The following is a 453,813-nucleotide window of genomic DNA, read 5'->3' as shown; positions in this document are numbered from 1 at the left end:
TCGAGCGAGATGCGCAGCAAGGTCAAGGCGATGTCGTACGGCCTCGTCTACGGACTCTCGGCATTCGGGCTCGCGAAGCAGCTCGGCATCGAGCAGAAGGAGGCGAAGCAGCTTATGCTCGGCTACTTCGAGCGCTTCGGTGCCGTGCGCGACTACCTGCGCGCGTCCGTCGAGAAGGCCCGCGAGGACGGGTACACCGAGACCATCTTCGGTCGCCGCCGTCCGTTCCCCGACCTCACGAGCCCCAACCGGGTGCTGCGTGAGAACGCCGAGCGCGCTGCCCTCAACGCGCCGATCCAGGGGAGCGCGGCCGACATCATGAAGATCGCGCTGTTCCGGATCCATGAGGACCTCCGCGAGCTGGATTCGCGCCTGCTCTTGCAGATCCACGACGAAGTCGTGGTCGAAGTGGCCCATGGCGAGTGGGATCAGGTCGAAGAGATCGTGCGCCGCGGCATGGGCGACGCCGCGGCGCTCACGGTGCCGCTGTCGGTGCAGGTCGGCCACGGCGCCGACTGGAACGAGGCCGCCCACTGACGCCCGGCGTCGGCGCATCGCGCATGTGCCGATACCCTGGAAGAACTCATGGATGAGAACAATCGCCCCCAGTCCCTGATCGATTCCATCGCCGAGGAGTGGGTCGACACGCTCGTCGACCTCCACCCCACGCTCGGCACCTACATCGGCCGAACCGAGGTGAACGACCGCTACGGAGACTACGGCCCCGACGGGCATGTGGCGGCCGCCGAGGCCGCGCGCGCGACGCTGACGAAGCTCGAGTCCGCTGAACCGCTCGACGAGATCGACCGCGTGACGCAGACCGATCTCGCGCGCGAGCTGCGGCTCGACCTCGAGCTGCATGAGGCCCGCTGGCACGAACGTGACATCAATGTGCTCGCGAGCCCGTCGCAGGACATCCGCCAGGCGTACGACCTCATGCCCACCGAGACGGTCGACGACTGGGAGATGTTCGCCAAGCGTCTCGCGGGCGTGCCCGACGCGATCGACGGCTACATGACCACGCTGCGCGAGGGCATGCAGTCCGACATCGTGCCCGCGGTGCGCCAGGTGCGTGAGGTCGCCGACCAGGCGCGCAGCTATGCGTTCCCCGACGGGTTCTTCGACCAGCTGGTCGCCGCCTCGTCTGCGGACGGGCACGAGCTCCCCGAGGCGCTGCAGAGCGATCTGGCCGACGGCGTCGACGCGGCGCGTTCGGCCTACGGGCGTCTCGCGCGTTTCCTCGACGGTGTGCTCGCGCCGCGCGCCTCCGAAGACGACGCCGTGGGCCGTGAGCTCTACGGCCTGCACTCCCGTCGGTTCCTCGGCGCCGATGTCGACCTCGACGAGACGTACGAGTGGGGCCTCTCCGAGCTCGCCCGCGTGCGGCAGGAGCAGGAGGCGCTGGCGCGGGAGATCGTTCCGGGCGCCACTGTCGAGGATGCGATCGCGTTCCTCGAGACCGACATGACGCGCAAGCTCGTGGGTGCCGAGGCGCTCCAGGAGTGGATGCAGAAGACCGCCGACCGGGCGGTCGCCGAGCTCGGTGAATCGCACTTCGACATCCCCGAGCCCGTGCGCGAGATCGAGTGCATGATCGCCCCCACCACGTCGGGTGAGATCTACTACACCGGGCCGAGCGATGACTTCTCTCGCCCCGGGCGCATGTGGTGGTCAATCCCCGACGGCGTGCGCGCGTTCGACACGTGGCGCGAGCTCACGACCGTGTACCACGAGGGCGTGCCCGGACACCACCTGCAGATCGGCCAGGCAGTTTACAACCGTGGGCAGCTCAACAGCTGGCGTCGCCTGCTCGCCGGCACCTCGGGGCACGCCGAGGGGTGGGCGCTCTACGCGGAGCGGCTGATGGAAGAGCTCGGCTACCTCGAGGATCCCGCGGCCCGTCTCGGCATGCTCGATGGTCAGCGCATGCGCGCGGCGCGCGTCGTGCTCGACATCGGCGTGCACCTCGGGAAGCGCCGCCCCGACAGCTACCAGAAGTGGGATGCCGACTACGCGCTCGAATTCATGCGTCGCAACGTGAACATGGCCGACCAGTTCGTGCAGTTCGAGGTCAACCGCTATCTCGGCTGGCCCGGTCAGGCGCCGTCGTACAAGGTCGGGCAGCGCATCTGGGAGCAGCTGCGCGATGCGGTCTCCGAGCGGGAAGGCGACGCCTTCTCGATGAAGGCCTTCCACAAGCGTGCACTCGACATCGGCGGGGTGGGGCTCGATACCCTCCGTTCGGCGCTGCTCACCTGAGGGGGACTTGAGAAAGGGTCATGCCGACATTAACCTGTCGGTGTGACCTCTCCCTCTGCGCGCCTCGATGGGCTCCGCTTCTCGCGTCCGCATCTCCGAGTCCTGACCGGCTCTGGCCTCGGCTGGGCGCTCGATGCGATGGACGTCGGCCTGATCTCGTTCATCATCGCCGCCCTCGCGGTCGAGTGGGAGCTCAGCGGCGGCACGACTGGATGGATCACCTCCGTCGGATTCATCGGCATGGCGATCGGCGCGAGCCTCGGCGGACTGCTCGCCGACAAGCTCGGTCGTCGGCAGGTGTTCGCGCTGACGCTTCTCATCTACGGCGTCGCGACGGGAGCGAGCGCTCTCGTCGGGGGAGTGGGCATGCTCCTCGTCCTGCGCTTCCTCGTCGGGCTCGGTCTCGGCTCCGAGCTCCCCGTCGCCTCGACCTACGTGAGCGAATTCGCTCCGGCGCGGATCCGCGGCCGGCTCGTCGTGATTCTCGAGGCGTTCTGGGCCGTGGGGTGGACGCTGTCGGCCGTGATCGGCTACCTCGTCGTGCCGCTGGAGAACGGGTGGCGCTGGGCCTTCGCGATCGGCGCGATCCCCGCGATCTACGCGATCGTCGTGCGGTGGGGGCTGCCGGAGTCGGCGCGTTGGCTCGAATCGAAGGGCCGCATCGCCGAGGCCGAGAAGGTGGTGCAGCTCTTCGAGGGCGGCCGTGCGCCGTCTGAGGCCGCTGTCGCGCCGGCGGCGAGCCCTGCGCCGGCCGCGCCCCGTGGGCCGACCGGCGTGCGCGGGCTCTTCGCGGGTGGGCTCGCGCGGCGCACGGTCGCACTGTGGGCCGTGTGGTTCTGCGTGAACTTCTCGTACTATGGCGCCTTCATCTGGATTCCGTCGATCCTCGTCGCACAGGGGTTCGATCTGCTCCGGTCCTTCGAGTACACGCTCATCATTACGCTCGCCCAGCTGCCCGGGTATGCGGTCGCGGCCTGGCTCATCGAGGTGTGGGGGCGTCGGGCGACGCTCTCGGCGTTCCTCGTGGGATCCGCGGGCGCGGCGATGCTCTTCGGCACGGCCGGCGAGGTGTGGCAGATCCTCGTGTTCGGGTGCCTGCTGTCGTTCTTCAACCTCGGTGCCTGGGGGGCGCTGTACGCCGTCAGCCCGGAGATCTATCCCACATCGACGCGCGCGACCGGGGCAGGCTGGGCCGCGGGCGTCGGGCGCATCGCATCGATCATCGCCCCCCTGTTCACTCCGTGGGCGCTTGAGGTCGGAGGCGCGGGACTCGTGTTCACGGTCTTCGCGGTGTTCTTCGCGATCGCTGCGGCGACCGCGTGGGGGCTGGGCGATATGAAGGGCCGTGTGCTCGACGCCTCCTGAGTCGTCTCGTCCTCCCTAGGATGAGGGGGTGGCGACAGTGCGGTATGTGGCGATCGGCGACTCCTTCACGGAGGGCGTCGGCGACGAGCGTGAAGACGGGCGGCCCCGAGGATGGGCCGATCTCGTCGCCGAGGGCTGGGCGAGCGTGCGGGGTCAGCCGATCGAGTATGCGAACCTCGCCATTCGAGGTCGCCTCGCCTGGCCGGTCGTCGACGAACAGCTCGAGCGCGCACTCGCGCTGGAGCCCACGCACCTGTCGTTCAACGGCGGGGGGAACGACATGCTCCGTCCGGGCACGTCGACGGACCGCGTCGTGGACGCGTTCGTGAAGGTCGTCCGCCGGTGCGAGGACGAGGGCGTGACGCCGATCATCCTGGCGGGCGCGGATCCGTCGAGCGGGCTCCCGATGTCGTCGCTCATTCGCCAGCGTGGGGACGTGCTGACCGAGGCCGTCACGGCCCGAATGCGCCGGAATGAGAACATCGTGTGGGCGGTCAACTGGACGGACGAGGAGCTGAGGGACCCGGCGTACTGGTCGCCCGATCGACTTCACATGAACTTCCGCGGACACCATCGCGTGGCCGCACGCGTGCTCGATGCTCTGGGGGTCGGCGCGCCGATCGACTGGTGGTCGCTGCCGGAGCAGCCGGCCGCGCACCTGGAGAGCCGCGACTACTATCGCGCGCACGTTCTGCCCTGGGTGAGGCGTCGGCTCACCGGACGCTCGTCGGGTGATGGCCGCGCCCCGAAGTTCGCCGAGTGGACGCAGGTCCCCGCACAGAGGTAGCGGGGCGCGTCGAACGGCGCCACCCCGTCTTTCATGCGAGAGAATAGATCTATGAAGAAGATCGGTTTCCTCTCGTTCGGCCACTGGACGCCGCATCCGCAGTCGGCGACGCAGTCTGCGAGCGACGTCCTCCACCAGTCGATCGACCTCGCCCAGGCGGCGGAGGATCTCGGCGCCGACGGCGCGTACTTCCGTGTGCACCACTTCGCGCGCCAGCTCGCCTCCCCGTTCCCGCTGCTCGCCGCGGCCGGTGCGAAGACGAGCCGTATCGAGCTCGGCACGGGCGTCATCGACATGCGCTACGAGAACCCGCTCTACATGGTCGAGGACGCCGGATCGGCGGATCTCATCGCAGACGGGCGACTGCAGCTCGGAATCTCGCGCGGTTCGCCCGAGCAGGTCGTCGACGGCTGGAAGCACTTCGGATACGGCTCGGAGGAGAGCGATCCGTCCGGAGCAGAGGCGGCCCGGCAGAAGACGGAACTGCTCCTCCAGCTCCTCGACGGCGAGGGCTTCGCGGAGCCCAATCCGCGCCCCATGTTCCCGAACCCGCCGGGACTCCTCCGGCTCGAGCCGCACAGCGAGGGTCTGCGCAAGCGGATCTGGTGGGGAGCCGGGTCCGACGCGACGGCGCGATGGGCGGCGGAGAAGGGGATGAACCTCATGAGCTCCACGCTCAAGAACGACGAGACGGGGGAGCCCTTCCACGTCCAGCAGGCGAAGCAGCTGCGCACATTTCGGGAGGCATGGGACTCCGATGCGCACGGGTACGAGGCGCGCACGTCGGTCTCCCGGTCGATCTTCGCCATCACGAACGAGATGGATCGTCGGTACTTCCTGGGGGGCGACACGGAAGATCAGATCGGCCACATCGACGCGAGCACGCGCGCGATATTCGGGCGCTCCTACGCCGACGAGCCCGACGCGCTCATCGAGCAGCTGCGCCACGACGAGGCGATCGCCGAGGCCGACACGCTGCTGCTCACCGTCCCGAACCAGCTCGGCGTCGACTACAACGCGCACGTCATCGAGTCGGTCCTGACGCACATCGCCCCAGCTCTCGGCTGGCGGTAGCGCCATCACCTCTGCGCGAGCGGACTCCTGCTGGCGTCGTGGCGTGAACGACGCATTCGCTCCCTCGCGTGAACCGATCGTCGTGCGGGAAGCGTCTTTCCCGGAAGACGGGGCCTCGGTCTCTTCGCTGCTCGACGACTATCTCCGCCGGACCCAGGTGGAGAAGGCAGAGCACGGCCTCGATGCGCGGGTCGACGAGCTGCCAGAACGGTACATGCGAGAGGTGGCTCGTCCTGCCGAGTCGCTGAGCGGAATGCGTGTGCTTGTGGCGAGTGCGGACGGAGAAGACTGCGGGATGGTGGTGCTCTCCGTCCCGACGTCGGGAGCCTCGGAGATTAAACGGTTCTGGACCATGCCTCCGGCACGAGGTCGCGGGGTGGGATCAGCACTCATCGCCGAGGCGCTCCGCATGGCGTCTCGTCCGGTTCGGCTTTCGGTATGGGAGTGGCGAGAACCCGCGATCCGGATGTACCGGCGTCTCGGATTCGTCGACGGCGCACCGTGTGACGACCGCGAGGGGCTGCTGTGCTTGGAACTCGCGTGAGCAACCCGAACCAGCTGGGCGTCGACGACCACGCCCACGTCATCGATTCGGTACTGACGCACATGCGCGGCTGGCGGTGATCCGCGCGGTGCGGGACGGCTCGTGACGCCACCCCGCACCGTGCGGGTCAGATGACGCCGAAGGCCATCATGGCGTCGGCGACCTTGCGGAATCCGGCGACGTTCGCGCCGACGACGTAGTCGCCCGGGCGCCCGTACTCGTCAGCCGTCTCGAGGCAGTTCGCGTGGATCGACCGCATGATGTCGGTGAGGCGCTCCTCGGTGTAGTCGAACGTCCACGCGTCACGAGACGCGTTCTGCTGCATCTCGAGCGCGCTCGTCGCGACGCCTCCCGCGTTTGCGGCCTTGCCGGGCCCGAACGCGACGCCCGCCGCACGGAACAGGTCGACGGCTCCCGACGTGCACGGCATGTTCGCGCCTTCGGCGACGGCTGCGACACCGCCGGCGATCAAGGTCCGCGCGTCGGACTCGTCGAGCTCGTTCTGCGTCGCGCACGGAAGCGCGACATCCACGGGAACACTCCACACCGAGGCGTTCGGGACGAACCGTGCCCGTCCTCCGCGGCGTTCGGCGTAGTCGCGGATGCGCCCGCGCTCGACCTCTTTGATCTGCTTCAGCAGCTCGAGATCGACGCCCGCCTCGTCGACGATGTAACCGCTGGAATCGGAGGCGGTGACGACCCGTCCGCCGAGCTGGTGGACCTTCTCGATCGCGTAGAGGGCGACGTTGCCCGAGCCCGAGACGGCGACCGAGCGCCCGTCGAGGCCCTCGCCACGCGCCGCGAGCATCTCCTCGGCGAAGACCGCCGTGCCGTAGCCCGTGGCTTCCTTTCGGACGAGGGACCCGCCCCAGTCGAGTCCCTTGCCGGTCAGCACCCCCGCCTCGTAGCGATTGGTGAGGCGCTTGTACTGCCCGAAGAGATACCCGATCTCGCGTGCGCCGACGCCGATGTCACCGGCGGGCACGTCGGTGTGCTCGCCGATATGGCGATGGAGTTCGGTCATGAACGACTGGCAGAAGCGCATGACTTCGCCGTCCGACTTCCCCGCGGGGTCGAAGTCGGAACCGCCCTTGCCACCTCCGATCGGGAGCCCCGTGAGGGAGTTCTTGAAGATCTGCTCGAAGCCCAGGAACTTCACGATTCCGAGGTTGACCGACTCGCGGAATCGAAGACCGCCCTTGTACGGACCGAGGGCGGAGTTGAACTCGACTCGGAACCCGCGGTTGACGCGGACAGCGCCGCGGTCGTCGACCCAGGGCACACGGAAGATGATCTGTCGCTCGGGTTCGCACAGACGCGTGAGGATCGCGAGGTCGTGATACTCCGGGTGGCGTTCCTGGATGAGGGCGAGAGAATCGAATACCTCTCTGACCGCCTGGTGGAACTCCGGTTCGCCGGGGTTCCGCGCGATGACGGTGTCGAGGGTCTCCTGAAGGGGGGAGTCGAGCATGAGGTCCTTTCTGGTGCGCGTGAGCGCGAGGGTTCCGCCCAGAGACGGAGGGGACGCGCGAGGGCGCGTCGAAGAGACTCCTGCCGTGGTTGGTGCGTCTGACCGAGTCCGGCGACAGGCTACCGGTTCGGAACCCGCACGCCGACCTCTGGCGGGCCGCAGCGGCCGCATGCGGCACGGACGAGACGCGCGGCGTCCCCGCGCCCGAATACGATGACGAACATGAGCGCTGAGATGCCGATCGGCACCCTCCTGAATTCATCCGCGACGGCGAGCCTTCGTGCTCCCAAGTTCAATCGCCACACCTTCTGGTGCGGTCAGAGCGGTTCGGGCAAGACCTACGCACTCGGCGTGGTCCTCGAACAGCTGCTCCTGCACACCCGGCTGCCGGTCGTCATCCTGGATCCGAACTCCGACTTCGTGCATCTCGACACCCCGCAGGAGGACGCCCCCGACGAGGCCGCCGCGCAGCTGACGTCGCGAGACGTCCGCATCCTCCGCCCCGGGAATGCGGGCGACGACCACCTCCAGGTGCGCTTCGTCGACATGGACATCCGCTCGCGCGCGGCTGTCCTGCAGCTGGATCCGGTGCTGGATGCCGAGGAGTACAACGCCATGCTGCGCGTGGGGAGCGAGTTCGACTTCGGTGACGACAGGAGCCTGGCCGAGTGGCTGGAGGGTCACTCGGACCCGCTGTTCCGCCGGCTCGCGCTGCGCCTGCGCAACCTCGGCGTGATCGACTGGGAGATGTGGGCGTGGGGCGGCCGCGACGTCACGGACGTCGTCGGCGAGCAGCCGGACGCCACCGTGGTCGACCTCGGCGGATTCGAGTCCGCCGCGCAGCTGCAGACGACGGCGCTGGCTGTCCTCGACCGGCTGTGGGCGCAGCGCCATGAGCGCACCGGCCGCCTCGTGGTGATCGACGAGGCGCACAACCTCGCGTCGCCCGACGCAGACACGCCGCTCGCCCGCGCGCTCACGGAGCGCATCGTCCAGATCGCGGCGGAAGGGCGCAAGTACGGCATCTGGCTGCTGCTGTCCACGCAGCGGCCGTCGAAGCTGCACCCGAACGTCATCTCGCAGTGCGACAACCTCGCGCTGATGAAGATGAGCTCCACACGTGACCTGGACGAGCTCGGCCAGATCTTCGGTTTCGCGCCATCGGACATGCTGGAGCGCTCTCCGCAGTTCCAGCAGGGGCAGGCGCTCTTCGCCGGAGGATTCGCCTCCGAACCGCAGCTGGTGCAGATGGGGGCGCGGCTGACCCGCGAGGGCGGGGCCGACGTGCCCATCGGTCTCCGCTGAACTGTCCTCGGGAGCGGACGGGCACGATGGGGCGAGCGCCGTGCCCGCCGCGGAGCTCGTGGTCGGTAACGCCTCTGTCATCGACGCGTGACGTGCAGTTATTCGCTCGTGGATAGCGTGTGGTCACCGCATCGGAGATGTGGCGCCGCGGATCGGATCCGCGGGCATCCTTTGCACGACGAATGGAGCACACATGCTGTCTGGACCCCTCGGCGACCTCTGGAACAACATCGGCGGAATCATCGGAGACCTGCTCCACCTGCTCGGTCTCTGATCGCACCCTGACAGCGGCCGCTCCTCGATGATCGAGGAGCGGCCGCTGCCGTGTGTCAGAGCCCCTGGCCCGCGTCCCAGAGCCGCTCGGTCTGGCCGATGAGGAGCGCATCGAGCGACGTGGCCTGCGCGTCGGTGAGCGACGCGACGTAGTCGATGACGCCGCGGCCCGTCGCGCGCTGCAGCAGCTCTTCCTCGTCGGTGGTATCGAGCAGCTCCGGGTGCTCTCGCCGGGTGTGGAGATAGTCCTCGGATGCGAGATCGACGAGATCGAGCAGTCGACGCGGGGCGCGCCGCACGTCGTATTCGTCGTCGATCCAGGCGGAGAACCCGTCGACCAGGCGCTCGAGCACGCTCGCCTGCCCGCGCTGGTACACGGCGAGGTCGGGGCGGTCGAGGATGAAGCGCTCGTGCAGGAACTTCAGCACCGCGACCTCGTGCCACGCCGTGCGGTCGAGGCTCACGTGTCCCGAGCGTCGGTGGGGAGAGCGGTCCACCGAGACGGATGCCTGCAGGTGCTGGATCCACTCCGAGGTGAATCCGGCCAGCGACCGCTCGCCCGCGAGGGAGCCGTCGAACGGCACCGACAGCAGGCCGTCGATGACCTCGTCGGTCACCTTGGAGACGGCGCGTTCGAAGGCATCCGCGTCCGCGATCCACGGATCACGCGCCTGGAGACGGCGCCACAGCAGCTCGAGAGAGTGACCCGGCGCACGCGTCGCAGAGGCGATCGCAGGCGCATCGAGGGCGCGCAGTTCGGTCAGATCGCGATACCACGCGCGAAACTCCGCCGAGATCGTCGCCTGATTGAGGAGGCCCGCGCGATAGAAGTCGTCCAGGTCGTGCAGGGAGTAGGCGATGTCGTCGGCGATGTCCATGATCGAGCACTCGACGGTCTGCTGCCCCTCCTCGATGAGCGGGTATGCGGCGAGCGCATCGCGCATGTCGTCGACGTCGGCGGCGTACGCGGAGAACTTGCGCGATCCGCCGCGCCGCCCTGCGCCGTGTCCGCGCAGCCAGGGGTACTTGAGCACGGCGGCGCGCACTGCGGCCGTGAGATTGAGGCCGACGCCGGGTTGGTCGTGCTCGTCGAGGCGGGTGAGGATCCGGAAGGTCTGCGCGTTGCCCTCGAAGCCCTCGCGCAGGCGGAAACGATCGCGGGCCAGGCGGTCGAGCGTGTGCTCGCCGAGGTGCCCGAAGGGCGGGTGGCCGAGGTCGTGAGCGCTGGCGGCGGCCTGGACGACGACCGGGTGGCATCCGCCGAGCTCCTCGACGAGCGCGCCCGTCGGTCCGTCGTCGGTCGAGAGGCGCACGGCGATGGCCCGCGCGACGGCGGCGACCTTCACGGAGTGCGTGAGGCGGTTGTGGACGGCGAGGCCCGCGCCTGTCTGCGAGATGACCTGGGTCACCGCCGACAGCCGTGAGAAGTACGGCGAAAAGCGGATCCGCTCGATGTCGACGCGGTAGTCGGGGTGGCGCTCGGCGCTCTGGAACTCGTCGAGCTCCTCGGGCACGCGGCGCGCGGCGCGCGGGTCACGGATCGTCATGCGCCCATCCTGGCGCATCCGCTACTCGTCGTCGCCCTCGTGCTCGTCGTCGAGGAGCATGCCGACGCTCGTCGCGCAGGTGTCTCCGCGCCACGCTTCGATGCCCTCGCGGATCGCAAAGGCCGCGATGACGAAGCCCGCGAGGGCGTCGGCCCACCACCAGCCGAAGAGGCTGTTGAGGAGGAGACCGACGAGGACGGCCGCCGAGAGCCACGCGCAGATGAGCGTCTGCTTCGAGTCCGCGACGGCGGTCGCGGATCCGAGCTCCCGGCCGGTGCGCCGCTCGGCGAACGAGAGGAGAGGCATGATCACCAGGCTGATGGCGGTCAGCACGATCCCGGCAGTGCTGTGCTGCACGTCGGATCCGGCGGTGAGAGCGAGGACCGACGAGACCGTCACGTAGATCGCGAGTGCGAAGAACGCCACCGCGATGACGCGAAGGGTCGGCTTCTCCCAGCGTTCGGGGTCGCGGCGCGTGAACTGCCACGCGACGGCAGCCGCCGAGAGCACTTCGACCATCGAGTCGATGCCGAATCCGATGAGCGCCGCCGACGACGCGACCGTTCCCGCGGCGATCGCCACGATCGCCTCGATGATGTTGTAGCCGATGGTGACCGCGACGATGAGGCGGATGCGGCGTTCGAGGACGAGTCGACGGGGGGCGGCGAGAGTGGTCACGCACCGATCGTATGAGCGCTCGGGGCGCGCGGATCCGGATCGATCCAATCGCTCATGAGCATCGTTCTCGGCACGCGAACGGGGCACGGCCCGGCGGGAGTCGCCGGTGGCGGACAATGGATCATCGTGACGTCACCGGCTCCCGCTTTCGCCCTGCCCGATTCCCGATCCGCCAAGGCGGTTCCAGAGCTCATCGCCGCGGACGAAGAGCACTTCGCGCGCATCGCACGCGCGCTCGACGAGGCCCGCTCGTCGCTCGAGGAGCGGCTCGACGCCGCCCGCCGGGCGTCCGGGGGAGGGCAGGACGCGATGGACCGTGACATCGAGGTGCATCGGCTGGCGGCGCGTCAGAGCGTGCTGCGGCGCTTCGCGCTGGACCTCTGCCTCGGCAGGATCGTCCCCGAGGGTTCCGAAGAGCCCCTCTACATCGGACGGGCGGGACTCGTCGACAGCGAGGGTCGCCGACTGCTGATCGACTGGCGCGCGCCGGCCGCCGAGCCGTTCTTCGGCGCCACACACGCGCACAGCATGGGGTGCGTGAGCAGACGTCGCTACCGCTGGGCGAATGGACGCGTGGTCGACTTCTGGGACGAGGTGTTCGCGGCGTCTGACCGGGCGCCCGGGGCGGCGCTCGACGATCAGTCGGCCTTCATCCAGAGTCTGGGGGCGTCGCGCACGTCGCAGATGCGGGACGTGCTCGGGACGATCCAGGCGGACCAGGACGCGATCATCCGCGCCGACTCCCATGACGCCCTCGTCGTCGATGGCGGACCCGGAACCGGGAAGACGGTCGTGGCGCTCCATCGCGCGGCGTACCTTCTGTACTCGGACGCGCGCATCTCGGATCGGGGCGGCGGCGGGGTGCTGTTCATCGGCCCCAACGACGCCTATCTGTCGTACGTCGACGACGTGCTGCCGAGCCTGGGCGAGGACAGCGTGCGCATCGCGACCCTGCGACGTCTCACGCCCGAGGGGCCGGCGGCGCTCCCCGAGGACGACGTGCGGATCGCTCGGCTGAAGGGTGCCGCGGATCTCGAGCGCGCCATCCAGAATGTCGTGCGGCGCTACGAACGGCGTCCCGAGGAGACGACGGTGATCCAGGCCTCCTGGACCGACCTCGATGTGGAGCCGGAGACGTGGGCCGAGGCGCTGGACGCCGCCGACCACGGCACGCCGCACAACGAGGCGCGCGATCTCATCTGGGACGAGCTGCTCGATCTGGTCACTTCGTCGGTCGTCGACATGCCGCCGCACCTCGCACGACGCGAGCTCGAGCATCACGCGCAGCTGCGTGACGTCTTCGACCGCGTCTGGCCCGTGCTGGACCCGGCGCGCCTCGTCGCGGCGCTGTGGACCTCGCCTCGCCTGCTCGCCACGGCGGCGCCGTGGCTCTCCGAGGCCGAGGTCGCGGCGCTGCAGCGCCGCGACGGCACGGCGTGGACCGACGCCGATCTTCCGCTCGTCGACGCCGCGCGGGACATCATCGGCGACCCCGATCTCGCCCGGCGTCGCCGCGAACGCCGTGCTGCACTCGTCGCGGAGCGCGAGCGCATCGAGACCGTCGTCGAGTACCTGTCCGACGCCGACGAAGACGGCGAGGGCGTCTCGCTCATGCTGCAGGCGGGTGACATGCAGGACCGGCTCATCGACGACGGTGCGATCCCGACGGTCGACGTCGACGTGCTCGAAGGACCGTTCGCCCATATCGTCATCGACGAGGCGCAGGAGCTCTCGGACGCCGAGTGGCGCATGCTCATCCGGCGCTGCCCGTCGAAGAGCTTCACGATCGTCGGCGACCGGGCCCAGGCGCGCCATGGCTTCTCCGCATCGTGGGAGGAGCGTCTCGCGCGCGTGGGGATCACCCGCGTCGGCGTGTCCGGCCTGCGCATCAACTACCGCACGCCCGCTGAGGTCATGGCGAACGCGGCGCCCGAGATCCGCGGGGTCGTCGTCGACGCGAACGTGCCGACGTCGGTGCGCGAGAGCGGGATCCCCGTGCGTCGCGGCTCCGTCGCCGAGCTCGACGGCATCCTGCGCGACTGGCTCGCGACCCACGGCGACGGGGTCGCCTGCGTGATCGGCGCGTCCGACACGCCCGACCTGCCGCGGGTGCGCGCTCTGACCGCCGCGGAGGCGAAGGGCCTCGAATTCGACCTGGTGGTGCTCGTGGATCCCGCAGGGCTCGGCGATGGGATCGAGGGCGCCGTCGACCGCTATGTCGCCATGACGCGCGCGACCGAGCAGCTCGTGATCCTGGAGAGCTGATCTCGGTCGCTCCCGTATCTCCACGTGGGGTGACGGTTCTGTTGCTCACGTCAGCTAGACTCGACGCGGCCGTTTCGTGTTCCCGAATGTGCGGAATCCGCGGGGCGTAGCTCAGCTTGGTAGAGCGCCCGCTTTGGGAGCGGGAGGCCGCAGGTTCAAATCCTGTCGCCCCGACGTCCGGCCCACCCGATTGAGTGAGGAGCAAGAACGCTTGCGTTCTTGGGACGAACGATTGAGGGTCAGAGGCGCGAAGCGTCGAGCACCCAGACCTCAGCCCGCGGCGGCGTTCGCCGCGGGTCCGCGACAAGGAGAAGCGAACCAGCATGGTGAACACCACCGTCGAGAAGCTCAACCCGACCAGGGTCAAGCTGCACATCACGGTCACGCCGGACGAGCTCAAGCCGAGCGTCGACCACGCGTACGAGCACATCGCGCAGGACGTCGAGATCCCCGGCTTCCGCAAGGGCAAGGTTCCGGCTCCGATCATCGACCAGCGCGTCGGCCGCGGCGTCGTCATCGAGCACGCGGTGAACGAAGGGCTCGACCAGTTCTTCCGCGAGGCCGTCGCCGAGCACGACCTGCAGATCCTCGGTCGCCCGCAGGCGGACATCGCCGTGTGGCCGAACGAGAAGGACTTCTCGGGCGACCTCGAGGTCGACATCGAGGTCGACGTCGCGCCCGAGTTCGAGGTTCCCGACCTCGAGAGCCTGAAGGTCACGGTCGACCCGATCGAGGTCGACGAGGCCGCCATCGACGCCGAGCTCGAGGAGCTCCGCGCGCGCTTCGGCACGCTCGTTCCCGTCGACCGTCCTGCGGCGACGGGCAACTTCGTCGAGCTCGATCTCGTCGCCAAGATCGGCGACGACGAGATCGACCGCGCCGAGGGCGTGTCGTACGAGGTCGGCTCGGGCGAGCTGCTCGAGGGCACCGACGAGGCGATCGACTCCCTCACCGCCGGTGAGGAGACGACGTTCCGGTCGACGCTCGTCGGCGGCGAGCGCGCGGGCGAAGAGGCCGAGGTCCACGTCGCGGTCAAGGCCGTGAAGGAGCGCGAGCTCCCCGAGGCCGACGACGACTTCGCACAGATGGCGAGCGAGTTCGACACGCTCGCCGAGCTGCGCGAGTCGCTCGCCGACCAGGCGAAGCAGAAGGGCACGTTCGCGCAGGGCTCTGCCGCACGCGACAAGCTCGTCGAGCAGCTCCTCGAGGCCGTCGAGCTGCCGGTGCCGGCGAGCGTCATCGAGGACGAGGTGCACCGCCACCTCGAGCAGGAGAACCGCCTCGAGGACGACGAGCACCGCGCCGAAGTGACAGAGGCGAGCGAGAAGCAGTTCCGCACGCAGCTCCTCTTCGACCGCATCGCGAAGGACCTCGATGTGCAGGTCTCCCAGGATGAGTTCACGCAGTACCTCATCCAGGCGTCGCAGCAGTACGGCATGAGCCCGCAGGACTTCGTGCAGGCGCTGCAGCAGGGCAACCAGCTGCAGGCTCTCATGGGCGACGTCGCTCGCAACAAGGCGATCGCCATGGTGCTCGGCAAGGCCGAGGTCGTCGACACGAACGGCGAGGCCGTCGACCTCGAGGGCTTCGCGGCGGACGCGGACGAGCAGGCCGACGAGTCCGAGGACGCGGCCTCGGAGGAGCAGGCCGAAGAGGCCAAGTGATCCGCTGAGGATCCTATCGCCGAGAGGGCCGTTCACCGCAGGGTGGCGGCCCTCTCTGCGTCTGCCGGCGCGGCTCGTATGCCCACGGCGAACACGCGCGGAGGGGCGTGATCGCGCCGGTAGTGTCATACCGACGCACACCTGAATGGAGTGAGAATGCCCGAACCGCTGATGGCACAGAGTGTCTTCGACCAGCTGCTGAAGGACCGCATCATCTGGCTGGGGTCGGAGGTGCGAGACGAGAATGCGAACGAGATCTGCGCGAAGATCCTGCTCCTCGCCGCCGAAGACGCCAAGAAGGACATCTACCTCTACATCAACTCGCCCGGTGGCTCGATCACTGCCGGCATGGCCATCTACGACACGATGCAGTTCGTCCCGAACGACATCGTCACCGTCGGAATCGGCATGGCCGCCTCGATGGGTCAGCTGCTCCTCACGAGCGGCACGATGGGCAAGCGCTACATCACGCCGAACGCCCGCGTTCTGCTGCACCAGCCGCACGGCGGGTTCGGCGGCACCGCGAGCGACATCCAGACGCAGGCCGAGCTCATCGTCTCGATGAAGAACCGCCTCGCGGAGATCACTGCGCGCCAGACAGGCAAGACCGTCGAGCAGATCAACGCCGACGGCGACCGCGACCACTGGTTCACCGCGGAGGAGGCGCTCGATTACGGATTCGTCGATCACATCCGCGAGAGCGCGACCGACGTGGCGGGCGGCGGCGGCACCGCCCGCGAGTCCAACTGAGGAAGCAAGGGACGATACACACGATGCACACCCCGTACACACCCGCTCCGCAGGGCCTTCAGACGCCGTCGAGCCGGTACATCCTCCCGCAGTTCGAGGAGCGCACGGCCTATGGCTTCAAGCGCCAGGATCCCTACAACAAGCTGTTCGAGGATCGCGTCATCTTCCTCGGCGTGCAGGTCGACGACGCGTCGGCCGACGACGTCATGGCGCAGCTCCTGGTGCTCGAGAGCCAGGATCCCGACCGCGACATCATCATGTACATCAACTCGCCCGGCGGCTCGTTCACGGCCATGACGGCGATCTACGACACGATGCAGTACATCTCGCCCGAGATCCAGACGGTCGTCCTCGGCCAGGCGGCCTCGGCGGCGTCGGTTCTCCTCGCGGCGGGCGCCCCCGGCAAGCGCCTCGCGCTGCCGAACGCCCGCGTGCTCATGCACCAGCCGTCCGTCGGCGAGTCGGGTCATGGTCAGGCGTCCGACATCGAGATCCAGGCGGCCGAGATCATGCGCATGCGCACGTGGCTCGAGGACACGATGGCGAAGCACTCGAACCGCACGACCGAGCAGGTGCACAAGGACATCGACCGCGACAAGATCCTCGGTGCCGCGGAGGCCGTCGAGTACGGCCTCGTCGACCAGGTGCTGACGACGCGCAAGCGCGGCCCCGTCGGCTGATCGACGGTTCCCGCGACGGATGCCCCGTTCGACCCTGCGGTCGGGCGGGGCATCCGTCATTCGCGGGCGCGTCGCGGTCGCGCCTGCGTTCGTTTGTCAGAGGTTGCGACTAGCCTGAGAGAAGTCCGCGAGCAGACCCCGGAGGAGTGATCGCATGGCCCGTATCGGCGAAAGCGCCGACCTGTTCAAGTGCTCGTTCTGCGGAAAGAGCCAGAAGCAGGTTCAGCAGTTGATCGCAGGGCCCGGCGTCTACATCTGCGATGAGTGCGTCGAGCTCTGCAACGAGATCATCGAAGAGCGCATGGCCGAGTCGGCGGGCGACGAGGAGGTCGCCGAGTTCGACCTCCCGAAGCCGCGCGAGATCTACGGCTTCCTCGAGGAGTTCGTCATCGGCCAGGAGAACGCGAAGCGCGCGCTGGCGGTGGCCGTCTACAACCACTACAAGCGAGTGCGCGCGCAGGGCGAGATCAAGGCGGCCGACGAGAAGGCAGAAGACGTCGAGATCACCAAGAGCAACATCCTCATGCTCGGTCCGACGGGCTCGGGGAAGACCTACCTCGCCCAGACGCTCGCGAAGCGCCTCAATGTCCCCTTCGCGGTCGCCGACGCCACGGCGCTCACCGAGGCGGGATACGTCGGAGAAGACGTCGAGAACATCCTCCTCAAGCTGCTGCAGGCAGCCGACTACGACGTCGCGCGCGCCGAGCAGGGCATCATCTACATCGACGAGGTCGACAAGATCGCCCGCAAGGCCGAGAACCCGTCGATCACACGCGACGTCTCAGGCGAGGGTGTGCAGCAGGCGCTGCTCAAGATCCTCGAGGGTGCGACGGCATCGGTCCCTCCTCAGGGCGGCCGCAAACACCCTCACCAGGAGTTCATCCAGATCGACACGACGAACGTCCTGTTCATCGTCGCGGGCGCCTTCGCGGGACTCGAGGAGATCGTGTCCTCGCGCGTGGGCCGCGCGGGCGTCGGATTCGGCGCACCCCTGCAGTCGAAGCGCGACAACGATGCGCTGTTCTCCGAGGTCCTGCCAGAAGACCTGCACAAGTTCGGCCTGATCCCCGAGTTCATCGGCCGCCTGCCGGTCATCGCAGCGGTCGATCCGCTCGACCAGGACGCGCTCGTCGACATCCTCACGGTGCCGCGCAATGCGCTCGTCAAGCAGTACCAGCGCATGTTCCTGATCGACGACGTCGAGCTCGACTTCGACCACGACGCGCTGCTCGCGATCGCCGATCTCGCGGTCGCCCGCAAGACGGGCGCGCGCGGGCTCCGCGCGATCCTCGAGGACGTGCTCGGGCCGATCATGTTCGAGATCCCCTCGAGCGACGACGTGGCGAAGGTGGTCGTCACCCGTGCCGCGGTCGAAGACGGAGCCGCCCCCACGGTCGTTCTGCGTCAGCGCCGCAAGAGCGCCTGACGACGAGCCCGCCCCTCACGACGACGCCCCCGCGTTCTCCGGTCGGAGAATGCGGGGGCTTCGTCGTGCGCGTCGGAGCGTCAATCCATGGGGTCGAACGTCGACACCGTGGCGGTGCCGTCGGCGCCGAGGGCGACCTCGATGCCGCTGTCGAGTTCGGCGATCGGCCGGTCCTCGAGCCACGTGAGCGTCCACATGGGTCGGGGGCCGACCTGGGGGAGGTTCGTCTCCACCTTCGCGATCTCGTCGCGGATCGCCGCGGGAACGGATGACGGGGGCTCTCCGCCCGCCTGCCAGCGTGTGCCGAGCTTCATGACTACTCCTGTTCTGCGAGCGCGATCGATGTGACCTGGAACTCGTCGCCCTCCGTGAGCGACAGCTCCGCGATGCGGCCGACCGCTCGCAGGTCGGCCTCGGCGAGGCGCAGCAGAGCGACCTCGGCGGCGGGTGCGATGATCGCGGCCCGCTCGACGGGGGTCTTCTGCGAGGCCTTCGCCTCGGTCTTCGCGCGTCGCACGCCGATCAGGGCGCGTGACGCGCTGGCGAGGACGGCGGGATCTCCGCCGAGGTCCGAGCGGACGGGCCATTCGGCCGCGTGCACGGATCCGTCCTGGAACCAGCTCCATGCCTCCTCCGCCGCGAACGACACGACGGGGGCGAGGAGACGCAGCAGCGTCGACAGCGCGACGCGCAGTGCCGCGGCCGCGGATGCGCCCGCGGCGCCACCTCCGTAGGCGCGCTCCTTCACAAGCTCGAGGTAGTCGTCGCAGAACGTCCAGAAGAACGCCTCGGACACCTCGAGCGCGCGGGCATGGTCGTAGGCGTCGAGCGCGGTGGTCGCCTGCACGACGACGTCATCGAGAGCCGCGAGCATGGAGAGGTCGAGCGGCTCGGTCACCTCGGCGTTCTCCGGCGCGTCGAAGCCCAGCACGAACTTCGCCGCGTTGAGCACCTTGATGGCGAGGCGGCGGCCGATCTTGATCTGCGTCGGGTTCTGCGGGTCGAAGGCCGCATCGGTGCCGAGACGGCTCGATGCCGCCCAGTACCGCACCGCGTCGGAGCCGTGCGTCGCGAGAACGTCCGCGGGCGTCACGACGTTGCCCTTCGACTTCGACATCTTCTTGCGGTCGGGGTCGACGATGAAGCCCGAGATCGACGCGTGCTTCCACGGCGCCACCTCGTCCTCCAGCACGCTGCGGAGCATCGTCGAGAACAGCCACGTGCGGATGATGTCCTGGCCCTGCGGACGGACGTCGAACGGTGCGACGAGCCTCCACAGCTCGTCGTCGCTCTGCCAGCGGCCCGCGAGCTGCGGCGTGAGCGACGAGGTCGCCCACGTGTCGAACACGTCGGTCTCGGCCTCGAAGCCGCCGGCCGCGCCGCGCTGCTCCTCCGAGTAGCCGGCGGGCACGTCGCTCGACGGGTCGATCGGCAGCGAGGCGGCGTCGGGAACGAGGACGCGGTCGTAGTCGCGTGCGCCGTTCTCATCGAGCGCGTACCAGACGGGGATCGGCACGCCGAAGAACCGCTGACGCGAGACGAGCCAGTCTCCGGTGAGGCCGTTCACCCAGTTCTCGTAGCGCACCCGCATGAACTCAGGGTGCCATTCGACCTGCTCGCCGAACGCCAGCAGCCTCTTCTTCAGGGCTTCGTCGCGCGCGCCGTTGCGGACATACCACTGGCGCGTCGACACGATCTCGAGCGGGCGGTCGCCCTTCTCGAAGAACTTGACGGGGTGGTTGAACTGCTCGCCCGTTCCGACGAGCTCGCCCGACTCGTCGAGAAGCTCGACCACGCGCTTCTGGGCGCTGAACACGGTCTTGCCGGCGAGCTCGCCGTAGGCGGCGGTCCCTCGCTCGGACACGATGACCTCGGGGGCATCGGCGACGACGCGGCCGTCCTTGCCGATGATCGTGCGGTTCGGCAGGTCGAGCTCGCGCCACCAGATGATGTCGTTCATGTCGCCGAACGTGCAGATCATGGCGATGCCGGAGCCCTTGTCGGGCTGCGCGAGCGGGTGGGGGAGCACGGGGACCTCGACGTCGAAGAGCGGCGTCGTGACGGTGGATCCGAAGTGCTCCTGATAGCGCTCGTCGTCGGGGTGGGCGACGAGCGCGACGCACGCGGCGAGAAGCTCGGGCCGCGTCGTCTCGATGACGAGATCGCCCGCGCTGTCCGTCCGGTGGAACGCGAGCCGGTGGTAGGCGGCGGGTCGCTCGCGATCCTCGAGCTCGGCCTGTGCGATCGCGGAGCGGAAGTCGATGTCCCACAGCGTGGGCGCGAGTGCCTGATAGGCCTCGCCGCGCTCGATGTTGTTCAGGAACGCCAGCTGGCTCGTGCGGATCGTGTCGTCGGAGATCGTTCGGTAGTTCTGCGTCCAGTCGACCGAGAGGCCGAGCTGGCGCCAGAGCTCCTCGAACTTCTCCTCGTCCTCGACCGTGAGCTTCTCGCACAGCTCGGTGAAATTGCGGCGACTGATCGGCACCTGGTCGGCGGCCTTGATGTTCTTCGTCGTGCCCTCGAACGGCGGGGCGAAATCGGGGTCGTAGGGGAGCGAGGGGTCGCAGCGGACGCCGTAGTAGTTCTGCACGCGTCGCTCGGTCGGGAGGCCGTTGTCGTCCCAGCCGATCGGGTAGAACACCTGCTTGCCGCGCATGCGCTCGAAGCGCGCCTTCACGTCGGTGTGGGTGTAGCTGAAGACGTGGCCGATGTGCAGCGACCCTGATGCGGTCGGAGGCGGCGTGTCCACCGAGTAGACGCCCTCGCGGCCGACGACCTGAGCGGCGGCGCGGTCGAAGCGGTACGTGCCGTCCCGCTCCCAGCGCTCACCCCACTTCTGCTCGAGTCCCTCGAGTTTGGGCTTATCGGGAATGTCGGCCATGCGCGGAGCTCCTCGCGATATGGGCGGCACGGTGTCTGCGTGCCTGATGTGGTGGGATACGCCGCCATTCTACGGGGCGCGACTTCTTCGAGGCTGGGGTTGCGCGGCGCGGCGCGACGTCTTAACGTACAACCAAATGGTTGTAGACATCGAGTTGAGCGACGCCGAGGCGAACCGGATCTTCCGCGCCCTGGCCGATTCCACGCGCCGTGACATCGTGCGGCGCACACTGACCGACGAGGCGACCGTGTCCGAACTGGCAGCCGCGTACGACATGTCGTTCGCGGCCGTGCAGAAGCACGTCGCGGTTCTCGAAGGAGCGGGCCTCGTGACGAAGAGGCCCCGAGGACGGGAGCGAGTCGTGCACGGAGACCCCGAACGGATCCGCCGCGCGCAGCGGCTGCTCGGCGCATTCGAAGAGATCTGGCGGGCGCGAGTCGCGCGACTCGACGCCCTGCTGGCAGAACTCAAGGAGTGACAGCATGCCCATCACCTCGGTCGACACCGACCGCGACGCACTCACGCTGACGATCGTGGCCGACTTCGCCGCGACGAAGCAGCGCCTCTGGGACGCCTACGCGGACCCACGGCAGATCGAGCAGTTCTGGGGGCCGGAGACGTATCCGGCCACCTTCTTCCGGCACGACATGTTCCCGGGAGGCCAGAGCCGCTATTCCATGACCGGACCAGACGGCGACACGTCGGCGGGCTACTGGGAGTTCCTCAGGGTCGACGCGCCCGATGCCTTCGAGGTGCTCGACGGCTTCTGCGGCGACGACGGCGAGCCGAACCCCGACATGCCCTCCATGCGTGTGCGGTTCACCTTCGACGAGACGGCAGACGGATCGAGGATGACGGCCGTCACGCACTTCCACAGCGTCGACGAGCTCGAGCAGCTGCTCGAGATGGGCATGCTCGAGGGCATGACGTCGGCGATGAGTCAGATCGACCTCGTCCTGGCCGATCTGAAGACATTCGCCGCCGAGATCCCGACGCAGATGCAGAAGCTGTCCGACACGCAGATCCGCGTGTCGCGGGTGATCCGCGGATCCGTCGAGGACGTGTGGCGGGCGCATCACGACGCGGACCTCGTGCGCCGGTGGATGTACGGGCCCGACGGATGGGAGTTCACGGAGTGCATCCCGCCGGCGGGGGAGGGGTCATCGACGCGCTACCGCTGGTCGCCGGGCGACGGCGTCGAGGGAGAGGCGTTCAGCATCATCGGCGACGTGCTCGCGTCGGAGGAGCCGCACCGCATCGTTCACACGGAGCAGATGGAGGGCCTCCCCGGCACGACGATCAACGAGCTCACGCTCACCCCCGTGCCCGAGGGCACGCTGCTCGTCTACGTCATGACGTACGAGAGCGCCGAGGTCCGCGATCAGGTCCTCGCGACGGGCATGACCGACGGCATGGAGATGAGCTACGACCGGCTGGAGGGCGTGCTCGCCTGATGAGGCCGACGTGCCAGGGCGGGCTGCGCGGCCCCGGCCGCGCAGCCCGCCCTCGCGTCACGATTCGACGTGGATCCCGAGGGCGTCCGCGAAGGCCAGGGTCATCGCGTCCGCCTGCGCGGGCGAGAGCGTGGCGCCCCGGAGACTCGCGACGTTCAGAATGCGCCCGATCTCGGCGCCGCGGAGGTCGAAGCTCTTCGCCCGCATCTCCCGTGGGTCGAGCTCTCCGATCTCGGTGCCCGCGATCTGCGCGCCCTCGATCGTGGCGAGGGGCAGGTCGAGCGAGCGGATCCTGCTCTCCGACAGGACGACGTTCTCGAGACGTGCTCCGGCGAACGTCAGATAGTCGACTCGTACGTCGTCGAGGATGACATCGGCGACGCGGGCTCCCTGCAGATCGAGCGCGCCGATGCGTCCGCCGCGGAACCGGACGCGCCGAAGGGACGCATCTCGCAGGTCCACGCTGGGGCACACGACGTCGTCGAACGCGACGTCGATGAGCGTCGCGCCGCGTCCGAGCACCCCCTCGAGCACCGTCGGCAGGACGACGCACTCGGTGAGGTGGGCGTGCGCGATGTCGACGCCGCCCCGCCAGGTGAGGTCGAGGGCGTCGAGCTCGGCATGGGCTCCGGCCGCGTTCGAAGGGCTCCGACGGGCTGGCAGATCGGGAGCAGCGAGCGCGCGCATCAGCCGACGGAGGTGTCGGATGCGGAGACGATCGGGATCTCGCTCGTGCGGTCGCTCGCCATCGCGGCCGATGGCGTGATCTCGGGCTTCTCGCCGCGGCGGAGGGCGCGGAACAGCTTCATGGTCGCGTCGGACCACGCGGTGATGTTCCAGCGCTTCGACGAGCGCACGAGATCGCGCATGCGTTCCCGTCGGCCCTCCTCGCTCATGGCGAGGGCTGCGTCGAGTGCGCGATCCATATTCGCGTAGCTGAACGGGTTGACGGGGATCTGCCCCTCGAGGAGCACCGCGCAGCCGGCGAACTCGGACAGGATCAGCGCGCCGGATCCCTCGTCGCCCTGCGCGATGCAGAACTCAGGGGCGACGAGGTTGAGTCCATCGGCGAGCGGCGTGATCGAGCAGATGTCGGCCGCGCGGTAGTAGGCGACGAGGTCCGGCATCGGGATGGCCGTCGAGATGAGGGAGACCGGCTGCCACTCGAAGGATCCGTGCGTGCCGTTGATGCGCCCGGTGATCTCCTCGATCCGCTGCTGGATCTCGTCGTACGCCGCCATCGCGCGGTTCGCGCCGACGGACACGAGCATGAGGCGGACGCGGCCCCGCAGCTCCGGCCGACGCTGCAGGAGTCGCTCGAACGTCTCGAGCTGTTCGATGTTTCCCTTCGTGTAGTCGGTGCGCGACACGGAGAGGACCATGGTCGCGTCGCCGACCCAGTCGCGGATCTCCTGCACGCGCTGCGCGAATCCGTCCCGCTGCGTGAGCTCTTCGACGTAGGCGTCGTTCACGCCGACAGGGTTCGTCTCGATGTGGATCCGGTGCCCGTGGTGCTCCATCAGGGTGGGCGTCCAGCGCTCCGACAGCGCGTCGCCCCGCGGGGACATGTCGGGATCCGTGGGCTGATCGGCGATCGTGCGGGCGGATGTGATCGACCGTGCGACCGACACGAAGCTCTGGGCGTACCGGGGGATGTGGAAGCCGATCGAGTCGCACTCGAGCAGCGAGCGGATGATCTCTTCGCGCCACGGCAGCACGTTGAACATCCCGGACGCGGGGAACGGCGTGTGGTGGAAGAACGCGATCTTGACGCTCGGCTTGATCTCGCGGAGGAAGCCGGGCACCAGCCACAGGTTGTAGTCGTGGATCCAGACGACCGCATCGTCGCTCGCGGCGTCCGCCGCGGCCTCGGCGAACTTGCGGTTGACGGAACGGAACGTCTCCCAGTCGACCGGGTCGTAGTTGTAGCGCTCCTTGAAGCCGTGGAGGATCGGCCAGAACGCCTCCTTCGACGTGAGGTGGTAGAAGCTCGAGACCTCGTGCTCGGTGAGCGGCAGGCGATTGACGGAGTACGTTCCGTAGCTGTCGTCGATCTCGATGATCTGCTCGAACTGCGGCCTCTGCGGATCCTCAGCCTGCTTCCACGCCACCCACGCGGCGGACTCCATCTTGCCCATGACGCCCTTGATCGTCGGGACGATGCCGTTGGGACTGGAGTTCTCGCGCAATTCGACCGTGCCGTCGTCGAGGACGACCTCTTCGTACGGCTGCCGGTGGTACACGACGACGAGGTCGCTCTTGTCAGTGCTCATGCCGTCACCTCCTGAGGGGGATCGGTGTGAAGGGCGAATGCGCGGATCGCCTCGGCGATGCCCGCCGCGCCGGGGAGCGTGCAGTGGAGCGCGCGGGGCATGTCGGCCGTCGCGTCGAGAAGGGCCTGCTCGGCGCCGCCCACGACGGCGCCCGCGAGCCCGGTGGCGAACATCGACAGATCGTTGAGGGTGTCGCCGGCGACGAGCACCCGCGCGCGATCGACGTCGAGCCGTTCGAGCAGGCGCACGAGCGACGGCCCTTTCGAGACGCCGCCGGGCAGTACGTCGAGATAGCACCCGTGCGAGATGAGCACGTCGAGGCCCGCCGCCTCGAGCGGCGCGACGCTCGCGGGGTCGTATGCATCGGGGTCCCAGTGGTACGACACGCGATGCCGGAACGTCGTGTCCTGCTCGATGAGGCCCGGCGCATCGCGCAGGACCTCGCGGATCCATGTGCCGCGATCCTGCCACGCGTCTCGGATGTCCTGTTCGAGCACGTCGATGGGGCGGACGCGACCGGCCGAGATTCCGGCGATCGTCGTGCCGACGTCGCCGACGACGTAGTCCGGCCACGGTGCCTTCACGCGGTCTCCGCGCCACGCATCGGCGCCCTCGCGGCAGAGGCTCTCGATGTACTCGGGATCTCGTCCGGTCACGAAGATGAGTCCGACGTCGGCCCGATGCTCCGCGATCCAGTCGTAGAGGGCGCGGCGCTGCGCGGCGCTGCCGCCGAGGAACGTGCCATCGAGGTCGGTCGCGAGGACGAAGCTCCAGCGGGGAGCGGAGAGGTCGGTCATGCGTTCAGGTACTCGAATCGTTCGGTCACGGCCTCGATCGCGGGGTGCGCGATCTCGAGATCGAGCGCGCGTGGTTCGGCCCGGATCGGAGAGGCCCAGTACTGCGCGAAGGCGTCGCCGATCGGCCGGCCGTCGGCGACGATCGCGCGGACCATCTCGCTGATCGGCATCGTGATGCCGATCAGGCGAGCGAGGTCGGTCACGGTGACAGCGTTGTGCCGGCCTTCGACCACGACAGCACGGCCCTCGAAGACGTCGGCGTCGTTCAGTCCTTGCCCGCGCTGGAAGCCGTACGAGAAGTTGCGCGACTGACGTGAGGAACACGTCAGCATGAGGTCGCCCAGCCCGCCGAGACCCGTCACGGTCTCACGGCGCCCGCCGAGCCCGACGGCGAGTTCCTTCATCTCGTCGAGACCGCGCGTGATGATCGCGGCGCGCGAATTCTCGCCGAACCCGGCGCCCTCGAGAATCCCGCACGCGATCGCAATGATGTTCTTGACCGCGCCGCCGACTTCCACACCGGGCATGTCATTCGACACGTACGGCCGGAAGGCGCCCGTGGTGAGAGAGATCGCCATGCGTGTCGCCGCGCGATCCTGCGGGGGCACGCGCACCCCCGACGTGCATGCGACGGTGACCGCCGTCGGATGTCCCGCGGCTGTCTCCGTCGCGAACGTCGGCCCTGTCACTGTCCCGATCACGCGGCCGGGAGCCGCCTCGGAGGCCACCTCGCTCATGAGCATGCCCGTGCCCGCCTCGATGCCCTTGGCGCACACGAAGATCGGCACGCCCGGAGCCGCCGATTCGCCGATGCGCCGGGCGACATGGCGCACCGTCGTCGACGGCGTCACGAGGAGAACGGCGTCGGCTCCGGCGAGGGCCTCGTCGACATCGGTCGTCGGCCGAATTCCGACGGGCAGCTCGAGGCCCTCGAGATATCGGGTGTTCCCACGACCGGAAGCGATATCGTGCGCGACCTGTTCGTCGCGCATCCAGAGTCGCACATCGCGTCCGGCGCGCACTGCGACCGCGGCGAGCGCCGTCCCCCACGCCCCGCCGCCGATGACAGCGATGTGTTCATATGGTCGTGTCAAGCGTGTATCGGGGAGCATTATCGACACCATATCGAACCCGCATTTCACGCACGTCACGCGCCGAGCGCGCCGCGGATCGCCTCGAGGAACCACGCGTGCGCCGCAGACGTTCCGCCGTCGCGGTGCGAGATGAGTCGCACCTCGGCGCGTCCGGGAGGACGCCCTCGCCGAGGGCGCTCACGGCGTCGGCGATCGCGCGGTGACCGGCGGAGCGGCCGACGCGCACCTCCCGCAGCGCGCGGAGGTCGTCGAGGCGAACGGTGCCGTCGTCGCTCGGCACGTCTGCGGGCACGAGGCAGACGTATCGGTCGTAGAACAGCACCTCCTGGTTCACCCGTGCGGGGACCGTGGAGCTCATGATCGCGGCGTCGATGTCGCGGGAGAGGATCTCGCGGGCCACGGTGTCGACGTCGAGGGGCACGGTCTCGATTCGAACGCCGGACGCAGCGCTGTTCGTCGCACGGAGGATCCGGGGGAGGAGGCCCGCCTCGCCGAGATCGGTCAGCGCGATCCGGAAGCGCGCGTGCGACGTGGCGGGGTCGAAGCTGGCCCGGTCCTCGGTGGTGTGCGCGAGCTGCGCGAGCGGCCCGCTGACGTCGGCGTACAGATCGGTGGCGAGGCGCGTCGGGCGCACGCCTGACCCGCTGCGCACGAACAGCGCGTCGTCGAAGTGGACCCGCAGTCGGCGCAGCGCGTAGCTCACGGCCGGCTGCGAGACGTTGAGCGCCTCGGCCGGGCTCGTGCTGACGGGGCTGCTGGGACTCGCGATCACGGGCGCGTTCCGCCTGATTCGACTGATCGTCCTTCCCGGCCGGAGTCGCGCACGCCGGGGTTCCGCGCGTGTTCCGGCGGCCGCCGGCGCATGACATCGGATGAGGTGCGCGCGCTCAGCTCCTGCCGGTAGGATCTCCTCATCGGCATCGATCCGGCCATCACCGGGGAGTCCGCGGAAGAACGGCTGCTCGCAGCCCGGTAGAACCGCGCGGGGCAGGCCCGTCACAGCCGCAGTGAGAGCGGCATCGCGTGCGGTGCAACGCGGGGTGGTACCGCGGCCGGGGCTGGGCTGACAGCACGGGTCGTCCTCGCAGTTCGTGACATACGACACTGCTGGAGTGAGATGACCTACCCGAAGAGCGTGTTCGGCCCGGCGGCCGACGCTGTGACCCCCTCGCCCCGCTTTCCTGAGATCGAGCAGGAGATCCTCGAATTCTGGAAGCAGGACGACACGTTCCGCGCCTCGATCGCGCAGCGCGAGGGATCCGAGGAGTGGGTCTTCTATGACGGGCCGCCGTTCGCCAACGGCCTGCCGCACTACGGCCACCTGCTGACGGGGTACGCGAAGGATCTCTTCCCCCGCTTCCACACGATGCTCGGCCAGAAGGTCGACCGCGTCTTCGGCTGGGACACCCATGGCCTACCCGCGGAGCTCGAGGCGATGAAGCAGCTCGGGATCACCGAGAAGAGCGAGATCGAGGAGATGGGGATCGACGCCTTCAATGCGAAGGCGCGCGACTCCGTCCTCACGTACACGCGCGACTGGGAGGACTACGTCACGCGTCAGGCGCGCTGGGTCGACTTCGAGCGCGGGTACAAGACGCTCAACGCGTCGTACATGGAGAGCGTGCTGTGGGCCTTCCAGCAGCTGCACGAGAAGGGGCTCGCCTACGAGGGCTACCGTGTGCTGCCCTACTGCTGGCGCGACCAGACACCGCTCAGCAACCACGAGCTGCGCATGGACGACGACGTCTACCAGGACCGCCAGGATCCGTCGGTCACGGTCAGCTTCCCGTTCACGGGGGAGCGGGCGGCCGAGCTCGAGCTCTCCGGCGTCGCCGCGCTCGCGTGGACGACGACGCCCTGGACGCTCCCGACGAACGCGTCGCTCGCGGTCGGCCCCGACATCGCCTACGCGGTCGTCCCCGCCGGGCCGGAGGGTGCCGCGGAGGGCATCCGGGGCTCCGAGTTCCTGCTCGCGGAGGACCTCCTCGCGGGCTACGCCACGGATCTCGGGTATGCCGAGGCCGCCGATGCGCAGGCCGCCGTCACGCGCCGCATCCGGGGAGCGGAGCTCGCGGGCGTGCGGTTCGCGCCGCTCTTCGACTACTTCGTCGACGCCGCGACCTGGGGCACCGAGAACGCCTGGCAGGTGCTCGTCGACGACTACGTCACGACGGGCGACGGCACGGGCGTCGTGCATCAGGCTCCGGCTTACGGTGAAGACGACAAGCGCTTGAACGACGCCGCGGGGATTCCCACGATCGTGTCCCTCGGCGACGACGGCCGCTTCCTCGACATCGTCCCCGACTTCGCCGGAGAGCTGTGGCTCGACGCGAACATCGACATCGTGCGTCACCTGCGCGCCGCAGGACGGCTCCTGCGCCTGCAGTCGTACGTGCACAGCTACCCGCACTGCTGGCGGTGCCGCAACCCCCTCATCTACAAGGCCGTGTCGAGCTGGTTCATCCGGGTGAGCGAGTTCAAGGATCGTCTTCTCGAGCTCAACGAGCAGATCACGTGGGCGCCCGAGAACGTGAAGCACGGGCAGTTCGGCAAGTGGCTCGAGGGCGCTCGCGACTGGTCCATCAGCCGCAACCGATACTGGGGCTCGCCGATCCCGGTCTGGAAGTCCGACGACCCCCAGCACCCGCGCGTGGACGTCTACGGCTCCCTCGCGGACATCGAGCGCGACTTCGGGCGTCTCCCGCGCAACGAGGAGGGCGAGGTCGATCTGCACCGCCCGTTCATCGACGATCTGACGCGCCCGAACCCCGACGACCCGTCGGGCCGCAGCACCATGCGCCGCATCGAGGACGTCTTCGACGTGTGGTTCGACTCCGGGTCGATGCCGTTCGCACAGCGCCACTACCCGTTCGAGAACAAGGACTGGTTCGACGAGCACTCGCCGGCCGACTTCATCGTCGAGTACATCGGGCAGACGCGCGGCTGGTTCTACGTCATGCACGTGCTCTCGGGCGCGCTCTTCGATCGACCCGCCTACACGGGCGTATCGTGCCACGGCATCGTGCTCGGAAACGACGGGCAGAAGATGTCGAAGTCGCTCCGCAACTATCCCGATGTCAACGAGGTGTTCGACCGCGACGGATCCGACGCCATGCGCTGGTTCCTCATGTCGTCGAGCGTCCTGCGCGGCGGCAACCTCGTCGTCACGGAGGAGGGGATCCGCTCGGGCGTGCGCGAGTTCCTCCTCCCGCTGTGGAACTCCTGGTACTTCTTCTCGACGTACGCGAATGCGGCAGGAAGCCAGGGCGGATCGGGGTACGAGGCGGAGCGCCGCACCGACTCGACAGATGTGCTCGACCGCTACATCCTGGCGCTCACGGGCGAGCTCGTCGACGCGGTGACGACTGACCTCGAGCAGCTCGACTCGACGTCGGCGGCGGCGCGCCTGCGCGGCTTCGCCGAGGTGCTGACGAACTGGTACATCCGACGCTCGCGCGACCGCTTCTGGGAGGGCGTCACAGACGACCCCGCGAGCCGGCAGGCGTTCGACACGCTCTACACGGTGCTCGAGACGGTGTGCCGCGTCGCGGCCCCGCTCATCCCGCTCGTGTCGGAGCGCGTCTGGCAGGGGCTCACGGGCGGCCGCAGCGTCCACCTGACCGACTGGCCCGACTCCGCGGAGTTCCCATCGGCGACCGACATCCGCGAGGCGATGGACTCGGTGCGCGAGGCGTCGAGCGTCGCGAACGCGCTGCGCAAGAAGGAGAAGCTCCGCGTCCGCCTGCCTCTCGCGAAGCTCACCGTCGTGACGAGCGGCTCCGCGGGGCTCGCTCAGTTCGAGGACATCCTGCGCGAGGAGCTCAACGTGAAGGGCGTCGAGCTCGACGAGCTGCGCGAGGACACGGCCGAGCGGTACGGCATCTCGCACCGTCTTACGGTCAACGCCCGGGCGGTGGGACCGCGCCTGGGCAAGCAGGTGCAGCAGGTCATCAAGGCGTCGAAGTCGGGCGACTGGTCCGAGAGCGACGGCGTCGTGACGGCCGGCGGCATCGCGCTCGAGGATGGGGAGTACGAGCTCGCGCTCGACACGGCCGGACGGCCGGACGGCGAGGCGATCGCGACCCTTCCGGGCGGCGGGTTCGTGATCCTCGACACGACCACGACCCCCGAGCTCGAGGCCGAGGGCTTCGCGCGCGACCTCATCCGCGCCGTCCAGGACACACGCAAGAACGCCGGCTTCGAGGTCAGCGACCGGATCCGCCTGCAGCTGATGTTCGCCTTCGCCGACGACCGCGCCGCGGTCGAGAGCGGATGGGACGTCGCCGACGTCGCGGGAGAGACGCTGGCCGTCGAGTACGAGATCGACGAGGGCACGGGCGGGGCCGAGTTCGAGCAGCTGATCCCCGCCGGCAAGTACGCCAACGCGGGCGACGTGACGATCGCGGTCGCCCGGATCGGAGATGCGCAGTGACCGATTCCGACATCCGGCGTGCCGACGCGGTCTACTCCGCGCTGCTCGCTCGCGCGGGCGAGGCCTGGGTGGAGCCCCGTCTCGACCGCACGGCGAAGCTGCTGGAGTACCTCGACAATCCGCAGCGCACGTATCGCGTCGTGCACATCACCGGCACGAACGGCAAGACCTCGACGGCGCGCATCATCGAGAGCCTCGTCCGTGCGCACGGCCTGCGCACAGGCCTGTTCACGAGCCCGCACCTCGTCCGATTCACCGAGCGGATCCTCATCGACGGCGAGCCGATCGCCGACGAGGCGGTCGCCGATGCGTGGGACGAGATCTTCCCGTTCCTCGCCCTCGTCGATGCCGAGCTCGACGCCGACGGCCAGGCACCGCTGACCTTCTTCGAGCTGCTGACCGCGCTCGCGTTCGTGGCCTGCGCTGATGCCCCTGTCGACGTCCTCGTGCTCGAGGTCGGCATGGGCGGCGCGTGGGATTCGACGAACACGGCCGACGGTGACGTCGCGGTGTTCACCCCGATCGACATCGACCACGCGGCGCGCCTCGGATCGACGCGCGCCGAGATCGCCGAGGTCAAGGCCGGCATCATCAAGCAGGGCGCCGCGGTCGTGTCCTCCCGTCAGGAACCCGACGCCGCGGCCGTCCTCCGGCGCGTCGCGGCGGAGAACGACGCCTCGATCGCCTTCGAGGGCGACGACTTCGCGCTCGTCGAGACGAAGCTCGCCGTCGGCGGGCAGCTCGTGCGCGTCCGAGGCCTCGCGGGCGACTACGAAGAGGAGTACCTGCCGATCTACGGAGCGCATCAGGGTGCGAACGCCGCGCTCGCGGTCGCCGCCGTCGAATCTCTGATCGGGGGCGGCACACAGCGGATCGCCTCCGACATCCGCACGGAGGGCTTCGGCGAGACGGTGTCGCCCGGTCGGCTCCAGCTCGTCGGCACGGAGCCGACCGTGATCGTCGATGCGGCGCACAATCCCCATGGCGCGCGGGCGCTCGTGCGAGCTCTGAAGGAGTCCTTCGACTTCGAGGAGTGGGGCGTCGTGCTCGGTGTCATGGCCGACAAGGACGTGGCGGGAGTGATCGAGGAGCTGAAGCCGCTGGCCGCGCACCTGTTCGCGACGGAGGCGGCCTCAGAGCGCGCGGCCTCCGCCGACGAGATCGCCGACGCGGCGGAGCTGCAGGGCCTCCGACCGACGGCGCACCGCGACATCGCGGAGGCGGCCGAGGCGGCGCGCGAATGGGCGGCAGAGGGCGAGAAGCGCGCGATCGTGATCGCGGGATCCGTCGTGCTCGGCGGCGAGGCCATCGCGCTGTCGCGCGTCGAGGGCTGGAAGACCGCGTCCGTCGGAGACGAGGACTGATGGCGCGCGCCCGTCGCTACCGCACGCTTCCGGAGAAGGTCGGATCCGTGGTGCTCGGGTTCGAGGCGATCGTCGTCTTTCTCGCGGGGCTCGTGATCTACGGCCTCGGCGCGCTGCCGGCCGCCGTGCCCTCGTGGTGGGGCATCGTCGCGGGAAGCGTCATGCTCGTCGCCCTGATCGTCGTCAGCGGCGCGCTCCGCTGGACATGGGGGCGCGTCGCGGGATGGATCCTGCAGCTCGTGATCGCCGCGGGCGCCCTGCTGGTCCCCGCCATCCTCCTCGTCGCGGTCATCTTCGGCGGGATGTGGGCCTACGCGATGATCGGCGGCGCGAAGATCGAGCGTCGCGTGCAGCAGGCGCGCCAGGCGAACGCGGACACGCCGGACGCATAGGTCCCCCGCGATAGGTTCATCAGGTCCCCTCACCGATACAGGAAGGCACTTTCATGGCCACAGAAGAGACCTTGGTCCTCGTCAAGCCCGACGGCGTCGCGCGCAGCCTGACCGGACAGATCCTCGCCCGCATCGAGGCGAAGGGATACGAGCTCGTCGACATCCGCAAGTTCACACCGTCGCGCGAGCTGCTGGTTGAGCACTACGCCGAGCACGACGGCAAGCCGTTCTTCGAGCCGCTCGTCGAGTTCATGATGTCCGGCGACGTCGTGGCGGTGCGTGCACGCGGCAACCGCGTCATCGAGGGGTTCCGCTCGCTGGCGGGCGCCACAGAGCCCACGACGGCCGCGCCCGGCACGATCCGCGGCGACCTCGGCCGCGACTGGGGCCTGAAGGTGCAGCAGAACCTCGTGCACGGCTCCGACAGCACGGAATCGGCCGAGCGCGAGCTGGGTCTCTGGTTCGGCTGAGCGCCGCATCCGCACGCGAAGAGGCGTCCCGCATCCTGCGGGACGCCTCTTCGCGTGCGTCAGAAGAAGAAGTCGAGCAGGTGCAGGCGCAGCTCGGCGAGCACGATGATCGCGAGGAACGAGAGCGTCGCGAGGAGCGGCAGCCAGCCCATCAGCGCGTCGGCGGTCTTCCGCACGCCGCGGGACACGGGGAAAGCGCCGATGCGCAGCGCGTGCAGAAGCACCGCATAGAACGTCGGGATCGTCACGACCCACGTCACCATGCACCACGGGCAGAGGGTGCCGATCACGTAGATGCTCTGGATGATCAGCCAGACGACGAAACCGAATGCGAAGGCCATGCCGGCCGTGAACAGGATCCAGAACCACTTCGCGAAGCGCGCGCCGGCGAGGAGCGCCATGCCGACGACGACGGGAGCCATCCACCCGACAAGCCCGAGCAGGGGGTTCGGGAAGCCGAACGCGGATCCCTGTGCGGAGTCGAGATTCGCGCCGCATTGCACGATGGGATTGAAGTCGCACCCGGCGACGTGATCGGGATCGATGAGCGCCTCGAACTTCTCCATCGTGAGAGAGAACGCGGCCCACAGGCCGACGACTCCCGCGATCACGAGCCATACGGCGAGTGCCGCCGGGCGCTTCTGCGTCTGCTCCATGGAATCAGTGTCGCACTGCCGACCGGGGGCGAGCACCGCTCGCGCGCGACGCGCCGATGACAGCGATTGACGTGGGAATGCGCGGATACGCGCCAAGGTGAGATAATGACACCTGACGCTCGCCGCGTGCGCGCCCCGGGTGTCGACGCGAAGAAGACTTCGGAGCAACGGATGCTCCGCGCGACCAGAGCCGATGGGCCAGTCGCAGACCAATTGGGAGCTGGCTCGCGCCCCGCGCGACAGCACGATTTCCACGGGCAGGGAAACCGCTCGTGCAGGGAGTTCGCCAGAGATGGCTGAAGACAACGACACCACGGACACCACCGCACACGACGACACGCAGGACACACAGCAGCCGGAGGGGCAGTCGGCCGCGCAGCAGACGACGGCCGACACGCCGAAGCCCGCAGACGGCGCCGTCGATGGCGAGGCCGATGCGCCCGCCGCGAGCGACGCGAAGGGCGGCGACGAGCCGTCGGAGCCCGAGATCCCGACGGCCGTGAGTCTCGGGCTGATTCCCGAGAACTTCGTCTCGCAGGTCTCGACATCGCTCACGTTCTACGCGCCTGACGTCAGCCTGCTGCCGTCACCGCCGTCGATGGACGACGACGATGACGATGACGATGATGACGACGACCTGCAGGGCCAGGGAGGCAATCGGTCGAGCCGTCGACGTCGTCGCCGCGGCGGGGGAGCCGGCGGGGGCGATGACTCCCGCGACGAGGGCCGCGGCCGCAAGCGCGTCGTCGAGGTCGTCAACGAGCCACAGCGCATCAAGGGGTCGACGCGCCTCGAGGCGAAGAAGCAGCGTCGTCGAGACGGTCGCGAGGCCGGACGCCGTCGTTCCGTCGTGACCGAGGCCGAGTTCCTCGCGCGCCGTGAATCGGTCGATCGCCAGATGGTGGTGCGCGCGAAGCAGAGCCGCACGCAGATCGGCGTCCTCGAGGATGGCGTGCTCGTCGAGCACTACGTCGCCCGCGCACAGGACGCGTCGCTCATCGGCAACGTCTACCTCGGCCGCGTGCAGAACGTGCTGCCGAGCATGGAGGCGGCCTTCGTCGACATCGGTCGTGGTCGCAACGCCGTGCTGTACTCCGGCGAGGTCGACTGGGATGCGGTCGAGACCGGAAATCAGCCGCGTCGCATCGAGCTGGCGCTCAAGCCCGGCGACAAGGTCCTCGTGCAGGTCACGAAGGACCCGGTGGGCCACAAGGGCGCGCGTCTGACGAGCCAGATCTCGCTTCCCGGCCGGTACCTCGTGTACGTGCCGGGTGGGTCGATGAACGGGATCTCCCGCAAGCTCCCCGACACCGAGCGCGCGCGCCTGAAGAAGATCCTCAAGAAGGTGCTGCCGGAGTCGGCCGGTGTCATCGTGCGCACGGCGGCCGAGGGCGCGACAGAAGAGCAGCTCACGCGGGATGTGAACCGCCTCACGCAGCAGTGGGAGCACATTCAGGCACAGGTCGAGAAGGGGCAGGCGCCGAACCTGCTCCACAGCGAGCCCGATCTCCTCGTCAAGATCGTCCGCGATGTCTTCAATGAGGACTTCCAGAAGATGGTCATCCGCGGCGCCGACGCGCACCAGACGATCACGAGCTACCTTCAGTCGGTCGCACCCGATCTGCTCGAGCGCATCGAGCAGCACGAGGGCGACGGCGATCCGTTCGACGAGTTCCGGATCACGGAGCAGATCGAGAAGGCCCTCGATCGCAAGGTGTGGCTGCCGTCCGGCGGATCTCTCGTCATCGACCGCACCGAGGCGATGACCGTCATCGACGTCAACACGGGCAAGTTCGTCGGCTCGGGCGGCAACCTCGAAGAGACGGTCACGAAGAACAACCTGGAATCGGCAGAGGAGATCGTCCGCCAGCTGCGGCTGCGCGACATCGGCGGCATCATCGTCGTCGACTTCATCGACATGGTGCTCGAGTCGAACCGCGACCTCGTGCTGCGCCGTCTCATCGAGTGCCTGAGCCGGGATCGCACAAAGCACCAGGTTGCCGAGGTCACGTCCCTGGGCCTGGTGCAGATGACCAGGAAGAAGCTCGGCCTCGGCCTGCTCGAGACATTCAGCGAGGCGTGCGAAGTGTGCGCCGGTCGCGGTGTCATCGTGCACCACGACCCCGTCACGAAGCACCGGCAGAGCGCCGGCGGCTCCTCGGGCAGCGGCAGCCGTCGTTCGCGCGGCGGCAAGAGCCGCGGATCGTCGCCGAAGGGCGACGCGGCTCCCGAAAAGGATGCGCCGGCACCGCACGTCAACACGGAGAGTGCGAAGTCGGCTCTCGCGAAGATCGCCGCGTCGACGCTGTCGAAGGAAGAGGCCGCTCACGAGCGGGCCGCCGAGCAGGCGGCCACGGAGTCGCCGGCGTCGCTCGATCAGCTCGTCCTGCCGGAAGGCCCCCGCGGAGCTGAGGACAAGCCGGCGGATGCGGGTGAGGAGCGGCCGCGCAAGCCCCGGCGCAAGCGCGCATCCGACAAGCCCGCCGCCAAGAGCTCCGAGGCCGGGGGAGATGCCCCCGGCAGCCTCCTCGACTCGGTCCTCAGCGCGCTCCCGGAACCCAAGGCGCCGGGCCAGGGCCGCGCGCGTCGTCGCGTGACGACCGCGGCGCTGCAGGGCACCGCGGTGTCGGTCACTCCTCCGTCGGGCGACGACTCCGAGAAGTGATGTCGGGCCGGCGGTGCGCCTGGCGCGCCGCCGGCCGATCCTTCGCGCGGATCCGCAGTCCAGAGCCGATCAGCGCGCGCGTGAGCTCACCCGCGGTCACCCGCCGGGCTCCGGCCTCGACGAGGCGCTCGAGCACGTCCTCCGGCACGTCGTAGTGGTCGAGATCGAATCCGCGGCGAGGGATCCCGTTGGCTGCCGCGAACGCGTGCAGCTCCTCCAGGTCCGAGTCGCTGACGAGGTGCGACCAGTAGCGCCCGTGCGCCGGCCACAGGGGAGAGTCGACGAGGATCGTCATATTCACCAGCATAGAACTCTGCGCGGGCCCCGGGCGCGAACGACTGCGACGCGCCGGTCGACCTGATTGCCGGATTCAGCAGACTTCGGGTAAAGTTATCCGTTGGTGCATCTCCGGTCGCGCGCTCTCCCACTGGCGGCGCGACAGAAGCCTTGCTGACGCACCTCGCACATCCAGTGCGATGCAAGCAGGAGCGCGACTCTCCGCTTTTCCCTCGGAGTGAAGTGCCCAAGACTTCCCGTGAGATTCGGACGGCCGCAGGCTGTCCCCAATGAAACAGGTATCAACGTGGTTTACGCAGTTGTTCGCGCCGGTGGCCGGCAGGAGAAGGTCGAGGTCGGAACGATCATCACGCTCGACCGTGTCCAGGCTGCCGAGGGTGAGTCGATCGAGCTGCCCGCCGTCCTCTTCGTCGACGGCGAGAACGTGACGACCGACGCCGACGCGCTGTCGAAGGTCACGGTCACCGCTGAGGTTCTCAACGACCTCCGCGGCCCGAAGATCGTCATCCAGAAGTACAAGAACAAGACCGGCTACAAGAAGCGCCAGGGCCACCGTCAGGAGCTCACGCGCGTCAAGGTCACTGGCATCAAGTAATCCGGAGAGGCTTGAGAAATGGCACATAAGAAGGGCGCAAGCTCCACTCGCAACGGTCGTGACTCGAACGCGCAGCGCCTCGGCGTGAAGCGCTTCGGCGGCCAGGACGTCAACGCGGGCGAGATCCTCGTCCGCCAGCGCGGCACGCACTTCCACCCCGGCGCCAACGTCGGCCGTGGTGGCGACGACACCCTGTTCGCTCTCGCCGCGGGCGCGGTCGAGTTCGGCAGCAAGGGCGGCCGCAAGGTCGTCAACGTGGTGGCCGCAGCCGAGTAATCGCCGGCATCACGCGCAATCTGCATCCGGAACGGGGGCGGGCATGAGCTCGCCCCCGTTCTGCGTAGCGGGACTCATCCCGCACGCGGCATAGTGGGCCACGGGCCCGGAGTTCGAGAAGAGGCACAATGGTCACGTTCGTCGACGAGGTCACCCTGCACCTGAGGGCGGGCAGCGGCGGCAACGGGTGTGTGTCCGTTCGCCGCGAGAAGTTCAAACCGCTCGCGGGTCCCGACGGCGGCAATGGGGGAGACGGCGGCGATGTCGTCCTCGTCGCCGATACGCAGACGACAACCCTGCTCAGCTACCACCACTCGCCCCACCGCAGGTCTGAGAACGGCGGATTCGGCATGGGCGACATGCGTTCGGGTGCGCAGGCCCCCACGCTGGAGCTCCCGGTTCCGGTCGGCACGGTCGTGAAGGATCCATCCGGTGAGGTCCTCGCTGACCTGATCGAGCCCGGCATGCGATTCGTGGCGGCGCCGGGTGGCCGCGGCGGCCTCGGAAATGCCGCACTTTCCTCACCCAAGCGCAAGGCGCCGGGTTTCGCGCTTCTCGGCACGCCCGGCTGGGAAGGCGACGTCCTGCTCGAGCTCAAGACGCTCGCGGACGTCGCGCTCGTCGGGTTCCCCTCGGCCGGCAAGTCGAGCCTCGTCGCTGCCATGTCCGCGGCGCGCCCCAAGATCGCCGACTACCCCTTCACGACGCTGCACCCGAACCTCGGCGTCGTGCAGTCGGGAGACATCCGCTTCACGGTCGCCGACGTCCCCGGTCTCATCGAGGGCGCGAGCGAGGGACGGGGCCTCGGACTCGACTTCCTGCGGCACGTCGAGCGCTGCACGGCGATCGTTCACGTGCTCGACTGCGCGACGCTCGAGTCCGGCAGAGACCCCGTGAGCGACCTCGAGATCATCCGCCGTGAGCTCGGCAACTACGAGGTCCCGGAGGGACAGACGCCGCTGCTCGATCGCCCGCAGATGGTCGTCCTCAACAAGATCGATGTGCCGCAGGCCGAGGAGCTCGCCGACTTCGTCCGTCCCGACCTCGAGAAGCTCGGCTTCCGCGTCTTCGAGCTCTCGACGGTCGCCCGGCGCGGGCTGCGCGAGTTCACCTTCGCGCTGGCCGAGCTCATCGACGAACAGCGTCGCCTGGCGCCCGCGGAGGAGCCGACCGAACGCGTGATCATCCGCCCGCAGGGGTCGCGCAAGGCGTTCACGGTCACCCGCGAAGGCGGCTCGTATGGCGATCTGTTCCGGATCCGCGGCGAGAAGCCCGAGCGCTGGGTCCAGCAGACCGACTTCCAGAACGAGGAGGCCGTCGGCTATCTGGCCGATCGCCTCGAGAAGATCGGCATCGAGAACGCGCTGTTCCGCGCCGGTGCCGTGCCCGGCGTCCCCGTCGTGATCGGCGACGACGACGCCATCGTGTTCGACTGGGATCCGGCGCTCTCGTCGGCCGCCGAGCTCACGCAGGCGCCGCGCGGAACGGACCCCCGCCTCGAAGGCAACCACCGCCGCACGACGGCGGAGCGCCGCGAGGCCTACAAGGCCAGACAGGATGCGCGCACGATCGAGCGCGCACTGGAAGAGGAACGTCGTCTTTCTCGCGATGAGGAGGAGACGTTCGAAAGGATGGATGGTACAGAGTGACGGCATACGCACGTCAAGATCTGGCAACCGCGAAGAGGATCGTCGTCAAAGTCGGCTCCTCTTCGATCAGCGGCGACGCATCGTGGCGCATCGACATGCTCGCAGATGCGATCGTCGAGGCGCGCTCTCGGGGACAGGAGATCATCTTCGTCTCCTCGGGAGCCATCGCCACGGCGGTCTCGCTGATGGACCTCGGTCAGGGCAAGCCGTCTGACCTCGCGACGCAGCAGGCAGCTGCCGCGGTCGGACAGAACGTGCTCCTCTGGCGCTGGCAGTCGAGCCTCGACCGCTATGGCGTCCTAGCCGGCCAGGTGCTCCTCACGCTGAGCGACCTGCAGAACAGCACCCCGCGCAGCAACGCACGGCGCGCGATCGACCGCATGCTCACCCTGGGCGTGCTCCCGATCGTCAACGAGAACGACACCGTCGCGACGCACGAGATCCGCTTCGGCGACAACGACCGGCTGTCCGCGCTGGTCGCGCACCTCATGAAGGCGGATGCGCTGGTGCTCCTCAGCGATATCACGGCCCTCTATACGGCACCGCCGGACCGTGAGGGATCCCGACCGATCGACACGATCGCCCCCGACGACGACCTGCGTCAGTTCGAGTTCGGCGGCAAGGTCGTCAACAGCGTCGGCACGGGCGGTGCCGCGACGAAGGCGACGGCCGGCCGCCTCGCCCAGGAGCACGGCGTCGGCGCGCTCGTCACGAGCGCCGACAACATCGCGGATGCCCTCGCGGGGCACGACGTGGGAACGTGGTTCACACCGGCGGAGACGGGGGATCCCCAGACGGAGACCCTCTCACTGATCCTGCAGGACGACGAGAGCGAGGAGAACTGATGAGCACCGACGCACCCGAGACCAGGTTCGCGCTGGCCAAGGAGGCCGCACGCGGCATCGCCCGCCTCACGAGCACCGAGAAGGGCGACGCGCTCCATGCGATCGCCGACGCCCTCGTCGCGAACCAGCAGACCATCATCGCGGCGAACGCCGAAGACCTCGATCGCGGCCGTGTGAAGGGGATCGGCGACTCGCTGCTCGATCGCCTCGCCTTCTCGCCCGAGCGCATCGCGGCTCTCGCCGACGCCACGCGTCAGGTCGCCGCGCTTCCCGATCCTGTCGGACAGGTCGTCCGGGGCGAGCGCATGGCGAACGGCATCAGCCTCGAGCAGGTGCGCGTTCCCTTCGGCGTCGTCGGCGCGATCTACGAGGCGCGCCCGAACGTGACGGTCGACATCGCGGCGCTCGCGCTGCGGTCCGGCAACACGGTCGTCCTGCGCGGCGGGAGCGCCGCGATGTCTTCGAACATGGCGCTCGTCGCGATCATGCGCGACGCGCTCACCTCGCAGGGCATCTCACCCGAGGCGATCCAGACGGTCGACGAGTTCGGTCGCGACGGCGCCAAGGCGCTCATGCGCGGGCGCGGCTTCATCGATGTCCTCGTGCCGCGCGGCAGCGCCGGGCTGATCGAGACGGTCGTCACCGAGTCGACGGTCCCGGTCATCGAGACGGGCGCCGGCAACGTGCACGTCGTGCTCGACACGACGGCTCCCGACGACTGGGCCCGCGAGATCACGGTCAACTCGAAGACCCACCGCGTGAGCGTGTGCAACTCGGCCGAGAGCGTGCTCGTGCTGCGCGATGCGGCCGAGCGCCTCGTCCCTGCCGTCGTCGCTGCGCTGCAGGCCAGCGGCGTCACCGTGCACGGCGACGAGACGGTGCAGTCGCTCGCGAGCGACATCGTCCCGGCGACGGAGGAGGACTGGGGCACGGAGTACCTCAGTCTCGACATCTCGATGAAGATCGTCGACACGCTCGATGAGGCGATCGACCACATCGAGAAGTTCAGCACCCATCACACCGAGACCATCGTCACGACCGACGTGCGCAACGCCGAGAAGTTCCTCGCCGAGGTCGATTCGGCCGCCGTTTACGTCAACGCGTCGACGCGCTTCACCGATGGCGGCGAGTACGGATTCGGCGCCGAGGTCGGCATCTCCACCCAGAAGCTCCACGCGCGCGGGCCCATGGGGCTGCCGGAGCTGACGAGCACGAAGTGGATCGGACGCGGCTCCGGCCAGATCCGTCCCTGACGGGATCCCTGCCCCTCAGGCGATAAGCTGAGAGGCGTCGTCTTCAACACCATCTGAACGGAGTCAGGATGCACTTCGCCTCCGCGCTCGCGCTCTTCGCAGCCGAGTCCGAGCACACTGAGCACGTGGCGCTCGACACCCTTCCGTACGGCATCGTCGCCATGGCGGTCTTCGCCGTGCTGGCCATGGTCGTCGCCTCGTACCGCAACGTGGCGAACCGCCACGCGGATCCGGCAGAGCACTCTGACGAGAAGCACTAGGTTCGCGCCGTGACAGAGGCGTCGCGACCTCCTCGCATCGGTGTGATGGGCGGCACGTTCGACCCGATCCACCATGGCCATCTTGTGGCGGCGAGCGAGGTCGCGACGTCTTTCGGCCTGGATGAGGTCGTGTTCGTTCCGACGGGACAGCCCTGGCACAAGGGCGACGTGTCGGATCCGCAGGCTCGCTATGAGATGACAGTCATCGCGACGGCGTCGAACCCGGGGTTCACGGTCAGTCGCCTCGACATCGATCGAGCGGGTCCGACGTACACAGTCGACACCCTGCGTGATCTGAACGACTCACGTCCCGGAGCGGAGTTCTTCTTCATCACGGGAGCAGACGCCGTGGCGCAGATTCTCAGCTGGCGCGATCATGATGAGCTGTGGGAGCTCGCGCACTTCGTGGCGGTCTCCCGACCAGGGCACGAGCTGGATATCGGAGATCTTCCCAGCGACCGCGTGAGTCGCCTTGAGATCCCGGCCCTGGCGATATCGTCGACGGACTGTCGCGCCCGCGTCGAGAAGGGGTTGCCCGTGTGGTATCTGGTTCCCGACGGCGTCGTGCAGTACATCGCCAAACACCACCTCTATCGGAGCAGGGTATGAGCACACTCGACGAGCAGAGCGGGCGGCCTCTGACACGCCGCGAGCTGCGAGAGCTGCGTGCGAAGGGCGGCGATGCCGCCGTGCGCGAGGCGGTTCGCGCGTCGGCTCCCGTGGACCCGGAATCGAACCCGTCGGCGGAGCACCACGTCGTCGCGAGCTCGCAACCAGAGCAGGTCGACGAGCACCCGCTCACGCGCAAAGAGCTCCGTAGACTGCGCACCAACGAGGTCCCGATCATCACTCAGACCGATGAGGCGGGCGCACCGGAGGAGTCCGACGCCGGCACGGATGCTGACGTCGCGCAGGACGAGCTTTCGGCAGACGAGCTTGTCGCCGAGGAATCGCCGGCACGCATCGCGGACGTGAGCTCCGCGGGACGCGACACGACCGTCGACGACGTCGCGGAGCCGCACTCGGACGACGAGGCGCCCCAGACGTCGGACGCGTCGACGGGGGAGCAGCGAGTCGTCACCGTCATCGACCCGCAGGGCGACGCCGTGGGCGCTCTCGCGCCGGAGTCCCTCGACGCACCGCGCGACGAGTTCGACGGCGGAAACGGGATCCCGCGTCTGGCGCCGACCTTCGGAGCGGGCGTCGGCACCTCGTCGGGCTCGACGGGGACGAAGTCGTTCGACGACCTCATGGAGCACTACGCGCCGACGTCGCCGAGCTCCATCATCATGACGAGCTCCCATCGCCTGCCCGAGGGCCTCGGCTCCACGGGCGCGGCGAAGGGGACCACGGACGGCCGCGAAGTCGACGCGGTGCTCATCGACGGCGAGATCCCCGCGCACTCCTCTCCGACTCCGATCGCGGCATCCGATGCGATCTCCATTCAGAAGAACGCGAGCGACGTCATCCGTCCGCCCGCTCCCGAGCGAGGTCGCGGCCTCGTCTTCACCCTCGGCATCACCGCGGGCGTCCTCGGAATCGCCGCGGTCGCCACCCTCGCCACCCTCTATTTCACGGGAGTCTTCAACCAGTGAACAGCTCTTCCTCCGACATGCTCCAGCTCGCGGTCGCCGCGGCCGACAAGATGGGCGGCGAGGATCTCGTCGCCCTCGATGTGTCGGAGCCTATGCCGCTCGCCGACATCTTCCTCATCGTCACGGGGCGTTCCGAGCGCAACGCGGCCGCGATCTCCGACGAGATCGAGCGCGCCCTCAACCAGGCAGGTCACAAGCTCCTGCGCCGCGAAGGCAAAGCCGAGGGCCGTTGGATCCTGTGCGACTTCGGTGACCTCATCGTGCACGTGTTCCATCAGGAGGAGCGTGAGTACTACGGGCTCGAGCGCCTCTGGAAGGACTGCCCGACGGTGCCGTTCGAGATCCCGACACGCCCGTCGGTCGAGGCCGATTTCGCCTGATTCCCGGCGTTGTTGTAAGCTTATGGAGTTGCCCGCGAGGGTGTAAAACTCCAGAACGGGTCTGTGGCGCAGCTGGTAGCGCACCTGCATGGCATGCAGGGGGTCAGGGGTTCGAGTCCCCTCAGATCCACGTACATCGCGAAGAATCAGCCTGTTTCCTCACACGACGGAACAGGCTTTTTCTCTGCGGGCAGCCCACTGCTGAGATGCGCGAACCGCGCCAGTGTCGAGGCCTCCGTCACGTCGGGCGCCGGACCGGCATCGGAGGTCGGGGAGAATCGTCTGATGCGAGACGCTGCTGAACCGACACCGCCCCGATCCGGTTCCGTCTGGCGCGTGCCCGGGATGCGTGCGCTGATCGCGATGTCGTCGCTCGGCTTCGCTGGCTACGCCCTGCTGCTGCCCACCGCGCCGCTCTGGGCACGGATCGGGGGCGCGGACGAAGCCGGCGCAGGGCTCGTCAATGCGGTCCTCATGCTCGCGACGGTCCTCGTGCAGATGACGGTTCCGTGGGCGCTGCGGACGACCGGGTGGCGAGGCACGATGATCGCCGGGATGCTGCTGCTCGGCGCGCCATCGGCGCTGTTCGGCCTCGCAGATGACCTCTGGGTCATCCTCGCGCTGTCAGCCGTCCGCGGCGCGGGATTCGCCGTGCTCACCGTCTGCGGGGCCAGCGCCGTCGCGCACCTCGTCGAGGAGTCCCATCGGGGCCGTGCGATCGGCGCGTACGGTCTGGCGATCGCCGTTCCGCAGTTCCTGCTGACGCCGATCTCGGCGTGGATCGCCGAGTCGGTCGACTTCCGCATCGTGTTCGCGCTCGGCTGTCTGCCGGTCCTCGCCGCTCCGGTCGCCGCTCTGCTCGGCGCGCGGCTCGACCGGGGCGCTGACGCCGGTGACGAGGACGGCGAGGGCGCCGGATCCGTCGGCCGCGGGCGGTTGCTCCTCGCCCTCGCCGCGCCGTCTCTCGTCCTGCTGGCGATCACGACGCCGGGCGGCGCGATCATCTCGTTCGCTCCGCAGTTCGGCTACGCCGCGCCCACCGTCGTGGCGGGCCTGTTCGCGTTCACGGGGGCGGCCGCCTTCACCCGGTGGCTCGCCGGTGGGCTCGCGGATCAGTTCGGTCCGCATCGCTTCATCGCTCCGCTGCTGGCCATGGGGGCGGCGGGCCTCGCCGTCACGGCGTGGGCGGTTCTCACGCCCGACGGCCGCGTCGCCGCGCTCCTCGTCGGAATGGGGCTCGTCGGCGCCGCCTACGGGGCGCTCCAGAATCTGACGCTCGTCGTGTCGTTCGCCTCCGTGCCGAATCGACTGCGCAATGTCGCGAGCACCACATGGAACATCGGCTTCGACGCCGGAACAGGGCTCGGCGCGCTCGTCGTCGGCTTCATCGCGGCGGGCACGAGCTTCGCCGTGGGGCTGTCGACGACGGCCGCGTTCTGCCTCCTCGTCGCGGTGACGTACGTGATCCAGCTGATGCGCATGCGGCGCCGCGCTCTCAAGACGCCGCCGGCGTTCTGACGGGCCGGTGTCTTCGCGGAGTGACCCCCTGTCCGCTGCGCACCGACGAGCGTAGTCTCGCAGGAAGGAGGCTCGATCATGGCCACCGTCCGCAGCACCACGTCATCCGCCGTCCGTCCCGCGAGTGGGCAGGGCACCAGCGACTACACCGAGCTGGCGAAGACGATCCGAGACGGCGGCTTCCTGCGCCGGCGCTATGGCTACTACTGGGTCAAGCTCGTCGGCCTGCCTCTCGCCCTGGCGATCGGTCTCGCTGTGTTCATCTGGATCGGCGACACCTGGTGGCAGCTGTTCACGGCGGCCGCCCTCGCCATCGTCTTCACCCAGATCGCGTTCCTCGGTCACGATGCCGCCCACCGTCAGATCTTCCGTTCAGGGAAGTGGAACGACTGGATCAGTCTCATCCTCGGCGATCTTCTCGTCGGCATGAGCTACGGCTGGTGGCGCCACAAGCACACGAAACACCACGCGAACCCCAACAAGATCGGTTCCGATCCCGATATCGAGCTGCCCGTCATCACGGTCACCGGGGAGAGCACACATCTGCATCGGGCACCGATCCTGCGGTGGCTGCGCGCGCATCAGGGGCTGTTCTTCTTCCCGATCCTGCTCCTCGAGGGCGTGTCGCTCCACGCCGCAAGCGTGCGCCGCGTCGCGACGCGGGCGCATCTCGACCGGCGCTGGATCGAGATCGCGATGCTCAGCGTGCGGCTCGTCGGATTCACTCTGCTCGTCTTCCTCGTGCTGTCGCCGGGCATCGCCGCCACGTTCCTCGCCGTCCAGCTCGGACTCTTCGGGTTCTACATGGGCGTCGCGTTCGCCCCGAACCACAAGGGCATGCCCGTCGTCCCGCGCGACCTGCGACTCGACTTCCTGCACCGCCAGGTGATGATGAGCCGCGATATCCGCGGCACACGCCTGCTCGACACGGTGATGGGCGGTCTGAACTATCAGATCGAGCATCATCTGTTCCCGTCGATGGCCCGTCCGTCCCTGCGCCTGGCCGCCCCGATCATCGCCGCCTACTGCCGCGAGCACGGCGTGCCATATGCGCAGACGGGCCTGTTCGGCTCCTACGCGATCGTCATCCGCTACATCAACCGGGTCGGGCTGGGCGAGCGCGACGTGTTCACGTGCCCGCTCGTCGAGCATCGAAGCCACCTGGTGGGGTGATCGCCCGCGTCCCCGTCGCGGGGTCCCTCGTCAGGAGAACACGGTGAGTGCGTAGAGCACGAAGACGAAGAGGTGCGCCGCACCGTGGAGCGCCGTGACACGTCGACCCGAGAACGTCGTGAGGGTCAGGAGCAGGGTCACGCCGATGAGCGTCAGATTCGTCGGACTCTCGGCGAGCACGACCGTCTGCTCCGTCAGGAGCCCGATCGTGAGCACGGCCGGGATCGTCAGCCCGACGGTCGACACGAGCGCGCCATGACAGAGATTGCTCACACGCTGGATCTCCCCGCGGGCGGCTGCGCGGATCGCGGTGATGGTCTCAGGCAGGAATACGATCAGCGCGATGAGGATCCCCGACAGCGCGAGGGGCGCCCCCGCGCGGTCGAGCCCGACATCGAGCAGAGCAGCCATGTCGTGTGACAGCAGCACGATCGGGAGCACGGTCGCGACGAGGATGAGGAGGCGCGTGATCATCTCCGGGCGATGCTCCGAGACGACGCGGACCACGGAGTGACGTTCCGCGTCGGCCTGCGGCACGACTGCTTCGGATGCGGTGCCGTCGCGCGCCGCGACCTCCTGGAAGTCCCGGCGCTGCGCGCCCATCTGCCGGTACAAAAAGAACCCGTAGAGGAGCGTCGTGAGCGCGATGATCGGGATCCCCTGAACGGCGGTGTACGCGCCGGCGCCGCCGATCAGGCCGGGCAGCGCGAACGCCACGGCGAGGAGGACGACGAGGAGCGAGAGGTAGGACGACACCCCGGTGCGGTTCGCCTGCATGGCGGCGTGCCGCAGGCCGCCGACGACCAGGCCGATGCCGATGACGAGGTTGAGGATGATCATCGACACCGCCATCACGGAGTCGCGGGCGATGGTGGCGTGCTCGCCCGGCCCGAGCATCACGGCGGAGATGAGGATGACCTCGATCAGCACGATCGACAGCGTGAGGACGAGCGTTCCGTAAGGATCGCCGAGGCGGCGGGCGAGGTGCTCGGCTTCGGCGACGACGCCGAAGGCGCAGACGATGATCACGGCGATGATCCCGACCAGAAGGGCCAGGAGGGCCGGTGTCGGCAGCGACGCAGACAGCAGAGGGCGGGCGAGGATGAGGGCGACGAACGCGCTCCAACCCAGGAAGATGCGAGAGATGGCCGTTGGGGTGAGGACGGTGTGGAGGGCAGCTGGTGACGACACGGACAGATTCCGGTTTCTGCTGGGTCGTCCCCGCTCACGCGATCGCCAGCGGGCCGTCCCGCCGGAGCTCTTCCGTTCCGCATCCTACTATGGGGGCCCGTGCAGACCGCCGGAGGCGAACGGGGCGGTCGCGGGTCACGTGCCGACGACGATGTGCGCCACCAGAGCACCGTCGTCCGTGAACCACCCGTTGCGCCGCGCGTGCTCCACCATCGCGCGCATGTGCGCGCCCCACGCGGCGTCCTTCGTACGCGGCCCGGCGTGGAGGGCGATGAACGACGGTGCGATCGCCGCCGAGTCATCGTCGATCACGTAGCCGGCATCGCGCGCGCGGAGCTCGCCGTCGAGCACGGCGGGCGCGAGCCCCGTCTCGACGCGGAAGCGGTCGAAGTCCTCGACCTCATGGACCACGACGGACCCGCCGGCGGCGCGGACGATCATGCGGCGAGGGTAGCCCCGCTCCGTGCGCGCGTCGAGGGCTCCTCGTCAGATCATTCGGGCGAGCCCCGTCAGTGGCGGAGGCCGGGCTCCGTGGAGGAATCCTCCGTGGAGCCCGGCACGACGCAGGCCCCCGACGCGGGGTCGCAGACGGCTCCGTCGGACACGACGAACGTCAGCGGCGCGGGATCTCGGTCAGGCACCGCGCTGCTCCCACGCCTGGGCGATGGCCTGGCCGTACATCTCAGTGGCGACCGCACCGGGAATGCCGAGACGGCGATCGAGCACGGTGAAGGGCACGCCGCGGGCTCCGAGCTGCTGTGCCTCGGCCTGGTCGGCGCGGACCGTGTCGGCATAGCGATCGGTCGCGAGCACGTCGCGCACCTCGGACTCGGGGACGCCGAGAGCCGTCGCGAGGCGCACGATCGTGTCCTGCCCGTACGCGTCGGCGCTGCCGCCGAACAGCTCGGTCTGCATGGCCTTCATGAGCTGCCAGCCGACGCCGTGCTCGTCGGCGAGCTTCACGACCCGCAGGAGGTCGAGCGTGTTCTGTGTGGGCCGGTCGATCTCGTACGCGAGCCCCTCGGCGTGAGCAAGCTGCTGCACCTGCGCGTCCATGGCACGGGCTTCGTCGTCGGACTTCCCGAACTTCTGCGCCAGATAGTCGACGTTGCGCGTCGGCGTCGTCGGCGCCTGAGGATCCAGCTGGAACGCGCGGACCCGCACGTCGATGTCCGCGGCGTGCCCAGAGGCGACGATCGCCTGCTCCAGGCGCTCGTCGCCGACGTAGCACCAAGGGCAGAGCACATCGCTCCAGACTTCGATCGTGAGCTTGTCGGTCGCGGTGTCTGTCGTCATGCGGCTGTCTCCATCTGCGGGCGGTTAGAGAAGGGAACGCGGGGAGCGCTCGACTATTCCACGGTGCGCGGCAGACGGCGCGGTCGCGCCCGGGGTCAGCCGAGGGCTTCTCGGCGCTTTCATCTCAATTTCATAACGACGTCGTGCATGATCGATCGAATGGGCAGCAAAGTCATCGTGCACATCGGCGCGCCGAAGACCGGCACGACATACATCCAGGACCGCCTCCATCAGAACGCCGCGACGCTCGCCGCCCATGGCGTGGTCCTTCCGACGATCGCCGACACGCCGCCGACGCTTTTCCACTTCCGTGCCGCGCTGGACCTCGTCGGTGCGAAGTGGGGCGGCCCGGGAGCGGCTGTCGAGGGCGCATGGGATCACCTCGTCGAGCGCGTCCATGCCGCGGAGGGCACGGTGATCATCAGCCACGAGGTGCTCGCATCCGCCGGACCCGCGGCGATCGCTCGCGCGAAGCGCACCCTCACGGCGAGCGGAGCGGAGCTGCACGTCGTCTACGGCGCGCGCGACATGTGGCGTCAGGTCTCCGCCGGATGGCAGGAGGAGATCAAACAGGGGAAGACCTGGAGCTTCGAGGAGTACTGCTCCCGTCTGAGGGAGGGGCAGGGGTTCTTCGCGCTCCCGTTCGACCTGCCGAGGGTGATCGACGGCTGGGCGAAGGATCTCCGCCCGGAGCATGTCCACGTCGTGACCGTCGCGCAGGAACGTCGCGGTGACGAGCTGTGGGAGCGAGCCTGCGCGGGCCTGCAGATCGATCCGTCGTGGGCGCCCGACGCGTCTGCTCATGCCAATCCGTCTCTCGGCGCGGCCGAGACGACGGTGCTGCGTGCGCTCAACGAGCGCCTGGGCCGCGATTCCCACCCGGGACAGTACGACGACCTCGTGCGCCAGCTCATCGCCGAGCAGGCGCTCGCGGAGCGCGACCGGATCCCGATCATCGCCTCGCAGGAGACCTACGACTGGGCCGCGGACGTCTGCGAGGAGTGGATCGCCTACCTGGCACGCCGCCGACGGATCGACGTCATCGGCGAGGTCGGGGATCTCCGCCCGGCCCCGCGCCCGACGGACGCGCCCGATGCCGATGCCGTCGACACGCAGGCGCAGCTGGCGGCCGCCGTCGACGCACTCGCGGCCACCGTGAGAGAAGCGGAGCAACGCGGACCCCGGATGTCGGTGCGTGCCGTGGCGCGGCGGATGATCCGCCGACTCCTGCGCCGCTGACGTCGGGGCGCCCCCGCGTCAGCGGCGGCGCGTCGCGCGCCTGATCGCGTCGCGACGCTGGCGCGCGGCGGCGGCGACACGGCGGGCGATCTCCTGGACGAGTCGTCGCGTGCGGATGCCGCGCAGCGACTCGCGGACGCGCGCCTCGTCCTTCGCGGGATCCTTCCCCTGCTCCGGCCACGCTTCGAACGTCCAGCCGCGCCCGGCGGCCGCGGACACGGCGCCGGACACCGCGTCGTCGGCGACCGCCGCGGGAACGAGCGACGGGCGCTCGAGCTCGGCCGTCTCGCCCTGCGCGGCGATGAGGTCGAGATCGCCGACGATCGCGATGCCCGAGGCGCGGATCCGCTCGAGTTGGCCGCGTGCGATCTCGCTCGCGCGATCGGCGGCCCACCGGGGAACGAGCACCCTTCGCTCGTCGGCGCCCACCGCATGGTGCGTGAGCAGACGGTTCACAACGCCGTGGCGCACGGTCCGGGAATACTCGGGCCAGGGGAGCCCGCCGCCGCGCTCGATCGCCTGGTTCAGACGCAGCATGACCTCCGCCTCCTCCCAGCTGAACCCGCGGTTCAGGCTGAAGGCGTCCGTGCGGGCGTCGCTGTCGAGCATTCCGCGCGGAAGTTCGAGCAGGTCCTCGAACGTCTCGGAGACGACGGAGCGGTCGGCAGGGTCGAGGACGATGGCCGTCACGTTCTCCGGTCCGACCAATGACGCCCACTTCTCGACGACGCCGGCGTAGTCGATGCGGCGCCCGAAGCTCGGCGTGGCGTCGTCGAGCGCGGGCCAGCCGTCGAGCACGCGATGCATCCACGTGTCGAGATCGATCGAGAGCCCGGACTTCAGGTACTGCTGCCAGGCGGAGGCGACGTATGCGGGGATCGGCCGGAACGTCACGACGACGTGAACCGGCCCGCCGAGCGCGTCGATGAGCTGCGCAGCGGATTCACGGCGCGCGGTCGCACAGAACTCGTGGTCGAGCCAGATCCGGGAGGTGTCGCCTCCCGAGATCTCTCGCTCCAACTCGTGCCAGGGCCGCATGCCGGGGACCGCGGCGCCCTCGCCCCATCCCCAGACGACCCCGAGCTTCGCCAGCAGCGCCCTGCGATGGTTGATGTCGTCACCGGGATAGCGCACGCCGTGAGCGACGAGCGCGTCGCGCTGCCTCGAGGCGGTCGTCTGCAGCGCCGTCGTGCCGGTCTTGGGCATGCCGATGTGCAGCAGCCGCGTTCCCGTCGGCACCGATGCGGTGCGGTCTCCTCGTGGTGTCGGCATGCCCGTTCACTCCGTTCTTCCACCCTGCGAAACGCTGCTCCTCAGGGTAGGCGTGTCGTCCGAGAACGGGCCCGGGGCGCCCCGCGACGGCATAGCATGGGCCCATGGTGACGAGGCCTCCGGAACACGACATCGACGAGTCGCAGGTGACGGTCGGTGCGCCGAAGACGCGCGCCGTCGGGGTCCCGGCGGTGCTGCACGCGCTGAAGATGTCGGTCGACCAGATGGGCGTCGCGCGCAGCGTGCAGACGCTCACGCGCATCAATCAGAAGGACGGCTTCGACTGTCCCGGCTGCGCGTGGCCCGAAGAGGATCGCCGACACCTCGCCGAGTTCTGCGAGAACGGAGCGAAGGCGGTCGCCGAGGAGGCGACCGTGCGGCGCGTCGACCCCTCCTTCTTCGCGGAGCACTCGCTCGACGATCTGCGGGCACACGACGACTGGTGGCTCGGCCAGCAGGGCCGGCTCACGCACCCGATGATCCTGGACGAGGGGGCGACGCACTACCGGCCCATCTCCTGGGACGACGCGCTCGATGCGATCTCCGACGCGCTCCGCGCGCTCGACGACCCGGACGAGGCGGTCTTCTACACGTCGGGGCGCACGTCGAACGAGGCGGCGTTCCTCTACCAGCTGCTCGTCCGCGGGTTCGGGACGAACAACCTGCCCGACTGCTCCAATATGTGCCACGAGTCGAGCGGATCCGCCCTCGGGCAGACGCTCGGCATCGGCAAGGGGACGGTGTCGATCGACGACATCCACGACGCGGAGCTCCTGATCGTCGCGGGCCAGAATCCGGGCACGAACCACCCGCGCATGCTGGGCGCGCTCGAGAAGGCGAAGCAGCGGGGCGCGACGATCGTCGCCGTCAACCCGCTTCCCGAAGCCGGCCTGATGCACTTCGACAACCCACAGACGCCGCGCGGCGTCATCCTCGGCGGGACGACGCTCGCCGACGATTTCGTCCAGATCCGACTGGGCGGCGACCAGGCGCTGTTCCAGGCGATCGGGAAGCACCTCATCGAGCAGCACCGTGTGCACGGCGGCATCATCGACGGCGATTTCGTCGAGGCGCACACCTCCGGCTACGACGAGTACGTCGCCGCGATGGACGCTGTCGCGTGGAGCGACCTCGAAGAGGCGACGGGCCTCACGGAGAAGCGCATGCGGGCGATCGCCGAGCGCGTGCGCGCCTCCGGCAAGACGATCGTGTGCTGGGCCATGGGGCTCACTCAGCACAAGCACTCCGTCGCGACTCTGCGCGATGTCGTGAACGTCCTGCTGCTGCAGGGAAATCTGGGCCGTCCGGGTGCGGGGGTCTGTCCTGTGCGCGGGCACTCGAACGTGCAGGGCGACCGCACGATGGGCATCTACGAGAAGCCGCCCGAGGCGTTTCTGACCGCGCTCGACGACGAGTTCGGCTTTCACTCGCCGCGCGAGCACGGCTACGACACGGTCGAGGCGATCCGGGCGATGCGCGACGGGCGCGTGCGCGTGTTCCTCGGCATGGGCGGCAACTTCGTCAGCGCGACGCCGGATACCGCCGTCGTCGAGAAGGGCATGGCGCAGACCGATCTGACCGTGCACGTGTCCACCAAGCTCAACCGCTCCCACGTCGTCACCGGCACGCGCGCGATCATTCTCCCGACGCTCGGGCGCACGGACCGCGACCGCCGCGGCACGGGAGAGCAGCGCGTCACGGTCGAGGACTCCATGGGCGCCGTGCACGGATCCCGCGGCCGCCTCGCACCGCCCTCGGACGACCTGCTGAGCGAGGTCGCGATCCTGGCCCGCCTCTGCGCGCGCGTCTTCGAGGGCCGCGGTGACGCGCCCCGCGCCGACTGGACGGGCCTCGAGAACGACTACGCGCGGATCCGCGGTCACATCTCGCGGGTCGTGCCGGGGTTCGAGCGCTATGACGAGCGGATCCAGAAGGGCCGTACGTTCTTCCTTCCGAACGGACCGCGGGACGCCCGCCGATTCGCCACGGAGACCGGACGGGCGATGTTCACGGCGAACGCGCTCGAGTTCCCGGTGATCCCAGAGGGGCGGATCCTCCTGCAGACGCTGCGCTCGCACGATCAGTACAACACGACGATCTACGGCAAGGACGATCGCTACCGCGGCATCAGCGACGGTCGCCGTGTCGTTCTCATCCACCCGGACGACATCCGCGCGCAGGGCTGCGTCGACGGCGAGATCGTCGACATCGTGTCGGAGTGGCCGGGACGCGACGGGATGGAGGAGCGACGCGCGGAGGCGTTCCGCCTCGTCTCCTACGACACCCCGCGTCGAAACGCGGCGGCGTACTATCCCGAGACGAACGTGCTCGTGCCGCTCGACTCGACGGCCGATGTCAGCGGGACTCCGACGTCGAAGGGTGTCATCGTACGGCTCGAGAAACGCCCCTGAGATGGGCCGCATCACCGCCCGCCGGCCCGTCACGCGGATCCGGATCGGGCAGGACCCGCGGCGCCGTCCCGACACGCTGGCTGTCGAGGAGCCGCTCGAGATCCGCGTCGGGGGCGATCCGCTGTCGGTGACCATGCGCACTCCGGGACACGACGTCGAGCTCGCGACGGGCTTCCTCCTCTCGGAGGGCATCGTGCGCACGGGCGCCGACGTGCAGCAGGCGATCCACTGCGGCGGGCCGGCGACGGGTGGGCAGGAGAACACGTACAACGTGCTCGACGTCACGCTCGCCCCGGGCGTGGCGGCGCCGACGCCCGACATGGCGCGGAACGTCTATATGACGAGCTCGTGCGGCGTGTGCGGAAAGGCCTCGATCGACGCGGTCCGCACGGAGTCGGCGCACCCGGTCGCCGACGATCCGCTGATCGTCGATGCCGCGCTGCTGACGACGTTCCCCGATGTGCTGCGCGAGCATCAGGCGGCGTTCGAGAAGACCGGCGGATTGCACGCAGCCGCCCTGTTCGATGGATCGACGGGCGAGCTGCTCGTCGTGCGCGAGGACGTCGGACGGCACAACGCGGTCGACAAGGTCGTCGGGTGGGCCGCGATGAACGACCGTCTGCCGCTTGCCGGGTGCGTGCTGATGGTGTCGGGGCGCGTGGCGTTCGAGCTCGCGCAGAAGTCCATCATGGCGGGCGCGCCGATGATCGCCGCCGTCTCAGCCCCGTCGTCGCTCGCCGTCGACCTCGCGGACGAGGCGGGTCTCACCCTCGTCGGGTTCCTGCGCGGCGAGAGCATGAACGTCTACGCGGGGGAGCGCCGCGTGCGTGCGTCGAGTCCGGCGGACCGTCAGCCGGCGCACGAGACAATGGACGCGTGAGCTCCGTCGACGTCATCGCGCCTACCCGCACCTCCCGGCTCGGCCGAGCCTGGGCCGTCATCGCCACGATCGAGGCGATCACCTGGGCGGGGCTCCTCATCGGCATGCTCATCAAGTACCCGCTCGAGGGCACGCACATGGTCGTGACGATCTTCGGCTCCCTGCACGGTGCCGCGTTCATCGTCTACGGCATCCTGACGATCGTCGCGGCCGTTCGGCTGCGCTGGGGATGGTGGCGCGCGCTCATCGCTCTCGCCTGCTCGATCCCGCCGCTGTTCACCCTCATCGTCGAGGTGTGGTTCGCGAAGGCCGGGATGCTGCGCGTGCCCGCGTCAGCCGACCAGGTCTGAGAGAGCCTCGCGGATCTCCGGGAAGCGGAACGCGAACCCGCGCTTCGCGAGCACGCTCGACGTCGTGTGGCGACCCGTGAGCGCGAGCAGCGGATCGGTCTGCAGAGGGATAGCCGCGAGGCGCAGCACCCACTCGGGTGTCGGAATCGCAAGGCGCTGTCCGGCCACGTCGCGGAGGGCGCTCATGAGCTCGGCGTTGCGGACGGGGGTCGGCGATGCCGCAATGACGGGGCCATCGGGCAGCTCCAGGCCCGGTTCGAGGCCGAGTGCCGCACGGGCGATCCGGATCCAGTCGGCGACGTGGATCCAGCTGAACCACTGCTCCCCGGATCCGATCGGTCCGCCGAAGCCGAGCTTCGCGGGGAGGAGGAGCCGGTCGAGGGCGGGGGTGTCGGCGTCGAGCACGATCGACGTGCGGATCGTGACGCGGTGCGCGGCATTCGCATCGCGAGAGGCCGTCTCCCACGGACGCACGATGCCCGTCATCTGCGCGGGCCCGAGGGCGGGCTCTGGCGTGGTCTCCGTGATCCGCTCGTCGCCCGTGTCGCCGTAGAGGGCGGTCGTCGACCCCTGCAGCCATCGGTCGACGGGGCGGTCGCGCATGAGCGATGCGGAGACGAGCGCCTCCGTCGCCTCGACTCGTGAATCCCGCAGGGCGCGGATGTTGTCGTCGGTGGGACGGCAGTCGACGAGCTTGCCGGCGAGGTTGACGACGGCGACCTCGTCGTCTGATTCGAGCACGTGCGCCCATGCCGGCACGTCGTGCGGATCCCACCCCACCTCGACGACGCCACTCGGGAGATGGCGCCTCCGACCCGGCGTGCGCGTGAGGACGACGACGTCGTGTCCCGTGCTCACGAGGTCGGCGGACAGGGCACGGCCCAGTGACCCGGAACCACCCGCGATGACGACCTTCATGCGCCCCAGTCTGCCACTCGGCCGTCCGGACGGGGCGACTTTCTCGCGCATCCTGAGGACAACCGTTCATCTCCTCGTCACCGACGCATCACCGCGGCGCGCCGCGGGATTCACCTGCGCGGCGGATCGTGAGCGAACCGGCGCATGAGCGCCGGCGTCAACGATTCCCGGAGGGTGCATGCCGAAGGCCGTCGGCCCCGTCGCGTGGGTGGAGTCGCCGCTGCAGCTGATCGGCGCCGCCGAGTGGGCCCACGCGCGTTCCACGCGCGTCGACCTCGCCGGTCGGCTCGCCGTCCAGGTCGAGCAGACGGCGGCGGAGCTCAATGCGCGCGGCGCGATGTTCGGCGAGCAGGCGGGCTTCTACGGGATCCCCTGGGGCATGCTGCGTTCTCACGATCACTGGCTCGTGGGCGACGGGTTCTCGGGGCAGTTCCGCCTCGCCGTCGCGGTCCTGCGTCCGCGACGGCTCACCTTCCTCGACGACGGGCTCAATGCCGTCGCGTTCGCGGACGCGCTGACGGGCGCCCGCGCATTCCAGCGACCCGGCGTGGTGGAGCGGGGGCTCACCCGCCGGGTCGCTCCGTTCGCGCTCGATGCCGTCCGCCTGCGCGCGGCGCGCGGCGCGGTCGATCTGTTCACGGCGTTCCCGCTCGGCGAGGCGCGGGCCGAGGCGCTGGCGGATCTCGGGGTCACGACCGCGCGCCATGACTTCCCGTGGCTGCGCGGCACCCGTCCGAGCGATGACCTGCAGGCGCGGATGCGTCACGCACGCGTCATCCTCGGCAGCGCGGGCGTCGTCGACGGACGCATGCCGCGTGCGGACTACCTCGCGTGGGTCGCCGATCAGGCGCGCGAGGAGCCGGCGAGCTACCTGCCGCACCGACGAGAGCCCGAGGGACTGCTCGACGACGTGGGCCGCGTCCCCGGCATCGATGTCGTCCGCACGGGCCTGCCGATCGAGGCGGTGCTCGCGGGGGACGCGCGCCCGCGGGAGATCGTGACGCTGCCCTCCAGTGCGGCCGTGACCCTGCGTCGGATCCTCGCCGGCACCGGCTCCGTCCTGCGCGAGCACGAACGCCGAGGCACCACCCGCGAGGCGGCGCGATGACGGCCGAGACGGTCGCCATCATCCCCGCACGCGGAGGATCGAAGGGCGTTCCCCGCAAGAACCTGGAGCGCGTCGGAGGAATCCCCCTGGTCGCGCGGGCGATCCGGGCGGCTCTGGCGGTCGAGCGCATCGATCGCGTCGTCGTCTCGACGGACGACACCGAGATCGCGAGCATCGCCAGGGAATGGGGGGCGACGGCGCTGATCCGTCCCGCAGATCTGTCCGGCGACGGTGCGTCGTCGGAGTCGGCGATCCTGCACGCGCTCGACGAGCTGCGCGCGCGCGGCGTCCCCGTCGACGTCGTCGCATTCCTGCAGGCGACGAGCCCCTTCATCTCCCCGCCGCACCTCGCGGAGGCCATCGATCTCGTCCGCACCGGCGCCGCCGAGACGGCGTTCTCGGCTCGCGAATCCTATGAGTTCTTCTGGGCGAGGGGCGAGCACGGCGCCGAGGCGATCGGACACGACGCCGCCCACCGGCCGCGTCGCCAGGACAGGGATCCGCTGTTCGTCGAGACGGGGGCGTTCTACGTCATGGACGCGCGGGGCTTCCGCACCGCGCGTCACCGCTTCTTCGGCCGCACGGAGATCGTGTCGGTCCCGCCCGAGCTCGCGATGGAGATCGACTCACACGAGGAGCTCCATCTGGCACGCCTCATGGCGTCGGTGCACCCGGATCCCCGTGATCACGCGATCGACGTCGACGCCGTCGTCACGGACTTCGACGGCGTGCACACAGACGACACCGCGATGGTCGCGACGAACGGCATCGAACAGGTGCGCGTGAGCCGCTCCGACGGGATGGGCGTGCGTCTGCTGCGCGAGGCGGGTGTTCCCCTCCTCATCCTGTCCACCGAGACGAACCCCGTCGTCTCCGCGCGGGCCGCGAAGCTCGGGGTCGAGGTGATCCAAGCCTCCGGCGACAAGCGCGCCGCCCTCGCGGCATGGGCGGAGGCGCGCGGACTCCCGCTGTCGCGCATCGCCTACGTCGGAAACGACGTCAACGACCTGGGTGCTCTGGAGACGGTCGGCTGGCCGATCGTCGTCCCGGACGCCCACCCGCTCGCCACCGCGAGCGCCCGCATCGTGCTCACCCGCACGGGCGGCACCGGAGCTGTGCGCGAGGTGGCCGAGCGCGTGCTCGCCGCGCGCACGGCCGCCGTCACACAACCAGAAGGGATGCGCGCATGAGCGTCACCATCGGATCGCGTCAGGTCGGCGGGGGCTCACCCGCTTTCGTCATCGCGGAGATCGGCCTCAATCACAACGGCTCCGTCGAGATCGCGAAGCAGCTGATCGATGTGGCGGCCGACGCGGGCGCCGACGCCGTCAAGTTCCAGAAGCGCACCCCCGAGATCTGCACGCCGGAGCACATGCGCGACGTGCCGCGCGAGACGCCGTGGGGCACCATGACCTACCTCGAGTATCGTCACCGCGTCGAGTTCGGCCGCGACGAGTACGTCGAGATCGGCGACCACGCCATCCTGCGCGGGCTCGAGTGGTTCGCGTCGCCGTGGGACGTGCCGAGCGTCGAGTTCCTCGAGGACCTCGGCGTCGTCGCCCACAAGGTCGCCTCGGCCAGCGTCACCGACATCGAGATGCTCGAGGCGCTGCGCGCCACCGGCAAGCCCGTGATCCTGTCGACGGGCATGTCGACGATGGACGAGATCGACCGCGCGGTCGCGACCCTCGGCACCGACAACCTCGTCATCATGCACGCGACGTCGACGTACCCGATGGAGCCCGACGAGGCGAACCTGCGCATGATCCCGGTCCTCCGCGATCGCTTTCCCGGCGTGCCCGTCGGGTACTCCGGTCACGAGCGCGGTCTCCAGATCTCGCTCGCGGCCGTCGCGGTCGGCGCCGTCGCGGTGGAGCGCCACATCACGCTCGACCGCACGATGTGGGGATCCGACCACGCGGCATCCCTCGAGCCCGGCGGCCTCGGCACCCTCGTGCGCGACATCCGGATCATCGAGATGGCCCGCGGCGACGGCGTGAAGCGCGTGTTCCCCGGCGAAGAGGCTCCCAAGGCCAAGCTTCGCCGCGTCGGCGCGTGACGGAACGTCCCGCTCGGCGGCCGCGCATCATCGCGGTCGCCGACACCGACTCGTACGTGAAGTGGGCGGCGGCGCTCGTCGCGGATCCGTGGGTCGACGGATCCCTCATCGTCCTCGACACGGAGCTGGTCGTGAGCGACACCCAGCTGACGTCGGCGCTGTCGGGTACGGGCCTCGCCACGGAACGGGTGCGCCGTGCGGCGTTCGACGAGCTGCCGGTGCGCCTCGCGGGCGCGGATGGCGTCGTGATCGCGGCGCGCGGCCCCCTGACCCGCGTCGTCGCGCGGGTCGCGGCAGGTCTGAACCCCCGTCCCGTGATCGTGACCGGCCTCCCGGGGATCTCGCTGCCGGCCACATGGCTCGCCCTGCACTTCCGCCGGCAGTGCGACATGTTCGTGCTGCACTCGCACCGGGAGATCGCGGCGTTTCGCGCGCTGGCGGACGAGCGCGGGATCGATCAGCGCTTCGCCCTCGCGACTCTGCCGTTCGCGCGGCATGCGGCGCAGACGGCACCCACATCGTCGGGCACGGACCTCGTCTTCGCCGCCCAGGCACTCGCGCCGCGTTCGCGCGAGGACAGGATCCGCGTGGCGCGCATCCTGGTCGACGCAGCGCACGCGGACCCGTCGCGATGCGTCGTCCTGAAGCTGCGGGGCCGGCCGGGGGAGCAGCAGACCCACCGCGAGGTGGACGCCTACCCCGATCTGCTCGCCGAGATGGACGACGTGCCGAGGAACCTCGTCGTCTCGTACGCGCCGATGCACGAAGCGCTCGCGACGGCCGAGGGGCTCGTGACCGTGAGTTCGACGGCCGCGATCGAGGCGGCGGCGCAGGGCGTTCCGGTGATCGCGCTCGACACGTTCGGGATCGACGAGAAGCTCATCAACGTCGTGTTCGCCGGCAGCGGGCTGCTCGGCGGGGCAGACGATGTCGTGGCGCGACGCTTCCGGCACCCGCACCAGGACTGGCTGCGAGACAACTACTTCCACGACGCCGCCGATGACTCGTGGGTGGCCCTGGTCGCCGACCTCATCGTGCGCCGGCGCCGGGGCGATCTGCCCGGGCGCCCCGCGCACGCGCGAGTCGGGGGACTCGCGCGCGATGCCTGGGAGCGCCGGCTCGCGCTCGGCAACCGCGACAGGTCGCTCATCGGCGTCGCCGCCTACGGTGCGGGCGTACCGCTGCGTGCCGCGATGCGCCGGTGGCGTCGTGTCGTCACCCGGGCGCGCGGACCGCGCTCGGCCTGAGACCGCTCGGCTGCTGAGGGTCCGTGGGGGCGGGATCCTCAGCAGGCGAGTTCGCTGCGCAGCAGGGCGATGTGGCGGGCGGTGATGTCGTCTTCCGCGACGCCCTCGGCGAACCGCGGCTGCTCGCGGATCACGTCGAAGGGAACATCGGGAACCTGCCCGTGGGGGCGGACATCGAGGTGAGTGGTCTGGAACCCCGACTCGGCGAGCTGACGCGACATGTCGTAGTCCTGGCCGGAGTCGCCGGCCGTGAACCAGCGACGCGGAGACTCCATGCGCGAGCCGATGAGGTCGAGCGCGCGCCGTGCGCCGAGGGCCTTCCCGCTGCGCGCGTGCTCGATGTCGATCGAGATGACGGTCGGGTAGATCTTCATCGTGTCGGCGAGCGCGCGCTCTTCGAGCTGCTCCTCGATCTCGGCGACGAGCGACGTCCGCTGAGCGATGAACGTCTCGTTCGGCACCTCCACGTGCTGCTCGACCGAGATCATCGTGCGCTTCGTCTCGTCGAAGAACACCACATCGCCGTACCGCCCGGCGATCTCGCGGACGGCGTCGAACAGCTCCTGCGGTGGGCGCATCTCGTCGTCCTGGTGCACGTCGCCGACCTCGACGCCGCCGGACCCCTGAGCGAGCGAGAACCATGTGCCGCCCTTCTCGCCGACGCCCCAGACGGGGTCCGCGGCAGAGAGCCCCGCCGCGACGAGATCGGGGATGACGCGCTCGCGCAGGAAATCCGTGGAGCGGCCCGTGTTGAACACGACGGGACAGCCGGCCTTCGCGATCGCGACGAGGTCGGATGCGATCGTCGGGACGCGCAGCGTGCGGGTCACCGTGCTCGCGAGAGGACCGTCGACGTCGAGCAGAAGTCCGAGAGCGGGGGAGGAAGTCACCAGCCCATCATCACCCACGCGCGGGCGGATTCCGCAGGCGGCGTGCCGAACGTCACCGGAGAGGCACCTCTCTGCTCCGATCCCACGGCTCCTCCCAGCCGAGTCGCGCCAGGAGGCGATCCAGCAGCCCGGCCGTGAAGCCCCAGACGAATCGCTCCGCGCCGTCGACCTCGAGGACCCACCCGGGCCCCCGGCGGGTCTCGCGACCCTGCGTGAACGTCCACGTGACGCGGTTCGCGGGGTCGAGCAGATCGGCGACGGGGGCCCGGAAGACTGCCGACGACTCCGCGGCATCGACGGGACGCACGGGAGTCGGCTGGCGCCACCAGCCGATGACGGGCGTGACGACGTGATTCGAGAACGGCAGCGGCTGCTCGCCGAGCGCCCCGAGCACCTCGACGCCCTCGGGATCCAATCCCGTCTCCTCCCAGGCCTCGCGCAGGGCGGCATCCTCTGGGCCCCGATCGCCGGCATCGAGCCGTCCGCCGGGGAAGGCGATCTGCCCCGCGTGCGAACGGAGGGTCTGCGCGCGCGTCAGCAGAAGGACGTCGAGATCGGCGGAGACGGCGTCGTTCTGGGCATCATGGCCCGCAGGGAGCCCATCGAGGACGCCGAACAGGATGAGGACGGCGGCCGGGCGGGCATCGCGGCTGTCGAACGCGCCGATGTCGGGCAGGTCCCAGATGGGATCGGGACCTGCCCCCTCGGCGAACTCGGCGAGCTGTGCGTACGCCGATGCGGCGATCAGCGGAACTCCACTGTCGCGTTCTCGTCGTTCAGCACCACGACCGGCGTGATCGTGGGGTGGCCGGCCTGGCGGATCTTCTCGAGATCCACCCGGAGCAGCGGTGTCCCCGTGTCGACGATGTCACCCGTCTTCACGAGCGTCTCGAAGCCGTCGCCGGCCATCTTGACGGTGTCGAGCCCGACGTGCACGAGCACCTCGGTCTCGTCGTCGAGCACGATCGCGACCGCGTGCCCCGTGTCGAAGACGTGCCCGACGCGCCCCGGAGCGGGAGAGGTGACCGTGTCGCCCGTCGGCTCGATCGCGAGGCCCGGTCCCATGATCTGCTCGGCGAACGTCGGGTCCGGCACCACGCTCAGCGGCTTGACCTCGCCCGCGATGGGCTGGGCGAGCGTCAGCGTGCGGGAGGCCGTCGCCGTCGCGGTTCCGCCCGCGTTCGGAGCGGGATCCGCCGGCTCGTCTGCCCCGTCGGCGGGCGAGATGGCGCCCGACATCAGGCCCTCCATCGCATCCTTCACGAACTGCACGTTGAGGCCGTAGACGACCTGCACGGCGTTCCCGCCGGGCTTCATGGTGCCGACGGCGCCCGCGCGCTTGAGCGCGGCCTCATCGACCTTCGACACGTCGCCCACCTCGAGGCGCAGGCGCGTCGCGCAGTTGTCGAGGCTGGTGATGTTGCCCTCCCCGCCGAGGGCCGTGAGGAATCGGTCGGCCGTCGTGACGAACTTCGCGTCGGTCTCTCCCACGTGCTCCGCGGCGATTTCGTCCTCGTCCTCGCGCCCGATCGTCTTGAGCTGCCAGCGCTGGATGACGAACGTGAACACGAGGAAGTAGATGACGAACCAGGCGACGCCCATGACGAGGATGATCCACGGATTCTGCGCCATCGGATTGTTCCAGCCGAGGCCGAGGTCGAGCGCGCCCGCCGAGAATCCGAAGCCCATGCGCACGGGAAACAGCGTTGCGAGGAACATCGAGATGCCCGTGAAGACCGCATGGATCACGTACAGCACCGGGGCGAGGAACATGAACGAGAACTCGAGCGGTTCCGTGATGCCGACGAAGAACGACGAGATGGCCGCGGAGAAGAGGATGCCGGCGGCGACCTTCTTCTGCGTGCTCTTCGCCGTCACGTACATGGCCAGCGCTGCGCCGGGGAGGCCGAACATCATGATGGGGAAGAAGCCCGTCATGTACTGACCGGTGACGCCGTACGTGCCCTCGCCGCTCAGGAAGTTGGGCAGGTCGTTGATCCCCGCCACATCGAACCAGAAGACGGAGTTGAGCGCGTGGTGCAGCCCCGTGGGGATGAGGATGCGGTTGAAGAAGCCGTACAGGCCGGATCCGAACGCCCCGAGGCCCACGATCCACTCGCCGAATCCGACGAGCCCCTGGTAGACCAGCGGCCAGAGGAACAGGAGCACGAGGCCGAGCACGAGGGACATCGCGGCGGCGACGATCGCCACGGCGCGCTTGCCCGAGAAGAAGGCGAGCCAGTCGGGCAGCTTCACGTCCTTGAAGCGGTTGTAGGCGAAGGCGCCGATGAGGCCGCAGAGGATGCCCGTGAAGGCGTTCTGGATGTTCGCGAAGGCGGGGTCGACCTCGCCGATGTCGAGGCCGACGAAGCTTCCGACCGTCTCGGGCGCGAGGAGCGTCGTGACGACGAGCCAGGAGACGAGCCCGGCGAGGGCGGACGTGCCGTCGGTCTTGCGCGCCATGCCGATGGAGACGCCGACGGCGAACAGGATCGCCAGATTGTTGATGATCGCGCCGCCGGCGGCGCTCAGGAACACGGACGCGACGTTCTCGCCGGCGGTGCGGTCGATCCAGCTGCCGATGCCCATCAGGATCGCCGCAACGGGCATGACGGCAATCGGCAGCATGAGCGATCGGCCCAGATTCTGCAGGAATTTCACGCGCACTCCTTCGTAAGGGTCAGATGCGTGGGACCCCAAGACACTACACACGGACCGGGCGGGCCGACAGAGACCCGCCCGGTGTATATGCCGATGTCGCTATCTGCCGGTCACAGTGCGCGGCGCGCCTCGCGCCGCCGCGCCTGCTCGGCGGGGTCGGGGACGGGCAGCGAAGCGATCAGCCTGCGCGTGTAGTCGTTCTGCGGGTCGCCGAGGACGTCAGCCGTGCGTCCCTGCTCGGCGATCTCGCCGTTCTTCAGCACGGCGATGCGGTGCGCCAGCAGGTCGACGACCGCGAGGTCGTGCGTGATGAACAGACACGCGAATCCGAACTGCTGCTGCAGCTCCTGGAAGAGCTCGAGCACCGTCGCCTGCACCGACACGTCGAGCGCACTCGTCGGCTCGTCGGCGATGAGGAGCTTCGGATTGAGGGCCAGCCCGCGCGCGAGCGACGCGCGCTGACGCTGGCCGCCCGACAGCTCGTGCGGGAAGCGCTTCGCGAACTCGCCCGGCAGGCGCACGGCCTCGAGCAGTTCCACGACGCGATCCTCCGCGTCATCGACGCTCGCGGCTTCGCCGTGCACGATCAGGGGCTCGGCGACGCAGGCGCCGATCGTGAGGAGCGGGTTGAAGCTCGACGCGGGGTCCTGGAACACGAAGCCGAGGTCCTTGCGATGCGGCCGCAGCTGTCGCTCCCGCACCCCGTTCATCTCGACGCCGAGCACCTCGAGGGATCCGCCCGTGACCGCTGTGAGCCCTGCGAGGGCGCGCCCGATCGTCGACTTGCCGGATCCCGATTCGCCGACGAGGCCGAGGACCTCGCCGGGCCGGATCTCGAAGTCGACGCCCTGGACGGCGCGGAAGCCGCGCGCGCCGAAGCGACCCGGATACTCGATCTCGAGGCCGCGCGCCCTCACGAGGGGAGCGGCGTCCTCGTCGCCGCCCCACACGCGGTCGGCGATGTCGAGGCGCGGCACCGCCGCGAGGAGCGTCTTCGTGTAGTCGGCCCGCGGCGTCGCGAAGAGCTCGGCCGTCGGCGCCGTCTCGACGATGTCACCGCGGTACATCACACACACGCGATCGGCGAGGTCGGCGACGACGCCCATGTTGTGCGTGATCAGGAGGATCGCCGTGCCGAACTCCTCGCGTACCAGTCGCAGCAGGTCGAGGATCTCCGCCTGCACGGTCACGTCGAGCGCGGTCGTCGGCTCGTCGGCGATGAGCACCTTGGGGCCCAGCGACAGGGCCTGCGCGATGACGATGCGCTGCTTCTGGCCGCCCGAGAACTGGTGCGGGTAGTCGTCCACGCGCCGGAGCGGATCCGGGATCCCCACCTTCTCGAGGATCTCGATCGCGCGGGCGCGCGCCTCCTTCTTCGAGATCTTCTGATGCGCGCGCAGGCCCTCGGCGATCTGCCACCCCACCGTGAAGACGGGGTTGAGCGCCGTCATCGGCTCCTGGAAGATCATCGCCGCCTCCGTCCCGCGCAGCTCGCGCAGTCGCCCGCCCGACAGCGTGACGACGTCGGTGCCGTTCACGACGACGGCACCGGTCGTCGTCGCCGTCTCGGGGAGGAGCCCGAGCAGGGTGCGTGCGGTGACGGTCTTGCCGGATCCGGACTCGCCGACGATCGCGAGCACCTCACGGTCGCGCACCTCGAGATCGATGCCGTGGACGACGTGGACGTCGCCGCCGTCGGTCGCGAACGTGATGTCGAGATCTCTGATCTCGACGGGCAGCTGGTCCGCGCTCATGCGGCGACCTCCTTCTTCTGCGTCGCCGCGCGCCGGCGTGTGCGCAGGCGCGGATCGGCGAGGTCGTTGAGGCTCTCGCCGACGAGGGTGATGCCCATGACGACGAGCACGATGGCGAGACCGGGGAAGACCGCGGTCCACCAGCGCCCGGCCGTGACGTCCTCCACGGCGCGGTTGAGGTCGTAGCCCCATTCCGCGGCCGCACTCGGCTCGATGCCGAAGCCGAGGAAGCCGAGGCCCGCGATCGTGAGGATCGCCTCGGACGCGTTGAGCGTGAAGATCAGCGGGAGGCTGCGGGTCGCGTTGCGCAGGACGTGACGCAGCATGATCCGCCACGTCGAGGCGCCGACGACGCGGGCCGACTCGACATACGCCTCGCTCTTGATCCGCACGGTCTCGGCGCGCACGACCCGGAAGTACTGCGGGATGAACACGACCGTGATGGAGATCGCGGTCGCCATGATGCCGCCGAAGAGGCTCGACTGGCCCGCCGAGATGATGATGGCCGCGACGATGGCCAGCAGAAGCGACGGGAACGCGTACACGGCGTCGCAGACCACGACGAGGATGCGGTCGAGCCAGCCGCCGAGGTAGCCGGACACGACGCCGAGGAGGATGCCGAGGAACAGGCTCATCACGACGGAGACGACGATGACGAGGAACGCGGTCCGCGCGCCCCAGAGCACGCGCGAGAACACGTCGTATCCCGCGATCGTGGTGCCCCAGATGTGCTCGGCGGACGGCGCCTGGCGGGGCGTGAACGTCCCGGCGTCGTCCGACAGCTGCGCGAATCCGTACGGCGCGATGAGCGGCGCGAAGGCGGCCACGAGGAGGAAAACGACACAGATCACGAGACCCGCGATGAGCATCCCGCGCTGCAGGCCGACGGCCTGTCGCAGGTCCTTGATGATCGGGATCCGGTCGAGGAGCGGAGTGGTCGCCATCGTCAGTACCTCACCCTCGGGTCGATGAACGCCGCGATGATGTCGACGATGAAGTTCGTGAGCGCGACGATCACGGCGAGCAGGGCGACGATGCCCTGCACGGCAACGAAGTCGCGCGCCTTGAGGAACTCGCTCAGCTGGTAGCCGAGGCCCATCCACTCGAAGGTCGTCTCGGTCAGGACGGCGCCGCCGAGCAGCACCGCGATCTGCAGGCCGATGACCGTGATGATCGGGATGAGCGCGGGTTTATACGCGTGCTTGCGCACGAGCCGGAACTCGCTCACGCCCCGTGAGCGCGCGGCGTCGACGTACGGCATCGAGAGCGTGCCGATGACATTCGTGCGCACGAGACGCAGGAAGACGCCCGCCGTCAGGAGGCCGAGCGCGAGGCCGGGGAGGATCGCATGAGCGAGCACGTCGCTGATGAGCGACCACTGCCCGGTGCGCAGGGCGTCGATCGTGTAGATGCCGGTCGCACCGTCGATGCGCCCGAGCTGCAGCTCGACGCGAGGAGAGGCGCGTCCCGAGCTCGGCAGCACGCCGAGCCAGACCGAGAACACGAGCTTGAACAGCAGACCGGCGAAGAACACCGGCGTCGCGTAGAAGAGGATCGCGAGGATGCGCAGCACGGCGTCGCCCCAGCGGTCGCGGATCGCCGCCGCGAGCATGCCCAGCGGGATGCCGACGACGAAGGCGACGATGAGCGCGTAGATCGCAAGCTCGAGCGTCGCACCGCCATAGCGCAGCAGGACGCTCGTGACGGTCTGACCGTCGATCGTCGTTCCGAAGTCACCGGTCGCGATGCTGCCGAGGTAGTCGAGGTACTGCACGACGAGCGGTCGGTTGTATCCGGCCGCGTCGATGCGCTCCGCGAGCTGCGCGGGCGTGAGCTGGCCGCCGAGCGCGGCCGTGATGGGATCGCCTGTGACGCGCATCATGAGGAACACGGTGGTCACGAGGATGAAGATGGTCGGGAAGATGAGCAGGAAGCGGATCAGCACGTATCGCCAGAGCGAGGTGCCGCCGGATCCGCTCTTCTTCCTCGGGGGCGCCACCGGTGTGTCGGCGGCGAGGGCGGTATCAGCCACGGGGGAGTCCTTGTGGGAATCGGGTGGAACAGGGATCCGGGGCGGTTCGCCTGATGGACGAACCGCCCCGGATCGACTGTGCTCGGTGCCGGTCAGCGCGTGAGCGACGCCATGCGGAGCTTGAACGACGCGTCGAGGATGACGCCCTCGACATCGGCCGCGGTCACCGCGACCTGGGCTCCCTGGAGGTAGGGAACGGTCGAGAGGTCCTCGGCGACCTTCTGCTGGATGTCGCCGATGAGCGCCTCGCGCGCGGCGGCGTCGGGCTCGGACGCCTGCTCGGCGATGAGCTGGTCGACCTCGTCGTCGGCGTAGTGGTTCACGAGGAAGTTCTCCGACTGGAAGAACGGCGTGAGGTAGTTGTCCGCGTCGGAGTAGTCGGGGAACCACCCGAGCTGGTACGCCGGGTACACGTCGGCGACGCGGTCATCCGAGTACTGGACCCACTCGGTGCCCGCGAGCGTCACGTCGAAGAGGCCGTCGGCTTCGAGCTGCTGCTCGATCATGGCGTACTCATCGGCCGAGTTCGGTCCGTAGTGGTCGGGGCTGTACTGCAGCGACAGCGCCACCGGCGTTTCGATTCCCGCGTCCGACAGTGCCTTCTCGGCGGCTTCTGCCGAGGGCGCGCCCTGGCCGTCGCCGTACATCTCCTTGAGCGGCTCGGTCGCGCCGGCGAAGCCCTCGGGGACGTACGAGTACAGCGGCGTGTATGTGCCGTCGTAGACCTGCTCGCTCAGCGCCTCGCGGTCGATGAGCGATGCGAGTGCCTGGCGCACGGCGAGTGCCTTCTCTGGATCCGCGTCGTCGGTCTCGGCGCCGAACGGCTGCGTGTTGAAGTTGAAGACGATGTATCGGATCTCGCCGCCGGGACCCTCGTGGACCGCGAGGCTGTCGTTGCCGGAGAGGTCCTCGACATCGCTGGGCGACAGGCTGCGGTACGCCACGTCGACGGATCCGTCTTCGACGGCGAGCTTCAGGTTCGACGACTCCGCGTAGTAGTTGATCAGCACGCTGTCGTTCGCGGCCGCGTCGACGAGGCCCTGGTAGTTCTCGTTCGGCGTCAGCTCGACGAGCTCGTTGAACGTGTAGTCCGTGATCGAGTACGGGCCGCCGAAGGCGTTCGCCTCGACGATCTCGTCGTCGGGCGTGACCTCGTCGGCAGAGAACGACTCCTCGTCGACGATCGCTCCCGGGAAGCTCGTCAGGACGTACGGGAACGTCTGATCGTCGGCATTGGTCAGGTGGAAGACAGCGGTCTGCTCGTCGGGGGTCTCGACCGATTCGAGGTTCCCGAGCAGCGACGACGGGCCGTTCGGCGCCGCGATCGCGAGCTGCCGGTCGAACGTGAACTTGACGTCACTCGAGGTGAGCTCGTTGCCGTTCGCCCAGGTGAGGCCTTCGGGCAGCGTCACCGTGTACTCGTTCGGGCCCGTGAACTCCGCCGTCTCGGCGAGGTCGGGCACGACATCGGTGCTGTTCGGCGCCGTGTTCACGAGATAGGGGAACACCTGCGTCTGCAGAGTGAGGGATCCGTTGTCGTATGACCCGGCGGGGTCCAGGTGGGTGACCGCGTCGGTCGTGCCGACGAGGATGTCGTTGCCCGCGCCGCCGTCGTCGCCGCCGCCATCCGTGCTCGCGCAGCCGGCGAGCGTGATGGCGACGACGGCGGGAACCGCGGCGACCGTGGCGCGCTTGCGCGCGCGCGTCGTGAGGGTCATTGGTGCCTCTTTCGAAGATGCCGTGTGCTGTGTGCCACCGCGAGTCGGTGACAGGGATTCTTCAATATTCACACGGCGAACGGTCAGGCACGAACCGAATCCGAATATTCCACTCGCCGGCGGTGAGCAGAATGCGCACCGCCCCGCGGCAGGATCGTCAGAATGCGACGGGTGTCGAGGATCCCTGCCACGCGTCGAGAAGGGCGTGTCGCAGTCGGTCGCCGCGCTCGGCGAATGCACGCTGACGGCGCACGTACTCGGCCTTGCCGTCTGGCGTCTCGATCCGCACGGGGTCGAACCCGAATGCGCGGATGTCATACGGCGCCGCCTCCATGTCGAGCTGGCGGATGTCGCGCGCCAGCTCGAATGCGTCGAGCAGCAGCTCGCCGGGCACGAGGGGGCCGAGCTTCACGGCCCACTTGTACACGTCCATGCCCGCATGGAGGCAGCCGGGCTGGTCGAGGTCGGGCTGCGTCTCACGATGGAGGGGAGTGCGGTTGCGGGGAGCCGCATCCGGAGTGAAGAAGCGATACGCGTCATAGTGCGTGCACCGAAGCTCGTGGGCTTCGACGACGCCGTCGGTGCCGCGCTGCCCGAGGCGCAGGGGCTGCGGGTGCCGGTGCTCCTCCTGGCGATAGACCATCGCCCACTCGTGCAGGCCGAAGCAGTCGAACTGCCCGGGACGCGAGGCCGTGCGCCTCAGCATGATCTCGATGAGCCGCGCGAGTCCGGATTTCTCGCGCGCGAAGCCGTCGGCGTCGGCGATGAGAGAGCCCGGCCGCTCCCCGGGGCTGTACCAGCGCCAGCCCGCGCGCGGCTCGTCGGCGGCGTCGAGGAGGGTGACACCCGTCCCGGGATGCCAGCGGCGCAGCAGAGAGGGTTTGTACGAGTAGTAGGTGAACAGGAAGTCCCAGACCGGGTGCTTCTCATCCCGGCGCGCGCGGTCGCGGTGCGCGGCGGTGAGCGCATCGGCTCGCTCCTCGTGAAGCCGTTCTCGCTCTCGCCACGACTCCCGCGCCAGCTCGATCATCGGGTCAGCGCGCGAGGACGGCGCTCATGGCGCGCGAGAGGTGCCAGGGATCCACGACGGCGGTCAGCTCGCGGGCCGAGTGCATCGAGAGGATCGGCACACCGACGTCGACCGTGCGGATACCGAGGCGCGTCGCCGAGATCGGGCCGATCGTCGAGCCGCAGGGGAGACCGTTGTTGGACACGAACTCCTGTGTCGGCACGTCGACGGACGCGCACGCGGCGTTCCAGGCGGCCGCGCCGTGCGCGTCGGTCGCGTAGCGCTGATTCGCGTTGATCTTGAGGATCGGGCCTCCGCCCGCCACCGGCTGGTTGGCGGGGTCGTGGCGCTCGGAGTAGTTCGGGTGCACCGCGTGGCCGACGTCGCTCGACACGTGAAGCGATCGCGCGAAGCTCTGCGCGCGGTGCTCGGGGGTCGCTCCGAATGCTCCGAGGATCCTCGTCAGCACCGCTTCGTGGAACGGCCCCGCGGCACCGGAGCGGGACGCGGATCCGATCTCCTCGTGATCGAAGGCGGCGAACATGGCGATGCGGCCCGTCGGAGCGGCGTCCTGGATCGCGACGAGCCCGGCATGCGTCGAGAGGAGGTTGTCGAGGCGTCCGCTCGCGAAGAGCGCGTGGTCGGCGCCGAACGTGCGCGGGGGCTGGGTGTCGGCGGCGACGATGTCGAATCCACCGATGTCTTCGGCATCGACACCGGCCTCGCGCGCGAGCACGGCGAGGATGTCGGCCGATTCGCCGTCGCCGATGCCCCACACGGGAGCAGTATGGCGCTGCTTGTCGAGGGTCAGCCCGTCGTTGACCTGCCGATCGAGGTGCACGGCGAGCTGGGGGATCCGCGCGAGCGGCCCAGTGCGGACGACGTGCTCGGATCCGTCCCGCGTGACGATCCGTCCGGCGAGCTCGAGCTCGCGGTCGAGCCATGAGTTGAGGAGCGGCCCCCCGTAGACCTCCCAGCCGAGCTGCCACCAGCCGCCCGTGCCGCTCGTCGTCGGCCGCGGCTTGAGCTTGAAGCTCGGGGAATCGGTGTGCGCCCCGACGATCGCGAACGGAGTCGTCGGCGCGGCCTCCGCAGGCAGCACGAAGGCGATGACGGACCCGTCGCGCACCACATAGTGCCGAGAACCGGGCGCGAGCTCCCACGTCGTCGTCTCGTCGAGCGGCGAGAACCCGGCCGCGTCCAGGCGGCGGGCGCTCTCGCGCGCGGCGTGGTACGACGACGGGGAGGCCTGTACGAAGGCGGCGAGGTCGTCGATGTGGGTGCGGGCGTCATCCGGGATGCGAGAGGTCACCCTCCCATTGTGTCTGTCGCACCTGGATGGCGTCGGACGATCGCCGGACTCCGCGTGCGCGGTCTCCCGTCGCCCTCCGCAAGGAAACCCTGATGATCGGGGCGAAAGCGCTCCGTGTTCGCTGAGATGCCGTGCGGTTCTCCATGTGATCGCATTCAATGGAGAGTGAACGCGGAGTGAACAGCAGGTGCTGCAAGGGTGGCCGAGCCCGACGGCCCCCGCCCTGCCCCTCCGCGATGGGGGAGCACGACCATGTCACAGGCGATGATTCGCACGGCGTCCGTCGCAACGGTCTCGGCCGCGCGCCGCACCGGCCATCTGGGGCGCCGCATCGCGCTCATCGCCGCCGGTGCCACGGCGGCGACGGGCGCAGCGCTCACGCTGATGTTCGCGGCGCTGCACGTCACGCCGCTCGTCATCATCTCCGGCTCCATGGAGCCCGGCTACCCGGTGGGCACGATCGTGTACACCCAGCAGGTCGACGCCGACACCCTCGAGCCCGGCGACATCGTCACGACGGATCGCTTCAATGGGCCGGGCACGGTGACGCATCGCGTCGTCGAGATCGAGGGCGGCGCCGACGATGCGAGCGTCCTCACGCTCAAGGGCGACGCCAACGAGGGCGTCGATCGTGAGACCTACGAGGTGACGGAGGTCGGCATCTCGCGATTCGCGATCCCGTACATTGGGCTGCCGCAGCTGTGGATTCAGGACGCTCTGGGGATCGACCCGCTGACCGCCTGACAGACTCTCGCCGCGGTGAGGACTGTGTCATCGATGGCGCAGTGATCCCTCAGGAGACCGCGCCGCGAGGATGCACGATCGGCCAGCGCGCCAGCAACTCGTCCTCGGCAGGCTTGTCGGCGGAAACGCCTCGCCGGAGACGAGCGCCGCCGTGGCAGCGGGCAGGCGCTGGTGCGCGCCGCCGCGCGCCCGTACCGTGAGGCCATGAGCGACTACGAGGTGACGAACATCGGCGGCCCCAGCGAGTGGGGCGACCACTTTGGAGGCTTCCGCCCCGAGACGCGGAAGCAGGGGAGGAGGGTCGTCGATCACGAGCTCGCGATGCAGTTCATCGGCATGACGGTGAACTCGATGGCCCCCGGGGAGCAGGCCGGCTACTGGCACGCGCATTCGAAGGTCGAGGAGCTGTACGTGTTCCTCGCGGGGCGCGGCCAGATGGGCCTCGACGACGACGTGGTCGACGTCGAACCCGGCTCGGTCGTGCGCGTGGGGCAAGGCGTCTGGCGCACCTGGCGCGCGGCCCCGGACGGCGACGAGGACCTGAGGTGGCTGTGCATCCGAGCGGGCGGCGAGGAGCTGCCGCGCCTCCCCGACGACGCATCGCCCGTCATGGACCGCCCGATGCCGTGGTGATCTCGGCCCTCGACCTCCCCGCCGATCTGTGGGCGCGGGTCGGGGCGTTCACGCTGCGTCGAGCCGCAGCGGGTGATCTCGATGACGTCATCCGACTGATCGCGGACGACGCGATCGGCGCGACGCGGGGCGACCTCGCTCGCGACACGGACCGGCCGCGCTATGCCGCGGCGCTCGACGAGATCCTCAGCGACTCATCGAACGATCTCGTGGTCGCGACGCTCGGCGGCGCAGTCGTCGGCACGTTCCAGCTGACGCGCATTCCGTGCCTCTCCCGCCGCGGCTCCACCCGGCTGCTCATCGAGGCCGTGCGCGTGCGGAGCGATCTGCGCTCCGCGGGAATCGGGGGAGCGATGATGCGCTGGGTGACCGAGCGGGCGGCGACGGACGCGGGCGCGCAGCTCGTGCAGCTCACGTCCGATGCGTCCCGCCCCGACGCGCATCGCTTCTACGAACGTCTCGGTTTCGTGCGTTCGCACGCCGGGTTCAAGCGGCTGGTCGGCGGGTGACTCACAGTCCTTTCGACATCCCGATGGACACGATGTCGTACCCCAGGGAGGCGTAGAGCCCACGGGCCGAGGCGTTGTTGCCCATGACATTGAGGCCGATGCGGGTCGCACCGTGCTCACGGGCGTAGATCTCGGCCCGGACCATCGCCTCGCGACCGAGGCCGCGCCCGCGGGCCGCCTCGTCGACGTCGATGCTCCACACCCACCACATGCTCGTCGAATCCGCGACGTAGGGGCCGATCCAGACGTGACCGGCGGGGTCCTCGCCGTCGACGATGACGAAGATGCGATGCCCTGAGTCGGAGCCGTCGTCGGGAAAGGCTCGTGTGCGCGCGGCGCTCGCCGACTGGCGCGCGGATCCCTCGTCGCCGCCGTTCGCGACGACGCTCGCGACGAACTCGTCGTCGATCCGCGCGAGGAGGTCGTCGCGCGCGGCAGGATCCATGAGGCGCAGGGTGATCGACATGGCGTCACGCTAGCGCCCGGGGCCGTGCGACGCACTCACCCTCGGATCTGTCGCGTCCTCAGAACGGCGCCGACGGATCCGGAGGATCGTCGCCCTCCGTGAACATGACTCGGCTCGCGGGGTCGCTGCGATATCGGCGCCCCGTGGGACTGGTCCACTCGAACACGCCGCCGTCGCGCTGCATCACGCTCCACGGCGAGTGGTGCTTGACCATGTGGTGGGATCGGCAGAGGTGACCGAGGTTGCCGACTCGGGTCTCTCCGCCCCGCGCGTAGTCGACCGTGTGGTCGACGTCGGACCGTCGCGCGGGCTGGTTGCAGCCTGGGAAGCGGCAGGTGAGATCGCGCGCGACGAGCATGCGCCGCTGCGCGGCCGTCGGCTGGTAGCGGTCGGTGCGCATCACATCGCCTGTCTCGACCGCGATGAAGAGACGATCCCATCCGGAGGCCTGCCCCGCGAGCACACGTGCTGATTCGGCGTCGATTGGGAGCGCCTCGTCGATCGTCGGCGCGGCCGTCGCCGTGTCGGGCGTCGTGATCTGCGCGACCGGAATCGCGACCTGCACGGTCGCCCGAAGCTCGGCCAGAGTCGCCTCTGTGCCCGCAGCGTGCAGCCGGTGCGCCGTCGGGCTCGCTGTCACGAGGATGTCGCTGAGGAGATCGGCGCGAACGTGGCTGAGTGTGCGCGTGTCGACGCGCTCCTCGATGGGCTCCTCTACGGACGCGTCGGCTCGGGTGGGACGGGGCGACGGTGGGGCGCCTGCGCTGTCGGGGTCGATTCCGGCATCGAGCCCCGCCGAGGCGCGGGTGGCGTGCTCGTCATCGCGCTCGTGAGGGGAGATCGCGGGATCCGAGAGCCCAGGCGCGTCGCCGTCGTGCGCCGCCGCGCGCGCCTGCCTCCGCGCCAGTCGCCGCTCCTCCTTGCGCTTCTCGCGTGCGGCCGCCCGTCGGTCGGAGATGACGGTGTGCCCCATTTGCGTGAGTCGGTCGTGGATTCCGTGGGCGAGGGGCGAGGGGAGGACAGCGCACAGCTCCGACATGCCGTCGTCGAGATCGGTGACGAAGACGCCGCGCCTGTCTCGCGCACGCCCGTGCCGCTCCGCGAAGGATGACGGACGCACCTGCTCGACCAGCGCGCGAGCGATCCTGCGCAGCTGCCCCGGCGTGCGGGTCTCTGCCTCGGGGATGATGCGCCGCTCGAAGCGCGCCCGGAGGCGACCTGTGAGATGCCCGCCCGCTGCGACGATCTCACGCGCGTGCGCCCGTGTGAGGAACCCGGAGCTCAGGGCCGCCTGTGTCGCGGGGAAGCCCTCCACCAGCTCGGCCGCCTCCTCCAGGCGCGCCTGCGCCGTGCGCGGCGAGACCCGAAGCGCGGACGCGACCTCCGCGCCCATCGACCGATGAGGGAACTCGTACTCGCTCTCGGAGTCGGTGCGCTCTCGCTGCTGTTCGGCGATGCGCCGGAGTTCGGCCGTCGTCGCGGCCTTGAGCGCTTCGGCGGCCGCGATGGTGCGCTCGGCCGCTTCGAGGGTCGTCAGCAGCGCATCAGCGTCGCTGCGCTCCTCGGACGTCATCTCCCACGAGGAGGCTGCTGCGGCGATCGATGTCATGCATTCAGTCTGAGCAGAACCTCTGACATTCGAAGTCATGTTCGAGAGTTCCCGTCCCGAATCTACCCTGTTGCACGCGCGCGCTGCCGATGCCTCCGTACCGCATCGCGGTTCGCGCACGTCACCGAGCAGTACCGCTGTCGTCCGTTGCGCGTGACGTCGACGATCACCCTGCGGCATGGGTCCGCCCCGCAGCGTCCGAGACGATGCATGCCCCGCGTCGTCAGGTGCAGCGCCGTGCCGACGCTGATCACGGCGTGCAGGACGTGCGCGAGTGATTGGTTCTCATCGCGGTAGTGCAGGTGCCAGCCCTCGTCGTCATGATTCGTGAGACGCGGATACGCCGCCGCGCCCGCCATCTCGGCGTTCAGTCGGTCGGCCCGCCGGTCGTCGTCGGGAGCGTCCACCACTTCGAGCCAGCGGTCGATCACGCGCCGCGTCTGGGCATGATCGCCAGGCCGCCGCGCGAAGTCCATCGTCATGCCGAACTCGCGCGTCCTCGCCTCGATCTGCTCGCGGTCGTCTGGCCAGTGGTTCGCCAGCGACGCGGCCAGGAGGACGGCGTACTCCCCGTAAGGGTTGAGATGCATAAGGGCATTACAGCACGCTGGAGCTCATGACGACAGAGCGGCAGATCCCCGCGGTGCGACCCAGGGAAGCGCGGTTCCACGAACACGGCTGGACGACCGAATCCTGGCACCGCACGAGCGAGGGCACGGTCGTCTACGTGATGTGCGCGGACTGTCGTGCGCGCCGCGTCGACGTCGTGGTCGCCGGAGGAGTGGTGCCGGAGCCGATGTCAGCCCTCGTCGCGACGCCGGGCCGTCCTCGCGCCGCTCAGGCGCACCCCGCCCAGCCCCCGGCTCACGCGAACTCCACCTCATCCAGCGACGTCACCGATGCGACACCCGAATCGGCATGAACCCCGCCGCGGTCCACCAGCACGGCATCGAGGCCTGCGGCGAGCGCGCCTCGCGCGTCGTTCTCCAGGGAGTCGCCGATCATGAGCGTTTCGTCTGGCGACACCCCGATGATGCGCACCGCCTCGGCGAAGGCGCGCGGATCCGGCTTCCCCGCCGACAGGTCGGAGGAGCAGATGACGTGGTCCACATGAGCGCCCAGCCCGAAGCGGTCGATCTTTCGCGCCTGCTGTTCCCGCTCGCCGTTGGTCAGGACGCCGACGACACAGCCGGCCCGACGCGCACGGGCGAGGCAGGGGATCGCGTCCGGATACAGCGACCAGGCCCGCTCGTAGAGCGGCAGGTACTGCGCGAACAGGGAGTCCGCTTCGTCATCTGTCAGCATCCGCCCGAAGAACTCTCGAACACGCGCGCGCCGCTGCTCCGGGAAGGAGATCTCGCGCCGCTGGTACCGCGCGTAGTGCGGGGCCGAGATCTGTCGCCAGCGTTCCGCAGCTCCCCGGACATCACCTCTGACCAGACCTGCCCACTCCTCGACGGCGCGATCTGCGGCGGTCTCGTGCGCGATGAGCGTTTCGTCCAGGTCGAACAGCACGCACCGAAAGATCGTCACGCCCGCGCGACCACGAGCATGAGCGTCGCACCCTGCAGATGAACGACGTCGCCGAGCAGGGGTGCCAGCGCTCCGTACAGCGCGTCTCGCTCCTCCCGCGGCGCGATCGCGTATTGGGAGATCGTCTCGAGCAGGCCGAGGTAGGCGTCGCGCGACATCGAGTGGGACCACTCATACGAGCGGCGGTCGACGAGCGCCACGTGCGGATCGCGTTCGATCTCGCCGTCGGCCCACATCCGCGCGACGTAGTCACGCGGGAGGCCGATCGGGAGCTCCGGGCCGTGCTCGCCGTAGACGGCCGTGATCGCGGGAAGATCGTGGTGCGCGGGGTCGAGGTTCCACGCATTCCAGAACAGGAACGCCCGGCCGCGGGTGCCGAGTATCTGCGCCAGGCGCGACCAGCGGGTGGCGGGATCCGCCCAGTGGAACGACTGTGCGGCGACGGCCAGCGGGAAGGACTCGTCAGGGGAGACGTCCTCGAAGACGCCCTGTCGGACCGAGATGGATTCGGCGACGTCAGCGTCATGCAGGCGACGCGTCAGCACATCGACCATGTCCTGCGACGGCTCCACGACCTCGATCGAGGCGCCTCTCCGCGCGAGCTCGACCGTCGCGCGGCCCGTGCCCGCACCGATCTCGAGGAGCGGGCCGCCCCAGAGATCGCCGGCGGCCTCGACGATGTCGTCGAACATGCGGCCCGGGTACGGCGGTCGGTACAGCTCATAGGCGTCGGCACCGGATTCGAAGGAGCGCGCCGCCGACACACGCAGATCACTGCTCATGTGGCGAGCGTATCGGCATGGCGGCGGGCGATGATCGACGCCTGAGGGCGGCCTCCGGGATCCGTCCGACACTCGACGCCGACGACCGCGAACCCCGCCGAGTCGAGCAGGTCGGTCATCGAAGTGATCGGCCAGAAGTACGCGGTCGCGACCGCGTGGTCGAACGTCGCGACCTCGGCCCCCTCGAAGAACCCGAGCAGCAGCGATCCACCGGGGGCGAGCACGCGCGCGATCGACGCGAGCGCCAGCGCCACATCGTCCGGATCCAGGTGGATCAGCGAGTACCACGCAAGCACGCCGCGAGCCGCGCCGTCGTCGTACGGCATCTCGAGAACCGATGCCTCGCGGAACTCGACGCCCACGAACCGCGCCCGCGCACTCTCGAGGAACTCGCGCACCGGCTCGACGCCCTCGATCAGACTCCCGCGTTCGTGCAGATGCGCGCTCCAGTGCCCCGGACCGCTGCCGATGTCCAGGACGCGCCCGTCGAGGCCCGAGGCCCACGTCTCGATGCACGTGCGGTCCGCGTCGGCCATCACCTCGACCGATCCGAGCGCCTCGACGTACTCGGCGGCGCGGCGACCGTAGGCATCGCGGACGCGTGCGGGATCCATGCCCACGACGCTACCGACAATCCGCCCGCATACAGTGGCACAGTGACGCCCGACATCGAGATGACCCGCGTGCCCGGCGGATCCGTGACCCTCCACGACGCGCGTCGGAAGGCGCGCCGCGCCGTCGACCTCGAGCCGTTCGAGGTCGGCGTGTACGCGGTGACCGAGGAGCTGCTCGCCGAGCTCATCGGCGTCGCCTCCGCGCACCCGCGACGTCCGGCGGTCGATGTGACGTGGCAGCGGGCGATCCGTCTCTGCAACGCGGCCTCCGAGTGGGAGGGACTCGACCCGGCATATTCGTTCGAGGGCGAGGACGTCACCTGGCACGTCGGTTCCGACGGCTATCGCCTGCCCACGGAGGCCGAATGGGAGTTCGCGTGCCGCGCCGGTTCCACGAAGCCGCAGTACGGCCTGCTCTCCGACATCGCGTGGACGGCTGCGGACAGCGTCGCGGCGCCGCAGGACGTCGGCGGGAAGATGCCCAACCTGCACGGTGCGTTCGACATGCTCGGCAACGCGTGGGAGTGGTGCTGGGACCTGCTGGATCCAGCGCGCTACGGCGACTACCGCGTCTTCCGCGGCGGCGGATACGCGGACGAGGCGTGGAGCGTGCGCGCCTCGACGCGTCGCGGAGGCGGACCGCGCATGCATCACGACGACGTCGGGTTCCGCCTCGCTCGCGGCGGCTTCGACGCCGTCGACGAGGCGCAGGGCTGGTCGGCGCGCGCTGACGAGGAGAATGCGATCATCGACGGTCCCGTGCCGTTCGGATGGACGCCGCTGGAGCGGTGACCCCGGGCTCAGCCCCGCCGTAGCCCCGCCGCGTGGAACGCCCGCTCGTAGATCTCCCGGATCACCGCCTCCTTGCGTGCGTTGTACTGCATCACCGTCTCGCCGATCTCGTTCGCGGCGCGGGCCGCGGCGCGCTTGGCCCCGGCGTACCGCTCGCGATCGCCGTCGTCGCGGCGCAGATGGTCGCGCAGGATCCGGTGCTTCCACGGCTCGGGTGCGTCGGGCGAGAACACATGCAGGTTCACGGCAGGGTCTTCCAGCTTCATGACGCGGTGCTCGTGCCACCACGGCTCGCGCACGGTCAGCACGAAGCCGGCGTCGACAAGCGGCGGCACCCAGGCGGCCTCGTCGGCTGAGTCGGCGACGATCAGATCGACGTCGATCACGGGCTTCGCCGGGAGGTCGGGCACCGACGTGGATCCGACGTGCTCGAGCTGCAGGACGCGCGCGCCGAGCACACCGCGGATGCGCGCGGCGACGGCCTCGTATGCGTGCGGCCACACGGGGTCGGAATCCGCTACCTCGATGGTCTGCGGGCGCGCGGGGATGACGAAGGGATCGCGGCCGGGCGGGGGATCGTCGTGCTGGAAGGTGACGATGTCATCGACAGAGGGCATGGATCCCAGTCAACCGCACCCTCCCGACCTGCCACGATGGAGGCGTGACCGAACGAGAGCCCATGAAGGTCGCGCAGCGCGCGCTGCGCGCCGAGCCGTTCCACGCGATGAGCATCGGCCAGCGCGCCTCGGAGCTCGAGGCGGGCGGCGCCCACGTCGTCAAGCTGTCGCTCGGAGAGCCCGACTTCGGCGCGCCCCCTGCCGTGCGCGAGGCGATGGTCGATGCGATGGACGGCCGGCCGCTGCCGTACACGCCCGCGATGGGTCTTCCGGCGCTGCGCGAGGAGATCGCCGGCTACTACCGCGAAGTGCACGGTGTCGCGGTGGATCCGGCCCGCATCATCGTCACGTCCGGCGCGTCGGCCGCCCTGCTCCTCGCGACCGCCGCGACGACGGATCCGGGCGACGAGGTCGTCATGGCGGACCCCTCGTATCCGTGCAACCGCGAGCTCGTTCAGGCGTTCGGCGGCGAGGTCGTCGCCGTGCCCACGACTCCCGCGACCCGGTTCCAGCTCGACGCATCGCTCGTCGATGCGGCCTGGACGGAGCGCACGGCATCGGTGATGGTCGCGACACCGTCGAATCCGACGGGGACGGCGATCCCGTTCGACGAGCTCGAGCGCGTCTGCCGCCTCGCACGCGAGCGCGGCGCGTGGCGGATCGTCGATGAGATCTACCTCGACCTGCAGGACGACGCTCCTGACGGCACGCCGGCGCGCTCGGTTCTCGCAATCGATCCGGGCGCGATCGCGATCGGGAGCTTCTCGAAGTTCTTCGGTATGACGGGCTGGCGACTCGGGTGGGCGGTGCTGCCCGAGAACCTGGTCGACGCGGCCGAGCGACTGGCCGTCAACTTCTTCCTGTGCGCGTCGACGCCCGCCCAGATCGCCGCGACCGCCGCCTTCACCGACGAATCGCTCGCCCTCTGCGCCGAGCGCAGGGCCGAGTTCCAGCGCCGTCGCGCATTCGTGCTCCCCGCCCTCGCCGACCTCGGCCTGCCGGTCGGCGCCGCACCCGACGGTGCCTTCTATGCCTACTGCGACGTGAGCAGCACCGGCCTCGACGCGTGGACGTTCTGTCGGCGCGCACTCGATGAGGCGCACGTGGCGATCACGCCCGGGCGCGACTTCAGCACCGCGACAGGCGAGACGCACGTGCGGATCTCGTACGCGGCTGCCGAGGGCGAGCTGCGTGAAGGGATCCGCCGCCTCGGCCGCCTGATCGACGGGCTGTCCTCAGCGACGTAGCGCGCGGGTGGTGCGCGCCGTCGCCTGCGCGTTCCACGGGTCCTCGGGCCACGGGTGCTTCGGGTAGCGCCCGCGCATCTCCTTGCGCACGTCGGCGTAGGGCCCGTTCCAGAAGGACGCGAGGTCGCCCGTGACGGCGAGCGGGCGGCGCGCCGGGGAGAGCAGGTGGAACACCACCGGCACGCGTCCATCGACGAGCCGCGGCGTCTCGGCGAGTCCGAACACCTCCTGCAGCTTCACGGGGATGGCCGGGTGTGCGCCGGGATCCGCGGCGCCCGGATAGTCGATCCGCACCCGCGAGCCCGATGGCACGGCTAGGTGCTCCGGCGCGAGCTCGTCGAGGCGCGACGCCTCGGGCCAGGGGAGGAGGCGGCGGAGCGCCCCCGTGACGTCGACCTTCGCGAGAGCGGGCTGGCGCCCGAGCGCGGGTGCGAGCCACGCGTCGAGCCGGTCGAGCAGCGCCTCATCGTCCATCGCCGGCCACGGATCCCCGAGTTCCCGCTCCACAAGTGCGAGGCGACCGCGCAGCGCGATGGCGTCGGGCGTCCATGTGAGCACGTCGAGGCCGTGCTCGCGCACGTGCGCCGCGAACGCGGATCCGGTGTCCTCGTCGCGCGCGGACACGGGGGTCGACGACAGCAGGATCCGCCCGAGCGATTCCTCCTCGCGCACCCGCACGCGGCCGTCCGCGATCGTCGCTCGCCGTTCGCGGGTGAGGAGCGCTGCGCCGACGTGACGCGCGTCGCCGTCCGTCAGCGCCGCGGCGAGCCGGATCACCGCGCCGGTGCCGTCCGCCGCCCGTCCGTCGGCGCGCTGGACCTCCGCAACTGCGATCCACTCGGACCCCTGTAGCCCGCTTCCCTCCGGCACGGCCGCGCGGGTGCCGCTCGCCAGCAGGTAGCTGCGAGAACCGTCTGCGACGCGCCGAGCGATCCACTCGGGTCGCATCAGGGCGACCACGAGTCCCGGCTCCGTGCGGTGCCCGCCGTCATCGGAGAGCCGTGTCAGCCGGCGCACCTCGCGTACCCAGCGCGACGCACCAGCTGCGCGGCCATCGCGTAGCTCGCGGAGCAGCCGTGTGAGATCCCCGCCGGGATCGCGGAACCCACCCGAGAGCGCCGCGACGGTCTCGGCCGCCACCGCCGCCGAGACGCCCTCCTTCGCGGCGCCGAGCAGCGCCCGCCCCTCGCGCGCCCCGACGGGCAGGGCGGCGACACGGCTTCCGAGGCGCGTGACGCGGCCCGCATCGTCGACGAGTCCCAGCGCGCGCAGTGCGGCGGTCGCCGTCGCGATCGACGCCGCGGGCGGATCTGTGAGCAGGCGCAGGCCGGCGCCACCGGGCGTGCCCCAGGCGGCGAGGAGGAGCGCGGCGTCCGTGAGATCGGCCGAGGTGATCTCGGGCGGCGAAGCCGGCGGCATCCGCGCGAAGTCGACCTCCGAGTAGACCCGCACGACGCGACCCGGTCCCTGGCGCGCCGCGCGGCCCGCCCGCTGCTCGGCGCTGGCGCGCGAGGCGCTCACCGTCACGAGTCCCGACATGTCGCGGATGCTGTCGCGCCGCGCCTCCCGCGACAGCCCGGCGTCGATCACGAGGCGCACCCCGGGTACCGTGAGCGAGCTCTCGGCGAGCGCCGTGCTCACGACGATGCGCGCCGGGTCCTCGGCAGCGCGGCGCCCCGACGTCGCGCGGTCCTGTTCTCGGGACGCCAGCTGACCGTGCAGCGGGAGCACCTCGGCGGTGCTCCTCTCGCGGATCATCCGCGCGACCGCGTCGACCTCGCGTGCGCCGGGCAGGAAGACGAGGGCGTCGGATTCATCGGCCGCCTGCGCGTCGGCGGCGACACGGGCCACGTGCGCGAGAAAAGCCCGGGAGACGCCGCGCAGATCGAGTCGCGGCTCACCGCTGGCGGCGTATTCGACTGTCAGCGGATGGAGCGCCGACGGCACGTCGACGATCGGAGCACCGTCGAGCTGGCCCGACACCGCCCCCGCGTCGAGCGTCGCCGACATCGCCACGAGCGCGAGATCGTCGCGCAGCTCGCGCACCTCGGTCAGCATGCCGAGCAGCAGGTCGCCATCGACCGACCGCTCGTGGACCTCATCGAGGATCACGGCCGCGACGCCCTCGAGCGACGGATCCGCCAGCAGCCGGCGCAGCAGGATGCCCGGCGTCACCACCTCGATCCGGGTGTCGCGGGAGACGTGACGCTCGCCGCGCACCGTGTACCCGACGGATCCGCCGAGTGCGGTTCCCGCCAGCTGCGCGATCCGACGCGCGGCCGAGCGGACCGCGACGCGGCGCGGCTGCGTGACGACCACGCGACCGCTGACCGCGTTCGCGACGAGCGGCGGCACGAACGTCGTCTTGCCCGTGCCCGGGGGAGCGGTGACGACCATCGCGCCGGTCGCGATCGCGGCCTCGAGCTGCGATCGCGCCGACGCGACGGGGAGCCCGGCGCCGATGGTCGCGAGGTCGAACGTCATCCGTCCATTGTCTCCGAGGCCGACGAACGCCGACCGCCACTCTGTGCGAAGCGTGGCACTCGGCTTTCGCGGGGGCCGGCGTGCCGGTTAACTGTTCGGTGCCCTGATCCCCAATGAAGGAGACCGACATGCGACGTCGCCGTCCCATCGCCGCGCTGGCCGTGGCCGCTCTGGCACTTCCCCTCTCGATCGCCGCGTTCGCCGCACCGGCGTCTGCGAGCTCCGACTCGACACCGAACGGCCCATACGTCCAATGCGGCAAGCAGCCCGTCAATCTCAACGGAATGCTGTCGAACGAGGAGCTGCAGCAGCAGATCGACCGGCTCGAGTCACGGCGGGGAGACGTCGTCTCCGTCGAGGAGATCGGCCGCTCGGTCGAGGGGCGCGCGCTGAACGCCGTGACCGTGGGCAGTGGTTCTCGCACGATCGTCGTGCAGACGCAGATCCACGGCGATGAACCGATCGGCACGGAGGCCGCGGTGGCGCTGCTGAAGAACGTATCGGCACCATCGCCCGCCGCGCAGGACATCCGCGACGCAGTCACGCTCGTCGTGGTGCCCCGCCTGAACCCCGACGGCTGGGAGCGGTACAACCGCGACGACTGGGCGAGCGGCCTCGACCCCCGCCGCAACAGCAACGACGTCGACCTCAACCGCACCTTCGGTCCCTCCGACCAGGACATGAGCCTGGCGCCCGAGGCTGCCGCGATCCAGGAGTTCCTGCAGGAGGTCCAGCCCGACCTCGTGCTCGATTACCACCACCAGGTCACCTACGGGACCGAGGACGGCGACATGGCGACCATGTCGGTCATGTGGGGCACGCACCCGGATGTCGCCGCCGGCGTCGCGGACACGGCCAAGCGCGCCGCGTCCGTGATCGGAGACGGGCTGGCCGGCAACGGCCACGCCACGGTCACCCTCTATCCGCAGTCCGACACCGCCACCACGGCGCGGAACGGGCTGTCGCTGGACGGGATCCCCACGCTCCTGATCGAGCAGCGCGGCCAGCAGGAGGTCGGCCAGAAGTCGTCGGGTGTCCTCACGAAGGAGGCGCTCACGAGCATGGACTCAGTGCTCGGCGCGATCACGGACGGCAGCTTCGACTCCGTCGACCCCGAGAGCGTGTTCGACCTTCCCGAGCGCGGCGACCGCATCCGCACCTCGTGCAAGGAATGACCGTGCCGCGGCGTTGAGGTGCACCGGACCGAGGTCCGGTTCGGGGTGTCCGGATGACGCGTATCGCGTCATCCGGACACCCCTTCCGCTCCGTAGGCGAACGACATATCGTTATGTATCGCTCGCGTACCGCGAGCCGACAGCGAGGAGGCATCATGCACAGAACATCTGCGTCAAGCGGGTTCGGCGGGGCCGGATTCAGCAGCGGGGGGCCGGGAGCCGCCCTGTGGGAGGCGATGGAGCAGCTGCGCAGCTCGATGGATCCGCGCGCCGGATCGCCCCGGATGGCGCGTGGAGACGTGCGCGCCGCGGTGCTCGCCGTACTGGCCGAGCGGCCCATGCACGGGTATCAGATCATCCGCGAGATCGAGGAGCGCAGCGGCGGCACGTGGAAGCCGAGCGCCGGATCCGTCTATCCGACCCTGCAGCTTCTCGCCGACGAGGGGATGGTCGCCGCCGAGGAGGACGGCGGACGCAAGACTTACTCGCTCACCGAGGCCGGACGCGAGGTCTCGGAGGAGGCCGCCGACAAGCCCGCCCCGTGGGAGGCGCCCGGTGCGCGGAGCAATCCCTCGTTCGGGGCCATCCCGAAGGCCGGCGCGGATCTCGCCGGGGCCGCCGCGCAGGTCGCTCGCACGGGCACACCCGAGCAGGTCGAGCGTGCCGTCGCCGTGCTCGACGAGGCCCGGAAGAAGCTGTACACGATCCTGGCCGACGCGTGACGAGGTCGTCGATGGGGGCGAGACGACCGTGACGACCGCGACCGCCGCACCGTCGACGACGGTGCCCGCGAAAGACCCGGCGACGGGGGTGCACCGCGCCCGATATCGCCGCATCCTCGCCTTCGCGGCGCGCGTCCTCGTCCAGACGTGGTGGTACGAGCTCGTCCTCGCCCGCGTCGGCTTCGGCCGGCTCGTCGCGCGCACACGCGACCGGCGGATGCAGCGCGTCGCGCAGCGCTTCCGCGCCCTCGCGATCGATCTCGGCGGGCTCATGATCAAGGTCGGCCAGTTCCTCTCGTCCCGCCTCGACGTCCTCCCACCCGAGGTCACCTCGGAGCTCGCGGATCTGCAGGATGAGGTGCCCGCGGTGCCGTTCCCCGCGATCCGACAGCTGGCGGAGGCCGAGCTCGGCATGCCGCTCGACCGTGCCTTCGCGTCGTTCGACGCGGATCCGGTCGCCGCGGCCTCACTCGGTCAGGCGCATCGCGCGCGGCTGACTCCCGCGGCGTCGGGCGACGCCGGCTTCGCGGACGTGATCGTGAAGGTGCAGCGACCGGGCATCGACGGGATCGTGGCCGTCGATCTGGCCGCGCTCCGGCGCGTCGCCGGGTGGCTGCGCCGCGTGCGCATCGTCGCCGACCGCGTCGATGCACCGGGCCTCGTCGAGGAATTCGCGGAGGTCTGCCACGAGGAGATCGACTATCTGCACGAGGCGGCGAGCGCCGAGCGCTTCGCCGAGGCGTTCGCGGACGATCCGCGCGTCGACGCCCCCGCGATCGCCTGGGAGCGCACGACCCGCCGCGTGCTCACCCTGTCGGACGTCACAGCCATCAAGATCGCCGACACGGATGCGCTGCGCGCCGCCGGCATCGATCCGGCGGAGGTCGCGTCGATCTTCGCCGAGGTGATGCTCGACCAGGTGTTCGAGCACGGCTTCTTCCACGCGGATCCGCACCCCGGGAACATGTTCGTGACGCCGACCGGCGATCCGAGCTCGCCGACCGGCTGGAAGCTGACGTTCGTCGACTTCGGGATGATGGGCGACGTGCCGCCCCACCTGCGAGACGGGCTCCGCATGCTCTTCGTCGCCGTCGCATCACGGGACAGCCGCGGACTCGTCGCCGCGGCACAGGAGATCGGCGTCCTGCTGCCGTCGGCCGACACGCCAGAGCTCGAGCGGATCCTCACGACGCTGTTCGCCCGATTCGGCGGCATGGCGATGTCGGAGCTCAAGGACGTCGACCCGCGGGAGTTCCGCGACTTCGCGGCCGAGTTCGGCGACACGATCCGCGTGCTGCCCGTCCAGCTCCCCGAGAAGCTGCTGCTGCTGTTCCGCACCGTCGCGCTCACGTCCGGGATGTGCAGCAGCCTGAACCCGGCGTTCAGCCTGTGGTCGGCTGCCGAGCCCTATGCCGCACGGCTGCTCCGCGAGGAGAGCCGGAACGTCGTCGGAGATCTCACGTCGCAGGCGACGTCGAGCGCCGCGATCCTGTGGCGCATGCCGCAGCGTCTCGACGCGGTCGTGACGCGGATCGAGGACGGCTCGCTGACGTTCGACACGTCTCGCCTCGAGCGGCGCCTCGACCGGCTCACGGGCATCGCCCGGCGGGTGGCGTCCGCCGTCCTGTTCGCGGGCCTCCTCATCGGCGGCGCGCTCCTGCTCGAGCCGAGCCCCGCGTGGGCAACGGTGCTCATCGCAGCCTCCGCGCTGCCGCTTCTGCACGCGCTGTTCGGCGGACGCGGCAGTCGCACGCCGCGGTGACCGACGCACGACCGCGACAGGCGGCAGGTTCGCGTCCCGGCGTCGCCTCCTGACAGAGTGGATCCGCTCCGACAGCCGACGAACGAAATGAGCTGCCACGGTGGATCTCGATACCCGCTCCGTGCCCGACCGCGTCCGCGTGCGCGGCGCGCGCGAGCACAACCTGCAGGACGTCGACGTCGACATTCCCCGGGGTGCGCTCGTCGCGTTCACGGGCGTCTCCGGCTCGGGCAAGAGCTCCCTCGCCTTCGGCACGCTCTACGCCGAGGCGCAGCGGCGGTATTTCGAGTCGGTCGCGCCGTACGCGCGCCGCCTCATCCAGCAGGTCGGTGCGCCCGATGTCGACGCGATCGAGGGTCTGCCGCCCGCCGTCGCGCTCCCGCAGCAGCGCGGATCCGGCAGCGCGCGCTCGACGGTCGGAAGCGCGACGACGATCGCGAACGTCGTGCGCATGCTCTATTCGCGTGCCGGCACGTACCCCGAGGGCCGGCCGATGCTCCTCGCTGAGGAGTTCTCGACGAACACCGTCCAGGGCGCGTGCGCGGAATGCCATGGGCTCGGCCGCGTGTACGACGTCCCCGAGTCGGTCATGGTGCCCGACGAGTCGCTGACGATCCGCGACCGCGCGATCGCCGCCTGGCCCCGCGCCTGGCACGGCACGCAGCTGCGCGACAGCCTCGTCTCGCTCGGCTACGACATCGACGTCCCGTGGCGCGATCTGCCGCGCGACCAGCAGGAATGGATCCTGTATACGCAGGACACGCCGCAGGTGCCCGTCTACGCGAAGCGGCCGCCAGAAGAGGCCCGACGCGCGCTCGAGGCGGGGGAGAAGCCGTCCTACATGAGCACGTTCGTCGGCGCGAAGAAGCTCCTCCTCGACACGTTCGCCTCGTCGAAGAGCGCCAAGATGCGCGAGCGGGCGGCCGGGTTCCTCGTGAGCGCGGAGTGCCCGACCTGCGGCGGCCGCCGACTGAAGCCCGACGCGCTCGACGTGACGTTCGACGGCATCGACATCGTCGAGATGGCGCAGCTGCCGCTCGACGAGGTCGCGATCATCATGGATCGCGTGCTCTCGGACGAGTGGACCCCGAGCGGGCACGACGACATCGCGCCCGAGATCCGGCTGGCCGCCCAGCGCCTCGCCGCGGAGGTCCGCGCCCGCCTCGCGCCCCTCGTGGATCTCGGCCTCGGCTCGCTGTCGCTCGATCGCGCCACGCCGACGCTGTCGTCGGGGGAGATGCAGCGCATGCGTCTGGCAACGCAGGTGCTGTCGCAGCTGTTCGGCGTCGTCTTCGTCCTCGACGAGCCCTCGGCGGGGCTGCATCCCGACGACACCGAGGCGCTCCTCGGGATCCTGCGCGCGCTCCGGGACTCCGGCAACACCGTGTTCTTCGTCGAGCACAAGCTCGATGTGATCCGCGCGGCCGACTGGATCGTCGACATCGGCCCGGGCGCCGGCGCGAACGGCGGCACGGTGCTCTACTCGGGCGAGCTCGAGGGCCTCCGCGCGATCGAGGAGTCGTCCACCCGCCGCTACCTGTTCGGCGAGGTCGCTTCGAAAGATCCCGCGCCGCGCCGCGCGGCCGACGCGCACCTGGTCCTTACGGGCGTCACCCGCCACAACCTCGACGGCCTCCACGTGCGCCTCCCTGTCGGAGCCCTCACTGCGGTGACCGGCGTGTCCGGATCCGGCAAGTCGACCCTCGTGAACCAGGCGATCCCCGATCTGCTCGCGGGAAGCCTGGCAAGCGATGCGGTTGCGGCTGATCCCGACGAGCCTGCCACGTCGTCTCACGCTCCTTCGCTCACCGACGAGCCCGTCGTGACCGTCGGCCAGGCCGATGGGCCCCGCGATCGGCTGCGCCGTGTCGTCCGCGTCGATCAGAAGCCGATCGGCCGCACGCCCCGCTCGAACGTTGCGACGTACTCCGGACTGTTCGATCGCGTGCGCACGCTGTTCGCGCAGACCCCGGAGGCGCGACGGCGCCGGTACAGCGCCAGTCGATTCTCGTTCAACCTGGCCGCGGGACGCTGTCCCGTCTGCAAGGGGGAGGGGACGATGGAGGTCGAGCTCCTCTTCCTGCCGTCGGTGCACGCGCCCTGCACGACCTGCGGCGGCAACCGCTATGGATCCGAGACGCTCGAGATCGAGCTGCGCGGAAAGACGATCGCCGATGTGCTCGCGATGAGCGTCGTCGAGGCGCGCGAGTTCTTCTCAGGCGACGCCGACGTCACCCGCCATCTCGACGCGCTGGTCGACGTCGGGCTCGGCTACGTCTCGCTCGGCCAGCCCGCGCCCGAGCTCTCTGGCGGAGAGGCGCAGCGCGTCAAGCTCGCCTCCGAACTGCACCGCGCCCAGCGCGGCGACACGCTCTACCTGCTCGACGAACCGACATCGGGCCTGCATCCGTCCGACGCCGACCGCCTCGTCGGCCATCTGCAGCACCTCGTCGACGGCGGCAACACCGTCATCATCGTCGAGCACGACATGCGGGTCGTCACGCGCGCCGACCGGGTCGTCGACCTCGGCCCGGGAGCGGGCACGGCGGGCGGCTCCGTCGTCGCCGAGGGCACGCCGGAAGAGGTCGCGGGCGCAGCCGGGAGCGTCACGGCGCGGTACCTTCGCGCCGCTCTGGACGATGCGGCGATGTCGCGATGACCGCCGAGCCCGCGCCGCGCCGATGGCGCACACTCGCGATCGTCGGCGGAACCGTCGTCGTCGCGCTCGCCGCGCTCACGGGTCTCGTCGCGTCCGGCGTGATCTGGCCGGGGCGGATCTTCGCGGCGGGCTACGACGTGCGCGGAGTCGACGTGTCGTCGTACCAGGGCGACATCGACTGGCAAGTTCTGGCCGATGAGGACATCGAGTTCGCCTACATCAAGGCGACGGAGGGGTCCTCATACATCGACTCGCGGTTCGCGGACAACTGGGAGGCCGCGGCCGACACAGCTCTTCTCACCGGCGCGTATCACTTTCTGAGCTACGAGAGCACGAGCAAGGAGCAGGCCGCGCACGTCATCGACACCGTTCCAGTCGACGGCACCCTCCCGGTCGCCGTGGATGTCGAGTGCTACGCCGAGTTCTGCGAGGAGCCGCCGTCCCGGGAGCGCGTCGCGGAGATCCTCGACCCGCTCCTCGCCGAGCTCGAGGCGCACTACGGAGTCGCCCCGGTCATCTACGCCACGGCCGACTACTACGACCGATATGTGGCCGGATCCTACGAGGACAACCCCATCTGGATCCGCTCGGTCATCACGCCGCCGTCACTGTCCGACGGCCGAGACTGGGCCATCTGGCAGTACTCGCATCGCGACCGCCTCGACGGATACGACGGCGACGAGCCCTTCATCGACATGAATGCGGTGAGCGGATCCCTCGACGAGCTCGCTGTCCGTCACTGATCACTCGAGCGACGCGAGCTTCACGACCGCCTCGATGTTGTTGCCGTCGGGGTCTCGGACGAAACAGCAGTAGGCGGCGTACTCGGGCCACACGCGCGGCGCGTGCTTCGCGCGCGCGCCCGCCTCGACCGCTGCGGCGTAGAAGCGGTTCACCGCCTCCTTGTCCGGCGCCGTGAACGCGACGTGCACGCGGCGGGTCACGTAATCGGGGCGGGGCGGAGGCCCGACACAGAACGACGGTGTATCGGATCCTTCACGCCAGTACTCGACGCCCAGATGGTTGCGTTCGCCCGCGACGATGTCGAGGGTCGCCAGGGCCGCGGTGAAGATCCGTTCGCTCGTCTCGAAGTCGGAGGCGTAGATCGCCGTGTGGTGGATGAGCGGCATCGGGTCGGTCATCCGGCCAGCGTAGGAGGCGACCCCCGCGAGGTCCACCGTTCCGCGGTGCACGGGTAGCGTGGATCGCTCAGCGACCAGGGGAGTCACGATGTCGATCTCGATCCGCCGTATCACGGCCGACGACTGGCGTGAGTTCCGGGCGATCCGGCTCCGCATGCTCGAGGACACGCCCATCGCCTACGGCGAGACGCTGGCCGACGCGCGCATACGAACCGACGATGAGTGGCGCGAGCGCGCCGCCCGCGCCGGCGACGGGTACAGCGTCGCGCTGGCCGCCGTCGACGAGGCGGGCCGATGGCTCGGGGTCATGAGCGGAGTCGTCGGCGAGGTGCGAGGGGCGATCCTCGTCGGGGTGTTCGTCGCTCCGGAGGCCCGCGGACAGGGCTCAGGCATCGCCGACGCGCTGCTGAGCGGGATCATCGATTGGGCCCGCGATCACGGCGACTCGCTCATGCTCGACGTGCACGCCCACAACCCGCGCGCGATCGCGTTCTACCGGCGACGAGGTTTCGTCGAGACGGGAGCGACGCATCCGTACGAGCTCCCGCCCTACGGCAAGGAGATCGAGATGCGGCTCGACGTGACGCAGGCCCCGTAGTCCGTCTCCGCGAGGAGCCCGCTCTCGCCGTCTCCGTGCGCGACGTGCGTCTCGTCGGCCGCTTCGTCGAGTCCTCCGCACTCTTCGATCTCGACGTCGCGCAGGTCGCGTCCGACATCGTCGTCGAGATCGGCCCCGACGGGGTCGCCGACAGCCGCCGGGGGACGCTCGGCGAGCGGCCGGTTCCCTCCCACCCCATGACGACCGTGTGAGACTCGAGGAATGAAGAGGATCGGACTCATCGGCGGCATGAGCTGGGAGAGCTCCGCCCTCTATTACCGACTCATCAACGAACTGGTGCGCGAGCGACTCGGTGGGCTGCACTCCGCGAACTGCGTCATGGGATCCGTCGACTTCGCCGACATCGAGCGCATGCAGGTGGCGGGGGAGTGGGACGAGGCAGGACGGGTGCTCGCGGCCGAAGCGCGCGCCCTGGAAGCCGCCGATGTCGACGTCATCGTGCTGTGCACGAACACGATGCACAAGGTGGCGGGCCACATCGAAGACGCGATCAGCGTGCCGTTCCTGCATCTCGTCGACGTGACGGCCGATGCGATCCGTCACGCGAGGCTGTCGAAGGTCGCTCTGCTCGGCACGCGCTTCACCATGGAGGAGTCCTTCTACCGCGACCGCATGAGCGCCCACGGCGTCGAGACGATCGTCCCCGATGCCACCGGGAGGACGACGATCGATCGGGTCATCTACGAGGAGCTCGTTCGCGGTGTCGTGAGGGAGGAGTCTCGTGACGAGTACCGCCGCGTGATCGCACAGCTCGTCGCGGCCGGTGCCGGGGGAGTGATCCTCGGCTGCACCGAGATCGAGCTGCTCATCGGCGACGACGACGCGTCCGTGCCCGTCTTCGCCTCGACGAGCCTGCACGTCCGCGCCGCGGTCGAGTTCGCCCTGGCATGACGATGTGCCCCGCACCGAACGCTCGGTAGGCTGACGCCATGCACGCGCATCCGGAGTCCGAGTGGCGGCCGGATGTGCTGGGGGATGGGTTCGAACAGCTCACACTCCCGCTCGGCTCGGATGACGAGGGCGACGTCGTCGCCACCCTTGTGCGGTCGCTTCCGCCGCGCGGCAGCTGGCTCAGCCGTCTGCTCCGCCGCGCGCCGCGTCTCGACGACGTCGATGTGCTCTACGTGCACGGCTGGTCCGACTACTTCTTCCAGCGGAGGCTCGCTCGCCAGTTCACCGAGCGCGGTGCGCGGTTCTTCGCGCTCGACCTCCGGAAATACGGTCGCAGCATCCGGCCCGGCCAGACGCCGGGATTCATCACCGATCTCGCGACATACGACGAGGACATCGCCGCCGCGCTGCAGGCCATGGGGCGGGGCCGAGACGGGCGCGGGGGAGACCGGCGCCTGGTGCTCTTCGGACATTCCACGGGTGGGCTCGTCCTCACCCTGTGGGCCCACCGGCACCCCGGCGTCGCGAGCGCCGTCATCCTCAACAGCCCGTGGCTCGAGTTCCAGCTGCCCGGCTTCGGCCGCGGCGCGATCTCGCCGATCGTGGATATGCGCGCGCGACACCACCCAATGGATCGCGCCCCGCAGGTGGATCTGGGCTTCTACACGCGCGCACAGGCGGAGGCGGCGGATCCCGCGGACCCGGTCGACATCAACTTCTCGTGGCGGCCCGAACGCACGATGACCGTGCATGCGGGATGGCTCGACGCCGTCCTCGACGGCCATGCGCTGGTGGCACGCGGCCTGTCCATTGATGCCCCCGTGTGCGTCATGCTCTCGACGCGTTCTGTCCGTCCGCTCCGATGGTCGGATGATCTGACCCGCGCCGACTCCGTGCTCGTCGTGGACGACATCGCCCGGGCGGCACTGAAGCTCGGACCCGTCGTCACGGTGTGCCGCATCGACGGCGCCATCCATGACGTGTTCCTGTCGCGCCGCGAGGCACGCAACGAAGCGTATCGACGGCTCGCCGAGTGGTCGGACATGATGCTCAGCCGGCGTCGGTGACCTCGGGCACGGCCCGGACGAGCACCGACGACCGCGTGGCGTGCTCACACAGGGAGCGCGGTGGGGAACCGCACCATGAAGACGTCGACCGGGTCCTCCCCGGTGATGCGAAACCCGTGTCGTTCGTAGAGGCGTCGCGCTGGGCTTCCCTGGAGGACGTTGAGCCGCACGACGATGTCCTCCCGGTCGGCGTGTGCGAGCTCGTGTCGCAGCACCGCGGTGCCGAGCCCGTGACCCTGCCGGTCGGCCGCCAGGTAGAAGTGCTCCAGCCAGTGGCCGTCGTCGGCCGCGCGGAGGGCGAAGCATCCCGCGAACACGCCATCGACCTCGATGACCCGAGTGTGGGTCGGCTCGAAGGCATCGCGCAGCCGCTGGCGCACGCGGTGCGCGTCATAGCGACCGAGACGCTCCAGATCGTCCTTGAGCACGACGGACCTCAGCTCGGCGATCGGCTCGACGTCGTCGAACGTCGCGTTGCGCGTCGTCCAGGTTGACATACGTGAACGTTATCGCGGGCTGGCCGCTTCAGAGCCGCGCTCGGACAGCAGAACGCTCATGGCACCGGCGCGCGAACCATCGCGTGGAAGACTGCGTTCATGCAGACCACAGCGGGTGAGCAGCACCTGCACACCCGCCGACTCACGCTCCGCCGCCAGCGCGAGGCCGATGCTGTGGTGTTTCGGCAGCTCTGGACGGAGCGGGATCCGCGGGTTCCTCCTCACCGACGCATCGACGCGGATGGCCATCCGACCGAAGCGGAGATCGCTGCGCACATCCGCGCGAGCCGGGACGCAACGGGACCGGAGCTCCTCACGGTCGTCAGGCACGAGCCGCAGGACGTCATCGGGTACTGCGGGCTGGTCGTCACCGAGAACGGTGCACCGGACGAGCCCGAGCTCGCGTTCGAGCTGCTGCACGCGGTCCATGGTCACGGCTTCGCCACCGAAGCGGCCGGGGCGGTGCTCGCGAGTGCCGCGGAGGCGGGGTACGAACGGCTGTGGGCCTCCGTCTGGGACTGGAACATCGCGTCACGTCGCGTGCTCGCGAAGCTCGGCTTCCGCGACACCGGTCGCGTGGTGCGCGAGAGCGCACACGGGCGCTCTCTGCTGACCGTCCGAGAGCCGTCTCGACGCGAGACCGCGACAGGGGACAGTCCTCGCTTGAACAGAGCTGACATAATGTGCATTATCGGCTAATGCGGAATCTCCGTCTGACCAGGGTCTACGAGTGACTGAGCGCGCGCTCGGGTCCACACCAGATCGATCACACGCGCGGTGACCTCACGATCGCCGAACCCGATCCCCGGATCGAGCTCGGCTGTCACGTGGCGCATGCACTCACGGCACGTCGCCACAGCAGCTCGCCGGCGCCAGCGCATCAAGCGGCACGCACTGATCGTTCGTCGCGATCGGTGCACCGAAGGTTCCCCCTCGTGAAGTGCAGCCGCGCCGGCACCTGCACCGCTCACCGACTGGCTGCAGCAGCGTGTCCACGCAGCCCCGATTCGTTGGCTCTGCCAATCATGACACACAATGTTGGTCAAGCCAACTAGTCTGTGGGACATGTCGACCGAACACGACCAACTCCTCCACCTCGGCCAGACGCCGTCGTGGCTGCTGTCCCAGGCGCGCATGCGCTCACATCGGATCCTCACGGAGCGCCTGGCCGCGATCGCCGCCCGCCGATACCACCTCCGCGTCCTCTCGGTCCTCGTCGAGCACGGCCCCCTCCCCCAGGTCGCCATCGGAACCCTCGCCGATCTCGACCGGGCCGACCTGTCCGTCTCCGTCGACGAGCTCGAAGCCGAGGGAACGGTCATCCGCGAGCAGGACCCTGAGGACGGCCGCCGCAAGATCGTGCGGATCACCGACGACGGCCAGGCGCGCGCGCGTCAGCTCGGGCTGGTCCTGCGCGAGGTGCAGGACGAGCTGTTCGCACCACTCGAGGCCGACGAACGTGAGGCGTTCATCGCGACGCTCCGCAAACTCCAGCCCTGACGGCATCCACCACCGCGGTCACGGCATGCTCACGATCTCAGCGCTCTCCACCGGCAGCCACAGTTCGCACCGCGCCCACGTGAAGTCATCGCTCCGCTCCAGAATCGCCACGATCGACGGGCCGGGCCGCAGGCGCCAGGGGTTCGACGGGAACCACTCGGCTGCCGTCGCCGCCCATGTGTCCTGCAGCGCGCTCGGATGCGGGCCCTCGGTCTCGAAGATCGCCCACCGGCCGGCCGCGGCGACGATGACGTCGAGACCCGCCGGCACATCGGCGTCGGCGGATACGCTCACGCCGTGCATGTACGTGAGTTCCGTACCCTCTGCCGCATCCTGCGCCGCATCGTCCGTGATCTGCAGGAGCCCCCGCGGATCCGCGCCGCTCAGTGCCTTCAGACGCGCATGCTCCTCCTGGGGAAGGCCCGCGATGAAATCCCCGATGTGAGGGTTCGGCCCCTCGTAGATGAGCGGCACGCGCGTCGCGTGGCCCACGAGTCGGACGTCGTTCTTCTCTTCGATGCGCACACGCATGGATGTGCTCCCTTCGACGGTCAGGCGGAACCTGAGCTGCTGCCAGTTGTTCACGGGACCCCCGTCTCGCCGCACCTCCCCGGGCGATGCGCCGTGCACCGCCCGGAACGCACGCCCGAATGCCTCCGCGGACCCGTATCCGTATCGGATCGCGATGGTCAGCAGGTCGTCCGTCGTGCCGAGCACATCCGCGGCGGCACGACTCATCCGCCGCCGCCTCACGTACTCCGACACCGGCATGCCGGCGAGGCTCGCGAACATCCGGCGCAGGTGGTACTCGGTGCTGCCGTGACGCGATGCGAGCGCGGCGACATCCACGGGCGTGCCCGTGTCGGCGTCGATCTCGGAGATCAGCTCGTTCAGTGCGGAGATCATGGTGTCCCTTCCACAGACGATTCTGCGGACGCGCAGGCGGCCGCGCCCGATATTCGAGAACGGATCCGATCAGTCGTCGCGGATCCCGATACTCTCACCCCATGGATGACGCCGACGTTCCGCCGATCGCCGGGCGCCTCGCGAAGATGGTGCGCCTCCAGACCGTGAGCGCCGAGGTCGATGTGCGCGGCTCCGAGCCGTTCGAGCAGTTCGTGGAGCTCCTCGCCGAGCTGTACCCGCTCGTGCACGAGCACCTGCACCGGGAGCGGATCACCGATCTCGGCGTGCTCTTCCGCTGGCGGGGCACGGGCGACGGCGATCCGGTCGTCCTCATGGCCCACTACGACGTCGTTCCGGCCAGCGCGGACGCCTGGAGCGAGGATCCGTTCGCCGGCGTCGTGCGCGACGGCTGGGTGCACGGGCGCGGGACGCTCGACGACAAGGGCCCGCTCCTCGTCATTCTCGAGGCAGTCGAGGCGCTGCTCTCCGCAGGATTCGCGCCGGCGCGCGACGTGTACCTGTCGTTCGGCGGCGACGAAGAGGTGTACGGTGCCGCCGCCCGATCGATCGCCGGAGCCCTCGACGCACGCGGGATCCGCCCGTGGCTCGTCATGGACGAGGGCGGCGCGGTCGTCGACGCTCCCCTGCCCTTCATCTCCGGCCGCGCGGCCATGATCGGCGTCGGCGAGAAGGGGGTCGTGACCCTGCGGATCGAGGCCCAGACCGATGCCGGCCACGCATCGGCGCCGTCAGGGAAGAGCGCGATCGATCGCATCGCGCGCGCAGTGAGCAGACTCGACGCCCGAACCTTTGTGCCGCGGGCGCCCGCGACGATCACGCGCATGCTCGCCGCTTTCGCCGCTGTCGCAGCCGGCCCCGCGCGCACGCTCCTGCGGGTCCTGTCACGCAGCCGCCTCCTCACCGGCTGGGTGCTCTCGGCGATGGGCGGTGAGCCTGCCGCGCTCGTGCGCACGACGATCGCGGCGACGATGCAGTCCGGCGGTTCCGCCGCCAACGTGCTGCCGTCCGCGGCCTCGGCGACGCTCAATCTTCGCCTCATCCCCGGTGACACGGTGGATTCCGTCGTGCGAAGGGTGAAGCGTCGCATCGCCGACAGGCGGGTGATCGTCACGGTGCTCGAAGGATCTGACCCCACCCCCCTCTCCCCCGCAGACGGTTCGGCCTTCGCCGCGATCGCCGACGCCGTGCACACCGTCTACCCCGATGCTCTTGCTGCGCCGTACCTCATGATGCAGGCGAGCGACGCGCGGCACTTCCATGCGATTTCGCCCCACGTCTTCCGCTTCGCGCCCCTCGAGATGTCGGCGACGCAGCGCGCGTCCATCCACGGGGCGGATGAGCGCGTCGAGATCGCGTCGCTGGAGCGCGGCCGAGACATCCACATCGCCCTGCTCCGGTCGCTGACATGAGCGCCTCGACGCGGCTGGGCGCGCTCGTCGGCATCGTCGGGTTCCTCGCCGCCGTCGAGTTCACGAGCGGGATCATCCAGGGCTACTACACGCCCATGCTCACCGACATCGCCCGTCACCTGGGAGTGCACGACGCCGACGTGAACTGGCTCGAAGGCTCCCAGCTCATGCTGTCGGCCCTGGCGGTGCCGGCGTTCGCGAAGCTCGGCGACATGGTGGGGCATCGCCGCATGCTCCTCGTCTCGACCGCCATCACGGCGGTCGCCTCGCTCGCGCTCCCGTTCGCCGACTCGTTCGCCCTCTTCCTGGTCGCGTGGGCGCTGCAGGGCGCCTACGTCGTGTGGCTGCCGCTGGAGATCGCCCTCATCTGGTCGCGGGCGCGTGCCTCCGGCGCCCCAGCGGCGCTGACGGCCCGCGCCGCCGGGCTGCTCGTGGCCGCGCTCGAAGCCGGCGCGATCACGGGTGCGCTCCTCGGGGGCGCGCTCGTCGATGCGCTTCCGCTGCGCGTCGTCCTCCTCGTCCCGGCGATCGCCGTCGTCGCCTGCTTCTTCGTGATCCTGTTCGGCGTCGCGGAGTCGCCTCACCAGGCGGGCGGTCGTCTCGACACGACCGGTCTCATGCTCGTCTCCTTCGCGCTCATCGCGTTCACGGGTGGGCTCAGCCTGCTGCGCGTCCACGGGCCTGCAGACCCGCTCGCCTGGGCCGTCACGATCGCGGGCGTCGTCTCGCTGGTGCCGTTCGTCCTGTGGGAGCTGCGGCAAAAGGATCCGCTCATCGACGTCCGTATGTTCCGCGCGCCCACGCTGTGGCCGGTGTTCCTCACCGCAGGACTGTTCGGTGTGAGCGTGCTCGGCGCGCAGGCGCCGCTGTCGACGTACGCCCGCACCGACCCGAGCGTGTACGGATACGGGCTCGGGACGGCCGGCTTCACGACGTCCCTCCTCATCGGCTTCTACCTCGTCGCGATGATCGCGGGCGCCCTCTCATACGCGCGCATCTCGCGCGCGCTGTCACCGCGCATCGGCCTGATGCTCGCCGCCTGCTGCGTCGGCGCCGGATACCTGCTGTTCCTCCCGATGCACGACACCTACCTTCAGGTGTCGATCAACATGGCGATCGCGGGCATCGGGTCCGGTGCGCTCGTCGCCGCCCTCCCGGCCGCGGCGGCCGCCGCGGCGCCGCCGACGCAGACGGGGGTGGCGACCGGGCTCACGAACTCCGTGAAGACGGTGGGTGGCGCGATCGCGTCCTGCGTATTCGGCATCGCCCTGCTGAACGGATCCGCGAGCGCAGCGGGCGCGACGGCGGGCTCGTTCGCGGGCTACGTCACGGTGTGGATCGTGTGCGGCGGCACGGCTCTCGTCGCAGCCGCCGCACTGCTCCTCGTGCCCCGCGGAGCGTTCGAGGATCGTCAGCCCGCGATGTAGGCGGCGAGGTGCTCCCCCGTGAGCGTCGACGGCGCGGCGACGAGCTCGGCCGGCGTGCCCTCGAAGACGACGGTGCCGCCGTCGTGACCGGCGCCGGGGCCCATGTCGATGATCCAATCGGCGTGCGCCATCACGGCCTGGTGGTGCTCGATCACGATGACCGACGCCCCTCCGTCGACGAGGCGATCGAGCATGCCGAGCATGTTCTCCACATCGGCGAGGTGGAGGCCCGTCGTCGGCTCGTCGAGGACGTACATGTCCGCGCCTTCCGACATCCGCACCGCGAGCTTGATGCGCTGGCGCTCGCCGCCCGACAGCGTCGACAGCGACTGGCCGAGGCTGATGTATCCGAGTCCGACGTCGTTCAGACGGGTCAGGATCTTCGCGGCCGCCGGAACCTTGGCCTCTCCCTCGGAGAAGAACGGCAGTGCCTCGACGACCGGCATATCGAGCGCGTCGGCGATGCTCTTCTCACCCAGCGTGTAGTCGAGCACCTCTGCCATGAAGCGTCGCCCGCCGCAGTCCTCGCACGGAGTCGTGACGCCCTGCATGAAGCCGAACTCGGTCGTGATCGATCCGTTCCCCTTGCAGGTCGGGCACGCGCCCTGACTGTTCGAGCTGAACAGGGCCGGCTTCACGCCGTTCGCCTTCGCGAACGCCTTGCGAATGGGCTCGAGCAGGCCCGTGTATGTCGCGGGATTCGAGCGGCTCGACCCCTTGATCGCCGTCTGGTCGACGAACACGACCCCTTCGCGACCCGCCAGCTGCTCGTTCACGAGAGAGCTCTTGCCGGATCCCGCGACACCGGTCAGCGCGACGAGGATGCCCGTCGGGATGTCGACGTCGACGTCCCGGAGGTTGTTCGCGGAGGCGCCGCGGATCTCGAGCGCGCCCGTCGCGGCACGGACGGCATCCTTGACCCGCGCGCGGTCGTCGAGGTGACGCCCGGTGACGGTGCCCGACGTCCGCAGCTCGGCGACTGTCCCCGTGAAGCAGATCTCGCCGCCCGCGGATCCTGCTCCCGGGCCGACGTCGACGACGTGATCGCCGATCTCGATCGTCTCGGGCTTGTGCTCGACGACGAGCACGGTGTTGCCCTTGTCGCGCAGCTGCACGAGCAGCTCGTTCATGCGCTGGATGTCGTGCGGGTGCAGCCCCGCCGTCGGCTCGTCGAAGACGTATGTGACGTCCGTGAGCGGCGATCCCAGATGCTTGATCATCTTCAGACGCTGCGCCTCGCCGCCCGACAGCGTGCCCGACGCACGATCCAGCGAGAGATACCCGAGGCCGATGTCGACGAACGAGGCGAGGAGGTCGTCGAGCGTGCGGAGAAGCGGCGCCGCACCCGGCTCATCGACGGAGCGGACCCACGCGAGCAGGTCGCTCACCTGCATCGCGCACGCGTCGGCGATGCTGATCCCCGCGACCTTCGAGGAGCGGGCCGGCTCGGCGAGACGCGTGCCGTCGCAGGCGGGGCACGGCTGGAAGGCGACAGCCCGGTCGACGAAGGCTCGGATGTGCGGCTGCATCGCCTCACGATCCTTGGACAGCATCGACTTGCGCACCTGCGGCACGAGGCCGAGATACGTGATGTTGATGCCGTTGACCTTGATCTTCGTCTCCTCCTTATAGAGGAAGTCGTCGAGCTCGGCCTTTGTGAAGTCCTTCACCGCTTTGTCGGCGTCGAAGAACCCGGACTCGGCGTAGAAGCGCACGGCCCAGCCGCCGACCTTGTACCCCGGGATCGTGATCGCCCCCTCATTGATCGACGCGGTCTCGTCATAGAGCTCGGCGAGATCGAGGTCGCTCACGCGCCCCGTGCCGTCGCACCCCGGGCACATCCCGCCGAGCATGTTGTACTCAGCCCGCTCTCGCTTGGCCTGCCCGCCCCGTTCGACGAGGATCGCGCCCGAGGCCTTCACCGACGGCGTGTTGAACGAGAACGCGTTCGGCGGCCCGATCTCCGGATCCCCCACACGGCTGAACAGCACGCGCAGGAGAGCGTTGGCGTCGCTGGCCGTACCCACCGTCGAGCGGATGTTCGCCCCCAGCCGTTCCTGGTCGACGAGGATCGCCGTCGTGAGGCCCTCCAGCGAGTCGACATCGGGCCGCGCGACCTGGGGCATGAACCCCTGCACGAACGCGCTGTAGGTCTCGTTGATCATGCGCTGGGATTCGTTCGCGATCGTCTCGAACGCGAGCGAGCTCTTCCCCGAGCCGGACACGCCCGTGAAGACGGTCAGCCGTCGTTTCGGGAGGTCGAGATCCACACCCTTGAGGTTGTTCTCACGGGCACCGCGAACGCGGATGGTGTCGTGCTGATCGGCGGGATGGGTGCTGGCGGTCATGCTCAAGATCGTGCCACGTCGTCGTGTGTCCTGCGGCCTCCCCTCACGGCGATAAGTTGGGGGCGTGATGACTTCCCCGTTTCTCCGGCCCGCGCAGACATGATCGGGGTCCTGACAGGATTCGCGGTCGTCGGCGTCGCGATCATCACGGGGTACGTGATCGGGAGGATCGATCTCCTCGGGGAGAACGGCGGAATGGTCCTCGCACGGCTGTCGTTCTTCGTCCTCAACCCGTTCCTCATGTTCATCGTGCTCAGCGACGCCGACGTCGGCATGCTGTTCTCCTCGCTCCTCCCCGTCTCAGCAGCCGCCGCGGTCGTCGTCTTCCTGATCCACGGTCTGATCGCCAAGCTCGCCTGGCGGCGCGACTGGGGCGACACAGTGATGGGATCCCTCTCGGCCGGGCAGGTCAACGGCAACAACGTCGGCATCCCCATCTCGACGTATCTGCTGGGAAACGCCGCGTACTCCGCGCCCATCATCCTCATGCAGCAGATCGCGCTCACTCCCGTCACGCTCGCGATCCTCGACGCGCTCTCCAGTGGTGAGACTCGCTGGTGGCGCGCGATCGCGCGCGCGTTCCGCAACCCGATGGTGATCGGATCCCTCGCGGGCATGGCCGTGGCGCTCACCGGGATCGACATCCCGCCGATCGTCCACGCGCCCCTCGAGCTCGTCGCGAACGCGGCGGTGCCGGTGATCCTCATCAGCTTCGGAATGTCCCTGCACGGCCAGCGCGTCCTCACGACCGTCGGGCGGCGGCGCGACGTGATGCTGGCGACGGCGCTCAAGCTGATCCTGATGCCGGTCGCGGCATACCTTCTCGGTCGCTTCGCATTCGGGCTCGACGACCACGCGCTGTACGTCGTCGTGGTCCTGGCGGCGCTCCCCACTGCTCAGAACGTGTTCAACTACGCCCAGCGGTACGGAATCGGCTACGTCCTCTCGCGCGACACGGTGTTCATCACGACGCTCGGCTGCATTCCCGTGCTGTTCCTCACGGCGCTGCTGCTCGCCACCTGATCGCGGCGCTCGCGGCGACGGCGCGCGACCGCGATCGAGCGGTCGACGACCACGCCGATGATGATCGCCAGGGCGACGCCGATCGCCACTCCCAGCAGAGGATGCTCCTCGACGAGACTGCCGGCGAACCAGCCGACCGCCACCGAGTACGCCGCCCACGTCACCGCCGCCCCCAGCGACAGCAGCAGGAACCGCGAGCGCGAGTACCGCGTGGCACCCGCCGTGAGGTTCACGGCGACGCGCCCGACCGGGATGTAGCGGGCGATGAAGATCGACGACGCTCCGCCGCGCGCGAGTCCTCGCTGCGCCACGGCGATCGCGGCGCGTCCGCGGGCCGTGCGCATCCAGCGGAAGCGCGTCGTCCCGATCGCTCGACCGAGCGCGTATGTGAGGTTGTCGCCGGTGAACGCGCCGGCAGCCGCGGCGATGCCGAGCAGCGCCCAGTCGGGGCTTCCGGTCGATGCGCTGAGCGCCGCGGCGCCGACGACCACCGTCTCGCTCGGCACCGGCGGCAGCAGACCATCGAGGGCGGCGAGTGCGAACACGATGGCGAACAGCCATGGTGACGCCGCGAGGGCGAGGAGGGAATCCAGAAGCATGTCCACGCTTCCATCTTCTCGGCCAGGTCGCGACCGCGGCATCCGACTGACTCGCCATTCGCACCGGGGGTTTTCCCCCGGTTGCGGTGTCGGCGCTCGTGGCTCGGAGCGCCGTCACCGCGAGCGCGGCGCTGATGACGGCCGCGCCGACGTCGAGACCGAGCACGAACACGACGTCGATGCGGGCGACAGCCAGAATGGCCCCCAGCGCGCCGATGCAGCCCCTGCGTCAGGCGTCTCGCGTCGTGCACGACGAGGGTGCGCTGACGAACGACGCGTGCTCTCCGCTGACGACGATGTCTGCCAGCGTCACGTGGAGCGTGACCACGATGATCGTGCACACGGCGCGCAGAATGCGCGGCATACGACCGCCACCACGAAGAGCGCTTCGGGGCGCCGGCGCCATTCCGGTCGTGTGTGGGCATGGCGCGATCGTCGTGCGGCGCACATCACCCCGCAGACGACCCCCGTGCGGGTCAGTCGACCGGAGCGAAGCCCGAGGTGTCGCCGCAGATGCGCTCGTGGGACGCCGGGACCGGAGCGACGGCCGCCTGTGCGATCTCCGCCGCGAACTCGGCGACGTTCAGGAGCTTGCCCGCCTGTTCGCGGCGCGCGTCGATGGCGCCCGGGTTGAGACGATTGAGCAGCGTGGCCGTGATCGTTCCCTCGATCATGTCGGCCGACACGACGACGAACTCGATGCCGTTCTCCCCCAGCGCGGGGATCCGCTCCCGAAGCGCGTCCTCTCCCGCGCGCTTCGACAGGGCGACCGGCTCGTACTCGGGCATCGTCGGCGTCGTCCGGATGAAGTGCGCCTGGTGGCTGGTGACGAACACCACGCGCGATCCCGCGGCCATGAGAGGCAGTGCGGCGTCGAGCATGCCGACCTGCGCATCGCGGTTGAGGCGCATCGCGTAGTCCTCGCCCACGTTCTGCTCCATGCCGCCCGATGCGTTGAGGACGAGGATGTCGAGCGAGCCGAAGACATCCTTCACGGCTCCCAGCATCGACGCGACAGAGTCTGCGTCCGTCAGGTCGGCGCCGACGACCAGCGTCTGCACACCGTGCGACTCGTTCACCTCGCGCGCGAGCTTCTCGGCACGCGGGGCCTTGTTGCGGAAGTTGATGACAACGTTCGCCCCCGCCGCCGCGAAGTACCGAACAGTGTCGGCTCCGACGCCCCGCGAGGATCCGGTGACGAGAACGGTCTTTCCTTCAAGGGATCCGGCGGGAAGGGGCTGCGACACGGGAGACTCCTGGAATGGTGCGGCGATCGTCCGCGCGCGGCAGATGACAGCGCGGACCGGGTCCTTCGACCCTATAACGCGGGTCCTGCACGGCCGTGGAGGCAGTCCCCGATCGCGTCGCGCGCCGGTGATAGGTTCCCGACATGATGTCCGCCGTGCATCCCCATGAGTATCTCCGCGGAACGACGCACCCACGCGTCTTCGCGCACCGCGGTCTCGTCACGCCCGAGATGCGCGACGAGGGCATCGCCGAGAACTCGGTCGCGTCGATCGCGGCGGCGCACGCGGCGGGTGTCGAGTACGTCGAGTCCGACTGCCGCATGACCTCCGACGGGGCGGTCGTCCTGTGTCACGATGCCGACCTCACGCGCATCGCCGGAGACCCCCGCCGCGTCGCCGACGTCGAGCTCGCCGAGCTCGAAGATCTCCTGGCCGATCGCGGCGGTCTCGCGACGCTCGGGCAGGCGCTCGACGCATTTCCCGAGCTCCGTTTCAACATCGATGTGAAAGCCGACGCGGCGGCTGAGGTCGCGGGGCGCATCACCGCTCCGTACGCCGACCGCGTCCTCCTGACGAGCTTCTCGGATGCGCGCAGACGCCGCGCCCTGCAGGCGGCCCGGGTCGCCGGAGGCCGTCCCGCCTCCTCAGGCGGACGCACGGTCGTGATCGAGGCGCTGATCGCGTCGCTCCTGCGCCCCGCCGGCAGGGTCGCGGCGTCTGCGCTGCGGGACGTCGACGCGCTGCAGATCCCCGAGCGCCAGGGCGCGCTCGGCATCCTCTCCCCTCGCCTCCTCCGCACCGCGCACGACCACGGGGTCGAGGTGCATGTCTGGACCGTGAACGCCCCCGCAGACATGCGCCGCCTGGTCGCCCTCGGAGTCGACGGCATCATCACCGATCGCGCGGATCTGGCCCTTCAGACGCTCCGCAGCTGAACGGATCCGCGGAGCCCGTTGACCGCGGGTGAGGAGCGCGCTAGCTTTCGCCGTGAAGGGTGCCTCTCCCCCACTCAGCGGCCTCCGTAGGCGACTGTGGATCTGCTGAGAAACCCTCCGTTCACGCATCATTTCGGATGAACCGCCCAGGGCAGGGCGTTAGACCTGACATCCGACGAGAGGACACGAACATGGCAGATCGCAGCCTCCGCGGCATCCGTCTCGGCGCCCAGAGCCTTCAGAGCGAAGAGGGCGTCGTTTTCATGGAGCGCAAGGAGCACACCTATCTCTGCAACTCGTGCGGTCGTGAGACCACGCTGATGTTCGCGGCCGACGCCGAGGCTCCCGCTTCTTGGGAGTGCCGCACCTGCGGCGGCGAGGCCGTGCTGCAGACCCCGAAGGGCGCGGCCGAGGTCGACCACTCGAACGACAAGACTCCCCGTACGCACTGGGACATGCTTCTCGAACGCCGGTCGCTCCCCGAGCTCGAAGAGCTTCTCGCCGAACGACTGGACTACGTCCGTCAGCGTCGCGGCGAGGGTCAGGACCCCACGAAGGAAAAGCGCTCGCGCAAGACCGCGTGACAGGCGCGCACCGCGCGTCTCACGAAGCGGCCGGATATTCCGTCATCGGAATGCCCGGCCGCTTCGCTGTGGGACCGGCATCGCTCTAGGCTGGGTTCTCATGACGAAGGCACATGACCACGCGATCGGCATCGACATCGGCGGGACCGGCATGAAGGCCGGGATCGTCGACCTCCGCGCAGGCACGATGGCGAGCGATCGCGTGCGCATCCCCACCCCCGCGGGCGCGACCCCTCCGGACATGCTCGAGGTGGCGAAGCAGCTCGTGGAGATGCTCGGAGAGGACGCCGCGGGCCTCCCGATCGGAGTCTGCTTCCCGGCCATCGTCAAAGACGGGGTGACGCTCTCGGCAGCCAATGTCTCCGATGACTGGATCGGCCTCGACGCCGACGGGCTGTTCGGCGACGCGCTCGGTCGCGACATCCACTTCGTCAACGATGCCGATGCCGCGGGCCTCGCCGAGCTGAAGTTCGGTGCCGCACACGGTCAGCCCGGCCTGACGATCGTCACGACGCTGGGCACCGGCATCGGCTCGGCGTTCCTCTTCGACGGCAAGCTCGTGCCGAACTCCGAGCTCGGCCACCTCGAATGGAAGGGCGACAGCATCGAGAAGTGGGCGTCGGCTTCCGCGCGCGAGCGCGAGGACATCTCCTGGGAGGAATGGGGCGGTCGTCTGCAGGAGTTCTACGCGCACGTCGAGTTCCTCTTCTCACCCGACCTGCTGATCGTCGGCGGCGGAGTCTCGAAGAACCCCGACAAGTTCCTGCCGTACATCACGACGCGAGCACCGCTCGTGACGGCCGAGCACCGCAACAACGCCGGCATCATCGGCGCGGCGGGCCTCGTCCTGACCTGACGTCGGCCACATGAGAGAACGCGTTCCACCAGGCGGTGGAACGCGTTCTCTCATGTGACGAATGGGCCGGCCTGTACGCCGGGTTCTGTTCGGGAGGACATGCCTCCGTCGACGACCATCTCTCTCGGCGACACGTTGCCGTGCCGCTCCAGCGACCTACCCGGGGACTCAGCGGGCAGCTTCGACATCCCCTGTTGGTCTTGCTCCGGGCGAGGTTTACCCAGCGGGCCGTGTCACCACGGCCCCTGGTGGTCTCTTACACCACCGTTTCACCCTTACCGGCCGAAGCCGGCGGTCTGCTCTCTGTTGCACTGTCTCGCGGATCACTCCGGGTGGGCGTTACCCACCACCCTGCCCTGTGGAGCCCGGACGTTCCTCGGCGCGCAGAGCGCGACGCGGCCGTCCAGCCGACCCATTCGCCCTGCCAGTCTATCCGCTCGTGCACGAACAGAACGCCGCCGCTCAGTCGGCCGCGAGGCTGTCTGCGACCCGCAGATCGAGGGGGAAGTCGATCGGAAAGTCGCCGAACAGCGTCCGCCCGGCGGCAGCCGCGGATTCCCGCAGCGCTGCGGCCGCGGCCTCGGCCTGTGACGCCGGCGCGTGCACGATGAGCTCGTCGTGCAGGAAGAACGCGAGGTGCGCGCGCCGCGCGAAGATGGGGCCCGACCGCGGCGCCGCCTGCTCCTCCGGAACCGGCGGCAGCGCCGCGAGTCGAAGTCGCAGATCCGCCATCCACGCGAGAGCCCACTCCGCGGCGGTGCCCTGCACGATGAAGTTGCGCGTGAAGCGACCGTGGTCGCGCGCCGTGCGCCGGGCACGCTCCTCGTCCGCGGGCGAAGCTCCCATCGTCGATGCGCGCGACTGATGCTCGTGCCAGGCGTCGTCCGGCGGTGGGCTCGTGCGTCCCAGCCACGTCGCGACGACTCCGCCGCGCTCCCCGGCGCGAGCCGCATCATCGACCAGGCGCATCGCCGCAGGGAAGACGCGGCGGAGGCGGGGCACGAGACGCCCCGAGTCACCCGTCGTCGCCCCGTACATCGCCCCCAGAACGGCGATCTTGGCCTCAGCGCGCGTCGCGACAGCACCGCTCGCGACGATGCCCTCGTAGAGATCCTGCCCCGCCGCGGCGCGCGCCATGTCGGCATCATGAGACATGGCGGCGAGCACGCGCGGCTCGAGCTGCGCGACATCGGCGTCGATGATCCGCCACCCGGGGTCGGCGTGCACCGCCGGCCGCAGCTGGCGAGGAAGCTGAAGCGCGCCGCCTCCGGACGACGCCCATCGCCCGGTCACGACCCCACCGGGCACGTACACGGGACGGAACCTGCCGTCGGCGACCCACTCGTCGAGCCATGACCAGCCATTCGCGCTGAAGAGCCGCGAGAGGCGCTTGTACTCGAGGAGCGGCTCGATGGCCGAGTGATCGTGTTCGGACAGCTCCCACTTGCTCGTCGAGTCCACGAAGACACCCGCGCCGCGCAGGGCACGCAGCAGTCTCGGATGAGAGTCGAGGCTCGCCGACGGGTCCCCGAGAGCGTCGCGCACGCGCGCCGCGACGGCCTCGAGCCGGACAGGCCGCCCGCCGGCGCCGCGCTCCCCCAGCTCGGCCGTGAGGATTCCCTCATGTCGCCGCACGTCCCAGGGAAGGCCCGCGTCGTGCATCTCCGCTGCGACGAGGGATCCCGCGGACTCCGCGGCGAGCAGCAGTCGCAGTCGACCTGCCCGAGGCGACGCGCGAAGCGACTCCGCCTGGCGCCGCCACTCGGCAAGCGTCTCGTCGATCCCGTCGAGGCGCGGGCCGACCCGTTCCGGAGGAAAGAGCCCGTCGTCGATGGCGATCTCGTCAGGCATCGCGGCCCACGCGGACGGCGATGCGTCGCCGTCCGCCGCCGCGAGGATCGCGTGGCTCAGGCGCAGATCGTGGCAGCGCGCCACGACACGGCCGTCGGAGAGCAGCCATGACGCCCAATCGCGGGAGTCGCTCCATACCCATCGCGGGCCGTCCGCACGCTCGGTGCCCGCGATCCACGCGGGGGCTTCGCTCACCGCGAGGTCGATCCGTGCGATCTCCTCGACGTCATCGAGAGCGACGGCGACGACGCGCTCGCCGGACCGGCCGAGTGCGACGAGTCGCGCGGCGCGGAAGATCTCAGCGGGAGCGCACACTGCTCGGGCGGACGATGCCTCCGTGAACGCCTCGCGTGTCGCCCTGCGGGCCCGCGCCGGTCGCGACGTCGAGCGGTCGGCTCGTCGTCACAGGCCCGACTCGGCCGTGCGCACCAGGATGCATCCGCACTCGGGGCAGTGGGCGACCTCGTCGTCAGCCGTGCCCTTGAGCACCGCGAGGTCGCTCCGCGACAGCGCCATGTGGCAGCCGCCGCACGTGCCGTGCTGGAAGAGCGCCGCACCGGTCGTGCGCTTCGCGATGCGCATGTAGTCGGCGAACAGCTGCTCGGGAAGGCGGGAGACCACAGCCCCGCGGTCGCGCTTCAGGGCCTCGAGCTCGTCGACGAGCGCCTGCATCGCGGCCTTGCCCTCGCCGCTCACGCGCTGGCCCTCTGCCGTCGTCTCGTCGAGGGCGGCCTGCTGTTCGACGACGGCCTTCTCGGCGGCCTGCAGCGACTCCATGAGCTCCAGCTCGCTCGTCTCGAGGCCGTCGATGCGCGCAGCAAGCGCGTCGATCTCGCTCTCGAGCGCCTGGGCGTCTCGCGCGATCGCCGTCTGGCCGAGTCGCTGACGATCGCGCTCCTGGCGCTTCTTCGCGATGTCGATGTCGCTCTCGACGCGTGCGAGCTCGGTCTTCACCTCGTCGCGGGCGTTCGTGCGGTCGATCAGAGCGCGTCCCTGTTCATTGCGCTGAGCGATGAGCTCGTTCACGCGCCCCGCCTGCGGTGGGTTCTTGCGAGCCTGCTCCGCGCGCTCGATGCGCATGTCGAGGGAGGCGACGTCGAGGAGGAACTGCTGATCCGAAGGCGCTGATTTCACGTGGGTCCTGCCGGGATCGAACCGACGACCACCTGGGTGTAAACCAGGTGCTCTACCAGCTGAGCTAAAGACCCGTGACGGTCAGTCTACGTCGAACAGCTCGGGCCGCCGCCCAGGTGCGCCCACGATGACCGGAACACATCCGAGTGTCGCTAGGGTGGATCCAAACGCGTGCGGCGTGCCTGGTCACACCCGGGGTACGGTCGTGCGCGCCGATCCACACTCTGGGCACGATCTGCCCGCACGACGAAAGGTCACCTGGTGGCAGTTCACGATCAGGATCCGTACTCGCAGGGCGCCGTCGACAGCGACCCCGAGGAGACCGCCGAATGGCAGGAGTCCCTCGACCAGCTCGTCGATGCCAAGGGCTCGCAGCGCGGACGTGAGGTCATTCTGAGCCTCCTCAAGCGTTCGAAGGAACGCCGCCTCGGCGTTCCGATGGTTCCGACCACCGACTACGTCAACACGATCTCGGCCGAGGACGAGCCCGAGTTCCCCGGTGATGAGGAGCTCGAGCGCCGCTACCGCCACTGGCTCCGCTGGAACGCGGCCATCACGGTGCACCGCGCGCAGCGGCCGGGCGTCGGCGTCGGCGGTCACATCTCGACGTATGCATCGGCCGCCTCGCTCTACGAAGTGGGTCACAACCACTTCTTCCGCGGGCAGGACGACGCGGTCGGCGGCGACCAGATCTTCTACCAGGGCCACGCCTCCCCCGGCATGTACGCCCGCGCCTTCCTCGAGGGTCGTCTGACGGCGGAACAGCTCGACGGCTTCCGCCAGGAGAAGTCCGCGGCACCCCAGGGCCTGCCGTCGTACCCGCACCCGCGCATGCTGCCCGACTTCTGGCAGTTCCCGACGGTCTCGATGGGCCTCGGTCCGATCAACGCCATCTACCAGGCGATGACGAACAAGTACCTCGACGCCCGCGGCATCAAGCCCGTCGGCGATTCGCACGTCTGGGCCTTCCTGGGCGACGGCGAGATGGACGAGGTCGAATCGCGCGGCCAGCTCCAGGTGGCGGCGAACGAGGGACTCGACAACCTCACCTTCGTGATCAACTGCAACCTGCAGCGCCTCGACGGTCCGGTGCGCGGCAACGGCAAGATCATCCAAGAGCTCGAGAGCTACTTCCGCGGCGCCGGCTGGAACGTCATCAAGCTCATCTGGGGCCGCGGCTGGGACGACCTGCTTCAGCGCGACACCGAGGGCGCGCTCCTCAACCTCATGAACACGACGCCCGACGGCGACTTCCAGACCTACAAGACGGAAGACGGCGCGTTCGTGCGCGAGAACTTCTTCGGCCGGGATCCCCGTGCGCTGAAGCTCGTCGAGGACTACACGGACGAGCAGGTCTGGGCGCTGCAGCGCGGCGGCCATGACTACCGCAAGGTCTACGCGGCGTACAAGGCCGCGATGGAGCACAAGGGCCAGCCGACCGTCATCCTCGCCCACACGATCAAGGGCTACGGTCTCGGACCGCACTTCGAGGGCCGCAACGCGACCCACCAGATGAAGAAGATGACGCTCGACGACCTCAAGATGTTCCGCGACACCATGCAGATCCCGGTGTCCGACAAGCAGCTCGAGGACGACCCGTACCGTCCGCCGTACTACCACCCCGGCGAGAACGACGAGACGATCCAGTACATGCTGGAGCGTCGGAGCAAGCTCGGCGGTTTCCTGCCCGAGCGTCGCACGACGAACGTCCCGCTCGAACTGCCGAAGGACAAGGACTACGGGCTGCCCAAGAAGGGATCCGGCAACCAGGAGGTCGCCACCACGATGGCCTTCGTGCGCATGCTGAAGGACCTCATGCGCGTCAAGGGATTCGGCAACCGCATCGTGCCGATCATCCCCGACGAGGCCCGCACCTTCGGCATGGACTCGTACTTCCCCTCGGCGAAGATCTACAACCCGAACGGACAGAACTACCTCTCGGTCGATCGCGACCTGCTGCTTGCCTACAAGGAGAGCACCGAGGGGCAGATCATGCACGTCGGCATCAACGAGGCCGGCGCCGCCGCGGCGTTCACGGCGACCGCGACGTCGTACTCGACGCATGGCGAGACGCTGATCCCCGTCTACGTCTTCTACTCGATGTTCGGCTACCAGCGCACGGGCGACGCGTTCTGGGCCGCGGGCGACCAGATGGCGAAGGGCTTCATCATCGGCGCGACCGCCGGCCGGACCACGCTCACCGGCGAGGGTCTCCAGCACGCCGACGGCCACTCGCCGCTCCTCGCGTCCACGAATCCGGCGACGATCACGTACGATCCGGCGTTCGGCTACGAGGTCTCGCACATCGTCCAGTCGGGCATCGAGCGCATGTACGGCGGTGAGCACCCCGATCCCGACGTCATGTACTACCTCACGGTGTACAACGAGCCGATGAAGCAGCCGGCCGAGCCGGATGACGTCGATGTCGAGGGCATCGTCAAGGGCATCCACCGCGTGTCCGAGGGAACCGGCGACGGGCCCCGCGTCCAGCTGCTCGCCTCCGGTGTCGGCGTGCCGTGGGCCGCCGAGGCGCAGTCGCTGCTCAAGAACGACTGGGGTGTCACGGCCGACGTCTGGTCGGTCACGAGCTGGAATGAGCTCCGCAAGGACGGTCTGGCCGCAGAGGACCACAACTTCCTCCACCCGGCCGAAGAGCCCCAGACGGCCTACGTCACGGAGAAGCTGCGTCACGCCGAGGGGCAGCCGTTCGTCGCGACGAGCGACTACATGCACGCTGTCCAGGACCAGATCCGTCCGTGGATCCCCGGCCCCTATGGCACGCTCGGCGCCGACGGCTTCGGCTTCAGCGACACGCGTGCCGCGGCGCGCCGCCACTTCAAGATCGACGGCGCGTCGATGGCCGTCAAGGCGCTGCAGATGCTCGCCGATCAGGGCAAGGTCGATCGCGGCGTCATCGCGCAGGCGATCGAGAAGTACCGCCTGCACGACGTGAACGCCGGCACGTCGGGCAACGAGGGCGGCGACGCCTGATCCGACCGACAGCTGACGGGCGGGGCTCCTTCGGGAGTCCCGCCCGGTTGTCGCACAAGGGAGTGATATGACAGACAGCACGCGCGCGTCCATGGACAAGAAGTCCACGTTGGCGTGGCTTCGTCGCATCTCGGGTGACATCGCCACGGCCACTCTGCGCCGCCTCGAGGACACGCTCCCGTGGTATTCGGACATGCCGCCCGCACGACGTTCGGCCGTGGGCCTCGTCGCGCAGGCCGGTATCACGTCCTTCATCGAGTGGTACGAGGACCCTCGCGAGACGCCGACGATCGCCGCGGACATCTTCGCCGCGGCTCCCCGTGAGCTTCTGCGCAGCGTGAGCCTCCAGCAGACGCTCCAGCTCGTGCGCGTCACGGTCGACGCGATGGAGGAGAAGGTCGCGGGCCGCGGCGAGCACCTGCGTGAGGCCATGCTGCTCTATTCCCGCGAAGTCGCCTTCACGGCGGCCGATGTGTACGCCCGCGCCGCCGAGTCGCGCGGGCTGTGGGACGCACGGCTCGAAGCGCTCGTCGTCGACACGATCCTCACGGGCGAAGCCGACGACGAACTGCCCAGTCGCATCGCGGCCCTCGGATGGCACGGCCATGGCGAGGTGAGCGTCCTCGTCGGCACGACGCCGTCGATGTTCGACGTCGACCAGGTGCGCCGGCGTGCGCGCAAGCTCGGCGTCGACGTGCTCATCGGAGTCCAGGGCTCTCGCCTCGTGCTCGTGCTCGGACGTGCGGAGGATCCCGGGCAGGAGCCCACGCAGGATGACGACCAGCTCAGCTTCCTCGACATCGCCTCCGAGCTCGAGCCGCACTTCGGAGCCGGGCACCTCGTGCTCGGCCCGACCGTACCGGCGCTCGTCGACGCCAGTCGCAGCGCGCGCGCATCGCTCGCGGGCTTCGCCGTCGCGGCCTCATGGCGCGGCGCCCCACGTCCCGTGGAAGCCGACGATCTGCTCCCGGAGCGGTCGCTCGCGGGCGATGTGCTCGCAAAGCAGACGCTCGTGGAGCGCGTCTACCGCCCACTCGAGGGCCACTCGACCGACCTCGTCACGACGCTGTGGAGCTATCTCGACAACGGCCGCTCTCTGGAGGCCACGGCACGTGAGCTGTTCGTGCATCCGAACACGGTGCGCTACCGCCTGAAGCGCGTCAGCGACGTCATCGGGTGGGACGCCACCGGACCGCGTGAAGCCCTCATCCTCCAGACGGCGCTCATCCTGGGGTCGATCGGATCCTCGGACGTCGCGAAACGTCGCCCCGCCACGCGCCGAGCGGAGCGTCGGTGACCGATCATTCATCGCATTCCCACAACCCGAGCGAGGATTCTTGTGAGAGTGCCGCCAGCCACCGCGAGGAGCGCCCCGGAACAATGGACAGAGTGATTGTCGCCGCATTCCCCGGACAGGGCTCCCAGACCCCCGGCTTCCTCGCCCCCTGGCTCGAGATCGATGGCGCCCGCGAGCGCCTCGACCGCTATTCGGAGGCCGCAGGAGTCGATCTCGTCGCCGCGGGCACGGAATGGGATGCCGAGGCGATCCGCGACACGAAGATCGCCCAGCCGCTCATCGTCGCCGCGAGCCTGCTGTCGTGGTGGCAGCTGACCGAAGCTGAGCGCGCCTCGTTCAGCGGGGTCGCCGGGCACTCCGTCGGAGAGATCGCCGCCCTCGTCGCGGCCGGCGTGATCAGCGACGACGACGGCATGCGCCTGGTCGGCGCCCGAGGCCGTGCCATGGCCGACGCCGCGGCACTCGCCGACACAGGGATGAGCGCCGTCGTCGGCGGCAAAGAGGATCAGGTCCTCGACGCGATCGGCTCGGCAGACCTCTCTCCCGCCAACTACAACGGAGCCGGCCAGATCGTGGCCGCTGGCGCACGCGACGGACTCACCGCCCTCGGCGAGAACGCCCCACGCGGGGCGCGGGTCATCCCTCTCCAGGTCGCGGGAGCATTCCACACGAGCTATATGGCGCCCGCCGCCGACGCACTGCAGACGGCGGTCGCCGCGATCTCGAGCGTCGCGGACCCGGTGCTCCGCCTCTGGACCAACAGCGACGGCTCGCAGACCACGCGCGGCGCTCACGCACTCGAGCTCATCGTGCGCCAGGTGCAGAATCCCGTGCGCTGGGACCTGTGCATGACGGCGTTCGCGGACGCAGGACTGACGGGACTCGTCGAGTTCACGCCCGCGGGCGCCCTCGTCGGCCTCGCGAAGCGCGGCCTCCGCGGCACCCCCGCCGTGGCGCTCAAGACCCCCGACGACCTGGCCGCAGCGCGCGACCTTCTCGCCGGCACCGACAACTGATCCGCCGGCCGCAGGAAGAAGACATGACCGCTGCCCTCACAGAAGCACCCACACACGCCCACTCGCGAATCCTCTCCATGGGAGCGGCGCGCGGCGAGAACGTCGTTCCGAACGACGACCTCGTCGGCCCGATCGACTCGAGCGACGAGTGGATCCGCCAGCGCACCGGCATCGTCACGCGAGTTCGCGCCGACAAGAGCACGAGCGCGACGGATCTCGCGATCGTCGCCGCCAAGGAGGCCGTCGAGAAGGCAGGGATCGAACCCACCGAGATCGGCCTCGTGATCTGCGCCACCATCAGCAACATGCAGCAGACGCCGTCGATGGCGGCCCTCGTCGCCGATGCGATCGGCGCGACGCCCGCAGCCGCCTACGACACGAACGCCGCCTGCGCCGGGTACTGCTACGGCATTGCGCAGGCCGACGCGCTCATCCGCACGGGCGCGACGAAGTACGCCGTCGTCGTCGGAGCCGAGAAGCTCAGCGACGTCGTCGATCCGACCGACCGCTCGATCTCCTTCCTCCTCGGCGACGGCGCCGGGGCGGCGGTTCTCGGTCCCAGCGATGTCGCGGGTGTCTCGATGTCGCAGTGGGGGTCCGACGGATCCCGTGCCGACGTCGTCGGCATGAACCGCACTCTCACCCAGTTCCGCGACGGCGAGGGCGAATGGCCCACGCTGCGTCAGGAGGGCCCGAGCGTCTTCCGCTGGGCGGTCTGGGATATGGCGAAGGTCGCGAAGAAGGCACTCGATGACGCCGGTGTGAAGCCCGAAGACCTCGCGGCGTTCGTTCCGCACCAGGCGAATCGCCGCATCATCGACGAGTTCGCGAAGCAGCTCGGCCTTCCCGAGACGGTCATCATCGGCCGTGACATCGAGTCGACGGGCAACACCTCCGCCGCGTCGATCCCGCTCGCGACGCACCGACTGCTCGAGGAGCACCCCGAGCTCTCGGGTGGCCTCTCGCTGCAGATCGGCTTCGGTGCGGGCCTGGTGTACGCCGCGCAGGTCGTCGTCCTCCCCTGACAGCTCCCTCTTCGCCCCTAGACTGAGGGGCGGTTTCCTGATCGAACCCCTGACAGCCACGAACAAGGAGAGATCCCCATGGCACTCACCAACGACGAGGTCCTCGCCGGACTCGCAGAGCTCATCACCGACGAGACCGGAATCGACGCCGGCGAGGTCGCTCTCGAGAAGTCGTTCACCGACGACCTCGACATCGACTCGATCTCGATGATGACGATCGTCGTCAACGCCGAAGAGAAGTTCGGCGTCACGATCCCCGACGACGAGGTCAAGAACCTCAAGACCGTCAAGAACGCCGTCGACTTCATCACGTCGAACGCCGAGTGACTCGGCCGGGTGCCGCGTCGGGCTCCCGGCGCGGCACCGTCGTCACCTCACACACTTCGCAGCAAGGAAACCACGAATGACCAAGCGCATCGTCGTGACCGGAATCGGCGCCACATCGGCACTCGGCGGAAACGCGTCGGACAACTGGAAGAACCTGCTCGACGGCGTCTCAGGCGCCCGTGCGCTCGAATACGACTGGGTCGAGGAGTACAACCTCCCCGTCACGTTCGCGGCTGAGGCCACCGTCCGTCCCGGCACCGTCCTCGACCGCCCGACGGCCAAGCGCCTCGACATCTCGACGCAGTTCGCCCTCGTCGCCGCCCTCGAGGCGTGGAGCGATGCTGGAGCACCGGATGTCGACCCCGAGCGTCTCGGCGTCGACTTCGCGACGGGCATCGGCGGCGTCTGGACGCTGCTCGACGCCTGGGACACGCTGCGCGAGAAGGGCCCGCGTCGGGTCATGCCGATGACGGTCCCCATGCTGATGCCGAACTCCGCGGCTGGCTTCCTCTCTCTGCACTTCGGCGCCCGCGCGTTCGCGCGCACCGTGGCATCCGCGTGCGCTTCGAGCGTCGAGTCGCTGGACAGCGCATACGCGCACCTGCAGTCGGGCGTCGCCGACGTCGTCATCGCCGGCGGTGCCGAATCGGCGATCCACCCGATCACGATCGCCTCCTTCAGCTCGATGCAGGCGCTCTCTCGCCGCAACGACGACCCCTCGACCGCGTCGCGTCCGTACGATGCCGATCGAGACGGCTTCGTCATGGGCGAGGGCGCGGCCGTCCTCATCCTCGAGACGGAAGAGCATGCCCTCGCGCGTGGCGCGAAGATCTATGCAGAGCTCGTCGGGACCGGCGTCACCGCCGATTCACATCACATCACGGCGAACGACCCGTCGGGCCAGGGCGCCGCGCGCGCCATGCTGCAGGCGCTCGACGCAGCGGGCGCGACCCCGGACGACGTCACGCACATCAACGCGCACGCGACATCGACCCCGGTGGGCGACCCCGCCGAGTTCCAGGCGCTGAAGAACGTGTTCGGCGACCGTGCCACGTCGATTCCCGTATCGGCGACGAAGGCGTCGACGGGTCATCTCCTCGGCGGCACCGGAGCGATCGAGTCGGTCTTCTCGGTCCTGGCGGTGCGCGAGCGCCTCGCTCCCCCGACGATCAACCTGCACAATCAGGATCCCGAGATCCCCGTCCGCGTGTCGGCGGATCCGCAGCCGCTGGGCGATGGTCCTCAGCTCGCGATCAGCAACTCCTTCGGCTTCGGCGGTCACAACGCCGTCGCGGCGTTCGCGTCGTACGATGACTGACGCCGCCTGAGCATCACAGCGCCCTCCGCGAGTGTTCTCCCGGAGGGCGCTGTCGTCTGTGTGCGCGGGTCAGCCGACCTGGTGCAGCCATACGACGGGGGCGTGATCGCCAGCCGTCCGAAAGACCTCGAGCTCGTCGTCCCATGCCGTGCCGAGCGCGATGTCGAGTTCACGACGCATCTCGAGCGGATCCCGCTGCTCCAGGGCGGCTCGCACGCGCTCCTCCGGCACGACGATGCTGCCCGAGGCGTCCATCTGAGAGAAGTGGATTCCGAGGTCGGGCGTGTGCATCCAACGACCACCGACGGAGCGTGCGGTCGGGTCCTCCGTCACCTCGAAGCGCAGGTGCTCCCACCCGCGGATCGCCGTCGCGATGGCGGCGCCCGTCCCGGCGGGGCCGTCCCAGACGAACTCCGTGCGCCGCGACCCGTGCAGGACGCCCTGGTCCTGCCAGGCGAAGTTCACGGCACGACCGATCGAGCGCCCGACTGCCCATTCAAGGTGCGGGCACAGTGCCTTCGGCGCGGAGTGAATGAAGACCACTCCGCGCGCAACTGGTGTCGCCATGATCTCTCCGTTTCGTCAGGTGCGGCTTCCCCTCCGTACCTGACCGGCGTGTGATCCGGCGATGCGACGTATTCGGCTGTACTCGTATTGTGACGCACGTCGCGACGAATGACAACACTGGAGTTCGTAGGGCGGGTGGGACTTGAACCCACGAGTCGTCGAGTTATGAGCTCGCTGCCTTGACCAGCTTGGCTACCGCCCCGTGCGGTTCGAGCCTACCGGCCCTCCGTGTCGCTGCCGGAATCGGAGGTGCTGCCGCTTCCTCGCCGGAACGGGAGCTCCTGGCTCTCGCTGAGCACCTGCGGGTGGCTCTTCGCCAGCATGATCACGCCGACCGTCGCAGCAGTGCCCGCGAGTACCCAGATGACGAGAGTCCAGACGGGCGTGCGGGCCGCCTCGCCGAGGAGACTCGCACCGATCGCCACGGCGACGATCGGGTCGATCACTGTGAGCCCGGCGATCACGAGGTCAGGGGGGCCCGACGAATAGGCCGTCTGCACGAAGTACGCACCGGCGAGTGCCGCGGCGGCGAGCGAGACCGCGCACGCGATCGTCACCATGTTGACGTCGCCGGCTTGGATCCGCACGATCACGACCTTCGCGAGCGTCGCGACGAAGCCGTAGAGGATTCCCGCCGCCGAGATGTAGAACAGGGCTCCTGCTCGGGTCTTGAAGAGGAGCCAGGCGGTGCCGACGACGATGAGCACGATCAGGAGGATCGCGAGCAGGGTGAGCAGCTGCATGTCGCTGATCGGGCTCTCGACCGCGTACAGGGCGGCGAAGAACACGAAGACGAAGATTCCGCCGATGCACAGCCCGATCGCCGTGAGCGATGCACGAGTCGGCGTATGACCCGACACCCGGGCGTTGAGCAGCGTCGTGATGACGAGCGAGATCGCTCCGAGCGGCTGGACGACGATGAGCGGTGCGACCGAGAGCGCTGCGAGCTGACACACGATCGCGGCGCCGAGCAGCAGCGTGCCGCTGATCCACGACGGGCGACGCAGCAGCTGCAGCAGGTGGGCCGTGTTGAGGCCGGCATGACCGCTGGCCCCCTCGAGCTTCTCGACCTTGCGCACGCCGCGGCTCTGGTACTGCGCACCGAGCGACATGAACACCGCTCCGGCGATCGCGAGGGGGATGCCGAGAAGCAGGCCAGGGTTGTCGAACAGCCCGACCAATTCGTCGGACGCGGCCGGTACCATCTCGGCGCTCCCCATTCCCCTCATCACGTGTTCGAGACTAGTGGCTGACGGCTGGCTGACCATGCAGGCATCCAGAAGTATTCAGTAGCCTTAAGGGATGGCCATTCTGCCCATCCGCATCTGGGGAGACCCGGTTCTCCACGCCCCCGCCGAGTCCGTCGAGACGGTCACCGAAGAGATCCGCGCGCTCGTCGCCGACATGTACGAGACGATGGACGCCGCTCCCGGCGTCGGCCTCGCGGCACCTCAGGTGGGTGTCGGTCTCCGCATCTACACGTATGCGTACGAAGACGACGAGGGGAGCCCCTGGCGGGGCGAGATCATCAACCCCGAGCTGTGGATGACGCCGACGGAGCCGGGCGACCCCGACCCCGACACGGAGTCGGAGGGCTGCCTCTCGTTCCCCGGCGAGTCCTTCCCCCTGCGCCGTTCCGATCGCGTCGTCGTCACCGGTAGCGACCTTGAGGGCGAGCCGGTCCGCATCGAGGTCAGCGGGTGGCGTGCGCGCATCATGCAGCACGAGTTCGACCATCTCGACGGGACGATCTACATCGATCGGATCTCGGAGCGTGATTGGAAGACGGCGCAGAAGATCTCGAAGAAGCGCGGCTGGGGGCGCCCCGGCAGCAGCTGGATCCCGGGCATCGACGACGTCGACGCGTAGGGCCCGAACGATCCCGGATCACATGGGAGAACGCGCGCGAACTATCCTGGTCGCGGGGGATGGTGGGCGCGAGCCGGTCGTTCCTCGCGGATCCCACGAACGACAGGACGACACCATGCACACGCGCACCCGAATCCGCTCCGCTCGCACCGTCGCCGTGATCGGCGGCGTCGCGCTCGCGGCTGCGTCCCTCGCGGGATGCGGCTCGATCAGCTCGATGTTCGGCGGTGCAGAGCGCGATGCCGACACCGACGAGGTCACTGAGGGCGGCAACGAGTCGGTCTTCGACATCCAGGTGGGCGACTGCCTGCTCCAGCCCGAGAGCACCAGCGAAGAGATCGAGCAGGTCGAGGTCGTCCCCTGCGCGGAGCCGCACGACTACGAGTTCTTCCACGAGTACGAGCTCGATCTCGGCGACGAGTGGCCAGGGCAGCAGGCGATCTGGGACGACGCCGACGTCACATGTCACGACCAGTTCGAGACGTTCGTCGGCATTCCGTTCGAGGAGTCCGAGGCGCTCTGGTACAACTACTACTCCCCCACCGAGCTCTCGTGGGAAGACGGCGACCGCCTCATCCAGTGCCTCGTGTACGAGGCATCCGACGACCAGGGCCAGGACGTCGTCCAGATCGAGGGTTCGCTCGAGAACGCCCAGCGCTGACGTGGGCTCAGATGCGAAGAAGCCCCGCCATCTGTCCTGCCCCCAGGAGTCGGGCTGACAGATCAGTTCCGATTCCTGGGGGTCAGTCCCGTGTGGGGTGTTCGGCTTGACTCCGACGCGACGTCGTAGTTTTGGCTCATCTCATGAGCCTTCTTCCCGTGACGTACCTGTCGTCCTACACGCTGTCCGCGCTGGGCAACTCCATCGCAGCCATCGTGCTGCCCCTGCTGGTGCTCCAGACGACAGGCAGCGCGCTGGCGGCAGGCACCGTGGCGGCCGCCACGATCGTGCCTGCCGTCCTGGCCGGAATCCTCATGGGCGTGGTCATCGACAGGATCAATCGACGCACCTCATCGGTGCTCACGGACCTCATCTCCGCCCTCGCTATGGGCGCCCTTCCCCTCATCGATATGATCACCGGTCTCTCTGTGGGCTGGTTCATCCTGTTCGGGATCATCGGCGCCATCGGAGATGTCCCCGGGATCACCGCGCGAGAGGCATTGCTCCCTGCCGTCATCCGCAACGGCGGGGTCTCGGCTGAACGCATCACCGGCACACGCGAGGCGCTCGGTGCGGTCGCTGTCCTCGTCGGCCCGGCAGCCGCAGGGTTCATGCTCACGGCGTGGGACGGCACCACTGCCCTGTGGGTCACTGCCGGCACCTCGCTTGCCGCTGCACTGCTGACGATGCTGATCCCCCACTGTGTCGGAGCTCTCGACGAGACGGCCGCGGTCGACGGCTCTCCGGCGCGTCGGGTCTGGGGGCACCTGCGCGAGGGGTGGACGGAGATGATCCACAATAGGTTCGTCCTGGTCACCACGATCCTGACCACCTCAGCCGTCATCGCCATCGGCGGGCTCCAGGGAATCATCCTGCCGCTGTACTTCACCGAGATCGATCGCTCAGGTCTGCTGGGCCTGGTCATGAGCGCCATCGCGGCCGGCTCACTGGTCGGCGGTGGGATCTACGCCGGTCTCGGCACGCGCGGGTCTCGTCGCGGATGGTTCGTCACAGGATCCCTGGGCAGCGTGCTCGGCCTCGCGATCGTGGCCTCGCTGTTGTCGGTGTGGGTGCTCTTCCTCGGCGCGTTCGTCCTGGGCTTCTCGGTTGGGCTCTTCGGAGCTCTGGTCGGTGTGCTCTCCATCGAGCGCATCCCCGAGGACAAGCGCGGGCGCGTGCTGGGCACGCAGAATACGTTGGTCACCGCCGCCTCGCCCCTGGGGATCTTCCTGGCCGGAGCCATGACAGAGCTCTGGGGTCTCCATGCCGCACTGGTGATACTCGCCACGCTGTGGTCTCTGGGACTCCTCGTGGCGTTGAGCGCCCGATCCATGCGTAACCTGGAGAGACCCGGACTCAGTCAAGAGATGGACCACGAGCTGAAGGGGACGCGTGATGCGTAGCAGCGATCTCGCGAACCGTGCCGACATCACCGTGCGCACACTGCGGCATTACCACCAGATCGGGCTCCTCAACGAACCAGCGCGCTCCAGCAACGGCTACCGCGACTACAGCACCCATGCGCTGGTTCGAGTGCTGCGGATCCGACGCCTGGCCGGACTCGGCTTCTCCCTCCCGCAGATCGCAACCATGCTCGATGGCGACGACCCACCGTCAGATACCGTGTTCGACGCCTTGGACACGGAATTCGCGGCGCAGATCGAAAACCTGACTCGCCAACGCGAACTGCTCGCCCATCTCCGACGCTACGGAGCATTCCCAGACCTTCCCCCGGAGATCGCCGGATTTCACAGCGTCCTGCGAGACTCTGGCCTGCCCGACGGGGCGGCAGCGACTGACCGGGATCACACCCTTCTGCTGATGCATCTCATCGGACCGGAGGGGAAGGACTACCTGACAACGATCTATGAGATGCTCAGCCGCCCAGACCGGGCCTCCTCCGTGGCGGCGGCCCTGACGGTCTGGGCAAGCCTCGATGGAGAGGGCACATCGGACGAGATCATGCAGCTCGCCGACCAGCTCATCGACCTGTTCTTGCCTGTCATGGCTGAACTCGCTTCACTGACCACAGACCTCGCGGATCTTCCGGAGCCTCCCGAGCGCACCTTCCAACAGCACACCTCGAACTACCTCACGCCCGCCCAGCACGCGGTCCTCGTGAGAGTCCGCGCCGGCCTTGCGGATCCGGGCCTGCGGAACGGATAGGTGATCGTCGTCGGTCAGGCCGCGTGTCAACATTCTGTCGACAGAGGCAGGATACCGGCCTCCGACGTGAGACGACGAAACCCCCGGATCCCATGTCTCCATGGAATCCGGGGGTTTTGACTGGCTCCCCGGATTGGATTCGAACCAATAACCTGCCGGTTAACAGCCGGCTGCTCTGCCGTTGAGCTACCGAGGATCATCCTCGCTGCGCTTCCCGCGCAACTCGAATAGCTTATCAAAGGATCGGGCGGCCATCGAACCGACGAGATCGTCCGGGCGCGTCGCGCTCACGCGTCGAGGAACGCGAGCGAATCCTCCGCACCGGGAGTCACGACCGGGGCCTCTCCTGCCGGCGCCCAGGCCGTCACCGCTCCCTCGCGCAGCACCAGACGATCAGCACCGAGCTCACTCGCGAAACCCGAGTCGTTCGTCACGATGAGAGCGGCCATGTTCCACTCCCGACGCCGGCGCAGGATGGCGTCGCGCACGACGTGGCGCACCTCGACGTCGATTCCCATCAGAGGTTCATCGGCGATGAGGAGCCGCGGATCCGTCATGAGCGCCCGGGCGAGCGCGACGCGCTGACGCATGCCCGCGCTGAGCTCGTGCGGGAACTTGCCTGCGGCGCCGAGCGGAAGGCGAACCTCGTCGAGGAGGTTCGAGACGCGCACCTCGAGACGCCGGCCGTCGATGCGCGCGTCGCGCGAGACGATCGGCTGCGAGATGATCTCGCCGATGGTCAGGTCGGGATCGAGCGACGGCCCGGCGTCCTGGGCGAGATAGCCGACGCGGTACGTGAGGATGCTGCGGGCGCGGCGCGGGCGTCGGGCCGCGATCCCACACACGATGGCCGAGCCGCCGACGATGCGGGATCCGCTCCCCCGTCTGCCGCTGAGCGCCGCCGCCAGCGATGATTTGCCGGACCCGGTCGATCCGGACACGCAGAGGGCGCGTCCGAACGGAAGCGCCGCCGTGACGCCGTCGACCGCGCGCACGGCGACGGATCCTCGGCCGCGGGCGACACTGACGTCGTCGAGCCGCAGGGCCCGGTCGGTCATCTCGGGAATGCGCATGCGTCCATCCTGCCCTGAAGTCGGCTCACTGCTCGTCGACGAGGCGCCGCCTGTCGGCGTCGAGGTCGCGCAGCCTCACACGGACGGCGCGACCCTCCTCCGAGTCGGGGGCTACACGCTGCACGGCTCCGAGGAGCTCGTGCTTCTCCGCATCGAGCGCGCGCACGATGAGCCGGCGGCACAGCGAGTTCGCGGAGATCGCCGCGTGCTCCTCGTCCCGTGCCGGGAAGTCGCGCATGAGCACCTCCCCGCCCAGCTGCCGGAGCGTCTGCGGCAGAGCGTCGATCGCCGCCTGCCCCCACCCGGGCCTCGACCGATCGACGGATGCGATCGCCACGCGGACGGCGTCGAGCGCCGGGATGCGGAACGGCACCTGCAGCGCCCGCTGCAGCAACGCGGGGTCGATGCGGTGTCCGTACTGCAGGATGCCCGTGAGCGCATCGCGCTCGACGGCGACATCGGTCGTGCGCGGAAGCGTCGCGAGGGACGTCGCGGGCGGGGCGGTCTCCTCGCCCCGGGGGGTGTGGCGCCGCTCGTCGCGCGACGAACCGCCGCGCGCCGCCTGCTCGACCTCGCGTCGCACGTCGAGCGGATCCATCCCGAGGCGCTGTGCGAGCACGCGCTCGTATCCGGGACGCAGCAGCCGGTCCTTGATTTCGGCGACGATCGGCGCCGCTGCGCGCAGTGCGCCGACGCGCCCCTCGACGCTCGACAGCGGAAAGCCCGAGATCTTGCGGTCGATGACGAACTCGAACATCGGCGTCCGGTGGTCGAGGAGCCCGGTCACCGCGGCGTCGCCGCGCTGCAGGCGCAGGTCGCAGGGGTCGAGCCCGTCGGGAGCGACCGCCACGAAGGTCTGCGCCGAGAAGCGATCGGCCTCGGCGAACGCCCGCAGTGCCGCCTTCTGGCCCGCCTCGTCGCCATCGAACGTGAAGATGACCTCACCCGCGCCGGAATCGTCGCCCATGATGCGACGGAGCGTGCGGATGTGCTCGCTGCCGAACGCCGTGCCGCACGTCGCGATCGCGGTCGTCACGCCGGCGAGATGGCACGCCATGACGTCGGTGTATCCCTCGACCACCACGACGCGCTTCGGATCACCGCGCGAGATGTCGCGTTTGGCGAGGTCGAGTCCATAGAGGACCTGGTTCTTCTTGTAGATCGGCGTCTCGGGGGTGTTGAGGTACTTCGGCCCCTTGTCATCCTCGTACAGCCGCCGGGCGCCGAACCCGATCGTCTGGCCCGTGACGTCGCGGATCGGCCACACGAGCCGCCCCCGGAAACGGTCGTAGACGCCGCCACGCTGATTCGTCGACACGAGGCCGGCCGTCGTGAGCTCTTCGCGCGAGAAGCCCTGCGAGGTGAGCTCCGTGAGGAGTCCGTCCCAGCCCTTCGGGGCGTACCCGACGCCGAAGTGCGAGGCGGCCCCGGGATCGAACCCGCGCTCCCCGAGGAATGCGCGCGCCGTCTCGGCCTCCGGCGAGAGGAGGTTCTTGCGGAAGTACTCCACCGCCTGTGTGTGCGCCGCATAGAGGCGCGCGCGGCCGCTCGTCTCCGGCGCGGGACCGCCCTCTTCGTACGTGAGCTGGAACCCGACGCGCTGCGCGACCTTCTCGACGGCCTCACTGAACGTGAGGTGATCCATCTCCCGCAGGAACGTGTACACGTCGCCCGACTCGCCGCAGCCGAAGCAGTGGTAGAAGCCCTGGCTCGGACGCACATTGAAGCTCGGGCTGCGCTCGTCGTGGAAGGGGCACAGACCCTTGAGGGACCCCACGCCCGCCGACTTGAGGGCGACGCGTTCGCCGATGATGTCGGCGATGTTCGTCCGCGCCTTGACCTCCTCGATGTCGGCCTGCCGGATCCGCGGCATCAGAACACCTCGGCGGGCGCCGACTGCCCGGCACGCGACCAGATGCCGACCTCGGCCGGATCGATCCATCCCACGAGGCGCGCATGCCACGCGACCGCCGTCTGGTCGGTGAGGCTCGCCACCTGGTCGACGATCACGCGCTTGCGCTCCGCGTCGGAGCTGGCAGCCACGAAGTCGGCGGTGAATGCGGGATCCAGCTGATCGGCGCCCGACGACCACAGCGTGTCGGCGGCCCACAGCGCGTCGGCGATGCGCGTGAGCGTGCGGCGCTGCTCCGCATAGACGGTGCGCCGCGCGTCGATCGTCACGATCGACGCCCCCATGATGCCCTTCAGCACCGCGATCTCGACCTCGATGTCGCGCGGAACCACGACGTGCGCGCCGTAGCGCGTCAGCGTCTCTCCGGGATGCGCCGCGCGGGTCGCGCGCACCGCACTCGAGGCGAAGCGTCCGATGAGATCGCTCGTGAGGTTCTTGAGCCGCGCGAGATCGCGGCGCGACCGATCGAAGCTCGTCAGCCACATCGGCTGGCGCGTGAGGCGATAGAGCGCGTCGGCGAGTTCATCGCGCGCATAGTCATAGCCCACCCACGCCTGGATCTTGCCGACCAGCGGGTGATGCTGGACGGGGTCTGCCAGCTGCGCCACGTCGACGTATCCGTTGACGACCGCGTCCTCGAAATCATGCACGGAGTACGCGATGTCGTCGGAGAGGTCCATGACCTCGGCTTCGATGCTGCGGACGCGGGACGGCGCACCCTCGCGCATCCAGCGGTAGATCTCCTCGTCCTCGGGGTAGACGCCGAACTTCAGGCGCCCGCCTGGATCCGGGACCGGCTCGTCGACCGTCCACGGGTACTTGCAGGTGGCGTCCAAGGTCGCGCGCGTGAGATTGAGTCCCACCGACCGCTCGCCGTCGAGGACCTTCGCCTCGAGACGCGTGAGGATGCGCAGCGACTGCGCGTTGCCCTCGAACCCGCCGATGTCACGTGCCCACTCGTTGAGCGCGCGTTCGCCGTTGTGCCCGAACGGCGGATGACCCAGATCGTGGCTGAGGCACGCCGTGTCGACGACATCCTCATTGAGCCCGAGCGCCGTCGCGAGCTCACGCCCGACCTGTGCGACTTCGAGCGAATGCGTGAGCCTGTTCCGAGCGAAATCCGCATCACTGGCGGGACTCAGCACCTGCGTCTTCGCGGCGAGTCGCCGGAGGGCCGCTGTGTGCAGCACGCGCGCGCGATCGCGCGCGAAGTGCCCGCGTTCCGAGGCATGGCGCTCGGTGGCGAATCGTGCCGTGTCGTGATCCGAGTATCCGACCTGCGAGTGGCCGGCTCCGCGCTCAGCCGCCACTGGTGTCCAGCTCCGCGTCCTGCAGCGAGGCCTCGTCGGCGCTGTCGATCGTGCGCGAGGCGAGCCACCCCTCGGGGAGCACCGCGCGACGTGCGCGGCCCGACCGGCCACGCGGTCCCTCGACGTCGGCGCCGGGGTACGGCGCGTCGAGGTCGAGCTGACCGATGAGGTCGGAGAGATGCTGCAGCGACTCGATCTTCGAGAACTGCCCGCGCAGATCGCCGCCCACCGGGTAGCCCTTGAAGTACCACGCCGCATGCTTGCGGATGTCACGGCATCCGCGCGTCTCGTCTTCGTAGAACTCGACGAGGAGCTCTGCGTGGCGCTGGAAGGCGCGCGCGACGAACGCGAGGGTCGCGTCGACCGTGGGTGCATCGCCGCCGAAGGCGTTCGCGAGCTCGCCGAACAGCCACGGGCGCCCGAGGCAGCCGCGCCCCACGACGATGCCATCGCAGCCCGTCTCGTCGACCATGCGGATCGCGTCGTCGGCGCCCCAGATGTCGCCGTTTCCGAGCACGGGGATGCTCGTGACGCTCTCCTTCAGCGCCGCGATGGCCGACCAGTCGGCCGTGCCCGCGTACGACTGCTCGAGCGTGCGCGCATGCAGGGAGACGGCCGCAGCCCCGACGTCCTCCGCGATGCGGCCGGACTCGAGATAGGTCAGGTGCGCGTCGTCGATGCCCTTGCGCATCTTCACGGTCACGGGAACGTCATCCGCCGCGTCGACGGCGCCCTTCACGATGTCGTGGAAGAGATCGCGCTTCCACGGAAGGGCCGAGCCGCCGCCCTTGCGGGTCACCTTCGGCACCGGGCATCCGAAGTTCAGATCGATGTGATCGGCGAGGCCCTCCCCCGCGATGACGCGCGCAGCCTCTGCCGTGTAGTGCGGGTCGACTCCGTAGAGCTGGATCGAGCGCGGCGTCTCGGATTCGTGATGCTGGATGAGGCGCATCGTGACCTCGTTGCGCTCGACGAGCGCACGCGTCGTGATCATCTCGGTCACATACAGCCCCGCCCCGTACTCGCGACAGAGGCGACGGAAGGCCATGTTCGTGACACCGGCCATCGGAGCGAGGACGACGGGGACGTCGACATCGATCGGACCGATGCGCAGAGGCGGCATGCGTCGCACGCCGGGCGCGCTCGTCGTCATCTCAGGTGCGGTCGTCACGCCCCCATTCTTTCACCCTTATCCGAACGCAAGCCGCCCGCGCGCCCAGGGATCGGCCTACCCTGGACGCATGAGCGCCGTCACCGATCCCCGCACCGTCCCGTTCGCCGATGCCGCCGGCGACGAGAAGACCCTCGCCGACTACGGCGATGGGGTGATCCTCGTCGTGAACGTCGCGTCGAAGTGCGGCCTCGCGCCACAGTACGAGCAGCTCGAAGCGCTCCAGCGCACCTACGGCGACCGCGGACTCACCATCGTCGGGTTCCCCTGCAACCAGTTCATGGGACAGGAGCCCGGATCCATGGAGGAGATCCTCGACTACTGCGCCACGACCTGGGGCGTGAGCTTCCCGATCCAGGACAAGATCCGCGTCAACGGATCCCACGCGGCCCCCCTCTACAAGGCGCTCAAGAAGACCAAGGACGGCGCGGGGCTCGCAGGCCCCATCGCGTGGAACTTCGAGAAGTTCGTCGTCCTTCCGACCGGCGAGGTGCGCCGATTCCGTCCGACGGTCACTCCCGACGACGAGAAGATCGTCCGCGTCATCGAGGAGCACCTGCCGCGCTGACCCTCACTCCTCCACGGGCTTGTCGACTGCCCCGCCGTATCGGCGGTCGCGACTGTGGAACGACTGGATCGCGCTCCACAGGTTCCGACGCGTGAACTCGGGCCACAGCGCGTCGTCGAACACCAGCTCGGCGTAGGCGGCCTCCCACAGCATGAAGTTGCTCGTGCGCTGCTCGCCGCCCGAGCGGATGAACAGGTCGACATCCGGCATGCCCGGCAGGTAGAGGTTGCGCGAGATCGCCTTCTCGTTGATCGCCGACGGCTTCAGACGACCGGCCTGCACATCCTCCGCCATCCGACGCATCGCGTCGACGACCTCCCAGCGTCCGCCGTAGTTGATGCACATCGCCAGCGTCATCCGCGTGTTGCTCTTCGTGAGCTCCTCCGCGACCTCGAGATCCTTGATGACGGATCCCCAGAGCTTGGGTCGGCGACCCGCCCACCTCACGCGCACGCCCCACTCGTTGAGCTGATCGCGATGCCGGTGGAGAACCTCCCGGTTGAACCCCATGAGGAAGCGCACCTCGGCGGGCGAGCGCTTCCAGTTCTCGGTCGAGAACGCGTAGACCGACAGGTGCTTGACGCCCGCCTGCACGGCGCCGGCGATGACATCGATCATCGCGTCGACGCCGACCCGGTGGCCCTCGGTGCGCGGGAGCCCCTGCTGATTCGCCCACCGGCCGTTGCCGTCCATCACGATCGCCACGTGCGCGGGCACGGGCCCCGCGAAGCGGGGCGGCTCGAGACCGGTCCAGTTCAGCGGCCGGAACGGCTCGGCGTCGGGATGCGTGTACGGCTTCTGCGTCATCGGTGCCCCTCCCGGGAGCTGAGCGAGCGGATCGCCCGCTCGAGGTGGTGCTGCGCATACGCCGCGACGACGCCCGCTGCGCGGTCGAGGTCGGCGGCCGATGCCCGATCGATCGTGTCCCAGTCGCCCGCCAGAAGCGCGCCGACGACCTCGAGGACGCGCGGATCCGCCCGGGGCGTCCCCGCGGGGGCGCAGCTCGCGCAGACCACTCCGCTCGCCTGCGCGGAGAATCGCTCGTGCGGTCCGGCCTCGCCGCAGCGTGCGCAGGCCTCGAGCTGGATCGTCCACCCCGCCAGCCCCAGCGCACGCAGCAGGTAGGAGTCGCGCGTCGGCTGCGGGCCGTGCTCTCCACGGGAGAGCGAACGCAGAGCGCCCACGAGGAGGAAGAACTGCTGCGGCTGCGCGTCGCCCTCTCCGACGAGCCTGTCGGCGGCCTCGGCCATCGCGCTCGCGGAGGTGTAGCGGTCGTAGTCGCTCGCGATGGCCGCGCCGTAGGCTCCGAGCTGATCGACCTGCTGCACGATGTCGAGGCTGCGCCCGATGTACAGCTGTGCGTCGACGACCATGAACGGTTCGAGTCGGGCGCCGAACTTGCTCGACGTGCGGCGAACGCCCTTGGCGACCGCCCGCACCTTGCCGTGCTGCCGGGTCAGGAGGGTGAGAATCCTGTCGGCCTCGCCGAGCTTGTGCGTGCGCAGCACGACGGCATCGTCACGGTAGGTGGGCACCCGTCGATTCTACGGATGCCCACCCCGCATCAGGCCGTGACGAGCTGGCTCTCCCGGATCCGGATCGCGCGATTGACGGCCGACACGACGGCCTTGAGGGAGGCCGTCGAGATGTCGCCGTCGACGCCGACGCCCCACAGGCGCACGTCTTCGACCTGCAGCTCGACGTAGGCGGCCGCCTCGGCGTCGCCCGACGCGCTGAGCGTGTGCTCGGAGTAGTCGTAGAGGGTGATGTCGATGCCGCGCTCGCGCAGCACGCCGATGAACGCCGCGACCGGCCCATTGCCCGTCCCCGACGCCCCGAACTGCGTCTCACCCTCTCTCATCGTGACCTCGAGCGACGCATCGCCGTCGGAGGAGTTGCGCACCGTCGTGCTCACGAGCTCGTAGCGCCCCCACGACGTCTCGGGCGCGCCGGACGGCAGGTACTCGTCCTGGAAGATGTTCCAGATCTGATCGCTCGTCACCTCACCGCCGTCGCTGTCGGTCTTGTCCTGCACGACGTTCGAGAACTCGATCTGCAGCTTGCGCGGCAGGTCGAGCTTGTGGTCGGCCTTCAGGAGGTAGGCGACGCCGCCCTTGCCGGACTGCGAATTGACGCGGATGACGGCCTCGTACGAGCGTCCGAGATCCTTCGGATCCACCGGCAGATACGGGACGCCCCAGGAGATGTCGTCGGTCGAGACGCCCTGTGCCTCGGCCTTGGCGGCCATCGCCTCGAATCCCTTCTTGATGGCGTCCTGATGGGACCCGCTGAACGCCGTGAAGACGAGGTCGCCCGCCCACGGGCTGCGCTCATGCACGGGCAGCTGGTTGCAGAACTCCGCCGTGCGCTTGACCTGGTCGATGTCGCTGAAGTCGATCATCGGATCCACGCCCTGCGTGAAGAGATTGATGCCGAGCGCGACGAGGTCGACGTTGCCCGTGCGCTCGCCGTTGCCGAAGAGGCACCCCTCGATGCGATCTGCACCCGCCATGTAGCCGAGCTCAGCCGCAGCCACGGCCGTGCCGCGGTCGTTGTGCGGGTGCAGCGACAGGATGACGTTCTCGCGATTGTCGAGGCTCCTGCTCATCCACTCGATCGAGTCGGCGTACACGTTGGGGGTGGCCATCTCGACGGTCGCGGGCAGGTTCAAGATGATCTTGCGCTCCGGCGTCGGGACGAGGACCTCCATCACGCGATTGCAGATCTCCGCCGCGAACTCGAGCTCGGTGCCCGTGTACGACTCGGGCGAGTACTCGTAGTAGACGGCCGTCTCGGGGATCGTCTGCTCGTACTTCTTGCAGAGCCGCGCGCCCTCGAGGGCGATGTCGATGATCCCCTGCTGGTCGGTGCGGAAGACCACCTCGCGCTGCAGCACGCTCGTCGAGTTGTAGAGGTGGACGATCGCCTGCTTCGCGCCGCGGATCGACTCGTACGTGCGCTCGATGAGGTGCTCGCGCGCCTGGGTCAGGACCTGGATGGTGACGTCGCCGGGGATCGCGTCCTCGTCGATGAGGTGCCGCACGAAGTCGAAGTCGGTCTGGCTCGCCGACGGGAAGCCGACCTCGATCTCCTTGTAGCCCATCTTGACGAGGAGATCGAACATCATGCGCTTGCGCTCGGGCGTCATGGGATCGATCAGCGCCTGGTTGCCGTCGCGCAGGTCGACCGCACACCAGCGCGGCGCCTGCGTGATGCGCTTCGCGGGCCAGGTGCGATCGGGCAGATCGATCGTGATCTGCTCGTGGAACGGCACGTACTTGTGGATCGGCATGCCGCTGGGCTTCTGGTTGTTCTGCATCTTCTCGTTCCTTCGGATCGTCGTGGGGGCCCACGCGAAGCGCCGCGACGAGAAGGCCCTGACCTACGAGGTCTCGTCGCGGCAGATAAGGAGAAGAAGCCGGTTCTGGTGCACGGCACCACGATAACACGCATCGTGCACACGATCGATGGGACGGCCCCGCATGAACCTGCGCAGAGTGCTCAACGCGCGACGAGCTGAGCGATCAGAACCCGAGGCGCCCGAGGTGCTTCGGATCCCGCTGCCACTCCTTCGCCACGCGCACGTGCAGGGAGAGGAAGACCCGTGTTCCGACGAGCGGTTCGATCTCGGCGCGGGCGCGCGCGCCGACGTCTCGCAGACGCGATCCCTTGTGTCCGAGGATGATCGCCTTCTGGCTGTCGCGCTCGATCACGATGTCGGCGTAGATGTCGGTGAGGTCGGGCTTGTCCTCGCGCGGCGCCATGTCCTGGACCTGCACCGCGATCGAGTGCGGCAGCTCGTCGCGCACGCCTTCGAGAGCGGCCTCGCGGATCGCCTCGGCGATCCGGTCCTGGAGCGTCTCATCGGTGACGGTCCCCGTCGGATAGAGCGCGGGCCCCTCGGGCATGAGGGCGAGCAGCTCATCCGCGAGGACGTCGAGCTGCTCCCCTGTGACGCTCGAGAGCGGAATCACGGCGTCCCAGTCCTCGCGGAGAGAGTCGACCTCCATGAGACGCTGCATGATCTCGTCGCGGCTCGCGGCGTCGGTCTTCGTCACGAGAGCGACCTTCTTGGCACGCGGATAGCCGTCGAGCGACTGTGCGATGCGCCGGTCGCCCGGCCCGACCTTCTCGGGTGCGGGCGCGCAGAAGGCGATGACGTCGACGTCGCCGAGGACCGTCTCGACGAGATCGTTCAGGCGCTGGCCGAGAAGCGTGCGCGGACGGTGCACGCCCGGCGTGTCGACGACGACGAGCTGCCCCGCGGGGCGCTCGACGATGCCGCGGATCGCGCGGCGCGTCGTCTGCGGCTTCTCGCTCGTGATGGCGACCTTCTCGCCGACGAGCGCGTTCATGAGCGTCGACTTCCCGACGTTCGGCCGACCGACGAATGTGACGAATCCACTGCGCGAGGGCTCAGTCATCCTGGCCACCCCTCCTGCTGTTTCTGTGGGGACTCCGCCGATTCGCGGATCCGAAGGGCTGCGACGCGATCACACGGATCCCGCCGGTCTGGGTGGTGAGCGGCTCGCCTTCAGAGGCGCGCTCGATCTCCTCGGGGGTCGGGATGCGGGTATCGCCCGTCTGGGGGCCTCGCCCCAGCACCTCGCCCACCGTGCGGAGGGCCTCCGTGCGATCGACGAACACCGTCGCGATGCCGCGGCCCCGACCTCGGGAGGTGCCGCCCGTGAGGATCAGCCCCGCGATCTCCGCCTGCTCGCCCGGGTGGGGCATGTGACCCAGCGTCTTCGACATGAGGCCGCCGATCGAGTCGACGTCCTCGTCATCGATGTCGATGCCGAACAGGTCGCCGACCTCGTCGAGTGCGAGACCGGAGCTGACGCGGTAGCTGCCGTCGGGAAGCTCCACGACCTCGCTCGAGCGGGAGTCGTACTCGTCGGTGATCTCGCCGACGAGCTCCTCGAGGATGTCCTCGAGGGTGACGAGACCCGCGATTCCGCCGTATTCGTCGACGACGAGGCACACGTGCACCTGGTCGGCCTTCATCTGCTGCAGGAGCGTCTCGGCGCGCATCTGCTCCGGCACGAAGACCGCGGGGCGAGCGAATGCCCGCACGGGCGAGGTGCGCCAGCCCGGCGTATCGCGGAACGCGTGCTGCACGAGGTCCTTGAGATAGAGCACGCCCACCACGTTGTCGACGTCGCCGTCGACGACCGGCAGCCGCGAGAGGCCGCTCGAGAGGAACTCGTCCATGGCGACCGCGCTCGTGACATGGGCGTCGACCGTCACCATCTCGGTGCGCGGCACCATCAGCGCGCGCACGATCTGATCCGTGAAGTCGAACACCGAGTGGATGAGCTCGCGGTCGTCGTCCTCGATGAGCGCATGCGAGGCCGCCTCGTCGACGATCGACAGCAGCTGCTCCTCGGATTCGAACCCACGGCGACGGGCGCCGGGGATCACCCGAGCACTCGCCCAGGCGAGAGGCTGGGCGATCGGGGACAGCACGATGCGCGCGGCGTGGATCGTCGGAGCGCCGAAGGTGAGGATCCCGCGGGCGTGACGACGGCCGACGGTCGTGGGTGCGGACGCGACGACGACGTAGATGACGCCGGCGATGATCGCGGCCGAGGCGAGCGTGCCCCACAGCTCGCTCTGGAAGATCATCGCGAACGCGCTCGACAGCATGACGACGGCGCCGACCTCGCCCATCACCCGCACGAGCGTGATCGCGTTGTCGTGCGCCTCACGATCGTTCGCGAGATGCGCGAGCGCGCGCGTGCTGCGGCCCTCGGTCGCCATCTCGACGAGATCGCCGGTCGAGGTCACCGCCAGTGCGGAGTCGAGAGCCGTCATGAACCCCGCCACGGCGACGAGCAGAACGGCTCCGACGATGAGCAGCGCTTCGATCATGCGCGGCGCCGCCGCCTCTCGGCAGCGGCGAACGAGCTGAGCAGCTCACGCTGCAGGCCGAACATGCGTCGCTCCTCATCGGGCACCGCATGGTCGTACCCGAGCAGATGCAGCAGCCCGTGCGTCGTCAGGAGGCACATCTCGTCCATGAGGGAGTGACCCGCCGTCTCGGCCTGCGCCTCCGCGACCTGCGGACACACGACGATGTCGCCGAGCAGTCCGGGAGGCGTCGGCAGGTCGGCGGATCCGGGACGCAGCTCGTCCATGGGGAAGCTGAGGACGTCCGTGGGACCGGGTTCGTCCATCCACTGCACATGCAGCTGCTCCATCGCTCCCTCGTCGACCATGACGATGGCGAGCTCGGCGTCGGGACTGACGTGCAGGGTCGCGAGATCGTGCTGCACGAGTCGCAGCAGCATGTCCTCGTCGAGAGCGAGTCCGGACTCGTTGTTGATGTCGATCACTGTCGGCCTCGCTTCTGTGTCCGGTCACGCGGCGTCATGCCGCGGCGCCGCTCGGCACGGTTCGCGAAGTCGCGCGCCTCGTCGAGCTCCGCGCGGCGCGCCGTGCGCTTCTCGTCATAGGCGCTGTAGGCATCGACGATGCGGCCAACGAGCGTATGGCGAACGACGTCGTCGCTCGTGAGCTGCGAGAAGTGGATGTCCTCCACGTCGGAGAGGATCCGATTCACGACGCGGAGACCGCTCGTTCCCCCCGGCAGGTCGACCTGGGTGATGTCGCCGGTGACGACCATCCTCGTGCCGAAGCCGAGACGCGTGAGGAACATCTTCATCTGCTCGGGTGTCGTGTTCTGCGCTTCGTCGAGCACGACGAACGAGTCGTTGAGCGTGCGCCCGCGCATATAGGCGAGCGGTGCGACCTCGATCGTGCCCGTCGCCATGAGCTTGGGCACGAGCTCGGGATCCATCATCTCGTTGAGCGCGTCGTAGAGCGGCCGCAGATACGGGTCGATCTTGTCGGTGAGCGAGCCGGGGAGGTAGCCGAGCCGCTCCCCCGCCTCGACCGCGGGACGCGTGAGGATGATGCGACTGACCTCGCGGCGCTGCAGCGCCTGCACGGCCTTCGCCATCGCGAGATAGGTCTTGCCTGTTCCCGCGGGACCGATGCCGAAGACGATCGTATTCAGATCCATCGCGTCGACGTAGTCGCGCTGCCCCATCGTCTTCGGGCGGATCACCTTGCCGCGGGCCGACAGGATCGGCTCACCCAGCACGTCGCTCGGGCGATCGCCGGTCTGCTGGATCACGCGGTTCGAGCTCGTGACATCGGCGGGCGCGATCGAGTGGCCGTCCTTGGTCATCTGGAGCAGCTCGTCGACGAGCGACTTCGCCGCGGCGACCGCCTGCTCGTCTCCGGTGAGCGTGATCTCGTTGCCGCGCACGTGCACGTCGACATCGGGGTGCTCCTTCTCGACCATGCGCAGGAGCTTGTCCTGCGGGCCGAGCAGCTGCACCATCGCCACGCCGTCGGCGTGGATCGTGAGAGTGGTCGGAGCGTCGTCAGTCAATGAGGCTCTTCTCCTCCAGGTCGCCCGCGAGAACGTGCGCATGCACATGGAACACCGTCTGGCCGGCGCCCGCTCCCGTGTTGAAGATCAGTCGGAACTCGCCGCCCGCTGTGTCGGCGGCGACGCTCTTCGCGACCTCGACCAGCTCGGCGAGCAGGGTGGGATCCCCTGCCGCGAGCTCGGCGACGTCGCGGTACTCCTGCGTCTTCGGGATCACCAGCACGTGGACGCGTGCCTGCGGGTTGATGTCGGTGATCGCGAAGACGCGGTCGGTCTCGGCGACGATGTCGCCGGGGATCTCGCCGTTGAGGATGCGCGTGAAGACGGTGGGCTCGCTCATGATCGCCCAGTCTACGGTGCGGGGCGCCGTCACCAACGGCCGAGTCGGCCGTTGATGATCGCGAGGGCCGCGGGGCCCGCCGTGGACGTGCGCAGGACGCTGTCACCCAGGCGCACCCGCTCGGCCCCCGCGCCTTCGAGCGCCTGGAGCTCCTCGGGCGCGATCCCGCCCTCGGGCCCGACCACGAGAAGGACATCCCGGCCGTCCGCCACCTCGAGTGCCGTCACTCGCCGATCCGCCCACGGATCGAGCACGAGCACGCGGACATCGGCCGCCCGCTGCACGAGCTCCCGCGTCGCCACGACCTCCTCGACCTCCGGGATCCATGCGCGATGCGCCTGCTTGGCCGCCTCGCGCACGATCGTCGCCCAGCGCGCGCGCCCCTTCTCGGCCTTCGGCCCCTGCCAGCGCGACACGCTGCGCTGCGCCTGCCACGGGATGATGCCGTCGATGCCCATCTCCGTGGCCGCCTGCACGGCGAGCTCGTCGCGATCGCCCTTCGCGAGGGCCTGCGCCAGCAGCACCCGCGGAACCGGCTCCGCGTGCGTGTCCCGCGCGATGACGCGCACCTCGACCCGCGCCTTCTCAACGGCGGTCGTCTCGCCCGTCAGCCAGGTGCCGGCGCCGTCGGTGATCGTGACGGCCTCCCCGACGCGCACGCGCCGCACCGCGGCCGCATGGTGCGCCTCGGATCCGGTGAGCGCGAAGACGGCGCCCGGCTGCGCACCGGACGCGCCCTCGTCGACGAAGTGGAGCGCCATCGACAGCTCAGGCCCCTCGGAACCTGTCGCGGAGCTTGGAGAACAAGCCCTGCTGGTGCTCGGCCAGGCGCGGTCCCGGCGCCTTCGTGCGCTTCGCCAGCTCCTCGACGAGCTGGCGGGTCTTGCCGTCGACCTTCGTCGGGGTCACGACCTGCACCGCCACCTTCAGATCTCCGCGCTTCGAGGAACGCAGACCCGTCACACCGCGGTCGGCGATCTTCAGCACGTCACCCGACTGCACGCCGGGGCGCACCTCCAGATCGACCGTGCCGTCGAGACCTTCGATCGCCGTGGTCGTGCCGAGGATCGCATCGGTCATCGACACCTCGAGCGCGGCGAGCAGATCGTCGCCCTCGCGACTGAAGACCGGATGGGGCTCGACGTGGATCTCGACGTACAGGTCGCCGTTCGGGCCGCCCGCGGGGCCGACCTCGCCGGAGCCGGGCAGCTGAAGTCGCAGACCGGTCTCGACGCCCGCAGGAATGTCGAGGCCGACAGACCGGCGCGAGCGCACACGGCCCTGGCCGTGGCACGCCGTGCAGGGGTGCGGGATCGTCGTCCCGTAGCCCTGGCAGGATCCGCACGGCTGCTGGGTGACGACGTTCCCGAGCAGGCTGCGCACCTGGCGCTGGACATGACCGGATCCGCCGCAGATGTCGCAGCGCTGCGGCTCGGTGCCCTCCTGACAGCAGGATCCCTGGCACGTCTCGCACAGCACGGCCGTGTCGATCTCGACCTCGCGGTGCGTGCCGAAGACGACGTCGCCGAGTTCGAGCGACAGCCGCACGAGCGCGTCCTGCCCGCGCTCGCGACGCGACCGTGGACGACCTGCACGGGATCCGCCGCCTGCGGATCCGAAGAACGCCTCGAAGACGTCGCCGAACCCGCCGAAGCCGCCCCCGCCGAAGCCGCCCTGGTCGCCGCCCATGTCGTAGCGGCGTCGCTGCTCGGCATCGCTCAGAACCTCGTAGGCGTGCGTGACGTTCTTGAACTCCTCGGCGGCCTCCGCGCTCGGGTTCACGTCGGGATGCAGCCTGCGCGCCAGTTTGCGGTACGCCTTCTTGATCTCGTCGTCGCTCGCCTCGCGCGAGACGCCCAGTACTTCGTAGTGGTCTGCCACAGTCGTCCTTCCGCGGTCCCCCGCGTGTCGCGTGTGCTCCGGCCGGCGGCCGGAGCTCGTGTCGTATGCGCCGCGTCAGCGGCTCTCGTCGTCCTCGAGCACTCGCGTGAGGTAACGGGCCACGGCCCGCGCCGCCGCGAGATTGCGGGGATAGTCCATGCGCGTCGGGCCCATGAGGCCCACTCTGGCGGTGCCCACGGCGGCATCGTACTCACTCGCGAGGATCGAGGCCTCGCCGAGTCCGAAGGCCGCGTTCTCGCGTCCGATGCTCGTCGCGAAGCCCTTCTCGTCGGCCCCCATCTCGCTGAGGAGGCGGAGCAGCGTGACCTGCTCCTCAATGGCCTCCAGAAGCGGATGGATGCTGCCGCGGAAATCGTCCTCACGTCGTGCGAGCGTCGCCGCTCCCGCCATCACGAGGCGGTTCTGGCGGAACTCCTCGAGCTCCTCGGAGACAGCGTTCGCGATCGCGTGCAGCGCCAGCTCCTGCGGTGTGTGCGGTGAGCCGGCCGTCTGCTTCGCGGACTCGAGCGTCGTTGCGGCCTCCCGCACGGAGACGCCGAGGACGAGTCGCTGGAGCCTCACGCCGACCGATTCGAGATCCTCCCCGTCGAGCTCGGCCGGGAGAAGCGTGATGCGCTGCGAGACGCGCCCCGTGTCGGTGACGATGATGACGAGCACGCGACGCGGATCGAGCGCGACGAGCTGCACGTGCGTCACGGTGGCCTGGGCGAACGACGGATACTGCACAAGGGCGACCTGGCCCGTGAGCTGCGTCAGGAGCCGCACGGTTCGGGCCAGCAGATCATCGAGGTCGGCGGGATCTGCCAGGAACGATGAGATCGCGGAACGCTGAGCGGACGACAGGGGCCGCACATCGGCGAGGTGATCGACGAAGGCGCGATAGCCCTTGTCGGTCGGCACCCGGCCGGACGATGTGTGCGGCTGCGCGATGAGGTCTTCCTCCTCGAGCATGGCCATGTCGTTGCGGATCGTCGCGGCCGAGACGCCGAAGGCGTGGCGATCGACGATCGAACGACTGCCGACGGGCTCGCGCGTGTCGACGAAGTCCTGCACGATGGCGCGCAGCACCTGCAGGCCGCGATCCGTGACCATGTGCGCTCCCTTCGTCCTGGCACTCATCGACGTCGAGTGCCAATTCTACAAGGCATCCTCGCGAGGTTGCCGACTGCGACGACTCAGATCGTGAGGGCGCGCACCACGGCGTCAGCGAGCAGGCGACCGCGCCGAGTCAGGACGACGCGCCCCTTCACGGCGGAGGCGCCGTCGACGAGCCCCTCCGCGACGAGCCCGGCGACCGCCATGCGCGCCGCAGCGCTCGGAAGATCGGCGACGGCCATGCCCTCGCGGATCCGGGTCTCGAGCAGCACGCGCTCAAGCGCCCGCTGCTCCCCGTCGGGCGTCTCGCGCCCCGCCGCCGGAGACTCGCCGAGCGAGAGACGCTGCGCGTAGGCGGCGGGATGCTTGACATTCCACCAGCGGAGACCGGCGACGTGACTGTGCGCGCCCGGGCCGAACCCCCACCAGTCGAACCCGCGCCAGTACGAGAGGTTGTGGCGAGACCGCTGCGACGCGCGCGTCGCCCAGTTCGACACCTCGTACCACTCGTATCCGGCGCTGGCGAGAAGATCGTCGGCGAGCTCGTACATGTCGGCCTGCAGATCGTCGTCGGGAGCCGGGACCTCGCCGCGCGCGATCTGGCGCGCCAGCTTCGTGCCGTCCTCGATGATGAGCGCGTACGCCGACAGGTGATCAGGCTCGTGCGAGATCGCCGTCTCGAGCGAGGCGCGCCAGTCCTCGAGGCGCTCCCCCGGTGCCCCGTAGATGAGATCGAGGCTCACATCGAGGCCTGCGGCCTGGGCGGCACGCACCGCGGATCCCACGTTCTCGGGGGTGTGCGTGCGATCGAGCGCGCGGAGAACGTGGGGCTCGGACGACTGCATGCCGATCGACAGCCGCGTCACGCCGGCGCGTGCCAGATCGTCGACGACGGCCTCCGTCACCGTGTCCGGGTTCGCCTCGACCGTCACCTCGGCGTCCTCAGCGACGCCGAATGCCTCGCGCACCCCGTCGAGCATGCGCGCGAGGTCGCCCGCCGGCAGCAGCGTCGGCGTGCCGCCGCCGAAGAACACCGTCTGCGCTTCGCGCAGGGGCCCGGCGTCGGCCAGTACACCGCGGGCGAGCGCGACCTCCTGCAGCAGCGTGTCAGCGTACTGGTCCTGTCGCGCACCGCGCAGCTCAGTGGCCGTGTAGGTATTGAAGTCGCAGTATCCGCAGCGCACGCGACAGAACGGCACGTGTAGGTAGACCCCGAAGTCCGTGCGTGGATCCGGTCGATTCCGGCCGGGGAGACGTCCGTCTGGCGGCGCGGGGTCGCCGACGGGCAGAGGTCCCGCCATCAGACGAAGAGCGGAGAGATGGCGCGGAGGTACGCGTTGTTGAGCGCGCGTCGTCGGCGTCGCACGCGGCTGCGGAACGTGCGGTAGGACCATCCCACGGGGATGTCGAACGCGCGCACCTCGAACCACACCTCGTCGTCGTCACGCCACTCGACCGAGAACAGCACCTCGCCGCTCACGATCGTCGCGTCGACGGTGCCGAGCGCATACGCCACGCGGCGCTCCTCCTCGGCGACGAAGATGACCCGATAGTCGCCATCGGCCCTCTTCCCGCGTGCGCGGCCGTGAACGTGGGCTGTCGCACCGGCGCTCACGTACGCGATCCCGTCCTCCGTGTAGCGCTGGTCCTCCTCGCTGCGCGACGGCGCGACGGGATGCCCCTCGGCGTCGAAGCTCACGCCCGTGTACGACGGCCCGGACGACGGACGCACATCGGAGACCTCGAGGCCCGCGACCGTGAGCACTCTCCACGTCAGCAGATCGTCGGCCGCCTTGCGGAAGCGCTCTTCGCCGCTGCCGATCCGCCAGGAGTCCACGGCGGGGATGCTCCTGTCCGGCGGATACTGCAGCAGATCGGCTGCCTGAGACGCGCCGACCGCCGCATAGTCGACGGTCTGGTCGCGGAACGTCTCCCTGCGCATGCCGTTCACCTCACTCGCTCGTCCGTGCTCCCCACAGGGAGGCTACTTCTTGTCCTTGGATTCGACGTCGCCGGAGAGCGCGGCGATGAAGGCATTCTGAGGGACCTCGACGCGTCCGACCATCTTCATGCGCTTCTTTCCCTCCTTCTGCTTCTCGAGCAGCTTGCGCTTGCGGCTGATGTCGCCGCCGTAGCACTTGGCGAGCACGTCCTTGCGGATGGCGCGGATCGTCTCACGCGCGATGACGCGCGCGCCGATCGCCGCCTGGATCGGCACCTCGTACTGCTGCCGAGGGATCAGCTTGCGCAGTCTCTCCGCCATCGTCGTTCCGTACGAGTAGGCCTTGTCGCGGTGGACGATCGCGCTGAACGCATCGACCCGGTCGCCCTGCAGCAGAATGTCGACCTTCACGAGGTCGGCCTCCTGCTCCCCCGACGGCTCGTAGTCGAAGCTCGCGTAGCCCTGCGTGCGGCTCTTGAGCTGGTCGAAGAAGTCGAAGACGATCTCGCCGAGAGGCATGACGTACTTGAGCTCGACCCGCTCCTCCGAGAGGTAGTCCATTCCCAGCAGGGTTCCGCGGCGCGTCTGGCAGAGGTCCATGACCGTGCCGACGAAGTCCTTGGGCGTGAGGACGGAGGCCGTCACGACGGGCTCCGTGACGCCGCCGATCTTGCCCTCCGGATACTCGCTCGGATTCGTCACCGTGATTGTGTCGCCCGACTCGGTCGTCACACGGTAGATGACGCTGGGTGCCGTCGTGATGAGGTCGAGGTCGAACTCGCGCCGCAGGCGCTCCGTGATGATCTCGAGATGCAACAGGCCGAGGAACCCGCAGCGGAATCCGAAACCCAGCGCGACCGAGGTCTCGGGCTCGTACACGAGCGCCGCGTCCGACAGCTTGAGCTTGTCGAGGGCGTCGCGCAGGTCGGGATAGTCGCTCGCGTCGATCGGGTAGAGCCCGGAGAACACCATCGGCTTCGGCTCGACGTATCCCGGAAGCGCATCCGTCGCCGGCTTCTTCGCATCGGTCACCGTGTCGCCGACCTTCGACTGGCGCACGTCCTTGACGCCGGTGATCAGGTATCCGACCTCGCCGACGCCCAGCCCCTTCGAGGGCGCGGGCTCGGGGCTCGACACGCCGATCTCGAGGAGCTCGTGCGTCGCGCGCGTCGACATCATCTGAATCCGCTGGCGGGGCGTGAGGTGGCCGTCGATCATGCGCACGTAGGTGACGACGCCGCGATACGAGTCGTAGACGGAGTCGAAGATCATGGCGCGCGCCGCGGCGTCGGGATCGCCGACGGGTGCGGGGATCTCGTCGACGATGCGATCGAGCAGCTCCTCGACGCCCATGCCGGTCTTGCCCGATACCCGAAGGACGTCGTCCGGGGATCCGCCGATCAGGTCCGCGAGCTCCTTGGCGAAGCGCTCGGGATCGGCCGACGGCAGGTCGATCTTGTTGAGCACCGGGATGATCGTGAGGTCGTTCTCGAGAGCGAGATAGAGGTTCGCGAGCGTCTGGGCCTCGATGCCCTGCGCCGCGTCGACCAGGAGAATCGCTCCCTCGCACGCCGCGAGCGACCGTGAGACCTCGTATGAGAAGTCGACATGTCCCGGCGTGTCGATCATATTGAGCGCGAACGTCTCGCCCTCGCGCTGCCAGGGGATGCGCACCGCCTGGCTCTTGACCGTGATGCCGCGCTCGCGCTCGATATCCATGCGATCGAGGTACTGCGCCCGCATCTCGCGGTCGGCGACCACGCCGGTCAGCTGCAGCATGCGGTCGGCCAGCGTGGACTTGCCGTGGTCGATGTGGGCGATGATGCAGAAGTTGCGGAGGCGCTCGGGCGGCGTGGACGCGGGCGCGAGCGGCTGAGAGGCACGTGGCGACATATCCGGGCCAGTCTACGTGGAGACGCTGACCGCCGATGCGACGCCGCACACGCGAGGTTCCACGCGTTCGCACGCCCACCGACGGCGACCTCTTCTTCCGAGGCGCGCTCGCGCGCACGCGCCCGCGAGACCTTCCGACGGGGTGCGCATTCTGCTCAGTCCACTCACTCAGCGTCCAGGTACGGCGCGCACCATGGTCACGTGTGGCGACGTCGCCACACAGCACTGTGCACAACGCGTCGTCGCGTGAGCGAGCGAATCGTCTGCACTGACACAGATCGATAACGCTTTTCCTTCATCGGGGCGACCCGTGGCAGAAGCGTCCGACCCCGGGTTAGAGTCGCCGACAGTCTCTGATCTCCCGAGAAAGCCCTCCTGCACCTTGTTCCGATACCTCGCGCGCCGCTTCGTCTCGTGGCTGGCCATCATCGTGGTAGCGACCAATCTGATCTATCTTCTCGCGTGGAATTTCCTGGATCCGCGCAGCAACTACATCGGACGGCGCCCACCCCTCTCCGCAGAGCAGATCACCGAACTGCTCGAACCTCGCAACCTCAGCGACACCGTCCCGCTCATCGAGCGCTGGTGGACCTGGATCACGAGCATCGTGCTCCACTGGGACTGGGGTGTCGCGCCCAATGGGCAGGACGTCAACGCCCAGATGGCGTACCGCATGTGGATCTCGGCGGAGTTCGTGCTCGGCGCGACGATCATCTCGACGGTCGCCGGCATCGCGCTCGGCGTGTACACGGCGAACCGCCAGTACAAGCTCGCGGACCGCGTCGGACAGTTCACGTCGATCATCACGATGAACATCCCGCCGATCGTCGCGGCGCTCGGACTCGTGATCATCGCGGTCTCGATCAATGAGGCGTTCGGCGTGCGGGTCCTCCCGGTCACCGGCCCGTCCGGCGTAGGGATCGATACCTGGTGGGAGTCCGTTCTCGACACACTCCGGCGACTCATCGTGCCGACCATCGCCATGGCGCTCGTCGGCTATGCGTCCACGCACTTTCTGCAGCGGTCGCTGCTGCTCGACAACATCAAGGCCGACTACGTGCGCACGGCGCGCGCCAAGGGCCTCACGAAGCAGCAGGCGATCCGCCGCCACGCGCTGCGCACGTCGCTCATCCCCGTCGCGACGCAGATCGCGTTCATGATCCCCAACGTCTTCCTCGGCGCCGTCCTGTCCGAGGTGATCTTCGCCTGGCACGGGCTCGGCGAGTACTTCCAGCAGACGCTCGCAAACAACGACATCCACGGCACGGTCGCGATCGCCGCCTTCGGCGCGTTCCTCACGGCCGTCGGCGCCATCCTCGCCGACATCGCGATCGTCGCCCTCGATCCCCGAGTGCGGGTGAACTGACATGACTGACTCCCGGAACGACCTGAAGAATCCGCTCGAGCACCCCGACGCCGACGCGTCGCGCATGGACGGCATCGCCCGTTCCAAGCCGATGTCGAAGTGGGCGCTCTACACGAAGCGCTTCTTCCGCAACATCCCCGCTGGCATCGGTCTCGGCATCTTCGTGCTGCTGGCCCTGTTCGCGATCATCGGCCCCCTGTTCCAGAAGTACGACCACGTCGAGCTCGACTTCCTCGCGCTGACGGAGGGGCCCAGCTCCGAGCACTGGTTCGGTACGACCGCCGCGGGGAACGACGTCTTCGCGATGACGATCGAGGGCCTGCGGCGCTCACTCATGATCGCGCTCATCGTGGCCGTTGGCACGACTGTGATCTCGGCGATCCTCGGCGCCTCGGCCGCCTACTTCGGGGGGCGCTGGGAGCGGCTCATCCTCACGCTCATCCACTTCATGATGGCCATCCCCGGCTTCCTCATCGTCGCCCTCGTCACGAACGGATCCAGCGGCAACTGGTTCGTGCTGGCCCTGATGCTCATCCTGATCGGCTGGATGATTCTGGCCCGCACCGTGTGGACCCTGTCGGTCTCGATCCGAGAGCGCGAGTTCATCCAGGCGGCGCGCTACATGGGCGTCGGCGGTTTCCGCATCGTCATGCGGCACATGCTCCCGAACATGGCGTCGCTCCTCGTCATCAACTTCGCCCTCGGCGTCGTCGCGGCCGTGCAGTCCGAGACGAGCCTGTCGTTCCTGGGCTTCGGTGTGAAGGCGCCCGACGTGTCGCTCGGAACGCTCATCGCCAGCGGATCCTCGATGGTGACGTCTGCGCCGTGGATCTTCGCGTACCCCGCGCTCATGCTCACCCTGCTCACCGTCTCGATGGCATTCGTCGCCGACGGCCTGCGCGACGCCCTCGATCCGAACTCGGCGGCAGGAGGCCGCGCATGACAGAACCCATCCTCTCCATCCGAGACCTCACGGTCACCTTCGCCAGCGAGGCGGGTCGCGTCGACGCGGTCCGCGGCGTGAACTTCGACCTGGAGCCGGGCAAGACCCTCGGCATCGTGGGCGAGTCGGGCTCCGGCAAGTCGGTCACCTCGCTCGCTATCATGGGCCTGCTCGACGAGAACGCGAAGGTCGGCGGATCCATCACGTTCGACGGCCAGGAGCTCCTCGGCAGGAGCGATAAGCAGATGTCGCAGATCCGCGGCAACGGGCTGTCGATGATCTTCCAGGACCCGCTCACCTCGCTCACGCCGGTGTTCACGATCGGCGACCAGCTCGTCGAGGCCATCACGGCGCACGACCGGGTCTCGAAGCAGGTCGCGTGGAAACGCGGCATCGAGCTGCTGCAGATCGTCGGGATCCCGAACCCCGAGGCGCGCATGCGGGCCTTCCCGCACGAGTTCTCGGGCGGCATGCGGCAGCGCGTCGTCATCGCGATCGCGATCGCGAACCGCCCGAAGCTGATCATCGCCGACGAGCCCACGACCGCGCTCGACGTGACGATCCAGGCGCAGATCCTCGACGTGATCCGCACGGGCCAGGAGGAGACGGGCGCCGCCGTCATCATGATCACGCACGACATGGGCGTGGTCGCGAACATCGCCGACGACGTCATCGTGATGTACGCGGGCCGCCCCGTCGAGCACGCGCCCGTCGACCAGCTCTTCGCCGACACGCGCATGCCGTACTCGATCGGCCTCCTCGGTGCGATCCCGCGCATCGACAAGAAGGAGAAGCAGCCGCTGGTGCCCATCAAGGGGAACCCGCCGCTGCTCATCGACCTCCCCGACGCGTGTCCGTTCGCCGACCGGTGCCCCATCGCCACAGCGGCGTGCCGCGAGAGCGAGCCCGCACTCGCGAGCGTCGGCGGCAAGGCCGATCACCAGGCGGCCTGCATCCGGGCCGACGAGATCATCGCCGGCGAGCTCGACGGCTCCCCCGTGTTCCCGATCCCGGAGATCCCGGTCCCCGGCCTCGCGGCCATCCCGCGTGAGGAACGCGCTCCGGCGCTCGAGGTCGAGAACCTCACCAAGACGTTCCCACTCATGAAGGGCGCACTCGTCAAGCGCCGCGTCGGAGATGTGAACGCCGTCAAGAACGTGTCGTTCGACATCCGCGAGGGCGAAACGCTCGCGATCGTCGGCGAGTCGGGATCCGGCAAGACGACGACGCTGCTCGAGATCATGGACTTCGCGCGCCAGGAGAGCGGCGACATCCGGATCGACGGCACGAGCGTGAACGATATCCGGTCGGCCAGGCACGAGCGCGAGATGCGCCGGAACATCCAGATCGTGTTCCAGGATCCGATGGGCGCGCTGGATCCCCGGATGACGGTCTTCGACATCATCGCCGAGCCCCTCCAGACGATCGGCACGTCGAAGAAGCGCACGCACGAGCGCGTCGACGAGCTCATGAGTCTCGTCGGTCTCAACCCTGCGCACAGCGACCGCTTCCCGCAGGCGTTCTCGGGCGGTCAGCGGCAGCGCATCGGCATCGCACGTGCGCTGGCGACCGAGCCGAAGCTCATCGTGCTCGACGAACCCGTCTCAGCCCTCGACGTCTCGATCCAGGCCGGTGTCATCAACCTGCTCGACGAGCTCAAGGCGACGCTCGGCCTGTCATATCTCTTCGTCGCCCACGACCTGTCGGTCGTCCGGCACCTGGCCGATCGCGTCGCGGTCATGTACCTCGGACAGTTCGTCGAGCTCGGCGATGTCGACGAGGTCTTCGACAATCCGCAGCACCCCTACACCCAGGCGCTGCTGTCGGCCATTCCGATTCCGGATCCCCGCATCGAGCGATCGCGCGAGCGCATCGTTCTGACGGGAGATCTGCCCAGCCCGACTGAGAAGATCGCGGGCTGCCCATTCGTGAGTCGCTGCCCGCTGTATAAAGAACTAGACACAGCAAGCAGGGCTCGCTGCGAGGGTGAGGTTCCACAGCTCACGGGACGCGAGGGTGTGCACACCAACGCGTGCCACTTCCGATAACCCCACCCTTTTCCCTACCCAGAGCGCACCACGCGCGAAAGGAGCACCATGAAGAAGTCCACGAAGTGGATGGGAGCGGCCGCGATCGCGGCCGGATTCTCCCTCGTCCTCACCAGCTGCGCAGGCGGCGGCGGCAGCGAGGGCGAAGAGCCCCAGGAGGCCGAGACGGTCACCGGCGCCGACTACAACCCCCAGGACCGCGAGAACCTCGAGCAGGGCGGAACCTTCGTGTTCCCGCTCGACGAGATCACCCCACAGATGAACGCGATGCAGCAGGACGGATCCGTCGACACGCAGACGGTCTGGAGCTGGTACAACCCGCAGATCATTCTTTCGACCCCCGAAGGCGAGTCGTACCCGAACCCGACGTACATCTCCGAGCGCGAGGTCGACGTCGTCGACGGCAACACCGTCATGACGCTGACCTTCGTCGACGAGGCCGAGTTCAACGACGGCACGCCGATGGACTGGAAGACGATCGAAAACACCTGGATCGCGAACCGCGGCGACGACGGCTACAGCCCCAACAGCACGGAGGGTTACCGCAACATCGCCTCGGTGGAGATGGGCGAGTCGGAAAAGCAGGCGGTCATCACCTTCGACGGCACCTTCGCGTGGACGGACGCGCTGTTCTTCAACGTCGTGCACCCCGCCGTCGACTCCGGCGACAAGTTCAACGAGGCTTACCTCGAAGAGGCGCACCCCGAGTGGGGTGCCGGTCCGTACAAGGTCGACAACTTCGACAAGAACGGCGGCACCATCACGTTCGTCCCGAACGAGAACTGGTGGGGCGACGAGCCGATGCTCGACGAGGTCACGTTCCGTGTCATGGAGGACACGGCCGCGATGAACGCCTTCCGCAACGGCGAGATCGACATGGTGTCGACGAGCACCGCTGATCGCCTCGCTCAGGTGGAGGACCTGGACGGCGTCGCCACATACCGCGCCGCACGTCCCGCGACGAACCTGATGGAGCTGAACGCCGAGCGCCCGCAGTTCGAGGACCTCGAGACGCGCCAGGCGCTGCTGATGGCCGTCGACCGCGAGCAGCTCACCTCGGTGATGTGGGACGGCCTCAACTACACGGAGGAGCCCTCGGGCTCGTTCAACCTCTACCCGTTCCAGGACGGCTACGAGGATGCCCTCTCGAACGCCGGCTGGGAGTTCAACGTCGACGAGGCGAACGCCATGCTCGACGAGGCAGGCTGGGAGACGGGCGAAGACGGCATCCGTGAGCGCGATGGTCAGCGCTTCGAGGGCCGCATGCCGCTCTTCGGCGACGACCCGATCGTGGAGACCCGCGGTCGCGTCTTCCAGGAGCAGCTCAAGAAGGTCGGATTCGATCTCGAGCTCGACATGCGCGCATCGAGCGAGTTCTCGACGACGCTGACCGAGAAGGACTGGGACCTCGTGACTCTCGGCTTCTCCTCGAGCGACGCGTATGGCGTCATGTGGATGTGCCAGCTCTACTGTGAGGACAGCGGGCTGAACCTCTCGGCGACGATGGACGAGACCTTCGACGAGCGCATCCACGAGGTCGAGGCGCTTCCCACGCCCGAGGAGCAGATCCCGGCCGCGATGGAGCTCGAAGCCGAGCTGATGAGCGAGTCGTGGGGCATGCTTCCGCTCTATGGCGGGCCGGAGATCTGGACCGTCAAGGAGGGGCTCGCGAACCTCACCCCCGAGCCCTACACGGGTCTCGATCTCTTCGGCGTGCTGCCGGTCGAGAACGTCGGCTGGGTGGCCGAGTGATCCACGCTCTCTGAGTCTCCCTGAGTCTCTCTGAGAGATGATCCGCGGGGCCGGTGCCATCAGGCACCGGCCCCGCTTTCGTATGCTGGACGGATGGATCCCCAGGTCGTCCTCGTGCATGGGATCCGCACGTCGGCGACGATGTGGCGCGCGCAGATCGCCCATCTCCGGGGACGCGGCGTCGACGTCCACGCGATCGACCTGCCCGGACACGGCACGCGCATGTCGGAGCGCTGGTCCATCGACGAGGCCTTCGCCTCGCTCGACCGCACGGTGGTGCGGGCGGCGGAGCGCGGACCCGTCCTCCTGTTCGGACATTCCCTGGGCGGCCTGCTGTCGACGGCGTACGTCGGCCGCATGGGTACCGCTCCCCCGGTCTCGGCACTCATCGCCGGATCCTGCACCGCGTTCCCCCGCGGCGCCGGGCTCCGTGGTTACCGCCTGGCGCTGCGCGGCATGCAGCGCCTGCCGCAGCAGGGCATGTGGTTCGTCGATCGCGCCCTCGCCGCGCAGCTGCCGTCCGAGACGCGAGGCGACTTCGGCGCCGGCGGATACGCCTTCGCGTCCGAGGACGCGGCGCTCGCCAGTCTGGAGCAGCTCGACCTCGTGCGCGCACTCGTGCGCCTGCAGCGACTCGATCCCCCGATGTGGTTCTACACCGGCGAGTGGGATCAGCTCCGCCTCAACGAGCGCGTCTTCACGCGCCTCGTCCCGCGCGCCGAGCTCGTCGTCGTGCCCCGCTCCACGCACCTCGTGACGGCCATGCGCCCGCGTGCGACGAACGCCATGATCGACCTCGCGATCGCGACGATGACGGCGGCGGCGAATGCTTCAGGATCCACCTGGTAGCATTGGCCCTTGGCTTGCGTGTGGGTCCCACCCCACACTCCGTCGCGCGGCGGGCCCTCTCCCTCCGCCCGACAACATCCGACGCACACCTGAACGAAAGCCTGTATAGACGTGGCAAATATCAAGTCGCAGATCAAGCGCATCAAGACCAACGAGAAGGCGCGCGAGCGCAACCGCATCGTGAAGAGCGAGCTCAAGACGCTCGTCCGCGCGGCGCGCAAGGCGATCGCCTCCGGCGACAAGGCCGCGGCCGAGACCGCCGTCGCGAAGGCGTCGAAGAAGCTCGACAAGGCCGTCAGCAAGGGCGTGATCCACAAGAACCAGGCCGCGAACCGCAAGTCGGGCCTGGCATCGAAGGTCGCCTCGCTCTGATCTGAGCCTCGTCAGAAGGGCCCGCTCCTCACGGAGCGGGCCCTTCTGCATGCGGGAGCGCCGAGGCTAGGCAGCGACGCCGAACGGCGCGCGCGTCGCCACCACCGCCACCATGCGCTCGAGCGCGAACACGGGGTCTCGGGAGGCGCCTTTGACCTCGGCGTCGGCTCGGGCGACGGCCTGGATCGCAAGGCCGAGCGTGCGCTCCGACCATCCCGACTGCAGGTCTCGGCGCGCGCGGTCGACCTGCCAGTCGGTCATGCGCAGCTCCTTCGCGATCTGACGCGACGCGCCGCGGCGTCCGGCGACCTTCGCCATCGTGCGGAGCTTCATCGCGAACGCCGCGACGAGCGGCACGGGATCCGCACCGGAGTCGAGCGCGTGCCGGAGCGTGATCAGGGCGGATCCGTGGTTGCCGGCGATCGCAGCGTCGGCGACTTCGAAGGCGCTCGATTCGACGCGTCCGCCGTAGTAGCGGTCGACGATCTGCTCGGTGATGTCTCCGTCGGTGTCCTGCAGAAGCTGCTGGCATGCGGCCGCGAGCTCGGTGAGGTCGCCAGAGAATGCCTGGGTGAGGGCGCGGAGCGCCGACGGAGCGATGCGCCGCCCGGCGTGCTGGAACTCGCCGGCGGCGAAGCTCTCGCGGTCGCGGTCGTACTTGATGGCGGGACACGCGACCTCGGCTCCCCCGCCCGTGCCCGTGCGGATCGCGTCGAGCAGCTTCTTGCCGCGGACGCTCGACCCCGTGTGTCGGAGGATCACCGTCGCGCCCTCCTGCGGCGCCTCGATGTAGGCGAGCGCCTCCTGCAAGAAGGCGTCGGAGCACTTCTCGACGCCGCCGACGCGCACGAGGCGCGGCTCGCCGAACAGCGACGGCGACGTCACGCCGAGCAGCGTGCCCGCCGCGTAGTCGTCGGCGCGCAGATCCGTCACCTCGAGCGACGGATCCTCCGCCTTCAGCTGATCGCGGATCGACTGCGTCGCGCGCTCCGCGCAGATCTCCTCGGGGCCCGACACGAGCACGATCGGAGCCGCATGGGGGCGGCGCCACGGCAGCTGCGGAATCGCCGTCTGAGCCTTCGTGGATCCCTGTGAGCGTCGCGCGGCAGCCATGACTCCAGGCTACCGTTCGCGCCAGAGCGTGAGCCCGTCGTCCGCCCCCACGAGCACGAGCCCGTCGGCGTCAGTGCGGCCGACGGCGGCGCCCGTCTGCGCGAGCGTCGCAAGCAGGTCGGGGTGCGGGTGGCCGTAGTCGTTCTCACCCACGCCGATCAGCGCGATCTCCGGGTCGATCGCGAGATAGAGCGCGGGGAGCTGGTCGCGGCTGCCATGATGCGAGACCTTGACCACGTCGACGTCTCCGAGGTCGCTCCGGGCGACGAGAAGGCGCTGCGCCGACTCGGACAGGTCGCCGAGCAGGAGCGTGCGCGGGATGCCGCCGCCGGCGATCTCGACGACGAGGCTCGTGTCGTTCCCCGGCGGGAAGGCCCGCGTCTTGGGCGCGGGCCAGATGATGCGCCACGATGCGGATCCGAGCGTGCCGTGCATGCCGCTGTGCCCTTCTCGGACCGTCTCCGCGCCGATGCCGAGAACAGATGCGAGCTCTCCCTCCGTCTCGGCGGGACCGTGCAGGATCGTCCGCGCTCGTCCGGCGAGGGCGGAGAGACCTCCCGCGTGATCCGCATCGAAGTGCGTGAGAATGGCGAGATCGATCTCGTCGACGCCGAGGCGCGTGAGGCACGTGTCGAGCGCGTCAGGGTCCGGGCCCGTGTCGACCAGCGCGGTACTCCCCTCGGACCGGACGAGGATCGCGTCGCCCTGCCCGACGTCGCAGACGGCGATCTGCCAGTCGCGCGGTGCCGTGAGCGGGCCGACGGCCGTGCGCAGCGCGACGGTTCCGACTCCCATGCCCATGACGACCGCGAGGGCCGCGACTGAGAGGCGCCGGACGAGCGTCGGGACTCTGCGCGCAGGAAGAGGCACGATCGCCGCCGCCGCCGAGGCGCCGAGCGCCGTCAGGGCGAGGAAACCGGCCCAGCCCTCCTGCCACTCCATGCTCGCGGCAGGGAACGCCGCGAACGTCGTGGCGGTCTGGGCGACCCAGGCGGAGGGCAGCCAGGCGAGCGCCGCGGCACCGAGCGCGAGCGGCGGAATCGGCTGCGCGAGGCAGGCGAGGAGTCCGAGCACGGTCGCGGCCGGCGCCGCGGGACCCGCGATCATGTTCGCGAAGACCCCGTAGAGCGCGACCTCGGGTGCGAAGAGGACGATGATCGGCCCGCAGACCAGCTGCGCGGCGAGCGGCACCGCGATGCCGAGTGCGAGCGCACGAGGCATCCACCGGGCGAGTCCGCGCGCGAGCGGCGCCGCGAGCAGGAGCAGCGCGCCCGTCGCACCGGCGGAAAGGAGGAAGCCATACGACGCCGCGAGCCACGGATCCGTCGCCATGAGCACCGTGACCGCGAGGGACAGGACCGCGACGCCCGCCCCTGCACGCCCCAGGAGGAGTGCGAGCATTGCGATCGCGGCCATCGACGCGGCGCGGATCACGCTCGCCTCGGGCGTCACGAGCACGACGAAGCCCGCGAGAGCGACGACAGCGACGCCGATCCGCACGCCGCGCCTCGCACCGCAGAGGGCCGCGAGGCCGAACGCGATGCCCACGACGAGTGCGCAGTTGCTACCGGAGACCGCCGTCAGGTGGCTGAGCGACGACGCCGTCATGGCGGCGTCGAGCTCGTCGCCGACGCCGCTCGTCTCCCCGACCGACAGGCCGGGCAGGAGTCCGGCGCCGGGTTCGGGGAGCCCGCGCGCGACGTCCTCGACGAACCCGCGACGCAGAGCGCTCGACAGCGCGAGCACGTGGCCAGGGCCCTCCCGGACGCGCACATCGGTCGCACGGAGAAGCGCGACCGACGCCTCGCCCGCGCGGGCCGGGGCCACCCGCCCGTCGACCTCGACGGTCGCGCCGAGGTCGAGCCCCGCGCTCCGCTCACCCTCCGGCCACATCACCGTCACCGGCTCGCTCCCCCGTGCAGTCTTCACGACGCCCGAGAAGCGCAGCATCCCTGCCCCGGGTTCGACCTTGCTCGCGATCCGCACCTCCGCATCCGACACCGCGCGCCCCAGCGCCTCGACCACCGCCTCGCGTTCGGGCACCGCCGACGCCACGTGGCTCGCGGGGATCCCCGCGGAGGCGAGCACGACGACCGCCAGGGCGATGCGGGCAGATCTCACCCGGATCGCGATGGCGAGGACGATCGACGCGCAGGCCCACGCACCGACCGCGATCCCTCCCGCCGCACTCGGCAGGAGCACGCTCGCGAGCGCCGCCGCCCAGCTCGTCAGTGCGACGGGGAGGAGCCGCAGGTCGCGCCGTGTCACACCGTCGCCTGTTCGCGGAGACCCTCGAGCACCGACGGCCCGATGCCCGAGACCGCCAGCAGGTCGTCGACGGACCCGAATGGGCCCTCGTCGGTGCGCCAGTCGAGGATCCGCTGGGCGAGCGCGGGGCCGATGCCGGGGAGCGCTTCGAGCGCCACGGCGTCCGCCGTGTTGAGGTTCACGGTGCCGTCCACCGGGTCTGTGCCCGGGTCCGCGCCCGCGGGCGGCGGATCCTCGCCCTCCTTCGGCACGACGAGCTGCTCGCCGTCCGTCACCGGTCGCGCCAGATTGACTCCGCCGGAGAGCGCGTCCTCCGCGAATCCGCCCGCCGCGGCGACGGCGTCGACGACTCGCGCGTCTGCCGCGAGCACGTAGATCCCCGGCTCCTGCACCTGCCCGGAGACGTGCACGTAGACCTCACCGGCGACTGCGGGTTCGGCGGTCTCGGTCGCGAACACGGGATCCTCCCCCGTGACCTCGACGGGGGCGCTCGCGCCGCGCCAGATGCCGATCCCGATCGTCACGGCCAGGGCGACGAGCACGAGGAGGATGGCCGCCCCGATGCCCAGTCGGGAACGAGCCGGCGCCGCGCGAAAGCCATCGAGATCCGCCATGCGCACGACGCTAGGGAGATCCGGATCTCGGCGCACTCGCGCACGCCCCGAACCTCAGATAACTCGCGCCGACCGCGGATTGTGGACACGCTGCCTCGGCCTGACACGCCGAACGGGCGCCCAGCTCAGGGACGCCCGTTCATCGACGCGGAGGGCAACAGCGGCAGACGAGGCCGCGTGGGTCTCACTTCCGCCCGCGATTCACGCCGCGAACCGCTCCCACACCCGATGCCGTGACAGGACGCTGCGGATCTCCTGCAGCACGGTGCCGCCGTCCTCGCCGATCACGGCACCCTTCGACTGTCCCGGGATGCGCCCCAGGAGCGCCTCGCGGCCCGGACCCCAGGCGCCGACGGCCTTGGCGTGGCGCCAGCACTCGTCGATCAGGAGGCCCACCCGCGGCTCGATGCCGTCCGGCGCGGGGGCGCCCGCCTTCGCGTCGACCGCGGCGTCGGAGTCCGGTGCCGTCGCCGGCCGGCCCGCCAGCAGGAGCGCATCGACCTCGACGGATCGCGCGGTCGCGAAGGTGCGGTGCACGGGCACCCCGGCGACCTCTCCACCGCGAGGTGCGATCACCAGGGGCACCATGCCGGCCCCGACGATCTCCTCATGGAGGGACAGCAGGTCCTGATTGTCGCCATCCGGGTCCACGACGACGCCGATCACTCGGCCGTCGAGCGGCCACTCGCCGCCGTGCTGCGACAGCGCGGGGCTCTCGCGGTCGCCGTCGCTCACGGGTTCCGTCGGTTCGGGCACCGGGAGGCCGAGCGCTCCCGCGACCTCCCGGCACAGCACGTCGTCGATGTTCGCCAGGCACTGGAGCTGTCGCTGCCGCACGGCCGGCTCGTAGCACTTCCCGAGCTCGAACGCGTAGGCGGCGATGATGTGACGCTGCTCCGTCGCCGTCATGCTGCGCCAGAAGAGTCGTGCCTGACTGAAGTGATCGTCGAAGGTCGCCGACAGCGCCCGCTCCTTCACCCCCTCCGGGATCCGCACGGGCAGATCGGTGAAGGCGCGTTCCCCTGTTCTCGCCAGGAACGGACAGCCGCCGTCGAGCGAGTTCGGCTGGTAGGGCGCGACGCCGGCGTGGTCTCCCTGCTGGCCGTACCCATCGCGCAGCATGTCGTTGACAGGCGCGTGGGGGCGGTTGATCGGGAGCTGGCCGAAGTTCGGGCCGCCGAGGCGCGTGAGCTGGGTGTCGACGTAGCTGAACAGCCGCACCTGGAGAAGCGGATCGTCCGTCACGTCGATGCCGGGCGGAAGGTTCCCGGGATGGAACGCCACCTGCTCGGTCTCCGCGAAGTAGTTCTCCGGGTTGCGGTTCAGGGTGAGGCGCCCCACCGGCTGCACCGGGGCGAGCTCCTCCGGCACGAACTTCGTCGGATCCAGCAGGTCGATCCCCTCGAAGGTCTGCTCCGGCTCGTCCGGAAACACCTGGATTCCGAGCTCCCACTCGGGGTAGGCCCCCGATTCGATGGCGTTCGCGAGGTCGCGGCGGTGGAAATCGGGGTCCATGCCGCCGACCATCTGCGCCTCCTCCCACGTCAGGGAGTGCACGCCGAGCATCGGCTTCCAGTGGAACTTCACGAGCGATGTGCCGCCCTCGCCGTCGGACAGCCGGAACGTGTGGATCCCGAAGCCCTCCATCATGCGATAGGAACGCGGAATCCCGCGATCGGACATGTTCCAGAGGGTGTGATGCTGCGCCTCGGTGTGCAGCGAGACGAAGTCCCAGAACGTGTCGTGCGCGCTCTGGGCCTGCGGGATCTCTCGGTCGGGATGCGGCTTCGCGGCGTGCACCACGTCGGGGAACTTCATGCCGTCCTGGATGAAGAAGACGGGCATGTTGTTGCCGACGAGGTCGAACGTGCCCTCACCGGTGTAGAACTTCGTGGCGAAGCCGCGCGTATCGCGGACCGTGTCTGCCGAGCCTCGGGATCCGAGAACCGTCGAGAAGCGCGTGAAGACCGGGGTCCGGCGATCCGGCGCGAGGAAGTCGGCGTGCGTGACGGATCCGGCCGTGCCGTAGCTCTCGAACACTCCATGGGCGGCGGCGCCGCGCGCGTGGACCACGCGCTCCGGGATGCGCTCGTGATCGAAGTGTGTGATCTTCTCCCGCAGGTGGTGGTCCTGCAGCAGCACGGGCCCCCTCCGGCCCGCTTTCAGCGAGTGATCGCTGTCTCGCAGGCGGGTGCCCTGAGAGGTCGTCAGGTAGGCGCCCTGCTGTCGGTTCGTGCCGTCCTCGGCCCCGGGAACGGCGCCCGTCGGCGTCCGCGGTTCTGCGCCTCTCTGGTCGGCCTTCGGGGGCAGCGGCTCGGTCGGCTGAGCCGGCTCCTCGAGCGATGGCGGCTGAGGTCCTGGTCGTCCCGGTGCGGGCGTCGGTGCATCTGTCTCGTGTGCCATGGTGCGTCTCCTGCTCCGTTCTGGTTCTGACGGGTGAGAGTGAGGCGATCTCACGGACTCGGCGTACCGCCGTTCACGTTGAGGGTCTCGCCGATGACATAGCTGGACTCGCTGGAGGTGAGGAAGACATACGCGGGGGCGAGTTCGGTGGGCTGCCCCGCGCGCCCGATCGGCGTGCTCTTCCCGAACTCGGGCAGCGCCTCCTTCGGCTGCCCATCGGAGACCTGCAGGGGCGTCCAGACGGGGCCAGGCGCCACGCCGTTCACGCGGATCCCCTTCGGCGCCAGCTGCTGCCCGAGGCCCTTCGTGAAGTTGTTGATCGCGGCCTTCGCCGAGGCGTAGTCGAGCAGATGCGCCGAGGGGTTGTAGGCCTGGATGGACGTCGAATTCACGATCGTCGATCCGGGCACGAGGTGGCGGAGCGCCGCCTTCGTGACGCGGAAGATCGCCCGGATGTTGACGTCGTAGGTCTGGGACCACTGCTCGTCGTCGAGGTCGTCGATGCTCTCGACGGCGATCTGGCGCCCCGCGTTGTTCACGAGGGCGTCGAGCCCGCCGAGCGCCGAGGCCGCCTCGTCGACGACGCGTTCGCAGAAGTCGCCGTCGGCGAGATCCCCGGGCAGCCGCACGGCCGTGCGCCCAGCGTCCTCGATGAGCTGGCAGATGCGCTGTGCGTCCTCTTCCTCATCGGGGAGGTAGGAAAGTGCGACATCCGCGCCCTCGCGGGCGAAAGCGATAGCGACGGCCGCACCGATCCCGGAGTCAGCCCCCGTGATGAGGGCCCTGCGGCCAGAGAGCCGGCCGGTGCCGCGATACGAATCCTCGCCCCGGTCGGTCTGCGGGATGAGCTCCGCGTCGAGACCCGGCTCGGACTGATCCTGCTTGGGCGGGGTGATGTCGGGGAACCGCGTGACGGGGTTCGTGAAGGTCAGCTGATCGTGGGTCATGATCTGTGCCTCTCCTGTTCGACAGCGCGTGACGTGTCCGAGGATGACGGCCACGCCGTTACCGATTCGTGACGATGCCGACCGTAGCGCGCCTCGGGAACGGAGGAAAGCCCCCCTCTCGCGTGCCGGATGCGGACCCGGCGCCGCTCCCTCAGCCCTCGTGCGGTCGCAGGAAGCGCGGAAGCTCGCGAACCGGCGCGATGACGACGTCGTGGATCTTCCAATCGATGGCCCGCAGGTTCGTCTTCAGGGCAGCGCAGCGCTCCGCGCGCGCCTGCTCGCCGTCGATCGCGATCACGAACACCTCGACGTGGAAGACGTGCCCTTCGTCGCGCACGCGAGCGCGCGCGTCGGCGACCCACGAAACGGCACGGGCCGCATCTTCGATCTCGTCGAGGAGAGGGTGAGGCTCCTTCTCATCGAAGGTGCGGGCTCGGGCGTCGGTCAGCCCCTTGATCGCGGCGCGCATGTTCTTTCCCCCGTCGCGGAGGATCGAGAACGACACGAGGATCGCGGCGGCGGAATCCGCCCACCAGATCCCGATCCCGATCCCGACGATGCCGACGATCGTCGCGACCGCGGTGGTCCAGTCCGCCTTGTTCATCTCGGCGTCGGCGAACAGGACCTTGTCGTGCAGCGGGCGGGCGAGCTTCAGCTTCATCCGTCCCAGGATCACGGGGGCGATGCTCGTCACCGCCATGACGGCGATCATCAGCCACCCCGACCAGATCCCGTATCCGAAGAGCACCGTCAGACCGACGGCAGGGCGCTCGACGGCGATGAGCGTCGAGGCGGAGTCGACGATCAGGAAGGCTCCCATGGCCAGCAGCGCCGAGGCCGCGATCAGGTGAGCGACGCCGATGGACCGGTGATGGCCGTACGGGAACTCCGGGTCAGGGCTGCGTCCGATGCGGCGAGTGGCCACCAGAAACGCGATCGGCGGCAGCAGAGACATCAGGTCTTCCAGCCACGCGGTCTTCATCGCCTGGGACTGGCCGGCGACCGTCGCGACCAGGACGATCGTCACCGACAGGCACCCGAGCGTGATCCACTCCAGCCGGATCGCCCGGGCGAGTAGCCTCCGCTGCTCGTCGGGCAGGGCGTCGCGACCGGACGAGGCGTCCGCCTCAGCTGCCGGCTCTCCGTTCCCGGTCATATCTCTCCCGCCCGATCCGCGAGGAACCGCTCGAGCGAGAGCTGGAGGGCGTTCTCGCCAGGGCGCACGCCGATCACCATCTTCCGCGTCGTGCCGTATTCGTCCGTCGTCGTCTCGTACGGCCTCGTCGGCGCGATCTCCGACGACCATGGGTTCGTGTCGGTCAGCCCGGCGACGATCAGATCCAGGTCGTCGTTCCTCATCTTCTCGGCGAGGACGCTCTCCGCCCCCGGCACCCACTCGATCGTGGTGTCGATGGCGTCGGCGTAGGCGGTCACGAGCTCGGCTTCCGTGCCGGTCACCGCCGCGTCCGGCCCGACCCGCGTCCACGGAGGATTCTCGGAGATCCCGACGCGGATCGTGCCGTCGGTCGCGCGATCGAGCGTGCCCTGCGCGTCGGCGGGAAATCCGCCAGAGCACCCGGTGAGGCCGGTCACCGTCGCGCACAGAAGCGCGGCAGTCGCGTGCGTCCGATGTCTGACCATGATGTCCTCCCTGCTGCGGCATCGCCGAGCATAGAGGGATGTGGCGACACAGGCCACACACGAAGAGGGCGCCCTGCAGGGCGCCCTCTTCGTCAGCTGAGACGACAGATCACTTCACGACGAGGCTCACGATCTTCGGCGCCCGCACGATCGCCTTCACGATCTGCTTGTCGCCGACCGAGCGGATCACCTTCTCGTCCTCCCGCGCCATCTTCTCGAGCGATGCGGAGTCGATCTTCGCGGGGACCTGCAGCTGCGCGCGGACCTTGCCGTTGACCTGCACGACCGCCGTGACTTCTTCCTCGACGAGGAGGGTCGGATCGGCGGGGCGCCACGTGACCTGGCTGATGGACGGCGTGTAGCCGAGCGTCTCCCACATCTCCTCCGCGGTGTGCGGAGCGAAGAGGTCGAGGATCATGGCGGTGACCTCGACGGCCTCGCGCACAGCAGGATCCGCCGCGCCGGGACCCTGGTCGATCGTCTTGCGAATGGCGTTCACGAGCTCCATGAGGCGCGCGACGACGACATTGAACTTCGTCTGCTCGACGAGGCCCGGCGCGTCGGCCAGCAGGCGGTGCGTCACGCGGCGCAGCGCCTGGTCGCCGTCGGCCCACTTGACACCGGTCTCGCTCGTGACGTCGCCCGCGGCCCGCAGCGCGCGAGCGAGGAACTTCGTCGCACCGGCGGTCTGGACGTCCTTCCAGTCCTTGTCGTCCTCGACGGGTCCGGCGAAGGCGAGAGCGACGCGCAGGGCGTCGGCGCCGTGCGCGTTCAGCTCGTCGCTGAACAGCACGAGGTTGCCCTTCGACTTCGACATCTTGGCGCCGTCGAGGATGACCATGCCCTGGTTGATCAGGCTCGAGAACGGCTCGGTGAAGTCGACGAGGCCGCCGTCGAACAGCACCTTCGTGATGAAGCGCGCGTACAGCAGATGCAGGATCGCGTGCTCGACCCCGCCCACGTAGGTGTCGACGGGGGCCCAGCGCAGCGCGTTCTTCGGATCGAACGCCTGGGTCGGATCCTGCGACGACAGGAAGCGCAGGAAGTACCACGAGCTGTCGACGAACGTGTCCATCGTGTCGGGGTCGCGCAGCGCGGCCTCGCCCGTCACCGGATCCGTCGTCGTCACCCAGTCGGTCGCCGCGCCGAGCGGCGAGGAACCCTTCGGCTTGAGATCGAGATCCTTCGCCTGCGGCAGGGTGACGGGAAGCTGATCGGCGGGCACCTTCTCGATGCGGCCGTCATCCGTGTGCACCATCGGAATCGGCGTGCCCCAGAAGCGCTGGCGCGAGATCAGCCAGTCGCGCAGACGGTACTGCTTCGCGGCGCGACCCGTGCCCCTCTTCGTGAGGATCTCGATGGCGCGCGAGATCGCGTTGCGCTGGGAGAGCCCGTTGAGGTCGCCCGAGTTCATGAGACGACCCTCGCCGGTGAGCGCCTCGCCGGTGTCGACGGGGCTCGGCAGCGGCTCGGGGTCGATGAGGTTGCCATCGTCGTCGGTTTCGATGACCGGAAGGGCGCCGGTGATCGGAGCCGTCGTGTCGACGACGACGCGGACGGGAAGATCGAACTTCCGCGCGAAGTCGAGGTCTCGCTGGTCGTGGGCCGGGACCGCCATGACCGCCCCGTGGCCGTAGTCGGCGAGAACGTAGTCGGCGGTCCAGATCGGGAGGCGCTCTCCGTTGATCGGGTTGATCGCGAAGCGCTCGAGCGAGACGCCCGTCTTCTCTCGATCCGCCTGCTGCCGCTCGATGTCGGTCTGCTTCTGCGTCGCGGAGAGGTACGCCTGGAAGCGCTCGCGCACCTCGGGCGACGCGCCCTCGACGAGCTCGGCCGCGAGGTCGCTGTCGGGAGCGACGACCATGAACGTCGCTCCGTAGAGCGTGTCGGGTCGCGTCGAGAACACCGTGATCCGCTCGTCGCGACCCTCGATCTCGAAGTCGATGTCGGCGCCCACCGAGCGGCCGATCCAGTTGCGCTGCATCTGCAGCACCTTGCTCGGCCACGCGCCCTCGAGCTGGTTCAGGTCGTCGAGCAGGCGGTCGGCGTAGTCGGTGATCTTGAAGTACCACTGGGTCAGCTTCTTCTTCACGACCACGGCACCGCAGCGCTCGCACGCGCCGTCGACGACCTGCTCGTTCGCGAGCACCGTCTGGTCGTTGGGGCACCAGTTGACCGGGCTCTCCTTGCGGTAGGCGAGGTCGCGGTCGTGCAGCTGCTGGAACAGCCACTGGTTCCAGCGGTAGTACTCGGGGTCCGAGGTGTGGAGGACGCGCGACCAGTCGAACGAGATGCCGTACCGCTTCAGGCTCGCGCGCTGCTGTGCGATGTTGTCGTAGGTCCACTCACGGGGATCCTCGCCGCGCTGGATGGCGGCGTTCTCGGCGGGCAGGCCGAAGGAGTCCCACCCGACGGGATGCAGGACGTTGTACCCGCGGTGCCGCCAGAAGCGGGCGATGATGTCGCTGTAGAGGTAGTTCTCGGCGTGCCCCATGTGGAGATCGCCGGAGGGGTACGGGAACATCGGCAGCACGTACTTGCGCGGACGGTTGTCGGCGTCGCCTCCCGCGAGGAAGGTCTCATCCTGCTCCCAGTGCGCCTGCCACTTCGCCTGGATGGCGTGGACGTCGAACGCCTCGGCGGGCGCGCTGTTCTCGGGAGCTGGAGTCTGTGACACGTCGAATGGAGCCAATCGGTTCTGCGGGGATCGCGCGCTCGCGCGCGCGGATGTTCTCGGGAATGTCCAGGCTACCGCGCGGACGGGAGCGACCTCGACGTGCGGACGCACGCATAGGATGGCGCACGTGATCAACGAAGTCCTGACCGCGATTCTGGAGTTCGTGCAGGGCGTGGAGCCGTGGCTGCGGATCCTCATCGCGGCGATCGCGATCATGCTCGAGACGAGCGTGCTCATCGGTCTCATCGTTCCGGGCGACACCGTCGTGATCGTCAGCGCGATGGGCGTCACGTCGCTTGTCGAGGGCATCATCCTGGGCGCCTTCGTGGTCGTCGGCGCACTCGCGGGCGAGAGCATCGGCTACGCGATCGGCCGCTGGGCCGGCCCGCATCTGCAGCACTCGTGGCTCGGCCGCCGCATCGGCGAGCGCAACTGGGAACGCGCAGAGGTGTACCTCCGCAAGCGCGGCGGCATCGCGATCTTCCTGTCGCGCTTCCTGCCCGTGATGCACTCTCTCGTGCCCATGACCGTCGGCATGTCCCGCTACCCCTACCGGAAGTTCATCGCCTGGACGCTGCCCGCGTGCGTGCTGTGGACGAGCATCTACATCTCGATCGCCGCCGGCGCCGCCGAGACGTACCGGGAACTCGCCGACAGCGCTCACTGGGCCGGCTACGTGTTCTTCGGCATCATCGCGCTCGGCCTCCTCCTTCTCGTCGTCGGCAAGAAGGTTCTGCACTGGTATGAGCACCGTCACATGAAAGACTGACGGGCGATGTCCTCCCGCCCCGCGCGCGCCGAGCGCGATGCCTCCGCGAAGATCCACTGGGTCGCCCGAATCGAACGACGCTTCCACGGCTGGCGTGAGCGCATGGCCCGACGTTCGGGGCGCTCCCCGCAGATCGTCCCGTTCGCCGGATATGGAGGAGAGGGCTGGATCCGCGTCGTCGGCCGCGTCCTGATCCTCCCGCCCATCGCGAGCAGAGGAGCCGACGACGGCGTGCGCGGGTGGCGATCCTTCCTCGGGATCGCCGTCGCGTACTCGACCGTGACCGTGACGATCGGCGACGCGCACCACGACATCGTCGCCGACCGCGGCGGTGTGATCGACACGGTGCTGCCCGCGGATCTCGCGCCGGGCTGGCAGACGTTCCAGATGTCGGTCGAGGGCGGCGAACCCGTCGAGGCTCGCGTCTTCGTCGTCGACCCCGCGGTGCGCTTCGGCGTCATCTGCGACGTCGACGACACCGTCATGGTCACGGCGCTCCCCCGCCCGCTGCTCGCCGCATGGAACTCCTTCGTCGTCAACGAGCACGCGCGCCAGCCGGTCCCCGGCATGGCCGTCCTGCTCGAGCGCGTGGTGCGCTCGCACCCCGGCGCGCCGATGCTGTATCTCTCGACGGGCGCCTGGAACGTCGCTCCGACGCTCACCCGATTCCTCCACCGGAACCTCTTCCCCCGCGGATCCATGCTGCTCACCGACTGGGGGCCGACGCACGACCGCTGGTTCCGCAGCGGGCGCGACCACAAGGAGACGAACCTCCGGCGCCTCGCGGAGGAGTTCCCCCAGATCGAGTGGCTGCTCATCGGCGACGACGGCCAGCACGACGACGAGATCTACACACGCTTCACGGCCGAGTATCCGTCCTCCGTCGCGGGCGTCGCGATCCGTCGCCTGACGGCCACCGAGGCGGTGCTCGCCGGTGGGCGCACGTCCGTCGACGACCACTCGGCCGCCGGCGTCCCATGGGTGTCGTCACACGACGGCGCCGGCCTCGCCAAGCGCCTCGAGCGCGTGGGGCTGCTGGACTGAGGGTGCGGATCCGCACTCGGGACGCCGTTCCGCGTGCCGTGCGCGCTCCGGCGCCTCGCCCGGCTCTCCCGAGTGCCGACACGCCCTCGATCGCGGGCTGAAGGGCGGATCCGCACTCGGGAACAGAATCCGCAGCGCTGCTTCTCGACCTTGCCAGGGCCCCCGTGTGGTGCCTGTGGATAACTTCTGCGCGCTTCGGCGCGACGTGGCACGGTCGTCAAATGGCGCCGCCTCTCGAACTTCCCGACGAACTCGGAGAGGCATTCGCCGTGCGCGCCGCACGCGCGGCCGGCGTCACGGAGAAGTGCCTGCGGAATCGTGCGCTCGCCGCCCCGTTCCGCGGTGCGCGCACGTTCGAGGCGGTCGACTCGACGGATCCAGGCCCCGAAGGAGAACGCGCGGACGCCTGGCGGCGTATCCGCGCCTACGCCGAGATCATGCCGGAGCACGCGTTCTTCGTCGGCCCGACGGCGGCGCTCATCGGCGGCGTCCCTCTGCCCGTCGGCCTCCATTCCCACCTGCATGTCGGCGTCGAGTTCCCGCGAACACCACCGAGACGCCCGGGGATCCGCGGAACGCGCATCGGTGTGTCGGGGCACGTGAGCCGGATGCATAGGCTGCGCGTCGCGGATCCTGCGTTGACCTGGGCGACGCTCGGGCCGCACCTGCGTGAATACGATCTCGTCGCCGCCACGGACTATCTGCTCCGCATCCCTCGCGCACCCGGCGGCCTGGTTCGACTCGACCGCACGGACCCGTACACGACATCCGTGGCGCTTGCCGGGATCCTCAGCGAACATCGCTGGCGGGCCGCTCCGAACCTGCGCCACGCTCTCGATCGGGCACGCACAGGGGCGTCGTCGCGCCCTGAGACGTGGTCGCGCCTCCTCATCGTCGACGCAGGACTCCCGGAGCCCGTCCTGGACCATGACGTCTACGACGACGCACATGTCTTCATCGGTGCCGCAGATCTGGCGTATCCGCACAGGAAACTGGCGATCGAATACGAGGGCGAAGGACACCTCGATCGCGTGCAGTTCGAGCGGGACATCGAACGATTCGCGCGATACGAGGAAGCTGACTGGTCGTATGTGCGCCTTACTTCACGGCATGTCTTCCACCTATCGCACGAAGTGTCGCGCCGCGTCCGTCGAAAACTCGATCGGGGCTGATCCGGAGCGCTCATCCGTGTTCGGTGCCGCCGCTTCTCGACGTTCCCGAGTGCCAACACGCCCTTCCGGGCCCACGTCAGGGCGGGAAGGACGCCTGCGCGATGTGGGCACCTCACGAACCTCGTTCCCGAGTGCGGACACGCCCTTCCGCCTCCTGTTCAGGGCGGGAACGCACTCGGGAAGGATGCGTCGCCGTCGATCGGCTCGCGAGCGTCGTCTTCGCAGCGCCGTCGACGACCTCGCCACACGATGAGCCGCTCACACGAGCGTGCACTTCGGCGGAGCGCGTCAGGATCCCAGCGGAAACTCCTCCGCGGCCTGCCACTTGCCATCGCCCTGCTCTTCGAGGAGAGTCACTGTCTCGACCCGGCACCGAATCGGCAGATTCGCCGTCACATCGTTCTCTGCTGTGACCAACTCGCTGTGCGGCTTCCGATCACCCACCGTGAGGTGGGGGATCGTCTCGTCGTATGCTCCGCCATACGGACGCAATGTGGGAAATGCACGCTCCGCAGCACTGATGACGGTGCGGATGCGACGGTCATCATCTGGCGCGAGCCACAGCACGTCATCCCCGAACCATGCGGTCCTGACCAGTGCGAACTCGAACGCCGCAAGGGATCCGAGCGCGGAGGCAAGTCGAGCGCGCACGTCATGATCGAACTCGTCCGATGCGACGAACGGAAAGAGCACGGTGATGTGCGCGGGCACTCCGAGCACGGCATCGGAAGCGAGGCGGGCACACCAGCCACCCACCGCTGACTCAGCTTCGGGGACTCTGATCACCAGTGCTGTCCGTCGCATGCACGTCATCCCCTCAGCCAACCGCATGACGACGCCGTGTGTCGATCTGATTCCCTCCCTTCGTTTGTCAGGGGTTCGAAACAGTATTCGAGTCAGGCTTTGCTCTTTCGAACATAGTTTCTAGAATGGGAGTGTGGAGATGGCAGTCATGGGAGCCGCTGCGGAGGCGGATCAGCCGGCGATGGTCTCGCGCCTGCGCGCGCAGATCAGCCAGATGCAGCGTCGTACGGCACAGGTCGATGCGCTGCCGGTTCATGATGCCCTCGCCCCCCTCTTCCCCGAGGGCGGTCTGCGCCCCGGTGCGAGCTATGCGCTGTCCGATTCCGCCGGCCTCCTCCTCGCCCTCCTCGGTGCGTCCTCCCAAGACGGTTCGTGGTGCTCCATCGTCGGCATGCCCGATCTCTCCGCCGAGGCGGCAGAGGCGTACGGCATCGACCTCGCACGGCTCGTGCTCATCCCTCAGCCCGGCGAACGCTGGCTGCAGGCCGCCTCCTCTGCCGTCGAGGTCTTCCCCCTCGTCGCCGTGCGCCCGCACCGGGCCACGACATCGGCTGAGGTCGCGCGACTCGAGGCCCGCCTGCGTGATCGCGGCAGCGCGCTGCTCGTCGTCGGAGCCTGGAGCGGCGCCGATCTCTCCCTCACGATGAGCGCTCCCGAATGGAGCGGGATCGGACAGGGACACGGCCTGATCTCCTCGCGCGCCGTGTCGGTCGCGGCCGCGGGCAGGCGCATGCCACGGTCGCGCACGGTGCGCGTCCTGCTTCCCGGCCCCTCTGGAGGCGTCGAACGCCTCGAGACACGCGCTCACCGCCCTCACCTGCGGGCGGTGAGCGCATGAGCACTGCCGCCGAACGCGCCATCGTGCTGTGGCTGCCCGACTGGCCGATCACCGCTTTCCTGCGCACGCAGGCGCGCGAAGCCGTCGAGAGAGTCAGGGCCTCTGCAGACGAGCCTCTCGCCGTCGTGCACGACGGCCGCGTCGTCGCCTGTTCGGCCTCCGCACGTGCGGAAGGGGTCCGCCGCGGGCAGCGACGCCGCGACGCGCAGGGCACATGCTCTCGGCTGCGCGTCCTCTCCGCCGACGAGGGGCGCGACGAGCGCGCCTTCCATCACGTGCTCACCCGGCTCGAAGAGCTCGCGCCCGGGGTCGAGCCTCTGCGCCCCGGCGTCGCCGCCCTCCGCGCCCGCGGCCCCGCGCGCTTCTATCGCGGCGAACATCCCGCGGCGGAGGCGCTCCTCCGCGCCCTGCGCGAAGACGACATCGCGGACGCCCGGGCGGGTGTCGCCGACGGCCTGTTCACCGCCGAGCAGGCGGCGCGCACCGCGACCTCCGTCGACGCCGTTCGCATCGTCCCCCGCGGCGAGGCCGCGGCATTCCTCGCGCCGCTGCCCGTCTCCGTCCTCGGCGATGACGACCTCGCTCTCTTCCTCGCGCGTCTCGGCGTGCAGACGCTCGGCGGGTTCGCCGAGCTCCCCGCGGGGCGCGTTCTCGGCCGGCTCGGCGCATCCGGCGCCCGCCTCCACGACCTCGCCGCCGGAGCCGACTCGCGCGTCGTCGTCCCCCGCGTCCCGCCGCCCGAACTCGCGCGCAGCCTCGACCTCGAGCCTCCCCTCGAGCTCGCCGAGCAGGTCGCCTTCGCCGTGCGACAGACAGCCGACGCGTTCTGCGACGGGCTCGCGTCCGCCGGTCTCGTCTGCACGGCCGTGCGCATCACGATCGAGAGCGACCACGACGGACGCAGCGAGCGCGTCTGGCAGCACCCGCAGAGCTTCGACGCGTCGAGCGTCGTCGATCGCGTGCGCTGGCAGCTGCAGCCCGCGCGAGACTCCCCCGCCCTCACCGGCGGCGTCTCGCGCGTCCTCCTCGAACCCGACGCCGTCGACGACGCCGCAGGGCACCAGCCCGCCCTCCTCGGGCAGGGCCCAGACGAACGCAGCCACCACGCGATGACGCGCGTGCAGAGCGCGCTCGGTCACCGCGGCGTCCTCACTCCCGCCGTCGGCGGAGGGCGATGGCTCGCCGAGCGCGAGATGCTCCTGCCCTGGGGCGATGCGTCGACACCCCCTCGCCGCCGCGACCTCCCGTGGCCGGGCGCTCTCCCCGCTCCCCTGCCCTCGGAGATCTTCCACGAGGCACGCCCCGTGCGCGTCCGCGGCGCACACGATGCTCCTGTCACCGTCGACGAACGCGGCTTCCTCACGACGGCGCCCGCGCTGATCGAACGACGGCGCATCGCCTCGTGGGCCGGCCCGTGGCCGATCATCGAGCGCTCATGGGATCCCGCACGTTCCCGACGCGCGCACCGATTCCAGCTCGTCGACGACACCGGAGATGCCTGGCTCGCCGTGCTCGAGGGCGATGCGTGGTGGCTGGAAGGCCGGTACGCCTGATGGGCTGGAAGAATCCCCCGATCCCGTGGAACGAGCTCGAACGCACACTCAGCGGGCGCCGACCCGATCCGCGCCCGGCCGCCGTCGACGGCGGAGACATCCCGGCCGGGAGTCGCGCACACGCTGATGAGATGCCGATGATCTCCCGGGGCACGAACCGCGTCCGGTACGCCGAGCTGCACGCGCACTCGACGTATTCGTTCCTCGACGGCGCCTCCTCCCCCGAAGATCTCGTCGAGGAGGCGGAGCGACTCGGCCTCGACGCGCTCGCGATCACCGATCACGACGGTCTCTACGGAATCGTGCGCTTCGCCGAGGCCGCCGAGCGCACGTCGGTGCGCACCGCATTCGGAGCCGAGCTCTCACTCGAGCTGCCGGCACCGCAGAAGGGCATCCCGGATCCCGTGGGCCAGCACCTGCTCGTCCTCGCCCGCGGAGAGAACGGCTACCACCGCCTCTCTCGGGCGATCACCCGCGCGCAGCTGCGCGGGCAGGAGAAAGGGCGCCCCGTCTACGACCTCGACGAGCTCGGCGAGGAGTCGTCCGGCAGCTGGGCCGTCCTCACCGGATGTCGCAAGGGCGCCGTCGGGCAGGCGCTGCGCCTCGACGCCTCCCCCGACGAGCAGGTCGATGCCGCCGAGCGCGAACTGCGCCACCTCGTCGATCTGTTCGGGCGCGACAGCGTCTTCGTCGAGCTGACGCACCACGGTGATCCGCTCGACGACCGCCGCAACGACCAGCTCGCGCACCTCGCGGCCCGACTGTCCCTGCCCCTCGTCGCGACAACGGGAGCGCACTACGCCTCCCCCGGAAAGGCTCCCCTGGCACAGACCGTCGCCGCGATCCGCGCCACCCGCAGCATGGACGACCTCGACGGGTGGATGCCCGCGCACGCCGCGGCGCACCTGCGCTCCGGGGACGAGATGGCTCGGCTCTTCTCCCGCTACCCCGGCGCCGTCGAGCGCACCGCGCACCTCGCCGACGAGCTCGTGTTCCCGCTTCGCGCCGCCCGCCCTGCCCTGCCGAAGCAGCCGGTCCCCGAGGGCCACACGCCGATGTCGTACCTACGCGAGCTCGTCTGGGGCGCTGTCCCTCACCGCTATCCGCATCTCTCCACGCCCGACAGAGAGCGCATCGCACACGAGCTCGACGTCATCGAGAAGAAGGATTTCCCCGGGTACTTCCTCATCGTCCACGACATCGTCGCCGAGGCACGCAGACGCGGGATCCTCTGTCAGGGACGCGGATCCGCCGCCAACAGCGCCGTCTGCTATCTGCTCGACATCACGGCCGTCGACGCCATCTACTATCGGCTGCCCTTCGAGCGCTTCCTCTCGGCGATGCGCGACGAGGAACCCGACATCGACGTCGACTTCGACAGCGACCGGCGAGAAGAGATCATCCAGTGGGTGTTCGAACGCTATGGGCGGGAGCGCGCGGCACAGGTCGCGAACGTCATCCAGTATCGCCCCAAGAACGCCGTACGCGACGTCGCACGCGCGCTCGGATTCTCGCCCGGTCAGCAGGACGCCTGGTCGCGCCAGGTCGAACGCTGGGGAGCACTCCTCGAATCCGGCCCCGATCACAACATCCCCCCGCAGGTGATCGCGTATGCGACCGAGCTCCTCAAGGCACCGCGGCACCTGGGGATCCACTCGGGCGGGATGGTGCTCACCGACCGCCCCGTCGGCGAGGTGGTCCCGATCGAGCACGCGCGCATGCCCGGTCGCACCGTCATCCAGTGGGACAAGGAGGACGCCGCATGGATGGGGCTCGTCAAGTTCGACCTTCTCGGCCTCGGAATGCTCGCCGCCCTCCAGCACTGCTTCGACATCATCGCCGGCGCCACGGGAGAGCAGTTCGACCTGCGCGATCTCCCCCGCGAGGAGCCTGCGGTCTACGACATGCTCTGCCGTGCCGACTCGATCGGCGTCTTCCAGGTCGAGTCGCGCGCCCAGATGGGATTGCTCCCCCGACTGCAGCCGCGCACGTTCTACGACCTCGTCATCCAGATCGCCCTCATCCGCCCCGGCCCCATCCAGGGCGGCGCCGTGCATCCCTTCGTGCGCCGCAAGATGGGCCTCGATCCCGTCACCTATCCGCACCCCAAGCTCGAGCCGGTCCTGGAGCGCACGAAGGGCATCCCCGTCTTCCAGGAGCAGCTCATGCAGATGGCGATGGCGATCGGCGAGTGCACGGGAGAAGACGCCGACCTCCTCCGTCGGGCGATGGGATCCAAGCGGGGCCAGGAGCGCATCGAGAGCCTGAAGGAGAAGCTCTTCGCCGGGATGGCCGCGAACGGGATCCGCGGCGAGCAGGCCGACCAGCTCTACGCGCAGATCCAGGCGTTCGCGAACTTCGGGTTCGCCGAATCGCATTCGCTGTCGTTCGCCCTCCTCGTGTACGCATCGAGCTGGATCAAGCTGCACTACCCCGCGGCGTTCCTCGCCGGTCTCCTGCGATCCCAGCCCATGGGGTTCTACTCTCCCGCCACTCTCACGGCCGACGCCCGTCGCCACGGGGTCGAGGTGCGCCGCCCCGACATCCTGCGCTCCGGCGTCCGCGAGACGCTCGAGCCCCTCGACCGGGCGCATCGAGACGCCACGGGCCGCGACACCTGTCTCGTCGACGCCGTGGTCCCCCCTCCGCCGTTCGACCAGTCGGCGCCCGATGAGTCCGCGGCACACCGCCGCGATGGGGGATTCGCGGTCCGGCTCGGCCTCGCAGGCGTCACCGGCATCGGAGAGCGCACGGCCGAGCTCATCGTGAGCGAGCGCGACGACGCCGGCCCCTTCGCGTCGATGTCCGACCTCGTGCGCCGCACGGGCCTCACCGAGACGCAGCTCGAGGCTCTCGCGACGGCCGGCGCCTTCGCCCCGTTCGGGCACACCACGCGCGAGGCGCTCTGGGTCGCAGGAGCGGCCGCACAGGATCGCGCCGAGTACCTGCCGGGCACCGCGCTGTCAGTGCAGCCGCCGCTGTTCGCGGATCCGTCGAGCTACGAACGACTCGCGAGCGACCTGTGGGCCACGGGCGTCTCGACCGACGACCATCCGCTCACGCACTTCCGCGCACCGCTCGATGCGCGCGGCGTCCTCTCGTCGACCCAGCTGCGCACGCATGAGACCGGCAGACGCATCGAGGTCGCGGGCCTCGTGACGCACCGGCAGCGCCCCGCGACCGCGTCGGGCATCACCTTCCTCAACCTCGAAGACGAGTACGGCCTCGTGAACGTCGTCTGCTCCGTCGGCGTCTGGACACGATATCGACGTCTCGTGCGAGACAGACCGGCGCTCATCGCCCGCGGCATCCTCGAGCGGTCCCCCGAGGGCGTCGTCAACATCGTCGCGGACGGCTTCGAGGATCTGCGGGTGGGCATCGGGCACCGCTCGAGGGACTTCCGATGAGAGCGGCGGAGCACGCGGATGCGAGAGGCCCCTGTCCCGTCGCGGTGCGACGAGCAGGGGCCTCAGCTCAGAGAGGGGATGACGAGAATCGAACTCGCGTGACCAGTTTGGAAGACTGGGGCTCTACCATTGAGCTACATCCCCGCTGTCGCCGGTTTCAGGCGACTCGGAAGAGTCTATCCGATTCGGCCGCGAATCCTCGAACCAGGCGACGCCCGGGCGCGTCTGAGGCACCTCTGATGCCTCAAGATGAGGCATCTGCCCGATGTCCGGGACCCGCCTTACTCGCGATCGTGAGAGCACATCCGCACGCAGGAGGCTCTCATGTACACCGACCACCGAATCGCCATCGCCGCGTACGACGAACACGTCCGCGAGGCCGAGCAGAGGATCGCCCGGATACGGGCGCTCGACGAACGCCGCGCCAGCCGACGCGACCACACAGCGGAACCGATCGCGCAGCCACCGCGGGCGACGACCGCCGTCGCTCGCATCGCCGTCGCGCTTCGTCGCCGACTGCGTCGCTTCGCCGCGCGACTGACGGCATGACCGCTCTGCCGGGCATCCGCGCGCCGTGGGACGATGAGCGGGTGATATCGAGGAAGCACGCCGCGCCGCTCGTCGCACGCGACGAAGAGCTCGCGACATTCGACGCTCTCCTCGACGACGTCCGCTCCGGTGCTCCGCGCACGGCCGTCATCGCCGGGGAGGCCGGCATCGGCAAGAGCCGGCTCCTGCAGACGCTGCGCGAGCAGCACGACGATGTGCGCTTCCTCGTCGGACACTGCGTCGACCTCGGCGAGGTCGGCGAAGCGCACACGTCAATTACTGGCGCGCTCCGCCCCCTCGTCACAGACCTCGGCGCCGACGCCACCCGCGCCATCGCGGGTCACGGCACGGCGGCGCTCGCCCGTATCTTCCCCACCCTCCTCGACGGCGACGCCGCCGCTGGCCCCTCCGCCCTCCGCGGCGCCGCTCCCGGTCCCCTGCATGAGGCGATCGCCGTCCTGCTCGAAGGGGCATCGCGTCAAGCACCGCTCGTGCTCGCCATCGAGGACCTGCACTGGATCGATGCCGCGAGCCTCGGAATCCTGCGGTTCCTCACCCGTACGATCACCGCCGCACGTCTCCTCATCGTGCTGACGTATCGCACAGAGGATATCGGCCGAATGCACCGTGTCCGCCCGTTTCTGGGCGAGCTCGCGCGCGACCGGTCCGTCACGCGCCTCGACCTCGCGCGCCTCGACCGCGACGCGACGAGACGCATGGCAGAAGAGCTCGCACCGACCGCGCCGACGGTCGAGGCCATCGACCGACTTCTCGCCCGGAGCGAGGGCGTGCCGTTCTACGTCGAGGAGCTCGTCGACCTCGACGCCTGCGACGACGACGCGGCGCCGCTGCCCGACGACCTGCGCGATCTCCTGCTCGTCCGCTACGCACGCCTGCCGAGCGATGTCCAGGAGTTCGCCCGCCACCTCGCCGTCGGCGGCCTCTCGGTGCACCACGAGCTCCTCGCCCACGTGCGAGACGACGCCGACATCACCTCGCACGCGCGCGCCGCCATCGAGGCGGGGCTGATCGTGGCTGATCCCCCCTCCTACCGATTCCGCCATGCGCTCGTGCGCGAGGCGATCGCCGACGACCTCCTCCCCGGCGAGCGGGAGCGACTGCACCACCGCTATGCGACGGTCTACGAAGAACTCGCCGACCGCACGACGGATCCCGTCAGCGCCGCGATCGCGCACCACTGGACGGCCGCCCGCGACGCACCGCGCGCCTTCGCGGCCTGGATCCGGGCGATGCGCGAGGCCCGCGCCTCGCTGGCATACGCCTCTGCCGCGCAGCACGCGGAGCAGGCGCTGTCGCTGTGGGACTCCGTCGCAGATCCGCAGGAGGCCGCCGGGATGTCGCGTCTCGAGCTGATGGGCCGGGCGGCGACGTATCTGCGCAACGCCGGAGAGACGACCCGGAGCCTCAGCCTCCTGCGACAGGCGCTCCACCAGTGCGAGCCGGGGTCGATCGATCGCGCGCTTCTGCTGACGAACGAGGCGCGCGCCCTCGCACTGCTCGCCGAGCCGGGGTCGATCGAGGCGTATCGCGAGGCGCTCGCGACACTCGACGCCCTCCCCGACGACGTCACGCGAGCCCGTGCCGATGTCATCGCACGGCTGCGTCCCGACATCATGACGGCGCTCGCCGGGCGCCTGATGCTCGCCGGGCGCAGAACCGAGTCCATCGACCTCGCGCGAGGAGGTGCGGCGCTCGCCCACGAGCTCGGCAACTCGTCCCTCGAGTCCATCGGCGCCAACATCGCGGCGACCGCGCTCGGCGACGGCGGCTTCGTCGACGAGTCTCGCGCCGAGATGGAACGGGCGCGCGAGCTCGCCGGCGACGACGCCGCCGCGCAGCTGCGCTACTGGGTGAACGCATCTGACCTGGCGCACCGCTTGGGCGAGCCCAGACGAGCCGAGACGCTGGCACGCGCGGGCGCGACCGCGGCACGACGGCTCGGCATGGATCGCGCGTCAGGACTCATCCTCGCCTCGAACCTGGCCGACGCCCTCATGACGCAAGGATCGTGGGACGAGGCCGAGCGCATCGTCGACGGCGCGCTTTCGATGAGCGGGCCGTCGACGTTCTTCACCTACCTGGCACGGGTCAAGACCTCCCTCCTCCTGTGGCGAGGCCGCGTCGACGACGCCACGGCGCTGCACGACCGGCATCGCGCACTGCTGTCCGCGACAGCGACGCAAGAGATGCAGTCCCTGCTGGGCACCGGGCGGCTCTCCGCCGAACTCGCCCTCGCACGGGGCGACCTGCGCGCCGCCTGGCGCGAGGCGCGCGTCCTGCTGGACCTCGATCCCGAGCTCACGCCCGCCGGATACACTCAGCCGTTCGCCTGGGTCGCGGCGCGCGTGACCGCCGAGGCCGCCCGCTCCGGCGACCCCGAGCTCCGAGAGGCGGTCGGTGCCGGCCCCGCCCTGCGCCGGATCGTCGGCGATACGGCGTGGTGGCCGACCCACGAGGTGTGGGCGCCGCTCGTCGACGCCGAGCTCGATGCATCGCCACAGGCATGGGCGCGGGCAGTGACGTCAGCCCGCCTCGAAGGTGCGCCAGCCGTGCTGCTCCCCCACGCTCTCGCCGAGCTCGGGGCCGCGCACCTCGCCGCCGGCGGCCGCGCCGCCGCGCGCGAGGCCCTCGACGCCGCGATCATCGAGTCCGACCGGCTCGGTGCGGGTCTCACGCTCACCCGCGCCCAGGAACTCGCCCGTGCGGCGGGACCGCGCGCCGCAGCGAACCCCGACGAGCTCCTCACCGCGCGCGAGCGCCAGGTGCTCGCGCTCGTCGGCGAGGGCCTCACGAACCGCCAGATCGGCGAGCGCCTGTTCATCAGCGCGAAGACCGCCAGTGTGCACGTGTCGGCGATCCTTCGGAAGCTCGGGGCGTCGACGCGCACCGAAGCGGCTCATCTCGCGCGCGACCTCGGATGAGCCGCGGTCAGATCGATGCGGCGTGCTGCCGCGAGTGCGCCACGTAGCGCTCGGCGTTGCGGCGGATCCGCGCGACCTCGTCGTCCGTGAGTTCGCGCCGCACCTTCGCCGGGACGCCCGCCACGAGCGATCTGGGCGGGATCTCGGTGCCCTCGAGCACTACGGCTCCGCCGGCGATGAGGCACGAGGCGCCGATCCTCGCCCCCGACAGCACGACGCTGCCCATGCCGATGAGGGTTCCGTCTCCGATCTCGCAGCCGTGCACGACCGCATTGTGCCCGACCGACACGTACTCGCCGAGGATCGTCGGATGATCGGCGTCGACATGCACCGTCACGTTGTCCTGCAGGTTGCTCGCGCGTCCGATGCGGATCGGCGCGACGTCCCCGCGCAGCACGGCATTGCACCATGCACTCGACGACTCGGCGAGGTGTACGTCGCCGATGATGCGCGCCCCCTCCGCGACGAACGCGGAGTCGTCGATGACAGGCCCCTCCGCTCCCAGGGATCTGATCGATGCGGCCGCGGAGATCGTCATGCCGCCGAGCCTACTCACGCGTCGGCGAACACAGGCACCCCTCACTTAGGGCAGGCTATCTTTCCCCTGGTCACGAGCTGAATCAGCGCAGGCTCACCTTGGTTGCGCGATGCGTCAGGAGGAGTAGATTCGTCTGCAACAGGGGCGCACAGTGCCCCTGCCACCGACGAAAGGGGATCTCCATGAGCAAGTCCACCATCCAGGCGACCGCCGCTGACCCGACCGTGGCCGCCGCCGCGAGCCAGTTTCTGTCCCCCATCGTCCTGGGTCTCCAGGCGCTGACCGTCAACGGCAAGCAGGCGCACTGGCATGTTCGCGGCGCCAACTTCATCGGCGTCCACGAATTCCTCGACACGCTTGTGGCACACGCGGGCGGTTGGGCCGACGAGGCGGCAGAGCGCATCGTCGCCCTCGGTCTCCCGATCGACGCCCGCCTCGGCCAGGTCGCCGAGAAGGTTTCCTCCACGGGCGCCCCGGCCGGCTTCGCGCAGTCGTCTGACGTCATCGCCGGCGTCGTGAACGACATCGACGCGGTCATCAAGAGCCTCGACGCAGCCATCGAGGGCCTTGACGAGATCGACCTCACGAGCCAGGACACGGCGATCGGCATCAAGGCCGGCCTCGAGAAGGACCGCTGGTTCCTCGTCGCCCACGTCTCCGAGTGATCTGACGCCCACGCGGCACGCGGCCCCCGGGATCTCTCCCGGGGGCCGCGTCGTCTCTACCGGCGCTCGAGATAGCGCAGCACAGCGATCACACGACGATGATCGTTCGTCGACTCCTCGAGGCCGAGCTTGACGAAGATCGCCCGCACGTTCTTCTCCACCGCGCCGACCCCGATGAACAGCTTCGCGGCGATCGACGCATTCGTCCGCCCCTCCGCCATGAGCTCGAGCACATCCCGCTCGCGCGGCGTGAGCATCGCCACCGGATCGGGTGCCGTCACCAGCATGCGCGACACCACCTGCGGATCGAGAACGGTGCCGCGTTCGCTCACCCGGCGCACGGCATCGGTGAAGTCGTCGAGCGATGTCACGCGGTCCTTCAGCAGGTAGCCGACACCGCCGCCGCCCGCGAGCAGCTCGCGCGCATAGACCGTCTCGACGTACTGACTGAGCACGAGGATCCCCAGGTCGGGCAGCGCCGCGCGCAGCGCAAGCGCCGCCCTCACTCCCTCGTCGCGGAACGACGGCGGAAGACGGACATCGAGCACCGCGACATCGGCGCGGGCGTCTCGCACGCGGTCGACGATGTCCGCGGCGTCGCCGAAGGCGCCGGCGGTCACGTACCCGGCCTCCGAGAACAGCCGCACGAGCCCCTCACGCAGGAGCATGGAGTCCTCGACGACGACGAGGCGCAGCGGTTCAGATCCCATGACGTCAGCGTATTCCGTCGGCATCGCTCCGGTCCGGGACCGGGATGTACGCCCCGACAGCGGTCGGACCGCCCGGAGGGCTGTCGAGCAGGAAGGATCCCTTGAGACCTGCGATGCGCTCGGCCAGACCGGCGAGGCCGTGTCCCGTCTGCATCGTCGCGCCGCCGACGCCCTCGTCGACGACGCGGATCTCGAGCGTCCGGTTTGCGCCCTCCCCACGTAGTACCGCGCGCACCTCGGCCGAGGACGCCCCTCCGTGCTTCACGACGTTGGTGAGAAGCTCGGCGACGATGAAGTAGGCGTTGCGAGCGATCTCGTCCGTCACCGCCTGGTCGATGTCGCCGTCGATTCGGGCCTCCACCGCGATGGCGGCATCCGCCGAGATCGACTCGAGGGACGCGGCGAGGCCGCGGTCCTGCAGGAGCGGCGGCGCGACGCCCGAGGACAGGGCGCGCAGCTCGTCGAGGGCGGCCTTCGCCTGCGCGATCGACTCCCGCGCCAGCTGGGCGGCCCCTTCGCCATCCCCCGATGTGGCGCGCCGCTCGAGCGATGCCAGGTCCATCTGGAGTCGCACGAGACGCTGCTGCGGGCCGTCGTGGATGTCGCGCTCGAGGCGTCGAAGGGAGACGTCCTCCGCATGCACGGCGGCGCCGCGTGCCTGTGCTTCCGCGCGCAGCTCGGCGGCGAGGTCGTCGGAACGCCAGCGACCGATCATCCCGCGGGCGGTCACCCATCTGAGCCACGCCAGGGCACGCAGAACCCAGGGCAGCGTCAGCGCGAAGAACACCCCCGCGAGCAGCGTGAGAACACCTTCGACCCACTCAGCGCTCCACCCGCCGAACAGCCACGGCACAGCGTCTGAGACGTATCCGCCCCAGACCGCCCCGTCCGGATCGGGGATGAAGCCCATCCAGAACCACGACGTGAGGCCGCCGAGCGCCAGGGCCGTCCAGGAGATGCCGATCGTGAAGGCGGCGATCGCCACGATCGGCGACACGATCATCGTGTGCAGCAGCGCCATCCAGTAGTGGGCATGCCGCATGGGGCGCGTGACACCGGCGACGACGCCCGTTCTCGGGGTCGCCTCGCGGTCCCATTCCGGATCGGGCACAAGGGGCAGGCGCGACAGGCCCACGAGGCCGCGATCGGCGGCCGCGAAGCCGCGCGCGGCCACGAGCGCCGCGGACATGAGGGGAATGCCGATCATGATGATCGCCGTCGCCACGCCCGCGAAGAACAGTCCCGCCGTCGTCGCGAGCCCCGCGATGGAGATCACCAGCGCGAGGAAGAGGTATCCGAGCGTACCGGGCACGGCCCGCCAGACGTCGCGGTATCGCGCACGCGGAGCAGGGAGAGAATCGGTCATGATTCGATCCTCCCGTGCAAGGGCGTGGCGCGCCGCCCCGCGAGCATCCGAGCGCGTTCGGGGGTTCTCCCCCGTGCGCCACCACGTCAGCCGACCGTCGGAGCAGGTCCGGTCGACTCGCGCCAGACGACCCGCGTGGTCGCCTCGGCCGGAAGCCGCTCATCCGGTCCGCCACGCAGCACACGCAGGAGTCGTTCGACGACGCGCGCGCCGATTCCCTCGAGATCGATCGACACCGTCGTGAGCGACGGCAGCAGATGGCGTCCGAGTGGCTGGTCATCCCAGCCGGTGACGCTGAGATCGTGTGGTACGCGCCACCCGCGGTCGGCGGCTCCACGGATGACGCCCGCCGCGACGAGGTCGTTGCCCGCGACGACGGCGGTTGCGCGCCGTCCCGTCGAGAGGGCCGCCGCGGCACGGTGCCCGGATTCCGCCGACCAGTCCCCCTCGCACACGTCTCCCTGGAGCCCCAGCGCGCGGCAGGTCTCGACGAACGCATCGCGGCGCGCGCGTGCGGACGCGAACTGCAGGGACCCCGTGACGTGCAGCAGGTGACGGTGACCGTGATCTCGCAGGCCCTGGACGAGCGTCGGCACCGCCGACGCATCGGTGAGCTCGCCGATGCCGCGCATCTTGTCGTCGAGCTCACCCGCGAGGACGAGCGGCGTGCCGCCGCCGGGACGGCTCACACCGCGCACAAGCGGTGCGAACGAGGCGATGCCGTCGACCTGGTGCGCGTCGGCGAGTTCGAGAACTCGGTCCGTACGCTCATCGGCGCCGCCCTCGGGGCTCAGGACGTCGACGCTGTAGCCGGCCGCGTGCGCCGCTGCGGTCGCGCCGGCCAGCATGCGCGCGGGACTGAAAGCGATCGGCGGCACGACAACCGCGATCCGACCGGTCCGCTTCGTGCGCATCGAGCGCGCCACGGAGTTCGGACGGTAGCTGAGTGCCGCGGCGGCCTCCTCGACGCGCTCACGCGTGAGGGGCTTCAGCCCGTCGGGAGCGCGGAAGAAGCGGGAGACCGTCTGGTGCGACACGCCTGCGCGTGCCGCGACATCCTTCATGGTCGCGCGCACGCGTCGCGTCGGCTCGGACATGTCCACTCCACGGTTGAGGTCACCCATATGTTGACACAAAAAGTGATCGTTCACTATCTTCGCGGTGAGTCTCCGGGAATGCGCGTTCTCGCCCAGTTCCGACGGCGCTTCCGCGTGTGAGTGAACGCTCGATCCCCTCTCGAAAGGACACCGGCACACCATGCCCCACGCACATCCGCCCCTCCGCTCCGGCGTCATCGGGACGGGCGGCATCGCCCACGCCCATGCCGCTGCGATCGCCGCGCTCCCCGGTCAGTACACGCTCGCCGGCGTGACAGATGTCGACCAGGACCGCGCCGTCGCGTTCGCCGCCGAGATGGGGTCTGAGCGCGTCTTCCCCGACGCGCAGTCGCTGCTCGCGTCCGGCGAGATCGACATCGTCCACATCTGCACGCCGCCGGGCACGCACGCGGATCTGTCCATCCAGGCGATGCGCGCCGGAGTCACGGCGCTCGTCGAGAAGCCCACGGCGCTGAGCCTCGCCGAGTTCGACCGCGTCGCGCGCATCGAGGCCGAGACCGGCGTGCAGACGCTCACCGTTTTCCAGCACCGCTTCGGCCCCGCGGCCGAGCACCTGCGACGACTCGCCGCGGAGGGAGCGCTCGGACGCCCCCTCATCGCCACATGCGAGACGCTCTGGTTCCGGCCCGACGAGTACTTCGACGTCCCGTGGCGCGGCCGCTGGGATATCGAGGGCGGCGGCCCCACGATGGGCCACGGGATCCATCAGTTCGACCTCCTCCTGTCCGTGCTCGGGCCGTGGGACGACATCACGGCGATCGCGTCGCGCCAGTCGCGCCCCACCGACACGGAGGATGTCTCGCTGTCGCTCGTGCGATTCGCGGGCGGAGCCGTGGCCTCGGTCGTGAACTCGCTCGTGTCTCCGCGGGAGACCTCGCGGCTGCGTTTCGACTTCGAGCATGCGACGATCGAGGTCGAGCACCTCTACGGCTACACGTCGGCCGACTGGACGTTCACTCCTGCCCCGGGACACGAACACCTCGCAGATGCCTGGATCCGCCACGTCGAGGGCGAGGCCCCGAGCAGCCACCGAGACCAGTTCTCCGCCATCGCCGCGGCCCTCGCCGAAGGCGAGCGCGCGGGCGTCGACATCGCCGATGCACGCCGCACGCTGGAGTTCGCCGCCGCGACCTACGCCGCGTCGTTCGGCGGCGCACGCATCGCGAGCGGCGAGATCGTCGAGGGAACCCCCTTCTACGACACCATGCACGGTGGCATCGTTCCGTGGGAGACCGTGAAGGAGGTCGTGGCATGAGCACGCTGCAGGCCGTGCACGAGGTCGGCTCCGCCGTCTCCATCCGAGACGGCGAGGTCGAGCTGCTGCGATACACGTATGAGCCCGACACGCCGAGGCTCGAGTCGCCCAGGCCCTTCGCCTTCCCGATCCGCACGCGTCACGGCGACGACGTGGCGCTGTTCCGCCCGCACGACCACGTCTGGCACAAGGGCCTCTCCTGGGCGCTCCCGGTCGTCGACGACGAGAACTTCTGGGGCGGTCCGACCTACGTCCACGGGCGGTTCTACGTGCAGCTCGAGAACAACGGAACCCAGGGTCATGTGGGAAAGGCCGATGTCGACGTGGACGACGAGGGCGTGCGCATCGCCCACGACCTCTCCTGGACGACGCAGTCCGGCGAATGCTGGTTCCTCGAGCGGCGCACGCTCACCGCGCGGATCCTCTCGGACGACGCGTGGATGCTCACGTGGGACACCGCGATGACGAACACGCGGGGCGCGGACATCTCGATCGGCTCACCGACCACCCGCGGGCGCGAGAACGCCGGGTACGGCGGACTCTTCTGGCGCGGCCCCCGCTCGTTCACCGACGGCACGCTCGTCACCCCGAACGGAACGGGCTCCGGATCCGAGGTGCGCGGAGAGCCGCACCCCTGGATGGGCTTCGCGGGACGGCACGACATCACCGACGCGGAGTCGGTCGTCGTCATGGTCGACGACGCGCAGAACCCCTGCCACCCGCCGCAGTGGTTCGCTCGATCCGAGGAGTTCGCCGCCCTCAATCCGGCGCCGTTCTTCAGCGAGGAGCTGCTCGTTCCCGCCGAAGAGACGGTGCGGTTCCGCTACGGCGTCGCGTTCGCCTCGGGCGGTGCCGGCGACGCCGGTGCGCTCGCCGAGAAGATCACACGTGCGCTGCGTCCCACCGAGGTGCCGACATGACCGGCGTCTTCCCGGGAGGCTGCTCGCTCAGCTTCCTCGAGGTGTACGACGACGCGGCTCCCGACGGGATCTGCGGCGGCAGCCCGCACGTGCACCTCGTGTCGACCGAGGCCTACCTCGTGACGGGCGGCGAGGGCGCGGTGCAGACGATCGATGCGTCGGGGTTCCGCGAGACGCCCGTCACCGCGGGCGACGTCGTGTGGTTCACGCCGGGCACGATCCATCGGGCGGTCAACCGCGGCGGGCTGCGGGCGGTCGTCCTCATGAGCAACGCCGGTCTCCCCGAGGCGGGCGATGCCGTCCTGACGTTCCCCGCGGACGTGCTGGCGGATCCGGTCGCCTACGCGCAGGCCTTCTCGCTCGATGGGGCGGATCCGCGCACGCGCGCCTCCGAGCGCCGCGACCTCGCGGTGACGGGCTTCCTCGCCCTGCGCGACGCGCTGACCGCCGACGGATCCGCGCTGGAGGCCTTCCATCTGGCGGCCGGCGCGCTCGTCAGCGAGCGGTCCGCCACGTGGGAGGCCATCGTCGAGGACGGGCCGCTCGCGCAGGCCCAGACGAGCCTCGCCCACGCGCAGGCAGTCGCCGTGGGCGACGTCGCGCACCTCGCGGACGCCCGCCTGTTCCAGGCCGACCCGCCCCGCGGATCCGCCCGCCTCGGCATGTGCGGACACCTCACGGCCTTCGACGTGCAGTGACCGCTGGGGCGTGTCTGACACCTCACTCCACGTGCGTGAGCCGCCCGGCGATCATCGTCGCGTGCACGGGCATCGCCCGCAGGCTCGCCGCCTCGCACGCGAGCGGGTCCTGCGCGACGATCGCGAGGTCGGCTCCCTGGCCCGGCGCGATCGTCGCGGGGGCCGCGGATCCGCCCTCCGTCGACGCCGCGAGGGCCGTCCGCGCATCGAGCGCCTGCTCCGGACGCCACGCCGCCCGGTCGTCGTCGGTGCGGGCGACGGCGGCGGCCATCTGGATCCACGGGTCAAGCGGCGAGACCGGACCGTCGGACCCGAACAGCAGATTCGCGCCGGAATCGCGCAGTGCACGCAGCGGATACGGCATGGCGCGCTGCGTCGCCCAGAAGTGATCGGTGAGGTCGCGATCGTCGACGAGGTGCTGCGGCTGCACGCTCGCGTCGACGTCGAGCCGCGCGAATCGCGCGATGTCCGTCGCGCCGACCAGCTGCGCGTGCTCGATGCGGCCCGGCACCGCACACCGCGCGAAGGCGTCGAGCGCCGCCGCGTTCGCGACGTCGCCGATCGCGTGGATCGTCGTCGCGATGCCCGCTCCCGCCGCGCGCGCGACGAGCTCCACCATCTCGTGCGGCTGCGTGTTGAGTGCGCCCCGATGATGCGCGTGGCCGTCGTAGTCCTGGGACGTCGCGGCGGTGCGGCTGGCAAGGGCCCCGTCACCGACGACCTTCAGCATGCCGAGGCGCACGTAGGGACTGTCCGAGAGCGGATCCCCGGTCTCCAGGCCTCGCGCGATGACGCCCTCGAGATCGTCGGGGTACACGTTCGAGAAGACGCGCAGCCCGTTCCAGCCGCCGTCCGCACGCCGTCGCCAGGGCTCGTGATTCTCGCCGAACTCGAGATCCCAGATGCCGACGACGCCGCGAGCCGCGGCGCGCTCCGCCGCCGCGTGGTGCGCCGCGTCGGCGACCGCGCCGTCGACGTCGTCGAGCGTGTCGATGACGTCGAATGCCACCTGCTCGTGCACGATGCCGCTGTCCGTCGGCGCGATCCCCTCGCGGCGGAAGGCCGCCGAATTCATCCACACGGCATGCACGTCGACGCTCAGCAGGTAGGTCGGGACATCGCCCGTCGCGTCGTCGAGAACGGCGCGGGTCGGCTCGTCGTGCCAGAGCGCCTCCCGCCAGCGAGACAGGACGCGCCGGCCATCCGCGTGCGGCGCCGCGCGGGCCGCGAACGCCGCGGCCTCGGCCGGCGACGTCGCGTGCTCGACAGACGGGCGCGTCGAGGCGAGCGACCACTGCAGGAAGTGCACGTGGTGGTCCCACAGGCCGGGCACGACCCAGGCGCCTTCCGCATCGAGCACCTGACCGCGGTGGCGGACGGCTCCCGCCGGAGCCATGTCGACGATCCGGCCGTCAGCGAGCCAGAGGTCCCAGACGCCGTCGCGCGCGACGTCCGGGTGGGCGAGCAGGTCGCGCCCCTCGCCCGCGATGCGCGCGTTCGCGACGACGTCGACGATGGATCCGCGGGTCATCTCGCTCCTTCTCACCTCTGACATGTGGGGCACCAATACAGCTTGCGCGACTGCATCTCCTCGAGCACGATCTCGGTGCCGCACACGCGACAGGGCAGGCCCGCCCGGTGGTACACCCAGTGACGGTCGTCTCGACTCGCCATCGCGCTGCGCCAGGCGTCGCCCGTCAGCCCGTCCATGGTCATCATCTGGCCCGTCTCGACCCCGATGCGCAGCAGGTCGACCCAGTCGCGCCACATCCCCCGCACGATCTCGGCGGGGAGCTTCTTCCCCGGGGTGTGCGGATCCACGTTCGCGCGGAACAGCATCTCGGCGCGGTACACGTTGCCGATGCCGCTGACGACCGCCTGATCCATCAGCAGCTGCCCGATCGCGACATTGCGCCGGCGCACCGCGGCGACGAACCGCTCCTCGTTCTCTGCGGGGTCGCCGACGAGCGGGTCGGGACCCAGACGATCCCATACCTTCTGCACCTGCTCGGGCGTCTCGACCGCACAGACCGTCGGACCCCGGAGGTCGGCGCATGTCACGTCGGTCATCAGGCGTGCGCGCACCTGCCCGACGACGGGCGGCGGCCATTCGAGCTCGGCACCGTCCTCGACCCCCTTCGTCTGCTCGGACATGCGCACGTGGCCGCGGGTCCTGCGCGGTGCGCCGATCGACGCGAGCGAGTTCTCGCCGGCATCGTCGAGGATCGGATCATCGAGATCGGTGCCGCGCTGGTTCGTCTGTCCCATACGGCCATTCGCCGAGGCGATCGTCGGATCGACGAGGATGTCGCCCGAGAAGTCCCACGCACCGTAGAGGCCGAGGTGCACGCGCAACCACAGCCCGCCGTCGAACTCGAGGAACATCTGCTTGCCGACCGCGACCGCGCGCGCCATCTCGCGACCGTCGATGAGCGACGCGCCCTCGGCGAATCGCCCCTGCGGGCTGGAGACGGCGACGGCGCGGCCGACGAAGTTGCGGGCGAACTGGCGTGCGATGCGATGGACGGAGTGGCCCTCTGGCATGCGTCAGCTCCGCACGCGCGGCGCGGGGCCGGGGACGAGCGACCCATCGCGCTCGAAGTCGCCGATCTGCCCGATGCGACGGACGTGACGCTCATCACCGGAGAACGGTGTGCCGATGAAGCGGTCGACGAACCCGAGCACCTCCTCGACCGAATGCTGGCGGGCACCGATCGAGATCACATTCGCATCGTTGTGCTCGCGCGCGAGCTCGGCCGTCGACAGGTTCCAGACGAGAGCCGCCCGGATGCCCTCCACCTTGTTGGCGGCGATCTGTTCGCCGTTGCCGGACCCGCCGAACACGACGCCGAGCGCCGTGGTGCCCTGACGCTGGTCGGCGACGACGGCCTGCGCCGCGCGGATGCAGAACGCGGGGTAATCGTCGAGCGCGTCGTAGTGGTCGGGGCCGTGATCGACGATCTCGTGGCCGCCCTGCATCAGGTGCTCCTGCAGCTGAGTCGAGAACTCCATGCCGGCGTGGTCGGTGGCGATGTGGATGCGCATGGGGAGGATTCTTCCGTATCGGTCGACGTGATCGGAACTCAGGTCACGGCAGAACGCCCGCCGCGGCCGGACGGAAGCCCAGATGCGCGTTCTCGTCGCTGCCGGCACGGCTCACGTCATACCACGGACCGAGATCCGTGACGTGCGGGCGCTCGGCCGCCGGCGTGCCGTGGATGCGCTCCTCGATGAGGTCGACGAGCCCCGACACGTACGCGGGATGCGTGCCGGGCGTCCGCGTGCGGACGAACGCGAGCCCGGCCTCCTCGGCCGACTCCTTCGCCTCGTTGTCGAGGTCCCACAGGACCTCCATGTGGTCGCTCACGAAGCCGAGCGGCACGACGGCGACGGCCGTGATGCCCGCGTTCGGCAGGTCGGCGATGACGTCGTTCACGTCGGGCTCGAGCCAGGGCTGCGAGGGCGGGCCGGAACGCGACTGGAACACGAGCGACCAGTCGATCTCCGACGCCGCCGGGATCGCGTCGCGCAGCCGCGCCACGAGGTGCTCCGCGACGGCTCGGTGCTGCGCGGAGTACGCGCCTCCCTCGCCGAAGTCGACGTCGCGCGGCCCCGAGCGCTCCGCGTCGGCCGTGGGAACCGAGTGCGTCGAGAACAGCAGACGGATCTCGCGGGCAGGGCGGCCTGCGTCGAGCCACGCCGTCACGGCGTCGCGGATCCCCTCGAAGAACGGCTCGACGAATCCTGGGTGGTCGAAGAACAGTCGCACCTTGTCGATCGTCATGGGGTCGTCGTTCTCACCGAGGCCTGTGCCCCCGTCGCCGGCCGGCCCCAGCACACGCGCGAAGTCCTCGCGGTACTGACGGTCGCTCGAGTAGGAGCTGTACGCGCTCGTCGCGAGTGCGAGCACCGTGCGATGTCCGTCGGCGTACGCCTCTGTGACCGCGCTCTCGAGCATCGGCTCCCAGTTGCGGTTGCCCCAGTAGACGGGGAGATCGTGCCCACGATGCGCGAGCTCCTCCCGGAGCGCCGCCAGAAGCTCGCGATTCTGGCGGTTGATGGGGCTGATCCCGCCGAAGCGGCGGTAGTGGGTCGACACCTCCTCCAGGCGCTCGTCGGGGATCCCACGGCCGTGCGTCACGTTCCGCAGAAACGGGATCACGTCGTCCTGCCCCTCGGGGCCGCCGAAGCTCGCCAGCAGGATCGCGTCATAAGGCGTCGGCGTCTCGATGTGAGGAGCTCCCGATGCCGCCTGCGCGGACGCGTAGAGGACGGTGGTCTCGTTCTGCTCTGCCGACTGCGGCTCCTCGTTGCTCACCCGCTCATTTTCGCACTCCCCGCGAATCCATCGGCTCAGCACTCATCCAGGAGTCGGTTCCGCCACGTAGGCTGTACCAGTTGCCCGCGACGCCGATCGCGCGCGGGCGGATCCCCCGACGAACTCATGGGAGCAGCCACAGTGCCTGGAGAGAACCTCACCCGCGTCGAGGCGCAGGAGCGTCGCGCGGTCGTCGAGACGCACAGCTATCAGGTCGCACTCGACCTCACGAAGGGCGAAGAGGTGTTCGGCTCGCGCAGCGTCGTGCGGTTCGACGCCACCCCCGGTGCGACCACCTTCATCGACCTCATCGCCCGCGATGTGCGCGAGATCACGCTCAACGGGCGCGAGATCGAACCGGGCGACGTCTACGCCGACGCGCGCGTGCAGCTCGACGATCTCGAGGCCGAGAACGAGCTCGTCATCGACGCCGACTGCGAGTACACCAACACGGGCGAGGGGCTGCACCGCTTCGTCGACCCCGTCGACGGCGAGGCGTACCTCTACACGCAGTTCGAGGTGCCCGATTCCCGCCGTGTGTTCGCGGTGTTCGAGCAGCCCGACCTCAAGGCGACGTTCCAGTTCACGATCACCGCGCCGGCTGCGTGGAAGGTCGTCTCGAACCAGCCGACGCCGGAGCCGATCCCCCACGAAGAGGGCGGGTCCGCGACCTGGGGCTTCGAACCGACTCCGCGCATCTCGTCGTACATCACGGCGCTCGTGGCCGGTCCCTACGAAGAGATCCGAGACGAGCTCGTCAACAGCGAAGGGCGCACGATCCCCCTCGGCGTCTTCGCGCGCAAGAGCCTGTGGGCCGACATGGACGCGGAGTACATCTTCGAGAAGACGAAGCAGGGCTTCGCCTACTACGAGGAGAAGTTCGGCGTCCCCTACCCGTTCGCGAAGTACGACCAGCTCTTCGTCCCCGAGTTCAACGCAGGCGCCATGGAGAACGCCGGCTGCGTCACGTTCACGGAGACGTACGTCTTCCGCAGCAAGGTCACCGACGCCGTCAAGGAGCGTCGCGTCGTGACGATCCTGCACGAACTCGCCCACATGTGGTTCGGCGACCTCGTCACGATGAAATGGTGGAACGGGCTCTGGCTCAACGAGTCGTTCGCCGAATGGGCCTCGACGATCGCGACCGCGGAGGCCACGGAGTGGACCGAGGCGTGGACGACGTTCAACGCCATGGAGAAGACCTGGGCGTACCGCCAGGACCAGCTGCCCTCGACCCACCCCGTCGTCGCGGAGATCAACGACCTCGAGGACGTGCAGGTCAACTTCGACGGCATCACCTATGCCAAGGGCGGGTCCGTCCTGAAGCAGCTGGCGGCCTACGTCGGCATCGACGCGTTCTTCCAGGGCGTCGGCGCGTACTTCCGCAAGCACGCCTATCAGAACACGACGCTCGAGGACCTGCTCCTCGAGCTCGAGGCCACGAGCGGACGCGACCTCAAGACGTGGACGAAGAAATGGCTCGAGACGGCCGGCGTCAACACGCTGTCGCCCGTCATCGATGACGACGTCGACGGGATGATCACGCGCTTCGCGGTGACCCAGACGGCGCCATCCGACCACCCGACGATCCGTCCGCACCGCATGGGCATCGGCTTCTACGACATCCGCGGCCGCGAGCTCGTCCGCACCCACCGCGTCGAGGTCGACATCGACGGCGACCTCACCGAGATCCCCGAGCTGAAGGGTCTGCGCCGGCCGGCGCTCGTGCTGCTCAACGACAGCGATCTCGCCTACGCCAAGATCCGACTCGACCACCAGAGCCTCGCCACGGCGATCGCGCATCTGTCCGAGATCACGGATCCGCTCGCCCGCTCGCTCGTGTGGGGCGCCGCGTGGGACATGACGCGCGACGGCGAGATGGCCGCCCGCGACTACATCGATCTCGTGCGGAAGAACATCGGCACGGAGTCCGAGTCGACGACCGTGCGCACGACGCTCGGACAGGTGCGCCTCGCGGCGAACTCCTACGTCGCCCGCGACACCCGTGACGCGCAGCGCGCGGCCGTCGCGGACGACCTCTGGACGCTCCTCGAGCGCGCCGACGCAGGCAGCGACCTGCAGCTTCAGCTCGCGACCGCGTTCGCGCAGGCCGCATCGCGCCCGGCGCACTGGGAGAAGGTGCGCGCGCTTCGCGACGGATCCGCGCCCCTCGACGGACTCGAGATCGATGCGGACCTCTCGTGGCAGCTGCTCGTATCGCTCGCATCGGGCGGTGCCGCCGACGCGTCCGAGATCGACGCGGCCCTCGCCGCGGACAACACCTCGAAGGGCGGCGAGTTCGCCGCGCAGGCGCGCGCGGCGCTGCCGGGCGCCGAGGCGAAGCGGGCCGCGTGGGAGTCGCTCGTCGACAGCGACGAGCTGCCGAACACGGTCGTCCGCGCGGCCGCGACCGGCTTCGTCCACCCGGCGACGCGCGCAGACCTTGCGGAATTCGTCCCCGCGTACTTCGACATGCTGGTGCCCGTGTGGGAGAACCGCTCGTTCCAGATCGCGTCGTACCTCATCGAGCTGCTCTACCCGGCGCCGCTCGCCGACGAGAGCCTGCGCGACACGACGCGCGCCTGGCTGCGCGACAACGCCGATGCGCCCGCCGCGCTGCGTCGCATCGTCGCCGAGAATCTCGCGGGCGTCGAGCGGGCGCTCTCCGCGCAGTCGCGCGACGCCGAGGCCGACGAAGCGCAGCCGTGATCCAGATCCAGCCGACGGGCGGCCCGCCCACCTTCTATGAGCAGGTGGGCGGCCGCTCGACGTTCCAGCAGCTCGTCGACGTCTTCTATCGCGAGGTCGCCGAGGACGAGGTGCTGAAGCCCATGTATCCCGAGGAGGATCTCGGTCCGGCGGCCGACCGCCTCCTGATGTTCCTCGAGCAGTACTGGGGCGGACCGACCACGTACAGTGAGCAGCGCGGGCATCCGCGCCTGCGTATGCGCCACATGCCATTCCACATCGACCCCGATGCCCGCGATCGCTGGCTGCGCTGCATGCGCACCGCGGTGGACTCGCTCGGCCTCGCCCCCGTGCACGAGGCGACGCTGTGGGACTACCTCGAGCGCGCCGCGCACGCGATGGTCAACACCTTCGAGGCGCGACCCGCGCAGAGCTGATCAGGCGGCTCCCGTCGATCTCACCGACGTGAGTCCCGTCACCGCCGGCCCCCGCGAGAGCACGTGACCGCGTGTGAGCGACACCCGCGTCCAACGGCCGTTCGTGAACACGGGAGCCTGCTCCTCCCCCGCGATGAAACCGAAGGACAACGCGGCGAACGCGACGCCGAGCGGCAGGCCGCCGAGATCATCGTCCGGCTGACCCCACACCGATCCGCGCACGACGCGCACGGCGTCCTCGCCGGCGTCCGTCGGCACCTGATGGGCGACGGCGGCAATGCCCCACTGCGCGCGGGACGCGAGCGTCGCGGCCGACAGCTCGCCCGTGCGCTCCCACCCGGAGCGCGGCGGCGCCACGCCCGCCCAGGCCGGGGCGAGCGACTGTGCGGGAAGGCCGAGCTGATCCGCATCGGGGGTCTCGGTGAGCTCGCCGATCACGAGGTCGCACTCGAGCTCGGGATCCGCCCGCAGCACGCGCATCGCGAGGACGGTCGGGGTGCGATCCAGCAGTCCCTGCGGTGCGAGCGCCGCCGCGGTCATCGCGAGGACGCCGCCCCTCGCCTGCAGCCGGACTCCCTCATCGCCGACGCGCGTCGCGCGTCCGGAGAAGGTGAGTGCGTCGCGCGCCGAATCGGCGTCGGCCAGGATCAGTCGCTCGCTCATCATCTCTAGACTAGAAGCGGTCGACTGGGGACTGGCCCCGTGTGTCGCCGTGCGTCACCCACCGCCCACGATCGAGGAGCAGCGCGTGTCCGACTTCGAGTACCCGAGCGATCCCATCGACATGCTCATGGGCGTCCTGGACCTCGAGCACACGGGGGCGCGCACGCACGAGGACATCTTCATCGGGCGCTCCCACCCGATGCCCGGCGGTCGGATCTTCGGCGGCCAGGTCGTCGCCCAGTGCGTCACGGCAGCGATGAAGACCGTCGACGAAGAGCGCCTCCCGCACTCCCTCCACGGCTACTTCCTGCGCCCCGGCGACGTCACGAAGCCCACCACGTTCGCGGTCGAGCGGATCCACGACGGCCGCTCCTTCAGCAGGCGCCGAATCCAGGCATACCAGGAGGGTGTGCCGATCTTCAGCGGCATCACGTCGTTCCAGGACGTCGACCCGGGGATGACGCACCAGATGCCGATGCCCGATGTGCCGGGGCCCGAGGACGTTCCGTCGTACAAGCGCGATGTCGGCGGCGCCGCCAAGCTGCTGCGTGCCAACCCCATCGAGGCGCGCTACGTGGACGGCGACATCTTCGCCTCCGTCGACACGCAGCAGCCTCATCAGGCCGTCTGGGTCAGGATCCGCGACGTGCTCGACGACGACCCCGCCCTCCACCGTGCCGTGCTCGCCTACGTGAGCGATTTCACGATCCAGGAGCCCACGCTGCGCGCCAACGGCTACCCGTGGCGCACCAAGGACCTGCGCTCCGCGAGCCTCGATCACGCGATCTGGTGGCACCGCTACGCACGCGTGGACGAGTGGCTGCTCTACGTGACGGAATCGCCGACATCGCAGGGCGGTCGCGGCATGAACGTCGGCCGCATCTACTCGCGCTCCGGGGATCTCGTCGCGAGCGTCGCGCAGGAGACCATGGCGCGCACGCCGACGTTCACCTGAGCGCGAGCCGGCGGCTCATGCCGCGAGCGACGCCTTGAGGTCAGCCTCGAGCGCGACCCACGCGAGCATCGCGCACTTGATGCGCATGACGTACTTCGCCGTGTTCCGGAACGCCGCCGCGTCGCCGAGCGCGTCAGGCGGATCGACCTTGCCGCGCGAACGCATCATCTCGCGGAACTCGCCGATGCGTGCGAGCGCGTCCTCTCGCGTCGCACCGTCGAGCAGCTCGCTCATGATGGACGCCGAGGACATCGAGATGCTGCACCCGTCGCCCTCCCAGGCGAGTCCGCTGATGCGGCCGTCGTCGACCGAGATGCCGAGCGTGATCTCGTCACCGCACGATGGATTGAGCTCGTGGTGCGTGAAGGGATGCAGCGACGGGTCGCCCTTCCCTTCCGGGGTGCGCGCATGGTCGAGGATGAGCTCCTGATACATCCCCTCGAGGCCGCTCATCGGTCCGCCCCGAAGAAGCCGCGTACGTCTGACAGCGCCGCGCCGAGCGCCGCGATGTCGTCGCGCGTCGTGTAGATCGACGCGCTCGCGCGCGTCGTCGCCGGCGTGCCGAGCGCCCGATGCAGCGGCTGCGCGCAGTGGTGACCTGTTCTCACGGTGATCGCCTTGTCGTCGAGGAACTGACCCACGTCGTGCGCGTGCACGCCGTCGACCGCGAAGCTGACGAGAGCGGCACGGCGTTCGCCTGCGGGAGGGCCGAACAGGCGGACCCCGGGAACGCCCCGCACCGTGTCGACGAGCACCTGCGCGAGCTCCGATTCGTGCGCCCAGACCGCATCCATGCCCACCTGCCCGAAATATTCAGCCGCCGCGCCGAATCCGACCGCCTGACTCACCGGCTGCGTTCCGGCCTCGAACCGGTGCGGCGCCGGCAGGAACTCGGCGCTCTCCATCGACACGACGGTGATCATGGATCCGCCGGTGCGAGCGGGCGGCAGCTCGTCGAGCAGCTCTGCACGTCCGTAGAGCGCCCCGATGCCGGTCGGTCCCAGCATCTTGTGGGACGAGAAGACCGCGAAGTCAACGCCGAGCGCGGCCACGTCGACCGGCATGTGCGGAACGGACTGACACGCGTCGAGAACTGTCAAGGCGCCCACCTCGCGCGCGACCGCCACGACGTCGGCGACCGGCGCGATGAGCCCGGTCACGTTCGACACGTGGCCGAACGCGATGACGCGCGTTCTCGCCGTGACGACCTCGCGCAGCGCGTCGATCGTCCAGAGCCCGAGTGCGTCGACCGGCACCCACCGCAGCGTGGCGCCGGACTTCGCGGCCAGCCGCTGCCACGGCAGGAGGTTGGCGTGATGCTCGGCTTCCGTGACGACGATCTCGTCACCGGGTCGCAGCGCGAATCGATCGCCGCCGAGCCCCAGAGAGGCATCGGCCATGCCGAGCGCGATCACGTTGAGCGCATCGGTCGCGTTCGACGTCCACACGAGCTCGCGTTCGCCCGCGCCGACGAATCCCGCCACCCGATCGCGTGCGTTCTCGAAAGCCCAGGTCGCCTCGCCCGTCGCCATGCTCGAGCCGCGATGCACGGCGGCGTAGTCGCTGCGCACGAAGTCCGCCTCGGCGTCGATGACGCGGGCGGGCCGTTGAGAGGTCGCTCCCGAGTCGAGATACACCGAACCCGGGTGCGCGTCGAAGTACGGGAATTCGGTCCGGACTGCGGAACCGAGGGAAATGGGCATCAGCGTGGAGCTCCCGGATCTGACGAAGGTGTGTCCTCTATCCTCTCGCACTTCCCCAGGACGGGCTCGAGGGCCCTCACGATTGCATAACGTCGATCCGGCGACCGTCTCGAGAGGTTTCGCCCGGCAGCCCCGGGAATCCGGGCTTCTGGGGGGATCCACCGGCTGCCTGGTCGCGCGATCCGCCTCCATGGCCCGCGGCCCCCGACGGAGGAACGCGGCCTGACCGAGTCACTTGGCTACTGTAGAGAGGTGAGCGGTGTCGTCACGTCACCCGACGCCGCCACGCGCCGCGGTGTCGCGTCCGACACGGCCGCCGGCGACGATCCGATCACGATCCGCCAACCCGAGGGCCGAGCGCGCACGGTGCGTCTGAGAGCCGCGCTCGCCGCAGAGAAAACGTGAACCCACCAAACGAGAACGACGTGATGGTTCGCGCCGAGGGCCTGTACAAGGTTTTCGGCCGCCGCACGAAAGACGCCGTCGACAAGCTTCGCGCAGGAACCCCGCGCGACGAGATCGAGGGTGCCACCGCCGCCGTCATCGATGCCTCCTTCGAAGTGAGGCGAGGTGAGACGTTCGTCGTCATGGGACTGTCAGGATCCGGCAAGTCGACGCTCATCCGCATGATCAACGGTCTCCACGACGCGACCGCAGGCAAGCTGCAGGTCGGCGACCAGGAGATCACGTCCATCCCGGACAAGAAGCTGCGCGAGCTGCGCCGCAGCCACATCTCGATGGTGTTCCAGCACTTCGCGCTCCTCCCCCACCGCACGGTCGCCGACAACGTCGCGTACCCGCTCGAGCTGCAGGGATCGGACCGGGGCCAGCGCCTCGCCCGCGCGAACGAGATCCTCGACATGGTCGGGCTCGGCGGCTGGGGCGAGAAGTTCCCGAATCAGCTGTCCGGCGGCATGCAGCAGCGCGTCGGCATCGCCCGTGCGCTCGCGGCCGACACCGACATCCTGCTCATGGACGAGGCGTTCAGCGCTCTCGACCCGCTGATCCGACGCGAGATGCAGGAGCAGCTGCTCGAGCTGCAGCGCAAGCTGCACAAGACCATCATCTTCATCACGCACGATCTCAACGAGGCGATGTTCCTCGGCGACCGCATCGCCGTCATGCGCGACGGCCGCATCGTGCAGATCGGGACGCCGGAGGACATCCTCACCGATCCGGCGAACGACTACGTCGAGCAGTTCGTGCAGGACGTCGACCGCACGCGAGTGCTGACGGCCGGCAACGTCATGGAGCGCCCGCGGCCCGTCGTCGATCAGAAGGCCGGCCCCCGTGTCGCGCTCCGTGCGATGAGGGATCCGTTCCTCGCCGCCGCCTACGTCGTCGACGACGACCGTCGCCTCATCGGCATGGTGACCGACCGCGACGCCGTCAAGCTCGTGCGTCGGGGCGAGAAGTCCCTCGCGTCCGTCATCAAGCCCGCGCCCGGGACCGTCCACGAGTCCGACGTCCTCATGGACGTCTTCGTCCCTGCGATCGAGGCCGCGCTGCCCCTCGCCGTCCTCGACGCCGATGAGCGCCTCGTCGGCGTCATCCCGCGCATCACGCTGCTCGCGGCGCTCGGCCCTGGGCCCGACGCGACCGGTGAGATCTCGCTCCCGCAGGAGCCGGTCCACTCGAGCGTGATCGACGAGGTGCTCGCCTCCCCCGAGAGCGACGCAGGAAGCAAGGAGGAGAACTGATGGACGGGTTCCCCCGCATTCCCATCGGCGAATGGGCCGACACCGGTCTCGACTGGATCAAGGACAACCTCGAGTTCCTCCTCGACCTCTTCGCGATCATCACCGGCACCCTCGTCGAGGGGCTCACGCAGATCCTCCTCGCTCCGCCCGCACTCGTCGTGATCGTCATCGCGGCGGCGATCGGCTGGCTCGTGCGCTCCTGGCAGCTCGCCATCGGCACGCTCATCACGTTCATGCTGATCCTGGCGATGGATCAGTGGGAGACGTCGATGCAGACGCTGGCGCTCGTGCTGGTCTCGGCGATCCTCGCGATCGTCATCGGCGTGCCGCTCGGCATCCTCGCGGCGCGGAAGCCGGGCTTCCGCAGCTTCATCAAGCCTGTGCTCGACTTCATGCAGACGATGCCCGTCTTCGTGTACCTGATCCCGGCGATCATCTTCTTCAGCATCGGCGTGGTCCCCGGCGTGTTCGCGACGGTGATCTTCGCGCTTCCCCCGGGCGTCCGCTTCACCGAGCTCGGCATCCGCGGGGTGGACGCCGAGACGGTCGAGGCCGGTCAGGCGTTCGGCGCGAGCCCCGGTCAGATCCTCCGGGGCATCCAGCTGCCGCTCGCCATGCCCACGATCATGGCCGGCATCAACCAGGTCATCATGCTCGCCCTGTCGATGGCCGTCGTCGCCGGCATGGTCGGCGCGGACGGACTCGGCAAGGAGGTGAGCGCGGCGCTGTCGACCGTGAACGTCGCGCAGGGTGTCGAAGCCGGACTCAGCATCGTCATCATCGCGATCTACCTCGACCGCGTCACGGCCGCCCTCGGCACGCCGACCGAGTACAAGGGATCTCTCCTCGCCATGATTCACAAGGCGCGCACGAAGACCAGCTCCTGACCCACAGCACCGAACGGACCCCGCCTCACGGCGGAGAATGAGAGGACAATCACATGTTCACACGCAAGAAAGCACTGAAGATCGGCGCCGTCATCGGCACCGCAGGTCTCGCCTTCTCGCTCGCCTCGTGCGCAAGCGACGGGGGCGCGGGCGATGGCGGCGAGAACGACGGCGCCGAGGACATGGGCGCCATCACCCTCGGTTTCATCCCGTCGTGGACCGATGGCCTCAGCACCGCCTACCTCCTCGAGAACCAGCTCGGCAAGCTCGGCTACACGGTCGAGATGGAGGAGCTCACCGAAGCCGGGCCCCTCTACGCCGGTCTCGCCGGCGGCGACGTCGACATGTACCCGTCGGCATGGCCCGAGGTGACACACGCCGACTACATGGACGAGTTCGGCGACGAGATCGAGGACCTCGGCTCCTACTACGACAACGCCAAGCTGACGATCACGGTGCCCGAGTACGTCGACGTCGACTCGATCGAGGATCTCGCCGGTCGTGGCGAGGACTTCGATGGCCGCATCGTCGGCATCGAGCCCGGCGCCGGTCTCACGGGAGCCGCCGAGAGCATGATCCCCGAGTACGGCCTCGAGGACGAGTTCTCGCTCGAGACCTCGTCGACGGCTGCGATGCTCGCGGAGCTCGAGGGAGCGATCGAGAACGAAGAGGACATCGTCGTCACGCTGTGGCGTCCGTTCTGGCCCTACGGCGAGCTGGATCTGAAGGACCTCGAGGACCCGAACGGCGCGATGGGCGAGCCCGAGGCCCTGCACTTCCTCGGTCACACCGGCTTCTCGGACGAGTTCCCCGAGGCCGCCGACTACATCGCGGGCATCCAGCTCGACGACGTGGCCTACGGTGCGCTCGAGTCGTCTGTCCAGCAGGCTTCCGAGGACGGCGAGGACGCGATCCGCGACGCCGTCGACACCTGGGTCTCGGAGAACGGCGACGCCTACGAGACGCTGATCACCGAGTGATCCGCTGACACCACGAGAACGCCCCCGGATCCTTCGCGGATCTGGGGGCGTTCTCCATCTGTCCGCTACTGCGCAGGAACGTCGAGCTCACGGCGGATCCTGTCGGTCGCGTCATCGATCGACTGCGCCAGTATCCGCCCTGCCGCGACCTCGTCGTGGGCGCGCACGGCCTCGATCAGGCGCTCCTGATAGCCCAGATGCACGTCGCGGTCCCAGTCGCCCACGACGCCGAAGAGCTTGTACGAGCGGCTGCGGCGCCAGAGTGCCTGCACCGTCTCAACGAGCACCGGATTCCCCGCGGCCTCGTACAGGACGAGCAGGAAGGCCTCGTCGGCCTCCAGGAACGCCACCTGCGCGTGCGCATCGATCGCGCTGCGGACCGGCGCGTACAGCAGCTCCAACCGTCCGACGTCATCGGGCGTCGCCCGAGCGGCACCTCGCATCGCCGCATCGACCTCGAGCGTGCGGCGGACGGCATACACGTCGAGCATCTCCGCCAGCGTGAATTCCCGCACCACGGCCCCGCGATAGGGCATCGACTCGATGAGACGCGCCTCCTCGAGCCGCGTCATCGCCTCCCGCACGGGCATGACGCTCGTGCCGAGCTGAGCCGCCACGTCGCGTATCCTCAGCCGCGTTCCCGGCGGGATGGAGCCGTCGAGGATCGCCGCGCGCAGCGATTCGAGCACCTGGTCGGCACGACGAGCGCTCGGTTCGAGCGACGGCAACGGCATGTCGCCCATCCTAGGAGCGTCCTCGTTCGCGTCGATGTGCGCTCCCGATTCCGGTCACGTATGTTGTGATCACAGATCACAACTGTATTCGACACGGAAGCCATGCACAGATGAAGACACGATTCTCGATCACCTCCCTCGCCGTCGCCTCCGCCGCGACGCTGACGCTCGCGGGCTGCAGCTCCGGGGGCTCCTCCTCAGCCATTGAAGGCGACGAGCTCGGGACCATCACCGTCGGCTACATCCCCTCGTACACCGACTCGCTCGCTCTCGCCTTCCTCCTCGACGACCAGCTCTCGGAGGTCGGCTACGACATCGAGCTCGAGCCGCTGACGGAGGTCGGCCCCATCTATGCGGGCCTGGCGGGCGGCAGTCTCGACATCTACGCGTCGGCGTGGCCCGACTTCACGCACGCCTCATACATGGAGGAGTACGGCGACGACATCGAGGACCTCGTGACGTTCTACGACGGCGCCGAGAACTTCCTCGCCGTCCCCACCTATATGGAGGACGTGAACTCTATCGAGGACCTCGTCGGAATGGGCGAGGAGTTCGACGGGACGATCACGGGGATCGAGCCGGGTGCGGGCCTCACCGGTCAGCTGCAGAACGTCGCGATGCCCGAATACGGCCTCGACGAGGAGTATTCGCTGCTCACCTCGTCCACCCCCTCGATGCTCACGGAGCTCGAGCAGGCGCTCGAGGAAGAGGACGATATCGTCGTCACGCTCTGGAAGCCCTACTGGGCGAACGCGTCGTACGACGTCAAAGCGCTCGAGGACCCGAAGGGCGCGATGGGCGACCCCGAGACGATGCACGTCCTCGGCACGGCGGGCTTCTCGGAGGAGTTCCCCGACGCGGCCGACTACATCGCGGGGATCTCGCTCGACGACGCCCTCTACGAGTCTCTCGAGGACACGGTGGTGAACCAGTTCGAGGACGGCGACGAGCCGGCGGCGATCGACCAGTGGATCTCTGAGAACCCCGACGCCTTCGAGACGCTGATCGCCGAGTGATCCGCTGATCACACGAGGGCACCCCCGGATCGATCGATCCGGGGGTGCTCTCGTGTGCGTGCTGTCGGCGTCAGTCGCGCGTCAGCTTGCGGTGAGTCGCGCGGTGCGGGCGCGCGGCGTCGGGGCCGAGGCGCTCGATCTTGTTCTGCTCGTAGGCCTCGAAGTTGCCCTCGAACCAGTACCACTTCGCGGGGTTCTCCTCGGTGCCCTCGTAGGCAAGGATGTGCGTCGCAATGCGGTCGAGGAACCAGCGGTCGTGCGTCACGACCACGGCGCAGCCCGGGAACTCGAGCAGCGCGTTCTCGAGCGACTGCAGCGTCTCGACGTCGAGGTCGTTGGTCGGCTCGTCGAGGAGCAGCACGTTGCCGCCCTGCTTCAGCGTGAGCGCGAGGTTGAGCCGGTTGCGCTCACCACCCGACAGCACGCCGGCCTTCTTCTGCTGGTCGGGCCCTTTGAAGCCGAACTTCGACACGTAGGCGCGCGAGGGCACCTCGGTCTTTCCGACCATCATGATGTCCAGCCCGTCGGAGACGACCTCCCAGAGCGACTTCTCGGGGTCGATGCCGCCGCGCGTCTGGTCGACGTAGCTGAGCTTGACGGTCTCGCCGACCTTCAGGTCACCGCTGTCGAGAGGCTCGAGACCGACGATCGTCTTGAACAGCGTCGTCTTGCCGACGCCGTTGGGTCCGATGACGCCGACGATGCCGTTCGGCGGCAGGCTGAAGCTGAGGTCGTCGATGAGCGTGCGATCCTCGAAGCCCTTCTGGATCTTCTTGGCCTCGATGACGATGCCTCCGAGGCGCGGCCCCGGCGGAATCTGGATCTCCTCGAAGTCGAGCTTCTTCGTGCGCTCGGCCTCCGCTGCCATCTCCTCGTAGCGGGCGAGTCGAGCCTTCGACTTGGCCTGACGACCCTTGGCGTTGGACTTGACCCACTCGAGCTCGTCCTTGAGGCGCTTCTGGAGCTTGACGTCCTTCTTGCCCTGCACGTCGAGGCGCGCGGCCTTCTTCTCGAGGTAGGTCGAGTAGTTTCCCTCGTACGGGTAGAGCCGTCCGCGGTCGACCTCGGCGATCCATTCGGCGACGTGGTCGAGGAAGTACCGGTCGTGGGTGATCGCGATCACGGCGCCGGGATACTTCTGCAGGTGCTGCTCGAGCCAGAGCACGCTCTCGGCGTCGAGGTGGTTGGTGGGCTCGTCGAGGAGCAGGAGATCAGGCTTCTCGAGGAGCAGCTTGCACAGCGCCACGCGGCGCTTCTCGCCACCGGACAGGTTCGAGATCTGCGCGTCGCCCGGCGGCGTGCGCAGCGCGTCCATGGCCTGCTCGAGCTGGGCGTCGAGATCCCACGCGTCGGCGTTGTCGATGTCCTCCTGGAGCTTGCCCATCTCGGCCAGCAGCGCATCGAAGTCGGCGTCGGGCTCGGCCATGAGGGCCGAGATCTCGTTGAAGCGGTCGAGCTTTCCCTTGATCTCGCCGACGCCGTCCTGCACGTTCTCGAGAACGGACTTCGATTCGTCGAGCACGGGCTCCTGCATGAGGATGCCGACCGTGAAGCCCGGGGTGAGCTGCGCGTCGCCGTTGGAGGGCTGATCGAGGCCCGCCATGATCTTCAGGATCGTCGACTTGCCGGCGCCGTTCGGGCCGACCATGCCGATCTTCGCTCCCGGCAGGAACGACATCGTCACGTCATCGAGGATCAGCTTGTCGCCCACCTGTTTGCGGGCGCGGACCATCTGGTAAATGTACTCAGCCATAGTTGCCCCCAGTCTACGGTGCGATGGCCCGTGGATCCGCAGGATCTCGCGCCGGTTCAGCTACCAGTCGATCGCGCGGGTCTCCCCCGGAATGCACACGCCGTCGAGGGGTTCGAAGACCTTCGCGACGGGAGATGGCGTGTCGGGGCCGAACTGTCCGACGAGGCACGCCGAGTCGCTCCACCTGACCGACACCATCATGGTCTCGGCGGGATTGCCGACGGTCGAGAGATCCTTGCTCACCTGCATCTGCGACTTGTCGAATCCGGTCTCGACGAGAGCGTCGACATACGCACGCCCCTCGGCGCTGCGCTCGGAGCTCCAGACCTGCTCGACGGTCTCGAGGAAGATCGCCCGATTGTCGTCGGCTGTTCCGTCCGCGTGGAACGCGATGGGCTCGGGGGTGGCGCTCGGGGTCGGCGTCGGGGTGGCATCCGCTGTCGGCTGCGGCGCCTGATCGGCGGGCGCGCACGCGGCCAGAGCGATGACGGCGGCGACAGCGGGCACGGCGAGGAGACGCGGAAGACGGATGCTCACCCCCTCACCTTACGATCAGAACGGCGTCTCGTCGTCGCCGGATCCGTCGACCGTCTCGGGGACATCCGCTGCGGTCCACGACTCGTCGCCCGGTGCCGCCCACGCCCCCTGCTCGTCCTGCCGCACGTCACCGGACGCCGCCTGCGGCGCGTTACCCGGCGGGTCCGCGCGCTCCGCGCTCTCGAGTGCGCCGGAGCCGACTCGCGTGAAGGTCGTGCGGCCGAAGCGCAGATCGGCCCCGAGCGAGTCGGCGTACACCTCGACCTCGGTGCCGCTGCGCTCGTCGCGTTCCCAGCGGCGCACCTTCAGCGTGCCCGAGGCGATGACGCGCTGCCCTTTCGAGAGGGAGGCGACGGCGTTCTCGGCGAGCCCACGGTAGGCGTACACCGTGTACCAGTTGGGCTCGAGGTCGGCCCACTCCCCGGTCTGCGGGTCGCGGCGTCGATTCGGGCTCGCGACGCGGAATCGCGTGAACGGCGCACCCGCGTTCGTCCTCTGCTGAGTGGGCGCGGTGGCGATGTTTCCGGTGATCGTGATGGGGTCGGCCATCAGGGTTCCTTCCGTCCTTCCGGCCGACTCTCGACCGGTGGACGTCAGCGTGCCGACATCGGGCTCCGGTCCGCACCGCCGATCCCGCTCAGGTGGAACAACTTCTCGGGATCCGCGATTGTGGACACGCTGACCCCGGATCGCCCAGGGTGTGTCGCGTCAGGCCTTCGCGTATTCCGAGAAGGTCGCGCGCACCTTGTTCACCTTCGGCAGGGCGACGGCCAGGCAGTAGCCCTGGCCCGGATTCTTCGCGAAGAAGTCCTGGTGGTAGTCCTCTGCGTCCCAGAACGTGTCGAGCGGCTCGATGGTCGTGACGAGGGATCCCTCGACATCGCCGAGCGGCGCGTCCCACAGCCCGGACGCACGCGAACGCGCCGTCTCGAACAGCTCCTTCTGCTCATCCGAGTCGGGGAACATCGTGGAGCGGTACTGCGTGCCCGTGTCGGCGCCCTGATGGTTGAGCTGACGCGGGTCGTGCATGGTGAAGAACGCGTCGAGGATGACGGTCGCGGGAATGATCTCCGGGTCGAACGTGACCTTGACGGCCTCCGCGTGCCCCGTCGATCCCGTGCAGATCTGCTCATAGGTCGGCGACGGAACCGAGCCCCCCGCATACCCCGAGACGACGGATTCGACGCCCCGCAGCGCGCGATAGGCCGCGTCCAGACACCAGAAGCATCCGCCTGCCAGCACGAAGGTCTGCATGTGGGGGTCCTCTCGCCGCGAATCGATGTGCCTCACCACGCTACGCCCCCTCACGACGACGGGCGCCGGTTTCTCTCCGACGCCCGTCCTGGCGGCGCCTGCGCGCCGACCGTCGCTCCTCGTCAGTGCTCGTGGAACTCCGGTCTCGGTGCGCCGTGCCCGAGGTGCGAGCACAGCGCATTCTTGGCGATCGCGAGATTCGGGTACTCCCCCAACGGCTCGCTCGCGCCGGTCATCGTCACGGCGAAGCCGCTCTCGGTCTCGCGGATCGATCCGACGGCCCCCGCGGATCCGTAACCCACATAGAGGCGACGCGTGTGAGTGCTCTCCATTCGCCTCCTCCTTCCTCTCGCGAGCAGAGTACGCCGCGCCGGCGCGACACGGAAGGGCCGCGCCCCGGGCTCTGCCGGAGCCGTTCGCACCGTCGGATAACCTGGAAGCACTTCCCCCAGTAGCTCAGTGGAAGAGCAGAGGCTTTCTAATCCTTTGGTCGGGTGTTCGAATCGCCCCTGGGGGACGAAAACTGCGACAAGAGGGGGTCCCGATCGTGGGCGCATCCGAGAACGACCGGCTGGTGTGGATCGACTGCGAGATGACGGGCCTCGACCCCGCAGTCGACGAGCTCGTGGAGATCGCGGTCGTCGTGACCGACTTCGAGCTGCGGATCCTGGATCCGGGGCTCCAGATCGTGATCGCCCCCTCGCCGGCTGCGCTCGACAACATGAACGAGTTCGTGACGAAGATGCATGCCGCGAGCGGTCTCGACCAGGAGATCCCGCACGGCGCGCCCCTCGCCGACGCCGAGCGCCGCGTGCTCGAGTACGTGAAGCGCTTCGTGCCGCAGGAGCGCCGCGCTCCCCTCGCCGGCAACACCATCGGCACCGATCGCATGTTCCTCGCGAAGTACATGCCAGAGCTCGACGGCTACCTGCACTACCGCAACGTCGACGTCTCGAGCATCAAGGAGCTGGCCCGCCGCTGGATGCCTCGCGTGTACTTCAACGCGCCCGAGAAGAACGGCGGCCACCGGGCTCTCGCCGACATCCTCGAGTCGATCCGCGAGCTGCGCTACTACCGCGGCGCCGCGTTTCTCCCGGCACCCGGGCCGAGCTCCGACGAGGCGAAGGCGATTGCTGAGAATGTCGTGAGCGAGTTCGCTCAGAACCTGTGACAAGATAGTCGGGTTGCCCCGCGATGAGCGGGGACACGGTGGCTGTAGCTCAGCAGGTAGAGCACCGCGTTGTGGTCGCGGGGGTCGCGGGTTCAAGCCCCGTCAGCCACCCCAATCGACAGAGGTCCTGCCTCTCCCGGAAGATCCTCTCTCGTGGCGATCCCGGACCGCATCACCCGAGGCGCGAGCGCGTCGCCGTCCGAGCTGCGCCCTCTCACCTCTATGATCCGCCGCGCCGTCGACCCTCGGCATTGTGTTCACCGACTCTGCCTGGCATGTGCCGCGACGCGGCGACCGGGCCGCCTCCCCGATAGACTCGACGGATGGATGCGGACGAGTTCGAGGCCCTCGTGGTCGACGAACTCGACCAGCTCCCCGACGAGATGGTCGACGGACTCGACAACGTCATCTTCGCGGTCGAGGATCGCCCGGAAGACGGCTCCCTCGATCTGCTCGGCCTCTACGACGGGCTCGCGCTGACGGAGCGCGATCGCTACGGGATGGGCGAGCTCCCCGATCGGATCATCGTCTACCGTGAGCCGCACCTCGCCGCATGCGAGACACTCGAAGAGCTGCGTGATGAGGTGCACACGACGCTCGTGCACGAGATCGCACACTTCTACGGAATCGACGACGCACGACTCCACGAACTGGGATGGGCATGACGGACCAGCAGATGGTATTCGCGTCCCCGGCGCTCGACGAGCAGGTCGATCGCGCCGAGCACCCGAGCGCCGCTGTCCCGTGGCAGACCGTCGTCTGGGACGACCCCGTCAATCTCATGAGCTACGTCGTGCGCGTCTTCCGGGAGTACTTCGGCTTCTCGCGAGATCAGGCGATGGAGCGCATGCTCACCGTGCACCACGACGGCCAGGCCGTCGTGGCCGAGGGCGCGCGCGAGCAGATGGAGCTGCACGCGCAGGCCATGCACGACTACGGCCTGTGGGCCACCGTTCGAAAGGCTCCGCAATGACCGATCAGCTCGTGATCCTCACGCTCACCCGCATCGAGGCGACGCACCTCGTCGATCTCGTCTCGCAGTTCCGCACCCTCGTGACGGAGCAGTCGACCGACGAGGACCCGGCACTCGACCGCCTCACGCCAGACGCGTACCCCGACGACGCAGCGGAGTCCCAGGAGTTCCGGCACGTCACACGAGGTGATCTGCTCGGCCGCCGGGCCCATGATGCCGCGGTCGTGATGGGCGCTCTCGAGCGCATCGAGCATGCCGACCTCGACGAGGCCCTCGCGCCGGTCGACATCTCGATCGCGGGCGACGAGCTCGACTCCTGGCTGCGCACACTCGCGGCTCTGAGACTCGTGCTCGCGAGCCGGCTCGGAATCGACGACGATCACGCGCACGACTCAGAGGATCCCGCCTACGGCCTCTACGAGTGGCTCGGCTACCGCCTCGAAGGGCTCGTGCAGGTCGCCGACGAGCGCGCGGAAGACGAGTGACGCCTCACGCGATATCGAACGACAGGTCGGCGAGAGCGCGCGGGGAGTGCGCGACGAGGTGCGCTTCTTCCTGCGCCGCCCACATGCGCCAGTAGGGCGCGAAGACGTCGCCGTCGCGCGCCAGCGCGCGCGCCCGGCGCAGCTCGGCGGGGCCGTCGATCCAGACGGAGACAGACGAAGGGCGGGCGGACCGGGGCGACAGGGCGCCGCAGCCCTCGATGATCAGCGGACCGGCCGGATCCACGGTGTGCTCGTCCGCGTACCAGCGATCGCGCTCCCAATCCCACCGGCGATACGTCGCGCTCTGCCCTGCCGCGTGCGCCGCCACGAGACGCGCGGTGATCTCCGTCGCCTCGGCCATGCCCGACCAGCCCGGGTAGAACTCGTCGAGCGAGACGACGTGGGCGCCGGAAACGTGCTGTGCCAGGAGATGCGCGACGGTCGTCTTGCCCGCGCCACTGCGGCCGTCGATGACGATGCGCGGGCGCGGAGCGCCCGCGACGGCTCGAAGGACGACGCCGACAACGTCGTCGGGCGCGGTCCTATCTCCTACGGCCAGCGCTACTTCTTCAGGCGCTTGATGACGTAGCCGAGTGTGCGCCCAGCCACGCACACGAACGGCGTCAGCACCGCGATCAGCGTGATGACGTTCGGAGCGAAGCGGAACTCGGATCCGCGGCGGATGTAGGCGCCGATCGGGAGCGAGAAGCCACCACCGCCGCCACCGCCGTTGCCGGCCTCGTCGGATCCCCCGCCGAACCCCGACCACGTGGCCGCGACCGGCAGCACCTTGACGCCGTCGAGATCCTGCTGCTCGCCGTACGAGGCCTTGACACCGAGGTTGCTGCTGAGCTTGCCGAGTTCGATCGCGATGTTGGGCATGGCACCACCGTACCCCGAAAGACGGGGTGCGTCAGTCGCTGATCTCGGGCGGTCGCAGGTGCGACGGCAGGTGCCGGATGCGCGCTGCGGACCCGAGGAACGCCGCCCGTGTGATGGTGCCGGAGCCGAATCTCGCCGAGGCCCGGTCGAGGGCACCCTCGACCTGCTTCCACTCGCTGTCGTCGTCCCACAGCGCCATCGCGGACGACCCCGCGGGCACGAGCCGTTCGGCCTTCACGCCGATCAGCCGCACGGGTGCGCGCACATCGACGGCGTCGAGCAGGTCCCGCGCCTCCTGCCCGATCCGCTGCCCGACGGCGGTCGGCTCGGAGAGCGCATGCGACCGCGTGATCGTGGCGAAGTCGTCGAACCGCAGCTTGAGAGCGACGCCCGAGGCCTCGACCCCTCCCTGCCGGAGTCGGACCGCGACGCGGTCGGCGAGCCGCAGCACCTCGCCGCGCAGGAGCTCGATGTCCGACACGTCCTCGGGGAACGTCTCCTCGTGAGACACGCTCTTCTCGACCCGCTGCGTCTCGATGTCGCGCGCGTCCCTGCCATGCGCGAGCTCGTGGACCCGCTGCGCCTGGGACTGGCCGAGGATGCGCGCGAGGACCGGCACCGGCGTGCCGCGCACGTCGGCGATCGTGCGGATCGCGCGCGACGCGAGCGCCTCCGCGGCCTTCGGACCGACCCCCCAGATCGAGCCCGCCGGGCGCGGATCGAGGAACTCCTGCGTCCGCGCACGAGGGATGAGGAGCAGCCCGTCTGGCTTCGACGCCGTCGACGCCATCTTCGCGACGTGCTTCGTCGCCGCTCCGCCGACGCTGCACGCGACGCCGGTCTCCTCGTGCACGCGCCGGCGGATGATGCGCGCGATCTTCGCCGGCGGCCCCCAGAGACGGCGAGAGCCCGAGATGTCGAGGAACGCCTCGTCGATCGACAGCGGTTCGACGAGCGGCGTGATCGAGCGGAAGATCTCCATGACCTGCGCCGACACCTCGCGATACCGCTCGAAATGCGGGGGGACGACAATCGCATGCGGGCAGCGACGCAGCGCCTGCCCGATCGGCATCGCCGACCGCACGCCGAAGCGGCGGGCCTCGTACGACGCGCTCGAGACGACCGAGCGTCCGTCGCGGTGCGCGATGACGACGGCCTTTCCCGCGAGCGACGGATCGTCGAGCGTCTCGACGCCGACGTAGAACGCGTCCATGTCGACGTGCAGGATGTGCGCGCCGGTGTCGTCCGCGCCCTCGGGCGAGACGAGCCGCCGTGATCCATCCTGCCTGCCCATGGATCCATTCTCTCGCGCGCGGACCCACGGGCGGCCGGAACGCGCGCTCCTCGTGATGAGCGAGTGCGTCGCCCGCCCAGGTCCCCGGTTCACGCGCGGTTCACCGTCGATCCGTACGTTCCGGCACGGCGCCCCCGCGCCGCCGCCCCTCAGAAAGGAACTCCCATGTCCCTCCGCACCTTCCGTCGACGTGCGGCTCTGCCGACGGCGATCGGCGCGACAGCGCTCGCCTCCCTCGCGCTCGCCGTCCCCGCATCCGCGACCGATGGCGTCCTGCTCGACGACTCCGCCATCGCCCCGCACGCGGGCGCCCACGGCCATTTCGTCGACGAGTGGGACTCGAACACCACCGAACTGGATCCCTCCGACAACGCGGCCGTGAGCGTGCTCTCGCGGTTCCGCGACATCTGGTCGCCAGGATCCACGTGGAACGACGGCACGATCGAGGACATCGACGTGCACGAGAGCAACATCGCCCAGTCGGAGGCGATCTCGTCCGGTGCGAGCGACGCCGCCCAGGAGCGGGCCTACGTCATCGATCGGCGCCATCAGAACTACACGGCGGCCGAGGGGCTCGGCGCGTACCGCGGCGCCTACGCGGCCGAGGTGAACCTCGGCACGACGATCCCCGCGGAGGTGCCCGAGGAGGCGCGCACCGAGAAGTTCGACGACGAGAGCAACGAGAACGGCGTCTGGGCCGACGAGGGCGGATCCCTCGGCTCGACCGTGACGCTCGTCAACGCGATCCGCCAGCACGCCGCGAGCTCCAACCCGTCGAAGTACGCCTACCAGTACCCCCGTCCGTTCCGCTGGTCGGACGACGTCGACGTCCCGCCGTTCGCCGCACCGCTCCAGAAGCCGGTCGAGGAAGCCGAGACCGACGGCGGCTTCCCGTCCGGTCACACGAACGCGGGCCATATGGCGGCGAACGGTCTCGCCTACGCCTTCCCCCAGCAGTCCGAGCAGCTCCTGCTGAAGGCGGCCGAGATCGGCACGAGCCGGATCGAGCTCGGCATGCACTCGCCGCTCGATGTCATGGGCGGGCGGATCCTCTCCACGGCGATCACGGCCGGGGCACTCAACGACCCCGCGCTCGCCGATGAGAAGGCGCGGGCCGTGTCCGACGCGCAGGATTGGATCGCGAAGCAGGACGTCGAGCAGACTGCAGTCGAGTACGACGACGCCCTCGAGACCTGGCACGAGTACATGACCTTCGGCTTCGCGCAGACGGGCGACGACGACGAGCAGATGCGGGTGCCGAAGGGTGCCGAGGCGCTCATCGAGACGAGCCTTCCCTACCTCACCGACGAACAGCGTCGGTGGGTGCTCTTCTCGACGGGTCTCGAGTCCGGCTACCCGGTGAACGACGACGCCGAGGGCTGGGGGCGGCTCCACCTCCTCGCGGCCGTCAACGGCTACGGCTCCTTCGACACGGACGTCGACGTGACGATGGACGCTGCAGCGGGCGTCCTGAGCGCTGACGACGAGTGGAAGAACGACATCGACGGCGCGGGAGCGCTCACGAAGGATGGAACAGGAGCCCTCACGCTGTCCGGCGACAACAGCTTCACGGGCGACGTCGTCATCGACGGGGGCGGGCTCACCGCCGCCTCCGTCACGGCACTCGGCATCGGATCCGTCGAGAACGCGGCGGGGACGCTCTCGGAAGACGTCGACGGATCCTCGCTCGCGATCGCCGGGGACTTCGCGCAGGGCGACGACGCGACGCTGTCTCTCACGGCCGCCGATGCCGGTCACGGGAACGGATCCATCGGCCATGGCGAACGCGGGAAGGTCGCCGCCGTGGAGGTCGAGGGCATCGCGCAGCTCGCGGGCTCCCTCGAGATCGCGCTCCCGGAGCTCAAGCGGCTGCCGAAGCGGATCGCGCTCATCGACGCCGACGTGATCGAGGGAGAGTTCGGCGAGTTCTCCGTCGACGGCCTGCCGGCCGGCACCGACGCGGCGCTCGAGGTGACGCGCGGCACGCTCTCGCTCGTCCTCCGCTGATTGTCTGAGCCCGCCGCCGCGGGCCCGGTCGCTCTCAGAGCGACCGGGCCCGCGGCTCGAACAGGGCGACGCCCGGCTGCTCAGCTGACGCCGTAGGCGCGGACCATCGTCTGCGTCACGGACGAATCGCCGTCGGCGCCCGTCATCTCGACGCGCAGGTGCACGAAGGAACCCGCGGGCGCGCCCGGCACGTCGGCCTGCCACGCGGATCCCGCTCCTGTCGCCTCCACCTGCTGCCACGCGTCGTCGGCGATCGCGTCGAACCGCTGCTCGTCGCCGATCGCGAACCACACCTGCACGTCCGACAGCTCTGCGTCGACACGCGGGGCCGCGTCGCTCGATGCCGCCAGCGCGACGGTGACGGCCTCGTCCGCGGGAACGCGGTTCGCGAGATCGACCGGCACGTCGACGTGCGGGATGAGCGCGTCGAGAGCTCCCGCGTCGCCGCCCGTCGTCGTGAACTCCCAATCAGTGGCGTAGGCGAGACCGGTGTTCCAGTCGATGACGCCGAACCCGGCGGGACGCGACCAGTCGACATGCGCACGGATCGTCGCAGTCGCCTCCGGGAGGTCGTAGGTCCCGGCACTCGGAATGGCACGCTCGCCGTCGATCCACATGTCGAACCATCGGCGGTCCGGATACGCCCCGACCGCGTCGTGGCCGCCCGCGTCGCCGTAGTGAGGCACGCTCACCGTGAGCTGGCCGCCCTGGCGGTCGAACATCGACGTGCCGTCGGTCGGCGACACCTGCCCGATCGGGGCCTTCAGCCAGTCGGCGATTCCGCCCTCGCCCGCCGTTCGCGAGCGCGGGCCGTCGAATGCGCCACCCGAGTTCACGTATCCGGGCGCGACGATGCTCGTCCACGCGACGTCGGGACTCGCGGTGAACAGGTCGGTGCGCTCCTGGGGCGCGAGGACCGGCGCGGGAGTCCCCGATGCGTAGGTCGATGAGACGCCGGGCAGCGAGAACTTCGTGTCCGTGTAGAGGAAGCGCTCGTCGCCCTGCGAGTGATACCGACCGGATTCCGCCTGCAGATCCGCATCGCGGACGCGGATGGTGCCGGGGCTCACGCGACCGCTCTGCCGCTCCACGAGGTTGTACGCATAGGGCGAGGTCTCGACGGACGTGCCGTCCCAGGTGACGATCGCTCCCGCATCCGCCTCCGCTGCCAGACGCTCACCGGTGTCGCCTGTCACGACGACGACCGGGATCACTGCACCGTACACGTTCGGGTTGAAGCGTCCCGTGCTGCCGGGCACCGTCACGACCATGCCGACTGCCCCGCGCTCGGCGAGATCCGTCGAGGTCCGCGAGAGCCCTGAGGTGGTCTCCACCTCGACGAGAGCCACGGCGCCGTCGACGTCTCCGTCCGGGCGGACGAGCGGTGCGGATCCGGATCCGTCGAACTCGGGCGCCAGTGCGGCTGGGAACGCGTCGAATCCGCCGGTCGCCGTCTCGAACGTCGCACTCGGCGCGAAGGCGCGCGTCGCCGCGACGAAGGCGAAATCGGGGTCCGTCCCGCCCCTCGAGGCGCCGTAGAGCTCCTCGACATAGCGCGGCGCCGCCGCGAGAGCGGCCATCATCCGGCCCGTCCCCGACATGTCGTAGGTGAAGCCCGCGCCGTAGCCGTACGACTCGCTCTCTCGATCCGTCTTCCAGGAGATCTGCTTCGCGTCCTGGGCGTCGAACGAGATCGTCATGTCGTCGTCGACGCGCAGCCGCTGCTCGGACATCACGGCGAGGGACTGGACGAGACCCGCATTGGAGGAATCATCACGCGTCATCACGTTCGCGACGACCGTGACCTCACCGGCCCGCACGCGCAAATGCGCCTGGCCGTCCCGCACGCCGACCATCGAGGCCTGCCCGTGCGCCGCGTCGACGATCGCCACCGAGGAGGGAGAGACCGCCGGCTGACCGAACCGGTCGGCGACGTCCACCGTCAGGTCGTAGCTCGGCGCCTCGAGGTCGATCGAGATGGGAACGCTGACGCGGACGCCGTCATCGCCGTCGCCGAGGAGGCGCGCGGTGACCGTCCCGTACGCGAGATCCTTGATCGTCGCGCGGGGATCGATCGTGACCGGCACCTCCGCGACGCCGTTGGCCGGGATCGTGATGCGCTTCGCCCCGAGCGTCAGGAAGCTCCCCGCGAGCTTCGTCTCGCGATCGTCGCCGATGAGGTCATCGGCGCGGATCGCCATCGTCACCTCCGAGTCCGACGTGTTGACGAGCGATATGGCGCCGTCGACCGCCTCGTCCTGCGGATAGGCGAGGTCGGCGAGCACGAGGTTGGCCGGCGCCGTGACCGCCTGATCGAGCGCCTGGGCGACGTCGAGATGACCGGCTCCCTCATCGAGCACCGATGCATCCGAGTCCCGCGCCGAGGACGTCAGGACGTCCTTGAGCTGCGTCGGAGTGAGCTCGGGGTCGTCCTGCAGCACAAGAGCCGCGCCGCCCGCGACGTGAGGCGTCGCCATGGACGTGCCCGAATAGCTCGCGTAGGCGCTGCCGTCTCGACCGCCCGCGCGGGCGGCCACGACGTCGACGCCCTGCGAGGCGATGTCGGGCTTCGCTGTGGAACCCCCGAACACCGGTCCACGGGTCGAGAAGCCCGCCGTCTCGCCTGCTCGGTCGATCGCTCCGACCGTCAGAGCCTCGGGCGCGCAGCCCGGCGTCGAGATGGCATGACTCACCGAGGCATTGCCCGCCGCGATGACGAAGAGCGCCTGGTCGCTGAGCGCGCGCACGGCCTCGACCTCCGGACTCGAGCACGACAGTCCCTCCGCGCCGAGCGACATCGAGACGATGTCAGCGCCCTGGTCGACGGCCCACTGCATTCCGGCGACGACACCCGAGGAGGCCCCGGATCCGTCGTCGCCGAGCACCTTGCCGATCAGCAGGTCGGCGCCCGGCGCCATACCCGCGTAGAGCCCCTCGGAGGCCGAGCCCGTTCCGGCGATCGTCGACGCCGTGTGCGTGCCATGCCCATTGCGGTCTTCGACGGATCCGCCGAAGACGAAGGTCTCGGATCCGATCACGCGGCCGGCGAGATCGGGGTGAGCCGTGTCGTATCCCGAATCGAGGACGGCGACGGTCACACCGGATCCGTCGAGCCCGCGATCATGTGCGGCGCCCGCGCCTGTGAGCGGGACGGTCGGGCTCTCGACATCGATCTCGGCCGCGGCCGCGGCTGGCTCGACCGACGCGTGGAGCGCGCGATCGAGCCACAGCGTGGAGTCGCCGGACACCGCGGCTGAGAGTGTCTGCCACGCATCTGCGGCGTCGGACTTGTCGATCGTGACCGCGATGCCATCGAGCGCGGTGAGCTCGCGCGTGACCTCGATGCCCTCTGTGCCGGCGACATCCGCGGCGGACGCGTCGTCGACGATGACGGAGAGTGTGTCGCGGGCCGCGTCGTCATACCCATCGGCGACGAGCCGCGTGACGTTGAAGAGCTCACGGTCGAGCTCGCCCGCGTCGACGCGCGCGAGCACCCCGTCGGGGAAGACATAGAGCCCATTCGCATCCTGGAACGTCGTCGCGACGCCGTCTCGTTCCGCGAGGCCGGCCGAGAGGACCGTCCCCGAGGCGTCGACGTCGACCGACGCCACGTCGCCCGTGACGAGGGTGACGTGGCGGGACGCGGCGGATTCCTGGGCGGCGTCGTCTGCGGGCATCGGCGTCGCGGCAGCGGCATGGGCGCCAGACGCGACGAGACCGAGGGCCGCGAGCGTCGCGGCACCGCCTCGGACGCGCCGGAGAGTGAGTGAATTCATCGGGGGACTTCCTTCCTGAGCTTTCACTGTGCCCCACGCCCGGTGCTCCTCCCTACGCGGGATCGTGGCGAGACACCGCCATGGCGGATAATCGTCAGATGCTCGACGAGATCGGTCTGCCGCTCGGCGGTGACGACGAAGCGGTGCTGCGATCGGTCATCACGCATCCGGCGCGGGGCATCGACGAGCTCGCCGCCGAGGCCGGCCTCGCGCCCGACGCGGTGGCGGCCGCTCTCGAGCGCCTCGGCGAGCACGACGTCGTGGTGGCACTCGACGGCGGAGGATGGGAGGCGAACGCTCCCGATTTCGTGCTGTCGCCGCATGTCGACCGCGCGCGCGAACGAGTGCGTCGCGCCGAGCGCGCGGTGGCCGACCTCATCGACACGTATCACCGCGAGCGCGCCGCGCGGTCGGGCATGGAACTGGTCGAGATCCTCGACGGACCGGAAACGCAGGCGCGCCGACTCCTCGAACTCGAGTTCGGCCCCACCCGCGAGATCCGCGCGATGCAGTCAGGAGCGAACGCCGCGATCGGCACGCGGCACGCGGCGGCCAATCTGCGTGTCAACGCCCGAGCGCGCTACCGCTTCGTCGTCGACGCCGCCTATCTCGCCGAGCCCGCCGCTGTCGAGCTGCTGCAGGGGCACCTGTCGCGCGGCGCCGATGTGCGCGTCGCCGACCGCGTCTCGAAGCTCATCATCGCCGATGACCACTCGGCGATGATCCAGCTCGACGGCGCCGTCGCCGCGGTGCTGCGTCCGCCTCTCGTCTCGCTCGCCATCGACCTGTTCGAGACGACATGGCGCGCCGCCCGCCCGTATGCCGATGAGGATGTCGCCGGCCCCTCGGAGAGCGACCGTCACCTGCTCCAGCTGATGCTGGCGGGCCTCACTGACCAGGCGATCGCCGCACAGCTCGCGACGTCACCGCGCACGCTGCAGCGTCGGATCCGAGCGCTCATGGACGATGCCGGCGTCGTCACGCGCATGCAGCTCGGCGGGTACGCCGTGCGCAGCGGGTGGATCTGACGGCGCGCGTCAGCCGCCCGACACCTGCATGCGCAGCCCCGCAACGCGCGTGGCCGCCTCGTCGAGGCGTGTCGCATCCAGATCCCCGGCTTCCGCGGCCGCGACGATTCCGTCGATGATGGCGGGGCCGGTCTCGGCCGTCGAGCCGATGATGATGAGCGCGAGGTCGGCTCCTGCCGCGATCGCCGACACCGCGTTCTGCACCGGATCCGCATAGCGCGGGTCGCCCGAGGCCTCGAGCATTCCGAGGTCGTCCGTCACGGCGACGCCGTCGAATCCCAGATCGTCGCGCAGGATCCGGTACCACTCCGACGACAGCGACGCCGGGGTGTCGTCGACGGAGCGGAACAGCAGGTGGCCGGTCATGACGAGCTCCGCTCCCGCGTCGATGCCCGCCTCGAACGGGACCGCGTCGAGCGCGCGCCACTGCTCGTACGACACGTCCGTCGCGGGGATCCCCACGTGCGAGTCGCCCTCCGCCGCCCCGTGGCCCGGAAAGTGCTTCAGCGTCGTGAGCACCGTCCCCCGCTCCCCCGCGACGGCCGCCGCGACGCGATCCGCGACCGCCTGCGGATCCGTGCCGTACGAGCGGCGGAAGATGAACGACTCCTCGCTGCGCGGCACGTCGGCGACGACGCCGAAGTTCACGGTGATGCCGGCGTCGGCCAGCAGATCGGCGCGGCCGGCGAACGCGTCGCGGGTCGCCGACGGATCCGAATCCTTCAGGTCGAGGGCGGACGGCAGGTCGTCCCACGGCAGTCGCGAGACGTCGCCGCCCTCCTGATCGATGCCGATGAGCGGAGCGGTATCGGCGGACGACGCGACCGCGTCGGTGACTCCCGAGAGCGCGTCCGCCGTCGGGGGCACGTTGTCGCCCATGAGGATCACACTCTGCGGTCCGCCCTCCACGTAGCCGGCGAAGGCCCCCGGGTCGGTGCCGGCGACGTGCCCCATCACGACGGACGCGGCCTTCTCGCGCGTGGACATGTCGGCGACGAGGTCGGCGGCGCGCTGAGCGACCGTCGGCGGTGCGGGGATCGGCGTCGGGGTGGGTGTCGGCGTCGGCGTGGGCGCGGCCGTGGGACTCGACGGCGCGGGCGACGGCGCGCTCTCGGGCGGCGAGGCGACGCAGCCGACCAGCGCGACAGCGAAGGCGGCCGTCATCGCGATCGATGACAGCCGCCTCCCGCGCACCTTCGGCCTCAGCTCAGCCCTGCGCCCGCTCGAGGATGAGCTCGCGCACGCGTGCCGCGTCGGCCTGGCCCTTCATGGCCTTCATGACCGCGCCGATGACGGCGCCGGCGGCCTGCACCTTGCCGCCCTGGATCTTCGCGAGCACGTCCGGCTGCGCCTGAAGCGCCTCGTCGATCGCCGCGATGAGGGCGCCGTCGTCGCTAACGACGGCGAGACCGCGCGCGTCGACGACCTCGGCGGGCGATCCTTCGCCCGCGATGACGCCCTCGAGCACCTGGCGGGCGAGCTTGTCGGTGAGCGTGCCCTCGTCGATGAGCTTCTGCATCTCGGCGACGTGCGCGGGACTCACGAGGTCTGCCGCCTCCCGACCCTCCGCATTCGCGACGCGCGTGATCTCGCCCGTCCACCACTTGCGGGCCGTCGCCGGGCTCGCGCCCGCGGCGATCGTCTGCTCGACCGCGTCGACCAGACCGCCGTTGGCGACGTCCTGGAACTCGAGGTCGGTGTATCCCCACTCGGCCTTGAGACGGCGGCGCTTGGCGACGGGCGCCTCGGGCAGCTGCGCCCGCAGCTGCTCGATCAGCGCCTCACTCGGGGCGACCGGCAGAAGGTCGGGCTCGGGGAAGTAGCGGTAGTCGTCGGCGTCGCTCTTCGGTCGACCCCGCGACGTCTCCCCCGTGTCCTCGTGCCAGTGGCGCGTCTCCTGTGTGATGGATCCGCCCCCCTCGAGGATCGCGGCCTGGCGACGGATCTCGTATCGCACCGCTCGCTCGACCGAGCGCATCGAGTTCACGTTCTTCGTCTCGGTGCGCGTGCCGAGCTTCTCGGCGCCGCGCGGCCGCAGCGAGACGTTCGCATCGCAGCGCACGTTGCCGAGCTCCATGCGCGCCTCGCTGATGCCGAGGGAACGCGCGATGTCGCGGATCGTCTGCAGGTAGGCCTTCGCGAGCTCGGGAGCCCGCTCCTCCGCGCCGAAGATCGGCTTCGTGACGATCTCGACGAGAGGGACGCCCGCACGGTTGTAGTCGACGAGCGAGTACTCCGCGCCCTGGATGCGCCCCGAGGCGCCGCCCATGTGCGTGAGCTTGCCCGCGTCCTCCTCCATGTGGGCACGCTCGATCGGCACCTCGACGAGCGTGCCGTCGGTGAGCTCGACCTCGACCGATCCCTCGAACGCGATCGGCTCGTCGTACTGGCTGATCTGGTAGTTCTTACCCAGGTCGGGATAGAAGTAGTTCTTCCGGGCGAAGCGGCTCGAAGGGGCGATCGAGCACCCCAGCGCGAGGCCCAGGCTGATCGACGAGAGCACCGCCTCGCGGTTCACGACCGGCATGGATCCGGGGAGCCCGAGATCGACCGGCGCCACGAGCGAGTTCGGCGCCGCGCCGTGATTCGCCTCGTTGGCGGGGTTTCCCGCCGCCGAGAACATCTTCGTCTTCGTGTTGAGCTCGATGTGCACCTCGAGGCCGATCACCGGCTCGAACAGCTCGAGCGCGCGATCGAAGTCCATCAGCTTCGCCGCCATCAGCGTGCCCCTCCCTGGAGCTCGGGAGCCCTGTCGAGCAGCGAACCGCCCCACTCGTCGACGAGCAGCGCTTCGAGCGCGGCGCCGACACGGTAGAGGCGCGCGTCCTCGCGAGCAGGTGCCAGGAACTGGATCCCGACGGGCAGGCCGTCGTCGGATGCGAGTCCGGACGGAATCGAGATGCCGGGGACGCCCGCGAGGTTGGCCGGGATCGTCGCGAGGTCGTTCGCGTACATCGCGAGCGGGTCGCTGACCTTCTCGCCCAGACGGAACGCCGTCGTCGGCGCCGACGGCGTCGCGATGACGTCGACCTCGGCGAAGGCGTTCGCGAAGTCCTGCTGGATGAGCGTGCGGACCTTCTGCGCGCTGCCGTAGTACGCGTCGTAGTAGCCCGCCGACAGCGCATACGTGCCGAGGATGATGCGGCGCTTGACCTCCGGGCCGAAGCCCGCGTCGCGCGTCGCCGACATGACGTCCTCGACGGTGCCGCCGGGGACGTCCTGGCGCATGCCGAATCGCACGGAGTCGAACTTCGCCAGGTTGCTCGACGCCTCGGCGGGGAGGATCAGGTAGTACGCGGCGATCGCGTACTCGAAGTGCGGGGCGCTGATCTCGACGATCTCGGCGCCGGCGCGCTCGAGCTTCTCGATCGACTCGCGGAACGACTGCGAGACGCCGGCCTGGAAGCCGCTGCCCTGCAGCTGCGTGACGACGCCGACCTTGAGGCCGGCGAGGACCTCCCCCGTCGCCCCCTCGCGCGCCGCTGCCGCGAACGACGGCCAGTCGTCCTCGAGGCTCGTCGCGTCGTGCACGTCGTGCCCGCCGATGACATCGTGCAGGAGCCCGGCGTCGAGCACCGTGCGGCTGACGGGGCCGATCTGGTCGAGGCTGGAGGCCAGGGCGATCGCGCCGTACCGGCTCACGCCGCCGTACGTCGGCTTGATGCCCACGGTTCCCGTGACGTGCGCGGGCTGGCGGATGGATCCGCCCGTGTCGCTTCCGAGCGCGAGCGGCGCCTCGAAGGCCGCGACGGCCGCCGCAGATCCGCCGCCGGAGCCGCCGGGGATGCGGTCGAGATCCCAGGGGTTGCGCGTGGGGCCGTAGGCCGAGTGCTCAGTCGACGAGCCCATCGCGAATTCGTCCATGTTGGTCTTGCCCAGCGGCACGAGGCCGGCGGCGCGCGACTTCGCGACGACCGTCGCGTCGTACGGCGACAGATAGCCCTCAAGGATCTTCGAACCGGACGTCGACGGCATGTCGGTCGTGACGAGCACGTCCTTGATAGCGATCGGGACGCCCGCGAGCTCGTGGAGCTGCTCGCCGGCCCGACGCGCGTCATCGATCCGCGCCGCCTGCTCGATCGCGTGGTCGGAGACGTGCAGGAACGCGTTCACCTCGCCGTCCACCTGCGCGATGCGGTCGAGATGCGCCTGCGTCGCCTCGACGCTCGACACCTCACCGGATGCGAGCTTCGCCGCAAGATCGGCCGCAGTGAGCCTCGTGAGATCTGCCATCACTGCTCCTCTCCCAGGATCGCGGTGACGCGGAACCGTCCGTCGTCGGCGTCAGGGGCGTTCTGGAGCGCCTGCTCGGTCGTCAGCATGTCGCCGGGCTCGTCGGCGCGGAACACGTTCTGCAGCGGGATCGGATGGCTCGTGGCGGCGACGTCATCGGTGGCGACCTCACTCACCTTGGCGATGTTCGTGACGATGGCGTCGAGTTCGCCGGTGAGGCTGGTCACCTCCTCGTCGCTCAGCTGGATCCGGGCGAGCACACCGAGATGGCGCACGAGATCAGGGGTGATTTCAGACACCACGCCAGTCTACGCGTCGGATGCTCCGGGGTCGGGACACCGCAGATCGCCGCGTGCGCTCGTGATGTGCTCCGACTTCGGCCGGCCGCACGATTCGCAGGGCGGCGGCTCGGCGTCGCCGTACGGCCCGACCTGCGCCGGACCGCCGTAGCGCACCAGCCGCTCGTTGAACCAGCGGTAGAAGCCACCGCCGTCTCGGATCCGCTCCCGGAGTGGTCTCTTTTGCGCCATAACTCTTAGTGTACTAAGCGTTTGGGAGCGTAGAGTGACCTCGTGACCGATCCGAGAGACGACCTGCTCCTCCTCGACAACCAGCTGTGCTTCGCACTCGTCACCGCAGCGCGCAACGTGGTATCGATCTACCGGCCCGTTCTCGAGCCGCTCGGTCTCACGCACCCGCAGTACCTCGTGATGCTCGCGCTCTGGGAGGAGTCGCCGCGCTCGCTCGGCGATCTCGCGGGCTCCCTCGCCCTGGAAGCGGCCACCGTGTCCCCTCTCGTCAAGCGCCTCGAGGCGCAGGGACTGGTGCACCGGGAGCGCCGGTCGGGAGACGAACGACGTCTCGACGTCGGACTCACGGATGACGGGCGCGCCCTTCGTGAACGGGCGCTGGAGGTGCCGGGCCAGATCATGTCGACGACCGGCCTCGGCCGAGAGGATCTCGCGCACATCCGCGACGCCCTCGCACCGTTCGCGGGGCGTCGCGTCTGATCCATCTGCGCCGCTCACGGATCGCTGATCCGATGCGCATCCAGCGGATGAATGCAGATCCAGCGGATGGATGTCGCGTTCTCGTCCGCTGGATTCGCAATGATCCGCTGGATCACCCACGGGCGAGATGAAGTCCGCGTGCGATGGCGGCCAGTATCCGCTCCTGGACCGCGGGCCACTCGTGGTGGAGCTGCCACACCGTGATCCGGATCACGTGGTACCCCGCGGCAAGGAGTCCTGCGTCGTGTGCGACGTCGGACGCACGCTGAGCGCCGACGTGATGCCCGCCGTCGACCTGGATCACGAGGCGATCTCCGATGAGGAGATCGACCCGATGGCCGAGCAGCCACACCTGGCGGCGCAGGGGCACGCTAAGCCACCGCAACCGCGCGAGAATGACCGACTCCGTTCCGGCATCGGCGTGCGGCACCGCATCGCGCGCGAGTCGGCGCGAGCGCTCCGTCGTCGCCAGCGCCGTCAGGGAATCGATGTCGGTCTGCCCCGTGCGCAACGCGCTCTCCCACACGGCGAGGGCATCCTCATAGGGCTGGCATTCCGCAACGAGAGCAAGGACGTTGTCGAGTGGATCCACCAGCGCATCCGGATCGCGCGGAGCCGGGGGCACCCGCCAATGCAGGAGCGCGGCGGTCTCGCGGCGCGGATGCCGATCGACCCCGATCCCGACGTGGACTCCACCGTCATCGATCTCCCAGAGCCCCCGCCGCGCAGCCTCTGTGACGCAGGTGATCACCACTCCCGTCTCCGCGGCGGCGACGAGCATCGGATCCGCATCGGGCACCGCGATCCATCCTCTGCGCGGTCGGAACAGCTCGCCTCGACGGACGTGCGGATCCACACGTCGCGGAGGAACGTTCGCCGCATCGAGGAGAGTCCGCGTGCGCATGACACCGCCGCGTGAGGCGACGAGGCTCGGGAGATCCATCTTCCGAGCGTGCCGAAGCCGTGCCGGCCGACCGAGCTTATCCACAGGGCAGGTTCCGAAAACCAGCCTGTGGACGAGGCAGAGGCCTACGCCTCCGACGCGAGCAGCTGCTCCTTGACCTGGCGGCGCATGACCTTGCCGATCATCGACTTCGGCAGCTCCTCGACGACGACGAGACGCCTCGGCGCCTTGTAGGGCGTCAGCACCTGCTTCACGAAGTCGCGCACGTCGTCGGGGTCGAACGCCGGCACGCCGTCGAGGACGACGGCGGCGACGACCTCCTCGCCGCTGTCGCCGGGAAGGCCCACGACCGCCGCGTCCTCGATCGCGGGGTGCTGGCGCAGCGCGATCTCGACCTCGGTGGGCGCGACGTTGAACCCGCCGGTGATGATGAGCTCCTTGATGCGGTCGACGACCGTCAGGAACCCGTCCTCGTCCATCTCGACCACGTCTCCCGTGCGGAACCAGCCGTCGACGAACACCCGCTCGGTCTCCTCCGGCTTGCCGTAGTAGCCGCCGAACACCTGGGGGCCGCGCACGAGCAGCTCCCCGGGCGTGCCCTGCGGGACGTCGACCGCGGGATCCTCGGGGTCCACGACGCGCACCTCCGTTCCCGGCAGGGGCAGGCCGATCGTGCCGGCCTTGCGCGTGTCGGCGACGGGGTTGACGACGAGGACGGGCGAGCACTCCGAGAGGCCGTAGCCCTCGACGAGCATGCCCTTCGTCTCCGCCTCCCACGGGGTCACGAGCTTCTCGTCGAGCGCCATGGCCCCCGAGACGCCGATCTGCGTGCCTTCGAGCGAGACGCCCTTCTCGCGTGCGCGCTTCAGCAGCCGCTCCGCAATCGGCGGAACGGCGGGAAGGACGGTTGCGGGGTGCTTCTTCGTGACGTTCAGCACCATGTCGGGGTCGAACTTGGGAAACAGCACGAGGCGGGCCGCCTGCGACATCGCGAACGTGAGGCACAGGGTCAGCCCATAGGCGTGGAACATGGGCAGGACCGCGTACACGACAGTCCCCTCTCCCCGCGACACGGTCGGCGTCCATGCGCGTGCCTGCGCCGCGTTCGCCAGGAGGTTCCGATGCGTGAGCGAGGCGCCCTTGGGATCGCCCGTGGTGCCGGAAGTGTACTGGATCACCGCGATGTCGTCGGTCGTCGGACGGGCGACGTCCGCACCGACGGGGTCGGACCCGACGACCTCCTCCCACGACACCGTGCCGTGCACGCGGGTCGTGAGCTGCGTGCGGAGCGTCCGCACCTTCGGGATCGGCAGCTTCAACGCGAACTGCATGGCGCGGGGCATGCCCTTGGTCACGTCGACCGAGACCACGGTGTCGAGCGCGAGGTCGACGGGGAACTCCTGCACCGACCGGACGACGTTGTTCCACACGATCGCGTGCCGGGCGCCGTGATCCTCGAACTGCTTGCGCAGCTCGCGCGGCGTGTAGAGCGGGTTGTGCTCGACGACGATCGCGCCGAGACGCAGCACCGCGTAGAACGCGACGATGTGCTGCGAGCAGTTCGGCAGGATGAGGGCGACGGGGTCGCCCTTCCGCACGCCGAGCCGGCGCAGACCGTTCGCGGCGCGCTCGATGGCGTCCGCGAGCTCCGCATACGTGGTCTCGCGGCTGAAGAACTCGAGCGCCGGGGCGTGCGGGTGGTCGGCGGCCGAGTCGGCGACGAGATCCATGAGGGATCCCGTGACCGGCTCGAGATCGGCGGGGACGCCCGGAGCGTAGGAGCTCACCCAGGGACGCGGCGGGTCGAACGCAGTGGTCACCTGGCAATCCTACGGGCCAGCCCGGCCGGCCCCCGCTGCGTCAGTCCGGATCCTCCTCGAGCGCGCGGCCGAGGAGGACCCGCGAGATCTCCTCTGCGCCCGGCCTGGCTCCGTACACACCGGCAAGACGCAGGCGCGTCGCGCGCGCGTATGCCGGGATCCGTGCGCGCACGGCATCGGGGAGCTCGCGCACGACGCTCGTCTCGAGCGCCTCGCGCGCGAGCGCCGCCCGGCGCGGCGTCAGCAGCCCCTGGAGCTCCCGCAGCTCGACGTGCACGAGGAGGTTCGCGACGTCGACCGCCCCTTCCCCTGCCGCAAGCGTGTCGACGTCGATGAGGCCGAGCTGCGACGCGGGACGCTCCGCCGCCACGAGAAGCTGCTTGTCGTGCAGATCGCGGTGCAGGACCACCGGATCCGTGGCAGGGGCACCCTCGAGATCGCGCGTGACGGCGTCGACGGCGCGGGTGACCACGTCCGCGGGGAGCACACGCTCGGCGCGGGCGAGCTGACGCCGCGTCGCTGCGAGCTCCTCGGCGACGCCGTGCATCGGCAGAGCCTCGGTCGGCAGCTGCTGCAGCTCGCCGATGGCTCGCCCCGCCGTGGTCCAGGCGGCCGCGATGTCGGCGTCGGGCGCGCCGGGATCGCCGCCGAGCTCGAGGAGCGTCCGCTCGCCCACGCTCGTCAGCGCGATGAGCCCCCGGTGTGCGGAGGACCACAGGATCTGGGGCGTGCGCACCGCGCGCAGGTGCTCGACCCGACGGGCGCGGTCGAGCACGCGGTCCGCGCGCGACGGGCGCACGACCTTGACGAAGCGCGTCTTCCCCGCCTCGACGCTGCGCACGACGGCGCGACGCCCCGGCCGGTGCACGACCAGCTCGGCCCCGGGAAGCGCCAGGGCCGGCCGGAGCCCGGGCAGCGCCTCGTCGGACGGCATCGCGAGGCGAACGGCGACCGCGAGACGGCGCGAGATCTCCGCCTCCCAGCCGCTGCGCCGGGCGCGGAACGGCTCGACGGCGCGCTGCAGCAGGGCCCCGGCCGTGAGAATGCGCAGGTCATCGTGATCGACGGATCCGCCCGCTCGCAGGTACGCCTCGACGAGCGGCGGCGAGGGAACGTCGGCGCCGCGGGCGATCTCGTCGCCCGCCCAGCACGCGAGATCCGCGAGCGGGTCGCCGATGCGCGCACGGTCGAGATCGATCACGTGGAGGTCCGCGCCGTCCGCGATGAGCTGGTCGATGGAGAAATCGCCGTGCACGATCGCAAGGGCGTCGCGTGCACCCACGATGCGTCGGACCGCGCGCGCGATGCGCTGCGCCGCCGCGATCTCGCGCGGCGCGACGTGCGCGATCGCGTCGAGAGCACCCGCGATCTCGGCCTCGCGGTCCGCACGCCATCCCGCGAGATCCTGCGGGCTGATCTCGGCCTGGGCCGCGTGCAGGTGCGCCAGCGCCCGGCCCGCTGCGTCGATCGCGTCTCGGTCGCCCGGCTCCGGTGCGCCGCCCGGCAGGAGCCGCGTCTCGATGATGCCTCGCGCGAGATCCTCGCGCGTCACTGCGGCCGTGGGCAGGTGCGCTCCCGCGAGGGCGTGCGCGGTCGCGGCCCGCTCGCCCGCGGCCGGAGCATGCACCTTGATGATCGTGCCGCACGCATCGCAGCGGGCGACCCAGCGGCGCCCCGGCTTGTAGACGAGGACGCTCGCGTGCGGATGATCGGCGCGGGCGCTCGCGATGCCGGGAAGCGCGGGGTCCGCGACATCGGCGAACACCCCCCACGCACGCTCCTCGTCGTACACGAGCACGGCGTCGCGCTCGTCGGCGTGACGCGCCGCTCTGGCCAGCTTGCGCTCCCCGGGCGCGACGTGCGCGACCGACCGGGCCCACACGATCCGCCCGTCCGCGCGACAGATCTCGACACCCGCCTCCGCCGACACGCCCGGCTTGTAGCGCACGTAGGCGACGCGCACGGCCGGCACCCCGAGCCGGCGCGCGAGGGCGGCTCCCGACAGAACATCGCCCAGGGACGCGAGTGACGGGTCCGCGTCGAGGATCCGCTGGTCGTCGAGGTCAGGCACCGAGCGACTCCTTCGCGCCGTTGAGGATCGACAGTCGGCTGCCGGGGAGCTTCAGCAGCTCGGTCGGCGCCCCCTGCTCGACGATGCGGCCGCGATCGAGGACGACCACGCGATCGCACGCGATGGCGTCGTCGATGTCGTGCGTCACCACGAACGTCGTGCGCCCCGTCGTGAGGCGCGCGATCGCGTCGCGGACGGCCTGGCCGCTCGTCGCATCCAAGCCCGTCGTCGCCTCGTCGAGGATGATGATGCGCGCGTCGCGCAGGATCGCCCGAGCGATCGCGATGCGCTGCCGTTGCCCGCCGGAGAGCGTGTCGCCGCGTTCGCCAACGACCGTGTCGAGGCCGTCGGGCAGATGAGCCGTGAACTCCGCCACGTTGGCCACCTCCGCGGCCCAGTCGACGTGCTCGTCGGTGGCCGCGGGACGCCCCATGCGGATGTTCTCGCGGATCGTGCCCGCGAACAGCACCGACTCCTGCAGCACGATCGACGTGGCCGACCTCACCGAGTCGAGCGTGCAGTCGCGCAGGTCCCGGCCGTCGATCTCGACCGATCCGGACTGCGGATCCTGCAGGCGCAGGAGCAGGCTCGCGAGCGTCGACTTCCCCGAACCCGAATGGCCCACCAGCGCGATGCGCTCCCCCTCGTCCACCTCGAGGTCGATGTCCGTCAGCGACGGCGTCTCGTCGTCGTACGACGCCGACACGCCGCGGAAGCGCACCCGGCCGTCGGGCCGGGCGAGGTCGTGCGCCCCCTCGCGATCGCGGATGTCGGGATCCTCATCGACGAGGGCCAGGATCCGCTCGCCCGACGCGGCGGCCTTCGCGATGCGGCCCGTGTACTTCGCGAGGTCTCGCATCGGCTTGAAGGCGCCCTTGAGGTACTGCACGAACACGACGAGCTCGCCCGGGGTGAGATGACCGTTGAGAACGCTCATGCCGCCGACGAGCAGCACGGCGCCCGTCGCGATGCCGACGAGGACGTCGGTCGAGCGCTCGAGACCCGCCGCCAGCTTCGTCGCGCGCACGCCCTCCGTGAGCTCGCGCTCGTTCGACTCGGCGAACTGCCTCTCGAGGCTCGACTCGAGCGTGTACGCCTGCACGACCTTCATGGCGCCGAACGTCTCGCCCGCCGCACCGGCGAGATCGCCCTCGCGCGCACGCTGCACGCGCGCCGCCGTGGTGATGCGGCGCGCGGCGATGCGCGACGACATCAGGAAGACCGGGAAGGCGGCGAGGATCACGAGGCCCAGGCGCCAGTCGAGGATCATCATCACGGTGAACATCGCGACGAGCGTGACGCAGTTCCCGATGAGCGGCATCGCCGCCGTCACCGCCACGTCGCGGAGCTTGCCGACGTCGCTCACGAGGCGATTGATCAGGTCACCCGAGCGGGTGCCGCTGTGGAATCGCAGCGAGAGTCTCAGCGCATGCGCATAGACGTGCCCGCGCACGGCGTTCATCGTGCGCGTGCCGGCCAGTGCGAAGCAGACCGTCATCAGATAGGACGACAGCGCGCGCAGGCCCGCGGCGGCGATGACGCCGCACGCGCACGCGATCAGGAGGCTGATGATGCCGGGGCTGTCCGCCGCTCCCGGCACGATCACCGCATCGATCACGAATTTGAGCGGCCACGGCTCGATGATCCGGAATGCCACCTCCGCGAACATCGCGACGAATCCACCTGCGACGAGTCGGCGATTCGGCCGCAGATACGGACGCAGATACTGGGTGAGGCGCCGGAGGGATCCGCTCTTCGCACTCATCGTGTCGCTCCTGCCGAGGTGTCGAGGACGAGGCCGGCCCCGGCGAATGTGCGGCGGACGACATCGCGCCACGTGCGCTGCTCCTCCACGACCGACCGTGCGGCACGGCCCATCTCGCGACAGCGCGCCGGGTCGCCCGCGAGAGCGCGGATCGCCGCCGCGAGAGCCGCCGCGTCGGACCCCGGGACGAGGATGCCCGTGCGACCGTCGTCGACGAGCTCCGGCAGCTGACCGACGCGTGACGCGACGACGGCGACGCCCGCCGCCATGTACTCGATGACCTTGAGCGGCGAGAAGTAGGCGTCGCCCTCGGCGGGGTACGGCGCGGTCCCGACGTCGCACGCCGCCAGCCTGCCAGGGACGGTCGAGGGATCCACTGCGCCGACGAACTCGACGCCGTCCGCGACGCCGAGTCGTGTCGCGCGCTCCTCGAGGCTCTGGCGCTCCGGCCCGTCCCCCACGATCAGGAGGCGCGCGACTTCGGGGCCGACGCCGAGCAGGGCGAACGCATCGATGAGGGTGTCGGTGCCGTGCCAGGGCTTGAGCGTGCCGACGAACCCGATCGTGAACGGCGTGCCCGGGACGGAGTCGCCCTCGGCGCGCGGGGTGAAGCGGTCCGCGTTCACCCCGTTGGGCTCGACGAGGATCTCCCGACCGGGCGCCTGCGTGCGCGCCCAGCGTGCGACCCCCTCGGACACGCACACGACGGTCGTCGCGCCGGCGATCGCCTCGCGGGCCACGGCGTCCGCCTCATCGGCGTGGACGAGCGCGCGGTGCGCGGCCTGCTCGAGCGGAAGCGGTGCGTTGACCTCGAGAATCGACGGCAGCGCATGCGCCGCTGCAACCCGCGTGCCCGCCGTGCTGAACAGCGCGTAGCGCTCGTACACGGCGTCGAACGAGCGCTCGGCGTGCACGTCGGCGATGCGCGCGGCCATCTCGACGTCGCCCGACATCAGCCGGACCTCGCGGTCTCCCGCGTCTGAGCCGCTGATCCGCTCCGCGACGTGCACCCGCAGGCGACCGCTCTCGCGTCCGTCGGCCAGCGCGCCGGACGGCGCCCCGCCCGTACGGCGGCAGAACAGGTCGACGTCGTGGCCCGACGCGAGCAGGACGCCGACCACCTCCTGTACGTGGACGGACGCGCCCTTCGTGCCGAAGACGGGGATCCCGGGATCGGCGCAGACGTAGGCGATGCGCATCAGGCCACCTCCGCCAGCTCGCGCTCCGCCGGCGCCTGCACCAGCTCCTCGAGCTGCTGCGCCTGGCGCGTGCTCGCGAACTCCCGCTCGACCAGCGCCCGTGCGGCGGCCGCCAGTCGTTCACCCCGTGCGGGGTCGTCGAGGAGGCTCGCGATCGCGGCGGCGAGGCCGGGCGCATCGTGCTGCTCGACGCGCAGGCCCGTCTCACCGCTCCTGACGGCCTCGACGATCCCCGTCACGTCGGTCGAGATGCACGGCGTGCCGAGCGCCATCGTCTCGAGCAGGACGGTCGGCAGACCGTCGGCGTTGCCGTCGGATCCGACGACGCAGGGCGCGGCGAAGACGCGCGCCGCCGCGACTTCGTTCCGGATGTCCTCTTGTGGCATCGGGCCGGCGAGCGTGACGAGATCCGCGACCCCGAGGCGGCGCGCGAGCTCCGAGAGCTCGCCCTCGAGCGCTCCTCCCCCGACGATGCGGCAGCTCACATCGCGACCGCCCCGGCGCAGATGCGCGACCGCCTCCACGAGGTACCGGAAGCCCTTCTTCTCGACGAGTCGGCCGACCGCGATGACCTCGGGTGCGCCCGCGACAGCCGCCCGCGTGCGGAACGGAAAGGCCTCCGTGTCGATGCCGTTGTAGACGCGCACGACCGGCGTCGACGCGGCCGACGGCGCCGTCTGCGCGAGATGGCGCACATTGAAGTCGGACACGGTCACGACGTGGTGCGCGTCGCGCACCTTCCGGTCCACGTCGAGCGGATCCACGGACTCGTGGAACAGATCCTTCGCGTGGGCCGTGAACGAGTACGGGATCCCCGTGAGCAGCGAGGCGAGACGGGCGATCGTCGTCGCCATGCTCGCGAAGTGCGCATGCAGATGCGTGATCCCGTCGTCGAGGGCGCGCCCGGCGACGTCGACCGCCTGGGCGGCGTCGCTCGCCTCCGCCGTGAGCAGCTCCGGGAGGGCGGCGACGAACCCGGGCAGCCGTTCGGCGCCGCGGAGGATCTCCCAGAGCGACTCGGCCGTGCGCGGACGCGAGAGATACGACACCGGCGCCTGCACGCGGCCGAGCGCCCCATGGAAGCGCGGGTCGGCCGGTGGGCGCATCGAGTAGATACGGAGGTCTGCGCCGCGCGCCTCCCGCGCGAGGATCTCGGTGACGATGAACGTCTCGGAGAACCGCGGGTACATCTTCAGGACGTAGCCGATGCGAACCTTCTGCTCAGCATGCATGGATCTGCTCCTCTCCGCGGCGCGCGGGGATCAGGGATTCGAACAGGGCGAGGACGCGGGTGAGGCCATCGAGGTCGATCGCGTCCGTGCACGCGGGAAGGCACGATCCGGTGACGTTGCCGTCGAGCCAGTCGCCCATCGCCGCCGGCGTCATCGCGGCCGGGTCGAGCACGTCGACGAGGCCGCGATCGCGCATCGCCTCCGCACGCACCATCTGCTCGCGCCGCGGGTGCACGCGCGGCACGACGAGCATCGGCGTCCGCGCCGCCAGCGCCTCGCACACGGTGTTGTAGCCGCCCATCCCGATGATCGCCGCGGCCCCCGCGATGAGCGCCGCCGCATCCTCGACGTAGGTCGCGACGACCATGTCATCGCGACCGTCGACGATCCGCTCGATCATCTGGCGCGCCGATGCGGGCATCTGCGGCCCGGTCACGAGGATCCCGCGGTGGCCCTGCGGGATGTCGGCGAGAGCGAAGCTGTGCGCGACGTCGACACCGTCCGCGCCGCCGCCGACCATCGCGAGAACGTAGGGTGCCCCGGACGCGGCAGGCACATCGACCGCGCGGCCATTCGCGAGGTACCCCGTGTACGCCACGTCGACGAGGATCCGGTCGGGGAGGTGGAGTCCCGCCAGCGGATCGTGCAGCTTGCGGTCGCCGTAGACCCACACATCGCTGTACCAGCGGCGGAGCACCTCGGACGTACGGTCCGCGTTCCACTCGGTCCTCGTCGTCTCGGCGTCGTCGAGGACGTCGCGCACCCCGAGCACGATCCGCGTGCCGCGCGCCGCGAGCAGGTCGAGCGCCGGCTCGAGCTCGCCGCCCAGACCGCGCGCGTGCTTGTCGACGATGAGCACGTCCGGGCGGAACTCGTCGAGGGCCGCGAGCAGGATGCTCTCCCGCAGGCTGAAGAGGTGATCGTGCGCCAGCGTGAGATGACGGGCGCCATAGGTGCCGTCGGCGCCCTTGGCCATCGCGGGGAGCGCGACGATGTCGCAGCGCTCCGGGTGGTTTCCGGACACGGCGCCCGCCGCGCTGGTGAGCAGCAGGATGTCCGGGCACATGTCCGAGGCTGACAGCGCGTGCGCGATCGCGAGATTGCGACGGATGTGTCCGAGCCCAAGCGCATCATGCGAGTAGAGGGCGACACGTGGTGCGCCCGCACGCCGTGCGATCGGATGCGGCACCGGCGGTGCGTCCATCAAGACCGTCATGAGTCCTCCCGAACCTCTCGTGCGTTCGGAACCACTCTCGTGGCCGGCGATGAGACTCATGTGGCCCGTTCATGAGGGCGGGTTTATGAAGTGTTCATCTTTCTTACGTTCGCCTCTGCCGCCGGGACACACCACGACGCCCCCATCGAGCCGGAGCTCGATGGGGGCGTCGTGGTGCTGTGTGAGACGGACGCGATCAGTTCGTCGCGGGCTTCTTCTGGAGGCCCTGGATGACGATCGAGCCGGTGTCGGTGAACTCCTGCTGGATCTCCTTGTCATCCGTCGTGTCGGCCTTGTACGTGGCGAGGCTGACGATGACGGCGAGCAGGACGTTGATCAGGAAGCCGGGGAGGATCTCGTAGAGATCGAAGATCCCGCCCGTGAGGTACCTGCCCCAGACCCACGCCGTCACGGCGCCGGCGATCATGCCGACGATCGCGCCGGCCGCCGTGAGCTTGCGCCAGTACAGCGACAGCAGCACGATCGGACCGAACGCGGCACCGAACCCTGCCCACGCGAATCCGACGAGCTCGAGCACGGATGCCTCGGAGTCGAACGCGATCACGATCGCGATGACGGCGATGAGGAGAACAGCCGCGCGGCCGAGCCACACGAGCACCTTCTCGCCGACATCCTTCTTGAGGACGATGCGTGCGATGTCCTCGATGAGCGCCGACGACGACACGATGAGCTGGCTCGAGATCGTCGACATGATCGCGGCGAGGACCGCTGCGAGCACGAGACCGGCGATGAGCGGGTGCATCAGGTTCTGCGCGAGCACGAGGACGACCGTTTCGGGGTCGGCCAGCTCGATGCCGTTGATGTCGAACCAGGCGATGCCGATGAGCCCCGTGAGGACCGTGCCGATCAGCGACAGGATCATCCAGCCCATGCCGATGCGGCGGGCCGCCTTGACGTCGCGCGTCGAGCGCAGCGCCATGAAGCGGACGATGATGTGGGGCTGACCGAAGTAGCCGAGGCCCCACGCCAGCGACGAGATGATGCCGAGGATGGTTGCGCCCGTGATCCCGGCGCCGAACCAGTTGAGGTTCTCCGCGCCCACGGTCGTGATGCCCTGGCTCACGGCGGCGATGTCGCCGATCGAGATGACCGCGAGCACGGGGACGATGAGCAGAGCGGCGAAGATCATGATGCCCTGCACGAAGTCGGTGTACGTCGCGCCGAGGAAGCCGCCGAACAGCGTGTACAGCAGCGTCACCCCGCCGACGAGCAGCATTCCCGTGAGGTAGTCGCCGTCGAACGAGCTCTCGAAGTACTTGCCTCCCGCGACCATTCCGCTCGAGACGTAGAGCGTGAAGAAGACGAGGATGACGACGCCGGCGACGACGCGCAGCACGTGCGACTTGTCGCGCAGACGGTTCTCGAAGAAGCTCGGCACCGTGATCGAGTTTCTGGCGACCTCGGTGTACGCGCGCAGGCGAGGCGCGACGAGCTTCCAGTTCAGGTACGCGCCGATCGTGAGACCGATCGCAATCCAGGCCTCGATGAGCCCGGTCGCGTAGATCGCACCCGGAAGACCCATGACGAGCCAGCCGGACATGTCGGATGCGCCGGCGCTGAGCGCGGCGACGGCCGGCGGCAGGCTGCGCCCGCCGAGCATGTAGTCTTCGTGGTTCTTCGTCTTCAGCGTCGCATAGACGCCGATGCCGATCATGGCGGCGAAATAGACGACGAGCGCGATGATGAAAAATGTATGTTGTGACATCTCTTGGTGCTCCTCCGCTCCGTTGAGCAGCGCACACCGTAACCGTGTGCCGCCGCCCTGCGCCAACTCGCGTTCGCGCGGAGTTCTTGTTATATGTGTGCGCGCTGAATACGCGAAACGTCCGCGCTAACGTATCGACGCGCCCTCTGCCCACGCAAGCGAATCAGGTGGATCGCGCGTATCGATCGCGTCACATGCTGATCGCGCCGGGACCCTCCGTGACGAGCAGATGGAACTGGGCGGCGTCGAGGATCGGAACACCCAGATCTTCCGCTTTGGCGAGCTTCGACCCCGCGCCGGGCCCCGCGGCGACGAAGTCGGTCTTCTTGCTGACGCTCGATGCGGCCTTGCCGCCGGCCTGGATGATGGCCTCCTTCGCGCCGTCGCGCGAGTAGCCCTCGAGCGTGCCCGTCGCGACGATGGTCAGCCCATCGAGCACCCCGCCGGTCTCGGAAGCCTGCCCCGGACCGGGATGACCGGGGATGTGGAACGAGACGCCCGCCTCCTGCCAGCGGTCGACGATGTGGCGGTGCCAGGAGACGTCGAACCAGTCGAGGAGCGACTGACCGATCGTCTCCCCCACGCCGTCGACGGCCGCGAGGTCCTCGAGCGACGCCGCGCGGATCGCGTCGAGGGAGCCGAAGTGCTGCGCCAGGGCGCGCGCGGCGACCGGGCCGACATGACGCACGTTGAGTGCGACCAGCTGTCGCCAGAAGTCCTTCGTCTTGGCCTTCTCGAGCTCGTCGAGCAGCTTGATCGCCTGCGCCGAGACGATGTGCACCTCGTCGCCGTCGAACGGGCCCTCGGGGTCGAACGCGGGGTCGGTCTCTCTGCTCGTGAGCTTGCGCTGGCGCCGGAAGGGGGCACGCGGCTTGACCCTGCCGGACGCATCCTCCCGCGGCTGGCCGGTCTCGGGGTCGCGCACGACGACGTCGATCGGGAACAGGTCTTCCAGCGTGAGATCGAACAGGCCTGCCTCGGTGCGGAGCACCGGTGCTCGCTTCTCGCCCGTCTCCGCCGTCTGCGAGGGCTGTGTGAGGGCGGCCGCCGTCACCTCACCCAGAGCCTCGATGTCGAGCGCCCCGCGCGAACCGATGTGCTCGACGCGCCCCCGCACCTGCGCGGGGCAGTCTTCGCCGTTGGGACAGCGCAGGTCGATGTCGCCGTCTTTCATGGCGCGGAGCTCGGTGCCGCACTCGGGACAGCTCTCCGGCATGACGAACGCGCGCTCGGAGCCGTCGCGCAGCTCGACGACGGGACCGAGGATCTCGGGGATCACGTCGCCGGCTTTCCGCAGAACGACCATGTCGCCGATGAGCACGCCCTTGTGCGCCACGACCTCCTGGTTGTGGAGCGTGGCCTGGCGCACGACGCTGCCGGCGACCAGCTTGGGCTCCATCACCGCGTACGGCGTCGCGCGACCCGTTCGACCGACGCCCACGCGGATGTCGAGGAGTCGCGTCTGGACCTCCTCCGGCGGATACTTGTAGGCGATCGCCCAGCGCGGAGCGCGGCTCGTGGCGCCGAGCTCGTCGTGCAGCGTCAGCTCGTCGACCTTCACGACGATGCCGTCGAGCTCGTGCTCCACCGAGTGGCGGTTCTCACCGTAGTGCGCGACGAAGGCCAGCACGTCGTCGATGCCGTCGCAGACCTTCAGATGCGGGCTCGTCGAAAGGCCCCACGCGCTGAGGAGCTCATACACCTCACTCTGCGCCTCGACGGGAGGCGAAGGCCACGCGCCGATGCCGTGGACATAGAGGCGCAGCGACTTCAGGCGCCGCGTGCCCGACTCGAGCTCGAGCCCCGACTTCTTCTCCAGCTGCTGTCGGAGCCCGCCGCTCGCGGCGTTGCGCGGATTCGCGAACGCGGGGAACCGGCGCTCAGCGGCCTGGCGCTGCTTCTCCTCGTCGAACGGCTTCTTCGATCGACTGCGCACCTGCTCCCAGCGCTCGCGCGCCTCGGCGAACGCTCGTTCGCGGAGGGAAGACTGCAGGGCGTTGAGCTCGTGGAACTGCTCGACCGGGATGAACACCTCTCCGCGCACCTCGACGATCTCGGGGTGACCATCGCCCGAGAGCCGGTCGGGGATCCCGGCGACGCGGAGCGCGTTCTCCGTCACGATCTCGCCGATGCGACCGTCGCCGCGGGTCGCCGCGGAGGTGAGCACGCCGTTCTCGTATCGCAGGCTGATCGCGAGGCCGTCGATCTTCAGCTCGGTGAGCCAGCGCACATCGCGGCCCGCCGCGTCTGCCGTCTTCACGCACCAGTCGCGGAGCTCGTCGGGCGAGAAGACGTTGTCGAGACTGAGCATGCGCTCGGCGTGCTCGATCGTGTCGAGGTCGGTCTGGTCGGCGGCGGGAACGCTCTGCGTCGGCGAATCCTGACTCCGCAGCAACGGGAACGCCGTCTCGAGCTGCTCGAGACGCCGCACCCACACGTCGTATGTCGCGTCGTCGACGACGGAGCGATCGTCACCGTAGTAGGCCTCGCGCGCGTCGGTGATGCGCTGTGTGAGGTCATCGACCTCGGCGCGCGCGGCGTCGAGAGAGAGCGAGGAGGCGGCGTCGTCAGTCACACGTCGAGTCTAGATTCGACCTCTGACAAACGAAGGGGTCACGCCGGGACGGGCGCGGCGCTCACTGTGCGATCGATCGTGCACTGCCCGAGCACGCGCGTGCCGACGTACACGACGGCGGTCTGCCCCGTCGCGACGCCGTCGAGCGGCTCATCGGGAGTGACCACGAGGGCCCCGTCCGCGACGCGAGCGACGGCGGGAACCGGATCTGCGTGCGCGCGGATCTGCACCTCGCACGCGAACGGGGACGCCGGATCCGGCGGTGCCGCCCCCGCCCAGGTGTAGCGCTCCCCCGCGATCTCGGCGATCGCGAGCGCCTCTTTGGGGCCGACGACCACCTGGTTGGTCACGGGGCGCACCTCGAGGACGAAGCGCGGCTTGCCGTCGGGCGCCGGCCGACCGATTCGCAGCCCACGACGCTGTCCGACCGTGAACGCGTGCGCGCCCTCGTGCGATCCGATCGTCTCGCCGGAGCGGTCCAGGATCTCTCCGGACTCCGCCCCGACCTTCTCTGCCAGATAGCCGCGGGTGTCGCCGTCGGGGATGAAGCAGATGTCGTAGCTGTCCGGCTTCTTCGCCACTGAGAACCCGCGGGCCGCGGCCTCCTCGCGCACGAGATCCTTCGACGGGGTGTCCCCGAGAGGGAAGTAGGTGTGCGCGAGCTGCTCGGCCGTGAGCACACCGAGCACATACGACTGATCCTTCGCCTGTTCGCTCGAACGGTGCAGCTCGAGCCCCTCCGGGCTGTCGACGAGCGTCGCGTAGTGACCTGTGCAGATCGCGTCGAAGCCGAGTTCGATCGCGCGCTCGAGCAGCGCCGCGAACTTGATCTTCTCGTTGCACCGCATGCACGGATTGGGCGTGCGTCCCGCCCGGTACTCGCTGATGAAGTCGTCGATGACGTCGTCGCGGAAGCGCTCCGAGAAGTCCCAGACGTAGAACGGGATCCCCAGCCTGTCCGCGACGCGGCGGGCGTCCATCGCGTCCTCGACCGTGCAGCACCCCCTGCTCCCGGTGCGCAGCGTGCCGCCCGCACGCGACAGGGCGAGGTGCACGCCCACGACCTCATGGCCCGCATCGACCGCACGGGCGGCCGCCACCGCGGAGTCGACTCCCCCGCTCATCGCCGCAAGAACACGCATGCCGCGAGTGTAGAACGTGCGACTGACCGGGAGGTGCGCGGATCAGTTCGAGACGAGACGCGCGTACGCGTCGAGGATGGCGCCTGCGGCCCGGTCGATGTCGTCCGCCGTCGTGTCACGGCCCATCGAGAGGCGCAGCACCTCCCGCGGCGCGCGATCCCCCAGGCCCATCGCGGCGACGACGTGCGAGGCCTCTGTGACGCCCGCCTGGCATGCGGATCCCGTGGACGCCGAGACCCGGGCCATGTCGAGCAGGTACAGGACCGATTCACCGGGTGCGCCCGGCAGATGCAGGTGCACGTTCGATGCGAGGCGATCCGCCGGGTCTCCGAGCAGTCGGATGCGCGGTTCGATCCGCAGCGCGCCGAGGAGGCGCGCGCGCAGACCTGCGAGGCGCGCGGCCTCTCCCTCGCGTTCGGCCTCCGCGAGCTCGACGGCGACGGCCAGCGCGGCCGCGCCCGCGACGTCCTGCGTCCCCGCGCGGAGCGCGCGCTGCTGGCCGCCCCCGTGGATGAGCGGCGTCGGCGCGGCGTCACGCGACACGATGAGGGCCCCGGTTCCGACGGGCGCACCGACCTTGTGCCCACTGAGGCTCAATGCGACGAGTCCGCATGCCCCCGACGCGTCGCCGCGCCAGGGGCGGAATCGCACGGGCACATGCCCCTGGGCGGCGATGGCGTCGAGGTGCAGGGGGACGCCCGCGTCCGCCGCAGCCGCCGCCAGTCCCGCCGCATCATTGATGGTTCCCACCTCGTTGTTCGCGACGAGCGCCGTCGCGACGGCGACGCGATCGCCGAGGGCTGCTCGGAAGGCCGGCACCGGGATCCGCGCCAGCTCGTCGATCGCGACGCGATCCACACGCGCCCCCTGCGCGTCGCGCAGCCACTCGACGGCGTCGAGCGTCGCATGGTGCTCGCCGTCGGGCAGGACGACGGAGTCGGACCCCGCGTTCCGGTTCCACCAGAGTCCCTTGAGCGCGAGGTTGACCGCCTCGGTCCCGCCGGACGTGAAGACGATCTCCAGCGGATGGCAGTCGAGAACGGCGGCGAGCCGCTCCCTGGCGTCCTCGAGCAGGCGCCGCGCCCGCTGCCCATCTGCGTGGACGGACGACGCGTTGCCCGTCATCTGCGCCGACAGCCATGCCTCACGCGCCTCCGCCCGCACAGGAGTCGTCGCCGCGTGATCGAGATAGGTCGTGTCCACGGCCCCGCGCGATCAGAACAGCAGGCTGGTGAGGCGCGTGCGCGCCGAGATGACGCGAGGGTCCGCCTGTCCGACGACGCCGAAGTACTCCACGAGGCGGTCCTTCACCGACGTCCGCGCGTCGCCCGCGAGGCGCGCGAACAGATCGAGGAGTCGATCGAACGCGTCGTCGACGTGGCCACCCGCGACATCGAGGTCGGCAACCTGCAGCTGCGCGGCGACGTCGTCGGGCGCGTCGGCGGCCGCCTGTCGCGCCGCGTGCAGGTCGACGCCGTCGACGCGATTGAGCAGACGCACCTGGCCGAGGCCGGCCTGCGCCTCTTCATCGCGTGGGTTCGCCTTCAGCGCCTTCTCGTACGCCGCGATCGCCGCCACGTAGTCGCCGCGCTGGATCGCGTCGAACGCCTCCTGGTGCAGCGGCGGCAGCGGCTTCTCCTGCGGATCGTCCGTCGCGGGCTCGTCGGCCACGTCGAGCGTGCCCGTCACCCCCGCGTTCTCGGCGAGCTGGAGGATCTGGTCGAACACGTCGCGGACCTGCTGCTCCGTGTACTCCTGCTCGGGGAACGGCACAGGACGCTGACCGATCACGCCGACCGTCATGGGCCAGCCGTTCTGCTGGAACATCTGCGCGACCTGCGGGGCGCGCGTGGCGTCGACGCGCGCGAGGATCAGCCGACCGCCGTAGGTCCGCGTGACCGTCTCGAAGACGGAGCCCTGCGACACCGTCTCCGGAACCTGATCCGCCCACAGCTGGACGACGACGGGATACGTCGCCGACAGCTCCATGATGTGACCGAAGCTCTGGTCATCGACGTGCATCACGACGTCGGGCGCGGATCCGGCCGCATTCTGCTGCCCCGGCTGGGGGGCACCCGGCGCGCCCGCGCCAGGAGAGGCGGGGCGGTTGCGAAGCGAGGACAGATCGACGGCTCCGCGAAGCGCGGATCCGAGTGAGGCGTCAGACATCGATCACCTTTCGAAGAACGTGGACGAACGAGAGAGCTTCTATTCTCCCTCGGATTCCGGAAGGAGCTCCGATCCGACGAGCGCGTACGAGTATCCGAGAAGCTCGATCGGCTCCTCCGAGGCCTTCGCAGGCACGAAGAAGAACAGCTCGCTCTGGTAGTTCGTCGTGAGCCCCGTCGCCGTCTCCTCTTCCCCGATGAAGTGCTGCACCTGCGGCGCCTCGGGGACCTTGATCACGCCGTCCGTGTTCGTCGGCTTCAGCGTCTCGGAGTCGTCGAGCGACACCGCGACGATCGCGCCGCTGTCGAACGTCGCGAGCGACACCGGATCCGAATCTCCCGCGCTCTCGTCGAACGTGATCTCCGCCGTTCCTTCGGCCGTCTCGTTGAACGCGTCTCGCGTCGTCCGCCGCTTCTCGGAGAGAGCCTCGCGGAACGCGTCGGACTCGAGATCGAAGAGCTCGGCGTACTCGCTGTCCTCGCCCTTTCCGATGATGTCGGCGTACGTCGACGCGAGATCCTCGGGTGCGACCTGCAGGAACGACGAGTCCGGCGGCACGAGGGCCGCACCGAGCCAGGCCGGTGCGAGCTCGGGCAGCTCGACGCCCGCGCTGATCGAGGCCATGTACGAGACCTTGTAGGTCTCCCACGGGCTCGACTGCGTCATCGTGAGGATCGTCGGCGTGTCTTCCGACGCCTCGTCTCCCACGACGACGAGCGCGGTGCGGGGCCAGCCATCGTTCGCCTGGGGCAGGAGCACGCTCACCGGGCCCTTCGGCACAGCGGGCGGCGCCGGATAGTCCTCGACGTCGCTACGGATGTCGTACGCCACCTCGCGCATGCCGAGGGCTGCGCCTTCCATGCGCTTCTCGGCGAGCTCGACGTCGTTGTTCTCGTCGGCGTCCTTCATCGTCTGCGACATGCTCGCGATGATGCGGTCAGCCTGGGCATCCGTGATGGCAGGGGTCTGCTTCTCGGCGGGCTCGGTCGTCTCGACGGTCGGGGTCGGCGTCGGGGTCGCGCCGAACTCGGGCCAGGCCGACGGCGAGCACCCCGCAAGAAGAGCACCGGAGACGACGAAGGCGGGCACGACGAACAGCGCGCGACGTCGCGTGCGCTTCGCGCCCTTCGTGTCCTGTTCGCCTCCGTCATCATGCCTGTCGTCGGACTCGGCGGTCGGAGCGGCGTCGAGCTGCTTCTGCTCCGACACGTCGACAGGCGCGGTCGGAGGCAGCTTCGGCCCCTTGCGACGCGGTCCTCGGCGGCGGCGCAGGTGCAAGAATCCGGCGACCCACAAGATCAGGCCGACGAGGAGCGCCACGCAGCCGGCCGCGATCAGCGGCCCGGCCCACGGAGTGGTCACCTCGGTGTCCCACGACACCGTGACGTCGGCGGGCGCCGGCCTGCTGCCGGTCGTCGAGAGCAGGATGCTCATGCCATCGGGCAGTGTGAGAGACGTCTCGAGCTCGCCCTCGGCGGTCATCTCCTCGACCCACAGGTCGGAGGCTCGCGGGTTCCACCACACGCGCTCGCCGGTTTCGGCGAACTCGCCGGTCGCCTCCTCCACCGCGAGGTCGACGCGCGATGCATCCTCTTCGACCTCGCTCTCGTCGAGGAGTGTCGCGTGGTTGTAGCTCGTGTCCGACAACCACGCCTGCATGTCCGAGGTGCGGCCGTAGGCCGCGAAGATCTCCTCGTCGGAGCCCGAGATCGTCAGCGTCTGCTGACCCGGGTGCTCACGGAGCACCTCGGCGTCGATGACGATGTACGGGAGCTCCTCGTCGACAGGCTCGATGGTGCTCGTGATGGTGTCGGCTCCGCGCAGCACTGTCAGCTGCGCCACACCGGCCCCGATCAATCCCACGGCCGCCAGAAAAGCGACCACAGCCCACACAAATCGCACGGATAAATCTCCTCGCTCACGCGCCGAAGGCGGGTCTCTCCGGCGCCACAGACGTCCCAGACTAACGACGCGACCTGGGAGAAGTGGCAGTCCCGACGGATCCTGCGCACATCCGCGTGCTGCTCTCAGCGCGCGCACAGAGGCGAGTACGCTCCATTCAGGCACTCCGGACCCGATGCGCCGCCCCTCCACCGGGAGACACATGAAGATCCACAACCCGTTCCGTCTGGGATTCCTCGCGACCCTCGGCGTGGGTCTCGCGTTCATCCTCCTGCAGAGCATCTCGAGCCTGTCGACGGTGCTGCTCTACATCGGCACGGCGCTGTTCCTCTCCCTGGGTCTCGATCCGGTCGTCTCATGGCTGGAGCGCCGGAGGTTCCCGCGCTGGGCGGCGGTTGTCACGGCGATCATCGGCGTGCTCGCCGCATTCACGGGGATCCTCCTCATCGTGATCCCCGTGCTGATCGAGCAGATCTCCCAGCTGGTCACGCGCGTGACCTTCATGCTCAATCGCTCCGGGTGGCAGACCGACTTCGAGGTGTGGATCGGCGACACCTTCCCGAACCTCGACGTCCCCGTCGTCTTCGATGCCGTGAACGACTGGCTCACGTCCAACCTGTTCTCCATCACCGAGAACCTCGTGAGTGTGACGGTCGGCGTCGCGAATGGGATGTTCGGCGCGCTCATCATCCTCATCCTGACGATCTACCTCACCGCGTCGACGCCGTCGCTCAAGAGCGCGATCTACCAGATCGTCCCCGCCTCGCGCCGTGCGGGCTTCACGCACATCGCCGAGCAGATCACCGACTCCGTCGGCTACTACGTCATGGGTCAGGTCACGCTCGCCGCCATCAACGGCGTGCTGAGCGCCATCATGCTGTCGATCATCGGCGCGCCGTTCCCGATGGTGCTCGCCGTCATCGCCTTCCTCGGGTCGATGATCCCGCTCGTCGGAACGGTCACGGGATCCACGATCATCGTGCTCGTGTGCCTCCTGCCCAACGTCGGCGACACGACGACCGCCCTCATCGCCGGCATCTACTACCTCGTCTACATGCAGCTCGAGGCGTACGTGTTCTCGCCGCGCATCATGAGCCGCGCGGTCTCGGTACCCGGCGGCGTCGTGGTCATCGCCGCGCTCTCGGGCGGTGCGCTGCTCGGGCTCCTCGGCGCGCTCATCGCGATCCCGGTCGCGGCGAGCATCCTCATCGTCTACCGGCAGGTGCTCATCCCGCGCATGAACGCGCGCTGAGCGGCTGAGAGAGGCGCGGCCGCCTCAGTCGGCGTCGGGCCACTCGGCGGGCAGCGGAAGCGCGGCAGGATTCACGGCGCGCACGATCTCGTCGAGCACGCGCGACGTCTGCTTCTCGCCCACCCAGAGGTGCTTGCCGTCCTCGACCTCGATCAGCACCGTGCGGGGTGCGACGGCGAACTTCTCACGCGCCTCGGGCGGCCGGAGGAAGTCATCGTGTTCGGGGATGAGGGCGATCAGAGGACGCGTATCGTGGGCCCAGTCGGCGAGCTCCTCTTGCGACGTGCGGTGCAGCGGCGGCGAGAGCAGGATGGCGCCCTGCACCGGGTGCGAGCGGCCGTACTTCAGCGTGAGCTCGGTGCCGAACGACCAGCCGACGAGCCATGGGTTCGGCAGGCCGCGATCGGCCACGAAGCGCATCGCCGCAGCGACGTCGGCCACCTCTGCCACGCCGTCGCCGAACTCGCCCTCGCTCGTGCCGCGAGGTGAGCTCGTCCCGCGCGTGTTGAACCGGAGCACGGCCAGGTCCGCGAGCGCCGGCAGACGCGCCGCCGCCTTGCGGATGATGTGCGAGTCCATGAACCCGCCGTGTGTCGGCAGCGGGTGCAGCGTCACCAGCGTGGCGACGGGATCTCTGTCGGCCGGCAGCGCGAGCTCGCCCACCAGCGTGAGCCCGTCGTCCGTGCGCAGCTCGATGTCCTCGCGCCGTGCGGGAAGCACGGCCGCTCCGCGAATCTCCACTCTCGTCCAGCTCCTCGTCAGTAGATGTTCCAGCAGTGCGAGTGCCAGTGACGGCGCGCGGCGAGATCGGCCTGTGCGCCGAGCACACCGTCTTCGCGCCACGTCACGACATGCGCGACGCCCGGCTCGATGGTGCGCGAGCACCCCGGGCAGGCGTACTCCTTGTCGGAGCGGCCCGGCCCCATGGGCTGAACGGACCACTCGTACCCGCGTTTGAACTCCGTGCGGCGCCACCCCGAGAGGAGGCGCTCGAAGGAGGCGTCAGACGAGCGGTGCGAAGGACGGCGACGTGAGCGACCCATCGGGAGGCGTCGCCCCTACCACCAGTGGTTGGTGGACCAGAACGCGTAGGCCGCTTCCCAGCTGCCGTATCGTCCGACGGCGTAGCCGTTGCCCCAGCTCAGATTGTCGACCGGGTTGTAGCCGTTTCCGGGCACCTTGCTGCACGGCAGAGCCTGCACGAGGCCGCATGCACCGGACGACGGGTTCGTCGCGTTGGGGTTCCAGCCGCTTTCGCGACTCACGATGAAGTCGACGTACCCCCACTGATCCTCGGGGATGCCGGCAGCTGCCATCCAGTCGGCCGGGACTCCCCCGCCCGTGTACTCGACCGGGTTGTACGGTGCGGGGATCTCGGCGCCCTGGTCGCCCTCATCGGCGGGCTGCTCGTCGGTCGGCTGCTCGGGAGCGGCCACCGGCTGCTCCTCGGGTTCCGGCTCGGGGGTCGGCGTCGGCGTCGGCGTGCGCAGCTCGGCCTCGTACGACACGGTCGAGAGGGCCGCGAGAGACCCGCCCTTCGTCGATGCCGCGAAGATCTGCGCCTCGTCGGCCGCCGTCGCGAAGGACGAGAGCGCGGGATCCTGATTCGCCTGAGCCACCTGAGATCCCACGACGGGCGCGATCGTCGCGGCGAGGAAGCCCGCAGCGGCGAGGCCGCCGAACACGGCCGCCGCCACCCGCTTCGTTCCCGACGACGCGGGAGCCTTCTGCGAACGACGCGCGGACGCCGCGACAGCACGGTTCGTGCGACGCGCGTCGGCGACGGCGGAACGCTCGATTGCTCGCGCCTGGCGGCGAGTCATGGGTCGGTTCTCGTTGTTCGCAGAAGTCACAGTGCTCGCGATTGTACACGGGCTGTTACCCGAATGTGACATCCGGGCGTGTCGATTCGAGATCGCTCGGTCAGCGCACGGCGAGGATGACGCTGACCGCCGCGTCGAGCACTGCGTCGACCTGCTCCTCGCGGTACCCCCCGCGCTGTGCATGGAAGGCCGCCGATCGCAGCTGCTCGACCGTGAGGGGCTCGGCGTGCGAGAAGTATCGCGCGATGCGCGACGTGACCGCGTCGACCTCCGCGACCGAGTACCCGCTGCGGAACCAGCTCACTCGATCGAACCGCTGGCCCGTGGGCCGGCTCATCCGAGCGAGGAGCTCCTGCGCCTCGGCTCGCGCCTGCTCGACCCACGTCTCGGCACCCGCGGCGGCGATCCGCTGATCGCGCTCCCGCTGCGCGAACGCATCTTCGAGCCGCGCGAGCGCGGTGTCGACCGCCTGCACGTCGAAGCCGCCGCGCACGAGAGGAAACGACGCTGTGCGAATGATGTCACTCGACATCGCGGACGACTCGCCTTGGAACGCCGCCCGAGCGGCGGCGAGGAACTCCTCGACGCTCGCCGGCTCGTAGCCACGTGCGCGACGCGGAACGCGCGTGAAGGGCGCCTGCGACGACGTCCCCGTCTTCGTGTCGGTCATGCGGCTCCGAGAGGAGAGAGGAGGTGGAACAACGCGAGGGCGAACACTGCGGACGGGAGGATGCTGTCGAGACGGTCGAGCACCCCTCCGTGCCCGGGGAGCCAGGAGCTCATGTCCTTGAGACCGAGGTCGCGCTTGATCATCGACTCGCCGAGATCGCCCATCGTCGCCGAGCCGACGATGACGAACGCGAAGAGGACGCCCGCCCACCAGGGGATCCCGAGCATGAACTCGCCCGTCAGCGCGCCCGCGACCGCCGAGACGACGACCGCGCCGGCGAAGCCCTCCCAGGTCTTGCCGGGGCTGATGCGCGGCGCGAGCTTGTGCCTGCCGAATGCGAGGCCGGACGCGTAGGCCGCGGTGTCGGCGGCGACGACGACGAGAAGGAACGCGAGCACCCACAGCTCCCCGTCATCCTGTCGAGCCAGAACCAGCGCCGAGCTCGCGAGGAAGGGCACGTACAGCGGGATGAAGCAGCCGACGATGATGTCGCTGAAGATCGAGGCGTAGATGCGGCCATCGCGCGCCGACATCTGGATGAGAACGCGCCACACGATAACGAGCGCGAGCGTCATGAACAGCGATGTCCAATGGACCGCCGAGGGGAACCAGAACGCGGCCGTGATGATGATCACGGTGCCGATCAGCTGCGGGATGATGTCGATCCGACGACCGCGCGCCTGCAGAGCGCGCGCGAACTCGAAGACACCGAGCGCCGCGATGCCCACCGCGAGGATCGCGAAGACCCACTTCACGAACAGCAGCGACGCGAGCACGCCGCCGCCCGCGATCACGCCGACGCCGATCGCCGCGAAGAGATCGCGCCCCGTACGATTCTTGATGCGCTCGTTGGTGGCCTCGAACTGGTCGCGCGCCTGATCGAGGCGATGCTCGAGCTCGTCACGCATGTGCAACGACCGCTCATCAGCGCGCGGCGAAGCGGCGGCAGACGGGTTGTCCTGCCGCTCGTCGCGCTCAGACGCCGCTGCCACCATCAGACCTCGAGAAGCTCGGATTCCTTGTGCTTGAGCGCCTCATCGATCAGGTCGACGTGCTTCTTCGTCAGCGCGTCGAGCTCCTTCTCGCCTCGGGCGATCTCGTCTTCGCCGATCTCGTCCTTCAGCGCGACGAGGTCGTCCTTCACCTGCCGGCGGACTCCGCGCACGCGGACGCGGCCGTCCTCGGCCTTCGCCTTCACGAGCTTGACGTACTCCTTGCGGCGCTCCTCGGTGAGCTCCGGCATCGAGACACGCACGATATTGCCGTCATTCGACGGGTTCGCACCGAGGTTCGGCATGTCGCGGATCGCTTCTTCGATCGCCTTGAGCGCGGATTTGTCGTAGGGCGTCACGACAAGGGTGCGCGCCTCGGGGTTCGCGAGCGAGGCGAGCTGCTGGAGCGGCGTCGGGGTGCCGTAGTAGTCGACCATCACGCGCTGGAAGATCTGCGGATTCGCGCGACCTGTGCGGACGGTGGCGAAGTCCTCCTTCGCCGACTCGACGGCGCGATCCATGCGGTTTTTTGCGTCGGACAGAAGGTCGGCGATCACGGGGACTCCATTCGTCGTTGATGCTCAGATGATTCTATCGGCGCCCGCCCTGCGGGCCGGACGCCGCGGCGTGCGGCGTGCCGAGTCAGCGGGTGACCAGCGTGCCGATGGGCTCGCCGCGCAGCGCGCGGGTGACGTTGCCCGCGGGTTCCATGCCGAACACGCGCATGCTCATGCCGTTGTCCATGCAGAGGCTGAAGGCTGTCGAATCGACGACCTTGAGCCCCTTCACCAGCGCCTCCCCGTACGTCACATGATCGAGCTTCTCCGCCTCTGAGTCCACGCGCGGGTCCGCGGTGTAGACGCCGTCGACGCCGTTTTTGGCGACGAGCACCTCGTCGGCGCGGATCTCGAGGGCGCGCTGCGCCGCGACCGTGTCGGTCGAGAAGTACGGGAGGCCTGCACCGGCACCGAAGATCACGACGCGCCCCTTCTCCATGTGACGCTCGGCGCGTCGCGGGATGTAGGGCTCCGCCACCTGTCGCATCTCGATCGCCGACTGCACGCGCGTCTCGGTGCCCGCCTGTTCGAGGAAGTCCTGCAGAGCGAGCGCGTTCATGACCGTCCCCAGCATGCCCATGTAGTCGGCACGCGAGCGCTCCATGCCGCTCTTCGAGAGCTCTGCTCCGCGGAAGAAGTTCCCGCCTCCGACGACGACCGCGACCTCGACCTCCTGGGCGGCCTCCGCGATCTCGCGGGCGATCTGGCCGACGACGTCGGGAGCGACGCCGATCTGGCCACCGCCGAACGCCTCTCCCGAGAGCTTGAGCAGAACACGGCGGCTGGTGGTGGGGGCGTCGCTGATCACGATGTCTTCTTCCTCTCGGAGGCCTGCAGGCAGTGCCTCCCACGCTAGCGCAGAAGCCGGCGAGACAGCCTGGACGCGCACCCCGGGAACGGCGGAGGGCCCGGACTCCGCAGAAGCGGAGCCCGGGCCCTCATGGCGCGGGTGGATTCAGGCGCCGACCTTGAAGCGTGCGAAGCCGGTGATCGTGATGCCGGCGTCGTCTGCGACCTTCTGGATCGACAGCTTGTTGTCCTTCGCGTACGGCTGGTCGAGGAGCGCGACCTGCTTGAAGAACGCGTTCACACGGCCCTCGACGATCTTCGGGAGGGCGGCCTCGGGCTTGCCCTCGTTGCGGGAGATCTCGGTGACGATCTCTCGCTCCTTGTCGACGACCTCAGCCGGCACCTCGTCACGCGTGAGGTACTGCGGGGCGGCGAACGAGATGTGCTGAGCGATCGAACGCGCCGTCTCGGCGTCGTCACCCGAGTAGGCGACGACCACACCGACCTGCGGGGGCAGGTCCTTGCTCGTCTTGTGGAGATAGACCTGGAACGCGTCGCCCGTGAGCGTCGACGCCCCGCGCAGCTCGATCTTCTCGCCGATGATGGCCGCCTCGTCGGAGATGATCTGCTCGACGGTCTTGCCGTCGGCCTCCACCTGGAGAGCGGCCTCGACGCCGTTGGCGCCGGCCGCGGCCACAGCCTGGAGGACGGTGTCGGCCAGGGCGATGAACTTGTCGTTCTTCGCGACGAAGTCGGTCTCGCAGGCGAGCTCGACGAGCGTGGTCGAGCCGTTCTTCTCGACGGCTGTGACGAGACCCTCGGTCGCTGCACGGTCGGCACGCTTCGCGTTGCCCTTCGCGCCCTTGAGGCGCAGGATCTCGATGGCCTTGTCGAGGTCGCCCTCGGCCTCCTCGAGCGCCTTCTTCGTGTCGACCATGCCCGTGCCGAGCTGCTCACGCAGCGTCTTGATGTCGGCGATGCTGACGTTTGCCATGAGTGGCTTCCCTTTGGTGTCGCAGGTGTACGAGTTTTCGGTGGTGAAAGTGTGCGGTGCCCGTCTCACCGAGAACGAGGGCGGGTGCCGAGATCGACACCCGCCCTCGTGACGGTCACTCGGCTGCGGGAGCCTCGGCCGGCTTCTCCTCGGCGGGAGCCTCCTCAGCAGGAGCCTCCTCGGCCGGCGCGTCGTCGGTCGCTGCGGGAGCCTCCTCGGCCGGAGCCTCCTCGGCGGGAGCCTCGGACTGTCCGCCCTGCTCGAGGAGCTCGCGCTCCCACTCAGCGAGCGGCTCAGCCGCGGCGTCGCCCTCCGGGTTGTGCTTCTGCTGCAGGCCATCGGCCGCGGCGTCGGCGATGATGCGCGTGAGCAGCGCGACGGAGCGGATCGCGTCGTCGTTGCCGGGGATCGGGTACGTGATGTCGTCGGGGTCGACGTTCGTGTCGAGGATGCCGATCACGGGGATGCCGAGCTTCCGCGCCTCGTCGATCGCGAGGTGCTCGCGCTTGGCGTCGACGACCCAGAGAGCCGACGGCGTCTTCGTGAGGTTGCGGATGCCGCCCAGCGACTTGTGGAGCTTGTTGAGCTCGCGCTTCTTGAGCAGAAGCTCCTTCTTCGTGAAGCCCGTGCCTGCGGGGTCCTCGAAGTCGAGCTCCTCGAGCTCCTTCATACGCGCGAGACGCTTCGACACCGTCTGGAAGTTGGTGAGGAGGCCACCGAGCCAGCGCTCGTTCACGTAGGGCTGACCCACGCGGGTCGCCTGCTCGGCGAGCACCTCCTGCGCCTGCTTCTTGGTGCCGACGAAGAGGATGGTGCCGCCGTGGGCGACCGTCTCCTTGACGAAGTCGTACGCACGGTCGATGTACGCGAGCGACTGCTGGAGGTCGATGATGTGGATGCCGCTGCGCTCCGTGAGGATGAAGCGCTTGACCTTCGGGTTCCACCGACGAGTCTGGTGTCCGAAGTGGACGCCGCTGTCGAGCAGCTGGCGGATTGTGACGACGGCCATGCCGTATCTCCTTGGGTGAGGGCGCGCGAGACGCGCCGATTCGGTTGATGAACCGGCGGATGCCGGTGATCCTGGTGCCCGACGCACGCCCACCCTCACGAGGAGGGACCGGAGGGAGTGCTGCCGCGGCCGAAGCCGCTGAGACACGCGAAGTCATCCCGCACAGACGGGATGCGACCACCAGTGTATCAGCAGGATCCGCCGCGAAACGCGGGACGGCAGCGGGGTCAGCGTGTCCACAGGAGGCGGCTTCCTCGATTCTCTCCACAATCGCCGCATCCGGCTCCGCGCGAGGCCGCAGGATCCGTCACGGTGGGGCCATGCGTCGCCTTCTCGCTTCCATCGTCGTCATCCTGGTCTTCGCCGTCGCTGCCATCCCGGCGTCGGTCTCCGCCGCATCCGCGCTCGATCCCGCCGGCGAATCGCCGGCCGGTTCCTGGGCGTGGCCGGGCGGCATCGACGAGATCGTGTCGCCGTACGAGCAGCCGGCTCACGAGTACGCGCCCGGCCACCGCGGTATCGACGTGGCCGTCGCGGGCTCCGATGTCGTCTCTCCCGCGGACGGCGTCGTCGCCTTCGTCGGGGGTGTCGCCGGACGGCCGCTCCTGACGATCGAGCACCGCGGCGGGCTCGTGTCGACCCTCGAACCCGTCGACAGCGAGCTCTCCGCAGGCGACTCGGTGACGCGAGGATCCGTCGTGGGCACGCTCGCGACCGGTGGCCATACGCCGCCGGGAGCGGTGCATCTCGGCGCACGTCTCGACGGGGAGTACATCGATCCGACGGCGCTCCTGGGGGCGGCGGAGCGGCCCGTGCTCCTCCCCTGCTGCTGACGTCTGCAGGCGACTACGCGCGGGGGTGCGCGAGTCGATATGCGGCGGCGAGGCGCTCGCTCGACACGTGCGTGTAGATCTGGGTCGTGCCGAGGCTCGCGTGTCCGAGCAGCTCCTGCACGGCACGCAGGTCCGCACCGCCATCGAGCAGGTGGGTCGCGGCAGAGTGCCTCAGCGCGTGCGGACCGACGGCGACGCCGCCGACGACGGGACCGACCGTGCGCGCGACGAGATCGTAGACGGCACGCGGGCCGATGCGCGCCCCCCGCGCACCGAGGAAGAGCGCGGGCACGGCATTCTCAGTGCGCGCCGCCAGCGCCGGACGGCCGCGGGTGAGGAATGCCTCGATCGCCTTCCGTGCCGGCGCACCGAACGGCACGACGCGCTCTTTCGCCCCCTTGCCGACCACGCGCGCCGTCGCTCGAGAGAGGTCGACGTCATCCACGTCGAGGCCGCACAGCTCCGCCACACGGATCCCCGACCCATACAGCAGCTCGAGAACGGCGTGGTCACGGAGAGCGACCGGATCCCCCGTGTCCGCTGCGGCCCGCACCCGCTCGAGCATCTCTCCGAGGCCGTCGGCGGTCGCCACTCGCGGCAGCGTTCTGCCCTTCTTCGGCGTGACGAGCCGCAGGCTCGGATCGGCAGGTACGAGACCCTGGTCGAGTGCCCATCGGAACAGACCGCGGGCGGAGGAGGTGCGGCGGGCGAGGGTCGATCGCGCATCCCCTCGCTGCGACGCGCGCCACAGCCACTCGCGCAGATGCTCGAGATCGACCGAGGCGATGTCGACGTCGCCGACGGCATCCGCAAGATCTGCGAGATCCGCCCGGTATGCGCGCGCTGTCGCGACCGACAGCCGGCGGACGTCGGTGAGGTGCGACGCGAATGCATCCGCAGCGCGCGAGAGGAGCATGCCACCAGCATGACGCCTGATGCGCAGGCTCGAGCGGATCCCGCGCCAGGGCGCGCCCGATGAGTCACACGGCCGACACCCACCCGTCGGCGCGCTCCGCCGCCCGACCCTCGAGCAGGAGGATCCCGAGTGCGGCGACGACATCATCGACCGCCATGCCGCTGCGCTGCGCGATCTCCTCAACTGAACGAGCGCGGCGACGAGTGAGCGCGTCCGCGACGCGCACGGCTTCCGTCGACTCGAATTCCCGTGCCCGTCCCGCCACGACGTCGCCCAGCATCTCCCGCACGTCGGCGGCGCCCGTGATGCAGGTGGCGTCGTACTCGCGCAGCACGCGATGGCAGCCCGCGGACGTCGAGCTCGTGATCGGCCCCGGAACAGCGCCCAGCGGGCGTCCCAGCGCGGCGGCGTGGCCGGCCGTGTTGATGCTCCCGCTCCGCGCACCGGCCTCGACGATGAGGGTGGCGTCGGACAGCGCGGCGATCAGGCGGTTCCGTGCGAGGAACCTCCAGCGCGTCGGCGTCGTTCCCGGCGCGCACTCAGCCGCGACGGCGCCGGTCTCCGCGATCTGCGCGAGGAGGTTCGCGTGCCCGGCCGGGTACACGCGATCCGCGCCGCCCGCGAGAAAGGCCACGGTGGTCCCGCCGACGCGCAGAGCCGCCCGGTGCGCGATGCCGTCGACACCGTAGGCGGCGCCCGACACGATGGCGATACCGGTCTCCGCGAGCTCGTTCACGATGTCGGCGGTCGCGTGCTCGCCGTACGGAGTCACGGCACGCGCGCCCACGACGCCCACCGATGGGCTGCTCGGCAGCAGTGCGGGGTCACCCCGCACCCACAGCGCCACCGGGGCGTGTGGTCCGAGATCGTCGAGCGGTCGCGGCCACTCCGCGGACGATGGCGTCACCAGGCGCATGTCCTTGCGGTCCGCCGCGGCGATCGCGCTCAGCAGGAGCCGCGGATCCCATCGTGTGCGCCAGCGCTCGACGGCCTGCGCGACGGTCGTGCCGGCCCCGCCGGGCGACGCGACGAGATCGAGCGCGTCCCGTGCGCCGAGCTGCCCGATCGCTCCGCCCGCGACCCCGTCGCCCGGCTCGACGAGGACTGCCCACGCGATCCGCGCCAGCGCATCGTCGTCCCGCGATCCCAGCCACCTCGCGGCGGCCTCGCGCACGTCGGCGGTGAGGAGATCGGCCGTCTCGAGTCGCCCGCTCATCGCGCGACCCCCTTCTTGAGGAACAGCGCTCGCCCGACGTCGGCGGCGTTCGGGGTGCCGCGCCCCTCGATGTCGGCGATCGTCCAGGCCACGCGCGTCACGCGGTCGTACGCGCGGAGCGTGAGCAGTCCGCGCTGAAGCGCGCTGTCGAGCGTGCGCCGGGCCGCGCCTCGCAGCGCGCGCGGTCCTTCTCGCAGCCACCGTCCGCCCACCTCCGCGTTGGTGCGCCACGGCGTGTCGGCCAGGCGCTCGGCCGCACGCGACCGCGCCTGCACGACCGTCTCGCGCGCCTGTGCGCTCGTCGTCGAGCCGCCTTCCTCACCGAGACGCGACACACGCTCCAGGCGCAGGTCGATGTCCACGCGGTCCAGAAGCGGCCCGGAGATCTTTCCCGCATATCGCCGGACGTCCGCGGGCGAGCACGTGCACGTGGCGCCCGCGACGCCGAACTCGCCGCACGGGCACGGGTTCATCGCGAGCACGAGCTGGAAACGTGCGGGAAAGCTCGCGGTGAATCCCGACCGATGGATCGAGATCGACCCGTGCTCCAGAGGCTGCCGCAGCGCATCGAGAACCGACCTCGGCGCCTCTGCCACCTCATCCAGGAAGAGCACGCCCCGGGAGGCCCGCGCGATCGCCCCCGGCGCCGCCTTGCGGGATCCTCCGCCGACCAGTGCCACCATCGTGGCCGAGTGGTGCGGCGCCTCGAACGGCGGCGTACGCGTGAGCCCGGTGACGCGCTCGCCCGAGAGCGATCTGATGGACGCGACCTCGAGCGCGGCCTCGTCATCGAGCACGGGAAGGATCCCCGGCATGCGGCGCGCGAGCATGGTCTTGCCTGCGCCCGGTGGACCAGACATCAGCACGTGGTGGCCGCCGGCGGCCGCCACGATGAGCGCGTCGACGGACTGCGGCTGGCCCACGACATCCGACAGGTCGAGCGACTCGTCTCGTCGCGGCTCCGAGATGGCACGCGCGATGGGAGGCGACGGCGCCTCGATCACCATGTCGTCGAGCTCGGCACCGTGCAGGCGCGCCACCTGGGCGAGGTTCTCCGCGGCGATGATCTCCGCGCCGGGGACCAGCTCGGCCTCCTCGCGATTCTCGTGCGGGACGACCACCCGCGGACGACCGGCGCGGACGGCGGCGAGCACGGCCGGCAGCACTCCGGGGACGGCGCGGATGCGCCCGTCGAGGCCGAGCTCGCCGATGTGGACCGTTCGCGCGAGCGACTCGGGATCCACGCGGCCGTCGGTTGCGAGTGCCGCCATCGCGACGGCGAGGTCGAACCCCGATCCCTGCTTCGGGAGGCTCGCCGGCAGCAGATTGACGGTCAGCCGGCGGTCCGGCAGCTTCAGCCCGCTGTTCTCGCTCGCGTTCGTGACCCGCCGGACCGCCTCGGCGAGCGCTTTATCCGGCATGCCGATGAGGCGGAAATCAGGGCGGTGCTGCGTGATGTCGGCTTCGACCTCGATGAGCTCGCCGCGGAGCCCCGTGAGCGCGACGGCCCAGGTGCGGACGACGATCATCGCAGGCCCGCGAGGTGCTCGAGGTCTGCCGTGGCCGGGTCGGGCCCGCACACAGAGATGGCGTCGACGCGCAGGTCACGGCCGCGCGCGACATCGACGTGAGCGCGCGCCCACGCGAACCCGATGCGCCACAGCCGCGAGACCTTCGCCTCGTCCAGCGCCTCGAGCGGGTGCCCGTAGCGCGTCGACGTGCGCGTCTTGACTTCGACGATCGCGAGGATGCCCTCGGCGATCGCGACGATGTCGATCTCGCCCTCCGTGCACCGCCAGTTGCGGTCGACGACGCAGAAGCCACGGGACTCGAGGTGCTGGACGGCGCGCTGTTCCCCCGCGCGCCCGAGGGTGGTGTTGTGAGGCATGAGCCCCACGCTGGCGGTTCCCCGGATCCGCCGTTCTCCCGTGCCCGCGAGATTCCGCGGGGACTGTGGAAGGATCTGCGGAACTCGCAGTTGTGCACACGCTGGGCACCCGGACAGCGCTCGGCGTGTCGGCTACTTCTTGCCGATGGAGAGGTCGTCCGGCAGCTCGAAATCGCGGCGCGAGAGCTCCTCGATGTTGACGTCCTTGAACGTCAGGACGCGCACAGACGTGACGAATCGGTCGGCGCGGTAGATGTCCCACACCCACACGTCGCGCATCGTCAGCTCGAAGTAGAAGTCGTGCTCCGTGTCGTGACGTACGACGCTGACCTCGTTCGCGAGGTAGAAGCGGCGCTCCGTCTCGATGACGTATTGGAACTGACCGACCACGTCGCGATACTCGCGGTAGAGCGCCAGCTCGAGTTCTCGGTCGAAATCGTCGAAGACATCGTCATCCATGGTCACTCCATCCTACGGATACGAACGCGGGCGTCAGAACAGTTCGGGTGCGGGCGCGATGGCCCATGATCGGCGATGCTGCGGTGTGAGACCGTGCGCGGAGATCGCTGCCCGGTGCGCCGCGCTCGCGTAACCCTTGTTCCGGTCCCACGCGTACTCCTCGTGAGCGGTGTGCAGATCGACCATCAGTGCGTCGCGTGCCACCTTCGCCGCGATCGAGGCAGCCGAGATCGACGCCCGGTCGCGGTCTCCCTTGACGACGGCCCGCACGTCGAGCCGGCCGGCCTCGCTCCGCGCCGCGTGCGAGACGTAGTCGTGGTTGCCGTCGAGCAGGACGATGCCGGCCGCCGGGTCGTATCCCGCGCGGCCGAGACTCACGAGCGCACGGGTGGCGGCGATGCCCAGGGCGCCGATGATCCCGACTTCGTCGACCTCGCCGGGAGTCGCCCAGCCGATCGACGTCGCACGCACCCACGCGGCGGCCCGCTCCGCGACCACGGGACGCCTCTTCTCGCTGACGAGCTTGGAGTCGCGCAGCCCCTCCGGGATCTCGGCGGCCGCCGTGTCCGCATCGATCACCGATGCGCCGACGGCGACGGGGCCCGCCAGGGCGCCGCGGCCGACCTCGTCGAGGCCGAACAGCAGCGGCGTCTCGGCCAGGAGGCGGCGTTCGAGGTCGAGTGTCGGAGACACGGGAGTCATGAGGCAGGATCCGCGACGCCGGTGAACGCGTCGGGCCCGCTCTCGAGCGGCCCGAAGTGCGAGAGCGGCCACGTGCGCAGGACGACGCGGCCCACGACGTCGTCGAGCGGGACGAACCCGCCGCCGGGCTGCTCGTTGTGATAGCGCGAATCCTGCGAACGATTGCGATTGTCTCCCATCACCCAGACGGCGCCGTCGGGCACCGTGACGTCGAAATCCATGTTCGACGCGAGCGTGGAGCCCTCGGGGAGATTCAGGTAGTCGAGTTCGTCGACGCCCACGCCGTTGACCTCGAGCTGGCCGACGGAGTTGCAGCACACGACGTGGTCGCCCGGCAGCCCGATCACGCGCTTCACGAGGTGATTCTCCGAATCCGACGCGGAGATGCCCACCCCCGTGAGGATCCAGTCGACGGCGCCCGCGATGCCGCCCGGCCCCTCGGCCGCCGCACCGTCGAGCCAGCCGCCCGGGTCCCGGAACACGACGACGTCGCCGCGCTCGTAGCCCGTCCAGTCGACCGTCAGCTCGTCGACGAGGATCCTGTCCCCCGTCATGAGCGTCTCCTCCATCGATGCGGAGGGGATGTAGAACGACCGCACGACGAAGGCCTTGATGAGTACCGAGACGACGACGGCGACGGCGACGATCACGACGACGTCGCGGAGGAAGGTCAGAATGCCGCGGCCCCGGGATGTGCTGCGGGACTCAGACGGCGCTGGTTCGGTTGTCATCACTCTTCAGGATCCCATACGCGGAACGCCCCACGACGAGGTGGTCGCGGGGCGTTCCGAAGCGGCGTGATCGGCGATCAGGCGTTGTCGCGCTTCTCGCGGATCTTCGCCTTCTTGCCGCGCAGCTCGCGCAGGTAGTAGAGCTTCGCGCGACGCACGTCACCGCGCGAGACTCGCTCGATCTTGTCGATGATCGGCGAGTGCACGGGGAACACGCGCTCGACGCCCACCTGGAAGCTGATCTTGCGGACCGTGAAGGTCTCGCGCACGCCGTCGCCCTGGCGACCGATGACGACGCCCTGGAAGACCTGGACACGCGAGCGGCTGCCCTCGGTGATGTTGACGTGCACCTTCACGGTGTCGCCGGGGCCGAACTCGGGGATGTCGGTGCGCAGCGAAGCTGCGTCGACGGCATCGATGATGTTCATGATGAATCGCTTCCTGCAGACGCCCCAGGTCGCCTGCGTGAGATAGTCAGGAGATCGCGCGTGCTCTTGAGATCGCCATGATGGGCGGATCCTCGACTCCCCTGCGGCAGAGGCGAAACCGTGCGCGCCGACAGGCGCGCCAGTCAAGGCACGAACGTCCATTCTGCCACATCCGCGAGTGGCGCGGAGACGCGAGGGCTCAGCCCCCGCGCGGACACATGCGGGACAATGAATTCACACGCGAAAGGACTCTCATGATCGAACTGCGCACACCGGCCGAGATGGACGAGATGAGGCCGGCGGGCCGGTTCGTCGCCGAGACCCTCCAGACGCTCCGCGACCGGACGAAGGTCGGCACCAACCTCCTGACGATCGATCGCTGGGCACACGACCTCATCAACCAGGCGGGTGCGACGTCGTGCTACCTCGACTACGCGCCGTCGTTCGGATCCGGCCCGTTCGGACGGGTCATCTGCACATCGATCAACGAGTCCGTCCTGCATGGGCGCCCGTTCGACTACGCCCTCAAGGACGGCGACCTCGTCACGCTCGACTTCGCCGTCTCGGTGAACGGCTGGGTTGCCGACTCGGCGGTCTCGTTCGTCGTCGGCACGCCGCGCGACGAGGACCTCCGCCTCATCGACACGACGGAGCGCGCCCTCGCCGCCGGCATCCGGGCCGCGCAGCCCGGCGGACGCGTCGGCGACATCTCGGCAGCGATCGCCGACGTCGCACACGCGGAAGGCCTGACGATCAACACCGACTTCGGCGGACACGGCGTCGGCCGCACGATGCACGGCGACCCGCACATCCCCAACAACGGACGCGCCGGCCGCGGGTTCCCGCTCAAGCCGGGTCTCGTCGTCGCGATCGAGCCGTGGTTCCTGCAGACGACCGACCAGCTCATCACGGAGGAGCGCGACGGCTGGACGCTGAGCAGCGCCGACGGATCCCGCGGCGCGCACAGTGAGCACACCATCGCGATCACCGAGGACGGCCCCCTCGTGCTCACCGATCGGAGCGTCCTCGCCACCTGATCGGCACCGCGCCCCGCACGTCTCAGAACCCTCACATCCGCACCCCGCGGTTGTGAGGGTTCTTTTCGTCGGGGGAAACGCCGGGGCTCCTCGCGGGGAAACACCCCGTTCCTAACGTGGCCGCACCAGCGATCCGCAGCCAGGCAGGAGCCGAGCATGAGCACCGACACACCGCACATCGGACACGTCGTCGTCGTGGGCGCGGGAATGGCGGCGCATCGCTTCGTCGAGAGCGTCGTGAGCCGCGACACGGGACCCCTGCGGATCACCGTCATCGGCGACGAGAGGCGCCTTCCGTACGACCGCGTGGGACTCACGAGCTTCTTCGCGGGAGCGGCTCCCGACGACCTCGTGCTCGATCGCGCCCCGTTCGATGATCCCCGTGTCACCCTCCTGCCGGGAGACCCCGTGACGAGCATCGATCGTCGGCGCAGGACCGTGCACACCGCCTCGCGCACCGAGATCGCGTATGACGCGCTCGTACTGGCGACGGGATCGTACGCCGCGCGCCCCGCGGTCGACGGCGCCGAGCTGCCCGGCTGCTTCGTGTACCGCACGATCGACGACCTCGAGGGCCTCAGCGCCTTCGTCGCGCGCCGACGCGCCGAGCTCGGGCGCGAGCTCATCGGACGGGTCGTGGGCGGCGGACTCCTCGGGCTCGAGGCCGCGGGCGCCCTGCAGGGGCTCGACGTCGCCTGCACGGTCGTGCACTCGGGGACGCACCTGATGTCGGCGCAGATCGATCGCGCCGGCGGCGAGGTGCTCGGACGCCTCATCTCGCAGCGCGGCATCGGCGTGCGCACGGAGTCGCGCACGACCCGGCTCGATCCGGATCGGACGGGCCAGGTCGCGGGCCTCGAGTTCCGCGACGGCTCCTACGAGTCCGCCGACGTCGTCATCTTCACCGTGGGCGTCCGCCCCCACGACGCACTCGCCCGCGCGGCATCGATCGACTGCGCGCCGACCGGGGGCGTGCGGATCGACGAGACCTGCCGCACGACGGATCCGTCGATCCTCGCGATCGGCGAGGTCGCGAGCTTCGAAGGGCGCTGCGTCGGCCTGGTCGCTCCCGGCTACGCGATGGCCGAGGTCGCGGCCGATCGGCTCCTCGGCGGCGAGGCGACGTTCCCGGGCTTCGACGAGTCGACGAAGCTCAAGCTGTCCGGCGTCGACGTCGCGAGCTTCGGCGACGCGATGGCCGCCTCCCCTGATGCCCTCGACGTCGTCTACACCGACCCGGTCGGCGGCGTCTACAAGAAGCTCGTGCTGAGCGACGACGCGACGACTCTGCTCGGCGGCATCCTCATCGGCGACGCCTCCGCGTACGGCGCGCTCCGCCCGCTCGTCGGCAGACCGCTCGGAGGTGATCCGGCGGCCTATCTCCTGCCGCAGGGCGGCGTCGAGGCTCCCACAGGCGATCTTCCCGACGACGCGATCGTGTGCTCCTGTTCCAGCGTGACGGCGGGCCGGATCCGGGAGGCCGTTCACGAGGACGGGTGCGCCGATGCGGGCGAGGTCAAAGCCTGCACGCGGGCGGGCGCGACCTGCGGATCCTGCTTCGTCGCCGTCAAGAAGATCGTCGGCACGGAGCTGTCGGCGCTCGGGAAGACCGTCTCGAACGCGCTGTGCGAGCACTTCGACATGTCGCGTCGGCAGCTGTTCGACGCGATCGCCGTCTCGGAGCTCACGACCTTCAGCACGATCGTGGCCCGGTTCGGCCGCGGGCGCGGGTGCGACGTCTGCAAGCCGACCATCGCGAGCATCCTCTCGGGCCTCGTCGGCGAGCACGTCCTCGACGGCGAGACGGCGACGCTGCAGGATACGAATGACCACGTCATGGCCAACATGCAGAAGGACGGCTCGTACTCGGTCGTGCCGCGTATGGCCGGCGGCGAGGTGACGCCGGCGGGGCTCATCGTGATCGGCGAGGTCGCCCAGGAGTTCGGCCTCTACACGAAGCTCACGGGCGGACAGCGCATCGACATGTTCGGCGCCCGGCTCGAGCAGCTTCCCCAGATCTGGAAGCGCCTCGTCGATGCCGGATTCGAGTCGGGGCAGGCGTATGGCAAGTCGCTGCGCACCGTGAAGTCGTGCGTCGGATCCACGTGGTGCCGGTACGGGGTGCTCGACGCCGTCGGCATGGCCGTGAAGCTCGAGCTGCGCTATCGCGGCCTGCGGGCGCCGCACAAGCTGAAGCTCGGCGTCTCGGGGTGCGCGCGAGAATGCGCCGAGGCCCGGGGCAAGGACGCGGGCATCATCGCCACGGAGAACGGCTGGAACCTCTACGTCGGGGGCAACGGCGGCTTCACCCCGCGCCACGCCGAGCTGCTCGCGGAGGGCCTCGGCGATGACGAGCTCATCCAGGCGATCGACCGCTTCTTCATGTACTACATCCGCACGGCCGACCGCCTGCAGCGCACGGCCCCATGGTTCGCTGACCTCGACGGCGGCATCGACGGCCTGCGCGAGGTGATCTTCGACGACTCGCTCGGACTCTGCGCCGACCTCGACGCCGCCATGGCGAAGCACGTCGAGGGGTACGAGGACGAGTGGGCCGCGACGCTCGCGGATCCCGAGAAGCTCACGCGCTTCCATTCCTTCGTCAACGCACCGGACACACCGGATCCGTCGCTCGCGTACGTCTCGGAGCGCGGCCAGGTGCGCCCCGCGTCTCGCGCGGAGAGAGAGGACGGATCCGTCGTGATCGCGGGAACGACGCTGGAGGTCAGACGATGACGACGATCGAGCGGACATCGCAGGCGACGACGAGCTGGGTGCGCGTGTGCGCACTGAGCGACCTCGATGTCGAACGCGGACGGGCGGCGCTCATCGGCGGGACGCAAGTCGCGCTGTTCCGTCTCGCCGACGGCACCGTCCGGGCTGTGTCGAACTATGACCCGTACGGCGACGCGCACGTGCTCAGCAGGGGTATCGTCGGCACGAAATCGCTCGCGGACGGATTCGAGGTTCCGACGGTCGCATCGCCGCTGCACAAGCAGGCATGGGATCTGCGCACGGGAGCCGTCCTCGAGACGCAGGGAAGAGACGAGCGCGCGATCGCCGCGTATCCGGTCGCGGTCGACGACGGACAGGTGCTCGTCCGAGGGAAGGAGGCGTGACATGACGACGATGCTCGGTGTCTCGCTCGATGGTCGCGAGGTCGTGCTGGTGGGCGGCGGATCCGTCACCGCGCGGCGCATGCGCCGCTACCTCGCCGAGGGCGCCGCGGTGAACATCGTGGCCCCCGCCCTGGCGCCGGAGGTGGCGCAGCTCGTCGCCGACCACGATCTGCCCTGGCGCGCGCGCCCCGTCGAGGAATCGGACGTCGCCGAGGCGTGGCTCGTCCACACCGCCACGGGCGACGCCGAGGTCGACGCGCAGGTGGTCGCCTGGAGCGAGGCCCGCCGAACGTTCTGCATCAACGCGTCCGACGGCGCGCACGGATCCGCGCGGACGACCGCCGAGACCCGCGCCGGCGATGTCATCGTGGGCGTCACGAGCGATGCGGGCGTGGACCCCCGCCGCACCGCGCGCGTGAACCAGTCGGTGCGTGAGCTGCTCCAGTCGGGCCGCGTGCCGCTGCGCCGCGTGCGCGAGTCCGCGGCGGGACAGGTTGCGCTCGTGGGTGGCGGCCCCGGGCCCGTCGATCTCCTCACCCTTCGCGCGCGTCGCCTGCTCGCCGAGGCAGACGTCGTCGTCGCCGATCGCCTCGGTGCCACCGCCGTGCTCGACGAGCTCGACCCGGACGTCGAGGTGATCCACGTCGGCAAGGCGCCCGGTCACCACCCCGTCCCGCAGGGCGAGATCAATGCGCTGCTCGTCCACCATGCCCAGCGCGGACTGCGCGTCGTGCGGCTGAAGGGCGGCGACCCGTTCGTGTACGGCCGCGGCGGAGAAGAGGTCACGGCCTGCCTCGCGGCCGGCGTTCCCGTCGAGGTCGTGCCCGGGACGACGAGCGCCGTCTCGGTCCCCCAGGCGGCGGGGATCCCCGTCACGCACCGTGGCGTCGCGTCGAGCGTGCACATCATCAACGGCCAGTCCGGCGTCTCGCCTGCGACGCTCGCGTCACTCGAGGATCCGTCCGTCACGACCGTCCTGCTCATGGGGGTCGCGGCGTTCGCCGGCATCGCCCGGGAGGCGCAGGACGCGGGCGTCCCCGGCGACCGTCCCGTCGCGTTCGTCGAGAGCGGGCACACCGAGCGCCAGAGGACGACGCGCACGACCCTCGCGCGTGCGGCGCAGGACGCCCGCGCGGCCGGCGTCCGCAACCCCGCTGTCATCGTCATCGGCGACGTCGCGCGCCCCGATCTCCTGATGCCTGCGCCGTTCTCCCCCGCCGATGCCCTCGTCGATCCCGAGGGCCGCGCCGAATGACGGACGCCGGCACCTCACGCCCGCGCCTGTCGTCCGCGCTCGACGGCTGCACCGTCGTCATCGCCGTCGACCGTCGCGCGGGCGAGCTCACGGCGGCACTCGAACGGCACGGCGCGGCTGTCCGCCAGGCGCCCGCGCTCACGATCGTCCCGCACATCGACGACGCGGCTCTCCTCGACGCGACGCGCGATCTCATCGAGACGCCGCCCGATGTCGTCGTGGCGACGACGGGCGTCGGGTTCCGAGGCTGGATCGAGGCGGCGCACGAGGCGGACCTCGCGGACGAGCTCGCGCAGGCGTTCGCCGGTGCGCAGATCGTCGCACGCGGCCCCAAGGCCCGCGGCGCCATCCAGCAGGCGGGCTTCCAGGCCGACTGGGTCGCCGAGTCGGAGACCGCGCAGGAACTCGGCGAGTTCCTCCTCGCCGAGGGCGTCGCCGGCAAGCGCATCGCGGTGCAGCACCACGGTTCCGGCGCCGACGGGCTCGACGAGATGTTCCGCGCGCACGGCGCCGACGTCGTGAGCATCACGGTCTACCGCTGGGGCCCTCCCGCGGATCCCGACATCGTGCGGCAGTCAGTTCTCGCCACGGCCGCCGGGGAGACCGACGCCGTCCTGTTCACGTCCGCACCCGGCACGAGCGAGTGGCTCGCCGAGGCGGAGCGCGCGGGCGCGCTCGACGACATCCGTCGCCTCGCCGAGCGCGGGCGCGTCGTCATGGCCGCCGTCGGCCCCATCACCGTGCAGCCGCTCGACGATCGCGACATCCCCGCGATCGTCGCCGAGCGCGGGCGTCTCGGATCCCTCGTGCGCGGTGTCGTGACGCACTTCGGCGGCGGAAGCGCGCCCGGCCTCGACACGGTGCGAGGACGCCTCGAGATGCGCAGCGCGGGCGCCGTGCTCGACGGCGTGTTCCGGCCCCTCTCGCGGACGAGCACCGCGGTGCTGAGCGATCTGTTCGACGCCGGCGGCGCCGTCATCGCACGCCGAGAGCTGCAGGTCGCGCTGCCACGTTCGAACCGCAGCACGCACGCGGTCGAGATGGCGATCGCGCGGCTCCGCGAATCGCTCGGCTTCCCCGATCTCATCAAAACGGTCGTCAAGAGGGGGTACCGTCTGAACGTGGAGGACATCTGATGCAACAGCCCACGCTCATCTGCTGCTCACACGGCACCGACTCCCCCGAGGGGCGCGCCGTCATCTCGAAACTCGTCTCGGACGCCGTCGAACTGCTCGATGGGGTTCCGCATCACGAAACGTACGTCGATGTGCAGACGCCTCAGATCGATGAGGTCGTCGATGCCGTCGAAGGCCCCGCCGTGATCGTCCCGATCCTGCTTTCGCCCGGCTTCCACACGGCCGTCGACATCGCGCGCGCCGCCAGCGCGCGCGACGACGTCGTCGCCTCAGGAACGCTCGGCCCTCACCTGAGTCTCGTCGACATCCTCGGCGACCGCGTGCGCGAGATCGGCCTCCGCAGCGACGACCACGTCGTTCTCGCGGCGGCCGGATCCACGCGTCCCGAATCCGCCCAGCGGGTCGAGGAGGTGCGCGAGATGCTCGCGACGCAGTTCGACGCACCGCTCACGGTCGGCTACGCGTACGGCGCCGAGCCGAAGGTCGCCGATGCCGTGCGCGCCGCGCGCGAGGGCGGCGCCGGCCGCGTGATCATCGCCAGCTACGTCCTCGCACCCGGGCACTTCGCCGACATGATCGCGGACTCCGGCGCCGACATCGTCACCGACCCCGTCGGCACCGATCCCCGCGTCGTCGGCGTCATCGCCGAGCGCTATCGCGATGGTCTCGACCTGCTCGATCCCGAGATCTGAGGCCCGTCTCAGCCGCCGATCGCGTTCATGCCGCGATCAGGCTGAAGGAACCCGGGATCGTTGATGGCGTGGCCGGGCAGCTTTCGCCAGATGCAGCCGCGCAGAAGCTGCTCGAGGTCGTCGTCGGTGCCGGAGCCGCGCAGCAGCGGCACGAGGTCGAACTCGCGATTCGAGAACAGGCAGTTGCGCAGCTGCCCGTCGGCGGTGAGCCGCAGGCGATCGCAGGCTCCGCAGAAGGGCGCCGTGACCGACGCGATGACGCCGACGGTGCTGCCGGTGCCCGCGAGACGCCAGGACTCGGCAGGAGCACCCCCGCGGCCGGGGACGGGCTCGAGATCCCACCGCTCCGAGAGCCGCTCGAGGATCTCCTCGCGCGTGACCATGCTCTCGCGCGACCAGGTGTGTCCCGCGTCGAGGGGCATCTGCTCGATGAAGCGCATCTGAGCATCGTTGTCGAGCGCGAACTGGACGAGCTCGACGAGCTCGTCGTCGTTGACGCCCCGCATGGCGACGGCGTTGAACTTGAGAGGACGAAGGCGCGAGGCGGCGGCTGCCTGGATCCCTGCGACGACATCGTGCAGCCGGTCGCGCCGCGTCAGGTCGCGGAAGCGCTCGCGGTCGACGGTGTCGATCGAGATGTTGAGCCGGCCGAGACCCGCGTCGACGAGAGCAGGCAGCACCTTGTCGAGCCCGATCGCATTCGTCGTCATGGCGATCTGCACGGGGCCGTCGGGGGTCTCGAGCGCCGCGAGCCGCTCGACGATCTGCACGATGTCGCGGCGGAGGAGGGGCTCGCCACCGGTCAGCCGGAACGTCGAGATGCCCTGCGCCGCCGCGATCCGCGCGACGCGCTCGATCTCGTCGAGGGTGAGGATGCTCTGCTTCGCGAGCCATTCGTTGCCCTGCTCCGGCATGCAGTACGTGCATCGCAGGGAGCAGCGGTCGGTGAGCGAGACGCGGAGATCGCGGTGCACACGGCCGAAGCGGTCGACGAGCGGGCCGTGGGCCGGCATGTCGGCGGGAGCGGGTTCACGCACGCGCGGATCCGACAGCCCGATCGGCACCGCCGTCACCGCGGAGCCCTCTCGACCTGAATCGACCTCATCCATCCAGACTACGAGACGGCAGGTGATCCGGGCGCCGTCTCGCGCATCTGACGGTCGCGCGAGGACGCCGGCGCCTGTCAGCGGCTCGACGAATCGTCCGCCCGGGACGACGGCACCGGACCCGGCTCGACGACCGGGATCAGCCGCACATGCTCCGGAGCGATCGACACGCGCACGGGATCGCCCGGCGCGATCCCGAGGGCGGCGACCTGGGCGCTCGGGATGTCGACGGCGAGATCGGGCTCCGTCACGTGCACCCGGGCGCCGCCGGGCGCCGGCTCGAGGCGTGCGACGCGTGCGAGCCACTCTCCGGGCGCAGGCTCGCCCTCCGCCTCGTCGCGAGCCGTGTGGAACGCGCCCGTCCACGTGGTCTCCTCAGCCCGCGCGATGCGGGCATCGGCGGGGCGGAACACGGCGACGATGGGCGTGTGGTCCGCGGGCCGGGGGCCGCCCTCGCTGGAGGCGATGCGCACGGGCAGTCCGAACGACTCCCCCGTCCACGCACCGTCGTGGGCCGTCCCGCTCAGGCGATTGAGGCCCGCAGACATCGCGACGAAGCGCGTGGCCGGGCGTGCGAGGACCTCGCGCACGTCGCCCCGCTGCGTCACACGGCCGTCTTCGATGACGACCATGCGGTGCGCGAGCGCCGCGGCATCGAACGCGTCGTGGGTCACGAGGAGCGTCGTCGTGAGGGTGAACGCGAGCTGCTCGTGGAGCAGCCCGCGGATGTCGCTCGCAGTGTCGACGTCGAGCGACGTGAGCGGCTCGTCCAGGAGGAGGAGCCGCGGCGACGTCGCGAGGGCGCGGGCGAGGGCGACGCGCTGCTGCTGCCCACCCGACAGCTCGCGCGGTCGGTGGTCCCCCATGCCCGAGAGCCCCATGCGCCAGAGCCATTCGTCGGCTTCCGCACGCGAGCGGGCGCGGGGCGTGCCGCGCACGCGCAGCCCGAAGCCGACATTGTCTCGGACGTCGAGATGCGGGAACAGCAGCGGCTTCTGCCCCAGCAGCACCACGCCGCGGCGGCGGGGATCCGCGTGGTGCCGCCGCGTGACGCCCTGGTCGCCGATCGCGATCTCGCCGCCCGTGAGCCGCACCTCTCCCGCGAGTGCCTGCAGCAGCGTCGACTTCCCGGCACCGCTGGGGCCCATGACGGCGAGGATCTCGCCGTGCTCGACGTCGAGCTCGACGTCGAGCTCGAAGCGGCGTGAGCGACGCACGACGACGCGGCCGTCGACGGCGGTGCCCGCGTGCCCGCTCATCGGATTCTCCCGGGCCGCCAGCCGCGGACCACGAGCAAGACGACCAGGACCGTCACGAGCAGCAGGAGGGCGAGCGCGACCGCGGAGCCCTGGTCGACGCCGGATCCGTTGAAGGCCGTGTAGATCGCCAGCGGCATCGTCTGCGTCACGCCCGGCGCGTTGCCGGCGAAGAGCGCCGTGGCACCGAATTCGCCGATCGCGCGGGCGAAGCAGAGGATCACACCCGCGACGATGCCGTCGGCCGCGAGCGGCAGCGTGATGCGGCGCAGCGTGGTCCACCGGCTCGCGCCGAGTGCGACCGCGGTGCGCTCGTAGTCGGTCCCGGCCGTGCGCACGGATCCTTCGACGGCGATCACGAGGAACGGCAGCGCGACGAAGATCTGGGCGACGACGACCGCCGCCGTCGTGAAGGGCAGCGCGAGCCCCGCGCTGTCGAGCCAGATGCCGACCGGGCTCGAGCCGCCGTAGAGGAAGAGCAGCGCGACGCCGCCGACCATGGGCGGGAGGACGAGCGGAATCGTCACGACCACCCGCAGCACAGCGGCGAGGACGCGCGGCGCGCGGGCGATCGCGATCGCGAGCGGGATCCCCACGACGGCGCACACCGCCGTGGCGATCGCGGCGGTCGTCACCGAGAGCACGAGTGCGCTGACGGCGTCAGGAGCGGCGATGTCGGCCCACAGGCTCGTCCATTCCACGCGCGCGACGAGAGCGGCGAGCGGGAGGAGCAGAAACAGGAGAGCGAGGACGGCCGGGATGAGGATGAGGCGGGGGAAGACGCTGCGTGCCGGTGCGTCGCGCGACATCGCCATGTTCTCCCCTTTCGTCATGTGTCTGAGACCGCTCCTCACATCATGGCGTGCCGAAGCCCCACTTGGCGAGGGTCTGCTGACCCGGGTCGCTCAGGACGAAGTCGATGAACGCCTCGGCGTCGTCCGCCGATGCCGCGCCAGCCGTCGCGGCGATCGGATAGGAGTTCACGATGTCGTCGAGGCGGGGGTCCTCGACGGCGACGATGCCCTCGGTCGCCAGGACATCGGTGCGGTAGACGAGGCCCGCGTCCGCGATGCTCTCCGCGACCTTCGTCGCGACGGCCGAGACGTTCTGCTCGAGGCTCGCGGCGTCGATCCGCAGCCCCTCCGCCTCGAGAGCTGTCTGGGCCGCCGCGCCGCAGGGGACCTCGGGCGCGCAGAGCACGACGTCGAGGCCCGGATCCGCGAGGTCGTCGAGCGAGGCGACCTCGCTCCTGCCCTCGGGGACGGCGACGACGAGCGAGTTCGTGGCGAAGATCCGGGGCTCCTCGGCATCGTCGGAGATGCGCGCCATCGTGGGCTCGTCGGCGAACGCCGCGACGTCGACGGGCGCGCCCTCCGCGATCTGGGTCGCGAGCGTGCTGGAGCCGTCGTAGACGACGGGCGCGACGAGAATGTCCGGATGGGCGACCTCGAACTCGGCGACGAGCTCATCGAACGCCCCCTGGAGGGACGCCGCGGCCGCGATCCGCAGCCCGCCGCCCGCGGCCCCGGCCTGCGCGCACGATGCAAGTGCGGCGACGCCGAGGAGGGCGGGGACGGCGAGCAGGCGGGAGCGACGCATCTGACCATCTCACCACGCCCCATCGTCAGTAGGCTCGGAGCATGGCCCTCCCCCCGCTGGTCGATCCGGTCGCGCAGCTGACGCCCGCCGAAGCCGCGCGCACGGCACGCCATCACGTGCTGTTCCCGCTCGGAGAAGAGGGACAGCGGCGTCTGCAGGCCGCGCATGTCGCGATCGTCGGAGCCGGGGGGCTCGGCTCTCCCGCGCTGCTCGCGCTGGCGGCCGCCGGCGTCGGCCGGCTCACCGTCATCGACGACGACGATGTCGACGCCTCGAACCTGCAGCGTCAGGTGATGCACCGCACGCGCGACATCGGCCGCGCCAAGGTCGACAGCGCGGTGCGGGCCGGGCACGACCTCGCGCCCGAATGCGACGTCGTCGCCGTGCGCGAGCGTCTCACCGCGGACAACGCCGGCCGCATCCTGCGCGGAGCCGACGTGGTGATCGACGGCTCGGACACCTTCGCCACGCGCGAGATCGTCGATGCCGCGTGCGCCGCGATCGGCGTGCCGCTGGTCTGGGGCGTCGTGCAGGAATTCCACGCGCAGGTGACCGTGTTCTGGGCCGATCCCCCCGCGGGCGCGCCGGCGACGCGTCTGTCCGACCTTCACCCGGCGGGCGCCGTCGGCAACGTGCCCACGTGCGCGGAGGTCGGCGTGCTGGGCGCACTCGTGATGCAGGTCGGCTCCCTCATGGCGACGCAGGCGATCCTGCTGGTCGCGGGCATCGGGGATCCGCTCGTCGGTCGCATCGCCCTCGTCGACGCGCTGCGGTCGACCACCCGGGAGGTGCCGTTTCGCGCCTCGTCGCCCGCGACGCCGCCGCCGATTCCTCGCACCGTGCCCACGGAGGTGACCGACGCGGAGCTGCGCGGCGCCCTGATCCGCACGCTCGTCATCGATGTGCGGGAGCCATCAGAACGGCGTGACGGCGTGATCGCGGGGTCGGTCGCGATTCCCGTCGCGGAGGTACTCGCGGATCCGTCCGCCGCCGCCGCGCGCGTGCGGGACGCGGCGGACGGACGCGACGTCGTGACGGTCTGCGCCGCAGGCGTGCGCTCGGCGCGCGCCACGGCGGCTCTCGCCGGCGCCGGACTGACCTCGCGCAGCCTCACCGGAGGAATGCGCACCTGGTCCGGCGCCGTCGTCGCACCCGACGAGGGCGGGCGCGCATGATGGGCCTGCTCTCGGTCGAGGATCACCTCGCCGACATCCTCGCCCACGTGCGCCACGTCGAGATGCAGCACGCGTCTCCGATCGACGCGGCGGGGCGGACCCTCGCCGCGGACGCGATCGCCGCGCTCGACATCCCCGCGTTCGACAACTCCGCCATGGACGGATTCGCCGTGCGCTTCGCCGACGTCGCGCACGCCGCCCCGGGCGCGCCGGTCGCGCTCACGGTCATCGGCGACGTTCCGGCGGGATCCGTGGCGGCGCTCCCGGTCGCCCCGGCCACGACGCAGCGGATCATGACGGGCGCGCCCGTCCCGCCCGGCGCCGACGCGATCGTCCCCTTCGAGCAGACGGCCGGCGGACTCGCGGACTCCCTCGACACCGCCCTCGTGCGCACGGCGCCGCCGGCGGCCGGCGCCCATGTCCGGCGGCGCGCCGAGGACATCGCGGCCGGAGACATCGTGCTGCGGGCGGGTTCGCTCCTCGGGGCTCTGCAGGTGCCCGCTCTCGTCGCGGCGGGGGTGACGGAGGTCGCCGCCTTCCGCGCCCCGCGCGTCGTCGTCGTGTCGACCGGATCCGAGCTGTCGGCTCCGGGGAGCGTCCCCGCTGAAGGCCAGATCCCCGATTCGAACTCGACGCTCCTCGCGGGCCTCGTGCGCGACGCAGGCGGCGAGGTCGTTCTGCGCACGAGCGTCGGAGATGACCCCGCGGAGCTCACGCGCCTGCTCGCCGATCAGCACGACGTCGACGCCGTCGTCACTTCGGGGGGCGTGAGCGCGGGCGCCTACGAGCCCGTGAAGCAGGCGCTCGAGGGGCGCGTCCGCTTCTCGAAGGTCGCGATGCAGCCCGGCAAGCCGCAGGCGTTCGGCGCGCTCGACACCGGCGCGCTCTTCTTCGGGCTGCCCGGGAATCCCGTGAGCGTCGCCGTGTCCTTCGAGGTCTTCGTGCGCCCCGCCCTCCTCGCGCTGCAGGGCCGCGCGAGCATTCACCGGCCGCTCCTCCGCCTTCCCGCCGCGACCGGCTGGCGCACACCGCCGGACCGTCGGCAGTACGCGCCGATCGTGATCGATCGGACGGATCCGCGCGCGTGGCGCGCGCGGCCGGCGACAGCGGGCGGATCCGGGTCGCACCTCGTCGGCGGCCTCGGCCTCGCGGAGGGATACGCGATCGTGCCGGAGGACGTGGCCGTCGTCGCGACCGGCGACCTCGTCGATGTCATGCTTGTCGTATGAGCTCCCCCGCGTTCACGCATCTCGACGCCGCCGGGCACGCCCGCATGGTCGACGTCACCGCGAAGCAGCCGACCGTGCGGGCCGCCACGGCGCGCGGTTTCGTGCGCGTCGCGCCCGAGACGGTGTCGGCCCTCCACGATCAGACGGTGCCGAAGGGCGACGTCCTCGCCGTCGCCCGCATCGCCGGAATCCAGGCCGCGAAGAAGACCCCCGACCTGCTGCCCCTGGCGCACGTGATCGGCGTGCACGGGGTGACCGTCGACCTCGAGATCACCGACGACGGCATCGAGATCGAGGCGACGGCGCGGACCGCCGACCGCACAGGCGTCGAGATGGAGGCGGTCACGGCCGTCACCGTCGCCGCGCTCACAGTGCTCGACATGGTCAAGGGCATCGACCGCACTGCCCTCATCGAGAACGCGCGCATCGTGCAGAAGACCGGCGGACGCAGCGGTTCCTGGGTCCGGGACGGCGAGCAGATCTGATGGCCGTCCATCTTCCTCCCGAGGCCCTCGACGCATGGACGCGCGCCGCGTGCGACGAGCTCGACCTCGACCCCGACGACATCGACATCGCCGCCGTCCTCGACCTCGCGCGCGACGTCGCCCACGGCGTCGCCCGCCCCGCGGCTCCCCTCACGGCCTACCTGGCGGGCCTCGCGGCCGGTCGGAACGGCGACGCCGCCGCGCTCGACAAGGCCGTCGCTCTCGCGAAGCGGTGGGAGTCCTGATGCGCGTGCGCTTTTTCGCCGCGGCTGAGGAGGCGGCGGGCACGGCCGAAGAGCAGCGCGAGGAGACGCGCCTCGACGCCCTGCGCGACGCGCTCGTCGCCGATCATCCGGCTCTCACGGGGATCCTCCCCCGCTGCGCCGTCCTCGTCGACGGCACACGGCATGACGACGACGTCGAGCTTCTCTCCGGCGCGACAGTGGACATCCTCCCGCCCTTCGCCGGCGGGTGACGCGGCTGCCTCACTCCCGCCGCACGCCCGCGGTGTCAGCCCCCGATCCCCTTCCAGGCGCTGGTGCCGTCGGCCTCGATCTGTCTCTTCCAGACCGGAAGCTCGCGTTTGATGTCCTCGATGACCTCACGGCAGGCATCGAAGGCCTCGGCTCGATGCGCCGAGGCGACGGCGATGACGACGGCGGTGTCGCCGACCGCGAGGCGGCCGATGCGGTGGCTCACGGCGACGAGGGACCCCGTGCGCTGGGCGGCGCGCGCCGCGATCTCGCCGAGGATCCGCTCGGCATCGGGGTGCGACGTGTACTCGAGCGCGGCGACCGTGCCGGAGGCGTCGGGATCGTGATCGCGCACACGGCCGACGAAGCTCGCCTCGGCGCCCATGCGCGGGTCGTCGACGGCCCTCAGGTGGTCGACGAGACAGATCGGATCCGCGCGGAGAGCCGCGAGCCGAACCTCACCCATGGTCGTTGCCCTCCAGCTGTCCGAGAGCGTGGTCGGCGACGCGCAGGATCACGGGGATGCCGCTCGCGACGGCCTTCGGCGATCCCGGCAGGTTGACGACGAGCGCTGTGCCCGCGACGCCGGCGAGCCCGCGCGACAGCATGCCGCCCGACGCCTCCTGCGCGCCGATGCGGCGCAGCTCCTCGGCGATCCCCGGCACCTCGCGGTCGAGCACCGGCCTCGTCCCCTCGGGGGTCTGGTCGCGCGGGGAGATCCCCGTCCCGCCCGTCGTGACGACGAGCCGGGCGCCCGCATCCAGCGCGGAGCGAAGCGCCCGCCTCACGCTGTCGGCGCCGTCAGGAACGATCGTCGCGTCGCACGAGAAGCCCGCCTCCCGCAGCGCCGCGACGGCGGCAGGACCCGCGAGGTCTTCGCGTTCGCCGGCCGCGGATCGGTCGCTGACCGTGATGACCGTCGCGCGCGTCACAGGTCCGACTCCTCGAGGAGATCGGGACGGCGCTCGCGCGTGCGCTCGAGCGCCTGCTCGCGGCGCCACTCGGCGATCCGGCCGTGGTGACCGCTCAGCAGGACGTCGGGGACGTCGTGCCCGCGCCACGACGCGGGCTTCGTGTAGATCGGATACTCGAGCATGCCCAGTTCGTGGGATTCCTCGACGAGGCTCTCGGGATTGCCGACGACGCCGGGGATGAGCCGGCCCGCGGCCTCGATCATCGCCATCGAGGCGACCTCGCCCCCGTTGAGGACGTAGTCGCCGATGCTCACGAATCGCACGCGGCCGCGCGCAGCGTAATGGTCGAGCACGCGCTGGTCGATTCCTTCGTACCGGCCGCAGGCGAAGACGAGCTGCGACTCGTCGGCGAACTCGCGAGCCGTCGTCTGCGTGAACACCTCGCCCGAGGGCGTCGGCACGACGAGCAGCGCGTCGTCGCCGAGGATCGCGTCGAGCGCCTCGCCCCACGGCTCGGGCTTCATCACCATCCCGGCGCCGCCGCCGTAGGGGGTGTCGTCGACCGTGCGGTGACGATCGTGCGTCCACTCCCGGAGGTCGTGGACACGCAGGTCGAGCACGCCCTTCTCTCTCGCCCTGCCGATAAGCGACACATCGAGCACGTCGAAGAACATCGGGAAGATCGTGACGATGTCGATGCGCATCCCCCGATTCTACGGGGCGGATCCGCGTGTTTCCGCGACGTTTCCCTGCTCTCCTCGGCACCACGCTGATCCCGTGAAGGAAAGGTGACGCACTCGACACCGCCGTGGCGGGCGGCCCGAAACACCCCTCTCATAGCGTCGACCTCGCACGGGACGAGAATTCGATCTGGAGGGACGCCATGGCCACGCCGCTGAGCACCGCGAGCACCACCCCGCACAGCACCGCCGAGTCGCCGTCGACGCTGGTCTTCCGGCGCGGTCGCTGGATCGACGGCTGGAACGCCGAGGATCCCCGCCAGTGGGAGTCGGAAGGCCGCGCGATCGCGCAGCGCAACCTCCGGTGGTCGATCTTCGCCGAGTTCCTCGGCTTCGTCGTCTGGCAGCTGTGGAGCATCGTCGTCGTGATGCTCCCGGCCGCCGGCTTCGACATCACCTCGACGCAGCAGTTCTGGCTCATCTCGGTCGCGAGCCTCGTCGGCGCGACGCTGCGCTTCCCCTATACATTCATGGTCGCGAGGTTCGGCGGCCGCAACTGGACGATCATCTCGGCCGGTCTGCTGCTGATCCCCGCCATCGGGCTCGGGGTCGTCGTGCAGAACCCTGACACCCCGTACGCCGTCCTCGTGGTCGTCGCGGCGCTCGGTGGCCTCGGCGGCGGCAATTTCGCCAGCTCGATGGCCAACATCACCTTCTTCTTCCCGCAGAGGGAGAAGGGGTACGCCCTCGGTCTCAACGCGGCGGGCGGCAATCTCGGCGCCGCCGTCGCGCAGCTTCTCGTGCCGATCGTCGTCACCCTCGGCGCCGCCGGCACGCTCAACCTGCATCTCGCGGGCTTCATCTGGGTGCCGTTCATCCTGCTCGCCATGTGGGGCGCGTGGAAGTTCATGGACAACCTCTCCACGGCCAGGAGCGACGTCGCGGGCGCCGCCGCGGCGCTGCGCGAACCGCACCTCTGGATCATGGCGCTGCTCTACATCGGCACGTTCGGGTCGTTCATCGGGTTCGCGGGCGTGTTCCCCAAGCTCATCGCGGATCAGTTCCCCGAGTTCTCGACGTTCTCGATCGGCGCCGCATCGATGACGCTCGCATTCCTCGGCGCGCTCGTCGGCTCCCTGGCGCGGCCGTACGGCGGCAGGCTCGCCGATCGCGTGGGCGGAGCGCGGATGACCGTGGTGTCGTTCGCCGTGATGATCGCGGCGACCCTGGCTCTCGTCCTCACCCTGCCGCTGGCGAACTTCTGGGTCTTCCTCGGCTGCTTCCTCGTGCTGTTCTGCGCGACGGGCATCGGCAACGGTGCCACCTACCGGATGATCCCGTCGATCTTCGCGGCGCGCGGCGCCGCGAAGGCCGGGGAGGACAACGCCGTCTCGACGCAGCGCCAGGGCGCCGCGGCACTCGGCATCATCTCAGCGCTCGGTGCCTATGGCGGCTTCGTGATCCCACAGGTGCTCAACGCATCGCAGCAGGCGACGAGCACGTACGACGCGGCGTTCTGGGGCTTCATCGCGTTCTACGTCGTGCTCGCCGTGCTCACCGCGGTCGTGTACATGATCCCCCGCCGGTCGCTCGCCGGACGGATCGTATGACGACGAGGATCGTGCTCCTCGGCTTCGGGCCCGTGGGCGTGCGCTTCGCCGAGGAGATCCTGCCCGCCGTCGAGCGCGGTCAGGTCGACCTCACGATCGTCGGCGCGGAGCGCCACGAGCCCTACAACCGGATCATGATCGCCGAGTTCGCCGCCGGCGAGATCGAGCGAGACACGCTGCAGATCGCCGACACCCGCGACGTCGTTGCGGGTGGCGCCCGCGTCATCCGCGGCCGGCGGGCGGACGCCATCGACCGCGAGGCCCGCGAGGTCGTCCTCTCGGACGGAGAGCGGATCCGCTACGACCGCGTCGTCCTCGCCACGGGCGCGCGGGCGAACGTCCCGCCGCTCGACGGTCTCGAGACGACGGGCGACGACGCGGCCGGCGTCGACTCCGTCCTGACAGACGGCGTGTGCGCGATGCGCTCGCTCGAGGACGCGGAACGGGTGGCGGATGTCGTCGCGGCGGGCGGGCGCGTCGTCGTCCTCGGCGCGGGCGTCCTCGGTCTCGAGCTCGCGCTGCTCCTGGCCGCCGCGGGTGCGATCCCGCAGCTGGCGCACTTCGGCCCCGCCCCGATGCCGCGCCACCTCGACCGCGGTGCCGCGCACGTGCTCGTCGACCAGCTCACCCGCGCGGGGGTCGGCGTCGTCCCGCACACGCGCGCCGAGGCGATCGTGGCCCACGAGGTCGATGGTCGTCGCACCTTCCGTGCGCTCGTCTCGGGCGACGGCAAGCGCATCGAGGGCGATCTGCTCGTACTGTCCTGCGGCGTGCAGGCGCGCGCCGAGCTCGCGACGGACGCGGGGCTGCGCACCGCGCGCGGAGTCCTCGTCGACGATCGTCTGCGCTCCTGGACGGATCCGACGATCCACGCGATCGGCGACGTCGCCCACGTTGCGGATCCCGCCGTGCATCGCCACGATCGCGAGGTCCCCGGCGGTCCGAGCGGACTCGTCGGGCCCGGGTGGCGGCAGGCTGAGTGGCTCGCGCAGGCGATCCTCGCCGAGCTCGACGGAGAGGATCCAGCGCCATATGAGGAGGACGTGCCCGGCATCGTCCTCATGAAAGCCGGACAGGTCGACCTCGTCACGGCCGGCGACGCGCAGGCGGATCCCTTCGCGCCCGTCCCCGCGGGCGAGCGCGCCCCCGAGGTGGCGATGTGGGCTGACCCGCAGCACGGCACCTACGTGAAGATGGCGACGACCGACGGCGTGCTCGATGGCTTCGTCGCCGTCGGCATGCCGCGCGCGGCCGCGGAGCTGAGCGTGCTCTACCAGCGTCGCGGTGAGCTGCCGAGCGACCGATCCCTCCTGCTGCGGCTCGACGCCGCGGGCGAGCAGACGCCGCGCGCCGAGGGCCGCGCGGCCACGGTCTGCCTGTGCAATGCGGTGACTGCGGGACCCATCGAGGACGCCGTCGCCCAGCACGGATGCGCGACCGTCGAGGACGTCGGCCGCCGCACGCGCGCGGGGACCGGGTGCGGCGGCTGCCGATCGCGCATCGCAGAGATGCTGCGGAATCTCGAGGCGGCGCCCGCGTGACGATCGCCGACGCTCCAGCCCGCCCGACCGACACGCACTGCCCGTACTGCGCGCTGCAGTGCGCCATGACGCTCTCGCCGACGCCCGACGAGCGCCTGCCCGTCGAGGTCGCCGGCCGCGAGTTCCCCACGAATCGCGGCGGGCTCTGCAAGAAGGGGTGGACTTCGGCGGAGCTGCTCGCCCGCACCGACCGCCTCGTCTCCCCCCTCATGAGGCGACCGGACGGATCCTTCGCCGAGGCGACGTGGGCCGAGGCGCTCGATCGGATCGCACGCGAGGCTCTGCGGATCCAGACCGAGAGCGGCCGCGACGCCATCGGCGTGTTCGGCGGGGGCGGGCTCACGAACGAGAAGTCGTACCAGCTCGGCAAGTTCGCGCGTATCGCGCTCGGAACCAGCCGCATCGACTACAACGGGCGGTTCTGCATGTCGTCGGCCGCCGCCGCGGCGAACCGCGCGTTCGGGCTCGACAGGGGGCTGCCGTTCCCGCTCAGCGACGTCGGCACCGCCGATGTCGTCCTCGTCCTGGGCTCGAACATGGGCGACACGATGCCACCGTTCGTGCGGCACCTGCAGGGCGCCCGCGCGCGCGGCGGGCTCCTCGTCGTGGACCCGCGCCGCTCGACGACCGCCCGCCTGACGGACGACGGCGCGGGCCTCCACGTGCAGCCCGCCCCCGGAACCGATCTCGCGCTGCTGCTCGGCATCGCGCACGTCGTCCTCGCCGAGGGGCTGCACGACGGCGCCTACCTCGACGATCGCACCGTCGGATTCGCCGCCCTGTCGCGCTCCGTGCAGCAGTGGTGGCCCGCCCGCACCGAATCGGTCACGGGAGTTCCCGCCGCCGTCATCCGCGACATCGCGCACCGCCTGGCCGCGGCGGGGTCGGCGTACATTCTGACCGGCCGCGGCGTGGAACAGCACGCCGACGGCACCGACACGGCGACGGCCGCCATCAATCTCGCGCTCCTGCTCGGCCTCGTCGGGCGGGAAGGCAGCGGATACGGCACCCTCACGGGGCAGGGCAACGGTCAGGGCGGCCGAGAGCACGGCCAGAAATCGGACCAGCTGCCGGGATACCGCAAGATCACGGATCCGGCCGCCCGCGCCCACGTCGCAGGAATCTGGGGCGTCGAACCCGCTTCTCTTCCCGGCCCCGGCGTCCCCGCCGTGCAGCTGCTGCAGTCATGCGGCACGGACGGCGGCGTGCGCATGCTGCTCGTGCACGGGTCCAACGTCGTCGTCTCGGCACCCGACGTCTCGCGGGTGCGGGCGTCGCTCGGCGCACTGGACCTGCTCGTGGTGAGCGACTTCTTCCTCTCCGAGACGGCGGCGATGGCCGACATCGTGCTGCCCGTCCTGCAGTGGGCCGAGGAGGAGGGCACGATGACGAACCTCGAGGGCCGCGTGATCCGGCGCCGCAAGGCCGTGGAGCCGCCCGCGGGTCCGCGCAGCGAGCTCTGGATCCTGCGCGAGCTCGCGCGCCGTCTCGATGCCCCGGGAACCTGGTCGCTGGATCCCGCCGAGGTGTTCGATGAACTCGCGCGCGCGTCTGCCGGTGGGCTCAGCGACTACTCCGGGCTCTCGCACGACCTGCTCGACACGGGGGTCGCGGCGCACTGGCCGTTCCCGCAGGGATCCGCCGGCACGCCGCATCTGTTCCGCGAGCGCTTCGCGCACGCGGACGGGCGGGCACGCCTCGTCGCGGTGCGGGCGCGCGAGCCCGAGCGCCCGCGCGGGGCCGAGCTGAGCCTGATCACCGGCCGACTCCTCGAGCACTATCAGTCGGGCACGCAGACGCGGCGCGTCGACGACCTCCACGCGACGAGCCCCGAGCTCACGGCCCAGCTGCACCCCGTGACAGCTCGCGACCGCGGGATCGCGGAAGGACAGCGTGTGCGCCTGTCGAACGGGCGCGGATCCGTCGAGGCGACGGCGCGCGTGAACGCCGACATCCGCCCCGACACCGTGTTCCTGCCGTTCCACTACGCGGGGGCCGAGAGCGCGAATCTGCTCACGAGCGCGAAGACCGACCCCCACAGCGCGATGCCCGAGTTCAAGAACGCGGTGGTGACGGTCGAGGCGGCCCCGGGCCCGCACGACGACCGACGATAGCGATGCCCACCGAAGGACGGGACGACAACGGACGGTAGCGGACGACACAATGGTGGGAGGGATCAGCGGCTCCTCCCGCCGGATCGTCGTTCGCCGGTTCGGTCATCGCCCCCCGACGAACATCGGACGACGCGCACTAGGCTGACCGCATGGATCTGGGCGCCCTGTTCGCACCCGCTGTCGTCGGAGCCGTCATCGGCGTCGCCGCGCTCGTCGCGGGCGGCATCGGGGTCGGCGTGCTCGTCGCCCGCGCCCGCCGCACGGGCGACGAGATCTCCCCCGGTCAGATCCCGCCGGCCGTCGCGGACGTGCTGGGCCGTCTCGACGTGCTGCGCGGTGTCTATCTCGCGCGCGAGCGCTACCCGGTCGCGGCCCGCACGGCGCGCTCCATCCGTGACGTCACCCGCGGCGTCGGCGACCTGTTCCAGCGGCTTTCCTCCTCCGGTGAGGACCTCGCCCGCGCTGAGCACGAGTACGTCCCGGCGCTCGGCAGACTCGCGACGGCACTCGACCGCGGCTATCTCCTCGCGATGATCGAGACGCCCGAACTCTGGGACGACCGCGACCGCCGCATCGCCGAGGTCGAACAGGCGCTGGACGACGTCGCGCACCGGGCCTCGGAAGACGCGACAGACCTCACGATGCGCCGCGCGATCCGCGCCGAGACCTCGCTGGACAGCCTGAGTGCGCGCACCGAGCTGCGCGCGTGGGACCGCGACTTCCGCGACGCCGCAGGTGAGTGATCGGCGTCCTCAGGTGACGTCGGTGACGCGCCGAACGTCGCCCGGTCGAAGGGACATCGAGACGTACTCGGAGAACCCGGCCCTCTTCGCGAACCGCACCCGGCGCGTCTCCGACACCTTGAAACCCAGCTTCTCGTAGAGCCCGAGAGCCACCGCATTCGTGTTCTTGATCTCGCGGAGCACGAACTCCTCGCCGGGGAGCGCGATGAGGTGGCGCACCAGCGCGGTCGCCACACCCCGGCCCTGGAACCGCGGAGCCGTGGTGACGAACCCGATCTCCACGAGCCCTGGTCGCGCGTCCGGGTGCGCGCCCAGGAACTGGCTGCGGACGACGAGAGCGCTGATGACGCCGCGCACGGGGCCTAGCAGCCGCCGGATCGTTCGGGGGTCGGGGTCGAAGCACTCCTCCTCCCCGACCGTGACCGACGCGATCGCGGCCGCCTCCCCCTCGACGAGCGCGACGAAGAAGCGCTCCGGAATCACCATGTGCTCGAAGGCGTCCGCGAGCCTGCCGGGATCCTTCGAGAAGAAGGAGAAGTCCTCGGAGAACCCGCGGACGAGCACGTCCACGATCATGCGTCGGCCGGCAGGCCCGAGCTGATCCCCGCGCACGATGTCGATCATCCGGTCCCCGTCCCTCACACCCCGGTGTAGGCGACGATGCCCCGGCGGACGGCGTCGAGGGCCCGGCGGGCGGTGCGGGCGAGATCGCCGTCGGCCACGCGCGAGATCTGGTCGAGCAGATCGATCGTCTGCTTCGCCCAGCGCACGAAGTCGCCCGCCGCCATGTCGGCGGCGCCGAGCACGCGATCGAGCAGCTGCCCGCGCGACCACATGTGCATGGCCTCCGCCAGGCCGGGCGAGACGGGCGCCGTTCCCGGCAGTCGGTGCGCCTCCTCGAGATCGTCGAGCTCGGCCCAGAGACGCTCCGTCTGGTCGAGCGCATCGACGAACGCGCCCCGAGGGATCCGGTCCTCACCGCCCTGCTCGCCGCGGCGGGGCTCGTACACGAGCGAGCAGGCGAGGGCCGCGAGCGACGGGACATCGAGCTTGTCCCACAGCCCGCGACGGAGAGCCTCGGCGACGAGGAGGTCGCGGTCGCCGTAGATCCGCTTCATCGTGCGTCCGGTATCGGTCAGCTCGGCCGACGCACCGTCGACGCGCACGTAGTCGAGCTCGACGAGCACGTCGACGATGCGGTCGAACTGACGGGCGACGGTCCCCGTGCGGCTCTCGATCTGCTTGCGCAGCTTGTCGTTCTGCCGCTTGAGCTTGTAGTACCGCTCGCCCCATCGGGCGTGCTTCTCGCGGTCCTCGCAGCGGTGGCACTCGTGCCGCTGCATGCGGCGCTTGAGGCTCGCCATCTTCTGGCGCCGCTGCTCCTCGCGCGCTTTCGACGCCGAGTGGTCCTTGCGCGCCTTCTTCTCGAGGTCGCTCAGCTCACGCCGGATGCCGGCGTACTCGGAGAAGTCGCCCTTGTGGCACTGCATCGCCTTCAGGTACCCCTCGAGCGACTCCTCGGCACCACGCACCTCGCGCGCGAGCCCGACGACCGCACGGTCGGCCTGGAACTGCGCGAACGACGACTCGAGAATCTCGCGCGCCCGCCGCCGACCGAACTGATCGATGAGGTTGACCGCCATGTTGTATGTCGGGCGGAACGACGAGTTGAGCGGATACGTGCGACGCGAGGCGAGCGACGCGACCGCGTGCGGATCGAGTCCGTCCGTCCAGTGCACGACGGCGTGCCCCTCGACGTCGATCCCCCGACGACCGGCGCGCCCCGTGAGCTGCGTGTACTCTCCCGATGTGATGGGCACGCGCGCCTCGCCGTTGAACTTCTCGAGCTTCTCGAGCACGACGGTGCGCGCGGGCATGTTGATTCCGAGGGCGAGCGTCTCCGTCGCGAAGACGACCTTCACGAGCTTCCTCTGGAACAGCTCTTCGACGACTTCCTTGAAAGCCGGGAGCATGCCGGCGTGGTGGGCGGCGATCCCCCGCTCGAGGTTGTCCGACCATTCGAAGAACCCCAGCACGCCGAGGTCCTCGTCCTGCAGCGCCGCTGTGCGCTGCCGCACGATGTCGCGGATCTCGGAGCGCTCCTCCGAGGAAGTGAGCCGGATCCCCGCCCGCCGCGCCTGGAGGACCGCCTGGTCGCAGCCGACTCGACTGAAGATGAAGAAGATCGCCGGAAGCAGATTCTGCCGGTCGAGCAGCTCGATCGCCTGCGCCCGGTCGAGACGCCCTCCACCGTGGGGAGGGCGCTGGTGACGCGGCCTGCCGCGTCCGCGGTGACCTCCCCCTCCGCTCGGCAGAGCGCGCCCGAGCCGCAGGAGGTCGCGATTCACCTCCGCCGCCGCGGCACCCCTGCTCTCGTCGAACAGCGGCAGCAGGTCGCCCCGCGCGAGCACGTGCTGCTCGAGCGGCACGGGACGGATCTCGGAGACGACGACCTCCGTGCCACCGCGCACGGTCCCGAGCCAGTCGCCGAACTCCTCGGCGTTCGACACCGTGGCCGAGAGCGCCACGAGCCGCACGCTCTCGGGGAGATGGATGATGACCTCCTCCCATACGGCGCCGCGGAACCGATCGGCGAGGTAGTGCACCTCGTCCATGATCACGTACCGCAGCCCGTCGAGCGCGCTCGATCCCGCGTAGATCATGTTGCGCAGCACCTCGGTCGTCATGACCACGACACGTGCATGGGCGTTGATGTTCGTGTCGCCCGTCAGCAGGCCCACCTCGTCCGCGCCGTAGACGTCCTGCAGCTCGCGGAACTTCTGATTCGACAGCGCCTTCATGGGCGTCGTGTAGAACGCCTTGTCCCCCGCGGAGCGCATCGCGAGATGGATCGCGAACTCTCCCACGATCGTCTTGCCCGCGCCCGTCGGCGCCGCGACGAGCACGCTCGATCCGTCTTCGAGCGCGCGGCACCCCGCGATCTGGAACGCGTCGAGGTCGAATCGCTGGTCGTCCGCGAATGCCATCGTGATGGGATGCTCGCGGTTGTCTCGCGCCTCGGAATACCGTTCGGCGGGTGTGGCGGAGGTCATGGGTCCATCCCACCACTTCGCGTGCGGAGGGGCGAGGTGCCGCGCGGCACCCCGCCCCTCGTCAGACCGCATTCATCCCGATGACGCCGGTGCCGCAGGACCGCGCGACGCTCTCCCTCCCGGCGTCGCCGACGAGGATCGTCAGCTCGCCATGACCTGCGCGTGAAGCGCCTGCACCGCGTAGCGCGCCGACCAGAAGGCCCCGTGCTGCCAGGCCGAGATCTCCGACATCCAGTCGCCCGCGAAGAACACCCTGCCCTCACCGGCCTGGAGCTGCGTGAATCCCGACGACGACGTGTCGGGGAACGCCCACGCGCCCTCGACATAGGGCACTTTGTCCCACGAGATCGAGAACGAGCTCTCGAGCTCGGTCGCGTACTTCTCGCCGTGAATCTTCACGCCCTGTGAGACGGCGCGCGCCTGACGCTGCGCCGGGCTCATGGCGCCGTACGAACGGGCGTTCCCACCCGTGTTGTAGTAGCCGACGACGAGGCCCTTCTTCTCGCCGTAGCCATACGACGGGTACCAGATGTGAGCGAGGTCCATATCGGTCTCGGTGATGCCGCCGAAGATGCGGTGGTCGTCCTCCCAGAAGCGGGACCGGTACTGCAGCCCGATCTTGCCGGCCGGCGACCCGATCGAGAATTCGCCGAGCGCGGCGTCGATCTCGGGACTCCAGTTGGTGTCCCACCGGCGCATGAGCTGGGCCGGCGCCGAGACGATGGCGTAGTCGGCCTCGATCCGCTTCGCGGGGCCGTGGGCGCGCTGGTACGTGACCGCAACGCCCGAGGAGGTGTTCTCGACGCCGGTGACCGGCGAGTTGTATCTCACGTTGTTCTTGCCGATGGCTCTCACGAAGTGGTCGCAGATGGCGTCCATGCCGCCCGTGGGCTGGAACATCAGCATCGACTGCTCCCAGTTGACCTCGAACGGGAAGTACATCCCCATGCGCGACCCGAAGACCTCCGACATGGACGCGGGTCCCGTCAGCGGAGTTCCGTGCTCGTTCCAGGCCGAGGGGTACTCGGAGAAGCCGCGGTTGTTCCCACCCGTGTAGGTGCCGTCGGCCTGAAGCGCCCCCCAGCTGCGAAGGAAGTCGCGCAGGTGGTCCTTGTCCGCGGTCGTGAGCTTCTGATCGAGCGCGCCCTGATCGGTGGCATAGCTCAGCAGCTCCGAGGTGTATCCGAACCAGTCGGCTTTCGCGGTGCGGTACCGGGTCGGCGCGCCCGGCCGGGATCCGGCCTTCTCGTTATAGAGATACGCGTCGGCGTTGGCGTTCGTGAACACCTCGTAGGGCACACCGAGCTCGCGGAGGTAGTCCATCGTGACCATCCACTGCGCAATGCGACCGGCCCCGCAGTTCATGTAGATGCCGTCGTCGAAACGCGCCGTCTGCGTGACCCCGTCGCTGTCGGTCTCGCTGTCGCCGCCACGCACCGTCAGCGTGCGCCCGCCCGGGCGATGCCGCGCCTCGAGCACGGTGACGTCGTAGCCCGCCTTCTGCAGCTCGTACGCCGACGCCAGACCCGCGGGCCCTGCCCCGACGATGACGACCGTCTTGCGTCCGCGACCGGTCAGGGAGAAGTCGCTGCCGGACGGAGGCGTCCAGTCACCGGACGTCGGCTGAGCGGCCGCAGCCGGCGCGAGCCCCATCGCCCCCATCGTGGCGAACAGGACACCAGCACTGGATCCGGCGCCGACGGCATGCAGGAAGTTGCGGCGCGAGACGCCGGCGGATTTCTCGGTGACCATGTGACTGAACCTCTCGGGCGGACTCTCCGGGAGCGCTCCCCCGATGACGGATCTGGGTCCGTCCGCTCCACGTCCGAGCAGGCTATGAAGGTCGCATCACGCCGATGATTCGCCTCGGTGTCGACCGGCGTCATGATCCATGACGGGCGTGTGACGAAAACGGCGACGTGTGTCGATCACGTGACATGTGTCTCCGTCGACTCCTCCCGACACGATCGTGAAATCTCGGGGTGGGAGCCTCCACACGCCGCTCGGAGGATCCGGCGGCCCGGCCACCGCCGGAGAACCACGCAAGGAGTCCCCATGAAGATGAGAACCCGCACGAGGGTCGCTCTCGCCGTCGCCGCAACCGCCGCCGTCGCCGTTCCGAGCACCGCATTCGCCTCGGGCGTCTTCACGCCGAAGCCGACCGAAGCGCACTCGTTCGTCTCAGGCGATGAGGCCCTTCTCGCGGACGGCGTCGCGATCGGCAAGAACGCCGCCTGGTACAAGTCCTCCGGTCTCGGGCCTGCCGCGATGAACGACGATCCTGACGCGACGGCCGAAGAGCGCTTCATCCCGACAGACGTGTTCCCCGGCGGCAAGCTCCCCGAGGGAGTGACGCTGACCGAGGCACAGGCGATCGGCACGCTGAATCGCATCGGCGACAACCTCGAACGGGCGGGTCTCTCCTACGAGGACGTCATCTCGATGCGGGTCTTCCTGCAGAACCCCGAGGGCGCGGAGAAGATGGACTACTCCGGCTTCAATCGCGCGTACCGCCAGTTCTTCGCGAACACGAACCGCTCGACCGGCGACTCTCTCGAGGTGCTCCTCGGATCCACCCCGACCGAGCCGATGGTGTCGAACGACGTACGTCCCTCACGATTCGCGCTCGAGATCGAGAATCTGCCGGTCGACGGCTGGCTCGTGGAGATCGAGGTCGACGCGGTCTACCCCGGCTGACGCACGGCAGTGCGAAAGAGGAGCCCGAGCCTGATGCTCGGGCTCCTCTTTCGCACCGCCCCAGGCTCAGTCGTACTCGATGAAGAGCTCGGGGGCGCGCTTCTTCTTCCGCCAGTCGAACAGCAGGCACAGCAGCGCCGCGAGCATGTAGAGCACGAAGAGGACCGCCGACACGATGACGAACGTGAGCATGTCGGCGGGCGGCGAGGCGAACATCCCGAACACCAGGCAGAGCACGACGACCCAGCGCCAGGCCCTCATGATCTGCTTCGCGCGGATCACGTCGGCGAGATTCAACGCGACGACGAAGACGGGCGAGACGAAGCCGATTCCGATGATCGTCATCGTGCGGAAGACGAAGTTGTAGTACTCGGTCGCGGTGAACATCTGGGCCGCGTTCTCGACGCTCTCGGGGAAGAACGACGCCATGATCGTGATGATGTTCGGCAGCAGGAACAGCGAGAGCGTCACACCGCCGAAGAACAGCGGGATCGCCGCGCCCATGAAGCCGAGCGCGTACCAGAACTCGCGCCGGGTCAGGCCCGGTGTGATGAAGCGCCAGATCTGCCACAGCCAGACGGGGGCAGACAGGATGAGGCCTGCGACGAACGAGATGCGCACGCGCATATCGAATGGGCCGGTGACGGTCGTGAAGGTGAGCTTCGTGAAGGTGTCGTCGTTGAGCTTCTCCGCGACGCGCTCGATCGGGTACGTGAGCCACTCGATGATCCACGTCGTTGCGAAGGCCGCGATGATCATGCCCACCGCGAGCCCGATCACCGCGAACGTCAGGCGTCGACGGAGCTCCTTGAGGTGCCCCGCCAGCGTCATGCGGCGGTCACCCAGCGGCTCGCCGCCCCGGTCTCCCTCGCTCGTGAGGGGTCGTGCCACGACCGGCTACGGCTTGACGTCGGACGAAGACGACGACGAGTCGTTCGACGACGGCGATGCGGAGGGCGTCGTCGACGGTGCGTCCGTCGTGGCGTCCGTCGACTCGGCCGTGCTGTCTGCCTTGCCCTCGTCCTTCATCTGCTTGATCTCGCCCTTGAACTCACGCGCGGAGCGTCCCAGGCTCTTCGCCAGCGCTGGCAGGCGCGAGGCGCCGAAGATGAGCAGGACGATGGCGAGGATCAGGAGGATCTGCCAGATACCGGCGTTCCCGAAAGGCATAAGTTCTCCAACGATGGGGGTCGTGTTCGCGGTCAGTCTAGCGCCGCCCGGTGAAGCTTTTCACCCGCCTCGGCCCACGCTGTGGTCGAATCGCGAGCGGCGAGCGGTGCGAGGACCTCTATGCGCCCTCCCCCGCGTGCCGCCAGACGCTTGACGGTGCCGACGTCGGCGACCGGGATCCGCGCGACCACGTCGTCGCCCGACTCCCGGATCTCCGCATGTTCGAGGTACGCGGCGATGAGGGGGCGGATCGTCTGCGGGAAGCGCAGCGTCGCGACGAGGTCGCCGTCTCGAGGCTCGAACAGTCGAGCCGTGACCTCCTCGACGTGTGCGGCGGGAGCGTCTGTGATCTCGACATCGCTCATACGCTCGAGCAGGAAGGTGCGCCCGGCCTCGCGGAGATGGCACCACCCCTGCAGATACCATTCGCCGCCCGAGAGCAGCAGTCCCGACGGGTCGACCGTGCGCGAGGTCTCGGCGCCGTCGGGGCGACGGTATGTGAATCGCACGGAGACGCGATCGCGGACGGCGCGAGAGAGATGACCGCGGAGGTCGGACGTCGGCGCGTCGACCACCACCGAGTCCGCCGGGTCCTCCGCGGCGCCGCGCGAGAGCTTCGCGCGCAGGTCGCTCACGGTCTGCCCGTCGGCGGCTCCCGGCATCGCCGCCACGAGCTGGAGGCCCGCGATGAGCGCGGCCGCCTCGCGTGCCGTGAAGCGCTGCACGCGGTCGATCCCGACTGTCTGCGTGAGACGCACGATGCCGCGCCGGTCGAGCAGCTCGTGATCCAGATCGAACGCCGCGCCCGTGTAGAGACCGCCCATCGGCTCGCCCACGAGCGTGAGCGTCGAGAGCATCTTCCGGAGCTCGTCGGCGCGCACGTCGAACTCCGCGGCGACCTCGGAGAGCGAGACGTCTCCGCGCTCGAGGAGCCACGGGACGAGTGTGAGGATCGTGCGGACCCGTTCGGCGGAGACGACGGGTGCCTTCCTCTTCTGACGCACGGGCTCAGCCCCCTCGGCCCGGCGCGGATCCGCGGGCCGTGCGTGAAGCAGGCGCACGGCGCGCAGCCGCTCGATCACGAGGTCCCGCAGGTCCGCCGGCTCGACGACGCGCGCCTCCGGCCCGTACGACGCGATCTCGTCGGCGAGCACGAACGCGTCGACGTACGGAACGACAAGACCCTGCACGGCCGCGTCGGGAATCGCTCGCCGCGAGAGCCGCAGAGCCGCCTCAGACCCCGGGGTCACCTCGATGAGCGCGTGCTGACGAGCGGCGACCTCGCGCAGGCCGCGGAGCGCTCTCTCGGCGGCGCCCTCCCGGAGCGCGGAGTCGAAGCGGGCCCCGGTCGTGCGGATCTCCGACACGATGCGACTGAGAAGGAACGTCCGCGGTCCGCCCGTCGCCGCGTCGTCTCCGTGGAGATGCCAGCGTCCCTCGAACTGCACGAGGGCGAGCGGGCTCACTGTTCGCATCCGGACGCGCTGAGATCCGGGGCGCAGGTAGGCGAACTGCACGACTGCGGCGCGATCGATCGCGGCTTCGAGCGGTGCGAATGCCTGCTCGCGGGCACTCAGCTGCGGAGTGAAGCCGAGAATCGGCTCGTCGACATCGATTCCGAGGGCTCGGATCTTGCGCAGTCCAGAGCGCGCCTCGCGTGACATGGTGGCCTCGCCCCAGGCCTCGGCCGCGAGGCTCAGCACCGCGAGCTCGGCCGGCGTGAACTCGAGGTCGTCGGGAAGGGCGTTGTCCTCGCGCGGAATGCGGTACCGCGCCTCGCGCATGTTCTGCGGATTCTCGCTGTCGCCGATGACCTCGATGCGCATTCCGAGTTCGACGAGAGTCGCCTTGTCTCGTTCGAACATGCGCTCGAGCGCCTCGGCCCCCTTGCGCGCCTGCTCGACGTAGCCCGTCACGCTGCCGAAGATCTGCGCTCGCGTGAGCCCCACCTCGGTTCCCAAGAGGGCGACCGTGAGGTTCATGAGCCGCTCTTCCGCACGGATCCGCTCTGCCACCTGGCAATCCTATGGCCAGACGAGCCGCATGGGCGTCAGAGCGTCAGCCGGCGGCGACGGCTCCCAGCACGTCGATGACCGTGATCGTCGCCGAGCCGCCCTGGCCCGGCACGATCGTCATGATCTGCGAGCCCACCGTCGCGCCCTCGAGCGCCTGAGGAACGCCTTCCGGCAGCTGATCCGCCGTCGTCGTCGCGGGCGCGCCGCTCTCCCAGGTGTTCGTCGACACGCTGCGCGTCGACCAGTCGACGCTCGTCATCTGGACGGTGAGCAGGTCACCCTCCCCGATCGCGTCGCCATCGCCCTTGAGCAGGGTCTGCGTGACCTGGTCGGTCGGCGCCGCTCCGTCGGGGACGATGACGCCGGGCACACCGTCCGGCGTGCGCACGACGCTCGGCAGACCGTGGCCATCGTTGTAGACGTGCGCACCGTCGGCGGCGCCGGGCACGACGCGGTGGACGTCGACGACCGCGATCATGCGGGTCGGATCGAGCTCGGCGCCCGTCTGCGCACCGTACTGCGTGATCTGCTGCGCGAAGGCCTCAGAAAGGCCCTCCTTGCCGAGCGCCGCGACGACGCGGGACCCCTCGGACGCGCACTCGAACGCGCTCTCGAGGCCCGGGAGCTGCTCGACGAGCGCCGACAGGCCGAGAACCTGCGACTGGTCGCCCGAATAGGTCGTGAGCGGGATCTCGACACCCGTCGTGCCCTCGTAGAGCGTCGCGTCGAAGCGCACGGCCTGCTGCATCGACTCGATGACGGGGCCGTCGCCCTGCTCGACATCGGCATGCTCCGCGTTCTCGGCGACGAACGGCATCGGGAAATCGACAGTCGGCTGGGAGCCGATCTCGCCGGACACCTCGACCGCGTTCATGAGGCTCGGATCGGTCACGGCCTCGCGTCCACAGGCTTCGGGAGTCTGCGGCGCCGACGAGCATCCCGCGAGGGCGAGAGCGGTCAGGCCAAGGACGGAGGCTACGGCTGTCGTCTTGCGCACCGGGTCAGTCTAATCAGGCTTCGGACGCGGAGTCGTCATCGGCGTCGCTCGCCCGCAGCTGCGCGGCGTGTCGCGCGCCGCCGGCGGCCTTCTCCGCCTCGCGGATCCGCTTGCGGAGGTTCTTGTCGGTGATCTCGCGGTCTCCGACGGATCCAGGGGTCCAGATCTCCTCGTCTTCGTCGCCGTAGCTGCGCTTGGACGCACGTCGCCTGACTTCAGGAGGGATCGCTCCGGGAGCGAGCTTGCGCGCCGTGATGAGGAACCCCGTGTGCCCCACCATGCGGTGGTCGGGCCGCACCGCGAGGCCGTCGACATGCCAGCCGCGCACCATGGTCTCGGTCGACTCCGGCTCGGTGAAGCTGCCCATTCCGCGCAGGAACTCGGCGATGCGGCTGAGCTGCGTGGCCGTCGCGACATAGCAGAGGACGACGCCGCCCGGCGCGAGCGCGTCGCTCACGGCCGGGAGCACCTCCCACGGCGCGAGCATGTCGAGCACGACGCGGTCGACCGCGCCGTGCTCGACATCGCGCGGAAGCGCGTCGGCGAGATCGCCCTCGTGGATCGACCAGGACCCCGGCACCTCGCCGAAGAACGTCTCGACGTTGGCGCGAGCCACGTCGGCGAACTCCATACGTCGCTCGAAGGACATCAGGCGTCCCTCGTGCCCGATGGCCCGCAGGAGCGACATCGAGAGCGCTCCCGATCCCACGCCCGCCTCGACCACGACGGCGCCGGGGAAGATGTCGGCCTGCGTGACGATCTGCGCCGCGTCCTTCGGGTAGACGATGGCGGCGCCGCGCGGCATCGACATGACGAAGTCGCGCAGGAGCGGGCGCATCGCGAGGTATTCGTGCCCCTCGCTGTTCGCGACCACCGATCCGTCGGGCTGTCCCTCGATCTGGGAGTGCGCGAGCACACCGAGATGTGTGTGCAGTTCGCCCTCCTCGCGCAGCGTGATGGTCTGCAGCTTCCCCTTGGGGCCCGTGAGCTGCACGCGGTCGCCGAAGCGGAACGGCCCCCGCGGTGCCGACGTCATCGGGCGTCCGCCGAGCCCGCGTCGCGGTGCGCGCGCCAGAACGCCGCCAGGTCCTCGGCCGAGCGCTTCTCGAGAGTGGGCCACAGCTCGAGCGCCCCGACGCCGCCGAGCGGGACGATGTGCGGCACGCCGAGCGCCGCGGCCCCCGATGCGACGGCGGAGGTCAGCCCCGTCGGGGAGTCCTCGATCGCCACGCAGTCGCGGATGTCGACGCCCAGCGCCTCGGCGCCCGCGAGGTACGGGTCCGGGAACGGCTTCGGCCGCGGCACGTCGTCGCCGCCGAGGATCGCGTCGAAGGCGTCGAACTCGATGAGGTCGGCGATCTGCGCGGCCATACGGTGACGCGACATCGTGACGATGGCCGTCTTGACCCCCGCGTCCCGCAGGTCGCGCAGAAGCTCCTGCGCCCCGGGCCGGAAGGGGATCCCGGACTCGGCCATCTGACGGAGGACCTCGTCGGTCAGGTGCTCGACGATCTCCTGCTCGCCCATGTCGACGCCCGCGCGCTGAAGGATCCGCGCGGACCCCTCGAGGTCGCTGCCGACGAGCTCGAGCGCATCGTCGTGCGTCCACGTGCCGCCGAACCGCTTCACGAGCGCCGTCTCGGCCGCCATCCAGTAGGGCTCGGTGTCGACGAGCGTGCCATCCATGTCCCAGAGCACGGCCTGAGGCCACGCGGTGTCGGTGAGAGTCACCGCACCAGCCTATGGGGATAGCCTGGTACGACGCCCAGGCAGAAGGGAGCCCGGTGGAAGAGAGCACGCAGCAGGCACTCGGCCCGCGCATCGCGGTCGCCGCGTTCGACGGCTGGAACGATGCCGGAGAAGCCGCGTCCACCGCCGTCGGCGTCCTGCGCGACACGCAGCCGAGCATCCAGATCGCCGCCGTCGACGCCGAGCTGTACTTCGACTACCAGTACACGCGTCCGTCCGTCCGCACCGACGGCGAAGGGCTGCGCGTGCTCGACTGGCCCGAGGCGACGCTGCATCGCCCGCTCGATCCGCGCGGATTCTGGACGCTGCGCGGCGTCGAACCGGCGCGCGCCTGGCGCGGATTCGTCGCCGAGTTCGTCGACACGCTCCTCGCGGAGGACATCACGGGCCTCGTCACGATCGGCGCCATGATGAGCGACGTGCCCCACACGCGCCCCATCGCGGTGCACTCGACGAGCGACAACGAGCTCCTTCGCAATCAGCTCGAGATCGATCGCAGCCGCTACGAGGGCCCGACGGGGATCCTCGGCGTCCTGGCCGACGCCACCGAGCGCGCCGGGATCCCGACCATGTCGATGTGGGCCAGTGTGCCGCACTACGTCGCGGGTGCCACGCCCTCCCCCAAGGCCACCCTCGCGCTGCTCGAGAAGCTCGGCGAGATCTCCGCCCGCGATGTCGCCCTCGGGTCGCTCCCGACCGAGGCGGCGACGTGGGAGGCGACGGTCGACGCGGCCGCCGCCGACGACGAGGAGATGACCGACTACATCCACCAGCTCGAAGAGGCCCGCGACACGTGGGACTCCCCCGAAGCCTCCGGCGACGCGATCGCGCAGGCGTTCGAGAAGTACCTCCGCGGGGACGGCCCCGGCAAGGGCCGTCCCCCGCGCGGGTGACGGGTCGGCGCGCGTTCCCCGATCGATCGTCGTCGGCGCAGGTCGCGGCGCCGACGACGACTCACCCTAGGCGGTGCCGAACGGGGTGAGCACGCCCATCGCGAGCAGGATCATGATCGCCGCGCCCAGCAGGATCCGGTAGATCACGAACGGCAGGAAGCTGCCGGTCTTGAGGTACCGCATGAGGTATGCGATCACGACCCAGCCGACGACGAACGCGACGACCGTCGCGACGATGGTCCCACTCCATCCGAGCGGACCGACGTCGCCCTCTTCGAGACCGTGCTTGAGCTCGTAGAGCCCCGAGCCGAAGACCGCAGGAATCGCCATGAGGAAGGCGAACTCCGCCGCGTCCGTGCGCTTGTACCCCAGGGCGCGCGCGGCGGTCGTCGTCGCTCCCGAGCGCGAGACGCCCGGGATGAGCGCGAGCGCCTGCGCGACGCCGATCGTCACTCCGTGCGGGTAGGTGACATCATGCATCTCGCGTCGGCGGGCGCCCCATCTGTCGGCGATCCCGAGGATGATGCCGAAGACGATGAGCACCGTCGCGACGAGCCACAGGTTGCGGAACACGTCGCGGATGTAGTCCTGCAGCGTGAAGCCGAGGATGCCGATCGGGATCGACGCGACGATCACGAGCCAGCCCATACGCGCGTCGGGATCGTTGCGCGGCACCTTGCCGACGAGCGACAGCGCCCACCGACTGATGATCGTGACGATCTTCGTCCAGAAGTAAACGAGAACGGCGACCTCTGTGCCGATCTGCGTGATGGCGGTGAAGGTCGCCCCGGGATCCGCCCCGGAGGGCAGGAACTCGCCGACGACGCGGATGTGCGCGCTCGACGAGATGGGGAGGAACTCCGTCAGGCCCTGGACCAGGCCGAGGATGATCGCCTCGATGATGTGCATGCTGCGGCGGGTCTTTCGTCGTGGATCAGTACGTGCGGATGAGATCGGTCAGCACGCGCTGCCCGAAGACGAGAGCATCCAACGGAACGCGCTCGTCGACACCATGGAACATGCCCGTGAAGTCGAGTTCACGGGGAAGTTTCAGGGGCGCGAAGCCGTAGCCCGCGATCCCGAGTCGAGACAGCGCCTTGTTGTCGGTTCCTGCGCCGAGCAGGTACGGCAGAACCGGAACACCGGGATCGTGGGCGCCGAGCGCTCCCACCATCGCCTCCACGAGCTCGCCTTCGAAGGGGATCTCGAGGCCGATGTCGGTGTGGAAGATCTCGATCTCGATGTCGTCGCCGATCAGCGCCTGGATCTCGGCGAGGACGCGCTTCTCCATGCCCGGGAGCACGCGCACGTCGACCGTCGCGGTCGCCATGTCGGGGATCACATTGTGCTTGTAGCCCGCGGTGAGCCCGGTCGGGTTCGCGGTCGTGCGCCACGTCGAGGCGAGGAACGCCTCGGCGGGGCCCGCGGCCTTTGCGACGTGGTCGGGATCCCCCGTGCCGTCGCCGCAGATGTCCCGCATGCCGTCGAGCAGTGCGCGCGTCGTCTCGGTGAGCTCGACCGGCCAGCTGGTGGATCCGAGCTTCTGGATCGCGTCGGCGATGCGGGTCACGGCGTTGTCGGGGTGCACGCGACTGCCGTGTCCGGCGCGTCCGCGGGCGATCAGCGTCATCCACATGAGCGCCTTCTCGCCCACCTGCAGCAGGTACGCCGACGCGTCACCCACGGGGATCGAGTAGCCGCCGACCTCGCTGATGGCCTCGGTCGCGCCCGCGAACCACTCGGGGTGCGCCTCGACGACCCGGTGGGATCCCTCGACGCCGCCGTTCTCCTCGTCGCTGAAGAAGGCGAGGATCAGGTCGCGCTCGGGCTTCTCCCCCGCGCGGAGCAGGTCAGCGACCGCGCAGAGGATCATCGCGTCCATGTTCTTCATATCGACGGCGCCGCGGCCCCAGAGCAGACCGTCGCGGATCTCTCCGGAGAACGGATCCACCGACCAGTCGCCCGCGACCGCCGGTACGACGTCGAGGTGGCCGTGCAGCACCAGTGCGGGCTTGTCGGGATTCCGCCCCTCGACGCGCGCGACGACGTTCGTCCGACGCTCGACGGGCTCGTAGAACTCGGGCTCGAGGCCGAGCTCGCGCAGGAACGCTCCGACGTACTCGGCGGCCTCTCGCTCGCCCTTCGCGTTCCCGCCGCCGTAGTTCGTCGTATCGATGCGGATGAGATCGCGCGCGATGCGCACGACGTCGGGAAGCGGGGATTCAGACATGCGCTTCACGCTACCCGTTCGACGTGTCGCGCCCTCGTTGCCGACTGCGCCCGTGCCGAGATTGTCTGGCTGTCCGTCCCGCGGCTCTCCGCCCGACGTCACCTGCGCCAGCGGAACAGGCGCATCGAGACGACCGACCCGACGACGGCCACTGCGGCGAGCGCGATCAGCGCGCTCCCGGGAACGGGCTCGCCGAGCCACGCGTGCTGCAGCGCGGTCACTCCTGCGCCGAACGGCGTCCACTCGCCGATCGTGCGGACGACATCCGGGAGATTCTGTGCGCCCCCGAACAGCCCGCCGACCGCGCCGAGGGCGAAGAAGGCGACGAGGCCGATCGCGACGGAGGCGTTCGCCGTCGGCGACACGGCGGCGACGACCATGCCGAGCGCGTACATGGCCGCGCACACGAGCAGCAGCACGCCCACCGTCGCGGCGACGTCGACAGGACCGACGATGTCGAATGCGAGGAAAGAGATGGTAGTCGCGATGCCGATGCCGACGGCCGTCTGAACGAAGGAGGTGATCACCTGGGCACCGAGCACCATCGCCGGCCGCACGGGAGTCGCGGCGAGCCGTGTGAGCAGTCCCTCCTTGCGATACGTCGCGAGGAAGGACGGCATGTTCACGACGCCGACGAGCGCGATGACCATGACGAGCATGAGCGGCAGCACGAACACCTCGAGGACGGAGCGCCCGCCGGTCCCCGGCAATGTCTCGCCGCTGACGGCCATCCCGTTGACGATGAGGAAGAGGCTCGGCATGCCGATGGGCACGATGAGACCCGCGGTGTCACGCGCCACGGTCCGCATCTCGGCCAGCGTCAGCTGGGTCCAGGCGCGGATCCCGGGCGCCTTCGGTCGCGGGATGTCGTATCCGGTCGCAGTCATGCTCGCTCCTCCGCTTCGCGCGCCTGCGCACTCAGAGTGAGGAAGGCTTCCTCGAGATCTTCGGCGCCCGCATGCCGCCGCACGTCCTCGGGAGAGCCCTCCGCGACGATCCGGCCGCTGTCGAGGACGATCAGACGCTCGCAGAGGCGTTCGACCTCATCCATGGAGTGGCTCACGAGCAGGATCGTGACGCCCTCGGCCCGGAGGTCCTCGATCACGCGCCAGATGCCGCGGCGCCCGTCAGGGTCGAGACCGGTCGTGAGCTCATCGAGGATGACGACGCGCGGACGCCCGACAAGAGCGGCGCCGACTGACAGCCGTTGGCGCTGGCCACCGGAGAGGTTCTCCGTCCGCGTCTGGCGCACATCGTCGAGGCCGAGCTGGTGGATGAGCTCATCCGGATCGGCGCCATGCCGATGGAACGAGCGGTGCAGGCGCATGTTCTCGGCGACGGTGAGCGAGAAGTGCAGCAGGGCGTCCTGGAGCTGCACACCGAGGATGCTGCGCACGCGTGCGCGGTCGCGGACGGGGTCCAGCCCCAGGACGCGGACCGACCCGGACGTGGGCTTCCGGAGCCCGGCGATCGTCTCGACGAGCGTGGTCTTGCCGGCTCCATTGCGACCGAGGATCCCGATCGTCTCTCCGATCGGCACCTCGAGGTCGACTCCGTCCAGGGCGGCCCGACCTCGGTAGACGCGGCGGACGCCTCGTGTCTCGACGGCACTGGTCATGGTGATCCCCCTGATCGTTCGGCGGCTGTCGTGGCTTCGACGCTACGGAGGACGAACATGCCGGGCGCGTGGCAGGAGTCACCTCTTCTGCCCATGACTTCCGGCACGGGCGCGCCGAGCGTCGAGTCGATAGCGTGGGGTCGTGCGCAGAATCGACTCCGGCCTCGTGCTGGTGGCTCTCATCACGCTTCTGTGCGCTGTCCTGGCCGTGCCGTACGTCGTGCTGACCGCCGCCGGGAACGACGTCGCGCTCGGCCCGACGTGGCTGTGGCCCATCGTCTTCGCGGCGTTCCTCGCCGCATACCTGGCGACATCGTTCCTCGCCGAGCACCGTGCCCGCGTCCTCGCCGTGTCCGTGTTCTGCGCGCAGCAGGTGCTCGCGATCGCAAGCGTCCTGCTCCTGCAGGGAGCGATGGGCTTCACCGCCGTGATCCTCGTGTTCGGCGCGGCGCTGAGCTGCTACCTGCTGCCGACGTGGGGCACGGCGCTCGTCGTCGCGGCCAACGCCGCGGCCGTCTTCGTCCAGGCCGCTCCGCAGTCGTTCGCCGACCAGATCGTCGGCGCCGCCTTCTACCTCGCGATCCAGATCGTCGCCGTCTACACCGTGCGCGTGTGGCAGGCCGAGGAGAGGTCGCGGCGCCGGCTCGCCGAAGCGCACGTCGAGCTGGCCGCGACGGGGGCGCTGCTCGAACGTTCTGCGCGCGGCGAGGAGCGTCTGCGCATCTCACGCGATCTGCACGATGTCGTCGGCCACCAGCTCACGGCTCTCGCCCTCGAACTCGAGATCGCGTCGCACCGCGCGACGGGGCCGGCGCGCGAGAACATCGCGCGGGCGCGGTCGATCGCGAAGGATCTGCTCGGCGACGTGCGCGCGACCGTGTCGGCCGTGCGCGACGACGACGAGCCCCTCGAGGCCGCGCTTCGCCGTGTCGTCTCCGGCGTTCCGCGTCCCGAGGTCCGTGTGACGACCCCGACCGATCTGACGGTCGACGCGGAGAGCGCGACCGCGCTCATCCGCACCGCGCAGGAGGTGCTCACGAACACGATCCGGCACGCAAGCGGAGCCCGCCGCCTCGACATCGACGTGACGCAGAATCCGCGGGAAGGATCCGTCGTCCTCGACGCGCACGACGACGGAACGGCGCCCCGTGACATCCGACCCGGCAACGGCCTCCGCGGAATCCGCGAACGCGTCGAGGCACTCGGCGGGACGGCCGAGTTCGGCCGGCACCCGGACGGGGGCCTCCACGTGCGCGTGATGATCCCGACATGACAGCGCTGCGCGTTCTCGTCGTCGACGACCAGACCCTGGTCCGGCAGGGCATCCGCGGACTCCTCGAGGTCGGCGACGGAGTCGAGGTCGTCGGCGAGGCCGCCGATGGTGCGGAGGCGCTCGATGCGATCGCCCGACTCCAGCCCGATGTCGTGCTGCTCGACCTCCGTATGCCGGGACTCGATGGGATCGGCACCCTCGAGGAGCTCCGCCGCCGCGGAGCCGAGGTGCCGGTGCTCGTCCTGACGACGTTCGACGACGCCGAGCTCGTGCTCGCCGCGATGCGGGCAGGCGCACGCGGCTACCTCCTCAAGGACGTCACGCTCGAACAGCTCGCCCGCGGGATCCGCACGGTCGCCGACGGCGGCACGATGCTGCAGCCCGCGCTCACCGAGCGCCTGCTGCGCGAGGCGGAGAGGTCGGCCCCTGACCCGGCCGGCTCCTTCGCGATCCTCGAGGCGCTCACGGCGCGCGAACTTGACGTGCTGCATCTCATGGCGGGCGGTTACAGCAACCGCGAGATCGCCGTCATGCTGCACCTCGCGGAGGGGACCGTGAAGAACCATGTGTCCGCGATCCTCGTCAAACTCGCCTCACGCGACCGCACGCAGGCGGTGCTGCGCGCGCTGCACGCAGGTCTCCTGACCGGGTGACGACGCCACAGGGCCGGATGCCCCGAGGCATCCGGCCCTGTCCTGCGGGCGTCGCGGCCTAGGACAGCGCGATCGCCTTGGCCTTGAGGGCCTCGTACTCCCGCTGGTCGATCGTGCCGGCGTCGAGCAGGTCCTTCGCCTTGGCGATCTCCGTCGCCGGGCTCGCCGCCGTGCCGGCCGCGTCACGGATGTAGTCCTCGGCCGCCTGCTGTGCGGCGCGCGCGTCGGTCGCCTGACGCTCGGCCATGCCCTTTCCGCGTGCGATGACGTAGGCGAGAGCCGTCAGGAACGGCACGAAGACGAGCAGAACGATCCACAGCGCCTTCCACCAGCCGTTGAGCTTGCGGTCGCGGAACAGGTCACCGATGATCGCGAAGATCGCGAACAGGTAGGCGATGAACGCAAACACCCAGATGAACCACCAGATCAGGTCCCAGAAGTTCTCCCAGAGATCCATTGACGTGCCTTTCTTCGCAAGGATGTCCCCGTCGTGACGACGGGGTGCGGAACATACTCTCGGTTATGGCCAGGGGGTGATGCGGTGGGGACCGCACTCACTCCCTGCGATGACCTTAGCGCCCTCGTGGAACGGCGGTGACACGCGGCGTCATCGTGGGGTGCCCTGATCCGCGCGCGACGGGCGGCAGCTCAGCGATCACGCCCCTCGTCGTCTGCCGTGCGCGCCAGCAGCGCGCGAAGCTGATCCGTCGTCTGCTGGGACTGCGCGAGCATCGCGGTGAGCTGCTCCCGGAGATCCGCAGACGCCTCCGGCGCATCGACCTCCGCACCGTGGGAGCGAGCCGTGTGTGCGGCCCCGGCCGCGACGGCTCCCGATGTCGCGCCCGCGGCGACGCCCGCGGACGCGTCGGACGCCTCCGGCTCCGGTGTGCTCGCGTCGCCGCTCACCGCGTCGGCGCCCTCGCCCGGTCCGAGGAAGAGGTTCGCGAGATAGCCGGTGAACGTTCCGAAGATGCCGACGCCCACCACGATGATGAGTGCGCCGATCAGACGCCCCGAGTCCGTGACCGGGAACTGGTCGCCGTAGCCGACCGTGGAGATCGTCACGATCGTGTACCAGAGGGCGTCCGATGCCGTGGTGATGTTCGCGCCGTCCGCGCGCCCCTCGACGGCGAGGATCGAGAGGCTGCCGAACTGGAGCACGAGCACGCCGAGCAGCAGCAGGGTCATGAGCGTGCTGTTGGCGCGGTCGTGCACGAGCGTGTGCCAGATGGTGCGCGGCCCGAGATCGCGCATCAGGCGGACGACCCGCAGCAGGCGGAACACGCGCAGCACCTTGAGGTGCGGGAACGGCAGGCTCGCGAGGAGGTCGGCCCATCCGAAGCCCCGGAAGAAGTACCGCGCGGCCGACGTCGAGGTCGCCATGCGATAGATGAAGTCGCCGAGGAAGATCAGGCTGAACAGGGCGTTCATCATCGACAGGATGAGCTGGAGCGCACCGTCGGAGTGGAAGGCGAAGACGAAGACGAGGTTCACGATCGAAAGAACCGAGAGCACTCCGATGAAGATCTCGTACGCCGTGTTCTTGAGCTCGGAGCGCACCCTCGCGCGTCGCCTGATCATGGCCCCATTGTGCCTGAGCGCCGTCGCCGCCCGTGGAAGCCGGGGAGGCGATCCGCCGCCTGCCCCCGGCCCCTCACGCGGTCGCTCAGGCGTCCGGCTCGAAGATCTGCCCCGTGGGCGTGCGCTTCTCCGCCTGGAAGGTGTCCTCCGCGCGCCCGTGCGCCCAGTACGCCGACAGCGAGAGCAGCCGGCGGTCGATCCCCCACCCCGCGTGGACCAGCGGGCGCAGACGCTTCATGGCCTCGCGCTCTCCGTGTGCGAAGACGTCGACCGCGATGTTCGGCGCGGGCAGCGCCTCCACGGCCTCGACGAGAGGAACGCCGAACGCGCGTCCATCGCGGTGGATCCAGCGCACCTCGACGCCATGCGGCGCCGCGAGGTCGAGCTCGTCGCCGGCCGCGCCCACCTCGATGAGCGCGAGACCTCGCGCCGCGGCGTCGAGGCTCTCGAGCGCCGCTGCGATGGCCGGGATCGCCGACTCATCGCCGAAGAACAGGTGCGCGTCGACGTCAGGTGACGGCTCGTACTGCGCGCCGGGTCCCATGAGCGCGACGCGATCTCCCGGGACGGCGCTCGCCGCCCACGGGCCCGCGATCCCCTCGTCGCCGTGCACGACGAAGTCGACCGCCATCGTGCCGGCCGCCTCGTCGATCGATCGCACCGTGTACGTGCGTCGCGACGGCATGTCCTCGGGAGCGAGAGTCTCCCGCAGCGCATCGAGATCGTATGGCGGCTCGAGCCCCAGCTCGGGCTTCGCGAAGAGCAGCTTCACGTACTTGTCGGTCTTCGGCTGCTTCTGCGCATCGACGCTCTCGACGAACGCGGCGAATGCCGCGCCTCCCAGGTGCACACGCACCATGCCGGGCGCGATCCGCTCCGTGCGGTCCACGTCGAACACGTACTGGGCCTTCTGGCGCCGCGCGCCCGGGGTCTCGGAGTTCATCCCATCCATCATGCCAGGGAAGTTAGGCATGCCTCACCAACATCGTGCAACATGGCCGTGCACACGACGAAGGCCGAGCCCCGATGGGACCCGGCCTTCGACCTTCTGTGCGCGAGGGGGGACTTGAACCCCCACGCCCTAATACGGGCACTAGCACCTCAAGCTAGCGCGTCTACCTATTCCGCCACCCGCGCATTGGGTGTCGATTCATCTTCTCGAGCGCTTCCGCTCGTTTTCCGAACCGAGAAACAACATTACCACCGCCTCCGAGCACGGGCGAATCGAACACGGATCCCGGGCGCGTCACGCCACCGACACTCCGAAGACCAGCCCCAGCACGTACGTCACCGCGGCCGCTCCGAAGCCGATCGCCAGCTGTCTCAGGGCGCGTGGGAGCGGCGAGGCACCCGACAGCAGTCCGACCACGCCGCCCGTCAGAAGCAGGGCGATGCCGACGAGGACAAGCGCCACCGCGACCGCCGCGATGCCGCTGAGCCCGAAGATCCACGGGAGGACGGGGATGATCGCCCCCGACGAGAAGAACAGGAAGCTCGACGACGCCGCCTTCCACGCTCCCCCGACGACTTCGTGCGCATCGACCGTCCCCGTGCGCGCCGGCATGCGGCCCGCGTGAGCGTTCGCGACCACCTCGCGAGCATGGCGCAGCGCGTCGTCCTGCGGCATGCCGCGCGTGCGGTAGACGAGCGCGAGCTCGTTGGCATCGACGTCCAGATCCGGGAGGCTGTCGTCGGCGAACGCATTGGGCTCGGTCGCGTCGAGCAGCTCGCGCTGCGACTTGACCGAGACGAACTCACCCGCCCCCATCGAGAGAGCGCCCGCGAGGAGGCCCGCGAGACCGCTGAACAGGACGAACGCCCCGGAGACGCCCGTGGCGCCGATCCCCATGACGAGCGCGAGGTTGCTGACGAGGCCGTCGTTCGCGCCGAACACGGCGGCACGGAACGTGCCCGAGAACTGCCGCCGGCTGCGCGCGGCGAGCCCGCGCACGACTTCGTGATGGATCTTCTCGTCCGCCCGCATCGCCGGCGTCGCGTAGGGATCCGAATCGTACGGAGATCGCGCCTCGGCGAGCTGCGCGAGCGCAAGCGTGAAGATCGAGCCGAAGCGCGCCGCGAGCCACGCTGTCAGGCGTGTGCGGAGGCTCGCCTTCGGCATCTTCGACGGCTCGCCGCCCAGGAGCTGGAGCCAATGCCGTTCGTGGCGGTTCTCCGCCGCCTCGAGCTGCTGCAGGATGTCCCGCTCGTCGCCCGAGCGTCGACGTGCGAGCCGCCGGTACACGGCGGCTTCGGCGCGCTCGTCGGCGAGGTACTGTGCCCAGCGACGGCGCTGGGCCGGGGTCGCCTGTGACGGATCGAGTTCGGGCGAAGTCGCGGGCACGCGGAGCTCCTCGGAAGATGGTGTGACGCCCCGCGCGTCCCGACGCGGGCCTCATCGAACGTAGAACGCCGCCGTCCGAAGGACCCCACTCACGGACGCTTTCGGAGCATTTCGGATTCCCGAAGGGCGTGCGCTTGGGTCAGCTGCGCACGCGCTTGCGCAGCAGCTCGACGCGCGCCTGCAGCTGAGCGACCGTCGCCTGCGCCACGGGGGGACCTCCGCACGACCGCCGGAGCCACGCGTGCACCTGCCCATGGGCATCCCCCGTCTGCCGCGCGTAGACGCCGACGAGGCTGTTGAGGAGCTGACGCTGCTCCTTGAGCGTGCGATGGAGCGGGGCGGGGATGTCGGGCTCGATCCCGGACCTCTCTTCGCGGGACTCGCGTGCCTGGCGGTGCTTCGACTGCCGCGCCTGACGCTGCATGAGGAGGTCGTGCACGTGCTCGGGCTCGAGCAGGCCGGGGATCCCGATGAATTCGAGCTCCTCTTCGGTTCCCGGCTCGGCGAGCTGACCGAACTGCTGTCCCTCGAACACGACCGAGTCGAAGTGCGCCGTGGATCCGAGCGACTGGAACGAGAACTCCTCGTCCCGCATCAGCTCGTCGCTCGCCTTCTCTTCGCGCTCGGCCGACTCGAGGAGCGAGTCGTCGAGGCCGTCCTCGTCCTTCTCGCCGCGGTCGAGGACGTGATCGCGCTGCTTCTCCATCTCGTGCGCGTGCTGCATGAGCACGGGCACCTGCGGCAGGAACACGCTCGCGGCCTCGCCCTTGCGGCGAGCGCGCACGAAGCGGCCGATGGCCTGCGCGAAGAACAGCGGCGTCGACGAGCTGGTCGCGTAGACGCCGACCGCGAGGCGCGGCACGTCGACGCCCTCGGACACCATGCGCACCGCGACCATCCACCGCGACGTGTTCTGGGAGAACTGCTCAATCCGCGACGAGGCTCCCTCTTCGTCGCTGAGCACGACGGTCGGGACCTGCCCCGTGAGCTCGCGGAGCAGCGCGGCGTAGGCACGCGCGTTGGACTGATCGGTCGCGATGACGAGGCCGCCGGCGTCGGGCACGTGGTGCCGGATCTCGGTGAGACGCTGGTCCGCGCTCTTCAGCACGGCGGGCATCCAGTCGCCCTCGGGGTCGAGCGCCGTGCGCCACGCCTGGCTCGTGATGTCCTTCGTGTTGTCCTGGCCGAGATTCGCCTCCATCTCGTCGCCCATGCGGGTGCGCCACTTCATGTGCCCCGTGTACACGTGGAACAGGACGGGACGCACGACGCCGTCGGCGAGCGCACGGCCGTAGCCGTAGCTGTAGTCGGTCACGGATGTTCGCAGGCCCTGCTCGTCGGGCGCATACTCCACGAACGGAATGGGGGCTTCGTCGCTGCGGAACGGCGTCCCGCTGAGCAGGAGGCGTCGGGTCGCGCCCTCGTATGCGTCGCGGATGGCGTCGCCCCAGCTGAGCGCGTCGCCGCCGTGGTGCACCTCGTCGAGGATCACGAGCGTGCGCGCCTCGCCGACGAGGGCGCGATGCACGGACGACTTCACGGCGACCTGCGCGTAGGTGACGACGGCGCCGTGGTAGTGGCGCGCCAGATACGGCGATCCGTTGCTGAACTCGGGGTCGAGGCGGATCGACACGCGTGCGGCCGCATCGGCCCACTGCGTCTTGAGGTGCTCGGTCGGGCATACGACGACGACCCTGTCGATCTCATCGCGCTGACGGAGCTCGCGGGCGACGGTGAGGGCGTAGGTGGTCTTTCCGGCGCCCGGCGTCGCAGCGACGAGGAAGTCTCGCTTGTTCTGCTCGAAGAACTGGTCGAGGGCCTCCTGCTGCCACGCCCGGAGCCTGCCCGCCGTGCCCCTCGGGGCTCTCTGCGGATAGGAGGGACTCAGCACGATCAACAACGATAGACGCGACCACCGACATTCTTCTGCGCGGACCTCACAGGTGATGGATCCGCCGCCGATGAGCGGCTAGATTCCCTTCTGCCGACGATGGAGGAACGATGACGACGCCGACGGATCCCCGCACCCCGCATCTGCCGAATGCGCACGTCCATCCGTGGCGACGACTCGTCGCGGTGGGCGACTCGTTCACGGAGGGCCTCGGCGATCCCGAGGAGTCGACGCCCGGCGGACACCGCGGTTGGGCCGACCGCGTCGCCGAGGTGCTCTCGCAGCAGGCGGAAGACTTCGCGTACGCGAATCTGGCGGTGCGCGGCAAGCTCATCCGGCAGATCATGGACGACCAGATCGACTCTGCCCTGGCGCTGACGCCGGATCTCGTCACGATCTGCGCGGGCGGAAACGATGTGCTGCGTCCCGGCACGGATCCTGATGAGATCGCCGTGCAGTTCGAGGACGCCGTCACGCGCCTCGGGTCGGGCGGCGCGGCGGTGGTCGTGTTCACGGGCTTCGACATCGGCTGGAACCCGGTGTTCAAGACGTTCCGCGGGAAGATCGCCATCTACAACGAGAACGTGCGCGCGATCGCGGACAAGCACGATGCACTCGTGGCCGATCTCTGGGCGCTGAAGGAGATCCAGGGCGCGAGCTTCTGGTCGGAGGACCGCCTCCACCTCAACCCGATCGGACACCACGAGGTGGCGCGCCTGGTGCTGCGCACCCTCAACGTCGCGAACGACCTGAAGCCGATGCAGGCCCCTCCTCTGCCGGAGCGCACATGGCGTCAGGCGCGCCGCGAGGATTTCGTATGGGCGCGCACCCACCTGGTCCCGTGGGTGCTGCGTCGCCTGCGCCACCAGTCCTCGGGAGACGGCGTGCTCCCGAAGCGCCCCGACGCCGCGCCCTTCATCGGCGGCGACAGCGGGGTCTAGGTCGTGTCTCACAATTGATCGCCGACTGCGCAGGCCGCGAGCACGCGCCTCGCCTTGCGATGTACGCACTCACGACCTTGCTCGTTGCGGCTCCAATTGTGAGACACGCCCTAGCGCGCCGGCGGGTGCTGCAGCGCCCAGAGGGCGACGGAGGCCGCGGCCGCGACGTTGAGCGAGTCCACGCCGCCCGCCATCGGGATCATCACCGTCGTGTCCGCCGCATCGAGTGCCCAGCGCGTGAGCCCGGGTCCCTCGGATCCCATCGTGAACGCCACGCGTTCGGGCCGCGTCGCGGCGAACGCGTCGAGCGGGACGGCCTCCTCGGACAGCGCCATGGCCGCGATGTGGAAGCCGGCGTCATGGAGCATCTCCCGAGCGCCGGCACCGTCCTTCCGGCGCCACTCAGGCAGCCTCGTCCACGGCACCTGGAAGACCGTGCCCATCGACACGCGCACGCTGCGGCGATAGAGCGGATCGGCGCACCGCGGGGTCGCGAGCACGGCGTCTGCGCCGAGCCCTGCGGCCGCACGGAACGCGGCGCCCACGTTCGTGTGGTCGACGATGTCCTCGAGCACGAGCACCGTGCGGGCGTCACGCAGGACGTCCGGCACGGACGGCAGAACGGGTCGATGCATGGCCGCGAGGATCCCCCGATGCACCGCATAGCCGGTGACGGATTCGGCGACCTCGTCCGCGACGACGTAGACGGGGGTATCCGACTCACCCAGCAGCTCCTCGACGTCGCCGAGCCACTTCTCCGCCGTCAGAACGGATCGGGGCGAGTGCCCCGCGCGGAGAGCCCGCCCGAGGACCTTCGCCGACTCGGCCATGTAGAGGCCACCCTCCGGCTCGAGCACGCGCCGCAGCGCGACATCCGTAAGGCTCCGGTAGTCGGCGAGGCGCTCGTCTGAGGCGTCGGTGATCCGCTCGAGATGCATCCGGCCATCCTCTCGCACCTGTCTGGGGCCGCAGGATCCGGCCGTATGATCGTGCCCGTGAGCATCGCGCAGGAGTCCGAGTCCGAACTGACGACTCAGATCGGGCGGGCGATCGACGCCCTGGCGGGATGCCGACTCGCCGTGCTCACGGGCGCCGGAATCTCGACCGACTCCGGAATCCCCGACTATCGCGGCGAGGGCGCTCCGAAGCGCACGCCCATGACGGCGCAGATGTTCCTCGGCGATGAAGACGCGCGGCGCCGCTACTGGGTCGGCTCTCACCTCGGCTGGCAGGCGTTCTCCGCCGCGGAGCCGAACCGCGGGCATCAGGCGCTCGCAGATCTCGAACACGACGGTGTCGTCACGGGCGTCGTGACGCAGAATGTCGACGGCCTGCACCTGCGTGCGGGGTCCGCACGCGTCGTCGAGCTGCACGGCACCATGCGCCGCGTGTTCTGCACCGACTGCTACCAGGTGTTCGATCGGCGCGACATCGGCGCGCGCGTCGAGCGCGACAACCCCTGGATCACGGTGCCCGACAGCGTGCCCCTCGGTCCCGACGGCGACGTCGCTCCCCGCGCCGAGTTCGATTTCCTCATCCCGGACTGCACGGTGTGCGGTGGTCTGCTCAAGCCGGATGTCGTGTTCTTCGGCGAGTTCATCCCCGCCGAGAAGTTCCGCGAGGCCGAGCAGCTCGTGCGGGCCAGCGACGCGCTCGTCGTCGCGGGCTCATCGCTCGTCGTCAACAGCGGGATCCGCCTGGTCGAGCGCGCCAGACGGCGCAGGATCCCCGTCGTGGTCGTCAATCGCGGCGCGACCAAGGCCGACCAGCGCGCGACGGTCAAGATCGACGGCGGCACGAGCGAGGTGCTCGCGCGCCTCGCCGACGCGCTGCCCGCCCTGCGGTGACCCCCGCCCCATCGCACCCGGATAGGGTCGGCTCTGTGACGATCATCGCTCTCGTACGCCATGGTGAGACCGAGTGGAATCGCGAGGGGCGCGTGCAGGGCCACAGCGATATCCCCCTCAACGACACCGGTCGCGCGCAGGCGCAGGGCGCCGCTGAGGCGCTGCGCGGCGGCGACTACGCGCGCATCGTGGCGAGCCCGCTGCTCCGCGCGCGCGAGACCGCTGAGATCATCGGCCGCGCGATCGGCCTCACCGCGCCCGCCCTGTACGACGGGCTCAAGGAGCGCGGTTACGGCGAGGCCGAGGGCATGCACGCCGCCGAGTACTGGGAGCGCTATCCCGGCGGCGTCGATGTGCCCGGTGCCGAGACGAACGACGAGGTCCTCGCACGGGCGCTCGACACGCTCGCCCGGATCGCCGCCGATGGGACCCCGGCGATCGCCGTGGCGCATGGCGGACTCATCTCGCGCGTGCTGCGGCACGCCTCCGACGGCCGCTACCCGCGTGCGGGCGAACGCATCGGAAACGGATCCCAGCAGATCCTCGACGTGACCGACGACGGGATCCGCGTCATCGGATACTCCGGCACCTGACGCGTTCAGCCCTCACTGATCAGCCCTGACGTAACACTTCGACACGTCGCGCAGTAGTTCCGATAACGGTTGAGCATATTGACCATGATGCGACCGTCAGCACTGGTACCGTCATGCACTATGGCCTCACTGGATCACGTCGACCTCGAGCTGATCGCCGCGCTGTCGGATGACCCGCGCGCGACCGTCGTGGCGCTCGCGGAGACCCTTCGCATGTCGCGCAACACCGTCCAGTCGCGCATGGCCCGCCTGGAGAAGGCCGGTGTGTTCCAGTCGTTCGAACGCACCATCGCGCCGACGGCGCTCGGGTTCCCGCTGCAGGCCTTCATTTCGATCGGCGTCATGCAGGCGTCGCTGCCTGCGATCACCGACGAACTGCGCCGGATCCCCGAGATCGTGCAGGTGCACGGCGTCTCGGGCCAGGTCGACATGCTCGCGCTCGTCGCGTGCCGCGATGCGCGTCACCTCTTCGACGTCGACGCCCGCATGCTCGGAGTCACGGGCGTGGAGCGCACCGAGACCCAGCTCGTCATGAGCGAGGCGATCCCGTACCGCGTCTCGGGTCTCATGGAGCTCGCTCGCCGCGAACCGCAGCGCTGAGGCGAGAGGCCCCGTCAGGGCCGCAGCGAGCATGGTCGCGCGTACGCGCCTCCCCGTGCGGACAAGGTGGTCGAATCGCCGCAACGTGCGCCGGTGTCGGCGCCGCGACGCACGTACCCGCGGTCCGCACCGTCGACGATCAGTCGGGAGACGCGCCCGAGGGGCTCAGGAAGTCGCGGATCGCCGCGGCGGCCTCCGCGGGCTTCTCATAGTGGATGAGGTGTCCGACGCCGTCGATCTCGACGAGCGACGAGTCTGCGAACAGGGCGGCGAGCTCGCGCTCCGCGTCGATCGGCGTGATGTCGTCCTGCATCGCGGCGACGAGCAGGGTCGGCTGGCGGATCCGCCCCGCCGACTCCCGGACATCGTGCGAGACGCTCGTCACGAAAGCGTCGCGGAGCGTGTCGCGATCGCTGAAGTCGGAAAAGAATCGGTCGTGCTGATCGTGGATCCAGCGCCGCAGCCGCGCATCTCTGGTCTTCGCCATCGCGACGCTCATGACGCGGACGATGAGACGCGATCGCAGCAGCCAGGTGCCGAGGCGGTGCGGCAGCCGGGCGCTCGCACCGTAGTAGATGACCGCGAGGCGTGTGAGGATGCCGCGGGGGCCCTCCAGAGCGGGGGCGCCGATCGGATTGACGAGGACAAGGCGCGGCGCGGCGAGCCCTCGGGCGACGGCCGCTGACGCGACGATCGAGCCGAACGAGTGGCCGAGCACGACCGCCCCGGGTGCGACCTCGCGCGCGAACGACGTGAGCCAGTCCACGTACGTGTCGAGGTCGTGCGTGCGGTCGGCGACCGGGGGCGTCTCGCCGAAGCCCGGCAGGTCCGGCATGATCCAGCGCGCCTGCGGCAGGTGCGCGACCACCGGTTCGAGGCCGTGATGATCCCCGCGGAAGCCGTGCACAGCGAGGATCGCGAGGGGCGCGTCAGAGGCCCCGTACTCCCAGTAAGCGGTGCGCGTGCCGCCGGCTTCGACCTCGTGCCGCTCCGAGGGGACGCGGTCCAGCAGGTCGGCGTAGGGCGAGGGGACGGGCACCATCCGAGTGTATGTGGCGTGGCGCGCGTCGAATGTCAGGGGTCGCACCTACCTTCGTGGGTATGAAGACGACGTGGCCCGACCCGCCGCCGCTCTTCGGGCTGGCAGACCTCGAGCATCCCGGCGAGCGTCCGTCGTGGGTGCCACGCGAGCCGCGGACCCGCACCCCCAGGGCCCGCTCAGCAGCGACGCGCGATCATCGACACGAGGGAGCGCCCGCCGCGCTCCTGGCCGTCGACGGCTCCCTCGCGGTCGACCTGCCCTCCCCCATGACACCGCAGGAGAATCGCATGCCCTTCGACGACATCATCGCGCGCTACGCGCCGGTCGCGGGGCATCCGCTCTCCCGCCTCGCCGTCTTCGACCTCGAGACCACGGGCGTCGACGTCGCGCGCGATCGCATCGTCACGGCGTATGTCGGCGTACTCGACGAGTCGGGTGCGGTGCTCGCCTCGTCCGAGTGGCTCGCCGACCCGGGCATCGAGATCCCCGCGGGCGCTGCTGCTGTGCACGGCATCACGACCGAGATGGCCCGCGCCGAGGGCCGCCCCGCCCGACAGGTCGTCGGCGAGATCACCGAGGCGCTGCGCGCGCTCCTCGACGCGGGGATCCCCGTCGTCGCGTACAACGCGCCGTTCGACTTCTCCGTCCTGAAGAACGAGGCGGTCCGCCACGCGCTCGCGCCGATCGCCAATCCGTCGCCTGTCGTCGACCCGCTCGTGGTCGACAAGCACCACGACACCTACCGTCGCGGCAAGCGCACGCTCGACATCGTCGCCGAGCACTACGGCATCCCGCTCGACGACGCGCACGAGGCATCGGCCGACGCGATCGCCGCGGGCCGCGTGGCCCTGGCTCAGGCGAGCCGCTATGCGTCCGACTTCCCCGGCTCCCTCGCCGAGCTGCACGAGAAGCAGGTCTCCTGGGCGGCAGAGCAGGCCGAGAGCCTCAGCCGCTACTTCGTGAAGATCGGCAAGATCGACGCGGGCGAGACGATCGACGGCAGCTGGCCGATCCGCTGAAGATCTCCCCGAGAACGAAGAAGGCCCCGCCGAAACGGGGCCTTCTTCGCGAGAACTGCGGCTTACTTGCCGAAGTTCTTGAAGCGCTGGTTGAACTTCTCGACGCGGCCAGCCGAGTCCATGATGCGCTGCTTGCCCGTGTAGAACGGGTGCGACGCCGACGAGATCTCGACGTCGATCACCGGGTACTCGACGCCGTCGAGCTCGATGGTCTTGTCGCTCGTGGCGGTCGAGCGCGTGAGGAACGTCTCGCCCGAACCCAGGTCGCGGAACACGACGGGCGCGTACGTGGGGTGGATGTCAGTCTTCATGGGATGTCCTTGCGAAAGATCGTGTGAGGAGGGAATTGTACGAGCCAGAGGCCCGTACCGGCGCACCTCGAGCGCCAGCGAATGATCTTACCAGATCGGTCCTGGGCGTCAGGGAGCGGCAGGCGCCTCGGCTCGCGCGACCCAGCGTCCGCCGTGTTCGATGACGGCGATCGGGATGCCGAACGCCTTCTGCAGGTTCTCGCGGGTGAGGGTCTCGCGGAGCGGCCCCTGAGCGACGGACCTGCCGTCGCGCATGAGCATGACGTGCGTGAATCCGACGGGGATCTCCTCGACGTGATGGGTGACCATGATCATCGCCGGGGTCCCCGGTGCCTGCGCGTAGCCGCCGAGCAGGTGCAGCAGCACCTCTCGCGCACCGAGATCGAGGCTCGCGGTCGGCTCGTCGAGGAGGAGGAGCTCGGGATCCGTCATGACGGCGCGCGCGATCTGCACGCGCTTCTGCTCGCCGTCGCTCAACGTGCCGAAGAGGCGATCGGCGAGACCGTCGAGGTGCCACTCGGCGAGCACGCGCCGCGCGCGTCGCTCGTCGATGCTCTCGTACTCCTCGTTCCAGCGACCCGTCACGGAGTAGGCGGCCGTGAGGACGACGTTCAGAACCGTCTCGTCGGCCGGGATCCGGCGGGCCAGTGCACTCGAGGCGAACCCGATCAGCGGTCGCAGTCCGAACACGTCGGTCCTGCCGAGACGCTCGCCGAGGATGTCGACGGATCCGCTCGTCGGGTAGAGCAGCGTGTCGGCGAGCTGCAGCAGCGTCGTCTTGCCCGCGCCGTTCGGCCCCAGGATGACCCAGCGCTCGTCGTCGTTCACCGTCCACGAGACCTCGTCGACGATGTGACGGCCGTTCCGACGCACCACGACGTCGTTCATCTCGAGCACCGAAGTCATGACGTCGAGCCTACCGATCGGAATCAGTACTCTCGGTGAACGTGACTGCGCGTTTTCTCGTCGTTCTCGACGCCGACTCCACCCTCATCCGCAACGAGGTCATCGAGCTGATCGCCGATGAGGCCGGCCGCGGCGCCGAGGTCGCCGCGGCGACCGAGGCCGCGATGCGCGGCGAGACCGACTTCGCGTCGAGCCTGCGCTCGCGCGTCGAGGAGCTCGCGGGCGTCCCCACCTCGGCGTTCGACTGTGTGCTGTCGCGCATCGAGCCGACGCCGGGCGTCACCGCCCTCACGGACGCCGTCCACGCGCGCGGCGGTCTCGTCGGCGTCGTGTCCGGCGGCTTCCACGAGATCCTCGACCGCCTCGCCCCGACGCTCGGCGTCGACATGTGGCGTGCGAACCGGCTCGAGGCCGCAGAGGGGATCCTCACCGGCTCCGTCGACGGACCGATCGTCGATGCGCAGGCGAAGGCCGATCATCTGCGCGCGTGGGCCGCGGAGCACGAGGTCGCGCCGCACCGCACGATCGCGATCGGCGACGGCGCCAACGACCTGCTGATGATCGCAGCAGCCGGGCTCGGCGTCGCCTTCAACGCGAAGCCCGCGGTGCGCGCCGCGGCCCCCCTGACCGTCGGCCCCGTGGATCTCGCCCAGCTCATCCCGCTGCTGCCCTGACCACCTCGGTTCGCCGTCGCCGGCATCGCGGCGCGGGGCGAGATCCGGGCGCCTCAGTGCCCCATGCCGAGGCCGCCGTCGACCGGAATGACCGCGCCCGAGATGTACGCGGCGTCGTCGCCCGCGAGCCAGGACACGACCCCCGCGATCTCCTCGACCGATCCATAGCGCCCCGCGGGGATCTGCTTCTTGTAGGCCTTCTGCGTCTCGTCGTCGAGCTCGGCCGTCATGTCGCTCTCGATGAACCCGGGGGCGACGACATTGGCCGTGATGCCGCGCCCGCCGAGCTCGCGTGTGATGGCGCGCGCGAAGCCGACGAGACCCGCCTTCGACGCCGAGTAGTTCGCCTGGCCGGCCACCCCGTACAGCCCCGACACGCTCGAGACGAGGATGATGCGACCGCGACGCGCCTTGATCATGCTCTTGATCGCGCGCTTGACGGTCCGGAAGGCGCCGCCGAGGTTCGTGTCGACGACCGCGTCGAAGTCGTCGTCGCTCATCCGCATGAGCAGCGTGTCCTTCGTGATGCCGGCGTTGGCGACGACGGTCGTGACCGGACCGAGCTGGGCCTCGACGTCCGCGATCGCGGCATCGAGGGATGCGCCGTCCGTGACGTCTGCGCGCACGGCGAGAGCGCCCTCCGGGCCCTCACCGGATCGCGCCGTCACGGCGACGCGGTATCCGTCGCGCACGAGGCGCTCGGCGATCGCGCGTCCGATCCCTCGGTTCCCGCCCGTGACGAGGGCGACGCGGTCGGACGTGGCAGCTGCGCTCATGTTGTTGCTCCTGGATCGGAAGGAATCGGCCGCCGATCAGCCTAACCGTCGGCCTCTCTCCGCACGCGGAACGCAGTAGTCTGGAGGGGACGCAAACGGGAGGGAACCCATGTCGCACGAGCAGCCGTCGTACCCCGAGCCGGTCCGGCCGCAGCCGTCACGCGAGACGCCGGCGGATCAGTCTCAGACGCTTCCGCTGGATCCGCCGTTCGAGTCGCCGCACTCCCCCGCGCCCGCCACTCCGACCGCCACGTACCAGGCGCCGCAGCCGTCGCCGTATGCGACTCCGGGTGCCGCGCCCGGTCACCCCGTCTACACGACGCCCGCGAACCCCGCGAATCCGCTCGCCGTGACGTCGATGATCTGCAGCTTCGTCGCACCGGCCTCGTGGCTGTTCTCGTGGATTCCAGTGCTCGGCGTCATCCTCATGGCCGTCGCCGTGGTGGCGCCGATCCTCGCCGTGATCTTCGGCCACATCGCCCTCTCGCAGATCAGGAAGTCGACGCAGGGCGGCCGGGGAATCGCGCTCACCGGCCTCATCGTCGGGTACGTGACCATCGGGCTCACCCTGCTCCTCGTCCTGATCGCCGTCGTCGCGATCATCCTCTTCGGCGGGACCTTCCTCGCCCTCGTTCCCGCGCTCGCAGCGGCGTAGCCCCCCTCCCATCTCCGGCGGATTAGGCTGGAGACATCGTGAACCGCAAGCACCCCGCACCGACCGCGACCTCGCTCGGCACCTCTCCCGATGAGGACGAGACGTCGCGCATGCGGCAGTATCTCCTCACCATGGGGATCCGCACGGCGTGCATCGTGCTGGCCTTCGCGATCCAGCCGTGGGGCTGGTACACGGCGGTGTTCGCCGTCGGGGCGATCTTCCTCCCCTATTTCGCCGTCGTTATCGCGAACCAGAGCCAGTCCGCATCCGCCTCGCAGGCCGAGCAGCCGGAGCTCTCGATCGGCCCTCCCGCTCCCGCCGAGGAAGCGCCCGCCGAGGCGACGCCGCCCGTCATCCGGCTCAGCGAGACGCCCCAGCGTCCGGAGGCCGACGCGTGATCCTCGGGCTCGATCCCGACTCCCCGCAGTGCTCCCGCGCAGGATGTCGGTCGTCCGCGTCGTACAGCGTCGTGTGGCGCAATCCCAAGATCCATTCGGTCGATCGCCGCAAGGTGTGGCTCGCGTGCGCCGAGCACGTCGACTACCTCCGCGACTTCCTGGCATCACGCAGCTTCCCCGTCGCCGTCGAAGACGGGCTCGTCGACGGAAACGGTGTCGTCCTGCCCGAGGCGGACGCATGAAGCGGTGGCCGCGCGCGGGGCGCTGGAGCATGTACGTAGGAGTCGCGATCCTGTTCGCGATCCTGTGCGCGGTGCTCTCGCAGTGGCAGTTCGCACGCAACGAGCAGCGCGAAGCGGCGAACGCGCTGATCGCGAACAACTACGACGCCGCCCCCGTTCCCCTCACCGAGCTGATGACGGGCACGGACGACTTCGCACCGGGCGACGAGTGGCGACCGGTCGCGCTGACCGGAGAGTATCTCGCCGACGATCAGCTGCTGGCCCGGAACCGCGCGCAGGGGGGCACCAGCGCGTACGAGGTGATCGTGCCGTTCCAGCTCGACGACGGTCGCATCATCGCGGTCGATCGCGGGTGGATCCCTCCCGCCGACGGTGGCGGCCCGGAGACGGCCCCGGCTCCCCCGGACGGCGAGGTCACCGTGACCGCGCGCCTGCGGCCGAGCGAGCCCCTTCCGCCGTCGGGCCGCGGCGCCCCCGACGGGCAGCTCCCCACGATCCACGCACCGCAGGTGGCCGCCGTCGCGGGCGAGAGCACGATCACGACCGCCTACGCCGTCATGGTGGAGGAGGATCCCGCCGTCGCGGAGCGCCCGCAGCCGCTCGCCGAGCCCGAGCAGGATCCGGGCCCTCACCTGTCGTACGCGATCCAGTGGATCCTGTTCGCCATCATGGGCTTCGGCTTCATCGGCTACATGATCCGCACCGAGATCCGGGCGACTGACGAAGACGAGGACGACCCGGACGAGCTCGACGCACCCGCGCCCCGCAAGAAGCGGGACAAGGGCCGCCGCGACCGCGACATGGAAGAGGAGGACGCCCTCCTCGACGCCGCGGAGCGGTGAGCGTCAGCGCGGCTTCGCCGACCCTGCAGCCCCCGTCGGCTTGAGTGCGAAGCCGCCGCCATCGACCGCGAGCACCTGGCCCGAGACCCACCGCGCCCGGTCACTCAGCAGGAAGAACGCGGCCGACGCGATGTCCCACACGTTCCCCTCCGTCTGCAGCGCCACGTTCCTGCGCCGGATCTCCCGCATGTCCTCATCCATCCCGCGCGCGGCGAAGGCGCCCCAGATCATCCCGACTCGGACGCCGTTGACGCGGATCCCGCGCGGCGCGAGCGTCTGGGAAGCGCCGACGGTGAGCTTCTCCAATGCCGTCTTGGCGATGGTGTAGGGCATGGCCGGCCCGCGCCCCTCCGTGGCGCCCGATGAGATCGTCACGATGGATCCACCGTGTGAGAGATGCTTCTGCGAGTGCTTCATGACCCGCCAGGCCGACGTGAAGTTCAGATTCATGACGCGCTCGAGTTCTGCGTCGTCGATGTCGAAGATCGGCACAGCTCCGCCGCCCCCGATCGAATCGGCGACATGATCGAGGCGGCCGAAGCGCTGCACGGCGCCGTCGACGGCCGCCGCGACCGATCCGTCGTCTGTGACGTCGACATCGAACCACGCCGCGTCTCCTCCGGCCGAGCGGATCGCGTCGACCGCGCGCTCGCCGGCCTCCTGGTCGACATCGAGGATCGCGATCGACGCGCCGCTGCGCGCGCACAGCCAGGCGATCGAGAACCCGACCCCGCCGAGGGGGCCGCTGAGACCGCCTCCTGCGACGAGAGCGACCTCTCCGTCCATCCTCGGCGCCTCGTCCGCCGCGATCGCATCGGAGGTGGTCTGCGCGGCCCAGTCGTCGCGAGATGTCATGGTGCTCCCGGTGGCGTCGTCACGGCGGCCCGCAGAGCGCGGATTCGCCTCGATCGCCACCACTCTGCCGCGCACTGCGCCGCCTGAGACCGACAATTTCGCGACGCGGAAGAACCCCTACGCGAGCGTGATGAGATCGATGTAGCTCTTGTTCCAGATGTCCTCGACGCCGTCCGGCAGCAGCAGGACGCGCTCGGGGTTGAGCGCCTCGACAGCGCCCTCGTCGTGCGAGACGAGCACGACGGCGCCCTCGTAGTGGGCCAGCGCACCGAGGATCTCCTCGCGGCTGGCCGGGTCGAGGTTGTTCGTCGGCTCGTCGAGCAGCAGCACGTTCGCGCTCGACACGACGAGCGTCGCGAGCGACAGGCGCGTCTTCTCACCACCCGACAGCACTCCGGCCGGCTTGAGTACATCGTCGCCGGTGAAGAGGAAGGAACCGAGGACCTTGCGCGCCTCGGTCTCATTGATGTGGGGAGACGCCGACATCATGTTCTGCAGGACGCTGCGGTCGACGTCGAGGTTCTCGTGCTCCTGCGCGTAGTAGCCGATCTTGAGCCCGTGTCCGGGTTCGATCTGCCCCGTATCGGAGTCGTCGACACCCGCGAGGATGCGCAGCAGCGTCGTCTTTCCCGCGCCGTTGAGGCCGAGAACGACGACCTTCGAGCCCCGGTCGATCGCGAGATCGACACCCGCGAAGATCTCGAGCGCGCCGTACGACTTCGACAGGCTCTTCGCCATGAGGGGCGTGCGTCCGCAGGCCGACGGCTTGGGGAACCGGATGTTCGCGACGCGATCCTCCCGGCGCACCTCGTCGAGACCCGACAGGAGCTTCTCCGCGCGCGCCTGCATCTGATGCGCCGCCGCGGCCTTGGACGCCTTCGCCCCGAACTTCGCCGCCTGCTGCTGCAGGGCGCCGGCCTTCTTCTCGGCGTTCGCCCGCTCCTTCTTGCGACGCTCCTCGTCCGCGACCCGCTGGCGCTGGTAGTGCTTCCACCCCATATTGTAGATGTCGATGATCTGGCGATTCGCATCGAGATAGAACACGCGGTTCACCGTCTCGCCGACGAGGTCGACGTCGTGGCTGATGACGATGAGTCCGCCCTTGTAGGACTTCAGGAACTCGCGCAGCCACACGACACTGTCGGCGTCGAGGTGGTTCGTCGGCTCATCGAGGATCATGGTGTCGGCGTCGCTGAAGAGGATCCGTGCGAGCTCGATGCGACGGCGCTGACCGCCCGACAGCGTCTTCAGCGGCTGGTCGAGGATCCGGTCGGGAAGCGAGAGGTTGCTCGCGATCGTCGCGGCCTCGGCCTCGGCCGTGTATCCGCCCAACGTCTCGAAGCGCTCCGTGAGGCGCCCGAAGCGGCGCATCGCCTTCTCGGCGACGGCGGCGTTCTCGGATGCCATCTCCTCTGTCGCCTGCGAGATGCCCGCTGTGAGGTCGCCGAGCCCGCGTGCGTTGAGGATGCGCGTGCGCGCGAGCTCCTCGGGATCGCCGGATCGCGGATCCTGCGGCAGGTATCCGAGTTCGCCCGAGAGCGTCACGGTCCCATCGTTGGGAGGAAGGTCACCCGCGAGCACCTTCGTGAGGGTCGTCTTCCCCGCGCCGTTGCGCCCCACGAGCCCGATCTTGTCGCCACCGGCGACACGGAAGCTCACATCACTCATGAGCAGGCGCGCACCGACGCGGATCTCGAGGTCACTGACGGCAAGCACGAGGAGGGTCCGTTCTGTCGGGGATCTTCGACGCGAATGCGCCAGCTGACCATCCTATCGGCGTGTGACTGGCCGTCGGCCGGGCGTCGCGGCGCTTCGGCTCCGCGACGTCCCGGTCAGGCGAGCCCGCGGGCGGTGAGAGCGTCGCCCATGTCGTCGGCGTGGCGCAGAGACAGCACGAGGAGGGTCACGATGGCGCGGGGCCCGAGCCGCACGCCGCGAGCACGCTGCGCCTCCCGGATCCGCGCGGCGAGCGACGCGATCACGGGGATCACGGCGATGGTGAGCGACAGCGTGAAGGCGACACGCCAGGGATCCACCCCCACGCGACGCAAGGGCTCCAGGAGGCGCTGCAGGACATCGATCATCTCCCCCGTCGGCGTCGTCATCGTCACGACGGCGGCGAGCAGGACGACGGAGACCACGCGCACCGTGCCGATGACCGCCGTCTCGGCATCGAGGAAGATGACCTGCGTCACGAGGAGGAAGGCGATGATCCACTTCGCCGCCCACAGCTGGCGTGCCCAGGTCGCACCCCCGAGGCCGCCGAGGAGGAAGAGCACGAACGTGATCGCGAATGCGCCGGCCGCAGTCCACACGGTGTGGGGGAACAGCGAGGCGACGAGGGCGAGCACGGCGAGCCCCGCGAGCTTCGTCCCCGCGGACAGGCGGTGCAGAGGGCTCGTGCCGGCCCGGTAGAGCGGGATCACACGTACTCCGCGCGATAGGCGTCGATCACGTCGGCCGGGTCGCCGACGGACGTGAGCCGGCCGTCGTCGAAGCGCAGCGCGACATCGCAGCGCGCCGCCAGGTCGAGGTCGTGCGTGACCACGACGACCTGCTCGGGTGCGCTCCCGACGCCGTCTCCCTCGATCAGCAGGTCGGCCATGCGACGCGCGTTGCCGAGATCGAGGAGGGTCGTCGGCTCATCCGCGACGAGCACGCGCGGCTCGCGCACGAGCACGGCGGCGAGGGCGAGCAGCTGCTTCTGTCCACCGGAGAGGCTGTAGGCGGGCTGCTCAGCGTGGCCCTCGAGCCCGAAGCGCGCCAGCGCCGCTCTCACGCGGTCCGCGACCTCACGGCGCGGCACCTCCGCGGCTCGAAGCGACAGCGCGAGATCCTCGGCGGGAGTCGGCATGAGGATCTGCGCGTCGGGGTTCGTGAACAGGAATCCCACGGCGTCGCGCGCGCGCTTCGGCTCGCGCGCGACGTCGATTCCGCACACCTCGACGGATCCCTCGCTCGGCACGATGAGGCCGTTGAGCGTGCGGGCGAAGGTCGACTTGCCGGATCCGTTCGCGCCGATGACCGCGACGCGCGACTCGGCGAGGTCGACGGCGACGTCCGCGAGGATCCGCGTGCCGTCGACCTCGACGCCGAGACCGTCGACGCGGATCACGCGGTCTGCACGACGCGGCGCGAACGACGCACGCTGGCAGGGAATGCCGGCGGATACGCGCGGTACAGCACCATCGTGAGGGCCGTCGCGATCACCGCCTTGATGATGTCGCCCGGGAGGAAGGCGAGCGACGTGAGCGCCGTGTCGCCGAGGGACATGCCGGTGACAGCCGCCTGCACGGGGATCCCGAACGCGTAGATGACGGCGATGCCGCCGATGACCGCGCCGAGCGCGACGCGCCACCACACCAGCCGGCGCGCGCCCGCGTGCGCGATGAGTCCGACGACGATCGCGGCGGGGAGCCAGCCGATGAGGTAGCCCGAGGCAGGGCCGAGGAAGACCCCGAGGCCTCCGCGGCCGCCCGACAGCACGGGGAGACCGACGGCAGCCAGGAGGAACACGACGGCAACCGCCGCCCCGCCGCGCTTCCATCCGAGAACGGTTCCCGCGAGCATGACGCCGAGCGTCTGGGCCGTGATCGGCACGAGGCCGGGCACCGGGATCGGCCCCATCAGTCCGAGCACGGCGATGATCCCCGCGAACACGGCGACCCGTGCGATGTCGCGGGCCTCGAAGCGGTCGTTCCCTGTCATGTCACGCCTTCCTGAACACCGTTCATTGAACGCCGTTCAGTATAGTCATGCGCATGGCGAATCGCGGCACCCACGACCTCGAGCAGATCGTCGACCGCGCGCTCGGCCTCCTCGACGAGTTCGGCCTGCCCGACCTGTCGATGCGTCGCCTCGCGACCGCACTCGGCGTGCAGCCGAGCGCCCTGTACTGGCATGTCGAGAACAAGCAGTCCCTGCTCGCGGCGGTAGCCGACCGCATCGTCGGCGAGGCGGGCCACGCGACCGACGTCGCGTCGACGGCGCGGGCGATCCGCCGCGCGATCCTCTCTCACCGCGACGGCGCGGAAGTGGTCATCGGCACCGCCGCCCTGGCGCTCGGATCCGACCCCGCCCACGCTCTTCTCCGAGACGCGCTGACCCGCGAGGGTTCCGCCGACCCCACCCGAGACGCGGCCGTACTCGCGCAGTTCCTGCTCGGCCACGTGTCACTTGTGCAGCAGCGCATCCAGGCCGCCGAGATCGGCGCCTACGACGCCGATCCGGAGGAGGTCGCGGAGTCGACCCTCGCCGATTTCGATGCGGGCATCGCGGCTCTCACGACTCGTAGCGCAGGAGCTCCGCGGGCTGACAGTCCAGCTCGCGACACAGCGCCTCCAGCGTGGCGAACCGCACCGCCTTCGCGCGACCGTTCTTCAGGACAGCCAGGTTGGCCGGAGTGATCCCGATGCGATCGGCCAGCTCTCCGACCGCCATCCCACGACGCGCGAGCATGATGTCGATGTCGACGACGATCGGCATCAGATCACCTCGTCGAGCTCAGCGCGCGACGCGATCGCCTGGGCGAGCAGCCCGCGCATCACCGTGACGACGAGCGCGACCCCCCAGCACATCGCCGCGAACACACAGACGAGCAGCACGACACCGGGGGCCGGTCCACCGTCATCCGGGAGCGGGGCGACGAGCACCGCGGCGGCGAAGACGACGATGCCGGCGACACCGCAGGCGCCGATGATGGCGTCCACCCAGCGGAACGCACGCGCGCGGAACACGAGACCCTGCCGCGCCAGCGCGAGAAGCCGCCACACGCACACGAGCACGACCTGCGCGCACGCGAGGAACGCGACCGCGCACCCGATCACGCCGCGCTCACGGGCGCCCGAGAGCTCGTCGCCGATCTCGAGCAGCAGGACGGTCTGCAGGAAGAGCGCCCCCGCGAACGCCAGGGCGACGATCGCCTGCGCACCCCGTGTGATCCATCGACTCATGAGGTCTCCTATCGATATTCAATAGGAGTCTATCGTAAGTCGATAGATCTCATCGGTCAGCCCACGAGCCGTCCGATCCGTTCGATCGCCTCGGTGAGGATCTCGGGCCCGGTGCCGTAGTTGATCCGGGCGAAGCCCGCCCCCGCCTGGCCGAACGACAGGCCCGGGACGAGCGCGACGCGCGCCTCGTCGAGGATCCGCTGCGCAGGGGCGTCACCCCAGCCGAGGAGGTTCAGATCGACCCACGCGAGGAACCCCGCGTCGCCGGGCTCGTAGACGGCGCCCGGCACGTGCTCCGCGAGCAGGTCGACGAGCAGCGTCTGGTTCGACGCGAGGCGCGCGACGAGCGCGTCGAGCCACGCATCACCCTCTTCGAACGCCGCGATCCCCGCCTGGATGCCGAACAGCCCCGTGCGCCATTCGACCTCCATCGGGATGTCCTGGACGATCCTCGTCATGCGGTCGGACGCCGTGACCAGGTGCGCGCACTTGAGTCCGGCGAGGTTGAATGCCTTGCTCGCGCTCTGCACCGACACCCCCACCTGCTCCGCCTCGGACGACGCGGTGAGGAACGGCGTGAAGGACGCCCCCGGCATGGCGAGCGGCGCGTGGATCTCGTCGCTGATGACGACGGCGCCGTGCCGGTCCGCGATGCGCGCGAGCTCCGCGAGCGTCTCCCGCGAGTGGGCGGTTCCGGTCGGGTTGTGCGGGTTGCACAGCAGGATCGCGACGGCGCCTTCGGCGAACGCTCGCTCGATGTTCTCGAGGTCGAGACTCCAGCCCTCCTTGTCGCGCAGGAGCGGCACGTCGACGGCCTGCGTGCGCGACTCATCGTGCACGTCGAAGAACGGCGGGTAGACGGGTGAGGTGATGACGACCTTCTCCCCCGGCTGAGCCGTCGCGCGGATCAGCTCGGCGACGCCCATCATGACGTCGCAGGTCGTGCGCACGCGGGCAGGGTCGACCTGCCACCCCCAGTGGCGGTCCGCGAACCCGGCGAACGCCTCGGGGTAGCGCGTTTTCGGCGGCACGTACCCCGTGTCGCCGATGCGCAGCGCCTCCGCGAGGGTGCGCTCGATCGGCTCGGCGAGCGCGAAGTCGGTCTCCGCGACGAACAGCGGCAGCACGTCGTGCGGGTGCGTGGCCCACTTCGTGCTCGAGCGTCGGCGCAGGGTGTCGAGGGGCAGAGCGTCGAGAGGAGTCGTCACGCCCTCGAGCCTATCTGTCGTCTGCGGCGCGCGGCATCGGGACGCAACACCGCGAAACGGCCCGCAGAGGACTCTGCGGGCCGTTCAGGAGGGATGGTTGCGACGTCGTCAGATCGCGAAGCCGAGCGCGCGCATCTGGTCGCGCCCGTCGTCCGTGATCTTCTCCGGCCCCCACGGCGGCATCCACACCCAGTTGATGCGGAACCGCTCCACGACGCCGTCGAGCGACTGAGCCGTCTGCTCTTCGAGGACGTCGGTCAGGGGACAGCCGGCGCTCGTCAGGGTCATGTGCACGATGAGAGCGTCGTTCTCGTCGTCCCAGGCGAGGTCGTAGATGAGGCCCAGGTCGACGACATTCACCCCGAGCTCAGGATCCATGACGTCCTTGAGCGCCTCGGTGACCTCGTCGAACTTCTCAGAGGTGAGCGTGGCAGTCATAGTCTGACCTTACGCCTCGATCGGAGCGTCGTCAGGCACGTAGCCCGCATAGCCTTCGGCCTCGAGACGCTCAGCGAGCTCGGGCCCGCCCTCCTCGACGACCTTGCCGCCGACCATGACGTGCACGAAGTCGGGCTGGATGTAGCGGAGGATGCGCGTGTAGTGCGTGATGAGCAGCGCGCCGAGACCCGTGCTCTCCTTCGCGCGGTTCACGCCCTCCGAGACGACCTTGAGCGCGTCGACATCGAGGCCGGAGTCGGTCTCGTCGAGGATCGCGATCTGGGGCTTGAGCAGTTCGAGCTGGAGGATCTCGTGGCGCTTCTTCTCGCCGCCCGAGAAGCCCTCGTTGACATTGCGCTGCGCGAACTTCGGGTCCATGCGGAGGTTCTTCATGCCCTCCTTGACGTCCTTCGTCCAGGTGCGGATCGCGGGAGCCTCACCGTCGAGCGCCGTCTTGGCGGTGCGGAGGAAGTTCGTCACCGTGACGCCCGGGATCTCGACCGGGTACTGCATCGCGAGGAACAGGCCCGCGCGAGCACGCTCGTCGACCGCCATCTCGAGAACGTCCTCGCCGTCGAGCGAGATGGATCCGCTCGTGACGGAGTACTTCGGGTGTCCGGCGATCGTCGACGCGAGCGTCGACTTGCCGGATCCGTTCGGGCCCATGATCGCGTGGGTCTCGCCGCTCTTCACGGTGAGGTTCACGCCGTTGAGGATGGGGATCGTTCCCTCATCCGTGTCGACCGTGACGTGCAGGTCGCGGATCTCGAGAACAGCCATGTCAGTCTTCCTTCTTCACGTTGATGTCGATGAGCACGTCGTCGCCGTCGATCTGGACGGCGTAGACCGGCACGGGCTCGTATGCGGGGAGGTTGAGGGGCTTGCCGGTGCGCAGCGAGAATGCGGACCCGTGCGCCCAGCACTCGAGCGAGTCGCCCTCGACGAAGCCCTCTGACAGCGAGATGTCGCCGTGCGTGCAGACGTCGCCGATCGCGTGGACCTCGTCGTTGCTGTCGCGGACGACCGCGATCGCCGTTCCCTCGACCTCGACGCGGAGCGCCTCATCCTGCTCAAGCTCGCTGAACGAGCACACGCGCGTGGCGGTCACGCGGCCACTCCCTCGGCAATCTCGCGCTCGATGTCGGCGATGAGCGTCTCCTGCAGGCCGGGGATCCGGATCCGCTGCGGGATCTCCGCGAGGAAGCCGAGCACGACCAGACGACGTGCCTCCTCCTCCGAGATGCCACGCGCCTGCAGGTAGAAGAGCTGCTCGTCATCGAAGCGTCCGGTCGCCGAGGCGTGACCCGCGCCCTTGATGTCGCCCGTCTTGATCTCGAGGTTCGGGATCGAGTCGGCGCGCGCACCGTTCGTGAGGACGAGATTGCGGTTCGCCTCGTACGAGTCGGTACCCGTGGCATCGGGGCCGATGAGCACGTCGCCGATCCACACGGAGCGAGCCGTGTCGCCCTGGAGGGCACCCTTGTACAGCACGTCGCCCGTCGTCGCCTCGCCCTTGTGGAAGAGGTAGACCTGGCTCTCGAAGTGCTGCCCGGCGTCGCTGTAGGCGAGCCCGAACATCTCGCCGTTCGCGCCCGTTCCGGCCAGCTCGAGGTTCGGGTTGACGCGCACGAGGCTGCCGCCGAACGTGATGACGAAGTGCGTGAGCGATGCGTCGCGATCGACGCGCGCCTGATGCGCCGACGCGTGGATCGCGTCGTCGCCCCACTTCTGCACCGAGATGACGGTGAGGTTCGAACCGTCGCGCGCGATGATCTCGACGTTCTGGGCGTACTGGGCGGAGCCCGTGTGCTGCAGGACGACCGTGGCCTTCGACATCTCCTCGGCCTCGATCACGATGTGGGCGTCGGCTCGAAGCTCGGCGCCCTGTCCCGTGATGTCGAGCACGATCGGCTCGGCGACCTCCTCCTCGCGCGGCACGCGGATGTGGATCGCCTCCGCGGATCCGTGCCAGGCGACGGCCGCCGTGAGGTCCTCAGGAGCGAAGAACTCGCCGCGCGGCGCGTCGCCGATCTTCAGCCCCGGAGCCGCGTACTGCGCGCCCGATGCGAACGTGTGCGTCACACCGTCGTTCGTGGTCGCCTGCGTGAACAGCGGCTCGATGCGCGTGAGCGGCGTGTGCTTCCAGTTGACCTCGCGGCCCGTGGGAGTGCCGAAGTCGGCCGGGTCGAACGACCGCGGACGCTCGGACCGGGTCTGGATGGGCGCGGTGCGCTCGGCGTCCGCGACCTGAGCCGCGGGGTCCACGTGGGCGTGCTGATCCTGCGCCCCCTCGGGCGCCTTCGTCGTGGTCGTCATTCTTAGCCGACCGATCCTTCCATGCCCATCTCGATGAGCTTGTTGAGTTCCAGCGCGTACTCCATGGGCAGCTCTCGTGCGATCGGCTCGATGAAGCCGCGCACGATCATCGACATCGCCTCGGTCTCCTCGAGACCGCGGCTCATGAGATAGAAGAGCTGCTCTTCGCTGACCTTCGAGACGGTGGCCTCGTGACCGAGTACGACGTCGTCGTTGCGGATGTCGATCGCAGGGTAGGTGTCGGAACGCGACTGAGTGTCGACGAGCAGGGCGTCGCAGACGACCGAGTTCGCCGAGTGATGAGCATTCGCGTCGACGCGCACCTCCCCGCGGTACCCCGCGCGTCCGCCGCCGCGGGCGATCGACTTCGAGACGATCGACGACTGCGTGTACGGCGCCATGTGCACCATCTTCGCGCCGGCGTCCTGGTGCTGACCGGGACCGGCGAAGGCCACCGAGAGCGTCTCGCCCTTGGCGTGCTCGCCCGTGAGGTAGATCGACGGGTACTTCATCGTGACCTTGGAGCCGATGTTGCCGTCGACCCACTCCATCGTCGCGCCCTCTTCGGCCACGGCGCGCTTCGTCACGAGGTTGTAGACGTTGTTCGACCAGTTCTGGATCGTCGTGTAGCGCACGCGGGCGTTCTTCTTCACGATGATCTCGACGACGGCCGAGTGCAGCGAATCGCTCTTGTAGATCGGCGCCGTGCAGCCCTCGATGTAGTGCACGTAGGAGTCTTCGTCGGCGATGATCAGCGTGCGCTCGAACTGGCCCATGTTCTCCGTGTTGATACGGAAGTAGGCCTGCAGCGGGATCTCGACGTGCACGCCCTTCGGGACGTAGACGAAGGATCCGCCCGACCAGACGGCCGTGTTCAGCGCGGCGAACTTGTTGTCGCCCGCGGGGATGACGGTGCCGAAGTACTCCTGGAAGAACTCGGGGTGCTCGCGCAGCGCCGTGTCGGTGTCCATGAAGATGACGCCCTGGCTCTCCAGGTCCTCGCGGATCTGGTGGTACACGACCTCCGACTCGTACTGCGCGGCGACGCCGGCGACGAGGCGCTCGCGCTCGGCCTGCGGGATGCCGAGGCGCTCATACGTGTTCTTGATGTCGTCGGGCAGGTCCTCCCAGGACTGGGCCTGCTTCTCCGTGGTGCGCACGAAGTACTTGATGTTCTCGAAGTCGATGTCGCTGAGGTCGGCGCCCCAGGTCGGCATGGGCTTCTTGCCGAAGAGCTTGTACGCCTTGAGGCGGTTCTTCAGCATCCATTCGGGCTCGTCCTTGAGGCGCGAGATGTCGCGCACGACGGCTTCATTCAGCCCGCGCTGGGCGCTCGCGCCGGCGACATCGGAGTCGTGCCAGCCGAACTCGTACACCCCCAGCCCGTCGAGTTCGGGGCGGTCGATCAGCACTTCAGACATGACGGCTCACACTCTCCTCAGGGGTCTCGAACAGTGTCATCTGTCCCACCGTCTCGGAGCGGAGGCGGTGTGGGTGGACCCTGCATGGCGGCGCAGAATTCGCGCCTAGACTGTACGCGGATGCTCCGAGCGCTCACGCTCGCATCCATCCGTTCCCCCGATTCTACAGGTCTCACCTGGTTCGTCGCCCTTCTTGGACATTCGTTCCAGGACTGTCAGGAGCCCCACATGACGACGCCCCGCCGCACGACCGCGTTCCCGCCGGCTCTCCGAGTGCTGGCGTGGCTCTCGTTCCTCGCCGAAGTGATCATCATCGGCACGGGCGGCGCCGTGCGACTCACGGGATCCGGACTCGGCTGCTCGGAGTGGCCGCTGTGCACGCCGGGGTCGCTCGTCCCGACCCAGGAGCTCGGGGTGCATGGCATCATCGAGTTCGGCAATCGCACGATGACGGGCCTCGTGGGGATCCTCGCGATCGCCGTCCTGCTCCTGACGCTCGCGCGCGTCGGATCGCGCCGCGACGTGCTCCGGGCGGTGTGGTTCGCCCTCGCCGGCATCGCTCTGGCGGTCGTGGCCTTCGCGCTCACTCAGGCGTTCTGGGTCGCCACATCGGTGCTCCTCGTCGTGACGGTCCTCGCGGCGATCGTGTCCGTGACAGCGATGGCCGAGCGCCGCGATCTCACGGTGCTCGCCTGGATCGTCGTCGTCGGCGTCGTCGCGCAGGCCTTCGCGGGCGGCATCACGGTGCTCACCGAGCTCAACGCATTCATGGTCGGCTTCCACTACGCCGCGTCGCTCGTGCTCGTGTGCGTCACCGCCGCCTATCTGGTGCGCCTGCGCGGAGCACCCGGCCCTCGCGAACTCGCGGTGCCCCGGTGGTACGCCGGCTTGACGCATGCGACGTCCCTCGTGCTGGCCGCGACCATCTTCTTCGGCGTTCTCACGACGGCGAACGGCCCGCACTCGGGCGACGAAAACGTGGTCCGTTCGGGATTCGACGCGACATGGCTCTCGCACGTGCACTCGTGGCCCGGCTATATCCTGCTCGCGCTCGCCCTGATCCTCGCCGCCGCTGCCTGGCTGCAGAAGCTGCCCACCCGCCCGTGGTCGCTCGTGTTCCTCGGCGCGCTCGTCGTGCAGATCCTCGTCGGCGTCTGGCAGGCCAACGCGGCGCTGCCCCCGGTGCTCGTCGGGATCCACATGGTCCTCGCGTCGCTCACCGCAGCCGCCTACGTCGTCGTCGTGCTGCGCCTCAAGACGCCCGTCGGCGCATAGAGGTCAACGACAGTCCTTCGACGCGTCGACGTAGCGCTGCTCCGGGGGAACGCCGTCGTAGTAGTAGTCGACGCCGTTGCCCCACGGGTTGTCGTAACCCATGCCGATCGCCCAGGCCGTCGCCATGAGCTCGACGTCCCCGTCGAACGTCTCGTCGAGCATGTCGCGGCACTGCGACGTGATCGCGTGACCGGCCTCGTGGACCACGAGACCCTGGAACCGCTCGTCGGGCCAGTAGGCGGCGATGCTGTTCGACAGCTCCATCGTCGAGTAGCCCCCCTCTCCGTACCACCAGGTCGTGTACCCGCCGGCGGACTCCCCCTGGCCGAGTCCGTTGACGATCGGCGCCCAGTCGAAGTCGATGCGCACATCGCCGATCAGCGAGCGGACGAACTCCTCGATCTCGAGACGGGTTTCGGCGAGTCCATCACCCTGGTCCTTCTCCGCGAGCTCGTCGGCCTGCGAGCGCTCGACCGCCTGCGCGCTCTCGACGAAGCTCCCGACCGACCACGCGAGATCGCCGAGGTCGGCGTCACGCGCGACCTCGGCCGAGTACTGCAGGGAGATGCGCCTCGGCGCCATCGCCGAGATGTTCGCCTCCTCGATCCGCACTGCGGAGTCGACCATCGTGCCCTGCACGTCGCTCACGGCGCGCTCGAGAGCGGGCACCGCCTCGTCATACCCGGACGCGAGGTCGGCGAACACGGTCGCGGCCTGCTCGATCTCGGCCTGCTCGCCCTCGAGCTCCCCCGCTGCCCGCTCGTACTCCTCGGTCGACTCGAACTGCTGCGCATCGACGGCGACCACCTCGCCGATGTCGGGCGTCTCCGTCTCTTGGAGGCCGCTCATCTCGGAGATCGCGCCGTCCACCTCGCTCACGGCATCCGCGTCGAGGTAGGCAGAGCTGCTCTCCTCGACCATCACATCGGCGGCCTCGAGCAGAGGCTCCGCGTCCGCGGCGGCGGCGTCGAACGCCGCGGACGCGGCATCGTAGGACTCGACGGCCTCGTTCTGCGCACCGACCGCGTCGGCGTAGCGCGCCTCGGCCGACTGACGGGCGATCGCGCCCGAGATCACGCTCCACGCGAGCACACCGGCGATGACGAGCACCACGACGCCGACCACGACGAGGCCGAGGATGAGACCCCTCGGCTTCTTCCCACCGGGCGCCGACGCGCCGCCCGCGGATCCCTGGGGCGGCTGCGGCGACGGGAAGGCGGAGGTCGTCATGCCTCTATCGTGCCCTGGCGCTCGCTGCGGCGGCGGCCTCCGAGATCCACGAGCGCGACGACGAGCGCCGCCGCGACGAACAGCGCAGCGGACAGAAGACCGGTCCCGTATGCATCATGGAAGACCTCGCTGCCAGATCCTGCGACCTCCTCGCGATAGATCGTCGAGTAGAACAGCGACAGGGCAATCGCCGCGCCGATCGCGTTGCCGATGCGCTGCCCGAGCTGCCCGACGGATCCGGCGAGTCCTCCCTCGGCGGGGGGGATCTCGGCGAGCGTGAGCGTCTGGTTCGGCGAGATGACGAATCCTCCCCCGATCCCGCCGACGATGAGGGCGCCGACCATGAGCCACGGCGTCGCCGCGTCCGAGGCGAGATGCGCGATCGCGACGAGTCCGACGATGGCGACCAGCACGACGGCCAGGCCGAAGACGACCAGGCCCCGTCCGAACCGGAGCACGATCTTGCCGCCGTACCACGATGTGAGCGCGCTCATGAGGGCGAATCCGATCGTCACCATGCCGGCGTAGACCGCCTCGAGCCCGAGCCCCGTCTGCAGATACAGGGCCGTCAGAAGGAACACCGAGGGCAGCGCGGCGAAGTACAGCGACTGCAGCAGTGTGCCGTTGCGCCAGGACGTGACGCGGAACAGGCGCAGCGGGACGAGCGGCTGCCCTCCGGACTTGGCATAGCGGCGCTCCCAGGCGATGAAACCGGCCGCGACGAGCACGCACGGGACCAGCAGCCACCAGCGCGCCGGCATGTCGTCCGGGGAGCCCGTCGTGAAAAGGAACGGCACCATGAGCGTGACGACGACGATCGCGAACAGGACGAGGCCGACGGGATCGAGGGAGAGCTTCTCGCCGCTCGGACGCCGCACCTCCGGAAGGAGTCGGATCGCGAGCGCGAGCACGACGATGCACAGCGGCACATTCATCCAGAAGATCCAGCGCCAGCCATCGGTCTCGCCGCCGAGCCCGATCAGGAGCCCGCCGAGCGTCGGGCCGAATGCCGTCGCCAGCCCGATCGTCGCACCGAAGAGCCCGAACGCCGCACCGCGCTCGCGGCCCGTGAACACCTGCTGGATCGTTCCCATGACCTGCGGCATCTGGATCCCTGCCGCGATGCCCTGCAGGAAGCGCCCGACCACCAGCACCCAGATGTTGGGCGCGAGAGCGCACAGGATGCTCGTGCCGGTGAAGGCGATGAGGCCGACCACCATGAGCGTGCGACGCGAACGCTGGTCGCCGATGCGCCCGAACGGCACGAGGAACAGGCCGAACGCCAGGATGTAGCCGGAGACGACGAGCTGCAGCTCGGTGGATCCGCCGCCGAGAGCCTGCTCGATCGAGGCGAGGCCCACGTTGACCTTGGAGATGTCGAGGATCGTGAGTGCCGCGACGGAGACGCACACCCAGAACGCGCGCCAGCGACCCGCGTGGTCGAGCTGGATCGTTCGTGTGACAGGTGGCTCGCCGGGAGTGCTCATGATGGGTTCAGGCTATCGCCGCCCACTCGCCGAGACCTCAGAACGGCAGCAGCGGGTCGATCGCGACCGCGAGGAAGACCAGGGTGAGGTAGGTGATCGACGCGTGGAACACGCGCATGGGGCGCGCCACGGATCCCTCCTCGACTCCGGCGGCCGCCTTCACCGACATGCTGTACATCCGGTGCGTCTCGTAGATGAACCAGGCGCCGAAAACGAGAGCGGAAGCCGTATAGACGACGCCCATCTCGGCCACGGGGACGAGCAGGAGCGAGCACGCGACGGTCGCCCACGCGTACAGCACGCACTGCAGCCCGACCTGCGCACCCGAGCGCGTCGCGCCGAGCATCGGGACGTCGGTCTCGTCGTAGTCGGCCGCGTACTTGATCGACAGCGGCCAGTAGTGCGGCGGCGTCCAGAGGAACACGAGGGCGAACAGGACGAAGGGCGCCCAGCTGAGCGAGTTCGTGACGGCGGCCCAGCCGATCAGCACGGGGAAGCAGCCGGCGATGCCGCCCCACACGATGTTCTGCTCGGTGTGACGCTTGAGCAGCATCGTGTAGATGACGACGTAGAAGAAGATCGCGATGCACGACAGCGCCGTCGTGAGGAGGTTGGTGAAGGCGAGGAACCACACCGCCTGGATGATCGCGAGGGTCCATGCGAAGATCAGCGCGGAACGCGCGCTCACCTCTCCCGTCACGATCGGCCGGTTCTCGGTGCGCTTCATCTTCGCGTCGATGTCGCGGTCGAGGTACATGTTGAACGCGGCGGCCGAACCGGCGCTCAGGGACCCGCCGATCACTGTCGCCGCGACGAGCCAGAGATTGGGAAGCCCCTCTGCCGCGAGGAACATGACAGGGACGGTCGAGACGAGCAGGAGCTCGAGAACGCGCGGCTTCGTGAGCGCGACGTACGCCTTGATCGTGCGACGGACGTCGCGGGGGCGCGCGGTCCGCTCCACGACTTCACTGCGGCTCGTCGTCGACAAGGCGGTTCCTCCCGGGGCTCGGCTCCACCTGAAACTCCCCCAGTCTAGGCCAGGCCCCACCTGCACGATGACCAGCATCCTCACATGCTCACGGAGCCGGGGGTCCCGAATTGAGACGTTCGTCATGCCGCGGACACCACCCCGGAATGCGGTTGCCGTCATGCCCTGTCACGCTCGAGCGTGCCGCGTCGCAGAAACACTATGCTGGGGCCGGACGCGCGTCGATGCTGGCGGGCCCATGCCCGATTCCAGCTCTCCGGTCGCCGCAGGCCGCGACGCTTCACCCCCTCACGAAAGGCGGTCCCGTGACGGAACTGCGTTGGGACGAGATCGATCGACGTGCTGTCGACACTGCGCGAGTGCTGGCGGCCGATGCCGTCGAGAAGGTGGGCAACGGCCACCCGGGAACGGCGATGAGCCTCGCCCCCGCGGCCTACCTGCTCTACCAGCGCGTGATGAACCACGATCCCGCCGACACCCACTGGCCGGGCCGAGACCGCTTCATCCTCTCGGCGGGCCACTCCTCGCTGACGCAGTACGTGCAGCTCTACCTCGGCGGATTCGGGCTCGAGCTCGACGACCTGAAGGCGCTGCGCACGTGGGGATCGAAGACCCCGGGTCACCCGGAGTTCGGCGAGACCGACGGCGTCGAGATCACCACGGGCCCCCTCGGACAGGGCCTCGCCTCGTCCGTGGGCTTCGCCTACGCCGCTCGGTACGAGCGCGGCCTCTTCGATCCCGAGGCCCCCGCGGGCGAGAGCCCGTTCGACCACCACGTGTACGTCATCGCGTCGGACGGCGACCTGCAGGAGGGCGTCACGAGCGAGGCGAGCTCGCTCGCGGGACACCAGCAGCTCGGAAACCTCGTCGTCCTGTACGACGCCAACCAGATCTCGATCGAGGACGACACCGACGTCGCGTTCACCGAGGACGTCGCCGCCCGGTACGAGGCGTATGGCTGGCAGGTGCTCACGGTCGATTGGAAGAAGACCGGCGAATACGTCGAGGACGTCGCCGAGCTCTTCTCGGCAATCGAAGCGGCGAAGGCCGCGACCGACAAGCCCTCCCTCATCGTCCTCAAGACGGTCATCGGCTGGCCCGCTCCGGGCAAGCAGAACACGGGCGGGATCCACGGATCTGCTCTCGGCGGCGACGAGCTGGCAGCCACCAAGAAGGTGCTCGGCTTCGACCCCGAGACGTCGTTCGACGTCTCGGACGACGTCATCGCCCACACGCGCTCGCTGTCCGAGCGGGCCGCGAGCACGCGCGCCGCCTGGCAGACGAAGTTCGATGCATGGTCCGCCGCGAACCCCGAGCGCAAGGCGCTGTGGGATCGCCTCGAGGCGGGCGAGCTTCCCGCCGACCTCGAGAAGGCGCTTCCCGAGTTCGAGGCCGGCAAGGCCCTCGCGACCCGCGCGGCGTCAGGCCAGGTCCTGAACGCTCTCGCGCCCGAGCTCCCGGAGCTGTGGGGCGGATCCGCCGATCTCGCCGGCAGCAACAACACGACGATCGACAGCGCCGCGTCCTTCATCCCCTCGGAGCACTCGACCGCGAAGTTCGCGGGCAACCCGTACGGGCGCGTCCTGCACTTCGGCATCCGCGAGCACGCCATGGCAGCGATCCTGAACGGCATCGTCCTGCACGGCAGAACCCGCGCCTACGGCGGCACCTTCCTGCAGTTCGCCGACTACATGCGTCCCGCCGTGCGTCTCGCCGCTCTCATGAGCATTCCGAGCATCTTCGTCTGGACGCACGACTCGGTCGCGCTCGGCGAAGACGGCCCGACGCACCAGCCGATCGAGCACCTCGCGGCGCTTCGTGCGATCCCGAACCTCGCGGTCGTGCGCCCCGGCGACGCCGACGAGACGGCAGCGGCCTGGCTCGAGATCCTGAAGCGTCGCGGCGGCCCCGCCGGCCTCGCCCTCACGCGTCAGGGTGTGCCGACCTATGCACGCGGCGCAGGCGCAGCCTCCGGCGACGCGTTCGCCTCGGCGTCGTTCGTCGCCAAGGGCGCCTACGTCCTGCAGGAGGCACCGGGCGGAGCGCCCGACGTCATCCTCATCGGCACGGGATCCGAGGTGCAGCTCGCCGTCGAGGCGCGTGAGCTTCTCCAGGCCGAGGGCGTGAGCGCCCGCGTCGTGTCGGCGCCGTCCCTCGAGTGGTTCGCCGAGCAGAGCGACGAGTACCGCGAAAGCGTCCTGCCCGCCTCCGTCACGGCGCGCGTGTCGGTCGAGGCCGGCATCGCGATGCCATGGCGCGACATCGTCGGCGACCGCGGTCGCTCGGTGTCGATCGAGCACTTCGGCGCATCCGCCGACTACAAGACCCTCTTCCAGAAGTTTGGCATCACGGCCGATGCGGTCGTCGAGGCCGCACGCGAGACACTCAAGGAGAACGCATGACCTCCCCCACCGCACAGCTCGCCGACGCCGGCGTCAGCATCTGGCTCGACGACCTCTCCCGCGATCGCATCTCCTCCGGCAACCTCGCCGAGCTCATCACGTCGCGCAGCGTCACGGGCGTCACGACGAACCCGACGATCTTCGCGGGCGCGCTGTCGAACGGCGAGTCCTACGCCACGCGCGTCGGAGAGCTCGCCGCCGGCGGCGCCTCGACCGACGAGGCGATCTTCGCGATCACCACCGACGACGTGCGCGACGCGTGCGACATCCTCCGTCCCGTGTACGACGCGACGGGAACCGTCGACGGACGCGTGTCGATCGAGGTCTCCCCCGATCTCGCGCACGACACCGAAGCGACGATCGCCCAGGCGAAGGACCTCTGGTCGCGGGTCGACCGCGAGAACGCCCTGATCAAGATCCCCGCGACGCAGGCGGGCCTCGCCGCCATCACCGAGACGATCGGTGCGGGCATCAGCGTCAACGTCACGCTCATCTTCAGCCTCGAGCGGTACGCCGACGTGATCGACGCCTACCTCGCCGGCCTGGAGAAGGCGAAGGCGGCGGGCATCGACCTCTCGACGCTCCACTCGGTCGCCTCGTTCTTCGTGTCGCGCGTCGACACCGAGGTCGACAAGCGTCTGACCGCGATCGGGACCGACGAGGCGCTCGCGCTCCGATCGAAGGCCGGCATCGCCAACGCGCGTCTGGCATTCGAGCTGTTCGAGAAGAAGTTCGGCGAGCAGCGCGCCGCCGACCTCGTCGCGGCCGGCGCGAACCCGCAGCGCCCGCTCTGGGCGTCGACCGGTGTGAAGGATCCCTCCCTCCCCGACACCCTGTACGTGACCGAGCTCGTCACGAAGGGCACCGTCAACACGATGCCCGAGAAGACGCTCGAGGCGACACACGATCACGCCGAGATCGCGGGCGACACGGTCACCTCGAGCTACACGGACGCGCACGGCGTCTTCGATGCCCTCGCGAACGCGGGCGTCGACTTCGCCGACGTGACGCAGGTGCTCGAGGACGAGGGCGTCGAAAAGTTCATCGGGTCGTGGCACGACCTCCAGCAGACAGTCAGGAACGCGCTGGAGGCGGCGAAGTGACCTTCTCGATCCACGTCTCCGGCGGGATCAAGGGCGCGGTCGACCAGTGGCTGCCCACGCTCACAGGCGACTACGTCGCCTCGCGGCTCACGAACGGCGATGCGGACCTCTGGGGCCCCGAAGCCGAGTCGGAGGCGGCGAAGCGCCTCGGCTGGGTGAACGCCGTCGAGGTGTCGCGCCCGCTCGTCCCTGAGATCGTGGCCCTTCGCGGCGAACTCGCCGCGAAGGGCGTCGATCGGTTCGTCCTCGCGGGCATGGGCGGATCATCGCTCGCGCCCGAGGTCATCACGAAGACAGCCGGCGTCCCCCTCACCATCCTCGATTCGACGGCGCCCGGTCAGGTCCTCGCCGCTCTCAGTGACGACCTCGAGCGAACCGCGCTCGTCGTGGCCTCCAAGTCGGGGTCGACGGTCGAGACGGATTCTCAGCGCCGTACATTCGAGACCGCGTTCCGTGACCTCGGCATCGATCCGGCCGAGCGCATCATCATCGTGACCGACCCCGGTTCGCCGCTCGACGAGTCGGCTCGCGCCGAGGGCTACCGTGTGTTCAACGCGGACCCCGAGGTCGGCGGCCGATACTCGGCGCTCACGGCCTTCGGCCTCGTGCCGTCGGGCCTCGCCGGCGCCGACATCTCCGAGCTGCTCGACGAGGCCGAGGCCACGCTCCTGCAGTGCGCGATCGACAGCCCCGACAATCCCTCGCTGGTGCTCGCCGCCGCGATCGCCGGCACCTCGCCGCGCAAGGACAAGCTCGGCCTGATCACCGACGGCACGCACATCGCGGGACTGCCCGACTGGATCGAGCAGCTCATTGCGGAGTCGACGGGCAAGGAGGGCACGGGCATCCTCCCCGTCGTCCTGCTCCCCGTCTCGCCCGAGGTCGAGGAGACCCCGTCGGATCTCGCGATCTGCCGCCTCGTCGACGATGCGAACGTCGGCTTCGGTCGCCACGAGGGCGAGATCCTCGTGAGCGGCACGCTCGGCGCCCAGCTCGTCGTGTGGGAGTACGCGACGGCGATCGCGGGCCGCATGCTCGGCATCAACCCGTTCGATCAGCCCGACGTCGAGTCGGCGAAGGCGGCCGCGCGCGGCCTCCTCGACAACCGTCCCGCGCCGGCGGCTCCGGCGTTCGTCGAGCAGGGCGTCGAGGTGCGCGTCACGGACCCCGCACTCGCCGCGTCCGGCACGATCGCCGGTGTCCTCGATGCGCTGTGGGAGCAGCTGGACGAAGACGGCTACGTCTCGGTCCAGGCCTATGTCAATCGCCTCGACCTGGAGCAGATCTCCGGTCTCCGCGAGATGGTCGCGGCCGACTCCGGGCGTCCGACGACCTTCGGATGGGGTCCGCGCTTCCTGCACTCGACCGGTCAGTATCACAAGGGCGGGCCCGCACAGGGCGTGTTCCTGCAGATCACCGAGCGCACCGACGCCGACCTCGAGATCCCCGGCCGGCCGTTCACGTTCGGCCAGCTGATCGAGGCCCAGGCCGGAGGCGACGCCGGGGTGCTCGCCGAGCACGGCCGCCCCGTCGTCACGCTCACGCTCACCGACCCGCAGACCGAGGTGCTCTCGCTCTTCGTGGCCGCACAGTAACCCGCAACCCGAGGGAACACATGCCAGCCCCCATCCAGCGCGGCGAGAATCCGCTGCGCGATCAGGACGATCGTCGCCTCAGCCGCATCGCCGGCCCGAGCGCGCTCGTCATCTTCGGTGTGACGGGAGACCTGTCGCGCAAGAAGCTCATGCCCGCCGTGTACGACCTCGCGAACCGCGGGCTCCTGCCCCCGGGCTTCGCCCTCGTCGGCTTCGCCCGCCGCGAGTGGGACGACGAGGATTTCGCGCAGGTCGTCCACGACGCGGTGAAGCAGCACGCGCGCACGGAGTTCCGTGAGGAGACCTGGCAGCAGCTCGCGCAGGGGATCCGCTTCGTGCAGGGCCAGTTCGACGACCCGGAGGCGTTCGCGCACCTGCGCTCGACGATCGACGACCTCGACCGCGATCGCGGCACCATGGGGAACCACGCGTTCTACCTGTCGATCCCGCCGAAGTCGTTCCCGCAGGTCGCGCAGCAGCTGCTCGCCTCGGGCCTCGTCGACGACGAGTCCGACGGCGACACGTGGCGACGCGTGGTCATCGAGAAGCCGTTCGGTCACGACCTCGATTCGGCGCGCGAGCTGAACGACTCGCTGGAGGCGGCGTTCCCGAGCGACTCGATCTTCCGGATCGATCACTACCTCGGCAAAGAGACGGTGCAGAACATCCTCGCGATGCGCTTCGCCAACGAGCTCTACGAGCCGATCTGGAACGGCAACCACATCGACCACGTGCAGATCACAATGGCCGAGGACATCGGCGTCGGCGGACGCGCAGGCTACTACGACGGCGTCGGCGCGGCTCGCGACGTCATTCAGAACCACCTGCTGCAGCTGCTCGCGCTGACCGCGATGGAGGAGCCCATCAGCCTCTCCGCCGAGCACCTGCGCGCCGAGAAGGAGAAAGTCCTCGCCGCAGTGCGCGTGCCCGACGACCTCTCGACCTCGACAGCGCGCGGCCAGTACGCGGGTGGGTGGCAGGGAGGCGAGCGCGTCACCGGATTCCTCGACGAAGACGGCATGAACCCGCAGTCGACGACGGAGACCTACGCCGCGATCAAGCTCGATATCGACACGCGCCGCTGGGCGGGCGTGCCGTTCTACCTGCGCACCGGCAAGCGCCTCGGCCGCCGGGTCACCGAGATCGCGGTCGTCTTCAAGCGCGCACCAGAGCACCTGTTCTCGCGCGGTCGCGACGGCTCCGAGCTCGGCCAGAACGCGCTCGTCATCCGCGTGCAGCCCGACGAGGGCGTGACGCTGAGATTCGGCTCGAAGGTCCCGGGCAACGGCACGCACGTGCGCGACGTCACGATGGACTTCGGCTACGGCCACGCGTTCACGGAGGCCAGCCCCGAGGCGTACGAGCGCCTGATCCTCGACGTCCTGCTCGGGGATCCGCCGCTGTTCCCCCGGCACGAGGAGGTCGAGCTGTCCTGGCGGATCCTCGACCCGATCGAGAAGTACTGGGCGTCGCTCGACGAGCCACTCGAACAGTACGAACCGGGCTCCTGGGGTCCGTCTTCGGCTGATGCCCTGCTCGCGCAGGATGGACGCGTCTGGAGGCGCCCGTGATCATCGATCTGAACGAGACCACGGTCAGCACGGTCGCACGCAAGCTCGTGAGCGTGCGCGAGGAGGGCGGCGCCGTCGCCCTCGGCCGCGTGCTGACGCTCATCATCAAGAGCGATCACCGTCCCGTCGAAGAGGCGATCCTCGCCGCCAACGACGCGTCGCGCGAGCACCCGATGCGCGTCATCGTGCTCGTGACGCATCCCGATGACGCCCCGCGCCTCGACGCGCAGATCCGCGTCGGCGGCGACGCCGGCGCCAGCGAAGTCGTCGTCCTCCGCGCGCACGGCGCCGCCGGCAGCAACCCGGAGTCGCTCGTCACCGGCCTGCTGCTCCCGGATGCCCCCGTCGTCCTGTGGTGGCCGGAGACTCCTCCCGCGGCTCCCGCGCTCGACCCCCTGGGCCGCATCGCGCAGCGCCGCATCACCGATTCGTCGACATCCCCCGAGGCTGCCGACCGTCTGCAGCGCCTCGATGAGACCTACCGCCCCGGCGACACCGACCTCGCGTGGACGCGCCTCACGCGCTGGCGCGAGCAGCTCGCGGCTGTGCTCGACCAGCCGCCGTATGAGCCCGTCACGGCCGTGCAGGTGCGCGGCGCGAGCTCCTCGCCGTCGACGGCGCTGCTCGCAGCATGGCTCGGCCTCGCTCTCGACGTTCCGGTCTCGTGGCAGTACGAGCGTCCGAGCGATTGGGATCAGGGGATCCACTCGGTGCGCCTCACGCGTGCCTCCGGCGACATCCTGCTCGAGCGCCGTTCGTCGACGCACGCGGTGCTGACGCAGCCCGGTCAGCCCGATCATGACCTCCTGCTCCCCCGTCGCTCGCTGCGCGAGTGCCTCGCGGAGGAGCTGCGCCGTCTCGATCCGGATCCGCTGTACGGCCGCGTCATCACCACCGGCTGGGACGAGCTCCCCGCTCCCGTGCAGACGCACGGCACGGCAGCCGTCCCCACGGAGACCGTGACGGTCGCCGGCGACGCAGCGGACGACGCATGATGACCGGCGTTCCCGAGTTCGTCGTCCGTCCCGACAAGGCCGAGCTCGCCGCCCACGTCGCCGACCGCTTCGTGCACGAGCTCGCGACGCTCACGGCGGGCGACGACGTCGCGCACGTGTCGCTGACGGGCGGATCCATGGGAATCGGAACGCTCGCCGCCGTCGCGTCCCACCCGCTGCGCGACGACGTCGCATGGTCGCGCGTGCACTTCTGGTGGAGCGACGAACGCTACGTCGCTCGCGACGACCCCGAGCGCAACTCGCTGCAGGCCCGTACGGCGCTGCTCGACGAGCTCGACGTCCCCGATGTCAACATCCACGAACCGTGGTCGTCCGAGGCGGGTTCGCTCGACGATGCCGCACGCGCCTACGCCGATGAGCTCGCGAGCTTCGGCGGCGGCGAGAGCGGCTCCTCCCCGACCTTCGACCTCTGTCTGCTCGGCGTCGGCCCCGATGCGCACATGGCGTCGCTGTTCCCCGGACGCGGCGAGATCCATGTCGGCGAGGCGACCGTCCTCCCGATCCGCGATTCTCCCAAGCCGCCGCCCGAGCGTGTGACGTTCACGCTCCCCGTCATCAATGCGTCGGTGCGCGTGTGGCTCGTCGTCGCGGGCGCCGACAAGGCCGAGGCCGTCGCGAAGATCCGTGCCGGTCAGGATCCCGACGCCGCGCCGTCGTCGATGGCGCGCGGCACACTCGAGACGATCGTCTTCGCCGACGAGTCCGCCGCCGGCTGAATCACGCAAGAACGCCCTCTCCCAACGGGAGAGGGCGTTCTTGCGTGATCGTGCTATTCGCCGCGCTTGTCGCGCAGCTTCTGCAGGGCCTCGTCGAGGAGCTCGTCGGCCTCCTCGTCGGAGCGGCGCTCCTTCACGTACGCGAGGTGGGTCTTGTACGGCTCGTTCTTCTCGGGCGCGGGCGGATTCGCCTTGTCGCGACCAGCGGGAAGACCCGACTTCGGGTGATCCACGATCTCGGGGATCTCCGCATCGGGGATGTCGGCCGAGTAGTGCTTCACGATCTCGTTCCCGAGGCCGTCCCAGTACGTCACGGCGACGCGGCCGGCCTGGTGTCCGTGATCCTGCTCGCCCATGGGTCCGGATCCGACGCGGGTGCCGCGGATCGCGCTCGCTCCCCCCGCCATCAGAGGACCTGGAACTTCGTGATGAGGCCGAGCCCGACGATCGAGAGGAACCACACGAGCGCGAGGGTGATCGTGAGGTAGTTGAGCATGCGCTCTGCCGTGCCCGAGGAGCTCACGGCCTGCGACATTCCGCCGCCGAACATGTCGGACAGTCCGCCGCCTCGTCCCTTGTGCATGAGGATGAACAGCGTGAGCAGGAGGCTCGTGATGCCGAGCAGGACCTGCAGAATGAACTCGAGAATCTGCACGGTGTGGCCTTTCCTTCGTGTGCATCGGAGGAGTGCACACAAACGTTCAGTATACGCGGTGGGCGGATCCTGCGGCGCCCCGTGCTTCGGAGCGCCGCAGGATCCGCTGCGTCACACGCCGACGTGCTTCTGGAAGCGGATGATCGAGCTGAACTCGTCGACCTTCAGGCTCCCGCCGCCCACCAGCGCGCCGTCGATGTCGGGCTCGCGCATGAACGTCGCGATGTTGCCCGACTTCACGGAGCCGCCGTACAGGACGCGCGTGGAGTCGGCCGCGTCATCGCCCAGCTTCGCGCGGACGACGTCGCGCAGCTTCCGGCAGACCTCCTGCGCCTGCTCAGGCGTCGCGGCCTGACCGGATCCGATCGCCCAGACCGGTTCGTATGCGACGACGATCTCCGCGTCCGCGGCAACGCCGTCCAGTGCCGTCTCGAGCTGTGAGACGGGCACAGCGCTCGCGCCGAACTTCTCGAGATCCTCGCTCGTCTCGCCGACGCAGATGACGGGGACGAGGCCGTGCTTGAGCGCCGCCGCGACCTTGGCGGCGACGATCTCGTCGGTCTCTGCGTGGTACTCGCGACGCTCGGAGTGGCCGATGATGACGGACCCGCAGTTCAGCTTGCTGAGGAACGCCCCGGACACCTCGCCCGTGTACGCGCCCGAGTCGTGCACCGACACATCCTGCGCTCCGAGCCCGAACGGGATCTTGTCGGCGTCGATCAACGTCTGCACACTGCGGAGATCCGTGAACGGCGGGAACAGGGTGACGTCGACCGTGTCGCCGTCGTGCTTCGCGTCCTTGAGGCTCCAGTGGAGCTTCTGGACGAGCGCGACCGCCTGCAGGTGGTCGAGGTTCATCTTCCAGTTGCCCGCAATCAGCGGGGTGCGATTCATGCCCATCCGAGGACCTCCAGTCCGGGAAGCTTCTTGCCCTCGAGGAATTCGAGGCTGGCGCCGCCGCCGGTCGACACATGGCCGAACTGGTCGTCGGCGAAACCGAGCTTGCGCGCGGCTGCGGCGGAGTCGCCGCCTCCGACGACCGTGAGGCCGTCGGTCTGCGTGAGCGCCTGCGCGACGGCCTGCGTGCCGTTCGCAAAGGAATCGAACTCGAACACGCCCATGGGACCGTTCCAGAAGACCGTCTTCGAGCTCGTCACCGCGGCGGCGAAGAGCTCAGCGGTCTTCGGCCCGATGTCGAGGCCCAGCGCGTCGGCACCGATCGAGGTGCTCTCGAGGGCCTCGCTCGGCGCGTTCTCGAAGGCCGCGTCGGCCGCGAACCCGGACGCCATGAGGCTGTCGACGGGGAGCAGCAGCTCGACGCCCTTCTCCTCTGCGGCCCGCAGGTAGCGCTTCGCGGTGTCGATCTGATCGGTCTCGACGAGACTCCTCCCGATCGCGTGCCCCTGTGCAGCGAGGAAGGTGTAGGCCATGCCCCCGCCGATGAGGAGCTTGTCGACCCGCGGGAGCAGGCTGTCGATCACACCCAGCTTGTCGCTGACCTTCGAGCCGCCGAGCACGACCGTGTAGGGGTGCTCCGGCGCCTCGAGGAGGCGGTTGAGAACCGACACCTCGTGCGCGACGAGCGAGCCGGCGGCGCTTGGCAGCAGCTTCGCGAGCTCATAGACGCTCGCCTGCTTGCGATGCACGACGCCGAACCCTTCGGAGACCATGACATCGGCGAGCGCGGCGATCTCGCCCGCGAAGGCCTGACGCTCCGCTTCATCCTTGGACGTCTCGCCGGGGTGGAAACGGAGGTTCTCGAGCACGGCGATCTGGCCGTTCTCCAGGCTCTCGACCGTCTGCTTCGCGGCGTCGCCCACGGTGTCCGTCGCGAACGCGACAGGAGCGCCGAGGAGCTCGCCCAGGCGCTGTGCGACCGGAGCGAGCGAGTACTGCGGATCCGGGGATCCCTGGGGGCGCCCGAGATGCGAGGAGGTGATCACCTTCGCGCCGGCCTCGAGCAGGGCCTTCAGAGTGGGGAGGGCGGCGCGGACGCGGCCGTCGTCGGTGATTTCGCCCTCGTGCAGCGGGACATTGAAGTCGCAGCGGACGAAGACGCGTCTGCCCGCGAGGTCGCCGAGGGTGTCAAGTGTTCGGAGTGTCATCGTTCGCCAATCTACAGCGAACGCCCGCCCGCTCGCGCGACAGGAGTCGCGCGGCGGGCGGGCGCCCGTTCATCTGCGTTCGAGAGGTCGTCTGCGCCTGCGCGTCAGAGCTTGGAGCCGACGAGGACCGAGAGGTCGACCAGGCGGTTCGAGTAGCCCCACTCGTTGTCGTACCACGAGGAGATTTTCACGGTGCGGCCGATGACTCGGATGAGACCCGCGTCGAAGATCGACGAGTGCGGATCGGTCACGATGTCGGCCGAGACGATCTCGTCCTCCGTGTACTTGAGAACGCCCTTGAGGTCGCCCTCGGCGGCCTTCTTGTAGGCGGCCTTGATCTCGTCCACCGTCACGTCGGTCTTCGACTCGAGCGTGAGGTCGGTGATCGACCCCGTCGGGACCGGAACGCGGAGGGCGAAGCCGTCGAGCTTGCCCTTGAGCTCCGGGAGGACGAGGCCGATGGCGGCCGCGGCGCCCGTCGACGTGGGGATGATCGACTGGGCGGCGCCGCGCGCACGACGAAGGTCGCTGTGCGGGCCGTCCTGCAGGTTCTGGTCGGCGGTGTACGCGTGGATCGTCGTCATGAGGCCGCGCTCGATGCCGAACGTGTCGTTGAAGACCTTCGCGAGCGGCGCCAGGCAGTTCGTGGTGCACGAGGCGTTCGAGAGGATGTGCTCTGTCGCCGGGTCGTAATCGTCGGCGTTGATGCCGATCGCGTAGGTTGCGACGTCGCCCTTGGCCGGGGCCGAGATGATGACCTTCTTCGCGCCCGCCTCGAGGTGCGCCTTGGCCTGATCGGAGTGCGTGAAGCGCCCCGTCGACTCGATGACGATGTCGACTCCGAGGTCGCCCCACGGCAGCTTCGCGGGGTCGCGCTCCTCGAGTGCCACGATCTTCTTGCCGTCGATGTAGATCGCGTCGGCGTCGTACGTGACGTCTGCGTCGAGACGACCCAGGATCGAGTCGTACTTGAGCAGGTGAGCGAGCGTCTTGTTGTCGGTGAGGTCGTTCACCGCGACGACTTCGAAGTCGGCGTTCTGCGCGATCGCCGCGCGAATGAAGTTGCGTCCGATTCGGCCGAAGCCGTTGATACCGATCCGTGCGGACACTATGTGTCTCCTATTGTGTGTGCCCCTCTGCGGGGGCGGTTTTCAGGGAAAAGCTGTGGTGCCGGGCCGAGAGGATCCGCACTCCCCTCGGCCCAGCTGGTGCGTCAGTTCGCGACGAGCAGACCCGAGGTCTTCTCGCGGGCCGTGTCGAAACGGTCCTTCACGTTGTCCCAGTTGACGATGTTCCAGAACGCCTTGACGTAGTCGGCCTTGACGTTCTTGTAGTCGAGGTAGAAGGCGTGCTCCCACATGTCGAGCAGCAGGATCGGCACGGTGCCGGCGGCGAACTGGGACTGCTGGTCGAAGAACTGCTGGATGACGAGGTTCTCGCCGATCGAGTCCCAGAAGACCCCGGCCCAGCCCGAGCCCTGGATGCCGAGCGCCGCCGCCGTGAACTGGCCCTGGAAGCCGTCGAAGGAGCCGAAGTGCTCGTCGATCGCCGCCGCGATCTCGCCCTCGGGACGCTCCTGCCCTTCGGGCGTCAGGTTCGTCCAGAAGATCGAGTGGTTCGTGTGCCCACCGAGGTTGAACGCGAGGTCCTTCTCGAGCTTGTTGATGTTGGCGAAGTCGCCCTTGTCGCGCGCCTCGGCCATCTTCTCGAGTGCCGTGTTGGCCCCCGCAACGTAGGTGGCGTGGTGCTTCGAGTGGTGCAGCTCCATGATCTGTGCGCTGATGTGGGGCTCGAGCGCGGCGTAGTCGTAGGTGAGTTCTGGAAGCGTGTACGTGGCCATCAGTCGCCTTCTCTCTTGTTCCGGGATCCTCGGTATCGCACAGCGCGATCCGAGCGGACGCTCCTCATCCTAATGACGCATCACGCCGCGAGCACAGTCGCATGACATCTCGCGTCTTTCGTATGCACGTGAATGCACTCATGTGAACGAATGCACAAAGCCCCTGGACGAGATTCTCATCCAGGGGCATTGCAGACGGCGTCGACGTCGCGGAATCAGGCGTTCTCGGCCTGCGCAGGAACCGCCGACTCGGTGCCGGGGATCCCCTGCGACGTCGCGCGCTTGTCGGCCATCGCGAGAAGTCGACGGATGCGACCGGCCACGGCGTCCTTCGTCAGGGGCGGATCCGCGTGGTGACCCAGCTCGTCGAGGCTGGCATCTCGGTGCGCGATGCGCAGCTCGCCCGCCTGCTTGAGGTGGTCCGGAACGTCGTCACCGAGGATCTCGAGGGCGCGTTCGACACGCGCGCACGCGGCGACAGCGGCCTGCGCCGACCGGCGAAGATTCGCGTCGTCGAAGTTGACGAGGCGGTTCACGCCCGCGCGCACCTCGCGGCGCTGACGCATCTCATCCCACGACTCGGCGGCCTGCTTCGCTCCCATCGCCAGGAGGATGCCGCGGATCGCCTCGGCGTCCCGGATGACGACACGCGGAACGCCGCGGACCTCGCGCTGCTTGGCAGCGATCCCGATGCGATGCGCGGCGCCCACGAGCGCCATGCCGGCCTCACCCGACGGGCACTCCACCTCGAGGGACGCCGAGCGACCGGGCTCCGACAGCGAGCCGCTGGCCAGGAAGGCCCCCCGCCAGATCGCCGCGAGATCGTCGTTGTTGCCCGTCGTCAGGCGATTCGGCAGACCCCGGACCGGGCGACGACGCATGTCGAGCAGTCCCGTCTGGCGGGCGAGCGTCTCGCCGCCCTTGACGACGCGCACGGCGAAGCGTTCGCTGTCGCGTGAGCCGGACGCCTGGATGTGCGCGAGCTCAGGCCGGACGCCGTAGATCTCAGCGATGTCACGCGCCGTGCGCAGCGCGAGACGACGGTCCTCGACCTCCGCCTCGACGGCCACTCGACCCGCGATCGACTTCAGGCCGCCGGCGAATCGCAGAAGCGCGGTGGTCTCCGCCACTCGCACGGTCGGGCGCGGGTCGCGGACCGCGATGAGCTCGGCCTTCACTTCGGCGGTCAGTGCCACGGGTCTCCTCACTCGAAAAGGCAGGTGCGCTCTGGTGAGAGCGGGTGCCCCAGCCTACCGGCCGCCCTGCTCCTCGACCGTGGCCGAACTCACAGCGGGCCGGGTTATAACGGGACTGTCGGAACGTCGCTCAGGAAGCCGTGCAGGCCGTCATTCCCGCCCCAGATCTCGGTGCCGCACTCGCACTTGAAGGCCCGGGATGTCGCGCAGCAGGGACCCGAGAGCGAGCGCCATGGCGACGGAGCGGTGCTTGCCGCCCGTGCAGCCGACGGCGATCGTCGAGTGGCTCTTGTTCTCGCGCTGGTACCCCTCGATGACGGGCGTGACCGCCGCGACGTACGCGTCGAGGAACTCGGCCGCGCCCTCCTGCTCGAGAACGAAGTTGCTCACCTCTTCGCTCTCGCCCGTGAGATGGCGCAGGTCGTCCTGCCAGAAGGGGTTCGGCAGGAACCGCATGTCGGCCACGAGATCGGCGTCGGCCGGAAGCCCGTATTTGAAGCCGAAGCTGAGGATCGTCGTACGGTGGCGCGGAGCATCGTCGTCCTCGAAGAGGTCGGCCGTGCGGCGCGCGAGCTGGTGGATGTTGAGAGTCGAGGTGTCGATCGTCACGTCGGCGCGCTCGCGGATGGCCTGCAGCTGACGGCGCTCCTCGCGGATCCCGTCGAGGAGCGTGCCGTCGGCCTGGAGAGGGTGCGGGCGTCGCACCTGCTCGAACCGGCGGACGAGGACCTCGTCGCTCGCGTCGAGGAACACGATGCGCAGGTTGTTGGCTTCACGCAGCTGGTGCGCCGTGCTCGGGAGATCGGCGAACAGGTCGCCTCCGCGTACGTCCACCACCGCCGCCACACGGGGCAGCTGACCATCGATGCGGCCCGCGAGCTCGAGAAGGGGGCGCAGCATCTGCGGAGGCAGGTTGTCGACCACATACCAGCCGTGGTCTTCGAGCGCGTTCGCGACCGTCGTCCGTCCCGCACCGGACATCCCGGTGACGATGAGGACCTCTCCTCTGGCTGCCGCGTCGTCGCTCACGCCGCCCACACTATCTGGTCGCCGCTCCCCGTCATCCCCGTCGCAGGTGAGCGTGGATCGTCGCCGCGAGCTTCGAGCCGATACCGGGAAGCTCTTCGATCTGCTCGACCGTCGACTCGCGCAGCGCCGCCACGGATCCGAAGTGGCGGAGCAGCGCCTTGATGCGCTGCTCACCGAGCCCCGGGACCTCGCTGAGGACCGTGTGGATGTCGCGCTTTCGGCGCGAGCGCTGATGACGAATCGCGAATCGATGCGCCTCGTCGCGCAGGCGCTGCACGAGGTACAGCGCCTCGGACGACCGCGGAAGGATCACGGGGTAGTCGTCGTCGGGGACCCAGAGCTCCTCCAGACGCTTTGCGATGCCCGCGAGAGCGATCTCGGTGTGCCCGGACTCCCGCAGCGCCCGCCACGCGGCGGCGACCTGCGGCTGACCGCCGTCGACGATGAGCAGCTGCGGCGGGTACGAGAAGCGGCGACGCGTGCCGGTCTCCGTCACGACGCCCTCCTCCTCGCTCGTCGCCACCTCAGCGGCATCCGGAGCCTCCTCCGGCGGTTCGTCGAGGTGGGCGAGGCGCCGAGTCAGCACCTGATGCATGCTGTCGGTGTCGTCGGTCGTCTCGGCGATCGAGAACGAGCGGTACTGATCTTTACGGGGCAGACCGTCCTCGAAGACGACCATCGATCCGACGACGTTCGTCCCCTGCAGATGCGAGATGTCGTAGCACTCGATCCGAAGGGGCGCCTCGCTCATGCCGAGGGCCTCCTGCAGATCGGCGAGAGCCTGGGACCGGGTCGCGAAATCGCTCGACCGACGTGACTTGTGCCGCACGAGCGTCTGCTGCGCGTTGAGCGTCGCGTTGCGCATGAGCTCGGCGCGCTGGCCGCGCTGCGCCACCTGGATCTCGACCTTCGTGCCGCGGCGCTGCGTGAGGAATCGCTGCAGCTCGTCGTGCGCGGGCGGCAGCTCGGGGACGAGGACGCGGCGCGGGATGTCGGTGCCCTTCGCCTCGCCGTAGGTGTGCTGCAGGATCTGGTCGACGAGATCGCCGCCCGAGATCGACAGCTCCTTGTCGACGATGCGCGAGTACACACCGCGCACGCGTCCGCCGCGGATGACGAAGTGATGCACCGCCGCATCGAGCTCATCCTCTGCGACGCCGAAGAGGTCGGCGTCGACGTCGTCGGGCAGGACGAGGGCGCTCTTGGTCAGCACGGCCTCGAGGGATTCGAGCTTGTCGCGGTACACGGCCGCGAGCTCGTAGTCCGTCGCGATGGCGGCGGCCTTCATCTTCGCGGTGAGGTCGCGCGTGAACCGTTCATCGCCGCCCTGCATGAAGGCGACGAAGTCGTCGACGATCGCCCGATGCTCCTCGACCGTGACCTTCTGCGAGCACGGACCACCGCACTTGCCGATCTGGCCGGGGAAGCAGGGGCGTCCGGACTGCATGGCCCGACGGTAGGAGGAATCGCTGCAGGTGCGGATCGGGAAGACCTTGATCATCAGGTCGATCGTGTCGCGCACGGCCCACACCTTGGGGTACGGGCCGAAGTACTTCGCCCCGCGGATCTTCGCATTGCGCGTGACCATGACGCGAGGCGCCTCGTCGGCGAGCGTGACGGCGAGGAACGGATAGGACTTGTCGTCGCGGTACTTGACGTTGAACGGCGGATCGAACTCTTTGATCCACTGGTACTCGAGCTGCAGGGAGTCGACGTCGGTCGGCACGACGGTCCATTCGACCTCCGTCGCCGTCGTGACCATGCGGCGCGTGCGCTCATGCAGGGTGTGCAGCGGCGCGAAGTAGTTCGACAGCCGCTGCCGCAGATTCTTCGCCTTGCCGACGTAGAGCACGCGCCCGCCCTCGCCCCGGAACCGATAGACGCCGGGGTTCGTGGGGATCTCACCCGCTTGCGGCTTGTACGGGAGCTGATCAGCCATCGCGGCTACTTCGCGACGGCGGCCACCCGCGCGCTCCTGCCCCGTCGCTCGACGTGGCCGAGCGTCTCGGCGAGGAAGGCGCCGGTGTGGCTGTCGGGGTTCCCCGCGATCTGCTCAGGCGTGCCCGTGGCGACGATCGTGCCGCCGCCGGATCCGCCCTCGGGGCCGAGGTCGATGACCCAGTCGGCCGACTTGATCACGTCGAGGTTGTGCTCGATGACGAGAACCGTGTTGCCCTTCTCGACGAGCCCGTTCAGCACCTCGAGCAGCTTGCGCACGTCTTCGAAGTGCAGCCCTGTCGTCGGCTCGTCGAGGACATAGACGCTGCGTCCCCTGCTGCGCTTCTGCAGCTCGGTCGCCAGCTTGACACGCTGCGCCTCACCACCCGAGAGCGTCGTCGCGGCCTGGCCGAGGCGCACATACCCCAGGCCGACGTCGACCAGCGTCTTCATGTAGCGGTGGATCGCCTGGATCGGCTCGAAGAATTCGGCCGCCTCGGCGATCGACATCTCGAGGACCTCGGCGATGTTCTTGCCCTTGTAGTGCACCTGCAGGGTGTCGCGGTTGTAGCGCTTGCCACCGCACACCTCGCAGTCGACGTAGACATCAGGAAGGAAGTTCATCTCGATCTTGAGCGTGCCGTCTCCCGAGCAGGCCTCGCATCGTCCGCCCTTGACGTTGAAGCTGAAGCGCCCCGCGAGGTAGCCGCGCACCTTCGCCTCGGGCGTCTCGGCGAACAGGTTGCGGATGCGGTCGAAGACGCCCGTGTACGTGGCGGGGTTCGACCGCGGTGTGCGGCCGATCGGTGCCTGATCGACGTGGACGACCTTGTCGAGGTGGTCGAGACCCGTGACGCGCTTGTGCTTGCCGGGCACCATGCGGGCGCCGTTGAGCTTCTGCGCGAGCACCTGGTACAGGATGTCATTCACGAGGGTCGACTTGCCGGATCCGCTGACGCCCGTGACGGCGGTGAAGACCCCGAGCGGGAAGTCGGCATCGACGTTCTGCAGGTTGTTCGCGCGCGCGCCGACGACCTTGAGCATGCGCTTGCGGTCGATCTTGCGGCGCTTCGCGGGGACATCGATCCTGCGGCGTCCCGAGAGGTAGTCGCCCGTGACGGATCGCTCGTCACTCGCGAGCTCGGTGTACGGGCCCGAGTGGATGACCTCTCCCCCGCCTTCGCCCGCCCGCGGCCCGATGTCGACGACCCAGTCGCTCGACTCGATCGTCTCCTCGTCGTGCTCCACGACGACGAGGGTGTTGCCGAGGTCGCGAAGCGCCTCGAGCGTCTCGATGAGGCGGCGGTTGTCGCGCTGGTGCAGCCCGATCGACGGCTCATCGAGCACGTACAGCACTCCCGTGAGGCCCGTGCCGATCTGCGTCGCCAGGCGGATGCGCTGCGCTTCTCCGCCGGACAGGGAGCCGGCGGATCGGCTCATGGTCAGGTAGTTGAGGCCGACGCGGAGCAGGAACTGGAGACGCACGCGGATCTCGCGCAGCACCTGCGCGGCGATCTGGGCTTCGCGCTCCGTGAGCGCGATCGAGTTCACGACCTCCATCGCGTCCTCGAGGCTGAGGTCGGCGGTCTCGGCGATCGACCGGCCTGCGACCTTGACGGCGAGCACCTCGGGCTTCAGGCGCGCCCCATGGCACACGGCGCAGGGGATCTCGCGCAGGTAGTCCGCCCAGCGCGCGCGCTGGGTGTCGGACTCAGCCTGCGCGTACTGCCGTTCGATGTACGGCACGACGCCCTCGAAGCCGCTGGCGTAGCGCACCTCGCGCCCCCAGCGGTTCTTGTACTTGACGTTGACGTTGTAGTCCTGGCCGGTGAGAACGGCCTCCTGCACAGCCTCGGGCAGGGCCTTCCACGGCGTGTGGAGCGAGAAGTTGAGGTCGCGCGCCAGCCCCTCGAGCAGTCGCTCGTAGTACTGGAACAGTCCCTTGCCCTGCGTCGTCCAGGGGATGATGACGCCGTCGGCGATCGACTGCTCATCGTCGCCCAGCATGAGGTCGACGTCGACCGACATCTTGGTGCCGAGCCCCGAGCACGCGGGGCAGGCTCCGAACGGCGCATTGAACGAGAACGTGCGCGGCTCGATCTCGGTGAGCTGCAGCGGGTGACCATTGGGGCAGGCGAGCTTCTCGCTGAACGACTGCCATGCGTCATCGCCCTCTTCGTCGACGAGGTTGACCTGGATCACGCCGTCGGCCAGCCCGAGGGCGGTCTCGACCGAGTCGGTGACACGGCTGATGATGCTGTCGCCGCGCGCCACGAGCCGGTCGACGACGACCGAGATGTCGTGCTTGTAGGACTTCTTGAGCTTCGGCGGCTCGGCGAGCTGGATGAGCTCGCCGTCGACGATCGCTCGCGAGAAGCCCTTGGATCCGAGCTCCTGGAAGAGGTCGACGAACTCGCCCTTCTTCTGGCTCACGATCGGTGCGACGACCTGGTAGCGCGTGCCGTCGGGCAGTTCGACGAGCTGGTCGGCGATCTGCTGCACAGTCTGACGCTCGATGCGTGCATCGCACGTCGGGCAGTGTGCGATGCCGATGCGCGCCCAGAGCAGGCGCATGTAGTCGTAGATCTCGGTGATCGTGCCGACGGTCGACCGCGGATTGCGGTTGGTCGACTTCTGATCGATCGAGACGGCAGGGCTGAGCCCCTCGATCGCGTCGACGTCGGGCCGATCGACCTGCCCCAGGAACTGCCGGGCGTAGGCGCTGAGGGATTCGACGTAGCGGCGCTGCCCCTCGGCGAAGATCGTGTCGAACGCGAGGCTTGACTTCCCCGAGCCCGACAGGCCCGTGAAGACGATCATCTTGTCACGCGGGATCTCGAGATCGACGTTCTTGAGATTGTGTACGCGAGCGCCGCGCACGGTGATCTTCTGGTCGGTCTCTACGGGAATGATCGGCACTCGACAAGTCTAAGGCGAATCATCCGGAACTGGACATATGTTCGAGCAGTTCGTCAGGGAGTTCGAAGATCGCCCGGGCGGGCCCCGGCACATTTCGATGAGGACCATCCCGATCAGGATCGCGAGGAACGACGTTCCCACGAGAATCGAGAGCCGAGGAGACCGCACGACGGGCGTCGCCGATATCGCGCGAGGGAATGTCTACGCGTGCCCGGCCTTCTCCATCTGTCGCAGCTCGTACTTGAGATCCTTGACCTCATCGCGGAGGCGGGCGGCGAGCTCGAACTTGAGCTCGTCCGCGGCGGTGAGCATCTGCTGGCTGAGATCGGCGATCGCCGCTTCGAGCTGGTCGGCTCCCTCGGCCGCGATGCCGGAGTGCTTCAGGTTCGGAGCCGGGGCGCGACCGCGGCCTCCGTCCTTGGAGCGTGGATCCTTCTTGCGCTTGCCGAGCATCTGCGCGGTGTCCGCATCCTCCTGCGCGATCGCGTCAGTGATGTCGGCGATCTTCTTGCGCAGGGGCTGCGGGTCGATGCCGTGCTCGGCGTTGTAGGCGATCTGGATGTCGCGGCGTCGGTTGGTCTCGTCGAGCGCACGCCGCATCGAGTTGGTGACGACGTCGGCATACATGTGCACTTGACCCGAGACGTTTCGCGCCGCGCGGCCGATCGTCTGGATGAGCGAGGTCTCGCTGCGCAGGAAGCCCTCTTTGTCGGCATCGAGGATCGCCACGAGCGACACCTCGGGGAGGTCGAGGCCCTCACGCAGCAGGTTGATGCCCACGAGCACGTCGTACACCCCCTGGCGCAGCTCTGTGAGGAGCTCGACGCGGCGCAGCGTGTCGACGTCGCTGTGCAGGTAGCGCACGCGCACGCCGTGCTCGTCGAGGAAGTCTGTGAGCTCCTCGGCCATCTTCTTCGTGAGGGTCGTCACGAGCACGCGCTCGTTCTTCTCGGCGCGCGTGCGGATCTCTTCGAGCAGATCGTCGATCTGGCCCTTCGAGGGCTTGATGACGATCTCGGGATCGACGAGGCCGGTCGGGCGGATGATCTGCTCGACGACGCCGTCGGCGATGCCCATCTCGTACCGCCCCGGCGTCGCCGAGAGATAGACGGCCTGCCCGATGCGCTCCTTGAACTCGTCGAAGCGCAGCGGACGGTTGTCGAGTGCGCTGGGCAGACGGAAGCCGTGATCGACGAGCGTGCGCTTGCGAGACGCGTCGCCCTCGTACATCGCGCCGATCTGCGGCACCGTGGCGTGCGACTCGTCGATGACCATGACGAAGTCGTCGGGGAAGAAGTCGAGGAGCGTGTGCGGGGGCTCCCCCGGCTCGCGCCCGTCGAGGTGCCGTGAATAGTTCTCGATGCCCGAGCAGAATCCGATCTGCTGCAGCATCTCGAGATCGAACGTCGTGCGCATCCTGAGCCGCTGGGCTTCGAGGAGCTTGCCCTGCCTCTCGAGTTCTTCGAGCCGCTCGGCGAGCTCGACCTCGATGGTCTTGATCGCGCGCGCCACCGTGTCGGTGCCGGCGGCGTAGTGCGTCGCTGGGAAGACCGCCACGGCGTCGAGCTTCTCGATGATCTCGCCCGTGAGCGGGTGCAGCTTCTGGATCGCCTCGATCTCGTCGCCGAAGAGCTCGATGCGGATCGCATACTCCTCGTAGACCGGGATGATCTCGATCGTGTCGCCGCGCACCCGGAAGTTGCCGCGCGAGAAGTCGACGTCGTTCCGGTTGTACTGCATGCTGATGAACTGACGGATGAGGGCGTCGCGGTCGTATCGTTCGCCCACCTGCAGCGCGACGAGGGAGCGCAGATACTCTTCCGGGGAGCCGAGGCCGTAGATGCACGAGACGGTGCTGACGACGATGACGTCGCGCCGGCTGAGCAGCGAATTGGTCGTCGCGTGGCGCAGGCGCTCGACCTCAGCGTTGATCGAGCTGTCCTTCTCGATGAAGGTGTCTGACTGCGGGACGTAGGCCTCTGGCTGGTAGTAGTCGTAGTACGACACGAAGTACTCGACCGCGTTGTTCGGCATGAGATCGCGGAACTCGTTCGCGAGCTGCGCAGCCAGCGTCTTGTTGTGCGCGAGGACGAGCGTCGGGCGCTGGATCTTCTCGACGAGCCAGGCCGTGGTCGCCGACTTTCCCGTGCCGGTCGCGCCGAGCAGGACGACATCGGTCTCGCCCGCGTTGATGCGGTCGGCGAGCTCCTGGATCGCCTTCGGCTGATCGCCCGATGGCGTGTACTCGCTGACAACCTCGAAGGGACGGACACTGCGCGTCGTCTGCATGGCTCCAGGCTATGCCCGACCCCTGACAAACGAAGCGGGCCGCCGCGACACACGGCCGGCGCTCAGCTGCCCAGGCGCTCCCACAGCTCATCTGCCTGGCGGATCGTCTCATCGAGGGATCCGCTTGTATCGATGACGATGTCGGCGAGCGCCAGTCGCTCCGCGTCGGACGCCTGGCTCGCCACCCGCGCGGCCGCGTCCTCGTGCGTCATGCCTCGATGCGCGACCATGCGCGCGATCCGCGTCTCGGCGGGTGCGTGCGCGACGACGACCTCGTCCCACTCCCCCGTGCCCCGCGCCTCGGTGAGGAGCGGGACGTCGTAGACGACGACGGCCGAGGGGTCCGCGGCGAATGCCGAGCGGAACCGGTTCTGCGTCTCCTCCCGCACGGCCGGGTGCACGATGGCGTTGAGCTGCGCGAGCTTCTCGGCGTCACCGAACACGAGGGACCCGAGCGCCGCCCGATCGAGGGATCCATCCGCTGCCACGACCTCTTCGCCGAACGCCGCCACGATGTGCGCGAAAACGGGCTCGCCCGCCCGCTGCAGGTCGCGGACGGTCTGATCGGCATCGACGACCACGGCGCCGTGCTCGGCGAGGCGGCGGGCGATCGTCGACTTTCCGGAGGCGATTCCACCCGTGAGCGCGATGAGGGGCATGGTGACAGCGTATCCAGGCGCGGGTCCACGCCAGAATGGTGGACATGCCCTCACCTGTCATCGCGATCGTGGGCGGCGGCCCGCGCGGTGTCTCGGTCCTCGAGCGCATCGCGGCGAACCACGAGGGCGCGGATCTCGATGTGGTTCTTGTCGACGACGTCGAGCCAGGAGCGGGACGGGTCTGGCGCACGGACCAGCCGCAGGAGATGCGCATGAACACACTCGCGCACGCCGTCACGCTGTTCACCGACGAGGCCGTCACGATGGCAGGCCCCGTCGTCTCCGGCCCGACGCTGCACGAGTGGAGCCTGCTGGCGCTCGCCGGCGACGCCACCGGCGGCGCGCCCGCGAGCGACATTCCTCACGCGCATCGCGACGCGTTCCTGGAGGTGCCCGTGCGCGACGGTCTCGTCGGCCAGTACCGCAGCGAGCTCGCGGCGCAGCGCCCGGAGTCGCACCCGAGCCGCCCCCTGTACGGCGAATACGTGCGGTGGTGCCTGGCATGGGCGGTTCAGCGCGCCGAGTCCCGGGGGATCCGGGTCGCCGTGCGCAAGGACCGGGTGCTGTCCGCTGAGCCGCACGGCGCTCGGGACTCGCTTGTGCTGGCATCCGGAGAGCGCGTCGCCGTCGACGCCGCCGTCATCGCACCGGGATGGCTGCGCAATCGGCGTCGCCCCGATGACGCACGGATCGCGGACGCGGTCGCTGCCGACCCGTCTCTCGTGTGGGTGCCGCCCGGCAGCCCCATCGAGCAGGACCTCGATGCTGTTCCCGCAGGCGAGCCGGCGATCGTGCGCGGGCTCGGGATGGGGTTCTTCGACGCGATGGCGATCGTGACCCTCGAGCGCGGCGGAGCATTCGTCGAGGCAGCCGGTGCGCTCCGGTACGTGCCGTCCGGTCGGGAGCCGATCCTCCATGTGACGTCGCGGCGCGGCGTGCCCTATCGAGCCAAGTCGATGCATCGCGGCCTCCCTCCCGCGTGTCCACGGCCGCACGCGACGTCGGTCGACTGGGACCGGGAGCCCCGCCCGATCGACTTCGATGCCCGCCTCTGGCCGCTCCTCCTCAAGGACGCATTCGTCGCCTACTGCTCGACGCTCGCGCGCGTTCGGCCGGACGCGATCGACCTCGCCGCGGCGCTCGGCGCGATCGCCGCGGCGGAGGGCACCATCCCGCGGCTCGCCGACGCCGTCGCGCCCGCCATCCCGGATCCTCAGCACCGACTGGATCTCGAGGCTCTCCTGTTCCCGGCATCGGGGCGCGCGTTCTCCTCTCCCGCCGAATGGACCGCGTGGGTCCGGGGCTTCATCGCGCACGACCTCGACGAGGCAGCCCGCGGCGCGGACTCGCCGGAGAAGGCCGCGCTCTGGTCGATCTCGGGGGCGCGGGCGCTCGCCAGCCGCATCGGCGCCTTCGGCGGCTTCGACTCCGAATCCCGCGGCGCCGGATTCCGACGGCTGTTCGCGGTCGGCGGCATGGCGGGGTCGGGCCCTCCGGCGTTCCGCAGCCGGCAGCTGCTCGCCCTCGCCGACGCCGAGATCGTGCGATTCCTCGGGCCCGCGGCCACAGTCGCCATCGACGATGGCGCCTTCGTCGCCCGCTCGCCGGCCGTGCGGGGTTCCGGCGTGCGCGCACGGTCGCTCGTCGATGCCTGGATGCACCCGCACGACGTCGAGGTGTCTGCGGATCCGCTGCTGCGCTCGCTCGCGCACGAGGGACGGATCCGGTCGTTCGCCGCCCCGTCTCGCGCGGGCGAGGCGGTGTCGACAGGCGGTGTCGACGTGGACCCGGCGACCGGCCGGCTGGTGCGGAGCGACGGATCCCTCGACGAGACCCTGCACGCGGCCGGCATCCCACTCGATCAGACGATGCACGACGCGCTCATCAGCCCGATGCCGGGAGCAGACGCGACGATGCTGCGCGAGACCGATCGCATCGCCCGCAGCCTCCTCGCGACGGCGATCAGCTGACGGGACCGCAGCCAGGACCGGCGGGGTCCTCCTCGCACGTCTGGTCGACGAGCAGCGAGCGCTTCTCATACACCGTGACGTCGATGTCACGCCCCGGGGAGACCACGTGCCCGTTCACCGGGTGCACGCCCCACTCCCCGAAGTCGACGGTCGCCGAGTAGGCGACGTCGACCGACACGGCGAACGTGCCGCGGGCCGAGTACGCGTGGCTCGTGGCAGTGGGCGTGAGCTGCTCCTGCCCGAGCTCGCTCCACGTGGGACTGCCGGTCGACGTCTCGGCGACGGTGCCGTCACCGTAGTCGACCGTGTACAGCTCCGGCGTGAACGTGACCGACATCGGGAGGTCGAAGAGCTCGCCCTCGACGGTGTGAGAGGAGGCCGACACCGCCACGTTCATGGGAGCGTGCATGATCGCGATGCCGTACGGCTCGATCGCCGGACTCGCCGGGGCGGGAGTGAACACCGCGACGTCCTCGATCGTGATCGGCGGGATCACCGGCGCCTCCGGCTCCTCCGGCACGGGCTCATCGGGGACCGGGATCGTGCAGTCGTTGCCGAGTTGCGCCTCATCGGGGTCGAGGCACTGCCACCCGGCGCCATCGTCGTGGCCGGGACCCTCGTCCCCGGGCGGTGGGGCCGGGATGCCGGGGTCGCTGATCGGGACGTCGGGTCCACTGCCGGGACGTTCGCGGCCGGGATCGTTCTCGATGGGACGCGTGTCGCCGATCTCGAGGTCGCCGTCCCCGTCGTCGTCATTGCAGAGGCCGAGTTCAATCTCCTCCCATGAACAACGCATCGGGACGACGGCAAGTGCGCTATCTCCACCGATTGCCGCATAGCTAAGAGTCAGCATGACTGCTGCGCTCAACATCGAACACCGCCTGCTTCCGTTAGATCAGCAACTACCATCCGACTTCCGCTGGCTTCGAACGAGATCTCGACTGCATACTGTGGTTCCTCGCGTGGCGCTTCCCAGCCTTCGCCATCGATGTTGACTTCCACTTCAGTCCCGTCAACGCACGCCACAGCCTCGACAACTGCGGTGGCTCCAACCGTTCGGAAAGTGGCCGCTTCAAATGAAGTAACTACGGACTCACCTCGGCGCTCAATATCGATATCAGCAAGCGCTCGTTCGCTCTCCTCCGCTTGCTGAGCCATTTCTTTATTCAGGTATTGAAGTCGTTCCTCATCGGAGTCGAAGTCGCTGCCCCAGTACGCCCGAAACGTCTCCTCCGCCGCCGCAAAAGCTTCCTCCTCGGTCCACGCGGGCTCAGGTTCGGCCTCGCTCGCGCAGGCGGCGAGGGCGAGGCCGAGGGCGGCGAGGGTTGCGAGGGCGAGGGACGTGCGGCGCATACCGATCACGGTATGCGATCTCGCGCCCCTGCCTCGAAAGTTATCCACAGGGTCGCTCGCTTCCGAGCCGGATCCGCTCCCGCGAATGCGAAACGGGCCGGATCCCCGGAGGGATCCGACCCGTTCAGCGCCGTGCGGTCAGCTGATTCAGCTGCCGGCGAGCTTCTCGCGAAGCGCGGCGAGTGCCTCGTCGTCGGCGAGAGCACCGGCGGCGTTCGACTCGGTCGAGAAGGTGCTGCCGCCGGCTGCCGGAGCAACCTCCTCGGCGTTGGCTTCCTTCTCGATCGCCGAGGCGACCTGCTCCTTGTGCTGCTCCCAGCGAGCCTGCGCCGTGGCGTACTCGTTCTCCCACTTCTCGCGAGCCTCGTCGTAGCCCTCGAGCCACTGGTTGGTCTCGGGGTCGAAGCCCTCGGGGAACTTGTACTCGCCGTTGTCGTCGTACTCGGTCGTCATGCCGTAGAGCGACGGGTCGAACTCGGTGCCCGCAGGGTCGACCATGTCGTTGGCCTGCTTGAGCGACAGCGAGATGCGGCGGCGGTCCAAGTCGATGTCGATGACGCGGACGAAGAGCTCCTCGCCCACCGAGACGACCTGCTCGGCCATCTCGACGTGCTTGTGCGACAGCTCCGAGATGTGCACGAGGCCCTCGATGCCGTCGGCGACGCGAACGAACGCACCGAACGGAACGAGCTTCGTGACCTTGCCGGGCGTGATCTGACCGATCTGGTGCGTGCGGGCGAAGACCTGCCAGGGGTCCTCCTGCGTCGCCTTGAGCGACAGCGACACGCGCTCGCGGTCGAGGTCGACCTCGAGCACCTCGACGGTGACCTCCTGGCCCACCTCGACGACCTCGCTGGCGTGGTCGATGTGCTTCCACGACAGCTCGGAGACGTGGACGAGACCGTCCACTCCGCCGAGGTCGACGAACGCACCGAAGTTGACGATCGACGAGACCTGGCCCTTGCGGACCTGGCCCTTGTGCAGGCCGTTGAGGAACTGCGCACGGGTCGCCGACTGCGTCTCCTCGAGGAGGGCGCGGCGCGACAGGACCACGTTGTTGCGGTTCTTGTCGAGCTCGAGGATCTTCGCCTCGAGCTCCTGGCCGAGGTACGGCGTGAGGTCGCGGACGCGACGCAGCTCGATGAGCGAGGCCGGGAGGAAGCCGCGGAGGCCGATGTCGAGGATGAGACCACCCTTGACGACCTCGATGACCGTGCCCTTGACGACACCGTCGTTCTCCTTGATCTGCTCCACGTCGCCCCAGGCGCGCTCGTACTGAGCGCGCTTCTTCGACAGGATCAGACGGCCTTCCTTGTCCTCCTTCTGGAGAACCAGGGCCTCGATGTTGTCACCCACCTTGACGACGTCGTCGGGATTGACGTCGTGCTTGATGGAAAGCTCACGGGAGGGGATGACGCCCTCGGTCTTGTATCCGACGTCGAGCAGAACCTCATCGCGGTCGATCTTGACGATCTCGCCCTCGATGATGTCGCCGTCGTTGAAGAACTTCAGAGTCTTCTCGACCGCGGCCAGGAAGTCCTCCGCAGATCCGATGTCGTTGATCGCGACCTGCGTGGTAGCCGTGGCGGTCGTTGCGTTAGTCATGTAGTGGTTTGCCTTAGGGGTTGTGATGATCGGGCCCGTGCTCCGGTCGACCGCGCCTGAGGACGCACGCCGACCGCCAGGGAACAGAGGCAGTTGGATGGGATTTTCAGCAGCCACGCGGCAGTCTCGCGTTCGACCCCGAAGGGCGCGGAACGCCGACGCGCGCACGCGTGACACCTCAGGATAGCAGAGCACGACCGGGATCCACGACCCCGTGACCTGCCGAGGGCACGTCGTGCCCGCACCCCGGAGCATGGGACCGCTCGACCGGCCTCGGGCCCGGGCCGACGCGGATCTCCCATCGGCGATGACGCGCACCGACCGGGCAGTTCTCCTCCCACAGGCTCGCCGCGTGCTGGCTAGTGTGGAAGGTCGTGGTCGTGTCTGGGGGAGGAACCAGATCGACCGACGCGCAGGAGCCCTCTGCTCGGCGCGGATCCGATCGAGACCGAGGTGCGTCCCATGTCTGAGCCCCATCCGCCGAGCAACCCGAACGAGCCGGTCGTTCCGCCGCTCCCCGACGCCGGGCAGCAGCCGCCTGCACCGCCGCAGCCGCCCTACGCGCGGCCGGATCAGCCGCCTGCCTACGCGGTTCCCTACGCCCAGCCGGGCTCCCCCGTTCCTCCGTCCGCGAACGGCCCGTATGGCACTCCGACGGACGCCCCGGCCTCGGGCGGCAAGGGGCTGTCCGTCACGGCGCTCGTCCTCGGGATCGTCGGCTTCATCGCCGCCTGCATTCCGTTCGTGACGTACGGCTCGTGGCTGCTCATCATCCCGGCCGCTGTGATCGCGATCGTCGCGCTCGTCAAGAAGATGCGAGGCAAGGGCATGAGCATCACGGCCCTCGTGCTCGCGGGCATCGGCGCGCTGATCAGCATCGTGATGATGCTGATCACACCGGCGCTCGCCCTGCTCTTCGCGCTCAGCACAGCTCCCGACTCGGCTTCCTCTCCCGAGCACCCCGAGGCCGCCATCCCCGGGGCTCCCGAGGGGACGACCGATTTCCCGTTCGAGATCGTCGATCAGCAGATCTGGGAATCGGACGACTACACGAACTTCGCGCTCATCATCGACAACCCCTCGGAGGACGAGGTGTACGTCGACACGTTCGTCACGATCGAGGCATTCGACGACGAGGGCACGCTCATCGACTCGGCGAACGACTACTTCACGGGCCTCCCCGGCGAGACACTCGTCGACGGGACCTTCATGGACGCCTCCGCTGACGACATCGCCGAGCTCAACGTCGTCTACGAGGACCTGCTGCGCGAGGGAGCGCAGCCGCTCTCCGACTTCGGCACGCTCGAGTCGTCGGCCCCCGATTCCGAGACCGACGACTACGGCCTGACAGAAGTGACCGGAACCGTGACGAGCACCTTCGTCGACGATGTGGAGAACGCCGAGGTGTCTGTGCTCGTCCGCAGCAGCGACGGCGACATCGTCGCCGTCGGGTACGACTACATCGAACGGATCCCCGCGGAGGGCAAGGCGAACTACACGGCCAGCATCTACGACGAGCTGCCGGCCGGCGCCGCATACGAGGTGTACGTCAAGCTCCGCTGATCTGCGCATCCGCGCGCGGCGGGGCGCCGGAGCCGGTGCCCCGCCGACGGCGTCATGCGGCTTGGTGGACCCGAACTTCGTCGGCGATGATCTCCGCCCCGTCGTCCGACAGCACGAACTGTGCACGCAGAGCTGACGCGTTCGACGCGAACCCCTGGCGCATGCCCGCGATCCACTCGCGATCGACAGCGTCGACGAGAGCGGACCCGGTCCGCTCCCACACGACCACTGCGTATGCCACGGGCGTCTGCTGCACGATCCGCGCGATCTGCTGACCGAGCGTCTGCGCCACCGTCACCGGGCCCGACGCGGGCATGGCCGCGATCTGCGTCGGATCCTTCGGGATGTCGTCGATCGGCATCAGAACATCCGTGGAGCGCATCTCGTCGTCGAGGAGCATCACCCACAGGCGCCTGGTGCACGCGGTGGGCAGCAGCGCGTTCACGAGCGCGGTGAGATCGCGATCGTGGGTGAGCGGGCGGGTGCGAAGTGCGTCGATGCCGTGAAGATCTGTCATGACGTCAGCCTGACGAAGATGCCGCCCCCGCGTGCCGCGGGAACCCCCGATTGTGGAGAGATCGCGTGGATCCGCCGAATCTGTGGAGAGATCGCGACGTCTCACCGCGCGCAGCCGACGCACCGCGTCGCCATCGGGCGCACGCGCAGCCGCGCCATCGGAATCCGGCGCCCACACGCGGCGCAGACACCGAACGCGTCGTCATCCACGCGCGCGAGAGCGGCGTCGATCGCCCCCAGTTCGGCACGGGCGTCGGCGTCGACCCCCACCAGCCTCGACCACTCGGCCGCGAGCGTCACGCCCTCCGGATCATGTTCATCATCCGCCGTCGCCGCCGAGCGCGCGTCAGCGAGCTCGTTCAGGTCCTCGCCGCCGCGCCGCCGAGCTCGCAGCACCGACTCGCGATGCTCTTCCAGGAGGGCGCGGAGCTCCGCGCGGTGTGCGGGCGTCATGGTCCGACACCGTAGACGGACTCTCCCGGGAACGACAGCGACGCCATCCGAATACGCCGTCGGGAACCGCCGTGACTCGATAGTGTGATCGACATACGGACGCGTGCGGTTCGGCCAGCCGCTGCACGCAGAGCCACGCTGCCGCTTGGCATCGACGAGAAAGCTGCCCTCATCACGAACCCCACCATCTCCCCTGCGTCCTCCGCACGCGGCGGCAGGAAGCTCGCCCTCACGGCGTTCGTCCTCGCCCTCCTCGGGTTCCTCCTCCCCCCGGTGACGCTTCTCATCCTCGTGCCCATCGACGGGTCCGGGTCGGAGCCGATCGCCTGGATGATGCTGGCGCCCGTCGCCGCGATCGCCGGCGTCATCATGAGCGTCGCAAGCCTCATCGTCGCGATCGTGTGCCTCGTCCGACGTGCTCGCGGCCGCGGGTGGGCGATCGCCGCCCTCGTCCTGGACGTCGTCGTGGCCTTCCTCGCGGTCGGAGCGATCGCCCTGTTCATCGCCCTCCTCAGCTTCGCCGGCTGACTTCGCGCCGGCCGGATCCCCGTCAGCATCTTCGTCCGCGTGCTCCTCGGGCTCGTCGGATTCGGTGCCATCATCGCGTGGGATCGCGCGTACGCCGACCACCTGCCCGAGGGCGGGATAGCGACCTTCTCCGAGGACGTCTCCGTTTCCGTCCCCGCCACCGGCGATGTCATGTTCGAGGGGTGCATCCATCCCCAGAGCTGACGCGAGAGCCCCCGCGGCATGACGTGGCACGGGGCACTGCTCGGGACGTCGGATCGGCGCGTCGGCCTGGACTGAGCGGGTACGCGAAACCGCCCCGCACCGATTCCGGTGCGGGGCGGTTCTGCGGGAACGGATCAGCGAGCCGCCGTGCCCTCGACGTAGTCGTCGTCGGAGTTCTTCCACGAGAACAGCGAGCGCAGCTGCTGACCCGTCTTCTCGATCGGGTGCTGCTCCTCGGTCGCACGGAGCTTCTGGAACTCGGGACCGCCGGCGTCCTGGTCGTCGATGAAGCGCTTCGCGAACGCTCCGGACTGGATGTCGGCGAGGATCCCCTTCATCGCGTCCTTGACGTGGGCGTCGATCACGCGGGGACCGGACACGTAGTCGCCGTACTCGGCCGTGTCGCTGATGCTCCAGCGCTGCTTGGCGATGCCGCCCTCCCACATGAGGTCGACGATGAGCTTGAGCTCGTGGAGCACCTCGAAGTAGGCGATCTCGGGCTGGTAGCCGGCCTCGGTGAGCGTCTCGAAGCCCGCCTGCACCAGGTGGCTCATGCCACCGCAGAGGACGGCCTGCTCGCCGAACAGGTCGGTCTCCGTCTCCTCGGTGAAGGTCGTCTTGATGACGCCCGCGCGCGTGCCGCCGATGCCCGCGGCGTAGGAGAGCGCAAGATCCCAGGCGGATCCGGTCTCGTCCTTCTCGACGCCGATGATGTCGGGAATTCCGCGCCCGGCGGCGAACTCGCGGCGGACGGTGTGCCCCGGCGCCTTCGGCGCGATGAGGATCACGTCGACGCCCTCGGGCGCCTCGATGAGGCCGAAGCGGATGTTGAAGCCGTGTGCGAAGGCGATCGCCTTGCCGGGCGCGAGGTGGGGCTTGATGCCCTCCGCGTAGATCGCGCGCTGGTGCTGGTCCGGCGCGAGGATCATGACGACATCGGCCCACGTCGTGGCGTCGGCGACCGACTTCACGTCGAAGCCGTCGTCCTGGGCCTTCTGCGCCGACTTGGATCCCTCACGCAGCGCGACCGTGACCTCGACGCCCGAGTCGCGAAGGTTCTGGGCGTGCGCGTGGCCCTGCGAGCCGTAGCCCACGATCGCCACCTTCTTGGACTGGATGATCGACAGATCGGCGTCTGCGTCGTAGAGGATCTCTGCCACTTTGTGCTCCTTGATCAATGTGTGGTCTGTGAGTGCTTATGCGCGCAGAGCGCGCTCGGAGATCGACTTGGGGCCGCGGCCGAGCGCGAGCAGCCCCGACTGCGAGATCTCCTTGATGCCGAAGGGCGTGATCGCCTTCTGGAAGGCGTCGACCTTGCCCTGGTCGCCCGTGATCTCGATCACGACGGAGTCGGACGCGTAGTCGACGACGTTGGCTCGGAAGAGGCTCACGACCTCGAGGACGTTCGCTCTCGTCGTATTGTCGGCGCGCACCTTGACCAGCATGTGCTGGCGCTGCACGGACGCCGCGGGATCGAGCTCGACGATCTTGACGACGTTGATGAGCTTGTTGAGCTGCTTCGTGACCTGCTCGAGGGGCAGCTTGTCGACGTCGACCACGACCGTGATGCGCGACAGCCCCGGGACCTCGGTCACCCCCACCGCGAGCGAGTGGATGTTGAAGCCGCGGCGAGCGAACAGACCGGCGACGCGCGTCAGCAGGCCCGGTGTGTCCTCGACGAGGAGGCTGAGAACGTGCTTCGACATGTCAGTCCTCCTCACCGAACGCCGGGGAATGCTCCCGCGCGTATTGGACATAGCTGTTGCTCACGCCCTGCGGGACCATCGGCCACACCATCGCGTCGCTCGAGACCACGAAGTCGATGACGACGGGGCGATCGTTCGTGTCGAGAGCGAGCTGGATCGCGTCGTCGATCTGATCTTCGCGCTCGACACGGATCGCAAGGCAGCCGTATGCCTCGGCGAGCTTCACGAAGTCGGGGATCCGCTTCGTGTCGTGGCCCGTGTTGAGATCGGTGTGCGAGTAGCGCCCGTCATAGAACAGCGTCTGCCACTGGCGCACCATGCCGAGCGACGAGTTGTTGATGATGGCGACCTTGATGGGGATGTCGTTGAGCACGCACGTCGCGAGCTCCTGGTTCGTCATCTGGAAGCAGCCATCGCCGTCGATCGCCCAGACGGGGCGGTCGGGCTCGCCGACCTTGGCCCCCATCGCGGCAGGCACGGAGTACCCCATCGTTCCGGCCCCGCCCGAGTTGAGCCACGAGTTCGGACGCTCGTACCTGATGAACTGCGCCGACCACATCTGGTGCTGACCCACACCCGCCGCATACACGCCCTCGGGGCCCGTGAGCTCGCCGATGCGCTGGATGACCTGCTGCGGAGCGAGCAGGCCGTCGGTCGACGGAGCGTATCCGAGGGGGTACTGGTCTCGCAGACCACGCAGATACTGCCACCACTCGGCGTACTCGGGCTTCTGACCCGACACCGTCGAGCGGTAGGCCGTGTCGAGATCGACGAGGACCTCCTTGACGTCGCCGACGATCGGGACGGTCGCCTGCTTGATCTTGCCGATCTCGGCGGGGTCGATATCGACGTGCACGATCTGCGCGTGGGGAGCGAACAGCTCGGCCTTGCCGGTGACGCGATCGTCGAAGCGCGCCCCCAGCGACACGAGCACGTCGGCCTCCTGCAGGGCGAGGACCGCCGGGACGGAGCCGTGCATGCCGGGCATGCCGAGGTGCTGGTCGTGCGAGTCGGGGAACGCGCCGCGTGCCATGAGCGTCGTGACCACGGGGGCGCCCGTCGTCTCCGCGAACGCACGGAGCTCCTCTGCGGCCTTCGCCCGGATCACGCCGCCCCCGACGTACAGCACCGGCTTCTTCGCCTCGGCCAGAAGCGACGCCGCGGCCTGGATCTGCTTGCCGTGCGCCCGGGTGACGGGTCGGTAGCCGGGCAGGTCGAACTTCGGCGGCCACACGAACGGCGCCTCGGCCTGCTGCGCGTCCTTCGTGATGTCGACCAGCACCGGCCCCGGACGGCCCGTGCTGGCGATCTCGAACGCCTGCGCGATGGCGGCGGGGATGTCCTCCGCCTTCTTGACGAGGAAGGAGTGCTTCGTCACCGGCATCGTGATGCCGACGATGTCCGCCTCCTGGAACGCGTCGGTGCCCATGAGGGTCGAGAACACCTGACCGGTGATCGCCACGATCGGAACGGAGTCCATGTAGGCGTCGGCGATCGCCGTGACGAGATTCGTGGCGCCGGGACCCGAGGTCGCGATCGCGACGCCGACGCGACCGGTCGCCGCGGCGTATCCCTCGGCCGCGTGACCGGCGCCCTGCTCATGGCGCACGAGGATGTGGTTGAGCGACTCCGCGTTCATGAGCGCGTCGTACGCGGGGAGGATCGCGCCGCCCGGCAGTCCGAAGACATCGTCGACGCCGAGCAGCTCGAGTGAGCGGACGACGGCGGCAGCGCCCGTCATGACGGGTGCATTCGACGAGGTGCGGGCCGGAGGGCGTGGAACAGCGGTGGTGGGATCTGCGGGCATGAGGCTTCCCTGATCGATTCGAACGGCAGACGGCGACGGAGGGCGTCAGCCTGTGATCGCGCCCAGTGCAGCGGAGTGCACGAGCTTCGAGTACTTGGCGAGAACGCCGCGGGTGTAGCGCGGGGGCAGCGACTCCCAGCCGTCACGGCGGGAGGCGAGCTCAGCCTCATCGACGAGTAGGTCGAGAGTGCGAGCTGCGACATCGACCCGGATCAGATCGCCATCGCGCACGAATGCGATCGGACCTGCGTCCACCGCTTCGGGTGCAATGTGGCCGATGCACAGGCCGGTTGTGCCGCCGGAGAATCGACCGTCCGTCAACAGTAGTACATCCTTGCCGAGCCCCGCGCCCTTGATGGCCGCGGTGATCGCGAGCATCTCGCGCATGCCCGGTCCGCCCTTGGGGCCCTCGTACCGGATGACGACGACGTCGCCGGCCTGGATCTCTCCCCGGGTCAGCGCGTCCATCGCGGCGCGCTCGCGCTCGAACACGCGCGCGGGCCCCTCGAACACCTCGGCGTCGAATCCGGCGGTCTTGACGACCGCGCCCTCGGGAGCGAAGGATCCGCTGAGGATCGTGAGACCTCCCGTCGCGTGGATCGGGTTGTCGAGCGCGCGCACGACCGTGCCGTCGAGCGGCTCGGGTGCGAGCTCCTCGAGGTTCTCGGCCAGCGTCTTGCCCGTCACCGTGAGCGCGTCGCCGTGGAGCAGGCCCGCGTCGAGCAGCGCCTTCATCACGACGGGCATGCCGCCCGCGCGGTCGAAGTCCTGAGCGACGAACTGGCCGAACGGCTTGACGTCGGCGAGGTGGGGCGACCGCTGGCCGATGCGGGTGAAGTCGTCGAGGGTGAGGTCGACGCCCGCCTCGTTCGCGATCGCGAGCAGGTGCAGGACCGCGTTCGTGGATCCGCCGAGCACCATGGCGACCGTGACGGCGTTCTCGAACGCCTTCTTCGTGAGGATGTCCTTCGTCGTAATGCCCTGGCGGAGCATCTCGACAACGGCCTCACCGGAGCGGTGCGCGTAGGTGTCGCGGCGGCGATCGGCGCTCAGCGGCGTCGAGGAGCCGGGCAGGCTCATGCCGAGCGCCTCGGCGATGCACGCCATCGTGTTGGCCGTGTACATGCCGCCGCAGGCGCCTTCGCCCGGAGCGAAGCCGCACTCGATCTTCTTGAGGTCGGCCTCGCTCATCTGGCCCGCTTTGCAGGCGCCGACGGCCTCGAACGAGTCGATGATCGTGATCGTCTTCTCGGTGCCGTCCTCGAGCTTGACCCAGCCGGGCGCGATCGATCCGGCGTACAGGAACACGCTCGCGAGCTCGAGGCGCGCGGCGGCCATGAGCATGCCGGGGAGCGACTTGTCGCAGCCAGCCAGGAGCACGGTGCCGTCGAGCCGCTCGCCCATGACCACGGTCTCGACGCTGTCGGCGATGACCTCTCGGCTGACGAGCGAGAAGTGCATGCCCTCGTGGCCCATCGAGATGCCGTCGGAGACGCTCACTGTCCCGAACTGGAGCGGGTAGCCGCCCCCGGCGTGAACGCCTTCCTTCGACCCCTGCGCCAGGCGGTCGAGCGAGAGGTTGCAGGGCGTGATCTCGTTCCAGCTCGACGCGATGCCGATCTGGGGCTTGTCCCAGTCGTCGTCGCCCATGCCGACAGCGCGGAGCATGCCGCGCGATGTCGTGGCTTCGATGCCGTCGGTCACCACGCGACTGCGCGGTTTGATGTCGATTCCAGTCGCCTGCTTCTCACTCACGTTCGCAGTCTATTCCCAGTAGCGAATGCGTCCGACCGCGTCGTCGATCTGCGAAACGCGCTGTGCGGTGCGCGATCAGGATGCTCGATATGCCGCCAACGCAGTGAGCACGGCGGCGAGCTCGGGCGTGTCGGCCACCGTCACGTCGGCGGCCGTCTCGCCCTCCCCCACGCGGATCCCGAGATCGCCGTCTTCGAGCGAGCGCAGCGCGTCCTCATCCGTCACGTCGTCGCCGGCGAACACGACCGCATCGGCCGCGGTCTCCTCGCGCAGCTCGGCGATCGCCGTGTCCTTGCCCTCGTGGCGCCACGAGTACTCGAGGACGTGCTTACCGACGCGGCGTCGCCAACGCGGCGCGCGCTCCGACATGAGCGCGTCGAGTGCCGCGCCGGCACGCTCCTCGACGTCGGGCGACGCCGTGCGTGTGTGGAGCGCGAATCCAAACGACTTGTCCTCGATCCACGCGCCGTCGAACGGCTCGACGAGACCGTGCGCCTCGCCGATCACCCGCTCGGCCTGCCCCACGGCGCGATCGTCATCGAGCGCGACCGGGCGCATACGCGGCGGGACGCCCGCAGGACGCCAGTGCTCGGCGCCATGCGACCCCGCGAGCCAGACCGGGGACGCATCGTCGTGCTCCGCGATCACACGCAGGTCCGCCAGGGAGCGTCCGGAGACGAAGGCGACCGTCGTGCCCGGTGTCGCCGCAAGCGCCGCCACGGCCGCCTTCGCGTCAGGGGTCGCGCGCGCAGACATCGGGTCGGCGACCAGCGGCGAGAGGGTCCCGTCGAAGTCGACGGCGACAAGAAGGCGAGGCAGACCCGCGAGGTGTCGCAGACGGGCGTCGACCCCGGGGTCGATGGCGGTCATCGCGTCTCCCTCCGTCTGTCGCGCAGCTCGCGGAGATCATCGAGGAAGGTGCGTCCCCACTTCTCGACGTCGTTGTCGATCACCTTGCGGCGCATCGTCTTCATGCGCCGAGCCTGCTCCGGCGCGGGCATCGCGACGGCTCGCATCATGGTCTCCTTCATCGCCTCGATGTCGTGCGGATTGACGAGAAGGGCGCTCCCGAGCTCATCGGCGGCGCCGGCGAACTCGCTCAGCACGAGTACGCCGGTGTTGTCGCCCCGGACCGCCACGTACTCCTTCGCGACGAGATTCATGCCGTCGCGCAGCGCCGTCACCAGCATGACGTCGGCGGCCAGGTAGAGCGCCACCATCTCCTCGCGGGGGTACCCCTGGTGGAGATAGCGGATGGCGGTGTTCTCGACCGTCGAGTAGTCGCCGTTGATGCGCGCGACCGTCTTCTCGATCTCGTCGCGGAGGTCCTGGTAGGCCTCGACGCCGGGGCGGCTCGGGCTGGCGATCTGCACGAGCGTGGCCTCGTGCCCCTTGATCTTGCCGTCCGCCAGCAGCTCGCCGTACGACTTGAGTCGATGACGGATCCCCTTCGTGTAGTCGAGCCGGTCGACCCCGAGCATGAGCTTCTGCGAGCCGATCTGGTCGCGGATCGCCTGCGCCCTGGCGATGATGTCGGGGCGGCGGGCGAGCTCGATGAAATGGTTCGCGTCGATCGAGATCGGATAGTGCTTGGCGATCGAGAGACGCGACGCTCCGTCGCCCTCGGGCACCTGGACCGTGTCGCCCTTCGTCGGGTACTTCAGGAGGCGGCGGATCGACCGCTGGAAGTTCCCGGCGTCGGCCACGCGCTGGAACCCGATGACGTCGGCGCCGAGGAGTCCCTGCAGCACCTGCGTTCGCCAGGGAAGCTGCGCGAAGAGGGCGTACGCGGGGAACGGGATGTGATGGAAGTACCCGATCGTGACGTCGGGGCGCAGCTCGCGCATCATCTGCGGGACGAGCTGCAGCTGATAGTCCTGCACCCACACGAAGCCGCCCTCGGCGACGACGTCTGCCGCGGCTTCGGCGAACCGGCGGTTGACGGTGACGTACGAGTCCCACCACGACCGCTTGAACTCGGGCGCGGCGATGACGTCGTGGTAAAGCGGCCAGATCGTGCCGTTCGAGAAGCCCTCGTAGTAGTCACGCAGATCATCGGGTGTGAGCGTCACAGGGACGAGGAGGTTGCCGTCGAACTCGAACGGCTCGACCTCGAGGTCGGCCTTGCCTCCCCACCCGACCCACGCGCCGTCGAGGTTCTGCATCACCTGCTCGAGGGCGGTGACGAGACCGCCGGGCGAACGACGCCACGTCGGCTCGCCATCTGGTCCTTCCACGCGGTCGACGGGGAGTCGATTGGCTACGACGACAAGATCCGCTCGAGACATGACGTACCTCCGGGTCGCTCGCCAGCCTACTGAGGCGCGCGTTCGCGGAGCAATGCCGAGATCCCCCGGTGGCGCGCTACCGTGGTCCCATGCGCAAGTATCTCCTCGGCACGGGAATCATCGGCGCCGTCACGAGCGGCTGGTCCCTCCTCAGGGGCTCCGGCCACCAGGACTTCACGTGGCGCGTGGCGCTCGCGTGGCTCAGCTGGGGCATCACGTTCGCGCTCTCTCTCGGCATGATCCGAGACATCCGCAAGGCGTCGCGCGGCGAAAGCGTCTCGGAGGACTCGCCGATCTCGGGTCACGAGCGCAAGTACGCGACGTCGGTCACCTCGACGCCCAAGGGTCGCAAGAAGTAGTCAGCCCCCGGTCGACTCCCGCTCGACGACACGGAAGTCGGCCAGCATCGTGCGCGGTGCGGCGGTCGGATCCTCGATGCGCTCGACGAGCGCCTCGACCGCACGCTGGGCGATCCAGTCGCGACCGGGATCGACGGTCGTGAGCGTGGGAAGCGAGTAGGCGGCCTCGCTGATGTCGTCGTATCCGATGACGGCGACGTCGCTCGGGACATGATGCCCCGACTCCTCGAGCGCGCGGATCGCCCCGAAGGCGAGCGTGTCGTTGAGCGCGAAGACCGCGTCGAACTCGACGCCGCGCCCGAGCAGCTCGCGGGTCGCCTGGAGGCCGTCGACGCGATGCCACTCGCCCGCCGACGCGACGAGCGACTCGTCGTACGGCACGCCGCGCGCCGTCAGGGCCTCGCGGTACCCGCGCAGGCGCAGCCCCGCGGATCCGATGACCTCGCCCTCGTGCGCGCCGACGATCGCGATACGCGTGCGTCCGCGGTCCAGCAGGAACTCCGTCGCGGCGCGCGCGGCCGCGACGTTGCGCATCGTGACATGGTCGACCGGTCCGTCGAAGATGCGCTCGCCGAGCAGCACGAGCGGGTAGTCGACGGCGAGGTGCTCGGCGTCGTCCTGCCCCATCTCGAGGGGGCTGAAGATCACGCCGTCGGTCATCCGCAGGCGCGGTGTGCGCAGCAGCTCGATCTCGCGTTCGCGCGTTCCGACCGTCTGCTCCACCTGCACGGCGAGATCCAGCTCCTCGGCCGCCGCGATCACCGACGCCGCGAGCTCGGCGAAGTAGCTCAGCGACAGGTCGGGCACCGCGAGCGCGATCACGCCTGTGCGCCCCGAGCGCAGATTCCGCGCGGTCTGGTTCGGGGTGTAGCCCAGCGAGGCGATGGCCTGCTGGACGCGCTCCCGTGTCGACGACCGGATATGCGGGTAGTCGTGGATCACGTTGGAGACGGTCTTGATCGACACTCCCGCCTCACGCGCCACGTCCTTCAGCGTCGCCGCCATTATTCCCCCTCTGCGCGCATGTCGTCACTCGCTCCGTGGCTCACAGACCGAGCCGACGCGTGTATGCGTTCTGGAATCGCCCGGAGGGGTCGATCCTCTTCCGCAGATCGCGGAAGTCGTCCCACTGCGGATAGAGCGCACGGATCCGCGCGGGATCCATCGTGAACAGCTTGCCCCAGTGCGGGCGCGCGTCGAACGGGTCGAGCGCCGCCTCGAGGATCGGCAGGATCTCGCGAACCGCGGGCTCGTCGTGGTGCCATGTGAAGTGCAGCCCGACGGAATCGCGGCCGTTCGACGGGCTCAGCCAGAGGTCGTCGGCGGCGATCGTCCGGATCTCGCAGATGTGGAGGTGCGGCGAGATGCGATCGGCGATGCCGCGCACGGCCTCGATCGCGGCGGCCGCGTCGGCACGTGGCAGCAGATACTCGCTCTGCAGTTCCGCCCCGACGGACGGGGTGAAGTCGAGCCGGAAGTGCGGCAGCTGCTCGTACCAGGGGCCGGAGATGCCCCCCTGCGCACCGCACGCATCGGGCGCGACGCCCGGGATCGGGTGCCGCGGCCCGTCGGCGGCGCGCGCGCCGAGCGCCGCGACGCGAGCGAGATCGATCTCGCGGCCGGCTCGCGTCTTCACCCACAGCTGGTCGGCGTGATCGGGTTCTCGCCACGTCGTGAAGATGCTCACGCTGTCGCCGAGCGATGTCACACCGTCGACGTCCTCGAGGATCCGGTCCCAACGCGGCGCATCGAACACCGTCTGCGCGACGTCGTACGCGGGCTCCGTCTCGAGCTCGAGCTCCGTCACGATGCCGAGCGACCCGAGGTGCACGACCGCGCCGGCGAAGTCGGCGTCGCCGCGACGCAGCGTCACGAGGTCGCCCGAGGCGGTCGCGAACGTGAGCGCGCGCACGGCCGCCGCGAGCGACGGCGTGCGGTCACCGGATCCGTGCGTGCCGGTGGCGACGGCGCCGGCGACTGAGATGTGCGGCAGCGATGCGAGATTCGCGAGCGCTCTGCCCGACGTGTGCAGATCGAGCGCGATGTCGCCGTAGCGGGCGCCGCCGGAGATCCGCGCGACGTCGCCGTCGATCTCGACGTCGTGCGGCAGGCGCTCGAGCGAGACGAGCGTGCCGTCCGTGTCGGCGATGTCGTTGAAGCAGTGCCGCGTGCCGAGCGCGCGCACGGATCCGCCGCGGGCCAGCATCTTGCGCAGCGCACCGACCGATTCCGGGCGCGCGATGCGCGCCGCCCCGTATGTCAGGTTCTCGGCCCAGTTGCGCTCCGACGACATCGTCATCCTTGTTCTCCGTTCGAATGAGCGCGCGGTTCCCGCGGGCGACCACGAAGTCGAGATCGCCCGCGGGAACCGCGCAGATCAGCCTCGTCAGCCGAGGCTCAGCGCCGTCCAGGATACGGCCGGCAGCGTCACCGTGAGCGTCCCGTCCGAGATCCGCGCCGACGCGTTGGCCTTCGGCGCCACCCGCTCGCGGTCGTCGAGCGTGTTCTTCGCGTGGATGTCGTCGTCGGAGATCGTGTGCGTCTCGCGCACGGTGACGTCCCCGAGACCCGCGACGTCGATCGACAGCTCGAGCTGCTCGGACTGCGAGCGGTTCACGAGGAACACGGCCGCCTCGCCCGTCTCCGGATCCCGCGTCGCCACGGCGTCGACGAGGGGCACCTCGCCGTACTCCGCGGTCTCGTACGTCGGCGCGTCGAGCTTGAGCTCGAGCGCCTCGCCGCGCGCGAGTCGCGACGTGATCGAGAACGGGAAGAACGTCGTCTGACGCCAGGCCGGGCCGCCGGGCTCGGTCATGATCGGCGCGATGACGTTGACGAGCTGCGCGAGCGACGCGGTCGTCACGCGATCGGCGTGCTTCAGCAGCGAGATCATGAGGTTGCCGAAGACGACCGCGTCGACGACCGAATAGTGATCCTCGAGCAGGCGCGGGGCGACGGGCCAGTTCTCGATGCCCGTCATCCGCTCCTCGTCGTGGAAGCGCCGCTGGTACCAGACGTTCCACTCGTCGAACGAGATGTCGATCTTCTTGGACGAGCCCCTGACTGCGCCGACGTGATCCGCGGTCTTCACGACCGTGTCGATGAAGCCGTCCATGTCGACCGCCGAGGCGAGGAACGAGCCGATGTCGCCGTCCTTCGCCTCGTAGTAGGCGTGGCACGAGATGTAGTCGACGTCGTCGTAGGTGTGGTGGAGCACGACGCGCTCCCACTCGCCGAACGTCGGCATGTGCGCGCTCGAGGATCCGCACGCGACCAGCTCGACGCGCGGGTCCAGCTGGCGCATCGCCTTCGCCGTCTGCGAGGCGATCTTGCCGTAGTCGTCCGCCGACCGGTGGCCGATCTGCCAGGGCCCGTCCATCTCGTTGCCCAGGCACCAGATCTTGACGTCGAACGGATCCTTCTCACCGTTCGCGATGCGGCGGTCGGACAGCGCGGTTCCGCCGGGGAAGTTGGCGTACTCGAGCAGGTCGAGAGCCTCGGCGGTGCCGCGCGTGCCGAGGTTCACGGCGAGCATGAGATCGCTGCCGACCTTGTCGAGCCACGAGCGGAACTCGTGCATGCCGACCTCGTTGGTCTCGGTCGAGTGCCAGGCGAGGTCGAGCCGGCGCGGACGCTCCTCGCGGGGCCCGACGCTGTCCTCCCACTTGAAGCCCGACACGAAGTTGCCCCCGGGGTAGCGGATCGTCGCGACACCCAGCTCGCGCACGAGCTCGATGACGTCCTGGCGGAACCCCTCGGCGTCGGCCGTCTCGTGGCCGGGCTCGTAGATCCCGTCGTAGACGTGACGCCCGAGGTGCTCGACGAACCCGCCGAACAGATTGCGGCGGATGGGCCCGACGGTGAAGTGCGGGTCGATGGTCATGCGTGCGGTGGGCACAGGTACTCCTTCGGTGTTACTTGATGCTTCCGATGGCGAGCCCGCCCTGCCAGTACCGCTGCAGGAACAGGAACGACAGGATCAGGGGCAGGATCGAGACGAACGCACCGGACGTGATGAGATTCCAGACCTGCTCGCCGCCCGCACCCGCGTTGGACAGCACGGTCCAGCGGTTGAGGCCGACGGTGACGGGCAGGAGCGACTCATCTGTCAGGACGACGAGCGGCAGGAAGAAGTTGTTCCAGACGCCCACGATGGCGAGCAGGAGCACCGTCACGATTGCGGGGCGGAGCATCGGCAGCGCAACCTGGAAGAACGTCCGGAACTCCCCCGCCCCGTCGATGCGGGCTGCTTCGAGCATCTCGTCGGGCACGGCGTCCTGCGTGTAGATGCGCATGAGATAGACGCCGAACGGGTTGAGCAGCGACGGCAGGATGACGGCCCAGGCGGTGTTGATGATCCCGTAGTCGCTGAGGAGCACGAACGTCGGGACGGCGAGCGCCGTCGGCGGCACCATGATGGCGCCGAGGACGAACCCGAACACCACGCCGCGTCCCTTGAAGCGGTACTTCGCGAATCCGTATCCCGCGAACACGGCCAGGACGGTGGCCCCGAGTCCGCCGGCGAAGGCGTACAGGAACGAGTTGCCCATCCACTGCCAGTAGACGCCGCCCTTCTGCGTGAACAGCCCGACGATGTTGTCGAAGAAGTGCGTGATATCTCCGAACCAGAACGGCCCCGTGTTGAACAGCTCCGGCGTCGACTTCGTCGCGGCCACGAACAGCCACCACAGCGGGAAGACGAAGTAGATCGCGAGGATCACGAGCAGGGCGTGGGATCCGATCCGCCGCCCGCCGGTGCGCTTGCCCGCACCGCGGTTCACGCGCTTCGGGAGGCCGGTGACGGTCGTATGCGTGGCATCGTCGATCTTCGTGGACATCACTTCAGTCCGCTCTGCTTGCGCGTGAGGAAGAGGAACAGGAACGACCCGATGAACACGATGAGTCCGAGGGAGAACGCGATCGTCGAGGCGTAGTTGAACTGGCTGTAGTTGAACGCCAATGCGAACACGTACATGTTCGGCGTGTACGACGCCGTGATAGATCCCTCGGCGACGCCCCGGAGGACGACGGGCTCCGTGAAGAACTGAAGGGTTCCGATCAGGGCGAACGTGAGCACCATCACCATCGACGACGAGATCATCGGGATCTTGATGCGCAGCGCCGTCTGCAGGCCGCTCGCGCCGTCGATGCGGGCGGCCTCGTAGATCGACGGGTCGATCGACCGCAGCGCGGCGTAGATGACGATCATGTAGTAGCCGGACCACTGCCACGTGACGACGTTGACGAGGGCCCCGAAGATCGTGTCGGGACCGAGCAGGTTGGGGGTCTCGGCGCCGAAGATCGTGAAGATCGTCGCGGCGGGACCGAAGCGCGGACTGTAGAGGAAGCTCCACATCAGGGCGCCGATCACGATCGGAATCGAGTACGGCACGAAGATGAGCAGCCGTGTGAGACTCGCGAGGCGCGTCGCGAGCGTGTCGAGCAGGAGCGCCGCCACGAGGGCCACGCCCAGCTGCATCGGGATCATGACGATCCCGTACAGGGCGACGCGTCCGAGTCCTTCGAGGAACAGCGGATCCGTGAACGCGCGCGCGTAGTTGGCGAGCCCCGTGAACTGCTCGCCGCCCGCGAGGGTCGATTCGAACAGGCTCATCCAGAAGGCGTAGCCGAGCGGGATGACGAGGAACAGCGCGAAGACGACGAGGAACGGCAGGACGTAGATCCAGCCGAACCACTGACGCTTCAGGCCGCCTCGGCTCCGCTGCCGACCTCCGGTGACCAGAGTTGCGGTAGTCATGATGTCTCCTGATCACCGCGGGGCCGGCCCCGCCGGACGGGAGGCCGGCCCCGCGGGCGTCGTCACTCGGTGAGCTCGAAGCCCTGGTTGGTGGCGTACGTCTCGAGCGTCTCCTGGAGGTCGTCCAGCGCCTGGGAGGCGTCCTTCTCCCCCTCGGCCATCGCGAACATCTGCTCGTTCGTCTGGTCATAGGCGTAGACCTGGAACGGGCTGAACCCGAAGCCCGAGTAGCCCGCCGCCGCCTCGAGGAAGACCTCTTCGTTGATCTTCTGACCGTCGAAGAAGGGGTACTCCTTCTGGGCGAATTCCTCGGACTCGAGGACCGGCGTCCACAGCGGGAAGAGGGCGGCCTCGTCGATGCCGATCTGCCACGCCTCCTCGGTGCGCATGATGTCCATCGCGACCGTGGCGGCCGCGTCGAGGCGCTCCTCGGGTGTGTGCGTCGTCACGGCGAACGTGGATCCGCCCCAGTTGATCTGGGCGGGGTCGGCGGGATCCCACTGCGGAACCGGAGCGGCGCGCCACTGGGCATCCGCGTCGGCGTCCTCGAGACCACCGAGGTAGCCGGGGCCCCATGCCGCCGCGACGTAGACCGCGTACGTTCCGTCGACGAGCTTCGTGTTGTACTCGGCCGTGAACGCATCGTCTGTCGCGACCAGGCCGTCCTGCACCATGCCGTCCCAGTACTCCATGACCTGCTTCGCCTCGTCGCTGTTGACGTCGATGCCCGTCTCCGTGGGCTTCGCCGCGTCGTACGAGAACGGCTCGGCTCCGGCCTGCGCCATCAGGGCGTAGAGGTAGGCGCCGCCGTTCGGCGGGAAGTCGGCGAGCACGCCCGGCGCGCCCTCGTCCTGAAGCTTCTGCGCGGCTTCTCGGAACTCCTCCCAGGTCGTCGGAACCTCGATGCCGTACTCGTCGAAGATGTCCTGGCGGTACAGCATGCCCATCGGCCCACCGTCCACGGGAATCGCGTAGACGCCGTCGCCGCTGGAGACGTCCTGCCAGGCGCCCTCGGTGTACTCGCTCGCGAGCTCGTCGGCGCCGTGGTCGGAAAGGTCGACGAGCCCCTCCTGGATCGAGAACGTCGGGATCTGCTCGGACTCGAGCATGATCACGTCGGGAGCACCCGAGCCGGCCTCGAGGGCCGTCGAGAACTTGTTGTACTCGTCAGCGCCCTGACCGGCGTTGGTCCAGCACACCTGGATGTCGTCGTGCGTCTCGTTGAACAGGTCGACGACCTGCTCGAAGGCGGGATACCACGCCCAGACCGTGACCTGGGTCGCTTCGTCGTTCTTGATCTCGTTCGTGCACGTGGCTTCTGCGCCGCTGCCGGAGCATCCCGTGAGGGCGGCCGCGGCGACGGCGACCGTGCCGCCGGCGGCGAGAAGCCTCTTCCTGAACGCGCTGCTTGTCATGATGCTGTGGGTCCTCTCGGTGTTCGACACCGTTGTCTTCCGGGGATCTACAACGTTGTAAGTAAACGTTGTAGAGACAGTGTGACGTGAGGCCCGCGAGGGTGTCAACCCCTCGCGGGCCTCGTGTGCTGCCTGGGCTCAGACGCCGCCGGCGATGTGGTGGTAGACCTGGTTCCACTTCAGTTCACGCTGGAACGCGGGAACCGTCGTCGTCTCGTCGATCACGACGAGCTCGACCTCCGCCATCTCGGCGAAGTCACGGAACGCCTCGATGCCGACGGCCGTCGACATCACCGTGTGGTGCGCAGCACCCGCGGTCATCCAGCAGGCGGCGCTCGTCGGCAGATCCGGCTCGGGGCGCCACACCGCGCGACCGACCGGCAGCTTCGGCAGATCGGGAGCCTCGACGTTCTCCACGACGTTCGCCGTGAGCCGGAACCGCGAGCGCATGTCGCTCATCGCGACCACGACGGCGGGGCCCGGATCGGCCGTGAACACGAGGCGCACGGGATCCGACTTGCCGCCGATGTCGAGCGGGTGGATCTCGACGCGGGGCTTCGCCGTCGTCAGCGACGGCGCGACCTCGAGCATGTGCGCTCCGAGGATCCGCTCCTCACCGGGGGTGAGGTCGTACGTGTAGTCCTCCATGAGGCTCGCGCCGCCGGGAAGCCCGGTGCCCATGACGTTCGCGACGCGCACGAGGACGGCCGTCTTCCAGTCCCCCTCGGCGCCGAAGCCGTAGCCGTCTGCCATCAGACGCTGAACGGCGATGCCCGGGAGCTGCGTGAGCGATCCGAGATCCTCGAAGTTCGTCGTGAACGCCGTGAATCCGCCGTTCTCGAGGAAGGTGCGCATGCCGACCTCGATCGCGGCGGCATCGCGCAGGGCCTGGTGGCGGTCGCCGGCCGGCAGAAGCTCGGGCGCGACGTCGTAGAGACGCAGGTACTCGGCGACGACGTCGTCGATCTGGGTCTCCGTGACGTGCGCCACCATGTCGGCGAGCTCGTTGACACCCCAGGTGTTGACCGAGACTCCGAACCGCAGCTGCGCCTCGGTCTTGTCGCCCTCCGTGACGGCCACGTTCCGCATGTTGTCGCCGAACCGGCACACGCGCATCGTGCGCGCCGCCGCGAGCCCCGCGGCCGCACGCTGCCACGTCGCAACCTCGTCCACCACGCGGGGGTCGCTCGCGTGGCCGACCACCGTCTTGCGGGCCTTGCCGAGGCGACTCTCGATGTAGGCGAACTCGCGGTCGCCGTGCGCGGCCTGGTTGAGATTCATGAAGTCGAAGTCGATCGTCTGCCAGGGCAGCTCGACGTTCGCCTGCGTGTGCAGGTGCAGGAGCGGCTTGCGCAGGGCGTCGAGACCCGCGATCCACATCTTGGCGGGGCTGAAGGTGTGCATCCACGTGATGACGCCGATCACGCGGTCGTCGGCGTTGGCGTCGAGCATCGCGCGACGGATGGAATCCGGATCCTTCAGGACCGGCTTCCACACGACGGGCGCAGGCACGCCGTCGGCGCCGTCGAGCAGGGAGGCGACCTCCTGCGACTGCTCGGCCACCTGACGGAGGGTCTCATCTCCGTAGAGGTCCTGGCTTCCGGTGAGGAACCAGACCTCGCGGTCTGCGTAGGGCTTCGTCATGATCGTCCTTCCCCAGCGTCAGTGCTGGCCGTATACGTTCTGGTAGCGGTCGTAGAGCGAGTCGATCGACTTCTGCGGGATCGGCAGCGGATCCCCGAGCTCGCGCGAGATGTGCACCGTGCGTGCGACCTCCTCGAGGAGAACGGCTGTCTTGACGGCCTTCTTCGCGTCGGCCCCGATCGTGAAGGGGCCGTGGTTCTGCATCAGGACGGCCGTCGAGCGGTGCCCCGAGAGCGTCTCGACGATGCCGCGTCCGATGGAGTCGTCGCCGATGATCGCGAACGGGCCGACGGGGATCGGACCGCCGAACTCGTCGCCCATCATCGTCAGGACGCAGGGGATCTCCTCCCCGCGCGCCGCCCACGCCGTGGCGTAGGTCGAGTGCGTGTGCACGACGCCGTTGACGTCGGGCATGTGGCGGTACACGTATGCGTGCGCGGCCGTGTCGGACGACGGGCTGCGCTCGCCCTCGAGGAGTTCGCCGTCGAGGTCGCACACGACCATCGCGTCGGCATCGAGGTCGTCGTAGCTGACGCCCGACGGCTTGATGACGAGCAGGTCGGGGTGTCCGTCCGCTCCGGGCACGCGCTCGGAGACGTTGCCGGCGGTCCACGCGACGAGCTCCCATCTCGGCAGCTCGGCGTGCAGGTCGGCGACGCGGCTCTTCGCCTCGTCGACGGCGCCGCGCATCGCGGCGGGGATCTCGGTCATCGTGGTCTCCTTCTCGTTCATGCCATGGCCTCGACGGCGGCGCGCTCGATCGCGAGCCCCGTCGCCCAGCGGTCGAGGTATCGCGCGTGGTCGTCGATCTCGCGGGAGGTCGGAACTTCGCGCGTCGTCTCGTCGTCGCCGAAGATCTCGCGCGCGAGCCACGCGGGGAGATCGCTCGTCTCGCCCGCTGCGGCGGCCACGCGATACGCGGCGAGCACCGCCATCCCCCACGCGCCGCCCTCGCCGGCCGTCGCGCCGACGACGACGGGCGCTCCGAGGGCCGCCGCGAGAAGACGCTGCGCGACGCCCTTCGTGCGGAAGATGCCGCCGTGCGCACGCATCTCGTCGATGACGACGCCCTCGTCGTGCAGGGCGCGCATGCCGAGGGCGAGCGTCGCGAAGGATCCGCGCACCTGCGCGCGCATGAGACCCGCGAGCGTGAGCGCAGATCCCGGCGTGCGCGCGATCAGCGGCCGTCCGGCGTCGAGCCCTGCGACGGGCTCACCCGACAGGTGGTTGTACGCGAGGATGCCGTCGTCGACACCGCTCTCGAGCGCCCCGGCGAGGAGCGCCTCGAAGACATCGTCGCTCGACGCGTCGGCCCCGATCGCCGCCGCGAACTCGCGGAAGACTCCCGCCCATTCGCCGATCTCGCTGGCGCCGTTGTTGCAGTGGACCATCGCCACGGCGTCGCCGGCGGGGGTGGTCACGATGTCGATGTGCGCGTGGCGTCGTGCGAGAGCGCGCTCCAGCACGACCATGCCGAAGATGCTCGTCCCGGCGCTCACGTTTCCCGTGCGCGGCGTCACGGCGTTGGTCGCCACCATGCCGGTCCCGGCATCGCCCTCGGGCGGGCACGCCAGCGCACCGGGCTCGAGCGCGCCGGAGATGTCCAGAAGCGAGGCGCCCTCGGCGGTGAGCGAACCGGCGTCCTGACCGGCGCCTCGGACGGCGGGAAGGATCTCGGCGAGGCGGAGGTGGCCCGCACCGGCCTGCGCGTCGAGCTCGTCGACGATCTCCCGCATCCGCGCGTCGTAGTCGCCGGTCTCCGGGTCGATCGGGAACATTCCGGACGCATCGCCGACGCCGAGGATCCGCTCCCCCGTCAGCAGCGCGTGCACATGCCCCGCGAGGGTCGTGATGTGCGCGATCCGCGCCACGTGCTCCTCGCCGTCGAGGACCGCCTGGCGCAGGTGCGCGACCGACCAGCGCAGCGGGATGTTGACGTCGAGCGCATCGGACAGCTCCGCCGCCGCGCGTTCGGTGTTGACGTTGCGCCACGTGCGGAAGGGCACGAGCAGCTCGCCCGACGCGTCGAACGCGAGGTAGCCGTGCATCATCGCGGAGACGCCGAAGCCGGCCACACGGGTGAGGCGCGCGTCGTACTGCGCGGCGACATCGGCGACGAGTGCGGAGTAGGCCGTCTGGATACCCGATCGGACGTCGTCGAGCGCGTACGTCCAGAGCCCGTCGACGAGCCGGTTCTCCCAGTCGGATCCGCCGCTCGCCAGCGTCTGGCCATCGCGCGTCGAGAGACAGGCCTTGATGCGCGTCGAGCCGAGCTCGATGCCGAGCACCGCCTCGCCGCGCTCGATCGCGTCTCGTGCGTGCACTTGCTCCATCGTGTCGCTCCTTCTCGGCATCATCGTCGTCCTCAGAATGTTAGCGCTCACAATCGCGGCGGCGAAACACCTTCCTGCACCGACCTCACGGCGGCGGCGTCGTGCTGCCGCGCACGACGAGCTCCGGCAGGATCGGATCCGCTCCGCTCGCGGTGGGATCGAGCAGGCCGCGCACGGCCGCGTCGCCGAGCGCGGCGAACGACTGTCGAACGGTCGTGAGCGACGGCACGAGGAACCCGCTGCCGTCGATCCCGTCGAAGCCCGCGATCGAGACCTCGTCTGGCACCCGGATACCCCGCTCCCAGAACGCCCGGATGATGCCGAGCGCCAGGTAGTCGTTCGCCGCGAACACCGCCGTGACGGTTCCGTCGACCACGTCGCGCGCGAGCCGCGCGCCCGCGTCGTACCCGCTCTGCGCGTCCCAGCCGGTCGCGTCGAGGATCCGCCCGTCGGCGAACACGTCGGCGAAGCCGCGCACGCGCTCGATGGCGTCGTACCAGTTGCGGGGCCCCGCGACGTGGACGACGCGTTCGTGGCCGAGTCCGGCGAGATGACGCGCGGCGAGCGCGGCCCCGGCGCGCTGGTCGACGGCGACATAGCGCACGCTCGTCCCCGCCGGGGCGTCTTCTCGCGCCGCGACGACCACGATGGGCACGGGAAGCAAGACGCCGTCGAGGAGTGAGGCGACCTCGACGATCGGCGCCAGCACGATGATGCCGTCGACGCCCTGGTTCATCAGCTGGTCGAGCACGCGGCCCGTGTCCTCGGGGTCGTGGGAACCGAGCGCCGCGAGCGACACGAAGTACCCGGCCGCCCGCGCCGACTCCTCGATCGCAAGCACGGTGCTCGCGGGTCCGAAGTTCGTCGTCGCGGTCGTGACGATCCCGATCGTGGCGCTCTGCGTCGTGACGAGCGTGCGGGCCGCCTGATTGCGCCGGTAGCCGAGCTCCTCGATCGCCGTCAGGACGCGCTCCCGCGTCTCGGCCCGCACGTGCGCGTGGCCGTTCAGCACGCGCGACACCGTCTGGTGGGAGACCCCCGCGGCGGAGGCGACATCGGCCATCGACGGCGGACGGGTGCGAGTCATGACGCTCAGCGTATCGAGGCGCCCCCTCACACTCGCGTCATCGCGCGGGCCGGATCCTCCAGCAGCGCTCCGACGGCCGTGAGGAAGCGGGCGGCCTGCTCTCCGTCGGCGATGCGGTGATCGAAGGTCAGGCTGAGCGTCACGACGTCGCGCAGCGCGAGCTCGCCCTCGTGCTCCCACGGGCGACGACGCACGGCGCCGATGGCCAGGATCCCCGACTCCCCCGGATTGAGGATCGGGCTGCCGGCGTCGACGCCGAAGACTCCGACGTTCGTGATGGTGAACGTGCCTCCGGCGAGCGCGGCCGGCGCTGTGGTCCCCTCGCGCGCCTGCCGCGTGAGCTCGGCGATGGCGTCGGCGAGCCCGGCGAGATCCTGGCGATCTGCGGTGGCGATCACCGGGACGAGCAGGCCGCGGTCGGTTGCCGCCGCGATGCCGAGATCGACGTGGTCGTGCTCGATGATCTCGCCGGCGTCGCCGTCCCACGTGCTGTTCAGCGCGGGCGCGTCTCGCAGGGCGAGGCACACGGCCTTGGCGCAGAGCGTGAGAATGCTCACCTTCGGCGCCTCGTCGCCGCGGTCCGCGCGCAGACGAGAGACGAGCGCACACGACCGCGTGACGTCGATCGTGAGCTGCATCGTCGCCTGCGGCGCCTCCGACACGCTCCGGCTCATCGCCTCGGCCATCGCCTTGCGCACGCCGCGGATGGGAACGCGGCGCTCGCCGACGCTCTCCGACAGGCGCGAGCCCCGCGCGTCTTCGACGTCCTGCCGCGTGACTCGGCCGTTCGGCCCGGACCCGTGGATCGACGCGAGGTCGAGCCCGCGCTTCTTCGCGAGCGTCCGCACGAGCGGCGTGGCGCGCGTCTTGCCCTCGGCCCCGGGCGGATCCGGCACGCGAACCGGCGCAGGACGCGCCTTGCGAGCGCGGCGGCGAGGCCTGTCCGAGGTGGATGACGCGGCACCGTAGCCGACGAGGTTCGGCTGAAGCGTGTCCGTGGCCGACTCCTCGTCCGACACGTCGGGGGGCTCGGGGGCGGGCCGCGACTCGGGCTCGGCGTTCTCTCCCGCCAGCTCGAAGGTGATGAGCGGGGCGCCCACCTGAACGGTGTCTCCCTCGTCCGCGTGCAGCGCGGCGATCCTGCCGGCGTGCGGCGACGGCAGGTCGACGATCGCCTTCGCCGTCTCGATCTCGGCGATGCTCTGGTTCATCTCCACCGTGTCGCCGACCTGGACATGCCAGGCGACGATGTCCGACTCTGTGAGCCCTTCCCCGAGGTCGGGAAGTGCGAATGATGTCGTCATGGCGGTCACCTCCCCTCGGTCGCGGCGTACTCGCGTTCGAGCACCCGATCGACGCCGTCGAGGATCCTGTCGAGATCCGGGAGATGGAACTTCTCCGCCTTCGCGGGCGGGTAGGGGATGTCGTGACCCGTCACGCGGACCGGCGCCGCCTCGAGGTACTCGAAGCAGCGGCTCGTCAGCTGCGCGACGAGCTCCGCGCCGATGCCGCCCGAGAGCGCCGCCTCGTGCGTGACGACGAGCCGCCCGGTCTTGCGGACGGACGCCGCCAGGGTGTCGTAGTCGACGGGCGACAGCGATCGCAGGTCGATGACCTCGATCGAGATCCCTTCGTCCTGCGCCGCGATCGCCGCGTCGACCGCGACCTGTACGAGTCCGCCGTAGGCGATGAGCGTGACGTCGTCGCCCGGCGAGATGACGCGCGCCTCGTCCATGCGGGCGGGAGCGGCGTCGAGATCGACGTCGGCCGACACGTGATACCGGCGCTTCGGCTCGAAGAACAGCACCGGATCGTCGCTCGCGACGGCGGCACGCAGCATGTCGTACGCGTCCTGTGGCTGCGCGACCGTCACGACCCGCAGTCCCGGGGTATGTGCGAAGAGCGCCTCCGGCGAGTCGGAATGGTGCTCCGCGGCCCCGATGCCGCCGGCCCACGGGATCCGGATCGTCAGGGGCATCGTGATCGCACCACCCGTCCGCGAGTGCATGCGCGCCACCTGGCTGACGATCTGATCGAACGCGGGATAGATGAACCCATCGAACTGGATCTCGCACACCGGCCGGTAGCCGCGGAACGCGAGGCCGACGGCGGTGCCGAGGATCCCCGACTCCGCAAGGGGCGTGTCGACGACGCGGTCGGCGCCGAACTCCTCCTGCAGTCCGTCGGTGACGCGGTAGACGCCCCCGAGGGCGCCGATGTCCTCCCCCATGAGGACGACGCGGTCGTCGTCCTCGAGCGAGCGCCTCAGTCCCTGGCCGATCGCTTTGGACAGCGTGAGCTTGGTCATCTCGGTGCCTCCTCGAGCCCGTCGAGATAGGCGACGAGAGCCTCGCGCTGCGCGTCCATGTCGGCATGCGGCTCGGCATAGACGTGCGAGAAGAGGCTCTCGGGCGTCGGATCGGAAAGCGCCGTGCACCCGGCGCGCATCTCACCCGCGAGCGCATCCCCGCGGGCGGTCACGCGCTCGTCGAAGCCGTCGGGCAGTGCGCCCTCCCGGTCGAGGAGACGCTCGAGGCGGAGGATCGGATCCCGAGCCTCCCACGCGGCGACCTCGTCGTCCGCGCGGTACCGGGTCGGGTCGTCTGCCGTCGTGTGAGGGCCCATGCGGTACGTGACGGCCTCGATGAGCGTGGGCCCGCCGCCCGTGCGCGCCCGCTCGAGCGCCGTGCGGGTCGCCGAGGCGACGGCCAGGACGTCGTTGCCGTCGACGCGGATCGCGGGGATCCCGAATCCCGAGCCGCGCTCCGACAGCGGGACGCGGCTCTGCAGCGTCACGGGCTCCGAGATGGCCCACTGATTGTTCTGCACGAAGAAGATGACGGGGACGCGGAACGATGCGGCGAAGACCATCGCCTCCGAGACATCCCCCTCGCTCATCGCGCCGTCGCCGAGGTATGCGATCGCGGCGGAGTCGTCGCCGTCCCATGCGATCCCCATCGCGTAGCCGGTCGCGTGGAGCGCGTGCGCGCCGATGATGACCTGCCCCGCGGCCATGCGGATCGCGTTCGGATCCCAGCCGCAGAACGTGACGCCGCGCCAGGCGCGTGCGAGGTCGGTCGGCTCGGCCCCGCGGCAGTACGCGACGCCGTGCTCGCGATAGGTCGAGAACACGAAGTCCTCAGCTCTCAGCATGCGAGCGGAGGCGATCTGCGCGGCCTCCTGGCCGCGCACGGGCGGCCAGATGCCGAGCTCGCCGTGACGCTGGAGCGCCGTGCCCTCCTCGTCGATGCGGCGGATGATCCGCATGTCCTCGAGCAGCCCGCGCAGCGCGTCGTGGTCGAGGTCGCGGACGCGTTCTCGCTCCTCGGCGCTGCCGACGCGGTGCCCGTCGGGGTCGATCAGCTGCAGGAACCCGGAGGCCTTCTGGGCCGGGACCGGGATGTCCGTGGTGCTGTGCATGGTGTGCACTTCCCTTCGATCGTCATTGATCGACACGCGGCCCGTTCGGACCGTCTAGGGACACCGTAGGAACGTCGACGCGGGCGAGACAAGATCCCCCGCCGGAACTGCGCACAGTGCTCACTCTCCCGCGCGATGCGCTCGCGAGAGTGAGCGAAACGATGTGCGTCAGCGCGTCAGGATCAGCGCGTCGCCCTGTCCCCCTCCACCGCACAGCGCCACCGCGGCGGTGCCCGTGCCGCGACGAGCCAGCTCGTGCACGGCATGCACGACGAGCCGGTTGCCCGAGGCCCCGATCGGGTGGCCGAGAGAGATCGCGCCGCCGTGCGGGTTGACGATGTCGCTGGGGAGACCGAGGTCCTTCCGGCCCTGGACGACGACGGCCGCGAACGCCTCGTTGAGCTCGACCAGGTCGAGGTCGCTCGCCGACAGTCCCTGCTTCGTCAGGGCGGCGCGGAGTGCGGTTCCCGGCTGCGGCTGCAGCGAGTTGTCAGGGCCCGCGGTCTGCCCGGCCGCCCCGACGACGGCCAGCACCGTCCACCCCTCGACGTCGGCCTTCTCGCGCGTCGTCACAACGACGGCCGAGGCGCCGTCGGAGATCTGCGACGACGTTCCCGCGGTGATCGACCCGCCGTCCGCGAACGCCGGGCGCAGTGCCGCGAGCCCCTCGCGCGTCGTGTCGGGACGCACCCCCTCGTCGGCCGAGACGACCATCGGATCTCCCCGGCGCTGCGGCACTTCGACGGGCACGATCTCGTCGTCGAAGACGCCCGCCGCCTGCGCGACGGCCGCCCGCTGGTGCGAGAGGAACGCGATCTCGTCCTGCTGCTCGCGCGTGAACCCGTACGCCCCGTTGAAGGTCTCAGTCGACTCGCCCATGCTGATCTCGTCGTACGCGTCCGTCAGGCCGTCGTAGGCCATGTGATCGAGCACCTCGATCGATCCGTAGGTGTAGCCGAAGCGCGACTTCTGGAGGAGGTGCGGGGCGTTCGTCATCGACTCCATGCCGGCGGCGACGACCACGTCGGCATCGCCGGTGAGGATCATTCGCTTCGCATCGATCACGGCTGTCAGGCCCGACAGGCACACCTTGTTGACGGAATGCGCCGGGACGTCCCAGCCGACGCCGGCGCCGATCGCGGCCTGGCGTGCCGCGTTCTGTCCCGACCCCGCGGCGAGCACCTGCCCGACGATGACGGCATCGATGGAGGCACGGGAGATCCCGCCCTTGTCCAGCGCACCGCCGATCGCGAAGGATCCCAGCTGCGGCGCTGTGAAGGAGGCGAGCGCGCCCTTCAGGCGTCCCTGCGGCGTGCGCGCGGCCGCGACGATGACGATCTCCGGTGTGCTCATCAGGCGAGTCCTCTCACGGCGACGGCGAGCTCTGGTTCGGTGACGGCCACGACCTCGTCGATCGTGACGCCCGGCGCGGTCTCGACGAGGACGAGGCCCGCGTCCGTCACATCGATCACCGCCATGTCGGTGATGATGCGATCGACCACGCCCCTGCCCGTGAGCGGCAGCGAGCAGTCGTGCACGATCTTCGCGGACCCGTCCTTCGCGACGTGGTCCATGAGGACGATGAGTCGGCCGGCGCCGTGCACGAGATCCATCGCGCCGCCCGGCCCCTTGACCATCTTCCCGGGGATCATCCAGTTCGCGAGATCGCCCGTCGCGGACACCTGCATCGCGCCGAGGACGGCCTGATCGATCTTGCCGCCGCGGATCATGCCGAAGCTCTGCGACGAGTCGAAGTACGACGCGCCGGGGAGCGTCGTGACCGTCTCCTTGCCGGCGTTGATGAGATCCGGGTCCACGGCGTCCTCGGTCGGGTAAGGGCCGACGCCGAGGATCCCGTTCTCGGACTGGAGCACGAGAGCGATTCCCTCGGGGATGTAGTTCGGGATGAGCGTGGGGAGGCCGATGCCGAGGTTGACGTACTGCCCGTCCTCGAACTCGAGCGCCGCGCGGGCGGCCATCTCCTGCCTGGTGAGCGCCATGGTCAGCTCCCCTTCGTCTCGCGCACGGTGCGCTTCTCGATGCGCTTCTCGATGTCGGTGCCGACGGCCACGATGCGGTGCACGTAGACGCCGGGCAGGTGGACCTGATCGGGGTCGAGCTCGCCGGGCTCGACGAGCTCCTCGACCTGTGCGATGCAGATCCGGCCCGCCATCGCCGCGGCGGGGTTGAAGTTGCGTGCGGCCCTGTGGAAGACGAGGTTGCCGTGGCGGTCGCCCCTCGCCGCGTGCACCAGGGAGAAGTCCGTGACGATCGACTCCTCGAGCACGTACTCGTGCTCGGTCCTGCCAAGCGCGAACGTGCGGACGTCCTTCCGCGGGCTCGCGACGGCGACGCCGCCGGATCCGTCGTATCGACGCGGCAGCCCGCCCTCGGCGACCTGCGTGCCGACGCCCGTCTGCGTGTAGAACGCGGCGATCCCGGCACCGCCCGCGCGCATCTTCTCGGCCAGCGTGCCCTGGGGCGTGAGCTCGAGCTCGATCTCCCCCGACAGGAACTGACGCTCGAATTCCTTGTTCTCTCCGACGTACGACGCCGTCACCTTGCGGATCCGGTGATCCGCGAGCAGCACCCCGAGCCCCCAGTCGTCGACGCCGCAGTTGTTGGAGACGATGGAGAGGTCGGTCGTGCCCTGCGCGAGAAGCGCCTCGATGAGCTGGATCGGATTGCCCGACAGCCCGAACCCTCCGACGGCGAGGCTCGCGCCGTCGGGAACATCCGCCACAGCATCCGCGGCGGACGCGATCTGCTTGTCGATCACGTGTCACTCCTTCGTCACTCGAGCATCGTCGCTCCTCTTCAGCGTGCGCGTCCCGCGACGAAGGGGCAAATGTCCGTTGCCATGTGGACGGCCGAGCGTCTATCGTCCACATCGTGGACACCTGGATGCCTCCGTCCCCTGCCCGCCGCGCAGTCCCCGGCGCGCAGGCCGTCGCGCGCGCCGCCTCGCTCCTCCGCCTCGTGACGGCGACCGGGCCTGACGGCGCGAGCGTGCAGGAGCTCGCACGACGCGCGGAGCTGTCGCGCTCAACTGCCCATCGTCTGCTCACGGCGCTGCGCGCGGAGGGTCTCGCCGATCAGGATGACCGCACCGGGCGATGGCTCCCCGGTCCCGAGCTCTTCCTGATGGGCCAAGTCGCCGCGCAGCGCTACGACATCACCGAGTTCGCCCGCGACATCGTGCATTCGCTGGCGGTGCGCACGGAGGAGAGTGCGTTTCTCTCCGTGCGACGCGGAGACGAGACGGTGTGCCTCGTCCGGGAAGACGGTGCCTTCCCGATCCGGTCGTTCGTCCTGAGCGAGGGCGTGCGCTTCCCCCTCGGCGTCGCGTCGGCGGGGCTGGCGATCCTCGCGTTCCTGTCGGACGACGAGGTCGATGCCTATCTCTCTCGACACCCCGACCTCGCGCGCACCCACGGCCCATCCCACGATGTGGCGTCGCTGCGCACGCGGGTCGCCGAGACCCGCGACCGCGGCCACGCCCTCAATCCCGGTCTCATCGTCGAGGGCAGCTACGGCCTCGGCGCCGCCGTGTTCGACGGACGGGGCCGGCCGCAGTGGGCGCTGAGCCTCACCGGAGTCGACTTCCGCTTCTCACCCGACCGCCTCCCCATGCTCGGACACACCCTGCTCGCGCACGCGCACGAGCTCACGAACCGCCTCGCGGCCGCAGGTCGCTGACGGCGCACCGGGGTGGACACACGCCGCGCGGCGCGAGTACTCTGAGTTTCGGTTAACGGCTAGTAACCCAACAAAGGAGTTGTCCGCTATGCCGCTGAGAGCCGCGCGATGAACACCACCTACCCCGAGCTGGTCGAGGAGCTGCGCCTGCGCCTCGCCGATGTCACCCGCGGGGGGCCCGAGAAGGCACGCGCCCGGCACATCGAACGCGGCAAGCTGCTCCCCCGCGATCGCATCGACCAGCTCGTGGATCCGGGGTCGCCGTTCCTCGAGCTCGCGCCGCTCGCGGGCTACGAGCTGTACGGCGGCCAATGCCCGTCGGGAGGCGTCGTCGCGGGCATCGGGCGGATCCACGGCCGACACGTGATGATCCTCGCGAACGACGCGACCGTGAAGGGCGGCACCTACTACCCGATCACGGTCAAGAAGCACCTGCGCGCCCAGGAGGTCGCCGCCGAGAACCGCCTGCCATGCGTCTATCTCGTCGACTCGGGCGGCGCGTACCTGCCGATGCAGGATGAGGTCTTCCCCGACAGAGAGCACTTCGGACGCATCTTCTACAACCAGGCGCGCATGTCGCGCGACGGGATCCCCCAGATCGCGGCCGTCATGGGCTCGAGCACCGCGGGGGGCGCATACGTCCCGGCGATGAGCGACGAGACCGTGATCGTCCGAGATCAGGGCACGATCTTCCTCGGCGGGCCGCCCCTCGTGAAAGCGGCGACGGGCGAGATCGTGTCGGCGGAGGACCTCGGCGGCGGTGCCGTCCACACGCGCGTCTCCGGCGTGACCGATCACCTCGCCGACGACGATGCCCACGCGCTGTCGATCGTGCGCGACATCGTCGACACGCTTCCGCAGGATCCGCCCCTGCCGGCCGTCCCCGAGGAGATCCTTCCGCCGGAGCTCGCCCCCACGACGCTCACGGATGTCGTGCCCGTCGAGCTCACGTCGCCGTACGACGCGCGTGAGATCCTCCGTCGCGTCGTCGATGCGGGGAGCGTGCACGAGTTCAAGAGGGAGTACGGCGAGACGCTCGTGACCGCGTTCGCCCGCATCGAAGGGCACCGCGTCGGCATCATCGCGAACAACGGCGTGCTCTTCGGCGAGTCGGCGCTCAAGGGCGCCCATTTCATCCAGCTGTGCGACCAGCGCCGCATTCCGCTCGTGTTCCTGCAGAACATCACGGGCTTCATGGTCGGGCGCGAATACGAGGCGAACGGCATCGCCAAGCACGGGGCGAAGATGGTCAACGCCGTCGCGACCGCGAGCGTCCCGAAGCTCACGGTCGTCGTCGGCGGATCCTTCGGCGCCGGCACGTACTCCATGTGCGGCCGCGCCTACTCACCGCGCTTCCTGTGGCTGTGGCCCGGCGCGCGCGTGTCGGTGATGGGCGGACCGCAGGCCGCGTCGGTGCTCTCGACGGTGCGGCGTGAGCAGATCGAGGCGCGAGGCGATGAGTGGACCGCCGAGGAGCAGGCCGAGTTCGAGACGCCGATCCGCGAGCAGTACGAGCAGCAGGGCAGCCCGTACTACTCGACGGCGCGTCTGTGGGACGACGGCATCATCGAGCCCGCGCAGACCCGCGACGTCCTCGCTCTCGCGCTCGATGTGATCCAGCGCGAGCAGCCGGAGACGACCGGCTACGGCATCTTCCGAATGTGAGGCGCACCGACGTGTTCGACACCGTACTCATCGCCAACCGCGGCGAGATCGCCTGCCGCATCATTCGCTCCGTGCACGCCGCCGGACTCCGAGCCGTCGCCGTCTACAGCGACGCCGACGCCGGAGCGCGCCATGTGCGCCTCGCCGATGCCGCCGTGCGCCTCGGGCCCGCCGCGGCCGCCGAGAGCTACCTCGACATCCAGAAGGTTCTGGACGCCGCGCGCGCCACGGGTGCGGGGGCCATCCATCCCGGCTACGGCTTCCTCGCCGAGAACGCCGAATTCGCGCGCGCCTGCGAAGACGCCGGCATCGTGTTCATCGGGCCATCGGCCGACGCGATCCAGGTCATGGGCGACAAGATCTCGGCGAAGCGCGCTGTCGCCGCGCGCGACGTCCCGACGGTTCCCGGCATCGCGGCGCACGGCCTCGGCGACGACGAGCTCGCGGCAGCCGTCCCCGGCATCGGCTACCCGATCCTCATCAAGCCCTCCGCCGGAGGCGGCGGCAAGGGCATGCACGTCGTCGAAGAGGGCGACGACCTGCGAGCGTCGCTCGCCGCAGCCCGCCGCGAGGCCGCCGGGTCATTCGGCGACGACACGATCTTCATCGAGCGCTTCATCGCGAACCCTCGCCACATCGAGGTGCAGGTGCTCGCCGACGCGCACGGCCACGTGATCCATCTGGGTGAGCGCGAGTGCTCGCTGCAGCGTCGACACCAGAAGGTCATCGAGGAGGCACCGTCTCCTCTGCTCGACGCCGCGACCCGCGCGCGCATCGGCGAGGCCGCATGCGAGACCGCGCGCAGCGTCGACTACCGCGGCGCCGGAACGGTCGAGTTCATCGTCTCGGCTGACGCGCCCGACGAGTTCTTCTTCATGGAGATGAACACGCGACTGCAGGTCGAGCACGCCGTCACCGAGCAGGTCACCGGCGTCGACCTCGTCGCCGAGCAGCTGCGCATCGCCGCGGGTGAGGCGATCTCGCGCGCACAGGACGAGATCGTGCACGACGGCCACAGCTTCGAGGTGAGGATCTACGCCGAGGACGCGCGCGCCGGCTTCCTCCCGACCGGCGGACGCGTCACCGGCGTCGTCGAGCCGAGCGGCGACGGCGTGCGCGTGGACACGTCGCTCGAGCCCGGGCTCGACGTCTCGATCTCCTACGACCCGATGCTCGCGAAGATCGTCACCTGGGGCGCCGACCGCGAGCAGGCCCGACAGCGCATGCTCCGCGCGCTCTCGCACACGGCCGTGTTCGGGTTCACGACGAACATCGAGTTCGGCGCGCGCCTGCTCGAGCTTCCCGACGTCGCCGCCGGTCGCATGGACACGGGGCTCATCGCGCGCGAACTCGATGCCATCGAGTTCGCCGAGGCGACCGAGCGCGAGGCCGTCGAAGCGGCTCTCCTGTTCGCGCACGCCGCGCAGGCTCGCGGATCCTCCCCCTGGGATCGGCTCGGCGGCTGGCGAATCGGTCCGCACGCGCCCGCGCACCTGCGTCTGCGTGCGCACGACGGCGATGTGTTCGACGTGCACGTGCGGGGCACCCCCGAGGACGCGCGCGTCTCCGTCGGCGAGGGCGACCCGAAGCCGGCGCGCGTCGAGGTGCACGACGACATGGCCACCGTCGTGTGGGACGGCGTCGGCCGCACGTTCCCCGCGCACATCGCCCCCGCAGAGGTCTCGCTCGTCTCCCGCGCCGCGACCTTCGTGTTCGCACGAGAGGCTCTGGCACGCCTCGCCGGCGACGATGAGGGCGCGCCGCAGGTGCTATCGCCCATGCCGGGATCCGTGATCCTCGCGCACGTGTCCACGGGCGACCAGGTCGAGCCCGGCGACCCCATCGTGGTCGTGGAGGCGATGAAGATGGAGCACGTGGTGCGCGCCGGAATCGCCGGCACCGTGGCGCTGCAGGTGGCTGAGGGCGACCAGGTGTCGCGCGGTCAGCTGCTCGCCGAGATCTCCACCGGCACCGAGGAGGACGTATGACCAACCGACGCGTGGAACAGCGGGGCCTCTACTTCGAAGAGTTCGAGGAGGGCACGACCTACGTGCACTCGCCGGGCCGCACGGTCACCGAGGCAGACAACGTCCAGTTCACGACGATGACGATGAACACTCAGTCGCTGCACCTCGATCGGGCATGGGCGGAGCAGAGCGAGTTCGGGGAGCGGCTCGTCAACAGCATGTTCACGCTGTCGACCCTCGTCGGCCTCAGCGTCGGACAGCTCACGCTCGGCACGATCGTCGCGAACCTCGGGTTCTCCGAAGTGTCGTTCCCCGCCCCCGTGCATCACGGCGACACTCTCTACGCCGAGACGTTCGTGCGGTCGACACGTCGCTCGAGGTCCCGCCCCGGGCAGGGCATCGTCGAGTTGGAGCACACGATGTACAACCAGGACCGCACGATCGTCGCGAAGGCCGTGCGGCAGACGCTGGTGCTCGCGCGACCGGAGGGAGTGTCATGAGGCCCTGCGGGCCGGCTCTGCTGTTCTGCCCCGCCGATCGACCCGATCGAGTCGTCAAGGCCGCTGCTCTGGCCGACTCGGTCATCGTCGATCTCGAAGACGCGGTCGCACCGACCGACAGAGCGGCCGCGCGCCGAAACCTCGCGGAGCTCGACCTCGATCCTGCCCGCACCATCGTGCGTCTGAACGCCGCCGGCACCGATGACCACGCCCGCGACGTCGAGGCGCTGCGCGGGACACGGTTCACGACGATCATGCTCGCCAAAGCCGAGGGTCCGCATCAGCTCGATGACCTGGCGGGCCTCGACATCATCGCGCTCTGCGAGACGGCGCTCGGCGTCGAGAAGGCGTACGAACTCGCGTCTCACGAGCGCACTGTCGCGCTCATGTGGGGGGCCGAAGATCTCGTCGCGAGCCTCGAGGGGAGATCGAGCCGCCACGCGGACGGCCGCTACCGCGACGTCGCCCGCGCGGCGCGCACCCGCGTGCTGCTCGCCGCCGGCGCCGCCGGCGTGGCCGCCATCGACGCCGTGCACCTCGACATCGCGGACGCCGACGGCCTCGCTGCAGAAGTCGAGGACGCGGCGGCCAGCGGATTCTCCGCGACCGCGTGCATCCACCCGTCGCAGGTACCCGTGATCCGCGACGGCTACGCGCCGACCGACGACGAGATCGAGTGGGCGGATGCCGTCCTCGCGCGCGCCGAGACAGAGCCGGGCGTCTTCCGCTTCCGCGGCCGCATGGTCGATGAGCCCGTGCTGCGTCAGGCGCGCCGTCTGAACGCGGCGCGCAACTGAACGGTCACGACACCCCGCGGCAGACCCGGCGTCGCTCCGATGGCCGCGTGACTCAGGAGACGTCTCCGAGCAGCGCGCGCTCTGCCATGAGTCGAAGCTCCGCCGCGGCGCGCGCCTTGGATCCGCGCAGATACTGCGTCGAGTTCAGGAGGCCGAATGCACCGACGAGCCGCACCTGACGGGCGCGCTCGTCGAGCTCGGGCGCCGCGTCCGCCAGCTCTGCGGCCCACCGGTCGACGTACTCCCGCTGCAGCCGGCGCACCTGGTGGCTGGCCTCACGCGAGAGCTGAGCGATCTCGCGGTCCTGCAGCCGGATGACGTCGGGCTCCGAGATCGCGAAGTCGGTGTGGAAGGCGATGAGCGCCCGGATGCGTGCCTGCGCCTCGCCTCGCTCTTCCGCCAGGATCTCGGCGCTGCCCTGAAGCAGCCGCTCCGAGACGGTCACGAGAAGCTCCGCCAGGATCGCGTCCTTGCTCGGGAAGTGCTTGTAGACCGCGGGCCCGCTCATGCCGACGGCTTCGCCGAGTTCGTTGGTGGACACGCCGGCGAAGCCGCGCGTCGCGAAGAGCGTGGCGCTCGCCGCGAGCAGCTCCGCGCGCCGGTTCGCCTTCTGAGTGCTTCGCCATGTCGCTGTCATCTCGGACATCGTAGGCGCCGTCCTCTCCTCCTTCCGCGCAGCAGCGGCGAAGGACGATCCCGTCAGAGGCCGAGCTCTCGAGCGATGAGCATGAGCTGGACCTCGGTCGTGCCCTCACCGATCTCGAGGATCTTCGAGTCGCGGTAGTGACGTGCCACCGTGTACTCGTTCATGAAGCCGTAGCCGCCGTGGATCTGCGTCGCGGCGCGAGCATTGTCCATGGCCGCCTCGCTGGCGACCAGCTTGGCGATGGCCGCTTCCTTCTTGAACGGCTCTCCCGCCAGCATCTTCGATGCCGCGTGGTAATACGCCGTGCGAGCCGCGTGGGCGCGCGCCTCCATCCGCGCGATGGCGAAGGAGATCGACTGGTACTCGCTGATCGGCCTGCCGAAGGACTGACGCTCCTTCGCGTACTTCACGCTCTCGTCGACGCACCCCTGCGCCGCGCCCGTCGCGAGCGCGGCGATCGCGATCCGGCCCTCGTCCAGCACAGACAGGAAGTTCGCGTATCCGCGCCCGCGCTCGCCGAGGAGGTTCTCCTCGGGCACGGTGGCATCCATGAACGTAAGGGGGTGGGTGTCGGAGGCATTCCAGCCGACCTTGTTGTACGCGGGTTCCGCGGTGAAGCCGGGGGTGCCCGACGGGACGATGATCGTGGAGATCTCCTTGCGGCCATCTGCCTTCGTGCCCGTCACCGCCGTCACCGTGACGAGGGACGTGATATCGGTCCCGGAGTTCGTGATGAACTGCTTGGATCCGTTGACCACCCACTGTCCGCCGTCGAGCTTCGCCGTCGTCGCCGTCGCGCCGGCATCGGATCCCGCGCCCGGCTCCGTGAGGCCGAACCCGGCGAGCGCACGACCGGCCGTGAGATCGGGGAGGTGTCGCTGCTTCTGCTCCTCGGTGCCGAAGCGGGCGATCGGCATCGCACCGAGGCTGACCCCGGCCTCGAGGGTGATCGCGATCGACTGGTCGACCTTTGCGAGCTCCTCGATGGCCAGCGCGAGAGCGAAGTAGTCTGCGCCTCCCCCGCCGTGCTCCTCAGAGAAGGGCAGGCCGAACAGCCCCATCTCGCCCATCTGCTTCACGACCTCGTACGGGAACGTGTGGTTCGCGTCGTGCTCGACTGCGACCGGTGCGACGACCTGCTGCGCGAAGTCGGCGACGGCGTCCTTGAGGTCGAGGTATTCGCTCGGGATCTCCGCAGTGATGCTCATTGCTCTCCATCGAGTTCGCCCCGTCTTCGTCGACGGCGACACCATTTGAGTTAGCGCTCGCTAATCCAATCTGCAAGTCAGTATGAGGGAATCAGGACGGGATCTCAACCATCTGAGAGCCTGCTAACGTCCAAGCCACGCACTGGCCCCATCTGCGAGGAAGCAATGACGACCGAAGCCTCGAGCTACTACACCCGCGTCGACGACGACGTGTTCCGCCCGACTCTCCACGCGCAGGGCGCCTGGTCCGACGACGAGATCCACTTCGCCAATCTCGCCGGCCTCCTGCTGCACGAGCTCGAGCGCCGCTTCGCCGACCTGTTCACGGCAGGGTTCGTCGCGTCCCGACTCGCCTACGAGATCCTCGGCGTTCCCGCACTCGACGATTGCCGCGTCTCGTCGCGCGTCGTGCGCCCCGGGCGTACGATCCAGCTCGTCGAGCTGGAGGTCGCCATCGGGTCGCGCACAGCCGGCACATTGCGCGCCTGGTTGCTCGCGTCACGAGACACGGCCGACCGGCAAGGCACCCCCGTGGATCCACTGCCCTCCCCGGCCGAGGCGACCCCGTTCGACGTCGCCGGCAAGTGGGGCGGCGGGTTCATCCGATCCGTCGAGGGGCGGGAGCTCGAGGAAGGGCGACCCGGCCGCCATCGCGCATGGCTGCGCCCCGGATATCCCCTCGTCGAAGGAGAGGAATCGGGGCCGCTCGCGAGCTTCGGATCCATCCTCGACGTCGCCAACGGCATCGCCGTGCGCGAGGGGCCCGACACCCTGGCGTTCCCGAACGTCGATATGACGGTGCACCTCGCCCGTGCACCGAAGCCGGGCTGGGTCGGCTTCGACACCTCGGTCACATTCGGCCCCACCGGCCAGGGGGTCACCCACACGGTGCTGCACGACGAAACCGGGCACGTCGGCTACATCTCGCAGTCGCTCACCGTGCGTCCGATGGCGTGACGATGCGTGCTCCCAGCACGTGCTCAGACACGCCGGGGATCCGGGCGCGATTGGCGCGAACGAGGGAAACTGCGTAAAGTAATTCCTCGGTTCGGGATGCGGAATTCACCGCCTCGCAGACCATGCACCTCTAGCTCAATCGGCAGAGCAATTGACTCTTAATCAATGGGTTCAGGGTTCAAGTCCCTGGGGGTGCACCAGCTGAGAAGGCCTCGATGCGAAAGCATCGGGGCCTTCTTCGGTACGCTGGAGCAATGGCCTCCCCCGCGCCTGCAGACGATGCTCTCGCCGACGATCTCTCCCTCGCATTGCGGCTCGCCGACGCCGCGGATGCGGAGTCGATGCCGCGCTTCGACTCGGTCGATCTCGACGTGGCCCTCAAGCCCGATCGCTCCCATGTGACCGAAGCCGACCTCGCCTCCGAGCGCGCGATCCGCAACCTCATCGAGGCCGAGCGCCCCGGCGACGCGATCTTCGGTGAAGAGTACGGCTCGAGCGCACCGGCCTCCCGCCGGTGGATCCTCGACCCCATCGACGGGACGGCGAACTACCTGCGCGGCGTCCCCGCATGGGGCACCATGATCGCGCTCGAGATCGACGGCATCATCCGCCTCGGCGTGGTGAGCATGCCCGCGATGAGCAGGCGCTGGTGGGCCGCCGAAGGTCTCGGGGCATGGACCGTCGCGCACGGCAGCCCCCGTCGCATCGGCGTCTCCTCTGTCGAATCCTTCGATGAAGCCTCCCTGAGCTTCCAGTCGATCGCGCAGTGGCGCGACGCGGGCCGCCTCGATGCGCTGCTCGACCTGCAGGAGCGCGTGTGGCGCGACCGCGCATACGGCGACGTGTGGTCGTACATGCTCCTCGCCGAGGGTCGCCTCGAGATCGTCGCCGAGTTCGACGTCAAGGAATACGACGTCGCGGCCGCCGCCGCAATCGTGCGCGAAGCGGGCGGACGCTTCACCTCGTTCGAAGGATCCGACTCGCTCGACACACTGTCGGCGCTCGCCACCAATGGGCTGCTGCACGATGACGTGCTGCGCCTGTTCCATGGGGATCCCACGTGACGCGGGTGCGTACCCTGCTGACGCTCGGTACGGGAATCGTCGCTCTCGCCATTCTCACGGGCTGCGATGGCACGACCACCGCGGGAGACCCTGCGGGCTCATCGTCGACGGCGCCGTCCGAACCGGTCGCCATCACGTGCGAGACGATCGTCTCGACCTCATTCGCCGAGGAGCTCCTCGGCATGGGCTGGTCCGCTCGCGAGGAGCCCTTCCGCATCGGCGAGCACGAGCTGACCGATGGGATCCAATGCATCTGGGGCGATGCGACCACCGGCAGCGAGGTCGCGCAGATGTACGGCTGGGTGCCGGTCGACGACGAGACCTCGTCCGAGATGCAGCAGTACCTCGAAGACAACGGGTGGATCCGCGAAGAAGAGGGCGATGCCATCTACCTCACGGAGAACCCCGAGTTCGCCCCGTACGTCGGAGACGATGGATACGGCATGACGTATCAATTCGGAGAGGGATGGATCACACTCGCCGATACGAAGTCCGGCCTCCGCCTCATCATCCCGCGCGGCTGACGAGATTCTGACGCAGGCGACCTCGCCGCTCGGCAGGGGGTCTTCCGGAATTCCCGCCGCCAGCACGTCGTGGCACCGAAATCACGCCTAGCATCGGAAAGCGGCCACCTGCGCTGGGCAGGTGCCATTTTCGATTCTCCGCGCCGTGCGGGCGCGAGCAGGAGGGCGCTCCCATGCTGCAACCCGTCGCTTCGACCACCGTTCGTCTCGCCGACGCCGTCTTCAGCCGCATCTCCGATGCGATCATCACTGGCACCCTCGCTCCGGGCGAACGCCTACGCGACGCGGAGCTCGCGCGTTCGATGGGCGTGTCGCGGATGCCCGTTCGCGAGGCGCTGCAGCGCCTCGAGCGCGTCGGCCTCGTCGAGATGTCCCCGAGCCGGTATACGCGCGTCACCACCGTGACTCCCGAGCTCTCGGAAGACAGTCTCCAATACGCCGGGTACTACGCCGCGTCAACGCTCCACATGGCGACGCAGCGCATGGACGACGACCAGCGTCGTGCGTTCAACGAGGCGATCGACGACATCACATCGAGGCTCGAGGCGGACGGCCGTGCGGTCGAGGAGCGGCGCGCACTGCACCGACTGCTCGCCGAGATCGCCGGAAACGCGTTCATGGAGACCATCTCTCGCGACGCCGTCCTGGCGATCTCCCGCAATCTCCAGGGCATCGAGCTGCCGCTGAGCGACCCCGCCGTCCTCGTCGAGAACTACCGGCAGCTGCGCGAGGCGGTCGTCGCCGGAGACGCGCCTCGCGCCGAGCGACTCATGCGCGAGCAGTTCGGCATCTGACACGACAGAAGAGGGCCGCCGCGGCATCACTGGTCGCGGCGACCCTCTTCGTCGGCTTCCTCAGCGCTGCGGGACGTAGCGGTCGCCGCCGAACCCGAGGATGAGGTAGCCGATCGGTGCGAGCAGCCAGAGCAGGAAGAACGAGAATCCTCCGCCCTTGCCGAAGTTCGCCCCCACTTTGATCGCGACGATGATCATCAGCACGATGTTCGCGATCGGCACGAGATAGAGCAGCGCGAGCCACATGTTCATGCGCGCGACCTTGAGGAGGAAGATCATGTTGAGGATCGGGATGATGCCGAGCACGCCGGGCACGCCGGCCTTGTCGAACGTCTTCCACAATCCGATGGCTACGAGGACGTAGAGGATGAGACCCAGGATGCCGCCGCCGACTCCCATCGAAGCGGCGATGTCCGAGAAGAAGCCGGTGCCGCCCATGTCACCGTAGCCAGCGACGGGGCCGACGCTGGTCGTCAGATTCAGTGCGCTCATGCCGCTCAAAGTAGCGCGTCAGCGGTCGATTGTCACCGATCACGCACCAAGAAGAACTAGAGCCGCGCGCTGCCGGTCGGCGCACACCGCGCGGACACGAAAGCGGCCCCCGCACCGGAGTGCGAGGGCCGCCTGGACAAGAAATCGTCGTCAGTCGAGTTTGTCCTTTGCCTTGTCCTTGACGTCCTCGACCTTTTCCTTTGCTTCGCCCTTGGCCCGGTCGACCTTGCCCTCGGCGACCATGCTGTCGTCGTCGGTGGCCTTGCCGTAAGCCTCCTTGGCGGAGCCCTTGGCCTTGTCGGCCGCGGCGGAGAGCTTGTCATCAAGTCCCATACAGTCCTCCTTCGATCGATCTACAGGTACACCCTGAGCATGCCAAGACACCTGCTTTCCCGCAAGGGCGACGATGCGGAATGCGAGAATCCACCAGAACGCGCCCAGCCTCGCCGACAGCGGACGATTCTCCGACACGGAGAAACCCCCGCGTCCCCTGCGGAGAGCAGGGGACGCGGGGGTTGTTCACAGGTGCGTTGCGGTCGTGGTCATCCTAGGAAACTACTTCTACCCTAAACAGGCTTTTGACCAGGTCTTTCGTCTGATCGATCTGGCGAGACAATGCCAGAGACTAAGCGAGAGTGCAGCCCGGAAGAGGGAATCTACTCGACCCCGGGACGGCGACTGAAGCTCAGCGACGAGCAGATCCGACGGCTCGTCGAGTAATACCGGGCGGGGACTCGATGCGAACGCTCGCGCACCGTTTCGGTGTCCACTGCGAGGCCGTCAGCAGGAAGCTGCGGCAGGCGGGCGTCGAGATCCGCACGGCTCAAGCATCATGACCTCTCGTGTGCGCTACGTAGAACACACAACATCCCAACCATACGGTCAACCACCTGGGCCCTCCGTTGTTCATTCCAGAGCGGTTGAGGGCGCTGTCCACCTTCAACCAGCCAAGAGTGTTTGGCCTGCCCATCTCGGGCAGGTCTCCCCAGCGCGATTGATCGGCTGGGGAACGAATAAGGCATCCCCGTAGACTGCCCTTCAACACCCGAGCCACCTGACTCTGGTGGATCTGGCAACCTCCCGCAAGGAGGACGTCTCTCCTCTTCGGCGACGCAAGCCACGATGGCGAGACGCTCTCAGTCCCTCCGGCGGCAGCGTCGCTCCTGATGGAGCACGACCGCTACCGCATCGAGTCACCACCGTGCAGGACGATGGCTGGTACACCAACGAATGCCGATTCGACGACTACTTCCATGCAGCCGCCTGGGGCCTGCTGCTCCTCGAGCGGTGGAGCCTCGCCGTCGATGTACGTGTCGTGCCAGTTCTTGCATAGACCGGAGTCGTCCCGAGGTCGAGCGACCCGAACGCTCCTCCGGGCGGCTCCCCCACTCCCCTTGTTGACGTCATGCGGCTTCCCGGAGAACGCATCCGAAGTGTTCTCGGCCGCTCGCATCAAGAAGGAGGCCCACAACGGGTCAGGAAGAACCGTCCCTGGTTCTCTGCCGCTCCTATGCGGGTGCCAGCACCGGATGGGATCCGGTGTTTCGAGGTCGGCGTAGAACGCGACTTCGAACTCGTCGGGCGGGACTCATCTCGGATGGAGATGACATGGTCCGCCCGCCAACCGCCGCTACTGCCATGGAGATCGTTCAATTCCGCGACGAGATTCTCGCTTCGCTGTTGATCGCCGTCAGAGCCACCAAGGTACTGCTGTTCCACTCGTGGCCGGATTGATCAGGAAAAAGCGCGATCCTGGATCCCTGGCAATTGTCCCGCTCTTCGCTGAGACGCGTCACGGCCTCCGACTGCGGGGCGATGTCTATGGCCACTGTTTCCTGCGCGGGACGGCCCGCGAAGTTCACACGGTGTGCGCGGGCGTCAATCGTACGGGCGCCGGCCAGGCCGGGAGGGCCGCCCCCTCGCCTTCTGCGGTGCTCCGCTCGCCCAGTCGGGCGAGCCGTGCGTCAAGGCGACCGAGGAGCGCGGTGGGTAGCCGCTCGGGGTCGGCCATGGCCAGCAGTCGCAGCGATCGCCGCGGGAACAGGGCGTCGTCCGACGCGAGCAGGGCCGGTGCGAGCTCCTCTACGACCGCGCATGCGGCAGGGTTCGCGAGGATCGCGGCGATTTGCGTGTCGACTCCGTAGCGCCGACCGCGCGGATCGGGAGACGTCCACCCGTCGGTGCCGCTGGCACCGACGGGTTCGTTGACCTCAAAGTAGTGCTCGAGCCCGTCCCTGCGGAGGTACTCGTCCCCGGGGGCGAACTCATCGCCGAGCTTCTCGAGCCACGCGTTGAGTTCAGCGTCGAGACGCGTCTGCTCCTCAGCCAGGGCGGGATCGTCGCAGCGGTTGTGCAGCTGGGCCGGATCGGCCCGGTTGTCGTAGAGCAGCCACGGCCCTCGGCGCGTTCGCACGTAGGTGTAGCGCGCATCGCGCACTCCGCGGTACTCGTCGAGCCCGTAGCGGCGCATGCTCGAGTACGCCACAGGAGCGCTCAGGAAAGCTGTCGCTGGACTGGTCTCACGTCGAGACATATCCAGCCCGGAGACAGATTCCGGCACAGGTAGCCCTGCGAAGCCGAGAAGCGTCGGCATCAGATCGGGGCTGTTGAACAGCTGGTCGGTTCTCTCGGCTGCGCGGCCGGGAGCCTTCACGAGCAGCGGCACGCGGACCGCTTCCTCCCAGGGGTTCAGCTTGTGCTCGATTCCCTGCGACCAGAGCATGTCTCCGTGGTCAGATGTGAAGGCGATGACGGTGTTCGAGGCGTCGACGCCCTCGAGCAGACGTCCGACGCACTCATCGAGCGCGGCGATATGGGCGTAGTAGCCGCGCAGGTCCTCCGTCGCTCGCTCCGCGGCCCACGTCGGAACGTTGTCCGGCAGCGCGATCCGCTCCTCCGCGTACATCTGACGGAACCGTTCCGGCGCCGTCTGCAGTGGAAAGTGCGGGGGCCCGTAAGAGAGCATCAGGAAGAACGGGTCTTCTCCCTCTGAGCCCATGAAGTCCAGCGCCGCATCGGTCTGGTCGAAGGCGTCGTACCCCTCCCAGCGGCGTCTGATCGGGTCATCGCCGAGATAGTACGCCGAGTCGTTGTAGTCATGAGTGCATTCCAGAACGGCCCAGTGCTCGAACCCAAGACGCGCCTCGGGCGGAATGTACTCGTTCCGGCGCTCGAAGCGCCCGTCGGGGCTTCCGTGGAGGTGCCACTTGCCGATGTATCCGGTGCGGTACCCGTGCTGCGCGAAGGCCTCGGCCACCGTGGTGCCCTCGGGCTCCAGCGGCACATCGTTGATGTAGACGCCGTGCTCGGTCGGGTACTGCCCCGTGACGAAGCTGGCGCGCGCAGGGCAGCAGATCGGCTCGCCGGACACGGCCTGCGTAAAGTCGACGGCTTCCGCGGCCAGACGATCGATGTTCGGGGTGCGGACGTGCGGGTCGCCCGCGTAGCCGGTGTTGTGCGCCCGCCACTCGTCCGTGAGGATCACCAGGACGTTCGGGCGACCGCCCGGCTGCTTCTGCTCGTGGTTCATATCGTCTCCTTCGTCGCACTGCTGGCCGCCAGAGGTGCCGAGTTCATCGAACCGAGGCCGACGGTGTGTCGCCCAGGTGGCAGCTCGCGCTCCGTGCCGTCCCACGCGCGCACGACCACATGCACCGGGGTGCTGATCGCCAGCACCCCGTGGACGACCTCGGCACGGATCGAACCGGCCGTCGTCGGCACCGTCGCCTCGATCCGCGAGATGTCGGTCTGCGCAGGCGCGACGACGTATGCCCGTTCGTCGAGCGCCGGCGGCTGCACGCCCAGCACATGCACGATGAGATCTCGAGTGGGCGAACTGCTCCAACCGTGGCTCGGAGTGCCCCACTCCCAGCACTCGCCGAACGTGTCGTATCCGTCGACCAGGTAGCGGCTCCATCTCCTCAGCAGATCAGGGAGCAGTGCGGCGTGCCCTGCCTGCGCGATCGCGTCGTGCACGACAGCGGAGAAGAACGGCTCGGCGCGCACGATCTCGCGGTCGACGTCCCAGTCGACGCGACGCACGCCCTCGACACGGTCGCGCACTTTCTGTTCGAGGCCGATCTCGGGCGACGGCGCGTTCCAGCCGCGCGTGACGAGGCGGGTTTCATCCGTCATCGCGCCGACGATGCGCGCATGGCGATGCCGCGGCACAATGCCGCTGACGATCGCCGCCGCATTGGCCGCCTGAGAGGCCGCAGGCTGCCGCTCGCCGCCCACGACATGGTCGACGTAAACCCCGCGCTCCTCGCACCAGAATGCCTCGTACCCTCGCGCGGCACGTGCGAGAGCCACCGCGGCGCGCGCGGCGTCGCCCGAGTTGCCGACCCATCGGCTCAGCTCGCCGTACTCGCTCAGTGCTCGCGCCCACAGGCCGGTCAGAATCGAGCTGCGCCCAGAGGTGAACACGCTCGACCAGTCGACCAACGGCCACTCCGGCACGTCCGCGAGCACGCCTGTGGCATCTTCAAACTGGCCGAACCAGGCCAGCACGCGCGCGATCGACGGCATCCGGTGCAGGATGAACTCGCGGTCGCCCGACGCGCGCGCATACATCCACACAGCGTGCACCCAGTGCAGCGACCAGTCAGGAATCGAGAACCCGCCGTCCGACTCGATGTCGCCGGCCACCGACATGGGCAGCAGTCCGTCGGAACGTGGGGAGTCTCCGAGCTCGAGATGACGGCGCACCAGGCGCCAGTCGGAGTTCGTGGCGAGGTGCACTCCGATGTGCACGACGGCATCGCCCGTCCATGCACGCTGCTCTCGGGTCGGGCAGTCGGTGAACGCGTCGACCGAGTTGAGCTGCACCGTTCGCATCCCGGCGTGCCAGAGCCGTTCGAGTTCGGAATCACTCGAGGCGAACGAGGCCTCGTCCGCGACGGGGTAGAGGTGCTCGCGCACACGCAGGTTCCGCATTCGGACGTCGGCCGCGGCCGATGGCCGGATGACCATTGCGATGTACCGGAGGCCGTTCGTCTCCAGCGCCCGGAACGCTGTGCGTCCCTGCCCCGCGATCACTCTTGCGCCGGCCCGCGGAAGATAGCGCTGGTCACCTCCGGCTGCCAGCAGTTCGCGCTCGAGGTAAGCGAGGTCGACGACGGTGCCCTCCGGCGCCTCGAGGTCGAACTCGACGAAGCCCGCCACGATGCGCCCGAAATCGACCTCGACGACGTGCGCGCCACCATCCGGTACTCGCGTCGTCTCATCGAGTTCGCACCAATGGAGCGCGGAGCGCATCGAGGCGGCGAGTTCCCGCGCCCCCGCGACGAGCTCGACAGGGCCGCAGTCTGGTCGCACGGCTCCGCGAACGTCTCGGGGTGCAATGCGCTCCCCCGTGAGCGCCGCGATGCCACGCGGGTGCAGAGCCCCGTAGGGGTGCGCCGGAGGCGTCGACCGTCGGTAGGCGCCGGCGTGTCGAGCTCGCAGAACCTGGGCCCGCGGCCACTCGGGGGCGTCGGTGCTCGTCGTCCACGTGCCGTCGATCCTACGGTGATCGATCACCTCGATCGGCAGGGACCCGAGCTTGCCCTCGCTGGGCACCGGCTCCCATGCGTCGATCCGCTGCGCGGTCCACTCGCCGTTCGTCACGAGTTCCTGCCACTCGTCAGGTGCGTCGAACACCAGTGCGGCGACTGCCCCGAGGCCTCGCTCGACGCGGGCTCTTTGCCATACCGCGTTGTCCTCGCCGTAGTACGTCACGAGTGCGCCGATCACGTTGTCGCCCTCGCGCAGCGCAGGCGCGATGTCGTACTCGTCGTAGGTCCAGCGCGCGGGCTGCGATCGCACCGGACCGCGCCCGATCTCCCGCCCGTTCACCCACAGGACGTAGCGGGCATCGGCGGAGACTCGAATGGGCAGGGTGGCCGGCACGTCGTCAAACGCGACGGTGCGCCTGAACGCCGCCCGTGTCAACTCATGAGTGCTCTCGTCGTCGGCGACTCCAATCCACTGACCGCGCCATGAGTCGTTGCGCGCGTCCGTGCCGTCTCGGCCTCGACCATCATGCACCGCTTTCCTCGGCCTTCACCCGGTGGCGCTCCGCCCTGCGCCGCGCCTGTTCGTCGGGGTCGACGGCGGGCGTCGCGAGCAGCAACCGCTTCGTGTACGGGTGCTCGGGCCGCGTGATCACCCGATTCGCGTCGCCGTCCTCCACGATCTCTCCGGCCTTCAGCACGGCGATCCTGTCGCTGATGCGCTGCACGACGCCGAGGTCGTGACTGATGAAGAGATAGGCCACGCCCGTACGCCCTTGGAGCTCTTGCAGGAGCGTCAGGATGCGCGCCTGGGTCGACACGTCGAGCGCGCTGGTCGGCTCATCGCACACGATCAGTCGCGGCTCGAGCGCGAGAGCTCGGGCGATGGCGATGCGCTGTCTCTGTCCGCCGGAAAACTCGCTCGCAAGGCGATCGCCGGCGTCGGAGGGAAGCTCGACATCATCGAGCAGTCGCTTCACCCGTTCACGGGCGCCTCGAACACCCCGCACGACGAGCGGTTCGCTCAGAATGTCGCTGACCGTCATCGCGGGGTTCAGCGACGAATAGGGATCCTGGAAGATCGCCTGCAGCCCGACGGTCGCGCGCCGCCTGCTGGATCGCGAGAGTCCCGCCAGATCCGTTCCGTCGAAGCTGATCCCGCCGGCAGCGACGGGGGCGAGGCCCAGGACGGCGCGCCCGATCGTGCTCTTGCCCGACCCGGATTCGCCGACGAGGCTGACGGTCTCGCTTTCGCGAACCGTCAGGTCGACGCCCTGGATCACGTGCTTGCGTTGACGTCGTGGACCACGATAGGTCACGTGGAGATCACGGATCTCGAGCAGCGGTGCGGCCATCATCGCTCTACCTCCACAACCGCGTCGAGAAGAGCGCGGGAGTACTCGTGGGATGGCCCGGCGAGGAAATCGCGGGCGGACGCGGTCTCGACGATCTTGCCGCTCTTCATGACGGCGACGCGGTCGCAGATGTCCGACACGACGCCGAGATTGTGGGTGACGATGACGACCGCGAGTCCGCGCTCGTCTCGCAGCTCGCGCAGCAGATCGAGGATCTCGGCCTGAACGGTCACATCGAGCGCTGTCGTCGGCTCGTCGGCGATGATCAGCTCGGGTTCAGACGCGACGGCGCCGGCAATGAGCACCCGCTGAGCCATGCCGCCGGATATCTCGTGCGGGTGCTTGCGCACGACATCAGCAGGGTCGTGGATGCCGACGCGCGCGAGCAGGTCGATCGATCGGCTCAGCGCGTCTGCACGCGAGACCTTGCGAACAGCACGCATCCAGCGCACCATCTGCACGCCGATGGTCATGCTCGGGTCGAGGTTCGTCATCGGCTCCTGCGGCACGTAGGCGATGCGCGTGCCTCGAACGGAACGCATCCCCACGGACCGGTTCAAGATCTGCGTGCCATCGAACACCACCGATCCGCCGGTGACGAGTGCGTTCTGCGGCAGCAGTCCGAGAATCGCGAACGCCGTCTGGGACTTGCCGGATCCCGACTCTCCGACGAGCCCGAGCACCTCGCCCTTGCGCACCGAGAGGTCGACGCCGCTGACCACTTCGCGCACGTCATCGCGCCCGATCGGATAGGCCACCCGTAGCCCGCGCACGTCGAGCAATGACCTGGTGGCCGGCGCCTCTGCGGGCGCAACCTCCAGCGTCCGCGCCCTTCTAGGCGACAACCGGCGCCGTTTCGACGAGGGATCAAGGGCGTCGCGCAACGCATTGCCGAGCAGCACGAAGGCGCTGACCGTCACCGTAATAACAATCGCTGGCCAGATGACGCCACTCATCGAGGCGTAGATGTTTCGGAAGGCGAGGTCGAGCATGCCGCCCCAGGAAGGCTCGCGCGGGCTACCAAGACCGAGGAACTCAAGCGTTGCCTGGATGCCGATGGCCGTGCCAAGAATAAACGCACTCTGGATGATGATGGGCGAGCGCACGGCGCGCAGCACGTGGTGGACGATGATGCGCAGGTCGGTCAGCCCCGACACTTTCGCGGCGTCGATGTAGAGCTCGTTGCGCACGCTGGCTACGACGCCGCGGACCAGTCGATAGAAGATCGGCGCCACGAGCACTCCGTAGATCGACATCGCGAGCAGGATGTTCGGTCCGATGACCGCATACATCGCGATCAGCAGCACGACACCCGGCAGCGCGAGCACCGCGTCCGCGAGCCAGTTGCCCACGGTCTGCACGGGGCCTGCGAAGTATCCGGCGATGAGGCCCGGCACAACGCCGACCACCAGCGACACAACCAGCACAATCACAGCGGCGACGAACGTTCCTCGCGCGGCCCAGATCAGCCGCGACAGCACGTCGCGTCCGGCCGAGTCGCCTCCGAGAATGTACCCTTCGCTCATCGGCGGGGCGTTCGTGAGCTCGACGCGGGTCGCGTTCGGGTCGAAGGGCGCGATCCAGGGCGCGAGGGCAGCCACAACCGCGAGCAACAGCAGCACGATGAGCGAGACCAGACCGAGCGGGTTCCTCAGGAAGCGCACGATCGTGCTCGTGCGCTGTTCCTCAGGCGCTGTCATGAGTGTGACCGTGGTCGGCGGCGTGGCGTTCATCGCTGCCTCACTTTCGGGTTGAGCGCCGCGTTCGCGAGGTCGGCGACGAGGTTGACGATGACGACGACCACGACGACGAACAGCACGCAACCCATCACGATGGGGATGTCGCCGAGCAGAGCGCTGTTCACTGTCAGCTCACCGACGCCCGGCAGCGCGAATACCCGCTCGATCACCACGACGCCGCTCATCAGAACGATGATCTGCAGGCCGAGAATGATGATTCCTGGTCCCGCGGCATTTCGAAACACGTGCTGGAATACGATGGATGCAGGGCGCATCCCGCGCGAGCGGAGAGTACGCACGAAGTCGCGTTCGAGCACATCTTTGACCGCTGCGCGAAACTGTTGCGACGCCGGTCCGACCGACGCCGCAGTGACAGCGATCACAGGAAGCACGAGGCTCGACGCCCACCCTGCAATATCGATGGCCGGAGAGACGTATCCGGTCGCGGGGAACGTCCCAGTGCCCACCGCCAGCGACATCACCAGGATGATCGCGACGATGAAGTTCGGCACGGCTGTTCCGACCATCGCAAGCACCTGCAACACTTTGTCGACCCATCCGCCCGCGACGGCCGCCGCGATGCCGAGCAGTGCGCTGAGCACAGCCGTGAGCAGCATGGCGATACCGATGAGTGCGAGCGTCACCGGAATCCTCGTCGTCATGATGTTCGCGACATCGTCCCCCGAATAGAAGCTGGTTCCCAGATCACCTCTGAATGCGGCGCCCAGCCAGTCCAGGAACTGCGCGACAACGGGCCTGTCGAGCCCCAGCTCCGCTGCACGTGCGGCGACCTGCTCATCGGTCGCGTCGACGCCGAGAATCGTACGGGCGATCGCCTGCCCGTTGCTAAAGACCAACGCGAATGAGGCAAACGCCACCGCAAGGGCAAGCAGAATGCTCGACGCGAGTCTTCTGATGATGAAACCGAGCATCAGTGCTCCCCTTTCAGCGCGTTACTCGAACGACCGCAGCTGCGGCACCTGGAAGTACGGGTCCGGGGTGCCAAGAACCGTGGTTCCCGCACCGGTCGCAAAGTACGCGGTGCGGAGGTTCCACGGGATGAACCAGGCGTTGTCCACCATGTACTCGTTGACGGCATGAGTGACATCGACGAGCTCGTCACCCTGGGCCGACTCGGCTCGCTCGATGAGCTCTGTGAGCTCCGGCTCGGCGACGCCCAATGTGTTCCACGTAGCATCAGGGCCCATCGACTGGTTGATGTTCCACAGCGACGATGACAGCGGCATGCTGATGTACGTCATGGCGAAGCGTCCGCTCAGGATCTCCGGGACGGCTGACGCCGCGGCGAGGGGCGTCTCAGTGACAGTGATGCCGATCTCACCCAGCTGCTGCACGATCAGCGGGTTCGCCTGGTCGGTCTGCGGCGTACGCGAGGGGATCTCGACTTCGAACCCGTCGGCATAGCCCGCATCCGCCATGAGCTTTCTCGCGGCGTCGACGTCGAAGCTGTACGTGGAATCGAACGATTCGTCGTACGCCTCGGAGCCTGGCGCGAACATCTGCCCCGTCGGCTTCGCGCGCCCGTCGAACAGCCCCGTGACGATGGCGTCGCGATCGAACACCATGTTCATCGCCTGCCGCACGCGAACATCGCCGAGAGCTGGCACGATCTCGCCCGCGCGATCGAAGATGACGATGCCGTTCGTCGCATCCGTCCATTCGGTGATCGCCAGCTGCGATGCCTCAGCCTCAGCCACCGCCTGCGCGCCGATCACCGCACCGTCGACCTGCCCCGTCTTCAGCGCGTTCAGGCGCGCCGTCTCATCGGGCATGATGTTGATGACGAGCTTCTCGTACGGGTATGCATCGGCGTTCCAATAGTCGTCGCGCTTCTCGAACGTCAACACCGAGCCCGTCGTCGAGCTAGCCGCGTCGAGCCTGTAAGGGCCTGAGCTGAGGGGAGCCGAGTCGACGTCGGGCGACGAGATCGCCTCGGGCGATGCCACGATGCCGGGGCTCAGACACATGTACGTCGCGAGCAGACCGCGCGGCGCGTCGGCGGCCAGAACGACCGTCCGCTCGTCTGGCGCGTCGACGCTCACGTCTGCGACGCGAACGGCGCCGGATCCGCCCCCCGTCTGCATGTGCTCGATGGATGCCTTCACGGCCTCCGCGTCGACGGGCGAACCGTCCTCGAACGTCATCCCCTCCCGCAGATTCAGAGACAGAACTGTATTGTTGTCCGTGAACTCGAACGATTCAGCGGCACCCGGACCGACCGTACCGTCCTCTTCGCACGTGAGCAGAGTGTCGTAGACGGCGGTCCACTGCCAGACCCCGTCGAACGCGCTGAGCTGCATCGCCGGGTCCCATGATGCGGGCGGCGTCGACGCCGCAAGGTTGAGGACCGAGTAGTCCCTGTCGTCCACGTCGTCCGGCCCCGGCGTCGACGATCCAGTGCATGCGGTGAGTGCGAGCGCCGCCGCCACGACTCCTGCTGCGGCCGACAGACGACGGTTTCGTCCAGTTGTTCGGTGGTTTCGCATCGATACCCCTTTGTATGCGATCGCACCCGCAGGTCGGGCGCGACGCCTACACTAATGTCACGCACTTAATCGTGCAAGCATGAAGTGCCGGCCGACGAGGGCGAGATGATCATCCGCAATACTGAGGGGGTGAACGAGCAAGACAAGAAGGCGCAGCGCCGACGAGTGACGGCAGCCGACGTCGCCCGCCTCAGCGGCGTCTCGAGGGCCACCGTCAGCTATGTGCTCAACAACGCACCTGGACAGACGATCCCGGAGGAGACCAAAGCACGTGTGCGCGCGGCCGCGGTCGAACTCGCCTACGTTCCGAGCGCGGCGGCCGCGTCGCTGCGTCGCGGGCACTCGCGAATCGTCGTCCTCGTCACCGACTCGGCTCTCACCGGGTATGTCACAGAACCGTTCCTCCGTGCGATCTCCGACCGTCTCACGGAAGACGACCTGGTGCCGGTGGCTCACCAGTACGCCTCCGACGAGGCACTGCATGCGCTGCTCGACGAGATCCGCCCCTTCGGCGTCATCGACCTGACGGGTCTCAGCGAAGATGTCCTATCACGCATCCGCACAGCCGGGGTGCCTCGCCTATACTCGTCCGCTCAGGGTGATCCGGCGTTTCCTCGACCATGGGAGAACGACATCGGTCGCCTGCAGGCCGATCACCTGATCTCACTCGGCTGCCGGACCATCACCTACATCGCGCCGGCCGCGGAGCACCCTCGCGCCCTGCTCGCCCGCGCGCGATTCGACGGCGTGCTTCGCGCATGCGCAGCGGCAGCCCTGGCACCCGCCAGATATATCGAGGTCGACACCGACTCCGACACGGCGGCGACGGCACTGCGTCCCCTGGCCTCCCTCGACGCGCCAGGCTTCTGCGCATTCGACGACGAGGTCGCAGCGATCGCCCTCGCGACGCTGCCGCACGTCGGCCTGATGGTGCCGGCGAACGCACAACTGATCGGCGTAGACGACGCGCCGTTCAGCGGCTACCTCTCACCGCCACTCACTACGATCTCCATCGACTCAGCGGGCTCGGGGCGCCAGGTGGCGGCACGGCTTCTCGGCACCGAACCACAGCGATCGCCGCGAGAAGCCCCCGACGCCCGCATCATCGAACGCGCCAGCACCGCAGGCCAGTCCTAGCTGTGACGTCCACGCAGGTCGTTGAGTCTGCTGATCGGTGCGTCGCCAATTGCGGAGTCTCGCCGGTGATGATCGCAGAAGTGGATTTGAACCGTCCCCGGTTCTTTACCGCTCCTATGCGGGTGCCAGCACCGGGTGGGATGGCGTTTCGTGGCCAGCGTAGTACGCGGCCTCGAACTCGTCGGACGGGACGTCCCCGATAGTCGAGTGCAAGCGCCGCGCGTTGAACCAATCGACCCATCCAGCGGTGACCCATTCGACGTCGTCGGTCGTGCGAAGTGGCCCGGTCCGGAACGGTGAACCGTCACGGATTGCTTCGTTCTTGAACAGCCCGATTGTCGACTCGGCGAGGGCGTTATCGTAGGCGTCGCCGATTGATCCGATCGACGCAGCGATGCCTTCGAGGGAGAGCGTCTCAGCGAATGACACGCTCGTGAATTGCGAGCCCGCGTCGCTGTGATGGATCAGTCCGTCCTCGGCGGGGTGGCCGGCGCGGTCGCGTCGCCATAGGCCCATCCGCAGTGCGGTGGTCACCAGCGGGGTCGTCTTCACGGTCGCGGCGTGCCACCCGACGATCGCTCGCGAGTAGCAGTCGATCACGAACGACACATAGACGAACCCGGCCCACGTCCGCACATAGGTGAAGACCGCGACCCACTGCCGATTCGGCGCGAGGGCGGTGAAGTCCCGATCCAGCAGATCAGGTGCACGAGCGGCGTTGCGGTCCGGGACCGTCGTGCGCACGCCCTTGCCGCGCACGAGACCGTTGATCCGCAGCTCACGCATCAGCCGATCGACCTGCCGCTTTGACACCGCGAGGTCTTGTCGGCGCAGCAGCGCGGTCATCTTCCGCCGCCCATACATCGACTCCGGCGTCGCCTCGCCGTTCGCGTTCACTCGGACGGCTCGGATCGCGTCGATGACGACCGCGTCCGCGAGGTCCCGGTCGCTGGGCTGGGCACGTTTCCATGCCCGGTGTGTCCGCTTGGCGACCGGCACGCCCTGCTCTCGCAGAACCTTGCAGATCGACCCGGCCGTGCGGCCTCTTGCGCGCTGCTCCTCGATGAACGCGAGGATCAGTGGCGTCGGGGGTCGAGTTCCCCGGCGAAGAAAACCGCAGCGTCTCGGAGGATCGTGTTCGCCTCACGCAACTCGCGATTCTCCCGTTCGAGCCGACGCATCCGCTCTGACTCGCTCGACGTCACGCCCTGGCGTTCCCCGCCATCGATCTGCGCCTGCCGCATCCAGCGACGCAGCGACTCGGCCCCGAACCCCAACCGCTTCGAGACGGTCTCGCACGCGGACGTCAGGTTCGGGTACTCATCGAGGTGATCGAGCACGAGCCGGATCGCACGCTGCTTCGTCTCCTCCGGATCCTCTTCGGCATGATCTCCATCTTCCTTCCAAACTCGAAAGGAAACGGCCTCAAACCGGGGACGGTTCAGTGCGGGAGCGCGACTACCAGAGGGCACTCGCGCTCCCGCACTGGGCCGGCACAGAGATTCTTCATGGTTCCGAAGCGCGCCACTTGTCTCGAACCTGACGGCGGATGGTGCTCGTCATCCGAAAGCCGGACAGACGGGGGCATAGTCAGTCCATAGGCTGAGATTGCTCATTTCCTCAGGCGGCCCCTCAATCTCAAGGGGCGGATCACACGAAAGGTACCTTTTGATTTCTAAGCGCATCGCGGCACTCGCTGGAGTGTTCGCCCTCGCACTTGGTGTGCTCACCAGCACTCCAGCAATGGCTTCTGAGGAGTCCTCCTCGGCCGCGCCGAGTGCCGTCCAGTCGGCTTCCCTGGTCGCAACGAACGAAACAGAATCTGACGCGACCGTCCAGCCCCTGATCTGGGGAAGCGTCATCAAGGTGCTTACCTCCAAGCCGGCGTGCATCTCGGCGCGCGACTTCTACAACAACACGTTCCCCGATCTGCCAAAGGTGAAGTGCCTCAAGATGGGCAAGGTGTGGGTGGTGGTCCCTCGATGAGCCGCGTACACGGATACACGATCGACGAGTGGCGTGATCGCTGCGCGACGATCCTCGACGAAGCGGCACAGCTGGAGCCGTTTGCGCCGCGAAAAGTCGATGATCCCTGGAATGCAGACTCCCTCGACTCCCTCGAGCAGCACATGCTCAACACATGGGCGACTCCGGAAGAGATACCCGACTCCGTTGTCCAAGCGTACGAGGCATTCCTCGGCGAAGGACTTCGTCGCACGTTCGACGGAAAGTGGGTCTTCCTCCCGCCCGAGATGCTCGGGGTCACCGGCGACGCGGCGAGTACGGGCCTGGGTATCGAGTACGCCGCCTCCGGGGCGACCGATGTCGTTTCGAGCATGGTCCCGCTTGCGTATCAAACCCGTGCGGGCACATGGTGGTCTTCCGCGTTTGCCGCTTCACAAGAGCTGGCGCGCGTCGGATCGTAGCGCTGGCACATTGCGTCTCGTTGGCATCGTGCTCCTCGGCATCAGTGACGAGTTCCACTGTGTGTGCACGATGAATGCGCCCAGTCGACCAACCATGTAGGTTGCACGACCGTCGCAGCAGTTGCTGCCGCTCGCGCACGGGCGGCGGCAACTGCTGAGCGACAATTACATCTAATGTCCCGATGTGGAGGAGGGGACTGCTGAAGATGCCGAGCACGATGCTCGCCACCTTGCGGACGGTCGGGTTCTTCACGACAACGTTAGGGGTATCAGCCGTGGGTCAGTCTCCGTTCAGAGCGTCAAGCCACCCGTCCGGGGGATCCGGGAGCGGCACCGCGTTGTTGCGGTAGGCGTGGTCGATAAGGCTGCGGATGTACAGCCCCGAGAGGCGGTGGCGGCGTTCGAGTGCTTCGAGGCGCGCGGTGAACTTCGTGAACTTCGCCGCGACGATGCCGATCACCGTCCCCGCGAGGCCGACGATCGCGACGCCGAGGGGCACCCATACGACGGTCGGCATGGAGCCATCCCCGGTCAGCGCTGCGCCAGCCACGCGAAGCGCTCGATCTTCTGCGCGCGGGACCATGGGCCGCCGTAGACGTGGTCACCGGATCCGCCGAGGTCGTCACGGACGCGCCCCTTGTCGTCGAGGACGTCGGCCGAGATGCCGCGGATCGCGATCGGCGACGGTGGTGCTGCGGGCGGTGGGCGTGCTCGCGGGGATCCTCGACGTCGCTGTGCGTGACCGGCGTATCTCGAAGAATGCGGCGCGCGGCGCGCGGAATCTGCCTCGCAAGGAGTCGAAGTAGACGCGACGGTACCTGAGCGACGCGGAGGTCGTGAAGCTCGCGAGCGCGACGCGCGAGCCAATGCTCGCGACTCTGGTGCTGGTGCTGGCCCACGGCGGGCTCAGGTGGAGTGAGGCGATCGGACTGCGCGTGCAGGACGTGAACATGCTGCGCCGGCGACTGCACGCGAACCGCGCCGCTGTGGAGGTGGAAGGCGTGATCGAGGTGGGTCCGCCGAAGTCGTGGGAGAAGCGCACTGTCCCGTTCCCCGGATTCCTCGTCGAGCCGCTCGAGTCGCTCACGGCCAACAAGGCGCCGAGCGATCTCGTGTTCGCGAACGACGCCGGCGGATACCTCCGGCGAGCGAAGACCGACGAGGCGGCGGGATCGTGGTTCGCGCGCGCCGTCACGGCCACGGGCATCGAGCGCATCGCGCCGCACGACCTGCGACACACGGCGGCGTCCCTCGCGATCGCGTCGGGCGCGCACGTAAAGGCAGTACAGCGGATGCTCGGGCACAAGTCCGCGGCGATGACGCTCGACACCTACGCCGACCTGTTCGACGACGACGTCGACGACGTCGCGACGCGGCTGAACGAGCGCGCGGTCGCAGCGGATGTGGGAAAAACGTGGGCAGGCGCCGTTTCCTGAGAACGAATCCGGGCACAGAAAACCCCCTCGATGCCTACGGAGAGTAGGGATCAAGGGGGTTAATCACAGGTGCGTTGCGGTCGTGGAGCTGGGGGGAATCGAACCCCCGTCCAGCACTGGTTCACTGGGGTTTCTCCGGGCGCAGTCTGTGGAGGCGTTCTGCTCGGCTCCGATCTTCAGCACAGACACATAGATCGACGAGCCCAGTCGAAGAAAAGTCCCGTGACGCGTCTCGACACCACGTCACAGCAAGATCCCTAGATGACGCCAGGATCCGTGGCGGGATCACCCACGGTCTGACGGACTATCGGGCTCGCTTACGCAGCGAGAGCGAAGTCAGTGCGCTTAGAGTTGGCACTTATTGGTTTGCAGGGGGCGTTTACGAGATAACCCTGCGTCCTCGGCCCGCTTCCCTCAGATCGGCAGATGCTGTCGAAACCGATCAGCCCCGTGGATCCTTCTGAGGAAGGGAACCGCATACGCACGCTGTGGAGTTGCCATCGCGCATGACACGCGATCGATCGGGTCGCACCCGAGCAGTTCAGGATACACCCGGCCGCGGATCCGCGTCCACTCAGGTCTTCTGGCGCGACACGATCTCGCCGATCCAGAGGGGCGCGTAGGGCGAGGTGCACCCGGGAGGGGTCGGATAGTCCTTCAGAACCTCGAGACGCTCGCCGATGTCGATCGCTCGCTTTCGCAGGTCCGGGTGTGCGATGCCGATCGCGGCGAGAGTGTTGTTCATCTCCCACTGCTTGCGGGCGGGCGCCTCTTTCATCTCGGACTCGATCTCGTTCAGCAGGGCCTCGAGGTCGAGCACCTCCGGCTCCCGGACCGCTCGATCTGCGGCGAGCGCCCACGCCCCGGCGGCGACCGCGGGGTCGGCGTCGTCGTGCCAGGCCTCCCGCAGCTCGTCCGCATGCGGGGACTTCTTCACGACGTAGTTGATCAGCCAGTCGGTGACCTTCGGCACACGCGCGTCCCGCAGCATCTCGTCGAGCTCGTCGGCACCGAACTGCTTCGGACGGCAGATGAGCAGCGCGACGAGTCGCAGCGGCGTCTCTCCGGTGGCCCAGAGGTCGACCGCGAGCTGCTCGTTCTTCTTCAGCGCCTTGGCGACGGCGCGCAGGCCGCTGAGCTTCACGCCGTGATCGTCGCCGTGCTTCTCGTTGACGGCGCGGACCTTCGGATCCTCGAGCGCGGCCAGCTCCTCGCGCACGCTCTCGACAGTGGGTTCGACCATGGTCCTCAGAATACTTCCGGCACGGCGGCGCGTCGACGATCCTGCTGTTCGCACAGGCCGTCGGCACGGATCCGGTCGGGAGCATCGGGCCCGGCTGGGAGTACGACCTCGAGCGGCTCGCTCGAGTGCTCACCGACGAGGATCCGTCGGCCGTGGTCTGGGAGGACTACTCCCCTGCGCTCCGCGAGCCGTACGAGGCGCTCGCCACGTGAGCCCGCACGGTTCCGCAGCGGCTCAGTCGCGACGGCGCAGCACTCATCGATCTCGGCGCGGGTCGGAGACATCGGTTCCCGCGTCCCGCCACACCTCGCGCCAGCGGGCGGCGAGCGAGGCGATGTTCTCGTGGGCGTTCAGACCGCTCGGCTGCGGTACGACCCACAGAGCGACGTCGCTCGGCCACCCGGGGATCGCGGTCGGGTCCTGGGTGCCGAGCTGCGCCTTCGGCTGCGCGAACGCCGCGCGGAACGCCGTGATGCCGGCGATCGCGACGACGTGCGGACGCAGCTCCTCGATCCGCACGACGAGACGTCGGCCCGCCTCGTGCAGCTCGTCGCGCGTGAGCTCGTCGGCGCGCACGGTCGCCCGCCCGACGAGGTTCGTGATGCCGATCCCGCGAGAGAGAAGCTGATCGACGTCCTCCGGTGCGAGCCCTCGGGACGCGTCGATCCTGTGATCCGTCAGCCCGGCCTCGTGCAGCGACGGCCAGAAGCGATTCCCCGGCCGCGCGAAGGGCGCATTGACCGCCGCCGTCCAGAGTCCCGGATTGATTCCCACGATGAGCAACGCGAGTGGCTCTCCCGCCTGCGGGAGGACGTCGTCGATCGCATCGGGATCCGCCGTCGCGAACTGCGCCAGCTCGTCTTTGCGCGGGCGCCGACCCCCGAGAGGGGACGGCTGCCGAGGCATTCCGCGTTCCATGATCTCCACCGTAGGGCCCGCGGCGCGGCATCCCTCTCGCGTCGGGCAGAATGCGAACATGGCTCTGGCCCCCGCTTCGGGTGGGCCGAGGCACTCGACTCACCCAGGGGGATCCATGTCCGTCGGTCTGCTCGCCGTCGTGGACGACATCCTGAGCGCTGCGCTCAAGGCATCGTCGAAGGCTGCCGGTGTCGTCATCGACGATGCCGCCGTGACACCGCAGTACGTGCACGGTCTCTCGCCCGCGCGCGAGATTCCTGTCGTGATGAAGATCGCGCTCGGATCTCTCGTGAACAAGTTCGTGTTCATCATCCCCGCAGCGCTCCTGCTGACCGCCTTCGCCCCGTGGGTGCTGCCGTATCTCCTCATCCTCGGCGGGGCGTATCTCTGCTTCGAGGGGGCAGAGAAGGTGCTCGAGTGGTTCGGCCTCCATCACGCTCACGTCGACGAGGGCGCGCGCGATGAGAAGAAGCTCGTCGCGGGCGCCGTGCGCACCGACCTCATCCTGTCGACGGAGATCATGCTCATCTCGCTGTCGAACCTCGACACGTCGCTCGGCATCTGGATGACTCTCGGCGCGCTCGCTGTGATCGCTCTCCTGATGACGGGCGTCGTCTACGGCGCCGTGGCGCTCCTCGTGAAGATCGACGACATCGGCCTGAAGATGGCGAAGGACGACAGCCCGCGGGTGCGCCACACGGGCGCCCGCATCGCGCGTTCGATGCCGGCCGTCTTCCGCGTCATCAGCATCGTCGGCACCGTGGCGATGCTCTGGGTGGGCGGCCACCTCGTGCTCGCGAATCTGGGCGCCGTCGGGCTCAGCTTCTTCACCGACATCATCCACGGCATCGAACACGCCCTCGCGCCCGCCGGTGCCTTCGTCGTCTGGCTCGGCGACACGGCCGCCTCGGCCGTCGCCGGCCTCCTCGGCGGCCTGCTCATCGTCGGCGCCGTGCTGCTGATCGGGCGTCTCTTCGGCAAGCGCCCGAGCTTCACGGAAGGCGGCGAGACGCCGGCGCACGTCTAGGGCGTCTGCCCGCAGCAGCCGCATCGCCCGGCGTCGTCACCCGATCGCGCCGCGCACGATCTCGACGACGCGCTTTTCCGTCGCGTCATCGATCTCGTCGAAGTACCACGCGGACGGGATCAGCCTGCCGTCGACGCCGCCCGACGGCGCGAGGGAGGCCTTCTCGCTGACGGCGAGCGACATCAGCTCGTCGTTACGGAAGAAGACGAGGACCGGCTCGCTCGCGGACCGCGCGTACCCCGGCATTCCGTACCAGATGCGCGCCTTGAGCTCGGGCGCAGCGGAGACGATCACGTCGTGCATCCGCTGCATGGCCGATCGCCGCGGCTCGTCCATCGACGCGATCTTCTCGAGGACCTTCTGCAGGTTCTTCTCGTCCTTCGTGGCCATGATCATGTCCTTTCGTCGGCCGATGACGATGCATCAGCGCCGTGAAGTGAGTGCGCCGTAGAGCGCAGCACCCCATTCGGACATGTCCTGATCGGTGTCAGGCCTCTCCGCAATGATTCAGACGATCAGCTCGCCTGGAAGCGCAGGACGTGGCGGCTCTGCCCGCCACGGAGACCAAGATAACACCGTCGACCGCGCACGGGAACACCTCTCGGACGCGTGCGCGCGGTGCCGAGAAGAGGATCCGCCCGGCTCTCTCCGACGCGGGTTCCGGCCCTCACGGCATGATGCCCGCGATCGCCGGCCGGGCGGCCGCTCCCGCCTTCGCGCAGCAGCCCGGGCGGCACACGTCGAACCACGGGCCGATCCGCGTGACGCTGGCCCGCTCGCCGACCGGACGCCCCACGACGCGTTCGCGAACGAGATCGACGAGAGCGTCGACGAATGTCGGGTGCACGCCGGGAGTCGCGACGCGCGTGACCCAGAGCCCGCTCTCCTCCGCCGTCTCTCGCGCCTCGCGGTCGAGATCCCAGAGCACCTCGAGGTGGTCGCTCACGAATCCGATGGGCACGACGACCGCCGCCGTGCGTCGATCGAGCGCGGCGATCGCGTCGTTGATGTCGGGCTCAAGCCACGGGGTCGACGGAGCACCGGAGCGCGACTGGTACACCAGCTGCCAGGAGACGTCGGGAGCGGCGTCGGCGATGACCTGCTCGGCGACCGCCAGATGCTGCGCCGCGTATCCGCCGCCATCGACATCGTCGAATGCGCCCGCGCCTGAGAGCGCCGCATCGGCGGACGGGATGCTGTGCGTCGTGAACAGCACTTCGATCGCGTCTCGGCGGTGACCGGCGCTCTCTGCCGACGCGACGGCCTCGCGCAGGCCCTCCGCGAACGGCTCGACGAAACCGGGGTGCGAGAAGAACTGGCGCACCTTGTCGATCTGGAGCGTCCCACTCAACTCCGCCGACTCGAGCGCATCCGCCCAGTCCTCGCGATACTGGCGACACGAGGAATAGGACGAGTACGCGCTCGTCGGGATCGCGATCATGCGACGCACACCGTCCCGCGCGGCCTCGGCGAGAACGTCGTCGAGATAGGGCTCCCAGTTGCGATTCCCCCAGTACACGGGGAGATCGAGCCCGGCCGCCGCGAGCGCCTCCTGCAGCGCGGTGCGAAGCGCCCGGTTCTGCTCGTTGATCGGGCTGACGCCTCCGAAGGCCCGGTAGTGCTGCGCGACTTCTTCGAGACGCGCATCCGGGATCCCGCGACCGCGGGTGACGTTGCGCAGAAACGGCAGCACGTCGTCCTGTCCCTCGGGACCGCCGAACCCGGACAGGAGCACGGCGTCGTAGGAGACCGGCTCGGTGATGTGCGCGGACCCGGACTGCGCGGCCGGCGACGCCGAGGCGACGACCGCCCCGGGCTCGACGTGCACGCCCGTGGCCTGCGGCGGCTTGGTCTCGCGTCGGGGCGTCGATGCGTCGAGATCTGTCATGCGTTTCTCCTGATGTCGGGGTGGATCAGAGCGCCGAGCCGCGGTCGCTCTGTTCGGGTGTCACTTTCTCCCACTCGGCGATGGGGCCGTCGACGACGACGAAGCTCGGGTGCGGATCCGGCGCGTGGATCCCCTGCCAGCGCTCCCAGACGTCGGGGCTGCGCCGGCGCAGCTTCTCGGACAGGTGCGACCACTCGTATGCGAGCTGCCCTGTCGTCACGGTGAGCTCCGCGCGGGATCCCGTTGCGAGGATCTTCTCGCGCACGAAACGATAGCCCCGCGCGTCGGCGTCATCCACGATCGCGGTGAGGAAGTCGCCGATCGCCGCGAGCGGATCCTCGGTCTGCTGGAAGCGACGGAGCTGCGGGTGGTTCGAGTACCCGCGGCCCGGGGACAGGATCACGGCCTGGGCCAGGAGCGCCTCCCGCCACGCCGCGACGAGTCCCGCGCGGTCGAGATGCCGTGGATGGAGCGACCAGAGCCTCACGAGTCCGCTCCCGATGAGCGCTCGGCCGCGCGCAGGATGCTCGTGACCATGCCGCCGAAGATCACGCCGTGAAACGGCAGCAGCGTCGCCCAGTAGAGACGCCCTGCGAGCCCCTTCGGGACGAACACTGCGCGCTGGCGGTAAACCGATCCGTGCCCGTCCGGGTCGACTCCGAGCTCGAGCCACCCGCGGCCCGGCATCCTCATCTCCGCGCGCAGACGCAGCGCGTGACCGCGGTCGATCGACTCCACACGCCACACGTCGATGACATCGCCCGTGTGGAGGCGGGAGGGGTGCCGCCGCCCGCGCCGCATGCCGACGCCGCCGGACAGCCGATCGATCCACCCCCGCACAGCCCATGCGAGCGGAGACGAATACCAGCCGTTGTCGCCGCCGATCGATTCGATGATCTTCCAGACGTCTTCCGCCGGCGCCTCGCTGCGGCGCTCGCGCACGTCGGTGCGCACCGTATAGCCCGCCCAGTCAGGGTCGCTCGGCAGCGGGTCGCTCGGCGCCCCCGGGACGGTGGCGCTCTGCCAGCTGGTCTCCACCTGGCCGTCGCGCTCGCGGCTGAGGGCCAGCCGCACCGCGCCCCGGTACGACAGCAGCCCCTCCGGGGGCGGAGGGATGACCTGATCGATGTCGCGTTCGTCGGCCACGCAGTCGTTCTGGAGCGAGGCGATGATGGGGACCGCGATCCTCCGCGGCACCGGCGTGACCAGATTCACCCACTGCGAGGCAAGCCACGGAGTGAAGACGGGAAGCGCGGCGATGGGCCGCTGGCGCAGCCCCGCCTCGAGCGCATAGCCGTTCATCATCTGGCCGTACCGCAGCACGTCCGGACCGCCGATGTCGAACGTCCGGTCGATGCGTTCGTCCAGGGCGACCGACTCGACGAGATATCGGAGCACGTCGCGCACGGCGATCGGCTGGACGCGATTGCGCACCCAGCGGGGCGCCGGCATGTACGGGAGAACCTCCGTGAGGTGCCGGATCATCTCGAACGACGCCGAACCGGATCCGATCACGATCCCTGCTTGGAACACGATGGCCGGGACGTCGCTATCGAGGAAGACCTGACCGACGGCCGCGCGCGAGGCCAGGTGGGGAGACAGCGGGACGCCGTCCGGGTGCAGCCCCCCAAGGTAGACGATCCGTCCCACGCCCGCGTCCTCCGCCGCGTCCGCGAACGACTGGGCATCGCGTTTCTCCGCGGCCCCGAAGTCGCTTCCCGCCCGCATCGAGTGCACGAGGTAGAAGGCGACATCGATGCCCGTCATCGCGCGCCGCACAGCCTCCGGGTCCGACAGGTCGCCTTCGGCGACATGGACACGTTCGCGCCAGGGCACGTCGGTGAGCTTCCACGGCGAGCGCACAAGACAGGTGACCTCGTAGCCTGCCTCGAGCAGCTGCGGTACCAAGCGCCCGCCGATGTAGCCGGTGGCGCCTGTCACGAGGACGTGTGTCATGAGAAGAGTCCCTCCAGGTAGCCGACGATGAGGAGCATCGTGACCGCGAATCCGGTCACGTAGTTGATGGCGAGAAAACGGCGCCATGCGACGTTGACGTTGCCCGATTCCTCGTCGCTCACGCGCAGATACGGCGCCGCGCTCACGACGTAGGGCACCGCGGCGGCCGCCGCGAGAGCCGCCGGCCACGGCGTGAACAGCATGAGCACGCCCGCGCCGAGCCACAGTCCGACGGCCAGTCTCACGGTGGCGGCGGCGCCCAGTGCCGTCGCGATGGACCCGATGCCCGCGGCACGATCGGGAACGATGTCCTGCACGGCACCGAACGCGTGACTCGCCATGCCCCAGAGGAAGAAGGCCGTCATCGTCACGACGATCGCGCCCGTCACCGCGGTGCCCGCGAGCGCCAGGCCACAGAGCGCGGGGAGGACGAAGTGCAGACTCGACGTGACTGAGTCGAGGAAGGGGATCTCCTTGAAGCGCAGGCCGGGCGCCGAGTAGGCGACGACCGCGAACAGACTGATCGCGAGCAGCGCCCAGAACCACGGGCGGCCGTCTGCGAGCATCACCAGCGCGACCACGAACGGGACGGCGAGGGCCACCGCCGCGATGAGCGTCACCCGGTGCAGGCGCGGGGGCAGCGTCGCGCCCTCCACCCCTCCCTTTCGCGGGTTCGCGAGGTCCGAGCTGTAGTCGAAGACGTCGTTCACGCCGTACATCAGGAAGTTGTAGGGCACGAGGAAGAAGAGCGTGCCGATGACGAACGTCGCGTCGACGCCACCAGTGGTCAGCAGATAGACCGCCGCGAACGGATAGGCCGTGTTGATCCAGCTCAGCGGACGCGACGCGACAGCGAGCGTGCCGATGGTCGAGAGGAGGCCCGTCATCGGCGCGCTCCGTGCTGACGCGAGGTGAGAAGCTCCCGCACACCGGCGAGCAGGAGGGCGCCGACGACCGGATAGAGGAAGTCCTCCAGCGGCATGAGCCCCAGCCGCCACCCCAGCGTGTGTCCCGGGCCGTAGTCGAAGAATCCCGCCAGCATCATGACGTTGTCGAAGATGGCTGTGAGGATCGCCAGGCACACCGTCGTCGCGGCCCACCCCGTGAGGTAGGCCCGAAGACGGCCACGGCCGCGTGCGTGAACGGCCCCCACCGTGAACACGATCAGACCGACCACGATGAACGGAATCGACATGAGGAGGTAGGTCATCGCGTCTCGCTCCTCTCCGTCAGCCGCTGCCAGCCGCCCAGGAGCACGAGCGTCAGGTACGTCAGAAACGACACGAACAGCAGCTCTTCGAGCGGGAACTGCGGTGCGAGGAGCACGCCGGTCGCCCAGCGAGAGTCGAGATGGCGGAAGACCCCGAACGCGATGCCCACGGCATCCCATGCGAGGAAGAACACGATGCCGATGCCGAGGGCGAGTCCCGTGCGAACAGGAGCGCGGCCGAACGCGAGCCGATAGCGAGCGTCGACCAGGCCGATGCACGCGGCGCTCACGAGCAGGGCGATGGCGTAGACAGCACTCATCTCTCCCCCACCGGCCCGGGGGTCTGGTCGTCGCGGACGAGCTTCAGCACGAGCTCCGCGCCGATCAGGCACATTGGCAGCCCGACGCCCGGCACCGAGGTCGCGCCCGTGTAGAACAGGCCGGCGAGGCGCCGCGACCGCGTCACTCCGCGGAAGAAGGCGCTCTGACGGAGCGTGTGCGCGGGCCCCAGCGCGCTCCCACGAAATGCATGGAACTCGTCGACGAAGTCACCGGGCCCGATGGTGCGGCGCACGACGATGCGCTCCGCAAGATCCGGGATCTCCGCCCACTCGGCGATCTGCTCGATCGCGCGATCGGCGATCTCGGTCACGGCGGGGTCGCCCTGTCCGTCCACTCCCCCTCGTCCGATGCTCGCGTCGGGCGGCACCGGTACGAGCACGAAGAGATTCTCGTGGCCGTCGGGCGCCACATCCTCGTCGGTCGCGCTCGGCATGCACACGTACAGGGACGGCGGCGTCGGTACGCGCGGGTCGGATCCGAAGATCGCGTCGAAGTTGTCTCGCCAGTCGTTCGAGAAGAACAGCGTGTGGTGCCGCAGCTGCGGCAGCTCGCCGCGCACACCGAGCATGACGAGCACGGCCCCCGGCCCGGAGACCTGTGCGGTCCAGCGATTGTCAGGATACGAGCGGTCGCGCTCGGCGAGCAGCGCGGTCTCCGCATGGTGCTCGTCGATCGCCGACACGACGATGTCGGCCTCGATCTCCCGGCGCACGCCGGCATGATCGACCGCGACACCGCGTACGGCGCCATCATCGGAGAGGATCTCGGCGACCTCGCTCTCCGTCTCGATCCGGACCCCGTGGGCGCGTGCGAGTTCGACGAGCGAGCCGACGAACCCGCGGAACCCGCCCCGCGGGTACTGCACACCATCGACGAGATCCATGTGACTCATCAGGTGGTAGAGCGCCGGCGCGTCGAACGGGGACGTGCCGAGAAACACCGCCGGGTACCCGAGGATCTGCCGCAGCCGACGGTCGGCGAACCGACGGCTGATCATCGACCAGAGTGAGCGCGTGAGTAGCGGGACGACCGCGGGCGCATTCCTCAGCACGCCGGGCGCGACGAACGACCGCCAGGAGGAGAAGGGGTTGTAGAGGTACGCCTCGCGCGCCGCCTCGTAGGTGCGCGTCGCCGAGGAGAGGTACCGCCGTACTCGCGCCCCGGCGCCCGGCTCCCGTTCTTCGAAGAGCGCCGCGACAGCGTCCGTCCCCGACCGCACGTCGACCGGCGCGCGATCCGCGAACGCGTCGGGCTCGCCGTAGACGCGATAACCGGGGTCGAGTGAAATGAGCTCGAGGTGCGCCGCCGCGTTCGTGCCCATCAGGCGGTAGAAGTGCTCGAAGACCTCGGGCATGAGGTACCACGACGGCCCCGTGTCGAATGAGAAGCCGTCGCGTTCCCATGCTCCGGCACGCCCGCCGAGTTCGGCACGGCGCTCGAGGAGTGTCACGTCGTGTCCGTCGCGCGCCAGAAGACAGGCGGTGGCGAGCCCGCTCACTCCGCCCCCGATCACGACCACACGCGAGCCGCTCATCGCGCGACCTTCCGCGCAAGTGCACGAAGGAGGATCTGCGCTTTCACCAGATCAGGCACACGCACGCGCTCCCGGGCGATGATCGCGGCCGGAGTGCGATCGATGCGCGCGGCGAGCTCACCGAAGAGCGCACGGGCGGCCCAGACCGCGGAGCGGCAGGACGGGTCCAGCAGCGAGATGGCGACATCGGCGGCCGCGAGGTCGTCTCGGATCTCGCGCACGATCTTGTCCTTCCTCGCATCGGTGAGCTCGTCGTCCGTGTCGGGAAAATAGCGCCGTCCCAGCGTGTTGCGATCGTCCGCGTAGTCGCGCAGGAAGTTGATCTTCTGGAACGCCGCGCCGAGCCGACGCGCACCCTCCTGCAGAGCCCGGCGCTCGCCATAGGAACGAGAGCGCTCACCTTCGAACACGGCCAGGCACATCAGCCCGACGACCTCCGCGGACCCGTAGATGTAGGTCGCGAGCGCATCCTCGTCGAATTCGACGGCATCGAGATCGGCGCGCATCGAGGCGAAGAAGGGCCCTACGAGGTCTCGCCCGATTCCGTACTCGCGGGCGGTGAGAGCGAACGCATGGACGACGAGGTTGGCGCTGTATCCGCGCTCGCACGCGCGCGTCGTCTCGGCTTCCAGGGCGTCCAGCATCGCTCGCCGTCCTTCTTCATCGATTCCCGCTGCCTCGGCGGGACCGTCGACGATCTCGTCGGCGACGCGGACGAGTGCGTAGATCCGAGCGATGTCCGCGCGAACGCGGGAATGCATCAGCCGGTTCGCCCAGGCGAACGACGTGGAGTAGCGGCGGATCACGATCGTCGCGCTGTCCGTCGCGGCACGGTTGTAGAGGCTCAGGTCGGTGGAGATCAGGCTCGGCGTGCGCTGCATGCGTCATTCGCCTCCTCGAGGAGTTGCACCAGCCCCGCGGGCAGGTCGGCGTCGCGGATACGCCGCCCGACCTCCTCGCGTCGCTCATCGATCAGGGATTCGACGTACGCTCGCGCGCCGGATCGCTCGACGACGTCGCGGACGCGGGCACCGTCCGCCGGTGTCAGGCCCTCGTCGCCGAAGTGGCGCGCGATGCCGGACCACGCGGGATCGGCGCGTGCGTAGGAGATCAGCAGCGTCTCCTTGCCCTCCCGCAGATCGCTCAAGACCGATTTCCCTGTCTCGCGCTCGTCGCCGAATGTGCCCAGCACATCGTCGCGGAGCTGGTAGATGACGCCGATCTGCCGCGCGATCACGTCGACCGCATCGGTGACGCGGCGGGGCGCCCCCGAGAGCGCTGCGGCGAGCGCCAGCGGCGCGCGGAACGAGTACGCAGCCGTCTTGTGCTCGATCATCGCGAGGACGTCGTCCGGGGTCGCTTCGGTCAGGTGCATGCTGAGGAGCACGTCGGTGTGCTCTCCGGCCGCGCTCTCGAAGACGGTCTCGCTGAAGATGTCGAGCGCGGACCGACGGCGATCCTCGGCGACGTCGAGCCCAGCGATGAGAGCGTGCGCCCGCGTGAGAAGCAGGTCGCCCGAGATGATGGACGACGCATCTCCCCATGCCCGCGCGTCGCGCCGCGGCGCACCGGCCGACTGCGCCTCGGACGCGAATCGTCCCGCGACGTTCTCACGACCGCGCCGCGTGAGGTCGCCGTCGATCACGTCATCGTGGATGACCAGGGCCGCGTGCAGCAGTTCGATCGCGCACGCGGCGTCGACGGCCGCGGCATCGTCGTCACCGCCGAGCGCGCGATAGGCATCGAGCAGCAGACGCGGGCGGACCTTCTTCCCCCCACGCGCAATCCATGCGACCGTCTCCCACAGGCGCTCGTACGACGGGGTGAAGCGTGCGGCGTCCTCGCGACTGTCCCGGAGGATTCCCGCCATCCGCGATTCGAAGGCCGAGAAGAGCGGCACGGGGTGCGCGCGCGCTCCGTCCGAAGAGAGTGCGGGCATGACGCCCGGAAGATGAGCGACCAGCCACGGGCTGAACGCCCACGGCGCCGTGTTCACGGCCGTCGAGAGGTCGTCGGGCGAGATCCACTGGGTCTCCGACACCTCATCAGGATTCGGGTCGAGAGAAGACACCGCTCGCGCCACGAAGACCGGACAGTGCTCGTTTTCCTCGATCCCCGAGGCGTCTCGGGCGGTGTATCCGAATTCCGGCAGGGGGCAGGAGACGATCTCGACGTCCAGGCCCAGTTCGAACGTCGCCCGCCGTCGGACAGCGTCCTCGAGGCTCTCGCCGGGCTCGGGGTGGCCGCAGTACGAGTTCGTCCACACCCCCGGCCAGGTGCGCTTGCCGAGCGCACGACGCGTCATCAGCACGTGGCCGTCCGAACGCACCACATGGCAGGAGAAGGCAAGGTGGCGTGGAGTCGTCTCCCCGTGGACGGTCGCCTTGGGGTGGGCTCCGATGGCGACGCCATCGTCATCTACGAGAACCACGTGCTCCACGGAACCGCTCCATTTCGTTAGCCTGGCAAGAGTTCAACCTAGCATATGAGATGTAGAGTGAAGGCGTGGTCGATCACAAGCTCTCGAGGATGAACGCGCGACATGCGTCGATCGACCCTGACCTCGTGGACGTCGCCGAACTCGCCGAAAGCGACATCGCACAGACGTTCGAGGTGATGGATGCGCTTGCCGAGTGGCAGGAGGCGTCGCGCCTCCTGGCGGAGATCTCCGCCCGATACATGCGGCTGAACGAGACCGACATGCGCGCGATACGCATGATCATGCGGGCGCAGCAGCGCGGAGAGATCGTCACCCCGAAGGACATCGCGCGCGATGTCGGCATCTCGAGCGCATCGACGACCAAACTCGTCGACCGCCTCGTCGACGGCGGTCATCTCACGCGCACGGCGCACCCCTCCGACCGCAGAACGACGCGGATCCGCGTCACCGAGTCGACCCGCCGCTCCGCGCGCGCCACAGTCGGACGGCAGCACGCCCGCCGCTTCGCCGCAGCGTCCGCGATGACGTCCGACGAGCGCGACACGCTGATCCGGTTCTTCGAGGCGATGACCCGGGCGGACGCCCCGCAGGGAGACCTTGTGGACCCCTCGGACGGGGCCGCGCACTGACGCGTCAGGCCTTCGCCGCCGACAGGCCATCCGACCCTCACTCCCCGCCTCGCCACCGGTCGTCTCGCACTCTTCGCGCCGCGACGCGGCCCCGCACTCCCGCCGTCATGCAGAACACGATCGTCGACGCGAGACCGGCCCCTGAGGCCGCCAGCACCGAGCCGATGGCGTCGCCCGGCCCGTGGACGGCGATCGCACCGAGCGAGAACACACCGGCGATGAGCAGTCCGATCGCCGCTGTCAGCAGCCAGGGTCCGCTCGTGCGATGGGCGGCCTGCCACGTCTCGCGCGAGGTCCAGAGCACGCTGCGCAGATCCTGCCGGTCGGCTGTGGCGACGTTGCGCTCCGGACCTCCGTGCCAGGACACCACCGCGAAGAAGAGCACCATCGCACCGAGCAGCAGAAGAGCGACGGCCAGCAGGAGGCTCCCTGCCGGCGCGAACTCTGCACCGTCCATGCCCCGATGGTAGCGACCATCCGGATGCATCTCGATGGCCATGCGTCCCCTCCGTTTCGCGCCGCCGCCTTCGTTCTCTCATCTCACGCACAGCGGAGGAAGAGAGGTGCTCTGTGTCAGCGCATCGGCTCCCAGACGCGTCGAGGAGAGGCTGCTCCCCTCTCGCGCCTACCGGGGGTAATAGGGGTAACCGGGGTACAGGTAGCCCGGGCCCCAGAACGGCTCGTAGCCGTAGTAGTCGAACAGCCCGCCGTAGGTCTCGGGTTCCCGGATGAGCTCGGGGTCGTATACGGGCGCGTCGGCTACGCGGCCGCGCGTCTCGTCGACCCGTACCTCGTCGGCAGAGATCGCCGCAATCGCGTCGACCGGGATGAACACGAGATCCTGGCCGATACCGAGGAACCCGCCGGACGCGACCTCCAGGATCCTGACCTTGCCTTCCGCACGGTCGATGAGCAGGTCCTTGACCTTCCCGAGCTCGTCGCCGTCTCGATCGACCACCGTGCGGTCGCGGATGTCCTCGTCAGTATTCGCGATGGTCTCGTCGGTGTCGCTCAACTTGATGAGCGCATCTGTCGCACGTGCGTTCATGATGAACCTCCTCGCTCTCGGTGATAATCCTCTGTGCCTCCCCGCGGCGAGCGCGGGGCCGGGCATCCTGGGGCGACTGTATCCACGCGGATCCGTCCGTGTGAAGGGGGCCCCGCGAGGGATCGAGAGCGTGCGATCACGGGCGGGCTCCGGCGCGGTGCGGATTGCGGCGGGCGGGCACACGGTTATCCTGGCCCCCGTATCGGTGCGCGACGAGGGCCGCTCGCGGACGTCTCCGTCCCTGCCGATGTGCGCACCGCTCGACCACCGCTCGCGATGTGAAGGGCTCCCCATGAAACGCTCGAACTCACCGGCCGTGCAGATCCTCGTCGCCGTCGTCCTGCTGCTCGCCGTCGCCGGAATCGCGGCGGGCGGTTCCCTGGCGACCGCGCCGAACGTCGACGGCTGGTATGCCGATGCCGAGAAGGTGCCGTGGAACCCGCCGGGCGGAGTGTTCGGTCCGGCGTGGACGGTGCTCTACCTGCTCATCGCCGCGGCCGGCTTCCTGCTGTGGCGCGCCATCGTCGTACGCGAGAAGCGCAGCTGGGACGGCGTACTCACCGTGTACATCGTGCAGCTCGCCCTGAACGCCGCGTGGACGCCGATCTTCTTCGCGGGCTACCCGCTCATCGGGGAGACGGCATGGTGGCTCGCCCTCGCCGTGATGGTCGCGCTCATCGTGGCGGTGATCTGGCTGATGGCCCTCGCCACTCGACGCTCGAAGATCGCGACGCTCCTGCTTGCCCCGTACCTGGTGTGGATCCTCTTCGCGTCGACCCTCAACATGGGCATCATCGCACTCAACTGAGCGCGGAGCGATCGAAGCCCATCGTGTAGGCGCGCGCCGCCACGCGAGCGAGCGGCGATCGTGCCGCCCAGCGGACTCCGCCGCTCGCCGCCGCATGCGCCGGGGCACTGCGCGCCCGGCCGATCGCGGTGTTGAGGCTCGCGAGTCGTGCCGCGGTGCGGGCGGACAGCAGCCGACTGCGCTCCCATTGGTCGAGCCCTTCGTCCGCGTCCGGATCGCGCAGCCAGCTCGTCAGCTGCGGAGCCAGCGTGACGGCGTCCAGGAGCCCGAGATTCATGCCCTGCCCGCCGATGGGGCTCACCTCGTGAGCGGCGTCGCCGATCGCGAGCACGCGGCCCCGCCGCAGGCGTCTGAGCAGCACGCGGCGAATCCCGAAGGATGTCGCCTCCTGAATGCGCCCGGCGAGCGCCTCGTCCCCTGTCCTCTCGGCGACGGCACGCCGCAGGCGCTCGACGCGCGCCGGCCCAGAGTCGCCGCCGGGCGGCGAACGGTCCCATGCCACAAGTCGCCGGCCCCCGCGCGGCAGGGGGAATGACTCCACGATGCCCGCGCGATCGAGCGTGAGGATCGCCGTGTCGGCGGGGAGGCCGGGAGCGTCTGGAAGATCCGTCATGAGGTAGCGATCACCGTAGGGCCCGCCATGCGGCCGGGCGATGGGTCCGGCGAGCGCGCGCCCCGCCGCACCAGCGGCGATGACGACGGCGAGCGCGCGGAACTCGATCTCGCCGCGCTGCGTATGGCACTGCACGCGGACGCCGTCTCCGTCATCGACGACGCGATGGGCTTCCGCTCCCCAGAACGGCTCGGGCGCGCCGGCCGCCAGCGCCGCCTCGGTGACGGCCTGCGGAACGGAGGCGACGAACGCGTATCGTCCCGCGCGCCCGTCGAAGCGCACTTCGCCCAGCTGGCGCCCGGCGCACACGGCGATGCCGCGCCGGATCCTGACCGCGTCGGCGAGGAGGCGATCGGTGACGCCCGACGGCTCCAGGGCAGCGAGCGCCGGCGGATGCACGCCGATCGCGCGCGATCCCGGCCTCCGCTGCGTGCGCTGCTCGAGCAGCACGACGTCGACCCCGTGCCGTCGCAGCTCCGCCGTCAGGCCGAGGCCCGCCGGCCCCGCGCCGACGACGATGACCTCGGTCACTGGTCCACGTACGGTGCGCGGTGCACCGCGAGCAGGCGGAACCTGTTCACCCGCTCGACGCGCCAGTCGGGCGGAAGGCGCGCGGCGAGCTCCCCCGGGGTGAAGCTGCGCCGGATGCTGCGGAGGCCGTCCACTCGCAGGAACGTGCCGGGCGCCACCACGGCCGCGCCGACCGAGAACCCCGCGTAGGCGAGTCGCCCGCGCGCGATGTCGGAGTGCACGCTGATCCCCACGGCGAGCGCCGAGGAATCGCGGAGCATCCCCTCGAGCTCTCGTCCGCGCAGGTGATGCAGCAGATGGTTCGACACGACGACGTCGAAGCGCTCGCCCGCCGCGACGAAATCACCCGCCCATGCCTCCCGGAATTCGAGTCCCGTCACCTCCTCGGCGGCGCGTGCGACGGCGAGTGCGCGGGGATCGGGATCGATGCCCACCCCAGTCGTCACGAATCCATCGCTCCGCGCGCGCCGGACGAGACGACGCAGCACGTCCCCACCGCCGCTGCCGATATCGAGGATCCGCGCGGGCCGATCGAGCCGTGCGAGAACGGGCCGCAGGTGCGAGCGGTAGACACGCCGCCAGCACCCGACGGTCCGGTTCACCGTGTCGAATCGCTGCAGGGTGCGACGGAGGCGGTCCGGATCGGCGTCCGGGTCGTCCATCAGCTCGGTGAGCTCCTCAGCCCGCACCGAGAGGGTCATGCGGCCGCAGGGGCGTTTCGTGTGAGAGCGACCGTCTCCACGGTGAGGCCGGGACCGAAGCACAGGCCGGCGACCCGCGCGCCGTCCGGCAGGGAGTCATCCGCGAGGATCCGCTGCAGGATGAACAGGATCGTCGCACTCGACATGTTCCCGTACTCGCGCAGGACATCCCGGGACGGCGTCATCGCCGCGTCGGGCAGGCCGAGGCCGCTCTGCACCTGGTCGAGCACGCTGCGTCCTCCCGGATGCACACCCCACGCGTCGACGGACGTGAGGGGATCCACGCCGTCGCCCAGCATGCGCGTCACGACGCCGTCGATCTCGCGACCGATGATGCGCGGCACCTGCGCGGTGAGACGCATCTCGAATCCGTGATCGCCGATCGTCCAGTCCATGTCCTCCGCGCCCTCTGATGTGATGTTCGTCGTGAAGGCTCCGATGTCGAAGAACGGTCCGGACGCCGGTCGCTCGTCGGACGCCACGATCGCCGCACCCGCGCCGTCGCCGAACACGGCCGACGCGACGATCTGCTCGGGATCGCGAGACGAGCGGATATGCAGGGAGCACAGCTCTGTGCACACGACGAGCACGACGGCGCCCGGCTGTGCGGCGCAGATGCGCGCCGCGGTGCGCAGCGCGGGGAACCCGGCAGCGCAGCCCATGAACCCGATGTGATAGCGCTCCGCCGTCGTCGGGATGCCGAGCTGCGTGACGAGGAGATAGTCGGGGCCGGGCGCGAAGAACCCGGTGCAGGAGGCCGTGACGACGTGCGTGACGTCGCTCGGATCGCGATCAGCGCGATCGAGGGCGTCACGGGCGGCGGCGAGCGAAAGCGGCGGAGCCTCGGCACGATAGAGCGCGTTGCGCTCCCCCGTGCTCGGGGTGCGGAGGTGCTGCTCGTCATCCGTGAAGCGCGAACCGCCCTCGCCGATGCTGCCGATCACCGAGTAGCGGGTGTCGATCGCCGACTGGTCGAAGGCCGCCCCGATGAGTCGCGCGGTGAGCCGGTCGACCGCCGGCTGTTCCCGGAAGAAGTCGCGGGTCGCCCGCTGCGACAGCGCGGCGGAGGGGACGGCCGTGCCGATGGACAGGAGCTGTGCGGTCATGCGGTCAGTCAACACGAAGAGGCGCGAACACGGGAGGGGTCGACGTGCAGTGCGCCTCAGCAGTGTGCGACGGCCGACTGGCCTTGCTGCCGGCTCGCCTCCTGCGCGGAGAGCTGCCGGAACCAGAACCCTGTGTCGACATGCGTGTGTCCCGAGTACCTGATGATCCCCGGGAAGCCGCAGGTGCGGGCCTTCTCGATCACCGTGCTGACCGAGCGATTCGTCACGCTGATGTCGGCGGCCCTGCCGTAGAGATGCTGACTGTCGCCGACGCCGCCTACCGACCTGTTGATCGCGGTGGACCGGAACGCGGAGTTGATGCGCACGGGCTGATTACCCAGCTTCCGGCGCAGCGCCTCCAGTTTGTACATCAGGTGCCGGACGTTCGCCTTCACCTGCGCCCGTGACGCCACATCGCTGCCAGTGAAGTCCCGCACGTCCGGCGAGTAGAACTCACGCCACGTGAAGTTCTTCGTCGACCCATTGCTCGAGGTCAGCGCGTCGAGCGCAGCGAAGGTCCTCGATCCGGCTACGCCATCTGCCGTGAGGCCGTAGGCGCTCTGGAACCGACGCAGCGCGCGATACGTTGCCGGGCCGAACTGGCGATCGATGGTGATCACCTCGTCGCGCGCGGTCCACCCCGCGACGCGGATCTGCAGCTCGCGCACGTCCTTGCCCGACATCCCTCGCCGAAGCGTGCGCCCCCATGTGATCGCGTGCGCCGGTGTCTGGCTCACGAACGGCCCAGCCAGGGCGAGAGCAGGGACAGCGATGGCTGCAGCCACCAGTCGTCGACGCGACAGTTCCATCGTCCACCTCTCGGCCGTCCTCCACGCCCTCGGTGGGCGACTCAGCGAATCCTACTCGCGGAGCGCGAATACCGTATGACCGACCATCCGCATCGACTCCGTTCTTCGCCGGCGCGTGCGGATCCGCGAAGATCGGTGTCGGGCCGCGGTCGCGCGTTCAACCCGTCCAGTCACGTCTGAGCAGGCCGTACACCCAGGAGTCGGACACGTCGCCGTTCACGATGCAGTCCTCGCGCAGCGTGCCTTCGCGCACGAAACCGAGCTTCTCGAGCACGCGCGCCGACGCCGCGTTGCGCGTATCCGCCTCCGCCTGGACGCGATTGAGATCGAGCGTTTCGAACGCCCACCCGAGCAGCGCTCCTGCCGCCTCTGTCGCGTACCCGCGGCCCCATGCCGCCGCGCGAAGACAGTAGCCCAGCGATGCACTTCGGAAGACCGGATTCCAGTCGTTGAATGTGCACCAGCCGAGGAATGTGTGGTCACGAGCCTGTTCGATGACCACGCGGGCACCGCTGCCGTCTTCCGCGAACTGGCGACAGCGGGCCATGAATCGCGCGACCGAGCTCCGGTCCGTCCACGGCGGAGAGTCCCAGTAGCGAAGCACGTCGGCATCGCTCTGCAGAGCGAAGATGTCATCGGCGTCCGCCTCCGTGAACGGACGGAGTCGCAGCCGATCTGTCTCGAGCGTCGGGGTCGCCAGGGTCATGTCGTCATGATGGCAGACGACCGGAACCCGGCTTGCGGGCGTCGATGAGATGGCGGGTGGAGTGCGCGACGAACGCGCCGTCGCGCTCGATGACGTCGTGGAGCTCGCGCAGTCGGTCGCGGTGCCGAGCCACGGTGAATCCCGGCACCCACCACGGCACCTTGCGCAGCAGATACACCGCGGCCGCGACGTCGCGGATCTCGATGCGCAGCCGGGCGGTCTGGAGGTCGATGATCTCCAGGCCGGCTGCTTCCGCTGCCGCCGTCTCGTCGTCCGGGTGGCGTCCACGGCGCGCCTCGGGCTGCGGGCCGAGCAGGAACTCGATCAGCTCGAACACGCTCGCCGGACCGACGTGCTGGGCGAAGTAGGTGCCGCCGGGCCGGAGGACCCGCGCGATCTCCTCCCAGCGGATCGTCGCCGGGTGCCGACTGGTGACGAGGTCGAACCCGCCGTCCGCGAAGGGAAGCGGCGGATCGCTCTCGACCGCGACCACGGCGACGCCGCGCGGGTGCAGCAGGCGAGTGGCCCTGACGACATTCGGCGGCCATGATTCCGTCGCGACGGCCGTGGGCGGGAACGCCGCCGCCTCCGACAGGACCTCGCCGCCGCCCGTCTGGAGATCGAGACTCGCCGCGGCGCGGCCGAGCCGTTCGGAGAGCCGACGTGCGTAGCCCCACGGGGGACGCTCCTCCGTGGCGCGCCCCTCGAGCCAGCTGAAGTCCCACCCGGAGACGTCGACGGACTCACCGACCGCCACGAGGTCGTCGAACGCATCTCTCATGTGGGCATTCTCTCAACGTCGTCGGTGCCGCGACGAGCGCGGTGTCAGCGATTCCGACGATGAGGGAGGCGCCCACCCGAGCGGGTCGTCGATCATTCCGCGTCGAACCGGGCGCCTTCCGGACGCGGTCCGCGCATCGCGAAGGCCAAGAGGAGGAATGATCCGATCGGGAGGGCGACGAGAAGCGCCCACCAGCCCGACATGTTCGAGTCATGCAGTCGTCGAACGAGGACGGTGACCCCGGGGATCAGTGTGGCGACCATCCAGATGCCCGCGCAGATGAGGAAGAACGCTGCGAGCGGGGAGCTCGGCGACTCTGTGGCGGTGACGGTGAAGAGGCGGATGTCTGCCGCGAACAGGGAACCGAACGGCCCCAGGTGCAGGGTCGGATTCGGTGTCCGACCCGAGATCACGGCGGGCATCACGAACTGGCAGACTCCGAGCACCGCCACGTTCGTGAGCATCCACCACCAGTACTCGCTGCGACTCGCGCGACCGCGCAGGCGAAACGCGTGACTCACGAATCGCTCGAACGCTCGCCCCGGCGAAGCCTGGACGAGCGAGGACGCCGTCGACTCGGCCGTGCGGATGCTCACGGGGCCGAGCGTAGCGGGATCGCCGCGCTCGGACACGGCCGAACCGCGCGGCGACGGCAGGCGCACCGGCATTCCGTCGAAAGCCGACTCCTGGCGTGGATCTGCTCGCGACCGTACTCTCGCCGCATGGGACTCCTGACTTTCAGCATCAACGTCACGTTGGACGGGTGCGTCGACCACGAGGAGGGACTCGTCGACGACGAGACACACGCCTTGTTCACCCGCCTCCTCGAGGACTGCGGAGCGATGCTGTGGGGCCGTGTCACCTACGAGATGATGGAGAGCTACTGGCCTGCCGTCGCCCGCGGCGAGCAGCCGGCGCCGCCGTCGACGCGCGCGTGGGCGACCACGTTGGAGACGAAGCCGAAGTACGTCGTGTCGTCCACGCGCGAGAACTTCCCGTGGACGAACAGCCACCACCTCCCCGGCGACCTCCGCACCAGCGTGCAGCGGCTGAAGGACGCGACGCCGAGAGGCGTTCTCCTCGGCAGCGGCGACCTCGCGGTCGAGTTGGATCGTCTGGATCTGATCGACGAGTACAGATTCCTGGTCCATCCCCGGATCGCCGGACATGGGCCCACGCTGTACCAGAAGGGGCTCCCCCGCACGCGTCGGCTCGAGTTGGTCTCGGCCGACCCGCTGACGAACGGCGCCGTCGCCATGCACTATCGGCGCGCGCACGGATCCCATGGCAGCCCGCCAGAACAGTGAGCCCGGCGACGAGGGCGCCGTGCTGATCACTCCGGGGGCAGACCCTCCGCCCTGTCCTGCTCAAGCATCCGCAGGATTGCGCGCCGCGCGCTCGTGACGAGGGTGTCGTCGCCGTCCACGCCTCGGTGCGCGATCGCCCCTTCCAGAAGCAGGAACACCTGGTCGGCGACCGCGTCGGCGGAAGTGGGGCACGACGCGCGGATCAGACCGCCCAGCCGCTGGCGAACGAGCCGCTTATGGGCCCGGATGACCTGATAGCCGGAATGGTCCTCCGGCAGCTCAGCGGCGGCGTTGATGAATGCGCAGCCGCGGCCTGATGGTTCGGCATCCTCGAAATAGGAGTCGAAGAACGCGAGAACGGGCGACGCGGGTTTCTCGGCGAGGCGTCGTTCCATGCGCTTCCACCACTGCTCGTGGCGCGCCTGCAGGTACGCCGTGACGAGATCCTCCTTCGACCCGAATCGGTCATACAGCGTGCGCTTCGTGTAGCCCGATTCGGCGGCGATCACGTCCACCCCGACCGCATGGATGCCGCGGCGGTAGAACAGGCCGGACGCGACGTCCAGGATGCGTCGCGCCCCGGTGGTCAGCTCGGGGACGCGCAGCACTTCCGAAGGCTCTTCCAGCGGTGTCATCTGGCTCCTAGCTCGCGTCGACTTCACAGATCAGTATACTTGCTGACGAGGAGTTCACAGGTCTGTGAGATCAGCGGAGGGATGCAGATGCGCGGCGCACTGATCGAGAGCAACGCACCGGGATCGCTCAGTCCACGCGAAACGCTCTGGCTCACCGGGGCGGGACTCTCACTGATCGCCGCATGCTATGGCCTGGCCCGGTTCGCGTACGGCCTGTTCATGCCCGTCTTCCGTTCGGAATTCGCACTCGATGCCGCCATGGCGGGAGCGATCGCGTCTGGCTCCTATGCGTCGTACTGCGCGGCGATCGCCCTCTCCACTGCCCTCTCACCGCGGTTCGGAGGCCGACTCCTCTCGATCGGCGCAGGAGTCATCGCCACGATCGGCGTCCTGATGATCGCGGTGGCTCCGAACACCGTCATCCTCACGATCGGAGTGGTCATCGCGGGGTCGAGCACCGGAGTGGCGTCACCACCCCTGGCGCATGCCGTTGCACACACGGTCAGGCGATCCCGACGGAACCGCGTGCAGACGGTGATCAATGCCGGCACGGGTGTCGGCGTGGCCACAGCTGGGCCGATCGCACTGCTCACGCAGGAGCACTGGCGCTCTGCGTGGCTCGTGTTCGCCGTCCTCTGCGCGGCAGTGACTCTCTGGGCCGCCGCCGCTGTCCCCTCGGGCCCCGTGCGCCGCTCCCGCCACGGCGCATCGGGCACACTGCTCCCACGCCCATTTCTGCCGACGGGCAGCAGGCCGCTCATCGCTGCCGCTGCGCTCATGGGGATCTCCAGCTCGACCGTGTGGACATTCGGGCGCGACGTGCTGGTCACCGTCGGCGGAATGAGCGACACCGCGTCAACAGCGGCGTGGATCCTTCTCGGCGCATTCGGTGCGCTCGGAGCGGCAGCGGGCGACCTCACGCGCCGCCTCGGGATGAGGCTCACATGGCACACGATCATGCTCATCATGGGGGTCGCGACGGGATTGTTCGCCGTGTTCCCCGGCCACGTCGTTCTCGCCTCGATCGCCGCGGCGACGTTCGGCGCCGCCTATATCTCACTGACCGGCGTGCTCCTGATCTGGGGAACCGAGGTCTACGCGGACGCTCCCTCGACCGGGGTCGGGCTCGCGTTCCTGGTCATCGCCCTCGGGCAGGCAGCGGGCTCGACCGTCCTGGGCGCCGTCTCCGAGGTCGCGACTGCGCAGACCGCGTTCGTCGCCGCGGCTCTCCTCGCCGTCTGCGGGTCCCTCATCCGCCCGACGTCCACGGCGCGGAATGGCTGAGGCACAGTCTGACGGACCCGAGATGCGAGGCGGGGACGCAGTGACCGACCGTTCGACCCGGCAGACTCGCCTACGGGACCGGTCCCCCGGCGCCACGAGAGCTTTCAGACCTGAAGGAAAGGCAGAGACATGGCAACCATCACCGACCACGACTCCTACATCGCCGCCGCGCCGGAGGCGTTCCGCCCGGTTCTCGACCACCTCCGTGCTCTCCTGCGCGAAGCGCTTCCGGACGCAGAGGAGATGACGGCGTACAACATGCCGGGCTTCAGGATCCAGGGCACGGTGGTCGCGAGCTACGCGGCGTTCACCAAGCAGGTCGGGCTGTACGTTCTCGCCCCGGCGATCTCCGCCCACGCCGAAGAGCTCTCAGAGGCAGGATTCCGAGCGAGCAAGACCGGCGTCACCTTCTCGCCGCGCAAGCCGGTCCCGGATGACCTCGTGATCAGGCTTGCGCGAGCATCACGCACGCACGTCGACGATTGAGGCGCCTCGGGCTCCGGCGCGATGAGGTCGCTGCGCGTGCACGCGGAACGCGGCGGAACTCCGGCACCGATCCGCCCCTCAGAGCGCGCCCAGCACGCGGTCCGGGTCGGCATCGAGCGCAAGCGTCTCGAGCACAGTGAGCAGCTGGCGCTCCTCGTACCGGAAGTGGCTCTCCATGATCGCCGAGATGCCTTCGAGGTGCCGCGAGAGAACGTCAGGCGTCGCCTCCGCATCGATGGCGACCTGCAGCGCGGTGACCAGATACGCGATCATCGAATGATCCTGTTCCAGCTTCCGCAGCGTCTCCCGCAGCTCCGGATGCTCCGCGGCGACGGCTGGGAACAGCTCGCGATCCTCGCCCCCATGGTGTCCGGTGAGTGCGCTGCAGAAACCACGGCAGAACAGCAGCAGATCACGATGCGCCGCCTGCGCCGGCTCACCGTCGGCGACCGCCTGCCGCGTGACCTCCAACGCCGTGCGCAGCCGTGCGTGCACTCTGCGCAATTCTTCGCTCCAGGCCACCAGCCTGGCCTTCTCGCCCTCAGCCATCAGAGGGCGAAGGGAAAGACGAGTTCATCGTCCCGCTCCTTCAGTTTCCACGCCTCCATGCCTGACACTGCCTGCCACCGACACGCGACGCTGCCGACAGCATAGCGAGCAGGGCGGCACCACGATTGCGCGCCTCTGATCCCGGCCCCGACCGGCAGCAGACTGCCGGGGAAACCGTCGGCTGCACCTCCGCGGTCGAGACGTCCGACGTCGAAGCGCGACCCGACGCGGAACCGGAGCTCGACCACGTGCCCACGCGTCGGGCGATCGGACTCGCGCCCGGAGCCGTGTTGTGCGACAGTCCGCGAAGGTGCCGCTGTCGCGTGACAGGATCACGTCAGGGAGCGGCGCAGCGACTCACCTCTACTCGCGAGGAGCACACCATGGCCACAGTGATCGTCCACGCCACCATCACCCTCGACGGATACCTGGCAGATCCGGACGACGGGGTCGACTGGATGTTCGGCAGGCCTTCGGCGCCCGAGGACGATTCCGTCGTCGAACGGGTCATGGATCGGATCGGAGCAGTCGTCGGGGGTGCGAACCGGTCGCAGACCATCGAGGACGGCGAGCTCCCGTACGGCGGCATGCTGAAAGTGCCGGTCTACCTCATGACCCACCAGGCACATGAGCCCATCGAGCGCGACGGCACCACCTACACCTTCGTCGTCGACGACATCGCCGAAGAGGTCGCGCTGGCCGCACGCTCTGCCGGCGACGGGTGGGTCAGCCTGCTCGGCGGAAGCATCTCGCGTCAGTGCCTGCGGCTCGGGCTCGTCGATGAACTTCATCTCGACGTCGTTCCGGTGCTGCTCGGCGACGGCATCTCGCTCTTCGCGGGGCTGGGGCAGCGCATCGAGCTTGAACGCCTCGAGACCTCCGCGTACGCAAGCGAGACACATCTCCGCTACCGAGTCCTCCGGTAGAGCTCCCGGCACGGTTTCGCCCCGCCACGATCGATCGAGCTCGCCCCGCTGATCCGAAGTGCACACGTGCGACGATGATCCCGCTATGTCCGCCCGTAGGCGCGGAGAAATGCCGCACTGCCTGTGGTGATCATCTTGTCGAGCTCTGGCTCAGTGACCGGCAGGGCAGCTCCGGCGAACATGATTCTGTTGCTGGGGATCCACAGCATCATGCCGGCGAAGTGCTGCGTTGCCATCGCAGTATCGGGGATATCCAGCAGCCCCTTGTCATCGAGGATCTGCAGGCAGCGGCCCACCGACTCGGATACGCGCACGAACCCTCTTTCCCAGAAGAGCAGGCCGAGATCGGGAAATCGGACGGCTTCGGCGATGACAAGTCGACGCAGCTGCTGCACCTGCGGGCTCATGATCGAACGGGTGAACTGGGTCGCGAGCAATCGCACGGCACCCTCGGCGGAGTCCGCCGCGCGCATGTGACCCGTCAGCGATGCGAACGGGTCCTGGATGCCGTCTGCTGCGTCGTGAATCAGGGCGGTGAAGACGCCTTCCTTGTCCCCGAACGTCTTGTAGAGCGTCTGCTTGGAGACCGCGGCGGCGGCGGCGAGCTCGTCAGTGGATGTGCCGACGTACCCCTTCGCCGTGAACACCGAGAGGGCGGCCTCGATCATCTGCTGGCGCTTGGCACCCGCCTTCACCCTGGCAGGACTCTCGCTGACATCATTCGCGTTTTCCATCTTGACCCCCTTGAGTACTAGACAGTACCGTACTCACACGTGAGCATCGAACGGCATTTCGCGAACGCGAGGAAGCCATGTGCACGCCCACAGCCCGCACCGCAGACGGCACCACTCGCGCGCTCCACCCACCGATCACGTCATCGAACCTGCGCTGATCAACACCACCGACGAAAGGACACCATCGTGTCGTTCCAGGCATATCTCGACGCCATCGAAACGAAGACCGGCCTCACCCCACGCCAGCTACTCGACATCGCCGAAGTCAAAGGACTCACCGCCGATGATGTCAAGGCCGGCCAGATCCTCGAATGGCTGAAGGCCGACTACGACCTTGGGCGAGGACACGGCATGGCACTCGTCCACGTGATCAAGAAGGGCCCGCAGATCGACCAGAAGCATGTCGGAACGACCGGGAGCCACCGGGACGAATCCGAGTTCCTGTGGCTTGAGGGTAAGGCGAGCAGCCCGTCATGATGACCGTCGTCGACCGCGAGCAACTCCGGCAGAACAGCACCGGGACCGCACGATTCGTTGGAGCTGAGCACGGGGCCGGAGTCTCGTTCTTCTGGGTGGACATGGAACCCGAACGCGGTCCGGACACCCACTGGCACCCCTACACCGAGACCTGGGTCGTGCTCCGGGGTGAGGCGGAGATCGTGGGCGACGGCGAAGAACGTCGCGCCGGCCCCGGCGCGATCATCACCGTGGCGGCGAACACCCGGCACCGATTCCGCAGCAGCGGTGCTGAGAACCTCGAGATGATCTGCATCCACGCCTCACCCGAAATCATCCAGGAGTTCGTCTAGAGGCGCGGCACAGCTGGTGAGAACCCGAGGCCGACATCGTTGGTCGCGCCGCTGACGACGAGGCGCTTCTCAGACCTTCCGCTCGCGCCGGGCGCTCATCGCTTCGAGCGGCGCGCCCTGGTCGTCGGCGAGCTCAGGCGCGCGGCAGCACTCCGAGGAGCGCCGAGGTGACCGCGATCCGAAGCGCGTCGTGCAGGTCGAGCTGATACTCGGCGAGCGCCGGCTCCTCCGCGTAGGCGGCCAGAAGGCTCGCCGGCGGCGGGACGTACGTCGACAGGGCGCCCGCCGAGACCAGGCTCATCATGCAGAACGTCTGGGCGCCCTCGCCGAGTTCGGGCAGGTGACGGCGCACGAGCTCCGCCATCACCGCGAGCTTCCCGAGCGACGAGCGCTTGTGACGCTTCACCACCTCGACCGAGACGTTGTGCTCGAGCACGCCACCCTGTGCGCCGAACAGATCACACAGGGCCCTGCGCGCCGACAGCGTGCGGGTGAGGATGTCGGCCAGCTGTCGCGCCCTCGTCTCCGGCGTCGCCTGCACGTCGACACCCGCGGCGAGCGCCTCCTCGAGCTCGGTGAGCCACTCACCCAGGAAGTCGTCCAGCAGCTCGAGCAGCACCGCCTCACGCGACTCGAAGTAGCGCAGCACGTTCGACTTGGCCAGGCCCACCCGGCGGCTGAGCTCATTGAGGCTCATCTCGGCGACGGACATCTGATTGAGCATCTCCGCCGCCGTGTCGAGGATCGCTCGGCGGCGGATCTCCCGCTGCTCCTCGCTGCGCGCACGCTGAAATGTCACCGCGTCATACTAGCAAGAGACCGCCGGTCTATTGACAACGCGCCAAGAGGCACTTTACGGTTCCATTAACAGACCACCGGTACTTAAAGGAGCCGCACGTGACTGAAGACTGGACCGAAGATCACATCCCCGACCAGAGCGGACGCGTCGCGATCGTGACCGGCGCGAACACGGGCCTGGGGTTCGAGACCGCGCGGATGCTCGCCGAGCACGGAGCACACGTGATCATCGCCGTGCGCGATGTGGAGAAGGGCAGGACTGCGGCGGGCCGGATCGCCGGCGACGTCACGGTGCAGCCACTCGACCTCGCATCCCTCGACTCCATCCGCGCCGCCGCCTTGGACATCCGCGCCGATCACCCACGTATCGACCTGCTCATCAACAACGCGGGCGTCATGTACACCCCGCGGCAGACCACGGCGGACGGCTTCGAAGTGCAGTTCGGCACCAACCATCTCGGGCACTTCGCCCTCACGGGCCTACTGATCGACCAGATCCTGCCCATGCCGGGATCCCGCGTGGTGACCGTCAGCAGCACCGGTCACCGTATTCGGGCGGCGATCAACTTCGACGACCTGCAATGGGAGCGTTCATACAGCCGCGTCGGCGCATACGGTCAGGCAAAACTCGCCAACCTGATGTTCACTTACGAGCTGCAACGGCGCCTCGCCGCGCACAGCACGACCATCGCCGTCGCCGCACACCCCGGCACGTCCAATACAGAGCTCGCCCGCAACACCCCCGCGGCTCTGCGCATGCCGATCGCCCGGCTCGCGCCGCTGATCCTGCAGTCGCCCGCGATGGGCGCCCTACCCACCGTGCGCGCGGCCAGCGATCCCGCGGTGCTCGGCGGCCAGTACTACGGTCCCGGCGGCCGCGCCGAGGCGCGCGGATACCCCCGCGTGGTCACCTCGAGCCCCGAGTCCTACGACCTGGCCACCCAACGGCGCCTCTGGACCGCTTCCCAGCAGCTCACCGGCGTCACGTACGCGCTCGACCGGACCGCGACGCGCTGACGACGCGGCGTGCGCCCTCGCGGCACGAGAGCCTGCCACCGCAGCGTTCGGCGATGTCGAGGGCTGCTTCATCGAGACCCAGGAGCTGCTCCTCATCCGCGATCAACCACGTGCCATCGTGTGAGCAGGAGGACCCGCACATCAGGCGCATGGCCCGCATCCGGACGAATACAACCTGCACGGCGGGGCTCGGGCGCAACTACCCGCCGTGCAGGCCGGACATCCAGAGCGCCGGACATGACCTTGCCGACTGAGAGCGAGGAGCTCCCGGTTCGCATCGTCGCTACTCTGACAATCAGCCACGCCGTCGGCGGAGCCGCACGCACGTCCCACACTGCCGCGCTCAGCGCGGCTCTCGCTGCCCTGGCGCTCGTCACAATGGCGCTGGCCGGGTGCACCGCCACTACAGCCGTCGAGGGTGCTCAGCCGCCCCAGGGCATCCGCTGCTGCGGATATCGCCGCGCCGGTTGCCGAGGCCAGTTCGACGCCGGAATCGGCCGAGCCGAAAACCTGCTCCCGCATGTCTGAGGTCGTCAGCCACACCGACGATTGGCACCGGGAGCGTACGCAGCCCCTGAAGCACCTGGGCGCACAAGAGGTCGCGCAGGGCGAGGCGACATTCGACGAGGACGGCATCCCTGTGGCGTACACCGTTGCGCCCGGCGACATCAAAGCCGTCACCCGTGAACGGCTCTGCGCGTACCCGAACCTCGGCTCACTGAGTCACGTGCGCGACATCTCCTCGGGCCCGTGCTCTGGCTCAACCCCACCCCCGACACGCCCTGGGTGGCGTACTACAGCCCGATGGACGCGGAGGCCGGGTGCCAGCAGACCCGTTACCAGGAGGCCATCACGGCGGCGGACGCAGCGGTCGACGCGGGCGACATCGAGACCGTGCGGCCAATGCGGAACGGCAAGCTCTCGGGAATTTTCACGGGCCACGACGCCACTAACGCGATCCAGCAGGTGGTCGACCCCGGCGACCCTGACGCGTTGCGCCAGCTCTTTTCCCGAATCCGGCACTCTCGGGGCACTCCGGGCCAGTCGGGTGGGATGCTTGCCCTGGCCTGCAGGCGTCAGACGTTGAAGCGGAACTCCACCACGTCGCCGTCCGCCATGACGTAATCCTTGCCCTCCATGCGGACCTTGCCCGCCGCCTTCGCGTCGCTCATGGATCCGTACTGGTCGAGGTCGTCGAACGAGACGATCTCGGCCTTGATGAAGCCGCGCTCGAAGTCGGTGTGGATGACGCCGGCCGCCTGCGGTGCCGTCCAGCCGGTGCGGATCGTCCAGGCGCGTGCTTCCTTCGGTCCTGCCGTCAGATACGTCTGCAGGCCGAGCGTCTCGAATCCGATGCGCGCGAGCTGGTCGAGGCCGGATTCCTCCTGGCCCAGCGACTGAAGCAGCTCGAGAGCCTCGTCGTGCTCGAGGCCGATGAGCTCGGACTCGACCTTCGCGTCGAGGAAGACGGCCTTCGCCGGTGCGACGAGATCCGCGAGCTCGGCCATGCGCGCCCCGTCCGCGAGGACTCCCTCATCGACGTTGAAGACGAAAAGCGTCGGCTTCGCCGTGAGAAGGCCGAGCTCCTTGACGGGCGTCGTGTCGAAGCCGGCCTGGAAGAGCGTCTTGCCCGACTCGAGGACAGCGAGCGCATCCCGTGCGGCGTCGAGGACGGCCGGGTCGACCTTCTTGCCCTTGACTTCCTTCTCGAGGCGCGGAACGGCCTTCTCGAGCGTCTGCATGTCGGCGATCATCAGCTCGGTGTTGATCGTGTCCATGTCGCCCGCCGGGTCGACCTTGCCGTCGACGTGTGTGACATCGCCGTCCGTGAATCCGCGCACGACCTGCGCGATGGCGTCAGCCTCGCGGATGTTGGCGAGGAACTGGTTGCCGAGGCCCTCGCCCTCGCTCGCGCCGCGGACGATGCCGGCGATGTCGACGAACGACACCGGAGCAGGGAGGATCTTCTGAGAGTCGAAGATCTCGGCGAGCCGATCGAGGCGCGGATCCGGCAGCTCGACGACGCCGACATTGGGCTCGATCGTCGCGAACGGATAGTTCGCCGCGAGCACGGTGTTCTTGGTCAGAGCGTTGAAGAGGGTCGACTTGCCCACATTGGGCAGTCCCACGATGCCGATAGTCAGAGCCACAGGAAAACAGTCTACGCGGGCCGGATCCGCCTCCCTGACCTTCGAATGTCAGGGGTTCCGGAGAGAGTGGGCTCCATGGACATCACGTGGATCCTCGCAGCCCTCCTCGCCTTCCTGATCGGGGGCTTCGTCGGCTGGACTGCGCACCTCGCGCGCACGACCGGGGTGCAGGCCGAATTGGCCGGGGCGAAGGCCGAGGCGCAGAGCCTCCGTGAGGCTCTCTCACGCCAGCAGGAGATCGCCCAGCAGACCGCCGAACGCGAGCGCGCCGAACGCGCCGAGGCGACGCAGCGGGCACAGCGAGAGAACGCCGTCATCACGGCCCTCTCCCCCGTGCGCGAGAGCCTCCATCGCATGCAGCAGCGCGTCGACGCGATGCAGCGCGAGCGCCAGGAGCAGTTCGGCCAGGTCGCCGAACAGCTGCGCGGCGCACGCGAGATCGATGAGCAGCTGCGCGCGACGACCGAATCGCTCGCGGGCGCCCTGCGCTCGAACCAGGCCCGGGGCGTGTGGGGCGAGACGCAGCTGCGCCGCATCGTGGAGTCGGCTGGTCTCGTCGCGCGTGTCGATTTCGACGAGCAGACAGCCATCACCTCCGACGCCGGCTCAGGGCGCCCCGACATGCTCGTGCATCTGCCCGGCGGCACGTCGATCGCCGTCGATGCGAAGGCACCGCTCGACGCGTTCCTCGATGCCATGGCGATCCCTGAGACTGCGACGGGCGACGACGCCACGCGACGAGCCGAGCTGCTCAAGAAGCACGTCAAGGCGGTGAGAGCTCACGTCGACGCCCTCGCGAAGAAGGCCTACTGGACGGGGCTCGACTCCAGCCCCGAGTTCGTCGTCTGCTTCATTCCCAGCGAGTCGGTCCTGTCCTCGGCACTCGCCGAGGATCCGGCCCTCCTCGAACACGCATTCAGTCGACGCGTCGCACTGGCGTCCCCCGTGAACCTCTGGGCGGTGCTCAAGACCGTCGCCTACTCGTGGACGCAGCAGGAGGTCTCCGACGAGGCGAAGACTCTGTTCCACCTCGGCAACCAGCTCTACGACCGGCTCGGATCGCTCGCGACCCACGCCAACGGCATGCGCCGTGCGATCGAACGCACGGTCGACGCCTACAACGGCTTCGTCGGGTCCCTCGAGTCGCGTGTGCTCGTCACCGCGCGGAAGTTCCCGGGAATCGACGCCTCGAAGCTCGAGCAGACCGCCGCCCCGGCGACGATCGATGCGCCCGTGCGCCGAGTGACAGCGCCCGAGCTGCTGCCCTCAGAGGACGAGATCAGCCGGGCAGCAGATTGAGCGCGGCGAGCACGATCCCCGACACAGCGAAGAAGCCGCCGATGGACCACCAGATGCTCGGCTCAGTGCCCGCCGGGCGCCGCACACGGAAGAGCACGTCGGGGCGACGTGCTGGATCCTGTGCGTCGGCGACGACGGCGCGGGCACCCGCGCTCGGAGTCTTCTGCGTGGTCTCGGACATGGACCTCATCCTCTCACGCGACGACCCCGCCTCGAGCAATCGAGACGGGGTCGTGACGCAACGGAGACTCAGCGCGTGATGCTCACAGCCACTTCGACTCGAGGTGGTCGCTCGAGATCCGGCGCAGCGTGCCCGAGTGGCCGCGAAGCACGACGCTCTCGGTGTAGAGATACCCCTCCTTGCGCTTGACGCCGGCGACGAGAGCTCCGTCCGTCACACCGGTCGCCACGAAGATCGTGTTGCTGCCCCTGACCATGTCTTCGGCCTCGAGCACCTGGTCCATCGGGAGACCCGCGTCGATTCCGCGCTGGCGCTCCTCGTCGTCACGCGGCCACATCCGCCCCTGGATATGGCCACCGAGGGCCTTGATCGCGCATGCCGTGACGATGCCCTCCGGGCTGCCGCCGACGCCGACGCACATGTCGGTGCGCGCGTCATGGCGCGCCGCATTGATGCCGCCGGCGACGTCGCCGTCGCTCATGAGGCGCGTGCCCGCGCCGGTTTCACGGATCTCGGCGATCAGCTTCTCGTGACGCGGACGGTTCAGGATCGACACGACCATCTCTTCGACGGGCTTGTCCAGCGCCGTCGCGAGAGCGCGGATGTTCTCGCCGATCGGCTTGCGAATGTCGACGACGCCGACCCCGGCCGGGCCCGTGACGATCTTCTCCATGTAGAAGACGCTCGACGCGTCAAGCATCGTTCCGCGGTCGGACATCGCGATCACCGACAGCGCGTTGTTGCGCCCTTCCGCCGTGAGAGTCGTGCCGTCGATCGGGTCGACGGCGATGTCGTACGCGCGCCCCTTCCCTGTCCCGACGTGCTCGCCGTTGAACAGCATCGGCGCGTTGTCCTTCTCGCCCTCGCCGATCACCACGACGCCGTCGAAGTCGACGGTCGTGAGAAACGCGCGCATCCCGTCGACGGCCGCACCGTCCGCCAGCTCTTTCTGCCCGCGCCCGATGAAGGGCACGGAGCGAATGGCCGCCGCCTCGGTCGCGCGCACGAGCTCGAGCGCGATGTTGCGATCGGGCTGCAGCGGGATGAGGTCGGTCGTGGAATGGATCTCGTGGTCGGCGCTCATGCTGTCGAGGGTATCCCCGCGCCCACTCAGATACCGGCGCGTTGGGGTCCGTATTCACCGAAGGAAACGCGGTTCTTTCGGATCCGCGGCAACCGCGTCGCATGTACCGCGTCCGTCGCACACGCCCTAGGCTGAAAGTGCTCTCATCCCTCGACTCGAAGGAGCCGTGTCATGCCGGTCGCAACCCCGGATCAGTACGCCGAGATGCTCACCCGCGCCAAAGAAGGCGGATTCGCCTTCCCCGCGATCAATGTGTCGAGCTCTCAGACCATCAACGCTGTCCTCCAGGGCCTGACGGAAGCCGGCTCCGACGGCATCATCCAGGTCACGACAGGCGGCGCCGACTACTTCGCCGGCCACACGGTGAAGGCCCGCGCGACGGGTGCCATCGCGATGGCGCAGTACGTGCGCCAGGTCGCCAAGAGCTACCCCATCACCGTGGCCGTTCACACCGACCACTGCCCGAAGGATGCGCTCGACGGCTTCCTCCTTCCCCTCCTCGACGCCAGCGAGGAGCAGGTGAAGGCCGGCGGCGAGCCGATCTTCAACTCGCACATGTGGGACGGATCCGCGGTCCCTCTCGACGAGAACATCGAGATCGCGAAGGAGCTGCTCCCGCGCACCCACGCGATCGGGTCGATCCTCGAGATCGAGGTCGGCGTCGTCGGCGGCGAAGAGGACGGCGTCACCCACGAGGGCTCGAACGAGGCGCTCTACACCACCGTCGGCGACGTGACGAAGGCTGTCGAGGCGCTCGGCCTCGGCGAGAAGGGCAAGTACATCTCGGCCCTCACGTTCGGCAACGTCCACGGCGTCTACAAGCCGGGCGGCGTCAAGCTGCGCCCCGAACTGCTGGGCGAGATCCAGCAGGGAATCGCCGAGAAGTTCGGCACCGGCGAGAAGCCGCTCGACCTCGTCTTCCACGGCGGATCGGGATCGACGTCCGAGGAGATCGCGACGGCCGTCGCGAACGGCGTCATCAAGATGAACATCGACACCGACACTCAGTACGCGTTCACGCGCTCGATCGCCGGATACATGTTCGACAACTACGCCGGCGTCCTCAAGGTCGACGGCGAGGTCGGCAACAAGAAGAAGTACGACCCCCGCGCCTGGGGCAAGGTCGCCGAGTCCGACATGGCGACGCGCGTCGTCGAGGCGACGCGGGAGCTCGGCTCCCACGGCAAGTCGATCAGCGCCTGACCATCTCCTGCGCACGACGAACGCCCCGCGGATCCCGCGGGGCGTTCGTCGTTCTCGCCGTGGACAGTCGCCGTGCGTGGGGTTTCCGGGCGCTACGGCGCGATGCCCTGCATCTGCATGAGCGCCTCGAAGACGTTCGGATCCTGCACCAGCGGGATCGCGATCATGAGGCTGGCGATCGTATTGAACACGATGCCTGCAAGGAGCGCGATCCACCACATCGACTTCCCTGCGGAGCCGCGCCGCCACACCAGCCATGTGGTCGCCAGCCATCCGAGGATCATGACGGCGATCGCCACGACACCGGCCGTGCGCTGCCCCGCGTAGTCGGCAACCTCAGCGTCGACGCCCATGATGTCGAGGAGCGCCGTCGGGTCCGTGAACATCGGGATCGCGCTGAGCGTGTTGAACAGCCCATAGGCGAGCAGCGCGATCGTGACGATGCGATCGGCCAGGCGAGGCCCGGACGCACGAGGCGGCGCCACCTCGATCGGTGTGTCCTGAGGGATGAGCGCGGGGTCGATCGGCTCCACCGGCTCGACCGTCTGCCCGCCACGCGCACGCTGCTCGTCAGGAGTTGCGTACTGCCCGTACTGCGGCCGGGGACGGTCGGGCGCGGATCCGTCGGTCACGCCGGCTCCCCTCGTCCCCCGCGCGGGCGGTCGCCGCGGAGCTCCTTCGGCAGCGAGAAGATGAGGTCCTCCTCCGCCGTGCGCACCTCCTCGACATCTGAGTAGCCGGCCTGCGCCAGCTCCCGCATGAGCTCGTGGACGAGGACGTCGGGAACGCTCGCGCCGCTCGTGATGCCGATCGTGCGCACGCCCTCGAGCCACTCCTGGCGCACCTCGTCGGGGTAGTCGATCCGATAGGCGGCCTTCGCGCCGTACTGCAGAGCGACCTCGACGAGGCGCACACTATTCGACGAGTTCGCGGATCCGACGACGATCACGAGATCGGTGCCGCGCGCGACCTTCTTGATCGCGACCTGCCGGTTCTGCGTCGCGTAGCAGATGTCGTCCGACGGCGGATCGTTCAGCTCGGGAAAGCGCGCGCGCAGGCGGTCGACTGTCTCCATCGTCTCGTCGACCGAGAGCGTCGTCTGCGACAGCCACACGAGCTTCGAGGGGTCCTCGACCTCGACCATGTCGGCTTCTTCGGGGCTGTTGACGATCGTCACGTGCTCGGGTGCCTCGCCTGCGGTGCCTTCGACCTCCTCGTGCCCCTCGTGTCCGACGAGCAGGATCTGATAGTCGTCGCGGGCGAAGCGGACGGCCTCGCGGTGCACCTTCGTCACGAGAGGACAGGTCGCGTCGATCGCCTGCAGGCCGCGCTCGCTCGCGTCGCTGACGACCTGGGGCGAGACGCCGTGGGCGCTGAACACGACATGCGCACCCTCGGGGACCTCGTCGACCTCCTCGACGAAGATGACGCCCTTCGCCTCGAGCTCGCGCACCACGTGGATGTTGTGCACGATCTGCTTGCGCACGTAGACGGGCGCGCCGTAGCGCTCGAGGGCCTTCTCGACCGTGATGACGGCGCGGTCGACGCCGGCGCAGTACCCGCGCGGCGCCGCGAGCAGGATCTTCTTGTCGCCCGCGACGGGCAGATCCTGCAGTCGTTCGCGCCTGACGGGGAGGCGGGGAATGGGCAGCGAGACGGCGGTTGCGCTCATGCCCCCAGACTACGTGGCTTCGCTTGTCAGACCTCCCGCATAACCTGAGTGTGTGACGAGTTTCGAGCCGCAGCAGGTCCCCGGCGAGGCGCCCCCGAGCGATGCCGTCTCTCCTCGCGACTCGGGACCCGATCAGCCCACGTCGATCGCCCGCCTCAATCAGACGATCAAGGCGTCGATCGACACGTGGGGCGCGGTGTGGGTCGAGGGCGAGATCACCCAGTGGAACCGCCGCGGCGCCAACGTGTTCGGCGGCCTGAAGGATCTCCGCTCCGATGCGCAGGTCAATCTGCAGATCTGGTCGTCCGTGCTCCGGCGCCTGACCGACGAGTTCCAGGTCGGCGATCATGTCGTCGCGTGCCTCAAGGCCGACTACTTCGTCAAACGCGGATCCTTCTCGTTCCAGGTCACGACGATGAAGCACGTCGGGCTGGGCGCGCAGCTCGAACGCCTCGAGCGCCTGCGCCGCCAGCTGCAGGGCGAGGGGCTGTTCGACGCCTCGCGCAAGAAGACGCTGCCGTTCCTGCCCGACCGGATCGGGCTCATCACCGGCGCAGAATCCGACGCCGAGAAAGACGTGCTGCGCAATGCGCAGCTGCGGTGGCCGCAGGTGCGGTTCCGAACGATCCACGCGACGGTGCAGGGCGAACGCAGCGTCCCCGAGATCCTGCAGGCGCTCGAACTGCTCGATGCCGATCCTGAGATCGACGTCATCATCATCGCGCGCGGCGGTGGCGATCCGCAGACGCTCCTCGGCTTCAGCGACGAGCGCCTCGTCCGCGCGGTCGCGGCGGCGCAGACGCCGACCGTCAGCGCGATCGGCCATGAGAACGACCGCCCCCTTCTCGACGACGTCGCCGATCTGCGCGCATCGACTCCGACCGATGCGGCGAAGCGCGTCGTTCCCGATGTCGGCGAGCAGCGCGCGCTGGTCGATCAGCTTCGCTCGCGCCTCACGATGCGGCTGCAGCAGCAGGTCCAGCACGGCATCCAGCAGCTCGAGCAGATGCGCTCCCGTCCCGCTCTGCGCGACCCCGACGCGATGCTGCGCAACCGCGAGCAAGAGGTCTTCCTGTCGCTCTCGCGCGGCCGCGACCTCACGACTCGGCTCGTCGATCGCGCAGAGCGCCGCGCCGGAGAGCTGCGCGCGTCGCTGCGCGCGCTCTCACCTGCCGCAACCCTCGCGCGCGGCTATGCCATCACGCAGACGGCCGACGGTGCGATCCTCCGCCATGCGTCGAGCGCTCCCGAGGGCACCGCCCTCACCGTCACGCTCGACAAGGGCGCGATCGCCGCGATCTCCCAGGGCGATGTCTCGTCGGCAACGCCCTCGACCGAAAAGTAGGATGGGCACGATGACCGACCAGACCCCCGACGTCTCCTCGCTGTCGTTCGAGCAGGCGCGCGACGAACTCGTCCGCGTCGTGTCCGAGCTCGAGCAGGGCGCACCCACGCTTGAGCACTCCCTCGCGCTGTGGGAGCGCGGAGAGGCGCTCGCCGCTCGTTGCGAGGATTGGCTCCTCGGCGCCAAGCGCCGCCTCGATGAGGCGCGTGCCGCAGCGGACGCCGCCGAGGCCGACGACTGATGGCGCGCGAACCCCGCATCGCCGCGCATCTCGGCCGGCCGGAGACCCCAGAGGAAGAGGCGGCGCGCAAAGCCGAGAACTCACGGCGCTACCGCCAGAGCCAGTCCTTCCGCAATCTCATCATCGCCCTGGCGGTGAGCCTCGCGATCGTCGCGGTCGTCTACTTCGGCGTGCCCCGCGGCGAGCTCGAGGAACGTCCGTCGATCGACGCGGCCGCCATTGCCGAGCAGACGTCGACGCAGTTCGAGCGCCGCGTGATCGTTCCCGCTACGCCCAACGGCTGGAAGATCAACGTGGCCGAAGTCGAGGCCGGCAATCCCACGGTCTGGTCAATCAACTACAACTCGATCCCCGGCGCTTCGCGTTCGTACGCACGATTCGCGCAGGCCTTCGATGGCGACACCGCCTGGGCGTCCCAGATGCTGCGCGGATCCGCTCCGACCGGCACCGTCACCATCGACGGCATCGAGTGGTCGGAGTACGAGATCGACGACGCCGAGCAGGCCGGCAACATCTCATACGCGCTCGGGACGCAGGCCGGCGCCGACCATCTTCTGATCTACGGCCAGATGGACGCCGAGACGGCAGCTGTCGTCGCCGAGGCCGTGACCGACGACGTAACCGCACTCACAGAGGAGACCTCACCGTGACAGAACTGGTGACCCCCGCCGCAGCCTGGCAGCGCATGCTCGACGGCAATGCTCGCTTCGTCTCCGGCTCGCCGCAGCACCCTCATCAGGACGTCCAGCGTCGCCACGAGATCGCCGCAGCGCAGACCCCGACGGCCGCGCTCTTCGGCTGCAGCGACTCGCGACTCTCCGCCGAGATCATCTTCGACATGGGGCTCGGCGACCTCTTCGTCGTGCGCAACGCCGGTCAGGTCACGGGCGAGTCGATCATGGGGTCTCTCGAGTACGCGGTCGACGTGCTCCAGGTGCCCCTGATCGTCGTGCTCGGCCACGACGAATGCGGTGCCGTGAGCGCCGCGATCGAGAGCATCCACGCGGACGCGCCGCTCCTCGCCCCGGCGATCTGGCGTCAGGTCTCCCCCATCGTCCCGGCCGTTCGCCGCGCGCGACAGGAGCAGGTCGCACGGGGCGAGGACGACGCCGACATCAGTTCATGGCGTGTCGGGCAGCTGCACCTGCGCGATACGATCACGTCGATCCTGCACTCCTCCGAGCTCATCAGCGACGCCGTTGCGAGCGGTCGCCTGGGCGTCGTGGGAGCGAACTACCGACTGGCTGAGGGCACTGCCGTGCCCGACGTCGTGCTGGGAGTCGCGGAAGACTCCGCGACCACATAACCGAAGGACGAACAAGTGACCGAGACCGAGTACCGGATCGAAAACGACACGATGGGCGAGGTGCGCGTTCCCAAGGACGCGCTGTATCGCGCTCAGACGCAGCGCGCTGTGCAGAACTTCCCGATCTCGGGACAGGGTCTCGAGTCGCGCCACATCGCCGCGCTCGCGCGCATCAAGAAGGCGGCCGCGCTCGCGAACAAGGACCTCGGCACGCTCGACGGCGACATCGCGGATGCCATCGCGTGGGCGGCCGATCAGGTCGTCACGGGCGAGTACGACGCGCAGTTCCCCGTCGACACGTACCAGACCGGATCCGGCACGTCGTCGAACATGAACATGAACGAGGTGCTCTCCTCGCTCGCGACCGAGAAGCTGGGCGCCGAGGTGCACCCGAACGACCACGTCAACGCGTCGCAGTCGTCCAACGACGTCTTCCCGACGTCCGTGCACGTCGCCGCGACCGAGGCGCTCATCACCGACCTCGTCCCGGCTCTCGATCACCTCGCACAGGCGTTCGAGAAGAAGGCTTCGGCGTGGAAGGACGTCGTCAAGCCCGGCCGCACCCACCTCATGGATGCGACGCCCGTCACGCTCGGCCAGGAGTTCGGCGGATACGCGCGCCAGATGCGACTCGGCATCGAGCGCGTCGAGGCGGCGCTCCCACGCGTCGCCGAGGTTCCGCAGGGCGGCACTGCCACGGGAACCGGCATCAACACACCCAAGGGCTTCCCGCAGAAGGTCATCGCGAACCTCGTCGCTGAGACGGGTCTGCCGCTGACCGAGGCCGTCGACCACTTCGAGGCGCAGGCCAACCGCGACGGGCTCGTCGAGGCCTCGGGTGCGCTGCGCACGATCGCGGTCTCGCTGACCAAGATCAACAACGATCTCCGGTGGATGGGCTCGGGTCCCAACACGGGCCTCGGCGAGCTGCGTCTTCCCGACCTGCAGCCGGGCTCATCGATCATGCCCGGCAAGGTCAATCCGGTCATCCCCGAGGCGACGCTCATGGTGTGCGCCCGCGTCATCGGCAACGACGCGACCATCACCTACGGCGGCGCGTCCGGCGCATTCGAGCTCAATGTCGCGATCCCCGTCATGGGGACGGCGCTGCTGGAGTCGATCCGGCTTCTCGCGAACGCGAGCCGT

The 453,813-nt window shown here is 69.2% G+C and carries 432 protein-coding genes, 10 tRNA genes, 2 other RNA genes and 1 pseudogene (2 of these 445 running past the window's edge); 183 read left to right on the top strand and 262 right to left on the bottom strand.

The genetic code is table 11. The annotated features are described in order from the left end of the window. The 6 genes in view from polA to KOL93_RS05885 are tightly spaced (at most 51 nt apart) and all read left to right on the top strand, a layout consistent with a single transcriptional unit that may run on beyond the window. Positions 1 to 537, top strand: partial view of a DNA polymerase I gene (gene polA / locus KOL93_RS05910; RefSeq protein WP_221584385.1) — the 3' portion only. 2,088 nt of this gene lie to the left of the window's left edge; the window shows 537 of its 2,625 coding nt (coding positions 2,089–2,625); the start codon falls outside the window, past its left edge; the stop codon is at positions 535 to 537. A gap of 48 nt (positions 538 to 585) precedes the next feature. Further along, entirely contained in the window at positions 586 to 2,259 is a 1,674-nt protein-coding gene (locus KOL93_RS05905; protein ID WP_221584384.1) for a DUF885 domain-containing protein, read from the top strand. Positions 2,260 to 2,301: 42 nt separating this feature from the next. Further along, complete coding sequence (locus tag KOL93_RS05900) at positions 2,302 to 3,624, top strand: MFS transporter (RefSeq protein WP_308291549.1); 1,323 nt, start codon at positions 2,302 to 2,304, stop codon at positions 3,622 to 3,624. Positions 3,625 to 3,652: 28 nt separating this feature from the next. Next, positions 3,653 to 4,411: an SGNH/GDSL hydrolase family protein gene (locus KOL93_RS05895; RefSeq protein ID WP_221584383.1), complete on the top strand. Its 759-nt coding sequence runs from the start codon at positions 3,653 to 3,655 to the stop codon at positions 4,409 to 4,411. 51 nt (positions 4,412 to 4,462) lie between these two features. Next, positions 4,463 to 5,485 (top strand): LLM class flavin-dependent oxidoreductase, encoded by a 1,023-nt coding sequence (locus tag KOL93_RS05890; RefSeq protein WP_221584382.1) that lies wholly within the window; start codon positions 4,463 to 4,465, stop codon positions 5,483 to 5,485. A gap of 43 nt (positions 5,486 to 5,528) precedes the next feature. Then, on the top strand, positions 5,529 to 6,029 hold the full coding sequence (locus KOL93_RS05885; RefSeq protein WP_308291548.1) for a GNAT family N-acetyltransferase: 501 nt from the start codon (positions 5,529 to 5,531) through the stop codon (positions 6,027 to 6,029). 127 nt (positions 6,030 to 6,156) lie between these two features. On the opposite strand, the gene gdhA is transcribed toward KOL93_RS05885, so the two are convergent. After that, the gene (gene gdhA / locus KOL93_RS05880) at positions 6,157 to 7,500 is read right to left on the bottom strand and encodes an NADP-specific glutamate dehydrogenase (protein WP_221584381.1); all 1,344 of its coding nucleotides are present in this window, start codon (positions 7,498 to 7,500) and stop codon (positions 6,157 to 6,159) included. A 222-nt stretch (positions 7,501 to 7,722) separates the two neighbouring features. On the opposite strand from gdhA, the gene KOL93_RS05875 reads away from it, so the two are divergent. Beyond that, positions 7,723 to 8,805 (top strand): ATP-binding protein, encoded by a 1,083-nt coding sequence (locus KOL93_RS05875; RefSeq protein ID WP_221584380.1) that lies wholly within the window; start codon positions 7,723 to 7,725, stop codon positions 8,803 to 8,805. A 329-nt stretch (positions 8,806 to 9,134) separates the two neighbouring features. Here KOL93_RS05875 and KOL93_RS05870 read toward each other — a convergent pair whose 3' ends face one another. Together KOL93_RS05870 and KOL93_RS05865 are read right to left on the bottom strand one after the other, a co-directional pair. After that, positions 9,135 to 10,625, bottom strand: a complete 1,491-nt coding sequence (locus tag KOL93_RS05870; RefSeq protein WP_221584379.1) for a deoxyguanosinetriphosphate triphosphohydrolase family protein — start codon at positions 10,623 to 10,625, stop codon at positions 9,135 to 9,137. A 21-nt stretch (positions 10,626 to 10,646) separates the two neighbouring features. After that, positions 10,647 to 11,303, bottom strand: coding sequence for a cation diffusion facilitator family transporter (locus KOL93_RS05865; RefSeq protein WP_221584378.1), 657 nt, complete (start codon positions 11,301 to 11,303; stop codon positions 10,647 to 10,649). 54 nt (positions 11,304 to 11,357) lie between these two features. Between KOL93_RS05865 and helR the strand changes: the two genes are divergently transcribed. The 6 genes from helR to clpX all read left to right on the top strand — a co-directional run bounded on the left by helR (position 11,358) and on the right by clpX (position 18,088). Beyond that, positions 11,358 to 13,568 carry an RNA polymerase recycling motor ATPase HelR gene (helR, locus tag KOL93_RS05860; protein WP_221584377.1) on the top strand — a complete coding sequence of 737 codons (2,211 nt, stop codon included), beginning with the start codon at positions 11,358 to 11,360 and terminating at the stop codon, positions 13,566 to 13,568. A gap of 100 nt (positions 13,569 to 13,668) precedes the next feature. Beyond that, positions 13,669 to 13,742 (top strand) — tRNA-Pro (locus KOL93_RS05855). Between the two features lie 149 nt (positions 13,743 to 13,891). Further along, positions 13,892 to 15,232, top strand: a complete 1,341-nt coding sequence (gene tig / locus KOL93_RS05850) for a trigger factor (protein ID WP_221584376.1) — start codon at positions 13,892 to 13,894, stop codon at positions 15,230 to 15,232. Between the two features lie 156 nt (positions 15,233 to 15,388). Beyond that, positions 15,389 to 15,982: an ATP-dependent Clp protease proteolytic subunit gene (locus KOL93_RS05845; protein ID WP_221584375.1), complete on the top strand. Its 594-nt coding sequence runs from the start codon at positions 15,389 to 15,391 to the stop codon at positions 15,980 to 15,982. A gap of 23 nt (positions 15,983 to 16,005) precedes the next feature. Beyond that, the gene (locus KOL93_RS05840; protein WP_221584374.1) at positions 16,006 to 16,662 is read left to right on the top strand and encodes an ATP-dependent Clp protease proteolytic subunit; all 657 of its coding nucleotides are present in this window, start codon (positions 16,006 to 16,008) and stop codon (positions 16,660 to 16,662) included. 154 nt (positions 16,663 to 16,816) lie between these two features. Beyond that, positions 16,817 to 18,088 (top strand): ATP-dependent Clp protease ATP-binding subunit ClpX, encoded by a 1,272-nt coding sequence (clpX, locus tag KOL93_RS05835; RefSeq protein ID WP_221584373.1) that lies wholly within the window; start codon positions 16,817 to 16,819, stop codon positions 18,086 to 18,088. A gap of 80 nt (positions 18,089 to 18,168) precedes the next feature. On the opposite strand, the gene KOL93_RS05830 is transcribed toward clpX, so the two are convergent. Further along, on the bottom strand, positions 18,169 to 18,402 hold the full coding sequence (locus KOL93_RS05830) for a hypothetical protein (RefSeq protein WP_221584372.1): 234 nt from the start codon (positions 18,400 to 18,402) through the stop codon (positions 18,169 to 18,171). 2 nt (positions 18,403 to 18,404) lie between these two features. After that, the gene (gene valS, locus KOL93_RS05825) at positions 18,405 to 20,969 is read right to left on the bottom strand and encodes a valine--tRNA ligase (protein ID WP_221584371.1); all 2,565 of its coding nucleotides are present in this window, start codon (positions 20,967 to 20,969) and stop codon (positions 18,405 to 18,407) included. Between the two features lie 136 nt (positions 20,970 to 21,105). Between valS and KOL93_RS05820 the strand changes: the two genes are divergently transcribed. Further along, on the top strand, positions 21,106 to 21,447 hold the full coding sequence (locus KOL93_RS05820) for an ArsR/SmtB family transcription factor (RefSeq protein ID WP_221584370.1): 342 nt from the start codon (positions 21,106 to 21,108) through the stop codon (positions 21,445 to 21,447). Between the two features lie 4 nt (positions 21,448 to 21,451). After that, positions 21,452 to 22,423 carry an SRPBCC family protein gene (locus tag KOL93_RS05815; protein WP_221584369.1) on the top strand — a complete coding sequence of 324 codons (972 nt, stop codon included), beginning with the start codon at positions 21,452 to 21,454 and terminating at the stop codon, positions 22,421 to 22,423. Between the two features lie 57 nt (positions 22,424 to 22,480). Here the strand turns inward: KOL93_RS05815 and KOL93_RS05810 are convergent, their stop codons facing one another. Genes KOL93_RS05810 through KOL93_RS05790 form a run of 5 tightly spaced genes read right to left on the bottom strand, consistent with a single transcriptional unit; the run spans position 22,481 to position 27,359 of the window. Further along, positions 22,481 to 23,110 carry a pentapeptide repeat-containing protein gene (locus tag KOL93_RS05810; protein ID WP_221584368.1) on the bottom strand — a complete coding sequence of 210 codons (630 nt, stop codon included), beginning with the start codon at positions 23,108 to 23,110 and terminating at the stop codon, positions 22,481 to 22,483. Next, entirely contained in the window at positions 23,110 to 24,696 is a 1,587-nt protein-coding gene (ggpS, locus tag KOL93_RS05805; protein WP_221584367.1) for a glucosylglycerol-phosphate synthase, read from the bottom strand. The genes KOL93_RS05810 and ggpS overlap by 1 nt, the downstream gene beginning before the upstream one ends. Continuing rightward, positions 24,693 to 25,493, bottom strand: coding sequence for an HAD family hydrolase (locus KOL93_RS05800; protein WP_221584366.1), 801 nt, complete (start codon positions 25,491 to 25,493; stop codon positions 24,693 to 24,695). The genes ggpS and KOL93_RS05800 overlap by 4 nt, the downstream gene beginning before the upstream one ends. Then, positions 25,490 to 26,605, bottom strand: a complete 1,116-nt coding sequence (locus KOL93_RS05795; RefSeq protein ID WP_221584365.1) for an NAD(P)H-dependent glycerol-3-phosphate dehydrogenase — start codon at positions 26,603 to 26,605, stop codon at positions 25,490 to 25,492. Before KOL93_RS05795 ends, KOL93_RS05800 begins: the two co-directional genes overlap by 4 nt. Next, positions 26,571 to 27,359, bottom strand: coding sequence for a LysR substrate-binding domain-containing protein (locus KOL93_RS05790; protein WP_221584364.1), 789 nt, complete (start codon positions 27,357 to 27,359; stop codon positions 26,571 to 26,573). The genes KOL93_RS05795 and KOL93_RS05790 overlap by 35 nt, the downstream gene beginning before the upstream one ends. A gap of 345 nt (positions 27,360 to 27,704) precedes the next feature. On the opposite strand from KOL93_RS05790, the gene ileS reads away from it, so the two are divergent. The 4 genes from ileS to ndk are packed head-to-tail and all read left to right on the top strand — an operon-like array spanning position 27,705 to position 33,245. Beyond that, complete coding sequence (gene ileS, locus KOL93_RS05785; RefSeq protein WP_221584363.1) at positions 27,705 to 31,019, top strand: isoleucine--tRNA ligase; 3,315 nt, start codon at positions 27,705 to 27,707, stop codon at positions 31,017 to 31,019. Continuing rightward, the gene (locus tag KOL93_RS05780; RefSeq protein WP_221584362.1) at positions 31,016 to 32,383 is read left to right on the top strand and encodes a bifunctional folylpolyglutamate synthase/dihydrofolate synthase; all 1,368 of its coding nucleotides are present in this window, start codon (positions 31,016 to 31,018) and stop codon (positions 32,381 to 32,383) included. Before ileS ends, KOL93_RS05780 begins: the two co-directional genes overlap by 4 nt. After that, positions 32,383 to 32,775, top strand: a complete 393-nt coding sequence (locus KOL93_RS05775) for a DUF4233 domain-containing protein (protein ID WP_221584361.1) — start codon at positions 32,383 to 32,385, stop codon at positions 32,773 to 32,775. The genes KOL93_RS05780 and KOL93_RS05775 overlap by 1 nt, the downstream gene beginning before the upstream one ends. A 53-nt stretch (positions 32,776 to 32,828) precedes the next feature. Beyond that, the gene (gene ndk, locus KOL93_RS05770; RefSeq protein ID WP_221584360.1) at positions 32,829 to 33,245 is read left to right on the top strand and encodes a nucleoside-diphosphate kinase; all 417 of its coding nucleotides are present in this window, start codon (positions 32,829 to 32,831) and stop codon (positions 33,243 to 33,245) included. 59 nt (positions 33,246 to 33,304) lie between these two features. On the opposite strand, the gene KOL93_RS05765 is transcribed toward ndk, so the two are convergent. Next, entirely contained in the window at positions 33,305 to 33,901 is a 597-nt protein-coding gene (locus KOL93_RS05765; RefSeq protein WP_221584359.1) for a vitamin K epoxide reductase family protein, read from the bottom strand. A 193-nt stretch (positions 33,902 to 34,094) separates the two neighbouring features. Here KOL93_RS05765 and KOL93_RS05760 point away from each other — a divergent pair, with 193 nt between their 5' ends. Then, positions 34,095 to 36,566, top strand: coding sequence for an Rne/Rng family ribonuclease (locus KOL93_RS05760; RefSeq protein WP_221584358.1), 2,472 nt, complete (start codon positions 34,095 to 34,097; stop codon positions 36,564 to 36,566). Here KOL93_RS05760 and KOL93_RS05755 read toward each other — a convergent pair. Then, positions 36,532 to 36,861, bottom strand: coding sequence for a DUF4031 domain-containing protein (locus KOL93_RS05755; protein WP_221584357.1), 330 nt, complete (start codon positions 36,859 to 36,861; stop codon positions 36,532 to 36,534). The two genes, KOL93_RS05760 and KOL93_RS05755, sit on opposite strands and share 35 nt — an antisense overlap. A gap of 288 nt (positions 36,862 to 37,149) precedes the next feature. Here KOL93_RS05755 and rplU point away from each other — a divergent pair, with 288 nt between their 5' ends. The 12 genes from rplU (at position 37,150) to KOL93_RS05695 (ending at position 46,407) form a co-directional block, all read left to right on the top strand. Beyond that, positions 37,150 to 37,458, top strand: a complete 309-nt coding sequence (gene rplU / locus KOL93_RS05750; RefSeq protein ID WP_221584356.1) for a 50S ribosomal protein L21 — start codon at positions 37,150 to 37,152, stop codon at positions 37,456 to 37,458. Between the two features lie 18 nt (positions 37,459 to 37,476). Then, positions 37,477 to 37,734: a 50S ribosomal protein L27 gene (rpmA, locus tag KOL93_RS05745; RefSeq protein WP_110589047.1), complete on the top strand. Its 258-nt coding sequence runs from the start codon at positions 37,477 to 37,479 to the stop codon at positions 37,732 to 37,734. A 128-nt stretch (positions 37,735 to 37,862) separates the two neighbouring features. Beyond that, on the top strand, positions 37,863 to 39,383 hold the full coding sequence (obgE, locus tag KOL93_RS05740) for a GTPase ObgE (protein ID WP_221584355.1): 1,521 nt from the start codon (positions 37,863 to 37,865) through the stop codon (positions 39,381 to 39,383). Continuing rightward, positions 39,380 to 40,228, top strand: a complete 849-nt coding sequence (gene proB, locus KOL93_RS05735) for a glutamate 5-kinase (RefSeq protein ID WP_221584354.1) — start codon at positions 39,380 to 39,382, stop codon at positions 40,226 to 40,228. Before obgE ends, proB begins: the two co-directional genes overlap by 4 nt. Beyond that, the gene (locus KOL93_RS05730; RefSeq protein WP_221584353.1) at positions 40,228 to 41,481 is read left to right on the top strand and encodes a glutamate-5-semialdehyde dehydrogenase; all 1,254 of its coding nucleotides are present in this window, start codon (positions 40,228 to 40,230) and stop codon (positions 41,479 to 41,481) included. Before proB ends, KOL93_RS05730 begins: the two co-directional genes overlap by 1 nt. Positions 41,482 to 41,549: 68 nt before the next feature. Beyond that, the gene (locus KOL93_RS05725) at positions 41,550 to 41,741 is read left to right on the top strand and encodes a hypothetical protein (RefSeq protein WP_221584352.1); all 192 of its coding nucleotides are present in this window, start codon (positions 41,550 to 41,552) and stop codon (positions 41,739 to 41,741) included. 9 nt (positions 41,742 to 41,750) lie between these two features. After that, the gene (nadD, locus tag KOL93_RS05720; RefSeq protein ID WP_221584351.1) at positions 41,751 to 42,350 is read left to right on the top strand and encodes a nicotinate-nucleotide adenylyltransferase; all 600 of its coding nucleotides are present in this window, start codon (positions 41,751 to 41,753) and stop codon (positions 42,348 to 42,350) included. Beyond that, entirely contained in the window at positions 42,347 to 43,336 is a 990-nt protein-coding gene (locus KOL93_RS05715; protein WP_221584350.1) for a hypothetical protein, read from the top strand. Before nadD ends, KOL93_RS05715 begins: the two co-directional genes overlap by 4 nt. 17 nt (positions 43,337 to 43,353) lie before the next feature. Continuing rightward, entirely contained in the window at positions 43,354 to 43,716 is a 363-nt protein-coding gene (gene rsfS / locus KOL93_RS05710; protein WP_221584539.1) for a ribosome silencing factor, read from the top strand. Positions 43,717 to 43,773: 57 nt separating this feature from the next. Further along, positions 43,774 to 43,846, top strand: a tRNA-Ala gene (locus KOL93_RS05705). Positions 43,847 to 44,001: 155 nt separating this feature from the next. Next, positions 44,002 to 45,234 carry an MFS transporter gene (locus KOL93_RS05700; RefSeq protein WP_221584349.1) on the top strand — a complete coding sequence of 411 codons (1,233 nt, stop codon included), beginning with the start codon at positions 44,002 to 44,004 and terminating at the stop codon, positions 45,232 to 45,234. A gap of 78 nt (positions 45,235 to 45,312) precedes the next feature. Further along, positions 45,313 to 46,407, top strand: a complete 1,095-nt coding sequence (locus KOL93_RS05695; RefSeq protein ID WP_221584348.1) for a fatty acid desaturase family protein — start codon at positions 45,313 to 45,315, stop codon at positions 46,405 to 46,407. A 30-nt stretch (positions 46,408 to 46,437) separates the two neighbouring features. Here KOL93_RS05695 and KOL93_RS05690 read toward each other — a convergent pair whose 3' ends face one another. The 3 genes from KOL93_RS05690 to KOL93_RS05680 all read right to left on the bottom strand — a co-directional run bounded on the left by KOL93_RS05690 (position 46,438) and on the right by KOL93_RS05680 (position 48,894). Beyond that, complete coding sequence (locus tag KOL93_RS05690) at positions 46,438 to 47,598, bottom strand: calcium:cation antiporter (protein ID WP_221584347.1); 1,161 nt, start codon at positions 47,596 to 47,598, stop codon at positions 46,438 to 46,440. A gap of 135 nt (positions 47,599 to 47,733) precedes the next feature. Further along, a complete protein-coding gene (locus KOL93_RS05685; protein ID WP_221584346.1) occupies positions 47,734 to 48,039 on the bottom strand; it encodes a hypothetical protein in 306 nt (101 codons plus the stop codon). Positions 48,040 to 48,231: 192 nt separating this feature from the next. Next, positions 48,232 to 48,894, bottom strand: coding sequence for a DsbA family oxidoreductase (locus KOL93_RS05680; protein ID WP_221584345.1), 663 nt, complete (start codon positions 48,892 to 48,894; stop codon positions 48,232 to 48,234). Between the two features lie 159 nt (positions 48,895 to 49,053). Between KOL93_RS05680 and KOL93_RS05675 the strand changes: the two genes are divergently transcribed. Beyond that, complete coding sequence (locus KOL93_RS05675; protein ID WP_221584344.1) at positions 49,054 to 50,133, top strand: hypothetical protein; 1,080 nt, start codon at positions 49,054 to 49,056, stop codon at positions 50,131 to 50,133. Between the two features lie 18 nt (positions 50,134 to 50,151). Here the strand turns inward: KOL93_RS05675 and KOL93_RS05670 are convergent, their stop codons facing one another. Then, on the bottom strand, positions 50,152 to 51,405 hold the full coding sequence (locus tag KOL93_RS05670; protein ID WP_221584343.1) for a hypothetical protein: 1,254 nt from the start codon (positions 51,403 to 51,405) through the stop codon (positions 50,152 to 50,154). 104 nt (positions 51,406 to 51,509) lie between these two features. Between KOL93_RS05670 and KOL93_RS05665 the strand changes: the two genes are divergently transcribed. From KOL93_RS05665 to KOL93_RS05655, 3 genes are read left to right on the top strand one after another with little or no spacing between them, the layout of a single operon-like run. Further along, entirely contained in the window at positions 51,510 to 53,816 is a 2,307-nt protein-coding gene (locus tag KOL93_RS05665) for an FdhF/YdeP family oxidoreductase (protein ID WP_221584342.1), read from the top strand. 1 nt (position 53,817) lies between these two features. Next, positions 53,818 to 54,696, top strand: coding sequence for a formate dehydrogenase accessory sulfurtransferase FdhD (gene fdhD / locus KOL93_RS05660; protein WP_221584341.1), 879 nt, complete (start codon positions 53,818 to 53,820; stop codon positions 54,694 to 54,696). Then, positions 54,693 to 55,046 (top strand): DUF3817 domain-containing protein, encoded by a 354-nt coding sequence (locus KOL93_RS05655; RefSeq protein ID WP_308291547.1) that lies wholly within the window; start codon positions 54,693 to 54,695, stop codon positions 55,044 to 55,046. The genes fdhD and KOL93_RS05655 overlap by 4 nt, the downstream gene beginning before the upstream one ends. Here KOL93_RS05655 and KOL93_RS05650 read toward each other — a convergent pair. Continuing rightward, positions 55,029 to 55,964, bottom strand: a complete 936-nt coding sequence (locus KOL93_RS05650) for an epimerase (RefSeq protein WP_221584340.1) — start codon at positions 55,962 to 55,964, stop codon at positions 55,029 to 55,031. The genes KOL93_RS05655 and KOL93_RS05650 overlap by 18 nt on opposite strands. Positions 55,965 to 56,142: 178 nt before the next feature. Between KOL93_RS05650 and KOL93_RS05645 the strand changes: the two genes are divergently transcribed. From KOL93_RS05645 to KOL93_RS05630, 4 genes are read left to right on the top strand one after another with little or no spacing between them, the layout of a single operon-like run. Continuing rightward, positions 56,143 to 57,072, top strand: a complete 930-nt coding sequence (locus KOL93_RS05645; protein WP_221584339.1) for a hypothetical protein — start codon at positions 56,143 to 56,145, stop codon at positions 57,070 to 57,072. Beyond that, on the top strand, positions 57,069 to 58,262 hold the full coding sequence (locus tag KOL93_RS05640; protein WP_221584338.1) for an acylneuraminate cytidylyltransferase: 1,194 nt from the start codon (positions 57,069 to 57,071) through the stop codon (positions 58,260 to 58,262). Before KOL93_RS05645 ends, KOL93_RS05640 begins: the two co-directional genes overlap by 4 nt. Next, positions 58,259 to 59,131, top strand: coding sequence for an N-acetylneuraminate synthase family protein (locus KOL93_RS05635; RefSeq protein WP_221584337.1), 873 nt, complete (start codon positions 58,259 to 58,261; stop codon positions 59,129 to 59,131). Before KOL93_RS05640 ends, KOL93_RS05635 begins: the two co-directional genes overlap by 4 nt. Then, entirely contained in the window at positions 59,128 to 60,378 is a 1,251-nt protein-coding gene (locus KOL93_RS05630) for a DUF6716 putative glycosyltransferase (protein WP_221584336.1), read from the top strand. Before KOL93_RS05635 ends, KOL93_RS05630 begins: the two co-directional genes overlap by 4 nt. A gap of 38 nt (positions 60,379 to 60,416) precedes the next feature. Here the strand turns inward: KOL93_RS05630 and KOL93_RS05625 are convergent, their stop codons facing one another. The 9 genes from KOL93_RS05625 to KOL93_RS05585 all read right to left on the bottom strand — a co-directional run bounded on the left by KOL93_RS05625 (position 60,417) and on the right by KOL93_RS05585 (position 71,754). After that, positions 60,417 to 61,268, bottom strand: coding sequence for a hypothetical protein (locus KOL93_RS05625; RefSeq protein ID WP_221584335.1), 852 nt, complete (start codon positions 61,266 to 61,268; stop codon positions 60,417 to 60,419). A 52-nt stretch (positions 61,269 to 61,320) separates the two neighbouring features. After that, a complete protein-coding gene (locus KOL93_RS05620; protein WP_374107113.1) occupies positions 61,321 to 62,016 on the bottom strand; it encodes an NUDIX hydrolase in 696 nt (231 codons plus the stop codon). Continuing rightward, complete coding sequence (gene nagE, locus KOL93_RS05615; protein ID WP_221584334.1) at positions 62,013 to 63,929, bottom strand: N-acetylglucosamine-specific PTS transporter subunit IIBC; 1,917 nt, start codon at positions 63,927 to 63,929, stop codon at positions 62,013 to 62,015. Before nagE ends, KOL93_RS05620 begins: the two co-directional genes overlap by 4 nt. 110 nt (positions 63,930 to 64,039) lie before the next feature. Next, entirely contained in the window at positions 64,040 to 65,683 is a 1,644-nt protein-coding gene (locus KOL93_RS05610) for an ABC transporter ATP-binding protein (RefSeq protein ID WP_221584333.1), read from the bottom strand. Then, positions 65,680 to 66,627, bottom strand: coding sequence for an ABC transporter permease (locus KOL93_RS05605; protein WP_221584332.1), 948 nt, complete (start codon positions 66,625 to 66,627; stop codon positions 65,680 to 65,682). The genes KOL93_RS05610 and KOL93_RS05605 overlap by 4 nt, the downstream gene beginning before the upstream one ends. A 2-nt stretch (positions 66,628 to 66,629) precedes the next feature. Continuing rightward, positions 66,630 to 67,682: an ABC transporter permease gene (locus tag KOL93_RS05600; RefSeq protein ID WP_308291562.1), complete on the bottom strand. Its 1,053-nt coding sequence runs from the start codon at positions 67,680 to 67,682 to the stop codon at positions 66,630 to 66,632. 125 nt (positions 67,683 to 67,807) lie between these two features. Then, positions 67,808 to 69,433 carry an ABC transporter substrate-binding protein gene (locus tag KOL93_RS05595; RefSeq protein ID WP_221584330.1) on the bottom strand — a complete coding sequence of 542 codons (1,626 nt, stop codon included), beginning with the start codon at positions 69,431 to 69,433 and terminating at the stop codon, positions 67,808 to 67,810. A gap of 157 nt (positions 69,434 to 69,590) precedes the next feature. After that, the gene (locus KOL93_RS05590; RefSeq protein WP_221584329.1) at positions 69,591 to 70,463 is read right to left on the bottom strand and encodes a 3-methyladenine DNA glycosylase; all 873 of its coding nucleotides are present in this window, start codon (positions 70,461 to 70,463) and stop codon (positions 69,591 to 69,593) included. Positions 70,464 to 70,467: 4 nt separating this feature from the next. Beyond that, positions 70,468 to 71,754: a M18 family aminopeptidase gene (locus KOL93_RS05585; RefSeq protein ID WP_221584328.1), complete on the bottom strand. Its 1,287-nt coding sequence runs from the start codon at positions 71,752 to 71,754 to the stop codon at positions 70,468 to 70,470. Between the two features lie 252 nt (positions 71,755 to 72,006). Between KOL93_RS05585 and KOL93_RS05580 the strand changes: the two genes are divergently transcribed. The 3 genes from KOL93_RS05580 (at position 72,007) to KOL93_RS05570 (ending at position 73,640) form a co-directional block, all read left to right on the top strand. Then, complete coding sequence (locus KOL93_RS05580) at positions 72,007 to 72,498, top strand: signal peptidase I (protein ID WP_221584327.1); 492 nt, start codon at positions 72,007 to 72,009, stop codon at positions 72,496 to 72,498. A 204-nt stretch (positions 72,499 to 72,702) separates the two neighbouring features. Further along, positions 72,703 to 73,131, top strand: a complete 429-nt coding sequence (locus KOL93_RS05575) for a cupin domain-containing protein (protein ID WP_221584326.1) — start codon at positions 72,703 to 72,705, stop codon at positions 73,129 to 73,131. Beyond that, positions 73,128 to 73,640 (top strand): GNAT family N-acetyltransferase, encoded by a 513-nt coding sequence (locus tag KOL93_RS05570; protein ID WP_221584536.1) that lies wholly within the window; start codon positions 73,128 to 73,130, stop codon positions 73,638 to 73,640. Before KOL93_RS05575 ends, KOL93_RS05570 begins: the two co-directional genes overlap by 4 nt. Position 73,641: 1 nt before the next feature. On the opposite strand, the gene KOL93_RS05565 is transcribed toward KOL93_RS05570, so the two are convergent. The 6 genes from KOL93_RS05565 to KOL93_RS05540 form a co-directional block, all read right to left on the bottom strand. Next, positions 73,642 to 74,106, bottom strand: a complete 465-nt coding sequence (locus KOL93_RS05565) for a GNAT family N-acetyltransferase (protein ID WP_221584325.1) — start codon at positions 74,104 to 74,106, stop codon at positions 73,642 to 73,644. Between the two features lie 58 nt (positions 74,107 to 74,164). Continuing rightward, positions 74,165 to 75,715, bottom strand: a complete 1,551-nt coding sequence (locus KOL93_RS05560; protein WP_221584324.1) for an HNH endonuclease signature motif containing protein — start codon at positions 75,713 to 75,715, stop codon at positions 74,165 to 74,167. A 62-nt stretch (positions 75,716 to 75,777) separates the two neighbouring features. Beyond that, entirely contained in the window at positions 75,778 to 76,305 is a 528-nt protein-coding gene (locus tag KOL93_RS05555) for a CGNR zinc finger domain-containing protein (protein ID WP_221584323.1), read from the bottom strand. A 274-nt stretch (positions 76,306 to 76,579) separates the two neighbouring features. Further along, on the bottom strand, positions 76,580 to 77,230 hold the full coding sequence (locus tag KOL93_RS05550) for an HAD family hydrolase (protein WP_221584322.1): 651 nt from the start codon (positions 77,228 to 77,230) through the stop codon (positions 76,580 to 76,582). A 14-nt stretch (positions 77,231 to 77,244) separates the two neighbouring features. Further along, complete coding sequence (locus KOL93_RS05545; protein WP_221584321.1) at positions 77,245 to 78,030, bottom strand: class I SAM-dependent methyltransferase; 786 nt, start codon at positions 78,028 to 78,030, stop codon at positions 77,245 to 77,247. After that, complete coding sequence (locus KOL93_RS05540; protein WP_221584320.1) at positions 78,027 to 78,644, bottom strand: class I SAM-dependent methyltransferase; 618 nt, start codon at positions 78,642 to 78,644, stop codon at positions 78,027 to 78,029. The genes KOL93_RS05545 and KOL93_RS05540 overlap by 4 nt, the downstream gene beginning before the upstream one ends. Before the next feature lie 60 nt (positions 78,645 to 78,704). Here KOL93_RS05540 and KOL93_RS05535 point away from each other — a divergent pair, with 60 nt between their 5' ends. After that, a complete protein-coding gene (locus tag KOL93_RS05535; protein ID WP_221584535.1) occupies positions 78,705 to 79,436 on the top strand; it encodes a formylglycine-generating enzyme family protein in 732 nt (243 codons plus the stop codon). Positions 79,437 to 79,444: 8 nt separating this feature from the next. On the opposite strand, the gene KOL93_RS05530 is transcribed toward KOL93_RS05535, so the two are convergent. Further along, positions 79,445 to 80,053, bottom strand: a complete 609-nt coding sequence (locus KOL93_RS05530) for a GrpB family protein (protein ID WP_221584319.1) — start codon at positions 80,051 to 80,053, stop codon at positions 79,445 to 79,447. Positions 80,054 to 80,097: 44 nt separating this feature from the next. Between KOL93_RS05530 and KOL93_RS05525 the strand changes: the two genes are divergently transcribed. Continuing rightward, positions 80,098 to 81,300 (top strand): aminotransferase class I/II-fold pyridoxal phosphate-dependent enzyme, encoded by a 1,203-nt coding sequence (locus tag KOL93_RS05525; RefSeq protein WP_221584318.1) that lies wholly within the window; start codon positions 80,098 to 80,100, stop codon positions 81,298 to 81,300. On the opposite strand, the gene hrpB is transcribed toward KOL93_RS05525, so the two are convergent. Beyond that, the gene (hrpB, locus tag KOL93_RS05520) at positions 81,289 to 83,784 is read right to left on the bottom strand and encodes an ATP-dependent helicase HrpB (protein ID WP_221584317.1); all 2,496 of its coding nucleotides are present in this window, start codon (positions 83,782 to 83,784) and stop codon (positions 81,289 to 81,291) included. The genes KOL93_RS05525 and hrpB overlap by 12 nt on opposite strands. A 128-nt stretch (positions 83,785 to 83,912) precedes the next feature. Between hrpB and KOL93_RS05515 the strand changes: the two genes are divergently transcribed. The 5 genes from KOL93_RS05515 (at position 83,913) to KOL93_RS05495 (ending at position 90,845) form a co-directional block, all read left to right on the top strand. Further along, positions 83,913 to 84,959, top strand: coding sequence for a M14 family metallopeptidase (locus tag KOL93_RS05515; RefSeq protein ID WP_221584316.1), 1,047 nt, complete (start codon positions 83,913 to 83,915; stop codon positions 84,957 to 84,959). A gap of 155 nt (positions 84,960 to 85,114) precedes the next feature. After that, complete coding sequence (locus KOL93_RS05510; protein ID WP_221584315.1) at positions 85,115 to 85,681, top strand: PadR family transcriptional regulator; 567 nt, start codon at positions 85,115 to 85,117, stop codon at positions 85,679 to 85,681. A gap of 28 nt (positions 85,682 to 85,709) precedes the next feature. Next, positions 85,710 to 87,443: an ABC1 kinase family protein gene (locus KOL93_RS05505; RefSeq protein ID WP_374107110.1), complete on the top strand. Its 1,734-nt coding sequence runs from the start codon at positions 85,710 to 85,712 to the stop codon at positions 87,441 to 87,443. A gap of 100 nt (positions 87,444 to 87,543) precedes the next feature. Further along, entirely contained in the window at positions 87,544 to 90,102 is a 2,559-nt protein-coding gene (locus KOL93_RS05500) for an excinuclease ABC subunit UvrA (RefSeq protein WP_308291546.1), read from the top strand. Continuing rightward, positions 90,099 to 90,845: a GH25 family lysozyme gene (locus KOL93_RS05495; RefSeq protein WP_221584314.1), complete on the top strand. Its 747-nt coding sequence runs from the start codon at positions 90,099 to 90,101 to the stop codon at positions 90,843 to 90,845. Before KOL93_RS05500 ends, KOL93_RS05495 begins: the two co-directional genes overlap by 4 nt. Here the strand turns inward: KOL93_RS05495 and KOL93_RS05490 are convergent, their stop codons facing one another. Continuing rightward, positions 90,846 to 91,244, bottom strand: coding sequence for a VOC family protein (locus tag KOL93_RS05490; RefSeq protein WP_260405940.1), 399 nt, complete (start codon positions 91,242 to 91,244; stop codon positions 90,846 to 90,848). Between the two features lie 88 nt (positions 91,245 to 91,332). Here KOL93_RS05490 and KOL93_RS05485 point away from each other — a divergent pair, with 88 nt between their 5' ends. From KOL93_RS05485 to KOL93_RS05470, 4 genes are read left to right on the top strand one after another with little or no spacing between them, the layout of a single operon-like run. Then, positions 91,333 to 91,842 (top strand): GNAT family N-acetyltransferase, encoded by a 510-nt coding sequence (locus KOL93_RS05485; protein ID WP_221584313.1) that lies wholly within the window; start codon positions 91,333 to 91,335, stop codon positions 91,840 to 91,842. 35 nt (positions 91,843 to 91,877) lie between these two features. Continuing rightward, complete coding sequence (locus KOL93_RS05480; protein ID WP_221584312.1) at positions 91,878 to 92,054, top strand: hypothetical protein; 177 nt, start codon at positions 91,878 to 91,880, stop codon at positions 92,052 to 92,054. A gap of 10 nt (positions 92,055 to 92,064) precedes the next feature. Further along, a complete protein-coding gene (locus KOL93_RS05475; protein WP_221584311.1) occupies positions 92,065 to 92,754 on the top strand; it encodes an aspartate/glutamate racemase family protein in 690 nt (229 codons plus the stop codon). 38 nt (positions 92,755 to 92,792) lie between these two features. Then, positions 92,793 to 93,821 carry an alpha/beta hydrolase gene (locus tag KOL93_RS05470; protein ID WP_221584310.1) on the top strand — a complete coding sequence of 343 codons (1,029 nt, stop codon included), beginning with the start codon at positions 92,793 to 92,795 and terminating at the stop codon, positions 93,819 to 93,821. A 44-nt stretch (positions 93,822 to 93,865) separates the two neighbouring features. Here the strand turns inward: KOL93_RS05470 and KOL93_RS05465 are convergent, their stop codons facing one another. After that, positions 93,866 to 94,318 carry a GNAT family N-acetyltransferase gene (locus tag KOL93_RS05465; protein WP_221584309.1) on the bottom strand — a complete coding sequence of 151 codons (453 nt, stop codon included), beginning with the start codon at positions 94,316 to 94,318 and terminating at the stop codon, positions 93,866 to 93,868. Positions 94,319 to 94,417: 99 nt separating this feature from the next. Between KOL93_RS05465 and KOL93_RS05460 the strand changes: the two genes are divergently transcribed. Both KOL93_RS05460 and KOL93_RS05455 read left to right on the top strand, forming a co-directional pair. Beyond that, positions 94,418 to 95,017, top strand: coding sequence for a GNAT family N-acetyltransferase (locus tag KOL93_RS05460; RefSeq protein WP_221584308.1), 600 nt, complete (start codon positions 94,418 to 94,420; stop codon positions 95,015 to 95,017). A 366-nt stretch (positions 95,018 to 95,383) separates the two neighbouring features. After that, the gene (locus tag KOL93_RS05455) at positions 95,384 to 95,818 is read left to right on the top strand and encodes a MarR family winged helix-turn-helix transcriptional regulator (RefSeq protein WP_221584307.1); all 435 of its coding nucleotides are present in this window, start codon (positions 95,384 to 95,386) and stop codon (positions 95,816 to 95,818) included. Positions 95,819 to 95,836: 18 nt separating this feature from the next. Here the strand turns inward: KOL93_RS05455 and KOL93_RS05450 are convergent, their stop codons facing one another. Then, a complete protein-coding gene (locus tag KOL93_RS05450) occupies positions 95,837 to 96,724 on the bottom strand; it encodes an AraC family transcriptional regulator (RefSeq protein ID WP_221584306.1) in 888 nt (295 codons plus the stop codon). A gap of 101 nt (positions 96,725 to 96,825) precedes the next feature. Here KOL93_RS05450 and KOL93_RS05445 point away from each other — a divergent pair, with 101 nt between their 5' ends. Together KOL93_RS05445 and KOL93_RS05440 are read left to right on the top strand one after the other, a co-directional pair. Then, a complete protein-coding gene (locus KOL93_RS05445; RefSeq protein ID WP_221584305.1) occupies positions 96,826 to 98,154 on the top strand; it encodes a M20/M25/M40 family metallo-hydrolase in 1,329 nt (442 codons plus the stop codon). Then, positions 98,151 to 99,581: an MFS transporter gene (locus KOL93_RS05440; RefSeq protein ID WP_221584304.1), complete on the top strand. Its 1,431-nt coding sequence runs from the start codon at positions 98,151 to 98,153 to the stop codon at positions 99,579 to 99,581. The genes KOL93_RS05445 and KOL93_RS05440 overlap by 4 nt, the downstream gene beginning before the upstream one ends. Here the strand turns inward: KOL93_RS05440 and KOL93_RS05435 are convergent. After that, positions 99,566 to 101,929: an ATP-binding cassette domain-containing protein gene (locus KOL93_RS05435; RefSeq protein ID WP_221584303.1), complete on the bottom strand. Its 2,364-nt coding sequence runs from the start codon at positions 101,927 to 101,929 to the stop codon at positions 99,566 to 99,568. The genes KOL93_RS05440 and KOL93_RS05435 overlap by 16 nt on opposite strands. Positions 101,930 to 102,028: 99 nt before the next feature. Between KOL93_RS05435 and KOL93_RS05430 the strand changes: the two genes are divergently transcribed. Next, entirely contained in the window at positions 102,029 to 102,952 is a 924-nt protein-coding gene (locus KOL93_RS05430; protein WP_221584302.1) for an AEC family transporter, read from the top strand. Here KOL93_RS05430 and KOL93_RS05425 read toward each other — a convergent pair. From KOL93_RS05425 to KOL93_RS05420, 3 genes are all read right to left on the bottom strand, one after another. Next, on the bottom strand, positions 102,865 to 103,551 hold the full coding sequence (locus KOL93_RS05425; RefSeq protein ID WP_260405996.1) for a DedA family protein: 687 nt from the start codon (positions 103,549 to 103,551) through the stop codon (positions 102,865 to 102,867). The genes KOL93_RS05430 and KOL93_RS05425 overlap by 88 nt on opposite strands. Before the next feature lie 229 nt (positions 103,552 to 103,780). Next, entirely contained in the window at positions 103,781 to 103,915 is a 135-nt protein-coding gene (locus tag KOL93_RS16145) for a hypothetical protein (protein ID WP_260405939.1), read from the bottom strand. Positions 103,916 to 104,027: 112 nt separating this feature from the next. Beyond that, a complete protein-coding gene (locus KOL93_RS05420; RefSeq protein WP_221584300.1) occupies positions 104,028 to 104,798 on the bottom strand; it encodes an SDR family oxidoreductase in 771 nt (256 codons plus the stop codon). A 143-nt stretch (positions 104,799 to 104,941) separates the two neighbouring features. Here KOL93_RS05420 and KOL93_RS05415 point away from each other — a divergent pair, with 143 nt between their 5' ends. From KOL93_RS05415 to ppgK, 3 genes are all read left to right on the top strand, one after another. Beyond that, the gene (locus KOL93_RS05415; RefSeq protein WP_221584299.1) at positions 104,942 to 105,733 is read left to right on the top strand and encodes a glycerophosphodiester phosphodiesterase family protein; all 792 of its coding nucleotides are present in this window, start codon (positions 104,942 to 104,944) and stop codon (positions 105,731 to 105,733) included. Between the two features lie 191 nt (positions 105,734 to 105,924). Next, a complete protein-coding gene (locus tag KOL93_RS05410; protein ID WP_221584298.1) occupies positions 105,925 to 106,317 on the top strand; it encodes an RNA polymerase-binding protein RbpA in 393 nt (130 codons plus the stop codon). A 100-nt stretch (positions 106,318 to 106,417) separates the two neighbouring features. Next, positions 106,418 to 107,173, top strand: a complete 756-nt coding sequence (gene ppgK / locus KOL93_RS05405) for a polyphosphate--glucose phosphotransferase (RefSeq protein ID WP_221584297.1) — start codon at positions 106,418 to 106,420, stop codon at positions 107,171 to 107,173. Positions 107,174 to 107,231: 58 nt separating this feature from the next. Here ppgK and rnpB read toward each other — a convergent pair. From rnpB to KOL93_RS05385, 4 genes are all read right to left on the bottom strand, one after another. Continuing rightward, positions 107,232 to 107,588: RNase P RNA component class A (gene rnpB, locus KOL93_RS05400), an RNA gene on the bottom strand. A 47-nt stretch (positions 107,589 to 107,635) separates the two neighbouring features. Then, positions 107,636 to 109,339, bottom strand: a complete 1,704-nt coding sequence (locus KOL93_RS05395) for a bifunctional 3'-5' exonuclease/DNA polymerase (protein WP_308291545.1) — start codon at positions 109,337 to 109,339, stop codon at positions 107,636 to 107,638. An 87-nt stretch (positions 109,340 to 109,426) separates the two neighbouring features. Continuing rightward, complete coding sequence (locus tag KOL93_RS16330) at positions 109,427 to 110,158, bottom strand: zinc ribbon domain-containing protein (RefSeq protein ID WP_221584296.1); 732 nt, start codon at positions 110,156 to 110,158, stop codon at positions 109,427 to 109,429. A 1-nt stretch (position 110,159) separates the two neighbouring features. Continuing rightward, a tRNA-Val gene (locus tag KOL93_RS05385) sits at positions 110,160 to 110,232 on the bottom strand. Positions 110,233 to 110,419: 187 nt separating this feature from the next. Between KOL93_RS05385 and aceE the strand changes: the two genes are divergently transcribed. The 6 genes from aceE to KOL93_RS05355 all read left to right on the top strand — a co-directional run bounded on the left by aceE (position 110,420) and on the right by KOL93_RS05355 (position 118,132). Beyond that, positions 110,420 to 113,149, top strand: a complete 2,730-nt coding sequence (gene aceE / locus KOL93_RS05380) for a pyruvate dehydrogenase (acetyl-transferring), homodimeric type (protein WP_221584295.1) — start codon at positions 110,420 to 110,422, stop codon at positions 113,147 to 113,149. Between the two features lie 67 nt (positions 113,150 to 113,216). After that, complete coding sequence (locus KOL93_RS05375) at positions 113,217 to 114,446, top strand: PucR family transcriptional regulator (RefSeq protein ID WP_260405938.1); 1,230 nt, start codon at positions 113,217 to 113,219, stop codon at positions 114,444 to 114,446. Positions 114,447 to 114,538: 92 nt separating this feature from the next. Then, entirely contained in the window at positions 114,539 to 115,462 is a 924-nt protein-coding gene (locus tag KOL93_RS05370; RefSeq protein WP_308291561.1) for an ACP S-malonyltransferase, read from the top strand. A 23-nt stretch (positions 115,463 to 115,485) separates the two neighbouring features. Further along, a complete protein-coding gene (locus tag KOL93_RS05365; RefSeq protein ID WP_221584293.1) occupies positions 115,486 to 116,487 on the top strand; it encodes a beta-ketoacyl-ACP synthase III in 1,002 nt (333 codons plus the stop codon). A 78-nt stretch (positions 116,488 to 116,565) separates the two neighbouring features. Beyond that, the gene (locus KOL93_RS05360; protein WP_221584292.1) at positions 116,566 to 116,814 is read left to right on the top strand and encodes an acyl carrier protein; all 249 of its coding nucleotides are present in this window, start codon (positions 116,566 to 116,568) and stop codon (positions 116,812 to 116,814) included. 76 nt (positions 116,815 to 116,890) lie between these two features. Beyond that, complete coding sequence (locus KOL93_RS05355; RefSeq protein ID WP_221584291.1) at positions 116,891 to 118,132, top strand: beta-ketoacyl-[acyl-carrier-protein] synthase family protein; 1,242 nt, start codon at positions 116,891 to 116,893, stop codon at positions 118,130 to 118,132. Between the two features lie 69 nt (positions 118,133 to 118,201). On the opposite strand, the gene KOL93_RS05350 is transcribed toward KOL93_RS05355, so the two are convergent. The 3 genes from KOL93_RS05350 to KOL93_RS05340 all read right to left on the bottom strand — a co-directional run bounded on the left by KOL93_RS05350 (position 118,202) and on the right by KOL93_RS05340 (position 119,928). Continuing rightward, entirely contained in the window at positions 118,202 to 118,699 is a 498-nt protein-coding gene (locus KOL93_RS05350) for a DUF3145 family protein (RefSeq protein WP_221584290.1), read from the bottom strand. A 127-nt stretch (positions 118,700 to 118,826) separates the two neighbouring features. Continuing rightward, a tRNA-Ile gene (locus KOL93_RS05345) sits at positions 118,827 to 118,901 on the bottom strand. A 13-nt stretch (positions 118,902 to 118,914) separates the two neighbouring features. Then, positions 118,915 to 119,928 carry a DMT family transporter gene (locus KOL93_RS05340; RefSeq protein WP_260405994.1) on the bottom strand — a complete coding sequence of 338 codons (1,014 nt, stop codon included), beginning with the start codon at positions 119,926 to 119,928 and terminating at the stop codon, positions 118,915 to 118,917. A 73-nt stretch (positions 119,929 to 120,001) separates the two neighbouring features. On the opposite strand from KOL93_RS05340, the gene def reads away from it, so the two are divergent. The 4 genes from def (at position 120,002) to KOL93_RS05320 (ending at position 123,395) form a co-directional block, all read left to right on the top strand. After that, positions 120,002 to 120,568 carry a peptide deformylase gene (gene def, locus KOL93_RS05335; RefSeq protein WP_221584289.1) on the top strand — a complete coding sequence of 189 codons (567 nt, stop codon included), beginning with the start codon at positions 120,002 to 120,004 and terminating at the stop codon, positions 120,566 to 120,568. A gap of 115 nt (positions 120,569 to 120,683) precedes the next feature. Continuing rightward, positions 120,684 to 121,229, top strand: a complete 546-nt coding sequence (locus tag KOL93_RS05330) for a septum formation family protein (RefSeq protein WP_221584288.1) — start codon at positions 120,684 to 120,686, stop codon at positions 121,227 to 121,229. A 143-nt stretch (positions 121,230 to 121,372) separates the two neighbouring features. Further along, a complete protein-coding gene (locus KOL93_RS05325) occupies positions 121,373 to 122,632 on the top strand; it encodes an MFS transporter (protein ID WP_221584287.1) in 1,260 nt (419 codons plus the stop codon). Continuing rightward, positions 122,625 to 123,395: a MerR family transcriptional regulator gene (locus KOL93_RS05320; protein WP_260405993.1), complete on the top strand. Its 771-nt coding sequence runs from the start codon at positions 122,625 to 122,627 to the stop codon at positions 123,393 to 123,395. The genes KOL93_RS05325 and KOL93_RS05320 overlap by 8 nt, the downstream gene beginning before the upstream one ends. A gap of 121 nt (positions 123,396 to 123,516) precedes the next feature. On the opposite strand, the gene KOL93_RS05315 is transcribed toward KOL93_RS05320, so the two are convergent. The 5 genes from KOL93_RS05315 to dusB form a co-directional block, all read right to left on the bottom strand. Next, positions 123,517 to 123,591: transfer RNA gene (locus KOL93_RS05315), tRNA-Asn, on the bottom strand. Positions 123,592 to 123,682: 91 nt separating this feature from the next. Continuing rightward, complete coding sequence (locus tag KOL93_RS05310) at positions 123,683 to 124,468, bottom strand: ATP-binding cassette domain-containing protein (RefSeq protein WP_260405937.1); 786 nt, start codon at positions 124,466 to 124,468, stop codon at positions 123,683 to 123,685. 25 nt (positions 124,469 to 124,493) lie between these two features. Further along, complete coding sequence (gene dnaG, locus KOL93_RS05305; protein ID WP_221584285.1) at positions 124,494 to 126,341, bottom strand: DNA primase; 1,848 nt, start codon at positions 126,339 to 126,341, stop codon at positions 124,494 to 124,496. Then, positions 126,341 to 127,690 carry a deoxyguanosinetriphosphate triphosphohydrolase gene (locus tag KOL93_RS05300; RefSeq protein WP_221584284.1) on the bottom strand — a complete coding sequence of 450 codons (1,350 nt, stop codon included), beginning with the start codon at positions 127,688 to 127,690 and terminating at the stop codon, positions 126,341 to 126,343. Before KOL93_RS05300 ends, dnaG begins: the two co-directional genes overlap by 1 nt. Then, on the bottom strand, positions 127,680 to 128,843 hold the full coding sequence (dusB, locus tag KOL93_RS05295) for a tRNA dihydrouridine synthase DusB (protein WP_221584528.1): 1,164 nt from the start codon (positions 128,841 to 128,843) through the stop codon (positions 127,680 to 127,682). Before dusB ends, KOL93_RS05300 begins: the two co-directional genes overlap by 11 nt. Before the next feature lie 88 nt (positions 128,844 to 128,931). On the opposite strand from dusB, the gene KOL93_RS05290 reads away from it, so the two are divergent. Beyond that, complete coding sequence (locus KOL93_RS05290) at positions 128,932 to 129,429, top strand: glutathione peroxidase (protein WP_221584283.1); 498 nt, start codon at positions 128,932 to 128,934, stop codon at positions 129,427 to 129,429. 3 nt (positions 129,430 to 129,432) lie between these two features. On the opposite strand, the gene KOL93_RS05285 is transcribed toward KOL93_RS05290, so the two are convergent. The 14 genes from KOL93_RS05285 to lepA all read right to left on the bottom strand — a co-directional run bounded on the left by KOL93_RS05285 (position 129,433) and on the right by lepA (position 144,003). Beyond that, a complete protein-coding gene (locus KOL93_RS05285) occupies positions 129,433 to 130,236 on the bottom strand; it encodes an isoprenyl transferase (protein WP_221584282.1) in 804 nt (267 codons plus the stop codon). Further along, positions 130,233 to 130,964: a DNA repair protein RecO gene (gene recO, locus KOL93_RS05280; protein WP_221584281.1), complete on the bottom strand. Its 732-nt coding sequence runs from the start codon at positions 130,962 to 130,964 to the stop codon at positions 130,233 to 130,235. The genes KOL93_RS05285 and recO overlap by 4 nt, the downstream gene beginning before the upstream one ends. A 29-nt stretch (positions 130,965 to 130,993) precedes the next feature. Next, positions 130,994 to 132,748, bottom strand: coding sequence for a 2-isopropylmalate synthase (gene leuA, locus KOL93_RS05275; RefSeq protein WP_221584280.1), 1,755 nt, complete (start codon positions 132,746 to 132,748; stop codon positions 130,994 to 130,996). A 205-nt stretch (positions 132,749 to 132,953) separates the two neighbouring features. Further along, positions 132,954 to 133,853 carry a GTPase Era gene (gene era / locus KOL93_RS05270; RefSeq protein WP_221584279.1) on the bottom strand — a complete coding sequence of 300 codons (900 nt, stop codon included), beginning with the start codon at positions 133,851 to 133,853 and terminating at the stop codon, positions 132,954 to 132,956. Continuing rightward, positions 133,846 to 135,303, bottom strand: coding sequence for a hemolysin family protein (locus KOL93_RS05265; protein WP_221584278.1), 1,458 nt, complete (start codon positions 135,301 to 135,303; stop codon positions 133,846 to 133,848). The genes era and KOL93_RS05265 overlap by 8 nt, the downstream gene beginning before the upstream one ends. Continuing rightward, the gene (gene ybeY / locus KOL93_RS05260; protein WP_221584277.1) at positions 135,300 to 135,767 is read right to left on the bottom strand and encodes an rRNA maturation RNase YbeY; all 468 of its coding nucleotides are present in this window, start codon (positions 135,765 to 135,767) and stop codon (positions 135,300 to 135,302) included. Before ybeY ends, KOL93_RS05265 begins: the two co-directional genes overlap by 4 nt. Continuing rightward, on the bottom strand, positions 135,764 to 136,780 hold the full coding sequence (locus KOL93_RS05255; RefSeq protein WP_260405992.1) for a PhoH family protein: 1,017 nt from the start codon (positions 136,778 to 136,780) through the stop codon (positions 135,764 to 135,766). The genes ybeY and KOL93_RS05255 overlap by 4 nt, the downstream gene beginning before the upstream one ends. 43 nt (positions 136,781 to 136,823) lie before the next feature. Then, positions 136,824 to 137,171, bottom strand: a complete 348-nt coding sequence (locus tag KOL93_RS05250) for an HIT domain-containing protein (RefSeq protein WP_221584275.1) — start codon at positions 137,169 to 137,171, stop codon at positions 136,824 to 136,826. Positions 137,172 to 137,200: 29 nt separating this feature from the next. After that, positions 137,201 to 137,932 (bottom strand): 16S rRNA (uracil(1498)-N(3))-methyltransferase, encoded by a 732-nt coding sequence (locus KOL93_RS05245; protein WP_221584274.1) that lies wholly within the window; start codon positions 137,930 to 137,932, stop codon positions 137,201 to 137,203. A 7-nt stretch (positions 137,933 to 137,939) separates the two neighbouring features. Further along, positions 137,940 to 139,052, bottom strand: coding sequence for a molecular chaperone DnaJ (dnaJ, locus tag KOL93_RS05240; RefSeq protein WP_221584273.1), 1,113 nt, complete (start codon positions 139,050 to 139,052; stop codon positions 137,940 to 137,942). 75 nt (positions 139,053 to 139,127) lie between these two features. After that, on the bottom strand, positions 139,128 to 140,165 hold the full coding sequence (hrcA, locus tag KOL93_RS05235) for a heat-inducible transcriptional repressor HrcA (RefSeq protein WP_221584272.1): 1,038 nt from the start codon (positions 140,163 to 140,165) through the stop codon (positions 139,128 to 139,130). Between the two features lie 83 nt (positions 140,166 to 140,248). Next, entirely contained in the window at positions 140,249 to 141,469 is a 1,221-nt protein-coding gene (gene hemW, locus KOL93_RS05230) for a radical SAM family heme chaperone HemW (RefSeq protein WP_221584271.1), read from the bottom strand. Then, the gene (locus tag KOL93_RS05225) at positions 141,469 to 142,110 is read right to left on the bottom strand and encodes a DUF1990 family protein (protein ID WP_221584270.1); all 642 of its coding nucleotides are present in this window, start codon (positions 142,108 to 142,110) and stop codon (positions 141,469 to 141,471) included. Before KOL93_RS05225 ends, hemW begins: the two co-directional genes overlap by 1 nt. Before the next feature lie 42 nt (positions 142,111 to 142,152). Further along, a complete protein-coding gene (gene lepA, locus KOL93_RS05220) occupies positions 142,153 to 144,003 on the bottom strand; it encodes a translation elongation factor 4 (RefSeq protein WP_221584269.1) in 1,851 nt (616 codons plus the stop codon). A gap of 382 nt (positions 144,004 to 144,385) precedes the next feature. Here lepA and KOL93_RS05215 point away from each other — a divergent pair, with 382 nt between their 5' ends. The 6 genes from KOL93_RS05215 (at position 144,386) to rpsT (ending at position 151,333) form a co-directional block, all read left to right on the top strand. Then, entirely contained in the window at positions 144,386 to 145,369 is a 984-nt protein-coding gene (locus tag KOL93_RS05215; RefSeq protein WP_221584268.1) for an ABC transporter permease, read from the top strand. 1 nt (position 145,370) lies between these two features. Next, positions 145,371 to 146,312, top strand: a complete 942-nt coding sequence (locus tag KOL93_RS05210) for an ABC transporter permease (RefSeq protein WP_260405936.1) — start codon at positions 145,371 to 145,373, stop codon at positions 146,310 to 146,312. Next, positions 146,309 to 148,360, top strand: coding sequence for an ABC transporter ATP-binding protein (locus KOL93_RS05205; RefSeq protein ID WP_221584267.1), 2,052 nt, complete (start codon positions 146,309 to 146,311; stop codon positions 148,358 to 148,360). The genes KOL93_RS05210 and KOL93_RS05205 overlap by 4 nt, the downstream gene beginning before the upstream one ends. Before the next feature lie 48 nt (positions 148,361 to 148,408). Then, positions 148,409 to 150,112 (top strand): ABC transporter family substrate-binding protein, encoded by a 1,704-nt coding sequence (locus tag KOL93_RS05200; protein WP_221584266.1) that lies wholly within the window; start codon positions 148,409 to 148,411, stop codon positions 150,110 to 150,112. 93 nt (positions 150,113 to 150,205) lie between these two features. Then, positions 150,206 to 150,961: an alpha/beta fold hydrolase gene (locus tag KOL93_RS05195; RefSeq protein WP_221584265.1), complete on the top strand. Its 756-nt coding sequence runs from the start codon at positions 150,206 to 150,208 to the stop codon at positions 150,959 to 150,961. A 111-nt stretch (positions 150,962 to 151,072) separates the two neighbouring features. After that, positions 151,073 to 151,333: a 30S ribosomal protein S20 gene (gene rpsT, locus KOL93_RS05190; protein ID WP_221584264.1), complete on the top strand. Its 261-nt coding sequence runs from the start codon at positions 151,073 to 151,075 to the stop codon at positions 151,331 to 151,333. A gap of 66 nt (positions 151,334 to 151,399) precedes the next feature. Here rpsT and holA read toward each other — a convergent pair whose 3' ends face one another. The 8 genes from holA to leuS form a co-directional block, all read right to left on the bottom strand. After that, the gene (gene holA, locus KOL93_RS05185; protein WP_221584263.1) at positions 151,400 to 152,446 is read right to left on the bottom strand and encodes a DNA polymerase III subunit delta; all 1,047 of its coding nucleotides are present in this window, start codon (positions 152,444 to 152,446) and stop codon (positions 151,400 to 151,402) included. Between the two features lie 9 nt (positions 152,447 to 152,455). Beyond that, complete coding sequence (locus tag KOL93_RS05180; protein WP_221584262.1) at positions 152,456 to 154,714, bottom strand: ComEC/Rec2 family competence protein; 2,259 nt, start codon at positions 154,712 to 154,714, stop codon at positions 152,456 to 152,458. Further along, positions 154,711 to 155,328: a ComEA family DNA-binding protein gene (locus KOL93_RS05175; RefSeq protein ID WP_221584261.1), complete on the bottom strand. Its 618-nt coding sequence runs from the start codon at positions 155,326 to 155,328 to the stop codon at positions 154,711 to 154,713. The genes KOL93_RS05180 and KOL93_RS05175 overlap by 4 nt, the downstream gene beginning before the upstream one ends. A 201-nt stretch (positions 155,329 to 155,529) precedes the next feature. Further along, positions 155,530 to 157,731, bottom strand: coding sequence for a catalase (locus tag KOL93_RS05170; protein WP_221584260.1), 2,202 nt, complete (start codon positions 157,729 to 157,731; stop codon positions 155,530 to 155,532). 50 nt (positions 157,732 to 157,781) lie between these two features. After that, positions 157,782 to 158,678, bottom strand: a complete 897-nt coding sequence (locus KOL93_RS05165) for an SDR family oxidoreductase (RefSeq protein ID WP_221584259.1) — start codon at positions 158,676 to 158,678, stop codon at positions 157,782 to 157,784. Positions 158,679 to 158,829: 151 nt separating this feature from the next. Beyond that, complete coding sequence (locus tag KOL93_RS05160) at positions 158,830 to 159,834, bottom strand: cation diffusion facilitator family transporter (RefSeq protein WP_221584258.1); 1,005 nt, start codon at positions 159,832 to 159,834, stop codon at positions 158,830 to 158,832. Next, positions 159,831 to 160,319 (bottom strand): transporter substrate-binding domain-containing protein, encoded by a 489-nt coding sequence (locus KOL93_RS05155; RefSeq protein WP_221584257.1) that lies wholly within the window; start codon positions 160,317 to 160,319, stop codon positions 159,831 to 159,833. Before KOL93_RS05155 ends, KOL93_RS05160 begins: the two co-directional genes overlap by 4 nt. Before the next feature lie 109 nt (positions 160,320 to 160,428). Continuing rightward, positions 160,429 to 162,996 carry a leucine--tRNA ligase gene (leuS, locus tag KOL93_RS05150; RefSeq protein ID WP_308291544.1) on the bottom strand — a complete coding sequence of 856 codons (2,568 nt, stop codon included), beginning with the start codon at positions 162,994 to 162,996 and terminating at the stop codon, positions 160,429 to 160,431. A gap of 130 nt (positions 162,997 to 163,126) precedes the next feature. On the opposite strand from leuS, the gene KOL93_RS05145 reads away from it, so the two are divergent. The 3 genes from KOL93_RS05145 (at position 163,127) to KOL93_RS05135 (ending at position 165,981) form a co-directional block, all read left to right on the top strand. Continuing rightward, positions 163,127 to 163,765 (top strand): DedA family protein, encoded by a 639-nt coding sequence (locus KOL93_RS05145; protein ID WP_221584526.1) that lies wholly within the window; start codon positions 163,127 to 163,129, stop codon positions 163,763 to 163,765. A 6-nt stretch (positions 163,766 to 163,771) separates the two neighbouring features. Continuing rightward, positions 163,772 to 164,809, top strand: a complete 1,038-nt coding sequence (locus tag KOL93_RS05140) for an App1 family protein (RefSeq protein WP_221584255.1) — start codon at positions 163,772 to 163,774, stop codon at positions 164,807 to 164,809. Between the two features lie 221 nt (positions 164,810 to 165,030). After that, on the top strand, positions 165,031 to 165,981 hold the full coding sequence (locus KOL93_RS05135; protein ID WP_221584254.1) for a hypothetical protein: 951 nt from the start codon (positions 165,031 to 165,033) through the stop codon (positions 165,979 to 165,981). Positions 165,982 to 166,269: 288 nt separating this feature from the next. Here the strand turns inward: KOL93_RS05135 and KOL93_RS05130 are convergent, their stop codons facing one another. Further along, the gene (locus KOL93_RS05130) at positions 166,270 to 166,812 is read right to left on the bottom strand and encodes a 2'-5' RNA ligase family protein (protein ID WP_221584253.1); all 543 of its coding nucleotides are present in this window, start codon (positions 166,810 to 166,812) and stop codon (positions 166,270 to 166,272) included. A gap of 106 nt (positions 166,813 to 166,918) precedes the next feature. On the opposite strand from KOL93_RS05130, the gene KOL93_RS05125 reads away from it, so the two are divergent. Genes KOL93_RS05125 through KOL93_RS05115 form a run of 3 tightly spaced genes read left to right on the top strand, consistent with a single transcriptional unit; the run spans position 166,919 to position 172,583 of the window. Beyond that, positions 166,919 to 167,623: a hypothetical protein gene (locus KOL93_RS05125; protein ID WP_374107109.1), complete on the top strand. Its 705-nt coding sequence runs from the start codon at positions 166,919 to 166,921 to the stop codon at positions 167,621 to 167,623. Beyond that, complete coding sequence (locus tag KOL93_RS05120) at positions 167,620 to 169,176, top strand: DNA polymerase Y family protein (protein ID WP_221584252.1); 1,557 nt, start codon at positions 167,620 to 167,622, stop codon at positions 169,174 to 169,176. The genes KOL93_RS05125 and KOL93_RS05120 overlap by 4 nt, the downstream gene beginning before the upstream one ends. Continuing rightward, positions 169,176 to 172,583, top strand: a complete 3,408-nt coding sequence (locus KOL93_RS05115; protein WP_221584251.1) for an error-prone DNA polymerase — start codon at positions 169,176 to 169,178, stop codon at positions 172,581 to 172,583. The genes KOL93_RS05120 and KOL93_RS05115 overlap by 1 nt, the downstream gene beginning before the upstream one ends. A 73-nt stretch (positions 172,584 to 172,656) precedes the next feature. Here KOL93_RS05115 and KOL93_RS05110 read toward each other — a convergent pair. Continuing rightward, positions 172,657 to 172,727: transfer RNA gene (locus tag KOL93_RS05110), tRNA-Gly, on the bottom strand. A gap of 180 nt (positions 172,728 to 172,907) precedes the next feature. Here KOL93_RS05110 and KOL93_RS05105 point away from each other — a divergent pair. Together KOL93_RS05105 and KOL93_RS05100 are read left to right on the top strand one after the other, a co-directional pair. After that, positions 172,908 to 173,132, top strand: coding sequence for a hypothetical protein (locus tag KOL93_RS05105; RefSeq protein WP_221584250.1), 225 nt, complete (start codon positions 172,908 to 172,910; stop codon positions 173,130 to 173,132). Next, positions 173,129 to 176,074 (top strand): helix-turn-helix transcriptional regulator, encoded by a 2,946-nt coding sequence (locus KOL93_RS05100; protein WP_221584249.1) that lies wholly within the window; start codon positions 173,129 to 173,131, stop codon positions 176,072 to 176,074. Before KOL93_RS05105 ends, KOL93_RS05100 begins: the two co-directional genes overlap by 4 nt. 7 nt (positions 176,075 to 176,081) lie before the next feature. Here the strand turns inward: KOL93_RS05100 and KOL93_RS05095 are convergent, their stop codons facing one another. Further along, positions 176,082 to 176,612: a gamma carbonic anhydrase family protein gene (locus tag KOL93_RS05095; protein WP_221584248.1), complete on the bottom strand. Its 531-nt coding sequence runs from the start codon at positions 176,610 to 176,612 to the stop codon at positions 176,082 to 176,084. 182 nt (positions 176,613 to 176,794) lie between these two features. Here KOL93_RS05095 and KOL93_RS05090 point away from each other — a divergent pair, with 182 nt between their 5' ends. Further along, positions 176,795 to 177,277: a Dps family protein gene (locus tag KOL93_RS05090; protein WP_221584247.1), complete on the top strand. Its 483-nt coding sequence runs from the start codon at positions 176,795 to 176,797 to the stop codon at positions 177,275 to 177,277. A 56-nt stretch (positions 177,278 to 177,333) separates the two neighbouring features. Here KOL93_RS05090 and KOL93_RS05085 read toward each other — a convergent pair whose 3' ends face one another. The 3 genes from KOL93_RS05085 to KOL93_RS05075 all read right to left on the bottom strand — a co-directional run bounded on the left by KOL93_RS05085 (position 177,334) and on the right by KOL93_RS05075 (position 180,450). Next, positions 177,334 to 177,987: a response regulator transcription factor gene (locus tag KOL93_RS05085; RefSeq protein WP_260405935.1), complete on the bottom strand. Its 654-nt coding sequence runs from the start codon at positions 177,985 to 177,987 to the stop codon at positions 177,334 to 177,336. A gap of 4 nt (positions 177,988 to 177,991) precedes the next feature. Beyond that, positions 177,992 to 179,353, bottom strand: a complete 1,362-nt coding sequence (locus KOL93_RS05080; RefSeq protein ID WP_221584245.1) for a sensor histidine kinase — start codon at positions 179,351 to 179,353, stop codon at positions 177,992 to 177,994. An 86-nt stretch (positions 179,354 to 179,439) separates the two neighbouring features. Further along, on the bottom strand, positions 179,440 to 180,450 hold the full coding sequence (locus KOL93_RS05075; RefSeq protein ID WP_221584244.1) for a LacI family DNA-binding transcriptional regulator: 1,011 nt from the start codon (positions 180,448 to 180,450) through the stop codon (positions 179,440 to 179,442). Between the two features lie 160 nt (positions 180,451 to 180,610). On the opposite strand from KOL93_RS05075, the gene KOL93_RS05070 reads away from it, so the two are divergent. Genes KOL93_RS05070 through KOL93_RS05060 form a run of 3 tightly spaced genes read left to right on the top strand, consistent with a single transcriptional unit; the run spans position 180,611 to position 183,344 of the window. Beyond that, positions 180,611 to 181,726: a Gfo/Idh/MocA family protein gene (locus KOL93_RS05070; protein WP_221584243.1), complete on the top strand. Its 1,116-nt coding sequence runs from the start codon at positions 180,611 to 180,613 to the stop codon at positions 181,724 to 181,726. Then, positions 181,723 to 182,646 (top strand): DUF6807 domain-containing protein, encoded by a 924-nt coding sequence (locus tag KOL93_RS05065; protein WP_221584242.1) that lies wholly within the window; start codon positions 181,723 to 181,725, stop codon positions 182,644 to 182,646. The genes KOL93_RS05070 and KOL93_RS05065 overlap by 4 nt, the downstream gene beginning before the upstream one ends. Next, positions 182,643 to 183,344: a cupin domain-containing protein gene (locus tag KOL93_RS05060; protein WP_221584241.1), complete on the top strand. Its 702-nt coding sequence runs from the start codon at positions 182,643 to 182,645 to the stop codon at positions 183,342 to 183,344. Before KOL93_RS05065 ends, KOL93_RS05060 begins: the two co-directional genes overlap by 4 nt. A gap of 22 nt (positions 183,345 to 183,366) precedes the next feature. Here the strand turns inward: KOL93_RS05060 and KOL93_RS05055 are convergent, their stop codons facing one another. From KOL93_RS05055 to KOL93_RS05040, 4 genes are read right to left on the bottom strand one after another with little or no spacing between them, the layout of a single operon-like run. Beyond that, on the bottom strand, positions 183,367 to 184,875 hold the full coding sequence (locus tag KOL93_RS05055; protein WP_221584240.1) for an amidohydrolase: 1,509 nt from the start codon (positions 184,873 to 184,875) through the stop codon (positions 183,367 to 183,369). An 11-nt stretch (positions 184,876 to 184,886) separates the two neighbouring features. Further along, the gene (locus KOL93_RS05050; RefSeq protein WP_221584239.1) at positions 184,887 to 185,888 is read right to left on the bottom strand and encodes an Fpg/Nei family DNA glycosylase; all 1,002 of its coding nucleotides are present in this window, start codon (positions 185,886 to 185,888) and stop codon (positions 184,887 to 184,889) included. Between the two features lie 3 nt (positions 185,889 to 185,891). After that, complete coding sequence (locus tag KOL93_RS05045; RefSeq protein ID WP_221584238.1) at positions 185,892 to 186,389, bottom strand: ribose-5-phosphate isomerase; 498 nt, start codon at positions 186,387 to 186,389, stop codon at positions 185,892 to 185,894. 43 nt (positions 186,390 to 186,432) lie between these two features. Continuing rightward, positions 186,433 to 187,662: a ferrochelatase gene (locus KOL93_RS05040; RefSeq protein ID WP_221584237.1), complete on the bottom strand. Its 1,230-nt coding sequence runs from the start codon at positions 187,660 to 187,662 to the stop codon at positions 186,433 to 186,435. A gap of 141 nt (positions 187,663 to 187,803) precedes the next feature. On the opposite strand from KOL93_RS05040, the gene pepN reads away from it, so the two are divergent. Then, the gene (pepN, locus tag KOL93_RS05035; RefSeq protein WP_221584236.1) at positions 187,804 to 190,371 is read left to right on the top strand and encodes an aminopeptidase N; all 2,568 of its coding nucleotides are present in this window, start codon (positions 187,804 to 187,806) and stop codon (positions 190,369 to 190,371) included. After that, positions 190,368 to 190,787: a globin gene (locus KOL93_RS05030; protein ID WP_308291543.1), complete on the top strand. Its 420-nt coding sequence runs from the start codon at positions 190,368 to 190,370 to the stop codon at positions 190,785 to 190,787. Before pepN ends, KOL93_RS05030 begins: the two co-directional genes overlap by 4 nt. Here the strand turns inward: KOL93_RS05030 and KOL93_RS05025 are convergent, their stop codons facing one another. Next, a complete protein-coding gene (locus KOL93_RS05025) occupies positions 190,788 to 191,450 on the bottom strand; it encodes a hypothetical protein (RefSeq protein ID WP_221584235.1) in 663 nt (220 codons plus the stop codon). A gap of 121 nt (positions 191,451 to 191,571) precedes the next feature. On the opposite strand from KOL93_RS05025, the gene KOL93_RS05020 reads away from it, so the two are divergent. After that, positions 191,572 to 192,405 carry an acyl-CoA thioesterase gene (locus KOL93_RS05020; RefSeq protein ID WP_221584523.1) on the top strand — a complete coding sequence of 278 codons (834 nt, stop codon included), beginning with the start codon at positions 191,572 to 191,574 and terminating at the stop codon, positions 192,403 to 192,405. Positions 192,406 to 192,420: 15 nt separating this feature from the next. Here the strand turns inward: KOL93_RS05020 and sufU are convergent, their stop codons facing one another. Together sufU and KOL93_RS05010 are read right to left on the bottom strand one after the other, a co-directional pair. Then, complete coding sequence (gene sufU / locus KOL93_RS05015; RefSeq protein WP_221584234.1) at positions 192,421 to 192,858, bottom strand: Fe-S cluster assembly sulfur transfer protein SufU; 438 nt, start codon at positions 192,856 to 192,858, stop codon at positions 192,421 to 192,423. Further along, complete coding sequence (locus KOL93_RS05010; RefSeq protein ID WP_221584233.1) at positions 192,855 to 194,108, bottom strand: SufS family cysteine desulfurase; 1,254 nt, start codon at positions 194,106 to 194,108, stop codon at positions 192,855 to 192,857. Before KOL93_RS05010 ends, sufU begins: the two co-directional genes overlap by 4 nt. A 428-nt stretch (positions 194,109 to 194,536) precedes the next feature. On the opposite strand from KOL93_RS05010, the gene KOL93_RS05005 reads away from it, so the two are divergent. The 3 genes from KOL93_RS05005 to KOL93_RS04995 are packed head-to-tail and all read left to right on the top strand — an operon-like array spanning position 194,537 to position 197,675. Then, positions 194,537 to 195,808: a quaternary amine ABC transporter ATP-binding protein gene (locus KOL93_RS05005; RefSeq protein ID WP_221584522.1), complete on the top strand. Its 1,272-nt coding sequence runs from the start codon at positions 194,537 to 194,539 to the stop codon at positions 195,806 to 195,808. Then, positions 195,808 to 196,695 carry an ABC transporter permease gene (locus KOL93_RS05000; protein ID WP_221584232.1) on the top strand — a complete coding sequence of 296 codons (888 nt, stop codon included), beginning with the start codon at positions 195,808 to 195,810 and terminating at the stop codon, positions 196,693 to 196,695. Before KOL93_RS05005 ends, KOL93_RS05000 begins: the two co-directional genes overlap by 1 nt. Before the next feature lie 53 nt (positions 196,696 to 196,748). Then, positions 196,749 to 197,675 (top strand): glycine betaine ABC transporter substrate-binding protein, encoded by a 927-nt coding sequence (locus KOL93_RS04995; RefSeq protein WP_221584231.1) that lies wholly within the window; start codon positions 196,749 to 196,751, stop codon positions 197,673 to 197,675. Between the two features lie 65 nt (positions 197,676 to 197,740). On the opposite strand, the gene KOL93_RS04990 is transcribed toward KOL93_RS04995, so the two are convergent. Further along, entirely contained in the window at positions 197,741 to 198,409 is a 669-nt protein-coding gene (locus tag KOL93_RS04990; RefSeq protein ID WP_221584230.1) for a GntR family transcriptional regulator, read from the bottom strand. A gap of 110 nt (positions 198,410 to 198,519) precedes the next feature. Between KOL93_RS04990 and KOL93_RS04985 the strand changes: the two genes are divergently transcribed. Then, positions 198,520 to 199,425, top strand: a complete 906-nt coding sequence (locus KOL93_RS04985; RefSeq protein WP_221584229.1) for a glycine betaine ABC transporter substrate-binding protein — start codon at positions 198,520 to 198,522, stop codon at positions 199,423 to 199,425. A gap of 70 nt (positions 199,426 to 199,495) precedes the next feature. Here KOL93_RS04985 and ettA read toward each other — a convergent pair whose 3' ends face one another. The 5 genes from ettA to KOL93_RS04960 form a co-directional block, all read right to left on the bottom strand. Next, the gene (ettA, locus tag KOL93_RS04980; protein ID WP_221584228.1) at positions 199,496 to 201,178 is read right to left on the bottom strand and encodes an energy-dependent translational throttle protein EttA; all 1,683 of its coding nucleotides are present in this window, start codon (positions 201,176 to 201,178) and stop codon (positions 199,496 to 199,498) included. Positions 201,179 to 201,238: 60 nt separating this feature from the next. Next, complete coding sequence (locus tag KOL93_RS04975) at positions 201,239 to 201,715, bottom strand: DUF6993 domain-containing protein (RefSeq protein WP_308291541.1); 477 nt, start codon at positions 201,713 to 201,715, stop codon at positions 201,239 to 201,241. A 15-nt stretch (positions 201,716 to 201,730) separates the two neighbouring features. Continuing rightward, positions 201,731 to 202,264, bottom strand: coding sequence for a single-stranded DNA-binding protein (ssb, locus tag KOL93_RS04970; RefSeq protein ID WP_221584227.1), 534 nt, complete (start codon positions 202,262 to 202,264; stop codon positions 201,731 to 201,733). A gap of 159 nt (positions 202,265 to 202,423) precedes the next feature. Continuing rightward, positions 202,424 to 202,969, bottom strand: coding sequence for a peptide-methionine (S)-S-oxide reductase MsrA (gene msrA / locus KOL93_RS04965; protein WP_221584226.1), 546 nt, complete (start codon positions 202,967 to 202,969; stop codon positions 202,424 to 202,426). 122 nt (positions 202,970 to 203,091) lie between these two features. Further along, complete coding sequence (locus KOL93_RS04960) at positions 203,092 to 203,301, bottom strand: methyltransferase (RefSeq protein WP_221584225.1); 210 nt, start codon at positions 203,299 to 203,301, stop codon at positions 203,092 to 203,094. Between the two features lie 113 nt (positions 203,302 to 203,414). Here KOL93_RS04960 and KOL93_RS04955 point away from each other — a divergent pair. The 6 genes from KOL93_RS04955 (at position 203,415) to KOL93_RS04930 (ending at position 205,598) form a co-directional block, all read left to right on the top strand. After that, positions 203,415 to 203,486 (top strand) — tRNA-Arg (locus KOL93_RS04955). Between the two features lie 27 nt (positions 203,487 to 203,513). Then, positions 203,514 to 204,140, top strand: coding sequence for an oligoribonuclease (orn, locus tag KOL93_RS04950; protein WP_221584520.1), 627 nt, complete (start codon positions 203,514 to 203,516; stop codon positions 204,138 to 204,140). A 38-nt stretch (positions 204,141 to 204,178) separates the two neighbouring features. Further along, positions 204,179 to 204,254, top strand: a tRNA-His gene (locus KOL93_RS04945). Between the two features lie 209 nt (positions 204,255 to 204,463). Further along, positions 204,464 to 204,805, top strand: a complete 342-nt coding sequence (locus KOL93_RS04940; protein ID WP_221584224.1) for a metallopeptidase family protein — start codon at positions 204,464 to 204,466, stop codon at positions 204,803 to 204,805. After that, positions 204,802 to 205,113, top strand: coding sequence for an ATP-dependent Clp protease adapter ClpS (clpS, locus tag KOL93_RS04935; RefSeq protein WP_374107108.1), 312 nt, complete (start codon positions 204,802 to 204,804; stop codon positions 205,111 to 205,113). The genes KOL93_RS04940 and clpS overlap by 4 nt, the downstream gene beginning before the upstream one ends. Beyond that, positions 205,110 to 205,598 (top strand): DUF2017 family protein, encoded by a 489-nt coding sequence (locus KOL93_RS04930; RefSeq protein ID WP_221584222.1) that lies wholly within the window; start codon positions 205,110 to 205,112, stop codon positions 205,596 to 205,598. Before clpS ends, KOL93_RS04930 begins: the two co-directional genes overlap by 4 nt. 4 nt (positions 205,599 to 205,602) lie before the next feature. Here KOL93_RS04930 and KOL93_RS04925 read toward each other — a convergent pair whose 3' ends face one another. The 3 genes from KOL93_RS04925 to dinB are packed head-to-tail and all read right to left on the bottom strand — an operon-like array spanning position 205,603 to position 207,774. Continuing rightward, complete coding sequence (locus KOL93_RS04925; RefSeq protein ID WP_221584221.1) at positions 205,603 to 206,211, bottom strand: nucleoside/nucleotide kinase family protein; 609 nt, start codon at positions 206,209 to 206,211, stop codon at positions 205,603 to 205,605. After that, positions 206,160 to 206,480 (bottom strand): hypothetical protein, encoded by a 321-nt coding sequence (locus KOL93_RS04920; RefSeq protein ID WP_221584220.1) that lies wholly within the window; start codon positions 206,478 to 206,480, stop codon positions 206,160 to 206,162. Before KOL93_RS04920 ends, KOL93_RS04925 begins: the two co-directional genes overlap by 52 nt. A gap of 31 nt (positions 206,481 to 206,511) precedes the next feature. Next, the gene (gene dinB, locus KOL93_RS04915) at positions 206,512 to 207,774 is read right to left on the bottom strand and encodes a DNA polymerase IV (RefSeq protein WP_221584219.1); all 1,263 of its coding nucleotides are present in this window, start codon (positions 207,772 to 207,774) and stop codon (positions 206,512 to 206,514) included. Between the two features lie 165 nt (positions 207,775 to 207,939). Here dinB and KOL93_RS04910 point away from each other — a divergent pair, with 165 nt between their 5' ends. Next, on the top strand, positions 207,940 to 209,781 hold the full coding sequence (locus tag KOL93_RS04910; RefSeq protein ID WP_221584218.1) for a phosphatase PAP2 family protein: 1,842 nt from the start codon (positions 207,940 to 207,942) through the stop codon (positions 209,779 to 209,781). An 80-nt stretch (positions 209,782 to 209,861) separates the two neighbouring features. On the opposite strand, the gene KOL93_RS04905 is transcribed toward KOL93_RS04910, so the two are convergent. After that, entirely contained in the window at positions 209,862 to 213,557 is a 3,696-nt protein-coding gene (locus KOL93_RS04905; protein ID WP_221584217.1) for a S8 family serine peptidase, read from the bottom strand. A 98-nt stretch (positions 213,558 to 213,655) separates the two neighbouring features. On the opposite strand from KOL93_RS04905, the gene KOL93_RS04900 reads away from it, so the two are divergent. Next, positions 213,656 to 214,585, top strand: a complete 930-nt coding sequence (locus KOL93_RS04900) for a helix-turn-helix domain-containing protein (protein ID WP_221584216.1) — start codon at positions 213,656 to 213,658, stop codon at positions 214,583 to 214,585. Positions 214,586 to 214,594: 9 nt separating this feature from the next. Here KOL93_RS04900 and KOL93_RS04895 read toward each other — a convergent pair whose 3' ends face one another. Genes KOL93_RS04895 through KOL93_RS04875 form a run of 5 tightly spaced genes read right to left on the bottom strand, consistent with a single transcriptional unit; the run spans position 214,595 to position 219,348 of the window. After that, positions 214,595 to 215,749 carry a glycoside hydrolase family 3 N-terminal domain-containing protein gene (locus KOL93_RS04895; RefSeq protein WP_221584215.1) on the bottom strand — a complete coding sequence of 385 codons (1,155 nt, stop codon included), beginning with the start codon at positions 215,747 to 215,749 and terminating at the stop codon, positions 214,595 to 214,597. Between the two features lie 43 nt (positions 215,750 to 215,792). Next, a complete protein-coding gene (gene gatB / locus KOL93_RS04890) occupies positions 215,793 to 217,307 on the bottom strand; it encodes an Asp-tRNA(Asn)/Glu-tRNA(Gln) amidotransferase subunit GatB (RefSeq protein ID WP_221584519.1) in 1,515 nt (504 codons plus the stop codon). Further along, complete coding sequence (gene gatA / locus KOL93_RS04885; protein ID WP_221584213.1) at positions 217,304 to 218,818, bottom strand: Asp-tRNA(Asn)/Glu-tRNA(Gln) amidotransferase subunit GatA; 1,515 nt, start codon at positions 218,816 to 218,818, stop codon at positions 217,304 to 217,306. Before gatA ends, gatB begins: the two co-directional genes overlap by 4 nt. Beyond that, positions 218,818 to 219,117, bottom strand: a complete 300-nt coding sequence (gene gatC, locus KOL93_RS04880; protein WP_221584212.1) for an Asp-tRNA(Asn)/Glu-tRNA(Gln) amidotransferase subunit GatC — start codon at positions 219,115 to 219,117, stop codon at positions 218,818 to 218,820. Before gatC ends, gatA begins: the two co-directional genes overlap by 1 nt. A 9-nt stretch (positions 219,118 to 219,126) precedes the next feature. Then, complete coding sequence (locus tag KOL93_RS04875; RefSeq protein ID WP_221584211.1) at positions 219,127 to 219,348, bottom strand: hypothetical protein; 222 nt, start codon at positions 219,346 to 219,348, stop codon at positions 219,127 to 219,129. A 42-nt stretch (positions 219,349 to 219,390) separates the two neighbouring features. Here KOL93_RS04875 and KOL93_RS04870 point away from each other — a divergent pair, with 42 nt between their 5' ends. Continuing rightward, on the top strand, positions 219,391 to 219,828 hold the full coding sequence (locus KOL93_RS04870; RefSeq protein WP_308291540.1) for a MarR family winged helix-turn-helix transcriptional regulator: 438 nt from the start codon (positions 219,391 to 219,393) through the stop codon (positions 219,826 to 219,828). Positions 219,829 to 219,940: 112 nt separating this feature from the next. On the opposite strand, the gene KOL93_RS04865 is transcribed toward KOL93_RS04870, so the two are convergent. From KOL93_RS04865 to KOL93_RS04805, 13 genes are all read right to left on the bottom strand, one after another. Further along, complete coding sequence (locus KOL93_RS04865) at positions 219,941 to 220,771, bottom strand: DUF559 domain-containing protein (protein ID WP_221584210.1); 831 nt, start codon at positions 220,769 to 220,771, stop codon at positions 219,941 to 219,943. A gap of 86 nt (positions 220,772 to 220,857) precedes the next feature. Then, positions 220,858 to 222,552, bottom strand: coding sequence for a long-chain-fatty-acid--CoA ligase (locus tag KOL93_RS04860; protein WP_221584209.1), 1,695 nt, complete (start codon positions 222,550 to 222,552; stop codon positions 220,858 to 220,860). Positions 222,553 to 222,592: 40 nt separating this feature from the next. After that, entirely contained in the window at positions 222,593 to 224,623 is a 2,031-nt protein-coding gene (locus KOL93_RS04855; protein WP_221584208.1) for a phosphotransferase, read from the bottom strand. Next, positions 224,616 to 226,388, bottom strand: a complete 1,773-nt coding sequence (locus tag KOL93_RS04850) for an ABC transporter ATP-binding protein (RefSeq protein ID WP_221584206.1) — start codon at positions 226,386 to 226,388, stop codon at positions 224,616 to 224,618. The genes KOL93_RS04855 and KOL93_RS04850 overlap by 8 nt, the downstream gene beginning before the upstream one ends. Further along, positions 226,385 to 227,587, bottom strand: a complete 1,203-nt coding sequence (locus KOL93_RS04845) for a glycosyltransferase family 4 protein (RefSeq protein WP_221584204.1) — start codon at positions 227,585 to 227,587, stop codon at positions 226,385 to 226,387. The genes KOL93_RS04850 and KOL93_RS04845 overlap by 4 nt, the downstream gene beginning before the upstream one ends. Next, positions 227,587 to 228,819: a glycosyltransferase gene (locus tag KOL93_RS04840; protein WP_221584203.1), complete on the bottom strand. Its 1,233-nt coding sequence runs from the start codon at positions 228,817 to 228,819 to the stop codon at positions 227,587 to 227,589. The genes KOL93_RS04845 and KOL93_RS04840 overlap by 1 nt, the downstream gene beginning before the upstream one ends. Further along, positions 228,809 to 230,035, bottom strand: a complete 1,227-nt coding sequence (locus KOL93_RS04835; protein ID WP_221584202.1) for a glycosyltransferase family protein — start codon at positions 230,033 to 230,035, stop codon at positions 228,809 to 228,811. The genes KOL93_RS04840 and KOL93_RS04835 overlap by 11 nt, the downstream gene beginning before the upstream one ends. A 196-nt stretch (positions 230,036 to 230,231) precedes the next feature. Then, positions 230,232 to 231,761, bottom strand: coding sequence for a sodium/proline symporter PutP (putP, locus tag KOL93_RS04830; RefSeq protein WP_221584200.1), 1,530 nt, complete (start codon positions 231,759 to 231,761; stop codon positions 230,232 to 230,234). Positions 231,762 to 231,951: 190 nt separating this feature from the next. After that, complete coding sequence (gene ligA / locus KOL93_RS04825) at positions 231,952 to 234,336, bottom strand: NAD-dependent DNA ligase LigA (protein ID WP_221584198.1); 2,385 nt, start codon at positions 234,334 to 234,336, stop codon at positions 231,952 to 231,954. Between the two features lie 38 nt (positions 234,337 to 234,374). Beyond that, positions 234,375 to 235,478 (bottom strand): tRNA 2-thiouridine(34) synthase MnmA, encoded by a 1,104-nt coding sequence (gene mnmA / locus KOL93_RS04820; protein ID WP_221584197.1) that lies wholly within the window; start codon positions 235,476 to 235,478, stop codon positions 234,375 to 234,377. Between the two features lie 42 nt (positions 235,479 to 235,520). Then, the gene (locus KOL93_RS04815) at positions 235,521 to 236,681 is read right to left on the bottom strand and encodes a cysteine desulfurase family protein (protein WP_221584196.1); all 1,161 of its coding nucleotides are present in this window, start codon (positions 236,679 to 236,681) and stop codon (positions 235,521 to 235,523) included. A gap of 12 nt (positions 236,682 to 236,693) precedes the next feature. Further along, complete coding sequence (locus tag KOL93_RS04810) at positions 236,694 to 237,647, bottom strand: tetratricopeptide repeat protein (protein WP_221584195.1); 954 nt, start codon at positions 237,645 to 237,647, stop codon at positions 236,694 to 236,696. A gap of 39 nt (positions 237,648 to 237,686) precedes the next feature. Next, positions 237,687 to 239,510, bottom strand: coding sequence for a glycosyl transferase (locus KOL93_RS04805; RefSeq protein WP_221584193.1), 1,824 nt, complete (start codon positions 239,508 to 239,510; stop codon positions 237,687 to 237,689). Between the two features lie 241 nt (positions 239,511 to 239,751). Between KOL93_RS04805 and KOL93_RS04800 the strand changes: the two genes are divergently transcribed. Then, a complete protein-coding gene (locus KOL93_RS04800; RefSeq protein ID WP_221584192.1) occupies positions 239,752 to 240,801 on the top strand; it encodes an AI-2E family transporter in 1,050 nt (349 codons plus the stop codon). Positions 240,802 to 240,825: 24 nt separating this feature from the next. Here the strand turns inward: KOL93_RS04800 and KOL93_RS04795 are convergent, their stop codons facing one another. The 9 genes from KOL93_RS04795 to rpsB form a co-directional block, all read right to left on the bottom strand. Further along, positions 240,826 to 241,542, bottom strand: a complete 717-nt coding sequence (locus tag KOL93_RS04795) for an alpha/beta hydrolase (protein ID WP_221584191.1) — start codon at positions 241,540 to 241,542, stop codon at positions 240,826 to 240,828. Positions 241,543 to 241,559: 17 nt separating this feature from the next. Continuing rightward, positions 241,560 to 241,844, bottom strand: a complete 285-nt coding sequence (locus KOL93_RS04790) for a hypothetical protein (protein WP_221584190.1) — start codon at positions 241,842 to 241,844, stop codon at positions 241,560 to 241,562. 15 nt (positions 241,845 to 241,859) lie between these two features. Continuing rightward, entirely contained in the window at positions 241,860 to 242,624 is a 765-nt protein-coding gene (locus KOL93_RS04785; protein ID WP_260405934.1) for an aggregation-promoting factor C-terminal-like domain-containing protein, read from the bottom strand. A 100-nt stretch (positions 242,625 to 242,724) separates the two neighbouring features. Further along, the gene (locus tag KOL93_RS04780; protein WP_221584189.1) at positions 242,725 to 243,294 is read right to left on the bottom strand and encodes a DivIVA domain-containing protein; all 570 of its coding nucleotides are present in this window, start codon (positions 243,292 to 243,294) and stop codon (positions 242,725 to 242,727) included. After that, a complete protein-coding gene (locus KOL93_RS04775; protein ID WP_221584188.1) occupies positions 243,291 to 244,202 on the bottom strand; it encodes a phosphatidate cytidylyltransferase in 912 nt (303 codons plus the stop codon). Before KOL93_RS04775 ends, KOL93_RS04780 begins: the two co-directional genes overlap by 4 nt. An 86-nt stretch (positions 244,203 to 244,288) precedes the next feature. After that, positions 244,289 to 244,843, bottom strand: a complete 555-nt coding sequence (gene frr, locus KOL93_RS04770; RefSeq protein ID WP_221584187.1) for a ribosome recycling factor — start codon at positions 244,841 to 244,843, stop codon at positions 244,289 to 244,291. Between the two features lie 85 nt (positions 244,844 to 244,928). Continuing rightward, positions 244,929 to 245,648, bottom strand: coding sequence for a UMP kinase (pyrH, locus tag KOL93_RS04765; RefSeq protein WP_221584516.1), 720 nt, complete (start codon positions 245,646 to 245,648; stop codon positions 244,929 to 244,931). Positions 245,649 to 245,798: 150 nt separating this feature from the next. Then, the gene (tsf, locus tag KOL93_RS04760; RefSeq protein WP_221584186.1) at positions 245,799 to 246,626 is read right to left on the bottom strand and encodes a translation elongation factor Ts; all 828 of its coding nucleotides are present in this window, start codon (positions 246,624 to 246,626) and stop codon (positions 245,799 to 245,801) included. A gap of 115 nt (positions 246,627 to 246,741) precedes the next feature. After that, positions 246,742 to 247,635 carry a 30S ribosomal protein S2 gene (gene rpsB / locus KOL93_RS04755; protein ID WP_221584185.1) on the bottom strand — a complete coding sequence of 298 codons (894 nt, stop codon included), beginning with the start codon at positions 247,633 to 247,635 and terminating at the stop codon, positions 246,742 to 246,744. 320 nt (positions 247,636 to 247,955) lie between these two features. Between rpsB and KOL93_RS04750 the strand changes: the two genes are divergently transcribed. Continuing rightward, a complete protein-coding gene (locus tag KOL93_RS04750; RefSeq protein WP_221584184.1) occupies positions 247,956 to 248,468 on the top strand; it encodes a murein hydrolase activator EnvC family protein in 513 nt (170 codons plus the stop codon). 13 nt (positions 248,469 to 248,481) lie between these two features. Here the strand turns inward: KOL93_RS04750 and KOL93_RS04745 are convergent, their stop codons facing one another. The 8 genes from KOL93_RS04745 to rplS all read right to left on the bottom strand — a co-directional run bounded on the left by KOL93_RS04745 (position 248,482) and on the right by rplS (position 254,808). Beyond that, the gene (locus KOL93_RS04745) at positions 248,482 to 249,384 is read right to left on the bottom strand and encodes a tyrosine recombinase XerC (RefSeq protein ID WP_221584183.1); all 903 of its coding nucleotides are present in this window, start codon (positions 249,382 to 249,384) and stop codon (positions 248,482 to 248,484) included. A 64-nt stretch (positions 249,385 to 249,448) separates the two neighbouring features. Further along, positions 249,449 to 250,600, bottom strand: coding sequence for a DNA-processing protein DprA (dprA, locus tag KOL93_RS04740; protein ID WP_221584182.1), 1,152 nt, complete (start codon positions 250,598 to 250,600; stop codon positions 249,449 to 249,451). Then, complete coding sequence (locus tag KOL93_RS04735) at positions 250,597 to 252,129, bottom strand: YifB family Mg chelatase-like AAA ATPase (RefSeq protein WP_221584180.1); 1,533 nt, start codon at positions 252,127 to 252,129, stop codon at positions 250,597 to 250,599. Before KOL93_RS04735 ends, dprA begins: the two co-directional genes overlap by 4 nt. Beyond that, entirely contained in the window at positions 252,126 to 252,488 is a 363-nt protein-coding gene (locus KOL93_RS04730; RefSeq protein WP_221584179.1) for a YraN family protein, read from the bottom strand. The genes KOL93_RS04735 and KOL93_RS04730 overlap by 4 nt, the downstream gene beginning before the upstream one ends. A 132-nt stretch (positions 252,489 to 252,620) precedes the next feature. Then, a complete protein-coding gene (locus KOL93_RS04725; RefSeq protein WP_221584178.1) occupies positions 252,621 to 252,947 on the bottom strand; it encodes a DUF2469 family protein in 327 nt (108 codons plus the stop codon). A 33-nt stretch (positions 252,948 to 252,980) separates the two neighbouring features. Next, the gene (locus tag KOL93_RS04720) at positions 252,981 to 253,649 is read right to left on the bottom strand and encodes a ribonuclease HII (protein WP_221584177.1); all 669 of its coding nucleotides are present in this window, start codon (positions 253,647 to 253,649) and stop codon (positions 252,981 to 252,983) included. Next, entirely contained in the window at positions 253,646 to 254,380 is a 735-nt protein-coding gene (gene lepB / locus KOL93_RS04715) for a signal peptidase I (RefSeq protein ID WP_221584176.1), read from the bottom strand. The genes KOL93_RS04720 and lepB overlap by 4 nt, the downstream gene beginning before the upstream one ends. Positions 254,381 to 254,457: 77 nt before the next feature. Next, a complete protein-coding gene (rplS, locus tag KOL93_RS04710) occupies positions 254,458 to 254,808 on the bottom strand; it encodes a 50S ribosomal protein L19 (RefSeq protein ID WP_221584175.1) in 351 nt (116 codons plus the stop codon). Positions 254,809 to 255,062: 254 nt separating this feature from the next. Between rplS and map the strand changes: the two genes are divergently transcribed. From map to KOL93_RS04680, 6 genes are all read left to right on the top strand, one after another. Then, complete coding sequence (gene map / locus KOL93_RS04705) at positions 255,063 to 255,845, top strand: type I methionyl aminopeptidase (protein WP_221584173.1); 783 nt, start codon at positions 255,063 to 255,065, stop codon at positions 255,843 to 255,845. 156 nt (positions 255,846 to 256,001) lie between these two features. Beyond that, the gene (nirB, locus tag KOL93_RS04700; RefSeq protein ID WP_221584172.1) at positions 256,002 to 258,581 is read left to right on the top strand and encodes a nitrite reductase large subunit NirB; all 2,580 of its coding nucleotides are present in this window, start codon (positions 256,002 to 256,004) and stop codon (positions 258,579 to 258,581) included. After that, a complete protein-coding gene (nirD, locus tag KOL93_RS04695; RefSeq protein WP_221584171.1) occupies positions 258,578 to 258,964 on the top strand; it encodes a nitrite reductase small subunit NirD in 387 nt (128 codons plus the stop codon). The genes nirB and nirD overlap by 4 nt, the downstream gene beginning before the upstream one ends. Before the next feature lies 1 nt (position 258,965). Further along, complete coding sequence (gene cobA, locus KOL93_RS04690) at positions 258,966 to 260,219, top strand: uroporphyrinogen-III C-methyltransferase (protein ID WP_221584170.1); 1,254 nt, start codon at positions 258,966 to 258,968, stop codon at positions 260,217 to 260,219. Further along, positions 260,216 to 261,355: a uroporphyrinogen-III synthase gene (locus KOL93_RS04685; RefSeq protein WP_221584169.1), complete on the top strand. Its 1,140-nt coding sequence runs from the start codon at positions 260,216 to 260,218 to the stop codon at positions 261,353 to 261,355. Before cobA ends, KOL93_RS04685 begins: the two co-directional genes overlap by 4 nt. Beyond that, positions 261,355 to 262,047 (top strand): sirohydrochlorin chelatase, encoded by a 693-nt coding sequence (locus tag KOL93_RS04680; RefSeq protein WP_221584168.1) that lies wholly within the window; start codon positions 261,355 to 261,357, stop codon positions 262,045 to 262,047. Before KOL93_RS04685 ends, KOL93_RS04680 begins: the two co-directional genes overlap by 1 nt. An 8-nt stretch (positions 262,048 to 262,055) precedes the next feature. On the opposite strand, the gene moaA is transcribed toward KOL93_RS04680, so the two are convergent. The 4 genes from moaA to modA all read right to left on the bottom strand — a co-directional run bounded on the left by moaA (position 262,056) and on the right by modA (position 266,008). After that, on the bottom strand, positions 262,056 to 263,156 hold the full coding sequence (gene moaA, locus KOL93_RS04675) for a GTP 3',8-cyclase MoaA (protein WP_374107106.1): 1,101 nt from the start codon (positions 263,154 to 263,156) through the stop codon (positions 262,056 to 262,058). A gap of 74 nt (positions 263,157 to 263,230) precedes the next feature. Then, on the bottom strand, positions 263,231 to 264,412 hold the full coding sequence (locus KOL93_RS04670; RefSeq protein WP_221584167.1) for a sulfate/molybdate ABC transporter ATP-binding protein: 1,182 nt from the start codon (positions 264,410 to 264,412) through the stop codon (positions 263,231 to 263,233). Then, on the bottom strand, positions 264,409 to 265,242 hold the full coding sequence (locus tag KOL93_RS04665) for an ABC transporter permease (RefSeq protein WP_374107105.1): 834 nt from the start codon (positions 265,240 to 265,242) through the stop codon (positions 264,409 to 264,411). The genes KOL93_RS04670 and KOL93_RS04665 overlap by 4 nt, the downstream gene beginning before the upstream one ends. A 22-nt stretch (positions 265,243 to 265,264) precedes the next feature. Further along, entirely contained in the window at positions 265,265 to 266,008 is a 744-nt protein-coding gene (gene modA, locus KOL93_RS04660) for a molybdate ABC transporter substrate-binding protein (protein WP_221584166.1), read from the bottom strand. Between the two features lie 41 nt (positions 266,009 to 266,049). On the opposite strand from modA, the gene KOL93_RS04655 reads away from it, so the two are divergent. From KOL93_RS04655 to KOL93_RS04635, 5 genes are read left to right on the top strand one after another with little or no spacing between them, the layout of a single operon-like run. Next, positions 266,050 to 267,183 carry a ThiF family adenylyltransferase gene (locus KOL93_RS04655; protein ID WP_221584165.1) on the top strand — a complete coding sequence of 378 codons (1,134 nt, stop codon included), beginning with the start codon at positions 266,050 to 266,052 and terminating at the stop codon, positions 267,181 to 267,183. After that, entirely contained in the window at positions 267,180 to 268,412 is a 1,233-nt protein-coding gene (locus KOL93_RS04650; protein ID WP_221584164.1) for a molybdopterin molybdotransferase MoeA, read from the top strand. The genes KOL93_RS04655 and KOL93_RS04650 overlap by 4 nt, the downstream gene beginning before the upstream one ends. Beyond that, on the top strand, positions 268,409 to 268,897 hold the full coding sequence (gene moaC, locus KOL93_RS04645) for a cyclic pyranopterin monophosphate synthase MoaC (protein WP_221584163.1): 489 nt from the start codon (positions 268,409 to 268,411) through the stop codon (positions 268,895 to 268,897). Before KOL93_RS04650 ends, moaC begins: the two co-directional genes overlap by 4 nt. Continuing rightward, positions 268,897 to 269,142: a DUF6457 domain-containing protein gene (locus KOL93_RS04640; RefSeq protein ID WP_221584161.1), complete on the top strand. Its 246-nt coding sequence runs from the start codon at positions 268,897 to 268,899 to the stop codon at positions 269,140 to 269,142. The genes moaC and KOL93_RS04640 overlap by 1 nt, the downstream gene beginning before the upstream one ends. Continuing rightward, positions 269,139 to 269,372, top strand: coding sequence for a MoaD/ThiS family protein (locus tag KOL93_RS04635; RefSeq protein ID WP_221584513.1), 234 nt, complete (start codon positions 269,139 to 269,141; stop codon positions 269,370 to 269,372). Before KOL93_RS04640 ends, KOL93_RS04635 begins: the two co-directional genes overlap by 4 nt. Positions 269,373 to 269,407: 35 nt before the next feature. On the opposite strand, the gene KOL93_RS04630 is transcribed toward KOL93_RS04635, so the two are convergent. From KOL93_RS04630 to trmD, 3 genes are read right to left on the bottom strand one after another with little or no spacing between them, the layout of a single operon-like run. After that, positions 269,408 to 269,836: a molybdenum cofactor biosynthesis protein MoaE gene (locus tag KOL93_RS04630; protein ID WP_221584160.1), complete on the bottom strand. Its 429-nt coding sequence runs from the start codon at positions 269,834 to 269,836 to the stop codon at positions 269,408 to 269,410. Next, on the bottom strand, positions 269,829 to 270,302 hold the full coding sequence (locus tag KOL93_RS04625) for a MogA/MoaB family molybdenum cofactor biosynthesis protein (RefSeq protein WP_221584158.1): 474 nt from the start codon (positions 270,300 to 270,302) through the stop codon (positions 269,829 to 269,831). The genes KOL93_RS04630 and KOL93_RS04625 overlap by 8 nt, the downstream gene beginning before the upstream one ends. Beyond that, a complete protein-coding gene (gene trmD, locus KOL93_RS04620) occupies positions 270,299 to 270,988 on the bottom strand; it encodes a tRNA (guanosine(37)-N1)-methyltransferase TrmD (RefSeq protein WP_221584157.1) in 690 nt (229 codons plus the stop codon). Before trmD ends, KOL93_RS04625 begins: the two co-directional genes overlap by 4 nt. Positions 270,989 to 271,167: 179 nt before the next feature. Between trmD and KOL93_RS04615 the strand changes: the two genes are divergently transcribed. The 4 genes from KOL93_RS04615 to KOL93_RS04600 all read left to right on the top strand — a co-directional run bounded on the left by KOL93_RS04615 (position 271,168) and on the right by KOL93_RS04600 (position 276,972). After that, a complete protein-coding gene (locus KOL93_RS04615) occupies positions 271,168 to 272,574 on the top strand; it encodes an MFS transporter (RefSeq protein WP_221584156.1) in 1,407 nt (468 codons plus the stop codon). After that, a complete protein-coding gene (locus tag KOL93_RS04610; protein WP_221584155.1) occupies positions 272,571 to 274,115 on the top strand; it encodes an FAD-dependent oxidoreductase in 1,545 nt (514 codons plus the stop codon). The genes KOL93_RS04615 and KOL93_RS04610 overlap by 4 nt, the downstream gene beginning before the upstream one ends. After that, positions 274,112 to 276,229 (top strand): molybdopterin oxidoreductase family protein, encoded by a 2,118-nt coding sequence (locus tag KOL93_RS04605; protein WP_308291539.1) that lies wholly within the window; start codon positions 274,112 to 274,114, stop codon positions 276,227 to 276,229. Before KOL93_RS04610 ends, KOL93_RS04605 begins: the two co-directional genes overlap by 4 nt. A gap of 149 nt (positions 276,230 to 276,378) precedes the next feature. Continuing rightward, on the top strand, positions 276,379 to 276,972 hold the full coding sequence (locus KOL93_RS04600) for a hypothetical protein (protein ID WP_221584153.1): 594 nt from the start codon (positions 276,379 to 276,381) through the stop codon (positions 276,970 to 276,972). 9 nt (positions 276,973 to 276,981) lie between these two features. On the opposite strand, the gene KOL93_RS04595 is transcribed toward KOL93_RS04600, so the two are convergent. The 3 genes from KOL93_RS04595 to KOL93_RS04585 all read right to left on the bottom strand — a co-directional run bounded on the left by KOL93_RS04595 (position 276,982) and on the right by KOL93_RS04585 (position 281,777). Further along, positions 276,982 to 277,596, bottom strand: coding sequence for a GNAT family N-acetyltransferase (locus KOL93_RS04595; RefSeq protein ID WP_221584150.1), 615 nt, complete (start codon positions 277,594 to 277,596; stop codon positions 276,982 to 276,984). Between the two features lie 14 nt (positions 277,597 to 277,610). Further along, on the bottom strand, positions 277,611 to 280,025 hold the full coding sequence (locus KOL93_RS04590) for a DEAD/DEAH box helicase (protein ID WP_221584149.1): 2,415 nt from the start codon (positions 280,023 to 280,025) through the stop codon (positions 277,611 to 277,613). A 141-nt stretch (positions 280,026 to 280,166) separates the two neighbouring features. Beyond that, positions 280,167 to 281,777, bottom strand: coding sequence for a flavin monoamine oxidase family protein (locus tag KOL93_RS04585; RefSeq protein ID WP_221584147.1), 1,611 nt, complete (start codon positions 281,775 to 281,777; stop codon positions 280,167 to 280,169). Between the two features lie 303 nt (positions 281,778 to 282,080). On the opposite strand from KOL93_RS04585, the gene KOL93_RS04580 reads away from it, so the two are divergent. Continuing rightward, complete coding sequence (locus KOL93_RS04580) at positions 282,081 to 282,722, top strand: Rid family hydrolase (RefSeq protein WP_260405933.1); 642 nt, start codon at positions 282,081 to 282,083, stop codon at positions 282,720 to 282,722. 66 nt (positions 282,723 to 282,788) lie between these two features. Here the strand turns inward: KOL93_RS04580 and tatC are convergent, their stop codons facing one another. Genes tatC through KOL93_RS04550 form a run of 6 tightly spaced genes read right to left on the bottom strand, consistent with a single transcriptional unit; the run spans position 282,789 to position 288,635 of the window. Next, the gene (gene tatC / locus KOL93_RS04575) at positions 282,789 to 283,613 is read right to left on the bottom strand and encodes a twin-arginine translocase subunit TatC (RefSeq protein ID WP_308291538.1); all 825 of its coding nucleotides are present in this window, start codon (positions 283,611 to 283,613) and stop codon (positions 282,789 to 282,791) included. 6 nt (positions 283,614 to 283,619) lie between these two features. Continuing rightward, positions 283,620 to 283,892, bottom strand: a complete 273-nt coding sequence (gene tatA / locus KOL93_RS04570) for a twin-arginine translocase TatA/TatE family subunit (RefSeq protein ID WP_221584146.1) — start codon at positions 283,890 to 283,892, stop codon at positions 283,620 to 283,622. 32 nt (positions 283,893 to 283,924) lie between these two features. Next, a complete protein-coding gene (locus KOL93_RS04565) occupies positions 283,925 to 285,907 on the bottom strand; it encodes a helix-turn-helix transcriptional regulator (protein WP_221584145.1) in 1,983 nt (660 codons plus the stop codon). A gap of 43 nt (positions 285,908 to 285,950) precedes the next feature. Then, a complete protein-coding gene (locus KOL93_RS04560) occupies positions 285,951 to 286,904 on the bottom strand; it encodes an FKBP-type peptidyl-prolyl cis-trans isomerase (RefSeq protein WP_221584144.1) in 954 nt (317 codons plus the stop codon). Between the two features lie 13 nt (positions 286,905 to 286,917). Next, a complete protein-coding gene (locus tag KOL93_RS04555) occupies positions 286,918 to 287,940 on the bottom strand; it encodes a tRNA (adenine-N1)-methyltransferase (RefSeq protein ID WP_221584143.1) in 1,023 nt (340 codons plus the stop codon). Continuing rightward, positions 287,937 to 288,635, bottom strand: a complete 699-nt coding sequence (locus tag KOL93_RS04550) for an HAD family hydrolase (RefSeq protein ID WP_308291537.1) — start codon at positions 288,633 to 288,635, stop codon at positions 287,937 to 287,939. The genes KOL93_RS04555 and KOL93_RS04550 overlap by 4 nt, the downstream gene beginning before the upstream one ends. A gap of 53 nt (positions 288,636 to 288,688) precedes the next feature. On the opposite strand from KOL93_RS04550, the gene KOL93_RS04545 reads away from it, so the two are divergent. After that, positions 288,689 to 289,546, top strand: a complete 858-nt coding sequence (locus KOL93_RS04545) for a PAC2 family protein (RefSeq protein WP_308291536.1) — start codon at positions 288,689 to 288,691, stop codon at positions 289,544 to 289,546. Positions 289,547 to 289,612: 66 nt separating this feature from the next. On the opposite strand, the gene KOL93_RS04540 is transcribed toward KOL93_RS04545, so the two are convergent. The 4 genes from KOL93_RS04540 to KOL93_RS04525 form a co-directional block, all read right to left on the bottom strand. Next, the gene (locus KOL93_RS04540) at positions 289,613 to 290,455 is read right to left on the bottom strand and encodes an undecaprenyl-diphosphate phosphatase (protein WP_221584139.1); all 843 of its coding nucleotides are present in this window, start codon (positions 290,453 to 290,455) and stop codon (positions 289,613 to 289,615) included. A 25-nt stretch (positions 290,456 to 290,480) separates the two neighbouring features. Further along, on the bottom strand, positions 290,481 to 291,776 hold the full coding sequence (locus KOL93_RS04535; protein WP_221584138.1) for a M20/M25/M40 family metallo-hydrolase: 1,296 nt from the start codon (positions 291,774 to 291,776) through the stop codon (positions 290,481 to 290,483). Between the two features lie 98 nt (positions 291,777 to 291,874). Beyond that, the gene (locus tag KOL93_RS04530) at positions 291,875 to 292,663 is read right to left on the bottom strand and encodes an ABC transporter permease (RefSeq protein WP_221584137.1); all 789 of its coding nucleotides are present in this window, start codon (positions 292,661 to 292,663) and stop codon (positions 291,875 to 291,877) included. After that, on the bottom strand, positions 292,660 to 293,394 hold the full coding sequence (locus KOL93_RS04525; RefSeq protein WP_221584136.1) for an ABC transporter ATP-binding protein: 735 nt from the start codon (positions 293,392 to 293,394) through the stop codon (positions 292,660 to 292,662). The genes KOL93_RS04530 and KOL93_RS04525 overlap by 4 nt, the downstream gene beginning before the upstream one ends. Before the next feature lie 142 nt (positions 293,395 to 293,536). Between KOL93_RS04525 and KOL93_RS04520 the strand changes: the two genes are divergently transcribed. Together KOL93_RS04520 and KOL93_RS04515 are read left to right on the top strand one after the other, a co-directional pair. After that, a complete protein-coding gene (locus tag KOL93_RS04520; protein ID WP_221584134.1) occupies positions 293,537 to 294,667 on the top strand; it encodes a sensor histidine kinase in 1,131 nt (376 codons plus the stop codon). Further along, positions 294,664 to 295,320 carry a response regulator gene (locus tag KOL93_RS04515; protein WP_221584133.1) on the top strand — a complete coding sequence of 219 codons (657 nt, stop codon included), beginning with the start codon at positions 294,664 to 294,666 and terminating at the stop codon, positions 295,318 to 295,320. Before KOL93_RS04520 ends, KOL93_RS04515 begins: the two co-directional genes overlap by 4 nt. A gap of 58 nt (positions 295,321 to 295,378) precedes the next feature. Here KOL93_RS04515 and KOL93_RS04510 read toward each other — a convergent pair whose 3' ends face one another. From KOL93_RS04510 to KOL93_RS04485, 6 genes are all read right to left on the bottom strand, one after another. Then, positions 295,379 to 295,777 carry an SHOCT domain-containing protein gene (locus KOL93_RS04510; RefSeq protein ID WP_221584131.1) on the bottom strand — a complete coding sequence of 133 codons (399 nt, stop codon included), beginning with the start codon at positions 295,775 to 295,777 and terminating at the stop codon, positions 295,379 to 295,381. Between the two features lie 191 nt (positions 295,778 to 295,968). Continuing rightward, positions 295,969 to 296,901, bottom strand: a complete 933-nt coding sequence (locus tag KOL93_RS04505) for an ion transporter (protein WP_221584130.1) — start codon at positions 296,899 to 296,901, stop codon at positions 295,969 to 295,971. 85 nt (positions 296,902 to 296,986) lie between these two features. Further along, positions 296,987 to 297,844: a siderophore-interacting protein gene (locus KOL93_RS04500; RefSeq protein WP_221584128.1), complete on the bottom strand. Its 858-nt coding sequence runs from the start codon at positions 297,842 to 297,844 to the stop codon at positions 296,987 to 296,989. A 108-nt stretch (positions 297,845 to 297,952) separates the two neighbouring features. Continuing rightward, positions 297,953 to 298,038: transfer RNA gene (locus KOL93_RS04495), tRNA-Leu, on the bottom strand. Between the two features lie 109 nt (positions 298,039 to 298,147). After that, a complete protein-coding gene (locus tag KOL93_RS04490) occupies positions 298,148 to 299,242 on the bottom strand; it encodes a VIT1/CCC1 transporter family protein (protein WP_221584127.1) in 1,095 nt (364 codons plus the stop codon). Between the two features lie 139 nt (positions 299,243 to 299,381). After that, positions 299,382 to 301,133, bottom strand: a complete 1,752-nt coding sequence (locus tag KOL93_RS04485) for a DEAD/DEAH box helicase (RefSeq protein WP_308291535.1) — start codon at positions 301,131 to 301,133, stop codon at positions 299,382 to 299,384. A gap of 110 nt (positions 301,134 to 301,243) precedes the next feature. Between KOL93_RS04485 and KOL93_RS04480 the strand changes: the two genes are divergently transcribed. Next, positions 301,244 to 302,074 carry an SGNH/GDSL hydrolase family protein gene (locus KOL93_RS04480; protein ID WP_221584125.1) on the top strand — a complete coding sequence of 277 codons (831 nt, stop codon included), beginning with the start codon at positions 301,244 to 301,246 and terminating at the stop codon, positions 302,072 to 302,074. A gap of 110 nt (positions 302,075 to 302,184) precedes the next feature. Here KOL93_RS04480 and KOL93_RS04475 read toward each other — a convergent pair whose 3' ends face one another. Continuing rightward, the gene (locus KOL93_RS04475; RefSeq protein ID WP_221584124.1) at positions 302,185 to 303,012 is read right to left on the bottom strand and encodes a TrmH family RNA methyltransferase; all 828 of its coding nucleotides are present in this window, start codon (positions 303,010 to 303,012) and stop codon (positions 302,185 to 302,187) included. Between the two features lie 45 nt (positions 303,013 to 303,057). On the opposite strand from KOL93_RS04475, the gene KOL93_RS04470 reads away from it, so the two are divergent. The 3 genes from KOL93_RS04470 to KOL93_RS04460 all read left to right on the top strand — a co-directional run bounded on the left by KOL93_RS04470 (position 303,058) and on the right by KOL93_RS04460 (position 305,114). After that, positions 303,058 to 303,921: a Sir2 family NAD-dependent protein deacetylase gene (locus tag KOL93_RS04470; protein WP_221584123.1), complete on the top strand. Its 864-nt coding sequence runs from the start codon at positions 303,058 to 303,060 to the stop codon at positions 303,919 to 303,921. 35 nt (positions 303,922 to 303,956) lie between these two features. Continuing rightward, positions 303,957 to 304,514, top strand: coding sequence for a histidine phosphatase family protein (locus KOL93_RS04465; RefSeq protein ID WP_308291533.1), 558 nt, complete (start codon positions 303,957 to 303,959; stop codon positions 304,512 to 304,514). A gap of 120 nt (positions 304,515 to 304,634) precedes the next feature. Beyond that, positions 304,635 to 305,114, top strand: coding sequence for an Lrp/AsnC family transcriptional regulator (locus KOL93_RS04460; RefSeq protein ID WP_221584122.1), 480 nt, complete (start codon positions 304,635 to 304,637; stop codon positions 305,112 to 305,114). A gap of 139 nt (positions 305,115 to 305,253) precedes the next feature. On the opposite strand, the gene KOL93_RS04455 is transcribed toward KOL93_RS04460, so the two are convergent. Further along, on the bottom strand, positions 305,254 to 306,153 hold the full coding sequence (locus KOL93_RS04455) for an alpha/beta fold hydrolase (RefSeq protein WP_221584121.1): 900 nt from the start codon (positions 306,151 to 306,153) through the stop codon (positions 305,254 to 305,256). A 290-nt stretch (positions 306,154 to 306,443) separates the two neighbouring features. Here KOL93_RS04455 and KOL93_RS04450 point away from each other — a divergent pair, with 290 nt between their 5' ends. Further along, positions 306,444 to 307,175 carry a 3'-5' exonuclease gene (locus KOL93_RS04450; RefSeq protein WP_221584508.1) on the top strand — a complete coding sequence of 244 codons (732 nt, stop codon included), beginning with the start codon at positions 306,444 to 306,446 and terminating at the stop codon, positions 307,173 to 307,175. 62 nt (positions 307,176 to 307,237) lie between these two features. Here KOL93_RS04450 and KOL93_RS04445 read toward each other — a convergent pair whose 3' ends face one another. Next, positions 307,238 to 307,486 (bottom strand): type B 50S ribosomal protein L31, encoded by a 249-nt coding sequence (locus tag KOL93_RS04445; RefSeq protein WP_221584120.1) that lies wholly within the window; start codon positions 307,484 to 307,486, stop codon positions 307,238 to 307,240. A 108-nt stretch (positions 307,487 to 307,594) separates the two neighbouring features. Continuing rightward, positions 307,595 to 308,392 (bottom strand): ABC transporter ATP-binding protein, encoded by a 798-nt coding sequence (locus tag KOL93_RS04440; protein ID WP_221584119.1) that lies wholly within the window; start codon positions 308,390 to 308,392, stop codon positions 307,595 to 307,597. A gap of 35 nt (positions 308,393 to 308,427) precedes the next feature. Here KOL93_RS04440 and serB point away from each other — a divergent pair, with 35 nt between their 5' ends. After that, the gene (gene serB / locus KOL93_RS04435; protein WP_221584118.1) at positions 308,428 to 309,066 is read left to right on the top strand and encodes a phosphoserine phosphatase SerB; all 639 of its coding nucleotides are present in this window, start codon (positions 308,428 to 308,430) and stop codon (positions 309,064 to 309,066) included. A 53-nt stretch (positions 309,067 to 309,119) separates the two neighbouring features. On the opposite strand, the gene fabG is transcribed toward serB, so the two are convergent. Beyond that, positions 309,120 to 309,842: a 3-oxoacyl-ACP reductase FabG gene (gene fabG, locus KOL93_RS04430; protein WP_221584117.1), complete on the bottom strand. Its 723-nt coding sequence runs from the start codon at positions 309,840 to 309,842 to the stop codon at positions 309,120 to 309,122. Positions 309,843 to 309,951: 109 nt separating this feature from the next. Between fabG and KOL93_RS04425 the strand changes: the two genes are divergently transcribed. From KOL93_RS04425 to KOL93_RS04410, 4 genes are read left to right on the top strand one after another with little or no spacing between them, the layout of a single operon-like run. Further along, complete coding sequence (locus tag KOL93_RS04425) at positions 309,952 to 310,497, top strand: DUF4190 domain-containing protein (RefSeq protein ID WP_221584116.1); 546 nt, start codon at positions 309,952 to 309,954, stop codon at positions 310,495 to 310,497. 38 nt (positions 310,498 to 310,535) lie between these two features. Further along, the gene (locus tag KOL93_RS04420) at positions 310,536 to 310,895 is read left to right on the top strand and encodes a DUF3099 domain-containing protein (RefSeq protein WP_221584115.1); all 360 of its coding nucleotides are present in this window, start codon (positions 310,536 to 310,538) and stop codon (positions 310,893 to 310,895) included. After that, a complete protein-coding gene (locus KOL93_RS04415) occupies positions 310,892 to 311,137 on the top strand; it encodes a hypothetical protein (protein WP_374107104.1) in 246 nt (81 codons plus the stop codon). The genes KOL93_RS04420 and KOL93_RS04415 overlap by 4 nt, the downstream gene beginning before the upstream one ends. After that, complete coding sequence (locus KOL93_RS04410) at positions 311,134 to 311,979, top strand: SURF1 family cytochrome oxidase biogenesis protein (RefSeq protein ID WP_221584114.1); 846 nt, start codon at positions 311,134 to 311,136, stop codon at positions 311,977 to 311,979. The genes KOL93_RS04415 and KOL93_RS04410 overlap by 4 nt, the downstream gene beginning before the upstream one ends. 3 nt (positions 311,980 to 311,982) lie before the next feature. Here the strand turns inward: KOL93_RS04410 and KOL93_RS04405 are convergent, their stop codons facing one another. The 5 genes from KOL93_RS04405 to KOL93_RS04385 form a co-directional block, all read right to left on the bottom strand. Then, a complete protein-coding gene (locus tag KOL93_RS04405) occupies positions 311,983 to 312,834 on the bottom strand; it encodes an SDR family NAD(P)-dependent oxidoreductase (protein ID WP_221584113.1) in 852 nt (283 codons plus the stop codon). 117 nt (positions 312,835 to 312,951) lie between these two features. Beyond that, a complete protein-coding gene (locus tag KOL93_RS04400; RefSeq protein WP_221584112.1) occupies positions 312,952 to 314,550 on the bottom strand; it encodes an ABC-F family ATP-binding cassette domain-containing protein in 1,599 nt (532 codons plus the stop codon). A gap of 116 nt (positions 314,551 to 314,666) precedes the next feature. Further along, positions 314,667 to 315,260, bottom strand: coding sequence for an energy-coupling factor transporter transmembrane component T family protein (locus tag KOL93_RS04395; protein ID WP_221584111.1), 594 nt, complete (start codon positions 315,258 to 315,260; stop codon positions 314,667 to 314,669). Further along, a complete protein-coding gene (locus tag KOL93_RS04390; RefSeq protein ID WP_221584110.1) occupies positions 315,257 to 315,949 on the bottom strand; it encodes an energy-coupling factor ABC transporter ATP-binding protein in 693 nt (230 codons plus the stop codon). The genes KOL93_RS04395 and KOL93_RS04390 overlap by 4 nt, the downstream gene beginning before the upstream one ends. Then, positions 315,946 to 316,542: a biotin transporter BioY gene (locus KOL93_RS04385; RefSeq protein WP_221584109.1), complete on the bottom strand. Its 597-nt coding sequence runs from the start codon at positions 316,540 to 316,542 to the stop codon at positions 315,946 to 315,948. Before KOL93_RS04385 ends, KOL93_RS04390 begins: the two co-directional genes overlap by 4 nt. 47 nt (positions 316,543 to 316,589) lie before the next feature. Between KOL93_RS04385 and KOL93_RS16425 the strand changes: the two are divergent. Then, positions 316,590 to 316,709, top strand: a pseudogene (locus KOL93_RS16425) (TetR family transcriptional regulator); the annotation flags it as partial. 406 nt (positions 316,710 to 317,115) lie between these two features. Here the strand turns inward: KOL93_RS16425 and KOL93_RS04375 are convergent. The 8 genes from KOL93_RS04375 to sufB all read right to left on the bottom strand — a co-directional run bounded on the left by KOL93_RS04375 (position 317,116) and on the right by sufB (position 323,169). Next, positions 317,116 to 317,319, bottom strand: a complete 204-nt coding sequence (locus KOL93_RS04375; protein ID WP_221584108.1) for a helix-turn-helix domain-containing protein — start codon at positions 317,317 to 317,319, stop codon at positions 317,116 to 317,118. Then, the gene (locus KOL93_RS04370) at positions 317,319 to 317,786 is read right to left on the bottom strand and encodes a DUF2975 domain-containing protein (protein WP_221584107.1); all 468 of its coding nucleotides are present in this window, start codon (positions 317,784 to 317,786) and stop codon (positions 317,319 to 317,321) included. Before KOL93_RS04370 ends, KOL93_RS04375 begins: the two co-directional genes overlap by 1 nt. A gap of 56 nt (positions 317,787 to 317,842) precedes the next feature. Beyond that, on the bottom strand, positions 317,843 to 318,994 hold the full coding sequence (locus KOL93_RS04365; RefSeq protein WP_308291532.1) for a MalY/PatB family protein: 1,152 nt from the start codon (positions 318,992 to 318,994) through the stop codon (positions 317,843 to 317,845). A 108-nt stretch (positions 318,995 to 319,102) separates the two neighbouring features. After that, entirely contained in the window at positions 319,103 to 319,432 is a 330-nt protein-coding gene (locus KOL93_RS04360) for a metal-sulfur cluster assembly factor (protein WP_221584106.1), read from the bottom strand. A 9-nt stretch (positions 319,433 to 319,441) separates the two neighbouring features. Next, positions 319,442 to 320,212, bottom strand: a complete 771-nt coding sequence (sufC, locus tag KOL93_RS04355; RefSeq protein ID WP_221584105.1) for a Fe-S cluster assembly ATPase SufC — start codon at positions 320,210 to 320,212, stop codon at positions 319,442 to 319,444. 1 nt (position 320,213) lies between these two features. After that, positions 320,214 to 320,540, bottom strand: a complete 327-nt coding sequence (locus tag KOL93_RS04350) for a non-heme iron oxygenase ferredoxin subunit (RefSeq protein WP_221584104.1) — start codon at positions 320,538 to 320,540, stop codon at positions 320,214 to 320,216. Then, complete coding sequence (gene sufD, locus KOL93_RS04345; RefSeq protein WP_221584103.1) at positions 320,537 to 321,748, bottom strand: Fe-S cluster assembly protein SufD; 1,212 nt, start codon at positions 321,746 to 321,748, stop codon at positions 320,537 to 320,539. Before sufD ends, KOL93_RS04350 begins: the two co-directional genes overlap by 4 nt. 2 nt (positions 321,749 to 321,750) lie before the next feature. After that, the gene (gene sufB, locus KOL93_RS04340; RefSeq protein WP_221584102.1) at positions 321,751 to 323,169 is read right to left on the bottom strand and encodes a Fe-S cluster assembly protein SufB; all 1,419 of its coding nucleotides are present in this window, start codon (positions 323,167 to 323,169) and stop codon (positions 321,751 to 321,753) included. A gap of 228 nt (positions 323,170 to 323,397) precedes the next feature. Here sufB and KOL93_RS04335 point away from each other — a divergent pair, with 228 nt between their 5' ends. Then, a complete protein-coding gene (locus tag KOL93_RS04335) occupies positions 323,398 to 324,444 on the top strand; it encodes a COX15/CtaA family protein (RefSeq protein WP_221584101.1) in 1,047 nt (348 codons plus the stop codon). A 3-nt stretch (positions 324,445 to 324,447) separates the two neighbouring features. On the opposite strand, the gene KOL93_RS04330 is transcribed toward KOL93_RS04335, so the two are convergent. The 3 genes from KOL93_RS04330 to KOL93_RS04320 are packed head-to-tail and all read right to left on the bottom strand — an operon-like array spanning position 324,448 to position 328,149. Continuing rightward, positions 324,448 to 325,674: a hypothetical protein gene (locus KOL93_RS04330; protein ID WP_221584100.1), complete on the bottom strand. Its 1,227-nt coding sequence runs from the start codon at positions 325,672 to 325,674 to the stop codon at positions 324,448 to 324,450. Then, a complete protein-coding gene (locus KOL93_RS04325; protein WP_221584099.1) occupies positions 325,671 to 327,161 on the bottom strand; it encodes an MFS transporter in 1,491 nt (496 codons plus the stop codon). The genes KOL93_RS04330 and KOL93_RS04325 overlap by 4 nt, the downstream gene beginning before the upstream one ends. Positions 327,162 to 327,198: 37 nt before the next feature. Continuing rightward, on the bottom strand, positions 327,199 to 328,149 hold the full coding sequence (locus tag KOL93_RS04320) for a heme o synthase (protein ID WP_260405932.1): 951 nt from the start codon (positions 328,147 to 328,149) through the stop codon (positions 327,199 to 327,201). A gap of 305 nt (positions 328,150 to 328,454) precedes the next feature. Between KOL93_RS04320 and tkt the strand changes: the two genes are divergently transcribed. From tkt to pgl, 6 genes are read left to right on the top strand one after another with little or no spacing between them, the layout of a single operon-like run. Then, the gene (tkt, locus tag KOL93_RS04315) at positions 328,455 to 330,551 is read left to right on the top strand and encodes a transketolase (RefSeq protein WP_221584097.1); all 2,097 of its coding nucleotides are present in this window, start codon (positions 328,455 to 328,457) and stop codon (positions 330,549 to 330,551) included. Continuing rightward, positions 330,548 to 331,654 carry a transaldolase gene (gene tal, locus KOL93_RS04310; RefSeq protein WP_221584096.1) on the top strand — a complete coding sequence of 369 codons (1,107 nt, stop codon included), beginning with the start codon at positions 330,548 to 330,550 and terminating at the stop codon, positions 331,652 to 331,654. The genes tkt and tal overlap by 4 nt, the downstream gene beginning before the upstream one ends. Then, entirely contained in the window at positions 331,651 to 333,249 is a 1,599-nt protein-coding gene (locus KOL93_RS04305) for a glucose-6-phosphate isomerase (RefSeq protein ID WP_221584095.1), read from the top strand. The genes tal and KOL93_RS04305 overlap by 4 nt, the downstream gene beginning before the upstream one ends. Positions 333,250 to 333,269: 20 nt before the next feature. Then, positions 333,270 to 334,820 carry a glucose-6-phosphate dehydrogenase gene (zwf, locus tag KOL93_RS04300; protein WP_221584094.1) on the top strand — a complete coding sequence of 517 codons (1,551 nt, stop codon included), beginning with the start codon at positions 333,270 to 333,272 and terminating at the stop codon, positions 334,818 to 334,820. Beyond that, positions 334,817 to 335,815: a glucose-6-phosphate dehydrogenase assembly protein OpcA gene (locus KOL93_RS04295; protein ID WP_221584093.1), complete on the top strand. Its 999-nt coding sequence runs from the start codon at positions 334,817 to 334,819 to the stop codon at positions 335,813 to 335,815. Before zwf ends, KOL93_RS04295 begins: the two co-directional genes overlap by 4 nt. After that, on the top strand, positions 335,812 to 336,552 hold the full coding sequence (pgl, locus tag KOL93_RS04290) for a 6-phosphogluconolactonase (RefSeq protein ID WP_221584092.1): 741 nt from the start codon (positions 335,812 to 335,814) through the stop codon (positions 336,550 to 336,552). Before KOL93_RS04295 ends, pgl begins: the two co-directional genes overlap by 4 nt. Positions 336,553 to 336,605: 53 nt before the next feature. On the opposite strand, the gene KOL93_RS04285 is transcribed toward pgl, so the two are convergent. The 12 genes from KOL93_RS04285 to coaE form a co-directional block, all read right to left on the bottom strand. Continuing rightward, entirely contained in the window at positions 336,606 to 336,959 is a 354-nt protein-coding gene (locus KOL93_RS04285) for an RNA polymerase-binding protein RbpA (RefSeq protein WP_221584091.1), read from the bottom strand. Further along, positions 336,959 to 337,207: a preprotein translocase subunit SecG gene (gene secG / locus KOL93_RS04280; RefSeq protein WP_221584090.1), complete on the bottom strand. Its 249-nt coding sequence runs from the start codon at positions 337,205 to 337,207 to the stop codon at positions 336,959 to 336,961. Before secG ends, KOL93_RS04285 begins: the two co-directional genes overlap by 1 nt. A gap of 111 nt (positions 337,208 to 337,318) precedes the next feature. Then, positions 337,319 to 338,107, bottom strand: a complete 789-nt coding sequence (gene tpiA / locus KOL93_RS04275) for a triose-phosphate isomerase (RefSeq protein WP_221584089.1) — start codon at positions 338,105 to 338,107, stop codon at positions 337,319 to 337,321. Continuing rightward, positions 338,098 to 339,312 (bottom strand): phosphoglycerate kinase, encoded by a 1,215-nt coding sequence (locus KOL93_RS04270; RefSeq protein WP_221584088.1) that lies wholly within the window; start codon positions 339,310 to 339,312, stop codon positions 338,098 to 338,100. The genes tpiA and KOL93_RS04270 overlap by 10 nt, the downstream gene beginning before the upstream one ends. A 104-nt stretch (positions 339,313 to 339,416) precedes the next feature. Further along, the gene (gap, locus tag KOL93_RS04265) at positions 339,417 to 340,421 is read right to left on the bottom strand and encodes a type I glyceraldehyde-3-phosphate dehydrogenase (RefSeq protein ID WP_221584087.1); all 1,005 of its coding nucleotides are present in this window, start codon (positions 340,419 to 340,421) and stop codon (positions 339,417 to 339,419) included. A gap of 104 nt (positions 340,422 to 340,525) precedes the next feature. Beyond that, positions 340,526 to 341,152: a superoxide dismutase gene (locus KOL93_RS04260; RefSeq protein ID WP_221584086.1), complete on the bottom strand. Its 627-nt coding sequence runs from the start codon at positions 341,150 to 341,152 to the stop codon at positions 340,526 to 340,528. A gap of 215 nt (positions 341,153 to 341,367) precedes the next feature. Continuing rightward, positions 341,368 to 342,348 carry a DNA-binding protein WhiA gene (gene whiA / locus KOL93_RS04255; RefSeq protein WP_221584085.1) on the bottom strand — a complete coding sequence of 327 codons (981 nt, stop codon included), beginning with the start codon at positions 342,346 to 342,348 and terminating at the stop codon, positions 341,368 to 341,370. A gap of 150 nt (positions 342,349 to 342,498) precedes the next feature. Next, the gene (gene rapZ, locus KOL93_RS04250) at positions 342,499 to 343,377 is read right to left on the bottom strand and encodes an RNase adapter RapZ (RefSeq protein WP_221584084.1); all 879 of its coding nucleotides are present in this window, start codon (positions 343,375 to 343,377) and stop codon (positions 342,499 to 342,501) included. A 31-nt stretch (positions 343,378 to 343,408) separates the two neighbouring features. Then, a complete protein-coding gene (uvrC, locus tag KOL93_RS04245; protein ID WP_221584083.1) occupies positions 343,409 to 345,316 on the bottom strand; it encodes an excinuclease ABC subunit UvrC in 1,908 nt (635 codons plus the stop codon). Between the two features lie 5 nt (positions 345,317 to 345,321). Further along, on the bottom strand, positions 345,322 to 348,234 hold the full coding sequence (gene uvrA / locus KOL93_RS04240) for an excinuclease ABC subunit UvrA (RefSeq protein WP_221584082.1): 2,913 nt from the start codon (positions 348,232 to 348,234) through the stop codon (positions 345,322 to 345,324). Between the two features lie 201 nt (positions 348,235 to 348,435). Then, positions 348,436 to 350,523, bottom strand: coding sequence for an excinuclease ABC subunit UvrB (gene uvrB, locus KOL93_RS04235; RefSeq protein ID WP_221584081.1), 2,088 nt, complete (start codon positions 350,521 to 350,523; stop codon positions 348,436 to 348,438). Between the two features lie 62 nt (positions 350,524 to 350,585). Then, positions 350,586 to 351,182, bottom strand: a complete 597-nt coding sequence (gene coaE / locus KOL93_RS04230) for a dephospho-CoA kinase (protein ID WP_221584080.1) — start codon at positions 351,180 to 351,182, stop codon at positions 350,586 to 350,588. Positions 351,183 to 351,226: 44 nt separating this feature from the next. Here coaE and KOL93_RS04225 point away from each other — a divergent pair, with 44 nt between their 5' ends. After that, positions 351,227 to 353,152: an FAD/NAD(P)-binding protein gene (locus KOL93_RS04225; RefSeq protein WP_260405930.1), complete on the top strand. Its 1,926-nt coding sequence runs from the start codon at positions 351,227 to 351,229 to the stop codon at positions 353,150 to 353,152. Here the strand turns inward: KOL93_RS04225 and KOL93_RS04220 are convergent. From KOL93_RS04220 to rpsA, 3 genes are all read right to left on the bottom strand, one after another. Beyond that, positions 353,145 to 354,023 (bottom strand): hypothetical protein, encoded by an 879-nt coding sequence (locus tag KOL93_RS04220; RefSeq protein WP_221584078.1) that lies wholly within the window; start codon positions 354,021 to 354,023, stop codon positions 353,145 to 353,147. The genes KOL93_RS04225 and KOL93_RS04220 overlap by 8 nt on opposite strands. Next, positions 354,017 to 354,505, bottom strand: coding sequence for a hypothetical protein (locus KOL93_RS04215; RefSeq protein ID WP_221584077.1), 489 nt, complete (start codon positions 354,503 to 354,505; stop codon positions 354,017 to 354,019). The genes KOL93_RS04220 and KOL93_RS04215 overlap by 7 nt, the downstream gene beginning before the upstream one ends. 147 nt (positions 354,506 to 354,652) lie before the next feature. Continuing rightward, a complete protein-coding gene (gene rpsA / locus KOL93_RS04210) occupies positions 354,653 to 356,110 on the bottom strand; it encodes a 30S ribosomal protein S1 (RefSeq protein WP_221584076.1) in 1,458 nt (485 codons plus the stop codon). A 462-nt stretch (positions 356,111 to 356,572) separates the two neighbouring features. Here rpsA and KOL93_RS04205 point away from each other — a divergent pair, with 462 nt between their 5' ends. Continuing rightward, positions 356,573 to 357,673, top strand: a complete 1,101-nt coding sequence (locus KOL93_RS04205) for a DUF4190 domain-containing protein (protein WP_221584075.1) — start codon at positions 356,573 to 356,575, stop codon at positions 357,671 to 357,673. A gap of 52 nt (positions 357,674 to 357,725) precedes the next feature. Here the strand turns inward: KOL93_RS04205 and KOL93_RS04200 are convergent, their stop codons facing one another. Together KOL93_RS04200 and KOL93_RS04195 are read right to left on the bottom strand one after the other, a co-directional pair. Beyond that, the gene (locus KOL93_RS04200; RefSeq protein ID WP_221584074.1) at positions 357,726 to 358,190 is read right to left on the bottom strand and encodes a hypothetical protein; all 465 of its coding nucleotides are present in this window, start codon (positions 358,188 to 358,190) and stop codon (positions 357,726 to 357,728) included. Positions 358,191 to 358,291: 101 nt separating this feature from the next. Continuing rightward, positions 358,292 to 358,642 carry a TraR/DksA family transcriptional regulator gene (locus KOL93_RS04195; protein ID WP_221584073.1) on the bottom strand — a complete coding sequence of 117 codons (351 nt, stop codon included), beginning with the start codon at positions 358,640 to 358,642 and terminating at the stop codon, positions 358,292 to 358,294. An 84-nt stretch (positions 358,643 to 358,726) separates the two neighbouring features. Between KOL93_RS04195 and KOL93_RS04190 the strand changes: the two genes are divergently transcribed. After that, the gene (locus tag KOL93_RS04190) at positions 358,727 to 359,170 is read left to right on the top strand and encodes a hypothetical protein (protein ID WP_221584072.1); all 444 of its coding nucleotides are present in this window, start codon (positions 358,727 to 358,729) and stop codon (positions 359,168 to 359,170) included. Between the two features lie 39 nt (positions 359,171 to 359,209). Beyond that, complete coding sequence (locus KOL93_RS04185; protein WP_221584071.1) at positions 359,210 to 359,374, top strand: hypothetical protein; 165 nt, start codon at positions 359,210 to 359,212, stop codon at positions 359,372 to 359,374. A 134-nt stretch (positions 359,375 to 359,508) separates the two neighbouring features. Here KOL93_RS04185 and ilvC read toward each other — a convergent pair whose 3' ends face one another. From ilvC to KOL93_RS04155, 6 genes are all read right to left on the bottom strand, one after another. Next, entirely contained in the window at positions 359,509 to 360,534 is a 1,026-nt protein-coding gene (gene ilvC, locus KOL93_RS04180) for a ketol-acid reductoisomerase (RefSeq protein WP_221584070.1), read from the bottom strand. Positions 360,535 to 360,570: 36 nt separating this feature from the next. Further along, complete coding sequence (gene ilvN, locus KOL93_RS04175) at positions 360,571 to 361,080, bottom strand: acetolactate synthase small subunit (protein WP_221584069.1); 510 nt, start codon at positions 361,078 to 361,080, stop codon at positions 360,571 to 360,573. Between the two features lies 1 nt (position 361,081). After that, positions 361,082 to 362,887, bottom strand: a complete 1,806-nt coding sequence (locus KOL93_RS04170; RefSeq protein ID WP_221584068.1) for an acetolactate synthase large subunit — start codon at positions 362,885 to 362,887, stop codon at positions 361,082 to 361,084. A gap of 45 nt (positions 362,888 to 362,932) precedes the next feature. Next, complete coding sequence (ilvD, locus tag KOL93_RS04165; protein ID WP_221584067.1) at positions 362,933 to 364,642, bottom strand: dihydroxy-acid dehydratase; 1,710 nt, start codon at positions 364,640 to 364,642, stop codon at positions 362,933 to 362,935. Between the two features lie 75 nt (positions 364,643 to 364,717). Further along, positions 364,718 to 365,512, bottom strand: a complete 795-nt coding sequence (otsB, locus tag KOL93_RS04160; RefSeq protein WP_221584066.1) for a trehalose-phosphatase — start codon at positions 365,510 to 365,512, stop codon at positions 364,718 to 364,720. Next, positions 365,509 to 366,930 (bottom strand): alpha,alpha-trehalose-phosphate synthase (UDP-forming), encoded by a 1,422-nt coding sequence (locus KOL93_RS04155; protein ID WP_221584065.1) that lies wholly within the window; start codon positions 366,928 to 366,930, stop codon positions 365,509 to 365,511. Before KOL93_RS04155 ends, otsB begins: the two co-directional genes overlap by 4 nt. A gap of 89 nt (positions 366,931 to 367,019) precedes the next feature. Here KOL93_RS04155 and KOL93_RS04150 point away from each other — a divergent pair, with 89 nt between their 5' ends. Beyond that, positions 367,020 to 367,289 (top strand): hypothetical protein, encoded by a 270-nt coding sequence (locus KOL93_RS04150; RefSeq protein WP_221584064.1) that lies wholly within the window; start codon positions 367,020 to 367,022, stop codon positions 367,287 to 367,289. On the opposite strand, the gene KOL93_RS04145 is transcribed toward KOL93_RS04150, so the two are convergent. From KOL93_RS04145 to KOL93_RS04070, 16 genes are all read right to left on the bottom strand, one after another. Continuing rightward, entirely contained in the window at positions 367,290 to 368,294 is a 1,005-nt protein-coding gene (locus KOL93_RS04145; protein ID WP_221584063.1) for a LacI family DNA-binding transcriptional regulator, read from the bottom strand. It lies immediately after the preceding gene. Between the two features lie 40 nt (positions 368,295 to 368,334). Continuing rightward, positions 368,335 to 369,588 carry a D-arabinono-1,4-lactone oxidase gene (locus KOL93_RS04140; protein WP_221584062.1) on the bottom strand — a complete coding sequence of 418 codons (1,254 nt, stop codon included), beginning with the start codon at positions 369,586 to 369,588 and terminating at the stop codon, positions 368,335 to 368,337. A gap of 87 nt (positions 369,589 to 369,675) precedes the next feature. Then, positions 369,676 to 371,187, bottom strand: coding sequence for an arabinosylfuranosidase ArfA (arfA, locus tag KOL93_RS04135; RefSeq protein ID WP_221584061.1), 1,512 nt, complete (start codon positions 371,185 to 371,187; stop codon positions 369,676 to 369,678). 16 nt (positions 371,188 to 371,203) lie between these two features. Next, positions 371,204 to 372,127, bottom strand: coding sequence for a carbohydrate ABC transporter permease (locus tag KOL93_RS04130; protein ID WP_221584060.1), 924 nt, complete (start codon positions 372,125 to 372,127; stop codon positions 371,204 to 371,206). After that, positions 372,127 to 373,047 (bottom strand): carbohydrate ABC transporter permease, encoded by a 921-nt coding sequence (locus tag KOL93_RS04125; protein WP_221584059.1) that lies wholly within the window; start codon positions 373,045 to 373,047, stop codon positions 372,127 to 372,129. Before KOL93_RS04125 ends, KOL93_RS04130 begins: the two co-directional genes overlap by 1 nt. 62 nt (positions 373,048 to 373,109) lie before the next feature. Further along, entirely contained in the window at positions 373,110 to 374,462 is a 1,353-nt protein-coding gene (locus tag KOL93_RS04120) for an extracellular solute-binding protein (protein WP_221584058.1), read from the bottom strand. 138 nt (positions 374,463 to 374,600) lie between these two features. Then, positions 374,601 to 376,106: an L-arabinose isomerase gene (gene araA, locus KOL93_RS04115; RefSeq protein WP_221584057.1), complete on the bottom strand. Its 1,506-nt coding sequence runs from the start codon at positions 376,104 to 376,106 to the stop codon at positions 374,601 to 374,603. 18 nt (positions 376,107 to 376,124) lie between these two features. Further along, positions 376,125 to 376,817: an L-ribulose-5-phosphate 4-epimerase gene (locus KOL93_RS04110; protein ID WP_260405928.1), complete on the bottom strand. Its 693-nt coding sequence runs from the start codon at positions 376,815 to 376,817 to the stop codon at positions 376,125 to 376,127. A 17-nt stretch (positions 376,818 to 376,834) separates the two neighbouring features. Next, positions 376,835 to 378,439, bottom strand: coding sequence for a xylulokinase (locus KOL93_RS04105; protein ID WP_260405927.1), 1,605 nt, complete (start codon positions 378,437 to 378,439; stop codon positions 376,835 to 376,837). An 85-nt stretch (positions 378,440 to 378,524) separates the two neighbouring features. Next, a complete protein-coding gene (locus KOL93_RS04100) occupies positions 378,525 to 379,526 on the bottom strand; it encodes a LacI family DNA-binding transcriptional regulator (RefSeq protein ID WP_260405926.1) in 1,002 nt (333 codons plus the stop codon). A 26-nt stretch (positions 379,527 to 379,552) separates the two neighbouring features. Further along, positions 379,553 to 380,830 carry a dihydrolipoamide acetyltransferase family protein gene (locus tag KOL93_RS04095; RefSeq protein ID WP_221584054.1) on the bottom strand — a complete coding sequence of 426 codons (1,278 nt, stop codon included), beginning with the start codon at positions 380,828 to 380,830 and terminating at the stop codon, positions 379,553 to 379,555. Between the two features lie 5 nt (positions 380,831 to 380,835). Further along, on the bottom strand, positions 380,836 to 381,834 hold the full coding sequence (locus KOL93_RS04090; RefSeq protein ID WP_221584053.1) for an alpha-ketoacid dehydrogenase subunit beta: 999 nt from the start codon (positions 381,832 to 381,834) through the stop codon (positions 380,836 to 380,838). After that, entirely contained in the window at positions 381,831 to 382,946 is a 1,116-nt protein-coding gene (gene pdhA, locus KOL93_RS04085; protein ID WP_221584052.1) for a pyruvate dehydrogenase (acetyl-transferring) E1 component subunit alpha, read from the bottom strand. Before pdhA ends, KOL93_RS04090 begins: the two co-directional genes overlap by 4 nt. Positions 382,947 to 383,114: 168 nt before the next feature. Next, entirely contained in the window at positions 383,115 to 384,299 is a 1,185-nt protein-coding gene (locus tag KOL93_RS04080) for an acetyl-CoA C-acetyltransferase (RefSeq protein ID WP_221584051.1), read from the bottom strand. Beyond that, positions 384,299 to 384,946: a CoA transferase subunit B gene (locus KOL93_RS04075; protein ID WP_221584050.1), complete on the bottom strand. Its 648-nt coding sequence runs from the start codon at positions 384,944 to 384,946 to the stop codon at positions 384,299 to 384,301. The genes KOL93_RS04080 and KOL93_RS04075 overlap by 1 nt, the downstream gene beginning before the upstream one ends. Before the next feature lie 2 nt (positions 384,947 to 384,948). Then, a complete protein-coding gene (locus tag KOL93_RS04070; protein WP_221584049.1) occupies positions 384,949 to 385,725 on the bottom strand; it encodes a CoA transferase subunit A in 777 nt (258 codons plus the stop codon). Between the two features lie 125 nt (positions 385,726 to 385,850). Here KOL93_RS04070 and KOL93_RS04065 point away from each other — a divergent pair, with 125 nt between their 5' ends. The 5 genes from KOL93_RS04065 to KOL93_RS04045 all read left to right on the top strand — a co-directional run bounded on the left by KOL93_RS04065 (position 385,851) and on the right by KOL93_RS04045 (position 391,574). Then, positions 385,851 to 386,645, top strand: a complete 795-nt coding sequence (locus KOL93_RS04065; protein WP_221584504.1) for an IclR family transcriptional regulator — start codon at positions 385,851 to 385,853, stop codon at positions 386,643 to 386,645. 108 nt (positions 386,646 to 386,753) lie between these two features. Next, complete coding sequence (locus KOL93_RS04060; protein WP_221584048.1) at positions 386,754 to 388,310, top strand: carboxyl transferase domain-containing protein; 1,557 nt, start codon at positions 386,754 to 386,756, stop codon at positions 388,308 to 388,310. Positions 388,311 to 388,321: 11 nt separating this feature from the next. After that, on the top strand, positions 388,322 to 390,298 hold the full coding sequence (locus tag KOL93_RS04055; RefSeq protein ID WP_221584047.1) for an ATP-binding protein: 1,977 nt from the start codon (positions 388,322 to 388,324) through the stop codon (positions 390,296 to 390,298). Next, on the top strand, positions 390,295 to 390,777 hold the full coding sequence (locus tag KOL93_RS04050; protein WP_221584046.1) for a MaoC family dehydratase: 483 nt from the start codon (positions 390,295 to 390,297) through the stop codon (positions 390,775 to 390,777). Before KOL93_RS04055 ends, KOL93_RS04050 begins: the two co-directional genes overlap by 4 nt. Continuing rightward, positions 390,774 to 391,574, top strand: coding sequence for an HpcH/HpaI aldolase/citrate lyase family protein (locus tag KOL93_RS04045; RefSeq protein WP_221584045.1), 801 nt, complete (start codon positions 390,774 to 390,776; stop codon positions 391,572 to 391,574). The genes KOL93_RS04050 and KOL93_RS04045 overlap by 4 nt, the downstream gene beginning before the upstream one ends. Before the next feature lie 52 nt (positions 391,575 to 391,626). Here the strand turns inward: KOL93_RS04045 and KOL93_RS04040 are convergent, their stop codons facing one another. Next, the gene (locus KOL93_RS04040) at positions 391,627 to 392,211 is read right to left on the bottom strand and encodes a TetR/AcrR family transcriptional regulator (protein WP_221584044.1); all 585 of its coding nucleotides are present in this window, start codon (positions 392,209 to 392,211) and stop codon (positions 391,627 to 391,629) included. Positions 392,212 to 392,273: 62 nt separating this feature from the next. Continuing rightward, entirely contained in the window at positions 392,274 to 393,428 is a 1,155-nt protein-coding gene (locus tag KOL93_RS04035) for an acyl-CoA dehydrogenase family protein (protein WP_221584043.1), read from the bottom strand. 165 nt (positions 393,429 to 393,593) lie between these two features. Here KOL93_RS04035 and KOL93_RS04030 point away from each other — a divergent pair, with 165 nt between their 5' ends. From KOL93_RS04030 to KOL93_RS04010, 5 genes are all read left to right on the top strand, one after another. After that, positions 393,594 to 394,385: a thioesterase family protein gene (locus tag KOL93_RS04030; protein ID WP_221584042.1), complete on the top strand. Its 792-nt coding sequence runs from the start codon at positions 393,594 to 393,596 to the stop codon at positions 394,383 to 394,385. 124 nt (positions 394,386 to 394,509) lie between these two features. Further along, positions 394,510 to 394,585 (top strand) — tRNA-Lys (locus KOL93_RS04025). 54 nt (positions 394,586 to 394,639) lie between these two features. Beyond that, on the top strand, positions 394,640 to 395,449 hold the full coding sequence (locus KOL93_RS04020) for an inositol monophosphatase family protein (protein ID WP_221584041.1): 810 nt from the start codon (positions 394,640 to 394,642) through the stop codon (positions 395,447 to 395,449). Then, positions 395,446 to 395,973: a hypothetical protein gene (locus KOL93_RS04015; protein ID WP_221584040.1), complete on the top strand. Its 528-nt coding sequence runs from the start codon at positions 395,446 to 395,448 to the stop codon at positions 395,971 to 395,973. Before KOL93_RS04020 ends, KOL93_RS04015 begins: the two co-directional genes overlap by 4 nt. A gap of 173 nt (positions 395,974 to 396,146) precedes the next feature. Next, the gene (locus tag KOL93_RS04010) at positions 396,147 to 396,767 is read left to right on the top strand and encodes a GntR family transcriptional regulator (RefSeq protein WP_221584039.1); all 621 of its coding nucleotides are present in this window, start codon (positions 396,147 to 396,149) and stop codon (positions 396,765 to 396,767) included. 60 nt (positions 396,768 to 396,827) lie between these two features. Here the strand turns inward: KOL93_RS04010 and KOL93_RS04005 are convergent, their stop codons facing one another. From KOL93_RS04005 to KOL93_RS03970, 8 genes are all read right to left on the bottom strand, one after another. Continuing rightward, complete coding sequence (locus KOL93_RS04005) at positions 396,828 to 397,259, bottom strand: DUF5684 domain-containing protein (protein WP_260405925.1); 432 nt, start codon at positions 397,257 to 397,259, stop codon at positions 396,828 to 396,830. 150 nt (positions 397,260 to 397,409) lie between these two features. Further along, the gene (locus KOL93_RS04000; protein WP_221584038.1) at positions 397,410 to 397,592 is read right to left on the bottom strand and encodes a CsbD family protein; all 183 of its coding nucleotides are present in this window, start codon (positions 397,590 to 397,592) and stop codon (positions 397,410 to 397,412) included. Between the two features lie 1,525 nt (positions 397,593 to 399,117). Beyond that, a complete protein-coding gene (locus tag KOL93_RS03995; protein WP_221584037.1) occupies positions 399,118 to 400,788 on the bottom strand; it encodes a sulfatase family protein in 1,671 nt (556 codons plus the stop codon). After that, a complete protein-coding gene (locus tag KOL93_RS03990) occupies positions 400,785 to 403,148 on the bottom strand; it encodes an alpha-L-rhamnosidase-related protein (protein ID WP_221584036.1) in 2,364 nt (787 codons plus the stop codon). Before KOL93_RS03990 ends, KOL93_RS03995 begins: the two co-directional genes overlap by 4 nt. 130 nt (positions 403,149 to 403,278) lie before the next feature. Next, on the bottom strand, positions 403,279 to 404,109 hold the full coding sequence (locus KOL93_RS03985; RefSeq protein ID WP_374107103.1) for an ATP-binding cassette domain-containing protein: 831 nt from the start codon (positions 404,107 to 404,109) through the stop codon (positions 403,279 to 403,281). After that, entirely contained in the window at positions 404,106 to 405,839 is a 1,734-nt protein-coding gene (locus KOL93_RS03980) for a dipeptide/oligopeptide/nickel ABC transporter permease/ATP-binding protein (RefSeq protein ID WP_221584035.1), read from the bottom strand. Before KOL93_RS03980 ends, KOL93_RS03985 begins: the two co-directional genes overlap by 4 nt. Further along, entirely contained in the window at positions 405,836 to 406,777 is a 942-nt protein-coding gene (locus KOL93_RS03975) for an ABC transporter permease (protein ID WP_221584034.1), read from the bottom strand. The genes KOL93_RS03980 and KOL93_RS03975 overlap by 4 nt, the downstream gene beginning before the upstream one ends. A gap of 21 nt (positions 406,778 to 406,798) precedes the next feature. Continuing rightward, a complete protein-coding gene (locus KOL93_RS03970) occupies positions 406,799 to 408,295 on the bottom strand; it encodes an ABC transporter substrate-binding protein (protein WP_221584033.1) in 1,497 nt (498 codons plus the stop codon). 186 nt (positions 408,296 to 408,481) lie between these two features. On the opposite strand from KOL93_RS03970, the gene KOL93_RS03965 reads away from it, so the two are divergent. After that, entirely contained in the window at positions 408,482 to 409,489 is a 1,008-nt protein-coding gene (locus tag KOL93_RS03965) for a LacI family DNA-binding transcriptional regulator (protein WP_221584032.1), read from the top strand. Between the two features lie 114 nt (positions 409,490 to 409,603). Here KOL93_RS03965 and KOL93_RS03960 read toward each other — a convergent pair. After that, a protein-coding gene (locus KOL93_RS03960) for an IS3 family transposase (RefSeq protein ID WP_221584501.1) occupies positions 409,604 to 410,838 on the bottom strand; the annotation gives its coding sequence in 2 pieces (ribosomal slippage) (positions 409,604 to 410,607 and positions 410,607 to 410,838; 1,236 coding nt in all). A 394-nt stretch (positions 410,839 to 411,232) separates the two neighbouring features. Here KOL93_RS03960 and KOL93_RS03955 point away from each other — a divergent pair. Then, positions 411,233 to 411,475, top strand: coding sequence for a hypothetical protein (locus tag KOL93_RS03955; RefSeq protein ID WP_221584031.1), 243 nt, complete (start codon positions 411,233 to 411,235; stop codon positions 411,473 to 411,475). Then, a complete protein-coding gene (locus KOL93_RS03950) occupies positions 411,472 to 411,915 on the top strand; it encodes a hypothetical protein (RefSeq protein WP_221584030.1) in 444 nt (147 codons plus the stop codon). The genes KOL93_RS03955 and KOL93_RS03950 overlap by 4 nt, the downstream gene beginning before the upstream one ends. Before the next feature lie 280 nt (positions 411,916 to 412,195). Here the strand turns inward: KOL93_RS03950 and KOL93_RS16135 are convergent, their stop codons facing one another. After that, on the bottom strand, positions 412,196 to 412,432 hold the full coding sequence (locus KOL93_RS16135; protein WP_260405923.1) for a hypothetical protein: 237 nt from the start codon (positions 412,430 to 412,432) through the stop codon (positions 412,196 to 412,198). A gap of 301 nt (positions 412,433 to 412,733) precedes the next feature. Here KOL93_RS16135 and KOL93_RS16130 point away from each other — a divergent pair, with 301 nt between their 5' ends. Beyond that, on the top strand, positions 412,734 to 413,351 hold the full coding sequence (locus KOL93_RS16130; protein ID WP_260405968.1) for a site-specific integrase: 618 nt from the start codon (positions 412,734 to 412,736) through the stop codon (positions 413,349 to 413,351). 80 nt (positions 413,352 to 413,431) lie between these two features. Here KOL93_RS16130 and ssrA read toward each other — a convergent pair. From ssrA to KOL93_RS03930, 3 genes are all read right to left on the bottom strand, one after another. Continuing rightward, positions 413,432 to 413,801: a transfer-messenger RNA gene (gene ssrA, locus KOL93_RS03940) on the bottom strand. Positions 413,802 to 413,925: 124 nt separating this feature from the next. Continuing rightward, positions 413,926 to 414,594: a DNA alkylation repair protein gene (locus KOL93_RS03935; protein WP_221584029.1), complete on the bottom strand. Its 669-nt coding sequence runs from the start codon at positions 414,592 to 414,594 to the stop codon at positions 413,926 to 413,928. 255 nt (positions 414,595 to 414,849) lie between these two features. Then, complete coding sequence (locus KOL93_RS03930; protein WP_260405922.1) at positions 414,850 to 415,512, bottom strand: mismatch-specific DNA-glycosylase; 663 nt, start codon at positions 415,510 to 415,512, stop codon at positions 414,850 to 414,852. A 115-nt stretch (positions 415,513 to 415,627) separates the two neighbouring features. Between KOL93_RS03930 and KOL93_RS03925 the strand changes: the two genes are divergently transcribed. After that, positions 415,628 to 416,539: a DUF808 family protein gene (locus KOL93_RS03925; RefSeq protein ID WP_221584028.1), complete on the top strand. Its 912-nt coding sequence runs from the start codon at positions 415,628 to 415,630 to the stop codon at positions 416,537 to 416,539. 36 nt (positions 416,540 to 416,575) lie between these two features. Here the strand turns inward: KOL93_RS03925 and KOL93_RS03920 are convergent, their stop codons facing one another. The 10 genes from KOL93_RS03920 to idi form a co-directional block, all read right to left on the bottom strand. Beyond that, complete coding sequence (locus KOL93_RS03920; protein WP_221584027.1) at positions 416,576 to 416,929, bottom strand: DUF1801 domain-containing protein; 354 nt, start codon at positions 416,927 to 416,929, stop codon at positions 416,576 to 416,578. Positions 416,930 to 417,206: 277 nt separating this feature from the next. After that, the gene (locus KOL93_RS03915) at positions 417,207 to 418,427 is read right to left on the bottom strand and encodes a ferrochelatase (RefSeq protein WP_221584026.1); all 1,221 of its coding nucleotides are present in this window, start codon (positions 418,425 to 418,427) and stop codon (positions 417,207 to 417,209) included. Positions 418,428 to 418,452: 25 nt separating this feature from the next. After that, complete coding sequence (locus KOL93_RS03910) at positions 418,453 to 418,914, bottom strand: pyrimidine dimer DNA glycosylase/endonuclease V (protein ID WP_221584025.1); 462 nt, start codon at positions 418,912 to 418,914, stop codon at positions 418,453 to 418,455. After that, the gene (locus KOL93_RS03905; protein ID WP_221584024.1) at positions 418,911 to 420,383 is read right to left on the bottom strand and encodes an SDR family oxidoreductase; all 1,473 of its coding nucleotides are present in this window, start codon (positions 420,381 to 420,383) and stop codon (positions 418,911 to 418,913) included. Before KOL93_RS03905 ends, KOL93_RS03910 begins: the two co-directional genes overlap by 4 nt. Beyond that, positions 420,380 to 421,270, bottom strand: a complete 891-nt coding sequence (locus KOL93_RS03900) for a prenyltransferase (RefSeq protein ID WP_221584023.1) — start codon at positions 421,268 to 421,270, stop codon at positions 420,380 to 420,382. The genes KOL93_RS03905 and KOL93_RS03900 overlap by 4 nt, the downstream gene beginning before the upstream one ends. Then, positions 421,267 to 421,593, bottom strand: coding sequence for a lycopene cyclase domain-containing protein (locus KOL93_RS03895; RefSeq protein ID WP_221584022.1), 327 nt, complete (start codon positions 421,591 to 421,593; stop codon positions 421,267 to 421,269). Before KOL93_RS03895 ends, KOL93_RS03900 begins: the two co-directional genes overlap by 4 nt. Next, positions 421,590 to 421,913 carry a lycopene cyclase domain-containing protein gene (locus tag KOL93_RS03890; RefSeq protein WP_221584021.1) on the bottom strand — a complete coding sequence of 108 codons (324 nt, stop codon included), beginning with the start codon at positions 421,911 to 421,913 and terminating at the stop codon, positions 421,590 to 421,592. Before KOL93_RS03890 ends, KOL93_RS03895 begins: the two co-directional genes overlap by 4 nt. Then, a complete protein-coding gene (gene crtI, locus KOL93_RS03885) occupies positions 421,910 to 423,469 on the bottom strand; it encodes a phytoene desaturase family protein (protein ID WP_221584020.1) in 1,560 nt (519 codons plus the stop codon). The genes KOL93_RS03890 and crtI overlap by 4 nt, the downstream gene beginning before the upstream one ends. After that, on the bottom strand, positions 423,466 to 424,350 hold the full coding sequence (locus KOL93_RS03880) for a phytoene/squalene synthase family protein (RefSeq protein WP_221584019.1): 885 nt from the start codon (positions 424,348 to 424,350) through the stop codon (positions 423,466 to 423,468). The genes crtI and KOL93_RS03880 overlap by 4 nt, the downstream gene beginning before the upstream one ends. Then, a complete protein-coding gene (idi, locus tag KOL93_RS16325) occupies positions 424,329 to 425,909 on the bottom strand; it encodes an isopentenyl-diphosphate Delta-isomerase (RefSeq protein WP_221584018.1) in 1,581 nt (526 codons plus the stop codon). The genes KOL93_RS03880 and idi overlap by 22 nt, the downstream gene beginning before the upstream one ends. A gap of 65 nt (positions 425,910 to 425,974) precedes the next feature. Between idi and KOL93_RS03870 the strand changes: the two genes are divergently transcribed. Then, positions 425,975 to 426,538 (top strand): MarR family winged helix-turn-helix transcriptional regulator, encoded by a 564-nt coding sequence (locus KOL93_RS03870; protein ID WP_221584017.1) that lies wholly within the window; start codon positions 425,975 to 425,977, stop codon positions 426,536 to 426,538. 37 nt (positions 426,539 to 426,575) lie between these two features. Here the strand turns inward: KOL93_RS03870 and KOL93_RS03865 are convergent, their stop codons facing one another. Together KOL93_RS03865 and KOL93_RS03860 are read right to left on the bottom strand one after the other, a co-directional pair. Continuing rightward, on the bottom strand, positions 426,576 to 426,995 hold the full coding sequence (locus KOL93_RS03865; RefSeq protein WP_221584016.1) for an SdpI family protein: 420 nt from the start codon (positions 426,993 to 426,995) through the stop codon (positions 426,576 to 426,578). A gap of 168 nt (positions 426,996 to 427,163) precedes the next feature. Next, on the bottom strand, positions 427,164 to 427,586 hold the full coding sequence (locus KOL93_RS03860) for a PRC-barrel domain-containing protein (protein WP_221584015.1): 423 nt from the start codon (positions 427,584 to 427,586) through the stop codon (positions 427,164 to 427,166). Between the two features lie 292 nt (positions 427,587 to 427,878). On the opposite strand from KOL93_RS03860, the gene KOL93_RS03855 reads away from it, so the two are divergent. Continuing rightward, on the top strand, positions 427,879 to 428,394 hold the full coding sequence (locus KOL93_RS03855) for a TspO/MBR family protein (protein WP_221584014.1): 516 nt from the start codon (positions 427,879 to 427,881) through the stop codon (positions 428,392 to 428,394). On the opposite strand, the gene KOL93_RS03850 is transcribed toward KOL93_RS03855, so the two are convergent. The 7 genes from KOL93_RS03850 to KOL93_RS03820 form a co-directional block, all read right to left on the bottom strand. Then, the gene (locus KOL93_RS03850) at positions 428,387 to 429,538 is read right to left on the bottom strand and encodes an FAD-dependent oxidoreductase (RefSeq protein ID WP_221584013.1); all 1,152 of its coding nucleotides are present in this window, start codon (positions 429,536 to 429,538) and stop codon (positions 428,387 to 428,389) included. The two genes, KOL93_RS03855 and KOL93_RS03850, sit on opposite strands and share 8 nt — an antisense overlap. Further along, positions 429,535 to 430,239 (bottom strand): methyltransferase domain-containing protein, encoded by a 705-nt coding sequence (locus tag KOL93_RS03845; RefSeq protein ID WP_221584012.1) that lies wholly within the window; start codon positions 430,237 to 430,239, stop codon positions 429,535 to 429,537. The genes KOL93_RS03850 and KOL93_RS03845 overlap by 4 nt, the downstream gene beginning before the upstream one ends. Further along, a complete protein-coding gene (locus KOL93_RS03840; protein WP_221584011.1) occupies positions 430,236 to 431,345 on the bottom strand; it encodes a type III polyketide synthase in 1,110 nt (369 codons plus the stop codon). Before KOL93_RS03840 ends, KOL93_RS03845 begins: the two co-directional genes overlap by 4 nt. A 56-nt stretch (positions 431,346 to 431,401) precedes the next feature. Further along, positions 431,402 to 432,013, bottom strand: coding sequence for a D-Ala-D-Ala carboxypeptidase family metallohydrolase (locus KOL93_RS03835; RefSeq protein ID WP_221584010.1), 612 nt, complete (start codon positions 432,011 to 432,013; stop codon positions 431,402 to 431,404). Positions 432,014 to 432,311: 298 nt separating this feature from the next. Continuing rightward, a complete protein-coding gene (locus KOL93_RS03830; protein WP_221584009.1) occupies positions 432,312 to 432,860 on the bottom strand; it encodes a GNAT family N-acetyltransferase in 549 nt (182 codons plus the stop codon). Between the two features lie 4 nt (positions 432,861 to 432,864). Further along, on the bottom strand, positions 432,865 to 433,641 hold the full coding sequence (locus KOL93_RS03825; protein WP_221584008.1) for a class I SAM-dependent methyltransferase: 777 nt from the start codon (positions 433,639 to 433,641) through the stop codon (positions 432,865 to 432,867). Between the two features lie 92 nt (positions 433,642 to 433,733). Further along, the gene (locus KOL93_RS03820; RefSeq protein ID WP_221584007.1) at positions 433,734 to 434,237 is read right to left on the bottom strand and encodes a DUF805 domain-containing protein; all 504 of its coding nucleotides are present in this window, start codon (positions 434,235 to 434,237) and stop codon (positions 433,734 to 433,736) included. Between the two features lie 126 nt (positions 434,238 to 434,363). On the opposite strand from KOL93_RS03820, the gene KOL93_RS03815 reads away from it, so the two are divergent. After that, entirely contained in the window at positions 434,364 to 434,948 is a 585-nt protein-coding gene (locus KOL93_RS03815; protein ID WP_221584006.1) for a dihydrofolate reductase family protein, read from the top strand. Between the two features lie 26 nt (positions 434,949 to 434,974). Here the strand turns inward: KOL93_RS03815 and KOL93_RS03810 are convergent, their stop codons facing one another. Further along, positions 434,975 to 435,583, bottom strand: a complete 609-nt coding sequence (locus KOL93_RS03810) for a TetR/AcrR family transcriptional regulator (RefSeq protein WP_221584005.1) — start codon at positions 435,581 to 435,583, stop codon at positions 434,975 to 434,977. Between the two features lie 87 nt (positions 435,584 to 435,670). On the opposite strand from KOL93_RS03810, the gene KOL93_RS03805 reads away from it, so the two are divergent. After that, entirely contained in the window at positions 435,671 to 436,867 is a 1,197-nt protein-coding gene (locus KOL93_RS03805; protein WP_221584004.1) for an MFS transporter, read from the top strand. Positions 436,868 to 436,996: 129 nt separating this feature from the next. Further along, entirely contained in the window at positions 436,997 to 437,353 is a 357-nt protein-coding gene (locus KOL93_RS03800; RefSeq protein WP_221584003.1) for an iron chaperone, read from the top strand. Between the two features lie 78 nt (positions 437,354 to 437,431). On the opposite strand, the gene KOL93_RS03795 is transcribed toward KOL93_RS03800, so the two are convergent. After that, positions 437,432 to 437,902: a hemerythrin domain-containing protein gene (locus KOL93_RS03795; protein ID WP_221584002.1), complete on the bottom strand. Its 471-nt coding sequence runs from the start codon at positions 437,900 to 437,902 to the stop codon at positions 437,432 to 437,434. 383 nt (positions 437,903 to 438,285) lie between these two features. Here KOL93_RS03795 and KOL93_RS03790 point away from each other — a divergent pair, with 383 nt between their 5' ends. Beyond that, positions 438,286 to 438,828 carry a dihydrofolate reductase family protein gene (locus KOL93_RS03790; protein WP_221584001.1) on the top strand — a complete coding sequence of 181 codons (543 nt, stop codon included), beginning with the start codon at positions 438,286 to 438,288 and terminating at the stop codon, positions 438,826 to 438,828. Positions 438,829 to 438,911: 83 nt separating this feature from the next. On the opposite strand, the gene KOL93_RS03785 is transcribed toward KOL93_RS03790, so the two are convergent. Beyond that, positions 438,912 to 439,562: a TetR/AcrR family transcriptional regulator gene (locus KOL93_RS03785; protein ID WP_221584000.1), complete on the bottom strand. Its 651-nt coding sequence runs from the start codon at positions 439,560 to 439,562 to the stop codon at positions 438,912 to 438,914. Between the two features lie 186 nt (positions 439,563 to 439,748). Here KOL93_RS03785 and KOL93_RS03780 point away from each other — a divergent pair, with 186 nt between their 5' ends. Then, positions 439,749 to 440,039 (top strand): DUF4287 domain-containing protein, encoded by a 291-nt coding sequence (locus KOL93_RS03780; RefSeq protein ID WP_221583999.1) that lies wholly within the window; start codon positions 439,749 to 439,751, stop codon positions 440,037 to 440,039. A gap of 101 nt (positions 440,040 to 440,140) precedes the next feature. Beyond that, positions 440,141 to 440,371, top strand: coding sequence for a cupin domain-containing protein (locus KOL93_RS03775; RefSeq protein WP_308291531.1), 231 nt, complete (start codon positions 440,141 to 440,143; stop codon positions 440,369 to 440,371). 133 nt (positions 440,372 to 440,504) lie between these two features. Here the strand turns inward: KOL93_RS03775 and KOL93_RS16320 are convergent, their stop codons facing one another. Then, positions 440,505 to 441,170 (bottom strand): TetR/AcrR family transcriptional regulator, encoded by a 666-nt coding sequence (locus tag KOL93_RS16320; RefSeq protein ID WP_221583997.1) that lies wholly within the window; start codon positions 441,168 to 441,170, stop codon positions 440,505 to 440,507. A gap of 98 nt (positions 441,171 to 441,268) precedes the next feature. Here KOL93_RS16320 and KOL93_RS03765 point away from each other — a divergent pair, with 98 nt between their 5' ends. Together KOL93_RS03765 and KOL93_RS03760 are read left to right on the top strand one after the other, a co-directional pair. Further along, the gene (locus tag KOL93_RS03765; protein WP_221583996.1) at positions 441,269 to 442,186 is read left to right on the top strand and encodes an SDR family NAD(P)-dependent oxidoreductase; all 918 of its coding nucleotides are present in this window, start codon (positions 441,269 to 441,271) and stop codon (positions 442,184 to 442,186) included. A 750-nt stretch (positions 442,187 to 442,936) separates the two neighbouring features. After that, positions 442,937 to 443,311 carry a hypothetical protein gene (locus KOL93_RS03760; RefSeq protein ID WP_221583995.1) on the top strand — a complete coding sequence of 125 codons (375 nt, stop codon included), beginning with the start codon at positions 442,937 to 442,939 and terminating at the stop codon, positions 443,309 to 443,311. On the opposite strand, the gene ychF is transcribed toward KOL93_RS03760, so the two are convergent. Beyond that, positions 443,263 to 444,336: a redox-regulated ATPase YchF gene (ychF, locus tag KOL93_RS03755; RefSeq protein ID WP_221583994.1), complete on the bottom strand. Its 1,074-nt coding sequence runs from the start codon at positions 444,334 to 444,336 to the stop codon at positions 443,263 to 443,265. The genes KOL93_RS03760 and ychF overlap by 49 nt on opposite strands. Before the next feature lie 75 nt (positions 444,337 to 444,411). Here ychF and KOL93_RS03750 point away from each other — a divergent pair, with 75 nt between their 5' ends. After that, entirely contained in the window at positions 444,412 to 445,635 is a 1,224-nt protein-coding gene (locus tag KOL93_RS03750; protein WP_221583993.1) for a DNA recombination protein RmuC, read from the top strand. On the opposite strand, the gene KOL93_RS03745 is transcribed toward KOL93_RS03750, so the two are convergent. Continuing rightward, positions 445,616 to 445,816, bottom strand: coding sequence for a UDP-N-acetylmuramyl pentapeptide phosphotransferase (locus KOL93_RS03745; protein ID WP_221583992.1), 201 nt, complete (start codon positions 445,814 to 445,816; stop codon positions 445,616 to 445,618). The genes KOL93_RS03750 and KOL93_RS03745 overlap by 20 nt on opposite strands. An 82-nt stretch (positions 445,817 to 445,898) precedes the next feature. Then, entirely contained in the window at positions 445,899 to 446,900 is a 1,002-nt protein-coding gene (glpX, locus tag KOL93_RS03740; RefSeq protein ID WP_221583991.1) for a class II fructose-bisphosphatase, read from the bottom strand. 171 nt (positions 446,901 to 447,071) lie between these two features. Between glpX and fbaA the strand changes: the two genes are divergently transcribed. Further along, positions 447,072 to 448,103 carry a class II fructose-bisphosphate aldolase gene (gene fbaA / locus KOL93_RS03735; protein WP_221583990.1) on the top strand — a complete coding sequence of 344 codons (1,032 nt, stop codon included), beginning with the start codon at positions 447,072 to 447,074 and terminating at the stop codon, positions 448,101 to 448,103. A 92-nt stretch (positions 448,104 to 448,195) separates the two neighbouring features. Here fbaA and KOL93_RS03730 read toward each other — a convergent pair whose 3' ends face one another. Both KOL93_RS03730 and KOL93_RS03725 read right to left on the bottom strand, forming a co-directional pair. Further along, the gene (locus KOL93_RS03730; RefSeq protein ID WP_221583989.1) at positions 448,196 to 448,735 is read right to left on the bottom strand and encodes a DUF6264 family protein; all 540 of its coding nucleotides are present in this window, start codon (positions 448,733 to 448,735) and stop codon (positions 448,196 to 448,198) included. After that, positions 448,732 to 449,775: a 4-hydroxy-3-methylbut-2-enyl diphosphate reductase gene (locus KOL93_RS03725; RefSeq protein ID WP_221583988.1), complete on the bottom strand. Its 1,044-nt coding sequence runs from the start codon at positions 449,773 to 449,775 to the stop codon at positions 448,732 to 448,734. Before KOL93_RS03725 ends, KOL93_RS03730 begins: the two co-directional genes overlap by 4 nt. Before the next feature lie 52 nt (positions 449,776 to 449,827). Here KOL93_RS03725 and xseA point away from each other — a divergent pair, with 52 nt between their 5' ends. The 5 genes in view from xseA to KOL93_RS03700 are tightly spaced (at most 35 nt apart) and all read left to right on the top strand, a layout consistent with a single transcriptional unit that may run on beyond the window. After that, positions 449,828 to 451,120, top strand: coding sequence for an exodeoxyribonuclease VII large subunit (gene xseA, locus KOL93_RS03720; protein WP_221583987.1), 1,293 nt, complete (start codon positions 449,828 to 449,830; stop codon positions 451,118 to 451,120). 10 nt (positions 451,121 to 451,130) lie between these two features. Continuing rightward, on the top strand, positions 451,131 to 451,361 hold the full coding sequence (locus KOL93_RS03715) for an exodeoxyribonuclease VII small subunit (RefSeq protein ID WP_221583986.1): 231 nt from the start codon (positions 451,131 to 451,133) through the stop codon (positions 451,359 to 451,361). After that, positions 451,361 to 452,011, top strand: a complete 651-nt coding sequence (locus KOL93_RS03710; protein WP_221583985.1) for a DUF4245 family protein — start codon at positions 451,361 to 451,363, stop codon at positions 452,009 to 452,011. Before KOL93_RS03715 ends, KOL93_RS03710 begins: the two co-directional genes overlap by 1 nt. 35 nt (positions 452,012 to 452,046) lie before the next feature. Further along, positions 452,047 to 452,667 (top strand): carbonic anhydrase, encoded by a 621-nt coding sequence (locus tag KOL93_RS03705; protein ID WP_221584499.1) that lies wholly within the window; start codon positions 452,047 to 452,049, stop codon positions 452,665 to 452,667. A gap of 15 nt (positions 452,668 to 452,682) precedes the next feature. Continuing rightward, positions 452,683 to 453,813, top strand: partial view of a class II fumarate hydratase gene (locus tag KOL93_RS03700; RefSeq protein WP_221583984.1) — the 5' portion only. The gene runs 264 nt beyond the window's last position; the window shows 1,131 of its 1,395 coding nt (coding positions 1–1,131); the start codon lies at positions 452,683 to 452,685; the stop codon falls past the right edge of the window.

This window comes from Microbacterium salitolerans (assembly GCF_019720895.1).
Lineage (GTDB): Bacteria > Actinomycetota > Actinomycetes > Actinomycetales > Microbacteriaceae > Microbacterium.
The sequence above is the reverse complement of the archived record's forward strand: the minus strand, read 5'-3'. Positions and strand labels throughout refer to the sequence as shown.

Coding starts and splice junctions, on each gene's coding strand:
- KOL93_RS05700 (WP_221584349.1), top strand. CDS start 44,002: ATGCGAGACGCTGCTGAACCGACACCGCCCCGATCCGGTTCCGTCTGG.
- KOL93_RS05175 (WP_221584261.1), bottom strand. CDS start 155,328: ATGGCGGATCTCGATGGCTTTCGCGCGGCGCCGGCTCGTTCCCGACTG.
- KOL93_RS04215 (WP_221584077.1), bottom strand. CDS start 354,505: ATGCGCCGCACGTCCCTCGCCCTCGCAACCCTCGCCGCCCTCGGCCTC.
- KOL93_RS05465 (WP_221584309.1), bottom strand. CDS start 94,318: ATGTCAACCTGGACGACGCGCAACGCGACGTTCGACGACGTCGAGCCG.
- KOL93_RS05415 (WP_221584299.1), top strand. CDS start 104,942: ATGATGTCCGCCGTGCATCCCCATGAGTATCTCCGCGGAACGACGCAC.
- KOL93_RS05545 (WP_221584321.1), bottom strand. CDS start 78,030: ATGAGCAGTGATCTGCGTGTGTCGGCGGCGCGCTCCTTCGAATCCGGT.
- KOL93_RS05320 (WP_260405993.1), top strand. CDS start 122,625: ATGCGTAGCAGCGATCTCGCGAACCGTGCCGACATCACCGTGCGCACA.
- tal (WP_221584096.1), top strand. CDS start 330,548: ATGACCTCCCCCACCGCACAGCTCGCCGACGCCGGCGTCAGCATCTGG.
- KOL93_RS05490 (WP_260405940.1), bottom strand. CDS start 91,244: ATGACCGACCCGATGCCGCTCATCCACCACACGGCGATCTACGCCTCC.
- ndk (WP_221584360.1), top strand. CDS start 32,829: ATGGCCACAGAAGAGACCTTGGTCCTCGTCAAGCCCGACGGCGTCGCG.
- KOL93_RS03890 (WP_221584021.1), bottom strand. CDS start 421,913: ATGAGTGCTGTCTACGCCATCGCCCTGCTCGTGAGCGCCGCGTGCATC.
- sufU (WP_221584234.1), bottom strand. CDS start 192,858: ATGAGCGGCCTCGAGGGGATGTATCAGGAGCTCATCCTCGACCATGCG.
- KOL93_RS04270 (WP_221584088.1), bottom strand. CDS start 339,312: ATGACACTCCGAACACTTGACACCCTCGGCGACCTCGCGGGCAGACGC.
- mnmA (WP_221584197.1), bottom strand. CDS start 235,478: ATGCGTGTTCTTGCGGCGATGAGCGGGGGAGTCGACTCCGCGGTGGCG.
- KOL93_RS04580 (WP_260405933.1), top strand. CDS start 282,081: ATGAAGATGAGAACCCGCACGAGGGTCGCTCTCGCCGTCGCCGCAACC.
- KOL93_RS05265 (WP_221584278.1), bottom strand. CDS start 135,303: ATGATCGAAGCGCTGCTCATCGTCGGAGCCGTTCTGCTCGTCGCCGTG.
- KOL93_RS05250 (WP_221584275.1), bottom strand. CDS start 137,171: ATGAGCGAGCCCACCGTCTTCACGCGCATCCTCAACGGCGAGATCCCC.
- KOL93_RS04000 (WP_221584038.1), bottom strand. CDS start 397,592: ATGGGACTTGATGACAAGCTCTCCGCCGCGGCCGACAAGGCCAAGGGC.
- KOL93_RS04850 (WP_221584206.1), bottom strand. CDS start 226,388: ATGAGTGCGAAGAGCGGATCCCTCCGGCGCCTCACCCAGTATCTGCGT.
- KOL93_RS04100 (WP_260405926.1), bottom strand. CDS start 379,526: ATGACTCGCACCCGTCCGCCGTCGATGGCCGATGTCGCCTCCGCCGCG.
- holA (WP_221584263.1), bottom strand. CDS start 152,446: ATGGCTGCCGCGCGACGCTCACAGGGATCCACGAAGGCTCAGACGGCG.
- dprA (WP_221584182.1), bottom strand. CDS start 250,600: ATGAGCGGGCGACTCGAGACGGCCGATCTCCTCACCGCCGACGTGCGC.
- KOL93_RS05840 (WP_221584374.1), top strand. CDS start 16,006: ATGCACACCCCGTACACACCCGCTCCGCAGGGCCTTCAGACGCCGTCG.
- trmD (WP_221584157.1), bottom strand. CDS start 270,988: ATGCGCATCGACATCGTCACGATCTTCCCGATGTTCTTCGACGTGCTC.
- KOL93_RS05310 (WP_260405937.1), bottom strand. CDS start 124,468: ATGCGCATTCCCGAGATGACCGACCGGGCCCTGCGGCTCGACGACGTC.
- KOL93_RS04330 (WP_221584100.1), bottom strand. CDS start 325,674: ATGACGACCTCCGCCTTCCCGTCGCCGCAGCCGCCCCAGGGATCCGCG.
- def (WP_221584289.1), top strand. CDS start 120,002: ATGGCCATTCTGCCCATCCGCATCTGGGGAGACCCGGTTCTCCACGCC.
- KOL93_RS04130 (WP_221584060.1), bottom strand. CDS start 372,127: ATGTCCACGAAGATCGACGATGCCACGCATACGACCGTCACCGGCCTC.
- KOL93_RS03895 (WP_221584022.1), bottom strand. CDS start 421,593: ATGACCTACCTCCTCATGTCGATTCCGTTCATCGTGGTCGGTCTGATC.
- KOL93_RS03805 (WP_221584004.1), top strand. CDS start 435,671: ATGCGCGGCGCACTGATCGAGAGCAACGCACCGGGATCGCTCAGTCCA.
- KOL93_RS04125 (WP_221584059.1), bottom strand. CDS start 373,047: ATGACTACCGCAACTCTGGTCACCGGAGGTCGGCAGCGGAGCCGAGGC.
- KOL93_RS04020 (WP_221584041.1), top strand. CDS start 394,640: ATGGCCTCCCCCGCGCCTGCAGACGATGCTCTCGCCGACGATCTCTCC.
- KOL93_RS05725 (WP_221584352.1), top strand. CDS start 41,550: ATGCACTTCGCCTCCGCGCTCGCGCTCTTCGCAGCCGAGTCCGAGCAC.
- tig (WP_221584376.1), top strand. CDS start 13,892: ATGGTGAACACCACCGTCGAGAAGCTCAACCCGACCAGGGTCAAGCTG.
- KOL93_RS05555 (WP_221584323.1), bottom strand. CDS start 76,305: ATGCATCTCAACCCTTACGGGGAGTACGCCGTCCTCCTGGCCGCGTCG.
- KOL93_RS03955 (WP_221584031.1), top strand. CDS start 411,233: ATGGCTTCTGAGGAGTCCTCCTCGGCCGCGCCGAGTGCCGTCCAGTCG.
- KOL93_RS05000 (WP_221584232.1), top strand. CDS start 195,808: ATGGACGGGTTCCCCCGCATTCCCATCGGCGAATGGGCCGACACCGGT.
- KOL93_RS04530 (WP_221584137.1), bottom strand. CDS start 292,663: ATGACTGCGACCGGATACGACATCCCGCGACCGAAGGCGCCCGGGATC.
- KOL93_RS05765 (WP_221584359.1), bottom strand. CDS start 33,901: ATGGAGCAGACGCAGAAGCGCCCGGCGGCACTCGCCGTATGGCTCGTG.
- ppgK (WP_221584297.1), top strand. CDS start 106,418: ATGACGAAGGCACATGACCACGCGATCGGCATCGACATCGGCGGGACC.
- lepA (WP_221584269.1), bottom strand. CDS start 144,003: ATGTCGCCACGTGCCTCTCAGCCGCTCGCGCCCGCGTCCACGCCGCCC.
- KOL93_RS04220 (WP_221584078.1), bottom strand. CDS start 354,023: ATGTTGAGCGCAGCAGTCATGCTGACTCTTAGCTATGCGGCAATCGGT.
- KOL93_RS03950 (WP_221584030.1), top strand. CDS start 411,472: ATGAGCCGCGTACACGGATACACGATCGACGAGTGGCGTGATCGCTGC.
- putP (WP_221584200.1), bottom strand. CDS start 231,761: ATGTCACAACATACATTTTTCATCATCGCGCTCGTCGTCTATTTCGCC.
- KOL93_RS05020 (WP_221584523.1), top strand. CDS start 191,572: ATGCTCATGGGCGTCCTGGACCTCGAGCACACGGGGGCGCGCACGCAC.
- obgE (WP_221584355.1), top strand. CDS start 37,863: ATGGTCACGTTCGTCGACGAGGTCACCCTGCACCTGAGGGCGGGCAGC.
- map (WP_221584173.1), top strand. CDS start 255,063: ATGATCGAACTGCGCACACCGGCCGAGATGGACGAGATGAGGCCGGCG.
- KOL93_RS05135 (WP_221584254.1), top strand. CDS start 165,031: ATGGCGCCGCCTCTCGAACTTCCCGACGAACTCGGAGAGGCATTCGCC.
- KOL93_RS05470 (WP_221584310.1), top strand. CDS start 92,793: ATGCACGCGCATCCGGAGTCCGAGTGGCGGCCGGATGTGCTGGGGGAT.
- KOL93_RS05375 (WP_260405938.1), top strand. CDS start 113,217: ATGACAGACAGCACGCGCGCGTCCATGGACAAGAAGTCCACGTTGGCG.
- KOL93_RS04930 (WP_221584222.1), top strand. CDS start 205,110: ATGACCGATCAGCTCGTGATCCTCACGCTCACCCGCATCGAGGCGACG.
- KOL93_RS05340 (WP_260405994.1), bottom strand. CDS start 119,928: ATGAGGGGAATGGGGAGCGCCGAGATGGTACCGGCCGCGTCCGACGAA.
- KOL93_RS04445 (WP_221584120.1), bottom strand. CDS start 307,486: ATGAAGACTGACATCCACCCCACGTACGCGCCCGTCGTGTTCCGCGAC.
- KOL93_RS03865 (WP_221584016.1), bottom strand. CDS start 426,995: ATGGACGGTGCAGAGTTCGCGCCGGCAGGGAGCCTCCTGCTGGCCGTC.
- KOL93_RS04375 (WP_221584108.1), bottom strand. CDS start 317,319: ATGCCGATCGTCGTCGACATCGACATCATGCTCGCGCGTCGTGGGATG.
- KOL93_RS04405 (WP_221584113.1), bottom strand. CDS start 312,834: ATGACATCTCGCGACGACTGGGCCGCGCAGACCACCTCCGATGCGATC.
- KOL93_RS05475 (WP_221584311.1), top strand. CDS start 92,065: ATGAAGAGGATCGGACTCATCGGCGGCATGAGCTGGGAGAGCTCCGCC.
- ilvN (WP_221584069.1), bottom strand. CDS start 361,080: ATGTCGAAGCACGTTCTCAGCCTCCTCGTCGAGGACACACCGGGCCTG.
- KOL93_RS05675 (WP_221584344.1), top strand. CDS start 49,054: ATGGGCAGCAAAGTCATCGTGCACATCGGCGCGCCGAAGACCGGCACG.
- KOL93_RS04080 (WP_221584051.1), bottom strand. CDS start 384,299: ATGAGCACACCGGAGATCGTCATCGTCGCGGCCGCGCGCACGCCGCAG.
- KOL93_RS05410 (WP_221584298.1), top strand. CDS start 105,925: ATGGCAGATCGCAGCCTCCGCGGCATCCGTCTCGGCGCCCAGAGCCTT.
- KOL93_RS05225 (WP_221584270.1), bottom strand. CDS start 142,110: ATGCGCAGGGAGACGTTCCGCGACCAGACCGTCGACTATGCGGCGGTC.
- KOL93_RS05595 (WP_221584330.1), bottom strand. CDS start 69,433: ATGACCCTCACGACGCGCGCGCGCAAGCGCGCCACGGTCGCCGCGGTT.
- KOL93_RS04060 (WP_221584048.1), top strand. CDS start 386,754: ATGAACACCACCTACCCCGAGCTGGTCGAGGAGCTGCGCCTGCGCCTC.
- KOL93_RS05810 (WP_221584368.1), bottom strand. CDS start 23,110: ATGCGCGCGCTCGCTGCTCCCGATCTGCCAGCCCGTCGGAGCCCTTCG.
- KOL93_RS04010 (WP_221584039.1), top strand. CDS start 396,147: ATGCTGCAACCCGTCGCTTCGACCACCGTTCGTCTCGCCGACGCCGTC.
- rplS (WP_221584175.1), bottom strand. CDS start 254,808: ATGAACATCATCGATGCCGTCGACGCAGCTTCGCTGCGCACCGACATC.
- KOL93_RS04615 (WP_221584156.1), top strand. CDS start 271,168: ATGGCCACGCCGCTGAGCACCGCGAGCACCACCCCGCACAGCACCGCC.
- fabG (WP_221584117.1), bottom strand. CDS start 309,842: ATGAGCGCAGCTGCCACGTCCGACCGCGTCGCCCTCGTCACGGGCGGG.
- nirD (WP_221584171.1), top strand. CDS start 258,578: ATGACGACGATCGAGCGGACATCGCAGGCGACGACGAGCTGGGTGCGC.
- KOL93_RS04150 (WP_221584064.1), top strand. CDS start 367,020: ATGCGCAAGTATCTCCTCGGCACGGGAATCATCGGCGCCGTCACGAGC.
- KOL93_RS05435 (WP_221584303.1), bottom strand. CDS start 101,929: ATGACCGCCAGCACCCATCCCGCCGATCAGCACGACACCATCCGCGTT.
- KOL93_RS03715 (WP_221583986.1), top strand. CDS start 451,131: ATGACCGACCAGACCCCCGACGTCTCCTCGCTGTCGTTCGAGCAGGCG.
- KOL93_RS04045 (WP_221584045.1), top strand. CDS start 390,774: ATGAGGCCCTGCGGGCCGGCTCTGCTGTTCTGCCCCGCCGATCGACCC.
- KOL93_RS05530 (WP_221584319.1), bottom strand. CDS start 80,053: ATGCCCTCTGTCGATGACATCGTCACCTTCCAGCACGACGATCCCCCG.
- KOL93_RS05565 (WP_221584325.1), bottom strand. CDS start 74,106: ATGTCGATCACCCTGCGCCTCATGGATCCTGCCGCGCGCGACGACCTC.
- KOL93_RS05010 (WP_221584233.1), bottom strand. CDS start 194,108: ATGCCCATTTCCCTCGGTTCCGCAGTCCGGACCGAATTCCCGTACTTC.
- KOL93_RS03860 (WP_221584015.1), bottom strand. CDS start 427,586: ATGAACGCACGTGCGACAGATGCGCTCATCAAGTTGAGCGACACCGAC.
- KOL93_RS03995 (WP_221584037.1), bottom strand. CDS start 400,788: ATGAACCACGAGCAGAAGCAGCCGGGCGGTCGCCCGAACGTCCTGGTG.
- gatA (WP_221584213.1), bottom strand. CDS start 218,818: ATGGCAGATCTCACGAGGCTCACTGCGGCCGATCTTGCGGCGAAGCTC.
- KOL93_RS05090 (WP_221584247.1), top strand. CDS start 176,795: ATGAGCAAGTCCACCATCCAGGCGACCGCCGCTGACCCGACCGTGGCC.
- KOL93_RS04195 (WP_221584073.1), bottom strand. CDS start 358,642: ATGACGCCCGCACACCGCGCGGAGCTCCGCGCCCTCCTGGAAGAGCAT.
- KOL93_RS05055 (WP_221584240.1), bottom strand. CDS start 184,875: ATGACCCGCGGATCCATCGTCGACGTCGTCGCGAACGCGCGCATCGCG.
- KOL93_RS05255 (WP_260405992.1), bottom strand. CDS start 136,780: ATGGTGCAGCTGCTCGGCCCGCAGGACAAGCTCCTGCGCATGGTCGAG.
- KOL93_RS04775 (WP_221584188.1), bottom strand. CDS start 244,202: ATGCGTGACGAGCTCGAGCATCGCCTCGATCAGGCGCGCGACCAGTTC.
- KOL93_RS04985 (WP_221584229.1), top strand. CDS start 198,520: ATGAAGACACGATTCTCGATCACCTCCCTCGCCGTCGCCTCCGCCGCG.
- KOL93_RS04035 (WP_221584043.1), bottom strand. CDS start 393,428: ATGAGCATCACTGCGGAGATCCCGAGCGAATACCTCGACCTCAAGGAC.
- KOL93_RS04095 (WP_221584054.1), bottom strand. CDS start 380,830: ATGACGACATCATTCGCACTTCCCGACCTCGGGGAAGGGCTCACAGAG.
- KOL93_RS04895 (WP_221584215.1), bottom strand. CDS start 215,749: ATGACGGCCGCCTTCGCTGTCGCGCTGGTCGGCTGCGTCGCCTCGCCG.
- KOL93_RS05140 (WP_221584255.1), top strand. CDS start 163,772: ATGTCCTCCCGCCCCGCGCGCGCCGAGCGCGATGCCTCCGCGAAGATC.
- KOL93_RS04475 (WP_221584124.1), bottom strand. CDS start 303,012: ATGCATCTCGAGCGGATCACCGACGCCTCAGACGAGCGCCTCGCCGAC.
- KOL93_RS04075 (WP_221584050.1), bottom strand. CDS start 384,946: ATGGCGCTCACCAGGCAGGAGATGGCCGCCCGCGCGGCGCTCGAGTTC.
- KOL93_RS05080 (WP_221584245.1), bottom strand. CDS start 179,353: ATGACCGATTCTCTCCCTGCTCCGCGTGCGCGATACCGCGACGTCTGG.
- KOL93_RS05105 (WP_221584250.1), top strand. CDS start 172,908: ATGTACACCGACCACCGAATCGCCATCGCCGCGTACGACGAACACGTC.
- KOL93_RS03790 (WP_221584001.1), top strand. CDS start 438,286: ATGGCCACAGTGATCGTCCACGCCACCATCACCCTCGACGGATACCTG.
- KOL93_RS04940 (WP_221584224.1), top strand. CDS start 204,464: ATGGATGCGGACGAGTTCGAGGCCCTCGTGGTCGACGAACTCGACCAG.
- KOL93_RS05285 (WP_221584282.1), bottom strand. CDS start 130,236: ATGACGCAGAAGCCGTACACGCATCCCGACGCCGAGCCGTTCCGGCCG.
- ggpS (WP_221584367.1), bottom strand. CDS start 24,696: ATGAGCACTGACAAGAGCGACCTCGTCGTCGTGTACCACCGGCAGCCG.
- KOL93_RS04750 (WP_221584184.1), top strand. CDS start 247,956: ATGCGTCGCCTTCTCGCTTCCATCGTCGTCATCCTGGTCTTCGCCGTC.
- KOL93_RS05095 (WP_221584248.1), bottom strand. CDS start 176,612: ATGACGATCTCCGCGGCCGCATCGATCAGATCCCTGGGAGCGGAGGGG.
- KOL93_RS03980 (WP_221584035.1), bottom strand. CDS start 405,839: ATGAACGCCACGCCGCCGACCACGGTCACACTCATGACAGCGCCTGAG.
- KOL93_RS03855 (WP_221584014.1), top strand. CDS start 427,879: ATGAAACGCTCGAACTCACCGGCCGTGCAGATCCTCGTCGCCGTCGTC.
- KOL93_RS03985 (WP_374107103.1), bottom strand. CDS start 404,109: ATGATGGCCGCACCGCTGCTCGAGATCCGTGATCTCCACGTGACCTAT.
- rpmA (WP_110589047.1), top strand. CDS start 37,477: ATGGCACATAAGAAGGGCGCAAGCTCCACTCGCAACGGTCGTGACTCG.
- ettA (WP_221584228.1), bottom strand. CDS start 201,178: ATGGCTGAGTACATTTACCAGATGGTCCGCGCCCGCAAACAGGTGGGC.
- KOL93_RS05460 (WP_221584308.1), top strand. CDS start 94,418: ATGCAGACCACAGCGGGTGAGCAGCACCTGCACACCCGCCGACTCACG.
- KOL93_RS04470 (WP_221584123.1), top strand. CDS start 303,058: ATGATCGTGCCCGTGAGCATCGCGCAGGAGTCCGAGTCCGAACTGACG.
- KOL93_RS05350 (WP_221584290.1), bottom strand. CDS start 118,699: ATGGCGACACCAGTTGCGCGCGGAGTGGTCTTCATTCACTCCGCGCCG.
- cobA (WP_221584170.1), top strand. CDS start 258,966: ATGACGACGATGCTCGGTGTCTCGCTCGATGGTCGCGAGGTCGTGCTG.
- KOL93_RS04865 (WP_221584210.1), bottom strand. CDS start 220,771: ATGGATCTCCCGAGCCTCGTCGCCTCACGCGGCGGTGTCATGCGCACG.
- ssb (WP_221584227.1), bottom strand. CDS start 202,264: ATGGCCGACCCCATCACGATCACCGGAAACATCGCCACCGCGCCCACT.
- KOL93_RS05440 (WP_221584304.1), top strand. CDS start 98,151: ATGAGCGCCTCGACGCGGCTGGGCGCGCTCGTCGGCATCGTCGGGTTC.
- KOL93_RS04900 (WP_221584216.1), top strand. CDS start 213,656: ATGCTCGACGAGATCGGTCTGCCGCTCGGCGGTGACGACGAAGCGGTG.
- KOL93_RS04630 (WP_221584160.1), bottom strand. CDS start 269,836: ATGGGTGAGGTTCGGCTCGCGGCTCTCCGCGCGGATCCGATCTGTCTC.
- KOL93_RS03930 (WP_260405922.1), bottom strand. CDS start 415,512: ATGGAACGCGGAATGCCTCGGCAGCCGTCCCCTCTCGGGGGTCGGCGC.
- rpsA (WP_221584076.1), bottom strand. CDS start 356,110: ATGACTAACGCAACGACCGCCACGGCTACCACGCAGGTCGCGATCAAC.
- KOL93_RS05170 (WP_221584260.1), bottom strand. CDS start 157,731: ATGGCACACGAGACAGATGCACCGACGCCCGCACCGGGACGACCAGGA.
- KOL93_RS05355 (WP_221584291.1), top strand. CDS start 116,891: ATGACCAAGCGCATCGTCGTGACCGGAATCGGCGCCACATCGGCACTC.
- KOL93_RS05325 (WP_221584287.1), top strand. CDS start 121,373: ATGAGCCTTCTTCCCGTGACGTACCTGTCGTCCTACACGCTGTCCGCG.
- KOL93_RS04110 (WP_260405928.1), bottom strand. CDS start 376,817: ATGACCGAGATCCCCGCCGCGATGCGCGGCGCCGTCGACGAGGCGAAG.
- KOL93_RS05775 (WP_221584361.1), top strand. CDS start 32,383: ATGGCGCGCGCCCGTCGCTACCGCACGCTTCCGGAGAAGGTCGGATCC.
- sufD (WP_221584103.1), bottom strand. CDS start 321,748: ATGACGACCACGACGAAGGCGCCCGAGGGGGCGCAGGATCAGCACGCC.
- KOL93_RS04030 (WP_221584042.1), top strand. CDS start 393,594: ATGACGACCGAAGCCTCGAGCTACTACACCCGCGTCGACGACGACGTG.
- KOL93_RS04540 (WP_221584139.1), bottom strand. CDS start 290,455: ATGCACATCATCGAGGCGATCATCCTCGGCCTGGTCCAGGGCCTGACG.
- KOL93_RS05205 (WP_221584267.1), top strand. CDS start 146,309: ATGACAGAACCCATCCTCTCCATCCGAGACCTCACGGTCACCTTCGCC.
- araA (WP_221584057.1), bottom strand. CDS start 376,106: ATGACGAAGCCCTACGCAGACCGCGAGGTCTGGTTCCTCACCGGAAGC.
- ileS (WP_221584363.1), top strand. CDS start 27,705: ATGACCTACCCGAAGAGCGTGTTCGGCCCGGCGGCCGACGCTGTGACC.
- KOL93_RS04460 (WP_221584122.1), top strand. CDS start 304,635: ATGGCCTCACTGGATCACGTCGACCTCGAGCTGATCGCCGCGCTGTCG.
- glpX (WP_221583991.1), bottom strand. CDS start 446,900: ATGAGCGCCGACCACGAGATCCATTCCACGACCGACCTCATCCCGCTG.
- KOL93_RS04655 (WP_221584165.1), top strand. CDS start 266,050: ATGGCCCTCCCCCCGCTGGTCGATCCGGTCGCGCAGCTGACGCCCGCC.
- KOL93_RS04835 (WP_221584202.1), bottom strand. CDS start 230,035: ATGACGGTCTTGATGGACGCACCGCCGGTGCCGCATCCGATCGCACGG.
- KOL93_RS04665 (WP_374107105.1), bottom strand. CDS start 265,242: ATGACGAAAGGGGAGAACATGGCGATGTCGCGCGACGCACCGGCACGC.
- KOL93_RS05210 (WP_260405936.1), top strand. CDS start 145,371: ATGACTGACTCCCGGAACGACCTGAAGAATCCGCTCGAGCACCCCGAC.
- helR (WP_221584377.1), top strand. CDS start 11,358: ATGAGCATCGTTCTCGGCACGCGAACGGGGCACGGCCCGGCGGGAGTC.
- KOL93_RS05905 (WP_221584384.1), top strand. CDS start 586: ATGGATGAGAACAATCGCCCCCAGTCCCTGATCGATTCCATCGCCGAG.
- KOL93_RS04360 (WP_221584106.1), bottom strand. CDS start 319,432: ATGACTGCCACGCTCACCTCTGAGAAGTTCGACGAGGTCACCGAGGCG.
- KOL93_RS03975 (WP_221584034.1), bottom strand. CDS start 406,777: ATGCTCGGTTTCATCATCAGAAGACTCGCGTCGAGCATTCTGCTTGCC.
- KOL93_RS04650 (WP_221584164.1), top strand. CDS start 267,180: ATGATGGGCCTGCTCTCGGTCGAGGATCACCTCGCCGACATCCTCGCC.
- tsf (WP_221584186.1), bottom strand. CDS start 246,626: ATGGCAAACGTCAGCATCGCCGACATCAAGACGCTGCGTGAGCAGCTC.
- KOL93_RS04745 (WP_221584183.1), bottom strand. CDS start 249,384: ATGCTCCTCTCGCGCGCTGCGGATGCATTCGCGTCGCACCTCACCGAC.
- zwf (WP_221584094.1), top strand. CDS start 333,270: ATGCCAGCCCCCATCCAGCGCGGCGAGAATCCGCTGCGCGATCAGGAC.
- KOL93_RS04285 (WP_221584091.1), bottom strand. CDS start 336,959: ATGGCGGGGGGAGCGAGCGCGATCCGCGGCACCCGCGTCGGATCCGGA.
- KOL93_RS04370 (WP_221584107.1), bottom strand. CDS start 317,786: ATGAGTCGATGGATCACACGGGGTGCGCAGGCGATCGTCGCCCTGGCG.
- KOL93_RS04535 (WP_221584138.1), bottom strand. CDS start 291,776: ATGTCTGAATCCCCGCTTCCCGACGTCGTGCGCATCGCGCGCGATCTC.
- KOL93_RS04810 (WP_221584195.1), bottom strand. CDS start 237,647: ATGTCTGACGCCTCACTCGGATCCGCGCTTCGCGGAGCCGTCGATCTG.
- crtI (WP_221584020.1), bottom strand. CDS start 423,469: ATGAGCGGCTCGCGTGTGGTCGTGATCGGGGGCGGAGTGAGCGGGCTC.
- nirB (WP_221584172.1), top strand. CDS start 256,002: ATGAGCACCGACACACCGCACATCGGACACGTCGTCGTCGTGGGCGCG.
- tatA (WP_221584146.1), bottom strand. CDS start 283,892: ATGCCTTTCGGGAACGCCGGTATCTGGCAGATCCTCCTGATCCTCGCC.
- KOL93_RS04720 (WP_221584177.1), bottom strand. CDS start 253,649: ATGACTCCCGTGTCTCCGACACTCGACCTCGAACGCCGCCTCCTGGCC.
- KOL93_RS04785 (WP_260405934.1), bottom strand. CDS start 242,624: ATGACTCGCCGCCAGGCGCGAGCAATCGAGCGTTCCGCCGTCGCCGAC.
- hemW (WP_221584271.1), bottom strand. CDS start 141,469: ATGGCGGGACCTCTGCCCGTCGGCGACCCCGCGCCGCCAGACGGACGT.
- KOL93_RS04910 (WP_221584218.1), top strand. CDS start 207,940: ATGTCCCTCCGCACCTTCCGTCGACGTGCGGCTCTGCCGACGGCGATC.
- KOL93_RS03815 (WP_221584006.1), top strand. CDS start 434,364: ATGGGACTCCTGACTTTCAGCATCAACGTCACGTTGGACGGGTGCGTC.
- KOL93_RS05610 (WP_221584333.1), bottom strand. CDS start 65,683: ATGAGCGCGGACCAGCTGCCCGTCGAGATCAGAGATCTCGACATCACG.
- dnaG (WP_221584285.1), bottom strand. CDS start 126,341: ATGCCGCGGATCCGGCAGGCCGACATCGAGGAGGTCAAGGCGCGGACG.
- KOL93_RS04005 (WP_260405925.1), bottom strand. CDS start 397,259: ATGAGCGCACTGAATCTGACGACCAGCGTCGGCCCCGTCGCTGGCTAC.
- fdhD (WP_221584341.1), top strand. CDS start 53,818: ATGGGCCGCATCACCGCCCGCCGGCCCGTCACGCGGATCCGGATCGGG.
- KOL93_RS05425 (WP_260405996.1), bottom strand. CDS start 103,551: ATGCTTCTGGATTCCCTCCTCGCCCTCGCGGCGTCACCATGGCTGTTC.
- KOL93_RS05065 (WP_221584242.1), top strand. CDS start 181,723: ATGAGCACGCTGCAGGCCGTGCACGAGGTCGGCTCCGCCGTCTCCATC.
- KOL93_RS03920 (WP_221584027.1), bottom strand. CDS start 416,929: ATGGCCACGAAGGACGAGAAGAACCTGCAGAAGGTCCTCGAGAAGATC.
- KOL93_RS04440 (WP_221584119.1), bottom strand. CDS start 308,392: ATGACTTCGGTGCTCGAGATGAACGACGTCGTGGTGCGTCGGAACGGC.
- KOL93_RS05875 (WP_221584380.1), top strand. CDS start 7,723: ATGAGCGCTGAGATGCCGATCGGCACCCTCCTGAATTCATCCGCGACG.
- msrA (WP_221584226.1), bottom strand. CDS start 202,969: ATGCAGACCTTCGTGCTGGCAGGCGGATGCTTCTGGTGTCTGGACGCG.
- KOL93_RS03795 (WP_221584002.1), bottom strand. CDS start 437,902: ATGGCTGAGGGCGAGAAGGCCAGGCTGGTGGCCTGGAGCGAAGAATTG.
- KOL93_RS04845 (WP_221584204.1), bottom strand. CDS start 227,587: ATGCGCATCGCCTACGTCTGCGCCGATCCCGGGATCCCCGTCTTCGGC.
- KOL93_RS03745 (WP_221583992.1), bottom strand. CDS start 445,816: ATGTCCGAGACCACGCAGAAGACTCCGAGCGCGGGTGCCCGCGCCGTC.
- KOL93_RS04450 (WP_221584508.1), top strand. CDS start 306,444: ATGCCCTTCGACGACATCATCGCGCGCTACGCGCCGGTCGCGGGGCAT.
- KOL93_RS04090 (WP_221584053.1), bottom strand. CDS start 381,834: ATGACCAAGCTCACGCTGTCCAAAGCGATCGGCCAGGGACTGAGGCGC.
- uvrB (WP_221584081.1), bottom strand. CDS start 350,523: ATGCAGACGACGCGCAGTGTCCGTCCCTTCGAGGTTGTCAGCGAGTAC.
- KOL93_RS05070 (WP_221584243.1), top strand. CDS start 180,611: ATGCCCCACGCACATCCGCCCCTCCGCTCCGGCGTCATCGGGACGGGC.
- otsB (WP_221584066.1), bottom strand. CDS start 365,512: ATGACCGCCATCGACCCCGGGGTCGACGCCCGTCTGCGACACCTCGCG.
- KOL93_RS03880 (WP_221584019.1), bottom strand. CDS start 424,350: ATGCAGCGCACGCCGAGCCTGATCTCCACCGACCTGAGCCTCTACAAC.
- moaC (WP_221584163.1), top strand. CDS start 268,409: ATGAGCTCCCCCGCGTTCACGCATCTCGACGCCGCCGGGCACGCCCGC.
- KOL93_RS04780 (WP_221584189.1), bottom strand. CDS start 243,294: ATGACCGACACGAAGACGGGGACGTCGTCGCAGGCGCCCTTCACGCGC.
- KOL93_RS05590 (WP_221584329.1), bottom strand. CDS start 70,463: ATGATCGAGCTGGCGCGGGAGTCGTGGCGAGAGCGAGAACGGCTTCAC.
- KOL93_RS05155 (WP_221584257.1), bottom strand. CDS start 160,319: ATGGTCAGACATCGGACGCACGCGACTGCCGCGCTTCTGTGCGCGACG.
- KOL93_RS05130 (WP_221584253.1), bottom strand. CDS start 166,812: ATGCGGTTGGCTGAGGGGATGACGTGCATGCGACGGACAGCACTGGTG.
- coaE (WP_221584080.1), bottom strand. CDS start 351,182: ATGCCCCTCATCGCGCTCACGGGTGGAATCGCCTCCGGAAAGTCGACG.
- KOL93_RS04905 (WP_221584217.1), bottom strand. CDS start 213,557: ATGAATTCACTCACTCTCCGGCGCGTCCGAGGCGGTGCCGCGACGCTC.
- KOL93_RS05845 (WP_221584375.1), top strand. CDS start 15,389: ATGCCCGAACCGCTGATGGCACAGAGTGTCTTCGACCAGCTGCTGAAG.
- KOL93_RS04155 (WP_221584065.1), bottom strand. CDS start 366,930: ATGTCTCGAGCGGATCTTGTCGTCGTAGCCAATCGACTCCCCGTCGAC.
- KOL93_RS05560 (WP_221584324.1), bottom strand. CDS start 75,715: ATGACATCGATCGCCGCAGCAGCCTCCTCGTGGGAGATGACGTCCGAG.
- KOL93_RS05575 (WP_221584326.1), top strand. CDS start 72,703: ATGAGCGACTACGAGGTGACGAACATCGGCGGCCCCAGCGAGTGGGGC.
- KOL93_RS03800 (WP_221584003.1), top strand. CDS start 436,997: ATGGCAACCATCACCGACCACGACTCCTACATCGCCGCCGCGCCGGAG.
- KOL93_RS05060 (WP_221584241.1), top strand. CDS start 182,643: ATGACCGGCGTCTTCCCGGGAGGCTGCTCGCTCAGCTTCCTCGAGGTG.
- KOL93_RS04595 (WP_221584150.1), bottom strand. CDS start 277,596: ATGATCGACATCGTGCGCGGGGATCAGCTCGGGCCTGCCGGCCGACGC.
- KOL93_RS05640 (WP_221584338.1), top strand. CDS start 57,069: ATGACGGCCGAGACGGTCGCCATCATCCCCGCACGCGGAGGATCGAAG.
- KOL93_RS04205 (WP_221584075.1), top strand. CDS start 356,573: ATGTCTGAGCCCCATCCGCCGAGCAACCCGAACGAGCCGGTCGTTCCG.
- KOL93_RS04105 (WP_260405927.1), bottom strand. CDS start 378,439: ATGGAGCAAGTGCACGCACGAGACGCGATCGAGCGCGGCGAGGCGGTG.
- KOL93_RS03935 (WP_221584029.1), bottom strand. CDS start 414,594: ATGGTCGAACCCACTGTCGAGAGCGTGCGCGAGGAGCTGGCCGCGCTC.
- KOL93_RS03785 (WP_221584000.1), bottom strand. CDS start 439,562: ATGGAAAACGCGAATGATGTCAGCGAGAGTCCTGCCAGGGTGAAGGCG.
- KOL93_RS04790 (WP_221584190.1), bottom strand. CDS start 241,844: ATGGGTCGCTCACGTCGCCGTCCTTCGCACCGCTCGTCTGACGCCTCC.
- KOL93_RS05075 (WP_221584244.1), bottom strand. CDS start 180,450: ATGTCCGAGCCGACGCGACGCGTGCGCGCGACCATGAAGGATGTCGCG.
- KOL93_RS03900 (WP_221584023.1), bottom strand. CDS start 421,270: ATGACGGGCCTCCTCTCGACCATCGGCACGCTCGCTGTCGCGTCGCGT.
- KOL93_RS04120 (WP_221584058.1), bottom strand. CDS start 374,462: ATGACAAGCAGCGCGTTCAGGAAGAGGCTTCTCGCCGCCGGCGGCACG.
- era (WP_221584279.1), bottom strand. CDS start 133,853: ATGACTGAGCCCTCGCGCAGTGGATTCGTCACATTCGTCGGTCGGCCG.
- KOL93_RS05795 (WP_221584365.1), bottom strand. CDS start 26,605: ATGCTCCCCGATACACGCTTGACACGACCATATGAACACATCGCTGTC.
- fbaA (WP_221583990.1), top strand. CDS start 447,072: ATGCCGGTCGCAACCCCGGATCAGTACGCCGAGATGCTCACCCGCGCC.
- KOL93_RS05360 (WP_221584292.1), top strand. CDS start 116,566: ATGGCACTCACCAACGACGAGGTCCTCGCCGGACTCGCAGAGCTCATC.
- KOL93_RS05830 (WP_221584372.1), bottom strand. CDS start 18,402: ATGAAGCTCGGCACACGCTGGCAGGCGGGCGGAGAGCCCCCGTCATCC.
- uvrC (WP_221584083.1), bottom strand. CDS start 345,316: ATGGCTGATCAGCTCCCGTACAAGCCGCAAGCGGGTGAGATCCCCACG.
- clpS (WP_374107108.1), top strand. CDS start 204,802: ATGACGGACCAGCAGATGGTATTCGCGTCCCCGGCGCTCGACGAGCAG.
- hrpB (WP_221584317.1), bottom strand. CDS start 83,784: ATGACGTTCGACCTCGCGACCATCGGCGCCGGGCTCCCCGTCGCGTCG.
- KOL93_RS05045 (WP_221584238.1), bottom strand. CDS start 186,389: ATGCGCATCCACATCGCCACCGACCACGCCGGCATGGAGTTCTCGACT.
- KOL93_RS04480 (WP_221584125.1), top strand. CDS start 301,244: ATGACGACGCCGACGGATCCCCGCACCCCGCATCTGCCGAATGCGCAC.
- KOL93_RS04385 (WP_221584109.1), bottom strand. CDS start 316,542: ATGACAGGGAACGACCGCTTCGAGGCCCGCGACATCGCACGGGTCGCC.
- pgl (WP_221584092.1), top strand. CDS start 335,812: ATGATGACCGGCGTTCCCGAGTTCGTCGTCCGTCCCGACAAGGCCGAG.
- sufB (WP_221584102.1), bottom strand. CDS start 323,169: ATGTCTGAAGTGCTGATCGACCGCCCCGAACTCGACGGGCTGGGGGTG.
- KOL93_RS05800 (WP_221584366.1), bottom strand. CDS start 25,493: ATGACCGACCTCTCCGCTCCCCGCTGGAGCTTCGTCCTCGCGACCGAC.
- KOL93_RS05540 (WP_221584320.1), bottom strand. CDS start 78,644: ATGGATCCCGCACGCGTCCGCGATGCCTACGGTCGCCGCGCCGCCGAG.
- KOL93_RS05115 (WP_221584251.1), top strand. CDS start 169,176: ATGGGCTGGAAGAATCCCCCGATCCCGTGGAACGAGCTCGAACGCACA.
- KOL93_RS04170 (WP_221584068.1), bottom strand. CDS start 362,887: ATGCCCGCAGATCCCACCACCGCTGTTCCACGCCCTCCGGCCCGCACC.
- KOL93_RS03905 (WP_221584024.1), bottom strand. CDS start 420,383: ATGACACACGTCCTCGTGACAGGCGCCACCGGCTACATCGGCGGGCGC.
- KOL93_RS03845 (WP_221584012.1), bottom strand. CDS start 430,239: ATGACCCTCTCGGTGCGGGCTGAGGAGCTCACCGAGCTGATGGACGAC.
- KOL93_RS04260 (WP_221584086.1), bottom strand. CDS start 341,152: ATGGCCACGTACACGCTTCCAGAACTCACCTACGACTACGCCGCGCTC.
- KOL93_RS05195 (WP_221584265.1), top strand. CDS start 150,206: ATGGATCCCCAGGTCGTCCTCGTGCATGGGATCCGCACGTCGGCGACG.
- KOL93_RS05485 (WP_221584313.1), top strand. CDS start 91,333: ATGTCGATCTCGATCCGCCGTATCACGGCCGACGACTGGCGTGAGTTC.
- KOL93_RS05515 (WP_221584316.1), top strand. CDS start 83,913: ATGCGACGTCGCCGTCCCATCGCCGCGCTGGCCGTGGCCGCTCTGGCA.
- dinB (WP_221584219.1), bottom strand. CDS start 207,774: ATGGGCAGGCAGGATGGATCACGGCGGCTCGTCTCGCCCGAGGGCGCG.
- KOL93_RS04335 (WP_221584101.1), top strand. CDS start 323,398: ATGACGACGCCCCGCCGCACGACCGCGTTCCCGCCGGCTCTCCGAGTG.
- KOL93_RS16135 (WP_260405923.1), bottom strand. CDS start 412,432: ATGCCGACCGTCGTATGGGTGCCCCTCGGCGTCGCGATCGTCGGCCTC.
- KOL93_RS04680 (WP_221584168.1), top strand. CDS start 261,355: ATGCAACAGCCCACGCTCATCTGCTGCTCACACGGCACCGACTCCCCC.
- KOL93_RS03725 (WP_221583988.1), bottom strand. CDS start 449,775: ATGAGCGCAACCGCCGTCTCGCTGCCCATTCCCCGCCTCCCCGTCAGG.
- KOL93_RS05755 (WP_221584357.1), bottom strand. CDS start 36,861: ATGACGATCCTCGTCGACTCTCCCCTGTGGCCGGCGCACGGGCGCTAC.
- KOL93_RS04065 (WP_221584504.1), top strand. CDS start 385,851: ATGCCTCCGTCCCCTGCCCGCCGCGCAGTCCCCGGCGCGCAGGCCGTC.
- KOL93_RS03810 (WP_221584005.1), bottom strand. CDS start 435,583: ATGACACCGCTGGAAGAGCCTTCGGAAGTGCTGCGCGTCCCCGAGCTG.
- KOL93_RS04685 (WP_221584169.1), top strand. CDS start 260,216: ATGACGGACGCCGGCACCTCACGCCCGCGCCTGTCGTCCGCGCTCGAC.
- KOL93_RS05450 (WP_221584306.1), bottom strand. CDS start 96,724: ATGATCTCCGCACTGAACGAGCTGATCTCCGAGATCGACGCCGACACG.
- KOL93_RS04140 (WP_221584062.1), bottom strand. CDS start 369,588: ATGACGATGTCGTCGGAGCGCAACTGGGCCGAGAACCTGACATACGGG.
- KOL93_RS05635 (WP_221584337.1), top strand. CDS start 58,259: ATGAGCGTCACCATCGGATCGCGTCAGGTCGGCGGGGGCTCACCCGCT.
- rsfS (WP_221584539.1), top strand. CDS start 43,354: ATGCTCCAGCTCGCGGTCGCCGCGGCCGACAAGATGGGCGGCGAGGAT.
- KOL93_RS05695 (WP_221584348.1), top strand. CDS start 45,313: ATGGCCACCGTCCGCAGCACCACGTCATCCGCCGTCCGTCCCGCGAGT.
- KOL93_RS04875 (WP_221584211.1), bottom strand. CDS start 219,348: ATGGCGCAAAAGAGACCACTCCGGGAGCGGATCCGAGACGGCGGTGGC.
- hrcA (WP_221584272.1), bottom strand. CDS start 140,165: ATGGTCACGGATCGCGGCCTGCAGGTGCTGCGCGCCATCGTGCAGGAC.
- KOL93_RS04050 (WP_221584046.1), top strand. CDS start 390,295: ATGACCAACCGACGCGTGGAACAGCGGGGCCTCTACTTCGAAGAGTTC.
- KOL93_RS05650 (WP_221584340.1), bottom strand. CDS start 55,964: ATGAAGGTCGTCATCGCGGGTGGTTCCGGGTCACTGGGCCGTGCCCTG.
- KOL93_RS05760 (WP_221584358.1), top strand. CDS start 34,095: ATGGGCCAGTCGCAGACCAATTGGGAGCTGGCTCGCGCCCCGCGCGAC.
- KOL93_RS05605 (WP_221584332.1), bottom strand. CDS start 66,627: ATGGCGACCACTCCGCTCCTCGACCGGATCCCGATCATCAAGGACCTG.
- tpiA (WP_221584089.1), bottom strand. CDS start 338,107: ATGGGCATGAATCGCACCCCGCTGATTGCGGGCAACTGGAAGATGAAC.
- KOL93_RS04040 (WP_221584044.1), bottom strand. CDS start 392,211: ATGACAGCGACATGGCGAAGCACTCAGAAGGCGAACCGGCGCGCGGAG.
- KOL93_RS05670 (WP_221584343.1), bottom strand. CDS start 51,405: ATGCCGACACCACGAGGAGACCGCACCGCATCGGTGCCGACGGGAACG.
- KOL93_RS04920 (WP_221584220.1), bottom strand. CDS start 206,480: ATGCCCAACATCGCGATCGAACTCGGCAAGCTCAGCAGCAACCTCGGT.
- KOL93_RS05535 (WP_221584535.1), top strand. CDS start 78,705: ATGACCCGCGTGCCCGGCGGATCCGTGACCCTCCACGACGCGCGTCGG.
- KOL93_RS04670 (WP_221584167.1), bottom strand. CDS start 264,412: ATGAGCGGGCACGCGGGCACCGCCGTCGACGGCCGCGTCGTCGTGCGT.
- KOL93_RS04500 (WP_221584128.1), bottom strand. CDS start 297,844: ATGAACTCCGAGACCCCGGGCGCGCGGCGCCAGAAGGCCCAGTACGTG.
- KOL93_RS05820 (WP_221584370.1), top strand. CDS start 21,106: ATGGTTGTAGACATCGAGTTGAGCGACGCCGAGGCGAACCGGATCTTC.
- KOL93_RS05245 (WP_221584274.1), bottom strand. CDS start 137,932: ATGGCGCTCCACTTCGTCGACGAGGGCGCGTCCGGTGCGCAGCCGGGC.
- KOL93_RS05165 (WP_221584259.1), bottom strand. CDS start 158,678: ATGACCCACGATCAGCTGACCTTCACGAACCCCGTCACGCGGTTCCCC.
- KOL93_RS04725 (WP_221584178.1), bottom strand. CDS start 252,947: ATGGATGACGATGTCTTCGACGATTTCGACCGAGAACTCGAGCTGGCG.
- KOL93_RS05445 (WP_221584305.1), top strand. CDS start 96,826: ATGGATGACGCCGACGTTCCGCCGATCGCCGGGCGCCTCGCGAAGATG.
- KOL93_RS05100 (WP_221584249.1), top strand. CDS start 173,129: ATGACCGCTCTGCCGGGCATCCGCGCGCCGTGGGACGATGAGCGGGTG.
- KOL93_RS04800 (WP_221584192.1), top strand. CDS start 239,752: ATGAAGATCCACAACCCGTTCCGTCTGGGATTCCTCGCGACCCTCGGC.
- KOL93_RS04505 (WP_221584130.1), bottom strand. CDS start 296,901: ATGATCAGGCGACGCGCGAGGGTGCGCTCCGAGCTCAAGAACACGGCG.
- KOL93_RS05430 (WP_221584302.1), top strand. CDS start 102,029: ATGATCGGGGTCCTGACAGGATTCGCGGTCGTCGGCGTCGCGATCATC.
- KOL93_RS05025 (WP_221584235.1), bottom strand. CDS start 191,450: ATGAGCGAGCGACTGATCCTGGCCGACGCCGATTCGGCGCGCGACGCA.
- lepB (WP_221584176.1), bottom strand. CDS start 254,380: ATGACAACCGAACCAGCGCCGTCTGAGTCCCGCAGCACATCCCGGGGC.
- KOL93_RS05870 (WP_221584379.1), bottom strand. CDS start 10,625: ATGACGATCCGTGACCCGCGCGCCGCGCGCCGCGTGCCCGAGGAGCTC.
- KOL93_RS03825 (WP_221584008.1), bottom strand. CDS start 433,641: ATGAGAGATGCGTTCGACGACCTCGTGGCGGTCGGTGAGTCCGTCGAC.
- KOL93_RS05815 (WP_221584369.1), top strand. CDS start 21,452: ATGCCCATCACCTCGGTCGACACCGACCGCGACGCACTCACGCTGACG.
- leuA (WP_221584280.1), bottom strand. CDS start 132,748: ATGCAGAACAACCAGAAGCCCAGCGGCATGCCGATCCACAAGTACGTG.
- KOL93_RS04610 (WP_221584155.1), top strand. CDS start 272,571: ATGACGACGAGGATCGTGCTCCTCGGCTTCGGGCCCGTGGGCGTGCGC.
- KOL93_RS04510 (WP_221584131.1), bottom strand. CDS start 295,777: ATGGATCTCTGGGAGAACTTCTGGGACCTGATCTGGTGGTTCATCTGG.
- KOL93_RS16145 (WP_260405939.1), bottom strand. CDS start 103,915: ATGCCGCGCATTCTGCGCGCCGTGTGCACGATCATCGTGGTCACGCTC.
- KOL93_RS05085 (WP_260405935.1), bottom strand. CDS start 177,987: ATGGGATCTGAACCGCTGCGCCTCGTCGTCGTCGAGGACTCCATGCTC.
- modA (WP_221584166.1), bottom strand. CDS start 266,008: ATGCGTCGCTCCCGCCTGCTCGCCGTCCCCGCCCTCCTCGGCGTCGCC.
- clpX (WP_221584373.1), top strand. CDS start 16,817: ATGGCCCGTATCGGCGAAAGCGCCGACCTGTTCAAGTGCTCGTTCTGC.
- KOL93_RS05580 (WP_221584327.1), top strand. CDS start 72,007: ATGTCACAGGCGATGATTCGCACGGCGTCCGTCGCAACGGTCTCGGCC.
- KOL93_RS03925 (WP_221584028.1), top strand. CDS start 415,628: ATGTCCGTCGGTCTGCTCGCCGTCGTGGACGACATCCTGAGCGCTGCG.
- KOL93_RS05665 (WP_221584342.1), top strand. CDS start 51,510: ATGGTGACGAGGCCTCCGGAACACGACATCGACGAGTCGCAGGTGACG.
- KOL93_RS05510 (WP_221584315.1), top strand. CDS start 85,115: ATGCACAGAACATCTGCGTCAAGCGGGTTCGGCGGGGCCGGATTCAGC.
- KOL93_RS04735 (WP_221584180.1), bottom strand. CDS start 252,129: ATGATCGTCGTCCGCACCTGGGCCGTCGCGCTCACGGGGCTCCGCGGC.
- gdhA (WP_221584381.1), bottom strand. CDS start 7,500: ATGCTCGACTCCCCCCTTCAGGAGACCCTCGACACCGTCATCGCGCGG.
- rpsB (WP_221584185.1), bottom strand. CDS start 247,635: ATGGCCGTCGTCACAATCCGCCAGCTGCTCGACAGCGGCGTCCACTTC.
- KOL93_RS04200 (WP_221584074.1), bottom strand. CDS start 358,190: ATGACAGATCTTCACGGCATCGACGCACTTCGCACCCGCCCGCTCACC.
- KOL93_RS03705 (WP_221584499.1), top strand. CDS start 452,047: ATGCTCGACGGCAATGCTCGCTTCGTCTCCGGCTCGCCGCAGCACCCT.
- KOL93_RS05005 (WP_221584522.1), top strand. CDS start 194,537: ATGGTTCGCGCCGAGGGCCTGTACAAGGTTTTCGGCCGCCGCACGAAA.
- KOL93_RS05365 (WP_221584293.1), top strand. CDS start 115,486: ATGACCGCTGCCCTCACAGAAGCACCCACACACGCCCACTCGCGAATC.
- KOL93_RS05645 (WP_221584339.1), top strand. CDS start 56,143: ATGCCGAAGGCCGTCGGCCCCGTCGCGTGGGTGGAGTCGCCGCTGCAG.
- KOL93_RS04525 (WP_221584136.1), bottom strand. CDS start 293,394: ATGACCAGTGCCGTCGAGACACGAGGCGTCCGCCGCGTCTACCGAGGT.
- KOL93_RS04225 (WP_260405930.1), top strand. CDS start 351,227: ATGCCCTCACCTGTCATCGCGATCGTGGGCGGCGGCCCGCGCGGTGTC.
- KOL93_RS05050 (WP_221584239.1), bottom strand. CDS start 185,888: ATGCCAGAGGGCCACTCCGTCCATCGCATCGCACGCCAGTTCGCCCGC.
- KOL93_RS05730 (WP_221584353.1), top strand. CDS start 40,228: ATGAGCACCGACGCACCCGAGACCAGGTTCGCGCTGGCCAAGGAGGCC.
- KOL93_RS05680 (WP_221584345.1), bottom strand. CDS start 48,894: ATGACGACAGACACCGCGACCGACAAGCTCACGATCGAAGTCTGGAGC.
- KOL93_RS05890 (WP_221584382.1), top strand. CDS start 4,463: ATGAAGAAGATCGGTTTCCTCTCGTTCGGCCACTGGACGCCGCATCCG.
- moaA (WP_374107106.1), bottom strand. CDS start 263,156: ATGGATGAGGTCGATTCAGGTCGAGAGGGCTCCGCGGTGACGGCGGTG.
- valS (WP_221584371.1), bottom strand. CDS start 20,969: ATGGCCGACATTCCCGATAAGCCCAAACTCGAGGGACTCGAGCAGAAG.
- KOL93_RS03750 (WP_221583993.1), top strand. CDS start 444,412: ATGGACATCACGTGGATCCTCGCAGCCCTCCTCGCCTTCCTGATCGGG.
- KOL93_RS04585 (WP_221584147.1), bottom strand. CDS start 281,777: ATGGTCACCGAGAAATCCGCCGGCGTCTCGCGCCGCAACTTCCTGCAT.
- KOL93_RS05455 (WP_221584307.1), top strand. CDS start 95,384: ATGTCGACCGAACACGACCAACTCCTCCACCTCGGCCAGACGCCGTCG.
- KOL93_RS05160 (WP_221584258.1), bottom strand. CDS start 159,834: ATGACCGGGAACGGAGAGCCGGCAGCTGAGGCGGACGCCTCGTCCGGT.
- KOL93_RS04600 (WP_221584153.1), top strand. CDS start 276,379: ATGGATCTGGGCGCCCTGTTCGCACCCGCTGTCGTCGGAGCCGTCATC.
- KOL93_RS03915 (WP_221584026.1), bottom strand. CDS start 418,427: ATGACAGATCTCGACGCATCGACGCCCCGACGCGAGACCAAGCCGCCG.
- KOL93_RS05495 (WP_221584314.1), top strand. CDS start 90,099: ATGACCGCCGAGCCCGCGCCGCGCCGATGGCGCACACTCGCGATCGTC.
- KOL93_RS05120 (WP_221584252.1), top strand. CDS start 167,620: ATGAGCACTGCCGCCGAACGCGCCATCGTGCTGTGGCTGCCCGACTGG.
- KOL93_RS05200 (WP_221584266.1), top strand. CDS start 148,409: ATGAAGAAGTCCACGAAGTGGATGGGAGCGGCCGCGATCGCGGCCGGA.
- KOL93_RS04590 (WP_221584149.1), bottom strand. CDS start 280,025: ATGACCTCCGCCACACCCGCCGAACGGTATTCCGAGGCGCGAGACAAC.
- pdhA (WP_221584052.1), bottom strand. CDS start 382,946: ATGCACAGCACCACGGACATCCCGGTCCCGGCCCAGAAGGCCTCCGGG.
- KOL93_RS03840 (WP_221584011.1), bottom strand. CDS start 431,345: ATGACCGCACAGCTCCTGTCCATCGGCACGGCCGTCCCCTCCGCCGCG.
- KOL93_RS04990 (WP_221584230.1), bottom strand. CDS start 198,409: ATGCCGTTGCCGTCGCTCGAACCGAGCGCTCGTCGTGCCGACCAGGTG.
- KOL93_RS05330 (WP_221584288.1), top strand. CDS start 120,684: ATGCACACGCGCACCCGAATCCGCTCCGCTCGCACCGTCGCCGTGATC.
- KOL93_RS04145 (WP_221584063.1), bottom strand. CDS start 368,294: ATGGCGGCGACGCTGAAGGACGTGGCGCGTGAGGCGGGAGTGTCGATC.
- KOL93_RS04410 (WP_221584114.1), top strand. CDS start 311,134: ATGAAGCGGTGGCCGCGCGCGGGGCGCTGGAGCATGTACGTAGGAGTC.
- KOL93_RS04840 (WP_221584203.1), bottom strand. CDS start 228,819: ATGCATGCTGAGCAGAAGGTTCGCATCGGCTACGTCCTGAAGATGTAC.
- KOL93_RS04730 (WP_221584179.1), bottom strand. CDS start 252,488: ATGCCTCACAACACCACCCTCGGGCGCGCGGGGGAACAGCGCGCCGTC.
- KOL93_RS04555 (WP_221584143.1), bottom strand. CDS start 287,940: ATGACGTCGGCACCGCGGGGGCCGTTCCGCTTCGGCGACCGCGTGCAG.
- KOL93_RS04325 (WP_221584099.1), bottom strand. CDS start 327,161: ATGAGCACTCCCGGCGAGCCACCTGTCACACGAACGATCCAGCTCGAC.
- KOL93_RS03775 (WP_308291531.1), top strand. CDS start 440,141: ATGGAACCCGAACGCGGTCCGGACACCCACTGGCACCCCTACACCGAG.
- KOL93_RS04640 (WP_221584161.1), top strand. CDS start 268,897: ATGGCCGTCCATCTTCCTCCCGAGGCCCTCGACGCATGGACGCGCGCC.
- KOL93_RS04960 (WP_221584225.1), bottom strand. CDS start 203,301: ATGGAGAGCACTCACACGCGTCGCCTCTATGTGGGTTACGGATCCGCG.
- KOL93_RS04425 (WP_221584116.1), top strand. CDS start 309,952: ATGTCGCACGAGCAGCCGTCGTACCCCGAGCCGGTCCGGCCGCAGCCG.
- KOL93_RS04515 (WP_221584133.1), top strand. CDS start 294,664: ATGACAGCGCTGCGCGTTCTCGTCGTCGACGACCAGACCCTGGTCCGG.
- KOL93_RS04995 (WP_221584231.1), top strand. CDS start 196,749: ATGTTCACACGCAAGAAAGCACTGAAGATCGGCGCCGTCATCGGCACC.
- KOL93_RS03830 (WP_221584009.1), bottom strand. CDS start 432,860: ATGACCCTGGCGACCCCGACGCTCGAGACAGATCGGCTGCGACTCCGT.
- sufC (WP_221584105.1), bottom strand. CDS start 320,212: ATGGCTGTTCTCGAGATCCGCGACCTGCACGTCACGGTCGACACGGAT.
- KOL93_RS05685 (WP_221584346.1), bottom strand. CDS start 48,039: ATGATCGTCCGCGCCGCCGGCGGGTCCGTCGTGGTCCATGAGGTCGAG.
- KOL93_RS05715 (WP_221584350.1), top strand. CDS start 42,347: ATGAGCACACTCGACGAGCAGAGCGGGCGGCCTCTGACACGCCGCGAG.
- KOL93_RS03710 (WP_221583985.1), top strand. CDS start 451,361: ATGGCGCGCGAACCCCGCATCGCCGCGCATCTCGGCCGGCCGGAGACC.
- dusB (WP_221584528.1), bottom strand. CDS start 128,843: ATGACGACGAGCGCGCCCGGCGTGCGACGCATGCCGCCTCTGCGCATC.
- KOL93_RS05290 (WP_221584283.1), top strand. CDS start 128,932: ATGAGCGCCGTCACCGATCCCCGCACCGTCCCGTTCGCCGATGCCGCC.